Origin of the sequence: Photobacterium ganghwense, from assembly GCF_003025595.1 — a bacterium.
Classification (GTDB): domain Bacteria; phylum Pseudomonadota; class Gammaproteobacteria; order Enterobacterales; family Vibrionaceae; genus Photobacterium; species Photobacterium ganghwense.
Window position 1 is genome coordinate 633,417 of sequence record NZ_PYMI01000001.1, and the last position, 461,373, is coordinate 1,094,789.

Consider the following 461,373-nt stretch of genomic DNA (forward strand, 5'->3'; position numbering starts at 1 on the left):
AGCCTCGCCCCAGCAAGGACATAAAGATGGTGGCGCCATTGATGCGAAAATCGTTTAATGACAGCAGCGGTGATTTCACACAGCAGAAGACATCGAACATTGAAAAGTCATCACGTGTAAGAAGCACTTCCAGTTCCGCCTGCAAAGCCGGCATAAAAGCTTCCAGGTATCGACTTAATACAGCCCTGACCAGCGTCTTCTTGTCACCATAGTGGTAATTCACTGATGCCAGATTCACTCCGGCTTTGCTGGTAATGGTGCGCAGTGAGGTATCTTTGAAACCGTGCTCGGCAAACAACAATTCAGCAGCGTCCAGAATGCGTGCCTTGGTTTCTCCCTTTCCAGCCATACTCAGTCACCCGTATTAAACACATGTTTAAACTTTACATCTCGTAAACATTTTTAACAAGCGTTAAATGAGTCTCCCACCTCTGTGATACGTTTTTCGCCAACTTCAGTGTGAAAGGTGTGAAGGTGATCATTCTTCACTTCACTGTCTCACGAGACAGATCCCATCTCAGCCAGTGACCTGTTGTCACCTGCGAATGACGTAAGAATGCGGAATTCAAGAAAAAATGAGAAAATTTGAAAAAAGTTGGAACAAAGCGCAGAAAAGCGGGTCATAACTAGTGCCACTGCTTTTTCTTAGAAGACATTCTTCGAAGCCCGTCTCCCCCATGGAGATGGGTTTTTTTATGGCTGCGATTCAGGCCCGAAGAAGCAGATGCCAGAAGGAAAGAATGATAGTTCGGGCTGCCAGCAAAAAGCTTCCTTAAGCCACTTTCATAAAATCAACAAGTTAAAAAATATTTCGAATTTTTTCATTTCGACGCGGAACAAACGGGTTTTCCCCGAGTCATATATAGTGACATTAAGATTAAAGGTTTTCTTTGTTAGCTGGCCGCCAAACATGCCTTCTTCATCTTTAATCTGACAATGCCACTGCTGCTAAACTCCTAATTGTGTATAAAGCTTTGCCCACTGAATTTCAGTGGGCTTTTTTTTGCCGGTTTGACTCGTTCTGGTTATTCCGTCTTCAACTGAAATATCAGCTTCCTTAAACCTTCTCTTGCCTTCGCCCAAAAGCATGAGACACACGCTAAAAGACAGACTTCAGCCGCATTTGCTACCTGTCGCGCTTTGATACCTGTCGCGCATCTCGCGGGTTCCATCATTGGCTTTTTCTTCATCGCTGAAAAATTTTTTAAAATTTTTGGAACCTTTCGAATTAGCGCCAGTCTTAACTAGTGACATTCATAATTAAAGAGGCGATTCAGCCATTGTGTTGGGCTTCTTTAATTCGATGCCACTGCTGCTAACTCCTAATTGTGTAAAGTGTTCATCCCGCTAGCTTGTTTTAGCGGGATTTTTTTTGCCTGTGCATACCGAATCACTCCAGCTTCACTTCACCCTTTGCCATGATAGTTTTTGCTACTGCAACTTTTGCAACAGTAATTTTTGCGCCAAGCGGGCCAAGCGGGCCAAGCGGGCCAAGCAAGGTTCTGGCATCAAAGCTCGGGCGTCATCGCCATAAGGTCCGCATGCTGTATCGTTAAACCCAGCTTGGCGCAGGTTGCCGAAGCATCAATCCACTTCGCCTGACGATCTTCCCAAGGTTGAAAATGGGGTACCGGCAAGCCAGCCCGCTCAGCCATCTGGCAGTAATACGCTTCCCGGGTTGGGTGCTGCGGTGCTGCGAGGTGTAATACTTCGCCACCCGGCCACGTTTTAATAATCAAACAAATCGCTTCGATAACATCATCCAGGTGAATCAGGTTAACCGGATCCCCCCCGTTCACGATAGCCTCGCGCCCAGCCAGAAACTTGATTGGATGCCGATTGGGTCCAATCAAACCGGCTGGTCGTAACACAACGGCCCGACTTCCCCATTCAGTAAACAGTTTTTCTTCCAATTGCACATGCGCATGTCCTGATGCCGTATCGGGCTGCACAGGCGTCGATTCAGTCACCTGCCCTGAAACATTTCCATAGACCCCGGTCGTACTGATAAACAACACACGCTGACAACCTGACTGTTGCGCCTGCTGCAATAACGCAGAGATATTATTTACAAACGCCGGTACCGCTCCTTCCTGGCGCCCCGGCGGTACGTTAATAACCAATACGTCGGTATTAAGAAAATCCGATAAGGAAGCAGGCTCCCCCGGCAACGATAACCTGACCGGTGTAATTCCTTTACGACTCAGTTCAGCGCAGCCATCTTCTGTCCGGCGGCTTCCCCACACATTCATCCCGTCCCGTTTTAATCGCTCGGCTAAGGGAGTCCCCAACCAACCACAACCACATACACTGATTTTCATTTTATTGATCTTCTCCCTACTTCCCTACTGATGTTAGGTGCCGATTTTCCATCACGGATGGTTCGTCGGCATCCCCACCTACAGCGGCAACAAACTCGGTTTAGTCATAACTTTTTCTATTGGCAAACACTATACAACCAGCCTCATACCTATGCTCAGCTGATTTTTTTCATCCTGTAAATTAATTCCTGACACATGAAAATAAACAACAAAAAACCACCGAAAGCGTGTTCAAAACGGTAATTTCCCCTAAAAAACTTTTCAGTTCTGAAAGGGAAACTTCGATCCCTGTCAAACTATAATAAAAAGAAGCAGCAATATTCATGGATTTGCTAGGAGTGGATCCATGAAAAGTAGTATAGTTTCAACAAAATGGCTTAATCTGATTCAGTAAGCCAGTAACGAAATTCAGTAACGAGCGGTAACCGCCATGAATACCCTAGAAAAAATCCAGAAAAACCTTGATAACTTCAGCAAGTCTGAGCGTAAAGTCGCTGAGGTTATCCTTGCCTCGCCACAAACCGCTATCCACTCGAGCATTGCCACTCTGGCCAAAATGGCGGATGTCAGTGAGCCGACCGTAAACCGTTTCTGCCGTCGGCTGGACACGAAAGGCTTTCCTGATTTTAAACTGCACTTGGCACAGAGCCTGGCCAACGGCACGCCATATGTTAACCGCAATGTCGAAGAAGACGATGGCCCGGATGCCTATACCTCAAAGATTTTTGAATCTACGATGGCATGCCTGGATGTGGCAAAAAATAGTCTGGATCCGATGCAAATCAATCGTGCGGTTGATCTGCTGACACAAGCGAAGAAAATTTCTTTCTTCGGACTGGGGGCATCGGCGTCTGTCGCACATGATGCGCAGAATAAGTTCTTCCGCTTCAATATTCCGATTGTGTGCTTTGATGACATCGTCATGCAGCGCATGAGCGTGATCAACTGTACCGACGGTGATGTCGTCGTAATGATTTCTCACACCGGCCGCACGAAGAGCCTGGTAGAAGTCGCGCGTATGGCCCGTGAGAACGGCGCTACAGTGATCGGCATTACTGCAAAAGACTCTCCGTTGGATCGCGAATGTTCGCTTTCTATCTGCCTGGATGTGCCGGAAGACACTGACATTTATATGCCAATGGCAAGCCGTGTCGTACAGATGACAGTCATTGATGTACTGGCGACCGGGTTTACCCTACGCCGTGGTGCCGGGTTCCGAGAAAACCTCAAGCGCGTGAAAGAGTCTCTGAAAGATTCTCGCTTTACCAAAGAAGGCATGATGTAAGCCATCTCGCACAAAAAGCACGGCACTGACCGTGCTTTTTTCTGCCCGGATTTCGACCGCGACACCACTGCAATAATCGCTACAAAACACTCTGTAACAAACGCCGTAAAATGCGCTGCCGCAAAACGTATCAGCTACGTACACGCTCTCCGCATGCGGCTGTCATCAGTATGACAATGGCTTCGACTAAACTGATTACAAGTGAAAAGCCATAAGCTGAGCAACCTGCTTCCCAGCCTGTTTGTGACAGCGAATAATTATGACTCAACTTTCACAAAGCGTGGAATTACTCGCAAAAATGTGAAATTTCATTCAATTACATGACAATATTCTGTTCTTTTCTTTCATTTTGTTGATGGAGAGCAGCTTATCTCCAGCCCAAGTGTAGTAAAGTTTCAATCACCTCAATGAGGCAGACAATCCGAACGGATATGCTTCATTGGCTTGCAACGATACAGATGGAGTTTCAAATGTCTGAAAGGCTAAGACGTACTAAAATCGTAACGACCCTGGGTCCTGCTACCGACCGCGATAATAACCTGGAAAAAATTATTGCCGCCGGCGCAAATGTCGTCCGCATGAACTTCTCTCATGGCAGTCCGGAAGATCATATCCAACGCACCAAAACCGTACGTGAAATTGCCGCCAAACTTGGAAAGCACGTCGCTATTCTGGGTGACCTGCAAGGCCCGAAAATCCGCGTATCCACATTCAAAGACGGTAAAATCCAACTGGCCATCGGCGACCTGTTCACACTCGACAGTGACTTGCCAAAAGGCGAAGGTAACCAGCAGGCTGTTGGCCTGGACTATAAAGAGCTGCCGAAAGATGTTGAGCCAGGCGATATCCTGCTGCTTGACGACGGCCGCGTACAGTTGAAAGTTCTCTCTGTTGAAGGCAACAAGGTACACACGGAAGTCACCGTTGGTGGCCCACTGTCCAACAACAAAGGGATCAACAAAAAAGGCGGTGGCCTTTCTGCCGCCGCGCTGACTGATAAAGACAAAGCCGATATCCTGACCGCAGCCAAAATGGGTGTGGACTACCTGGCAGTATCTTTCCCGCGTAACGGCGAAGACATGAAATATGCCCGCCGTCTGGCCATGGATGCGGGTCTGGAAGCCAAGCTGGTCGCCAAAGTAGAGCGAGCTGAAGCGGTTGCAACCGATGAAGCAATGGATGACATCATTATGGCATCTGATGCCGTCATGGTTGCCCGTGGTGACCTCGGGGTCGAAATTGGTGACCCTGAGCTGGTTGGCGTTCAGAAGAAACTGATTCGTCGCGCCCGTAGCCTGAACCGCACCGTGATCACTGCAACCCAAATGATGGAATCCATGATCACCAGCCCGATGCCAACCCGTGCCGAAGTCATGGACGTGGCGAATGCCGTGCTTGATGGAACCGATGCCGTGATGCTTTCTGCCGAAACCGCAGCCGGTGACTTCCCGGTTGAAACGGTAACCGCAATGGCTAACGTGTGTCTGGGTGCGGAAAAAGAGCCAAGCATCAACATCTCTAACCACCGAATGACTCGTACTTTCGACTGCGCAGAAGAAACCATTGCGATGTCGACCATGTACGCGGCAAACCACATGCAAGGCGTCAAAGCCATGATTGCGATGACAGAGTCAGGCCGTACGCCGCTGATGATGTCACGTATTTCTTCCGGTCTGCCGATTTTCGCGATGTCACGTAATGAAAGCACTCTGAATCGTGCGGCTCTGTACCGTGGCGTAACACCGGTTTACTTCGATCGCGACAGCGATGCCGGTCTGGAAGCCGCCAAGCATGCGGTTGCGGTTCTGAAAGAGAACGGTTTCCTGAGCTGCGGCGATCTGGTCATCATCACCCAGGGTGATGTGATGGATACCATTGGTTCAACCAACAACATGCGTATCCTGACCGTCGACTAACAGTCGTCAACCAGACACAATCAGGGCGGCCCAAAAGCCGCCCTTTTTTATTGCTGGCACTAAATAATTGATAGTGCGATGCAGGTATAAATTGATGTATGGGAGCGATAATCAATACTCGCGATTACCCAAGCCCCTCTCAGGGATAGGTTTTATCCACCCGAACCCCATTGTCGAAATACAGGATTCGTACTCCATCCCCACGCTGAAACAACATGTCGGTATCCACATCCTGAATCACATCCACCAATTTACCCTCTTCTGTTTTAATCAGCAGTTCGACCAGTCGGTACTCCACAACATGGCGCTCAGGCTGGCGGTAATGCGCGATGCCCGCCCCGGTAACAGCCCCTATCGCAGTAGCGACTTCACGACCGGTTCCACCGCCAAACTGGTTGCCGATCAGGCCGCCAATTACGCCCCCCAGCAAGGTTTCCCAGCCATTGCGGTGGGACTCCAGGACTTCCTGCTGAGTTATGTACCGCACATTATCTACGTCTCCGAACACCACTTTATTCACGGCCCGCGCTTCATTACGCTGATATGGGCCCGCTTGGGCGAACAGGGGTAGAATTAGTAATAACATGAACCACTTTCTCAATTTATAATCCCCTGATAAAAAGGCGATAACCGCCAAAGATTGAAGTGCATATGATTTTAACCCGTCCAGCTGCCGGTCGTATATCTGATACCAGTCAACGCCCGCCAGGTGAGCTATTTTTAGTGTAATTATGGCAATTTATCTCCCGGAGCTTGATCCGGTCAATACTGATTTTCCGTCACCTGAGACTGCGCTGGCCGATCCTAACGGCTTGCTGGCCTTTGGCGGTGACCTGCGTCCTGAACGTTTACTGGCGGCATACCGACAAGGGATCTTCCCGTGGTTTTCCGAAGGTGAACCTCTGCTCTGGTGGAGCCCGTCGCCACGAGCCGTGTTTCTGCCACAGTATTTTCGCCCGAGCAAAAGCCTGCGGAAATTTTTCCGAAAGTCCGGTTATCAGGTCACCCTGAATCAGGCCTGCCACGATGTGATTCGCCTGTGTGCTGAATCACGCGGGGCTGATGAAACCTGGATCACGCCGGAGATGATCTGTGCCTACCAGGCAATGCATGACCTCGGATACTGCCACTCGGTCGAGGTCTGGCGTGAAAACGGCGAACTCGTCGGCGGATTCTACGGAATTGGCATAGGTGGCATCTTTTGCGGAGAATCGATGTTTTCTCTGGCTGACAACGCATCCAAAATCGCGCTCTGGTTTTTCTGCCAGCACTTTGACCTGCATGGCGGACAGCTTATTGACTGTCAGATGATGAACAACCACCTTGCATCATTAGGCGCCGTCGAGATGGAGCGTCCTCTGTTCATGCAGTTTCTCAGTCAACAAAGGGATGCCATACTGAAGTATGGTTGTTACGAGCCACAAACCTTAGCAGTACCCGAATCATGACCAGTTATCAATCGATGTCATTACGTATCGGGGTAACACCGGAGTCCCCCTGTAACTACCTACCGGAAGAGACAGAACAGCTGGGCGTGGTGATGGACCATCACTGGCTAACACCGGAAGGCTACGCTCTGTTACTGGCGTCGGGTTATCGCCGCAGCGGCACGGCTGTGTATAAGCCCATGTGTCAGCACTGTACGGCCTGTACCCCATTGCGAGTGGACTGCCAGCGGTTTACCCCGTCTCGCAGCCAGAAGCGTCAGCAGAATCAAATGAGAAAGCTGCGCTGGGAATTTAAACCCAACCTCGATCCGGGTTGGTTCGAACTGTATGCGCGCTACATTAACCAGCGCCATGCTGACGGCAGCATGTTTCCGCCGAACAAGAAACAGTTTTTTGAGTTCTGTACTGCCCCTTGGATGAATACCCTGTTTCTGCATGGGTATGACGGTGATAGGCTGATTGCAGTAGCAATTACGGATGTGCTGGACGATGCACTGAGTGCGGTATACAGCTTTTTTGATCCGGCATCGCCACTGTCACTGGGCACGCTCTGCGTCCTTTATCAGATTCACTACTGCCAGCTGACGGAGCGTTCCTGGCTGTATCCCGGCTATCAGATTGATGCCTGTAAAGCGATGAATTACAAAATACGGTTTCAGCCTTACGAACTGCTGAAAAACAACCGCTGGCAGTCAGGCGAGTAAAAAAGCGGCTGTTTTATTCACCAGTACCGGCATTGACCTGCGATTAATTCGTTTAAATGCATCTCAGTAGCTGACAAAGGTTTACTGCGCAGGTAAAATTGCGGCCTAAACTTTACACTTAACCAGTTTCAAGGCAACATCCGGCCCGATCAGAAGAATGGCTGGTAGCCTAAGAGGATTCAATGGCAAAAGAAGACGTAATTGAAATGCAAGGCACTGTACTGGATACACTGCCTAACACTATGTTCCGCGTAGAGCTGGAAAACGGTCACGTTGTGACTGCACACATCTCTGGCAAAATGCGTAAAAACTACATCCGTATTCTTACTGGTGATAAGGTAACTGTGGAACTGACTCCATACGACCTGACCAAAGGCCGCATCGTCTTCCGCGCCCGTTAATCTTGCCAATCCAAGATAACAGAATACAAATAAAACCCGGCCTTAGGCCGGGTTTTATTTTTTCAGTCCCACCAAATCGCAGACACGGCGCGCTCAGCCCTTCAAGCACGGCTTCTTATCAGTTCGATAAAACAATTTGCTCAAGTTCTGAAAATCATTTTATTTGCCTCAGGGGCAGAACGGTTGTCTAATCGCGCTGCACCCAACCGCGTACGACCGAGGTGTAAACGGGGACCCTCCCTTTTTATCTGTCATACCGTGAAATCTGTCAGCAGCACGGCCGTTTAGGAATGACAATGAAACCTCTCGCAATCAATGATTATCAGGCCGAGTTACACCTGATTACACTTTGCGATATCGCAGCTCATATTCGCCCTCAGAACAAATCGCTGGAGTCGACGCTTACGTCAAGCCGTCGCAAAAGAAAAATGGCCCTGAGACGACCAGCTAAAACTCCGATGACGACACCAAGCGTCTAACCACGATTTCTCCGGCGTCTTACACGCTGGGTCTATTTATTTCCGGTGCTTGCCTTTTCTGAATATTGGCGGGCGGCTTTGTTACGCCCGTTCGCTGCGGCATGCCCCGTATAAACACTGAGGATTTACTATGAGTGATTGGTCAATCGACAATGCTCGCGACATTTACAACACGCCTTACTGGGGTCAGGGCTACTTTGATATTAATGCTGAAGGTGACGTTACCGTCAGCCCAGATGTCTCCAACCCTAATAACAGGATTGCCCTTTCCGCACTGGCTGACGATCTGATCGCTCAGGGCGCCTCGCTGCCGGTTCTGGTTCGTTTTCCGGAAATCCTGCACCACCGGGTAGACAGCCTGTGTGCGACATTCAATAACGCCATCGCAGACTATGGCTACGATGGCCAGTACCTTGCTGTTTACCCAATTAAAGTGAACCAGCAAGAAGCCGTAGTCAGTGAAATTCTGGCCAGCCAGTATGCCAAACAACAGCGTCAGCTGGGTTTGGAAGCCGGCAGCAAGCCAGAACTGATGGCTGTACTGGCGATGGCGCATCAGGCCAGTTCGGTGATTGTGTGCAACGGCTACAAAGACCGCGAATACATCCGTCTGGCGCTGATTGGCGAAAAGCTGGGGCACGAAGTGTATATCGTGCTGGAAAAACTGTCTGAGCTGGAGACCGTGATTCAACAAGCGGCAGAGCTGGGTGTTCGCCCTCGCCTGGGCCTGCGCGCACGTCTGACGGCTCAGAGCAAAGGCAAATGGGAAGCCAGTGGTGGCGAAAAATCCAAATTCGGTCTGTCTGCCTCTCAGGTACTGACCGTGATGAATAAGCTGCGCGAAAGCAACATGCTGGATTGCCTGCAACTGCTGCATTTTCACTTAGGGTCTCAGATTGCCAATATCCGCGACGTTCGTAACGGCGTCAGTGAAGCCGGTCGTGTATATGCCGAGCTGTACCGTCTGGGTGCTGGCATCACCACGGTGGATGTCGGCGGTGGCCTGGCCGTCGATTACGAAGGCACACGTAGCCAGAACAGTTGTTCCATGAACTACAGCCTGCGTGAATATGCGAACAACGTGGTCTACACCATTGGCGATATCTGTAAAGAATATGGCATTGCCATGCCGCGCATTATTTCGGAGTCAGGCCGAAACCTGACAGCGCATCATGCGGTACTGATCAGTGACGTTATTGGTGTTGAAAGTTATAAACCGGAAGCGGCCATTGCCCCGCCGGAATCTGCCCCTCAGCTGCTGCTGAACATGTGGCGATCCTGGCTGGAACTGAGCACCCTGACGGATCACCGTTCACTGATTGAGATTTATCATGACAATCAGAACGATTTGGCGGAAGCGCATACTCAGTTTTCAATGGGCATGCTCACCTTCGAAGAACGTGCATGGGCTGAACAAATCAGCCTGCGCCTGAGCTTTGAGCTGCAAAAGCGCCTGTCGCCGAAAAACCGTGCCCATCGTCCGTTGCTGGACGAACTGCAGGAGCGCTTTGCCGATAAGTTCTTTGTGAACTTTTCGCTGTTCCAGTCTCTGCCAGATGCCTGGGGTATCGAGCAAATTTTTCCGGTGCTGCCACTCAGCCACCTGGACAAAGAGCCTGAGCAGCGTGCTGTGATTATGGACATCACCTGTGATTCTGACGGCGCGATTGACCAGTATGTCGAAGGACAGGGTATCGAAAGTACTCTGGCGGTCCCAAGCTGGAGCGATGAAACGCCATACCGGATGGGTTTCTTCCTGGTTGGCGCTTACCAAGAAATTCTGGGCGATATGCACAACCTGTTCGGCGATACCGATACCGCCGTAGTGCGCTGCCAGCCTGAGGGCGGGTATCATATCGAGCACATTGACCGCGGCGACAGCGTGGGTGATGTACTGCGATACGTTCACCTCGATGCGGCAACTTTCCTGCGTCAGTACGAGGAAATGGTCGCGAAGTATCTGCCACCGTCAGAGCACAGTGGTATTCTGGCTGAGCTGGCAGAAGGCCTGCAGGGCTACACTTACCTTGAAGATATTCGAGGCTGCCGATAAATCACGGTTCGCCGCCCGCCAGAAGTCTGATGACAATGGCGGGCGGCGAATCCATCAATTTTGAACGCCTTTCCTCACGCGACGCTGACGAATTGATAGTGACATATCAATACCGACGCACAGTGGAGGACAACAACTTGAAAAAAGACACTGATTCTCAGGAGAGCACTGCATTGTCAAATAACGCGCTAGCGACCCTTGCTAACTACCCGGATTATTCACTGTACGCCAATGCCTTCGGCTTTTTGCGTCAACCGCTGAATTTCACCCCACATACGTCTGACGCTGATGTAGTCATCACCGGTGTTCCGTTTGATATGGCGACAACCGGTCGCTCTGGCAGCCGCATGGGGCCAGGTGCAATTCGTCAGGTTTCCACCAATCTGGCATGGGAAGGCAAACGCTGGCCGTGGACTTTTTCTCTGACCGACAAAATCCGCATTGCCGATTGTGGCGATTTGGTGTTCGACAGCGGTGACGCCGCACAAATGTGTGAGCGCCTGGAAAAACATGCCACCAGCCTGATAGAACACGGTAAAACCCTGCTGACGTTTGGTGGCGATCATTTCGTGACGCTGCCGCTGCTACGGGCACACGCCAAAAAGTACGGCAAAATGGCACTGATCCACTTTGATGCTCATACCGACACTTATCATTTGGGCAGCCAGTATGATCACGGCACCATGTTCTACCATGCGCCGAAAGAGGGCCTCATTGACCCGCATCACTCCATCCAGATTGGTATCCGTACCGAGTACAGCAACAAGCTGGGCTTCAATGTTCTGGATGCGGCAAGTGCAAATGATCAGTCCGTTGAACAGATTGTCGAGAACATCAAACAGACCGTGGGTGACTTACCGGTTTACCTGACTTTTGACATTGACTGCCTGGATCCGGCATTTGCACCGGGCACCGGCACTCCGGTATGTGGCGGTCTGACTTCAGACAAAGCGCTGAAAATCATCCGTGGCCTGCAAGGGATCAACCTGATTGGGATGGATGTCGTGGAAGTGGCACCAGCCTACGACCATGCGGAAATCACAGCGTTAGCAGCCGCAACACTTGCTGTTGACCTGCTGCACCTGTGGGCATCCGAGCGTTAATCAATACCAAGTGATCACGCTCAAACAGCATGATAGCGATAAAAAATAACCGCCTAAAGGCGGTTATTTTATTTCTACAGTTAACTGAACAAGACGTGCCCTTGGTTCAGTCTATCAGTGCGCCGGTTCGACCTGACTGCTGAACAGGAATTCCAGCTGGTCATTGACCAGATCAACCCGTACAGAGCCACCGTTAATCAACTCACCAAACAACAGCTCATTGGCCATTGGTTTTTTCAGGTTGTCCTGAATCACACGCGCCATCGGACGCGCACCCATCGCCTTGTCATAACCTTTGTTTGCCAGCCATTCACGGGCTGCCGACGAAACTTCCATCGACACACCACGAGCATCCAGCTGCGCCTGAAGTTCAACAATGAACTTGTCGACCACCTGAGAGATAACCTCTTTTTCAAGATGGTTAAACCAGATAATGCTATCCAGACGGTTACGGAATTCCGGCGTAAAGACACGCTTGATTTCCGACATCGCGTCGTGGCTGTGATCCTGTTGGATCAAACCGATCGACTTACGCACAGTTTCAGTCACACCGGCGTTGGTGGTCATTACCAGAATCACATTGCGGAAATCCGCCTTACGGCCGTTGTTATCCGTCAGCGTACCGTTGTCCATCACCTGCAACAGCAGGTTAAATACGTCAGGGTGTGCTTTTTCAATCTCATCCAGCAGTACAACTGAGTGAGGATGTTTAATCACGGCATCGGTCAGCAAACCACCCTGGTCATAACCCACGTAACCCGGAGGCGCACCAATCAGACGGCTGACAGTGTGACGTTCCATGTACTCTGACATATCGAAACGCAGCAACTCAATACCCAGAGTACGTGCCAGCTGCACGGTTACTTCGGTTTTACCTACCCCGGTCGGGCCGGCAAACAGGAACGACCCCACAGGCTTGTTCTCGGCACCCAAACCAGCGCGGCTCAGCTTGATGGCTTCTGTCAGCGCATCAATCGCCGGATCCTGACCAAACACCAGCATCTTCAGTTTCTTATCCAGCTTTTGCAGTACATCGCGGTCGCTGGAAGAGACTGATTTCTCAGGGATGCGAGCCATTTTGGCAATCATGGCTTCAATGTCACTGACATTAACGGTTTTCTTGCGCTTGCTCGCCGGAGCAAGACGACAACGCGCACCCGCTTCATCAATTACGTCAATTGCCTTGTCAGGCAGATGGCGTTCGTTGATGTATTTGGCCGACAGTTCAACAGCAGCACGGATGGCTTTGTTAGTAAATCGCACTTCATGGTGCGCTTCGTACTTCGGCTTCAGCCCCATCAGGATCTTCGTGGTGTCATCCAGCGATGGCTCAACAATATCAATCTTCTGGAAGCGGCGTGACAATGCGCGCTCTTTCTCAAAGATATTGCTGTATTCCTGGTAGGTGGTTGAACCCATACAACGAATCTTACCGCTGCTCAGCAGAGGTTTGATCAGGTTCGCCGCATCAACCTGTCCGCCAGACGCTGCCCCGGCACCGATAATGGTGTGGATTTCGTCGATGAACAGAATGGCATGATCTTCTTTTTCCAGTTGCTTCAGGATAGCTTTGAATCGCTTCTCAAAGTCACCGCGGTACTTAGTCCCGGCCAGCAGTGAGCCGATATCCAGAGAGTAAATCACACAGTCTTTGATAACCTCTGGCACCTGGCCTTCTACGATGCGCCAGGCCAGCCCTTCCGCAATGGCGGTTTTACCGACACCAGCTTCGCCTACCAGCAGAGGGTTGTTTTTACGGCGACGGCACAAGACCTGAACGGTACGTTCCAGTTCATTGTCACGACCAATCAGCGGGTCGACCCCACCGGCACGAGCCAGTTGGTTCAGGTTAGTGGCAAAGTTTTCCAGCTTATCTTCTGAGCTTTGTTCGCTGCGAGGGTCATCCCCGCCCACATCCGAACCATGAAGATCGTCGTTTCCACTGTCTTTCACAGTGCCATGAGAAATGAAGTTCACGACGTCAAGACGGCTGATGTCGCTTTTCTTCAGGAGGTATGCAGCGTGAGATTCCTGCTCGCTGAAAATCGCGACCAGAACATTCGCGCCAGTGACTTCACTGCGTCCGGAAGACTGAACGTGGAACACAGCACGTTGCAACACACGTTGGAAACTGAGTGTAGGCTGGGTTTCCCTGCTCTCGTCGTCCACCGGAATCAGTGGCGTAGTTTGCTCAATGAAGGAGTCCAGTTCTTTGCGCAGCGTATCCAGATCAGCACGGCAAGCCAGCAGTGCTTCCTGAGCAGATGCATTCTCCAACAACGCCAACAGCAGGTGCTCTACTGTCATAAATTCATGGCGCTTTTCCCTGGCGCGTGCAAATGCAGCGTTCAAGCTCGCTTCAAGTTCTTTATTTAGCATAAGGCACCTCCCCTAAATACCACTCAATTATGGCGTGCCGAAAAAAGCCTAAGCTTTTTCCATCGTACACAGTAGCGGATGTTCATGCTCCCTTGCATACATCATTACCTGAGCAACCTTGGTCTCGGCGACTTCGGCTGTGAAGGTGCCGCATACGGCCTTCCCTTCATAATGCACAGTTAGCATCAACTGTGTGGATTTCTCCAAATCCATGGAGAAGAACTTCTGTAACACTTCTATCACAAAATCCATCGGTGTGTAATCATCATTATTTAAAATTACTTTGTACATCGATGGGGGCTTAACCCGGGTTTCCTCGTCTTCCAGAATATCGGATTCCGGAACGATCCACTCGTATAACTTACTCATAACCTTAACTTACCAGTACGATAGGAATAGTCCACCAATAAACAACAACTTAAGCTAGGACTAAGTGTATGTGGCGATTTCGACCGCAGTTTTCCTATCACTATATTCAGACTAATGCACTCATTGTATTCCAGCAACTAAGAGATGACTACGATAATGCCGAAAAACCGCCAATAAGACGGTGACCTGACGCGGGAAAACCGCCTTAAAGGAGGGATATTTTACGACAGAAAATAGCGTACAGACTAATGACTGAGTTTTACTTCCTTTTCAGAGCTTTCAACTGCATTCATCGTCTTTTTTTTCACCAACTGGTATTTTATGAGATTGTTACAATATGCACTTGACTGTCTATATTTTTTTACTAGAGTGTAACTTGTAGTAGATACTCACTGCATCAAATTAGCATTAGTATGCAATGCATGATAAAAAGGATCGGCAAACTAATGCAAAATGGAACTTGAATGCACAGAAGGATGTATAGCATGGCAACAGGTACAGTTAAATGGTTCAACAACGCGAAAGGGTTTGGTTTCATCTGTCCGGAAACCGGTGAGGGTGACATCTTTGCGCACTATTCAACTATCCAAATGGACGGCTACCGGACACTCAAAGCGGGCCAGCAGGTCAACTACACTGTAGAGACGGGTCCAAAAGGTTTCCATGCAAAGGAAATAGTTCCGGTCCAACTCGACGCCGCGAAGTGACCTCGCAATTACAGTTCTCTATTCGGTACATGAAAGACAGGCCAAAGCCTGTCTTTTTTATTGTTCGGGTTTTCAGTGCTGGCGCCATCCGGACCCGGAGTTTTTTGCTATCTCATTCATCAGCACTGAAACTGACAAATGAATAATTATTAAATAACGGTGATCCTAATCCAATTATTTAAATTTAACATTATTTAAACAAAAAGCCCTATTTATACAGCTTTGCTGTTTATCTTTCCATTCATATGTCGCGCATTTTTCACACAGCCATTTACGCCAACTATTCACTCAAAGACTTATCACTCAAAAAAGAATCGCCGGCAAAATGCATAGACTGCGTTTCAGCAACGCCAATAAAAAAGCCCGGCATCAATGCCGAGCTTATTATGCTTATTACAAGATGTTCAGCTTACATTTGCTCAATCATGTCGTTGGCAAATTCAGAACACTTACGCAAAGTAGCACCTTCCATCAGACGCTCGAAGTCATAAGTCACAGTCTTGTTACGGATGGCAGCTTCCATTGACTCGATGATCAGGTCAGCAGCTTCTGTCCAACCCAGGTGACGCAGCATCATTTCAGCAGACAGGATCAGTGAACCTGGGTTTACTTTATCCTGACCCGCATACTTAGGTGCAGTACCGTGAGTCGCTTCGAACAGTGCAACGCCATCACCAATGTTTGCACCCGGTGCAATACCGATACCACCTACCTGCGCAGCCAGTGCATCAGAGATGTAGTCACCGTTCAGGTTCATGGTTGCAATCACATCGTACTCAGCCGGACGCAGCAGGATTTGCTGCAGGAATGCGTCAGCGATGCTGTCTTTGATGATGATTTCTTTGCCGGTCTTTGGATTTTTCAGAGTCATCCATGGACCACCGTCCAGCAGCTCTGCACCGAACTCTGCCGCCACTTCGTAACCCCAATCTTTGAAGGCACCTTCGGTGAACTTCATGATGTTACCTTTGTGAACGATAGTCAGTGAGTCACGATCGTTGTCGATAGTGTACTGAAGTGCTGCACGAATAAGGCGCTTAGTGCCTTCTTCAGAAATTGGTTTGATACCGATACCACACTGCTGAGGGAAACGGATCTTTGTTGCGCCCATTTCTTCTTTCAGGAATTTGATAACTTTATCAGCTTCTTCTGTACCCGCTTTGAATTCAACACCAGCGTAGATATCTTCTGAGTTTTCACGGTAGATAACCATGTCAGTCAGTTCTGGTTGTTTCAGAGGGCTTGGAACACCGTCGAAGTAACGTACAGGACGGGCACAGATGTACAGGTCCAGCTCCTGGCGCAGTGCAACGTTCAGAGAACGGATACCACCGCCAACTGGCGTAGTCAGAGGACCTTTAATAGCAACTTTGTATTCACGAATAAAATCTAGCGTCTCTTGCGGAAGCCAGGCATCTTCACCGTATACATGCGTTGATTTTTCACCAGTGTAGATTTCCATCCAGGAAATTTTACGATCACCGGCGTAAGCTTTAGCAACTGCGGCATCAACCACTTTAATCATGGCTGGGGTGACATCAACACCGATACCATCACCTTCAATGAATGGGATGATAGGGGTGTTAGGGACGACCAGTCTACCTTCAGAATCCAGGGTAATCTTCTGACCTTCAGCTGGTACAACTACTTTACTATCCATTTAAATCTCCTAGCGTCCATTTGTTATCTTTTTGTAAGATGCGCGCAAATAATACTTGAAAAAATATCGAAACGCCACTCAGCAATTTTTCGCGGTATAATAGGCAGGTCGATTATTTTACCCTTTTACAGCTCGCTAGTTATGAAGCCAAACACCTCAATGCGTCAACCTAAACGTTCCAATTTTGCGCGTCGACCATCAAGAAATGTTAATCGCCCTCGCCGTCCGCAAGGGCCACAGAAAATCATATTATTTAACAAACCTTATAACGTTTTAACTCAATTTACCGGTGAACCCGGCGATCAAACGCTGGCAGATTTTATCCCGGTGCGTGACGTTTACCCGGCAGGTCGGCTGGATAAAGACAGTGAAGGTTTGCTGGTTCTGACCAATGACGGCATTTTGCAGGCACGTCTGACCCAACCGTCCTCGAAGCAGCCAAAAACCTACTGGGTACAGGTAGAAGGAGAGCCGAGCGAAGATGCCCTGAACGAACTTCGCCACGGCGTCACATTGAAAGACGGTCCTACCCTGCCTGCGCAAATCGAGCGCATGACTGAACCGGGAATCTGGCCACGTAACCCGCCTATCCGGGAGCGGAAGAACATTCCGACAACTTGGTTAGCCATCACCCTAAAGGAAGGCCGTAATCGCCAGGTTCGTCGAATGACGGCTCATATCGGCCATCCGACCCTGCGCCTGATTCGCTATCGCATGGCTGACTGGACCGTCGATGATCTGGCTCCAGGCGAGTGGCGCGAAGTGTCACTTTAACAAAGTGTCTCGCTAATCTGCTGGCCGGGCTTTCATACGCCCGGTCATTTGCTTGAATTAGACAAAGAGCCAGCGTGACAAAAAAGGCCAATCACACGAGGATTTTGTGATTGGCTTTGCTGCCACACAACATTTCTTAGTTTTTTCCGCTATAAGGACGAAAAAAACTACACATTTCAAATTCACTCAACTATCATTGCCGCAACAAAAGCAAACGTTTGCGTCAGTGGGTTCTGAACCACTGATTTGAGTCCGTTAAATAATTAAAGTGTGATTCTGCTCTCGCTCTGTTTCGGTAAAAAGCTTTCTGTTAGAATCACGCTCTTAACTTTCTTAACGACTGAAGAGAATTATGTCAGATAACAGCCAGAAAAAAGTCATTGTCGGTATGTCCGGCGGCGTTGATTCCTCGGTGTCCGCTTACCTGCTGCTTCAACAGGGCTACCAGGTTGAAGGCCTGTTCATGAAGAACTGGGAAGAAGACGACAACGATGAATATTGCTCAGCAGCGGAAGATCTCGCTGATGCGCAAGCTGTATGTGACAAACTGGGTATCCCCCTGCACACCATCAACTTTGCCGCTGAATACTGGGACAATGTGTTTGAGTACTTCCTGGCAGAATACAAAGCAGGCCGGACACCGAACCCAGACATTCTTTGCAACAAAGAAATCAAATTCAAAGCATTTCTCGAGTTTGCCGACGAAGTGCTGGATGCCGACTACATCGCCATGGGTCACTACACCCGCCGCTCTTTCCCGGCTGAAGGTGAAAAAGTGCAGATGCTGCGCGGCGTCGACAATAACAAAGACCAAAGCTACTTCCTGTACACACTGAGCCACGAGCAAATCGCACGCAGCCTGTTCCCGGTTGGTGAACTGGAGAAAACAGAAGTACGCCGCATTGCAGAAGAGCAAGGTCTGGTTACCGCGAAGAAAAAAGATTCCACAGGTATCTGCTTCATCGGTGAGCGTAAATTCACTGAATTTCTGAGCAAGTACCTGCCAGCCCAGCCGGGTAAGATTGAAACGGCAGAAGGCAACGAAATCGGTGAGCACCAAGGGCTGATGTACCACACCCTGGGGCAGCGTAAAGGTCTGCACATCGGTGGCCAGAAAGGCGGCAACGGTAACGAAGATCCTTGGTACGTTGTCGACAAAGATGTAGAACGCAATGTACTGATCGTAGGCCAGGGTAAAGACCACCCTCGTCTGCAGTCTTTAGGCCTGATTGCCTCGCAGCTGCACTGGGTTGACCGTCAACCAATCCGTGAACCGCGCACTTGTACAGTGAAGACCCGTTACCGCCAGCAGGACATTCCTTGTACCGTTATCCCAGTGGATGATGAAACCATCAAGGTGATTTTTGATGAGCCGCAAATCGCGGTAACACCAGGCCAGTCTGCCGTTTTTTATGACGGTGAAATCTGCCTGGGTGGCGGGATTATCGAGAAGCGTATCTAAGGGAGTTGATACACGTGGCACACACTTTATATGACCGTACTATTGCATTCGCAGCTATTTGCCAGGCAGTAAAGCTTGTTCAGAAAGTCGCCCGTGACGGCCACTGTGATGATGACGCGCTGGAAGCGTGCCTGAACAGCATCATGGTGACTGACCCGTCCAATACCCTGGAAATCTACGGCCAGGAATCCAAACTTCGCCTGGGTCTGGAAGCACTGGTATCTGAAATTGACAATACACCGTCAGGCAATGAACTGACCCGCTATCTGGTCAGTATTATGGCTCTGGAACGCAAACTGGCCAGCCGCCGCGACAGTATGGCTCAGCTGGGTGATCGCATTGATACTGCGAAGCGTCAGATCGAACATTTCGAGCTGATGGAAGATCAGATGATCAGCAACCTGGCCAGTATTTACCTGGACATCATTAGCCCGCTGGGCCCGCGAATTCAGGTGACCGGTACCCCGGCACACCTGCAGCAGCAAAGTGTTCAGCATAAAGTCCGTGCCCTGCTTCTTGCCGCAATTCGTGCCGCAGTGCTGTGGCGTCAGGTTGGTGGTAAACGCCGCCACCTAATCTTTGGTCGGAAGCAGATGGTTGAGCAGGCGAAAATTCTGCTGGCTCGCAGCTAATCAACGACTCAAAAAGCAATACCGATTGCGATACAACAAAAAGCGTTAGGTCGCCCGTCGATTGGCGGCCTGAGATAAAAAAGTCCTGCTGAGTGCCATTCAGCTTGGCAGGACCCTCAGTTATACCTTGTTTAAACCTCAAAAATCAGGAGAGAGCAACATGGAACTGTCAGCATTGACTGCTGTTTCCCCGGTAGATGGCCGTTACGGAAGTAAAACGAGTGCCCTTCGCAGCATTTTCAGTGAATTTGGTCTGCTAAAGTACCGCACCATCGTTGAGATCCGCTGGCTGCAAAAACTGGCCGCTACTGATGCTATCGTGGAAGTTCCTGCGTTTAGTGATGAAGCCAATGCCTTCCTTGACCGCATTGCTGCTGAGTTCAGCGAAGAAGACGCAATGCGCATCAAAACCATTGAGCGCACGACCAACCACGATGTAAAAGCTGTTGAATACTTCCTGAAAGAAAAAGTTGCTGAAGTTCCTGAACTGCATGCAGTGAACGAGTTCATTCACTTTGCCTGTACGTCTGAAGATATCAACAACCTGTCACATGCCCTGATGCTGAGTGAAGCGCGCGCGCACGTGATGCTGCCGGAAGTGCGTAACGTCATCGATGCGATTAAAGGCCTGGCGGCTGAATACCGTGACGTACCGCTTCTGACTCGTACTCACGGTCAGCCGGCTTCTCCGTCGACCATGGGTAAAGAGATGGCTAACGTGGCGTACCGCATGGAGCGCCAGTTCAAGCAAATCGAAAACGTTGAAATCCTTGGTAAAATCAACGGTGCTGTTGGTAACTACAACGCACACCTGTCTGCGTACCCTGAAATTGACTGGCACCAGTACAGCGAAGAGTTCGTGACGTCTCTGGGTCTGACCTGGAACCCGTACACAACGCAGATCGAACCGCACGACTACATCGCAGAGCTGTTTGACGCCTTCGCGCGCTTCAACACCATCCTGCTGGACTTCGACCGTGACGTATGGGGCTACATTGCTCTGGGTCACTTCAAGCAGAAGACAATCGCTGGTGAAATCGGCTCTTCAACCATGCCGCACAAAGTTAACCCAATCGACTTTGAAAACTCTGAAGGCAACCTGGGTCTGGCCAATGCGATCTTTTCTCACCTGGCACAGAAACTACCGGTTTCTCGCTGGCAGCGTGACCTGACGGACTCTACTGTTCTGCGTAACCTGGGTGTTGGCTGTGGCTACGCGATCATCGCGTACACATCTACCCTGAAAGGTATCAGCAAGCTGGAAGTGAACCGCAGTGCACTGGAAGCTGAGCTGGACAAGAACTGGGAAGTACTGGCTGAGCCTATTCAGACAGTCATGCGTCGCTACGGCATTGAAAAACCTTACGAGAAGCTGAAAGAGCTGACCCGTGGTAAGCGTGTTGACGGCGAAGGCATGCGTAACTTCATCGATGGTCTGGAACTGCCAGAGCACGAGAAGGCACGCCTGAAAGAAATGACGCCAGCCAACTACATCGGTGCAGCAATCGAGCTGACTGACAAGCTGTAATCACGTCATACAAAAATTTATATTCAAGGCCAGCACGATGCTGGCCTTTTTCTTTCTACAATAAAACTACCGACATTCGGGTATACTACCCGCTTACACAGTCAGCTATATATCAGATATGTATCAACTCACCTTCTCAATGGATGAATTTCTGGCCGAATACTGGCAGAAAAAACCCACGATTATCAAAGGCGGCTTCAAGCATTTTATCGACCCGATCAGCCCGGATGAGCTGGCCGGTCTGGCGATGGAAGAAGAAGTCGACTCCCGTTACATTGCCCGTCAGGGAAAAGAGTGGGACGTGAAGCACGGGCCGCTCAGCTTTGACCATGTCCCGGAAGACAACTGGTCGTTTACCGTCCAGGCAGTTAACCACTGGCACGAAGGTGCAGCTCGCCTCGTCACACCTTTTCGGGCTCTGCCAGGTTGGCTGTTTGACGATTTGATGGTCAGCTATTCCACCCCGGGCGGCGGTGTCGGCCCTCATATCGATCAGTACGATGTGTTTATCGTACAAGGTTCCGGCAAACGTCACTGGCGGGTCGGACCGAAGAAAGATGACTATGAGGAAGAATTTGGTCATCCGGCCCTGCGCCATGTCAAAGGGTTTGATCCTATCATCGATGAAATTCTGGAAGCTGGCGATATTCTTTATATTCCGCCAGGTTTTCCGCATGACGGCTATGCCATTGAGACCGCGATGAGCTTCTCTATTGGTTTCCGTTCGCCGAAGAAACAGGAACTGCTGAGCAGTTTTGCCGATTATGTGATTGCGAATGATATTGGCGATGTGCATTACCACAACCCGAAACTGCATGCCCGCAAGGCCAGTGGTGCCATTCCGGCCAATGAATTTGCCGATCTGGAAGGGATGCTGCGCAGTCTGATGGATCACCCACAGCTAATGCGTCGCTGGCTGGGTGAACACCTGAGCAACAATCGCCATGATCTGGATGTGATTGCCGCAGAGCCACCATGGCAACAGGCGGAAATTTACCAGTTCCTGGAAAGCGGCGAAGCACTCAAGCGTCTTGGCGGCCTGCGAGCTTTCTATTACCCGGAGCAACCACATGTGGTCTTCATTAATGGTGAGACTTATGAATTACCTGAAGAGTGCGGTGTTGCGGCAACCTATTTGTGTGATGAAGAAAACATCACCCAAAACCTGCTCGGTAAACTGTTGGACCATCCGGCCTTTATTGCCCTGCTGACCCAGCTGGTCAATCAGGGATACTGGTACCCGGTTGAGTAAATAAAGACAGCTTAGCCTGCCGGATACAGGCATAAAAAAAGCGCGGCTTTGACGCCGCGCTTAAAGCCTGTCACAGGCTTGGATTAGTGAGCATGCAGACAAGACACAGCGTGAATGTCAGTGCCTTCCAGCTGTGGTTTTTTCTCTGCACAAGCCGCGGTGGCTACCGGACAACGTGTACGGAAAACACACCCCGACGGCGGGTTCATTGGGGATGGTAAGTCGCCTTCCAGCAACTGAATTTCTTTATTACGTTCGAGCTCCGGATCCGGAATCGGCACGGCTGACATCAGCGCTTTGGTATACGGGTGCTTAGGTTCGGTGAACAACGCATCCGCTTCTCCCATCTCCACCGCATTACCCAGATACATCACCATCACGCGATCAGAAATATGTTTCACCACTGACAAGTCGTGAGCGATGAAAATCAGACTCAGACCCATTTCTTTTTGCAGCGATTTCAGCAGGTTGACCACTTGCGCCTGAATCGACACGTCCAGAGCAGATACCGGTTCATCACAGATAATCAGCTTCGGCTTCAGAATCAGGGCGCGGGCAATACCAATACGCTGACACTGGCCACCGGAAAATTCGTGCGGGTAACGGTTAATCACGTTCGGCAGCAGGCCCACTTTCGCCATCATGGCTTTAACCTGTTGCTTTACATCATCAGAAGACAGTTCCGGGAAATACGCTTTTAGCGGCTCAGCAATGATTTCGCCAACCGTCATACGCGGGTTCAGCGATGCCAGTGGATCCTGGAAAATCATCTGAATGTCTTTACGCTTTTCACGCATTTCTTTGTGATTCAGCCGAGTCAGATCCTGGCCCAACCACACAACCTTACCGTCAGTCGCTTCCACCAGGCCAATGACGGCACGAGCAAAGGTCGATTTACCACAACCAGACTCGCCCACGACCCCCAGCGTTTCACCTTCGTAAAGGCGAATACCGACCCCATCCACGGCTTTCAGCTTGAGAGGTTTGGTCCACGGCCAGGCCGATTTCTGGGCAATATCAAAGTGAACTTTCAGATCTGTAATATCCAGCAGCAGGTTCTTTTGTACATCCATTACCATGTCCCCACATCAGAAAAACAAGCACGTAAGCGGCCATCGGCAAACGGTTCCAGCGCAGGCGCCTCCTGCGAACAGCGGCTGGATGCCCGGTGGCAACGCTCCTGATACGGACAGCCAACTGGCAGACGCAGCAGGTTTGGCGGGTTACCCGGGATTGTCGGCAGCTCTTCCCCTTCCGTATCCAGACGCGGGATCGCTTTTAGCAGGCCTTCGGTGTACGGGTGCGCCGGCTTATAGAAAATCTCATCGATTTTGCCGTACTCCATGGTACGTCCGGCATACATGACCAGCACTTTGTCACAACTACCGGCTACCACACCCAGATCGTGAGTGATCATAATGATCGCCGTATTAAAGTCGCTCTTCAGCTCGTTCAGCAGTTCCATGATCTGCGCCTGAACGGTCACGTCGAGAGCCGTAGTCGGCTCATCGGCAATCAGCAGTTTAGGACGACACAGCAGCGCCATAGCGATCATCACACGCTGACGCATACCGCCGGAAAACTCGTGCGGGTACATAGTGATACGCTTGCGGGCTTCAGGAATTTTCACCGCTTCCAGCATACGTACGCTTTCTTCAAACGCTTCTGCTTTACCCATCCCTTTGTGCAACATCAGGACTTCCATCAGCTGATCGCTGACTTTCATGTACGGGTTCAGGGAGGTCATCGGATCCTGGAAAATCATGGCGATTTGTTCTGCCCTGATCTTATTCAGCTCTTTTTCCGGCAGGTTCAGGATCTCACGGCCTTCAAATTTGGCACTGCCAGAGATCACGCCGTTTTTCGCTAGTAATCCCATGATAGCAAAGACGGTCTGGCTCTTACCTGAGCCTGATTCGCCAACAATACCCAGGGTTTCACCCTGTTTCAGAGAGAAGTTCAGATCGTTTACCGCGGTGACAATGCCATCCTGAGTCTTAAACTCTACGCGTAGATCTTTGACATCTAATAAGCTCATAATACTTCCTTATAACTCTTCACCTTCAGCCTGAACGGTCAAGTTAAGCCGTCAGGCCGACGGGCGTCTTATTATTGTTATCTGTCTTTCGGATCCAGTGCGTCACGCAATCCGTCACCCACATAGTTAAAGCAGAACAGGGTCACCACCATAAAGGCGGCAGGGAACATCAATTGCCAAATCGCCACTTCCATTGTCTGTGAGCCTTCTTGCAGCAATGCGCCCCAACTGGTCATTGGCTCTTGTACCCCAAGGCCCAGGAAGCTGAGGAAGGATTCTGTCAAAATCATTGACGGTACCAGCAGCGTGGAATAAACAGCAACGATACCCAGTACGTTAGGCACGATATGGCGGGTAATGATGCGCCATTTGCTTACGCCTGAAACATGCGCGGCCTCGATGAACTCTTTGCTGCGCAGCGACAGTGTCTGACCACGCACGATACGCGCCATATCGAGCCAAGAAATGGCCCCGATTGCCACGAAAATCAGCATGATGTTTCGGCCAAAGAAAGTTACCAGCACGATCACGAAGAACATGAACGGAATGGAGTACAGGATTTCCAGAATACGCATCATGATGCGGTCTGTTCGGCCACCGATGAAACCAGAGGCCGCACCGTAAAGTGTACCGATAATCACGGCCACCAGCGCGCCCATGATACCGACCATCAATGAGATTCGACCGCCGATCAGGGTACGGGTGTAGAGGTCACGCCCCAGGCTGTCCGTCCCGAAGAAGTGCCCTTCCGGACCCAAACTTGGCGCGCTATGCAACGCGTACCAGTCAGTATCATCAAATGCGTACTGACTGAACATCGGGCCAAAAATCACGGCCAGGGAAATCAGGAACAGGATCGCCAGACTCACCATGGCCGCACGGTTGCGGGTGAATCGAATGCGGGCATCCTGCCATAAGCTACGGCCTTCAATTTCCAGCTGCTCGGAAAAATTTTCAACGGCCTTCACGTTTTCTTTTTTAGTAAGCATCATCTGTTGGCCTCTTAGTAACGAATCTTCGGATCAATGTACGCCAGCACAATATCAACCACGGCGTTGAAAATAATCGTTAGTGTCCCGATCAGGATAGTGATACCCAGAACCAGCGAGTAATCGCGGTTAAAGGCAGCATTCACGAACAACTTACCGATACCCGGCAGACCAAAGATAGTTTCGATAACCACAGAACCTGTGATGATGCCGACAAAAGCCGGACCCATGTATGACACCACCGGTAACATCGCTGGTTTCAGAGCATGCTTCAGGATGATGTAGGTGTAGCTCAGTCCCTTCGCACGTGCAGTACGGATGAAGTTACTGTTTAGCGTTTCAATCATGCTACCACGGGTAATACGGGCGAATGTCGCCACGTAAAGCAGCGACATGCCGATCATCGGCAGCAGCACAAATTTTGTAGAACCGTCGTTCCAGCCACCCGCCGGCAACCAGCCCAGGTTGATGGAGAAAATGTAAATCAGTACCGGCGCGAGGATAAAGGACGGCATCACTACCCCGGCCATCGCCGTCGACATAATGCAGTAATCCACCCAGCTATTCTGTTTCAGGGCGGCAATGGTACCGACCGTGACCCCCATTACCAGAGCAAAGATAAACGCAAAGAAACCGATTTTTGCCGATACCGGCAAGGCTTCAGAAACCAGCTCATTAACGGTGAAATCTTTGTATTTAAATGACGGGCCGAAGTCACCCTGGACGATATTGGTCAGGTACGTGGTGTACTGATCAAATACCGGTTTATCCAGGCCGTATTTGGCTTCAATATTCGCCATCACTTCCGGCGGAAGCGGGCGCTCACTTGAGAAAGGGTTACCTGGTGCAAAGCGCATCAGGAAGAAGGAAATTGTAATTAACACCAACAGGGTCGGTATTGCTTCAAAAATCCGTTTAGCGATGAATTTAATCATAAACTCCACCGTTCATCAGTCTGTGACAGTCAAATCAACTGGTATAAAAATACCAAAGCTGCACTGCTCTCTTCCTGAGAGCAGTGCATAAAGGATCATTGCTTATAGTAACTATGAATTAGTCAGCGATGATGTAGAGGTCTTTACTGAAGATGTTATCTTCAGGGTTACGCTCTGGGTAACCGCCTAGCTTAGGATTTACCAGACGTGCGTTCACATAGTGGTAGATAGGCATGATAGGCATGTCTTTCGCCAGCAGTGATTCCGCATCTTTGTAAGCACTTGAACGGTCTGCGTCAGATGCAGCAGTCAGTGCCAGGTCCAGTTTTTTGTCGTAAGACTGGCTAGTGTACTTCGGATAGTTCTGAGAGTGGCCATCACGCATGATTGCCAGGAAGGTAGATGCTTCGTTGTAGTCACCACACCAGCCGGCACGGGAAACGTCGAAGTTACCCTGACGCTTGCTGTCCAGATAGCTCTTCCACTCCTGGTTTTCCAGCACTGCTGTCACACCCAGGTTTTTCTTCCACATAGACGCGATAGCGACCGCAATCTTCTTGTGGTTTTCACTGGTGTTGTACAGCAGGTCGAATTTCAGTGGATTATCTTTGCCGTAACCCGCTTCAGCCAGCAGGGCTTTCGCTTTCTCTACGCGCTCTTTCTGAGACAGCTTAGAGTAGTCAGGCATTTCAACTTCCAGACCATTGGTCGCCAGTGGCGTGAAGTTGTAGGCTGGTGTTTCACCTTTACCAACGATGAATTTGGCAATAACGTCACGATCGATTGCATAAGACAGTGCTTTACGTACTTTCTCGTTATCAAACGGTGCTTTCGCCGTGTTGAACTCGTAGTAGTAAGAACACAGGTAAGGTGTCACTTTGACATCTTCCGGATGCTCTTTCACCAGACGGCTGAAGTGCTCGTTTGGCATTTCATAAGTAACGTCTACTTCACCGGCCAGGAAGCGGTTCATTTCAGCAACCTGATTTTCGATCGGCAGGTAAGTGACTTTGTTCAGTACCGTGTGGGCATTGTCCCAGTAGTTCGCATTGCGCGTCAGAACGATACGCTCGTTCACTACCCAGTTATCCAGCACGTATGCGCCATTGCTGACGTAATTTTCAGGGCTGGTCCACTTGTCACCGAACGTTTCAACGACCTTCTGGTTTACCGGCTTCATAGAAGTATGCACGGTCATTGAAACGAAATAAGGAACGGGTTTTTCCAGAGTGACTTTCAGAGTGTGCGCGTCTACCGCTTCTACACCCAGAGTGTCAGGAGATTTTTTGCCAGAAATAACATCTGATGCGTTCTGCATTGTTGTCATTTCCAGGTATGAAGCATAAGGAGAACCCGTTTTCGGATCCGCCAGACGACGCCAGGCGTATACGAAATCGCCGGCAACCACTGGGTCGCCGTTAGACCATTTAGCGTCTTTACGCAGGTGGAAGGTCCAGGTTGTGTTATCTGTTGTTTCCCATGACTCAGCAACACCGCCAACCAGCTTGCCTTCACCATCCTGGTTAACCAGACCTTCCAGCAGATCACGGATAACGTTAGATTCTGGTACACCAGATACTTTTTGCGGGTCCAGGGATTCTACTTCGGTGCCGTTGCCACGAACCATTTCCTGTTTATCAGCCAGTTTGACACCAGCAGGAACATTCGCAGCAAGAGTAGAAAATGATGTGGTTGCTACCGCCATACCCGCACCCAGAAGAAGAGCCTGGGTAATCTTATTCTTATACATGCATTAACTCCGATACATAGATTGTACGTCCTTGAGTCTCTTCGGTCGGCATAGACTCTAACCTGTTGCAATATTTGCATCGTTAATCCTAAACGACACAAAGCAACCGAAGAATTGGTCAAAACATTAGCAGGCATCGAAGTAATTTGCCACATTTTGTTTACAGAAAGCGACATAATTCCGATCTGTAACACCCATATAGAACAACCCACCAGATGCAACAAATGTTGCAGTTTGATGTATCACAGAACAGGTAATGAGGAGTAATTTCCGCCAGAAAACCCAAAAAACAACAAAAATTGAATAAATAATCATAAAACTGAACAAACCGGCAGCATATTCATCTTTTTGCAACGTTTAAAAAAAGAACAGTCAACTGGAGGTCTGTCAAAACTTGAACTCATACCAAAAAAAGCGCCTTTTCGGCGCTTAAAATTTGATCAGGCTATTTATTTTCACTGTCTATGTTGATGTTTGGCGGGATATCATCCATCGATTCTGCTTTTTTCTCGACGACAGGCTGCCTGCCTTCATGACTGACCACCTCGTCAAACAGACCATCGTGGTTAATATCACCCAGCATTTGTTTAATCCGGCGATTGCTCATGCGTTTGTGCTTCATGGAACCCTCCGCTGTTAACCGTTAAGTGCAGTGCATGACAAGCCCGGTTGCCATGCAGGGCTGATAAAACAGACAAAGCAGACGTAGTGCAATACTCTTTTCTGACGGCTGTCATTTAGTCTGATAAACCAGCACTTCTACACTATGGCACAGGATGACCTATCCTGCCGGAAGGGTCCGATTCTCAGCGCTTTTTTAATAACTGCTATGCATATAAAAGAGACCTTATAGAATAAGTTTTTACATAGACTCATTTTCAAGACGGACACGTTTCTCTAACACATGAATAACGCTACTATCATCTCTGTTGGCTATGCACTTCATAACATTAGTCTTAACCAACACATTCCGTTCCCGTTCCGTTCTATCTTGAGAGTTTGAAAAGTATGAGACCAGCTGGTTGTTTTTCACGTCCAAGCCCTTCCCGTGTACGTCATGGTTATGTGCCTCCGGCTCATAAAACCAAAGACGGTACCAACGGTGCCAAATAAGCGTTAGCAGCCTTGACACCACCTCTAGCCCCTTGATTTCAAGGGGCTAGTTTCTTCTTTATTACCTCACTTGTTATTTGCTCCCCACTGTGAAATTATCCGGAAGGATCAAGGAACAGGTCCCGGCCCTGACGGCCGTAACATCAGTGGTAATAAACGGAATGTACAATGATCACCAAACCCTCCTCCCGGCAACACACCTACTCCATTTCTGAACTGGCTGAAGAATTCTCAGTAACCTTAAGAAGTATCCGCTTTTACGAAGATCAGGGGCTTCTGAAACCACAGCGAGAAGGAAAAAACCGCATTTTCTCTCGTCAGGACAGAGCACGCCTAAAATTAATCCTGCGCGGAAAAAGACTGGGCTTTACGTTGAATGACATTCAGGAGCTGTTTAATTTGTACGATGCTGAGGCTCAAAACAAAAAGCAGGTGCAGGTGATGCTCAATACTATTCGGGCACGGCAGTATAAACTGCTGCAGCAACAGGCTGATATCGACCTGATCATGATGGAGCTCAACGCTGCCGAGCGCAGGTGTTACCAGCAAATGAACAAATTCGACGAACACTGATGATACAGAACAGGCCACGTTCCCGATTTTTCCCTCTTTATATAGGAGGTACCTAAAGATAAAAAAGGTGCCTAAGTACAAGAGCATCTATATAAAGAAGGAGTAATTCTCAGCTGGCTGGTTAGCCTATCCGATAAAAAAGCCCGGCAGATACCGGGCAAAAATAAACAAGACAATGAACCATGGACCAGAATTACCAGTAAACGCGAGCACCTACAGCAAACGAGCTTTCGCCGTCAGCAGTTGCAATACCAACGAAGCTATCGCTTTCTTTGTTGGTGTAGCCCAGTGTGCTGCCGTCAGCATACGCGTATTCAACATACACACGTGACCAGCTGTTGAAGTGGTAATCGGTGCCAATGTAGAACAGTTTACCGTCACCATCTTCGGTGAATGCATCGGATTTCTGATCTGTATATTCATAGCCCGCGTAAGCTGTTGCATTGTCCGCCCAGCTGAAAGTACCGGCCAGACTGTATGCGTCTTCATCGATGGTTGCACCAGTCGCTTTGTTTTCCAGTTCCGCGTTGTAGTACGTGAAACCGATCAGCGCCGGGCCAAAGGTATACTCAACAGTACCTTCATAGTAAGTGTTTTCGATATCCGCAGAAACACCATCGCCAATAGAAACGGTTTTATCACGGTTAACACCACCACCCAGGTGGAAGTTAAAACCACCAAAGCTTGATGCGACGAACAGCTCAGACAATTCCTGATTTGAATCATCTTCTGGCAAACCGTAGTTAGCAGCCAGAATGAAGTTTTCACCTTCGTAGTTATATTTAATCAGTGAATCGTGGCGAGCACCTGATAGCGTTGAATAACGCAGACCGGTTCCACCGAAGAAGTACGAGTAATCTGCACCGTAGATATCATCAGCAACAACCCACTGACGACCAAAGGAGATCTTTCCGAATTGAGTGTCCAGTCCCGCAAAGTGCAGGCGGTTTTTCATTGCATAATCTTCAGTATCGGTAGTGTAGTTAAGTCCGAATTCAACCTTACCGAAAACATCCACAGTATCATTAACTTTGTACTGCGCTTGCACACCAGCTCGTGATGAACCGGCATTTAGAGTCACATCCTTGTCCTCTAGCTTTTTGATTTCCGTACGCAACTGACCATAAAAATCGACCAGGGCCTCATCACTTTTCACGATTTCGACGGCCGACGCGGTGGTAGAGAATAATACGGCGGGAATAACTGCTGCTAGTAGTGTTTTTTTCATTTTACTTTCCTGTAATTATTTTGTGTATCAACTCGTCCTGAGTCGCCACGAAACATAGCAACAGAACTTTTTAACATCAACATAACAAAATACTGCTAAACAGCTTTCTAAAAAGATCTAAACCCAACCACCAAAAACATACAATCAACAAAAAAATGAATAAAAAACCAAAAAAACAGAACCAAGCAATTGATAAATTAATCATTAAATGACTAAAACACCTTTTCACATCAGGAAAAATTAAATAACTAAAAGGAATATTTAAACTATAAACAAACAAAATAAATATAAAAAAATCACATAAAACAAACATGAACACCGCAAAGCAGAACAAAAAACAGTCTATTTTTATCCTCACAAAGAATTTAATAATGGGGGATTTTTGCAGGGACTTAAGATTGGGATGGGCAAAAACAAAAAAGCGGATATGAAAATACCCGCTTATCAAATATGAAGATGAATGAATATTTAATGAAGTGGAATTCTGACAACCCACACTTTATGCTGTTCACACACATCGACACCTTGTTCAGCCATTTGACGTAAATAGGCTAAACGATGATGCCCTTCCAATAAGTTAAACGGGGCTTTCAGCGTTTTGCCATTAAGCATGGGTAGATCTCTTTCATAGTGGAGAACGATAGGCGCAACTGGCCAAGTCCCCAGCAACTGCATTTCCTGAACCAGCCAGCTTCTCTGGAACAGTGGATTCATCATTCGACCCGATAATTTGTTCACTGTATCAATATGAGGCGTTTGGATTTTTGACTGAATATTCGTGGTCGTCCACTCTTCTAAACTGAATCGCATTGACTGAAAATCCAGCCAGCCCCAATTATAAAAAACGCCTTTCCAATGGCGATACACCCATTGTTCCAACACATCATCCGGAAAATGCGGCAAAACGCGCTGCGCTTTTTCTTTCCATTGTTCCCAGGGTTCGCAGAAGCGACTGCCAAATCCCTCGGGCTCTAATTCATAGAGTAAACGATCGCTCCTGATCATAGGCCAGCTCCCTTGTCTCATTCTTCGTTGACTGACTAAGTGATTTGTTACTGAATGCAATCTCATGATTAGCCGGATATACAAGCCCCTCACAACGCCCGATTAACCATTCAGTTTTAATGGTTATTTATCACCTTTAAATTCAAAGTAGCACAGGGATAACAGAAAAAACACCTGAATAATCAAGAAAGTTTATGCAGCTGAATATAGGGGGATAGTTCGTGGTACAGCGTTTTCAACTGAAAGGGATAAGGGATTGAATTTCTCTTTAGAGGATATAGCTAGGTACGCGGCAGGGAGAACCAAAAATTGTAGCCGGAAAATGGTAACGCAATGTAGCACAGCACCTGAACAGACAGATATCAGGTGCTGATACAGGTCAGCAGACTGCTGATTATTTTTCCCAACGTTTAGCAGCGTTAGTATCTGTCTCTCGGGCATCTACCCATCGGGACGCTTCCTGGGTTTGCTCTTTCTTCCAAAACGGGGCCTGCGTTTTCAGGTAGTCCATGATGAACTCACAAGCTTCGAAAGCAGCACCGCGATGCGCGCTGGTCACGCCAACGAACACAATCTGATCACCCAGATTTAAATCACCTACCCGATGAATCACGCGCACTTTTAGCAGCGGCCAGCGTGTACGCGCTTTATCGACGATCTCAGCCAGCGATTTTTCCGTCATTCCCGGATAATGCTCCAGCGAGAGTCCGGTAACACTGTCTCCCTGATTGAAATCACGGACTTTACCGATAAACGTGACAACCGCGCCGGCGTCCGTCCCTTCCGCTAGCAGCGCATATTCCTCAGCCACCGAGAAATCTTCAAACTGAACAGAAATCATCATCAGCCTCCGGTCACTGGTGGGAAAAAGGCCACTTCATCACCGTCAGTCAGTTCGCTATCAAGAGACGTGATTGTCTGATTGACCGCAACCAGCAGCTTACCTGGCTCCAGCGCCAGCTGCCATTTATCACCCTGCTCCGCCAGATGGGCACGCAGTGCTTCAGCCGTCGCAAATTCAGGTGTCATTTCCAGGCTATCCGTCCCCACCAACTCTTTAACCTGTGCAAAAAACAGAACTTTAATCATGCTTCCACCTTAAAATGACCCGATTTACCGCCCGTTTTTTCCAGCAACCTAACCTGACTGATGACCATATCTTTTTGCACCGCTTTGCACATATCGTAAATTGTCAAAGCAGCAACCGATGCAGCAGTAAGAGCTTCCATTTCTACGCCGGTTTTTCCTGCTAGCTTACAACAAGATTCAATCCGTACTTTGTTTTCTGACTCAATGGCTTCCAGCTGTACTTCCACTTTTGACAGTAGCAGCGGGTGACAAAGCGGGATCAGATCCCAGGTTTTCTTCGCTGCCTGAATACCAGCGATGCGGGCTGTCGCGAAGACATCCCCTTTATGATGCTGTCCTGAGACAATCAACTGCAGTGTTTCAGGCGCCATATGCACAAAGGCTTCTGCGCGTGCTTCTCGTACTGTGTCTGCTTTTGCAGACACATCAACCATGTTTGCTTCGCCTGAAGCATTAATATGCGTAAACTGATTCATCCGTATTTACCAGAAGAAAAGAATTAGAGATCAGGCAGTCTTAACCGCCAATAGATGCCAGATGAGGAGTCATCCCGGTGTTGCCTTCCTGAAGAAAATGGCTCACCGCTTTATCATTCAACCCACCCTGAATACGCGCGATCAACGCCTCTCGCTGGTCATCCTGCTGCATGAGATCACGTAAGTCGACACCGTGATCGCCAAACAGACACAGGTGCAGTTTCCCCATAGCAGAGACACGCAAGCGGTTACAGCTTTTACAGAAATCTTTCTCGTAAGGCATGATCAGACCGATTTCACCCTGATAGTCCGGATGACAGAACACCTGAGCCGGGCCATCATTGCTGCTCTTGAGTTTAAGCACCCAACCGTTAGCAATGAGATGATTGCGGATCGCGACACCAGAGACATGGTGGTTATTGAATAACGTGTCCATCTCACCGGTTTGCATCAGTTCAATAAAGCGCAACTGAATAGGACGATGTTTGATCCAAGCCAGAAATTGCGGCAGCTGCTGGGAGTTCAGATCTTTAAGCAGCACGGTGTTGACCTTCACCTGCTCAAAACCGGCATCAAAAGCCGCATCAATGCCTTCCATCACCTGCTGAAACATGTTCTCGCCAGTGATCTGGTAGAACATTCTGGGGTCAAGGCTATCGACACTGACATTGATGCTCGTCAACCCGGCGTCACGCCATTGACGTACCTGCTTGGCCATCCGGTAACCATTGGTTGTGGTAGCCACTTTCTTAATGCCCGGCTGTTCTGCCACGGTGCGGATGATGTCGGTAAAATCTCGACGCAGGCTTGGCTCTCCGCCAGTGATGCGGACTTTTGTTGTGCCACATTCTGCAAAAGCAGCCGTAACTCGATGGATTTCATCCAGCGTCAGAAAAGACGGCTTTTTCTTCTCCGCCGGGTGGTAGCCATCAGGCAAGCAGTATGTGCATTTGAAGTTACAGACGTCTGTAACTGAAAGACGCAAATAATAGAATTTGCGATGGAAGCTATCTTCAAATTGTTTCGCCACGGAACACCTTTCCAAATATGGGAGGCCGATGCATTTCTTTATCGACCCTGGTGACAACCTGTCACTGGCTTAACTCACCTATCCCCGTCACAGACCCTTGGCCAAGATCAGGAACTTAGTGCAGCAAGCTCGGAGTTATGGCAATTGTGCCTCTGTTGATTAAACCGAAATGAGCACAATAGCGTACTGTTAATAAAAGTATCAGATCATTAGCACGTGTGGCAAATCACTGCAAAAAATTCGTGCCGCATTCTACCGTTCCACAGATTTCACGACAATACTACTTAAGTAAGTATGGGAATATTTTCTTACAAAAAGTGAGGATATTATGTCCAATATTATCGAATCGGCTTCAATTGATGATATTGCGCTCTACTTGCAGCGGGAAGAAGGTCTGGATGCCAAGCAAGCCAGGAAACAAGCTCAGCAAGTGATCGACGGTTTTCTGGATATGCAGGAGAAAGGATTAATTAAAGGATGGTACTTTGACGAACAAAGCCATTTAGAGCTGCTGCCTAGTGACAACGCGCTAAAAATCATTGCAAATCAAAAATGATTCGCAAAATGCACAGGAATATATGCAATTCGTTTTGCAAAATGAAACTACAACATTTTAAAACGGCCACCAGCGTAGAAATAGCAGCAGTCTGAAATTCCGGCATCACATTTGCTTTGTCTATATCACCAGACAAAGGCAACCGGAGCAGACTATGAAACAGTACATTCCACTATTATTTCAAAAACGTCATATCTTGCCTGGTGGCCGTATTCCAATCCGTATCGCCCCTGGTACACAAATGGAAAACTTTAAATCGGCCATGAAGTCCAGTCAGAGTCTTGGTGTTTGCATGTTTGATCAAGATGAACACGGTCAGCACTTCTTCCATATTGGCACCCGCGTGACTGTCGAAGATTTTGACATCTCACCAGAAGACGGAACGCTGATTGTCACCGTGGTCGGCCACGAAACGTTTCGTATCGACAGCTTGCAGGAGTGCGATGAAGGCATGTTCATGGCGGAATGCGAAAGTATTCCACGCTGGCCGGACATTGAGCTTCGCCGGGATCAGCAAATTCTGGCAGACAAACTGAAAGTCGTGTTTGACAAGCACCCCGAACTCAGCGGGCTACACAAGAAAAAACAATACAACAACCTGAGCTGGCTGTGTCAGCGTTGGCTGGAGTTATTACCGGTACCGGCGAGTGAGAAACAAGTACTGTTGAGTGCTCCGAACTGCCATGACACCTACGACTATCTGATGAGCATTATGCAAAAACCGCATTGATACCTTAAACCGCATTGATACCCAATTGCTGCCGATGTTGTCTTTCCGCCCTCTCCGCCTTTTTGAGAGGGCATTTTTTATTCAGCCCACCCATACTAAACGTGATTAATATATCATCCCGGCACCTGCAGTTGTTTCCTCTGACATTGACAGGTTACACTCGGGGCACAGCAAGAATTTGATCACAGACAGACTCCATGACGTCAGACAGTACCCGCGCAATTACGGTTGACCCTCTTACACCGACCGATACCACTCCGGCCGACACCGGCCCACGCATTGTTGCCATTGGCGGTGGACATGGGCTTGGCCGCATGCTTTCAGCCCTATCCGACTTTGGCGATAAGGTCACCGGCATTGTCACCACAACGGACAACGGAGGTTCAACCGGCCGTATACGAGCCTGTCAGGGCGGTATCGCCTGGGGGGATACCCGCAACTGTATTAACCAGCTGATTACTGAGCCTTCGGTAGGGTCGATGATTTTTGAGTATCGGTTCAAGGGCAATGGCGAACTGGATGGCCATAACCTGGGTAATCTGATGCTTAAGGCGCTTGATAATCTGTCCATTCGGCCGTTGGAAGCCATCAACCTGATCCGGGATATGCTCAAAGTGCAACCTCATATTCTACCGATGTCAGAACACCCGGCTGATCTTTCTGCCATGACCCCAAGCGGAGAAATCATCTGTGGCGAGACCAGCGTCGATGAGCTGGAAGACGTACCGCTGCGGCTTTACGTTGAACCGGCAGTGCCTGCGACCAAAGAAGCGGTTCAGGCAATTGAACAGGCCGATTTAATCCTGCTGGGCCCGGGTAGCTTCCTGACCAGCATTATGCCGCCGTTATTGCTCAAAGAGATTGAGCTGGCACTGAAGCGCTGCCGCGCGAAGATCGTCTTTGTAATGAATCTGGATAAGGAAAAAGGCCCTGCGGGAAAAATGACCCTGGCCGATATGCTGCGTTGGTGTGAACGTTCGATGGGCGGCCGCCCGATTGATGTGATTGTAACTGATCGCCAGCAGGAGGCGATTGATGCGAAGTATCAGCAACTGATTATGCCCCTCGCATCAAACAACCACCAGTGGCGGCACGACAGAGAAAAGTTACGACAGGCAGTTGACCGGATTCTCCAGGCTCGCTAATCGTCTGTATTCTATCGCCATACCTTCCACCATCTGTCTGTATTCAGGCAGATGGTCCAGAATCCACTGATCCTGCCCCTGTTTCACCCGAGACTCGCATTCCTGAGCCATTACGGCCAGTTCATCTGCCCCAAAGCTGGCGGCACTGCTTTTAATCGCGTGGCTGATCTCCCGTACCTGGCTGATCGTAGGCTGGGAGGATAATTGACGAAAATACTGGTCAAGTTCGTCGCTGAACACATTCAACAGCAGCTGCAATGTGTCGTGACCCACTTCATCAGCCATTCGTTTGATGGTATCTGCATTGATAATCGATGTCATGCAATACTCTCCCTACAACTAACCTTGGGCTTCCTGCCAGGTTTGTAATTTTCGATAAATCGTTGACGGACTGACTTCCAATAAGCCCGCAGCGCGCGGAATATTTCCATCACAGGCATCGATGGCCGCCTGAATCGCTCGCTTTTCGACTACCCAGAGCGGTTCAACCTGTGACTTATCTACAATTTGGCTGGTTCCCACCGACGGTACTGGATCGCCCTCCAGCGGGGTACTCACCACTGTGTTACGAGGAGATGCAAAATTAACGCCACCATTGTTAATGGGAGGCGGAACCATCATCAGGGTGACTTCTTCACCACTATTGAGCACGACGATATTCCGAATTACATTCTGCAACTCTCGGACATTCCCCTGCCAGTGGTAGCGACGGAATAACTCCATGACTTCAGGTGCAAAACGGCTGAAATTTTTGCCCTCTTCCACTGACATCAACGCCAGCAGGGCATGCGCAATTTCAAGGACATCCTCCCCACGATCACGAAGTGGTGGCAGGGTTATCGGAATAACATGCAGGCGGTAGTATAGATCTTCACGAAAACGACCTTCTTGCACTTCCAACCACGGGTTACGGTTTGTTGCACAGACAAAACGGACGTCAACCGACTGCGTTTTGGATGAGCCCACCTTCTGATAAGTGCCGGTTTGAATAAAGCGAAGCAACTTGCTTTGCAAATCCAAATCCATTTCACATAACTCATCAAGAAACAGGGTGCCGTTGTTCGCCATCTCCACAGCGCCCTGACGCTCGGTCGATGCCCCGGTAAACGCACCTTTCACGTGGCCGAACAGTTCACTTTCAATCAGCTCTTTTGGAATCGCGGCACAGTTAAGCGCGACAAACGGCTTATCGCTGCGTGGGCTGGCAGCATGAATGGCTTCGGCACACACTTCTTTACCGGTTCCGCTTTCACCGGTAATAAAGACTGTCGCTTTACTGGAAGCCGCTGATTCAATCACCCGATACACGGCTTGCATCGGTAAGCTGTTCCCGATAAATCCCTGATACTGCGCACCGGTTTGTTTTGAGGTTGTCTGCCCTTCACTTTTGCGCTGTTCTTCTTTCAGCGCCTGATTGACTGTCACCCGGAGCCGATCGGCTTCGCACGGTTTAATCAAAAAGTCCTGAGCGCCATATCGCATGGCTTCAACCGCCACATCGATTGAACCATGCGCCGTCATGATCACGACCGGCACATTCGGATAATCATTTTTGACCGCTTCCAGCACTTCTAAACCGGTCATATCAGGCAATCGCAAGTCAAGCAGGATCAAATCCGGGACGGTATCTTTAATAAACGCCAGCGCATCGGAACCTGTTCCAACGATAGTGACAGCCACTCCAAGCGGATTCAGGTAGGACTTGTACAACGTCGCTACGGACGCCGTGTCTTCAACCATCAAGACTTGACGCTGTTTAGATTTGCTCTCCATTGCCCCTCCAAATCCAGTGACTCTTTACTAATTGTAATAAATAGAAAAAAAGAGGTATCACTTTTTTATTATGTTTGCATTTTTGTGCGAATTTTTCATTATGAATTGCATATTGATTTGCAAAATGCAATTCGCAGTACGGTTCTGCAAGTCAATCATGTTCAAAAACCCCACTATCCCCAATAAAAAAGTGCAATTAAAGAACACAACAAAAGTTGGCACAGTGCCTGCATTAACTATTGTGACTCTTCCTGAGAGTCAACCTAGCCAACTGACGTTGTTTGTGGAATATTTTCACTTAAACAATGACGCCAACCGACCTATTTTCGGTTGGCTTTTTTTTACCTGAAATTTGGCTACGCTGAACCGTTTGTCCTAATTCAGGCTGAAAAACTTGCCTTTCAGCCACTGATTACATGCAGCAAAGATACAAACTACAAAAAAACTACGGCTCAGCGACGACTACTCAACTGTTCGCGATGAACTGCTCTCTCAGGCTGTGGATCTTATCGCGCAACTCGGCCGCGGTCTCAAACTCCAGGTTCTGGGCAGCATCATACATTTGCTTTTCAAGTCCCTGAATTTCCGACTCCAGCTGCTGCGGAGTCATCGTGCTATACGTACCTTTCTTCTCAGCCACTTTATGCAGCTGTGCAGCCCGATTCGTTTTACGGCCTTTACCGGCACCACCCAGCTCCATGATGTCGGACACTTTCTTGTTGAGTGCTTGTGGCACAATGCCGTGCTTTTCATTGTGCGCGATCTGCTTGTCACGACGCCGGTTAGTTTCGTTGATCGCCCGTTCCATTGACCCGGTTATCCGGTCAGCGTACAGAATCGCGCGGCCTTCAAGGTGACGTGCCGCACGGCCAATTGTCTGGATCAGAGAACGCTCAGAGCGCAGGAAGCCTTCTTTGTCGGCATCCAGGATTGCCACCAGTGATACTTCCGGCATATCCAGACCTTCCCGCAACAGGTTGATCCCGACCAGCACATCAAACTCACCCAGACGCAAATCACGAATAATCTCAACCCGCTCAACGGTATCAATATCTGAGTGGAGGTACCGCACTTTTACCCCATGCTCACTCAGATATTCAGTCAGGTCTTCTGCCATACGCTTGGTCAGGGTTGTTACCAGCACCCGCTCATTTTTGGCCTCTCGAATACGGATTTCCGAGAGCAGATCATCCACCTGGGTGGCTACCGGTCGCACCTCAATTTCAGGATCCAGCAGGCCAGTAGGACGAACCACCTGCTCTGCAATTTCACCACCAGATTTATCAATCTCATAGCTGCCCGGCGTCGCAGAAATATAAAGCGTCTGCGGAGCCAGTGCTTCAAATTCTTCAAATTTCAAAGGTCGGTTATCCAATGCCGACGGCAGTCGGAACCCGTACTCAACCAGATTTTCCTTCCGGGAACGATCCCCCCGGTACATAGCCCCGATTTGCGAAACCGTCACGTGGGATTCATCGATGATCAGCAAACCATCTGGCGGCAGGTAATCAAACAGTGTCGGTGGCGGTTCACCTTCCGCGCGCCCACTGAGGTAACGGGAGTAGTTTTCGATACCGGAACAAAAGCCCAGTTCATTCATCATCTCAATATCAAACTGAGTACGCTGAGTAATACGCTGCTCTTCCACCAGCTTATTATTTGCCAGCAGATCTTTTTTACGGCTTATCAGCTCGACTTTGATGCCTTCAATAGCTTCCAGTACCCGTTCTCGCGGCGTGACGTAGTGGGTTTTCGGATAAATGGTATAACGCGGCAGATCGCGCTGCAGAATGGCGCCGGTAAGAGGATCAAACACACTGATACATTCCACTTCCTCATCAAACAGCTCGATACGGACGGCTTCTTTTTCCGATTCCGCCGGGAAGATATCAATGACTTCGCCACGCACCCGGAAATGCCCCCGCTCAAAAGCCATCTCATTACGGGTATATTGCAGCTCCGCAAGACGACGCAAGATATCGCGCTGGTCGATAATATCGCCACGGCGAATATGCAGCATCATTTTCAGGTATGAGTCCGGATCCCCCAGACCATAAATCGCCGACACCGAAGCAATAATGATGACATCGCGTCGCTCCATCAGCGCCTTAGTGGCCGACAGCCGCATTTGCTCAATGTGAGAATTCACCGAGGCGTCTTTTTCGATAAACGTATCCGTGGTCGGCACGTAGGCTTCCGGCTGATAGTAGTCATAATAAGAGACGAAATATTCCACCGCATTTTCCGGAAAGAACTCTCTCATCTCGCCATACAACTGCGCTGCCAGCGTTTTATTGGGAGCAAGAATCAAGGTAGGACGATCTGCTTCGGCAATCACATTCGCCACTGTGAAGGTTTTACCGGTTCCCGTTGCGCCCAGCAGCGTCTGGTGCGCCAGTCCGGCTTCCAACCCCTCCAGCAACTGCTTAATAGCCCCCGGCTGGTCACCGGAAGGAGCATAGTTGGAAGACAGCTTAAACGTTTTGCTAGAAGACTTATCCATAGAATTACCGTACTGGCTATATGATCAGTGGCCTACATTGTCCTATGCCGTTTTATTATGTCAATCATTCATCCAAGATCCAGCGTGCCACAATAGCTTTATGTATCTCCTGATCAGGGATTAACTGGCCTTATCTACACTCGACGCCATGGTTCAAAACTGAAACAAAAAATTTATATCTCACCTATTGATCCTAACTGGCTATCGGCGTATTATCACTGCCCTCACACAGCACATTGTCAACTTTATTTGGCAATACATCGCTTATCACCACCTCTTTTATACCTTTACTAGCACTTAGTTTCCCACAGCTTATCCAAGTTTCTGAGATTCTTAATTCACAGAAAAACGTGCCAGAAGAAATACCTGAAGTAATTACTCTAAATAAGATTTTCTGCCTCTTGCTTTTTTAGCTCATACCTTCTATTACAGCCATTTATTCCCTTTAACGATATCGATCAAAAAGCAACCACACCGTATCAAAAGGGCGCTCTATGCTATTTTTCCATATATCAATTAACACACTTATCCACAGTTTCCGTGGATAACTCAGCTAACGCCTTGTCTTTACAGGCCAAGAAAAAAGCAAGCGGATAATGACGCTTTTCACGCTTTTTCTAACGAGCGTTTAATTCAAACTCTAATTGAGCAATATTTAACCATAAACTCTTACTTTAGCCCTTCAACTTTACGAAACACTCCACCTAGGATCGGAATCTGATTCTGAGGTTCCCTCCTTTACATTCGCCCCGAGGGTCAAGCGGATAACTGCCGACAGTGACAAAAGGATGCCATGCTTTAAATTCTGGTGACTTTGGTTAAGGAAAGTTAACTTAACCGTCAACAACCGCAGAATGAATGGCGAAAAGGTCGCCGAAGAGCAAAAACCCTGCTCGATGGGAGTTGTTATAGATCTTACAAAGGCAGATAATATTAGGATCTTTTGGAAATTGTATTTTGGCGGTATGACTGAATACCTTCTGCTTCTTGTCGGTACAGTGTTGGTTAACAACTTTGTACTGGTCAAATTCTTAGGGCTTTGCCCCTTCATGGGGGTCTCCAAAAAACTGGAGACCGCAATCGGTATGGGCCTGGCAACCACATTTGTGCTGACGCTGGCCTCGGTCTGCGCGTACCTGGTCGAAACCTACATCCTTGTCCCGTTGGGCATTCAATATCTCAGAACCCTGAGTTTTATTCTGGTGATTGCAGTTGTCGTTCAGTTCACCGAAATGGTTGTGCATAAAACCAGTCCGACACTTTACCGACTGCTGGGTATCTTCCTGCCGCTGATCACGTCGAACTGTGCCGTTCTCGGCGTCGCGCTGCTGAACATCAATGAACGCCATAACTTTATCGAGTCCGTGATTTACGGTTTTGGCGCGGCTGTGGGCTTCTCACTGGTGCTGATACTGTTTGCCTCCATGCGTGAGCGCATTGCTGCCGCTGATGTACCGACCCCCTTTAAAGGTGCCTCTATTGCCATGATTACCGCGGGCCTGATGTCTCTGGCCTTTATGGGCTTTACTGGATTGGTGAAACTATAAATGAGTGGGTTAATCATTGCGGTTATCGCGATTGCCGTCCTTGCCGCTATTTTCGGTCTGATCCTGGGGTTCGCCTCCGTCCGCTTCAAAGTGGAAGCTGATCCGATTGTCGAACAGATTGATGCCATCCTACCGCAGACTCAGTGCGGCCAATGTGGATACCCGGGCTGCCGCCCTTATGCAGAAGCCATTGCCAACGGCGATGACATCAACAAATGCCCTCCGGGCGGTCAGCCAACCATCGAGAAACTGGCCGATCTGATGGGCATTGAAGTGCAGGAAATGGCGCACGATCCGGAAAAAAGCATCAAAAAAGTCGCTTTTATCCACGAAGACATGTGTATCGGCTGTACCAAATGTATTCAGGCTTGTCCGGTTGATGCGATCGTCGGCGGCACGAAGGCCCTGCACACCGTCATCAAAGAAGAATGTACCGGTTGCGACCTGTGTGTGGCACCTTGCCCGACGGATTGTATTGAGATGATTCCGGTCGAAACGACGCCTGAAAACTGGAAGTGGAATTTAAACCAGATTCCGGTGGTAAACCTTCCGGCAGAGCACAACGAGAACGCGGTGAAGTAACATGCTGTCAATTATCGAACAAATTAAACAAGGCCAGCTGTGGGACTTCCCCGGCGGAATTCACCCGCCTGAAAATAAAAAAATTTCCAACAAAACACCCATCACTCATGCCGGTATTCCGGACGAACTGGTGCTGCCGTTAAAACAGCACATCGGTACCAAAGGCGACATTCTGGTTGCTGTTGGCGACAAAGTCCTGAAAGGCCAGCCGCTGACTAAAGGCGGCATGAGTATGTCGGTACCGGTTCACGCACCGACATCCGGCGTGATCACTGCTATCGAGCCCCGTACAACGGCACACCCGTCAGGTCTGACCGATTTGTGTATCGTGATCCAGACTGATGGCAACGATACCTGGGGCTCACAGCATAAAATCCCGGATTACCAGGAAAAGGAGTCCGGCGAGCTAATTGACGCCATCCGTTTCAGCGGCATTGCCGGTCTAGGCGGCGCGGGTTTCCCGACCGGACGGAAAATTCAGGGTAGCCTTGGTCTGGCTGAAATTCTGATTATTAATGCGGCTGAATGTGAACCCTACATTACCGCCGATGATCGCCTGATGCGCGATTACGCCGAGGACGTGATTGAAGGGATTCGCATCCTTCGTCATATCCTCAAACCCAAAATGACCATCATCGGTATTGAAGACAACAAGCCAGAGGCGATCAAAGCGCTGGAGCAGTGTGTCACGCCTGATGATAATATTCTGATCCGTGTCATTCCGACCAAATACCCGTCCGGCAGCTCCAAGCAGCTGGTGAAAATTCTGACCGGACGTGAAGTCCCGACTCAGTCACGTTCATCAGCCGTCGGCGTAATTGTTCAGAACGTGGGTACCGCTTTTGCGGTTAAGCGCGCCATTATCGATGGTGAACCACTGCTTGAGCGTGTCGTCACCCTGACCGGCGAAGCCATTAAAAAACGTGGTAATGTTTTTGCTCTGCTGGGCACGCCAATCTCTTACCTGCTGGACAAATACAGCTATAAAGCAGACAAAAAATACCCACGCGTGATTATCGGCGGGTCGCTGATGGGCTTTACCCTGCCCCACCCGAATGTACCGATCACCAAGATCACAAACTGTATTCTTGCGCCCAAACGCCGCGAACTACCGCTCTACAACCATGAAATGGCCTGTATCCGATGCAGTGCCTGTGCGGAAGTTTGTCCTTCGTCTCTGTTACCGCAACAACTGCAGTGGTACGCCAAAGACGAGGATTTCGACAAATGTGAAGAATACAACCTGTTCGACTGTATCGAATGTGGGGCCTGCGCTTATGTCTGCCCGAGTGAAATCCCGCTGGTAAGCTACTACCGTCAGGCTAAAGCCGAAATTTACGCACGCCGTGAAGAAGCCGCAAATGCTGAACGTGCGAAACAGCGCTTTGAAGCTAAACAGGCCCGCTTTGAACGCGATAAAGCAGCACGAGAAGAACGCTTCAAGAAAGCCGCCGACACCCGCCGCCAGGAAATGGCAGACAAAGGGGGTGACGATGCTGTTGCAGCCGCTATCGCTCGCGTGAAAGCCAAACAGGCCGCCGCGACCCAAGAGACCGATAAGAAACCAGCAGTGGCTGCTGCGATTGCTCGCGCCAAAGCCAAACAGGCCGAAGCTGCGAAAGCCGCAACGACCGATGCCGTACCTGATAACAGTGAGATGGCCAAACTGCGCGAGGAGCGTAAACGTCAGGCACGTGAGCGTAAAGCCGCGAAAATGGCTGAAGATGCACAAAGTGCATCGGTAGACGCAACGAATACACCGCAATCCTCTGCCTCCGGCGATGAGAAAAAAGATGCGGTTGCCGCCGCCATTGCCCGTGCCAAAGCCCGCAAAGCGGCGCAACAGGCTCAGACTGACAGTAGTCTCGACGATGATGAGCCAGCATCTGAGGCAGCATCAACTCCGGCTGATGCAGCGCAATCAGATGATCCGAAGAAAGCCGCTGTCGCCGCCGCGATTGCACGCGCCAAAGCCCGCAAGGCCGCGCAACAGGCTCAGGCTGACAGCAGTCTCGACGATGCTGAGCCAGCATCTGAGGCAGCATCAACTCCGGCTGATGCAGCGCAATCAGATGATCCGAAGAAAGCCGCTGTCGCCGCCGCGATTGCCCGCGCCAAAGCCCGCAAGGCCGCGCAACAGGCTCAGGCTGACAGCAGTCTCGACGATGATGAGCCAGTTTCTGATGCAGCGCAATCAGATGATCCGAAGAAAGCCGCTGTTGCCGCCGCGATTGCTCGCGCCAAAGCCCGCAAGGCCGCGCAACAGGCTCAGGCTGACAGCAGTCTCGACGATGCTGAGCCAGTTTCTGAGGCACCATCAACTCCGGCTGATGTAGTGCAATCAGATGATCCGAAGAAAGCCGCTGTCGCCGCCGCGATTGCCCGCGCCAAAGCCCGCAAGGCCGCAAAAGAAGCTCAAGAAAAGAATGAGGAAAAATAACCGTGGCGTTTAATATTGCCAGCTCACCCCATGCGCACAGCCGTCGCAGCACCAGCAGCCTGATGCGCACGGTTATCTTCTGCACGTCACTGGGTGTTGCTGCCCAGTGGTATTTCTTTGGTTGGGGAGTATTAATTCAAATTGCCCTCGCTGCACTTGTTGCCGTTGTTACGGAAGCAGCAGTGCTGAAACTGCGTAAGCGCCCAATCACACCGTACCTGCGTGACAATAGTGCGCTGCTGACCGGGGTATTGATTGGTCTGTCGATTCCCCCACTGGCTCCTTGGTGGATTGCCGTTATCGGTACGCTGTTTGCTATCGTTATCGCCAAGCATCTTTACGGGGGCTTGGGGCAAAACTTGTTCAACCCCGCGATGGTTGCCTATGTGGTTCTGCTGATCTCTTTCCCGCTACAAATGACAACCTGGTTGCCGCCACAATCCCTGGCTGCAGAGCCTGTCAGCCTGACTGATAGCCTGATGGCTGTCCTGACCGGTTTCACCACCGACGGCTTCAGCATCCATCAACTCAGACTGTCTGTTGACGGGGTTACCATGGCAACGCCGCTGGACACCCTGAAGACTTCCCTGACAACAGGCCACACCGCCACTGAAATCCTGGCTGGGCCGGTTTTCGGCACCATTGCCGGCATCGGTTGGGAATGGGTCAATATCGGTTTTCTGATTGGCGGCCTGATCATGCTGAAAATGCGGGTCATTCAATGGCATATTCCAGTCGGTATGCTGGGCGCCCTGTTTGTGATCAGCCTGCTGGGCTTTATGATCAGCCCGGATAACACGGCTTCGCCGGTTTTCCACCTGTTTTCTGGCGCAACCATGCTGGGTGCCTTTTTTATCGCGACCGATCCGGTTTCGGCCTCAACAACAGTGAAAGGACGACTCGTGTTTGGCGCCCTGATTGGGGTTCTGGTTTACCTGATCCGCACCTTTGGCGGTTTCCCGGATGGCGTCGCATTCAGCGTGCTACTGGCCAATATGTGTGTACCCTTGATTGACTACTACACGCGCCCGCGCACCTTTGGCCATTAATGGAGCAACAATGATTAATGCAATGAAGAAAAACGGGGGATTGCTGGCAATTTTTGCCTTGCTGGCGACCACTCTGGTTTCAGTAACAAATCTGCTGACTGAAGACCGGATTCAGGAACAGCAGCAAAAAGAATTGCTGAAGGTACTCAATCAGGTTATCCCGGCCGACAGCCATGATAACGAACTGTATAAAAGCTGTACGCTGATCAACAATGAACAGTATTTGGGTACACCCACCCCAATGCCAGCCTATGTCGCTGAAAAAGCTGGCCAGAAAACCGGTATCGCTATCGAAGCCGTTGCGCCTGACGGCTACAGTGGTGCTATTAAACTGGTCGTCGGCCTGAATATTGATGGCAAGGTAACCGGGGTTCGCGTGCTCAATCACAATGAAACCCCTGGACTGGGCGACAAGATCGATACCCGGATCAGTAACTGGATTAACAGCTTTACCGGTAAAAAAGTCAACGGCGAGAAAGATACCCGCTGGGCAGTACGTAAAGACGGCGGGGAGTTTGACCAATTTACAGGGGCAACCATCACCCCACGTGCTGTGGTCGGTGCGGTAAAACGTGTATCACTGTACTACCAGCAAAATCAGCAGCACATTTTCGATCAGCCGCTGAATTGCGGATAAGGTTGAGGTCATGAACAACGAATTGATGAAAAACGGCCTGTGGAATAATAACCCGGCCATTGTGCAGTTGCTCGGGCTCTGCCCGCTGCTCGCGGTCTCTGCCACCGTCACCAACGCCCTGGGCCTGGGTCTGGCAACCACCGCTGTCCTGGTGGGCTCAAACCTGATTGTGTCTCTGGTACGTCAATGGGTGCCGTCGGAAGTCCGTATCCCGGTCTTTGTGATGATCATTGCATCGCTGGTGACATGTGTTCAGTTACTGATGAATGCTTACACCTTCGGCTTATACCAGTCTCTGGGGATTTTCATCCCTCTGATTGTGACCAACTGTATCATCATCGGCCGTGCCGAAGCGTTCGCTTCCAAAAATAACGCCCTGCCAGCCGCCCTTGATGGACTATGGATGGGACTCGGCATGACTGCGGCGCTGGTTGTACTGGGCGCACTGCGGGAAATTCTGGGTAACGGTACCCTGTTTGACGGTGCTGATCGTCTGCTGGGTGATTGGGCCGCCGCCCTGCGCATTGAAGTGTTCCACTTTGACAGCAGCTTCCTGTTGGCGATTTTGCCGCCAGGCGCATTTATCGGCGTAGGCTTTATGATTGCCCTGAAGAATGTTATTGATAAAAAGCGTGAAGAAAAAACCGCCGCGGAAAAAGAAAAGCCGGTTATTGAACGCGCCCGGGTTACCTCGGCTCAATAAGGCAATCGGCCCAAAGTAAGGTAACGCCCCGAAACGATCCCGCCGGGCAAGGATGTCCGGTGGATTTAAACCCAAGCACAAAACTATAAATACAAATTTACCTGTTAGCTTTAACTGGAAGTAACTATGAACAATGAAAAGCGTGTCCAGATTCTGGAACGCCTGCGAGCAGCAAACCCTCATCCGGAAACGGAGCTGAACTGGAGCTCCCCCTTTGAACTACTGATCGCTGTCCTCCTCTCTGCTCAGGCTACCGATGTCAGTGTTAACAAGGCGACAGACAAACTTTACAAAGTAGCCAATACACCACAAACCATGCTGGATCTGGGTGTCGATGGGGTGAAAGAGCACATCAAAACTATCGGTTTGTTCAATTCCAAGGCCGAAAACGTCATCAAGACCTGTAAAATTCTGGTTGAACAGCATGGCGGTGAAGTACCGGAAGATCGTGAGGCGCTGGAAGCATTACCCGGTGTCGGGCGTAAAACGGCGAATGTGGTCCTGAATACAGCCTTCGGCTGGCCGACCATCGCGGTCGATACGCATATTTTCCGGGTATCCAATCGCACCAAGTTTGCAATGGGTAAGAATGTCGATCAGGTCGAGCAGAAGCTACTGAAAGTGGTACCGAAGGAATTTAAAGTGGATGTTCACCACTGGCTGATCCTACACGGACGCTATACCTGTGTCGCGCGAAAACCACGTTGCGGCAGCTGTATTATTGAAGACCTCTGCGAGTACAAAGACAAGGTCTACCCGGAAGAATAAACCCGTTCGGGTTTCCGGCAACAAACAGTAAAAAGCCCGCATTACGGGCTTTTTACATATGGCGAGATGCGACGGAAAAGGCTATTCGTCTTCCGCGTTATCTCCCGCGTTTTCTTCGGAATCCACCTTGCCGAAATATTCCGTCACGACCGCACGATACATATTGTCGTCCGATGTCGGATCGTTAAATTCGATCGAATAGTACGGCATGATGCTTTCTTTAAGCTTTTCGGCGATTTGCATTTCCAGGTTCTCGACACTGACCGTACTGGTCAGTTCATAAGTCTCTGCCCTGTTCAGCCCCATTTCTTCTGCCTGCTCTTCAGTGATTTGCTGAGCGCTCACTTCGCCCGCCAGCTCTTTATCCACCTTGGTCGTGTCGCTGCCTAACACCACATCGTCCGCAGCCAGCACAGTGCCGGTACAAAACATTAAGAGCCATAACAGATTTTTCATAGCCACTACCTATCTTACTATTGTTGTTCTTAGTAAATTTAGTCAGTTCAGCTATAAGGTCCGCATTATTTATAAGACAGCGAAAATTCCGGTTCAGGCAGTACCAAATGCGCCCAGTTAAATAATTGAACGACCTAAGGAAATCACTACCCTGCGGTTTTTCCCTCGACCAATCGGGTTACTGCTGTCAGCAATCGGGCGGCGCTTACCGTACGCCTGTACCTGAATACGGTCTTTCGGCATCCCTATGGTCACAAAGTAGTCTTCCAGTTTCTTGGCTCGTCGTTCTGACAGTTGCTGATTTTCATCCTTGCTGCCTTCTGCATCGGTATAGGCTGCCACCAGCACCAAATCCACATCATCACTGTAGCGGATAAAGTCAGCAATCTGGGCCAGGCGCTGCTGAGACATTTTGTTCAGCTCATCGCTGTTATGACCATAATGCAATACGGTAAAGGCGATATCATCGAAACTGTACGGTAAGAGGTTGTCGATACACTGGCTGAACTGGTTGTATGAGTTCTGAAATGACACCGCAGACAACGACACTTCCACCAGCTTATTGCGGTGCTGCCAGTCGGCATAACTGAAGGTTGGATACCGGCCACTTTCCAACTCAGAAAGCATTGTCCAGGCCGTCTGCCCTCCGACATACCCATCGAACTGTTTATAAAATTTCAGACGGGTTATACGTTCGGCCTTGTCACCAGGCATCCAGCGTGGCGGCATCGACACCAGGCTGACATTGCTGCTCTGCCCCATCGGGCGGCGCATTTTCAGTTCAAAATCCAGATTCAGCTTTTTACCGGCACGGGAAACAAATTGTGCTTCACCAAAGTTCGGCACCGTGTGCAGCATTCGACATTCAAGTGGGGTATCCACAGCGACCTTCCAGCTCGACAGCGCTGGTTTAGCGACATACAGCTGTCTTGCTGAGACAGACGTATTCACCGCCATAGCCATGCAAAGCGCCAGACCGCTATATGTGAGAAGAGATTTCATCATTGCTACCGCACTCATTCACCGTACTTTTTCGTTAACGTGACATCGTTTGAACCGATTCCCGGCCAGAAGAGCAATCATACCGCGGTATTGACCGGTTCAACACCAGGACTTTCTCAATGCCCCGTTCTATTACCTAACGTATCGGGCTGTTCGTCAAAAACTTTAGCGTTTCCCTCCCTGGGTGTCCTTGGCCAGCCTGAACAACCAGTTTAAGGTTTAGGTCTGGAAATGAATCTGACATAATGGCCGACTCATTTTTATTCAGCACCGTGTTATGAGCCAAGATAACGAACTAAATACTCTCAAAAGTCGCTTTCGCGGCTACTTTCCTGTCGTCGTTGATGTTGAAACGGCAGGCTTCAATGCGAAAACCGATGCACTGCTGGAAATTTGTGCAGTCACCCTGCAAATGGATAAAGACGGCTGGCTGAAACCTGCCACCACCCTGCATTTCCACATCGAGCCTTTTGAGGGCGCGGTGATTCATCAGGAAGCATTGGATTTTAACGGTATTCGCGACCCGTTCAGCCCGCTGCGGGGTGCCGTGTCGGAAAACGCCGCGCTGAAAGAAATCTACAAGCAAATCCGTAAAGAGCTCAAGAACGCTGGCTGCTCTCGTGCCATCATGGTGGCGCACAACGCCACCTTTGATCACAGTTTCGTGATGGAGGCTTCTGAGCGCGCTAACCTGAAGCGCAATCCATTCCACCCGTTTGTGACTTTCGACACTGCGGCACTGAGTGGGCTGGCCTTCGGACAAACAGTTCTGGCCAAAGCCTGTACTGCGGCAGGGATCCCATTTGACAATAAAGAAGCCCATTCCGCTCTGTATGACACAGAGCGAACCGCGGAATTATTTTGTGAGATTGTTAACAAATGGAAAAAATTAGGGGGCTGGCCGGTTTTCGAAAATCAAACAGCTGACCTAGAAGAAGAAGCATAATTCAAACGAAGTCAACTCATCAGACCTCAGACCAAGCCCTGTAAATCAGGGCTTTGTCACAAACCTGCAAATCAATCCCCTCAATTTAATTGTGCGTTTTAAACGCAAAGCAATTAAACAATGCTCAATTAGACAGTTATATGAAAAACATAACGTTACATTAGGTTAACATTTCTAAGTTTGCCCGATATACTGATTTTCACTGTTTTGTCATGTTTAAAGTGATTTCCGTACAATAAAAATGTGCTGGTCGACAGCCGTGCTTCATCCCCCCGCTTGAGCAGGGCGAATAACGTTAAATACAGGGTTACCCCCAAGGCACCTGGCGGAATCACTCAAGACATTACAGCCATATATTGTTTTTCATTCATGGATTGAAGAACTAGAAGCAAAGTCTACAAAGAGGCAAGAATAATAATGTCTAAAAGAATCTCCATCACGGCCATAGCCGTCACCGCTGCGCTATTTAGTCTGAATACCCAAGCGGCCGGTTTCCAGGTCAACGAGCACTCTGCGTCAGGGCTAGGCAGAGCATTTGCTGGTGAAGTCGCCATCGCAGATAACGCATCCGTTCTTGCGCGTAACCCGGCCGCGATGGCAAGGTTCAAGCGTATGGAATTTTCTGGTGCGATCTCGTTGATTGATCCGTCAATCGACATCAGCACCGTCGGTTCATCACCCGCGCAAACGTATGAAGATGTGGCACCATTTGCTGCAGTTCCTGCCGGTTACTTTATCCAACCTATCAATGACAAATTTGCCTGGGGTATCGGCCTTTTCTCTAACTATGGTTTCGCCACTGATTACCCGACCGATGCCAACTTTGGCGCCCTGGCCGGTAAAACGGAACTGCTGACAGTTAACCTGAACCCGAACATTTCATGGCGAATCAACGATCAGTTCAGTGTCGGTGCAGGTGTTTCACTGGTTTATGCAGATGCAGAGCTGAACCGCCATTTCGGCAGCCTGGGCGCGGTTTTCGGTACATCTCCGAGTCAGACGCTGATTAACCTGAACGGCGACACCTGGGAGTGGGGCTGGAATGTGGGCATGCTGTGGGAACTGAACGAAAACCACCGCTTTGGTCTGAGCTACCGTTCGCAGGTTGACCTGGATTTTGACGGCAAATTCACCGATTACCTGGGGTCAGGTGTTGCCGGCTCCACACCGGGCAATCCGAAAACCGTTGATGGCAAGCTGTCTATCCCCCTGCCGGCTATTGCTGAATTTGGCGGCTTCCACCAGCTGACCAAACAGTGGGCGATCCACTATGGCATTCAGTGGACAGAGTGGAGCGAGTTCACCGAGCTGAAAGCCACCAGCCCGGACTGTGTCAACAACACCTGCCTATTTAAAGATGAAAGCTTTGACGACAACACCCGTTATTCCATCGGTGCGACTTACACGCTGAACCCGGAATGGACCCTGCGTGCAGGCTTCGCCTTTGATGAACAAGCCGGTGTAGCAACACTGAGTATCCCGGATACCGATCGCTACTGGTACTCTGCGGGCTTTACCTACACCTACAACAACGACCTGTCGATGGATGTGGGTATCACCTACCTGTACGGCAAGAGCAGTAACTTCGAAGAAGAATACGTCGATAGCCGTGAATACGAATTCCGTAGTGAAAACGACGCCTGGCTAGGCGCAGCACAGATTAACTACAAGTTCTGATTCTGACCACCTGATAACGCATAAAGGACATAACATGAATAAACATCTACTTGCTCTGGTGGTTGCCTCTTCTCTGGGCCTGACGGCTTGTGGCGATGACACCAAACTCAGCGGCGATCCAACTCAGGACCCGAGTATTGGCGAGAGCTTGAAAGCAGAAACCAAAGTCAAATTTGACATTGTTTCAGACCCGTCGAATCCCGTTATCGTCAAGCCAACGTACCTGGCGATGGACTCCGTCGATGGCACCATCAAATCTGATGGCAGCGTAGGAACTGAAACCTACTCAACTGATATCTCAAACCCGGAAGTGGCCTTCGGCAAAAATGACGGCTGGAGTACCAGCCAACCGCTGGTGATCGAGTTTACCGGCAATGCATTGGATGCCACCACTGCGGCAGCCAGCTTCTTTATGCTGGAAACCGGTAACCCGACGTCAGCCGATTACGCCAACGTTCAACCGGTCAAATTGTCAGAGGCCAATGGTGATTTTAAAGTGGTCGCGTCCGGCAATAAGCTGATCGTTACCCTGCTCAAACCATTGAAGCCATCGAGCCAATATCAGTACGCCGTGACCTCTGATCTGAAAGATGCGAAAGGTAACCCGGTTGGTATGAGCAACAGTTACTCGATTCTGAAATCGACTAACCCAACCCCAAACATTGCGCTGGAACCTGCCCAACAACTGACCCACCTGAGTGAAGCAACGTTTGCTGCCGCGGGCGTCGATAAGAGCAAGATCATCTTCTCTAACTGGTTTAGTACCGCCTCTGTAGGTAAAGTGCTGGATACGACCAAAGCCGTTCTGGCACAAACTATTGCGACAGTGCAAGCCGGTGGCCAACCAGGTGATATCTGGAAAGGGGAAGCCAACCCGAACAACGTGGATCTGACCTCGCTGTATCGTATGGATATTACCCCTGTAGATAATATTCCGACATTTTTGAACAACAACCCGGCACTGCGCGCGCTGGTTAACAACGATCAAGCAACGCTGGATCAACTGGCAGGGGCATACACAACGCTGGGCCTTCAAGTTTTCACCGGCACTATCAACCTGCCTTATTTCCTGAGCGACGAAACAGACAACCAGGAGTGGATGAAAACGCCTTGGCAGAGCGCAGTACCAAGTCTGGCGAAAATCAAGCACATCATGACCGAAGGCAGCGATGCGGATAAAGCCGCTGTGATGACATCGTTACAAGGCATCGACATCACGAAGCTGCTGCAAGGTGACACTGTCGAGTTTATCAAACTGATCGGTGCTAAAGTCACGCTGGCTGATGGCTCTCGTCTCGACAGTGAACGTCTGGTCACACAGTACAGCCCGCTGCCGCAGATCAAATCGGTCAAACAAGTTCCGATCGTTCTGATCATGCCGGCAAATGCGGCTGATGCCGGTGCCGTTATCTATCAGCACGGTATCACTTCTGTGAAAGAAACCGCGTTTGTCTTTGCTGCCCAGCATATCGGCGCAGCATCAACCGCAGGCATGACCCCGAAAACAATCATCGCGATTGATCATCCTCTGCATGGTGAGCGAGCGTTAGCTGACGGTACCGTCACCACTCCGGCCACCGCATCGGTTTACATGAACCTGCAATACCTGAATGTGGCACGTGACAATATCCGCCAAAGCATCATTGATGATCTCGGGGTACGTACGTCTCTGACAATCATGCAAGCAGGTGGCCACCCGCTGCTTACGCAGATGAATACGCAGGATGTCAGTTTCTTTGGTCACTCACTGGGGGCGATCAGCGGCATTGGCACTTATCGTCTGGCAAACCAGTCGCTGGGTAAACCAGAGGCCGATGCATTATTCAACTTCACTTCCGGTGCCTTTGCTAACCCAGGCGGTGGTATTCCGTCCCTGCTGCTGGAATCTGCCACTTTCGGCCCGACAATCAAGCACTCGCTGCTGATGGGAGCAAAAGTGGATGCCTATGTGGCGAACTGTGGCAGTGCAGGCGCTTTAGGCGGAGCATGCTTCAACACCTTCTACGGCAGCCTGGATACAACGACTCAGGGCACAATTGATGCGCTTTTCAGTGAGTTTGGCTACGCTGCACAAACGGTACTGGATACAGTGGATCCATATAACCTGGCGAAAGATGTCAACGGCCCGGTGTACGTGATGCAAGCGGCCAATGACAGTGTCATTCCGAACCAAACCATGAAATTCAGCATTATGGGTGGTACAGAACCGTTAGCCAAACAGCTGAAACTGGATGATCTGAACAACTACAGCAGTGGTGAAGTCAGACACATTGCCCGCTTTAACAGCGGCTCGCTGGCACAGCACAGCACAGTGATTGCGCCTCAGCTGGTCGATGGCGAAGGGAATCCTCTTGACCCGGGTACGGCTCAAGCCGCTACCAATGAGGCCCAACTGGAAGTTGCGACCTTTAACGCCAGCGGCGGTCAAGGTGTTTTTGTCGCGGATGGCACGCTGATTCAACCGGAATAACACACCGTCACACCCCGCTATTCGTAGCGTAAAGAGGCCAGCGTTTAAGCTGGCCTCTTTTATTTTGTCCTCATGCTACGTGCCCTTTGCTCTTTGATTTTCTCTTTACGGTTTGTCATAGCCCGACATTTCGCTGCGCCATCGCAATCTATTTTGTGATCGTAATAGCAAATACGAAAACGCAGAAAAAAAGAGACACAGTGAAAATTAAACGCTCGCACTTTTAGCGCCTGATTCATTCAAACAACACCTTCACCGCGCTTCTGAAAAGAAGTCTCACAGAGCAATCAATAGAGTAAATAATCCAAACGGTCATTTCATTTTTATTGACCACTTTGAAATTAAGACGCTGAGTTTTCGTATATTTTATAAAAAAACCCATTGTTAACGACATGTTAACAATGGGTTTTTCCGTCTTTATACTGCTTTTGACCGACTGGAGAGGTTCAACAATTTTCATTCACGGACAGAACAATCAGAATTATTAAAAGGCGAACATCATGGATAGAAAAATCGCACCCACGCTCCTTCCTGCAACTTGTATCTTCCTGTCATTCAACACATTTGCTGCCGGATTTCAGGTGAATGAGCACTCCGCCTCTGGACTTGGCAGAGCATTTGCCGGCGAAGCGGCCATTGCCGACAACGCCGCGTCGCTGGCCCATAACCCGGCATCAATGACCCGATTTGACCGCATACAGATTGCCGGCGCATTAACCTTACTGAACCCGGAAGTCGATATTGAAACACTCAATACCGAGCCACCTCAGAGATACAATGACATCGCGCCATTTGCGGCAATACCGGCCTCTTACTTCATCCAGCCGGTCAACGACCAGTGGGCATGGGGGCTGGCGCTGTTTTCGTCCTATGGCGTCGCCACCGAATACCCGACGGAAGCCCATTTCGGGTCACTGGCCGGTAAAACGGATTTACTGACCATCAACATCAACCCAAACCTGGCATGGCGTATCAATGAACACTTGAGTGTCGGCGCAGGCGTGTCACTGGTTTACGCCGATGCGGAACTCAAAAGGCATTTTGGCGGGTTGTCGACCGCTTACGGCATATCGCCATCCCAGGATCTCGTCAAGATGACCGGCGACACCTGGGAATGGGGCTGGAATGCCGGGATACTGTGGGAGCTGAATGCCAATCATCGCTTTGGCCTTAATTATCGGTCGCAGGTGGATTTGGACTTCAGCGGTGAATTTGTTGACTCTCAGGGTGCCAGTATTCCCGGCGCCTCGTCTGATACCCCACAAAAAACAACCAGTGACTTAACCGTGGTGCTCCCTGCCATTGCAGAATTTAGTGGCTATCATCAGTTCACCAGCCAGTGGGCGCTTCATTATAGTATTCAGTGGACCCAGTGGAGTGAGTTTAAAGAGCTCAGGGCAACCAGTAAGGAATGCCGCAACAGCTTGTGTCTACTGAAAGAAGAAGATTTTGATGACAGTTTCCGTTATTCCATCGGTGCCACTTACTTTTTATCGCCGCAATGGACCTTACGTGCCGGGTATTCCTACGATGAGCAAGCCGGTGCCGCAACGCTGAGCATTCCTGATGCCAGCCGTTACTGGTATGCGACAGGCGCGACTTATCGCTACACCTCTCAGTGGTCATTCGATGTCGGTATCATGTACATCCGAGGAAAAAGGGATACATTTACAGAAACGTATGTGGATGGGCAGGAATACCCGTTCCGCAGTGCGAAAAGCGACGCCTGGGCGGGCTCAGCCCAAGTTAACTATACGTTCTGATGACTGTATTTAACGCAATTAATCTCAATACGTTAAAGCTTACACACACCAAATGACACGGCATGGATTCACCAGCCAGAAACCATGTCGCGTCCACTGTATGAACTAAAAAGGCTAGCCAACCGGCTAGCCTTTGATTATCTGTGACGCTATTGATTGCTTCTTACTATTGATTGTTTCTTACTTCTGGGTGTTTCTTAATTCATTGATATCTTCTGGCTTCACAGTATTTGCGTATCACGCCAGCGCAAGGGCCAATGAAAGTGATTACAGATCGTCAGTGTGAGCAGACAGGTATTTAGCGACACCTTCTGGTGACGCGTTCATCCCTTCTTTTCCTTTTTCCCACTGCGCCGGACACACTTCACCGTGCTCTTCGTGGAATTGTAGCGCATCGACCATACGCAGCATTTCGTCGATATTACGCCCCAGAGGTAGATCATTCACGACTTGATGACGCACAATACCGTGTTTATCAATCAGGAATGAACCACGGAAAGCCACACCGGCTTCCGGATGTTCAACATCGTACGCCTGGCAGATTTCATGCTTGGTATCAGCCACCAGCGGATATTGGACAGCACCGATACCGCCGTCTTCCACCGCCGTGTTACGCCAAGCATTGTGGGTGAACTGTGAGTCAATCGATACGCCAATCACTTCCACGCCACGTGCTTTGAACTCGTCGTATCGCTTATCAAAAGCGATCAACTCAGATGGGCATACGAAAGTGAAATCCAGTGGATAGAAGAAAAGAACAGCCGGCTTGCCTTCAATGTGCACATTCAGGTTGAAACGCTCAACAATCTCACCGTTACCCAATACAGCAGCGGCAGTAAAATCAGGGGCAGGACGGCCTACAAGTACGCTCATAACAAACTCCATGTTGAAAACGCCGGGCAGATAAACGCAGCCGGCAGAGTGGTTAGTCAGCCGTTATAACGCTATGATCTAACGACTGGTTCTAGATAATGTTCTGGCTGAACCAGTATAGGCAGACCATGATGACAACGATAAGACATGGCGCACAGATAAAGAAATTTGCCGCGAATATGAATTTTTACTCGACATGTTGTCATTTTTCAGCAAACTGATCGTTTTTGAGCAAAAAGCCAAAAATAAATAAGAAATACTGCATACCTTTGCAGTAACACGTAATTTTATGACATACACAACGGACGGATCTTAAGTATATGAACCCTGTAGTGATATCGGTATGCGTAATGCTTTTGCTCGCACTGATGCGGGTAAATGTTGTTGTCGCGCTTACCTTCAGTGCCATACTCGGCGGTCTGATTGGCGGACTACCCCTGGCTGAAACGATCTCTGCCTTTGAAGGCGGCTTAGGTGACGGAGCAACAACCGCGCTAAGTTACGCAATGCTGGGCACCTTTGCCGTAGCCATTTCCCGTTCAGGCATCACAGATGTTCTGGCGCAAAAAGTCATTACCCGTATTAGCGGCCACCATAATGCGGCGGCGGCAACCGGCGTTAAATATTCCGTTCTTACCATTCTTGTGCTGTTAGCCATCTCTTCTCAGAACGCGATCCCGGTACATATTGCTTTCATTCCGATTGTCATCCCGCCCCTGCTGCATGTTTTTGCCAAGCTGAAGCTGGATCGTCGTCTGATCGCCTGTGTACTGACTTTCGGCCTGGTGACTCCGTACATGGTGCTGCCGCTGGGCTTTGGCGGTATCTTCCTAAACAACATCCTGCTGAAAAATCTGCATGACAACGGTCTGGATGTCAGCGCGGCTCAGGTACCTTACGCGATGCTGTTACCGGCGATGGGGATGGTGTTTGGCCTGCTGCTGGCCGTGTTTGTCAGCTACCGCAAGCCACGTGAATACTCGGAAGAGAAAATCCTGGCCAACGAGCCTGAACACGCCACCATTAACATGCACCATGTGTATATCGCCATGGTTGCCATTGTAGCCGCGTTGGGTGCTCAGGTGTTCAGTGGCTCAATGATCATCGGTGGTTTGATTGGCTTTATGGTGTTTACGTTCGCCGGTGTGATTAAGTGGAAAGAAACCCACGATGTGTTCACTAAAGGTGTTCACATGATGGCGATGATTGGTTTCATCATGATTGCTGCGGCTGGCTTTGCTTCAGTGATGAAAGCCACAGGCGGCGTAGAAACGCTGGTCAGCTCTCTGGCAGACGTCATTGGCGACAACAAACCGATGGCAGCTCTGCTGATGCTGGTTGTGGGTCTGCTGGTAACTATGGGTATCGGCTCATCATTCTCGACGATTCCGATTCTGGCCACTATTTATGTGCCGCTGTGTCTGACTTTCGGCTTCTCACCGCTGGCAACCGTTGCGCTTGTAGGTACTGCTGCCGCGCTGGGTGACGCGGGGTCCCCGGCTTCAGACTCTACATTGGGTCCGACATCTGGCCTTAACGCTGATGGGCAGCACGAGCATATATGGGAAACCGTCGTACCGACATTCATCCACTATAACCTGCCGCTTATTGCATTTGGTTGGCTGGCGGCCATGGTGCTGTAATCTCAGCGACACTAACCAAATCATCCGTTCCCTCATGAGGGGATCAGACAAAAAGACCGCTTCGGCGGTCTTTTTTCTTTCACCGGCTTATTGCCCTGCAGATAAACAAAAACCCCGGCCATTTGGCCGGGATTTCAGTTGCGTTCAGCAATAATGCCTTATTCGGCAGCGGCACCGTCACGGCGCTCAGCAGCTTCTTTGATCAGCGGCTGAAGTTCACCTTTCTGGAACATCTCAATGATGATGTCGCAACCGCCAATCAGTTCACCTTCAACCCATAGCTGTGGGAAAGTCGGCCACTGTGCGTAAGCAGGCAGTTCAGCACGGATATCTGGGTTTTGCAGGATATCGACGTAGGCAAACTTCTCACCACAAGCCATCAGTGCTTGAGAAGCTTGAGAAGAAAAGCCACAGCTAGGCAGTTTTGGTGAGCCTTTCATGTACAACAGAATTGGGTTTTCGGCAATCTGCTGCTTAATTTTGTCGATGGTTTCCATAGCTTCCTCTTACGACTTGCTTATAAGTTAAATATATCAGTCCCTCATTCTACTTTGTCAGCCAGGAGAAAAACAGGACTTAATTATAGGGTTATTCAAGACCGAACTTTTTTACCCCGAACACTTTTAATAAAGAAAAAAGTTGCTAAAATGATTTCAAAGTCGCAAACGGCCCTTTACCTTAAAATTATAGTTATTCAGGTACCGCGGTCCTTTCGATGTGAGTCAGTTTCAAAAAAGTTGGCTGATGCCGACTGGAAGCAATGTCGAGGGGATATCCCCCAAACCAAAATGGAGAACCGAGCAATGGCATTTGAACTACCAGCTCTACCTTATGCAATCAACGCTCTTGAGCCGCACATCTCTCAAGAAACTCTTGAGTACCACCACGGCAAACACCACAACACTTACGTGGTTAAGCTGAACGGTCTGATCGAAGGTACTGAGCTAGAAAACCAATCTCTGGAAGAAATCATCAAGACTTCTACTGGCGGCGTTTTCAACAATGCAGCTCAAATCTGGAACCACACTTTCTACTGGCACTGCCTGAGCCCAAATGGTGGCGGTGAGCCAACTGGCGAAGTGGCTGACGCTATCGTTAAAGCGTTTGGTTCTTTCGAAGAGTTCAAAGCGAAGTTCACTGACGCAGCAATCAACAACTTCGGTTCTTCTTGGACTTGGCTGGTGAAAAAAGCTGACGGTTCTCTGGACATCGTTAACACGTCTAACGCTGGTACTCCTCTGACTGAAGAAGGTGTAACTCCAGTTCTGACTGTTGACCTGTGGGAACACGCTTACTACATCGACTACCGCAACCTGCGTCCAGACTACATGAGCGCGTTCTGGGCTCTGGTTAACTGGGAATTCGTTGCGAAAAACCTGGCTGCTTAATCTGCCCGGTTAACAACGTATCCCGAGTCTGTTTCAGACTCTCTAAACGCCTGCCTTGTGCAGGCGTTTTGTTTTCTGCCCAGCCAGAACCTATTGGCTTTCTTCCCTCGTGCACACGGGCTGTTTTTTCTCTTTTCCCCGCCGCTCCCGTTTATTCCCGCTATAACGTTGCCGCCAAACAGCAGGCATAAAAAAACGCCTGCCAAGGGCAGACGTTTTTGGTGTTTGTGAACCAACCTTGCTTTCGGCAGGTTGTTCTGGCACTTAGTGTTTTTCAGCCAGAATAATACGCAGCGTACGACGCAGCGGCTCCGCAGCACCCCACAGAAGCTGATCACCAACGGTGAATGCATTCAGGAAGTCGTCGCCCATGGCCAGTTTGCGCAGACGCCCGACTGGCACAGTCAGCGTACCGGTTACTTTCGTCGGGCTCAGTTCTTGTGCTGTGATATCGCGATCGTTCGGGATCACTTTCACCCAATCGTTGTGAGATGCGATGATTTCTTCAATCTCGTCCAGCGGCACATTTTTCTTCAGTTTCAGCGTCAGTGCCTGGCTGTGACAACGCATTGCGCCGATACGTACGCAAGTACCGTCGATAGCAATCGGGTTGCTTTCCGTACCCAGGATCTTGTTGGTTTCTACCGAACCTTTCCACTCTTCTTTGCTCTGGCCGTTGTCGCGCTTAACGTCGATCCACGGAATCAGAGAGCCCGCCAGCGGTACACCAAATTCTTGGGCAGGGAAGTTTGAAGAGCGCATGACCTCAGCCACTTTACGGTCGATATCCAGAATAGAGGTAGATGGATCAGCCAGCTCACTTGATACTGCGTCATTGATCACGCCCATCTGGCTGATCAGTTCACGCATGTTCTTGGCACCGGCACCTGACGCCGCCTGATAGGTTTGCGCCGTCATCCACTCAACCAGACCGGCTTTGTACAGACCGCCAACAGCCATCAGCATCAGGCTGACAGTACAGTTACCGCCTGCAAACGTGGTCACCCCTTTGTGCAGACCCTGAACCATTTGATCGTAGTTCACAGGATCCAGCGCAATGATGGCATCATCTTTCATTCGCAGCGTTGACGCGGCATCAATCCAGTAGCCTTTCCAACCAGCCTGGCGTAGCAGCGGGTACACCTTCTCGGTATAGCTGCCACCCTGACAGGTAATGATAGCGTCCAGTTTTTTCAGACTCTCGATATCAAACGCGTCCTGAAGGACACCGGCATCTTTACCAAAATTTGGGGCAGGAATCCCAATCTGGGAGGTAGAAAAGAAAACCGGCTCAATCAGATTGAAATCACCTTCTTCTACCATGCGCTGCATTAGGACAGAGCCCACCATACCGCGCCAACCCACTAAGCCTACTTTCATCATGTGCACAACACTCCCTGATCATTTCCTATCGGTTGAACTATCGAAAACATCATTTCACTGGCATGACGTTGTCGATAGCAGTAACGACAGCCAGCCCTCATCTATATTAATTTCAGCCCCGAAACACAAGTAATTTATGCACCGGCGCTGTAAGAAAAATCACTTCAGTGTAATGGAATTACTCGGCGAGATCATTTCCCTGGTGTTCAACTGCTGCAAATTCATGCTTTCAATTGTCGAGATTTGCGGGCCAGAAATCAGCCACATCTGGATCAAACAACCACCGAAACAAATGATAATGAACAAAAACATAGCCAATAATCAAAAAATGCAACGTAACATCATAAATTTAACTCATCACTTTTTTTGATCATTTCAACACACACTGATAACCTATAAAAGAAAATACAGGCGATATTTTAATCTGAATTATTAGATAAAAATTATCTTTAAAACTGCAAACACAGGGAAATACACAAAAGGACACAACTAATATCCACAGTTAAAAAACAACCAAAACACAACATTCACACGCAAAATTAACATTAATTTAAATAGTATTTATGTTTTTTTAAGTGTTTTATCGAAGTGGTTGGATGAGCTCACAGAAAGTGACATTTTCTATCGCCGCACCTCCAGCAATCGGCTAGAGTAGCGGCGATTTAACGTTGGCACCTATATTGGGCATCCTGCCATAAGAATTATTAAATACCTGCCTCCAATTATTACAAGCAAACAGGAGGCTGCTTTTATGTACAGGTTCGAACTTACAAGGTTAGAAGTATGAACACACAGACTGTGAAACTACCATCGCTGACACAGGTTGTTATCGCGCTTGGTATCTTTCTTGCGCTGGCATTTTCGTTCACCGCTAAACTAGATCTACCAATCCAGCTGGCACTTTATATCGGCTGGTTTGTCATTATGTTGCTTGGTCTCAAGCTTGGTCACGATTACAAATCGCTGGAAAAAGCGGCAACTCAAGGTATCGCTAACGGTCTTGGCGCTGTCCTTATCCTGCTTGCCGTGGGGGCGCTGGTCGGCACCTGGATTGCCGGTGGTATTGTTCCGACGATCATCTACTACGGCCTGAAAGCCATTCACCCGTCTATCTTCCTGCTGGCAACCATGCTGATCTGTTCCATGACAGCTCTGGCTACCGGTACTTCATGGGGTGCGGCCGGTACAGCCGGTATCGCTATGATGGGGATTGGTCAGGGGCTGGGAATTCCGGCACCAATGACTGCCGGTGCGGTTCTGTCAGGCTGTTACTTCGGTGACAAAATGTCTCCGCTGTCTGACTCCGTGATCCTGGCATCTTCAATGTCTAACGTTGAAATCGTGGAACACATCAAAGGCATGCTGCCAATCGCACTGATCAGCTACGTGATCACCGGTATCCTGTTTACGGCTGTGGGTTTCCACTACGCCGGTAACGTGGACATGTCACAGGTTGAATCTGTGATCACCGCGATGGAACAACAGTTTGTGATTTCTCCTTTCTCCTTTGTCCCTGTGATTATCGTGCTGGCGCTGCTGGCAATGCGCATGCCTTCATTCCCGGTGATTTCCTTTGGTTCACTGCTGGGTATTGCCTGGGCGGTACTGATTCAGGACATGGATCCACTGGTTGCCTTTAATACTGCATGGGCACCATTCTCGATTAACTCTGGTGTAGACTTCATCGATGCCATCCTAAACCGCGGCGGCATGTCATCCATGCTGGGCTCAGTGGCTGTTATCGTATTCGGTCTGGGCTTTGGTGGCCTGCTGGATAAAGTCGGTGTTCTGCAAACCATCGCTAAAATGTTCGAGAAGCGTGTTAACTCTGCAGGCAGCCTGTCAGTGTCGACGATCGCAACAGCGTTTCTGGGCAACGTATTTGGCTCGGCGATGTATGTATCGCTGATTCTGACGCCAAAAATCTGTGCCAAGAACTACGACCGTCTGGGCTTCCAGCGTAAGAACCTGTCCCGTAACGCCGAATTTGGCGGTACGCTGACATCAGGCATGGTGCCTTGGAGTGACAACGGCATCTACATGGCGAGTATTCTGGGTGTTGCCACCTTCTCATACGCACCGTTCATGTGGCTGAGCTTCGTCTGTATTCTGGTAACCATCATCTCGTCTTACATGGGCTGGTTTGTTGACCGCTGCCCACCAAAAGCCATTGATGAGCCAGAAGAAGACGAACAGACTGCGGTAACCGGTCAGCAGCAGACGGCATAGTCGCCCACTGCACCAGACCAACCCGGTTAAGAGAGAAGAGCGCCATCAGGCGCTCTTTTTATTGGCCTGATAAGACTTTGTGTGCTGATGAAATCAGGCACTCTTTCCCCCTCTCTGGTTCATTTTTCGCACCTGTCACTCCGCTCCGCTCCCAACACTCAGAGTTCCATCTGTGTTCCAATGGCTTCGCTGCAATTACCGGATACCCCTAAAGCGTTAATTTCGCTGTTTACCCCCACATAAGTTATATCTGATATATATCTTTATATTCATCCCTGATCTTGATCAATGATCGCACCTGGTTATCACCGTATTCTCACCCCCATAAAGATGCAATACAAATACACCTTTAAGGATGCAACGATGTCTAACCTAGCAATGTTCTGCCACCAATGTTCCATGGCTCAAACCGGCGGCTGCGGCAGCTCCGGGAAAACGCAGGGAACCTGCGGTAAAGATGACACTCTGTCTCGCCTGCAGGATATTATGATTTTTGGTCTGAAAGGCCTGTCAGCTTACCGTACGCATGCCAATGATCTGGGGGCCGCCACCAAGTCGGTTGATGATGTCATTGCAGAAACGTTGTACTTCACCCTGACCAACGTGAATTTCAGCTTTGACCAACACATTGCGCAACTAATGAAAGTCGGCGCTGCCGGCAGCGAAATCATGTCACGCCTTGGGGAAGCCCATCATCAGCGTTTGGGCGTACCGACCCCGGTATGTGTCCCGCAGAACAAAGCAGAAGGCAAAGGTATTCTGGTCACTGGCCACGATCTGGAACTGCTGGAACGGCTGCTGATCGCGACCGAAGGAACAGGCATCAACATCTACACCCACTCCGAAATGTTGCCGGCGCACGGCTACCCGGAGCTGCGTAAGTACCCGCACCTTAAAGGGAACATCGGTAAAGCCTGGTTCGACCAAAAACAGCTGTTCCAGAAATGGAACGGCACTATTATTGTCACCACCAACTGCATCGTGCCGCTGACAGGACGCGCTGATTATGCTGATCGCCTGTACCGCTACGGTATTGTCGGCATTGATGGCTGCCGTCAGCTGGGCGAGGACTTTGCTCCGCTGATTGAACACACGCTGAGCCTGCCGGATATTGAAGGCTTCGACAGCGACGAGACCCTAACAACCGGCCACAACTACAAAACTATTCTGGGGCTGGCACCGCAAATCCTGGGGGCGGTAAACAGTGGGAAAATCAAACAGTTCTTTGTAGTTGCCGGCTGCGATAAACCAGGCAAACAAAATGATTACTACCGGGAGCTGGCACTGTCTATCCCGAAGGATTGCATCATCCTGACTTCGTCATGCGGCAAGTTCCGTTTCAACGACCATGATTTTGGCACAGTACCCGGCACCGAGATTCCTCGCTATATCGACCTGGGCCAATGTAATGACAGTTACGGCGCTGTCATGATTGCGCTGGCACTGAGCGATGCCATGGGCGTTCCGGTCAATGATCTGCCGGTCAACATCGTTCTGTCGTGGATGGAGCAGAAAGCCGTACTGATTCTGCTGGCGCTGTTCAATCTGGGTATCCAGAACATTTATCTGGGCCCGAATCCACCGGAATTTGTGAATGAGGCCATTTTTGAATTCCTGCAACAGCAGTTCAACCTGAAACTCACCAGTGATGTCAAAACGGATCTGGACGCCATGCTCAATCCTCAGCCAACGCTGAGTGTGGTTGACGCGTAAGCCTTTCAGCACCGTCGTACACTTCCGGGCCGGCCTCTCGCTACCCACTTGGGGTTGGCCCACCTCCCTTTCACCACATCGGCACCCAGAAGGCCGGTACTGTGTTCAGTCGCAGGAGTGAGTCATGTCTATTACTGAGCAACCCGGTATCGCAGACAAAGCAATGATACCGGCAAATCCATCTACCCCCGTGTTTGTCACTATAGATGGCAATGAAGCCGCAGCCTCCGTGGCTTATCGCTGCAATGAGGTTATCGGCATCTACCCGATCACGCCGTCATCGCCGATGTCCGAAGCCTGTGAACAATGGGAATCGCAAGGTCGGGAAAACCTGTGGGGACAGGTACCACGCGTTATTGAGATGCAATCGGAAGGCGGTGCCGCCGGTGCCGTTCACGGCGCATTAATGGCCGGGGCGCTCGCGACCACTTTCACCTCTTCTCAAGGATTGCTGCTGAAAATCCCGAATATGTACAAAATTGCCGGAGAGCTGACGCCATTTGTCATGCACGTGGCTGCTCGCACGCTTGCCACCCACGCGCTGTCTATCTTCGGTGACCACTCCGATGTCATGGCTGTACGGCAGACAGGGTTTGCCATGCTGGCTGCCGGCAGTGTCCAGCAGGCGCATGATTTTGCGCTGATCAGTCAGGCCGCAACACTGGCCAGCCGAATCCCTTTCGTGCATTTCTTTGATGGTTTCCGCACTTCGCACGAAATCAATAAGATCGCGTTTATCGACGACCATACCCTGCAGGCGATGATCGACCCGGCTCATGTCGAGGCGTTTCATCAGCGCGGGCTGACGCCGGACGCACCCAGCTTACGCGGAACCGCCCAAAACCCGGACACATTCTTCCAGGCACGGGAAGCCGCCAATGTGTTTTATCAAGCCTGCCCGGATGTGGTGGCCGACTGCATGACACAATTTGGCCGCCTGACCGGCCGTTTTTACCAGCCGTTCACCTACCACGGTGATCCGGCGGCCACCGATATCATCATTGTGATGGGCTCTGCCAGCGCTGCTGTCCAGCAGGCCGTTGCTTTTCTCAACCAGCAGGGCCATGCCGTGGGTGTGCTTACCGTACATCTGTATCGGCCGTTCTCGCTCAAGCATTTTATTGACGCTCTGCCCGCTACCATCAAACGCATTGCAGTTTTGGATCGCACCAAAGAGCCGGGGGCAACCGGCGAGCCGCTGTATCAAGATGTGTGCGCCGCCCTGCAACAGGCCTGTCGCCAGTCACAGTATCCGCACTTGCCGGATATCGTAGGCGGCCGCTACGGCCTTTCCTCTAAGGAGTTTACCCCGGCCCATGCTGCCCGCGTCTTTGAAGCCCTCAAGACGGGAACCCTGCACCAATCTTTCACGGTCGGTATCCAGGATGACATTACTCACCTGTCACTCCCTCAACCCGTAAAGCCACTGAGAGAGCCAGAGAGCCGATTCCGTGCCCTGTTTTACGGTTTAGGTGCCGACGGTACAGTCAGTGCCAATAAAAACACCCTGAAAATTTTGGGTGAACATACTCCGCTACATACGCAGGGGTACTTTGTGTATGACTCGAAAAAGTCCGGCGGGGTGACGGTCTCTCATCTGCGTATTGATTCCGTGCCAGTCGAAGCGCCCTACCTGATTGAACAGGCCGAATTTATTGCCTGTCACCAATTTGAATTCATTCATAAATTGGCCATGTTCGAGAAAGCAGCACCGCAGGCAACCCTGCTGCTGAACAGCCCGTACCCGGCTGATCAGGTATGGCAACATCTGCCACGCGAAGTGCAAAGCACGATTATCGACAAACAGCTCCGACTCTATGTTATCGACGCGGTCAGCCTGGCCCGTCAGCTGGGTCTGAAAAATCGGATTAACACCGTGATGCAGGCCGCTTTCTTTGCCCTGAGCGAATTGCTGCCGATAGACACAGCGCTGAGCGCGCTGAAAGCAGCCATCAGCCGCAGCTACAGCAAACGCGGACCGGCCATTGTGGATGCCAACCATGCCGCGGTTGACGCCACCGTTGCCCGCCTGGCACAGGTTGCTATTCCGGAACAAGCCAGCGCAGCACACTCTCGCCCGCCGGTGGTCAGCCCGGATGCGCCAGCATTTATCCAACAGGTCACCGCTCTGATGATGGCCGACAAAGGTGACTTGTTGCCGGTCAGTGCATTCCCGGTTGACGGTAAATGGCCGACGGCGACCTCACAGTGGGAAAAACGCAACATCGCGCAGGAAATCCCGGTCTGGGAAGCGGATTTGTGTACCCAGTGCAATATCTGTACGCTGGTTTGCCCACACGCGGCAATCCGGGCCAAAGCCGTTGCTCCGGGCGAGCTGAGCGAGGCACCGGCTGGTTTCAAACACACCGATTACAAACAACGGGATTTCAAAGGTCAGGCCTATACCCTGCAAGTATCGCCGATGGATTGCACCGGTTGTAATCTGTGTACCGAAGCGTGCCCAGCCAGTGAGCCGAGCCCTGAACCCGGCCAGCTGGTCCGAAAAGCCCTGAACATGTCGGCCAAAGCCCCGCAACAGACTGAACAGCAGCGACACTTTGCCTATTTCCAGACTCTGCCTGAGCTCAAGCGCATTGACATCAAACGGATTGACGCGCGCTCCAGTCAGTTGCTGCAGCCCCTGTTTGAATTCTCGGGAGCCTGCTCCGGCTGCGGCGAAACCTCCTACATTAAGCTGCTGACTCAGCTGTTTGGCGATCGCCTGCTGATAGCTAACGCGACCGGCTGCTCATCCATCTACGGCGGGAACCTGCCGACAACGCCGTACAGCACCGACAGCCAGGGCCGGGGCCCAGCCTGGGCAAACTCCCTGTTTGAGGATAACGCCGAGTTCGGGCTAGGTATGCGCCTCGCCCTGAACAGCAAGCGAGACCGAGCGTTGAGCCTGCTGAGCGACAGTCAGGCCCTGCTACCGGAAGAGCTGGCCACACAAATCCGCCAAGATGCTTTCGACAGCAGCGAGGCTGCAGTCATTCGTCAGCGCCAGAACCTGTCAACACTCAAAGAATACCTTGCCGAGAATGCAGAAACAGATGCGCTGCTGGCCAGATCTGACGATCTGGTCGCGAAGAGCAACTGGATTGTCGGCGGTGACGGCTGGGCTTACGACATCGGATTTGGCGGGTTAGACCATGTCCTCGCCGGGAGCGATAACGTCAACGTGCTGGTGATGGATACTCAGGGATACTCCAATACCGGAGGGCAGCAGTCTAAAGCCACCCCAACTGGCGCTATTGCCAAGTTTGCCAGTCAGGGAAAAACCAGCGACGGCAAAGACCTCGCGGTTCACATGATGATGCACGGCAATGTCTACGTCGCCAAAATCGCGCTGGGCGCAAACATGAATCAGGCCGTCAAAGCCTTGCAAGAGGCCGAAGCTTACCCCGGCCCGTCTCTGGTGATCGCTTATTCGCCTTGCATTACCCATGGCTATGACATGGCAGAAGGCGTCAGCCACCAGCAACTGATGGTCGAAACCGGGTTATGGCCGCTGTTCCGCTTTGATCCGCGCCGTCTGGACAAAGGCCGCGCCGCACTGCAACTGGACTCCAAACCACCCAAGCAGGATGTAGAAGCGTTGGTCAGCCGCGAAGCACGCTTTACCCAGTTGCAACGCAAGCATCCTGAACGGTATGCCCAGTCGTTGTCCCAGCTTCGCCGTCAGGTTGCCCACAAACAACGTCTGCTGGCTCAGTTGGCCGACTGGACACCGTTAGAACCGGAGAAGCCCGCGGAGACAACGCCGTCTATTCCGACCAGGCAACCAGCGCCCCACCAGCAATAAACCGATTTAACTGCGGCAGCCTCTGTTAAGGCCGCCGCTCAACACTTGAATACCAATGTCTGCCAGAGTCACGACTCTGGCAAAAGCAACAGGAGACACACATGGCTAACGTTGGAATTTTCTTCGGCAGCGATACCGGTAACACAGAAAAAGTGGCAGTGATGATCGCCAGCCGTCTTGGCCTTGAAGCGCAGGACATTGCCGGTCTCAGTCACGACATATTTGATGCGTATGATCTACTGATTCTCGGCACTCCGACGGCTAACTACGGCGAAATGCAGCCGGACTGGGATTACTTTGTCCCGGAGCTGGAAGAAGCCGATTTAACGGGAAAAAAAGTCGCTTTGTTTGGTCTTGGCGATCAAATTGATTACCCGGACAGTTATCTGGATGCCATGGGCGATCTGGCCGATCTGGTCATGCAGGCTGGCGGCGAGCTGATTGGCCAATGGCCCGCAGAAGGTTATCAGTTCAATGACTCCCGCGCATTTCGGGATGGTCGGTTCATCGGGCTGGCACTGGATGAAGATCGTCAGCCGGAACTGACCGAAGATCGCGTCGCAACCTGGCTGGCGAGCCTTGGTCTGTAGGTTGTAATTCTAGTAACAGCCCCCCCGGCTAGCCAGTACGTGCAGGTGGTCAAACATGACATTTCTCCGAAGTGGCACCAAGCTAAGCTGAAAATAACAACGGAAACGAAGACAAAGGGCTGCCAGCAGGCGGCCCTTTGTCATGTTGAACCATAGAGAATAAATTCAGGAAGACACCGAAGACGAGGATTCCGTCTCACAACGTCGGAGACAGTCGATCTTAAACTTCAGCGCTTTGATTGGCTGTCGCCAGGCAAATTTGCGCATTGACCAGCGTAAGACATGAACAAAGTGCAATCTTTTGGCAGGTTGATAACAGGGCGTTTCACACACCAGGCAATTCGGTTTGGCTTCCCCTAACCGGCAACTGGCGATGCGCTTTTCAACATAGTCAATCAGCCCTTCACATTCGGGACAAACAATCGCCCCCCGATGCAGCGTTTTACAATAAAGCCTTATCATCGCCTTAGTGATGTCCAGTTCACGCTGCTGTCGAACCGGTTCGTTGGATTGAATATTCATAACGGCGGTATTATCCACCGCCGTTTGAAGATTCCTCTGATCCAGATCAACCGTGCGAAATATCACACTTTTTCGCTTACCTTGTTATCGGCGCATCCGAATTGTCTGTTGACCGCATGACTTCGCTTGCTACGCCCCTTCAAACACATCTACTGTATAGCGCCGCGCACTGTCCATGGTATCGTTCAACACCCGGGACAGCGCGTTACAATCATCCAGCGTGACCGGCTGCTGATGTTTGTACTGAGCTTCAATGTGTGCCGCGACCTCTTTCAAAGCCCGAGCTCCCAAACTGCCGGCAACCCCTTTCAAGGTATGCACCAGACGCTGCGCTTCTTCGGTCTGTCCCCCCCGGCGTACCATCGCAGTCAGAGCCGCCGCGTCACCGGCATGCTCTTCGATAAACAGCTCAACCAGCATCTGCACAGCGCTGACATCATTGTCGAGCGATTGCATCAGAAACCGCACATCAATTTCTGCCGCCGGAAGTGCGTTAGCCTGATTTTTGACAGCTTGTCTATTGGTTGCTTGCAACCTGTCTAACGAAGCGGCTGGAGCGGTTGATTCTGGGGATAGTGCGGATGTGGTTACGGTTGCCGATGAAACAAGCGCCTCTGCCGCCTTCACATCGTTTACCTCTCCGATAAATGGTTCTGCTCTGGCGTTATCGGTATCAGGTTCCACAGCAGGCGTATCACCAGAACCAACATGATGTTTCACTACATCGGTAGCCACGAGCACCACATCTTCCAACGCAACCTGCAGCTGGCGGCAATCTGCTTCTGAGACCACGTATTCAGAAAGAAAACCGGGCTGGTTAAGCCGTCCGGCGATTTTTCCAGCCTGATCACTGAGCTCACCGGCCCCCAGGCTGGCAGAAACCTCCCTCAGCGCCTCTGCTAATTTGCCGGCGGTCAGATAATCTTGCTGTCGCACAGCCCGCAAAATGTTGTTGCCGTCTTCGGCATGATCAGTCAGAAAAATTTCGAGCAGCAGTACCACTGAGCCAATATCATGATCCATTCGGTCCATTAAATAACTCAAGTCCAGTACTGCCTGCGGTTTTGCACCGCCGGTCAAGACATCTGAATTGAGGTTAATGTCATCGGCCGGGGTCACCCGTGGCGACATGGTATCAGTGTCACATTCAGGCTCACGCTGCTGTCTTAACAGCCCGACGACGCTGACCGCAGCCATGATCCCCACGACCGCTGCCGCATAGCCCCAATCAGCCTGTGAGACAACACCAAGATAGAGCCCGATAAGTGCCACCAAAGCACATCCAATTACGGCAACCACCAGTGTGATTTTACCTGCTTGCCGAGAATGCCAATCTTTCACCATCATGCTGTCTCCTTCCCTGCCGCCGAGGTTCGTTCATGGCAGACCGTTCGGACGGCCGCCACCTGTCCTGTTTTACAGGTCATACGAATCTAAAAATCTATACATCTACTTTAGGCAATAAAGTCAAAAGAGAACAACTCAGGAAAAGCAAACAGTGACTGGGCTGGCAGTAAAAAGCCCGTCACCAGAAGGCAGCGGGCTTTGCGAGGAATCAGTCGTCAGCGTTCAGGCGACGTTGCAGCTGATCTTTGAGGTTAGGCGGGATGCCCTTAATGGTCAGCGTGTCAGTGTCAGCATCGTAAAAAACCCGCTCACCCAGCAACATGCTGTCAAAATTGATGGTCAGGCCGCCGCCGGAACCCACAAACTTGGTCAATTTGCGCATCGCCGTGCGGTCTGCCGGGAAGCTTTCTTCCAGCTCATAACCCTGCTGTGACGTAAACTGGTAAAAATCTGTGCCGTCTTCGGCCGGTGGCAATTCAGCCGCCAGCTCTTTCACCGTCACTTCATCACCGCTTTGCAGCTGGCTGTTGCAGTAATCATAAACCTGCTTGCGATACTGCTGCTTTTCTTCCTTGTCCAGACGCGAGTCTGCACAGAAATCTTCCACCGCCTGCATCAGAACCTGATTCTGGGTTTTCACATCCAGCCCCACTTCTGCCTGCATAAAGTCCAGGAAGAAATCTGCAATCTTACGGCCTACCCGCCCCTTGATGAAGGTCAGATAGCGATTAGATTCTGCATCCGTTTCCATTGTGGAAAGGTCAATGCGCGCGGCAATGTCCATTTTGGCCACATCCAGGTAATCAGTGGCACTGATATCCAGTTGCTCGGTCACTTTCATGCTATGGCAGGTTGGCAACAGGCCAATGAACAAGTAATCCGTTGCTAGCGACTGGTATTCAGCGATCACCAACGTGCCAACATCAGCAAACGGGTATTTCGCCAGCTCCGTATGCAGACGCTGTGCTGCCTGATTGGAAAAACCGAGAAAATCCAGCTCACCGCGGCGGACCTGTTTCAGCCAGTGGCCGAACTCACTGTCATCAGCGAAGTGACCGAAGCCCTTGGCTCCCTTGCTGCTGTACACACGGTGCAGCTCTGCCACTAGATCTTCAGTTGACGCTGAGTTTTCAAGCGTTTGTTTTCGAAGATGAACTTCAAGCTCATCCTGACCATTCTTAACCAGCTGGTGCAGAATGACGTTTGAAAGGGTAAGGCTCATAATGGAAAAATTTCAGTAAATGTAAAGTGTAGGGTATTATAAGTCGCTTTCTTTAACATTAAATAAGATTAAACAAGACTTCCTATGCCAATTACTTCAAAATACAGCAATAAAAAAGTTGAACAAATCATTGATGATATGTTCGATGTACTTGAGAAGCATGATGCTTCGGCAGAACTGGCACTGATGATTGTGGGCAATATCGCGACCAACATCATCAATGCGGACGTTCCGTCATCGCAAAGGAAGGCCATTGCAGAAAAATTCGCTCAGGCGCTGCAATCCTCTATCAAAGAAGACTAATCTTGTTGGCTTGCGTCACGGCATAACGAAGAGTGGGAAACACTGACATCTATGGTCTCTAGCGGTAACAATTACAAAGAGAAAGTCTCTCAGCTTATCAGCTGGGGACACTGGTTCAGTTTTTTCAATATCATCGCTGCCATGCTTCTTGGTACGCGATATATTGTCCATTCTGAGTGGCCAGACACCCTGTTTGGACAGCTCTACCTGGCTTTCAGCTGGGTAGGCCATTTTGGCTTTCTTGTTTTTGGGTTCTACATCCTCATCCTCTTTCCAGCCAGTTTTCTGATCCCGTCTCAGCGTCTGATGCGGCTGTTTGCCGTGCTGGTCGGTACCATCGGGCTGACCGCGCTGTTACTCGATACCCATGCGTACGAATCGCTGGATCTGCACCTGAGTCCACTGGTGTGGGACTTGCTGTTGAGTGGAGAAAGAACTGAACTCAATGCCCGTTGGCAGTACCTGTTTATTACCGTACCGGTAATTTTCCTGTTACAGCTGATCCTGTCAGAGTGGCTGTGGCGCAAGTTAAGAAAACTGACTCGCAAGCACGTGGGTGTGCCGATTGCGATGGTATTCGGGATCTGCTTTGTCAGCAGCCACCTGATGTATATCTGGGCCGATGCCAAACTGTATCGCCCGATCACGGTCCAGCGCTCTAATTTCCCGCTGTCATACCCGATGACCGCAAAATCCTTTATGGAAAAACACGGCCTGCTTGATCGTCAGGAATACACCAAAAAACTGAACGCCCAAGGCATCGAAAGCAGCGAGCAGATCCGCTATCCGCTTGAAAAACTGACTTTCGGTGATCCGGGGACCGGCCAGAATCTGCTGGTGATCATGGTAGACGGTTTGCGCAGTGATATGGTTGACAGCGAGACCATGCCGTACCTGACGGCGTTTGCGCGCCAGAACCTGCAATACAGCAATCATTACAGCAGCAGTAATGACGACACATCCGGGTTGTTTGGTCTGTTTTATGGCCTGCCAAGCAGCTACATCAACAGCATTCGCTCGGCGAATACCCCGCCGCTGGTGCTGGATACCCTGCAAAAACGCGGTTACAAATTTGGGATCTTCAGTGGTGCCGGCCTGAATGATAACCCTCTCTATCGCGACGCTATTTTCTTCGGTCAGCAACTGCCTGACGCAGACAAAGATGAACACAGTGACCAACGCGCCATTGCCGAGTGGACAAACTGGCTGAAAGCCGGTGCCGAAGACAAACAGCCATGGTTCAGCTTTATTGAGCTGACGGCAGTAGAGCGCTTTGAAGAAGGCGGCGACTACGCACAAAAATTTGAACCGGCGATTGGTACAGGTTCCGTCAACAGCAAAGACACCACCCGAATCCTGAAAAACAGTTACCGCAATGCCGCCTACCATGTTGATGAACAGCTGATTGCTATTTTCGATCAACTGGTTGAAAACAACATGATGGACAACACCATTGTTCTGATCACGGCAAACCACGGTACCGAGTTCAATGAAACCGGCACCAACAGCTGGGGCGCTGACAGCAACTACAGCCAGTATCAGCTGAAAGTTCCGATGATCATTCACTGGCCAGGCAGCGTTGCTTCTGTAACAAACCGTCTTACCAGCCATTTGGACGTAGTCCCGACGCTGATGGAATCCATGTTGAGCGCCGCCACTCCGGCATCAACCTACAGCAGTGGTGTGAACCTGTTTACTTCATCGTCTAAACGCCGTTGGATTCTGGCTGGTAATGAGGATGACATTGTCATGATTCAGCCGCAGACAACGACAGTGGTTGATAAATACGGTAACTACCGTGTTTACAACGAAGACTATAAACGCATGGAATCAGCAAAACCGAAATTGTCGACGCTGATGCAGGCCATGCATGAGTTGAAACGCTTTAACCAAAACGAAGATTAGAAAGCGTCTCGCTCTGAGCGACTCAGATAAGTGCCTACGCTCAACCCAACAGCAGTGATGCTGGCTAAGGTACAACGATTAGCCTGGCAAAGATGACCTGAAGCCGTTGGCACAAACAAGCTCACACAGACAAAAGGCAGCCTTCACAACAGGCTGCCTTTTTAGTACGCGACAAAATGGTATACAGAAAGCATCACCACTCTCCGCATAACCCTAAGTAGAGAGAAGCTTTTTTATTTAGGCACTATTTTAGGCACTATCACCTTGTATACACCGACCTCCTGCTGTGGTCGTAAATAATGTGCCTTCAGATGCTAATAATAATCAGATGCTAATAATAATCCCGGTTGTCGGCATAGCACTGATCGTAGCCATCGTTCCAGCCGTTGGCATATTTCGGCTCTCGCTTCATCCGCTCGGCATCCTGAAGAAAACCGTCAAGCCGGGTTTTGGCTTCAGTCGTACGGCTACTGCACCCGTCTTGGTAGCCGTCCAGATAATCCCGGGTGAAGCCCAGTTCGAGCAGCCTTTCGTGTCGGGTGTCTGCGCAACCGATCACCAGAACCGCTCCCACCATTAGCGCAAGATACGTCTTCAACATCATCCTGACCCTAACAAGATTAACAACAAGAATATGAAAGTGAACACGTAAAATTTAGCCAGTCACTCCCATCCCCGATGTCTTAACATTAATACTCTGCCTCAATACTCATCCAACGCTCATCCATATCCAGCTAAGCCACCCCAGATTCCCTGCCGCAACAAAGAATTCAGCAATACAGTTGGACTCCCCTGCATCTTGCGCTTCGCCATTAGAGTCAAACCTGACGGTTTACCCTGAACCGGATGAAGCTGCAGCGCTTCGCGATCAGCGGTCAGTTTCGCTATCATGAACCATACGCGTCCCTGTTTTTATCGAGAGTAACACTATGACACCTACCCTGCTGATTACCGGTGCGAACCGGGGAGTTGGTCTGGCACTGACCCGAGAATATCTGCATAACGGCTGGCAGGTTTATGCCAGTTGCCGGGATATCTCAGCGGCGCCGGAGTTACAAGCGCTGCAGCAAACACATCCACACCTGACTCTGCTGGAACTGGATGTTACCGATCACGCGGCTATCCAGTCTCTGAGCCGGAGCCTGTCGGGTATCACACTGGATTTATTGATCAACAACGCCGGTTATTACGGTCCCAAGGGATACGGCTTTGGTAACACCGATGCCGATGAATGGCGCAAAGTATTAGAAATTAATACGATTGCACCGTTAAAAATGGCTGAAGCCTTTTACCCGCAACTGAAACAAGGCAACCCCGGTATCATTGCCTGCATGTCCTCCAAAGTCGGTAGCATGACGGAAAATACCAGTGGCGGCGGGTACATTTACCGCTCTTCAAAAGCCGCACTCAATTCTGTGGTCAAAAGCCTGTCCAACGATTTGTTCAGCGAAGGCATTCGCTGCATTGCGCTGCATCCGGGTTGGGTACAAACGGAGATGGGCGGGCCAAATGCCCTGATTGATGCAGGCACTTCCGCCAAGGGGCTGAAACAGGTTCTGGATCGCCTCCAACCAGAAGATTCAGGTCAGTTCATTGATTATCAGGGGCAATACCTGCCCTGGTAGGTCTGGTGTAAAAAGCAGCCACCAATAAAACATGGCCGATCAATAACCTGTGTCGAGAATTCAATCAATACAGGGCTGGTATTGCACCTTTCATGCGGAGTGACTCGCAATTCTGCTTGCCGCTGGATACGGCCAGAGTATTTTGCGCTATTAGTACCCCATTTCGTTGGCATAAACCGTCACAATAGTCTTCAGCTAGGATGTTAAGGGTACAGACCTTGGCTCAAAACGCACTTCTCACACAGTTTTATCAACCTCTGCTCAACCATTGGAGTAAGGCGCACGGCTTCCGTACGCTTTGCGAGCTGACCTGTCGTCACTTTGCGCTGGTATTTGGGGTAGAAAAAATAACGCTGGCGGTCGCGTATAAATCCCACTGGAAAATCATGCTGGACATGACCGAAGCGGGTATCCAGTTTCATCTTCCGCCACTGGTCTTCCCAGAGCATTCCGACGTCCCTTTTCACCAAATGCACAAGGCGGTACGCCAACACAGACCGGCTCTGCTTCACGATATCGAGCTAAATCCGGAACCGCATGTTCCCCGCTCTGTAGTCAGCCATACTCCGAAAATCAGGCTATTGCTGCCGCTCGTGCGACGGGGTATTGGTATTGGCTGCCTGACAGTCGACTTACCGGACAATGCAGCCACCCGGCAGCTACAAGAGGACGACTTCCTTCAGCTCAGTACCCTGCTGGCTGCTGAGCTCGACGCCTTCCTGCTCAATGCATCCATTCAGGATGAACACATCGGACGACGCAGTGCCGAGCGCGAACTGAAAATCAGTTTGCAGGAGCAACGACACTTACAGCAGCAGCTCCAGACGCTGCACGATATATCCTTCCAGCTGTGGCGGGCCCATTCCATGGACCACATGTTGTTTACTGCAGTGGATGAAGCCAAAAAGCACCTCGACATCGACCGGATGGCCATATTTCTGTTTGAGGAAGGCGAACGGATGCAGGGCACCTATGGAACCGATTTGCAAGGCAATACCGTTGATGAGCACTATTTTGAGTCGGCCATTCCGGATATGTGGTTTGCCACTTTGACGCTGGAGCAGAAGGAGTATCTGGCGATTGAAGAAAATACTCCGCTATACCATGACCTGAAACAGGTCGGGTTTGGCTGGAGCGCCTACGTATCACTGTGGGATGAAGATACCCCTATCGGCTGGATCGCCTGTGATAATCTGCTGAGCGGCATGCCACTGCGGGATTATCATCGGCAAATTCTTAAACAATTCGGTTTCATCGTTTCACAGCATCTGGTTCGCCGACGCGCCGAAGAACAACTGATCCGGCTCAACACCGAGCTGGAGCAACGGGTTTCCGAACGCACCCAGGCTTTGCTGCAGGCCAATGAAAAGCTGGAGAAAATTTCACGTCAGGATCCGCTGACCGAGGTGGCAAACCGGCGAGTCTTTGATGAAATGTTTGCTGAAGAATGGCGCCGGGCAGAGCGGCACCAGCTCCCGCTCTCCTTGCTGATTATGGATGTCGACCATTTCAAACACTACAACGATAGCTATGGCCATGCCGCCGGTGATCACTGTCTGAAAACGCTGGCGAAAGCATTATCTTCTCTGGAACGTCGGGCTGGGGCATTATTTGCCCGCTATGGCGGGGAGGAGTTTGTCTTGCTGCTGCCGGGACAAGATCAGCAAGCAGCACGTTATGCGGCTAAACGCGCGCTGTACGCCGTACAGGCTCTGCAGCTTCCACGAGAAAACGGGGCAGACAGTGCCCCGGATATTGTGACCATCAGTATCGGTGTCAGCACCATTATTCCATCCAGCTGCCGCACCCCCGGAGACTTTTTCAAACAGGCCGACCTGGCACTATATGAAGCTAAATCAAAAGGCCGGAACCAGCTCTTTGTCGCCTGAGCCATGCTCCGGAATCATACTTTTGAGCTTTACTCCTGAGGCCATACTGTTGCCTGCCAGTCGTTTCAGGCTGACTCTCTACACCTTATGCCTGTTTTTTTGCTCGAGGGCGTTGACTGCCGCCTTTAGCCGAAGCGCGACCGGTAGCCCCGGATGACGGTTTTCGACTGAAACGCCGCTTTTTCCCTTTACTCGGTTCCGGTGATTTGAGATCCCGCAAACTCTGTGGCACTTCACTGGTTTTCACCCGCTCCATCAGCCGTGAGACCTGTATTTCCAGCGCCTCCATAAATGGCCGGTACGCACATTTTTTCTCGGCCATGTCCTGCAACTGGTGTTCCCAGTGTGCCGTCATGTCCGGATAGGTCGCCTCGTCCGGCAAGGCATAAATCAGCCCTCGCCCGGCCTCAGTGGCATGAATACTCTTGCCCTGCCGCACCAGCAACTGCCGTTTGAACAGAATATCGAGAATGCCCGCCCGGGTCGCCTCTGTGCCCAGACCATCGGTATCCCGCAGAATTTTCTTCAGGGACTGATCCGAGACAAACCGCGCAATCCCGGTCATCGCTTGCAGCAACGTCGCTTCGGTAAACGGCTTCGGTGGCTCGGTCATCTTGTCGAGAATTTCACCGTCCCGGCAGGTTAGCACCGTCCCTTTTTCCAGTGGCGGCACCTTATCAGCCAGATCCGTGCTGTTATCAGACGACGATTCTTCATTACGCCCCATCAGTTGGCGCCATCCGGCAGACATCAACTGCCGTCCCCGTGCGATAAAAATGCCACCAGCAATAGTAAAGACTAACTTCGCCTCACTGTAGATGGCAGCCGGATAAAACTGCATCAGGTACTGACGGGCAATCAGCTGATAGACTTTCTGCTCGGCTCCGCTCAGGCTGGCGGCATTGACGGCTTTCGGCGTCGGGATGATCGCATGGTGAGCATCCACTTTCTTATCGTTCCACGCTTTTGACTTCAGGCTGGTATCAGCCCCTTCTACAGCAGCAGATAAGCTGGCATCAGTGCTACCTATCGCGCGGCAAACATTGTCAGCCTGACGAAAGTGCTCCTGCGGCAAATAGCGGCAGTCTGAACGCGGGTAAGTAATAACTTTGTGCTTTTCATACAATGACTGGCAGGTGGCCAGCACATCAGCCGCGCTCATGCCAAACCGTCTGGCAGCATCAATCTGCAACGCCGACAGAGAATACGGCAAGGGTGCGGCCTGACGGCTTTCTTTGCGTTCTGACTCCGTCACTTCTGCCGGTTGGCCTTTAATCCGGCTGACCACGTTCTCACACAGCTTGCGGTTGAGGATCCGCCCGTCCTCATCCTGCCAGGGCAGACAAGCATCACTCGGTTTCCAGCGAGCGCGGATCTCCATATCCTGGTAAGGAATCAGTGCAAACAGCTCGTAAAAAGGCTTAGGCACAAAGTTGGCTATTTCATCATCACGGCGCGTAACCAGCCCCAGCACCGGCGTTTGCACCCGGCCAACAGACAGTACCCCGCGGTAGCCGCCTTTCTGGCCCAGCAATGTGTATGCCCGGGTCATGTTCATCCCGTATAGCCAGTCTGCCCGGGAGCGGGCCAATGCCGAAACCGACAGCGGAATGAAATCCCGGTTACTGCGCATTTTACTGAGCGCACGTTTTACCGCTGATGGGTTAAGGTCAGAAATCAGCAGACGCTGCATCGCCGCTTTTTTGCTTTCGGCCAGCTTGACGTAATCAATCACCTCATCAACCAGCAGTTGCCCTTCGCGATCGGGGTCTCCGGCATGCACCACTTCCGTCGCCTGCTTACACAGTTTTCTGACGACAGAAAGCTGCTTGCTGGCGGATTTTCGCGGCGTCAGCTGCCACTGCTCCGGTACAATCGGTAAATCGGCCATATTCCATTTTTTATACCTGTCGTCATACGCATCCGGCTCGACCTGCTCCAGTAAATGGCCGATACACCAGGTAACCCGGTCGCCGTTGCCCACTTCGATGTAACCGTCATGGTTTTTATGCGGGCGCGGCAACACGGCCGCAATGGCTCTGCCCAGGCTGGGTTTTTCGGCGATATAAAGACGAGACATGATTAACTGCTGTTTATTATTGGCTGTGCGTAATGTTCTGCACTATATGCAAATTCCACGGATACGACAAGAATTGACTGGATATAAACACAGTAAAGCCCGAAGAGAGTAAGGACGATGCGTAATCTCTCCGGGAAACTGAGGATAGGGTGTTAGGGATACGAGTATAGTGCGAGTATGGATGAACTATTTCACTGTTGTGTCGCGCAGCCAGTCACGCACTTCAACGTAGCGGCCACGGAACACAACCCGGTCGGCTTTCTTGCTCAGCTGATAGGCATACATAGGATCGTAATACTCACTGAGCAAAGGGTGTAACCAGTCGTAGTGCCCATCCAACGTACCGTCCACCTGCATTCGGTGAATAGCCAGTTGCTGCACCGCCAGCAAGTTTTCATACCGCTGGTAACCCAGCCGTTTGCGAATAGCAAACAACCCCTGCGCCAGATAGGCTGCAAACTGCTGCCAACCGGCGTCATCGCCATAGGCCAGACAAAAATCCTGCTGCATCCGTACCACATAATCAGCCAGCAATCGCTCCAGACGAACATCAACCGGGTCGTCCACCAAAGCAATCGGTGCCTGCTGCATGGTCTTGAGCAAGGGTAACGGCAGACTGACCGAGCCGATGATCCGTCCTTCGTCTTCGTACACCAGATGCGAGTGCCCCGCGGCCTGCTTTTTGAGCATGTCGACAGCAAGCGTGTTTTCAAACGCAATCTGGGTCCGTTGTCCACTCACATAGCGCCCGAAGGACGAACCACGGTGATTCGCCGCCCCTTCGAGATCAATACCATTGGCTAACTCAGTAAGCATCTGGGTTTTACCGCAGCCCGTATTTCCCCCTATCAAGGTTTTGGGCTGAATGACAATGTCCTCCAGAGTATCAATCAGGAAGCGGCGCAGGGCTTTGTAGCCACCAATCACCATCGGGTAGTCAACCCCGGCCTCCTTAAGCCATTGCTGACTGATTCTGGATCGCAATCCGCCACGGAAACAATATAGGTATCCCTGAGGATTGGCCTCACAGAATGCTTTCCACTGTGCCACACGCGCCGCTTTGGTTTCTCCGCAAACCAGTTTGTGCCCCAGCGCAATCGCAGCCTCTTGCCCTTGCTGTTTGTAGCAGGTCCCGACCGCCTGACGCTCGCTGTCCGTCATCAGGGGATGATTTACCGAAGCTGGGAATGCACCCTGAGCAAACTCCACCGGTGCCCGCATGTCCATCAGGGGAATATCGCGGATAAACAGCTCGCGATAATCTTCAATATTTTTCCGGGCCATCAGCAAATCTCAATCAGGATACGTTCGTCGGCAAGAGCATTGTGCAGTTGGCCAATCGCTTCAAGTGAGATACCGTGTTTGTTCGCCACAGCCTGCACGTCCCCTTCGGCATCCGGTGACACTGCCAGCAGAAGGCCGCCCGATGTCTGCGGATCACACAACAGCGATTGCTGCTGTTGGCTCATTGCACCCAGACGGTGCCCGTAGCTGTCGAAGTTACGATGGGTGCCACCCGGTACACACCCTTTTTCGATATAGTCAAACACGCCCGGCAAGTGCGGAATGCGATCAAACCATACTTCCGCTTTCAGCCCGCTGCCTTCACAAATTTCGTTCAGATGCCCCATCAGGCCAAATCCGGTCACATCGGTCATTGCCTTCACGCCGACAATCTCCGCAAAGTCGGCGCCAGGAGTATTCAGCTTACACATCCAGTCCCGAGCCAGTCCCTGATGCTCAGGGAGCAACAACGATTTTTTCTCTGCTGTGGTCAGCACACCGATGCCCAAAGGCTTGGTCAGATACAGTTGGCAACCGGCCTCTGCCTGATTGTTTCGTTTTACCCGATCGGTACTGACCACGCCGGTAACGGCCAACCCGAAAATGGGCTCCGGCGCATCAATCGAGTGACCGCCAGCCAGCGCAATACCGGCTTCGCGGCAGGCTGCACGTCCGCCTTCCACCACCTGTTGCGCCACTTCCGGCGCAAGCACATTTACCGGCCAGCCCAAAATCGCAATCGCCATGACCGGCTTGCCACCCATGGCATAAATATCACTGATCGCATTGGTGGCAGCGATCCGGCCAAAATCATACGGGTCATCCACAATTGGCATGAAGAAATCGGTAGTGCTGACGACCGCAGTGCCATTGCCAAGGTCATACACCGCGGCATCGTCTTTGGTTTCATTCCCTACCAGTAAATTCGGATCGTGAAAGGGCGCCATCTGGCTTCGTAAAATCATATCGAGAACCTGAGGGGAAATTTTGCAGCCGCAGCCTGCGCCGTGGCTGTATTGAGTCAGGCGAACCTTTTCCATTGTGTTGCTCCGATCTAAGAGATGTTGTCAAAACAAGACGTGATGTTGTCAAAAGAAGAGCGGATATATTACGCCGGCAGACTGACACTTACGTCGATTGGGATCAAAAAGGGGGAACCGGCTGGCTCCCCCTTGTGGTTTCTGTACCCGCCGACTTAGGTACACATTGATTAAGGTACTGTAGATTTTGATGCGAGTGATTTTGGTGCTAGTAATTTTAGTTGTATCGATTTAAGTGCTACGTACTCATGTACCGTTTTGTATAACGACGGTTTGAATCTGCCGATAAAGCCTGACAGGGCCTTACAGATATTCGACAAACTGTGACAAATCACGCTCAGGCGCTTTGGCGTCACGGCAATCAGCCGTTCCCAGATACAGGAAGCCGGCAATCAAGTCCTCGCCGCTCACACCCAATGCTTCACGCACCACCGGGTGATATGCCCAGCTACCGGTGCGCCAGATGCCCGCAAATCCTTGTGCAACCGCAGCCATTTGCATCGCCTGCACCGCACAGCCAGCTGACAGGTGCTGTTCAATCACCGGTACTTTGTCATGCTCGGTCACTTTCGCCACCACAGTGATGACCATTGGCGCACGGAAAGGCGCTTTGGATGCCTTTTCGATCACCGCCTCTTCCGCACCATCAGCTTTCGCCGCTTCCACCAGAATGTCAGCCAGTTTTTGCAGCCCTTCACCTTCAGAAACAATGAAACGCCATGGCGTCAACGCCGCATGATCCGGGGCACGCAGGCCAGCGCGGAAGATATTGTCCAGCGCATCGCCCTGCGGGGCAGGTGCAGCCAGCTTAGGTAACGAGCGGCGATTTAACAGTAACGTAAGCGCGTCCATAACAACCTCATGATGAAAATAGTTCTTTTTTGTACATTACCACAAAAGCCTGATACAAAAACCTGAGCAATACTGTGGTTTATCGCAAGATCAACCGCGGCCCGAACTAACGAGCCGCTTGATTGACGTTCCTTCGTGCGATCCGGTGTATTAAATAATGGCAAAGTGGATACCACTGACCAGTCGCATGTTTAGCGCGGGCTCACAGTTTAGCGGCCAGCTCAACTCCCTGGCGGATCACCCGTTTCGCATCAACTTCACCCGCAACTTCCGCACCACCAATCACATGAACGGACAGGTTCATCGCCTGCAATTTTTCCGACAACTCTTCAACCGAGGTCTGACCGGCACACAACACAATGTTGTCGACTTCCAGTATCCGCGACTGACCTTCAACCGTAATGTGCAGACCCTGCTCATCAATTTTGTCGTAGCTGACGCCACTGAGCAGCTCTACCCCACGTTTTTCGAGCACTTTTTTATGGATCCAGCCCGTTGTTTTACCCGGCCCACGTCCCACCTTACCCGGCCGACGTTGCATCAGCCAGACCTGACGCTGACTCACATACTCGGAATACGGGTAAAGTCCACCGGCATGCTCAATCGATTTATCAATGCCCCAGTCTTTCAGCCAGTCATCCAGATCCTGATGCTCTGGCTCAGTCAGCATGGTAGACACATCCACCCCGATACCGCCGGCACCAATCACGGCCACACGCTGGCCTAGCTGCACTTTGTCGCGAATCAGTGTCTGGTAATCGATCACTTTTTCATTGTCGATACCCGGGATCCCCGGAATACGAGGTTTCACCCCGGTCGCGATCACCACTTCGTCGTAGCCCTGCAGCTCTTCAGCCTGCACCGCATGACCAAGAATCACGTTCACCCCGGTTTGCTCCAGACGGCGGGTAAAATAGCGAATCGTTTCCCGGAACTCTTCTTTCCCCGGGATTTGCATCGCCAGATTAAACTGGCCACCCAGATAATCATTCTTCTCGTACAGATCCACCTGAAAACCGCGTTCAGCGGCGGCGACTGCCGTTGCCATCCCCGCCGGACCGGCACCAACAATAGCGATTTTGCGCTGGCTGGCACTCGGCGTCAGCACCAGCTCGGTTTCATAACAGGCCTGCGGGTTAACCAGACAACTTGCCCGTTTACCGACAAAGATATGGTCCAGACAAGCCTGGTTACAGCCGATGCAGGTATTGATATCCTCAGCCCGATTTTCCTCAGCTTTGCGGACAAAATCCGGATCCGCCAGGAACGGACGGGCCATCGACACCATATCAGCCTGATTGGTCGCCAGAATCTGCTCTGCCACATCCGGCATGTTGATCCGGTTACAGGTCACCAGCGGAATTGACACTTCTGATTTCAGTTTTTCGGTTACCCAGGTAAACGCCGCACGCGGCACCTGAGTCGCAATTGTGGGGATGCGGGCTTCATGCCAGCCAATCCCGGTGTTCAGAATAGTCACCCCGGCCTGCTCAAGCAGTTTCGCCAGCTGCACCACTTCTTCCTTGGTACTGCCCTGCTCAACCAGATCCAGCATAGACAGGCGGAAAATGATGATAAAATCACGGCCAACCCGGGCGCGCACCGCTTTTACCAACTCCAACGGGAAGCGGATACGGTTTTCATAGCTGCCGCCCCACTCATCGTAACGGTGATTCGAACGCTTACAGATGAACTGGTTAATCAGATAGCCTTCCGACCCCATCAGCTCGACGCCGTCGTAACCGGCTTCTCTGGCCAGCTCGGCACTTTTCACAAAAGCCTCGATGGTCTTTTTGATCTGGCGGGTGCTCATTTCCGTCGGGGTGTATTTGGATATCGGCGATTTAATTGCGGATGCGCTGACTGCAAACGGGTGCATCGCATAGCGACCGGCATGCAGCAGCTGAAGGGCGATTTTTCCGCCTTCGTCATGCACGGCATCCGTCACCACACGGTGAGCACGTGCTGCACGGGCAGTACTAAATTCGGCGCTGAGCGGATGCAGCCGACCACGGAAGTTAGGAGAGAAGCCGCCTGTGACGATCAATCCTACCCCGCCACGGGCGCGGGCAGCGTAGAAAGCAGCCATTTTCTTGAATCCGTCACGGGACTCTTCCAGTCCGGTATGCATCGATCCCATAAGCACGCGGTTACGCAGCTGAGTGAAACCAAGATCCAGCGGCGCTAATAGATGTGGGTAAGATTTATCGTCCATGGCTTCCATTCTTCTTATGTTATGGTCTGACCAGTATAGGGGCTGGCTGACCGAAATCAAACACCTGTTTACATTAACGTAACATAAAATTGATTTAGATCTAACCTTATCGACAATAATTCCCTTCACAGCCCGTGATAGCTGTCCCGCATTTGTCAGAGTAACCCTTTGCCTGGTTACGATTTCTTACTGTAATTCCTTGTTTACTAAGATAGGATAAACAGCATAAGAGAGAGTCAATCAGGTACCTTTATGAAAATGTTACTAAAAGGAATCGGCAAGTTGTTCCGGGGAATCTGGAAGCTGATCAGCTTTGCCCGTCAACTGCTCATTAACCTCATGTTCCTGGTGATACTGGGGATGGTGTTTTTCCTTTTCACCCAGAGCAGCAAACAACCGGAACTGCCGAAAGAGGCAGCCCTGGTGCTGGATCTGACCGGCCCGATCGTTGAGCAGCGAACCTACATCAATCCTGTCGACAACCTGACAGGCAGCATGCTTGGCCAGCCACCTATTCAGGAAAACGTCCTATTTGACATTGTCGAAGCCCTGCGTCAGGCCGCCACCGACGACCGGATCACCGGTCTGGTGCTGTATCTGCAGGACATGGATGAAACTAACCTGACCAAGCTGCGTTACATTGCCAAGGCTCTGAATGAGTTCAAAGAGTCTGGCAAGCCGGTGTATGCCGTGGGTGACAACTACAAGCAAAGCCAATACTACCTGTCGAGTTATGCCGATAAAATCATCATGTCTCCGGACGGTGGTGTACTGCTGACCGGTTACGGCAGTTACAGCCTGTACTATAAGAGCCTGCTAGAGAAACTGGACGTCAACACGCATGTATTCCGGGTCGGTACTTACAAATCGTTTGTGGAACCTTACACGCTGGATGGCATGTCTGACGCCGCGCGAGAAGCCAATACCGTCTGGCTGAACCAGCTGTGGGATGCATTCACCCAGGATGTCGCTACCAACCGCAATATTGAAGCGGCTACGCTGACGCCAAAAATTGACAATCTGCTGGCTGACCTGAAAGCCGTCAACGGCGATTTTGCTCAGCTGAGTGTGAAGCTGGGACTGGTGGATGAACTGCTGACCCGTCCTCAGATGCGCAAAGCGCTGATTGACGTTTTTGGCGAAAATGATGGTCACAGCTTTAACCAGATCAGCTACTACGACTACCAGCCAACATTGAAAGACCGTTCACAGCCCAATGACAACCAGGTTGCCGTCGTGGTAGCCAGTGGTGCCATTATGGATGGCGATCAACGCCAGGGCACCATCGGAGGGGATTCAACTGCGGCCTTGCTGCGTGATGCCCGCTATGACGACAAAGTGAAGGCCGTTCTGCTGCGGGTAGACAGCCCGGGAGGCAGCGCATTTGCTTCCGAGGTGATCCGTAACGAAGTGGATGAACTGCGTGCGGCAGGCAAGCCGGTCGTGGTTTCAATGTCGAGTGTGGCTGCATCCGGCGGATACTGGATTTCATCCAGTGCTGACCGCATTATCGCCCAGCCGACGACCATCACAGGTTCTATCGGTATTTTCGCCATTCTGACCACCTTTGAAAAAGGGCTGGAAAATATGGGTGTGTACAGCGACGGGGTCGGAACCACACCGTTCTCAGGCGTTGGCGTTACCCGCGCGCTGCCGCAGGGTGTGGCCGAAATGTTCCAGATGGGCATTGAAAACGGCTACCAGCGTTTCATTGGGTTGGTAAGTGAACACCGCAATATGACATTGGAGCAGGCCGATAAAGTCGCTCAGGGACGTGTCTGGACAGGTCAGGATGCGCTGAATCTTGGGTTAGTTGATGAACTGGGTGACTTTGATCATGCCGTGAAAGTCACAGCTAGCCTCGCTAATTTGGGCGAAGACTACGAACTGCGCTGGATGACTGAGCCACTGAGCCCGGCTGAACTGTTCCTGCAACAATTTGGCACCGATGCCAAAGCTTGGGTTGCTGAAGCCATCTGGGGGGAAGTACCGGCTGCAATTCAACCCGTTACCCGACAGGTTGTAACAGACCTGACAACCCTCGCTAACTTTAATGATCCAAAAGGACAATATGCGTTCTGCATAAACTGTCTGAATATCGAAAAGTGAGATCAGCCCGGCAATGCCGGGCTTTTTTTACTTCCAGTTCACCGTATAATGCGTGCACCAAACCGAAAATTCTGTACCTGAATATGGAAAGGAAACACATTTACATTGCTTACACTGGCGGCACCATTGGTATGCAGAAGTCAGACCATGGTTATATTCCTGTTGCGGGTTTTATGGAACAGCAACTGGAAAGCATGCCAGAATTCCATCGTGCAGAAATGCCAAAATTCACTATTCATGAGTACGATCCGCTGATCGACTCATCGGATATGACGCCAGCGGATTGGCAGCGCATTGCTGATGATATTAAAGCGAACTACGACAAGTATGATGGGTTTGTCATTTTGCATGGTACGGACACCATGGCATATACCGCATCTGCTCTGTCATTTATGTTCGAAAACCTGAACAAACCGGTGATCGTTACCGGTTCGCAGATCCCGCTTGCTGAGCTACGCTCAGATGGCCAGAGCAACCTGCTCAATGCCCTGCATATTGCTGCGAATTACCCGGTAAACGAAGTCACCGTTTTCTTCAACAACAAACTGATTCGTGGTAACCGAAGCACGAAGGCGCACGCTGACGGGTTCAACGCATTCATTTCGCCGAACCTGCCACCACTGCTTGAAGCGGGTATTAACATCCAGCTGAATAACGTGGAAGTGAACAAACAGCCGGATGGAGCATTCAAGGTGCACAACATCACGCCGCAACCTATCGGTGTGATCACTATGTATCCGGGCATTTCTCCTGAAGTGATTCGCAACACCCTTCGCCAGCCGGTCAATGCAATGATCCTGCTGACGTTTGGCGTGGGCAATGCCCCGCAGAACCCTGAGTTGCTGGAGCAGCTGAAAGAAGCCAGCGACCGTGGCGTGATTGTCGTGAACCTGACCCAGTGTCTGTCCGGTAAGGTCAACATGGGTGGTTACGCCACTGGCTGTGCCCTGGCTGATGCTGGTGTGATCAGTGGCTACGATATGACACCGGAAGCCGCCCTGGCGAAACTGCACTACCTGCTGAGTCTGGATCTGCCGACAGAAACGATTCGCGAGAAAATGCAGCAAGACCTACGCGGCGAGCTGTCTCACTGATAGCTCACAGCGTGTCGCATCCCGTGCGATTGAGATAAAAAAAACAGCGAGGAAATACCCTCGCTGTTTTTTTATTGTTTTTGACCGTAGCAACCAGAATCAGTCACGAATCTGGCGAACTCGGAATGAACGCCCTTTCAGCTTACCGCGTTCCAGCTTTTTCAGCGCCGTGCGTGCCACATCACGCTGCACCGCTACGTACGCACAGAAGTCAAACACGTTGATCTTACCTACTTGGCTACCGGCAATCCCGCTCTCACCCGTCAATGCACCCAGAATATCCCCCGGACGCACTTTCTGCTTCTTACCACCGCCAATCTGCAGAGTCACCATACTTGGCTCCTGCGCAGGCAGATCAAGCAGATGAGAAGGCGGCAAAGCTTCCCCTTCAATGGTCTGCTCCAGGTATTCTTCCAACAGAAGGACCTTATAGTGCTCTTTGTCACTGAAGAACGAACAGGCCACCCCTTTGCCACCAGCACGACCTGTACGGCCAATACGGTGCACATGCACTTCCGTGTCACGAGCCAGTTGATAGTTCACAACCGCGTCCAGCGCATCAATATCCAAGCCGCGTGCGGCAACATCGGTCGCGACCAGTACCGAAGCACTTTTGTTGGCAAAACGCACCAGAGTCTGATCCCGCTCGCGCTGCTCCAGATCCCCGTGAAGGGCAATCGCACTAACGCCATGATAGTTCAGCTCATCAGCCACTTCCTGAGCTTCACGCTTGGTGTTACAGAACACCACGGTTGATTCCGGCTGATGATGCGCCAGCAGCAGACGCAACGCCGTCATACGCTCTTCATTGGTCTCAACTTTGAAGAAATGCTGGCGAATACTGCTGCTGTCATGCGTCGATGACACTTTCACCACCACCGGGTCCTGCATGATACGACCGGCAATAGATTTGATCTGCGTCGGATAGGTCGCACTGAACAGCAGAGTCTGACGATCTGAAGGGGCAGCATCAATGATCTCATCCAGTGCTTCCTGAAAGCCCATTTCAAGCATGCGATCGGCTTCGTCCAGAATCAGCAAATTCAGATCATCCAGGTTCAGGTAACCTTTGCGGACATGCTCTTCAACCCGCCCCGGCGTCCCCACCACGATGTGCGCACCATGTTCCAGTGAACCAATCTGAGGGCCGAACGGCATACCGCCACACAGGGTCAGTACCTTGATGTTATGAATAGCCCGCGCCAGACGGCGAATTTCGTTCGCCACCTGATCGGCCAGCTCGCGCGTTGGGCACAGAACCAGCGACTGCACGCGGAAGCGTTTCACATTCAGGTGTTCAAGGACCCCCAGACCGAATGCCGCTGTTTTACCGGAGCCGGTCTTACCCTGGGCAATGATATCTTTCCCCGCCAGAATATGGGGCAGGCTCTGGGCCTGAATTGGCGTCATTTGCTCATAACCCAGCGATGACAGGTTAGAAAGCAGATCAGGTTTCAGATCCAGGGTCGAAAAAGCAGTCTGGCTCACGGTCAGTATCCTATGTAGCGCCACATTATCATGCAGCAAAATTACCCTGCGTCCGATACGCAGGGACAAGGGCAGCGACACTACCAGCCTTTAGCCGAAAAATAAACCAATTCTCAGGGGATCACCCACCGGGAAATTTCCTTTCATCTCAGCAAAGCTGCGAACATTGTCAGGATTGCCAACTACACTTTCACTATTCGAAATCACAACAGGCATATACCCCTTATGATTTTGCACGGCTCTTCTATTTCACCATTTGTCAGGAAGATCATGCTGGCGCTGGCTTACAAAGGGATCAGCTATGAATTGCAGCCGCTCAATCCCTATGTTGAAAAAGAGCTGGCTCAGAAGCGCCACCCGTTAGGCAAGGTGCCGGTACTGGAACATGATGGCCATAACATTATCGATTCCACCGTGATCGCCCATTATCTCGATGATCTCTACCCTGTCCCGCCGCTATACCCGGGAACCGCTTCGTCCCGGGCTAAAATTCGCTGGTTGGAAGAATATGCTGATACCCGCCTGACCTCTCTGATTGGCGGCGTGCTGTTCTACCAGAAAATATTGCGCGGCAAAATGTTGAATAAAGAGGTTGATGATGACGCCGTGGAACAGTGTCTGGAGCACCATCTGCCATTGGCACTGGCTTATCTTGAAGAGCAGTTACCCGAAGAAGGGTTTGTCGGGGAGCATCTGTCGATGGCGGAAATCAGTCTGTGGAGCATTCTGCGCAGTGGCTGGATGGCCGGACTGAGGCTGTCAAACTACCCCAAAATTCAGGCCTACATGTCTGCCATTGAACAGGAGCCCTGGATAGCCAACCTGATCAGTGAAGAAGACCACGAGCTGTCAGGCTTTTACTGCAAGCCCGTGATCATCGGAACCATTGCGACAGACGCTTAACCAGGACAAATGCTCAACGAAAAAGATACTTCATCAAGAGCGTCTCAGTGGAATCGGAGCAACTTAACCGAGAAGTGCGTCTTGCGTGCGTCTATTAAGGGTTCCGCTTATGTACAGTGACAGGTTACAGATCGTTGTGCTCGAAGCGAGCGATCTCCGAGCCGGTATTGTCTTCAATACCAAAGTCGCGCTTTAGCTCTGTCTTCGACTTAAACTTAATCTCTCCCCCCTTGGCGACCGTCATGTGCTCGGCATCCGCATTGTTACGCGACTGATAAAGCATCACAGCTTGCATCGCTGAATCACGTTGCTGCTCGGTCAGTGGTGTACCATCCGGCCACTTTCCGATTTCCACAGCAGTGGCAATGCGTTGGTAAACCTCTGGGGTCATAGCGTTTAGCAATCTTTCAAGTTCCATGGCGACTTCATTCCGGTGATCATTATGATTGTTCATTCGTCCGCTTTCGCTGCCAGAAACAGGATTACGACGATGTCAGTGTGATATACCAATTTCTTGCTGACTTCGACAAATCCCCGAGGCTATTTTGCTTATGGGATCACACTGCAGAAACGTATTTTACATCCGTTATTTCTCTGGTCGTTCAGGTAAACTTATAACCTATGTATCAGAAAGAAAAAATTGTTGCCATGACCACTCCCGTCTCCCTGATAAAACACTGCGCTGTGATCGCCAGCATTCTGCTGCTAGGCGGATGCTATGAGCGCCACAGAACCACAGACAGCCTCTGTGAAAGCTATCCGCAGATTTGTGCTGATACCAATATTGATGACGGGCAGTGCCGACTACAACGAACCACCCTGATCTGGCAGCGCTACGATGTGCTGAAAAACCCGACAGATGCCGAAAAATTTAAAGAGCTGAAATTTACTTACGATTATCAGAAATGCCTTGAGTATGCTGCCCGCATTGAGCCAACCGAGCTGAAAGAGCGAAAAACCATTCGTACCCAGGCATTACTGCATGCCTATGACTCCATTCGGCGCCTGAATGAAGAGCTGGCTCAGTCTGATGATCCTGAAATCCTCTATTTCCGCCTGAGTCAGGGCGACAAAACGGCAATGACCAAATTTTTAAAACTGGAAGGCTCAGAAGTTCTCGACTCACCCGATCTGCAATTTGCACTGGCAACCATCTACATCGCCAAAGATCAGGATAAAACGGTATCTTTCCTGTTGCGGGCTCTGGAGTTGTATCAGCCGAATCAGCCAATCAAACCGGAAATTATTCAAAGTCTGGCGACCTTGTCGCACCAGAAGGGAAATCAAGACGCCGCTTATTTATGGGCCCGGGTTGGCCACGAACTAGGGATGCAAACGGCCAATATTGAAAAGCTGGATGCCTTCTATCCGATGCCTGAGCAAGCTCGTCTTGCATTAGTACAAAAAGCCCAGTACGTCGCCAAGGCGCTGCGCGACGGAGTGTTTACGGCCCGTATGGCGTTTTAGACAACCGCTCCAAACACGATGCTCAGAGCCCTGTTCTTCTCATGACCCAGCAGCCCTTTCCCGACAAAAAACCGGATGGGCAACTGCCGCATCCGGTTTTTGGTATTTCATCGCAATAAACGCGAACTATTCTTCAGACTGACCAGCGAAAATCAGCGAGACCGAGTTCACGCAGTAACGCTCACCCGTTGTGTCTGGCGGCCCGTCCGGGAACACATGGCCCAAATGGCTGTCGCAATTGGCGCAGCGAATTTCAATCCGGTGCATGCCATGGCTGAAATCTTCCAAGTATCGAATCGCGTCTTTACTGACCGGCTCATCAAAGCTCGGCCAACCGCAGCCGGAGTCATACTTATTGTCAGAGTGAAACAGGGAAGCCTGGCAGCAAGTGCAGCTATACACGCCAGTTTCACGGTTGTGAAGCAGTTTGCCGGAGAAAGGCGGTTCTGTTCCTTGCTCACGACAAATATGATATTGCTCATCAGTGAGCCTTTCTCGCCAGTAAGCATTTGATTTATCTGACATTACTTTTCCTTATCTCGTTTCTTTACACCTTCCGTATGCATTTAGATTTGCCTATTTTCGCAAGAGTGGCACATACTTTTTGCTCGAAAGGATTTTACAACTTCATTGCTCATTTAAGCATAAATGCCCCTGCCTGCGTGCAGATATTAAAAGTTAATAACGGCAATGATGGATATTTATACAAGGTTTGTTCAAATTTGCAGCGTTGTAGAAGGAATGTAAAAAAAATCCGAACTTTTTTTTGACCTCACGCAATTTAAGTTCGTTTTTCACTTGCAGGGTCACGACAGATTCTGTAATTTTACTACCAGTTATCTTTCATTAGAAATTAAGTTGTGGAGCAACTGTAATGACTATCAAAGTAGGTATTAACGGTTTTGGCCGTATCGGTCGTTTCGTATTTCGTGCTGCTCAAGAGCGCGCTGACATCGAAGTAGTAGGTATCAACGACCTTATCGACGTTGAATACATGGCTTACATGCTGAAATACGACTCAACTCACGGCCGTTTCAACGGTACTGTTGAAGTAGAAGGCGGCAACCTGATCGTTAACGGCAAAACTGTACGTGTAACTGCAGAACGCAACCCAGCAGACCTGAAATGGGGCGAAATCGGTGTTGACGTTGTCGCTGAAGCAACTGGTCTGTTCCTGACTGACGAAACAGCTCGTAAACACATCGAAGCTGGTGCGAAGAAAGTTGTACTGACTGGTCCTTCAAAAGACAAGACTCCAATGTTCGTAATGGGCGTTAACCACGCTACTTACGCAGGTCAAGACATCGTTTCTAACGCTTCTTGTACTACTAACTGTCTGGCTCCAATCGCTAAAGTTCTTAACGATAACTTCGGCATCGAGTCTGGCCTGATGACTACTGTTCACGCAACAACTGCTACTCAGAAGACTGTTGACGGTCCTTCTGCGAAAGACTGGCGTGGTGGCCGTGGTGCGGCTCAGAACATCATCCCATCTTCAACTGGTGCAGCTAAAGCAGTAGGCGTTGTTCTTCCAGAACTGAACGGCAAACTGACTGGTATGGCTTTCCGTGTACCAACTGCTAACGTTTCTGTTGTTGACCTGACTGTTAACCTGGAAAAAGCAGCTTCTTACGAAGACATCAAAGCAGCTATGAAAGCCGCTTCTGAAGGCGAACTGGCTGGCGTACTGGGCTACACTGAAGACGCAGTAGTTTCTACTGACTTCAACGGCGACATTCGCACTTCAATCTTCGACGCTGCAGCTGGTATCGCTCTGACTGACAAATTCGTTAAAGTTGTATCTTGGTACGACAACGAAATCGGTTACTCAAACAAAGTTCTTGACCTGATCGCTCACATCTCTAAGTAATGTAAGCTTTCAGTGACTAAAAGGCGGCACTTCGGTGCCGCCTTTTTTGTATATTGTTCTCAGTAACAAATGAAATAGAATAATAAAATCAGACAATATTTCAAAACCGATCACAGTTTTAACAAATAAATTTTAATTTTTGCTGATATTTTTTAAATTAAAATAAGTGAGTAAATTACTGTGCTTTTCCTTCATAAAACCCTATAAAAGCTCAGTGATTTAGTTATTAACGTCAAAAGGATATCCAATGGAAAGACGAAATCTTACAACAGTTGCTGTTCTGTCTGATGCCGTGACCATTTGCGAATTCAACGGGATGAAAATTGTTCGGGTGCTTCATAATGAAGCTGAAGCCGGTATTTCATTACACGGCGGGCACCTGATTTGGTATCGTCCAGCAGATGAAGCAGACGTCATCTGGTTGAGTGAAAAGGCGGAGTTTGATCCAGCCAAAGCAATTCGCGGCGGTATCCCGGTATGCTGGCCTTGGTTTGGGAAAACAGCGACACCGTCCCATGGTTTTGCCCGTATCAGTGAATGGTCATTGCTGGAGCACCGCGAGAATGAAAACGGCGTTATTGTGGCTTTATCTTTGGAAGACAGTGACGATACCCGGGCTATCTGGCCTCACAAATTCCGTAATATCCTGACCTTTGAAATAGGACGCTCTCTCAAGGTATCGCTGACTTCAACCAATACCGATGATTCACCGTGGAACTACGCGGGTGCCCTGCACTCCTATTTCCAGATACAGGATATTCGTTGTACCCAGATAACGGGTATGGGCACTGACTTCCTCGACAGTACAAAAGGAAATGAAGCTGACAGCACGGCAGAGCCTTTAACATTTGAAGGCGAAGTGGATCGCGTCTATGTCCGACCTCAGGCGACCATTACCATTGATGATAATGCGGCACGCCAGTTGCTGATAACCAACCATGGGCACAATGCTGCAGTTATCTGGAATCCGTGGCAAGCACTGTCTGAGGCTATGGGTGATATGGCAGATAACAGCTACGAGACCATGGTATGCGTAGAATCCACCATTCACAGCGACCAGACGATTACACTTGCTCCGGGTGAGTCTCACACTCTGAGCACTGAGGTTCGTGTTTCCCGCTAGGTACTTACGACACCAATCACTGCTGATCTGTGCTAATGCTAAGTAATAGCAAATGCCAAGGCTGAGACATTCCGTCATTAAAGCGTTATCACTAGCTTCAGGGCTGTTCACCGGCAGCCCTGCTCTCTGGTTTGACAGCAGATCAATTTGGGTAAATTCCCATCACGTCCAGTCAAGCATATCGAGTGCGTTCAAGCCCACCTCTTATTTATTCAACCGTCAGGCTAACATCTGGGTCGTGGCTTCAATCAACACCCACCCGTTACCGTCAGGATCTGCAAAAGTCGCAAACCGGCCGCCGATAATGGTGACAATTTCTGACAAAGGCACTCCCCTGCTTGAGAGTTCATGATGCGTTGCATGAATATCATCCGTCTGAACCACCAATCCTTGCACTGAGCCCGGCGTCATTCCCCCAAAAGGCATAACAAGACTGATTGTGGTTTCTGCACCTTTTGGCGCCAGCTGAATCCAGCGTCGATGGTTATCTGCCAGGTGGTCACGAATCAGCTCAAAACCCAGTGCATCGCGATAAAACGCCAAAGCCAGACTTTGGTCAGACACCGGGATAGAAACCGTATCAACACGTGAAATTCCCATGAATCTACTTCCCCCAATACGTCGCATTTTCCTTAGCATATGCCAGAGGTTTTGATTTGGCTCACAAATTAATACCTCGTCGCAATCCTTCAACATTTCCACTACCCCACAATCGGGAGTGAGCCTCAGGACATTGACCGGGTTTACTGTGTAATGAGCCCGAAAAAGTGTGCACTTTTTCAAAAAACACATCATGGGCTGATACCTTGCGATAAAACGCCATTCATCAATAATGAAATCCTTTTCATTCAGCGAATAACGCCACTCTTAACAAGAAAACCAGTTCAATCAGCTAATTATTATTTCAACCGCTAATATCACATTTTTCCAACATTATCGTGAACATTTTTTAAACACTCCCCCTTGCAGAACGCAATTTATAGGAGGATAGTAGAAATATGGACAAGAAATAATCAGCTCGTCAGGTAGAAGGTAAAAAGGAAATTTAGTTTATAAACCAACAACTCAGTGAAGCAATTTAATCAGTTAGGTCTAGTCTTATGTTAAGAGGGATGTGAAAGTAATTTGTTTTCGTCCTTTCTAATTGATTGAAGAACGATTCAGGGGGCATACCATGAGTATTTTTGACCACTATCGTCAACGCTATGAAGAAGCCAAGGATGAAGAGCTTTCATTGCAAGAATTCCTTGAGATTTGTCGCAACGACCGCAGTGCATATGTGAATGCAGCTGAGCGCTTGCTAATGGCAATCGGCGAACCGGAAATGATCGACACCGCTCACGACCCACGTCTGAGCCGACTGTTCTCTAACCGCGTGATCTCCCGCTACAAAACGTTCGAAGATTTCTACGGTATGGAAGATGCGATCGAACAAATCGTGTCATACCTTAAACACGCCGCTCAAGGCCTGGAAGAACGTAAGCAAATTCTCTACTTACTGGGTCCGGTCGGGGGTGGTAAATCCTCGCTGGCTGAAAAACTGAAAAGCCTGATGCAGAAAGTACCGGTTTACGTACTGACTGCAAATGGTGAACGCAGCCCGGTTAATGACCATCCTTTCTGTTTATTCGATAAAAATGAAGATGGCGAAATTCTGAGCAAAGAATTCGGCATCCCTGAGCGCTATCTGAATACCATCATGTCTCCTTGGGCCGCGAAACGCCTGCATGAGTTTGGTGGAGATATCACTAAATTCAAAGTGGTGAAGGTTCGCCCTTCGATTCTTGACCAGGTCGGTATTGCGAAAACCGAACCCGGCGATGAAAACAACCAGGATATCTCTTCACTGGTTGGTAAAGTCGACATCCGTAAACTGGAGCACTTCTCGCAGGATGACCCGGATGCCTACAGCTACTCCGGTGCACTGTGTAAAGCTAACCAGGGGCTGATGGAATTCGTTGAGATGTTCAAGGCACCACTGAAGGTACTGCACCCATTGCTGACCGCCACTCAGGAAGGCAACTATAACGGTACTGAAGGTCTGTCTGCGCTGCCTTTCGACGGCATCATTCTGGCTCACTCCAACGAATCAGAATGGCAGACGTTCCGAAACAACAAGAACAACGAAGCCTTCCTTGACCGGGTATTTATTGTCAAAGTACCGTACTGCCTGCGTGTCTCTGAAGAAATTAAGATCTACGAAAAACTGTTAATGAACAGTGAACTGGCTGCTGCGCCTTGTTCACCAAGTACGTTGGACATTCTGGCTCGCTTCTCTGTCCTGTCACGCCTGAAAGAGCCTGAAAACTCCAGTATCTTTTCCAAAATGCGCGTCTATGACGGTGAAACCCTAAAAGACACTGACCCGAAAGCCAAGTCTTATCAGGAATATCGAGACTATGCCGGGGTTGATGAAGGGATGTCAGGTCTGTCGACCCGTTTCGCCTTCAAGATTCTATCGCGGGTGTTTAACTTTGATCACTCCGAAGTAGCCGCAAACCCGGTACACCTGTTCTACGTCCTGGAGCAACAGATTGAACGCGAACAGTTCCAGCAAGAAATTGCTGAAAAATACCTTGAGAACCTGAAAGGCTATCTGATTCCTAAATACGTCGAGTTCATCGGCAAAGAAATTCAGACCGCTTATCTGGAGTCTTACTCTGAGTACGGCCAGAACATCTTTGACCGCTACGTCAGTTACGCGGACTTCTGGATTCAGGATCAGGAATACCGTGATCCGGAAACCGGTCAGTTGTTTGACCGTGCAGCGCTGAACAATGAGCTGGAAAAAATCGAGAAACCAGCCGGTATCAGCAATCCGAAAGATTTCCGTAATGAAATCGTTAATTTCGTGCTGCGTGCCCGAGCCAATAACGCTGGTAAGAACCCGAACTGGACCAGTTACGAGAAGCTTCGGACCGTTATCGAGAAGAAAATGTTCTCGAACACCGAAGAATTGCTGCCGGTTATTTCATTCAATGCCAAGACCTCCACAGATGAGCAGAAGAAACACGACGATTTCGTTGCCCGTATGATGGAGAAAGGCTATACCCGCAAACAGGTCCGTCTGTTATCAGAATGGTATCTGCGTGTGCGTAAGTCGTCTTAAGCAGAGAATGGGATCATTTAAGGGGGGAGCTTATGGCGCATTTTATAGACCGCAGGCTCAACGGTAAAAACAAAAGCACGGTAAACCGTCAGCGTTTCTTACGCCGCCACAAACAGCAAATTAAAGAGTCAATTGCTGATGCGGTAAATAAACGCTCCATTACCGATGTGGAAAGCGGGGAAGATATCACAATTCCTTCCCGCGATATCCGCGAGCCAAGCTTTCACCAAGGCCGAGGTGGACAACGTGAAGTTGTCCACCCGGGTAACGACCAGTTCAGCACCGGTGACCGCATTGAACGCCCCCAAGGTGGGGGTGGTCAAGGTGGCGCTGGTGACGGACAGGCCAGCCCAGATGGTGAGGGCCAGGACGAGTTCGTATTCCAAATCTCCAAAGATGAATACCTCGATCTGCTCTTTGAGGATTTAGAGTTACCGAACCTGGAGAAAAACCAGCTTAACAAAATTGTGGAGTGGAAAACCTTCCGCTCCGGCTATAAGTCATCCGGGGTACCGGCCAATATTGCCATTGTAAAATCGTTGCAGAACTCGCTGGCACGACGCACTGCAATGACCGCAGCCAAGCGCCGCCAATTGCGCGAATTGGAACAGGCGCTGGACCTGCTGATGACGACGGAACCGGCTCAGCCATTCGAAGAAGAGCGAATTCGGGCTGAGATAGAAGAACTGCGAGCAAGGATCAACAAAGTACCGTTTATTGATACGTTTGATTTACGCTACAAAAACTATGAGCGCCGTCCGCAACCCACCAGCCAGGCTGTCATGTTCTGTCTGATGGACGTATCGGGCTCAATGGATCAGGCAACCAAAGATATGGCGAAGCGATTCTATATTCTGCTGTATCTGTTCCTGAACCGGACCTACAAAAATGTGGATGTAGTGTTCATCCGTCACCATACTCAGGCGAAAGAGGTCGACGAACACGAATTTTTCTACTCACAGGAAACCGGGGGAACCATCGTCTCCAGTGCCCTGCGCCTGATGGATGAAATCATTAAAAAACGGTATTCACCTAACGAATGGAATATTTACGCTGCTCAAGCCTCCGATGGCGATAACTGGGCTGATGATTCACCGGGCTGCCGTGAGTTACTGGGTAAACATATTCTGCCGGTAACCCGCTACTATGCCTACATTGAAATTACGCGCCGGGCACACCAGACACTGTGGCGAGAATACGAAGCACTGCAATCAGGCCACAGCAATTTTGCTATGCAAAACATAAGGAGTGTGGAGGATATCTTCCCGGTATTCAGGGAGTTGTTTAAAAAGCAAGTCAGTTAATATGACGTAACAGCGCTGCCTCACCGCAGCGCTGAACGCTGCGTCTGGGGAGTGTGCGATGGAGACAACCGCTAAAGCAAAAACACTCAGTGACGGTCCGGACTGGACATTCGATCTGCTAGAGAATTACCACCGGGAAATTAAGCGCGTTGCCGAATTCTACCGGCTTGACACTTATCCCAATCAGATCGAGATCATCACTGCTGAACAGATGATGGATGCCTACTCGAGTATCGGCATGCCTATCAACTATCATCACTGGTCATTCGGTAAGCGATTTATCGAGACTGAGCGAGGGTACAAACACGGCCAAATGGGTCTGGCTTATGAAATAGTCATTAACTCTGATCCGTGTATCGCGTATTTGATGGAAGAAAATACCATCACTATGCAGGCACTGGTAATGGCGCATGCCTGTTATGGCCACAACTCTTTCTTTAAGGGGAATTACCTATTCAAAACCTGGACCGACGCCAGTTCAATCATCGACTATCTGCTGTTTGCCCGTAAGTACATTACAAATTGCGAAGAAAAGTACGGGGTGGATGAAGTTGAGCGGTTGCTCGATTCCTGCCATGCGCTGATGAATTACGGCGTGGATCGCTATAAGCGTCCACAAAAAATTTCCATGGTAGAGGAGAAAGCACGCCAGAAAGCGCGTGAGGATTATCTGCAAACTCAGGTTAACGCCTTATGGCGAACCATTCCGACGCATACCGAGAAAGAGTCACAAGCCATTGAGATTCGCTTCCCGCAGGAGCCTCAGGAAAATATCCTGTATTTCATTGAAAAACATGCCCCACTCCTGGAGCCCTGGCAACGTGAGGTGGTTCGGATCGTACGTAAGGTCAGCCAGTATTTTTACCCTCAGAAACAAACTCAGGTAATGAATGAAGGCTGGGCAACCTTCTGGCACTACACCATCCTGAATCACCTCTATGATGAAGGACTGGTTACCGACCGCTTTATTATTGAGTTTTTACACAGTCACACGAATGTGGTGGCACAACCGAGCTATAACAGCCCGTATTATAACGGTATCAACCCTTATGCGCTGGGATTTGCAATGTTCCAGGATCTTCGCCGGATCTGTGAAAACCCTACCGAGGAGGACAAATACTGGTTCCCGGACATTGCCGGTAAAAACTGGCTGGATACCCTGCACTTTGCCATGCAGAACTTCAAAGATGAAAGCTTTATCAGTCAGTTCCTGTCACCGAAGTTGATCCGTGACTTTAAGCTATTTGCTGTCAATGATGATGACCGGCATAACTATATTGAAGTCAGCGCGATTCATAACGAGGAAGGGTATCGGGCCATAAGAGAAAAACTCTCGTCCCAGTATAACCTGAGCAATCACGAGCCAAATATTCAGGTTTGGAATGTGGCATTAAAAGGCGACCGCTCGCTGACACTGCGTTATGTACCGCATAACCGAGTCCCGCTGGCGGACAGCCATCATGAAGTGCTGAAACACCTGCACCGCTTGTGGGGCTTCGATGTCATTCTGGAAGAAGAATTGCCGGATGGCCGTAGTCAGATTCTGGCAACCTGCCCTAACAGAGGTCAATACAGTACGGACATTTGAAGATTCTGCCTGCACCTGCAATAGCAGTCCATCACAGAATACCTACAAACCAATACTCATAAACAAAAAGGAGATGCTTAGCATCTCCTTTCTTTTGGCATGCGGGTGAACGAGCGGCTTACTGCTCTTCTTCCACCAGGTAACGGGCAATCTCAAGACGATTGCTGTACCAGATTGCACCGCTTTCACGACCGTATTTGCGGATACGATCAGCCACCAGCTCTGGCTGGTTCTTTTCGCAATAGCTTTGCAGATCGCGATAAAACGCCAGTGCCAGCTCGCACGCTTCACGGGACATGAAGTAGTAACCACCTACACGGGTGTAGATCTTACGCAGTCCATTGATCGTCAGGGCATACAGAATATTGCCTGACTTCGCAGCCATCCCTTGGAACAGACGGTAGTCGAAGTAGTTAAAAGCACGGGCAAGTGAAATCGCTTCACAGGTTTCAGGATCTTCCTTACCGTACTTATCGACAATTTTCTTCACTTCCTGCATGAGTTCGGCTTTATCTTCGCTGCCTTCTACGAATTCTGCAAAGCTGTTGGCTTTCAGCAACGCTTCACATTCTTCGATAACATGGCCGATCAGCTTCACGCATTCTTCATGGTTACCCTTAACGGCATAACGCATGTATACGCTGCTGATGTCGGTACGTGCCGACAGCAAATCTTCCAGCACACCCTGTACATCCTGACCATCAAGCGTGATCAGAGTGTCCAGAATACTCAGTCCGGACGTGTCCATGTAATTGTTAACCCGGGTTGGCTTACCATGCTGAATCGTCAGCCAGCCATCTCGAGCCAGGCGCTGCAATACCTCACGAAGAGTTGTCCGTGTCACACCAATCAGTTCTGACAACTCTCGTTCTGCGGGAAGGATTGAGCCTTGTGGAAAATGATTATTCCAGATACTTTCAATGATATATTTCTCAGCAAATGTTGCTGGGCTATCAGCCTTTATAACCATCCGATTAAAATTCCAGTTGCTTCTTGCTCTCTTTTTATTAACTCATCATACCACCAGTCCCTGCTGATTGCCTACCCAATTGCAAAATAAGCATTCTGAGTGCTTATTTATCAGCTGCGCATAATAAAACGAGTGATATGCAATACGGACCACATTTTGACCGGATAAATCAAGCAAAATAAGTTCCCAATTCATACTTGACCTAGCTCAACGCAACCGGAAAAATGTAAGCATATATTTCATAAATTGCAGTTAATTTTGTGTTTACACGTGTTTTTTGATGAACAATCACAATCTTCATTTTCTTCATCTGTCTGCGCTTGACTGGTTTAGATCACGCGGTAGAGTTAGCACGTTTTTACACTGGGAGCTGAAAGGATGCTGCTGCCTGCTTTAAGTTAAAAACCATACTTTTATGGTTTTTAGCTTAGAGAGTCTCACAAGAACACATAACCACAATAATAATCATGGTTTACTTGCTCTCGGACTAGAAAGGCCAGACCAGCGTACAGCTCAGTTTTTTTCATTTGCGCACTTAAGAGACTCACAACATGGCTATTTCGCTAAGGAACGCCTTTATAAAAAACTTTTTGGGAAAGGCGCCTGACTGGTACAAAGTTGCCATCATCGCTTTCCTGATCATCAACCCTATCGTTTTCAGCATTAACCCGTTTGTTGCAGGTTGGCTGCTGGTCATTGAATTCATCTTTACCCTGGCCATGGCCCTGAAGTGTTATCCGCTTCAACCTGGTGGCCTGCTAGCTATTGAGGCGGTTGCCATCGGCATGACCAGCCCGGAAATGGTCAAACATGAACTCGTTGCCAACATTGAAGTTCTGCTGCTGTTGATCTTCATGGTGGCTGGCATCTACTTCATGAAGCAATTGCTGCTTTTCATGTTCACCAAGATTCTGATCGGGATTCGCTCAAAAACACTGCTTTCACTGTCTTTCTGTGTCATGGCGGCTTTTCTTTCTGCTTTCCTTGATGCTCTGACGGTTATTGCTGTTGTCATCAGCGTCACCATCGGTTTTTACAGCATTTACCACAAGGTCGCTTCTGGTCAGGAGCCACATGCCTCTCACGACCACACCAGCGATAAGCATATTCTGGAAGTCAGCCGTGATGACCTGGAAAACTACCGCGCCTTCCTGCGCAGCCTGCTGATGCACGCAGGTGTCGGTACCGCACTGGGTGGGGTAATGACAATGGTTGGTGAACCACAGAACCTGATCATTGCTGACCAGGCTGGCTGGCTGTTTGGCGAGTTTATTCTGCGTATGGCTCCAATCACCCTACCAGTGTTCCTGTGCGGCATCCTGACCTGTGTGCTGGTCGAAAAATTCCATATCTGCGGTTATGGTGCCAAGCTACCGGAAAATGTTCGAAAAATCCTGGTAGAGTTTGATAATGAAGAGCGCAAACGCCGTACAAACCTGGACTACGCAAAACTGATTATTCAGGTCGTCATTGCGGTATGGCTGATTGTCGGTCTGGCAATGCACCTTGCTGCGGTCGGCTTGATTGGTCTGACGGTGATTATCCTTGCAACCTCATTTACCGGCATCACAGAAGAACATGCACTGGGCAAAGCGTTTGAAGAAGCTCTGCCGTTTACCGCCCTGCTGGCAGTATTCTTCTCCGTGGTTGCGGTAATTATCGACCAACAACTGTTCGCGCCGATTATCGATATGGTACTGAGCCTGGAAGGCAGCGCACAGATGACCATGTTCTATATTGCGAACGGTCTGCTGTCGATGGTTTCAGATAACGTATTCGTAGGTACGGTATACATCAACGAAGTTAAAGCCGCCCTGACCCATGGGGTAATTACCCGTGAGCAGTTTGATATGCTGGCGGTGGCAATTAATACCGGTACTAACCTGCCGTCTGTTGCCACACCAAACGGTCAGGCAGCCTTCTTGTTCGCTCTGACATCAGCTCTGGCACCGTTGATTCGTCTGTCATACGGCCGTATGGTCTACATGGCGCTGCCATATACATTGGTGCTGTCGCTGGTTGGCCTGGCTTGTATCGAGTTCACACTGGTACCGATGACCCAATGGTTCTATGACATTGGCTGGCTGACTCAGGCTACAGCAGATGCTGTTGGCCATGTTGCACCGGCAGTTGGACATTAATTGAATCTTTGACAAAGATAAAGGTCAATACATCAACCAGACGGTAAGCTAACGCCCTGTTTCCGCAGGGCGTTAAACGTGCAATCTGAGTGACCTAGCACTCAGTGGCCGAGATTACCTTACCCTCTGCGGTTTAGACTTTTATCAGGAACAATCAATGCACTTTCTATATACCTTCTCCAAAAGCCGCCTATCCTGGGCTCTACTTCTGGCTTTCGTGATTTTCTTCGAAAGCTGCGCCTTATTTTTTCAACACGTGATGAAGCTCGATCCCTGTGTAATGTGCATTTATGAACGTGTTGCAATGCTGGGGATCGGCGTGGCGGCCATTGTGGGCATGATCGCTCCTCAAAACCCGGTTGTTCGCTGGGTTGGACTGACTGGATGGGGCTACAGTGCGTATCAGGGGCTGATGCTGTCGATTGAACATGTGGGTTACCAGTTCCCGGAATTTCCGTGGTCTGCTTCCTGTGCATTGGATGTCAATTTTCCGAGCTGGGCACCGCTGAACCAGTGGGTACCCTGGATGTTTGAGGCCTCCGGTGATTGCGGCAAAATTGTCTGGCAATTCCTTGGGCTGTCAATGCCTCAGTGGCTGGAAGTCATTTTCGCGGGTAACCTGGTGGTGCTGGCGATCATCATCTTGGCCCAATTTTTCGGCAATCGTAAAAGATCCATGCTGCGCTCGCGCTAAATAGTTAATGTAAACAAAAACGCGAGATACAAAAAAGCGAGCCGGATGGGCTCGCTTTTTTTCTGCCTTATCGAACAGTTCATCTTCATCAGCTGTCAGGCCCAAACCAGCCGCAGCGAAACGTACCGAATAAGGCTTAATCGGTACCTGCCTCTAAAGCCAAAAGGGCCTCAACGATTGGGTAATCCGCCGGGCACAAAGCGTACTGCGCAATAGCATCAGCTTCCAGCCAGACAGCATCCTGGTGACTGTGCAACACAATCTCACCCGCAAGCCAGTGCGAGATGTATCCCTTAAGCAGAATCACCTTGTCACCGTAATCAAACAGACTATCCGCAAGAAACTGACCAGTCTGAGTTTCAATGGCCAGTTCCTCCATCAGCTCACGTTCTAGTGCCTGCTGAGGTGTTTCCTGAGGCTCCACTTTGCCGCCGGGAAACTCCCACAGTCCGCCTTGGCTGGCATGTGCCAATCGCTGGGTCAGCAGATAGCACCCGTCTTTTTCGATGACACCGGCAACGACAAGTATCACTGGTTTCTCTGGCTTTGATACCGGCGAAGATTGTATGGGCGAAGATAACGTTGAGGAATTCAGCGATGAACGTAATTTATCGGTCACAACTTATTGCCCGCAGCAATGCTTGAATTTCTTCCCACTACCGCACAGGCAAATATCATTACGGCCCATTTCTTTATACGGGTTCACAGCTTGTGCTGCTGCTCCCTGCTGCAATTCATCCGCCGCCATAACAACTTCGGTCAGCATCAAAGGGAACTGTGCATACAGCGCAGCTGGCTCTGGCATGCCTGTCACCCCAGCTTCGTCCATTTGTGCCAGTGTCGCTTCTTCATCAAGCATCAGCATCACCGTTGTGATCAACGCCGATAGCATTCGCATTGTGCCGTCAGACATCGTCTGCTCAGCCCAGTTAGGCTCAATAAATGGCCACACAGCGAGAAAGCCCTCGGCAAACTCAGCCATTTCAGGCGTGACACCTTTCGCCTCATCCCAGCAGACCTGCTCCGGCAGCTGAAATTCACCCGCTTTGATGTACCGGTACTGCAGCTCAAAGTGATTCAGGATACTCTGCGTTTGCTCATTGCTCAGGCTAACCGCATCATCTTCATCGACCCCACCCGTTACCAGCACCGGCAACCATACTTCAGGATCCAGTGGTTTCGGGTTGGCGTTAGCAGCCAGCAGAGCACCTTCAATAAAGGTGGCAGGCATACCTTCCCAATTGGTCGGTAAAGTTATCAGTTGTGTCATGTTTCGCATCTCTTGGTGTCGGCTAAGTCGCCAATTATATACCTGATGGTAACTCCGACACCACTTCACACCTGACGAGAGCGGCCAAATCCTGGCTCTACTTCCCCATCATCAGGAATAAGTCGACAATTTTGTTGAACTTATCACCAGTCAGTGGCAAAAATGAAGCAAGATTTCTTCTCATATCAGGCAAAGATCATGACGTTGACTAATGCCCAGGCCATTATCGCCGGAGCCAGTGGTTTGGTTGGTGATGAACTGGTCCACCTCCTGCTCAATCACGACAATATCAGTAAAGTCTACTCACTCTCGCGACGGGAGTTACCGTTGCACAGTAAAAAACTGGTGCAAATTGTGAATCCGGAACTTCGGGTCACGGAGTGGCACGACACGAATGCCCAGCCGGCTTACGGCTTCATTTGCCTGGGGACAACCAAAAAGCAGGCAGGTAGCCAGCATGCTCTGGAAGCGGTTGATCTACATCTGGTCAAAGACGTTGCCCGAACCATGAAAATCGTCGGTGTCCGCCACTTAGTCGTTATTTCCAGCCTGTTCGCCAACCCTTACTCGCCGTCGCATTACCTGCGTACCAAAGGGAAAATGGAACAGGCCCTCAGCAAAATGGGATTCGAGCACTGTATTTTTGTCCGGCCGGGCCCGCTCAAAGGTGACCGTGCCCAGCCAAGAGCCGACGAAAAACTGGTACAGGAAACACTCGCGATTATTCACCCTCTGATGTTGGGCCCATTGAAAAATCTTGAACCTATCCCTGCCGAACAGGTCGCCAGGCAAATGGTATCTTTGGCCTTTTCGGCTGCCAGACATGAACTTCCGGCCGTGTATCGTGTGTCAGGTCGGACTCTATTAGACAAGCCAGCCAATACCCTCTAAAATTTCGCCCCCTGACCCGCCTGTTGCCTTCCATTGCTAGTCAACAGGCTTCTGCCACCAGCAAAAGAGAAATCCATGCGTTTAATTTTAGGCCCGATGGAAGGTGTGGTTGATCACCTGATGCGGGAAATGCTGACTGAAATCAATGACTACGACCTATGTGTCACCGAGTTTGTGCGCGTTGTTGATCAGTTGCTGCCAAAAAGTGTGTTTTATCGTCTTTGCCCTGAGCTTCTACAGGGCGGGAAAACGACTTCCGGCACCCCGGTTCGCGTTCAGCTGCTTGGTCAGGACCCGCACTGGATGGCAGAAAATGCCTGTCAGGCAATCGAATTAGGTTCACCCGGTGTGGATATCAATTTCGGTTGTCCGGCTAAAATGGTCAATAAAAGTAAAGGCGGCGCTGCCCTTCTGCAAAATCCTCAGCTGATGTATGACATCGTTAAGGCGGTACGTGATGCTGCTGACTGCCGTAAACCGGTCACAGCAAAAGTTCGCCTGGGCTGGGACGATCCTAACCACTGCTTTGAAATTGCAGATGCGGTTGCTCAAGCTGGTGCCGATGAAATTGTGATTCATGGCCGCACTAAAACTGATGGCTACAAAGCCGAAGCCATTAAGTGGGATTACATCCGTCAGGTGAAAGACAAATTGTCGATTTCAGTGGTCGCAAACGGCGAAGTCTGGAACCATGATGACGCCCAGCGCTGCATGACAACCACCGCGGCGGACGCTCTCATGGTTTGCCGAGGCGCTATCAACCTGCCGAACCTGGGCAATGTCATCAAATACAACCACTCACACATGGAATGGGAAACGGTTCTGCAGTTACTGCTGCAATATTCGACCTACGAAATCAAAGGCGATAAAGGACTTTATTACCCTAACCGCATCAAGCAATGGTTTTCATACCTGCGTCACGAATATCCTCAGGCGAAAGAGTTGTTTGCTGATATCCGTAAACACAACAAGGCAGCCCCCATTGTTGAAACGCTCAAGCTAGCCCGAGAAACGCTTGAATCCGATTCCGGTGAATCTGGTATGGTAGCCTGACAAGCTTCAGCATAAAGCGAAAACGGTAGTATTCGCATACAACGAAACTAAAAATAAAGAAAAGCGCCCAATGGCGCTTTTCTTTATTTTTGAGGTGTGCTCAAAACTTAACGACGATTGGGATGATTGATAAGCGACAAGAATTAATTTTTGTTTTTATGAATCATGAGAGAGGCCAGCAATACCAATGGGTTCATGGCTTTCTCAACAAAAGGCCCTTTCTCTAAACAAAACCTGAGAAAATCACCCCCGAAATTCTCAACTATCCCATCAACTCAATCAAAACAAATCTCGATATTTTGGTGCTTGTCTGTGCTCTACTATACAAGAAAGTCCCATTCCTCATGGCTACTCCTTTGCATCATACAACCACAACCCCGCGTAACAAACTTTTGGACAGAAACGTTTTAGAACTGATGCTCTATAGCGTTTCAGTCAGATTAGGAAAAGTATGTTGGCTCCTTAGACGACACCATGTGGAACGAAAATACAGCGAAAAATTAACTGTTGACGCCATACTCGCTTGTTATGCTCCTATATACACCGTTTGATCGCCATTCCATTCATCACCATTACCAAGCACAAGGCTCAAAGTAACAACTGCTCTTGAATTTTTCAGTTCAATCGTTTTTAGATTGGCTGTTTTGACTTCTTTTATGAAGTTAAGAGGCGGTTTGACAAGTTTACCTTCTAATGTTGTACGAGGAACTAATGAAAGTCTAATAAACTCCAATTTAATCAACTGATTAAGTAAGGCAATATTTGATTTATATTTATTGTAATACTGAGTTATAAATGAACCTACAGTCCTATCAGCAAACCACTCTCCATATTGCGTACTTGCCGCAATACTTATACTTTGAATAGCTGTATCTACTCCTGTGACCATTTTAATATCGCCACCTTCAAAGACTATATCCCCATCTTCACCTAGCAAAAAATCTATTCCTGCATTCTCTGGCAACGAAGCAATTTCTTTGGGGGCAATACGAACCGATATCAGCTCAGAACCACCATCGAGATATTGTATATTTATTGGCCCTTCGATAACTCGCGCATCACCTTGTGACACAACAGAAATAAAATTCTGGTTACAATCAATTGAGTTATAATTGTCGGCGTAATCTCTTAACTTAGAAGAGTTACCCTCAATGAACTGCTTAACTTTAAATGTCCACTCATTCCCATCTACAGCTTCCCATGTACCTTCGAAAATTGTTTCAAAACCTAATGCAATTAATGTGCTTTTTGAACTAAATTGATAATTATCTTGTAAACTAAGCGCACGATATGCTTTTTCTTCAGCCTCTAGCTTCCACAACCTTAATGTTTCAACAGAAAACTCTTTGTAATCAGTATCAATAAATCGAGCATGAGCACGACACATCCAAATGCCATTGTCAATCGACTTCCGGTATTCTGGTGTTGTATTAGAATCATAGCGAGGACCATCTTCAGATGCGGCAACTATATGAGCAGCTTCTCCTAAATTAAGGGATTTATCATTCTCATTTTCACCCATTCGAGGGCCAATAGTAATCTTTCCGCAATTTGGAAAACTACAACGCCATGCCACACGCTCAGCCATAATTCTTTTAGTCGTTGGAGTGAAATCATCTCTTGCCATAGTATCTCCTTAAAAACATAACGCTTACTATACAGCTCTAAGCCACACTTCACAGATACATAATGCGCAGTTTCGTTTAAACCTTCAAAAATAATCAATGACTTAGTAAGCAAATAAGAAGCTAGACCGCACTGTGAGGGCATAATTTCTGGATGTGCTGAGTTCGGATAACTTTTAGTATGGAAATACACGTTCTCGAAGTGCGGAAGAGTATTTAATCTAAACGATTTTGGGGCAGAACCGAGCTAGCCATAGCAGCTAGCTTGGAAGTGGACATATACGTTTTAGTGTAATAGTCCTAAAACGTTTATATAAGATTAGAAAAAGTATCTTGAAGCCTTAAACGTTGTTATGCGTGCGTTACCTACTTAACTTTAACCAATCTCTTTCACTGGGCATCGTTTCAAATTGCGGAATACCGTCGTTAATCAACCCCACATCCCAGTTAGCGCGAGAGCCGACATAGACATGTGCAGAAACTTTTGTATCCACAGGCTCAGACAGTAAACCAGCAGGCACCCAATATGAGTCGCCGCTTGAGCTGATATTTGGGACTGGACTACCGCATTGACAACAAAACTCAGATTTAAAACCTGTACTCGTAGAGAATGACCTAATTTTATGCACACCGGAGCGCCACTTAAAACTTGAGGCCTTAACTATCAACGCTGAGTTTGATGAAGAACCTGATACTTTACGACACAACGAACAATGGCATTGATAGATCGGTGGTAATTCGTCTGACAACTCAAACGAAACTTCGCCACACAAACAGTGTCCTTTCAAAATTAATTATTCCTATTAGTCGGCTAATAGCCGTTTCTCATCCCCTTATGATGCTACCTTTTTTATGGCACATCAATTGTGAATCAATGGGTTGAAGACAAGAAAGTGAGGTCAGATTGCAAAATGACACATAATTTGACTTCTAACCTCCTTCGGATAGCTTTTGGTAGGGGAAATACGCATTAACACACATGTGCATATTCTTTTACTCTAAACCATAAAGGGGCATTTTCGTGTTTCATGCCCAAGTCGACACACCTTTGGGCATAAGTCTCTTAGCTTAAATGACTTTGTAGCATGCTCTAGACGTTGCTATTGCTCGAACTGTTGAATGAGTACATTATAACTTCATCCCTAGCAAACCAGCCTAGCCTTTCATAAAACTGTTGGGCATTCACATTGTCGTTATACACAAATAAGTGAGTTTTTGGGACACCGATTTTAGCTAGTGAACTTACTGCTTGGTCAACTAGCTCACGACCTAATTTTCGCCCTCGAAAGTTCGGTGATACTGCTAAATGTTGCAAATAACCTCTACGCCCATCAGTACCAACTAGCACTGCACCGACGATTTCGTTATTAGTTTCCGCAACAAAACTTAACTCAGGATTGCGCTTTAAATAGATTGCTATACTTTCTCTTGAGTCGGCATCTCTAATGCTCATACCTTCAGTTTGGCCCCAAAGGGCTATCACTTCGTCATAGTCTGCGATTTCCATTTCACGAATTTTTACCACTTTACTCTCCTTGCGTATAACACTTATTGGCTAGCCAAAAACCGACTTTCATCTTTTCATAATAAAACTTTTTAATATCACTTCAATGTGTAATCAATAAGTCAATGAAAGTTAACGAATGACATGGACTCCCCCTCATCAGGCTCTGCTACACTGGGTAAGTTGACCTTCCCCCAATAATTAATCCAGCACTTCTTTAGTAATGTCAGTTACGTTACTGTTTAGCCCTGAACGTGTCAGTACTGCAAATTCAGAAGGAGTTAGGTATCCAATTGATGAGTGCGGGCGACTTTCATCGTAGTCAATGCGCCAGTCACTGATCAGTTTACGAGCATGGCTCAAGTCTCTGAACAGATGCTCGTTTAAACACTCGTCCCTGAACTTGCCGTTAAAGCTTTCGATATAAGCATTCTGGGTTGGCTTACCAGCCTGTATCAGCTTCAGAATGACACCATGATCATAAGCCCATTGGTCGAGGGCTTTACCCGTAAACTCAGGCCCCTGATCTGTTCGAACAGCCTCAGGATAACCACGGAAAGCAGCAATAGCCTCAAGTATGGCGACCACCTCATCTCCAGAAATTCCTGATGCAACAGTAATATCCAGGCACTCCTTTGTGAAGTCGTCAACGATAGTGAGGCATTTTATCCTACGACCAGAACTGAGTGCATCCATGACGAAGTCCATTGACCAGGTATGGTTGGGCAGTGTGGGAAGTAAAAGTGGCTCTCGCTCGACACATAATGATTTCCTTCGCTTCCGTTTTCGAACGGTCAATCCAGACTCTCGGTATAACCGGTAAACACGCTTATGATTAACCTCTGTCCCTTCCCGCCGAAGAAGATGGTGAATACGGCGATATCCGAACCTTTTTCTCTCTAGTGCCAGTTCTTGTATGCGAGCCGACAGCTCCACATCACTCTCTTTAGATTGAGGTTGGTATCTCATCGATGCGCGATTTATACCGACGAGCAGACAGGCTTTGCGCTCCGAAATCGTGGTGACTTCCTGCATTGCATGCACAGCCTTGCGCTTGTCTCCGACGGTCAATACTTTTGGTTAAGAGCCGCTTTTAAAGCATCAACATCAAGCATGGATTCCGCCAAGAGCTTTTTGAGCTTGGCATTCTCATCTTCCAATGCTTTCAAGCGACGGGCATCGGAAACATCCATGCCCGCGTACTTTTTACGCCATAGGTAGAATGTGGCATCGGAAATATTGTGCTTGCGGCATAATTCTTTGACGGGCAGACCCGCTTCCGCTTCCTTGAGAATGGCAATGATCTGCTGTTCGTTGAATCGCTTCTTCATATTCACCTTCCTTCTTATAAGATGAACATTACTAAGTTTTAGCTGGATTAGAAAGCGGGGAGCAGGTCATTCCCTCTGTACTATTGAATACGTTGCGATGTTATTTCGGCCTATTGCCGATCTGAAGTCTGAATAGCCACCAAATCAGTAGATACGAATTATTTTAACCTCATATAGCCTTTCATACTCTACGGGAAACGGTAAAAGATCCAAGATCACAGAAAGGTTGGACGGCAGGCTATAAAAAAACACTCCCTGGCGGGAGTGTTTTTTTATGGGGTGTGGTTAGGCTTTGGCCTGGGACAGCTCTCTAATCATCTTGTTCGGGTCGTGCTCAATCATCGACAGCACCTTACGGGTTAACCCGCTAGGGTTGCGCCGCTTGTTCTCCCAGCTCGATACGGAGTCGTAAGATACACACAGCAGGTCAGCCAACTCTTGCCGCGATAGCCCAGCAGATTCACGGATGGCCTTTACATCCAGCGTGCTGTAAGTGTGAACGTGTACTGGGTTCGGGGTGCTTATACCCTGTTCAATTTCGACCATTTCCTCTGCGCTTTCCAGCAGATCAGCAAATAATTCATCTCTCATGCTACACCTCGGTATTATCCAGCTTGGCCGCGACATCTCTTAACGCTTTCTCTTGCTCACTGGTTAAGTTGTCCTGCTCATTCTTGGGATAGATCAGAGCTAGGTATAATCGGCCAGTACGGGCTGACAGGTTATAGTATATCACTCGGACTCCGCTCATTTTCCCATCCCTTTACGTGCCCAGCGAATTTTTCGAAATCCCCCAGTGTTGGCAATGGTAGCGCCTGCCTCTTGGTTATCAATCAAGTGTTCCTGCAATTCCTTAAACGAGTCATTATCCAAAAAATCAGCACGTCGATTTGCGAAACTTTTTAGTTTTATGAATGTAAACATCGTCACCCTTGAACTGTGTACATACATCAGCGTGTACATAGTACAAGTTCAAGATATTTATACATTCAGGGTTATTGGCTTTCTTCCGGAAACGACCAATACGGCGGATCTTGGGAGTTGAGCGCCCTTTCAGATAACATTTAGTAAGGCAAATGCACATTAATAGAGTGTGAACGAGTATTTACTTTAACTAATAAAGGGGCATTTCCTAGTAACGACCCATAGAGCACTGTGTCCGTCCCATAGGATCGGGAGACGGATATAGTTCTCTAGTCACCTTGATCAGCTTTAGAGTACATGTGAAAACGCCGCCTCACTGGGCAGCGTTTTCATTAGTAGTAAATTTGGGCTTGATGACTTTACTTACTCCACTGTCGTGCTTGTGACATTGTTATAGAAAGCCGCGCTCTCTCCACTTGTAGCGACATATCTTTATTTGATTTTTTAACGTAAAGAGGATGGTTGTATACACCATAGCCTCTGGCGCTAATTGAGCCTCCAACCTCTGTAAGGGGCTGAGACGCGACGAACCAAGCGTATGCAAAATCTTCATGCGGTAGAGGTTGGTGACCCAAAACTTCTGTCAAAGTATCATTCATTTTTAGATCACTATGCCCAGATGAGATAGCAAACGGTAATATGACAACCAAGGGTGTCAGAGCCAGTGTGGATACACGCAGAATTTTAGAGCGCTTAGGTTCTTCAACTCGCAATGTGCACAGCCCCAATATACGAATTGGAAGCTTTAGGAGCAACATCATAGCAAACAGAAGAGAAATGCTCATCGCGACTGCAGGAATGTAGATCATTTTGATGTACATCTCCCCTTGCTTTCTTAGGTAAGGGTCATTTGCATAAGACTCTTCAATGTTTTTAAACTTATTCATTCTGTACTGAATGATGTTGCGGTAGTTTGTTGACAAAAGTTTATCGTATTCACGGTTGTTGTAACTGAATTTGGATACAGGGACATAAAACTCACCCATGATGGCTTTATATGTATCCTTTACTTGGCGGTCTGCTAAGAATTCAGACATAGAAAGTGGCTTTGAGTAGTTATCAAAGTCAAACGGTAACTTTTCAGAAAAGACAATGTTGTCAGAGCGAACTGATTCAAAGAACTTTTGAGCAAACTCGTCATAGCTTCCACCCAAAGATTTTGTGTTTGAAAACAAGTTTTCTTGCTTTGAGTACTGGCGGATATTACCAATCACGTCTTTGAAGAACTGAGGCTTCTCGATTAGTTTCCAAATATGGGTGTAATCTGAGATAAAGTTGCTATTTAAACCACTAGCGTAAGTTTCATTCAAGTTTTTATTTAGAGGAATCCCTGTTCTGTTTAACCAATCCTGTTTTACGTATTTGTAAACGCGCTTAAAAATAACGCTCGTGTCGCGGCAGGTGTAACCGTCACTACAGAAGAAAGTTGTGTAAGGGATGCCAACGTAGACGTCGCTTTCTGTTGCCGACTGAATGCGTTTATCAAATACTTTCTGGATTTTTCCGAAACAGGCTTGTCGCTGTGAATACGGTTTATCAAGGCAGGCTTTGTGAGCAAAGTAAGTTTTGCCGCCCTTGTTTTGGTCAATTTGTTTGTACACCTCGCGCAAAAAGGCAATTTGTTCTCTGGTGAACTTGTCCATAGCAACTTGACCTTGGCGCTCAATAATTTCTGTAAGGCGAACAAAGGCAAGTGATGCTTCCAGAGATGGGGATTTCGCTAAGGCATGTACTTGCTGAGCCTTAAGGATGTACTCCATGTCGCGTGAAATATGACGAATAGCCCTAGCATGCTCTTTAGCTAAGTAGTTCATTTTCATTGAACTGATTTTCAAATACCAGTTTTCATCACCTTTTAGCTTATTAAGGATGTCGCTGTGCATCGCCAGAATAGGAAATAAGCCGAGGGTAACCTGATCTTTGATATCGTAAACAATTGGGTCACTTTTCTTGTGTTCATCACGGAATCCATTAACGAGCATCAGATCTCGGTAATTAATCGCTAGGTCGGCTTTCGCCATATCTTCAGGTGTCGATTTCATAGCGACAATGCCATCCACCAGTTTATCTTGGATGAAGTGCATTACTGGAATGGAAAGAGCAACAGTTAACACGAGGGTTAAAGCCTGTCTTAGAAAGCCTGATCTCGGTGGGATGAGTGAAAATATCAATAATCCAAGACCCACACCGCTCAAGGTTCGACCGAAGTTCTCAACTTTCTCCAATGGTTCGGGATCAACAGTGATACCTGTTGAAATCTGTAAGAGTGACCCTGATAGTGAAAACTCAAGGAATACGTAAATAAGTTCGATAAAGAAAAGTAAGAATAGTAACAAGCCAGAAAGTCGGGTGGCTGAACTTTTCTTAAACAAAAAGTTGATCATTGTTGTTCTCAAAGATTACTAGATTGCGTTTGAGTCCATGTGTTGCATGGATAAGTGTGCGTTGAAATCGTCTCCATAAAAAAGCCCCCATATTAATGGAGGCTCGTTGTTCTTCTTTTTCTTACCAGTTGTAGTGCTCTGCAAGGTATGCAATCAAATCAGTGCCCTTCAGAAGTAAGAAGGCAATGACCATCATGACGCCTAGACCAACCGCAAAGCTTTTCATTCGGTCTTTTATTGAAATGTACTCGTAATCGTCTGACATGGGTATCTCCGGTTATTTTTCTCTCAAGCCAGTTTGAGCGTTGCTTGAAATCGTTTTTTTAGAGTTGATTTACCAACCGTTTGGGTTCTCTAAGTCCATATCCCAATAGTACTTAGCGCAAGCTCTTAATTCCCAGATTGAATCTTTATCAACAGGAGTGCCGTGAGCCTTTTGACACCAACCTCTAGCAAAGAACTCAATAGTTGTAAATGTCATAGCAACTACGGCAAACAGTATAATAATCAAATTGATAAGTTTTGCGATTGGGTGTTTTTTGTTTGTTGTCATTCTTTTTATAAAAAAATCAATAATTTATATGGTTGAATTATGCAAAAAAACACCTTAATATGCAAGCTCAAAAAAACAGTAATATGTTGTTTTGTTTGATTTTATTTATATGAAAACTGCCTTGAAGTTGATTGAAGGTAGTTGCAGGACATTATATGTTCAACGTCTGCTTGAGCTTTAACCAGTTCAAAGCGTTTGGTGCCATAAGCTTAATGAAAAAATCAATAATGGAATAAAATTATGACCTTCTCTATGAGTAGAGGCGTTAGATTTGCCTTGGCGGCATTATCTATTCTTGTCCTATCTCCGATAGCTATTCAAAGCGTAATGAAAACTGAGGTAGCCAACTTAGAAAGAAAAAAGAATGCGCTGGAGTTTACGTGGAAGCTTAGGACTGATCTTCTGCACCCCTCAGATGAAAAGTATAAAGATATGAAAATCAGCGCTCATTATCATAGTCTCTTTCGTCGTAACAGCGGAATCGTAATTGACTGGGGTGAAGGTGAGAGTCTTGGGGTTGGTGAATCAATGAAAGACCGCTTAGCCAAACAGATAGAGTCAGACTCAAAAGGGATTAGTGCCTTAATGGTTTTTGCGCTCACTGCTCATTCAGCCAAGGGAGATCCTACTAACCTTAACGAGCACACATATAACAATAATTCGTATCGAATTAGCGAAATTAGGAAGTATGCTGAGTTTGCTTCACCAGAAGTTGCGATATTGCTATCAAACCCTATTGCGTTTGCCATTGCTTTAAATAATGGCGGAACCTATAAGGGCGTTAGACCATTAGACTACGTTTTTAATTCACCAAAATTAACAAGGTCTGAGAACATCCGTAAAACAATCAAGTATCACAAGAGATACCGAGAGTATTGGCTTAGTTTCATGTTTGATGACGAATTTTTCGATGCCCCTATCTATGACAGGAAAATATTTACTAATATGTCCAATAAATAAAGACTTTTATGGCAAAAAAAGATTTTGGACTGACTATGAAGGCAGGTGCCTTATCATGCATATTCTACTTTGGGTCTAGCCCTGAGAGGTGTTTAGGTTCGTTTATCAAAGGCAAGGAGTTCCCAGCAAACGTTATTTTCCTCGTTGGATGGACATGGCTTTGTGTAAACCATTAGTATCTCATGGGCTTACTAGTACTTATATTATTTGGATTGTTACTTTAATGAAAATAAATAATTTTTTTAATATTTCAGTGATCGTAATTTGCGGCTTAACTTTGTTGTCTTCAGCTTATTTAGCCTACAAGAAGCCTTGGGTTGTTCAATACCAAAAGTCGATGGGTCATTACTACACAGGGTTTGGTGTGAGTCAATCACCACCTACCCCCATTTCACTGAGGAATCCTCGCGAACGAGTATCTGGTTATATCTATTTCCTTCATCAGGCAACTATTTCTGATAGCGCTTTGTACGACATTGATCTTCAGTGCATGCAGAATCTTTCTGGAGTTGACAATGACACATTCAGTCTCGCGTTAGATTTTGTTGATACTTACTATAATTACGGTCCTAAAGGTAACCTAACTCTTGACGTCTCTGACTTTAAAAAGCGCATCGATCTACTATTCGGAACTGACTTTGCTACTAGACATCTTCTTGTGAGAGGCGGTCAAATGGAAAACCAAATTGCTCTAACAAAACTTGAGGGCGTTATCGCGGAAAAAGCTTCAATCTTAACTCTGTCAGAGTATACCAATGCATTGAGAGAATGCTATGCTACAAGTTAAAAAACATGTAACTTCCAAGTAATCTTTGAGTGAGTTTATGTCGGAAATAAAACACACTTACTGATTTAAATTGTGGCAACTATGATTTCTTATCATAGAAATAAATAACGTCATTCTATAAAAATTTAGAGGATTCTTGAATGATAAATGTATTTAAAAATGTTGTAGCAGGAGCTATTTCTTTGATTATTTCTGCCCCGTTAATGATTCTATTTGATATCTCTATTAACGGTGTCTTTAACCCTGACTACGGAAATTGGTCGCGTTCATTTCTAAAAGAAGAATTGGCGATACTAAGCTCAGTTGTATTCTTCATGTTTTCTATTTACACCTCAATGTTGAGTCATGAAAAAGTAATTAAATTAATTTCATAGTTAATACTGTTATCTTCAATACTAATGTCTATATGAATAACTAATTGTATAATAAATGTCTAAGTCTTAGACATACTTTTATCAGTTAAAGCTACTCACTTTTGTCCAGAAGTGAGCTGTATGGGGGGCGAGTATAGGTGCATGGCTAACTGACCTAATGGAACGGAATGTTGGTTATGTTTTTGTTGGTTACGGCGGCTTTAATTGGCTTTTTTGTGGATTAGAATAGCTATTAACTAGTTAAACTTATATTCCTGATGAGTCAATTATGAATAATTTTGAAGGTCGCTATTTCAAACCTTGGGTTGGGGATAACTACGGTCGCAATGGTAAATCTATATTGGTTTTAGGTGAGTCGATTTACCGTTGTCCACGCACATCACCGGACCGGTGCATCGAACTCATTACAAACAATGCCTCCGGAACTGAGCGCCACAAATTTTACACAAACATATTCCTGGCATTTGAGGGGCCAGAGAAAGCTAGAACACCTGAAGAAAAGAGCATTTTTTGGCATTCTGTATGTTATATCAATTTTGTTGATGATCTAGTTGAAAGCTCTCGTCTCTCCCCCTCTCGAGAGAGTTTCGACAAGGCAAGGGATGACTGGCAACGGTTACTTGATCATTTTAAGCCAGACTATGTTGTTGCTCTCGGTAAGCGACTTTGGGATAACCTTCCTACTGGTACAGGACAGGACTATATCAGCACCCTCGACAAGCCGAATCACCCTGTCCGGAGCTATGAACACTCAACGGGTACAGTGAAGGTAACATACGTCTACCATCCAAGCGCAATATTTTCCAGCGGTGTGTGGCATCAAGTTATTAATGAATTATTTGATAATGGCCAACAACTATTATAATGCTCAAGGCTCTGTTTCTAGAGCACTAACTCATGGCTAGCGAGTTATTAGCAAATATCAGGCTTTCATTACAATTATAATAGGGAGTAATAATGAACGAAGGACGGCTGTTGAAATTCATGTATTCACCGGATCCTGATGTCTCTGCAATTTTGCAAGAGGCACTCGATGGTTGGGTGTTCGGCTATTCCGAACAAGTTCGCTCACTGGATGGGCTTTCAGAAGAAGGCGTAGTCTTCACGATGGGCAGGCAAGCCGATATTGAAAGCACCAAGGCATTCATCGACTTCCACTTGCATTTATTTTGTGGTTTTTCTCTTTTTCCTATAGACAGCTCCGATATAAAGGCCTTTTTTGGTTCGGGAAGCCTATACCGAACCCTGTCTGTTACCGGTCCGGAAAAAGAACTTGGTTACCGGCTTTGGCATGCCTTGAAAAAATCAGAGAGGGATTTTTCAGCAAGCAATCTAGAGATAAAATCCGTTGGGTTGACGATAGTTGGCAAAGATATGGGCTTTGATGACGTTGAGTTCTATGGCGCCATAGCTAAAAATTTTGCGAGTAACATATTCTTGCCCAACACCTGTTTATTCGATGATGGCCGCTTAGGCACCAGTCTACAGCTACACTTTGTCCTGGATGAAAGAGCCAAGCCTGACATACTTGACGATCTCGATTGCCCTGCATTTATGAGAAACAGATAGAACGGAGGTTATAACTCGTTTTTACTCGGCCTCGACAAATCCCCCAAACACTAACAAGACCCCATAAACCCAATCGATAACAACCGGGCTGAAAGTGCAATCAATCCGCTGGTCATTTGCCGGAAAAACTGGCTGTTCGTCGATACCCCGAAAGGTGCTGAAGCCAGTGCTATGCTTTACAGCATCATCGAGACAGCTAAAGCTAACGGGTTTATCCTGTACGACTATTTGATTAAGTGTATGGAAGAGTTAGCTCAACCAGAACCTGACCTCAACTCTTTACTTCCATGGAACGTCACTCATTAATACTCGCCCCGTGGGATCATGGGGCGGATACGTTTACACGTACAGTTCTGGGAAGAGAGAGAAACAAGTCACAGAAAGCACTACTGATAGAGTTCTCTGAAACGTATTGGGGCATATACGTGTTGCGCATACGTCCCTAAGCCCCATTACACTTTGAGCGTGAGTTCACGCTACTTTATTGGCGTCACAACCGAATTTTCATCCAACAACTCTTGTTGGAGCTCAAACACCCTGAATCGGAGCCTGGCGTTCTCAGCCTCTAACTGCTTTCGGGCCTCAATTGCATTGTTTCGTTGCACCCTGTATTTATCTTTAAGCTCATTGGCTTTCTTTAACTGATGTTTTAGCCCATCAAGCTCAGACAAAGGGACATCTAGCTCAATATCTAAACCTGTTGTCATTGCTTTATCGCGGTTGAGGTTGTATTCGTCGATAACAGGTTTGGCGTAGGTTACGAATTCCTTAAACTTATGGATATAGCTATTGCCAAGCTGAGCTTCATTATTGATTCGGTTTAACGTGAGTTTACCTGTTGCCTTAACATGATGCGGCTTACCATCTAATAATCGCTGAAATGCATTGACCAGTAACCCTTCTGCCTTGCAGGATGCCTTATACTCTACTTTCATGACCACACCGCCTTAATATCATCCTTGAAGCTATCAAATGGGATGCTGTGTTTGACCAATGTAGGTTCAATGGACTGAATCTTCTTTTTTCTGGCATCCAGAATCAATTCATTGGCATAATCACCCATATCATTGATTGCCCGAAATGAAGCAATGAGGTTGTCCCGCTCCCTTGAAAGCCTTTTGGCCGCCTTATCAGTGACAACCTTATGCTCACAGGGGGCTTCAACAATATCCATCAGAGAGCAAAGGCGCTCACAGTTACGATTGGTGCAGTAGCCCCCTGTAGGAAGTAATACAATGGATTTGTCACCAGACCTTACCAAAGCGAGCAATTCACTTCGCGACATGACAATTTTCTCACCCTGTGCTAGCCGCTCTGCTTTATTCAGGGCTATGCGCTCCCCTTCAGCACCGCTTAAGGTGTCAGATACATTGTAAATTTCATCCCATGCGTCCACAGTAGATATTTCAATAGCCGCATCAAATTCACTCATTAGCTGAGTATCCATCAACAGTTGGTTGGTACGCGCCAGTTCAGAATAATTCGCGTACCAGTTGGACATGTTTATATTGCGGTGTTTAAGTTGATATTTTACTGTGAGTGCATTACCCAGTCGGTTTTTCACCATAAATACCACAAAACTCCGCCGTAAATCATGAGGGCTAAGCTTAGGTAAACCACCTCCAACCTTTAAACTTCCTGCTCGCTCTGGATTTAACAGATCGAATTCGTCAACGTCTTCGGCGGTCGCAGTAATGTTGAACTCTTTCATGTTCAATGCATCACAATTACCCTCAATCTTGTACTTTAACGATGCTTTATTTATGACCGTGTCACTGCTAAAAGGGATATCAGGAGAAACAAAGGCACTCTCAAGGTCTTGTCGCTTAGCTTCGTATTGGTCTCGGGTTAACAGACCATCTTGATAACCGTCTTCCAGTCGTTCTAACTGATATTTCCTTGCGGCTTGCGTGGCATCAAAAGCTAGCTCCAGTGCCAACTTTGCAATAGGTGCAGTATTCCACGTCGTATAAATCTTTTCGCCTTTATTTCCCTTTGTCGAAAACCCTGAGACCTTAGGCACTGCAGCTAATGTATCGTCATAGCTCTCTTTGTTCATGGAGAGTAGCTCTTCCTTTCGGGCTGCGGAGAACAAACCGACACAGATAAAACACATCCTGAGCAATGTGCCTAACCAATTCCCACGTCTGTGAAACGAAAAATTAGGAATGACTTTTCGTTCAGGCCACTTACTCGTTCTGCGAGATATCCTTACGATGAATGTCTTCATTTGCCTCTCGTTAAGGGCACTCACACCTAGCGCTTTAAGCTCAGCGTTGAACATTTCATCCTGATAGGTGTAAAGCTTTTCCATCGCTGCTGAAATCTGATGGCGATAGGAGTGATAGGTTTCAACAAACTTAACAACGGTCTTTAAAATACTGACATGAATCGTTTCTGGAAACGCAATTGCCTGACCTTCACCAGCATCAGGTTTAACCCACTGGCTATATTCTCGCTTGCGGACATAACGCGTTACAAGGCCCGCTTTATTCAGTGCATTAATCGTAGACGCAATGTGTGTGCACCAGCGTTCACCGCCAACCCCATGTAACGCTTTAGTGCATTTTTTCCATTCGCGCTCGCTCGAAAGCAAGTTGAAGTCACTTTTTCCCCAACGTGTGGCGATAGCTTTAAATATATTCCTATACGTTTTCAGTGAGCCAACAGCCATATGGGAGTTAGAGTTTGATTTTTCCTTTTGGTATTGAATCAGTGCATAAAGGTAAGACTGAATATCGTGGCGGTACTTCTCATTAATACGCCCAAAAGAGAGTGTTTTATTATTCTGGTTCAGGGCGTGAAAATCCCACTCTACATCAAAGACGCGTGACACTCCTTCTTCGTCAGAGTCAAACGTCACATACGGGTTTTCAGCGAGTTCTTGGCGAAGCTGTATAAGCTTTTCAGACATAAATTACCCATTAAAGAATTGGCTTGCACTGGCTCGGTCTTGGTAAAGCGGGTGGTAATCACCATCATCCACCTTTTGCTTTGCTTGAGCGTAGTTTTTAGGTGCTTTTTGTTTCAGTCTGAGAAGGACTTTTTTCAATACCCCCTCCACCACAAAATACTCATCTTTCGGTGCGGAATTACTTGCCACCATCTCTTTGAGGTCTTCGATTTGTTCTAAAAATGACAGCATTAACCAGATATCATTTTCTGACGCCACCAATTTATGGCGGTCACAATCAAAGCAGGCAAGAAAATCCGTGCAACGCCCCTTATCTTTGGAAAAATCAATCCCCAACTGCTTCATGCGCCTTGCTTCTGCAACAAGTTTCTCTGGTGTTGCACCTGCGCATTTGATGCCACTGGGCGTGGTCATTAATGGCTGCTCTTGGCTTTCACGGGTACGTAATTTTTTAGCATCATAATCAGACAAAATATCGCTGTGCATTACCTTGGAACCTTCGATGGCTTTACCAACCTCCTCACCCTTGGCAATAGCGCTTAACGCGCCAAACGTGGCATTTAAGTTATTATCATGGTCTGCCTGAACGCCACTAGAGTAGCGTTGGGCGACAACATTCACGGTATTATTCAGCCCCTGTGACAAAAGGAAGATATCCTCAGTGACTCGCATCAGTACATCAGATTTTGTTGCCCTGAATCGACTTGTAGAAATCCGTAACCCTGTTATTTTCTCAAGCTGAAGATTAATGCTGCCAATATTTGAACTCTTGACATTAAAAGAGCAAACCTCACCATTACTATTAAAAAAAGGGCAAAGTGGCAGCTCATTTGACAAGGGGATACCCAGTGATTGGTACATCGCCTTAGATGTTTTAAGCCATCGGGTGATCAACTCTTTAGTTCGCTGGCTAAAGCCAGTACTATTATCCAAGTTTTTATAGCCTGCCCTAAACTTTTCACCGTCGAAAACAAACCGCCCACTACCAATACTCTTAAATGAAACGTCCTTGTGACGTATATTAGCGAGCACCGATGTATTCATACCTGTCAGCATTGAGAACACGAAAAACCAATTGCGTGATGCCTGATTATAAAAAACCTGCCGATTAAGTTGCTCAAGTGGAAGCGGGCTACCATTTGCTATCGCAAATTTAGGTTTCATGCAAAGCTTGAAGCCTTTTTTCTTATTTGCACGTTGCAGTAATGTCCATCCTTTGCTTTTTACTTGTTCATCAAACCGCTGTTCATCAAAAAACGGATGAATATCTAGCAACTCATTTTTCTCAATCGCTTCCTGAAAGGCCAGTGCGCCTTTAATCAATACCCTTGATAATAGTTTCAGCTCTGTTTCCACATGAAACGCCTTATTTGCAGCCAAAGGGCCTGCTGGAACCTCTGGCAACGTCTTCAGGTCAGATTCTCGATTCCACAGCCTCAATAGTAAAGATAAGGAACCTTTAATTTCACTTGTTATCCATACCTGCTCACCTTTCTCCCGTAATTTATTGAAGTGCTTAATGCAATCAGCCATGACTGAATTACTGAAAAGGTCACCGTGGTAACCAATGCCGTCAAGATATTTAAAGTAACTGACAAGCCCAGAAAAATACTTTTGCTTTGATGGGTTTTCAGGTAAGGGGTTTAGCCGCTGGTGAATCTCCCTGACGATATCATCCCGATTTGCCAATACACCCTTGCCTGACTTTATTTGCCATACTGTCGGGACGTTACGGTAGCGCAAGCGGTAGGTGTAGGCTTTTTTTCCATTGCCAGAATTTAAAACCATATCTTCAAAATGAAGTGGGATAATAGGTGCGCTGGTCTTCTTTATCGTAATTTTGGTACGCTTACGTCCTTGCCTCATACTACCGCCTCCAAGTCATCAAAAGCGCCAATATAGTCCAGTACGTCCTCGTAGATTTCATCTGCAGAGGGCATATCCTGTGCAATTTTCAGGTATTCCATAGTCGTCGCTCTATCTTCATGACCTAGCAGTGCTGATACCCTATCCAATGCTTCATCAGGTGTGATTGATGGATTGCCATACTCATCCATTTTATTCAAAAGGTGGCGGAAGATATTCACAGCAAACGTTGAGCGCAAATTATGTATGGAGCCGACAATCGGCTTGTCGAGACCTTGGGTTAGGTTTGCAGTGTTACGAATTTCCACCCAGCGCCCAGTAAAGTCTTGTAGCCTTGTAAACATCGGTTTCCCAGACTGGGTAATAAACAGGTATTCCAGTTCGGGGTTAATGGCATCGTCACCCTCAAAGAGATGCGTATTACCAACCTCAACCTGCTCCTTGCACCATGCTTTGAATTTCTTAAGGCGTTTTTGATACCTGTCAGACTGCGAGTAATCGTAAAGCATCTTCATCAATGCGGCGGGGATAATGGTAACGCGGCTTTTATTCTTCTCTGCGAAGCCCTCAGCCGTCTTTGTGAGTGATTGGTACTTATCTCCGACACCCAAATCCATCACAGGCTTTCTAAACACCTCTTTGCCATCCTGAATCAGGGTTTCAGGGTTAATAATCTGTCCCAAATGAAGGCTCGCTGCTTCCTCTCGGCGTAACCCCGCATTACGGCAAATCATTGGGTGCAGGCAAAACTCAATCGGCAGTGAGTGCAATTTATTATTGTCACCATGACGAACCACCCTGCGAGATTTCATTAATATGGTTTGTAGGATGTTCCATTCATTATTGGTGAATGGTTTTAAGTCACGGCGTAGGTTGCTGAGGTTTGTGCCGCCACTGCGAGATGACTTAACAAACTTAATCCTCATATCCGTCGTGTGCACCTGCTTAAGCTGGTAAGCTTTCATACTGGATGCAGACGCCTCGAAATGGATATTCACGGTCTCAAACTGGAAGGGAGGGTTATTAAAGCGGATACCTTGGCGAAGACAGTGTTTATAGAAACCAACGACACTGCTCATATATTGCCTAGCCGTTGTTTTAGCCAATACACCATCAATAGCGAGATGCTTGATTCCATCTCGATATTGGTAGGTTAAACGCTCCTGCTTGTTGCGAGGAAAGGCACTCCATTCTGGACGGGGGTCATCATAGAGAGGGTCAAAGTCCCCTTCATCGTATTCAGCATCCCACTCTGCCTGTTTGTCCAATACAAAGCTGAAGTAATGGGCAAGCCCCTGTGCATCTGTACCAAGCTCAAGCACACCATTATCGATTGCTCTCGACAATAAGAACTCATTGACCATGTCTAATGGCTGGTAGCTGATTAGGTTGTCTTTGTCGTCATACCCAGCGATATAGAGTAAGGGGAGTTTCTTGATTGGGAACGTATTGCCATTGGCACGGTAGGTAACCTGAGGTTCGCCATTCTCATCAATGGATATCAATGGCTTCTCGTAAACGAAGTTAGGGATAGGTGAGATTTCTACCTCTTTTCGTATGACCTTTTTCTGATTTTCATCGCTTTCTGGCATACACACCCCACACATTAACTGTATATAAAAACAGTATACATCTGGTTTTCAACTTTAAAAGTTATCTATGTGGGTTTTCATTGTCGCGATCAAAAAAATGCCGCCACTGTTGCACAATATGGCATCAGTGGCGGCACTCTTGATTTGTATTGAGCCATCATGAATCAAACGTAATGTATGACTCACTAAAAACCATTCTCAACTTTAAAAGTTAATTAACTCTTTTTAGCCCATTCAGGTAAGTTTTGGATGTGGTCTTCCCAGTCAATCACATCAATTTCATACACCACTTTATCTCGCACAGACTCATTGGCTGCATGCATCGCGTCTTTAGAGCCGGTCAGCAATGGATGCCACTCCGGTAGCTCCTTACCTTCAGCAAGCAGACGATAGGCGCACGTGTCCGGCAACCACACGAACTCATCGATGCGCTCTCGGGTCAGTTTCAGGCACTCTTCGCCGGATTCAAAACGATTCGGGTAATCACGACATGAGCAGGTTTTATCATCCAGCAGGCTGCACGCTACATTGGTGTAGTAGATTTCGTCGGTATCGTCATCGATCAGTTTATGCAGACAGCACTTACCACAGCCATCACACAGGGCTTCCCACTCCTGATCGGTCATGTCCTTTAAATCTTTTTCTTGCCAATAGTGTGTCATCACGAAGCCTTTTTCTTGCCTTTAGTTGCCTTGCCAGTTCAACCTTGCACTTGGTTTTACCCAAGCGGTTATTCTGAACCCGATAGACATAAGTTGAACGCGGTTTTATAGCCCCCGAGCCAACAAAGTTCAAGCAATTCCGTTCCGCAAAGGGTTTTCTGATGCTGTAATAATAGTCATTATTATTTATCAGCAAGATCGCTTCCCAATTCGTGATAATTTTTGATCCGTCACGCTGGGGGTGGTAAGTTGCGCAGCCGTTTTACTAATTGTAGGTGTGTGATGGAGTGTCGTTTAGGATGTGGGGCATGTTGTATTGCGCCGAGTATTTCATCTCCGATACCAGGAATGCCAAAGGGAAAGCCTGCGGGCGTACGCTGTGTTCAGCTCAATGACGATAACCTGTGCAAGCTGTTTGGCAAGCCGGAGCGTCCGGCCGTTTGCCACCAGTTCAAACCGTGCCCTTCACTTTGCGGTACCACAAATGCCCAGGCACTGGCTAACATCACAGAACTGGAAAGCATGACTTAATGTCATGCTTTCCCTGTGCATTATCGCTCTCAGAGTACTCAACGATGTACTCAACTATCCATTTTGCCGGTCAGAATTCGTAATGCCTGCTTGGCATGCTCAACGGCCTGATGGCCAGAGTAAGTCAGATAGCCTCCGTCCGGTTGCGTCACCAATCCTTTGTCAAACAGCCGCTGTGCCGCTTCAACCATCTCCAGCGGTGCATCACTGTGGACTTTGATCCCTTCCAAATCCGAATGCATCGGGAACTTAATTAACAGGTTCATTTCACTAACCAATTCTGTTGTATATGCCATACGCTGCACTCTATGTTTTGTTTACCTGATATAAATACTAGTGGCTGACGGCGAGAAAAGTAGGTGAATAGATCAATGCTGATTCATTTAATGCCTGATTCAACTTAAAAAACGCGACCGTGTCACACCTTGTTCGCACACATATTGTGCGCAATTGTTTTATAAACAAAAAATCGCAGACAGAAAAAATCAGGCATAAAAAAACCGCCTCAGGGGCGGTTTTTATAGATTGAGTGATTGATTAAGCCTGGATGCCAACAATCAGCCAAGGTGCATTTGGCGTTTGCAGATCGCGCTCTAGGTGCCAGACATCGGTGATGTCTTCTTCCACACCTTCGATACGATCTTTATAACGTCCTGAGAATTTAATACTCAGGTGGGCCATATTCGCATCGTAGTCAGCGCGAACCAGCTCAGCATCCACGTACATCACTTCTGTGTGTTGCTCACCGTCCAGCTTTGCACGTTCCGCAGCCAGATCGTCAAACAGTGCCGGACTGACGTATTCACGAATTTTCTCCAGGCGATTCAGGTTCCACGCTTCTTGCAGAGTGCGGTAATGTTCGCGAGAGCCATTCAGGAATGCCTGCATGTTAAAGCCAGGAGGCAGGTTAAACGGCACATCGCTGTCGGTTGATGCGTATTCAGGTTGAGCCGCACCACCAAATGGTGCATTTTGCTGACGGTATTGTGCCGTTTGCTGTGGCTGCTGAGGTGAGTTCCCCGCATACGCTTCACGATGCCCCATCGGCGTCGATTTGGCGCCACGCATCGCTTTAAACAGTTTAAAGATCACGAAGGCAATCAGGCCGATAATCAGAATATCCATGAACTGGATACCGTCAAACGCACCACCGAAGAATGCTGCCAGCAGGCCGCCGGCCAGCAGACCACCGAGAAGCCCGCCCATCAGGCCTTTCTTGGTACTGGATTTTGTAGTTTGGTTCGAAGCAGGCTGTTGCTGCTTCAGCGTGTCCGTTTGCTGCGGTTGCTGCTGTTTCACCGGTGCTGTTTTATAGCTTTTACCGATTGACTTACCGCCACCAAACTTCTTTGCCTCAACATGCGGTGCAGCGAATGACACCGTCAGAATCAGGGCAAATACTGTAAAGATGCGTTTCATATTAATGAATACCTTTGCCTTTAGTGGAGACTGCATCGTAAACGGCTGTATTGGAAAGTCAATAAAACCCTGCCGGCAAATTGTTACTAATATTGATCAAAGGATGTAGCACATAAGGATGGCATGAGACATTAGGAGACTTTGAGCATACTCGACTGTAATATGCTAATAATGAAAACAATTTAGGATTTTTCCTGCATTTGTTCATAACCAAAGCGGCTTTTAGCCTTCTTTTAACCGGCCTTTAATAAGGAAACAACATGCAAGATACACATAGTAAGCTGATTGGCTACCTACTCTGGATTTTCGGATTCCTGGGTGCACACCGCTTTTACTACGGCCGTCCGGTAACCGGGACAATCTGGTTTTTCACTCTGGGTCTGCTGGGTATTGGCTGGCTGATTGACCTGTTCCTGATCCCTTCCATGGACCGTGAGGCTGATCTACGTTACCAGAGCGGTGATATTGACTACTCCGTAGCCTGGCTGCTGCTGACTTTCCTGGGCGTGTTCGGCGTGCACCGTATGTACATGGGTAAATGGCTGACCGGTATACTGTATTTCCTGACTTTCGGCTTCTTCCTGATTGGCGTACTGGTGGATTTTTGGACGCTGAACGAGCAGATTTCTGTGAAGAACCGTGAAAAACAGCTTGCCTGATTACTAGACAGGTCGCAAAGCCTGAAGAAAGTATTTGTTGATTGTGCTGTAAAGCAGGATGATTTTCTTCACAAACTGTCACTATCTTAACCGATTATTAACAGATGACAGTACAGATGCTTGACCTGAAAGGTTGATTCAAACTAAAATATCGAACATCGTTCTATAATTAAAATATACTTCCGCGCGGTCGACTAGACGGAGTTATCGCTACCGCGCAGTGGGTTCTTACACAACAAGATTTATTCGAGAAGAGTAACATTTCAATGGCAAGACGAAACGACCATACTCGCGAAGAGTTGGTAAGCATGACACTGGAGCAAGTCAAAAACTTTCTCGCTGAACACCCGCACCATGAACTGAGCCTGCGCAAAGTCGCGGCTATGATTGGTTACGTGCCGAGTACCTTGGTCAATGTTTTTGGGAACTACAACCTGCTGCTGTTGCACGCTGTAGCCCAAACGCTTGATGAGCTTTTTGCGGAAGCGGAAGCGGAAATGAAAAAAGCGACTTCACCGGAAGAAGCGCTGCAAAAACTCGCCTATTGTTACCTCGATTTTGCTTCTCGAAACCCATATCGCTGGCAACTGATTTTCCAGCACACCATGAATGGTGAAGAACTGCCAGAATGGCAATCGGCCCGGATCAATAATATGACCGGTATGCTGGAATCACTGATTAGCCAAATCAACCCGGAGCAAAGTGCAGAAGATGTACTCGCAAACAGCCGCGTGCTGTGGTCCGGTGTTCACGGTATTACCCTGCTGACCGTCGATGACAAGCTGTTCACCTCAACGCCTGTTGACGGCAAAGCCTTGATTGACAATCTGCTGACCACGTATCTTAATGCCTGGAAAGCTTAAACGGAGTTAAGCATGTCAGGAAAGTCCCAATCTCGCCTGCTGACGCAACGGCGATTTCTTCCGTATTTCCTTACCCAGGCATTTGGGGCTTTCAATGACAATGTCTACAAGAATGTCCTGCTGATCCTCATTGCCTTTGCACCGGCTGGTACGCTTCCTGTGAGCTCAGATTTGATCATCAATCTGGCTGCCGGTTTATTCATCCTGCCTTTCTTTCTGTTTTCAGCCTCTGCCGGAGTCCTGACCGACAAATATGACAAAGCCACGATCATGCGAATCGTTAAAATGGCTGAAATAGTCATTATGTCGCTGGCCGCTATCGCTTTTATCAGCGAACAGTACATGATTTTGCTGGTACTGCTGTTTTTGATGGGCACCCAGTCTGCCTTCTTTGGCCCGGCCAAATACGCACTGTTGCCACAGCACTTACAAAAAGAAGAATTAGTATCGGGTAACGCCTTGGTGGAAACCGGTACATTTCTCGCCATATTGATGGGAACACTGCTCGCTGGTGTCATCGCGAACCAGGCTGGCGCTACTTACATTGCCGCTGTCAGTGTGGTCGCCTTTGCCATCATCGGTTACTTTTGTTCACGCTGGATACCGTCTGCCAAACCCAGTAACCCGGATATGGTCTTTACCTGGCGGCCGATCTATCACACCCGCCATACCCTGGCGATAGCCCGCAAAGACAAGACCGTTTTTCAGTGCGTACTAGGAATTAGCTGGTTCTGGTTTCTCGGAGCCTGTTACCTCACCCAATTTCCAAATTTTGCCAAACTGCACCTCGGTGGTAGCGCAGCCGCAGTCTCTATCCTGCTGACCCTGTTTTCTGTCGGCATTGCCATTGGTTCACTACTGTGTGACAAGCTCTCCGGTCACCGGATTGAGCCGGGTATTGTGCCACTGGGCAGTCTGGGGATTACAGTATTCGGTGCAGGACTAATGTTTGCCACACCAGATACCCTGCCTGATTCACTCAGTGTGATGGAGTTTATTACCCACCCGGAACTGATCAGTGTTTTTGTGAACCTGACCCTGCTGGGTGTCTCTGGCGGCATTTTCATCGTACCTTTGTATGCCATGATGCAGCACCGTGCCCTGGAGCAAGAGCGGGCTCAGATCATTGCGGCTAACAATATCTGGAACGCCATTTTTATGGTGGCCAGTGCAATTTTCGCTATCCTCTGCCTATCTGTCCTGACGTTCTCCATTCCGGAATTTTTCCTGATTCTGGCTGTACTCAATCTGTTAGTGATGGCTTACATTTATACCCAGACACCGGACTTCTTCTGGCGCTTTCTGGTGTGGCTGGTCAGCCACACTATGTATCGGGTAAAACATCAGGATTTGGCTAACATTCCGGCCAAAGGTGGCGTGCTGATTGTCGCAAACCATGTCAGCTATATGGATGCGCTGTTACTGGCCGGAGCATGTCCGCGGCCGATTCGTTTTCTGATGGATCAAGATATCTACAACATTCCGTTCATCAAAACCTTCTGCAAAGCCTGTAAGGTGATTCCGATTGACGCGACCGATCGTCGCTCAGTCATGAAAGCCTTTATCGAAGTCAATAAGCGGCTTGAAGACGGCGACGTAGTCTGTGTTTTCCCGGAAGGTCGCCTGACTCACGACGGTGAAATCGGCCCGTTCATGCGCGGAATTGATTTGATCACCAAGCGCTCTCCGGTACCAGTCGTGCCCGTGGCATTACAGGGATTGTGGGGCAGTATTTTCAGCCGTGAAGGCGGGCGGGCGTTGCTCAAGTTGCCGAAACGATTTTGGTCAAAGGTCAATATCATTGTCGGCACACCGGTTGCAGGTGAAGACGCAAGCAGTACCAATCTGCGTGAAACGATTCTGGCTTTGCGCGGCGAACGCCGTTAATACTGGGTTAAAGGCTCAGGCTCAGGCTTGATGATTGACGGCAGAAATAAAAAAGCGAGGCTCCCTCTTTGTGGAGCCTCGCTTTTTACTGGTTAAATACGATAGCCAAAACCGATACTGGATATCTCCTCTCACAGAAAAAATCCCTGCATCAGAAGTCCATACCGAAAGCCCGCCTCCAATAGCGATCGTCAAATAGCCGCTTTTATTTTAATAGACGCTTTTATCGAGCCTCTAAACAGCATATCTCGAGAAGCAAGACGAGGCTCAGACCAAGCAGTCCTGATAGACCGCCCTTTCACTTTCCAGCCACGCTTTCAATGCCACGCGCGACAGCTTTATCCCACTGCCGGACAAATGCGCCGGAATAGCCAAATACTCGACCGGACGACGAAACGCCGTTACCTGCTGCGCCATATACGCTCGCAATTGTTGTTTTCGTTCCTCGTCTAGCGGGCCAACAGTTCGAATCAGCGCCAGCGGGCGGTGTCCAAATTCCGCATCTTCGACAGGTAAGACGACCGCTTGTGTCACATCAGGATGTTGCAGCAACACTTTTTCAATGTCTTCCGGCTGGATATTTTCACCGCCGGAGATAAACATGTTATCGGCACGACCCAGAATATGCAGTTCACCGTCTTTCCAGCAGGCCAAATCGCGAGTCGCAAACCACTCGTCTTCGGCAATCGGGAAAATGGTTTGCTGGCGGTAATAGCCCAGACACAGCGTCTCACCTTTGACCATCACCTCACCGTCCACCAGCGTCAATTCCCGGTTAGGCAATACCGTGCCGACACCGCTGCTGTCATCTGCGGGTTTGGCAGTCACTGTAGACGCCATTTCCGTCATACCATAGCCACACCAGCACTCTATCCCTGCCTGACGGGCTTGCTGAGTCAGGCTTACCGGAATCATCGTTCCTCCCAGAAGGACTTGTTTTAACGCCAACGACGTCGTCTCAGCAGCATCCAACAAGCGCTGAAGCTGTGTCGGCACCAGAGATGCATGAGTGACCTGCGCCAGCGCAGCATCCAGCCTTTCCGGTGCACAGACATCCAACCGGGCTCCCCGCGCCAGCCAGCGCCAGATAATGGCCATCCCGGAGATATGAAACAATGGCAACGAGAGTAACCAGCTGTCTTCCGCATCAAAAGGCAGCCAGGCCAGCAATCCTTCTGCACTCGCCAGATGCGTTTGGGCAGAATGAACAACGGCTTTAGGGAAACCGGTCGAGCCGGAGGTCAGCGTCAGCGTGGCGGGACGATGCAATTGCCAGGTAACCGGCACCATTCGTGAAGCATCCGGCGGTAACAACTGAAGGCGGGTATACCCCGAGAGATCCAGCACTGATTTAGCGGGATACCACACAAAGTCACAGTGCAAAGCTGCAAGCTGAGCATCCAGCTCAGCCTGACTCAGGCGCGGATTAATACCGACGAAGCGTGCCCCGACCCGCAATACCGCCAAAAGCAGCCAGACTGCCTGTAAGGAGTTCGGCGAAACCACGGCAACCAGCTGATCCCGTTTGAGGCCCTGCTCAATCAGCCCCTGTGCGTACTCATCAACCCGCTTGGCGGTTTCATGCCAGCTGAACTGCTGCCCTTCACAATGTATTGCCACAGCCGCCGGGCGCTCAGTCGCCCAATGCTGCCACGGCCAGGTTGGAAACGTTTCAGTTGTTGCCGCTGCCATGATGCGTTCTCTCTATTGGTGCCAGGCAACCGGACAGGCATTCAGTGGTGTCACCGGCAGTTCACAGCCAGGCCAGGCCACTTCCAGTTGCATCTGGAATAATTGCATGGTGTCCAGTCCCGGAATAACATCAGGCGTCTGCCAGGCAGCCAGACGAGCCAGTTGATTCAGTCCCAGGCTGGACTCTAAACTTGAGCTAATCACTGCGGTCAGGCCAACTGCATGGGCCTGCTCAATCAGCGACAAACATTTTTGCACGGAACCCACCAGCGTGGGTTTGATGATAATCGCGGCGACGCCAGGCTCGGCTTTTACTTCAAAGCCCGGATCACGCACGGTTTCATCCCAGGCGATATCAATACCGGTTTCATGAGCGAAAGCCAGACTTTCTTCCTGTGTCTGACACGGCTCTTCCAGAAAGGCAATTTGCGCACGATGTGCTGGTGCCACATACTTGGCAAACTGCCGAGCTTTCAGCGGGGTCCACTGCCGATTGGCATCAAGTCGCAGACGCAGTCCGGGAATGGCCTCGATAAACATATTCGCCACCATGCCATCTCGTACCGCTTCATACAGCCCGACTTTAATCTTAGCGATCTTCTCGCCCGGCATCTGATTTAATGCCACCACCAATTCATCCGGGTCACCACTGCAAAGCGGCGCCACTTGGTAGTTACCCTCATCCGGCAACATCCCCATCAGTTCCATCTCCGCCATACTCAGGCCAAAAGCGACCGATGGTAATGCGTCGGACAGGCACAATGCTTTCCCGCTCACCCAATCAGCCAGTAATGCCTGAGCCTGCTGGCCGGCTTCTTCGGAACTTTCCAGACTGAATTCAGGCAACGGCGCAATTTCACCGTAGCCCGTTTTATCTCCGTCTTTCATTTCCACGATCCAGCCGTCACGGGTAACCAGACGCTGGTTACGTAAAATAACACCGGAGTCCATAGGGAGTTGGTACTGATAGAGTTTCGCGCTACGCATCGTTTCCTTCCACTTGTCGAATCTGATTGAGGATTTGCCTGATTGCCGTAGCGACGCTGTCGGGTTGTTCGGCATGGGCATTGTGCCCGGCCTGTTGAATCACCGTCAGAGATAATGCCGTTTGTCTCGCCAATTGCCGGAATTTGTCGTCCTGCTCACCGCACAGGTAATGAACCGGAACGGATAATCTCATCAGGTCAGACAATAACTGGGGTTGTTTTGCCAGCGATGTTGCCAGCATCATATGTGCTACAGCTAAACCAAGGTTATCACTGCGTTTAGCAATTAAACTTTGTCTTTGGTCATGATTTAATGAGGAAAACACCGGCTGCTGATACCAGTCAGCCAGTGCCTGTTCAATCGGCTCTTGGGTAAAACGTTTTGCCCAGCGCTGATCATTGTGCCAGCGTGCTGCCCGCTCGGATTCCGGCAAGCCGAAATGCCCGCCTTCCAGGATGATCCCCGCCAGCTGCCCGTGACACTTGACGTCGCCGGACTCCGCCCCATTGCGTGAATCGGCGACGAGGCTGTCAGAAGGACACATGGCAAGTTGGCTCTGACAAGCATGATACATCGCCAAACGCGCGCCCAGCGAGTAGCCCACCAGCACATAGCGACCAATTCCGCGCGCAGCCAACGTCTCGTTAAGCTGTGCATTGGCCTCAGCAAAGTCTGCAACCTGAATAAATCGACTGTGACCGTGGCCTGGCAGGTCAACGGTCACACAGGAGTAGAAAGGGGAAACGGCATCGACGACCCGACGCCAGTCCCGCCCGTTTCCCAGCAGCCCATGCAGGAAAACGAGCGTTGGGGTGGCTGATGGTTCAGCGCCCCCGGCCTGAAAGGTTTCAGAGTAGAGCGGCATCACGCACCTCAGCAAACAGCGCTTTTACCAGCGCCCCGCTTTCGCCCGGTGGCGTTTGTACTTCAATCAGGGTTGCCCCCTGAGTCGTCAGTCCTTGGCGGCAGGCCTGCTCTGCTTCTGCCAACGTGGTAGGACTGGCATAGTCAAGCCCGAACATGGCAGCCGCGTGACGAAACGACAGGCCGTGTGGCATCCGGTACAAGCTCTCTTTCTCACTTTCCGGTACCGGCAACAAATCGAAAATTGCCCCGCCATCATTGTTGGTCACCAGCACAACCACAGGTGCCGTGGCTTTGGCAAGCAACGCCAGCGAGTTGAGGTCGTACAGCAGTGACGTATCCCCAATCAGGCACAGTAACGGAGCCTTTCTTCCTCGCTGTACGCCTGCTGCCGTGGCAATCAGCCCGTCAATACCGGAAGCCCCGCGGTTAGCAAAGGTGGCGATATCCGACATTTTGGCACACATATCCAGCAGACGAACAATCATGCTGTTACCAAGGAAAAGCTCGGCACCTTCCGGCAGCCAACGGGTCACATTCGCCGCCAGACTAAGCTCATTTAATGCATTCTGCTGGCCGATAATCCGATGGAGCCGCTCTGATGCCCCCTTGAGAGCATCAGCCCAGCCGTGATGCTGAGGATCACAGTCGGCCCGCAACACCGCCTGGCTGAATGCCGAAATATCCGCCTGAATGCGACGGGTGCAGCGATAGCTTGGGTCAAGCGGTACCGCTAATGGGTCCACCAGCCAGTAATGCTGCCACTGATGCAGGTCAATCCAGTGCGCCAACCGTTTCGAGACCAGGCGACCGCCAAACTGCAGCACAACTTCCGCTTGTGACAACAACGCCGAACAGTCTGCGTTTTGCAGCCAGACATCAAAACCAGCCCACTCACTGTCGCCACAGGCCTGCGGGTCAGCCAGAAGAGGCCATCCCAGTTGCTGCGCCAAAGTCTGAACTAGCGCATATTCACCCGGGGCGAGCCGACCGGCAATCACAACGCCTTTTTGGTTCGCGCATGCCTGCCATGACAGCGCAATATCATCGCCGCGGAAAACCTGGTTGTTTTGGTATTGTGTGTAAGGCTCTGCCGACGTCTGCCAGAAAGAGAGCGGTGCCAGATAGGCAGAAAAATCCTCTGAACCACCATACAGCGGTTCCGGATAATGACAGTTGAAGTGCACCGCCCCCGCACGCAGTGCCTGCTGATACATCACTTTATCAATGGTCGTCAGCAGCCAGGCAGGATTGATTTCCAGTGATGGGGTCGGCAGCTCCTGAAATTCGGTGACATGACTGGAGAAAATGCCGTGCTGGCGAATCGCCTGATTAGCTCCACATTCGATCAGCTCTTCAGGCCGATCGGAGGTGAGCAGCACCAGCTTTTCACCGGTCAGTCCGCTTTCAGCCACTGCCGGCAACAAATTAGCGACCGCGGTTCCCGAAGTCACAATCACTGCGACCGGCTCTAAAGTCGCTTTAGCCAGCCCCAGTGCCATAAACCCGAGTCCCCGCTCATCAAAATGCGTGTGCAGGGTGAGTTTGTCATTGGCCGCGGCGGCCAGCGTCAGAGGGGTGGAACGCGATCCCGGAGCAATACACACGTGGCGTACGCCAAGACGGGTCAGTTCTTCAAGCAGCAAGCCAGCCCAAAGCTGATTGAGGGCGGCACGATATGCCGGAGGTTGATTCATGCCGTTTTCCGCTCTTTTTCCAGACATTGTACTGAGGGTATTGATGTCGCATCACAGTCATCCGACGCCTGCAGCAAGCTGCACAGGGTCGAGGTTTTTCTGTCCAGCTCCTGCCACTCACTGTCAGCGGTCGAGCCCGGCACAATGCCGGCACCGGCAAACAGGTGCAGGTCATCCCCCATGATCAGGGCGCTGCGGATCGCCACACAGAACTCAGTACGTTCACGACTCAGAAAACCGACCGAGCCACTGTACCAGCCGCGGGCAAACGGCTCATGATCCTGAATAAACGACAGGGCCTTATCGCGCGGCAAGCCGGCGATAGCGGCGGTCGGCTGCAGGCTTTCCAGCAGATCCGCGTTATCAACACTGGCTTTCAGGCGGGCATCAATCCCCCGCTTCAGGTGCTGCACCTGACGCAGCCGAATCAACTCCGGGGTTTGAGCGACCGTCATGCTCTGGCAGCAATCGCGCAGGCGACTGACAATGTCATCAACCACCAAGCTGTTTTCATAACGGTTTTTGCTGTCTTCCAGCAGCCAGCGGGCCAGTTGGTTATCTTCCGACGGACTCTGTCCCCGCCCGATGGTGCCGGCCAGAGCTTCCGTGTGCAGGGCTTCCCCCTGACGCAGAAACAGACGTTCCGGTGTCGAGCCGACAAAACAGTGTTTGGCGTCCAGCGCCATCAGGAAATGAAAACTGTGTCGGTTATTGGCACGACTGGCTTTCAGAAGCTGAGCCGGCGCAACCGGCCGATCCAACGTCAGTGTGGTTTTACGTGCCAGCACGACTTTTTCGAATTCACGCTGGGTAATGGCGTCGAGAGCCTGATCAATCATGGCAGACCAGCCATTAAAATCAGGCGTAAACGTACGCGCCAGAATTTTACTCTGGATATCGGCGACCGGTGTCGCTTCTGTACGGATCTTACTCAGCGTAGCAAGAACGGTTTCTTCCTGCTCAGGCGTCACATTGACAGCCAGTTGCCAGGTGTCATCCTGACGGCTGAGCTCAAGCACCGGCAAAAAGAAAAAAGAAGATAAACAACGCTGATTCCGGGAGGTACGTCCGTCAAAAGACCGACCGCCCCAAATTCGCTGCTGGGAAGCCAGTACCTTTTCTGCCGCTTTAGGATCGGTAAAGGTCTTGATCTGGCCCAGAGCCACAACCTCTTCCCGGCTGTCACGCGATTGCCAATAAAACTTCGGAAACAGTGGCTGAGATTCCAGCCAGTCAATCAGATCAGTCTCAGCCGGCAGATCCAGCTGTACTGTAAAACGTTGGGCGTGATCAGCATTGTGTCGAATTTTCTGCTGCAACAACGCAACGGCATGTTGTAACGCGGTCAAGGTAACCTCACTCAGCTCGCAAGCGCTTGTAAAGGCTCATCCATGGCTGATAGTAACACGGCTAATTGATTAGCATAATTATCCCGGAATGGGTGGCGGGGTATCCCTGTTAAGCCCGTCATTTTTCCCTATCCTGAATCACGTATTCTACCCCAGATAACCTATTCTGACTAATAAAGTCATGATTTAACACGTTCCTTCACATTCCGTCACAACGTTAACATTGGTGACGAAAAATCCAGCGATTCCTTTCTTTGTAACATAATATTCTGCCGACAGAGGGAAAGCAGCGTCATTTTTGACTTCAGGCAGGGTATTCCACCTATTCGACCAGAATTTAATTATATGAAACTCTATATTTCGCTATTTTTACCTGTAGGGTATTTATTTTCTGCTTCTTCATAGTGTAATTTGTGGATATTCACATTATCAAACAGGGTACCTATCAATGCACAATATTGGGATGTCATCCAAACTCAATAATGTCTGTTACGACATCAGAGGGCCTGTCCTCAAGCATGCCAAACGTATGGAAGAGGAAGGACACAAAATCCTCAAACTAAACATTGGCAACCCGGCCCCGTTTGGTTTTGACGCCCCGGATGAAATCCTGGTTGATGTGATCCGTAACCTGCCGACATCGCAGGGTTACTGTGACTCAAAAGGTATCTACTCTGCCCGTAAAGCCGTCGTGCAACACTACCAGAAGCGTGGTCTACTGGATCTGGATGTAGAAGACGTTTATATCGGTAATGGTGTTTCAGAGCTGATCGTGATGGCCATGCAGGCTCTGCTCAACAACAGTGACGAAGTTCTGGTGCCGGCACCGGATTACCCGCTGTGGACAGCCGCTGTCTCATTGTCAGGGGGGAAAGCCGTTCACTATATCTGTGACGAAGAATCAGACTGGTACCCGGACCTGGACGACATTCGCAGTAAAATCACGCCCAATACCCGTGGTATTGTGCTGATTAACCCGAATAACCCGACGGGTGCCGTTTACAGCCGTGACTTCCTGCTGGAAGTGGTGGAAATTGCCCGCCAGAATAAGCTGATCATCTTTGCCGATGAGATTTACGACAAAATCCTGTACGAAGGGGCTCAGCATACTTCTATCGCCCCGCTGGCTCCGGACGTGTTCTGTGTGACGTTCAACGGCCTGTCTAAATCCTACCGCGTCTGTGGTTTCCGGGCGGGTTGGATGGTGCTGTCCGGTCCGAAACACCTGGCAAAAGGCTATATTGAGGGGCTGGAAATGCTGTCCTCGATGCGTCTGTGTGCTAACGTACCGATGCAGCACGCGATTCAGACGGCACTCGGTGGCTATCAGAGCATTAATGAACTGATCCTGCCGGGAGGCCGCCTGTTAGAGCAGCGCGACAAAGCGTACGATCTGCTGACCTCAATTCCGGGTGTGTCGTGTGTGAAACCTAAAGGCGCCCTCTATCTGTTCCCGAAACTGGATCAGAAGAAGTTCAACATTATTGACGACCAGCGCATGGCGCTCGACTTCCTCACGCAGGAGAAAGTTCTGATTGTCCACGGCACCGGTTTTAACTGGCCGAAGCCAGACCACTTCCGTCTGGTGACACTGCCGCGGGTTGATGACCTGGAAATGGCGATGGGTCGCCTCGAACGCTTCCTGCACGGTTATCGTCAGTAACCGGATCATCCGAGCTTTCCGCCGGTTTATACGTAGCGTTTGATCTCACAGTGAAGCCCCGATTATCGGGGCTTCACTGTATGTCCTTCGGGATCATACGCAACGCGACCCCCATCACCGCGCATATCAGGAAGAATTCTGTTCCTCTGGTGAATATTTCTGTTACTTTTAAAACGTTAGCCTGAATTCCCCAAGAAGTACCGATATGAAACAAAGTCACTTTTTTGCCCACCTTGCCCGCATGAAACTGATCCAACGCTGGCCACTGATGCGTTGCGTTGAAACAGAGAACATTTCAGAGCACAGCCTGCAAGTTGCTTTTGTCGCCCATGCCCTGGCACTGATTAAAAACCGTAAGTTCGGCGGGCAGACCAACCCGGAGCGTATTGCGCTGCTTGGCATGTTTCACGACTGCAGTGAAGTACTGACCGGTGACATGCCCACTCCTATCAAGTACTACAACCCGGCCATTGCCGAGGAATACAAAAAAATTGAGCTGGCCGCCGAGAAAAAACTGCTGTCGATGCTGCCGGAAGAATTTCGCGACGACTATGCGCCGCTGCTCGACAGTCAAAAAGTCTGTCAGGAAGATTATGCGATCGTGAAACAGGCTGACAGCCTGTGCGCCTACCTGAAATGCCTGGAAGAGCTGAATGTCGGCAACCATGAGTTTGCGTCAGCGAAAAAGAACCTGGAGCAGACCCTTGCTACTCGCTCAACGCCGGAGATGCAATACTTTTTAGAAACCTTCGTGGAAAGCTTTAACCTCACCTTGGACGAGATCAGCTGATGACCCCGATTACCCTCAATTCGGCTTTCAAGGATATCTGGGAAGCGCGCAAGAGCAACGAACAAAAGATGCGCCGTAATGACCATCGTTCAGCCTACCAGCGTGACCGCGCCCGGATTCTGCATTCCGCCGCGTTTCGGCGCCTGCAAGCGAAAACCCAGGTGCATGGTGCCGGCCACCATGACTTTTACCGCACCCGCCTGACTCACTCACTGGAAGCTTCGCAAATTGGCACCGGTATTGTGGCTCAGCTCAAAATCAAACAGCCGGACTTTCGTCACCTGTTGCCTTCCAACAGCCTGATGGAAAGTCTGTGCCTTGCGCATGATATTGGCCATCCGCCCTTCGGGCACGGTGGCGAAGTTGCCCTGAATTATATGATGCGTGAACATGGCGGGTTTGAAGGCAATGCCCAGACGTTTCGCATTGTCACCCTGCTGGAACCTTACACCGAACACAACGGGATGAACCTCTCGCGTCGTACCCTGCTGGGACTGCTGAAATATCCGGCATTTATCAGCCAGACCCGGGCCACGGAGTTGCCTGCGGATGTGCACCATTTTCGTCACCTGAAAGCCAAAGACTGGTATCCGGCCAAAGGTATCTACAACGACGACAGCGAATTACTGCACTGGGTACTGGAGCCGCTTTCGACTCATGACCGCGAACTGTTCAGCCTGATGCGGGCAGAGCGCGGCCATCCCCGGGAGCACCTGAAAACCCGGTTCAAGTCGCTGGACTGCTCCATCATGGAACTGGCCGATGATATCGCATATGGCGTACATGATCTGGAAGATGCCATTGTGATGGGAATTGTCACTCGAGAACAATGGCAGGAAGCCGTTGCCAGTCGATTGGCCGATTGCGGCGAACCCTGGCTGGAAGAGCGAATTGGTTTACTCAGCGAGCAGCTGTTCGGCACTCATCACCAGCGTAAAGATGCCATTGGTGCCATGGTCAATGCGTTGCTGACGTCCATCCATATCGCGCCTGCGATTCAAAATGGCATCGACAGTTTTGAAAACCCGCTGCTACAGTGGAATGCCTTTTTGTCTGAGCCAATGGAGTCTGTGCTGGATGTGCTCAAGCAATTTGTCAGCCAGTACGTGGTGCACAAGCCGGATATCCAGTTACTGGAGTACAAAGGTCAGCAACTGGTAATGGAGTTGTTTGAAGCCTTTGCGTCCGACCCTGAGCGGCTGCTCCCGGAAAACACCCGCGAGCGTTGGCGCCAAGCCTACGATCTTGGCCTCAATGATCACCGTATCATCGCCGACTACATTTCCGGTATGACGGATGGATTTGCCCAGCGCCTGTACAGCACCCTGTTCCAGCCAACCTCGGCCGGAAACCTGATTGGAATGGACGGTCAGGGTTTCTGATCCTCCGTTACACATGGACAGGCTAATTCAATAGCAAAAAAACAGGCGCCACAAAACGGTGCCTGTTTTTATGTTGGCCCATTACATAAACCTGCTCGTTACCGCCATTTACCGGAATCTCAATGGGTGTCTTCGTGTTGGCCTTTACCAGTGTCATGCCGACTGTTTTTACAACTGCCTGTGCAAGTATCAGAGCCAGTCTCTTTATCTGTCACTGTGCCCGAGTAATTACACTCAAACACACCTTCAGGCATTTGGCGGATCTGGAAATCAATCATCCGGTTAAACACATCGAGCAGCGGAGTGAACTTCTCAGGATCATTTTCAAGTGCCGACAGCGCCAGATATCCGGCTTCTACGGTTGAGACCCCCTGATCTTTCGGGGACTTGCGAATACGGTAGTTGCCTTCCGCCGCCATATCGAGCGCCACCGTTGGCAGCTGGCGTAAATTCGCAGAAAGCTGCCACATCTTATACGCTTTCTTCCAAGTACCATCCAATAAGATCAAGGTGCGGCGCTTAGGGCTAACCGATGATTCTGGCTGAGACGCCAGTTGGCTGATTGGCCAAGCCCCTTCCCCTGGGTAGACAACCCAGGCTTCCCGATCCGGCTCTGCCAGCAGAGCATTGATTTCAGCGTGTCCGGAAAAGTCTTCGCCAACCCAAAGCCGGGCATTAGGCAGTGACAAGGTCAGAATGCGCGCCGTACCAATTGCCCGTTTTACTTCAGACGGGTGTTGTAATATCCACAACTCAGTTTTAGCATCAAGGACTTGAATCCAGCGGCAGATACAGGCCTTTCTGGCTTTACCGCACTGTTCACAATATCGACTCATAGGGGTTAACTTGTCTGTTCGTTTTTTTATCATCCTTGCGATCAGTTTCCTGGCATTGGCACAACTGCCAGTGATTCAGCCTATCCTTGACTGGCAACGCAATGCTATCGACCACGGTGAGATTTGGCGACTGATTACGGGAAATCTGACTCATACTAACTGGCCACACATGATAATGAACAGTCTGGCGTTGGCAATTATAACTTTCATTTTCCGCCGCCATCTCACCCCAGCCATTCTGCTGAAACTGATTCTGGGGCTGTCCTGCTGTGTCGGATTATCACTGCTTTGGTCTGACATGAACCGATACGCAGGATTATCCGGTGTGTTACACGGGCTGTTCGCTTGGGGGGCTATCCGAGATATTGAGCAGGAAGACAAAAGCGGTTGGTTACTGCTTGCTGGAGTCACCGCTAAAGTACTGTGGGAACAATGGTTTGGTGGTTCAGCCAGTTCAGCAGCCCTCATCAATGCCCGGGTTGCAGTAGAAGCACACCTTGCTGGAGCTGTGGCAGGCACAATCTGGGGGACTTGCCACGTATGGACCAAAAGGCACTGGCTTCGCCGTTCCTGAAGCCATCTGCATAAAGATAACTGCACTTTCGGCATAGCCAGTACCTGATTTGATTAAAGACAGCCGTTAACTACACAAAGCAATATGTTGTCTGCGGAGTCGAGAAGCCTACTGATCTACGGAGAAGCTCACGGCTCTATACCGTAATTCAGATACACCATGTTAAAGCTGAATACGGTCACGATTTTTGTCCACCGTCGCCGGCCCAATCCCCTTCACTTCAGAGAGTTGCTCAATCGATTCAAACTGACCATGTGTATCACGGTATTCGATGATACTGACAGCTTTCTCAGGCCCTACACCCAGCAAGAGTTTGTCCAGCTCTTCGGCATTCGCCGTATTGATGTTGACCGTAATTTCAATGCCTTCATGCTTGTTGTCATTGGCTTGTGCCATACCCAGCGGCAGACCGGCAACAACTACGGCCAGTACCAGTGCTTTCAACGTCGTTTTCATTATGATCTCCTAAAAGAACAGTCGTAGCAGGATTTGCTCTGCATAAAATGAAAAACTCTCGCCGCACCGTAAATCGAAATGCGTTTCCACCAGTCCAAAAAACGACGGGCCGCACAAGGCGGCCCGTCGATGAACTTATTAGTTACAATTAGTTTGCAGTTGAATCAACCGCGCTGTAACTCACTTCTGAGGTATCACGCAGCACTTGCAGGGTTGCCATCACATCTTGTTGTGCCAGCATCTGCTCAAGCTGTGTTGCCAGCTGGTTGTCAGTCGCGACCGAAGACACATCAGCTTCAATGACTTTATCCAACGCAATCAGCAGGATGTTGCCTTCTGCATCACGGGTAACACCGTAAACAGATTTGCCGTCCTGAGGTTTTGCCAGTGCAAACGCTTCCTGAGCAATCATGCGATCTTCGCCCATGCGTGAAATAGTCTTGGACGCGGAGAACGCCAGACCGTCTTCAGCCAGCATCTCTGTCTTACCGTCACGCAGAGAAGCAAGCAATGCATCGGCTTTGGCCTGTGCCTGCTCTTCGCCTTTCTGTACGGCCAGTTGCTGCTTCACTTTTTCAGAAACATCTTCAAACGGCAGCACCATCTCATCGCGGGAATCATTCACACGAACAACCACGATATGTTCAGGGCCGACTTCAATCACATCTGAGTTCAGACCGTCTTCACGCACTTCAGGGCTGAACAGCGCCTGCAGCACGGCAGGATTTGCCAGAACGCCCGGGGCGTCAGACTGAGAAATGAAATCCGTGGTCTGTACTTTGGCATTAACCGCTTCTGCAGCGTCTTCCAGCGAATCAGGCATTTCAAACGCTTTTTCTGCCAGTGCAGTTTGCAGATCGTAGAAAGCTTCCGCGGCACGCTGTTCACGTACTTCCGCCAGAATTTCATCACGAACATCTGCAAAGGCTTTCACCTGCGGAGCCTTGATATCGTCCAGCTTGATGATGTGGTAACCGAAGTCAGACTCCACAACGTCAGAGATATCGCCTTTCTGCAGGGCAAATGCGGCTTCCTCGAAAGCAGGATCCATCACACCGCGCTCAAACCAATCCAGCTTACCACCTTCCTGACCGCTGAAGGTGTCATCAGAAGATGTCTTTGCCAGCTCAGCAAAGTCAGCACCTGATTTCAACTGTGCCAGCAGTTGCTCCGCTTTTGCTTTCGCTTCGCTGCCTTTACCCTGAACCAGGATGTGACGAGCCAGGCGCTGCTCAGCAGTACCAAACTTACTCTTATGTTCTTCGTAGTAAGCTTTGGCATCTTCATCAGAAACTGTCAGCGTGTTTTTCAGGTTGTCACCAGACAGCTCAATGTACGCTGCTTTCACCTGATCCGGACGCATGTACATTTGAGGATTCTGCTCGTAGAACGCTTTCGCTTCGTCATCGCTGACGTCTACGTTTTTAGTAAATTCCGCAACGTTCAGAGTCAGCGTACGAATATCACGCTGTTGCTGCTCAAGCTTGGTCAGCGCAGTCAGTTCATTGCTCAATGCAAAGTCACTGCCCTGAATCGCAATCAGGAACTGCTGACGCAGCAGATCCGTACGCATGGACTCAGCAAACATATCCGGAGTCATACCGGCGCGACGCAGCAGCATGTTGTACTGTTCGTTATCAAACGCACCGTCACGCTGGAATTCAGGCATGGACAAAATGGTCTGACGTACCTGCGTATCAGAAATACGCATACCCAGTTCTTCCGCACGCTGCTGAATCAGCAGGTCATTGACCATACGGTCCAGCACGTTGCGACGGAACTGCTGTACGTAAGCCGGGTCGCCCATCAGAGTTGAAAAGTAATCACCCAGTTGCGATTGCATGCGATTACGTTCGTTCTGGTAAGCCGTCTCGAATTCGCGCTGGCTGATTTCCTGACCATCAACTTTAGCGGCAAATTGGTTACCGCTGCCAGCCAGGTAGCTTCCCACCCCTGCAAACACAAAAGAAAGAATAATCAGACCAAGAATAATCTTAACCCAAATGCTGTTTGCGCCTTCGCGCATTCGCTCCATCATAATTTGCCGTATCTCCTACTGATTCGATCTGGCATGTTACACCAACCGGAATAAGCCCAACACAGTTTGCCGGTGTTTCCACCCAGGCTTACCCGTTGAGTGATGAGTAAAGAATGCAAACAGGCCAGAGCCTGAATATCACACCACTTAAAGTAAAAAAGCGCATCGACCCGATGCGCCTTTAGCTTTTACCAAGTTGCCAGCTTTGACAACCAGGAATTTTGTTTGTTCCTACAAACTTGGGTCTGCCCCTTAGTTTACAGAATCTTTCAGCGCTTTACCTGCTTTGAAGCCAGGAACTTTAGCCGCAGCGATCTGGATTTCTGCGCCAGTTTGCGGGTTACGGCCAGTACGAGCAGCGCGCTCACGTACAGAGAATGTACCAAAGCCAACCAGAGAAACCTGATCGCCTGATTTCAGGCTTTCAGACACTGCTTCAATGAAGGCATCCAGCGCACGGCCTGCAGACGCTTTTGAGATATCCGCATTTTCGGCGATTTTGTCAACTAGTTGTGTTTTGTTCACGATCTCATCCCCTCTATGAACATTTCCGCTTGCAGCCTTTTGGCAAACAGTGCATCACGGATAAAAAATACCAGGTCTAATTATATCAAGTCATCGCCCAAATTGGCGCGGAAGCATTGATATTATTGAGCTAACGGCAAATTAGACTTAACTTATAGCCACACAAAAAAACGCTGACAAGGCTTTTTCTCCCTGAAAGCGTTTTTTCATTACTTAACTTTGCTGCATGTCACTGTTTTGAACGTTTACCAGCTCGATGCCTGATGGATTATTCTGAAGCGCCACATTCAGCACTTCATCAATCCAGCGTACCGGACGCACTTCCAAATCCGCAATCACGTTATCAGGAATCTCTTCCAAATCACGCTCATTTTCTTTCGGAATCAGAACGGTCTTGATGCCGCCACGGTGTGCCGCCAGCAGTTTTTCTTTCAAACCACCAATCGGCAACACTTCACCACGCAAGGTAATTTCACCGGTCATTGCCACATCACCACGTACCGGGTTGCCGGTCAGGCTGGATACCAGTGCCGTACACATTGCAATACCAGCACTTGGGCCATCCTTCGGTGTAGCCCCTTCCGGAACGTGAACGTGAATATCACGCTTCTCGTAGAAGTCAGGTGAAATGCCCAGACGCTCTGCTCGAGTACGAACTACGGTCATTGCCGCCTGAATCGACTCTTGCATCACATCGCCCAGTGAACCCGTGTAAGTCAGTTTGCCTTTACCCGGCATAGATTCGGTTTCAATGGTCAGCAAATCACCGCCCACTTCCGTCCACGCCAGACCAGTAACCTGGCCAACACGATTGTTTTCTTCCGCTTTACCGTAGTCAAAACGCTGAACGCCCAGGTAATCTTTCAGGTTAGCCTGATTGATAACCACTTTCTTGGTTTGCGGATTCAGCAGAATCTCTTTCACGGCCTTCCGGCACAGTTTGGAGATTTCGCGCTCCAGACTACGCACACCCGCTTCTCGGGTATAGTAGCGGATAATACCGACCAGCGCCGAATCATCCACTTCCACTTCACCCGGCTTCAAGCCATTACGCTTGATTTGCTTATCCAGCAGGTGACGTTTGGCAATGTTCAGTTTTTCGTCTTCGGTGTAGCCCGACAGGCGAATCACTTCCATACGGTCCAACAACGGGCCTGGAATATTCATGGAGTTAGACGTTGCCACAAACATGACGTCTGACAGGTCGTAGTCCACTTCCAGGTAGTGGTCGTTAAACGCATTGTTCTGTTCCGGATCCAGAACCTCCAGCAGAGCGGAAGCCGGATCGCCGCGCATGTCAGATGACATTTTGTCAATCTCATCCAGCAGGAACAGTGGGTTTTTCACCCCAACCTTGGCCATTTTCTGAATCAGCTTACCCGGCATCGAGCCGATGTAGGTCCGACGGTGACCGCGAATTTCCGCTTCATCACGTACGCCGCCCAGCGCCATACGCACATACTGACGGCCGGTTGCAGCCGCAATAGACTGACCCAGCGAGGTTTTACCAACACCCGGAGGCCCCACCAGACACAGAATCGGTCCTTTCAGCTTATTGATACGGGTCTGAACAGCGAGGTACTCAAGGATACGCTCTTTCACACGCTCCAGACCGTAGTGGTCAGCGTTCAGAATTTCCTCAGCCTTCGCCAGGTTTTTCTTCACTTTAGAGCGCTTGTGCCATGGCACGCTAAGCATCCAATCGATGTAGCCACGAACCACGGTTGCTTCCGCTGACATCGGCGACATCATTTTCAGCTTCTGCAGTTCCTGCTCTGTTTTCTCACGAGCTTCGGCTGGCATCTTCGACTCTTCGATTTTCTTCTTGAGCGTTTCGAATTCATCCGGTGCGTCATCCAGCTCACCCAGTTCTTTCTGGATCGCTTTCATCTGCTCGTTGAGGTAGTACTCGCGCTGGCTCTTTTCCATCTGCTTCTTCACGCGGCCGCGGATGCGTTTTTCCACTTGCAGCAGATCGATTTCCGATTCCATCATCGCCATCAGGAACTCAAGGCGTTCCGTGACATCAACGATTTCCAGCACTTTTTGTTTGTCAGCCAGCTTCAATGGCATGTGAGCTGCGATGGTATCCGCAAGGCGCGCAGCTTCATCGATCCCGTTAAGTGAGGTCAGGACCTCCGGCGGGATCTTCTTGTTCAGTTTAATGAAACCTTCAAACTGGCTGATAGCGGTACGAACCAGGACTTCCTGCTCGCGCTCGTCCATCTCTTCCGTTACCAGGAACTCAGCATCTGCCACGAAGAATTCGTCATCACGCAGATTTTCAACACGGGCGCGCTGCTGGCCTTCTACCAGTACTTTTACCGTGCCGTCTGGCAGTTTAAGCAGCTGCAGGATCGTGGCAACTGTACCCACGTTGTACAAGTCAGTGATCGAAGGTTCGTCAGTCGCCGCTTCTTTTTGGGCCACCAACAGAATTTGTTTGTTGTCTTCCATTGCCGCTTCAAGGCAACGAATAGATTTATCCCGGCCTACGAACAATGGAATGACCATGTGCGGGTAGACCACCACATCTCGCAGTGGCAGAACGGGGATCTCAAGGCGTTCCGAACGCTCCAGGTTCATATTATTCTCTCTTCCGTTCAATCTCTTTACTGAGTATATGGGGGCAAGGGAGCAAGATTCAACGGGATAACGTGCAGAAAATAAAAAAGGAGGCGAAAGCCTCCTTTTTTTATCCAGACTGGACAGAAATCACTCAGCACCTGCTGCCTGACTTTCTGTGTTCTCATAAATCAGCAGAGGCTCAGATTCGCCCTTAATCACTGATTCATCAATCACAACCTTGCTGACGCCTTCCGCAGACGGCAGTTCGTACATGGTATCCAGCAGTACCGCTTCCACGATTGAACGCAGACCACGCGCACCGGTTTTACGTTCCATCGCTTTACGTGCGATAGCCACCAGCGCATCCTCACGGAACTCAAGCTCAACGTTTTCCAGCTCAAGCAGTGCGGCGTATTGTTTGGTCAGGGCATTCTTCGGCTCACGCAGAATCTGAACCAGTGCATCTTCATCCAGCTCGTTCAGGATCGCAGTGACCGGCAGACGACCGATGAATTCCGGGATCAGACCGTATTTCACCAAATCTTCCGGCTCAACCTGCTCGAACAAGTCGCTCAGAGTACGGGTTTCGTCTTTCGAGCGGACATCCGCGCCGAAACCGATACCGGTGCCGGTTGCCACACGCTGCTCAACCACTTTATCCAGGCCAGCAAACGCACCACCACAGATAAACAGAATCTTGGATGTATCAACCTGCAGGAATTCCTGCTGCGGGTGCTTACGACCACCTTGTGGCGGTACAGAAGCCACCGTGCCTTCGATCAGCTTCAGCAGAGCCTGCTGAACGCCTTCACCCGACACGTCGCGTGTAATCGACGGGTTATCGGACTTACGGGAAATCTTGTCAATTTCATCAATGTAAACAATACCGCGCTCTGCTTTAGCAACATCGTAGTCACATTTTTGCAGAAGCTTCTGAATGATATTCTCTACATCTTCGCCCACATACCCTGCTTCCGTCAGAGTGGTGGCGTCAGCCATTGTAAATGGCACGTCAAGCATGCGTGCGAGGGTCTCAGCCAGCAGTGTCTTACCACTACCCGTTGGACCAATCAGCAAAATGTTACTTTTGCCAAGCTCAACCCCTTCACTGTTGGTGTCACCATTGCGCAGGCGTTTGTAGTGGTTATATACCGCTACCGCCAGTACTTTTTTCGCATGGTCCTGACCAATCACGTATTCATCCAGGTTTGCACGAATTTGCTGTGGTGTCGGCAGTTCGCTACCTTCTCGCTTAGGCATCACTTCTTTGATTTCTTCGCGAATAATGTCGTTGCACAAATCAACGCACTCATCACAAATATAAACAGAAGGGCCTGCAATCAGCTTGCGAACTTCATGCTGACTTTTACCGCAGAAAGAGCAGTACAGCAGTTTTCCACTACCGCTCTCTTTTCGCTTATCTGTCATTCGCTAACCTCTTTTCGGGTTTTACCCCATCATTGCCTTGTTTTGAGTGTATAACAACTCAGGTTGTTTTGCTCCGTAAGGAAACATTTCCCACCGGAGCAAATCATCAGTTGTTACGCTGGCTCAAAACAGCATCGACCAAGCCGTATTCCACCGCTTGCTCAGCCGACATAAAGTTATCACGATCTGTGTCTCGTTCAACCACTTCCAGCGGCTGACCCGTATGGTCGGCCAGCAGGTTGTTAAGACGATTCTTGATCGTCAGGATTTCCTGAGCATGGATCTGAATATCGGATGCCTGACCCTGGAAACCGCCCAGAGGCTGGTGAATCATGACACGAGAATTCGGCAGGCAGTAACGTTTCCCTTTAGCACCGCCAGCCAGCAGGAAGGCACCCATAGAGCAAGCCTGACCCATACATACTGTGCTCACGTTTGGCTTGATGTACTGCATGGTGTCATAAATAGACATACCTGCAGTTACTGAACCACCTGGTGAGTTAATGTATAGGAAGATATCTTTATCCGGGTTCTCGGATTCCAGGAACAGAAGCTGGGCAACAACCAGATTAGCCATATGATCTTCAACCTGGCCGGTCAAGAAGATCACACGCTCTTTTAACAGTCGGGAATAGATGTCGTAGGAACGTTCACCACGTGAAGTCTGCTCGACCACCATAGGAACCAGCGCATCCAAAATCGGCGACATAGCGTTTTTGTCTTGGTAGCTCATAACGTTATTTCCCTAAAATAAATGGCCCGAATGAAATTACTCTCACACGGACCATTGTTAGCAGAAGATTTGAAGTAAAGTCAAATCTCTACAGTAATTTCAGCAAATTAAGCAGCTGGTTGGTTCATCAGCTCGTTAAAGCCAACTTCTTTCTCAGAAACCTGAGCTTTCGCCAGCAGCGCGTCGATTGCTTGCTCTTCCAGAGCAACGTTACGCATGTTGTTCATCATTTGCTCGTTTTGCTCGTAGTAAGCAACAACTTCTGATGGATCTTCGTATGCAGAAGCCATTTCAGCGATGATTGCTTTAACGCGCTCTTCATCAACTTTCAGCTCTTCAGACTTGATCACTTCACCCAGCAGCAGGCCAACAACTACGCGGCGCTTAGCTTGCTCTTCGAACAGCTCACGTGGCAGTTCAGGTGCGTTCTGAGCGTTGCCGCCGAAACGTTGAACAGCTTGCTGACGCAGAACATTGATTTCCTGATCGATCAGAGCAGCAGGAACAGTGATGTCGTTTTGCTCAACCAGACCGTTCAGCACCTGATCTTTGATGCGAGCTTTAACAGCTTGCTTCATTTCACGTTCCATGTTCTTGCGAACTTCTGCTTTCAGACCGTCAACAGAACCGTCTTCGATACCGAATTTAGCAACGAACTCTTCAGTCATTTCTGGCAGTTCCTGCGCTTCAACTTTGTGCAGTTTGATAGCGAAAGATGCTGCTTTACCTTTCAGGTTTTCAGCGTGGTATTCTTCTGGGAAAGTCACTTCTACAGTGAACTCTTCGCCAGCTTTCTTACCAACGATACCGTCTTCGAAACCTGGGATCATGCGGCCCTGGCCCATTGCCAGTGCAAAACCTTCAGCTTTACCGCCTTCGAACTCTTCGCCGTCGATAGAGCCAGTGAAGTCGATAGTTACGCGGCTGTCTTCAACTGCTGCTGCGTCAACTTCTTTCCAAGTTGCCTGCTGCTTACGCAGAGTATCCAGCATCGCTTCAACGTCTTCGTCTTTCACGTTTACAGTTGGTTTTTCAACTGCGATTTTGTCCAGACCAGACAGTTCGATTTCTGGGAATACTTCGAAAGACGCTTTGAATACCAGGTCTTTACCTTCAGCGATTTCTACTGGAGTGAAAGTTGGTGCGCCTGCTGGGTTAATTTTTTCTTTTACGATTGCTTCGATGTAGTGACGCTGCATCACTTCACCCAGAATGTCCTGACGTACAGATGCGCCGAACATACGAGCAACCATTTTCAGCGGAGCTTTACCTGGACGGAAACCATCGAAACGACGATTCTTCGCGATTTTCTTCAGTTCAGCGGCTACTGCATCTTCGATGTTAGCAGCTGGTACTGTGATAGTTAGTTGGCGTTCTAGACCTTCAGTGGTTTCAACGGTAACTTGCATTTTATATAACCTCAAAACTTACTCAGTTTGTCTGAGTGATGTTGCCGATCAGCGGCGCTGACGGTGGCATCCTTTCGTGTTATGGCTGACGCTCGTCAAAACCATAACGCCTGAATTCTGATAATTTCTGTTCTGCCGGCCTAAACGCCAATGAGCCAGAAATTAAAAACGCGGTATTATAGCGATCCTGTGCCTGCTCGTCGAGACAGCTACACCGCACCGCAATTTGACCATTCACACAAGATAGGGGCAAAAATTCCATTTACAAGAGAAAAGCGTAAAAAAATCGCGCCTAATTAAGATTTTTTGAGCACGTCCTGAAATATTCGTACTAAACACCATCCAAACGCTGCAATTTACACCACCTGTTTTTGTCTTCCACCCTGACCGGTTGCTGAACTTTTATACATCTGAGTACGTATGATTTCTCAAATCGTGGTTGTTCATAGTGCTCCACCAGCAGCTCTTAAGATTGAGAACTGTTAGGCCACCGCTTAACCAAGTCGACAGACACTAATAAAATTGCACCTAAGGCCAATGCGAACAAGAGGTAAAGCCATGACCAGGCCAAAAACCAAACTAAACGTTAATGACCCTCAACGCTTTCAGACAGGGTCTGGCAGATAAGTTATTGTAAATAAAAACGTATGAATCAATGAATACCAATCAGGTTTTGTAAATGAGTGCCACAATGGGATTCAGAACGTTCAAAAAGTAAGGATGGACACATGAGCCGGCGGGCTGATGCGGTGAAGAAGGTGATGATTGTCGGCAGTAGCGGTGGAATCGGTATGGCCTTGGTGCGTTATTGTCTCGAAATCGGCTGCCAGGTTGCCGCCCTTACCCGCTCCCCATCACCGGCTTTGGCTGCATTGCAACAGGCTGTACCCAACAGATTGGCGATTGTTGAGTGCGATTTGCTTGATCATCAACCGCAAGTAGAAGCACGCCTGTCACTACTTTTTGCCCGATACGGATACCCTGACTGGATCATTAACGCTGCTGGTTTCCTGCATGCTGGCACCACATCGCATTCTGATTTGCACAAAGGGCTAAAGGATGGGCTAAACAAAGGTGCCAGTGTTGCCCACATTAAGAGAGAACCACTTAACCAAAGCCGAATTCCCACAGCTTCTACTCAGCCTCAGATATCACAATGCCAGATGCCGGAAAAACGCTTGTCAGAGATCACGCCAGCTTTCTTAGAGCACAATCTTCGCGCCAACCTTTACCTCAGTATCGCGCTTGCGCAGTGTTGTGATAATCTGCTTCCCCGCTGTACACCGTTCCGGTTTGCCTGTTTATCAGCGATGGTGGGATCAATCGCCGATAACCATTCGGGAGGCTGGTACAGTTACCGCATCAGCAAAGCTGCGCTCAACATGTTTCTCAAAACACTGAGCCTCGAATGGCAACGCCAGTTTCCTAATGCCTGTGTGGCGGCCATTCATCCGGGTACGACCGACACCCAGTTGTCGGCTCCCTTTCAATCGCGTATTACGGCAAGCAAATTGTATTCGTCGGACATTTCGGCCCGGCGGATCGTCAGTGTGATCGAGTCACTGACACCGGAGCAAAGCGGGCGCTTCTATCACTGGGACGGGTCAGTACTTTCCTGGTAATCCCGTTGCGGCAATGAACAATATCCACCTATCAACACAGACGCTTAGTGCTTGTAAATCAAAAACTCGCCTTTTCCTACCGGAACCAGTGCTGTGTCAAATCCGGTCTCCTGTATGAAGTAATTCATAAAAGGTTGCAGCTCTTGTTGATGGGAAATGGCGTTGTCGCACACCAGAAGGCCCCCGGATGCCAGCAACCGTGTCAGGTCCGGCAGCATGGTCATATATGCACTGCGATCCGCATCCAGGAAAATAAAATCAAACGGTGTGGTCAGAATGGTGAGCAGCGCCGTGGCATCCCCTTGCATGATGTCAATGCGTTCCGCCAAACCCGCCTGCAGAAAATAGTGCTGTGCCTCTTCGATCTTATGCGGATTATGCTCCAGCGTTGTTACCATGCCCGATGGCCCTAATGCATTCGCCAACCACAGTGTCGAGTATCCATTGGATGTCCCGATTTCTAATACCCGCCGAGCACCGCTGGTTTTAACCAATACCTGCAACAGCTCTCCTGTGTCCTTGGTGATATTAAGATATTTTCGCGCACGCTCGGTTTCCGCAGCGTCGTTTTCAAGTCCTTTGCGTTCAATATCCGTCAGCAATGATTGTAAATCCCTAGCCATCATCCGTATCCTTTTTAAGCAACCTGCTCAGCCGTGTTTATAACCAAACCTCGGCACCAAACACTATTCGAGCGCCCGGTGCGCCCCGCAGCAAGAATAGCCTCCGATTTCCTGGCTCCTGTAAAAATTCCTTCAGGTTGAGACCCTAGCCACACATTCCACCAAAACAATCACTCCCCCTCACACCCAATGAATAAGCGTGTTGAAAAATATATTGATTAACAAAATGTTACACATGCCGAGCGCGCCACTTTAACGGGTGACCGACCCAAAAATATCAAAAAGAGAATAAAAGGTGACGAGAAGTAACGGAATGGCCAAAGGACACATGCCAGTAACACAGGAGACAGAAAAAGCGATGGCAGTGAAATACGACTTTCGAGTTGCTTCCCGGAGCTGGAGATATAGAGGGGAGGAAAAGACTATACAGGGCAGCCGCATGACAAGGCAGTCGCATAACGATGATGCCCCGGAAGAAATGAAAAAGCCGCAGCAGGAAAACCTGCTGCGGCTCGAAATGCATGGCGCGCCCTGCAGGATTCGAACCTGCGACCACATGCTTAGAAGGCACGTGCTCTATCCAACTGAGCTAAGGGCGCACACTGCGTAACGCTGAGTTACGGGTCGGGATTATACGTTGCCGAAAATTAACGTCAACGTCTTTCCCCCTATTTTACGAGTATTTGCCATCAAGTGTTTAAACAAAGAGCAATGTGTCGGGGAAATGGTAATCTAATACGACACATCGTTTAGGTAGGCCACACCATAGATTAATCACCAGGATAAGTTCGTAGTGGCAAGCAAACAGAACAGGCTTGTAACAAAATCGTTAAACAAAGTACAAAACACCAAAAGCAAACGTTTGCGCTATAGATCTTACTCACATTCTCTGCGACAATAGCGCCCAGATACACGATTGGTTATCACCGCTCAATGCAGAAACTGCTTTCCTTTCACTCTGCAGTGTTAGTTATGCTGTCGATACCCAATTGTTCAATCAATTACCGACCAAAGGAAAAACATGGCCGCTCAAATTATTGATGGAAAACTAATCTCACAAACGGTTCGTCAAGAAGTTGCCGCTCGCGTTAAGGCTCGTGTCGCTGCTGGACTGCGTGCACCTGGTTTAGCTGTTGTGCTGGTAGGTAATGACCCTGCATCGCAGGTTTATGTCGGCAGCAAGCGTAAAGCCTGCGATGAAGTCGGCTTTCTTTCCAAGTCTTTCGACCTGCCGGCGACGACCACGGAAGCTGAGCTGCTCACTCTGATTGATGAGCTGAACAGAGACAAGGATATTGACGGGATTCTGGTGCAGTTGCCTCTGCCTGCCGGTATCGACAGCACCAAAGTCCTGGAGCACATTGTGCCTGAAAAGGATGTGGATGGCTTCCACCCTTACAACGTCGGCCGTCTGTGTCAGCGCATCCCGAAACTGCGCTCTTGTACCCCGAAAGGGATCATGACGCTGATGGAGCGCTACAATATTCCGGTACGCGGTAAACATGCCGTCATCGTGGGTGCCTCAAACATCGTAGGCCGTCCAATGACACTGGAGCTGCTGCTGGCCGGTGCCACCACCACAACTTGCCACCGCTTCACTCAGGATCTGGAAAATCATGTTCGCCAGGCTGACATTCTAGTCGTTGCCGTCGGTAAACCTAACTTCATTCCGGGTGACTGGATTAAGGAAGGCGCGACAGTGATCGATGTGGGCATTAACCGTCTTGATGACGGTAAGCTGATTGGCGATGTGGAATACGATGTTGCGCGTGAAAAAGCCCGCCACATTACCCCGGTACCAGGCGGTGTCGGCCCGATGACCGTTGCCACGCTGATTGAAAACACGCTACTGGCTTGCGAACAATACCACGGCGACTAAAAGCGCTGGAAAGACCGAAACCGGACGCTTAAACCTGATGCAGTTGTACCCGCCCCAAGTACGGGATCTTCAACTGGTTCAAACATTAGCCGGATCAAACATTAACTGGATCAAAAAAAGCGAGAGGCATCTGCCCCTCGCTTTTTTATGTAATCTGAATCAACAATAACCTGACGGGCGTTTTGTCTGCGCGCTACCCGCAGACGACAGTCTTACAGTTCAGTCTTCAGAGATTGCAGATAAGCTTTGAAATCTTCACCCAGCACATCATGGCGCAGGCCGTATTCCACAAACGCCTTCATGTAACCCAGCTTGCTGCCACAGTCGTGGCTCTTACCAGACATATGGAAAGCATTGACCTGCTGCTTTTCCATCAGCATATCAATCGCATCTGTCAGCTGAATTTCATCACCAGCGCCAACTGGTGTGCGTGACAGCAATGGCCAGATCTCTGCCGGCAGGATATAACGACCAACAATAGCCAGGTTAGACGGTGCTTCTTCAAGAGCCGGTTTTTCAACCACTTTGCTCATCGCTGCACTTTCACCCGGTTTCAGCTCTGCCCCGCCCACATCGGCGACACCGTAGCTGGACACCTCTGACATCGGCACAGGTTCAACCATGACCTGGCTGATCCGCGTTTCATTAAAGGCATTCACCATCGCAGCCATATTCTCACGGCGCAGATCGCTGGCAGCATCATCCAGAATGACATCCGGCAGTACCACAGCAAACGGCTCGTCACCGACCAGCGGATAAGCACACAGTACAGCGTGACCCAGGCCTTTCGCCTGCCCCTGACGCACATGCATAATGGTTACGTCTGGCGGACAAATCTTCTGAACTTCATCCAGCAGCTGACGCTTCACACGTTTTTCCAGCGTGGCTTCCAGCTCGAACGAGGTGTCGAAGTGGTTTTCAATGGAGTTCTTCGACGAATGGGTTACCAGAACAATTTCCTTGATACCTGCCGCCACACACTCGTTAACCACATATTGAATCAGCGGCTTATCAACGATAGGCAACATTTCTTTCGGAATGGCCTTTGTTGCAGGAAGCATTCGTGTACCCAGACCGGCAACAGGGATCACCGCCTTACGAACAGAGGAAGTTTTATGCATTATGTTGTTCCATATTTCAATTGTCCCGGCAACTATATCAAAGACTCACGCGCTTACCGAGTCCGAAACTAAAGTTTAATTAAATCTTCGTTCTGAACACTCACCTTCACTGGACGGCCTAACAAGTTGATCAGCATAAAAGAACGCTTCTCTCCGTCCGGTTCCTGGTAAATGGCTTCAATGCCTTTAAATTGTCCCTGGGTCAGTTTCAGCGTGTCGCCCGGTTTAGGCAGGTTGGTCAATTTGGCTTGCTGCTCTTCCGAATCCTCGTTCATCATCAGGCCGTAAATCAGGTCCGGTGACACCACCTGAGGTTTCGCTCCCTGACGAATAAAGTCAGCCACGCCACGTGTTGAACGTACTGTGGTATAGCTGATCGCCTCGGGATCAAAATACACAAACATGTAGCTCGGAAACAAAGGTTCAAAATCGGTTATCCGCTTACCACGGATGATTTTTTCTACCGTAACCTGAGGGTAGTAGCACTCAACCCCTTGACGATCCAGATTGATCACCGCTCGTTCTTGTTCACTCCGCTTACAATACAAAAGGTACCAATCTTTCATGCTCGTCTCTGTCCATTCTCAAATTTTTCCGAGCTGCCATTATAGTTTTTACAACCTAAACGACAAACAAATAGTCATTCACCTGCCTCAAATCGGCTAAAAACCGCCCTTTTCACACCAAATTTGTAACAATAATGAATAAAACATCATTCACAACACATAAAACTAAAAATAATCAAAAAATCGAAATTTAATAAATAAACAACCGTTTATTACGAGATTTGTAACAAATGTCGATAGGGAAATCTGAAATTTCAGTTTTGACCGGTTTTCATACAAGCTCTTTTGTATCAATATGTTATCTCGTTTAGATTTTGTTTTGATTTTGTAAAGATTTGCAGTTTATTAATTTGTCATTTATAAATAGCTCCGCATTTGCAAACACAAATCCAACCATTCTTAGAGAATAATTATGAGCAATCTTAAAAGTGGGACCCTGTTGGGCCATCCAAAAGGTTTGTTCTTGCTGTTTGGAACCGAACTGTGGGAACGCTTTTCATACTATGCTATGCGTGCCATCTTGGTACTATACCTCACAGATAAAACCATCAATGGTGGTTTAGGCTGGACAACGCAGGACGCACTGAATCTATATGGTATTTATACTGGCCTGGTTTACATCACTCCTTTAATCGGTGGCTGGATTGCCGATAACTTCCTGGGCCAACGCCGCTCTATCATCATTGGCGGCCTGTTAATGGCACTGGGTCAGTTTACCCTGGCACTACCAAATGACATGGTAGGCACTCACTCTGTTTCGGCCTTCTATCTGGGTCTTGCCCTTCTGATTGTGGGTAACGGTCTGTTCAAGCCGAATATCTCGACTATGGTAGGTGACCTGTATCAGGAAGGCGATCACCGCCGTGACGGTGCCTTCACCATTTTCTACATGGGCATCAACCTGGGCTCACTGCTGGCTGGTATCATTGCGGGTTCTGCATCTGCTGCTTACGGCTGGAAAGCAGGCTTCCTGACTGCCGGTATCGGTATGCTGATCAGCCTGGTGACTCAAATGGTATTTGCTGAGCGCCTGCTGGGTAACATCGGTAAAGTGCCTGCTGCAAAGCGCGCTGCTGAAATGAATGAGTCTGGCAAAAAAGAGCCACTGACCAGGAAAGAACGCGACCGCCTGAAAGTGATTATGATCATGGGTATGTTCGTGGTAATTTTCTGGGCAGGTTTCGAGCAGGCCGGTGGTCTGATGAATATCTTCTCGCAGCAGTACACTGACCGTATGCTGGGTGACTTCGAAGTTCCGGCTGCCTGGTTCCAGTCACTGAACCCGTTCTTTGTTATTACTCTGGCTCCAATCATCGCGTCTATCTGGGTGAAAATGGGTTCTAAAGAGCCAGCGTCACCGGTGAAATTTGCTCTGGGTCTGTTCTTCCTGGCTGCTGGCTTCCTGTGTATGGTTGGCGCGGTACTGGAGCAAGGCGGTGATTTGACCGTGAAGACCTCTATGATGTGGCTGGTCGGTGCATACTTCTTCCATACTCTGGGTGAACTGTGCCTGTCTCCAATCGGTCTGTCTCTGGTCACGAAACTGGCTCCGCTTCGCCTGGCTTCTCTGATGATGGGTGCCTGGTTTGGTTTCAACGCAGTGGCAAACTACGTAGCAGGTATTATCGGTGCCCACGTAGGCGAAGCCGGTCCGATGGCTATCTTCAGTGGTATCGCGATCGCAGCTACTCTGTCTGGTATCCTGCTGCTGATGTGCTCGAACAAACTGATTAGCTGGATGCACGGTGCAGAAGGCTACGTTGAGAAAGACGAGTTGGCAGACGCGAAACCTGTCGAAGCCTAAGCTCAGATATCGATTCAGACGTCCCATCGCCACTGGCCAATACTTTCCGGCACAAAACGTGGCTTAAGATGAGGATAGGATTGAGAATAAAAAAGCGAGAGCCGGGCTCTCGCTTTTTGCTATGTGTGTTTTACGTTGTGATTTGTACTTTGTTTTGTGAATCCAGCAGGGAAAACGACCTACATCACCACCCAACCATCACTATCAAGCCATCACCATCCAGCCATTACTATCAAGCCATTCCTCGGCGTTTCAGAGTCAAACTGAAACTGGTGGTGCCGGTTTCGCACAGAGATAGACGCCCCCCGGAATCGGCCAGTTGGAGCGTCACACTGGCGTTTCGCCGGGCATTATTTCCCAACCATGAACGGGCTTGGATGAGCTGATCACCATCACTGGTTTGCAACATGGCAGCCAGACCCGTCGATACAATAGTGAGAGTCCTGTCGGTGGCATCAAACTGACCGAAAATCGCCCTGATCGGTGAGGCATAGCCTGAATTGAGCATGCCCTTCTCTATCAGCTTGATCAAATCACTCAGATCATACCCTTCCGCCATCCGTGTGCGGAGAAAGTCATTAAAAAAGGCACGAATCAGCAACGTGGTTGCGGTACCGTTATCATCGCCCGAGGCTGAATCCACCACATAGAAAGCCAATCGCCCGTCCATCAGCCAGGTATAATCAAGCAGCACAGGCTGTACATCAGCGGGTTGCAACACACAGTAATTGAGCTGCCAGTCACCCTGTACAGACTCTGTATCCGGCATCAGCCCCAGCAGCAATTCACGGGCTGCGCGAGGATTGGTTTTCAGCTCCTCAATGTGCCACTCCAGCTCTTCATCAATGATGGCTTCGTCATCAACACTCACCCACTGGCTTGAAAATCCGGACGCCCCGGTGATGGAATCCTGCGACTTCAGCACAGAAAGAATCGCTGACTTCAACACCATGATGTTATCCAGCGGTTTAATCAGAAAATCTTTGACCCCGTGGCGCAATGCTGTTGCCACATCCGACATATTCCCGGTACCGGAAATCACGATGATAGGCACCATCGGGTACTGCAACGATACTTCTTCCACAAACTCCATACCGGTGACGACCGGCATTGCCAAATCACACAACAGGACATCAGGCATCCCTTCGCGGAGCGCACGCAAACCTTCCAGGCCATCTTCCGCTTCCCGAACCCGGCAACCTTCATTATTTAAAAACCCAGTCAGCATCATTCTGAAAACCGGGTCGTCCTCGACGATAAGCACGTCTTTACCTTCAAGCAACTTTGACTCCCCTGACGATCTGTACCGATGACTGTCCATTGTGTTGGCTAAATCAGGATGCAATGAATAGCTACTCATAACACTTCGCTACGCAGTGAACTTAACAAAAGCATAGGCCTGATTCTGCCAATAGTCAGTCAATTACAGTTATATAAATAACCAACAATTCTTTTTGTTAAATTCATCAAAATTCAACACCTCCAATCGTTCCAACGTGAAATACTGGAACTTGAGGCAGCTTTTATTCGATAACTATCCGTTTATTGACCCATTCCAGTGTGTTATCTCGCAACCAGATAACTTAGGTCTGCGACTCTACGGGTATGCCTGTGAAGCTTGACCTGATACCCAAGTATTCTGGTCTTTTCGGGAAACCGCCAAAGAGTCAATGGCATATCGAGAAAATTATCGATATCTTGATTTATAGCAAAACTTGTAATGATAACGACATCTTTTGACACATTTTGTTATACAATTCTCGATTATTAAGTTTTCAGTGATGTAGAGTGATGAAGCTTGACGATTTGAATTTATTCCGCATGGTTGTGGAAAACGGGAGTTATACCGCAGCATCTCGCAAAACTCAGGTTCCCGTAGCCACTCTGACGCGGCGTATTCAGGCACTGGAAGAATGCCTGAACATTCGCCTGCTGAACCGTCATGCACGGAAACTCTCCCTGACGGAAGCCGGTCAAAAATTTTACGATGACTGCAGCCCGCTGCTTCAGCGTCTGGTGGATACCGCCGAGCATATCAGCGAAGAATGTAAAGGCGCTGCTGGTAAGCTGAAAATTGCGGCACCATCAAACCTAACCAAGGTTATGCTGCAGCCGCTGTTTAATGCGTTTATGCGTGAGCATCCGGCCATCAATATTGAGCTTTCCATGAGCAATGATCCGGAACTGCTGGATCCAACCGACTGGGATGTCATTTTTCGGGTCGGGCCGCAGCGTGACTCCACCCTGATCGCTCGTAAAGTCAATGCAGTGAAAGACATTCTGGTGGTTAGCCCGGAATACCTGAAACATCACCCGGAGCCAAAGCATGCGCAGGATCTCCACCAGCACCCGTTGCTGAAAGGCAAACCTCTGCTGCGATGGCGCCTGACTGACTGCAATGGCGAAACCATCACCGTCAGTGACCGTGGCCGTTTCGAAGCTAACGAGCTCAATGTTGTCCGCGAGGCATGCATTGCCGGGCTGGGCATTACCCTGATGCCCGATGTCATGCTGGAACAATACATTCAGACTGGCGAATTAGTGCAGATCCTGGATAACTGGTCATCCAATCCGCGGGATGTTTACCTGATGTACAACCACCGCGATTACCAACCAGAAAAGCTGCGCCTCTTTATTGAGTTCGCCAGCGACTACTTCAAGCTGTAGCCCCCCTTTTGCAGCAGGTTTAATCTCAAACCTGCTGCATGCCATTTCTTGCCAAGCCCTCCAACCCCGACTAAATGTTATTAATACTGGCATGATAACGCCTTCAGGCCGCTACCTGTTCGTTGCAACTTGCAACGATAGCCAAGGTGAATTGAGCAATAAACTGAATTGTTCAATAGGCGTTTTCAAGAACAGACGGAGAAGAACACTAAAGATTGGGGAGCGTGTTCTTTGATAGTGGAAATGTGCAGCATGCACAGCACAACGAGGAAACGTTATGATTCTGGGACATTTATTCGGATTGTATACCCATCCCAAGCAGGAATGGCGGGCCATTGACAAGGAGCATGAAGGGATTCAGGGCAGTTTGAGCCACATTATGCTGATTGCTTTGCTGCCACCGATTTTTGCTTTCATCTCCAGTGTGTTTATCGGCTGGCGAATTGGTGTTGGGGAACCTATTTACCTGACCCAAGGCAGTGCGCTCGGCATGTCTGTCGCGATGTATTTTGCGCTGATTGCCGGTGTGTTTGCGCTGGCTTACCTGACTCACTGGATGAGCCACACTTTTGGTTCTACCCCGACATTTACTCAGTCTTTAGAACTGGCAGCTTACACCGCCACCCCACTCTTTATGGTAAGCATCGCTGCTATCTACCCACAGCTTTGGTTTTTGATGCTGGCCGGATTGATTGGCGTAGCCTACTCGGTTTACCTGCTTTATACCGGTGTGCCAATTCTGATGCACATTCCGGAAGAGCGAGGATTTATCTACTCCAGCTCTATTGTCACCTGTGGCTTGGTACTGCTGGTATCAATCATCGCCGGCTCTGTCATCCTGTGGAATATGGGACTCGGCCCGCAGTTTAGCTCTTAGCTCGACATTTTTCCGCAGGCAATGACTTGCGAGCAATAAAAAACGGGAGACACTGAGTCTCCCGTTTTTATTCGTTGCAGCAAGCATGTACTTATCTTTACACGCCTTCGTTGTGCAATTCCAGATTCGCCAGATCCTGCTGGATCTCGCGCTGGGTTTTCGCATCTTCACTGCGCAGTGACTGCAGGTAGTCCAGATACGCCTGATCGATATCGCCGGTTACATAAGTGCCACTGAACACGGACGCTTCAAACTGCTGGATGTCCGGATTTCCTTCGGCAACAGCAGCCACCAGATCGTCCAAGTCCTGGAAAATCAGGCCATCGGCACCAATCATCTTACAGATTTCGTCCACTTCACGACCGTGCGCAATCAGTTCATTGGCACTTGGCATATCGATGCCGTATACGTTCGGGAAACGAACTTCTGGTGCTGCCGAGGCCAGGTACACTTTGCGTGCGCCCGCTTCACGAGCCATCTCAATGATCTGCTCTGATGTGGTACCACGAACAATGGAGTCATCCACCAGCAGAACATTTTTATCTTTGAACTCAGAACGGATCGCATTCAGTTTACGACGAACTGACTTACGACGCATTTGCTGCCCTGGCATGATAAACGTCCGGCCGACATAACGGTTTTTCACAAAGCCCTGGCGGTAAGGCTTATCCAGCGTCTGTGCAATTTCCAGCGCACTGTCACACGAGGTTTCAGGGATTGGAATCACCACATCGATATCCAGGTCGCCCCACTCGCGCTTGATTTTCTCACCCAATTTCTGCCCCATACACACACGGGCACTGTAAACGGACACTTTATCAATGAACGAATCAGGACGGGCAAAGTACACAAACTCGAACACACAAGGGTTCAGAGCCGGGTTATCGGCACACTGTTCAGTAAACAGCTGACCATCAAAAGTCACAAATATGGCTTCACCCGGGGCAACGTCACGCATGAAGTCAAAACCTACAGCATCCAGTGCCACAGATTCCGATGCCACCATGTATTCAATCTGGCCATTCACTTCACGCTTGCCCAGACACAACGGACGAATGCCGTTGGGATCGCGGAATGCCAGCATGCCGTGACCGATAATCATAGACACCACCGCATAGGCACCGGCGACGGTACGGTGTACTTCACGGACAGCTTCAAAAATCTCAGCCGGAGAAATTGGGTATGATTTAGCACCTTCCAGCTGGTAAGCCAGAACGTTCAGCAGAACTTCGGAGTCGGAGGTGGTGTTGACATGGCGGCGGGCTATTTCGAACAGTTTCTCTTTCACTTCGGCAGCATTGGTCAGGTTGCCATTGTGCGCCAGTGAGATACCGTAAGGGGAGTTGACATAAAACGGCTGCGCTTCAGACGCGCTAGAGCTGCCTGCGGTCGGGTAACGGACATGGCCAATCCCGACATTGCCCTGCAAACGCTGCATGTGTTTAGCTTCAAACACATCGCGTACCAGGCCATTTGCTTTTCTCAGACGGAAACGATTGCTTTCCAGGGTAACAATACCAGCCGCATCCTGGCCACGGTGCTGCAGCACGGTCAGTGCATCATAGATAGACTGGTTTACCGGGGTAGAACCCACGATTCCGACAATACCACACATGTCCTAAATCCTCGTCACGCTTTCATAGTCGCTTAGTTAAATTTCAGCGGGTATCCCGCGCCTGCCGGATCCCCGCTGAAACCTGTGTCCTTGTAACTATCAGTGGCCTTTGCCAATCTGATCCCTAATCTTGGACCAGACGCTGTCAGATAGCGCCTGGTAAAAAGCTTGATGTGTCCTTGAGGTAACTGAAGAACCATTCAATGACGACTTTGAACTGAGGGATCAACTGTGACTGTTGCATCCAGTCAGCCTTAGCAAACCCGGTGAAGGCGTCAATGAAAAACAGTATCGCAGCAACAATCAAAACGCCGCGTACCCCACCAAACACAATACCCAGTACCCGATCAGTTCCGGACAGGCCGGTTTTCTGAACCAGTTGGCCGATCACGTAGTTGACGACCGCGCCGACAATCAACGTGGCAATAAACAGGGCGGCGATAGCGCTACCGTTACGCAACATTTCATCCTGAATGTTGGTGAAGTAGGCAGCCAGCTGGGTATAAAAGTTACTCGCGACAAAAAAGGCTGCAAACCAAATCACGAGCGATAAGGCTTCTTTCACAAACCCTCGGATCAAACTGACCAGAGCAGAGAAGCCAATTACGCCTAAAATTACGTAATCAATCCAGATCATCATTTATTGTATTCTTCTTGTTGGAGCGTATTCTAACAGAAAAAATGCTAACGCAAACGTTTTCCTAAGGGTTTAGTGGATTAAATCTGAGCAATCGACCTTTTAATCCGGTTAAATTTTCTAACTCATTGAGCTGGCCGGATAACTTCTCTTTCGAGACATCAGGCCCCACTACGACCCGAGCCAAATCGCCCTTCTTAGGCTGTTTCGGGAAAACATGCGCCTGAAAACCGGCTTCACGTAAACGGCCTACCAGCGAATGGGCGTTATCAAAATTGCGGAACACACCGAGCTGAACGACCCAGCCGCTGTCCTGGTTACCCACTTGCGGTGCCGTCTCCGGCACGGGTGCCACCTTTACCGGTTGCTCTGCGACCTTAGCCGTTACCTTCTCCGTTACCTTTGGTGCCTCAGTTTTTACGGCCGGTCTGGCTTCCGGTTTTGCTTGAGAAACTTCAACCGCCGCTTCCCCATCGTCAATCACAACGGTCACCGGCTCATCCGGCAGAGAAACGTCTGCGAATTCCGGTTCAGGTATGGTTTCAAACTCTACCTCCTCGCTCATCTCAGGTTGCAGAGGAATGCTGGCAAACTGCTCCTGATAATGTTGCTTTTTGCCGTCAAACAAATCCGGCAGGAAGATAACGCCAATAGCAACAAGGATAATAGTGCCTATCAGGCGGCTCTGAAATTTACTTGCCACAATCACTCCTGTTTGTTTACTTCTATGTGACTGGAAATCTGTCCGACAGTGTAAAAGGAGCCAAATACAATTACCACATCCTGAGGCTCCGCCTCTGTCAATGCTTTGTCATAAGCCGCTTCCGGTGAATCGAAGCCCACCGTCTCTGCCGGTAGATGAGCCAGAATCTCAGACGCCGAAGCCGCGCGAGGTCCCGTCAGTGATGCCGGATACCAGCAATCAACCACCCCTTTCATTTCAGCAACCGTAGACGCAATGTCTTTGTCATGCAGCATAGCAACCACAGCGTGAATACGCCCTTTCGCTTCTTTTTGCTTGATCACCGTCAGTTGACGGGCAAAGTACTCTGCAGAATGCGGGTTATGTGCCACATCCATAATGATCAATGGGTGCTCGCCCACTCGCTGCATACGGCCCGGCAGAGACGCACTCGCCAGCCCTTCGACAATGTGTTGGTCAGCAATATCCAGCTCAGCAACAGCAAGGGCCATCAGCGCGGTGGCGGCATTGGGTAACGGCAGTGACGGAACCGGCAGGTTTTCCAGCGTAAATCCGCCGCTGTGCCACGTCCAGCTGTCCTCTGTCAGCGCGTAGTCAAACTGGTAGCCCACCTGATACAGCTTGGCTCCAATGTCGTCAGCATGCGCCGGAACCGTCGCCGGTGGATTAGGCTGGCCACAAATCGCCGGTTTTCCGCTCCGGAAAATGCCGGCTTTTTCATAACCAATCACATTGATGTCATCGCCCAGCCAGTCAACGTGATCAACGGCAAGACTAGTGATCACAGAGACATCATGTTCTGCGATATTGGTGGCATCCAGACGACCTCCCAGCCCGACTTCCAGAACCACAACGTCAACCTTGTTGGTCTGGAACAACCGTAAAGCGGCCAGTGTGCCGAACTCAAATAGGCTGAGGCTGATATCGCCACGCTGCTGCTCAACAAAAGCAAACGCCTCGCTGTGGGCTGCATCCGGCAGTTCGCTGCCGTTAATACACACGCGTTCGTTGTAACGAACCAGATGCGGCGAGCTGTATACGCCGACCGAGTAACCGGCTTTAAGGAGAATGGATTCCAGAATGGCGCAGGTTGAGCCTTTGCCATTGGTCCCGGCGACCGTGATCACCCGGTTAGCCGGTTTCGTCAGCGCCGCTTTTTGCGCGACGGCCTGCACCCGGTCTAATCCCAGATCAATCGCACTGGTATGGAGCTTTTCGAGATAAGAAAGCCATTCGGCTAAAGGAGAGGTTGCTAGAGGTGCTGTCAATCCGGACATTCTTCTTTATGTTCAGTCAAACCAAAAATATGGGCTCTAATTTAACACCTTATGCGCAGATGCCAAACTGCTGAACCGACATCGGGGAAGAAAAGCCCGTAAATGTCCGTACAGATACAACAAACGGGGCATTCGCCCCGTTTGAATATACGTTGTCAACCAACAAAGAAAAAGGGTGCTCAGAATTACTCTTGAGAGCCTTCCGCTGGTTTCGGCTCTTCTTCTGCCACTTCGATGACAGGAGCAATGACCGGCACCACCATCGGTGATTCTGCATTAGTGAGTTTAGCCACCATGCCACCGATACGCTGGCGCATTTCACGACGGTCAACAATCATGTCAATGGCACCGTGTTCCAGCAGGAACTCACTACGCTGGAAGCCTTCAGGCAGCTTTTCGCGTACCGTTTGCTCGATAACACGCTGGCCGGCAAAACCAATCAGTGCTTTAGGCTCACCAATATTGATATCACCCAGCATCGCCAGACTTGCTGATACACCGCCCATCGTCGGGTCAGTCAGTACAGAAATGAACGGCAAACCTTTTGATGACAAACGCTCCAGTGCAGCACTGGTTTTCGCCATTTGCATCAGAGACATCAGGGCTTCCTGCATGCGGGCACCGCCACTGGCAGAGAAACACACTAGTGCACAGTTGTTTGCAATGGCTTCGTCAACCGCACGCACAAATTTCGCACCAACGACAGAACCCATCGAACCACCCATGAAGGAGAATTCAAATGCACAGGCGACCAGTGGCTGGCCCAGCAGTGTTCCTTTCATGGCGATCAGAGCGTCTTTCTCACCGCTACTCTTCTGCGCGGCAGATAGACGATCTTTATATTTCTTCGAGTCACGGAACTTCAGCTTGTCTTTTGGCTCCAGCTCCGCCGCAATTTCTTCCTGGCCTTCTGTATCGAGGAAGGTTTCCAGACGCTTACGCGCCTTCATGCGCATGTGGTGGTCACACTTCGGGCATACGTCGAGGTTACGCTCCAGATCAGCGTGATAAAGCACTTGTTCGCAAGAAGTACATTTGGTCCATACCCCTTCAGGGATAGACGCTTTGCGGGAAGAAACAATATTGCTTTTTGTAAGGATCTTTTCCAGCCAGCTCATGAATGACCTTTTATGTTCTTAATTTCCCTGCCAATCAGGTGATATACCATAAGCCAATGCGGCAGAGAATTACAAATTCGTTAAATTTCCGAGGTGGAATTAAAGCATAAACTTGTCAGTCTGTAGATAAAAAACTGGTATTACAAGTTGACTCCGACACACCCACCCCAAGGCTGTTGACGCCCTGTTGCAACCTTTTTGTGATTAATCCGGCAGAAATAGCGGACCAATCGGTGCTCGTGGCAACTCAAACTCCGCCGGATAATCGACATCAACCAGATAAAGACCTTCCGCCTTTGCTGTTGCCCCTGCCAAGGTACGATCTTTTTGTTCCAGCAGCCATTTGATCCACTCAGGTTTTTCTTCACCTTTGCCGACTTTGATCAGGCTGCCGGTAATGTTACGTACCATATGGTGGACAAATGCATTGGCTTTAATGTCAATAATCACAAAGTTGCCCTGTCGGCTGACGTTGAGATGCATCAGGTTTCGCCATGGGCTTAATGACTGACAATGCACGGCGCGAAAAGAGGTGAAATCATTTTCACCGAGCAGATACTGACCGGCCTCGTGCATCAGTTTTTCGTCCAGCTCACCATGGTAATGGCTGACACCCTTGCCCAGAATTGCAGGACGCAATGCATGGTTGTAAATAATATAGCGGTAACGTCGCGCCGTCGCACTGAATCGGGCATGGAAATCGTCATTGACCTCCTTTGCCCAACGAACCGCAATGTCTCCCGGCAAGTGGGCATTTGCTCCCATGCTCCAGGCCACCAGCTTACGGTTTACATTGGTATCAAAATGTACCACTTGTCCGGTGCCATGCACCCCGGCATCCGTCCGTCCGGCACACTGTACTTCAATCGGGTGGTTGGCAATTTTACTCAGCGCCTTTTCCAAACGCTCCTGAACACTGTCTACTTCGCGCTGGCGCTGCCAGCCGTAGTATTTTGCTCCGTCGTATTCAATACCTAACGCAATTCGCATAATTTACTTCGTTCTGTCGGACGGCTCTCAGCCGGTGTTACAAAGGGAGGGATTATAGGGAAAAAACCGCTATGTAGCGAGGGGCGAGATACAGCCGATTACAATTAACGTCGCGAATACAGCCCATCCATTCAGCCCTAAGGCGCAATGTAGCGGCCACAGAGACGGCCACAGATAAAAAACAGCCCCTGCACGGCAACGGGCTGGCCCCATCAGTATCGGACGCCTCAACAATAAAAAAACGGGCTCTGTCTTGCAGAGCCCGTTTGCAGATTATTCAATGTCTTACATCGTTTCTGGCAGAGTATGCTGTCAGGCCGAAATGCGAGCCAGTAGGGCTTTGGCTTCCTGCTGCAGCGCGCTGTCAGCACGGACTGCGATTTCCTCCAGCAGCCCCATCGCCCCTTCCTGATCGTTCATTTCCAGATAAGCTTTCGCCAGATCCAGTTTGCTGGCGTATTCGCCACCACTGTCGACATCATAATCGCCAACATTCGCCAGAACATCCGGGAATTCGTCCAGTCCCACCTCAAGGTTCAGCGGTGCATCATCCAAATCAGCTTCCGACTCCGCGATATCCAGATCTTTCATCAATTCATCAATGCTGATATAGCCCTGACGGTTGAAAGACGCTGCGTCGTTTTCGCTGACCGTGTTTACTCCATTCGCGGCAGACTGAGACTCCGGTTCTTGCCCTGCAGAATCTGATGGTTCAGAGACCAGTTCGCTGTCCGCTTCGCTTTCTCCCCAGCTTGCGGCCAACGCTTCGGATTCAGAAATCAGAAGCGATGCTTCGTCATCATCCAGCAGTGTGGTTTCATCAAACGCTGCCACATCCTGATCATCCATTGGCGGCTGCACACCCCAATCTTCGCTTTCCAGCTCAGGATCCGGATTACTCGCCGTCCAAATAGCTTGATCTTCTTCGTTCCAGTCCGGTTCAACGTTATCGACCGTGGTATCTGCGGCAAAATCGGCAAACAGCTGCTCACGTTCCAACTCGGCTTCACTGGCCTCTGGCAGAGTAATGTGAGTATCAGGTTGGGCCACATCCGCGAGGCTAACATCTGGCTGGCTTTCAGCCCTCATTCCTGAGTCAGGTGCTGGCTGATGTTCCTGAGCAGAACTGGCGTCGGCTTTTTCTGACATCATCGCAGCGGGCTGCGCCACATTATGTGCTTCCGCCAACGGGTCAAACAGCAAAGCATCCATATCAAGACCAGCGGTATCGACCAGCTCTTCATCGAGCGGAGGCATCGCCGATGCGGTTTGAGCCTTTCCTGACACCGCCATTGCTTCTTCAGCCCCCGGATCCCGCATCACTGTGTCATGCGACAACTCGGTGGCCGTCTGAGTGATATCCCGCAAACCGCTTTCCAGCTCGAATTGCTCCAGCTCATGCTGCTCATCAAACGAAGCCTGCAATGCGTCATCTTCACCAAACTCAGGCAGTGACGCCGGATCCAGCGTTTCAAACTCAATATCCTGACGACCATGGATAGAGTACGACTCTTCCAGACGTTCTGATAATTTTTCTGCCGCTTCAGAGCCAACAATCGCAGCCGTGGCCTCTTCCGTTACGTCAGCGGTAACCTCTTTGGCAATCTCTGGTTGCGGTTGCTGATGTGCCGCGGGCTCAACCGCTTCCGCAGCTTGCTGCAGCTGACGCACGATATTATCGAGTACGGCCTGCTCTTCTTCATCACTGATATCCGGGGTTGCCAGCAACTCTGTTTCAGCTTCCGGATCATTCCACGCGGCTTCTTCGTCAAACTCTGGCAAATCATCCAGATTCAACGGTTCAGTGGTGCCAAAGGCAGCAGGTGCTTCAGACTTCCGGCCAGGTTCATCAGACGCCAGAGCCTGCTGCTCTACGTCAGCCAGGGCTGTTTCTTCATCGAAAATCGGGAAGGCATCGTAGTCATCGCCGGTAAGCACAGGTTCATCAGCAGCACGCTCTGCGATGTCCATCGCTTCCTGCTCATCCAGAGACTCAAGCAGCTGATCGACAGTTTGGCCTAAAGTTTCAACGTCAGCCCCTGCTGTCTCGCTCGCTACAGAACTGTCCAGCAGCGCTTCAATGTCTGCCAGATCCTGCTCAAACGCCTTTGTTTCGACCGTATGCGGCTGAGACATATGTGATTGAGACAGATCTGATTGCGGCAAACTCGAAGAAAGCTGTTCATCCGGCAACGCGTTCGAATCTACGTCATTCGTCGCAGTCTCTTGAGCGGCTAAACCGTCAAGATCCAAACCTTGAATATCCAGACCTTTATGAGCGAGACCTTCACTATCTACATCTTGAACATCTGCGTCTTTTTGACGGACGGCATCTTTAGCATCAACGCTTTCAGCATAAACAGCTTCATCATCGGCGATTCCTTGATCCGCGCCATCTTCATCAGCGCCAGTTACCGCTTGCGTCTCTTCTTTAATGTCATCGGCTTCAGGTTCTACAGCAACGGATTCAATAGCTACAGGTTCAGCCGTGTCAGATTCCGGCGCAAAACCGTCGGACTTCTTAGCTTCCGGTTCAAGTTCCGGCTCAAACAGTAATTCCGACTCAGTTGCATTGAGTTCGGCTGCGCTGTTCTCGTGCGCCCAATCATCGGATTGAGAATCGGCCAGAGCGGCCAGTTCCTGATCCAGCCAGGCTTCTTCATCATCAATGTCCAGCTCAGGAACAGGGCCATCAATCAGTTCATCCAGCAGCGCGGTGCTGTTTTCATCCAGTTCAATATCCGGTACGTCGAGCGGATCCTCGTTATCGATCAGTTCATCCAGCAGTGCGGTACTGTCTTCTTCCAGTTCAATGTCGGCAGACAGCCCGTCATCTTCATCCTCGACCAACTCATCGAGCAGTGACACACTGTTAGCGTCCAGCAAATCATCAATATCGTCCTGAGCCGTGGCCGTCAGTAATTCTGCATCTGCCAGCGCCTGATCAATGGCAGACTGCTGCTTTTCTTCCTCTGCCAGAGTGAAAATAGCGTCTTCTTGGGCGGCTTTACTCTCAGTATCAATGTTGGCCAGGCTGGTATCCGCAAGATCAGCATCACTGCTAAACCCGGCAAACAGTGCATCCAGATCATCCTGATTGATAACATCATCTTTATCGGCACGGAGCGTCGCACTGTTTTGTTCTGCCACTGAGTCAGCATCTTCCAGCAGATCGTCCAGCATTGACTGATTCAACAATTCGTCACTGTTGTCGTCGGTGTCCAGAGAGAGATCAAAGCTGTCTTCATCATCGTCATCGGATCGCAGCGATTGCTCCCACATTGCTGCAAGAGCTTCATCTGAGCTACTGTCCGCTTTCTGATCTAGTTCATCCAGCGCTCGCTCCATGTCCTGCAGGCCAATGGCTTCATCATCCCCTTTCACAGAAATGCTGCTGGCGGCAAGGCTCGATTCAAAATCCAGATCGTTGTCGTTGTTAAAGCTGTCTTCCACCGATTTTGCAGCTTTATCCTCTGCGGCAAACAGGCTGTCTTCCGGATCATCAAATAAGCTGTCATCACCGAACAAGTCATTAATCGGGTCGTGCTCTTCCTCCGGATCCGCCACCGGTTTTTCGTCCTCAATGGCAGCCAGAGGTGGCGCCATCACCGGGTCAGACGCATCTGGGGTGTTATTTGAAGAGCTCTCGTCCTGCTCTTCTTCTTTACGACGACCGAGCAGGAAATACGCCAGCAGCGCCGCGATAAGCCCGCCAGGAATCAACCCCATTGCCGCCAGCGCCCACGGATTGTCGATCATACGATCGAACCAGTTAGGCTCCGGTGTCGCAGGCTGAACGTTCTGCACCTGATGGCGCTGCTGCTCAATAAAGCCTTTGATTTCGCTGCGAAGCGCCTCGTCCTGTGTGATCTGCTCTTTCATTGCCGCAACTTCATGCTGCATTTCAGCCAGCCTGACACGCAGCAGGTGGTTGCTTTCCATCAGCTTCGCAACTTGCTCATCAGATGCTTGCAACTGTGCCTGAAGCGCCGTTGGTTTAGACGGAATCAGTGCTTGCGCTGCTGTTTGCTGTGCTTCTTGTGTGTCCACAGCCGACGACGATTGAGGCGTGGTGGCTTCTGTCACTGCTGGCTGAGGAGCGATCGGGGTTGCCACAACCTTTGGCGCAGGGTTCGACTGCTGAGCCGACTTTGGCGTTGGTTTAGGTTGCGGCTTAGGCTGAGCCGTTGTGGTCTGAACCTGAGGTGTCTGGGCAGACCTGGTTTGAACTGAGGTTGTTTGAACAGACGAAGTCTGGGCTGGCGACGGTGTCGACGTACGCTGAGCTGTCCGCTTATCCGTTTCCAGGCGTTGCTTGACACGGTCAGTGTTTTCCTGACGCATTTGCTGATGAGTCGGTACAGCGAGGATACTGCCCGGAATCAGACGGTGAAGATTTCCGTTTTCAAAGGCCTGCGGATTCTGGCTATAGAACGCCCCAATCACCTGATAAATGGATACCTGATCATTCGGCCGGTAACGGGACGCAATTGACCACAGCGTTTCCTGATTTGTTGTCGGCCCGTAACGATGTACAGAACGCGCTGCCTGACTTGAAACCGGTTGGGATACCGTGGTTTGGGCAGCAGGCTGATCTTCAGATGACGGGCCAATAATGCGAATGGTATTCGCCTGTACCGGTAAATGAATGGCGGTTGCGGAGAAAAGCACCGGAATTATAAGGCGTTTTATCATCTTCACTTTCTCAGTCACTGCCTGTTGTCCTCGCTGGCAGAAATAATCACAAATCAGGCACCTGGAGTGGCTCACCTGGTTTCTCTGGTTAATGATACAAGAATAATGATTATCGGCCTACGCCCCTGAAACTAAAGAGCGAGTTTGTGAGCAAGGTTCAGGAATGTTTCTGGTATCAGTATGTTCAGCCAATAAAAAAGTCCATGCCGCCTGGCATGGACTCTTAACAAAAATGCATCACAATGCGTAATCACGACGAGGAATACTTCCCCGTGAGTAAACCTGACTTACAGGTATTCTTCGATCAGCTTTTCTGCAATCTGGACACTGTTCGTCGCCGCGCCTTTTCGCACGTTATCGGCAACAACCCACATGTTCAGGCCGCAAGGATGGCTGATATCTTCACGGACACGGGCCACCATGACGTGATCTTTGCCAGTCGCATCGCTAACCTGCGTCGGGTAGTCATTGCCGTGGAACAGTTCGATACCTTCAGCGTTTTCCAGCAGGTGAAGCGCTTCTTCCACATTGACCGGCTGACGGGTTTCCACGTGCACGGCCTCAGCATGGCCGTAAAACACCGGCACTCGAACACAGGTCGGGTTAACACGGATGGTTTCATCACCCAGGATTTTCTGGGTTTCCCACACCATTTTCATTTCTTCTTTGGTGTAGCCGTTATCCATAAACTGGTCGATATGCGGCAGGCAGTTAAACGCGATCTGCTTGTCGTATACTTTGTTTTCCGCCGGCAGACCGTTTAGCAGGCGTGCCGTCTGGCCAGCCAGCTCATCGACGCCTTTCTTACCCGTGCCGGAAACGGACTGGTAAGTCGCAACGTTAATGCGCTCAATACCGTACGCATCATGGATAGGCTTTAGCGCCACCAGCATCTGGATCGTCGAGCAGTTCGGGTTGGCGATAATATTGCGGTTACGGTAATCCGCCAGGGCGTGCGGGTTGACTTCCGGCACCACCAGTGGAATATCGTAGTCATAACGGAAGCGGGAGGTATTGTCGATTACAACCACACCTTGGTCAGCCGCAATCGGTGCCCAATAGTCTGACGCTTCCGCACCGGCAGAGAAAATAGCAAGTTGCACCTGTCCCCAGTCAAAGTCTTCAACATTGGTCACACGTACATTTTTGCCTTTGAAGCGCACGGTTTTACCCGCGCTGCGCTCAGAGGCAAGCAAATAGAGATTGCGAACAGGGAATTTGCGTTCCTCAAGAACTTCAACAATGGTTTCACCGACAGCACCGGTCGCACCCAATACCGCGATATCAAATTCCTGGCTCATGGCCTTTCCTCTACTGTAAAACCTAAATCAGCCAGCGACTCTAACCCAAAATGGGGCTCGCCCGCTACTGTAATCGCACTGTATTCCCGTCGATCCCAGTAATTTTTACGCATTCTGTCAAAAGCGGATGCCATTTCAGGACTTCCGGCTTGCGTGGCGCACATTTCACGACGGAAAAGGCCATCATCACGACGCACATCATAGACAAGCTGAGTCAGGCTGAATAACGTTGGCTCATCCCATTTGCCGCTCAGGGTCACATACGGAACCGGAGCGGTCGGCAACAGGCTCGCCGCTTCCACTTGCTTGTCGACACCCAGAAACTCGCAAAAGCTGTTGTACACCATGGTTGTGCCACGCGCTTTTCCTTCCAGGCCATACCCGGCGACATGCGGGGTAGCAAATGCCAGCAGCGGCAGCAAGTCCAGATCGACCTGCGGTTCGTGCTCAAACACATCCAATACTGCTGTGAGATGCTTGCCTTCACCGATCTGGCTGGCTTGCAGCGCGCGTTTCAGGGCCTGATTATCAACTACAGGTCCGCGGGCAGCATTAATCAGAATCGCTCCCGGCTTCAGCGCAGCAAGAAATGCCTCATCCACCAGATGATGAGTCGGGTAACGGCCTTCCCGGGTAATGGGGGTGTGCGTCGTGATGACATCACACTGCGCCTGCAGCTCTTCGATACTATGAAACGATCGGGGATCACCCTGCTCCGCTTTCAGCGGGTCATTAAGCAGATAGCGAACTCCCAGTGCATCCAGGCACTTGGCCAGATAACTACCGACATTACCGGCGCCGATAATTCCGACGGTTTTGTCGAACAGAGAGAAGCCTTGTTGCTGCCCCAGCACCATCAGGCTGCTCAGCACATATTCAGCCACACCCACTTTGTTACAGCCCGGTGCCGCCGTGAAGAAAATCCCCCGGTCTGCCAGCAGCGCATCATTAACATGATCCTGACCCGCAGTGGCTGTACCGACAAATTTCAGTTTATTGGCCTTTGCCAGCAACGCTTCATTCACTTTGGTGACAGAGCGGATCATCAGGGCATCTACATCCACCAGATCCTCCGCGGTCATGGTGCGTCCCGGCTTGCTGATCACCTCACCCAAGTCGCTGAAAAGCGCTTCGGCGTAAGGCATGTTCTCGTCTATGAGGATTTTCATGAATCGATCCTAGTGTTATTCGGTGTGTCGAGTGTCGAGTGTCGAGTGTCGAGTGTCGAGTGTCGAGTGTCGAGTGTCGAGTGTCGAGTGTCGAGTGTCGAGTGTCGAGTGTCGAGTGTCGAGTGTCGAGATAATTCAAAAACGTGGCAGGCGTGTCAAGCGGTAGTACCCGGAAAACGATGAACAGAGAGAAGAAGAACGGGTTACGATCGGTAACAGTGATACAAACAAAAAAGCCCGACAATAGCCTGTCGGGCAAATATCCAGGTTTAAAACACCAGAATAGATCATAGACAGCCCCCGCAAAAGAACATACCATGCCTTGTTCTGATGTCGCGTCTGTTTCAGGCACTGGCAAGCATTCGCTTTACATGATTCAGTCTCCGCAAAAGCCTGTCAGTTAAGCCGCTCGCCAGTGCCGTCTCCTGGAAAAATCCTTTTATTGCACTGATTCATTTTCGAAAAGGCACATGACATCATGCGCCTCCCCGATATTTCTCAGGCTACTCAGCCTTCGTATTTTTTGATCACCAGTGTCGCGTTCGTACCGCCAAAGCCAAAGCTGTTAGACATAACGGTCTTCAGTTCCTGCTCGCGGGTTTCCGTCACGATATCCAGGCCTTCTGCAGCCGGATCCAGGTTATCAATGTTGATGCTTGGTGCGATAAAGCCGTGATTCAACATCAGCGTCGAGTAGATCGCCTCATGCACACCAGCCGCACCCAGGGCGTGACCCGTCATGGCTTTAGTCGCAGAAATCGCCGGGCTGTTTGAACCAAACAGTTCCTGAATCGCACCCAGTTCTTTCACGTCGCCTACTGGGGTAGAAGTACCGTGAGTGTTGATGTAGTCAACCGGGGCATCCAGATCCGCCATGGCCATCTTCATACAACGCACCGCACCTTCGCCAGATGGCGCAACCATATCGTAGCCATCGGAGGTCGCGCCGTAACCGACGATTTCGCCGTAAATTTTGGCACCACGCGCCAGAGCATGCTCCAGCTCTTCAACCACCAGCATGCCGCCGCCACCAGAGATAACAAAACCGTCACGGTCTGCATCGTAAGTACGGGATGCTTTGCTTGGGTCGTCGTTGTATTTAGTCGACAGGGCACCCATGGCGTCAAACATCATGGTCAGGGTCCAGTCCAGCTCTTCACCGCCACCGGCAAAAACGATGTCTTGTTTACCCAGTTGGATCAGCTCCAGGGCGTGACCGATACAGTGTGCCGATGTTGCACACGCTGAACTCATGGTGTAGTTCACACCACGGATCTTGAATGGCGTCGCCAGACAAGCCGAAACTGTGGAAGACATGGTACGTGGCACCATGTAAGGGCCAACACGCTTCACGCCTTTTTCGCGCAGAATGTCCACCGCAGCAACCTGATTTTGAGACGAAGCGCCACCAGAACCTGCAACCAAACCGGTACGGTCATTCGATACCTGGTCTTCTGTCAGGCCAGCATCTTCAATCGCTTGCTCCATAGACAGATACGCAAAGGCTGCGGCATCGCCCATGAAACGCATTTTTTTACGGTCGATATGCTCTGACGGGTTCATTTTCAAGTCGCCCCAAACATTGCTGCGCAGTTTCATCTCTGCGAACTGTTCGGAGAAATTAATACCGGATTTACCCGTTTTCAAAGACTCCAGCACTTCCTTAACGTTGTTACCAATGCTGGATACAATACCCATGCCTGTAATTACGGCTCGTTTCATGATGAATTCCTACTGTCATTTAACGCTGACGATAATAGCGGGTTTAATTGCCAAAAGTGGTCAGCTTTCCTCTTGATCGGGTACAATCACCGACAATTTGACCCGATTCACCCAAAAGGTGCTGATTCGCCAGCTCAATTTACCATCAGGCGCGTTATCACCTGTTTGACCAACCATGAGGTTTCTCCCTTGTCTGACACAGCAAAAACATCAGTCTCATCCGTGCCACGCATCGAAAATGCGGTACTGGACTGGAACGACGCCGGTACCCCGGTCTCTAACGACTTTGATGATGTCTATTTTTCCAATGCAAATGGCCTGGAAGAAACCCGTTACGTCTTTCTCCGACAAAACGGCCTGCCTGAGCGCTGGACGGAATTCGACCGTCGCCGCTTTGTAATCGCTGAAACCGGCTTCGGCACCGGGCTGAACTTTCTGGCCGCCTGGCAGTGGTTCAAGGCTTTTCGACAAGCGAACCCTAATGCCACTCTCAAAGAGATGCATTTCATCAGCTTTGAGAAGTTCCCGGTCACCCGCGACGACCTAATAAAAGCGCACCAGTCCTGGCCCGAGCTGGCTGACTTGGCTAAGCAGCTTCACGTCCACTATCCACCAGCTGTTGCCGACTGCCACCGAATCGTTCTGGAAGACGGCATGATCACGCTGGATCTGTGGTTCGGCGATATCAAAGACTGTATGCCTCAAGTATGGACGAATGATGAAGGTATCGTCGATGCCTGGTTCCTTGATGGCTTTGCGCCAAGCAAAAACCCGGAGATGTGGAACCAGAATCTGTTTGACGGCATGGCCAAACTGGCTCGGGTTGGCTGTACTACGGCGACGTTTACCGCTGCCGGTTTTGTTCGCCGCGGCCTGAACGACGCCGGTTTTGACATGCAAAAAGTCAAAGGCTTTGGCACCAAACGTGACATGCTGGCCGGTAAGGTTTCTGAACGTAAATACCGCGGTAATACCAAACCGTGGTTTGCCCGTCGCGCGGCATCCGCTAATCGGGATTCAGGCAGTCTGGATATTGCCATTATCGGCGGTGGAATCGGCTCCGCCACCACGGCGATTGCGCTTGCCCGTCGCGGTATTCACACCACACTGTACTGCGCCGAAGCACTTCCTGCGGAAGGCGCATCTGGCAACCGTCAGGGGGCGGTTTATCCGTTGCTCAATGGTTCGAACGACGACCTGTCGCGCTTCTTTGCACCGGCTTTCCTGTATGCCCGCCAGTTTGTCGAACAGGCGGCCACGGAAATGGCCTTTCCCCACAGCTGGTGTGGCGTCACTCAGCTGGCATGGAATGACAATGCCACCGACAAACTCGATAAGATGATCAGTGGCGGCTTCCCAACCGAGCTGATTCGTGCACTGGACGAAGAGGAAACGGCGCGGGTTACCGGCGTACCAAGCGGTCATCGCAGTGTTCATTATCCGTTAGGAGGCTGGCTGTGCCCGCAGGCTTTGACCCGCGCCCTGTTGAATCAAGCAGAAGCCTCCGGATTGTTAACCTTGAAACCGGAAACGGACATTCAGGATCTGACATTCGACGCTGACAATGAGCGCTGGACATTGACCGACCAGCACAACCACCGCTATGAGCATCAGTGTGTCATCGTCGCAAACGGTCATCGATTTGCTGAGTTTGCCCAGACCCAGGCCATTCCAGCCTATTCAGTGCGGGGACAAGTCAGTCATGTACCGACAAATCCGTCACTGGGTAAGCTGAAAACGGTGCTGTGCTATGACGGCTATCTGACCCCGGCTCACGATGATAACCACTGCATCGGCGCCAGTTACCGCCGTGGCAGCACGGATCTGACATTCTCTGCCGAAGAACATGCCGACAACAAACAGCGACTGGTTGACTGCCTACCGGAAGCTGACTGGCCAACTGCGATTGATATGTCAGACGATAACGCCCGGGTTGGCGTACGTTGCGCCAGCCGTGACCATTTGCCCTTCGTGGGCGATGTCTGTCGCTATGACGATGTGCTCAGCCAATACGCCGACCTGAGAGAGAAACAGGATTGCGCGGAAGCCGTCCCGGTCTACCCGAACCTGTATGCCATGGTAGGTCTGGGATCGCGCGGGTTAAGTTCTTCACCGCTACTGGGCGAAGTGCTGGCATCACAAATTTGTGGCGACCCATTACCGCTGCCTAACAGCGTGCTGGAAGCCCTGCACCCGGGACGGATGTGGGTCAGAAAGCTGGTCAAAGGCAAGAAAGTGGACTGAGTTAGGTTGATTGAACTAAGCCTACTGAGCCGTTATCACAGCTGACTGTCGCCCAAACCAAAAAAGCGAGAAGCATTGCCTCTCGCTTTTTTTACCGGTTTATACCTGATTTTCAACCAATCGGCCCAGCACTGGGAATGCGTCAGGTTACTCCGCCTGCACCGTTACCGGTGGAGCCGGATCATCACCGCCTCCACTGTCAGACAAGGCGACCCCGATGACTACCGCCGCAGCACCAACCGCCAGTACCGTCGCGGTAATGCCCCCCGCCGAAGCGGCCAGTGCCGTATCAATGCCAGCGGCCTTACCACTGGAACTCGCCGCTGATTGACTCGTCGTCACAGATTGGCTTGAGGTGGCAGAACTCGACGTCGTTGAAGCTGACGTAGGCGCAGGCGGTGCTGTTCTCGGCGGCGTGGCACTGGCGGATCCATACGTAGAGGTTCCCGGCGAAACATCCGCCGCAAGAGCTGACAGACTCAGTATGCCTGATGCGATCATCGCAATAATTGAGCATTTCATAGACATCCCCAAACAACACTTATTGCTTTATTGATATGACAGTAAGTATAGATGGGATAACAGGTTCAGCCGCTCAAATCCCTTGTCCTGACGCACTTTCACGGCTCAATAATGAGAAATCCCCGTCAAACTCAAGCGGGATTTCTTTGCACGCCAAGAAAACAAAAGACTTTTAAAATCACAAAAAAATAACCCGTGTTTATCTTTCCGTCAGAAGAAAAGAAACACGGGTTGCTCAGGGTATCGATTGAGCCGTGCTTATTCAGACCCAGAGCAGAGTCTCAAGGCTCAACGACTCACCGCTCATAGATTCAGTCAGAACCAAATAAATCCCGGGTGTAGACCTTATCCGCCACATCCTCCAGCTCTTCCGCCATGCGGTTAGACACAATCACATCAGCACGTTGCTTGAACTCGGCCAGATCGGTGATCACTTCCGAGTTAAAGAATTCGCCTTCTTTCAAGACCGGTTCATACACGACCACCGGAATCCCTTTCGCTTTGATCCGCTTCATGATGCCCTGAATAGACGAAGCGCGGAAATTATCCGATCCGGCCTTCATGATGAGGCGGTAGACCCCAACCACTTTTGGTCGCTTGGCGAGAATGGAATCGGCGATGAAATCTTTACGGGTACGATTAGCTTCCACAATGGCACCGATAATGTTGTTTGGCACCTTGGAATAGTTCGCCAGCAGCTGCTTGGTATCTTTTGGCAAGCAGTAACCACCATAACCAAACGACGGGTTGTTGTAGTGGTTGCCAATACGTGGATCGAGCCCGACCCCTTCAATAATCTGACGGCTGTCTAGCCCATGCGCTTCGGCGTAAGAATCCAACTCATTGAAATAAGCAACGCGCATTGCCAGATAGGTATTGGAGAACAGTTTTACCGCTTCCGCTTCAGTAGAATCGGTAAACAATACCGGGATATCCGTTTTAATGGCACCCTGTACCAGTAAACCCGCAAATGTTTCAGCACGCTCAGAACGTTCACCGACAATGATTCGGGAAGGATAAAGATTGTCGTACAGCGCACGCCCTTCTCGTAAAAACTCAGGCGAAAAGATGACGTTTTCTGCCCCAAGCTCCGTTTTCACCCGCTGAGTATAACCAACCGGCACCGTCGATTTGATGACCATCACCGCATCCGGATTGATCGCCATTACATCACGGATGACAGCTTCAACCGATGAGGTATTAAAGTAGTTAGTGACCGGATCGTAATCCGTCGGGGTCGCAATGATGACAAAATCCGCCCCTTGGTACGCAAGTTGTTTATCTGTCGTCGCTGTCAACTTCAGTGGTTTCGTCGACAGATACTCTGAAATTTCCTTGTCTTCAATTGGCGACACCGAACGGTTAATCAGATCGACTTTTTCCTGCACGATATCCAGTGCCGTCACGTCGTTATGCTGTGCCAGCAGCACAGCATTGGAAAGGCCTACATACCCTGTACCCGCAACAGTAATTTTCATTGTACTCATCCAAACTCACAAAGATGACAGCCAAGAAAGCTGAAAAATCAATAATTCACAAATCATTATAGGAAACTTTATTCTATAGCTCGACAAAGTATGTCAATAACCGCAAAGAAATAACAACGCTTATTGCCGCAGCACAATCAAAAGTAGCGAAATATATGATTTAAACACGGAAATACCGATGGCTTTGTATGTTTCAAGGCCTTAAGAAAGCAACAAAATCCGGCGACACCCAATTCCACCTTCATTTGATACCTGGTGTCAAAAAATCAAGTCAAAAACCAATACTAAAACAGACCGGCACCTCCAGCATATCATCAAGAGATGACAGCGGTATGGCTTGCTTTTTCCGTCGTATCAGCGGTAATGATGATGTCACAGCCAGGTAACAATGGCCTGAGTTCATCAGCCAGAGCGTGCTGAGCATCCGCATCACCATGCACCAGTCTGATGACGGAGGGCGGCGTCTCCATGGCTGTCACAAACGCCAGTAAATCTTTCTGATCAGCATGGGCTGAATACCCTGATAACTCATGAACAGATGCATTAACGGGCACCTGCTGTTTGTTGATCTCGACTGATTCGACGCCGGACAACAATGTTTTACCCAGCGTACCTTTGGCCTGGTAACCGACGAGTACGACATCAGTCCGGGAATCCGGCAGCAGCGCTTCAAGATAGTTAACGACTCTGCCGCCAGTGCACATCCCACTGGCCGCAATCACTATCGCAGGCTCACCGCTTTGTTTCAGCCGGTTTACCAAGGCTTCATGCTCGTCATGAGAATCGATGGTGACAAACTGACGGAACGACATGGGATGTCGCCCCAGCATCACCTTCTCTTTGGCTTCTTTTGCCCATAAGCGCTGAAACAGCGTGTATTGTTCCGTCACTTTATCTGCCAGTGGTGAATCAAGAATGACAGGCAGACGCGACCAGTCTACAGGCGGAAGCCCATTGGCTTTCTGATGTTGAGTCAGCTCACTCAATATCGCTTCAATATCAAACAACAACTCTTGCGTGCGGCCGACACTGAAAGCAGGAATAATAATCGCCCCACCATCTTTTAATGACCGTTCAATGACCGCCGCCAAACGGTGTGACCTGTCCTGAATACGATCATGCCGGCGGTTCCCATAGGTTGTTTCAAGCACAAGGGTATCGGCACGATTAGGCGGACATGGGTCAACAAGCAAAGGCGTATTAGAGGGACCTAAATCTCCTGAAAACACCACCACATGTCCATCAGTAAGGGTCATTTCAATGTAAGCAGAACCCAGGATATGCCCAGCCTGACGGAATACAGCAGTGAGTTTTTCACCGTCAGGAAATGTTATTGATGCTCGGCAATCAAACGGGACTGGTCTCAGCAATGAAGATACCAGATTAATAAATTGGGCCCGTTGTTCCTGGTTCAGATTCAGCTGAATTTTTAAGCTGTCATCCAACATCAACGGTAGCAACGCAGCTGTGGCTTCTGTGGCATAAATATGACCGCGAAATCCGGCAGCAAGCAACCAGGGAATGCGCCCGATATGGTCAATGTGGCAATGCGTCAGCAACAGCGCACGGATATGACTGATAGGGAAATCAATATCCAGAGAACGAGTCGCCTCCTCGCCCTGAAAAATTCCGCAATCCACCAGTAAGCCGTAGTTCCCTACCCTCAATTCATGGCAGGAACCGGTTACCCCAGAATAAGCACCATGATGAATGATTTGCACGGTTCAACCCTCTTATAAATATGAGGAAATAATGACAAACGCACACCAAAACAACATACGGAAGAAAAGGTTACACGATGCACTTCACGAAATAAGTATCGTTAAAAATCAGAATATTACTTCTTCGCACATTTTAAATATTTGCAGGCATAAAAATGAAAGCCAAAATGTCAAAACTTTGGCTATAGTGACAATAATAACAAAATTAACAATAAAAATTCTATTGAGCAGTTGAATGACACTAAGAGCATATGTGTCAGGCAACGCCATAGTTCACCTGTAGGTCGTTATGGACGTTTTGCCCTTTTTTATTTTTGCCATCGCACTGTGCAACTTGCTGATTTTTAGAAAAATTGCGCTAAGACTCCAATGGGTTGATATTCCATCAGCAAGAAAACTGCATTCCGGCACTCCACCTCTTTGTGGTGGGGCTTCAATTTTTCTCACTCTACTTATTGCACTGTTGATACACCCCATTTCTATTCCTGAACTGCATACGGTACTGGCATGCGCCTGTATTCTTTTTGTTACAGGATTAGCTGACGATAAGTACAACGTTGAGGTAAAACTGCGATTATTGATTCAATGTGGTGTGGCATATGTGATGGTAAATTATGGTGATTGCCGCATTACAGAGCTCGGTTCCCTGACAGGATCTGAAAAAGTAGTTCTGTCTCACTCTCAAAGCACTATCATCAGTTTGCTGGCTATCGTTGGCGGGATCAATGCGTTCAATATGATTGATGGTGTCGACGGGCTGCTAGGGGGGATGACTATTGTCTGTTTTACCGCACTAGGTTATCTGTTTTATATCCATGACGTAAGTGAAATGGTTTTCCTCTGCTCAATTATCGTCGTTGCGACTGTGCCCTTTCTTCTGCTCAACACGGGCATATTTTGTCGCCCTAAACACAAAGTGTTTATGGGAGATGCCGGTAGCACTTTGCTGGGCTTTATCCTGGTATGGCTCCTTATCCTCAGCAGTCAGCCGCTGGATTACTCAGCTTCCGTTTACTTTAACACTATCTCGGCTAACACTATCTCGGCTGACACTATCTCGACTGAAATTGATGCCATTCTGAAACCCGTCACCGCACTTTGGATTATTGCTATACCCTTGATGGATATGGTTGCCGTTATGGTTCAACGCACACGTCGAGGATCTTCGCCTTTTCTGCCTGACCGAACCCATCTCCATCATACTCTGCTTCGGCTAGGGCTAAATGCACAGCTCACTTCGCTACTTATTTGTAGTATCGGAGCAATACTAGCCATTTTGGGTATTTACTTTGAAGTAAATGGTATTTCAGAAGAAATACAATTGGTCATATTTATGGTTGTGTTCCTATTCTACTTTCTAATTACTCAGTATATTTTCCAGATTAAATACAACCTGCGAAAAGCATATCGACTCATTTACAAACTATAGCCAAGCAACATGTAAAGCATTACATAGATCTCATTATTTGCACCTTTGCCAATGACCTATTTTCATGAATTGACCCCGTTTTATCACATAAATGACATATAACTATGCATTTATTCACACAGTGCCAACTTTCTGACTATACTGAAATTATGGTTTTACCCTCTTTATAATTCAAAGCTTTAGGAGGTTCACATGCAAAACCATTTTCTTACACCCTCTCAAAAACATCATGGCAGTTTTATTACCACGAAGGTATTTAATAGCACATTGTATTTTCTGATTACTATTTCAAATTTTTTAGATGAACTTGAAAAATATGATCAGATGGCTAAAGAAATGCGAAGACAGGATCGTACAAACAGTATATGAACACTTCAACTCATGAGTACGTTTTATAGGTAAGCGGTTCTTAAATAAATCGCCGCTTACCTATTGAACCACATTGAACTACAGCTTCTTTACCCACGCTTTCGCTGCATCATCTATTAACTGATATGCAAAATCAAAAGCTTCTCGGCTTTGCCGATAAGGATCAGGAATATCTTTTTGGCCAATCCACTGCCCAAACAACATTGTTTTGCCTCGGGCCTCCGGTGCAATCTTGGTCACAGCTTCGATATGCCCCTTTTCCATAACCAGAATAAGATCATAATCGCGGCATAAATCACTGGTCAGTTGTTGAGCCTCATGGCCCTCCAGGCTGATACCGTGCTCCAATGCAACCTCTGCTGCCATTTTATCAGCAGGCTTTCCGACTAACGCACCTACACCCGCTGATGAAATCTGCTTTTCCGGAAGTAAGTGCTTTAACAAGTATTCACCTGAAGGTGAACGACAGATGTTTCCAACACAAACGACCAATATTTTATTAAACATTGCGTATATCCTGTTTACGTAATGACATACTATTTTAAGAGAACAGATATTAAATCAGCTCCGTCTGTTTTATTCAAAATAATATGCCTTATTTCTCATTCCATTTTAGGATGAAAAGAAACAAAAAAGCGGAATCCCCTTACGAAGATTCCGCTTTTCTTTAGTACTGTTCTTTATGCTGCTTTCACAGCGTCAGCAATGTGGTTTGCCCATTGCTCTGCCAGTTCAACACAATTTGCTTCTGCCATGACGCGAATCAGCGGTTCTGTACCTGACTTACGCAACAGAATACGACCTACCGGGTTGTCAGTGCCCACTTTCAACGCCGCTTCAGCATCTTTCACAGCATCCATCACAGCCTGACTTTCAAGCGGAGCAGATTCACTGTTGAAACGCACATTCACCAACGTCTGAGGCATCATCGGCATTTCCGATACCAGCTCGTCAATGGTTTTACCAGTTTCAGATACCACACTCAGTACTTGAAGCGCAGCAACAATTGCATCACCCGTTGTCACAAGGTTACGACAGATTACATGGCCTGAATTCTCACCGCCCAGCCACCAATCTTTCTCCAGCAATTGCTCCATTACATAACGGTCGCCGACTTTGGCACGTACAAACGGGATACCCAGTTTACCCAGAGCGACTTCAAGGCCCATGTTAGACATCAGGGTACCTACCACGCCGCCTTTCAGGTTGCCGTTAATGAGCGCCTGTTTAGCCAGAATAAATAAAATCTGATCGCCATCAATCACGTTGCCTTTGCTGTCAACCATCATGATGCGATCACTGTCGCCATCGAGCGCAATCCCCATATCGGCCTGGCATTCAACCACTGTTTTTTGCAGTAAGGCCATTGAGGTTGCACCACAATTTTCATTGATGTTCACGCCGTTTGGCTGATTACCAATGACAGTAACGTCAGCACCCAGCTCACTGAGTACGTTTGGCGCAATGTGGTAAGCCGCGCCATTCGCACAGTCAACTACCAACTTCAAACCAGCCAGTGAATATTGAGACGGGAAGGTGCCTTTGCAGAACTCAATATAACGTCCTGCCGCATCTTCCATGCGCTTTGCTTTACCCAGCAGGTGAGAATCTACACACTCAATGTCTTTATCAAGCTCAGCTTCTATCGCTAACTCAACATCATCAGGTAACTTTTCACCAGCTGCGGAGAAGAACTTAATGCCGTTGTCATAAAACGGGTTGTGTGACGCACTGATCACAATACCGGCTTCTGCACGGAATGTTTTGGTCAGGTACGCTACCGCAGGTGTGGGTAGTGGTCCGGTCAGAATCGCATTAATCCCTGCCGCTGACAGGCCAGCTTCCAGCGCAGACTCGAGCATGTAGCCTGAGATACGAGTGTCTTTGCCGATAATTACTTTTTTCGTGCCAAGACGTGATAATACACGCCCTGCCGCCCATCCCAGTTTCAGGGCAAAATCAGGAGTGATCGGGTATTCTCCGACTTTGCCGCGAACGCCGTCGGTACCAAAATATTTTCTTGTCATCGTTATGTAGTTCTGAATGAATGGAATGTTGGAAAGATTTTATCTGAGGGGAATGCAAAGCGCCACTCTACACGAAGTGAAGTTAACGTATCAATAGACGATTCTACTTCTTACAACTAGGGTAGTTCAGAAGACTACCAATCAAAGGCTATAAGGGAATGCTACAACAAACAATAAAACGACATAGGTTGTTATAATTATATTTCGTTTTATGAGGTGTTGATTGAGGGGCTGACCTAGAATCTCCATTAGAATCGCTGAGATTACATGCCACTTACTATGACGGTAAATCATTATGGATCTTTAAAATTGAATAACAAGAGAAGTGACCGCCACAATATTAACTACAATGACTTGCAAATACCCCATAACATGAGAATGTGCTGCACCTGTAAAACTTTGGTACAGCACATTCGAAACAAGCTACCGCGCTAATCTCTGCCTCATCACTTTTCTAAATTTGACTGACCCATTTCAAGGTTTAGCTCGGCAGATTTGGTACTACCGACTAGCTTATGAATAAACGTAGTAATACGCCAAATGTAGCTGATTGCCAGGAAGTAACCGACAAAAACGGCAAGGAAACTAAAGAACATCACCGACTCACTGACTTTATTGACATCCGACCAAATGCCAATGCCTGCCAACACTGAAGCCAACGTACAGATAACCACCAACGACATCCCAGAAGACAAACCAATACGCTGACAGATGTGATGGAGATGCTCACGGTCCGGCTTAAACGGAGACTGTCCTTTACGGATACGACGAATCATAATCGTGGCCATATCCATAAGAGGAACCGCAATAACCCAAAGCGCTGTAACAGGACGAATGTGAGTAGTCTTCACACCCTGGGTGGCTTCAATCAGCAGCCAGATCACAGTAAAACCAATAAAGATACTGCCAGCGTCACCCATGAAGACCTTAAATCGGCGACCTAATGGAAAGCCCAGGTTCAACATGATATACGGCACCATAGCAGTAACAATCAAACCGCAAACCGCAGCTAATGCTTCATTGCCATCAATGAAGAACATATAACCCAATGCAGCAAAGGTGACAGAGGCCAAGCCGCCAAGCAGACCATCTATGCCATCAACCATGTTGAACGCATTAATCGCACCGATAACGCCAAAAATGGTAATCAGATAGCTCATGGCTAGCGGCAATTCAATCGCTTCACTGCCCATCAAGTAGCCCAGATTATGAAGGCTTTTACCAGCAATCTGGATCATCGCCAAAGAAACAGCAGCCTGAATAACAAGTCTGACCTTAAAGCTAATATCATACCTATCATCAATTACACCGGTAATCACCAAAATCGCTGCACTAATTAAGAACAAAACCGTGTCGCTATCGACAGGAGTAAATAGAAGAAAGGCGATAACAAGAGTGCTAAATATAGACACTCCTCCCACTAGAGGAATTACCCCCTGATGTAGTTTACGGGCATTAGGCTTATCCACTAAGCCGATTCTTTTTGCCACTTTACGAAAAACAAATAGGCTGCAAAAAGACATCACAAAGACAAAAATAAATGCGGTAGCTGTCATAATAAACTCTTACTTGAGCAATAAATTAAAAGGGGTTGGTCAGTTCAACAATTAACAGCTCACTCGTTAACCGACTAATTTTAGCGGAGTACCAGCCCCCATCAAGGATTTTAAATACTGTGTAAAATCATCACCCAGTGCTTCATGGCGAAGGCCATACTCAACAAACGCTTTTAAATAACCAAGCTTGTCGCCACAGTCATGAGATTTGCCGGACATATGGAAAGCTTCAACTCTTTCGTCCTCCATCATCATCGCAATGGCATCAGTCAGCTGAATTTCATCACCCGCCCCCGGAGGGGTAATAGCCAACTTGTCCCAAATGGTGGAAGACAAAATATAACGTCCTACAACTGCGAGGTTTGAAGGTGCTTCTTCGACTGCTGGCTTTTCAACCATAGCTTTCAGCGCTTGTGATTCACCCGGACCGAAAGTTACTCCATCACAATCAACCACACCGTACTTTGATACATCTTGCATTGGAACAGGCTCAACCATAATCTGGCTTGCCTGCGTCGTTTCAAAGCGTTTCAGCATGGCGGCCATGTTTTCAGTAGACTGATCTGCTGTGTACTCATCAAGAATAACATCCGGCAGCACAACCGCAAAAGGCGCGTCCCCAACCAAAGGTTTAGCACACAAAACGGCATGCCCCAACCCTTTGGCTTGGCCCTGACGAACATGCATAATAGTCACGCCCGGCGGACAGATAGACTGTACTTCATCTAACAACTGACGTTTAACGCGCTTCTCTAGCGTCGCTTCGAGTTCAAAGGAGGTATCAAAGTGGTTTTCAATTGCATTTTTTGAGGAATGCGTCACCAGCACAATCTCTTTAATACCAGCCTGAACACACTCATTAACGATATATTGAATAAGTGGTTTATCAACTAATGGCAGCATCTCCTTTGGAATCGCCTTAGTCGCAGGAAGCATTCGTGTTCCTAGCCCCGCCACTGGAATGACGGCTTTTGTTATTTTTTTCATAATTACCCTTAATCATTAAGCAAAACAGCCGCCATATACAATATGGCGGCAATGCTAAAGTTTAATGATGCCATAGCGGGCAGCATCATTTAACAATAAAAAAAATGAACGAATATCGCTTTTTAAATTCGCTGAATTAATCACTGCCGAATAGGTCACGGGTGTACACTTTCGATTCAACATCGAGCAACTCTTCTGCCATCCGGTTTGAAACGATAACGTCTGACACGGATTTGAATTCTTCTAGATCAGAAATAACCGCAGAGTGAAAGAACTCTTTCTCTTCCAGTACCGGCTCATAAATCACGACATCAATACCTTTGGCTTTGATGCGCTTCATAATGCCCTGAATGCTGGATGCTCGGAAGTTATCAGAGCCAGATTTCATGATCAGACGATAGATGCCTACAGTCTTAGGCTTGCGACTAATGATAGAGTCAGCAATAAAGTCTTTACGCGTAGTGTTAGCATCAACAATCGCGCCAATTAGGCAGTTCGGCACATCCTGATAGTTGGCACGAAGTTGCTTGGTGTCTTTTGGCAGGCAGTAACCACCGTAACCAAATGATGGGTTGTTGTAGTGGCTACCGATACGAGGATCTAAGCCAACACCTTCGATGATTTGTCGAGCATCAAGTCCGTGAGACTCAGCATAAGAATCCAGCTCGTTGAAATAAGCAACACGCATAGCAAGGTAAGTGTTAGAGAACAACTTAACGGCTTCTGCTTCCGTAGAATCAGTAAATAGCACTTCGATATTTTCTTTGATAGCACCTTCAACCAGCAAGTTAGCAAAAGTCTGTGCACGTGCACTTTGTTCACCAACAATAATTCGGGATGGGTGAAGGTTATCGTAAAGCGCTCGTCCTTCACGCAAAAACTCAGGGGAGAAAATGATATTCTCGCAGCCGAATTGCTCTTTGATTTGTTTAGTGTAACCAACAGGAATGGTCGACTTAATCACCATTACTGCATTTGGGTTAATCTCCATCACATCTTTAATAACCGCCTCAACAGATGAAGTGTTGAAGTAGTGATTAACAACGTCATAATCGGTTGGTGTTGCAATGATGACAAACTCTGCATCTTTGTATGCTAGTTGTTTATCAAGCGTTGCTTTGAGGTTCAGGTCTTTATTTGCTAGGAAATCTTCAATTTCTGCATCAGCAATTGGTGAAACACGATCATTAATCATGTTCACTTTTTCTTCGACGATATCAACGGCGACAACTTCATGGTGCTGCGCCAAAAGAACAGCATTAGACAGGCCAACATATCCTGTACCAGCGACAGAAATTTTCATAACTAATACCTTTATTTTCTAAAAACAGCACGAAGTGCATAATAAACAAAATTATGAAATGAGTTTATATAATCTAACCCTTCAACTTCCCGATATATTTGCCATTGGCGTTTGGCTTTTTTGAGTTTATTTCTAGATATTGAACCGGCAGTTATTCTATAACTAGTTAACACTTCGTTTAGACAGTAAGCCTTGTTTCCTTGTCTTAATAACATCAGCCAACATGCATAGTCTTGCCCTGTGCGCAAATTAGGCATTTGTAGATTAGAAAAACGTTCTAAATCTAGCATGACTGTGGAACAACCTAATGTTGCCTCTTTTTTAAGCATATCTTTGTAACCCACAAAAGATACATTATCTTTATCCACAACCTTACCTAGGAATGTATCGTTTTCAGATATAATTTGATATGGGGTGAATGAAAAAACAACCTCATCAGACATAAAATCAATTTGCAGCTCAAGCTTTTTGGGATGCCAAACATCATCACTATCAATAAATGCGAGATAACGACCTTTAGCAGAAGAGATTGATTTATTTCTACTTACAGCTGCTCCAGAATTTACCTCATTTTTAAATACTTTTATTCGACAGTCCTTTTCTGCTAATAACAACAGTTTTTCATAAGTTCCATCAAAAGAACAGTCATCTGTTATTAGCCATTCCCAGTTTGTATACGATTGATCAAGAATACTTTGGTAAGTTCTATCAATGAAATCAATAGAATTATAAGTTGCTGTTATAATTGATATTAACATTAAAAAACCTTACTTAAAACATAACGTTTGAAATAATTCAGGTGTAGTACTCTATTACCGCTTTTGACTAAATTATAAAAAAGACTAAGACCTGTAGTTGGGTTAATTTTAATGATCTCATAAATCAGCGGCAATGGTGAAATACAATATTGACTTTCACCCATAGAAGACAAACTTGCATTATATTTTAGTAGTACATGAACTCTTGACAGCAGCTTATCGATAGATTTTGATGTTGTTAATGAGCCTTCACCCTCTGTAACAACATAAATTTGATTAGCTTTACAATCAATCGAATTTGCAGCACTTCCGACCTGTAATGAAAAGGAGACATCATTGGAAGCTATTACCTCATCAAAAAGTATTCCATTATCCTTAACAAGTTTAGTTGATATCAACTTTGACCATGGAACATGAAATCTATATCGAATTGAAGCATCATTATTTTCAATAAAGTTATGAACAAGTTTTACATACCTTAAGTGCCTGGTGGGTTTTCTACCAGATAATGAAATACATGCTGGAGAAAAATAAATTACATCATAGCTGTTATTAATTAAATGTTCAGATATAATACTGAACCAATCATCGGCTAAAAAATCATCTGCATCAGCAAATAACAAATAATCTCCAGTTACATGTTTGAGGCCAATATTTCTAGCTGCACCAGCACCTCTAACACCACTATTATTAGATAAAAAAACCACAGATGGATAATTATCCTTCCAACTCTTAAAAGTATTTTCATCAAGAGAATTGTCATCAACAACAATTATCTCAATCATTTCCAATTGATGCTCAGATAATGAACATAGTATTGAATCTAATAATTTGGCAAGACCGACTTCACAATTAAAATGAGGAATTATAATTGACAGCAATTTATTCACGCTAATGGTTCCTGGTTTCTGGTAGCGTAATAAGCTACAAGCAAATAAACAAATGGGGCTGGTTCCCAAGGGCTGGCTAATGATAACCCCATAAACAAGAATGGAACAAAAAACAAAATTACCAATTTAAAAGAGTAACAATAGCAAAGGTAGATTATCAACATTAGATATAATGTCGTTCCCAGTAAACCAACTTGTCCCAGAGTAAGAGCAAACAAAATATGTGCATAATAATTCTCTCCAGGACTATAAACGTAATTTCCATGGTCAATTCCGAAGCCAAATATTAATTCTTTTAAGTTGACGAAACCAACTTTCGATAAACTTGCTAAAATATCAAACTTTGTAGTTAAACTACCATCGTTAAAAGACGTTATTGAAATAATCATCAAATAAAAAGCAACTAAAGACAATGAAGAAAACACTAATAACAATGAAATCTTTAAACTTGCTTTTAAACTGGAGTTAAAAAACAACAAATATATGAAAAATGTAAGAAAGGCTCCTAAATAAGCAGAACGGCTTAATGTTAAAAATATCAAGACACAGGAAAATATTGACAATATTCTAAACTTTAAAACTAAAGTTAAAGCAAGTAAAGAAACAAGAATTATTGCCAACCCATTGGAGTCAGTAAACATAAAACTTGCATATTTAAAGGAATAGAAGTTACTAGTAGATAACCCCATACTTATTCCACTTTCAACTCTGTCTATGTCATAACCGCCTTTCAAAACCAATATTTTAGATGATTCAAAAAAACGAAAATAAGTTTCAATTCCTGCCAATATCAAGCTTGTTAACAAAGACCCAAAAGCAACTTTTTTAAAATCACTAATTCCAATATTAAAATCTGACTTATTAAAGCTATATGCGATATAAAACGGGGAGATAAAGAATAAAAAATGCAAGAAATACCTAATAACATCCAATATTCCGCCATCCAAATAATCTACCCAAACAACTGACATTATAACAGAATAAGACATTGCTAATAACAGCATAATTAATGCTTTTCTAGGCACACCTTTTAAAAAAAGTTGGTAGAGTACAACAATGAATAATGTAATTAAGTATATCCTAAATATAATTGTTCTATTTGCTCCAAAGATAGCTTCAAAACGCAAAAAAACAGCTGTAATCAACAAGTATAAAAGAAATAGCTTTGAATTTAAAAAACTTATGGTTTTAACCAACACAAACCCACCACGTTAATATGCCAGACACAAAAACCATTACTTTAACTTATTAATAACACTTGAAAAGAAATTCTTATAATAGGTTATAAGCACTAAGTTATCTATATACATGTTATAGGTACCAACTTCTCCCTTTATGAACTTTAGTAAATTAGAAAAGTTTTTAGACAATATTGAATACGTTGACTTCAAAACAATCTTAAACAGCATGAAATAACTAGCATCTATATCTTTATTATTAACTCTTTCGTTACCTTGGATAGTAGCTCTTTCTATGAAGTATTCTATACATTGCTTACTCTTGGGAACAAAATGAAAAATAAGAATATCCGGAACGAAATATACCTTAAAACCTAAATCTTTAGCTTTAGTTTGGAAGTAAGTTTCTTCACCGTAAGAGCGATTATAACCATTCATTCCCTTATCAATGTCAAAGGACAGCTTCTCTAGTACATTACGGTTAATAATCATATTCCCACCGCTTACGGATTTATCAAGTAGTCTAGTTGTTTTATTAAAGGGCAACCACATTCTATTTGAGCCATATATATCCTTATACCAAGACTCTTTACCATCTTTATACCAAGGGTCATATGGACCACCAAATATATCAAAGTTATTGTTTTCAATAACATTAAGAATATTATTAACCCAATCACTTGATGCATATGCATCATCATCTAAAAAAGCAAGCCATTCTCCATGATATTCTTTTTTAGCACGGTTTCTAGCATGACTAAGCCCTTGGTTTTTTTCTAAAAAACACCTAATATTTTTGTTATCTAGAGCTAAGTTTTGACAGTATGATTCAGTCTCATCAGTAGAGTTATTATTGATAATAATAAGCTCCACTTCCTCTAAGCCATTAATTTGCTTCAAGACCGAATCAACACAAGTATTTAGAAATTCAAGCCGGTTATATGTACAAATACAGATTGATAATTTTAGACGTGTCATTTTGAAAAAGCCTTTATTTTTGAGAAAAAAAATCTAACTTCATAATCCAAAGCAAATAAAATAGGATTAATGATTTACTTCCCAAAGAAAAAATATTTTTGTTAACATCATCAAATGTAGTGATAGACAATTTTTTATTGGCAGTTGTTGCATACTTAAGAATTGTTTGTTTTGTTCTTATTTTTAATAAAACAAGCTCTTTTTTATACTTATCATGTGACCCAGAGTTCAATAAGAAACTTTCAGTCATTGAAACTATAGAAGCCAAATCATTTAATGACTTACTTGAATAAATAGATGTTAGAGAGCTTTCATTCGTTCTATTATAATAATAAAGCCCCTTTGGAAGATAAGATATTTTCTTAGCATTAAATAAAAGTCTCATCGTAACATAAAAATCTTCTCCCATGTCAAACCCACTATGAAAGTTAATTTCATTTTTTATATAGAGTTCTCTCTTGACTAGCTTATTACAATTAGAGTTACTTACATTACCAATAAGTAATTGTCTAAACCAATTATCATTACCTCCTTCAATTTTTTCTTTTTTTAATATTAATCGATCACTTTCATATACATTATAAAAGTCACATATAACGATATCACTTTCTTGATTACGAGCCATTTCTAACAAACCAATCAACCAATCTTTATGGACCCAATCATCACTATCCATAAAAATTACGTATTCTCCACTTGACAAGTTAATACCTTCGGCTCGACTAAAAGCAACCCCCCGGTTATCTCGAGAAATAATTCTGATATGATTTTTTCTGTGAGGATAAAAATCAATCAAAGACTTTATTGTCGATAGAGAATTATCTGTTGAACCATCATCAATTATTACAATTTCGAAACAATCTAAAGTCTGTTCAAATAGACTAGATAATGATTTTTTTAAATAAGCATCGGAATTGAATAAAGTCATAATGACTGAAATTGGGTAATCTTTACTCATAATACAACTTTAGTTAAGTGATGAATTTATAAGTTTGCTTGCCTTTATACGCTCTTTATCTAAGATTTCATTGACAATCTTGTAATCAATTTGAGTTGATAAGTCAACTTTTTCTAAACCTTCTACGGAATGGATTAGTCTATTCTCTAGGTTAAAAAGTTTCAGTATCGACAAAAATCTTGCTAATCCTCTTCCCTTATTTCCAATTGCGATGAATTGTTTATTAAATAGAATAGAGAAGGCAACTCCATGGAATGAGTCAGTTATAACAAACTTTGAGTCTGAAAACCCTTTCAACCATTTTGTAACTGGCGGAAAAACGTCATTTTCAGAATGGGCCATTACTGTAAAAGGGCTAAGAGAAAGACGATTCGATATAGTATCAATAATTAATTTTTTTGATTCACTTTTATCAAGAACGTAAACCATTAGGTCACCTTCATTTTCAGAAAGGTTCAATGAATCTTTATTAATCAATTCCTGATAATCATTCTGACTTAATAAAAGTGTCGGATCAATTACATGATGAGCCTTTACTTTAAATACATCATTACATAGATTTACCGCAGAATCTTCGCGCACAGAAACTAAATCAAACTTCTCTAGTAATCGAGAATACTTAATAATTTCTTCCTGTGAATACTCATTACAATGATCTACCCCAAAAGATGCTGCGTATGATATTCTTTTTGTATCAGTATCATTCTCATCTAAAAAGTCCAAGAAAAATGTAGACAAGCTTGAATTATAAGCTGGACGCCAAACTTGATCACTGCCAACAACAAATGCATCAAAGTTATAATATTTAATAAATGACAAATGATCTTTGTGATTTATTTTTTGAGTTGTTTGAATATTTTCTAGAATAAAACGCTCTGTATGTTGTGATCGATTCTGATACAAAAATTTTTTATCATCAGTTGTAATTGGTTGTCCAGCCTTACCAAACATATACTTTTGTATTATGTTTTTTAGTATGCCCCTTATACCGAACAACTTAGGTTGTTTTATTTCCTCAAAATCAATGGTATATACATCATACCCAGAAGCTTTTAAATATTTTTGTAATGCAAATGCTTGCAACAAACCGCCATAATTAGTTTTTAAAGGTTGAGTTAAAATACCAATTTTCATTCTATTTCCAAAACTAAGACATTAAATAATATTAGATAAAAGCACAATTAGTTCTAATCAATACTTTTTCAACACACTAAAAATTTTACTTGATATAAATTTCTTCTCTGTTCTATTCAAACCAAAGATAAAAATACAAACACTATTAATTAAACCCACAATCACTATATTTAGAAAACCAAAACCTCCAACCTTATTCAAAACAAACAAGTTGGCAGAAATAGAAATCAGTATTGTAACAATGCTTTTTATTACTACATTTAAATAAAAGTCTCTTATACCTAAACCTATTAAACTCCTTGTGAAAAATAAGCGAGCATTAAATGCTATAAATGACAACGCTATCGTAACTAGCAGAGGGATTAATGGATTAGAGTACTTAATAAGTAAGAAATAAGATATAGGAATATTCAGCAATAGAAGACCACCAACAATTATTTGATAGTATTTTATTTTTCCAGTTGCTTGAACTGACGTCATTAAAGGTGCAGAAAAGCCACAAACTAAACTATCAATTATAATTAACTGAATGAAACTAACCGTATATTCTGGAACTTCTGTTAACCAAATTGATAAAATATACTCTGTATTAAACAAAATAGGAATACTAATAAATCCTATCACTAGAAAAGAATACTTAGACCCGTTTTTTACGAGACCTAACATTGACTCTAGCTCATTCGAAGAATATCTTTTTATTATTTGTGGATTAATTGCTGTATTTATATTCGTAGTAAATCCTAATATAGCAGAGTTTACTTGAACTGCTAAGCCTCTAGCTGCATTAACCGTGGGTCCAAAGAATATATTAATTAAAATATTTACCCCTTGATTAAAACCTACTGCTGATAAGCTTCCAAATAAATTCCATCCACTATAACTTAATAACTCGTTAAACCTTTTTCTAGACCATACAATCTTGAACTTAACATCTTTTATTTGCTTCTTGCAAAAATAAAAAGGAAGCAAGAAACTAATAAATGATAAAAACAATGAAATAATTGAATATACAATTAATTTATCAGCATCTATATATATCAAAGAAATGACTAACAACAATCTAATAATAACGATTGTTATTCCAATTAATGAATATAGCTTCATCTTCTCATAAGAAATTAGCAAGGCATTAAAAGGAGCAGCCATTATTGATATAATAAATGTTAAAACAGATACTTGATAAACCGTTATAGCAGCACTAAATCTAACTGATGGAATATTTATCTTTTCGTAAATAAACCACAAACCGATTGTTTGACTTATGATAACTAAGACTATAGACAAAATAAAGTATACAATCATCGTCATACTAAAGTAATTGCTTATATTACCATTGTTTTTTCCTAACTCATATGAAAAAAATCTCTGCGATGAAGAAGCTAATGCTCCTGTTAAAAAAGATAGAAGAGATACAATCCCTCCTACAATGTTGTAAATCCCGAAGTCCTCAATACCTAGCTCTTGTAACAGCACTCTGGAGCAATAGAGCGTCACAAATAAAGTAATTAACAACTTAAAAAGCAGAAAAAATGAGTTTTTTATCATTCTATATTTTCAGGTAACATTATCTTAAGGTTAAATAACTAGACTATTGTGCTATCTTCATTTATAGAATAAAAATTGTCTAAATTAAGTCTTGGTGAACAGGCATTTTTACTATCACTTTTTGCATATCCAAATGCTATAAGCATAATAATAGACTCATTCTTTTCAATACCTGAAACCTTGTACATTTTTTCATTATTTTCTTTGCTCGTGCACCAATTTAAAGCACAAGAGGAAGCACCTATAGAGTGAAGCGCATAAATAAAACTCATAGCGAACATACCGCCATCAGTGAACGGCTGCGTCCTTTCATCTGGCATATAAAAGGATCTTAGATCACTGGTTATAACACCTAAATATGGAATGTTTTTATTAAACCCTAAATTTCCATTTTGTAGTTTTAATATTTCCCCCATAACTTCCCCTTCAAAAACATGAAGTTTCCAGTGCTGGCGGTTACAAACAGACGGTGTTTTAGCTGTTATTTTCATAATTTTCTCAAGTTGCTCACGAGAAATATTCTTTTCCATATCATAATTTCTACAACTCTGTCTTGATAGTGCAAAACTCTCAAAGAAATCTGATGTATCTTCTATTTTTTTATAATTAACAACGCCTACTGTATTACATATTTTATTATTAAAATCTTCGTGATTAAGTCTATTAATGTGAGATTGAATGGTATCTAATATATGAACGTTGTTTTTTTTGTGAAAATCTACGTATGCTTTTATCGAACCAACAGCAATATAATAGACTTCATTTTTACAGAAATTATTCTCATACTGATTCAGATTTTGTATCAGCCTTTCGATAACTTTTTCTCCAAAGTTATATCTTGGCTTTGGAAGACTTAAAGCTTTTTCTATTCTATGTTTATCTTGTAGAAGCCAACTTTCTAGACTCTTCTGATCATCTTTATTTAAGGCATTTGTAGTGTAATGTAGCTTGAATCTTTTAAAGTCATAATAAAAAACACTCACTAAACTTAATTTCTCAGACAAATTTCTCTTTATTTTCTTCAAAGCTAAATAAATTTTAGATTTTCTTATCAAATTTTTCATCAACATTTACCAATACAAAACTATTTCGCCTTGTAATTATTAATAAGTAATAACGAGACTCTCGTTATTACTTAATTAATAATATTACCGATTTAAGGTTATATTTTTAGTTAACCTTCATTTCATGGTAGAATTACTTTGATTCATAACTGTAATTATAATAACCATAATTACCTCCATAATAACTACTCGCCTTACGAATTACAGCATTTAGAATGAATCCTTTTACTTCTATACCATTTTGTTCAAAACGTTGTTTAGTCACTTCAATTTCTTTAACTGAGTTTTGCCCAAAACGCCCCACAAGCAAGGTCGTCCCAGCATGTGCTCCAACAATCGCTGGATCAGTAACGGCGAGAATAGGCGGCGTATCTACAATCACGATATCGTAATTTTCAGATGCCCAGTCCATCAGTTGTTTAAAACGTGGATGCATCAAGAGTTCAGATGGATTGGGTGGTACGTCACCTCGACCGATAAAATCCATCCCCTCAACACCTGGTTTTTTTAATAGGCTTTCGATGTCAGTTTGACCACTTAAGAAATCAGACAAGCCCGGCTTTGGATTAACAGCCATCTGGTTTTCCATGCGGCCTTTGCGCATATCAGCATCAATCACTAGAACCTTAGAGCCTGATTTGGCAACCACGGCAGCCATATTGGCTGAAACAAATGATTTACCAATGCCAGGACTTGGACCGGAAATCATTATTATATTATTCTTTGCTTCCATCATCGCAAAATGCAGGCTGGTTCGCAGGCTACGCAGAGCTTCAATAGATAAGTCCGCTGGATTGGATACCGCTAGCAAGGTTTCATTTACAGTCAGTTGCTTTTTACCCTTTTGTTTTTTCTCAAGTTCAATTTGCCAGTCCGACATCGGTACACTGGCATATACCGGTAAGCCAATCGCTTCGATTTCATCCGGGTTTTCAACGCCACGATGGAATGCTGCCCGCAACAATGCAATAGCGACAGCCAGCATACCGCCCAGTAGCGTTGCCAATACCACAATTAACGGTTTCTTCGGTTTAACCGCTCGCGAATATGATTGGGCAGCATCCAGAATACGTACATTACCCACCGTACTGGCTTTGACAATATTGAGTTCCTGAACCTTGTTAAGCAGCTGAACATAAATCTGCTGGTTTACTTCCACATCGCGGGTCATGCGCAGCACTTCACGCTGGGTTTTTGGCAATTTCTGAATCTGTCGATTGAGCCTTTCACGCTCCCCCAATAATGTGCGACGCTTGTCAAGCAAAGCCACATAGGCAGGGTGCTCTCTGGTAAAGCGTTGTGAAATTTCGCTTTCCTTGAATGTTAATTCATTGAGCTGAGCTTCAATGGTTACCATGACATCAAGCGTCGATTTCGCCTCAAGTCCAAGGTCAATCGACTCATTTTCCTGGCGGAATTTATTCAGCGTATCTTCAGATGCCGTCAGCTGCGCTTTGATATCTGGCAGGTGTGTGCGTAAAAACTGTAAGCTGTTCTCCGCCTCGGCCGAGTTGCGTGCTACGTTTTGCAAGAAGTAATTCTGGCTGATGTCGTTCAGGATTTCTTCAATTTCATTACGGTTTTCACCGGTAAAACTGAGCTGCAAAATCCCTGTTTGCTTACCGCGTTCACTCACACTCAGGTTTTGCTGAAGCCATTCGATAGCGCCCAATCGCGAGCGCTTGGCCAACGTAAATGCAGCATCGTTTTCGGCAGACAGTGCGGTGACAAATAATTTAAAATCCCCCTGTTGCGCTAGTTCACCGACACGGCCATCAAGTACTGTTTTTTCATTCGCATCGATAAGCGCAAATGTCCCAGCCTCACCATCCATCACCTTGAGCTCAAATACTGGCTCGGTAATGTATTCAGGCACTTCAAAGCGCGAAATCACAATATCACGTTTGTTACCCTGAATACGGGCCAAGCCTTTACCAACAATCGGCAAGTAGTTTGGAGTAGCTACCGTAGTCAGATTCAGTGCATCGACCGTTTTTCCTAAAATCATTCGTGACTTGATGATTTCAATTTCGGTCGTGGCTGAAGATTCGCTGGCAAACAATTCTCCCATATCACCCAGGGCTGGCATGCCAGAGCTTTTCTGCTCAACCTGGATTAAGGCATCCGCCTTATAAATAGGTGTCGCCATCAAGGCATAGGCAATACCGACAACGGCAAATATAAATGTAACCGCAATGATCATCCATCGGTTATCAATCAAGATGCCAAACAGTTTGCCCAAATCAATCTCGGCTGAGTCCTGCTTGACTTGTGTATTATGTGGAACGCTCATAATTTCTCAATAACTAATTTTAATAAAAGTAAGTACTTAAACTCGTAATTTATTTACGGCCAATTACGAACGCGAAGTGCGCCTTCTGTTAGGTTGTTAAAGCCATTGATCGTCGGCAATAGTTGTGTAATCACACGGTTCCAACGACTAATCGGTGCGGCTGTGACATATACAATATCGTATGGCTGAAGCTCAAATTCGGTACCAATCACAAGCGCTGAGGCATCTTGAATATCGAGCTGGTAAAGGTCTGCAATTACATCACTTTGCTGATCTTTTGCTTCCATATTACTACGGATCACAAAAACACCGGTTGCATCTGCAGAAAGTTGGTTGATGCCTCCCACATTGCTTAGAGCTTCTGTCAAACTCATACCAGCACGATCAATCTTGAGTAGTTTGGGTTCATTTACTTCACCCATCACAAACACTTTCTGCGCATCATTACGAGGTACATGTATAATATCACCTGGACGCAATAGGCGATTCTGTGTTAAATCACCACGCTGCATGAGTGCATAGAGTGAAATACTTTCTTCTTTACCATTACGTGTTAGCATGACATTTCGCCAGTCCGCATCTGCAGCAAGACCGCCGGCTTGGTTAATGGCATCTAGGATAGTTAACGGTACGTTGGTAATAGGCTGTTTGCCTGGCTTATTTATTTCACCGGTTACATAGGCCTTTTGTGAACGAAATGAGGCCACATTAACATCTACCTGCGGGCTTTCTATATATGCTGCCAGTCGACGCGCAATTTCCGTTCTGACTTCTGTCACTGTTTTGCCTTCAACTTTTACCTGGCCGATATACGGATAAAAAATCGTGCCATCAGCGTGAACCCAGTTACCGGCTTCAGTAGAACTTCTGTATGAACCAGCAGGAATGGTCAGTTCAGGATGATCCCAAATGGTGATATTCAGGATATCACCCGGGCCAATGCGGTATTGATAACGAGCAATCTCAGCATCCAGCGCGGTATTCGATTTGGCAGATACGTAAGGCTTACTAAACTCTTTGACTTTTCTTGCAGTTAACGGGTAGACGTTTACTTGCTTTGAAATATCAACATTATTATCTGAATTATCAGCAACAATATTTTTGTTCTCAACATTTAGGTGCGAACCAGGCAACGAACATCCTGTTAACAATGCTGAGATTGTCGCTGATATTAAAAGCTTCTTTGAGACGTGCATAAGTGATTTTATCGCTAAGGTAAGTTCAGAAAACTAATGTTGTTGGTACTCATGTAACCACCTGAATATCAACAACATATTTTAAAATGCTATCTTTGGGTTTCGTCCACAAACAGATGTGATGCCCGTTGAAAATCAGCATCGTGATAATGACTAAGACCATATTTCCCGCCTGACTGGCCAGAAGTTACAATCTACCGGCAATGCAAGTTACTTCGGCTATTACGAATAAAGATATGGGTCTTCTTGTCTAAATTAGCCTTTAATAGGCTTTAGACTCGTACTAAAAGTACCTTCATTAGAGCACTTATATGAGAGTGCAATCCTTTGCTATCCAGCAAAGAGTCGACAGGCAAGAACTTGCAAGCATCCAAAAATTAATCTGGGACATCCATCAAAAACATGTAATCGGTAGTAAAATCAATTATACCTTTAACATGCCTACTAAGAATCTTGGGTGTGGGTGTGGGTGTGGAGCAGAAATCCGAACACACTCCATGCAGAGGATTTCAGATACGCTACCGCCCTTGGGTGTGGTTCCCAATAACCAGTATCGTTACCCTTGTTTTGTAAAGCTTTGTGACTTCGTTAAAAAGTGCTAAGACACACCCTCTTTCAAAAACAATAAGATAGGTGTTACTAGCACTTTAAAAAACGGTAATTTTCGCACAAACATTGTCATCATACCTAGTCTGAAGCAGGTATCAATGGTTCAATCATAAAAATTCGCCACAAATTCTACACATTTTCTGTCATGATAGGAATATGAATTTTGTGGCTTATTAACAAATTTGACCGTTCTGATCTTTTAGATTCTGGCGAACACATATTTTCCGTGAAGAAAAAATACATATCTGTCATTAAGTTACACAAGTACTGAATGTGTGTAATTGAGTGTTTTTTGTTCACGGATCTTTTTTATGGGAGTAATATCTAAAAATCGCATGTCATTCACATGACAACATTGGCATTCTTTTGTAACAGCTTTTCTGACGCATTGCGCATTGCTCTCATTCACCATATCATTGCATAGAAGGCGGTTATCGCTTTTGCTTCTTAGAAAAGCATTTTGTTTAGCTAGCTTAATAACAATAAGGGAATAGGATGAAAAAAACTACAATTGCTCTTTTCGCTGCGATGGCAATGACAAGCAGTGTTTTTGCTGCGACTGAAACAGGTTCAACGGCAAGCACAACCGGTACTACAGCCTCTGGCACTACCGCTTCAACAGCAGGTACTACAACTGCAGCATCAACAGGTGCTGCAGCCGGTACAGCGGGTGCAACTGCTGCTGCTGCTGGCGGTATCACTGCTACAGCTGTTGCCGTTGGTGCGGCTGTTGCTGTTGGTGCTGTTGCTGTTGCTGATTCAAGCAACAATAACAACAATTCGACATCTGTCTCTGCAGCTCAAGGTTAATGCTTTAATATCTGCATTAACTTTTGTTGTTTATCGAATAACCGCACTTTGTTGCGGTTATTTTTCACTCATTTCTGTTAAATTTAGTCGATGTTTGACTTTGTTAAATTGCTGATTGAAGCCGGGATGCCTTATATGCAGCGTTTCTTTCTTTTATTCATTTTAATACTCAGTTCCCTTTCTATTTCTGGCTGTAGCCAAAAATTTCAAGATGTAAATGACACATTAAATCTAGCCTTGTTTGGCAATGAGGACACTGTATTGTCTCAATCAGAGATCAAAGCGCTCCCTTATGCCAGTATGTATGCTCAAATTGATGGTGGGCCACAGGCTTTTCTGGTATTGGGGTTAGTTGAACCCACCAATCAATTTAAAACTCATCCATCAACCAAAAAACAGTTTCACTCAACAGAATCTCAAACCTCATCTTTGACCACAGAGAAACAGCAATTAAAGTGGTTGTCTTCTGATAAAGGGATGTTGGTAACTCAATCTGGCCGACTGGTGAAAACGCTGAATCTCCCCCATGGAAATCTATCGTATATTTCGAATCTCGATCACGATCCAGTTGCTATCGGTTTGCACCAGTCAAATGCTCCCCAAGAGTGGACTCGATTTATTGACTGGCAGCCGGGATACCATTTTGGTTACACCTTAAGCTCACGCTTTGCTCCCGGGGAAAAACAAACAATTCGCGTTAACGAACAATTAATTGATGTTCTTTACATTATCGAACATGTAATTGTTCGGGAACTTGACCTTGAGTTTGAAAATGAGTTTTGGATTGATTCCAATACTGGTCAGGTCATTAAGTCTCGCCAGAAGATAGCGCCTGGATTGCCGTATATAAGTACTACCATTCTCAAACCTTTTGCTTAATCTACAGGGATTGTTAATGAACACGTTTCAACAAAAAAGTAGTTTATTAAAAAAAGCTCAATTTCTTGCCAGTTCCGGGGTTGTTTTATGCCTAATGGCTTATAACTCTGCTTTTGCATCTACAGTATCTACATCAAGTATCATTTCGACGTCTTCTATTTCTGATTCATCGATTCCTGCTCAGCAAAAGCCAAAAGTTCTCCTTTTTAGTGGATTGGCTCAGTCATCACTTGAGGATAGAGACAGCCAGCATATTGAATTGAATTATTCAAACCCTATCCGTTTATCTCAACTACTCAAAGATAGCGCAGATAACCTCAATAAGTTTCACATTGATGCTTTATTGGCAGATACCTCCGCCTACTGGGCCGGCGCTGGGCTTTTTGAATATTTCCCACACCCAATAAAAGCAGAAGTATTATCGCAAATAAAATCATTATCTCTGTCCCGACCGGAAACACTGGGCTTATCCACTCAACAGGAGATTGTTCAATCTCTTGCCATTGGTAAACGTGTTTTTACGCCTTTGGACGTAGACCTTGTTCGCATTGACAAAAAGCACAATCCTCTTTTATCTCGAAACTTCACGTTCGTTTTACCGCCACGCCCAAATCATGTGCTTGTTTTGGGCGCTGTAGGTAAACCGGGTCAACAACGCTGGCAATCAAGATCAGGTGCTGATACCTATATTCAGCAGGCTCTCCCACTAAATCTCGCTGACAATAGCTATGCGACTGTTATCCAACCAGATGGTGTCATCGAGACACATAGCATCGCCTACTGGAATAGGAACCACAAAGATATCGCACCAGGAGCGGCCATTTATCTCGGCTTCAGCCGCTTGCCATCAGAGCTTTCGTCTTTTAATGCCAATATGATTGAACTTCTTCGGAACAAGGCCTTGTGATGCAACCAGTTATGAAAATATCGTTATCGGCCATCACACTGGCCATGTTACCCATTTATCAAAGTTACGCTGACGAATTCAGCTATCCGCTTAACCAACCCTCTCAAACAGATTTTGGGGGAGTTGGCTTAATACAAATGCCATCAGCACGCATGGCTCCAGAAGGTGAACTGACACTCGGAGCAACTTATAACGATGAATATCATCATTACAACGTCTCTCTTCAGCTATTGCCATGGCTAGAAACCACCATTCGTTACACTTTGGTTCAGGATCTTCTGTACAGTAATGATCCTAACTTTAGTGATGATACAAAATACACAGATAAAGGCATCGATGTAAAAGTCAGGCTTTTAAAAGAAAGTTATTGGATACCTGAAACTGCCATTGGTGTGCGAGATTTTGGTGGTACAGGGCTGTTTGACGGCGAGTTTATTGCCGCCAGCAAACATGTAGGCCCATTCGATTTCACCATTGGTGTTGGCTGGGGTTACATAGGTAACAGCGGCAATTTAACCGGTGATAAGCGTAGTAGTGACGATTGTGGGCGTGGTACTGACTATAAAGGAAAGGGCGGTAGCTTCGATATTGATCGTATGTTCACTGGTTGTAGTGCCTTGTTCGGTGGTGTTGAATACCAAAGTCCTTGGTCACCACTCCGACTGAAGCTTGAATATGACGGTAACGACTATAAAAGCGACTTCCCTGTTACACGTGGCAACATTACCATGCCGCAAGACAGTAAATTTAACTATGGTGTACTTTACAGGCTTGGGGACTGGGGGGATCTTCGCCTGAGTTATGAGCGAGGAAACACCTGGACATTTGGTTTTAATCTAAACACCAACTTTAATGACTTAAAATCAACCTGGTTGGACGATCCTGCACCAGATTATCATCCAGGGAAAAATCATGCCTCGTATAAACTTTCAGATGAGGCTTGGGAGCAACTAGCACAAGATCTCCATCAAATCGCAGGGTATGAAGATCCGAGTATTTATGCCGATAACGATTCAATTACGGTTGTCTCTCCGCAAACTAAATACCGTGAGAGAAATGAAGCTCTGCTGCGAGCAAGTACACTTTTAGCCAATCAAGGGCCTCAAGCCTCTGAATATAGAATTGTTGAAACGTCAAACTACCAGCCGGTTACCGAAACTCGCATTAACGCTGAACAGTTCGCCAAAGTAGCGAACCATGAAGAGATCAACACCTCGGTTGCTGATGTCGCCCAAAACCAAAACCCAACGACACCACAAGGGACTCTGTACGCCAGATCAGAGAAGCAGTGGGATTACAGTTTTTCCCCTACCCTACAGCAATCTTTTGGGGGTTCAGAAAATTTTTACATGTTTAACATTGGGGTCAATGCTGGCGCAAATTACTGGTTTACCAAGCATGTAGAATTTGGCGGTTCAGTCTATTTCAACATTTACGATAATTACGATAAATTCTTATACGAAGTGCCACCAGATGGCACAGACTTGAAACGTGTTCGAACGTTAGTACGCCAATACATAAATGATAACCCTGTTCGCATGAATAACTTACAGTTGACCTGGATGGACCAAGTCAGCAGTAACTGGTATGCACAGGCATATGGTGGGTATCTGGAAATGATGTTCGGTGGCATCGGTGGCGAAATCCTTTACCGTCCTTTAGGTAGTAATTGGGCTGTAGGATTCGATGCCAACTACGTTGTTCAACGAGATCCTGACTCACAGTTTGGTTTCTTTAAGGAGGAGGTTCAATTTGATCCTCTGACCAACCGTAACTACCGCGTTCAAACGGGCGGGTTAACCGGACACGCAACCCTGTACTATCAGCCTCAATGGAACTGGATTCCTAATACTTTGTTAAAGCTCAGTGCTGGTCAGTATCTTACTGAAGACAAGGGCTTAACTATTGATTTTTCAAAACAGTTTGACAGTGGTGTTATTGCCGGGGCCTTCGCGGCTTTCACCGATCTTTCTTCAGAGGAGTTTGGTGAAGGTAGTTTCAACAAAGGCTTCTACATATCCATTCCCTTTGATGTCATGACAGTTAAGCCTAGTACCAATCGAGCGACAATATCTTGGTTACCACTTTCTAGAGATGGTGGCCAAATGCTCAACCGCAAATATCAACTGTTTAACGTCACTGATGCCCGTTCCCCATGGTATGGTAGGAACGCAATTAATTAACATTTAGCTATCGTATCAAAACACTAGCGCCATTACGTTAAGTCAAAGTAATGGCGCTATTTTTATATAAGTGATTGTTTTATTGTCATAACATACATTTAATTAAATATTTTTACATTTTTTAAAAAACATACAAATAAAACTCGTCACTATACCAGTTTGGAATATGAAACAATCAAACTAAACAGCCACAAATTTAAAAAAAATAAAAGTCGAAAAATTAAGCCCGTATCAGATCTGTGACATCTTGCCTAATTAATTTATATTTGTGATTTTCTTATCTATAAATAGACTATTATATGTAGTAATAACATTGTCAATAAAATGACAAGCACATCAAATAAAAGTCATATAAATGACGAACATAAGAGGTATTCATAATGTTTAGGGCCTATGCTCGCTTTACGCTTAATCACCCTATTCTTCACTCTATAAACTTATTGATAGTGCTATTTATTTTTATTTTCAGTAGCTATCAACTACTTGCTAATGAAAACATAATATATGCAACTGGTTTTTTATTAACCATTTTTCCGACGATCATCTTTGCTAAATCCTCTGATTATCGAAGAAAGTATTTAAGCACAGATAATTAGACAATAGTGGATATAAAAAAGGCATCTAGTATAGATGCCTTTTTTTCATCAATGATCTGCAGACATCTTAAGATTTTCCCACATCTGCTTCACTATCACTTGATCAACAGGTGAGAGTTCTGATTGGGCAGTGGCGATACTCTCATCGACTTTCGTATTCATAGCATCGACAGAAAATTGTTCTTCTTGCTCACACTGCGCTGCAGATAACGAGATGTGACCACGAATGTAACCACCTGCAAACAACTCATCATCAGAAGCTGTTTCGACCATCTCATCAATCAAACTCAGCAGTTTTTCTTCATATTGCTGGATCATTTTACTCTCAATAACGGTTTAATATGCAAAGAGTTAAGCCACAACACTATTATTTATGGCTGGAAAATCAGATGGTTCAAGAGGCCCTATCTGATAGAAATCTCTCAGAGCATCAGAAAGGCTTTGTACTCGCTCAGATAGACCACTAGTTAAATATTCAAAAACCTGCTCACGTACTTTATTGGTAAATGCGACACGATCAGGCTCACAGCTTCCGCTCAGGTTATCACAGCTAACCTGAAATCGAAAACCACAGCTGGCCGACAATATCCATTCAATAGCCTGAGGCTTAATTTCGACCTTTTCAAACGCGGCCTGAACCTCTGCCGTACGACCATCCGGCTCATACCAATAACCGTAGTCTTCCAGCAGGCGACGCTTGGGACCTGCAATACACCAATGAGCGAGTTCTACTAACATCATAAACATAAATGTACATAAATAACACCATGGTAAATATCGAAAAAATAAAAATTACCCATGTACAGCCAATACGCTTGAAAGTGTACAAAAATGAGAGTTTGAGAAACTGATTTGTACATCAAAGTCAATGAGGAACTAACATAATTCACTCAGCTCAGACCGATCCGTTCTGACACGTTTATGCCCCAAAACTTTTTTGAATGGGTCTATGTAGCAATAGAAATAGCTAATGCGCAAAAAATGCTTCTTCATGTTCATCTTCCTCATTGATTGATGAACATTACTAAGTTAACGGTGGATTTGAAAGCGGGGAACAGGTCATGGGATTTAAAGACAAACTTATGAACGAGCCAACACGAATCAGTCACCCAAAAAGTACTTTTCATCCAGAGATGTTGAGGTATTCGATAACTTGGCCGATCTTGCCTTGAATTTACGTCAGTCGTGGGATCGTGCAGGGAATGTAGTGAGGGTAACGGCAACGCCACGAACTGAAACGATGACATCTGTGTTCAATGGACCGTCCAAACTTGTCATATGCCTCCGGAAGCATCACTTCGTAACCTAAGTTCGCAAGCCCGTGGAACCAGAAGCTGAATCAAACGCGATCCCAATATTTAAATATTTGCACTTACAAAAAATTGCACCTCGCCAAATTACATAAACTCGTGACCTAACAACAAAGAACCGCTGCAGTACCGAACAATACCAAGTGCACCAGTCTACTATGGCAGCTATATGTACTCTCGAACAGCGTCAAATAATTTACATACACCCACTTGATTACCACCTTCATTCAGCCTGCTTATCGCTAAACTTAAAGGTAGCTTGCCGGGAAGTGGATCATGGCCAAAAACAAAGTTAAGTTTCAAAAAAACATTACAATCCATGGATTTATTGAGCGGTTTGGTAATGAGCGTCAATGCCAGGAACACCTGTTTAAGATGAGATGGCGACATAGCTATCAGTGTCCGAACTGCGGCCATGATAAGTACTGCCAGCTAAAATCACGTCCTGTTTATCAGTGCAACAACTGTCGTTCTCAAACATCTCTGACCTCAGGAACTCTGTTTGCTCACACGAAACTGCCATGAACCGTGTGGTTCATGGCAATTTATCTGATAACCCAAGTAAAAAATGGTTTATCCATTTTGGAGCTGTCGCGCCACTTAGGTATTTCATATAACGCAACCTGACGCTTGAAGCAGAAGCTGATGCAGGCAATGAAAGAACGCGATGATAAGAACCCACTAGAGAGGTTCGTTCAACTTGATGATGCCTACTGGGGCGGCGTTCGCAGAGGATCTAAAGGCCGTGAAGCAAAAGGCCAAAGACCCTTCGTTGCCGCAGTATCCATGGACGATAAAGCTCATCCGATAGCGATGCGGTTTAGCGCACTGACAGGTTTCGGAAAACACGAGATCACCCGCAGGGCCAAGACGCACCTCAAGCCAAAAGCACTCGTCATTTCAGACGTATTAGCCTGCTTCAGAGGCGTTGAAGATGCTTAAGTCTTCCATAAGGCCATAATCACTTTCGGTGGCCCCTCTAGCGTCGAGGTTCCCTATTTTAAATGGGTCAACACCATGATTAGTAATGTAAAAAACTCAATCCATGGAACTTATCACGCGATAGGCCTAAAGCACTTACCAAGGTATCTCGCTGAGTTCTGTTACAAGTTCAATCGGCGTTACAACCTAGAATATTCGGCTGACGTAAGTAAGTCAAATTCAGCGTTCCAATGACCAACCCCGAATTCAACCGGATACACTTCCCCGCTAAGAGAATTCCACATCATTTTTTATTGTCATTTCTGTACACAGAGCCTGAATTTCGGGTTATAGCAACATCCACACGGTGGGGGTGTTGATCATCAAGCAGTAAAATCCCCTTTTCATCCACAACCACACCATCAAGCTTAATAAGTATTTGCTCTTCGGCACCGATACACTGATGTTGGGTGATCACAATATGATACTCGGTATGGCCAAAGTGGTAATATATTGCATATTCAGTCCAACTTGCTGGTATACAGGGCTTGATGTGCAAATAATTTGCATCACGTTTTATACCCAACAACGATTCCAGTATTAACCGATATAGCCAGCTGGCCGATCCGGTATACCACGTCCATCCTCCGCGGCCAATGTGGGGCGAAATCGCATATACGTCCGCTGCTACCACATAGGGTTCCGCTTTATATACCGCCACGTCTTGAGAACTGATGCTATGGTTCACCGGATTAATCAGCCCGAGTATTTCCCAGGCCCGGGTACTGTCTCCAAGCTTAGCAAATGCCATGGCAGCCCAAATTGCCGCATGCGTATACTGACCTCCGTTTTCACGCACTCCAGGTACATAACCTTTGATATAACCCGGATTTAACGTCGAGTTATCAAATGGGGGGGCTAAGAGCAGAACTAAGCCATCTTTGCGCTTTACCAAATATTGATCTACGGCGTTCATCGCCAATTGCGAACGTTCAGGTCTGCCAGCGTTGGATAACACTGACCAACTTTGTGAAATCGAGTCAATGGTACATTCACTATTCGTCGCAGATCCGAGTGCGGTGCCATCATCAAAATAGGCGCGCCGATACCAGCTACCATCCCAACCGTGTTTATCAATATTTTGTTTCAAATCGGCTGCTTGTTGTTGGCAGTGTGCCGCGAAATCTTTATCACCCTGCTGTAAGGCCAGTTCGGCAAAGTCTAGTAGTACTTTATACAGAAAAAATCCCAGCCAGACACTTTCACCCTTGCCCTTTATACCCACCAAATTCATCCCATCGTTCCAGTCACCCGAGCCCATCAACGGCAGTCCGTTCTCTCCCATGTTTAAACCGTTTTCAATGGCACGTACGCAATGCTGATAAAGGCTGGCTTCATTTTGGGCGCACTCGGGCAGACCATAATAGGACTCTTCATCGCTATTGACCGGTCGACCTTTAATAAAAGGCACGCTGATATCGAGCACGGTTTTATCACCGGTAGTATTTACATAATGGCAAGTGGCCATTGGCAGCCATAAATAATCATCGGAACAGCGAGTTCGCACGCCGCTGCCCATCGGGGGATGCCACCAATGTTGCACGTCACCTTCTATATATTGGCGGGCAGCCGCCCTCAACAGATGCTCGCGCACCAGATCGGGGGCAGCGTGTACCAATGCCATGACATCCTGCAGTTGGTCACGAAAGCCAAAGGCGCCCCCCGACTGATAAAAGCCACTGCGGGCCCAGAGCCGGCAGGCCAGTAACTGATACAGTAACCAGCCATTCGCCAACACATTGAGCGCAGGATCTGGAGTATCCACTTGCACTGTGCCCAGTGTTTTTTTCCAATACTTTTTTACGTTGTCCAAAACGGTACTGGCTGTATCGGTTTTGCGTAGCCGCTGTGCCAAATCGCGAGTCTGGGCCAAGTCATGACCCGCGCCTAGACGGAAAATAATCTGTCTCTCCTGGCCGGGCATGAGCTCAAAAGAAACCTGAATGGCGCCACAGGGATCAAGGGCAGCCCCGACCCGTCCTGACAGTCGCGCCCTGGTCAGCGCATCCGGTTGTGCAAGAGAGCCATTACGACCTAAGAATTCGTTTCTGTCCGCGGTTAAACTTCGTGACATATCATCGACATCGAAAAATGCCACGCGTCCTACGAAGTTTGTATTGTAACTATTGCGAGCAAAGAGAGCTCCGCTACTGGCATCGATTTCTGTGACAATATGAGGGGTCGATTTGCTACGTACATCCCCCAACACCCATTCCACATAACCAGTCGCAGAAATACGCCGGATTCGGTTTGAGTCATTGCGCACATTTAATACTGAGAATTTTACGGTGTCCTCTAAATGAACATACATGGTCAGTGAAGAGTGGATGCCCCACTCACTGTGTTCGAAGGTGCTGTATCCGAAGCCATGACGAGTCACATAAGGTTGTTGCCCTCGACAAGGTAATGGGGTGGGCGACCAAAACTTACCACTTTCCTCATCGCGCAAATAAAATGCTTCACCGCTACTGGTGCCTATTGCGTCGTTGCTCCATGGCGTGAGTCGATATTCGTGGGCATTTTCACTCCAGGTATAGGCTAATCCGCTCTCGGTAATTACGCTGCCGAAATTAGCATTTGCTAATACATTGACCCAGGGTAAAGGGGTCATTTGCTTAGGCGTCGTGGTAATACAGTATTCGCTGCCATCTTCATTGAAGCCGCCTAGGGCATTAGACAAAATCAAATCAGGCTGCATTTCCTCTGCGACGGTGTCACTATTGATTTCCAAGTAACGGCTGGATGCTAAGCGCTCAACCCGAACACTTGCTGAAGCGCGCCGGCTCACCTGTTCCTCAAAGGAGCCTGAATGGTCGGTAATGATGGCGCGCGAAACAGCTTGGAAAAGTACTCGGTCTTCTTCTGAGATCTGTTCGGACGTGCGAACAAAAATACCACCAGGCCGCTCTATTTCGTGGGCTTCAGTACACGTTGCAATTAGCCCCAAAATCTGATCTTGAATTTGCTTTCGATAGCCGACATTGTCTTCGTTCCAGATCACCAAATCCACGGCCAACCCTTTCAAACGCCAATAGGCATGACATTGAATTAATTGATGGGCTAATTTTAAGTGAGCGATATCGCTGATTTTCAGCAACACAATGGGGAGATCACCGGAAATACTATAGCCCCATAATCCTGCCTGGCCGCGATGGTTCTGTATTAATAGATTTGCGTCTGCTCGCAGCGCTGGATTGTTATATAAAATGGTATTGGCAAGGCGGCGATATAAGAGCGCTTCAGTTTCATTTGCATTGATCTGTCGTAACGTAATGGCACTGTGTGTACTGGCAAGATCGAACACACGATCGGCAAAATGTCGGTCCTGATACTTATCAACTAAGGCCAAACAACCTTTTCGATTTTGTGCAACGCCAGTAACCAAATCTATGGTGGCGGATTCTTCTGCGTCCAAGGTAACACAGCAGCGGATCGCTGCTATTGGATCAAGCACAGAGCCCTGAGTGTTGGACAATGGCTGTTCACCGCTGATCACCTGAGGCGCAACCAGTGTATTTCCTCGCCCGATAAACCGGATACGATCGGTCTCGTAAGAAATATCCCCGACTTTAGCTCCGTTAAATGACAGTAGATGGCACATCCAGGGAGAGTGTTCACTTTCAGAGCGAGGTCGGCGAGAACATAAAATTGCACAGCGCTCGCTGACAATTTCTGTTTGCACAAACAAGTTGTTAAACGCGGTTTGCATTTCATCAGCAACAGGGGCCGCTAACACAACTTCGGCATAACTCGTGATCTCGACCGTTCTGCGTTCACGGCCTCGATTGGTGATGCGCAAACGCCTGAGCTCAATGTCATCCTCTGGTGAGACCACTATTTCAGAATAGGTCTCGAAATCGTGATCGCTGCGACGAAATTCGGCTCGGCCCTCGGAAAACATAGCGGCATAGCGATCCGGCTGTTTTAACGTCGGTTGATAAGTGGCAGACCAGAAATCCCCCGTTTCGGGATCACGCAAATACACAAATGCGCCCCAATTATCGCAAGTCGGATCTTCGCGCCAGCGAGTTACCGCAAATTCATTCCAGCGACTATAGCCGCCGCCGGTATTCGTTAACATCACATGATAACGACCATTTGAGAGTAGCTGTACTTCGGGTGAACGCGTATCAAAATCGATGGGTTGATGTACAGGCATCGCAGGTTCATCAAAAAATGCGCTCCCTTCAGAATGCTCGGCAACATGAGTATGGACAATGGAGGATTTAGGAATTTTTTCTTGAAGTAATAACAGGGTCGCTTGAAATGAAAGGTCCGATTCAAACCGTTTTTGCATGGGCTGGTTTAGCAGTAAATAGTCCAGCGCCAGCAACGACATGCCTTGGTGATGTGCCATGTAGGATTGCACGACAATGTAGTTTTGGCCGCGGGTCATCCGGGCGGGTGTGTAGTCTATCGCTTCGTAAAAACCATATCGTCCTTCACCACCCAGGCCAGATATACGTTGCAGGTTTGCACAAGCAGCATGAGGATCGACCATCAATGCCAATGCAGAAGCATAGGGCGCTATCACAGAGTCTTCAGCAAGTCCTCGTTTTAGTCCCAGCCCCGGCACACCAAAAGCGTGATATTGATAATTTTGATTGGCATCGATTGAACTAAAACCAGATTCCGACACTCCCCAAGGCATCGATCGTAAATTGCCATACGCAATTTGTCTCTTTACTGCCACACGGTAAGTTTGATCCAACAACGTGCCATGGTAGGTGGGCATTACCAATAGCGGCATCAGATACTCAAACATTGAGCCGCTCCAGGAAACAAGGATTGGTGCACCACCAGATGTGGTCAGAAGGTGGCCCAAGGCGAACCAACTTTCCTGCGGCAACTTACCTTGAGCAATGGCAACAAAAGTCCCCAAGCGGGCTTCCGAAGCCAGTAAGTCGTAATAACTATTGTCACGGCGAAACTCATCAATGTTATAACCAACTGCAAGTAAATGACGTGATTTGTCATATAAGAAATCGTATTCCATGGACGCAAACTCGCAAGCCAATGAGGCCAACTGTTCACACCTTTCTATCCGTTCATTTGTACGCGTTTTTGCTTGCGTCAATGTATGTTGCAGTGTTATCAATTCGTCTCGATTGATGCATTCCGGCGAGCGGTTCAGACATTCATTAACCACCGGGAGCCACTGGTTTATACGGATAATGAGGTCTCTAAGCGATGGTGCGTTATCTAAATCATCCAGTTTTCCTGAACCCATTGAATCATTCATGGATGCTAATAATTTCAAAATTTCTATAGATGCCGGGTGTTGTAGCCAGGGGCAAATCCACAGCACATCATCAATCAGCCTTTGGCATTGTTGTTGTAATGCTGTCGCCCAATAATGTATTTCAGAGCCTGTGTCATCAGCAGTATCGTCAATATTTTGCTCTACATGTTTTTGCACTTCTATAAAGAGCAGGAGCTGATCTTGCAAGTTGGTGAATGCCGCATTATCAGGCAATGTTTGGCAGGCAGGATCCAAAAGATTTTTCACATTTTCCAGACAATTTTTCCATTGTGCTAACTGGGTTTCTGCCTGTGAGTTTGCCGGTTTATCGTCCATCAATGCATCTTCCAACAAGGCGAGGGTATCTGCCAGTCCCAGGAAAACACGTTTAGGTATAAGTGAACTATCGGGTAAGTTCTGCAGGCCTGCACGTAAAGTCAGTAAATGAGCCGCCAGGTTACCGCTATCTACCGATGAAATATAACGAGGTAATAAGGGTTGCAAGGTTCGGGTGTTGTACCAATTAAAAAAGTGCCCTTGATGACGTTCAAGCTTGGCTAATGTGTGAAAAGTGTTTTTGGTTCGCTGTAGTAGTTCCCCGCCGCCAATAAAACCGAAATCCATCGCGGTCAAGTTAGCCAGTAACGACAAGCCGATGTTGGTGGGGGATGTACGATGAGCGAGCACCGGGCCAGGATGTTCCTGATAATTATCCGGTGGTAACCAGTTCTCATCGGCTGTTACAAATGTGTCAAAGAATGCCCATGTTTTACGGGCGATTTTCCCCAGAAAAATTGTCTGCTGTTGACTTATCTTGACGTCAGCCCTCACTAATGGGCGACTTAACCACCACGCAAACGCCGGGGCGAGGAACCACAATAGCAAAATCGGAGTCGCCGCCCACAATGATGACGGCTGAAATAACAGTAGACCGATGCTGCAAAAAAATGCCAGCAATGGTGCAATAGCCATATTCCGGTATGACGCAACCAGTCCGACATCTGTCGTCGATGTATGCCTGCATGAGACAACCCAGTCTAATAACCGACTTTGATCAAAAGTAAGGCGGTAAATACTGCATATTATTGCCCCCATGCTATAGCTTGTTTCATAAGGTAAACAGGCTATTTTAAACCCGGTTTCGAGAAGGCTCTGTTCTGCCGAGCGTAAAACGGTAAGCAAGTGAAACCCCAAGCGAACATCCTTGCCAGCCCGGAAGATATTCACTCCCGCCATTAGCCACCCTGGTAAAATTAATATTCCCACCACGGTTAAGGGCCATAACCAGGCGGAGGGGGTGGCAAACCATCCCAACAACAGGAGTAATATCAATACCGAGGGAATAAGGCTGCGACGCAGATTATCAAAAATTTTCCAGCGCGATAGTGCTGATAAAGGGTTCCTTTGATAGCCATGCCGGAACACGGGTACCCACGGCAAGATCCATTGCGCAATTTGCCAGTCGCCACGGATCCACCGTTCTTGGCGCTGAACATCCGCAAAATAGGTTGCAGAATAATTATCATACAGTTGGACATCGCTGAGTAAGCCTGAACGGATATAGCATCCTTCAAGCAGATCATGGCTCAGAATCCGGTTTTCAGGAAAACGTTCTTTTAGTGCATACTCAAAAGCATCGACATCATAGATGCCTTTACCGACAAAAGAACCTTCCCCATAGAGATCTTGGTAAACATCTGATACAACCCGCGTATAGGGATCGATACCCGGTTCAAGACTAAATAACTGGGCATAGCGTGACTGATGGGCACCTAACAGGCTGGCGGCCATACGCGGTTGTAAAATGCCGTAACCATTACTGACCAAACGTTTGTCTTGATCGTACTGCGGGCGATTTAACGGATGGGCCATTGTTGCCACCAACTGGCGTGCTGAATCTCGCGGTAATTGCGTATCCGTGTCTAAGGTAATGACATAGCGCACTGAAGGTAGTGACTCAATGTCACCGACCACACAGGCAAAAGCCTCAACCCCCCCCCCTCGTAGCGCGAGATTGAGATCCGCTAATTTACCGCGTTTACGCTCATACCCCATCCAGCACTGTGCAACCGGATTCCACCGACGAGGGCGATGAAACAAGAAGAATCGGGCATCATCTTCTTTGCTATTCGCCTCTGAATAGCGGCGATTAAGCGTTTCAATTCCAGTCTGTACTTGATTCAATAACTCGTCGTCGCCTTCTTTGGTTTCAGTGTCGGCGTCGGTAAAATCAGTCAACAGCGCAAAATGCATATGCGGGTCTTGGTTGCCCAGAAAATGTACTTCCAATGTTTCGAGTAAATCATCGACACTTTGCTTCGTGCAAAGCATGCTTGGAATAACCACTAACGTACGCATTTCCTCCGGCAGACCACTGGAGTAATCCATACGAGGTAGGGAGTGTGGCGAGGTCAGTAACGTTGCGAGCCAGTTCACGATCACAGTGGCCAGTTGGCTTCCCGCCAGTATCAACAAGCCCCCCATCACCCAATTTTGCCAGCCACTAAGACCGGCCTGATGTGCTGCGGATAGAAGCCCTAGGCAAATGAGTAAGGTTATAATAAAAATGGCTCCGAGATGACCTATTCCTGTCAAACGCGCTTTAATTTTTTTATTGCTTAAAAGAGAAAATGACCTGACGTGTGCTGCCTTTTTTAGCAACGCAAGTCCATCATCAATCAGGTAATAACCTACATGCGTTTTTTTCGTTGGGTTATCGGTATCTTGCGCCGCTTGTTGAGCCAGATCCACGGCCAACTGCGCTACCTTGACTTCCGTCCAGCCCCAGTGCCTGGCAAGCTGCTCGATCACATGTCGATAGCGATCTCGGGTGGAAAAATCCATGGCGCAATAGTGTCCGCTGCAATCGGTTAACAATATTTGATTGACCAAACTCATCGTTTCGACAAAATCGCGCCAATTGGTGGCCTCCAAAAAACGCAGGCTTCCAATGGAATGACTAACCGACACCTGATCTGCAGCTTGTTGTTGATTTTCGGAACGCACCATCTGGTCTATCGTCAGACTTAATTCAGACAGTCGCTGTTCAACCCAAGTTAGTGGCAAAGAAAGTGCAGGACCATGACCTTGAAGTTGTTTCGCCAGTTCTGCGACAAATGGACTCACCATCGGAGGGTTTGAACGCGCCATATCCGAAACCACAAGAATCAAATTTTTAGGATCAGTTTCGGCTGTTGTAATTAATTGGTTGGCCCAGGCCTGGGCTAGATTCAAGTGTTGACATGCAGCTGCTGTGCGGGCGCTGACCCTTCGAAGGTTTTCAATTAATGCCAAGCGCAGCATGATAGGGATGGCCCATAATTCTCCTAATGTAAGCGGGCTTATCGTTTGATAAGCCGCTACAAAACGGCACAAGGATTCGTGATCAACCTGACCATCACGATTAGATATAATCGTAAGTGCGAGGTCATAGACTCTTGGTAGCCCTTTTGATGGTCCGTAGGATATGCGAGGTAACTCACGGCTATAACTATTGGAAAAATGCAGTCGTGCGGTACTAATTTGTTCTTCGATTAAATAGAAATTATCGAGAAGCCACTCACTTGCGGGAGCAATATGCTGCTTTTTTTTCGCTGCAACTCTCAGGGTGCCGCATACATCCATTAATACCTGTTCGTTGTCACTTAATCGTTTCAGTAAGCCATCTGATCGTCTTGAATGGGTAAGAGTGTGAGCCCGGGCTAACGCTTTTCCTTTTGCTTCCAGCTGGGCCACGCTCAATATGGCGGACCGCAACGGGGGACTTTCTTTTTGTGCTTCATTATTTCGTGAAAAGAAATGTCCAACCCATTGTTTTGTCAGTGTAATAAAGTACAACCAGAATCTGACAAGAAAATGCTTTTCACCCGAAATTTTTGTCATACGAACGCACACTCTATTTATTATTACGGCCTGAGTAAAACCAAAGTATGACGGTAAAAATAGCTTCTGTTATATCATTAATAATAATCGTATTAATGATATAACAGAAGATGTGCTAGTACTTCACACTCAGGTTATTATCGACAGATTTCACGCCTGGGACGCCTTTCGCCAAGCTGCCCGCTTTTTGAACACTGGCTTCTGATTTCACAAAACCACTGAGCTGCACCACACCTCTAAAAGTCTCCACACTGATATCAAGTGACTTAAGTTGGGGCTCATTAAATATGGCGGTTTTGACCTTTGCAGTAATGACAGAGTCATCAAAATACTCGCCTGTACCTTGTCTGCTCGCCGTTGAGCCACAGCCAATCACAAACAGTAATGCCACAATGGTTAAGATCGAAGTAAAATACTGTAATGTTTTCATAACAAACTCACTCCCGCTGTTGTCACTTAGGCAAGAATTACTGATTACATCCACACAGATTCATTATGGTCTATGCGTCGCAGTCCCGTACGACTCAAACCCCGCAATAACATCAAATAATTCTTCATCAATGACACGCTGGCGTAACCGGTGAAAATCCGTGCCCAATGTTTCCAATTGATTCTCAATGTTCTTTTCTGCACGCTGCATGGCTATCAGCCGACAGGCATTTTCACTTGCTAAAGACTCTGCACAGGCACGGAACAAAGAAACAAAAATATATTCTTGCACCGAAGCAACAATGGCCTGTTTGCGCCCCTGAATCACTTCCGGCAGGTTTTTTGTTGGCCATTCTCGCTAAACCAGACATCGTCAAGAGGCAACAAGCGCAGGCAATGCGGTTCGAAGGTCGCCCCGGAAACAGGATGATTATGGAACAAATACACCGGGCCAATATCGCCACGTATGCGCCGGTTTTCTATTTCCGACCGAATTTGACTGACCATAGCCGTGATTGCGCTCATTGAGTTGGGAAGCTCAAAGCTGGTATCAACGTCCAGATTACAGTTTTCAAGACCGGTCTGAATACGCTCACCCACAGTCCATATTCTTTTCCGGCATGGATGCTCACTGAGCGTCTGAACCGCAAAATCGACCAGGCACTCGTTAAACTGTCCGACTAAACCCTGATCTGAGCCAAAAATCACAGCAGCGGCCATATTCTCGTTCTCACGAGTTTGTGTATTAGCGGTAATCAAGTTCTGGCGGAGGCCTACGAGCAGAGCAAGCTGCACGGCCCTTTCGTAGTCCTCCAAAGAGCTTATGGCATTCTCATACTCATTAATACTTGATGTCGCTATCGCTTTCATCGTACGTACGATCGCGATAAGGTCAGACGCTGTCGCAATTTTACGGCGTAGACTAACAGCAGTATTACTCATCACTTTTCCTCTTGCTCTGGCAGGAAATCCATTAATGCCTGCTTAGCAATATCGGTAATCAATGCCCGATCTGCCGCGCTGAGCGCATCGTCAGAGTCTAATTGCGGGATCAGTTCATCCGGTATATTTACAACAGCAGAACAGATAGCAAGTTCTGCTTCTGCCATCTGTGCCAACGGCACGCGATCCAGTAATCCTGCGGTCAATGCCAATAACACGCTAATCTGCGTTGGAACAGCAAGCGGCGATAATTCCTGCTGTTTCAGGCAAGCCCGGATACGTAAGGCATGTACGAGTTTCAACCGCGTCGTTTCATCAATCCGGGCACCAAAGCGGGAAAAATTCTCAAGTTCTTCGAACTGCGAATATGCCAGCTTCAGGTCACCCGCTACAGCCCGATAAGCAGCGCGCTGTGCCTTACCGCCAACACGGGAAACCGATTTACCCACATCGACGGCTGGCAATACACCTAGCTCGAAAAGTACGGGCGACAAATAAATCTGACCATCAGTGATCGAAATCAGGTTGGTCGGTATATACGCTGAGATATCTTGTGCTTCCGTTTCAATGATTGGTAAGGCAGTTAGCGATTGCGAAAGCATTAACTGTGAGAACATTGTTCGATTTTTCTGCCAACAGAGGAGCAGTTATCCAATTAGATCACAAGCTCCATATCATCTTAGATGGAGCGGGATATCACCGCAGTGATTTAGTCAGAGATACGGCATTCGTTCTCAACATTACCTTCCCTTCCGCCTTACAGCCCTAATCTCAACCCGATAGAACGGCTTTGGGAGGTGATGAACGAGAAATCGAGTAATTACGTTTACTTCAAAAGTAAACGTGACTTAAAGGAAGCGATAGTCCAATCTTTTGACTGTGGCTCTTCCTGAGATCGCAGACTTATTGGCGTCTCGAATTAACGATAGTTTTCAGGTGCTCAAGCTGCACCTTCAAGTTGATTGGGATAGTACGTTTATCATCGGACAAGACAAATTGGAATTGTTGCATGAATAAGTTAATACAGTTCTGGGGTAATCTACGATCAAGCTTCTGGTATATGCCTTCACTGATGGTCGGTGGCAGCATTGTCTTGGCGGTAGTGTTGATCGAGGCCGACTCGGCTGGTAGTGACCGCTGGCTAAATCAGTGGCCACGCCTCTTTGGGGGCGGAGCGGAGGGTGCGCGCCAGATGTTATCCACGCTGGCCAGTTCAATGATGACGGTGATGGGTATCACTTTCTCCATGACCTTGCTGGCACTGACACTGGCGTCTAGCCAGTACACATCGCGCATTCTGCGGAACTTCATGCGCAGCCGCATCACACAATTCACGCTGGGGGTTTTCGCCGGCACTTTCGTTTATTGCCTGATCGGGTTGCGCACCATTCGCGGTGGTGCTGGTGTTGAGGGGTTCGTGCCGAGCCTGACGGTTTTCTTTGCTTTGGTCCTGTCGCTCGGTGGTGTGGGCGTCCTTATCTATTTTCTTCATCATATTGCCTTGTCGATCCAAGCATCCAGCATCATCGCCTCGGTCGCCAAGGAGACCAACGCATCCATTGATCGGCTGCTACCAGAAGAACTGGATCAGGGAGCCAATGGAGATGAAGGCCAGAATCGGGGGCTCGAGTCACTGGATGAGAGGTCCTGGTATCCCGTGCCAGTAGCCGTGAGCGGGTACATTCAAAGCGTGAATATCGCAGCGTTGATGAGCCTGGCACGAGACAACAGAACCATCTTGCGAATGGAGCACGGTATCGGCGCGTTCGTTGTGCAAAATACGGCACTGGTATCGCTCGCCCTGACCTATCCGCCAGATCAGCAGACCATTGATGTGATTAATGATGCTTACAGTATTGGCCGCCATCGCACGGTGGAACAGGACCCGGCTTTCGGTATTCGACAGATCGTGGATATGGCCATCAAGGCACTTTCACCTGGGGTTAATGACACTTCAACGGCGGTGATGTGCGTGGACTATCTCACATCGATTCTGGCTCGGCTAGCCAGTCGACAATTCCCGTCTGTGAACTGTTACCAGGGAGAAACACTGCGTGTGATTGCGATTGTTCCGAGCTTTGAGGGACTATTGGCCGAAGCTTTCGATCAAATTCGGAGTAGTGCCGCAGAGAATGTTGCTATTCTCGCACGCCTACTCGGCGCTCTTGATACTATCGGTAGTCTGACGATCAGGCCCAGCCATTTACGAGCACTCGACGAACAGCTGCATTGTATTGCCGAACTGGCCGATCGCACCATCGAAGCCAGCTATGATCGCGAGCGGCTCGAAAGACGCATGTCTAAAGTGCGCGAAATGCTGGAAACGCAGTTTGTGTTATGTGCAGAGGAACAGAAGGAATAGTATTCTGGATCCGAGATATGCAAATTGAAAGGGGCATTTAAAGATTGACCTAAGATAATTTACAGATTGCTAAATTAGAAAAATCACTAATACGTCTTTGTCCACAGGCGTACCTGTTCTAGCACGCATAAGCCCTTCGTATGTGCGTTTTGCACTGTTTGCGACCCAGCCTTGCTTTTGCAAAACCTTTGAAGCTCGGCTTATATAGCTTACAGGCCGCACCGGAGCCTGTGCATAGACATGGCAATAAGAAACCAAGCCATTTTCCTCAAACCGCACAGCAACAATATCGAAATCATCAACGCCTATTTTGATACCACTTATAGTGAAATATTCTCACTCGGTTTACACATAAACATAGAGAGAATCAGTACCACTAGGCATCAAACTCAGCGAACCGATACGGGTTATTTAACTCTTTGCTTTCCCAATACTTTTTCAACCCAGATAATACTTTATTGGCAGTAGGAGGAGGATTCAACCGCATTTCTTGATAGGCTAACTCCAAATGTTGCAGAAAACTTTCCGATGGAGGCCGTCCTGAAAAATCGTCAAGGCTTGGTGAAAACTTAATCCCAACAATCTCACATATTGCTTTTTCCAATCCTTGTGGCCTAGCTTCAACCACTTCAAAACGTTGCTGTTCCTCAGCGGTTCTCCCGCACGGAGTATACCAGTAACCGAAATCGTCCAAACTTCTTCGCCGATCGCCAGCTAAACAATAGTGGGAAATTTCATGTAAAAGGCTACGTGGATAGTTGCTTCTAAAATAAAGAACTGCATTGGTATTTGCCCGTGGAGCTTCGTAAAACGGCTCCTCAGCTTCACCTTTTATTGTTAGATTAGGAAAAATATCCGAAAACGCATTTATCAAATTTTGACAGTATTCATCATCTGTACAGCACACACTCATTTATTCGTTTCCTGATACAACTCGACTATTCGATAAAAATTTCAAAAACAGAATGAGCAAATGATACAGCATTTTTATACCAGCACTTAGCGTACACTAGGCATTCTGATGATTTTCACATTCTTAACCTCAGCCAACCCGGTTTCAAGCTCAAAGTTTCGCCTTACTACATTTAAATACTCCGTCATTAACATGTCATATGCTTGCTTGAGCTGGTTATAGTCACTGATTGCTTTTTGTTTTAGCGCTTTCTGCTGCTCAATTTTGGCGTTGGACGATGGCGTTACTGGACCATTTTTCTTTCTAGCCACCTCTGCATCAGCTATCGCTTCACACAGTAATGGGTATCTTTCATAACGCACATAACCTTTCCCTCGGCCAGCCTCACGCCCCACTGCATCTTTAGTGATTCTAAATCTCGTCGACTTAGTATCGACAACTTTGGTTTTGCCGATTTTTAAGCGTTCAAGGGCTCCCCAATACTCGTCTTCAATTTTGCTTCGTGTCTTCAAGTTATCTCCTCGGATTCAATAAGCCTCTGCAAAAAACGATCAATTTGCTTAATATTAGCCTCGTACTCTTGTCGCGCACGCTTAGGAGCGCCTTCGGCTAGCTGAGCCTCATAAAACTCTTTTGTTTGCTCTAGTGCAGCTCTGGAACCAGGCAGGAATACGGCATTTTCGCAACTAATACAGGCGGATGCGAGTACACCTGCGCCTTTATTACAAGCCGCCACAGATACACATCCTCCAACCAGTGTGGGACGATAACGAAACTTTCCCTTTTTTACCGCTTGTTTTGTATACTCACGGTTTTTTAAAAATTGAGGCAACTCATCTCTGTCCTTTTGGGCTTTCAGCCTTTTGCCTGCGATACCTTCTAATGGCTGATCGCTTTCTAGAACTGTGAAGAAGCTATTCGCTTCAGCACGTGCTTTGGCATCTGACCACTCAGCACGTAAGGCTTTGATCTCGTTTTCATCACCCAGAATATTTATGGCTCTTGAATTTGAGTCTGAGTAATATACTGTCATCACCATGCTGATATGTTTAAGCTGCGCCTTGAGTACCGGATATGACACCATCCCGCTAGCTGCCGCATAGACTGTCATTGACCGTCTAAACTGATGGAACGCAAGTGGCCAAGCCTTACCCTGCTTAATAACATTTGGTACACTCTCCCCATACAAAAACCAACTTATTTCCGCTATATCCTGTGCCGTGATTTCTAACTCTTTCTTGTAGATATCTTCATTAATACGTTTTAAGCAGAAAGTGGCTGTTGTTAAACGAAATTGTCGGTGAGGAATACCTCTTATTCCGTGTTCAATCGACAAGAAAAGAGGCATTTCTTGTTCTTGAATATCCATTATTCGCCTGTCGCCAGACCACTCAAGTACACCTTCAGTAATTATCTTTGCAACCTTAAAAGCGGCTTCAACGGCTGAGCATGTCACCCACTTAGTAAACCTAGGAACGCCATTGGGTTCAAGCTTTGATGTTGTCGACCAAACGACAGGAATAGGACCATTCTCAGTATTGATTGTCTTTAATCCATTAAGGGGTATGGCCAACAACTCACTTTTTCGCATACCAGTAAATGCAGAAATTAAGATGGCACACCTAAGCTGCCATCCCCTCAGCTTTTCAACGAGACCAGCCCAACTTTCACTTTTTGAAATACCAGCTTGATAGAGCTCTTTAAAGGCTTTAGAAGCATCAACATTTTCACGCAATAATTTTCTCCAGTAGTATTGGATTCGTCCACTTTGGTGCCTTGTTATTGCAGTCGCTACCAAACCTCTATCAAGCTCAACTCCTTTATCTCTCGCTATACTTCGCAAAGAAAAGACAAGCTTTATGGCTTTCTCGTGTTGTAAGAAACAATCTAGATCTTCGATAGTTTTCTTGAGCACACTTTGATAGATTTCCGATGGAATGAGGAGTGTCTGTACTGATTCCGTGGTTTCTGGGAATTTTTCCCTGGTTCTCTTTAATCTGTCTATAAATTCAATAGACGGCCTTACTGCTTGCCAGAACATATTATTGCTGAGTGCCGTTGCGGTATCAGCGATGCGTTGTATTTTTCCGAGCAATAGCCCTGTCTGTTTTGTTGTTGAAGCTCGGCTCGTTAGGAAGTCTATTGCGTCGGGAGTAGAGAATATATTCCTAGGGGGAATACCATAATCTAGACAATAACGTATCAAAAACGAAACTGCCGTCACATCACCGTTAAGCTTAGACATTGAGCACCCACCCAATACACTTATCCAATGTAACGTTAGAGTTTTAAGAAATTCATTGGCTATATCAAATTTATGCCTGCTCTCTACTCTTACTCCATCAGCAGGGGTAATGTTCTCGACCTTTGCTCTGAAATTAAGTAATCGAATTGTTGAACTTGTAGCACTATAATCCCAAATATCATCACGAAATATTGATTTAGGGCTTCCATCTTTGTTAATCGTAACCACCATGTCATCGGCAGGCTTTACGGATGAAAGGTCACTTGGTGGATAGACCTCCATAACAATTGGGTTACGCGACATTAATTTCGACAAACTATACCTCTCTTCCAGAACCGTTTGCTCGACGTAGCAAGATTTCAATCTGCCTACCCCAATGTTGATTGAAGTTACCCATTTCTATCTTGTCCCCGGCCAGCCTTATGACATCTCTAAGCCCATGATTATTATTGCTTACATAATCCAAAATTTCGTCTATTCGAAATATTGCAGGCTTAACAACGGCTTCATGGTGCTCTGAATCATTTCTGATCATTGAAGTGGTATTCAACGCTTCTTTGAGACTTAATAGTTTATGGATATCTTCAAAATCCTCATGGATTGCGAAGTATTCACAGAAAAGACAACTTTCAAACGTGCCACAGGCTGGCTCAGGTGCTTTAACATTAAACCCCTTGGCTCTAGAAGGTACCTCCCCATCGATGTTAGAGCATGATCCGGTAGCTATTCTTTCCGATTCATCTTCACTTGCAAAAATCACGGGAATGGGGCTATGAGTTGTGCGATTAAAATACCGAATTTGAGAACTCAGCTCTTCATGATAACGGTTCATTTCTTGAGCCTGCGTTTCTATATCAATTGACGTATACGATGTTGCTGTCGTTGCAATCGAGTTGTTTAGTTTCTTTGCAACCAAAGAAACTTTCCCTTGTGATTTTCGAATAAAATATTCACCTGCAAGCTGTCTTATATCCCTAGACGATATTTTAGTAAGCCCTTTAAAAAGGAGGGATTTTCTGATGAGGGCTGCACCAGAATTTCTATCGAATCGTTGTAATTTATTATTTTCACCAATTTTGACGAATAGGTAGTCATTCTCATCTCCAGGCAGTTCAAGACTTTCAGCCCACGTTCGCAACTTTACATATTTTATTATCTCTCGCTTCAAATGGCTGGGCGCTTCAAATCTAACCGACCTTCCCGCTCGAAATTTATGTTTCTTTGCGAAAGCACTAAAGCCTACCTTACTGAGGTCTATATCCGATATTTTAAGATCAAGTGTGGGCTGAACATTTGCCGCTGTGAAAGCAAGATAGATCTGAAAAAAGCAAAATACGCTTAAATTATAGGCGTAGATCTTTTGAGGTGTTAACTTCCCACTTATCCATTCGTTTCTATTGCGGACAAGCGCTCTATCATAAAATTCTGACTTAGTTGGGAGCTTACTTTTAAAATTTTTTGCCAGAATATCTTTGATTTTTTGATACGGAAGAGGCTCCCCTTCTTTAGTAAAACAATTTGGCAAACTCACCAATGAAGTACCTAAGTTTGAATGCCAATATAGATATTCACGTTCATCATGCGGATGGCTCACTGGAATGGGATATCGATTATCTAAGATAGCGTCAGCAAACTGATTGAAATAAGCAGCACACGCGCGTAAGTAGTCTTGCCCATCTTGAAGGCTTACAGATCGAATTTCGTTTACTGAATTGGACTGCTGGCTACGTTGCTTGGGTATAAGAGCAAGAATTTCATTATTCGAAAGTTGAAATGCCCACTGAATAAAGCTACGTGCAGTATTTAAGCGCTTTAAAATCGACGATGGTTTTAGATACGAGTCACCATTAATACAGCCTCGTTGGTCTAGAATATTTGTATAACGCTGGTATTCACTTACTAATCCGTCTAAAGTGGTTGGTTTTAAACCGCCGTCAAAATCACAGAAATGGAAAAAATATCGCAAGCAGTGCAGGTTTTGCCGAAGCGTTTCATCGCGCCATCCTCGGTTAAACGCGGTATACAAATAGTTTTGGAGCCACTTTACTCTCTCTGGTGATAGAGATTTAGTATTAACGGAGCTGGGAATATAGTGTTTACCACTCAGATAGTGCCCTGAATCCATAGCGCGCTCCAGATAACACACTCTGCCAATATCTACTTTAAAGTGCATACCATCCGATCTGACTCCTTTAACTATTGCAGCTTGAGGTGCATATACTTTGGGTAGGCTTTTATGGTTGATTTCAATTAGGGGACGGTGGGTAATAGAGTCATTCATTGTTATGACCACACATCATCTCGCCAAATGCTTCTTGAATATCGTTAAACTCGGAAAGCTCAGAGTCGAAGTTGAGATACCCTTCAGTCGTTTTAAAATTACTATGATTCAAACGCTGCCTAACATGGTCGAATATTTTTGAGTCAGGATAACCGTTTGATCTCATAGACCTTACAATATTCATACCCATAGTCGCCCTGAGGTCATGGAAAGTGAATGCTTTAAATGTTAGTTCGGATTTTTGGATTCGAAAAATAAACCGTCCCAATTCATTGCGAAGAGATTGACCATTCTTGGGCACCATCATAGGGGCTTTAATATTCCAGGCAGCTTTAGGGTCTTGACGGTCTAAGATTTCTCGTTGAGCGGTATAATATGGATTGCCACTTCGAGTTAAAAACACATAGTTGTCATCAGTATCGCCATAAAAACTATTATCATGACGTCTACGGTCTTCCGCACGCTTACACTCGATGTAAGTCATCAAATCATCAATGAGCTCTCGTCTAAAAATCAGCCTATTTAATCTGCTACCTTTCGTATCAGCTTTGTAGCGTTGACCTCCATTTATAACAACATGAGTCATTGACGGAGTAGTTTCTAATTCACTGTAAGCTTTCTTGATACAGCCGATACTTAATGTGCATACGGTTTGCTGCCTTGCTCCTGTTTCGAGTGCGATTCGAATCATTAACTCAAGCTCTACCGAGGCGTAATTTCTTCTAAAAGAATCAAAAATAATCTGTTGCTCTTCTCCGGTTAGAGGACGCAATCTCCCCCCATCGCTTAGTTTTCCGATGGGAGAATTATGATTTCGACTGCTCTTGATTCTGAGGTCATTCGTAATGACCTGAGTGCTTCGAACTAAACCTACTCGGTTAGTAGTCATGATCGACTTTCTTATCTCGGTGAATGGCTGGTTTTCTAAACTAGCTTCTGTCACTAACGATTCATAACGGATGTTTTTATAGAAATGGGCAACCGTAGAAAGTACATTATTAATGCTTTCAGCACTAAAATCGTGGTTGTCCAAAACTTGACTCATGAACAACCTGAACTTTTGAGGTGCACGCTCATAGTAAAGCTTGGGAAGATCGAGAAAATGCTGACCTGTGTCCTCTAGGTACTGTAAGTAGTACTTCAGGTGAGTTGCTCGAGCGGTGAGTGTTCTCATATTTGAGAGATTTGGCTTTTCTAGTTGGCCTAATAAATAGGCGTTGCCAATATCCCAAGGAAGACCGTTTGATTGAAGGATGACGGGCATTTTGAGGAAATAACCACAATCATCTAAGTGGGAAAAGCGGTATTCATAGTTGTCTACCGCTTCCCCCGCTTCCCACATCGGCCGCCCCTTATAAAAGTGACCTAAATGGATAACTCTCGCTGTTGATTTAAACAGATCATTGAGGGTGTTTTTCACCTATAGAATCTCCTTAGGATGTACATTATTCCTAGTATGAGTTTCTTAGTATGTCAACCTTCAAAGAGATGCATGAATCTCATGCAGTGCCGAGGCAAAATAACCTCGGGCAAAGATCACTCTATGGTGGGGATTGTCCGCATCGGCCGGGAGATAAATGGGCTCGTCGCCTCCGAGGATCAATTCGGTGTTGTAGCTTTCGAGAAAGCAGCGATTGAAAATCGCAATAATGTCATCATTTTTATGGTCGTCGATATGAACATTATTATTAAGGTTCTTAGTCATGATGCATTCATGTCATGGAGAATAATTGTAATTGATGGTTCAGCGATTACGACTCTTGACCCGGTCTCCTGCTCCGCGGCCAATAGCCGTTTGCAGAATGTAGGCAAAATAAGCTTTTAGGTTGAAAGTTTGGATCATCTCACGATCCATGTCCGCCAGTTCTACTGGCGTCGACATGTCGACCCCGTTGATCTGGGCCAGGCCGGTGATCCCCGGCAGGACATCAAGCACGCCGCGCTGCTGGCGCGCTTCAATCAGTTCCACTTGGTTGAACAGGCAAGGACGAGGCCCCACCAAGCTCATTTCCCCTTTGACCACATTGATCAGCTGCGGCAGTTCATCCAGCTTGGTTTTGCGCAAGAAAGCGCCCAGTTTAGTCACCGAACTAGCATCGACCAAGTGAGTGGCAACCGATGCGGTTTCAACCGGCATGGTACGGAACTTCACCAGCGTAAAAGGCTGCTGATTTTTACCGACCCGCTCCTGGCGAAAAATCGGCTGCCCGGTATCTCGCTTGCCGAGGAGATAAACAATAACAAATACCGGCGATAGGCAGATAAGCCCACACAAGGCGAAAAAACGATCGAGGAAGCGGATTAAAGGCGATTGCATATTACTTCTGTTGGCTGGGTTCAGATACTGTCTGCTTCAGGCCTTCGGCGACGCTATATGGCGGCGTCCAACCCAAACAGGATTTGGTCTCACTAATATCAAGCTGAAGATTACCACACAAACGCTCACCAATGGCAGGCTTGCCCAGCAATTTCGTCACCGTCATTAGCCATGAAGCGGGTACTGGAATCAAACGGCTCGGTTTGCCCATAGCTTTTGCAAGGGCAGATAGTAGCTGTGTTGTTGATAAATCATCATTATCAGAGACTAAGAAGGTTTTGTTGGCGGCCTTTGGGCTACTGATACAATTAATAATCAAGTCAATCAGGTTACCCACATACACCATACTGCGCTGATTATGAATTGCCCCCAGTGGCAAAGGTAACCCTTTAGACGCTAATTTAATCAATGAGGCAAAATTGGCTTTAACCCCTGGGCCGTAAATCAATGGAGGGCGAATTATCACCATTTCCATACCCGTTTGTTCGGCAAGCTCTCGCAGCCCCAACTCGGCTTCGTACTTACTCAGAGCATAGAGATCATGAGGAGCACGCTCCACATCTGGGGTAAAAGGCTTGCCTGACTCGGTCGATTCGCCATTGACCTTAATACTGCTGATGAAGATAAAACGCTTTACGCCAGCCTCAGCGGCCTGTTGTGCCAACTGTAATGTACTCGCGGTGTTTATTTTACGGTATTCAGCGAGTGGATTATCGGCAAATTCATTCATCACATGGGCACGACCTGCACAGTGGATGATGGCCTCGCAGCCTTTCAATTCGTCGATCAAATCAAAGGTTGCCCCTAAATCGAAAAACACATCACTGTCATATTGAACCTTCCTAACCGCACAAATCACTTCGAATTCAGAACGTGAATTCAGGCTGTCGACCAGTTGTTTCCCGACAAAGCCTGTGCTACCTGTAACAAATACTTTCAAACTTAAGTCTCTTTAACGCTATTTCATAAAAAAAAGAGTATCATACGCCTAGCTTCAACCATATAAGAAGCGCATCACATCCAAGACAACGATTCTTCATTTGAAGTATGTTAACGAAGCACCAATCTATGTTAAAACCAGTAAGAGCCCTATTTTCAACACAAAGAAAAAATAAAAGAATAATTACAATGGCTTATGATGCGATAGCAATCATGTTATCACTCTACATTGCAATGAGTCTGCGACTAAACAATTGGATGTTTGAGATCAGCCACAAGGAAGTCTTAAGCTTTGTTGTCACGATTTGTGTAACCCTCTATAGCTTTGTTCGTCTTGGCATGTACAGAGCTGTATTACGGTACATGATGTTACCCGCACTGGGGCATATCATGTTAGCCATAATCCTGTCCGCCATTACTCTAGCGCTTAGTGGCTTTTTCTTTCAGTCATTTGTACCCCGTAGTGTACCAATGATTTACAGTGGTATTGCTATCTTACTGCTTGGTGGACCTCGTATTTTAATACGAACAATGTATTACCACTACTACAAGCGAAAAAAACCTAATGTTTTCATATATGGCGCAGGTTCCACTGGCCGTGAGCTAGCCTACGCACTGATCAGCGGTGGAGAGTATCACCCTGTTGTCATCCTAGATGACGACCCAGCAAAAGTTGGACAAATCATCGTTGGCCTGCGTGTTCATCATAGTTCAGAATTCGAGGAACTTCAGTCTCTTTATCAACCAGTTAAACTGTTGCTGGCCATAAATAACATTGGTAAAGGGCAGCGACTACGACTTGTAAACAAACTATCTGAGTTACCAATCGCAGTACAATCCGTACCATCCGTTGAGGATATTGCCACAGGCAAGGCTACTTTGGGTGAAATACAAGATCTAGATATTGGTGATTTATTAGGTCGAGCACCAGTAGAACCAGATCAAGAATTGCTGTCGAAAAACATTAAAAATAAAGCGGTGATGGTAACTGGTGCAGGAGGTTCTATCGGCTCTGAGCTCTGTCGACAGATAATTTTGAAAAAGCCCAGTAAATTGATTCTTTTTGAGCTTAACGAATATAACCTGTACAACATTGACAGAGAACTAAGGAAAATAATCGCTAATATATCGGCAGAAACAGAAATCGTCTCTGCACTCGGAAGCGTACAAAAACAGAACCGAATGGCCAAGTTAATGCAAGGTCATAACGTAGAGACTGTTTTTCACGCTGCTGCCTACAAGCATGTACCCATTGTTGAAGATAATGTAATTGAAGGCATTCGCAATAATGTTTTCGGGACTCTCGCTGCTGCTGAAGCAGCTATTTCGGCTAATGTGAAAAACTTTACCCTTATCTCAACCGACAAGGCTGTTCGTCCGACCAATGTGATGGGAGCCAGTAAGCGCCTTGCTGAGTTAGTATTACAAGCATTAGCAGAACGACAGTCGGACACCACTTTCACAATGGTACGTTTTGGCAACGTACTAGGTTCATCAGGTTCAGTTGTGCCTTTATTCAAAGAGCAAATCCGCAATGGAGGCCCTGTTACCGTTACACACCCAGATATCACACGATACTTCATGCTTATCCCTGAAGCTGCCCAACTTGTTATTCAAGCCAGTGCAATGGCACACAGCGGACAAGTTTTTGTTCTAGATATGGGTGAGCCGGTAAAGATTTTGGATTTAGCCAAACGCATGATCCATTTAATGGGTATGAGTGAAAGCAATATTAATGAAGGGATTGATGGAGATATCGAAATTCGATTTACTGGCTTAAGACCCGGAGAAAAGCTATATGAAGAATTACTTATTGGCGAAAATGTCGAGGGTACATCGCACAGTAAAATCATGACAGCAAGAGAAGTCATGCTATCTTGGTCAGAAATGGCAACACTTTTAAACTCCCTCGATGAGGCTTGCCACAATTTTGATGAGGACAAAATCGTCCAACTCCTTTTAGACACTCCTCTTGGCTACTTAAACAATAAATCATCATGATATTTCTCAGTATTATCAATCATAATCATGACAAAATGCTGGCTAGTAATCCATATTTAGCCGAAATAGCAAAAAAATATAATGTATTGATTAAATCTAATACACCAGTAACAGAAGAGCTATTACTATTTTCCCAAAGAAACAACATTACTTTGATCGATAAAAAATATGGTCGAGGATTTAGCGAAAACAATAATATTGTTTTTGATTACCTGAGTAAAAACAACATTATTAATGATGATGACTTCTTTCTAGTAATTAATCCTGATGTATTAATTGATATATCTCAATTAATACAATTAGAAAAAGAAACTCATAAAGTTAAGTCAGATATTTACACCATTAATTTATTTAAAGACAGTGACTTATCAATCCATGAATACTCAATTAAGCGTTTCCCGAGATTGACTGGACCACTACAAGGATTATTTTTAAAAGAAAAACGAACTGATTCATATGATAAAGAAAACATATGCGAACCCATTGAGGTTGATTGGGCAGCAGGTTCTTTCTTAATGTTTAAGAAAAAATGTTATGACGAGTTAAAAGGCTTTAATCAAAAATTTTTCATGTACTTTGAAGATGTTGATGTTTGCCGTAGAGCCCAAAAAAAAGGAATGGTTCTGACATATTTACCAAACATAAAAGCCATTCATAAAGGAGCATTTAATAACAGGAATATTTTTTCCAAACACTTCATATGGTATTTAAGAAGTTACCTACGATATCATTTTAATTTTTAGAGTTACACGGTTCAAGCAATGACTATTGCTTGAACCGTGTAGTTGAAAGCTATCGATTACAATTTATTATTTTGAGCTAAATAAACCTCTTTCTTTTCGTTTAGCTTACTCTCACTAGCTTTAATCATCTCAGTATATGTTTGGTTACTAAATCCCCAAAGAGTAGAGTCTAACTCCTCCTTATGGCCAACAAGAAACTTACTAGTTGTTATAACATTACAATCGTTATTACTTTCAATATATCTATCAATTGTATTTGTTTCAGCACAACGATTACTATCATCCCACGCTAGAAGTAGATCATAAAATGAACTTGAATATATATTCAATACAGTGCTAGTCATTTTATCGATATGCAGAAACTCTTCTTCGCTAGAAAAATCAACTTTCGATACTTTTGTATCTTTATTCAAGTCAGCAATCAGACCTGAGAAAAGTTGCCAGTTATTTTGATGCGATAAATAACTACGAATTTTTTCTAAACGACTTTCAAAATCTTCTGGAAACTCAACATCATCTTCACATATCGTAACTGTTTCAAAACCAAGCTCTTTGGCTTTTTTCACAATGAATTTATAGCTCAACCCACAGCCAACCCAGCCTAGATTGTGTCGTAAACCAGGGAAGTATTCAAAGCCATAGGCATTGTCTTTTTCAAAATCTTTATGGCGTTCTACAGATTCCGGTAAACCCAGACAAATATTTGTTGACTCAAAGGAAATATTTCCACCAGCTATATCATAGAACTGTTCAAATGTTATCCAATCATTTGCTAGCATAAATCGCATAAAGTAATATTCGAATAAATCAGGCAACAAACTCAATTTCTGCGCATTCTGGCTTAATTTCTCCTGAAGACGATCAGGAGAGTTAACCCAAAAATTGACCCTTTCGACCATTTGATCAATATCACCAATCTCTACAAACTCAACAATATCGTTAAGTGTCGTATGAGCACTTTGATCTGCACTTTTCTCTGAAATGACAAGTTTGTTATTACTTAAGCACTCATAAATTCTAGTCGTCTCTAATAACGCACCTTCATAATAATGAATGTTAACAATAACCTTTGCCTTTTCAAATTCCTTAATAAGATCATCACCAAATAAGTTGTTTACAATTTTTACATTAAACTTCTCTTTCAGTTTAGAAATATACTCTTTGCGACGTTTGTTATTGATATCACCATAAAACAACACATCATAGGCGTAGTTAGTGTCATTTTTGCAGTTAGATTTTAATTTTTGTCCAATAGGTACGTAATATAGCTGTTTCAATGATATATCATTTTTTTGCAAAACGTCTAAGTTGTACTCAGAGTAATCAAAAATTGCGTAAGATGAACGCAAAATATCAAAGTAGCTATCAGTAAACCAGCGCGAACTTACAGCCTGCTCCATTTGATATGCAATATATAATGGTGGCAGTTCATCAAAAATCTGTGGGCAAATTACAAAATGAAGATTAGAACTAAACCCATTTTCTGGCTTAGAATAAATAATTTCACTTTTTATTGATAGTTTTTCAAGATTAATTTGAATTAGTTCAGCAATATACTGGCAATGATGCGTTGATAATATATAAACCGTCTCTTGTGCATTAATATCAAACCAAGCATGATTAAACGTTGGGGAGTTTGGTGTAGTTGCAGCAAACTTTAGACGGTTAATAGTCTGTTTAACCCCATGTTTTTTTGCATAATTAACAGCTTTAATACAAATTTTAGGGTTATTTAGAAACAGGTTTATTAATCGGCTTAATTTATCAAACATTTCGCCACTATAAATTCGGGACGATTGTGTTTTTATTACACGTAATGGAGATGTTAAGCGCCAAGAAGTACTTGATTTTAGTTCAGATATATCACTGTATAATCCATTGATTTGACGTTCTTTTTGCTCAAGTTCTAATTTTAATTGGTCAAAATCTTCAATTAACTTTTCATTTTCTTGTTTTAAATTTATATTCTCTTCAGCGGAAATTTTGCTTAATCTATCAACAGAAGATTTTATTTCCTCAATATCAATTTTAAACTTATCACGAGTTAGCATGAAAGAATAGTCATCTCTGATTACACGCACGCCATGCTTAATACCCCAAAAGTACAGATCGCATGTTTTAGGATTTACAGAGAACTCAAACTTAGAAAAAAGTTGATTGATATCACCAAAAACATCTTTAATATCATCTTCAGTTAAGTTTTTATAATAATCACTCCACTCCGTAAACCCTTGTAACAGAGGAGCATCTTCAGGAGTTGTTCTTCTTGTTCCATGCTCAGGTCTACCTGTTGTTGCACATGTAAACAAAAACAATCCACCTGGTTTTAGCATTCGATAAATATTCTTTATTGTTTCTGGATAATATTGATCATGCTCAAAACACTCAGTAGATATAATCGTATCAAATGTTTCATCAGGCAAGCCAAGTTCATGACCTTTTGAAACAATATCTACATTTCGCCCGAGAGCTACATCTAAGCCTAAATAATGAGACTCTTCAAATAAAACTTTATTATTACCGTTTATATCCAAAGCACCAATATCTAGGACAAAAACATTGCTAAAGAAAGATGGATGAAGTTCTTTGACTGAGTTACAGAAAACTTGCTGTTCAATATGAGCCACTTTGCTCTCCTAGATAATATTAATTTTTATATTTTTCATTGGTATGCCAACCAATCCAGTACTAGCTGAAGTAGCTGTGGACTTAAATAATAAAGCATCATTAATCCAATGATGTTGCACATGATTGTTTTGGTCCCCATCTGCAACTGCAACTGTTACAGAATAATCACCATTCAATAAAACAGGCATTTGAAAATCAAAATCTACAACTATCTTATTTCCTGCATTGCACAATAAATTATCAGAAATTGTGTGAAGAAATGTGTTATCACCAAAAACAGGCTGTCCCAATTTATCCCTAATTGAGAAACCAACAATTGGATTTTTTATTTCTTCATTAACTTCAACCTCAACCCTTAAAGTTACACCCTCACCACCAACAAACCAATTTAAAGCGTTACCATCTTCATCCATGATGAATACATCACTAATTTTGGCACCACCCTTACCAAAATTATTATTTTCAATATCATCAAATTGAAATATCTGTATATCGTTTCTCAAGTTTGAAGAGTTAATAAAATCTTGCCTAAAATCTCTAAAAACTTTTACTTCTTTTTTCTCAGTTTCAACAACTTTCTTATCATTTTTTGTTACTTTCGACTGATACAAATCGGCCATATATTTTTCAGAGACGATTTTTGCACTATCAAAGCTTTCAACTTTACCGTTTTTAAGCCAAACGGCTTTATCACATAAATTAGTAACGGCTGATGTATCATGACTAACAAAGAGAAGAACACCATTTTTCTTAAACTCTCTCAAAAAGCGCATGCACTTTTGAGTAAATAAAGCATCTCCAACAGCAAGAGCCTCATCTATTATAAGAATATCAGCATCGACATGAGCAATGACTGCAAATGCAAGCCTTACATACATACCGCTTGAATAAGTTTTGACTGGCTGATTGATGAAATCTCCGATGTCAGCAAAATTAGCTATCATCTCATATCGCTCATCAATTTGCTCTTTAGTCATTCCATACAAAGATGCACATAGGTAGACATTATCTCTCCCCGAAAATTCAGGGTTAAATCCTGCCCCCAGTTCTAATAAAGCAGCAACCTTACCTTGAATTTTCGTTTGCCCATCTGTAGGAGATAATGTATTACATATAATTTGTAATAATGTGGATTTACCAGCACCATTTCTGCCTATGATACCGACTGACTCTCCACGTTTAACTTTAAAGCTAATGTCATTTAATGCCCAAAACTCTTTGTAAAGCTTTTTATTTTTAAAAAACATTTGCCATAATCTATGAGATGGTTTTTCATAGATTTCAAAGCATTTACTTATATTATCAACTGACAATATATAGTCATTACAAGACATCACTAAAACCTTTACTTGTTTTATTAAACCACATAAAGCCCAAACAATAAATTGCAATAGAGGATGATGTATAAACAGCTAACATCTTAATACTTGGCATTTCGCCATAAATAGCTAAACTTCTAAATAACTCAACGACTGTAGTAATTGGACTTAAGTGCAAATAAAACTGATATTGTTCTGGTAGAGCTGTTATTGGGTAAAATATTGGTGTCATAAACATTAACGCACTAACAACAAGTGTGACCAATTGACTAACATCTCTTATATAGACCCCAATTGAGCTTAAAATCCATGCAAGTCCATTACACATTAAAATAAATGGAATCATGAGTAAAGGTACAAACACGATATATATTGATGGCAAGCCAATAAGGGTTATGTAGAATACTAACCAAATAATAAAAGACAAGATAAAGTTAAATATCGCACTTATTGTAATAACAAAAGGTAGTATTTCAATTGGGAAAATAACCTTTGTTACATAGCTTGCATAGTTTATAATTAAGGTCGGTGCTCTTGAAATAATATCTGAAAAGCAATTAAATATAATTAAGCCAGAAAACAATAACATTGAAAACTGAAACTTATCATCTACACCACCCCACTTCGCCTTAAATACAACACTAAAGATAAAGGTGTATATTGCCAACATAATTAGCGGAGTCAGCAATGTCCATAACAAGCCAAATAAAGAGCCTTGATATCTTTGAAGTATATCCCTCCTTGATAGACTCATTATCAATGATTTATTTTTCAAGAAACAAGTAAATGACAACTTTACTTGATTTACTATTTTATGCATTTTATTTCAAACCTACCGTAGCTTTCAATAAATCACCAATTTTATCTTTTTCAGACAAAATTGGCTCTTGATCTAATGGCCAATCAATTGATAGCTCCGGATCATTCCAGAGAATCGAATGCTCAGCCTCTGGATTGTAATAATCTGTACATTTATAAACAAATTCTGCCTCATCACTGGTTACATAAAAACCATGAGCAAAACCTTCTGGCACCCAAAGTTGACGCTTGTTTTCTGCTGACAGAAGAACACCTACCCATTGCCCGAATGTTGGTGAACTTTTTCGAATATCTACTGCGACATCATATACTTCACCTGAGACTACTCGTACTAACTTACCTTGAGTATTCTCTGTTTGGTAATGTAGACCTCTTAAGATACCTTTTTTAGACTTCGAGTGGTTATCCTGAACAAAAGTTCGGTTTGCTACTAACTCACAGAATTTTTCCTGTTGCCAAGTTTCCATAAAGAAGCCACGCTCATCACCGAACACAGCAGGCTCAATGATTTTTACATCCGGGATAGCAGTATCAATAACTTTCATTTATTAATCTCTCACAAGTACCCGGCATCGTTTGACATCACAATCAACCATCCCAGGCACTTTTTGATTCATCATTTTCCGTAAGGGCGAATATCGTTGAGTGCCGATTTCCAGTCACTCGCAGGGATACCAAACGCGGTGTGGATTTTATCCATGATCAGACGGGAGTTAGCCGGGCGTTTTGCCGGTGTCGGATAGTCTGAGGTAGTGATACTCTTGAGCGCCGGTGACTTGTCCAAAACGCCCTGAGACTGCGCCTGCTCAAAAATGAAGCAGGCGAACTCGAACCAGCTGACACTTGGCAGACCTGAGTAATGGTAGATCCCCCAAGCGACATCTTGACCAGAATGAAAGCGCTCTGCTATCGCGATCAGTGTTGCAGCAATGTCGCCCGCATAGGTTGGACCACCAAACTGATCACCGACAATACCCAGTTGATCACGATCACGACCAAGACGAATCATGGTTTTAACGAAGTTGTTGCCCGTTTCACCAAAGACCCAAGCGGTACGAAGAATAATATGACGCGGACACGCGGCAATAACAGCTTGCTCACCCGCCAGTTTACTTGCTCCGTACACGCCTTGTGGGTCTGTCGGGTCAGTTTCGCTGTACGCCCCTACTTTATCACCCGCAAAGACATAATCTGTCGAAATATGCAAAATGGCAGCACCGATTTTCTCTGCTGCCTGCGCTAAGTAACGCGGGCCATCACGGTTAATAAGGTAGGACAGTTCAACTTCGTTTTCTGCTTTATCGACAGCGGTGTGTGCCGCTGCATTGATAATCACATCAGGTTGGAAGGTTTCCACCATATCCATCACTGACTGTTCATCGGTGATATCCAGCTTGTCGCGATCTACCGCCAGAACCTCTGCTTTCTCGCTCAGCTGTTGAACCAATAGGCTACCCACCTGGCCATTACTTCCGGTAATTAGTACTTTCAGCATACAAATTTCAACCTAGATGTTGTGACTGTTTATGTTTTTCGGCAACCAGTGATTGAAGATAACGACCATATTCGTTCTTCAGCATTGGTTCTGCTTTATCCAAAAGCTGTGCATCGGTCAGCCAACCGTTTCGCCATGCTACCTCTTCAAGGCAAGCAACTTTCAGGCCTTGAACGTGCTCGATAGTCTGCACGAACGACGAAGCTTCATGCAGGCTTTCATGTGTACCGGTATCCAACCAGGCAAAACCGCGACCCAGCAGTTCAACATTCAATGAACCATCTTCCAGGTACATCTGATTGATACTGGTAATTTCCAGCTCACCGCGTTCAGACGGCTCTACTCGTTTGGCAAAGTCCACAACACGGTTGTCGTAAAAGTACAATCCGGTAACGGCATAATTGGATTTCGGCTGAACGGGTTTCTCTTCGATCGAAACAGCTTTCATATTTTGGTCAAACTCGACCACACCAAAACGCTCAGGGTCTTTAACCTGATAACCAAACACAGTTGCACCATTTTCTCGTCCAGCCGCGTTACGTAGCGTGCGCGAGAAAGACTGGCCGTAGAAAATGTTATCGCCCAGGATAAGGCAGCAGCTATCCCCCGCCAGGAACTCTTCACCAATAATGAAAGCCTGGGCTAAACCATCAGGACTCGGTTGGATCGCATATTGCAGATTGATACCGAAATCTGAACCATCTCCCAGCAGTCGTTTAAACGACTCGTTATCCTCTGGCGTAGTAATAACCAGTACTTCACGAATACCCGCCAGCATCAATGTTGCTAACGGGTAGTAAATCATCGGCTTGTCATAAACAGGCAACAACTGCTTTGATACGCCACGAGTAATTGGATAAAGGCGAGTACCTGAGCCGCCCGCAAGAATAATACCTTTCATTACACTGCCCTTATACGTTACTGCCTAGACGTTCCATGCTGTAAGAGCCATCCAATACACGGCTCCACCATGTTTTATTGTTCAGGTACCACTCAACAGTTTTACGGATACCGGTTTCAAATGTTTCTTCCGGTGTCCAGCCAAGCTCCTGACCAATCTTGGTCGCGTCAATCGCGTAACGAACATCATGCCCTGGGCGATCGGTAACGTAAGTGATTAGATCTTCATAGTTTGCGACGCCTTCCGGCTTCGCAGGTACCAGCTCTTCCAGAAGGCGACAGATAGTTTTTACTACCTCAATATTAGCTTTCTCGTTATGGCCACCGATGTTATAGGTTTCACCCACTTCTCCCTTGGTGACGACTGTATAAAGAGCACGCGCATGATCTTCTACAAACAGCCAATCTCGAATCTGCATGCCATTGCCGTACACTGGCAGTGGCTTACCGTCTAAGGCGTTCAGAATCATCAGTGGGATCAATTTTTCCGGGAAATGGAAAGGGCCGTAGTTGTTCGAGCAGTTTGTCACAACCGTTGGCAAGCCGTAAGTACGCAGCCAAGCACGAACCAGATGATCGCTAGATGCTTTCGACGCAGAATACGGACTGCTTGGTGCATAAGACGTGGTTTCGGTAAACAGATCATCTGTCCCTTCCAGATCGCCATACACTTCATCAGTTGAAATATGGTGGAAACGAAATGCCGCTTTAGCCTCTTCATCAAGGCTATTCCAGTAAGCACGTGCTGACTCTAGCAGTGTGTACGTACCAACAATATTCGTTTCAATAAACGCTGCAGGGCCGTCAATAGAGCGATCTACATGGCTTTCAGCCGCCAGGTGCATCACAGCATCAGGCTGATGCTCAGCGAATACGCGATCAAGAGCCGCACGATCACAGATATCAACCTGCTCAAACATATAGCGCTCGTGTCCTTCCACACTGACCAACGAATCCAGATTGCCTGCGTAAGTCAGTTTATCGACATTTACGACATAATCATGAGTATTTTCAATAATATGGCGAACAACAGCTGAGCCAATAAAGCCCGCACCACCAGTTACTAAGATCTTCATATCAAAACCAAACAAGCACTATTACGCCTTAAAGTTAGACAAACTCCTAAAGCGTTAATCTTAAAAAAGTTAATAAAGAGCGGAATACTATCAGAAACTAATCATTCAAGCTAAGAATCGCTTTACATATTCTACCCAAAGTCGATTTTAATTAATCAGCAAATAATGCAAAAACACTTTTATAATTAATATTCATCAATCTCATCCATGAAGTCATCCAGAAACTCTTCGTTCACAGGTGTTTCAGGTTCTGCATTTTCACCCTGAGCACGGAAGTTCTGGTTCTGGATGTAGGCATCACGGGCAAAGACATATGGATCTGGTGAGTCGTTCAACATCGCTTCCGATGACACCAGCGCCGCACGGTCTTCCATCCCGTCAAATGCCCACTTACCCAAGCTCTGCCAGAATGTCAGCAGATTTAACGGGAAGTACAGGCTATCAACGATATCACCACTGCCTTCGCGCAATGTCACCGGACCGTAAACTGGGAACATAAAGTACGGACCGTTATTTACACCGTAGTAGCCCATTGTGTCTCCAAAGGCTTTATCGCGCGGTTTGCGGATGTCGGCACGGGAGGCAACATCAATAAGGCCTGCCAGACCAAAGGTCGAGTTAATCCAGAAGCGGTTAAAGTGAGTCACTGCCTGCTCACCTTCCAGTCGCAGCAAGCTGTTAAGCATGCTGGCAGGCTCTTCCAGATTCGAGAGGAAGTTACGGATACCACCTCGAACCGGTGAGGGTACATAGTCTACATAAGCAAGTGATACCGGGCGTGCGATATACGGATCCAGGTAGTTATAGTTGATGTTCCACATGGCACGGTTAAACCCTTCAAACGGGTCGTAGACGCCTGGAACCGCATATTCACCACCCTGCTGATCCAGTTCGGCAAAAATCTCTGCTTGTAACTCACTGTCCGTTTCATCGCTGATGGTTTCGTCTGATGTGGCTTCGCCTGACGTGACGTTGCCCCCAGCTCTGTCGACAGAGGCTTCAGCGTCTGCTGCTACTTCAGCCATGGCATCAGCATCTTCCCCGGATACGCCAGTGCTGTTTCCAGGTGACTGCGCATCTGATTCAGTCGCGTCAATGACCGCGGAACTGTTTTCGACAGTGTCTGATGAAGCGCTTTTTGATGAAGTGGCGTAGTCAGCCGTGCTTTTGGGCGTTTCTGCACAGGCTGTCAGGGCTAACAGAATTGCGGTTGCAAGGAGATGTTTGCTTTTCAAAATGTTATCCATTGTCTCAGGGCTTATAACGTTCCGGTATCATACACGAACATTTCTGAATCATAGGTGTCCATAACAGGGAAACCATGCACTCAGTTGCTTTTATACGGCATAACTGACAAAAAAATAAGGCCAGATATTACCTACCTGGCCTTTTGGATTATATACGTTGTTGAACGGAGATGATAATTACTCGTACTGCTGACTGATTACCACTTTGGTTGTGCCACCCAGCGGAATCACTTCGCTTAGTCCGTACCAGTCCCCTTTTTTCGTCATCACATTGCCGTCGCTGTCGATACGAGCTTTGATGATCATTTCCGGCAGTGACGTCAGTGGTCGCTCAGGAATCATGCTGTCCTGATTGTCCAGTGTCAGTGTGATAGGAAATGCAGAAAGCGGTAACCGTTTTGCTGCTACGGGCATTGGAGCACCATCCGCCGAGTGCGCTGAAATAATCACGATACCTTGCTCAGGACGGATAACGCTCGGGTCCAGTTCCACCGTGACAGATACCGAAGTCGCAGTATTGCCGGCCTGATTCATTTGGTCTTCCGCCCGGGCGATGCTGCGATCCAGCATGGCGGCACGTGGGTCATCAGCACCAATCAGCTCTTTCATCATGCTCCAGTATGCCACAGCCTGATCGTATTCCTCGCGTTCAAACGCATCAAATGCCAGCAACGACATCGCACGCAGATTGGTGTGATCCTGTTTAATCACGCTCATCAGCAAACGGCGGGCACGTTCAGATTGTCCCGGGTCGCCAATCAGCATCAGCGCCTGCGCATAGCTAAGCTGCACTTCCGGATTACTTGGTTCGAGTCGATACGCACGGTCCAGCGCGCTTTGCGCTGTTTCCGCATCACGGTTCGCCATACCAATCCGTCCTAACAGCAACCAACCGGTTGCATCATCAGGTGTCTCATGCAGACGGGTACGGAGCGCCAAAGTCAGATCTTCCATCTCCTGATCCGACATCGGCTCACCCGACTCCTGCATCAGTCGTTGTGATAGTTCAGGAAGACGCGCAGCCGTCTCATGCCATTGCATAACCTTATCCAGACTACCGGTTTTCAGGTACATACCGTAGCAGACAGCCACCAGCAGCAAAACGCCCGGAATCAGCAGCGCAGTGCTGACCTTGCTTTGATGCGCCTTGGCATTGGCCGGAACATCGTCCAATAAGGACTGTTGCAGCTCAACGACCAGCTCATCGGTGTTTTCCACCAGTCCTTCGCTACTTTCTTCCTTCAGCTCGCTCATGCGATCTTTGAAGAACGCCTTATTCAGTTCGTCCCGGCTGGCGACATGATCTTGCTCTTTACCGAAATACATCGGCAGCACAAACAACAGCATGGCGATAAGTACCAGGAAGACTGTAATCAACCAAAACAACGTCATTTTTTCACCTTCCCGCCTGCCGCATTGCTGTTACCAGATGCCGCTTCTGTGTCTGAAGCCATATCCTGTCCCATTTCAGCCATCAGGGCCTGCAAACGGGCTTGCTCTTTTTCATCCAACAGCTGACCTTTCGCTGGTTTACTGACACTGTTTTTGCGAGAGCGCAGCACCAATACCGTAAAGCCAATCACGATAAACAGAAGTGGGCCAGCCCACAGAATCAGTGTCGAGGCCATGATCGGCGGATTGTAGGTCACGAAATTGCCGTAACGCGCCACCATGTAATCAATGACATCCTGCTTGCTTTTCCCTTCGCTGAGCATTTCATAGGTTTTCTGGCGCATGTCTTTGGCCAGCTCGGCATTAGAGTCTGCAATGCTGTTGTTCTGACACTTAGGGCAACGCAGGGTCGCCGTCAGTTCGTGGAACTCTTTCTCTTTTTGCTGTGATTTGAATTCATAAACGTCAATAGCAGCAGTCGCTGTCGCCGGCAGCGTGAAAGCCGCTACAGTGCCCAGCCACAGAGACACTGACAGTACTGCGCTGAATGCAAATCCGATCAGGTTAAGTGAGCGTCCCTTCATCCTTTCGCCTCCTTCAGCAAGGCGTCATACATTGGCTTGAGGGTATCGTTCCAGTTACGATCATTCACATCTCCGACATGGCGGTATCGAATGATACCTTCGCCATCGATCAGAAACGTTTCAGGTGCCCCGTAAACGCCCAGATCCATACCCAGCATGCCATTACCATCAAACAGACTGTGAATGTAAGGGTTACCCAGCTCATTCAGCCAACGTACCGCTTTTAGACGGTCATCTTTGTAATTGAGGCCGATAATCTTCACGCCTTCACTGGCCAGCTGATTTAAGTAGGTGTGTTCGGCGTAACAGGTCGGACACCAGGTGGCCCAAACATTGAGCAGTAATGGCTCACCTTTAAAGATGTCCTGCTCATAGAGTCTGCCGGCTTCAACCAGATCTTCCAGCTTGAACTGCGGAACCGGTTTTCCCACCAAAACGGATTCCAGTTTGGTCGGGTCATCGCCCTCCGCATTACGGCTGAGCTGGTTCATAAACATAACCACCAGCCCCAGAAACAGTACCAGAGGAATGAAAAGTAGTTTCTTGTTCATCAGTTAGCTTCTGCCTCTCTTTCGGCCAGCACCGGCTGTTCCTGCTGTGCTTTTTTGCGGAACCGGTAACGCTTGTCACTGATTGCCATCGCGCCACCCAGCGCCATCAGCACGGCACCGAACCAGATCCAGTTCACAAACGGTTTAAAGTAAATACGTACAGCCCAGGCTTCACCGCCCAGTCGCTCACCCATCGCCACATATAGGTCACGGGTCACACCACTGTTGATCGCCGCTTCGGTCATCATTGAACCCGCCACGCTGTAAAAACGCTTTTCAGCATGCAGTGTTGTGACAGCTTTGCCGTTACGGGTGATGTTGAAGTCAGCGATATAACCGTCATAGTTCGGACCATCTGCATCACGCAGGCCAACAAACTTAAAGTCGTAACCTTTAACGTTCACGCTCTCGCCCGGTGCCAGACGCACATCGCGCTCCAGATCATAATTAGACACCAGCGTAATCCCAATCACAGTGACCGCCATACCGATGTGACCCAGAACCATCGCCCAATGACTGCGTCCTAGTTTGCCAAGACCTGTCCACAGGCTGTGACGGTGAGTGGCACGCTCGTAAAGCTCAAAGCCATGCATCATGATGATCCAGACGGCCATCGTCATGCCCAGAACCGCCATTGGCTCCAGGATATCGGTGAACAGCCAGATTGACAGAAATGCAACCGGCAGCGTCACAATAGCTGACACAATCATTTGCTTACGGATGTTAGACAAATTGTCACGCTTCCAGCGCACCAGTGGCCCAATACCCAGAATGAAAGCAAATGGGATCATCAGCCAGGTAAACAGCGTATTGAAGAACGGTACCCCGATGGAAACCGAGCCCAGTCCAATTTGCTTGTGGATCAGCGGTAGCAGTGTACCAATCAACACCACCAGCAGACCGGCAACCAGCAGCAGGTTGTTCGCCAGCAGCAGGTTTTCGCGGGAAAACAGAGCAAAGTTACCGTGTGAACGTACCTGACCACCTCGCAGCGCGTACAGCAGCAGCGAACCACCAATCACAACGACCAGGAAGCCCAGAATAAACATGCCGCGGGCAGGATCGGAGGCGAACGCGTGTACCGAAACCAGCACGCCGGAACGAACCAAGAATGTACCCAGCAGACTGAGTGAGAAAGCCGAAATCGCCAGCAGTACCGTCCAGGCTTTGAACGTACCGCGTTTTTCGGTTACAGCCAGTGAGTGCATCAGTGCCGTACCTGCGAGCCATGGCATGAAAGAAGCGTTCTCAACCGGGTCCCAGAACCACCAACCGCCCCAGCCCAGCTCGTAATAAGCCCACCAGGAGCCCAGCGCGATACCCAGTGTCAGGAAAGACCAGGCAGCGATAGTCCACGGACGTGACCAGCGAGCCCAGGCCGTATCCAATCGTCCGGTCATCAGCGACGCGATAGCAAACGCAAACGCCACCGAGAACCCCACGTAACCCATGTACAGCAGTGGTGGGTGAATAATCAGTCCCGGATCCTGCAGCAGCGGGTTCAGGTCACGGCCATCTACCGGAAAATACGGCAGCGTACGCAGGAACGGGTTGGAGGTTGCGATGATAAACAGTAGGAAGCCAATGGAGATCATCCCCATCACAGACAACACCCGCGCCAGCGATTCCAGCGGCATGCCACGGCTGAAAATAGCAACGGCGACAGCCCAGGTTGCCTGGATCAGTACCCACAGCAACAGGGAACCTTCATGCCCACCCCAGACAGCTGACAAGCGGTAGTACCACGGCAGCAAGGAGTTTGAGTTTGTCGCAACGTAAGTAACGGTAAAATCGTTGGTGTAAAACGCCCAGCTCAGGATGATGAATGACATCATAATCATGCCGAACACCCCGTATGTGAGCGGACGCGCCATGCGCATCAGAGCCTGATTGCCCACCGATGCGCCATAAAGCGGATAGATGCTGAGCAGGATCGACAGACCCAGCGCCACTATCAGGCTAAAGTTGCCGAGTTCAACAATCATTGGTCAGTACTGCCCTGTAGTTGGGTCTCGCTGTATTTCAGCGGTTCATGCGTTTTCTTCATCGCTTCAGCGATTTCCGGCGGCATGTACTCTTCATCGTGCTTGGCCAGCACTTCGTGGGCCTCAACGGTGTTTGCATCGATCAGTACACCCTGCGCCACAATGCCCTGCCCTTCGCGGAACAGGTCAGGCAGGATGCCTTCATAATTCACCGTAACCGCCGGACCGACATCGGCCACTTTAAAGCTGACTTTCAGCGACTGGGGATCACGTTCTACCGAACCCGTTACCACCATGCCCCCGATACGCAGACGCTGACCGACTTCCGGTTTTGTCCCGTCAGGCTTACCATTTACCAATTCCGTTGGTGTGTAGAACAGATCCATATTCTGGTTCAGGGCATAGAGCAGCAACCCAACTGTTGCGCCGAGGCCTACCACCAGCGCCAGTACCAGCGACAGGCGTTTTTTACGTCTCGGGTTCATAGTGTGTTCTCCAGTTTTTCCGCTTCTTTGATGCGTTTCTCACGCGCCATTTTATTTTTAATCTCTGCCGCCAGCTGGCGCTTGGTGCGCAAGCTGGAAACTAAAATCCAAATCAGGGCTGCCATTGAAATACCGTACGAACTCCAGACATACGAGGCATAGCCACCCATCGCTAAAAAATCACTGAAAGAGTCAAAATGCATAGCGGCCTCACTTCATCAGTTCACGCACCCAAGGGCGGTGGCTTTCACGGGCAATAATCTCATTACGCAGGCGAATCATCGTCAGCGCCCCAAAGAAACAGGCAAAGCCCACAATGTTGAGCAGCAACGGCCACAACATGCTGGCATCGATAGACGGTTTCGCGAACTTGGTGATGGTGGCGCCCTGGTGCAGGGTGTTCCACCACTCTACTGAGAAATGGATGATCGGCAGATTGATCACGCCGACAATCGCCAGAATACCGGCCGCTTTCGCCGCGGTTTTCTGATCGTCAAACGCGTTATACAGCGCGATAACACCCAGGTAGAGGAACAGCAAAATCAGTTCAGAAGTCAGTCGAGCATCCCACACCCACCAGGCACCCCACATCGGTTTGCCCCAGATCGCACCGGTCAGCAGCGCAATCACGGTAAACACCGCACCGATAGGTGCCATCGCCAGCGCCGCCATATCCGACAGGCGTACCTGCCAGACCAGACCAATGAAGGCAGCAATAGCCATAGACATGTAGGCTCCCATCGACCAGATGGCGGCGGGAACGTGAAGATAAATAATTCGGAAGCTGTCACCCTGCTGATAATCGGTCGGTGCGTACATTAACCCCCAGAGGGTACCAATCACCATTGATAACAGGGCCAGGATTGAAAACCAGGGTAGCAAAGTGCCACATAACCGGTAACAATTTTCAGCTTTAGCGTAGGGATGTAACCACTTCCACATAATTCTGCTCTACTCACATAATAGTAATTAGTACGTTCCAGTCTGCAGCCGGGCTCACTGACATGGCCTGATTGCGTGACAGAGACGTGACTCATCTTTCTCTTTGGCTAACACAAGGTGAATACTCCCAAAGGGGTAATCCACCCATTATCAACCGCTTCCTTGTGCTTGCTCAAATTCATCACCGGTGATTTCACCCCGTATGATGAATAAGTCAGCCTTTACCTACTTTTTTGCCGATATTTTAGTTTTACTGACAAGTTGCAAAAAAGCTCTATGGCTAACTTTATTGTAATCATTTATTGCACACTGATGCGTAGTGAAGCTGCGACAGCAAACGGAGAAAGTGTCGCAGAGCCCACTAACATGGCTCCCAGCAGTGCCAGCTGGCCGTTATACGGCATGCCCAAACTGGCCGCATCAATCGCGGAGGTCGCGAATATAAGCACAGGTATATAGAGCGGCAATATGAGCAGGCTCAATAAAACCCCACCTTTTCGCAATCCCACAGTTAACGCCACCCCGATGGAGCCTAAAAAGCTCAAAGTTGGCGTTCCCAATAGTAAAGTTAACACCACAGCTTTCCAGGTTGCCCAGTCTAATGACAATAAAATCGCCAGCAACGGACTGATCAGCAGCAGCGGTACCCCGGTCAGGAACCAGTGCGCCACCATTTTGGCAAACGCCAGGACCGGCAACGGCGTCGGCATCATCAACATCTGCTCCAGCGACCCGTCTACATAATCATCCCGGAACAGGCGCTCCATCGATAACAGGGCCGCCAGCAGGGCCGCAACCCAAACAATCCCCGGAGCAATACGTGCTAACAAATTCGGCTCTGGCCCAACACCGAGAGGGAACAGCGTAATAACAATAATGAAAAACCACAGCGGGTTGAAAATTTCAGCCTGACGACGAAACGCAATCATCAGCTCACGGCGAACAACGAGGGTAATTTCTCTGATCATGGATTTTTATCGCCCCAGCTTGATTTTTCGTAGATGGTCGCTGTCAGCGAACATGTCCTGGTGCGTGGTCAGGATCACCATCCCTCCTCGCTGGACATGGGAAAGAAACAATTGCTCAAGCACTTTGACGCCTTGTTTATCGATCGCAGTCAGAGGCTCATCCAGAATCCACAGCTTATGGTTGCTCAGCCACAGTCGGGCCAGCGCCACCCGGCGCTGCTGACCAGCAGACAACTGCCCGGCAGGCACATCTTCCCGTCCTGCCAGGCCAACGCGAGCCAGCGCCTGCCACAGGCTATCGGCACCACTGACCATTGCCTCACCGGTTAATCCGTTGTCACCGTTGTGGACGTGCATAGACTGGAAAAAAGAAAGATTTTCGTAAGCCGTCAGCTCACGTTTCACGCCGGTCTGGTGACCAAGAAAAAGGAGATCCTGATGGTAGAGCTCCCGTGCCGATTCGATATTTTCATCATTCCAGCTAACGATGCCGTTGTCTGCTCGTCCCAACCCTGCCAGGATACGCAGCAAGGTCGTTTTTCCGGCCCCGTTCTGGCCCTCAATCTGAACCAGTTCTCCAGATGAAACCGAAAAATGTAAATCCTCAAACAATACCCTTTCGTCCCGGGTACAACTTAACTCTTCAACAGACAACATAAAAATGATGTATCCTAGGTGACACAATTAGGGTCGAATCTTATCACAGCGACCGCTGGATCTGTTAGACATGGAATGATATCTGCCTGCGCGAGGATCGGTAATTGTGACCTCTATACACACTGCTCACGTTTCCGCTACATTACAACGCAAAAATGAACAAATTGACGTAAAAAATGTACCGGAAAATGCGACTAAAACCGCAAAATCTGAGCTAACACCAACATCCGGCACGCAGCAAACTGCGAAATCAGTCAATAGTGCCCACTCAGCAAAAACGTCGGCCATATCATCTGCGCTACCACCGATAGCATCTTCCGCAACGCAGCTTGAACGTCTGTTAAATCAGTTACCTATCTTGCAGCGTTTATTCAGTCCTTTGCTGACTGGCCTCGCCACGCCCGGGACAACAAATGCCGATACAAAGACGCCAATGCTGACGACGCCCTTACAGCACCTGATAAGCCAGCTGCTGCAACCGTCATCGCAATCCACATTGATTAACTGGCTCCAGCAAGGTGCGGGAAAACAGGTGTTGGCACAGCTCATTCGTCAGCTGGCTGAACCCGGCAGTGAACTGCGACGCTGGCTTTCCCAGCTTCCACCTCATCAGCAGGAGGAATTCAGTGCCCTGTTAAGGCTGGCAGGGGAACAGCGTCTGGCCACACCAACACCAGCCTCTCAAGATACACTGGTTCTGATGTGGCCGATGCTAACTCCCAATGGCAGGGAGGCCTTTCTGGAAATCCAGCGTGAGGCGCGGTCAACAGAAAAGAACCCGCAAAAAAAGCCGAAGTGGCGGATACGTTTACGCTTACCGGTAGGTAATGCGGATAATGTGTATGTGCAGGCTGGCTGGGACGGCGACGAATTATCGCTGTTGTTTGAATCGGAAAACCCTGCGCTGTTGGAACGCACCCGACTCTTGTCACCGTTCTTAAACCAACGTCTGGAGAGCATGGGGATTCAGACGGTTTCCAGTGAGTTTCGCCGACATGTTGAGGAGCCGGAATCAACCTATACCGATTCCGGCAGTGGCCTGAATATCACAGTCTGACCATGCAGCTACAGCAACAGAAACGGGAAATAATATGACGACGAAAACAGGTTCTGCCGTTGATGCAGCAAAATCAGCCATCGCCTTGCATTACAACGGGTATGACACTCCCACCGTCGCCGCCAAAGGGTATGGTGCGCTGGCGGAGCACATCATTACGCAGGTAAAAGAACAAGGCGGCCTGATTCATGAAGATAAAGAGCTGGCCCAGTATCTCGATCACCTGAAGCAAGGAGACGAAATTCCGGAGCCGGTTTACCGGATTGTCGCGGAACTGATCGCGTTTTCCTGGCTACTGAACGGAAAAACCCCTCCCGGCTGGGAAGGGCTTGAAGGTATTGATGAACACGTTTAGGTGTATCGGTGGAACGCCAGTTTTTAATAAGCCCACCGGAGCGTACTAAAGCTGAACAAGCTGGCGCTGTAGTTGCCAGCCGTTAAAATGCGTTCGCGATAAAACAGGCTTCAGCGGCGCCGTGACTGATGCATTTGCTGCAGCCGCAGCAGAAGCTCGGCTTCCGCTTTGGGCAGATCACACTCTTCCATCAGCTCATTCACATCCGCACCGAGTTCAACCATTTTACTGGCACGGCTGTAAAGGCGACCATCCGGGTCCTGCATGGCCAGTTCCCCTTGTCTCTCGGCCAATGACTCTAGCTGATGATCCATTTCGGCCAGCTTCTGGCCCATTCCCATGGTACCGGCCCGCAACTCCTGAAACTGCTTCTGCATACTTTCGTTTTGCTGGCGGGCATTTTTCAACACCAGCTCCGTCGCTGCAAATTTGCTCTCTAGCGCCTGACGAGCCAGACGCTCACGCCGAATCATGAACCAGGCAAACAGAATCGCCAGCAGAGAAACAATCAGCGGCAGCCATTGCAACAACACCGTCAGCATTACAGGTACGCCATCTCGTCCCATTCATCATCAGACAGCAGCTTGTTCAGATCCACCAGGATCAGCAGCTGGCCATCACGATTGCTCACACCCTGAATGAATTTCGCGCTCTCTTCCGTGCCAACACTTGGTGTGCTGTCGATTTCAGAGCTGCGCAGGTAAACCACTTCCGCAACGCTGTCGACCAAAATACCGATAACCTGCTTTTCCGCTTCGATGATCACGATACGGGTATTGTCTGAAATATCTCCCGGAGCCAGACCAAAGCGGGCACGAGTATCAATCACGGTAACCACATTACCGCGCAGGTTGATAATACCCAGAACATAATCAGGCGCGCCAGGTACTGGAGCGATTTCTGAGTAACGCAACACTTCACGAACCTGCATCACATTGATGCCGTATGTTTCGTCTTCCAGCTGAAAGGTTACCCACTGCAGGACCTGATCGTTACTGTCTTCTTTTTTTATTTCAGCGACACTCACCTGAGACATGCTGTTTCCTCATTTTGCAGCTTTAACATTGTCCTTACCAGACCAGCCTCTTTCAGGGCTGCCCTAGCTTGGTATTAACATCTAATCCCGCGTTTAGCATAGAGATTAGTTCGCTAACATGAATTAGCGCACACATTTTTTCTTTCACCATACCGGCCAGCCAGGGGCGTTTACCGGCTTTCTCCCGCCAGCGCACACTGCCGGTCGGCAAGGCTTCGGTTCCCAGCAGCGCATTACATGCCAGGCCCCATTTACTTTCCCCCAGAAGGACAACGTATCGGTACCCTTCGCGGTGGTCATCATCCGTCAGCTTTTCAGCCATTGCCCAACGGGCAGTATCAACCACATCCAGTTGCTGCTCACGCGTACTCATCAACCCCAGGTACCAAGGTGGCCGGCCAAGCAGATGATTCAAATCGCCCAGCTGATGGATACCGCCCAGTTCTGTCAAAGGCACCGCAAACGTGACGCCATTGACTTCAAAAAACAGCGCCTGAAATTCATTACCCAGACTCTTTTGCTGATTCCAGTCATCCGGCGGGGCAACGCCCGTCTGCGTTTCCGGTGCAGCAGTTAGGCCTGACTCCGGTTCTGGCTGGTCCACCGTGTTTTCTTGCAACGATTTTGCCGCTGGCAACACTTCCGAAGGCTCTAGTTCCTGTACCTCGGAAGGCAGCTGTTCAGAAAGCTGTACTTCCGACAAAACTAACGTTTCTGTCGCAAATTCTGTCTGCACGGCTTTGTGAGCCATCGCTTTATGGGCCATCTCCTCATGAGCCATCACGGCCTGCCAGTCCGCATCCAGTTCTGGCGCGGCATTCATGACACCGCTATCGGGCTCAGGTACCGCAACCGCAGTGTCGGTTGGCGTCGGCATCTGCGTCGATAAGCGGCTGACCTGATCCAGCAGACGCTGAACATTTTCCAGGGCGACCGGTTGTGCTTCTGGTGCCTGAGCAATCCAGTCGTTCGGCCTATCGGCACTCACCTGGCGAGCCGGAGACAATTGGGGCGATTGGGGTGCCGATTGCGACGTTTGTTCACTCCACCACGGCATGTCCCCCATCACTGCATCAGCCGCTTCTTCAGACGGACTCTCCAGCGAGGAAAAATCAAACGGTGCCGCCGAAATGGCCTCCGATGTTTCTGCTGTCAGATCCCCAGCAAGCGGAGGTAATGCTCCGTCATCAGGCCTGGGATCCTCCAGGGTGTTTTCAGGCTCCGGCTCATCGTCACCCGCAATCGGGGTCTCGGCGGCGACCGGAACACTGGCCACGTGGGCACTGCTATCTGCCGCTGAGCCTGTTTCTGTTTCTGTTTCTGTTTCAGTTTCAGTTTCAGGCACAGGTTCAGGTTCAGGTTCAGGTTCAACCAGCAAATCAAAAAAATAGTCATCCAGCGCCTGCTGGCTGGACAAACGGTTACTATCGCTCATCCTGTTGCAATCGCTCCAGGTAATTCAATAAGGTTTTATACGCAAACACGCCCCGGCAGTTGCGGGAAAACAGTGAAGGCGGCATGTGCTTTATACTGGCATCACGGAATTTGGTGTCAATCGGCACCGCGGATGCCCAGACCTGATCAGGGAAACGCAGCTTCAGCTCCTGCAGGGTTTGCAAAGAGGCCCGGGTACGTTTGTCGTACATGGTTGGTACAATGGTGACTTTGAAACCATCCGGACGCGACTTTTGCATAATCTGCAGTGTTCGCATCATGCGCTCCAACCCTTTCATCGCCAGAAATTCCGTCTGTACCGGAATCAGAATACGATCGCTGGCCGCCAAGGCATTGACCATCATGACCCCCAGAATAGGCGGGCAATCAATCAGCACATAATCGTAGTCATCTGCCAGACAGTGCAGGGCTTTTTTCAGGATCAAGCCCATTCCACTGCGGTTTCCCATGACCCGATCCAGCGTCGCTAGGGACATATGGGCCGGAATGATATCCAGATGCTTAAACGGCGTACGCTGGATAACCGTCCGTACCGTATCGCGGCGGATATCCGTGAGCTGAAATAAATCAAACAGGCTGGTCGATACCCGGTCGACATCGAGATTCAGGTAGGTCGACAGCGAGGCGTGGGGGTCTGTATCCACCAGCAGCACCCGCTTATTGCGCTCACACAGCAGACCCGCCAGCGTTACCGTTGTTGTGGTTTTGCCGACGCCGCCTTTCTGGTTAGCAATACTCCAGACAATCACAGACCGCTCCCTATGCCATATTCAGCTCGACCAAAATGCGCTCTGCAATTCGGTCAAGTGGCAGATCTTCGCTGGAAATACCGGCTTTAGCGACAGCTTGCGGCATCCCGTAGACTACGCAGCTTTCTTCATCCTGAGCCCAGACGGTCGAGCCGTTGTTTTTCAGCATGCGGGCACCTTCGCGCCCGTCGGCGCCCATCCCAGTCAGCACCATCGACAACACTTTGTCGTGATAGACCTTGGCTGCCGACCCAAATGTGACATCCACACACGGTTTGTAATTCATTCGGTCACCGCCATCCAGAATACGCAGACGCGCAGCCCCCGGACGACCTTCGACCATCATCTGCATGCCGCCCGGTGCCAGATACGCCATTCCCGGTTTCAAGGTATCGCCGTCTTCCGCTTCCTTGACGCCAATTTTGCAAAGGTTGTTAAGACGGGCTGCAAACGCGGCAGTAAACGTGGCAGGCATGTGCTGCACTAAAACAATCGGGTACGGGAAGTTAGCCGGTAATTTTGTCAGGACTTTCTGTAGTGCAACGGGTCCACCGGTGGATGTGCCGATGGCCATCAACTGGTATTTCTTCCCACTGGCTTTAAATCGTACCGGGGGCTTGGCGGCCGGACGCACCGGTGTCGTCTGGCGAAAGGAATTTGCGGTTACCGGTTCTGAGGTATGACTGTGGGTCGGCGCCATTCGCTGACTACCGGCACGCACAGCGTCACGGTTCAACGAGGCTCCGGATACAGAGGACGGTGCAGACGCCTGTCCTCCCGTCAGCGGAGTACGCACCGCGCGGCGCATGAACATCCGCTTGCGGGCAATCTCAATAACCCGTTTTTGCAACAGAGCAACCGCCTCATCGCGGTTACGGGCGATGTCTTCAAATTTTTTCGGCAGGAAATCAAGCGCACCGGCATCCAATGCATCCAGTGTCGCCTTAGCACCTTCATGGGTCAAAGAGGAGAACATCAGAATCGGCGTTGGTGCCACTTTCATGATTTCGCGCACCGCGGTAATACCGTCCATCACCGGCATTTCAATGTCCATGGTGATCACATCCGGCTGAAGCTGACGCGTCATTTCAACGGCTTCTTTGCCGTTCACTGCATTACCAATTACTTCCAGACGCGGATCCGCGTTGAGTATTTCACTGACACGACGGCGGAAGAAACTGGAGTCATCCACCACCAATACTTTGACTGCCATGTTATGCGTTCATCCCGTTGAGATACCTAGCACCTGATAAAACAGGGTTACTCTGTGAATTCTTTATTTTAAAAATGAAGGGCCTTACCAAACGAGCTAGAGCACAATCCTGTCGATTTGCCCCTGCCTGTCTGGCAAAGCCCCTGGCTGGTCGCTGGCCGGAGGACAGTGAAAAATGTTACTTCCCCTGTTTTTCGCTCCGGCTAGCGCCGCTTTGTCAGACCTGTAACTTAACGACTGGCATAGTGCTTGAGCAGGTTTGGCACATCCAAAATGAGGGCAATGTGGCCATCACTGGTAATGGTTGCACCGGCCATTCCCGGCGTTCCTTGCAGCAGTTCGTCAAGCGGCTTGATCACGACTTCTTCCTGACCAATCAGGGTATCCACTACAAAACCGATACGCTGGTGACCAATCTGTACAATCACCACATGGCCGTGGTCACGCTCGCGCGTTGGTGCACCGGCACCGGATAACCAGTCCTGTAGGTAAAACAGCGGAATGGCTTTATCACGCACGATAATGGTGAGCTGGCCATCGACCGTATTAGTCTTACGCAGATCCAGATGAAAAATTTCATTCACGCTTGCCAGCGGTAGCGCAAACGGCTGATTCGCCACGCCGACCATCAAGGTTGGCAGAATGGCCAGCGTCAACGGCACCTTGATGTCAATACGAGTGCCTTTGCCCATCGCCGAATCAATACTGATCGAGCCGTTAAGCTGGCTGATACCGGTTTTCACCACATCCATCCCTACACCACGGCCGGAGATATCGGAAATCTCTTTCTTGGTCGAGAACCCCGGGGCAAAAATCAGGTTGTAGCATTCAGTATCGGTCAGACGCGAGGCTGCATCGGTATCCATCACGCCCCGCTCAACAGCGATGGCGCGTAGCTTATCCGGATCCATACCGCCCCCATCGTCTTCGATGGTCAGCAGAATGTGATCCCCTTCCTGCGAGGCCGCCAGCAGCACGGTACCGATTCGCGGTTTACCGGCTTTTTCACGGACATCCGGCATTTCAATACCATGATCCACCGAGTTACGCACCAGGTGAATCAATGGGTCGGCCAGCGCCTCCACCAGGTTTTTATCCAGATCCGTTTCTTCACCGCGCATTTCAAGCACGATTTCTTTTTTCAGGCTTCGGGCTAAATCCCGTACCACCCGCGGGAAGCGACCAAAGACTTTTTTGATCGGCTGCATACGGGTTTTCATGACTGCGCCCTGCAGATCCGCAGTAACCACATCCAGGTTCGCGACCGCTTTCGACATTTCTTCGTCGTTGCTGTTCAGCCCCAGACTGACCAAGCGGTTACGTACCAGCACCAGCTCACCAACCATGTTCATGATGGTATCCAGGGTCGAGGTATCTACCCGAACCGTGGCATCAGACGATTTAGCTTTCTCTTTGGCACCCGCAGCAGGCTTCGCCATTCGGGTTTCAGCAACCGCCGGTTTTTCTGCCGTGGCAGCGCGTGCAACAGCCACCGGAGCCGCATTATTTTGAGCGAAGTCCTGTACTGAGCTCTGTGCCGGGTTCGGCGCAGAATTCACCGCCTCCGCAGGCTCAGTAGCGGAAGTGTGGCTTTCCTCAATCATCTGAGCGACGGGCTTAGTTGCCATTTCCAGCTCTTCCGCCGTCGGGCCTTTGCCCACACCGTGCAGCTCATCCAACAAACGTTCAAATTCATCGTCGGTCATCAGGTCATCGGCATTGCCTGATGCCATGCCAGACGCACTGTGTGGTGTCTGTACTGAACCGCTAGTTGCAGCAGCGTTAGCCGCCAGAGTCGCGGATGGATGACCCTGCGGAGACAGCGAGGCAGCCGTGTCAGCACTAGCTGAAAATTCACTGTTGCCAGGGCCTTTACCGACGCCGTGCAACTCATCCAGCAGGCGCTCAAATTCATCGTCGGTGATATCTCCGCTGTCAGACTGAATCTGGCTGACAATATCCTTGCCCGCATCAGCCACTGCGTTGTTGGCCGGGCTGGTATCGACAGACGGGCCACAACCCACGCCATGGAGTTCATCAAGTAGACGCTCAAACTCGTCCTGGGTAATGTCGTCCACCGAGTTACCGGCAATAGCAGAAGTATTCTCGCTCCCACCTTGCGGGCCGGACGGCATCACTGACTGGCTGTCAGGCTGAACGACCGCTTGAACAACAGACGCTTCCGGTGCCATTACCGGGATGTCTTCAACAACTGGAGCCGGTTGTTCAACTGGTGCCGCCGCCTGTGCCAGCTCTTCAGCTGTCGGTGGCTGACTGAAACGGTGCAGCGAGTCCAGCAAGGCCGGATCAGCAGGGTCAATCGGCTCGCGATCCTGCACCTGACCAAACATCACGTTAATGGTATCGAGTGCTTCAAGGATCACGTCCATCAGCTCAGGCGTCACACTGCGCTTCCCTGTGCGCAGCAAGTCGAAGATATTCTCAGCCCCGTGACACGCTTCAACCAGCTCAGTCAGAGACAGGAAGCCAGCGCCACCTTTCACGGTATGGAATCCGCGGAAAATCGCATTGAGCAGATCCGTATCCTCCGGACTCCGCTCCAGCTCAACCAGCTGCTCAGACAGCAGCTCCAGGATTTCCCCGGCTTCAATCAAAAAGTCCTGCAGGATATCTTCGTCTAAATCAAAGCTCATATCATTCCCCTAAAATCCTAGGCTCGATAGCAGGTCGTCGACATCGTCCTGGCTAGACATTACATCCTCACGGACTTCGCTGTTGACAATCGGGCCTTCCGGCGAAAGCTTGCGAGCTTCGCGTAGTGCCTCTGTTCTGTCTTCGCTTTCCATGTCAAAAGCTTTAAGAATTTCAACCAGCTGGTCTTCAACTTCGTGAACCAGTTCAATAACCCGGCGAATAATCTGCCCGGTCAGATCCTGGAAATCCTGAGCCATAAGAATTTCTGTGAGTTGGCTGCGCAGAATGGTGCTGTCACTCTCGACCTGAGTGAGCAAACCGTCGATATCGTGGCAGAGCGACTTAAATTCAGCCAATGCAATCTGCCCGCCCATCAGGCGCTGCCATCGTGGATGTACCTGTTGTAAGGTGTCCCCCAGCCGTTCCGCCAACGGCTGAATGCTGTCAACGGCATCCATGGTTTTGTTTGCCGCCTGCTCCGTTTTATCGATGACAAAGGTCAGTCGATCACGGGCATCGGGGATTTCCGTTTTTGCTAAGTCATTAATGCGGGGATCAAGGCGGAAATTTGCCAGCGAATCGTGCAACTGACGTGTCAGTTTGCCGACTTCAGCGTAAACCGGATCGCGATTATCAGCTACCAAACGGTTCAGCAGCGCATTCGCGTCTTCCTGGTTACCCTGTTCAAGCAGGCTGACAAGCTGTTTTGCCTGATCAAGTGTAATCATTATTGTAATTATCCTTTAGCGCACGACACGATTACTGCATACGTTCGAAGATTTTTTCCAATTTCTCTTTCAGTGTTGCAGCAGTAAATGGCTTAACGATGTAACCATTCACACCCGCCTGAGCGGCTTCAATGATCTGTTCGCGCTTGGCTTCCGCCGTGATCATCAGTACCGGCAAATGCTTCAGTTCAGCATCGGCACGGATATGTTTCAGCAGGTCAATTCCCTGCATGCCCGGCATATTCCAGTCGGTCACGACAAAGTCAAAGCCACCTTTTTTCAGCATCGGTAGCGCAGTCAATCCATCATCCGCCTCCTGGGTGTTGTTAAAGCCCAGGTCACGCAGCAAATTCTTTACGATACGGCGCATTGTCGAAAAATCGTCGACAATGAGGATTTTCATGTTTTTATTCAAAGTTGCCTCCACTGAGGTCACAGTGTTGTCTCAAATGGTTATTACGTGGTCCACGCGCGTAGCTTGGACCTCAAACGTTGCATTGCCTGACTATGAATCTGGCAAACGCGGGATTCACTGACCCCTATCACAGCGCCAATCTCTTTGAGGTTGAGTTCCTCGTCATAGTAAAGAGAAAGGACCAAGGCTTCTCTCTCAGGCAGGCTTTTGATGGCTTCCACCAGTGACTGACGAAAATTATCATCTACAACCCCCTGAAAGGGAAGATTTTCTTCTAGAGATTCCTCATTCGCCACCGCATCTTCGGAGACCCCGAGGTCTTCCATCCCTATCAGGCGACCACAATTAACATCATTTAAAGCCTGGTGGTACTGTTCGAGTGTCATTTCGAGATATGCGGCAATCTCCTGATCATTGGGGTCCCGCCGCAGTTCCCCTTCCAGCGCCGCTATCGCTTCGCTGATTCGCCGGCTGTTTTTGTACACAGAGCGTGGTACCCAATCGCCGCGACGAATGTCGTCTAGCATGGCCCCGCGAATCCGGATCCCGGCGAACGTTTCGAAACTCGCGCCTTTGGTCGGGTCATAGTTCTGCTGGGCTTCCAGCAGGCCTATCATGCCGGCCTGAATCAGGTCTTCCAGCTGTACATTCGGGGGCAGGCGCCCCATCAAATGGTGGGCAATGCGTTTCACCAACGGCGAATAGCGCTCAATAAAGGCATGCGGGCTCTGCTGATACTGGCCATATGGCATTGCCTTAGGATTCACTGAGCGGCACCTCTTGACGTGAGCTTCGGATCAGTAGCTTTTCAACAAAGAACTCAACGTGTCCGCCCGGGCATGCCGGAACCGGCCAGCTCAGGGCTTTGTTTGACAATGAGGTAAAGGCCAGCGCCGCCGGGCTGCGCGGAAAGGCTTCCACGACCACCTTCTGACGTTTCACGGCCTGACGCACCCGATCGTCAAGTGGGATACAAGCTACCAGCTCCAGGTTCGCACGCAGAAAACGCTCCGACACCCGGGTCAGTTTGGCAAACAGATCGCGCCCTTCACGGTAACTGCGGACCATATTCGCCACAATTTTGAAGCGCTGGACATCGTATTCGCGGCTGAGAATCTTAATCAGGGCGTAGGCATCGGTAATCGACGTAGGCTCATCGCATACCACCACCAGCACATCCTGCGCGGCCCGAGAGAAACTCAGTACCATGTCGGAAATACCGGCTGCGGTATCAATCAGCAGCACATCAATGTCATCTTCCAAGGTACTGAACGCCCGAATCAATCCGGTGTGCTGAGCCGGAGTCAGCTCTGCCATGGTTTGTGTTCCGGAAGAAGCCGGGACAATTTTCACCCCGTACGGGCCTTCAACGATGATGTCTTTCAGGTCGCAGACACCGGCCAGTACGTGGGACAAATTTCGTACGGCACGCAATCCCAGCATAACGTCCACGTTTGCCAACCCGAGGTCGGCGTCCAGCACCATGACGCGCTTACCCTGACGGGCCATCGCAATTGCCATGTTCAGAGTGACATTGGTTTTGCCTACTCCCCCTTTACCGCCAGTAACTGTAATGACTTTGGTAGAGGTTAACTGTGTCATACGGCGTAAACCGCTCGCTTGATCGTACATGCTGTTCTCAATCATAAAAGTCCGCCGCCAGATTCTCGGAGCTGTCACTCGTCCAAAAGTGGGATTGCTGGCTTAACTCTTGTTCTAGTAGTTCATTTGCCCGTGCAACCAGGTAATTGCCTGTTGCGACCTTAATATCTTCCGGTACCCGCTGGCCGTCTGCCAGGTAGGCAATCGGCAGCGCATGCTGAATCGCCATACAGATGACTTCACCGAGGCTCAGTGATTCGTCCAGCTTGGTCAGTACGCAGCCTGACAACGGAATACGCCGGAAATGTTCAATCGTTTCGTGAAGCACCCGACGCTGTGCGGTGGCCGGTAGCACCAGGAAACTGCGAATTTGCGAACCGCTGTTGTGCATCAGGGTATCCAACTGCTCTGACAGACGGATATCACGCTGTCCCATGCCTGCGGTATCCAGCAGAACCAGGCGGCGATGACGTAACTGATGAAGTATATCGGCCAGTTCCTCGGCATCTTTAGCCACGCGTACCGGACACCCCATAATGCGTCCGTACGTCGCCAGCTGTTCGTGGGCACCGATCCGGAATGTGTCTGTCGTAACCAGCGCGATCTGATCCGGACCAAACTCCATTGCCGCGCGGGCGGCCAGTTTGGCTATCGTCGTGGTTTTGCCGACGCCGGTCGGGCCCAGCAGGGCAACCACCCCACCGGTTTCCAGAATACAGTCGTCGGTGGTAATAATTTGATCCGACAGCAACTCCAGTAGCGCTGGCCAGGCTTCATTAGCAGGCACGTCTTCCGGGATGTAACAGGCCAGCTGATCTGACAATTCAGGTGACAAGCCCATTTTTTCCAGCCGCTTGATCATCATCGCCCGCATCGGTTCACGGCGCTCAACCTCCTGCCACATCAGACCGGAGACCTGATGCTCCAGCAGACGTCGGATGGTCGCCAGCTCGCTGCGCATTGATTCCATCTCATCCTGTTCGTACTGGCTGGCTTTCGGGTCATACCGGGTCGGATCCAGACGATTGCCTTTTTTCGGCGCGGATGAATAGCTGTTCTTCTGACGCTGGCCGCTCAGGGGGTCATAACCACGAGCGTCAGGACGGCGGTACTCGCCGATATCCAGTGCATGGCGCGGTTGATAGCCCTGATGACTGTCTTGACGATGCCCTTCGTGGTGATTGGTATCGCGGCGGTTATTCGCACGGTTAAGGCCACGCGCCATCTGCCCCGGCTCTGACTTCCGACGATCATTGGCCGGAAAGCCGTTCATGCGGCGAGCCTGGGCGTCATCGCCGTAACCCTGACGGAAGGATGACGAGCCGCTCTGCTGCGAGTTCTGACCTGAATACGCGTCACGGGAACCGGCCTGCTGCTTGGACTGCCGATGCAGCAAAGCGGACAGAGAATCCACTTCACTTTGCATCTCATCACCGCTGTCGCCAGCCGATTCACCACCAGCATAGCTGTTGAGCACATTGGCAAAGCGGGATGACGGCTGCTGCAACTGCACTTTATCTTCAGCCAGCTTGCGTTTAGCCTGACCCAGTCGCTCAGCCAATGCATTACGGCTCTGAATCGCTTCCGGTGAAGGCTCGTTTGGCACATCCGTATCCACGGCTGCCACAATCTCAACCCCGCCCGTCACTTTTTTGTTGGACATGATCACGGCATCAGCCCCGAGCTCTTCCTTAACCTGGCTCAGGGCGGCGCGCATATCTTTTGCAAAAAAACGTTTTATTTTCAATCTGATATTCCCGCTTTATCGTGCTATCGTCATGGCTCCTGCCATGCCTCAGACATTCCTTGTCGGGTTCCCGCCCAGTAATAACCGGTACGGGTCAAGATTCATCACTGATTTCCAACGGCACTGACAATACGAATCTGTTTCTCATCCGGAACTTCCTGGTAGGAAAGCACCCGCAGGGAAGGAATGGTATTTTTCACAAATTTCGCCAATGTCGAACGCAGAACTCCGGAGGTCAGCAATACCGCTGGCTCCCCTTTCAGTTCTTGCTGCTGGGTCGCTTCTGTCAGCGAACGCTGCAGACGTTCAGCCAGTCCAGGCTCAATACCGGCAGACTCACCACCGGCAGATTGCATCGTCTGATGCAATATCTGTTCCAACTCAGGAACCAAAGTAATCACTGGCAACTCAGGCTCTATACCATTGATTTCCTGACAAATTAGTCGTTTCAGGCTGATTCGGACTGCTGCGGTCAAGATGTCAGGATCTTGACTCTTCACGGCGTACTCCGACAGAGTCTGAGTAATCGTCCGAATATCACGGATTGGAATACCTTCATGCAGCAGGTTCTGCAGCACTTTCACAACAGTCCCGAGTGACAATTGATCCGGCACAAAGCCTTCCACCAGTTTCGGTGCTGACTGGGACAGCAATTCCAGCAGGTTCTGGACTTCTTCATGTCCCAACAGCTGAGAAGCATTATTGGCCAGGATTTGACTTAAGTGCGTCGCCAGTACCGTGGCTGAGTCCACCACGGTGTAGCCCAGTGCCTGAGCATGCTCACGCTGTGAAACCGTGATCCATACGGCTTCTAGGCCGAACGCCGGATCCGTGGTCGCCTCGCCGTCGATGTGGCCAAAGACCTGGCCCGGATTAATGGCCAGCTCTTTGTTCGGGTGAATATGGGCTTCCCCACAGGCGACGCCCATCAGACTGATACGGTAAGTATTCGGTGGCAGCTCAAGATTATCGCGAATATGAACCGGCGGGATCAGGAAACCAAAGTCCTGCGACAGCTTTTTCCGCACCCCTTTCACCCGGTCCAGCAGCTCGCCACCCTGATCTTTGTCCACCATCGGAATCAGCCGGTAGCCGACTTCCAGCCCAATCACATCAATCGGTTTAACGTCATCCCAGGACAATTCTTTCTGGGGTTGCTGTGTCGGTAAATCAGGCACCGGCGCTTCCGCCTCAGCTTTGGCTGCCGCCTGATCTTTCTTAAGACGCCAGTAAGCAAAGCCGCCAATCATGGCTGACAACAACAGAAAAGGAACATGCGGCATCCCAGGCACTATCCCCATCACAAACAGGATCACGCCGGTAATCACCAGCGCCTGAGGATTGTTGAACATCTGGAAAATCATTTGCTGGCCCATGTCCTCGTCGGTATTTTGACGAGTGACCATCATGGCCGCCCCAATCGATAAAAGCAGAGAGGGGATCTGGGCAACCAGACCATCACCAATGGTCAGCAAACTGTAGATTTGAACGGCATCGCCAAAAGCCAGGCCGTGTTGGCCCATCCCGATGACCAGACCACCGATAATATTGATGAACAGGATCAGAATACCGGCGATGGCATCCCCTTTTACAAACTTTGAGGCACCGTCCATTGAGCCGTAGAAGTCCGCTTCTTTGGTAACCTCCTGACGGCGTGTGCGCGCCTGCTCCTGATCAATCAATCCGGCATTAAGGTCCGCATCAATGGCCATCTGCTTACCCGGCAATGCATCCAGGGTAAAGCGGGCACTAACCTCTGAGATACGACCAGCACCTTTGGTCACGACCATAAAGTTGATAATCATCAGGATCAGGAATACCACCAGACCGACCGCGTAGTTACCGCCAATCACGACCGAGCCAAAGGCATCGATCACCTGACCAGCGGCCCCTTCTCCTTCATGGCCGTACAGCAGCACGACCCGGGTGGATGCCACGTTCAGCGCCAGCCGGAGCAAGGTCGCAATCAGCAGCACGGTCGGAAACGCGGCGAAATCGAGCGGGCGACGGGTATAAACGGTCACCAACAGCACCACCAGTGCCAGTGCAATATTGAAGGAGAATGCCATATCCAGCAGCAGCGGCGGCATCGGCAACACCACCATGGCCAGCGTCGCCAGCACCATCACCGGCGCGCCAATGGCCGGCATCGACTGAAGCCGGGCGAACGGCAATTTCTCAGCAAAAGGTAAAGAAAGTTTCATCAGGTCTGAAAGCTGCTCAGTTGCGCAAGGAATAAACGTGTTTTAATTGAGCAAGTTAGGTACTTGCCCGTATTAAAATGCAATCAAACCTAGCAATATTTATTCCACTTTTAAGTCAAAAAAATGACAGTGGCAACTTTTCGCTTAGTGCCGATACTCCTCCGGAATATTGGCAGCTTCCCGGGACAAGGTCGGTTTTTTACCGCGTCCCTTACGGTATTGTTTCAACTGGAAAATATACGCCAGCACCTGGGCGACAGCGCTGAACAACCCGTCAGGAATTTGTTGCTCCAGCTCCGTGCTGTGATAGAGCGCCCGGGCCAGCGGCGGCGCCGGTACAATATCGATCTTATGTTCATTGGCAATTTCACGGATTTTCAGTGCCAGAAAATCGGTGCCTTTGGCTACCACCACCGGTGCCGTGTCAATATTGGGGTCATAGCGCAGTGCCACGGAAAAGTGCTCCGGGTTCGTGATAACGACATCAGCCTGCGGCACGTCAGCCATCATCCGGCGCTGGGCCATCTCCCGTTGCAGCATCCGAATCCGGCCCTTCACTTCCGGCTTACCTTCGGTTTCCTTGTATTCGTCCTTGACTTCCTGCTTGGTCATTTTCAACTGCTCTTTGTGCTGCCAAATCTGATACGGCACATCAATCGCCACCACGATCAGTAATGAACAACAGATCAGCAGGATAAAGCGCACCAGAATATCCAGCGCATGAAACATGTTCTGCGGGTACACCTCGACCGTCAGCTGGAACAGATCTTCCAGGCTGGCGCGCATCAGAAAGTAAGCCACTCCTGCTACCAGCGAGACTTTGAGGATGGATTTGATCAGTTCGACCAGGCTCTGCTTGCCAAACATCCGCTTGACCCCGCTTATCGGACTCAGCTTGGAAAACTTGGGAGAAGCCGCCTGCATCGAGAAGCTGATCCCCCCCAGTCCGGCCGCCCCGATCCCGGCAGCGAAAAACAGAAACACCAGCACCAGGAACAGCGGCAAGGCGACGTGCGACAGCGCGGCGGTAATCACGACAAACAATCGATTAAGATCAAACACTTCATCGCGGGTCAGGGTAAACATTTTCCCCATCATTTCCGCCAGACTTTTGCCCAGAGACTCGCCGAACCACATCAGCCCGACGGCCCCCGCAACGAGAACAGCAACAGACGCCAGTTCTCTTGAGCGCGGTACCTGCCCTTTCTCCCGCGCCTGCTCAAGCCTTCGGGGCGTGGCGTCTTCGGTACGTTCCTGACCGTCTGATTCTGCCATGGGTTATTTTCTCCGGCTTTGTATTAAGTCAGCCAAGTGGGCTTGATGATGTGATAACACTGTTAGCTGTTAGCAACAGGCCTAACATTCCATCCGGATCAGGCCACAGACTTGATCAACGCCCAGCTCCCAGGTCTGTTCATAGTGGGGAATAATACCGGCGACCAGAAACCAGCTGATCAGCAGCCCCAGCAACAGCGCAAAAGAGAAACCGAGCGAGAAAATATTGAGCTGGGGAGCCGCCCGTGTCATGACCCCGAACGAGAGGTTCACCGTCAACAGGGCAATAATGCCTGCCAGCGACATATTCAGCCCCAGCTTGAACATCAGCCCGAACCAGCCTGCCAGCTCGTAATAATCCTGCGGACGGAGCATCGACTCGCCAATCGGCAGTGTCTGGAAGCTCAAGACCACCAGATTAAGCATCGTCAGATGCCCGTCTGTAGCCAGAAACAGCATGATGGAAAGCATCATGTAAAACTGCCCCAGCACCGGCGTATTCTGGCCATTGGCCGGATCCACCATCGACGCAAAACCGATACTCGACTGCATACCAAGAATCTGCCCCAGCAACACAAACACCTGGGTAATAAACTGGGTCACCAGTCCCATCGCGGCACCGATGACCACCTGCTGTGCGCCAGTCAGGAATCCCTGAAATGACAACAGCTCAATCGTATCCGGTACTTTGGGTAACATCGGCATCACCGCGAAAGTGACCGTCAGTGACAAATAGAGCCGGATTTTAGGAGAGACAAATCGGGCACCGAAAAAACTCATCGCCATCATCATTGATGAGATGCGGGTCAGTGGCCAGAAATAGTTGGCAATCCAGTCAAGCAACAAAGGTGCAGAAAATTGCATCGACCCGCCCCGTCAGTACAGTATCTGCGAAATCTGATCGATAATCCGATAGAAATAATCCATCAGCATCTGAGTCATCATGTGACCAAACAGCATGAGTGCCAGCAGCGTCACGATCAGACGCGGCAAAAAACTCAGGGTCTGTTCGTTGATTGAGGTCGCCGCCTGAAAAACCGCGACCACCAGACCAATCAGCAACCCCGGCACCACAATGGCACTGACCATGATCAGCACCATGTACAGGGCTTCCTGAAATATCTCGACAAACGCTTCCGGCGTCATGTGCCAAAACTCCCCGCCAGCGTCGACAGAATAAGGTTCCAGCCATCCACCAGTACAAACAGCATGAGCTTAAAGGGCAGCGAGACAATCATCGGCGACAGCATCATCATACCCATTGCCATCAGCACCGATGCCACCACCAGATCGATGATCAAAAACGGCAAGAACAGCATGAAGCCAATCTGAAAAGCGGTCTTTAGTTCAGAGGTCACAAAAGCCGGGATCAGCACCGTCATCGGTACTTCCTGCGGGTCTGTGGCCGAAGAGCCTGACATATTGACGAAAGTTTCCAGATCTTTAACCCGGGTTTGCTTGAGCATGAATTGCCGCAGCGGATCCTGCGCCGCTTGCAAAGCCTCAGTCGCGGTCATTTGCTCATTGATATAGGGCTGCACCGCCTCATTATTAATACGATCCAGCACTGGCGACATAATAAAAAAGGTCAGAAACAAAGCAATGCCAATGATGACCTGATTTGAAGGCGTTTGTTGTAACCCCATGGCCTGACGCAGAATCGACATCACCACCACAATGCGGGTAAACGAGGTCATCAGAATGACGATCGCCGGCAAAAAGCCGAGCGCCGTCATCAGAGCCAGAATTTGCAGGGTCACCGAGTAATCTTCGCTGCCGTCAGGATTAACCGTAACCGAGAAAGCCGGGATACCGCTGCCGCCCCCTTTACTGAGCACCATCTTGGTTGAACCCGCCTCACTCTGCATTTCGCTGACAGTGACACTACTGGCAGCCGTGCCGGTATCGCCTTGCGCTGCCCATGCCATCGGTGTGACAAACATTGCGAAACAAAGCGAAAAAACCGCCAGAGCGGCGGCAATCCAATTATTTTTTCTCATCTTTTTTTAACAGCCTGCTGAGGTGACGGGCAAACTCGCCACTCCCCTGCATCTCATCCGTTGCGATAGGCGTATCCAGTTTCCCCAGCATCGAGATATTCTGTTGCGTCACTCCCACCAGCATCTGCTCATCACCCACCTGCAGCAGCACGATGCGTTCACGCTGTCCGACCGGTAGCTGACGCAGTACCCGCAGGGTTCGGTCACCACCCTGCATACCCGGCAATTTCATGCGTTTGAGTAACCAGGCCAACAACACGATAATGACCAAGACCAGTATCAAGGAAGCCAGGGTCGTTGCGATATTGAGTTCCGGCGCCGTACCTGCAGCCATCGCCGGGCCTGCGCCCAGCAATCCATAACACAGAGCTACCCCATAACACAGGCCTAATCCGACCTGAGCTAAACGCTTTTGATGCACACTCATCAGCGCAGCTTCTTAATGCGTTCAGTTTGGCTGATCACGTCGGTCAGACGGATACCGAACTTGTCGTTGACGACAACCACTTCGCCGTGAGCAATCAGTGTCCCGTTGACCATCACATCCAGTGACTCACCAGCTACCCGGTCCAATTCCACAACCGACCCCTGGTTCAGCTGAAGCAGGTTACGGATGCTGATCTGAGTACGGCCGACTTCCATCGAAATCGTGACCGGAATATCCAGAATGGTATCCAGTTTACGGCGCTCATCGTCACCAATCGGTCTCGATTCGTCAGTCAGTTCTTCCAGCGGTGCTGGCTGAGCATCATCTTCGGCACCCGCCTGTTCGGCCAGCGCAGCAGCCCAATCATCGGCAATTTGTTGATCATTCTGAGACATGGCTTTTACCTATCATTATCGTTGTCGTCACTGTCTAGGTTCAGCAGTGCCGTACCTAATTCATTTCGGTCCAGGAAGGCCAGATCGCTCTTCACCATATCAGGACGTTTCAGTTTCTCGGTGATTTTGAGGGCGATGTTTTCCCCTGATTTCCCCATCTTGGCGCGATAGGTTGGCAGGTCTTCCACAAACACCGTGGCATGTTCCGGCATATCAATCGGGATAATATCGCCCGGCTGAAGCTCCATCAGGTCGCGCAGTGTCAGCTCGACATCCAGCAGCTTGGCCCGCATATTCACCGGTACATCCATAATTTCGTCACGCAGCGCTTTGCTCCAGCGCACGTCAGTATCCATCTTGTCACTTTGTACACCGGCATCAAGCAACTCACGGATTGGCTCGACCATGGAGTACGGCATCACGACATGAAAATCACCGCCGCCACCATCAACTTCAATGTGGAAGGAGCTGACAACAATCACTTCCGTCGGGCTGACAATGTTGGCCATGGTCGGGTTCACTTCAGAGTCCAGGTATTCGAACTCCACCCCCATCACCGGAGACCATGCTTCGCGGTAGTCTTCAAACACCAGCTTCAGCAGCATCTGTACGATACGTCGCTCGGTCGGGGTAAACTCCCGCCCTTCGATCTTGGCGTGAAAACGGCCGTCGCCCCCGAAGAAGTTCTCGACCAGGATGAAAACCAGCCGGGCCTCCATGGTGATCAGTGCCGTTCCTTTCAGCGGCCGGAACCGCACCATATTCAGGCTGGTCGGGACATACAGGGTATTCTGATACTCACCAAACTTGAGCATCTGTACCCCGTTAATAGAGACTTCCGCCGTTTTTCGCAGCATGTTGAACAGGCTGATCCGCATATGACGGGCAAAACGTTCATTGATCAGCTCAAGCGTCGGCATCCGCCCGCGGACAATACGGTCCTGCGAGGAAAAATCAAACGAGATGACCCCGGCTTCATCCTGGCCATCATCGTCGTCATCAACGTCATCGACCCCGTGCAACAGGGCATCAATTTCATCCTGCGTTAATAAATCGCTCACTTTATACCTACTGCATTACAAAACCAGTGAACAGGACTCGCTCAACAGACTGTCTGCCAGCGACTTTAATCATGGCATCCTGAACGGCTGTCAGTGCTTGCTGACGCAGATCAATACGGCCATTCGGAGTACGTAACTGTTCAACCGTTGCCGCACTGAAGGTCTGCAACAACGTGCTTTCAATCAATGGAATGTGCTGTTTGGTGGCCGCTTCGTTCTCGTCGCCGCGAACCATTAACTGGACTTTCACCTGAACCAGGCGATCTCGCTTGTCACCCGTTACATTGAAAATGAACGGCTGAGGAAGAATCACATAATACGCGGACTCTTTAGCTCCCGGTGCCGCACTTTCCTGAGGCTTTGCGACTTCCTGTTCAGGGGTATCCTCACCGCCGAACATGAACCAGGCCCCGGCCCCGCCGCCAGCCAATAGCACCACGGCCAGAGCTATGATCACAAACAGTTTTTTCTTGCTGCCACCGTTAAGGTCTTCCGCCATTGCGTTTGATTCCTTTTCTTATTCTTGTCGCCCGAGCCAGTCTACCAAACTCTGTGCTCAGGCATAATAATCGACGCCGTCTTTCTTCTGGCTCATCCACAGTTCTGTCACATCACCGTCCGAACCCTGCCCGGGGTCAGTTCCGCCCGCCGTCATCATTCCGTTGCCGGAAGACTGCTCTTGCTGATGAAACTGGCCGCCATTCTGCCCGGCGCTATCTTGCTGAACAGAGCCCTGAGCCAGTTGGACGCCCTGCTGACCCAGCAATTCCCGGAGTCGTGGCATGGCTTGCTCCACCAGATCACGGGTCTGCGAATTGGCGACGGTAAAATGCACCGAAGCCTGATCCTGGTTGAGCGACAATTTAATGTGCAGTTTTCCCAACTCCGGTGGATCAAGGCGAATGTCGATCTGCTTTAAGTTCTTGGCCATCATCATTTGCACCTGATCAGCCAGTTTGTCACCGGCCTGATCTTTATGCAGCTGAATAGCTGGGGCAGAGGCGGTATTTTCAGCTTTATTCGCTGCCAGCAAAGGGGCGCTCTGCCCCTGATGTGTCCGCCCGGCAGCGTCATCCGCTTTGTGATCACCGGTCAGTTCATCCAGCCCGCCCTGGCTGATTTGAGATGACAATGCATGAGTCCCTTTCAGGCTTTCAAGGCCTACCGCCTCAGACTCTCCGTCTTGGGTCGTCGCACCTGTCAGGAGTGTCGATTTACCGTCACCCCCAGACAAACGGGAAGCCATCAATGCTGACAGTGGGGAATCTGTGCCAGTCAAAATTCCGGCACTTTTCTGACCATCGGGTTTCACCCCGTCTTTGCCGCCATCAGCCCATGGCGGCAACTCTTTGCCATTTGCCTCTTTGATGGTCGACAAAGCAGTCTGCGCTAAACTCGCATCATCCGCCTGATCTGCCTCACCGTCACTCAACTGAGCATGAGCGGCAGATAAGCGCGCCAGCAGTGCATCGCCTTCACTCATCCACTTTTTCGCCCCGGATGCACCGGAAAATGCTTTATCAGAAATAACGGCATCGGTAACGGCTTTATCTGAACCTGCTTTATCAGCAGAATCAGCAGCCTTCGTTATAGGTGCCGCTTGGGCAAAACCCATCAGTGAAGAAATAGCAGCCCCATCCACCTTATCCTCAGAAGCTTCATCGACGTTGTCCGACTCCGCGACATGGGACGCGGAGAGCGCTACATCGTTAGCGGTCGGCGAATGGCCGGCTGACATGATGGCATCGCCCTCATCGTCAGGCTGAACAGACCCAGCCGTTTGTTCTGAAAGGGATTTATCAGCTATTTCTGCACTGTCATCGTCCCCTTTTTCAGCCAACACCGATCCCTTTGAAGAGCCGGCGAACACACCGGCTTCGCCAGATGATGCGGTGCCAGACAGTTCGGTTGCCGCAGAGCGGGTGACGGAATCCGCTTTTTCTGCTCCGACAGCCACTTCTTCCCCGGCCTGAGAGCCCGGTTGTGTGGACTGAGACGCGGTGCGACTCGTCTCTGATTGTTTTCCGGCACCCTGACCATCAGCAGCTAGGGGCTGTTTTGCCACAAGCGACTTTGCCGATGATGGTTTTTCCGAAGACGGGGCATGACGATTCGCCTGATCCAATACCTCAGAAAAGGCTGCTGAAGAAGCAGGAGTCGTCGCTGTTTCTCTCCCCTGGGCACGCAAAGGCGCTGCGGCAATAGGAGTTGACGAAGGTAAAACCTGACTTTTAGTCGGCTCTGGCGTGAGTAAGCGAGATACAGTCATAATCGGCTCTGGTGTGCTGTGCTTGCCAAAATAGACAAGTCAAAATCACGACAATTCATAACGGGTATACAAGCAAGAATTGCACCAGTTTTTTGCCATCTCTCTGACGGCCTGACAGGTAACCCGATACCGGATCAGGTTAACGCTGATTGGTCATCCGACGGGCGAATTGCAGAGTGGCAAACTCATCCATCAGCTTCTGCTCCTGGCGATCCAAACGCTGCTGGCGCTCCGTTTGCTTTTTATCCAGCAGCCATTCAATGGAGCGCCGCTGTTTTCGGACTTCATTCCATTGCTCAGAGCTTCGGGTAATTTGATGATCAAAGTGGTGACCGGCGGCTTTTTGCCGCGACAGGGTTTCATCCAACTGGCTGAGAAACTTTTGCAAATGACTGTAGGAGCTGGCTGTCAGCCCCTGCATTCCGCGCTCCGACAGCTGTCGGCTGTAATCCAGCCGGTATTGCTCGATCTGCTGCAGCTGGCGAAGGTAATTTTCCTTCTCCAACCGCGCCTGGTGTAAGGCTGTCGCGGCTTTTTGCTCATCGTCTTTGGCTCGCTCCAATAAGAGCGCCAGGGCTTGTTCAGACATGGTCAGATTCCTAGGTTAAGCTCAGCTTTCATCAGGAACCACTCAGAACCGAGCGCAGCATGTTGACGCACATATCATAAGGAACCGATTCTTTCATCGATTGTTGCAGATACGCATCCAGTCTGGGTTTGAATGCGAATGCCTGATCAATGGCCTGATCCGTACCCGGTTTATAGGCACCGATAGACACCAAATCCTGATTTTTTCGGCAGATAGACAAAATCTGCCGTACTGCTTTTGACATCAGCATGTGCTCCTCGCTGACAATCGCCGGCATCACCCGGCTGACCGAGCGCTCTACATCAATAGCCGGGTAATGACCGGCATCCGCCATTTCCCGGGACAGCACAATGTGACCATCCAGAATTGCCCGCGCGGAATCGGCAATCGGATCCTGCAGATCATCACCTTCGGTTAACACGGTAAAAAAAGCAGTGATAGACCCCTGATGCTCGCCACCATTACCGGCACGTTCAACCAATGCCGGCAGTTTGGCAAAAACCGACGGCGGATAACCTTTGGTTGCCGGGGGCTCACCAACCGACAGGGCAATCTCCCGCTGTGCCTGGGCAAAGCGGGTCAGAGAATCCATTAACAGCAGCACATCCAGTCCCTGGTCACGAAAGTATTCCGCAATTGTCAGGGCTGTCTGGCAACCTTTTAACCGCATCAGCGGAGAGGCATCTGCCGGGGCCGCGATCACTACAGCCCGCTCGCGCCCCTCAGTACCGAGAATCTCATCAATAAATTCTTTTACCTCGCGACCACGCTCGCCGATCAGGCCCACGACAACCACCTGAGCGGTCGTGCCCCTAGTCATCATTCCCAGCGTGACGGACTTACCGACCCCCGAACCGGCAAACAGGCCAATCCGCTGGCCTTTGCCGACCGTCAGCACACCATTGATGGCTTTCAGCCCGACATCCAGCGGTTCTTTGATCGGCTTACGGCTCAAGGGATTGATTGGGTCAGCGTTAAATGAAGCGCGCTCAGCGGTATAAATATCACCCAGCCCGTCAAGCGGGTTACCAACCCCGTCAATGACCCGCCCAAGCAGCTCCATCCCAACCGGCAGACCGGCAGCATGCTGAATTGGTGTGACTCTGGCCCCGGGCATCACGCCGGTCAACTGTTCGCTCGGCATCAGGTACAGGGTCTCGCCGGAGAAGCCCACCACCTCAGCTTCCATCTCACCGTTGAGGGTTTCCACCCGGCACAGGCTGCCAACCGGAGCCCGACAGCCAATCGCTTCCAGAGTCAGGCCAACCACGCGAACCAAGCGGCCAGCGGCCACTGGGCGACAAGCCAGTTGGGAAGTTTGGTATCGGGAAAGACGCTCAGCCAGTGCCATTATCAGGCTCCATGCTGCGTGTGTTGCGTTGCATTGACGCCTATGAATTGGGTCAGCAGATGGCGAATTCGCTCCTGAACGGGGAACTCCACCGTAGAGTCACCAGCCTGCACCACCAGATCGCCGCGATTTAAGGCGGGTTCAGCCTGAAGCTGCCATTGGCGTTCGGCCAGGCTCGCTTCACCATAGGCTTTTTTGATAACAGCGGCATCGTCTGGATGCAGTTGAATAATCACGGTTTGATTGGCGATAGGCAGAGCGGCAATACCCTCGCGAAGAGTCTGAAGAATCACCTGAGAATTGGTATTCAGTTCCACCTGAATCAGCTCACGGGTCAGCCCGGTTACCAACCGGAGCAACTGCTGTTCAACATCATTGTCGACCTGCGCCAGCGGAGTCGAAAGCTTGTCCATCAGCTGGGTGAGTAATCCTACCTGCTCCTGAATGCGTGCCTCGCCCTGTGTCAGCCCTTCTGCGAGCCCTTGTTCCAGGCCTTGCTGCTTACCCTGCTCCAGCCCTTCGCTTTGCCCCAGAGCAAAACCTTCAGCATGACCGGCCTCGCGACCTTCTAGCAGGCCTTCTTCGTAAGCCGACTGACGAATGGCTTCCAGATCAGCGGCGGTTAACGGTGGCGGTCCCTGCTCTTCCTCTTCAAGTTCGAGCGGCTCCACATGCCATTGCGGATCATAGTTCAGCGCATTCTCCGCCATCGACGACTGCTCGTCGCTGTAATCCGGATAAGCCCAGCGCTCCAGCTCCTGAGCCTGATGCTCAGATACTCGCAAAAAACCACGGCGGCGATCAGTCGACATTTATTTTCCTGTCAGTTTTCAGGTTATAGGATCAGAGGAAATCGTCCTGACCACTGCCAGTCAGCATGAGTTCACCGGCATCAGACAGACGACGGGCAATTGACAGAATCTCTTTCTGAGCAGCTTCCACATCAGAGACCCGAATTGGTCCCATGGCTTCCAGATCGTCCTGCAGCATTTCAGCCGCACGCTTGGACATGTTACGCAGGATTTTTTCACGCAACAGGTCATCCGCTCCTTTCAGGGCTTTCTGCAGCAGATCTTGCGGCACATCACGCAAAAGAGTCTGGATACCACGATCATCCACTTCCGCCAGGTTATCAAAGACGAACATCAAATCTTCAATCTGTGTCGCCATCTCTTCATCGTTCTCGCGGATCTGATCCATGAGCAGACCTTCAACATTGTTGTCGAGGTAGTTCATGATTTCTGCCGCCGCCTTCAGGCCGCCAATTTTCGCCGCCTGAGCGCCGGCCTGACCGGCAAACTGTTTCTCCATGATATCATTCAGTTCATGCAGTGCCGCCGGCTGGACTTCTTCTAGGTTAGCAATACGCATCATCAGATCTAAACGAACCCGTTCAGGGAACTGTGCCAGAATCTCGGCCGATTGTTCCGGCTCAAGGTAAGACAGCACAATGGTCTGGATCTGCGGGTGCTCATTGTGAATGATGCTGGCCACCTGACGGGGATCCATCCATTTCAGGGAATCGAGCCCTTTCGAGCCGCTGCCCATCAGGATTTGATCCACCAGATTATTGGCCTTGTCTTCACCCAGCGCGGCAATCAGCGTATTGCGAACAAAGTCTTCACTGCCCATGCCGATGCTGGTGTATTTCTGAATATCTTCGAGAAAATGGCGATGTACGGCGGACACCTTGTCCTGGCTCAGATCAGCCATTGACGCCATGGCACCACCCACCCGCTGTACCTGTTTAGGCTGCAAATGGCGAATAATGCTGGCGGCATCCTGTTCATTCAGGCTCAACAGCAAAATAGCCGCTTTTTCAGTCCCAGACAGACTGTTGACGTCAAACTTTTTGTCTTCAGTGGTAGCGACTTCATTAGCCATCTTCATTCACCCAATTTTTCACAACTTGTGCCGCCAGATCCGGCTCGTTAGCAACCAGTGCCCGCACCGCTTTCAGCAGATCCTCATCTTTGTGCAGGTTCGGCAGGTCGAGCGTGCTGCTGCTCAGCTCCAGCACGTCACCGCCATCCAATTCACTACCGATAAGGTCAATCCGATCATTGTCACCGCCCATCAGTGGCATGCCATTTTCATCAAGTGGCGTACCGTCTGCGGCCTGATTCGGATACAGCAGCTTGCGCATCGCCGGACGCACCATGACCAACATGACAACAGCAATCACCAGTGCGGCAGCCAGCCAGCGAACCCAGGTACTGAAGTTCGGATGCTCCCAAATTGGCAGATCGGAAACCTGAATGTCTTCCGGCTCGGCAAACGGCACAGAAATCACTTCCAGCATGTCACCGCGGGCCTCCGAAAAGCCCACCCCACCTTTCAGCAGGCGGCTGATTTTCGCCAGCTCGGCTTCACTGAGCGGTATCCGGGTCATTTCACCACTTTCCGGATCCAGTACAGATTTATAATCAATAGCAACAGAAACCGTCTGACGCTGAATACTGCCGGATTGCGCCCGCTTATGGCGAATAGTGGTATCCAGTTCATAGTTACGGGTGGCTTCGCGGTGTACCGAGCCATTGTTTGCATTTTTACCCGACTGCAGTTTGGCGACATCTTCCGGAATCGAGCTGTCTGCAGGCGGCTGGTTGCTCAGCGCGCCGGGAATACCGGCCACCATGCTACCGTTGTTGTAATCTTCCAGCGTGTATTCACTGCGGGTCGCCGAGGTCGCCGGGTCGTACTGCTTGCGGGTTTCTTCCACCGCGCTGAAATCCATCGATACATCCACCTGGGACGTATATTTCCCCAGTCCCAGTACAGGGATCAGGATGGCATCGATTTTATCCCGCAGGGCCTGCTCCTGCTTGCGTTCCAGCTCATACTCTTTGCGCCGGGCGGTCGCCGCCGGGTCTTCGGTTCCTGAACTGAGCAAACGACCGTGCTGATCAGTCACGGTAACACGGGTCGGTTTGAGCCCCGGCACCGCCGTGGACACCATGTCGACAATTGAATCCACTTCCTGCTGGCCCAGCGTTGCACCGCTGCCCAGCGTCAGAAAGACAGTGGCTGATGCTTCCTGGTTATGACGCACAAATACGCTCTGTTTTGGCATCGCCAACAACACCTGCGCTTTGCGGACCTGACGGATTTGTTCGATGGCACGGGCCAGCTGGCGCTCACGACTTAGCTTAAGACGCTCCTGCTCAAGCCGTTGCGACACGCCGAAACCCATGTCTTTCAGCAGGATATCATCGCCTTCTGCGGTCGTCTGATTGAGCCCGGCCCGGGTCATCTCCAGCTTAATCGAGGAATAATTATCGGCAGGCACCCGGATGGTGTTGCCTTCCAGGGTGTAAACAATTTTTTTCTGATCAAAATGATCGAGAATAGGTATCAGCTCAGCCGTTTCAAACGTGCCTAACGGACGCATCTCCGGCTCTTTCAGCCAGGAGATAACCAGCACAATCAAGGCCACGCAGATCGCCACTGACAAGACCAGAATCACCTGACGCAGAAGATCGAGGTTGCCCAGCATGCTGTCTACACGCGAAACACTCTTTTCTTCCGCATCCGGGTTCTGCATATCCAGGCTATCATTCGACAACGCCGGTGTAGATGCCTGCCCAGCCACAGCTAGCTCATTGTTTGAAGACGAATCCGACACTCAATAATTCCTGATTTATACCGGCATGTTCATTAATTCTTTGTAGGCCTCAACCATTTTGTTCCGCACCTGCACGGTTGCTTCAAAGGCCACACTGGATTTGTTGCGGGCAATCATAACGTCAGACAGAGAAACACTGCGGTCTCCCTGATCAAATCGCGTCGCCAGCTCGCTGGACTGCGACTGCAGACCGTTGACGTTTTTAATGGCATTGCCCAGCAACGCGCCGAAATCTTCACTGACTTGCTGTGCTGAGGCAGGCTTGTTGGCATTGCTGGCCTCCAGTTTCATTGCCTGGAGTTCCGCCTGAAGTCCGTTTACTTTCATCTTCTCTCCTTACAAATCAGTCTAATTCTTATTGAAATCAACATTCTAAATAAATAATGGTAATGGCAAAACAACAGCATCATTACGCCGGTTAAACTGGGATATCGATTCCAGCATCACGCATTTTTGCCAACTTATAGCGAAGGGTTCGTGGGCTGATCCCCAGTCTTTCTGCGACATCTTTCCGGCTGCCATCGCAGGCACGAATGGTTTCTAGAATAATCGAAAACTCCTGCTCCCGCAGCTCATTTCCTAGGCCATCAGCAGGCACCGCTGTCGAGAAAACCGCACTGCACTTTTCCTGAACAGGCATCACATCCGGAATCACTGCCTGCTCAATGGTCGATTGCAAGTCACAGGCATCCAGCCAGTCCAGCCCTTCCAGCAGAATATCAGCTGCGGTAATGTACTGCCCCTGACACAGAATCAGCGCACGCTGGACGACATTATCCAGCTCCCGGACATTTCCCGGCCAGCTGTAGCGTCGCAGTTTAGCCAGGGCATCACCCGCAATCTCCGGCAAGGCCAGCCCCTGCTTTTTGCAGTGGCGATCCAGTAGAAACTGAGCCAATGGCTCGATATCGCCCGGACGATCAGCCAGCGCCGGCCACGCCAGCGGAAACACATTGAGCCGGTAATATAAGTCCTCGCGAAAATGCCCGTCCGTGACATACTGCTTCAGGTCACGGTTGCTGGTCGCCAGAACTCGTACATCCAGCTTGATACTTTTACGGCTGCCCAGACGTTCTACTTCTCTTTCCTGCAGCACGCGCAGCAGTTTGACCTGAAGATTCAGGTCCATCTCGCTGATTTCATCCAGCAAAATCGTCCCGCCCTGCGCCTGCTCAAATTTACCCGGACAAGCCTGGACAGCACCGGTAAACGCCCCTTTCTCGTAGCCAAACAGCGTGGCTTCCAGCATGTTGTCCGGTATTGCCGCGCAGTTGATAGCGACAAATGGGCCATCACTACGTGCCGAATGATCGTGAATATAGCGGGACATGACTTCTTTGCCCGAACCGCTTGGGCCAAGGATAAGCACGCTGGCATCCGTTTTGGCTACTCTTTCCGCCAACGCCAGCAGCTTACGGGATTTTTCGTCTGCCACTACCGCGGAGGTAGATTCCGTCTTAACCGGTGCATAACGGCCAATCATGTTAAGCAGCACTTCCGGGGCAAAAGGCTTGGCCATGTAGTCGATGGCACCGTCCTTCATAGCTGACACGGCATCTTCAATATTGGCGTATGCCGTCATCAGCAACACCGGCAATTTCGGCCAGTGCTGCTTGATACTACGCAGCAGGCTGAGCCCGTCCATGCCTGCCATTTGAACATCCGACACGACGATATCAACCGGCTCCGATTTCAGCAGTAGCAATGCCTGCTCGGCACTCTCTGCTTCCAGCCATTGGTAACCTGCCAGAGCAAGTGTATCGACCAGGGCCTCGCGCAGTCCCTCATCATCTTCAACGACTAAGACACGGCTCTGATTCATAACATAACTCCTGTTTCTGACGTATCGGGTTGATGCGCGTAAGAAGATGACGCAGCATCAGGGACAGGCAAAGAAAGGGTAAAACAGGCACCATTACCTGGTTCAGAAGACACCCTCATCGTTCCCTTGTGAGCATTGACGACCATCTGGACCACAGCCAGACCCAATCCGGTGCCCTGTTTGCGGGTCGTAAAGAATGGCTCCAGGATTTTTTGCTGCAGCTCGGCGGAGATCCCCGGGCCATTATCCAGCACGGCAATATGAATTCGATCATCTTGTTGTAGTACATGCACCGCAACACGGCAGCCTTTACCCGCCATTTGGACCGCATTGATAATCAGGTTGCTAAGGGCATTCGCCAGCGCGTTCACATTACCGACCAAAACATGTGATTCATCATCACAGTCAATGCTGAAATCCACCTGTTTTTGCATTACCAACGCTTCAACCATCGTTTCCAGTTCGTTCAACAGTGCTTCCACGGTAAACCGTTCGATCACTTTGTTGTCGCCACCTTTGGCGAACAGCAACATATCATTGACTTGTTTTTCAAGATCATGGAGGCGGTCGACCAGTTTGGCCTGAAAGCGATCTCGGGTAGCTGGAGCCAGATTCGGAGCCCCCAAATTAGAGGCATACAACATGGCACTGGACAAAGGGGTACGCACCTGATGAGCTAAGGAAGCAACCATTTTTCCCAGTGACGACAGTCGCTGCATTTCACTGATTCGCGACTGGAGTAGTCGGGTTTCCGTCATATCAGTAATAAAAATCAACTGCCCGCTCGCTGTGGCAGAAATAGCCAGTCTGACACGGCGACCGTTTCGTAGTGACACTTCATGACCGTCGTCTTCTCGGGGCGCAAAGGCACGCTGAATGACCTCAACCCATTTCACGCCCACCAGCGGTTCACCCAGAAGGCGGCAGGCTTCGGGATTCGCTTCGCTGACTTTGCCGGCTGAATCGAGGAAAATCACGCCTGAAGGCATGACATCAAGTGCTTGTTGGTATCGGGCGACCTGCTGCGACATCGTGTCGAGCGAGGCGTCTTTGTTGTCCATCAAATCCCTGGCCATACTGACTTTTTATTAGTAGGTGTTTTCTTTAGCATTTTTCGTGCCAATAAAAAACAATAAGATTCAGTATGTTATAATGACCAGAAACAAAAACAGCGATGTCAGTATTTTGACACCGCTGTTTTTAAATAGGCACTGCTTATTGTCGCGAACTTCTGCTATCCGCTCACTCAATACATTGTCTTAGCGAATTTCTTCTTTGTTTAGACCGTATTTACGCATTTTTTCAACCAGAGTCGTACGACGCATTCCCAGCATATCCGCCGCTCGCGCCACGACGCCGCTTTGCGCTTCCAGCGCCTGACGAATCATATCAACTTCCAGCTCTGCCAGCATTTCCTTCAGATTCAAACCTTCAGGTGGCAGCCCGCTCAGGCTTAGGGTCTCTTCCGGTTCGCGGCTGTCTGTCGCAAACATGTCAGCCAGTGCCGCACGCTCCTGATCTTCAAGCGACAGGAAGTTTTCTTCCGGCTGGAACTCCGGCAAATCACAATAGCGGTACTTCATCGGCAGGTGGTTAACGTCAACCATCTCGCCCGGATAAAGAATGATCAGGCGTTCAACCAGATTCGCCAGTTCACGAATGTTACCCGGCCAGTCGTGATCCATCAGCGAGGTAATCGCACGCGGGGTAAAGTAAACCGGCTTCGCCCCTTCAGCTTCCATTCGAGCCAAAAGTTCCTGAAGCAGCAGCGGGATGTCTTCAATACGACCGCGCAGGGCGGGCATTTCAATTGGGAAGACGTTCAGGCGATAGTAAAGATCTTCACGGAAAGTATTGTCGCTGATCATCTCTTCCAGGTTGCGGTGTGTCGCTGCGACAATTCGCACATTGGCTTTGATGGTTTCCGTGCCACCGACGCGCTCAAAACAACGTTCCTGAAGGACCCGAAGTAGTTTCACCTGCATGGACATTGGCATATCGCCAATCTCGTCCAGGAACAGAGTGCCGCCTTCAGCCAGTTCAAAGCGACCTTTACGGGCAGAAATCGCACCGGTAAATGCCCCTTTCTCATGGCCAAACAGTTCACTTTCCAACAGATCCGGCGGGATAGCCCCACAGTTAACCGGAACAAACGGGCCTTTACCACGGTTGGAATGATAATGAATGTTTCGTGCCACTACTTCTTTTCCGGTGCCGGATTCCCCTAGTATCAGAACACTGGCTTCCGTCGTCGAAACCTGTTCAATAAGATGGCGGATCTCACTGATCGCTTCACTGCGACCCACCATTGAGCGAAATAAGGTGTTCTTTCGTCCCAACTGAGGCGCCTGAAACGCACGTTTGCCTAGAAATTCCTGGCAGTGACGGAATGCATTGGTCAACTGACTGTAGTTAAGTGGTAGCTCAAGGTTTCCGACATAATTTGGCAGCCCCGCTAACGCCTGTTCGTGACCAGACAAAGCAATGACCGGGATATGATTATTGATGCGAAGGAAGTCCAGGATTCTGCTGACCGCTTTATCGGCTTTGATATTACCCAGTAAACAGGCACCCCAAGCATTTCCCCACACAGAATTATCGATCTCTTCAGAGGATAAAGTGACATGTTGTTCACCGAGAAAGTTCAATATGACACTAAAATCGTGGCGATACTGCTGATCATCATCAATAACGAGGGTTTTTGCTAAACCTTGCATAGGAAAGATATTGCCTGTCTGTAATTATCTAATCGTGGCACCCTGCCAAACGGATAAAATCCTACAACGTTAATCGCGAATTTTCGTTTATAAAAATAAGATGGTTGCCAGGTAAATTGGCAACCATTGTAATCAATGTACAGTAGAAGGCAACTGACTTCCCTCAAAGTGAGAGACCAGTACAAATGAAGGGGCTTTTGCCGTGCAACAATAGGAATATTTGTCACACGGCGAGGTTAGCCATACATTAACCGGCGTTTTCGGCCTGTTCAGTGGCATAATGGTACTCTGCCGGGATTTGATCCCAGGCTGATTTAATTTCACTGAGCAGTGAAATTACTTCCGCAATTTTCTCCGGATCGTTGTTCAGATTTGCGTCAAGGATATGACGCATCATGAAATCGTAGAGGCGATCCAAATTAACAGCAACGTCACCACCATCAGACATTGAAAGTGTTTCACGCAGACTGCTGATGATTTCCAGGGCTTTATTCAGGCGCTCACCTTTGGCCGCCATATTCCCCTGCTCCATTGCCGCTTTACCCTGAACCAGGCGTTCAATGGCTCCGGCCATCAACATCTGTACGATGCGATGTGGTGAAGCACTGGCTAGCTGAGAGTTTACCGATACTTGCTTGTAGGCCTGAAGGGAACCACGCATGATAATTTCCTAATTTATTTTTGATACATTTGATAAATCGACACTGATTTTTTGCCTTTTTTGGCAATCAACAGCTTCTCTTTAATACGGGAACGGTTTTGCTCCAGCAGATGCTTAATTTCCCGAGTACGCTGCTGTACCTCATCAAATTTTTGACGGGTCAGCGTTTTTTCATCTGCAAGGATAGTTTTCACCATCTCATGACGAGCAGCCACCAACGTCTGTAGCTGCTCCGGAAATTCTTCCGGGTATTCTTCCATTACAACCATCGCTTTAATACGATGCTCAAGCTGATGTAGTTCTTTCATGGTCTTACCTTACTGAGAGCAACACGTTCTAGAGCAACAAGCTCTGCATGGTTGCCAGCTCCTGGGTCATTTGGGCAATCGCGGCATCCATGGCTGACAGTTGTTTGTATGTGCGATCTTCAAAGTCTTTCATACGGGCATCAAGCTGAGACATATCGTCTTCCAGACGCTTTTGCTGCTCTTTCAGGCTGTCTTCTTTACTGGTAATACTGCCATCCCGGCCAACAAAACCATCCAGGACTTCATCAGCCTTATCTAAAAAGCCGCCATCACTGGTAAAAAAAGCACCAAAATCTAAAAATTTATCATCCAGCATGTCACCTAAAATTTCTTCATCCAGTTCTAATTTACCGTACCTATCAGTCGTTACACCGAAGTCTGCCATCCGGTATTTCTGGCCATCCACGGTTACAGGTTCATTTATCAGGTTTCTCAGCTGGCTAATAAGAGATTTGGAGACACTGTCGCCGACCAACGGTCCGCCACTGCCCTCTTCAACACTATAGCTTGACTGCGATTCAATCATCTCAAACAGGCTATTGTATTGCTCAACAAACTTCGTCAACGCGTCTTTGGGTTGAGTTTTATCGTTTTCAATCGTGATATTGATACTTTTGGTTTCAATATCATCGGTGTCAGTACCTGTACCATAAGTTCCCGTCAGCTTCTTGATATCCAACGTTAAGCCATCAATGGCATTTTCAAATTTGTTGGTAGAGCTGGTTACAGCAGAAAAACCATCAATGATAATTTGAGCATCCTGCGCAGCCTGCATTTCTGCCATATTTCCGCCAGGAGAGGCGGGATCATAGGTCAAATTCGCCAAATCACCAGTCATGCCTGATGCATCGATTTTTATCTGATTTTCAGCACCGGTTTTCGTCGATGAAAACAGAATTTTTGAACCACCGTCATCGGTAATGGTAGTCGCAGTGATACCGGGATTATCTTTCGAATTATTAATTGCAGCAACAACGTCTTTTAGACTGTTTTTATCCGAACTGATATTGATGGTCATTGATTTGTCTCCGACGGAAATGACCATCTCACCACTACCTAAATCAGCAGCCGGATCGGCATCAAAGCTGGAATTACTGACAATTTTATGGCTTTTTGCCAGCTGTTTGACCTCAACAGAATAAGAGCCATTCTGGGTATTACTGTCCGCCGTTACAGAAATAAACTCTTTATCGGAAGATGAAGCTTTCTTACTGATAAAAGCTTCATCTTCTTTAAACTTTTCAAGTAACTCTTGTAGACTACTGGCCGAAGACTTTACCAAGCCATAAGCACTCAGGCTACTGTCTACTTTACTCATTTGATCTGTTATTCGCGTTTGCTTAGGCGTTCGTTCGGCTGCCACCAGCTGCTGCGTCATACCAGCAACGTCTAACCCTGATCCTAAACCACCAACAGATAATCCCATAAGTTCCTCTCTTTACACCTGCTGGCTGAGTGAGCGTGGTGCGTACTTTGCCAGGTTGCTGTTTAATTCAAGCAAGTCTTGTGCCGGAATTTGTCGAACGACATCACCACTTTGCTTATCAATGATAAAAACAACTTGCTCACCGCTCTCTTCATCCAACTCAAAGCGTAATGAGCGATTCATGCGACCCATGAGGTTTTCCAGTAGCCTTTGTTGCTCTTCCGTTGGGTACTTAGGTTGCGCTTTTTCTGAAGACGTTGGCCCTTCAACTGATGGTATAAGCTGGGGGGCGTTGGTCGATACAAGGTTAGATGCTGCATTTGGTGTGCTGTTGACACCTTGAAAGGGCAATACATTGCCGTCAGGTGAGGCAGTTGCTGGCTTGTCACCCTGGCGAGCCGAAAACAGATTTGCTACTAATGTACTGGTTTTGTCTGGGCTGATTTCCATACTGTTCACCCATACACGTTCAAATACTCAAAAGGCCCGGCATACGCCGGGCCAAGAACAACTTAAGTACGAATTACAGCAGGCTCAGTGCCGCCTGTGGGTTCTGCTTCGCCTGAGCCAGAATCGAGGTACTTGCTTGCTGCAAGATTTGGTTCTTGGTCAGGTTAGTGGTTTCTTTCGCAAAATCGACGTCTTTAATACGGCTGTTAGACGCATTGACGTTTTCATTGATGTTTGACAAGTTATTCAGAGTATGATTGAAACGGTTCTGCACCGCACCCAAATCGGCACGTTGTTCGTCTAATGATTTGATACCGGCATCCAGTGCATAAACTGCATTTTGGGCTCCAGCAGCTGTTGTCACATCTAAATCACTTAATAGTAGTGATTTTGAATCTTCAGCCCCAAGTATGATTGATGTTGTCGCATCGGCCGGGGTTGCCTGATTATCCATGATAGTGCTGCCATCTTTGTTTGTTATTGTAATGGTTTCACCTGCATATTTATTATCGGCAACACCAGACAGAGTAATGTCCCCATTATCTTCAAGCGAAGCAACCAAACCAGTACCACTCACAGCAGAGTTAATCGCATCAACAGCTCCAGCCGCATCAGTGGTACCACTTAAATCGATCTCTTTGTCAAATGTTGCACCACTCAGCTTTATACCCTTACCAAGGATATTATCAACACCTTCAGACTTAATACTGCCATCGGTAGCCGTGTCAGCCCCAACACGCCCAAGCTTATCTGCAGAAATATCCCCCAGCGACATACTGATGGTTTCATTCGCAGCTGCACCTACTTGGAACTGCTGGGTACCGAATGACCCATCCAGCAGTTTCTGACCACCAAAAGTCGTGGTTTCTGAAATACGGTTCATTTCTGTGGTTAGCTGGTCAATTTCTTTTTGAATCGCAGCACGGTCATCATCAGAGTTTGAGCCGTTGGCAGACTGCAATGACAGGTCACGCATACGCTGCATGATGTTGGTTGATTCCTGCATCGCACCTTCTGCGGTTTGCGCAATCGAGATACCGTCGTTAGCATTACGCATTGCTACGTTCAAGCCGTTGCTCTGACTGGTCAGACGGTTAGAAATTTGCATACCCGCCGCATCGTCTTTGGCGCTGTTGATACGAAGACCAGTAGACAGACGCTCCATGCTGCTGCTTACGTTGTTGTTCGCTGCGCCAAGGTTACGCTGGGCATTCATTGCAGCCACGTTGGTATTAATAGTAACAGCCATAATTTGCTCCCTGTTTATTTGCAACCCAGCTTTGGTAGCGGGGGTTTTGAGAATCAGTTTGTTTAAGTACCTTCTATAACGGCATGGAAAAATAAACCTTTAGGGATTTTTTAATTTTTTTTCCGGTTTTCTAAAACTCGCTTAATGCACAACAATCAAGTCACTCATGATTACTTTTTAATACAGCAAGTTAGGTTGCTATCAATACGTTACGCAATAAAAAAGCGGCTAATCATTGCCGCTTTTTTTAAGGGGATATAATCACATCTGCATTACAGATAATTGAACAGCGTCAGCTCTTTTGCCTTGTTAAAAGCTGCCTGTGCCGCCTGCATTGCGAGTAGGTTCTGGTTCATCTCAATAATGGCTTCACTGTAATCAGTGTCTTCGAGATTGCCTTTGGCCGCACTCAGCGTTAATTCGAAATCTTTATGTTGCTCTTCGAAGGTGTCGAGTTGCTTCAAACCGACCCCTACATCTGAACGCCGCTGGTTCATATGCACATATCCAGCGTTTAACTCTTCAATAGTTCTTTGCAAGCTCGCCCTTGCTTCTGACGATGATGCAGGCATTTCAGCATAATCAATCGCGTTCTTGATGGAATCAAACAAACTAATGGTTTTTTCAGGCTCTAAGGTAACGGAGTCATTGGGTTTGATATCCCCATCAAACTGAAAGTTCAGCGAAATCTGACTACCTGGTGCCGGATCGCTGTATTGGATACCAGCTGTCGCATCGTAAGCCCCACTGCCGAGAAGGGTGTTACTCGAATCATCGTAAAGTTCGTATTGCATCTCTCCTGCAGCATTTTCAACAAACGCCACACGATACTGCGTCGTATCATTCGGATCCTGATTGGTCGCCGACAATAGCGTCAATCCAGATTCCGGCTGGAGCCCTTGATATTCAGGCCTAAAGTCTCCGAATGGGTTTTCCACAGCCATGAAGACCTTTTGCCCTGGCTGACTGGTGTTTACAAAAACCGACTGGTCAACACGGGCCTGACGATGACCGGTATCACCAAGGTACTGAACATTACCCTGAGCATCCGCGACAAAAGGCATTTGATTCACCTGATTACCGGCGAAAATATAATTGCCCCCTTCATCCTGACTGTTAGCCAGATCGATCAATCCCTGGTAAAGGCTTTCCAACTCAGACTTAAATGCCGTTTTATCATCCCCAGCCATCGCCCCATTGATCATCCCGATAACTTTTTGTTTGGTGCTGTCAATGTAATTCTCAGCGCCGCTCAAGGCGGTTTCCAGCGAACCAAGGCGGTTTCCGGCAAGGGTGATCGACTTCTGGTATTGATCAATTTGAACGAGCTGCTGCTTGTAGTTTTGCGTCGAGACAGAGGCAACCGGGTCATCACCGGCGGTCTGCATTCGTTTACCGGTCGCAAGCTGCTCATTGGTTTCATTGATCATACTCTGCTTACGCATCAGGCTGGATGTCAGGTTTTGATACTGGGTAAACGTGGATACTCGGCTAATCATAAATCACCCCAAAAATCAGATGGCACGCATCAAGGTATCAAAGGTTTCTTTGGCCACACTCATGATACGAGAGGATGCCATGTACGCCTGCTGGAATTTCATCAGGTTGGCGGCTTCTTCATCCAGGTTGACCCCGGACAGGCTCTGCACCCGTTCGGTTGCGGCATCGAAGTCCATCTGATTTATCTGAGTCATTTTTTCGGCGTTTTGTTTCTGAATACCAACATCGGTCGACAAGCCTTCAAACAGGTCGATGATTGAGGAACGGCCCCCGTTCATGCTTTTTTCCGTCTGCAGAGACTGCATAGCCATTAGATTGGAGTTATCCCCTTCCGCAGGTTTTGCGCCCAGCTCAACGACAAAACTGTCATTGGCTTGTCCGCTTCGGGTCAGCCGCAGCGTGGCGCTGCCGCTCGGATCCGTTAGCTGAAACAGACCATCTTGCAGCGGGTAAGCCAGCGCGGTGCCGCTATTGCCAAGTGAGTCAGTCAAAGTGAGCGCATTACCGTTTGCATCGGTCACCGAGACACTGTCTCCAGCAGCGGAGAGCTGCACTTGATAACGGCCGGTTGCTGTTGCGCCAGGCAGCGCTTCAAGATGAGCGTTGCCGGTATTCGTTTCAGTTTCTGTCACGACACGTTGTGCAGCAATCGCTTTCGGGTCGTTGGTATTCAAGCTTATTTCACCGGCTCCCTGACGCACTGGGCGAATCTGCACGCTTTCACCCTCAACCGGGGGCGTACCAATTTCAATGACCATGCCATCAACGGCAATTTGCTGGCCAGCAACACCTGAACCAGCCGCTTGGGTGACCAATTCATCTGCACTGTTGAACAACGAGTAGGTTAATGCACCGGTAGCGGGATCAGCCTCAGTTTCCAGGCGATATTCATCGGCTTTGAGCTGTTTTACATCATCAATTGCTACTTTGATGTCAGCCGTACTGCCCACCTCGGTAATCACTCGCTGTTGTTGTGCAGACAAGCTGTTCACGTCTGTAAACAGGTTTTGTCCCGGCTGACCTTCCAGGTCTAGACCCTGACGTTGCATGGTATTGATCTCACTGGCAAAACCGATCGCCATTCGCCCTACTTCATTCATGCCTTTTTCAATGACGTCGCTACGGTATTCGATCAGAGCGCCGATTTTGCCCCCCATCGATTCAGCCTTGAGGGGTTTCAGTGAGTTACCATGCTCCAGCGCAACCTGACTTTGACTTGGATCCGGCTCTCCGGGAACAATTGTAAGCTTGGACGGTTCAACGCCGGATACCAGCGTGTAGCCTTGCCCAATCATAATGGTCTGCGCCGGGTTCTCTTTATCAGAGAGCACCGTCACATTGGTGTATTCAGCAAGCTCGTTGATCAACTGCTGTTGCTGATCGTACAAATCATTTTTTTCGCCCCCCTGACTTTCCAGCACTCTGGCATTCAGGGCGGCAAGTTCTTGCCCCAGGGTATTTACCCGACTGACAGAAGCTGCCACTTGATCGCTGACTTCACGGTGCATATCCGTCAGATTGCCATGGGCACTGTTGAGAGTGCTAGCCACCAGACCGGCATTTTCAATCACGGCTTTACGGGAGCCCATATCATTCGGGTGATCCGCCAGGCTTTTAACGGCATCGTAGTAATCGTTCATGTTACTGACCGTTTTACTGGCATTACGGGAAATGTAATCGTCCATAATGGCAAGCTGGCTGGCTTTTTCATTGCTGGCATGCAGCTGTGTCGTGGTCAGCGTCAGCTCTCGGGCGGCAAAGCGATCGTAGGCCCGGCTGACATTATCAATGTATGAGCCAGAACCGTAATAATCCCCTCCCAGCCATACGGCATCATTGGCTTTCTGCTCGGCGAGCTGGCGGCTATATCCAGGTGTATTGACATTATTGATGTTGTGACCTGTGACATTGAGTTGTTTCTGCGAACTCCTCAATCCCGATACGCCAATCTGCAATAAATCCAAAGCCATAATTTCTCCTGGTTTCTACCATTTCGCCAGCCTGCTTACGAAAGCGTTCAGGCCGAACATCAGAGAATTAGCAAAAATCACGCCAACTCAAACGAGACTGATCGCGATTGCCACTCCCTAGTCATTTAATCATTTGCTTACGTGATAATTGCATTCTTGCTGAGGGCTGAGGGCTGAGGGCTGAGGGCTGAGGGCTGAGGGGGCTAAAGTATTCGCATCGGGTGTAGCTGATACATCTCCCCGCTCACGGATACGCAACCCTAACGGAATTTCAGCACCGCTCAACATGCCCAATTTGAAATTAAAATGTTCAATCAGCCAAAATAACCAAAGCAATTTTTTGATTTGGCACGATAGCTGCATTAGAAATGGGTGACGCTCTATGACTTGATTTAATTGTTGTATTAAACCAACAGGTCATATCGTCATGCTCGACACCCAAAGCATCTAAATTGATCTCTATGTATAGCTTCCTTTAGGTATGTTTGTAGGTGCTAGAGGGAAAGTAAGATGAAAACACGCAGTAAAGCCACTATAAATCATAAGGTTATCTGAGTTTCCTATGATTTGTACGCTTTGCGAAAACATCAAAAAGACTAAAGGTAGTTTTTATCTTTTCGAGCACTATAATGATTTTTTGGTAAAAACAGAGTCAGCTAGGAAAAGTAATAAGGAACAGAATGAATATCGGGATTGCAACGTTACTGGGCTATGCGCTCAAAGAAATCGTGGGTCCGTTTATCATGGACAACATTAATGAAGGTAAGGCTGAGAAAGTTCAGCAGAATGAAATTCATCAGGCACTTTCTGAGAGTGAGGATACGCTGAAAATTGTTTCGACCATTGTCGATATTTTTGTCTGAAAGGCGTTTGTCTAAGAATGCCTTTATCTGACATGCTTTTAGTTAAAGTAAATAAAAACCCAACCGTTTACGATACTACCACTTTCTCTGATTTTATTTGCAGCCAGCCAGAACTGATTACCTGTTCGCTGTAACTAACAAGGTAAACATCTGGTTTCTACATCTGGCTTTTGCTGTTCATGGCTCTGTCACTCATTTCTCAGTAACAACAGTTTCCGCGCTTTGGCCATACTTTTTCCGCCCTTATTTTTCCATTCCGCCCTTACTTTTCCATCATCTCATTGACCTGATCGAGCACTCTGAGCACCTTCTTACTGTATTCAGGGTCCGTCGCATAACCGGCTTTGTGAATTTCTCTGACAAAACGTTCTGGCTGAGTGCGATAGTTCAGTGCCGTTTCATAGCGTGGGTTATCCTGCAAAAAACGCACATAATCGCTGAAACTGTCCTGGTAAGAGTTATATGACCGAAAAGATGCCCGCTCCTGAACAGGGATGCCCTGATGGAACTCAAGTGTTTGCGTCGTCAGCTTCTTCCCGCCCCAGCGTGAGTCCGCTTTAATATTAAACAAGTTATAGCTGTCGCCGGCGGCATTGCGCAGTACCTTTTTCCCCCAGCCGGTTTCCAGCGCGGCTTGCGCAATCAAGACCCCAGGATCAACCCCGAGCACACGCCCGGCTCGCATCGCATAAGGTTTCATCGCCTGAACAAACTCATCGGGCGAAGTAAACGAGGTCGGCTTTCTCGGTGGTAAGGCTGGCATCTCAGAAGTGGCAGATACATCAACAGGTTGGGAGACGGCACGATATGGCGGCAACACGTTGTCACGCTCGCTGACAGGCATATTGCTATCAGTTACCGGCAACTGATTCGTCTCGACCAGCAATGAGGTTTTGACGGTATCCGGTGTTTGGCGACTGTCAGCCTCATTGTGCACACTGCGATCAGGCTGTTCAGGATGCAGAAGCTTCTCGGTATCACTGGGGCTCAATATAGTTTGAGCCTCATGAGACGCAGCCTCTTCACCGCTCAGGTGTGCCCCAAGTTGTTCCACAATCAGATCAGCCAACCCCAGGGAGTTCGTCCGGCTAAGCTCACTCGCCATCTGCTCGTCATGCATTTGCTCGAAAAACTTGGTATTTCGGCTGCTCATCAAGTCAGACTCAAACGCCGAGTTAGCTTCTCGCATGGATTTGAACATCATTTGAGTAAAAATGGCCTCAAACTGCTCAGCCGCGGCACGAAGACCCTGAGATTCGCCGTCTTTACCGGTTTTGACACCGGCACGCAGCCGTTCCAGGCCCGCCATATCCAGCACAAATCCCGTGTCAAATTGATTATTTTTCATCTTGTCCTCAAGACACTAAATAAAAAGCTTTAAATAATAATCAACTGGCCTTCAATCGCACCCGCCTGTTTCAGCGCCTGCAAAATTGCCATTAAGTCTGATGGGGCAGCCCCAACCTGATTGACCGCCCGAACCAGATCTTCCAGCGTTGCGCCAGGCTCGAACAGGAACATACGTGAATCTTCTTCTTTGACCTGAATTTCGCTATTGGGCACGACGGCTGTCTGCCCACCGCCGAATGCATTCGGCTGGCTGACCGCATAGTTTTCTTTGATTGAAACCGTCATACCGCCATGGGTAATGGCGGCTGGTTTCAGACGAACATGTTGACCAATCACAATGGTCCCTGTCCGGGAGTTAACGATGATTTTCGCCCCGGCATCGGCAGGTTTAAATTCGATGTTTTCAATTGCCGCTAGAAATGCCACGCGCTGGCTGACATCACGCGGAGCACGTACCCGAACGGACGCGGCATCTACAGCAGACGCGACGCCAGGGCCGAGGAAATCATTTACAGCCTCAACCATACTTTGCGCCGTCGTAAAATCAGGTTCAAACAGGTTGAATGTCAGGTAATCGCCGCGTCCGAACGGATTTGGGACTTCCTGCTCAACAATCGCGCCCGAGGGAACCGTCCCCACCGTTGGCGTGTTACTCATGATGCTCGAGCCATCGGCACCGTCTGCGGTAAAACCCCCGACAACCAAGCTGCCCTGCGCCACTGCATAAACTTTGCCATCCAGGCCTTTCAGGAAGGTCTGTAGCAAGGTACCACCGCGCAGGCTTTTGGCTGAGCCAATAGAGGATACAGTGATATCAATAGACTGCCCTTGCTTGGTAAACGGCGGCAATGTGGCATGTACCGCCACCGCAGCAACGTTTTTGGTACGAAAACGCGCATCAGCCGGCAGATTAATGCCGAAGTTGTTCAGCATGGCCAGAAAGCTTTGCTCAGTATACGTCGCAGAAGACGACTCACCGGTGCCCGGAAGACCGACCACCAGGCCATACCCGACCAGCTGGTTATCCCGCACTCCCGCAACGGATGAGACATCCTTAATCCGGGCGGCATTCGCCACACCGGCCATCATGGTCATAGATGCCGCCAGAACCAGGGAAGTCATCAGGGTAGTAATCAGTCTTTTCATAACCTTACATCGCTGCGTTAAAGAATCGGGCGAACCAGCTTGGCGTTTGCGTATCCTGGCGATCACCGGTCGCCGAATACTGAATACGGGCATTAGAAATCCGGGTGGACGGAATGGAATTATTGGTATCAATATCATCCGGTCGGATCGTGCCACTCACCCGGATGTATTCATCCCCGCTGTTCAGAGTCAGCCATTTTTCCCCGCGCACTATCAGGTTGCCATTTGGCAGCACTTCAATTACCTCAACCGAAAGTGAACCGGAAAAACTGTTACTCTGATCCGCCGAAGCCGAACCTGAAAATTTGTTGTCGTTACTGAGCAGATAAGACAGGTTGTAATCAGCAATGGTGGCAGGTCGTCCGCCCAACTCAATAGGATCGAGTTTCATGTCAGTGGATTTGCCCAGATCTGAACTGGCGCTTTTTTTCGCCTGGGTCTTTTCCTGCAACATAACAGTGACAATATCCCCCAGACCGCGAGGGCGGGTGTCATTGTAAAGATCCTGAGAAGCCGTATTGAACAGCGAACCCGTTGCTGTTGTGTAATGCTCAGGCTGATTAGGTGGCCGAACAGCAGACCATGCCGGATCGCCCTGAACCGCATCTTCCCGCGTCCGCACCAGATCAATAATGCCTTTGCTCGGCTCCGTACTGCCTTCCACCGCATCCACATCGCTGACGGCGGTTTCCAGATCAGAACCGGTATCCGGTTTAGACACACACCCCGTCAGCAACAGGATCAGAATCCATACCCCGTATTTCATTGTTTATCCTGCCGCCTTTGATTTAGATTAAAGTTGCTGGTTCACGTAACTCAACATCTGATCCACTGTCGAGATCACTTTCGAGTTCATCTCGTAGACACGCTGGGCTTCAATCATATTCACCAACTCTTCGGTGACGTTTACGTTTGATGTTTCCAGCATGGACTGACGAATGCTGCCGAAACCATCAAGCCCTGGGATACCGTCCTGCGGATCACCACTGGCCCCCGTTGGCAAAAACAGGTTCTGACCAATAGGCTCCAAGCCTCCCGGATTGATGAAGTTGGTCAGGTTGATCTGGCCAATTGGCTGGTTTTCCTGTTGATCACGGATACGAGCAGACACTTCACCGTCGGTCCCCACTGTAATCGCCACGGCGTTATCCGGCACAACCAGTTCAGGCTCCAGGACATAGCCCGAGCCGGAGGTCACAATCTGGCCTTGCTCGTTGACCGTGAACTGGCCATTTCGGGTATAGCCGATATTGCCGTCAGGCATCATTACCTGGAAGAAACCATCGCCTTCCACCATCAGATCCAGTGCGTTGTCAGTGGTCTGGGTATTCCCCTGCGTAAAGACTTTCTGGGTTGCCACCACTTTAGAACCCGCACCCAACATCAGGCCGGATGGCAAAGTGGTGTTCTGTGTGACCTGACCGCCTGGCTGGTTGATATTCTGGTAGAACAGATCTTCAAATACCGGACGACTCTTTTTAAATCCCACCGTTGAGGCGTTGGCCAGGTTATTGGAAATGGTTGAGATATTGGTTTGCTGCGCGTCGAGACCCGTCTTACTAACCCATAGAGCTGGATGCATGCTGTTTTACCCCTGTTTCTTATCCAATACGCATTAATGATGCGGAGGCTTTGTCCATTTCCTCAGCGGTTTTCATCAACTTGACCTGCATTTCGAAATGTCGCTGCAAATCGATCATACTGGTCATTTCACCCACGGCATTCACATTGCTCCCTTCCAGGAAGCCGCTCAGCAACGTGACGGTTGCATCCGGCTCCAACCCGATAGGGTTGGGGGCACTGAATTTAAAGAGGCCATCGACATCTTTGAAAAGGCTTTTGTTATCCGGCTTCACCAACTTGATGCGATCAATCTGGATCATGGCTTCAGGCGGCGCGCCTTGCGGCAAAACATGAATCATGCCGTTCTTCTTAACCTCGATTTTGTTGATCGGCAGCGGAATCTGAATCGGGGTATCCCCTTCACCCAGAATTAACTGGCCGTTGCTGTTTTGCAGCATGCCAGCCTCATCAATTTTCAGGTGACCTGCTCGGGTATAGGCTTCTTTGCCGGTGCTGTCCTGTACCGCCAGCCAGCCTTCTCCTTCAATCGCCACATCTAACTCCCGGCCGGTAGACTTCACACTGCCTTGGGAAAAATCATTACCGGGACGTTCCGTCATAGTAAATACCCGGGTCGGTAAGCCTTCACCATAAGCCTGCATCATACGAGCCTGCTCGAGGTCGGCGCGAAAACCAGTGGTACTCACATTCGCCAAGTTATTGGCATGCAGCTGCATCCCGTACATATCTTGTTTGGCACCACTCATGGCCAGGAAAAGTGCACGATCCATAACATCTCCCTTCAGTCGATGGCAGAATCAAAGCAATTTCCATACCACAGATGCAAATTATTGTTTTATATGGACATAGCGCAGATGGAGTCGGCATTTCAGACGCAGAATTCAGCCACTGCCGATAAATTGGCACCCGGACGAGAAGCTTGAGGAAAAAAATTGCCGCCGACAGGTTGCCGGCGGCGGAAGAACGTTATCGCGTTATGATAACCCCTCGGGTAAACCGTTTGGACTATCGAATCTGCAGAATGTTCTGCTGCAGCTGGTTGTTCACATCCAGTGCACGGGAGCTGGCCTGGAAGTTACGCTGCGCTGAAATCAAATCCACCAGCTCCTGAGTCATATCGATATTCGACTGTTCCAGCGTACCGTTTTTAATGGCACCAAAGGAACCCTGAGCCGCATCCCCCCAGATCACTTCGCCGGACTCCTGACTGACTTTCCACATCGTGCCACCTTGCTGCGCCAGTCCCTGCTCATTTGGCACTCGTGCCATTGCTACACGCCCGACCACCAGATCTTTACCGTTCGAGTAAGAAGCCAGAATATTGCCATCCGGGTCGATATCAACATTGGACAGGTAGCCCGTAGTCGCGCCGTCTTTATCCTGGAAACGGCGGATTTCAAAAGGTGCCGCATATTGGGTGGTGTCTTCGTAATTCATCGACAGCGTTTGTGTCCCATCAGCACCGCCTACGTTGACACCTGCTGCCTGGAAGCTGACCGTCCGGAACTTGTCCGTTGAGGTCATTTTACCGGAGGTGTCGAAAGTCATGCGATGACCCACATGGCCAGTACCATTATTCACGACTTCATTCGCTGGTAAATTTGTCGGGTCAATATTCAATGGACTTTCAGTTCCTGCTGCATCCGTCACCGTGTAGTACACCTGCCAGGAGTTTGCCGCAGTCGGGCTTTCGGCCACATAGTAAGTGGACAGTTTGTACGGTTTACCCAAAGAGTCATACACGGTAGATGACGTCGATTTGTTGAATGAGTCCGGATTCTGTGGATCAAAGGGAGAGTTCACCGGCTGCGTTTCTTTGTTCGGCAGGTTCAGCGAAATATTCATGTTGTTCGATTTCTGCGGCTGACCGAACGTATCACTGATTTTCATCGGCTTAGGCTCATACGAGGCCACCGATTTGGTGTCATTGTTAACTTCATAACCCAGCAGGAAATTGTTTTCTGCATTGACAATTTCGTTGTCGCTGTTGAGGTGGAATGCACCGTTACGTGTCAGGCTGTTCACATTCGGCTCATTTTTATTGGCCGCTACCGCAAAAAATCCGGTGCCCGATACGCGTAAATCCAGCGGGTTATTCGTGTAGATACTTGAACCTTCATGGAACTGCTGAGCAACGGTAGATGTTTGCACCCCGCCGCCTGTTGTGGTTTTGCTGTTCGAGAAAATAGAGTTGGAGTAAACATCGGCAAACTCGGCACGGGACTCTTTAAAGCCGTAGGTGTTGGCGTTAGCAATGTTGTTACTGGTTGTGTTCAGATCTTTCTGGGCTGCACTCAGGCCGCTCAACGCAATATTCATGCTCATTGTTATAATTCCTCTTGCTGTTACGCCTTACCAACCTGCAGGACATCCGTCAGTTTGAACGGAGACTCAAAACCGGCAAGGTTCAGCATAACGCCGCCATCCCCTTTGCCTAGCAGAACACTATTTACATTAGCGTGGGTAAATACTTCAAAATCTTTACTCTGGCCATTGACCATGCCGGAGACTTTCACCGTGTAACGGCCTTCCGGCAACGTTTTGCCGTCCTCGCCTTTTCCGTCCCAGGCGATATCATGGTCGCCGGTCCCTTTCGCGCCTAAATCAATGGTGCGAACCAGCTCACCCTGGGCGTTTTCCACCCGCATTACAGCCTGATCCAGCGAATTCGTCAGTCGCACACGGCCACTGACATCGCCTTCCGCCGTTTTGAAACTGGTCGACTTTGGAATCAGCACATCCTGTCCTACCAGCGATGAAGCCTGCAAGGCTTGATTTGACGTCATCGCGGTATTCAGCAACCCGAATTGTTCGTTCATTTTGTTGATACCATCCACCGTGGCAAACGACGCCATCTGGGCGATCATTTTATCGTTGCCCACCGGCTCGAACGGGTCTTGCTGAGACAGTTGCTTGGTCAGCAGTGACAGAAAATCTTCTTGCTTAAGCTGATTCTGTCCGGTGATTTGCTGATCTTCCTGCACTTTCTTTTCGTGCATCTCTTTTAGCTGGTCGAGATAAGTGAGGTTAGTCTGCCCAGCACCATTAATCGGATTCATCGCCATGCCTCTCTATGCTTATTTACCCATCTGCAGCGTGCTCATCAGCATCTGCTTGCTGGTATCAGCCACCTGGACATTATTCTGATATGAGCGAGAGGCAGAGATCATATTCGCCATCTCTTCCATCACGTTCACGTTCGATTTATAGATATACCCATCAGCGTTCGCGAGCGGGTGCTCCGGGTTATATTCGGCTTGCAGGGGTTTCTGACTTTCGACAATACCTTTAACCTGAACTGGCACACTGTCTTCGCGCTGATAACTGGCGCTCTGCAATGCTGCGGCAAACACCGGATGACGAGCTTTATAGGTTTCAGACGCTGAGCTGCTGACACTGTTGGCATTCGCCAGGTTACTGGATGTGGTATTCAGACGGACGGATTCCGCACTCATCGCCGACCCGGCAACATTGAAGATGTTAAACAAACTCATCGATTACTCCCCTTTCAATGCCTTGCTGAGGTTCTTAAATTTCGCCCCCAGAAAGTCCAGTGACGCTTGGTATTCCAAGGAATTTTGCATAAATAGGTTTTGCTCAAGCTGGGCATCTACGGTGTTGCCGTCACCTGCATCAGGTTGTGTGGGTACACGGTATTTTTGCTCGCCCATCACGGTCGTAGAGGCAGGAATATGCCGGTTGTCCGTACGGCTAAGGCCAATTTTTGCCTCTGAGGTTGCCGCATTCAACGCTCGCTGAAAGTCGATATCTTTTGCCTTGTAGCCAGGTGTATTGGCATTGGCGAGGTTACTAGCCAGTGTTTCTGCCCGTTTAGCCCGCACACCAACGGTATGCTGATGTACACCCAGTGCTTTATCAAAAGAAATTGACATATCTGCCTCCGTAATTCTCTGATAATTACAAAGCAAAGGCCGTGCCAACGTTAAAGTCGGATTGATAATGTGGAAGAAATTAGGGGATAAAATGAAACAGGAGGAAAGAACTTCCCCCTGTTATTTACTCATCGGGCTGCTGGCCGAATGGCTTAGCTGGCAGCGACAATTACTTCAGCTTGTAAATGATACCCGGGTTACAACGGATCATTTCGAATTTATCACTCAGCCCTGTCAGCGACTCAGAAGCACCAAGGAACAAATATCCCCCTGGATTAAGACTGGTTGCCATTTGATTCAGCACTTTGGCTTTCATTTCCGGTGAGAAATAGATCAACACGTTGCGGCAAAAAATGACATCAAACTTACCTAGCAGTGCATAGCTGTCTTTCAGGTTCTGCGGACGGAAATTCACCATTCGCTTCACCTTATCATTCACCTTCATTCGACCGTCGCCGTTGTTTTCAAAAAACATCCGACGGCGCTCCGGCGATAATCCCCGGCTAAGTGCCAGGTTGTCATACACACCGGCGCGGCATGTTTCCAGCATCGTCTGGGAAATGTCGGTGGCCGTAATCTGAACCCCGGCGGTCAACATTCCCGGACGACGGTTTTGCGTTTCCAGCACCGTCATGGCAATCGAATACGGTTCCTGACCAGAGGAGCTGGCCGATGACCAAACCTTTATCGGGCGCTTGTTGGCAGCCAGCTCTGGCAGAATTTTGTCGGCCAGCACCGTATACGGATAAGTATCACGGAACCACAACGTTTCATTGGTGGTCATGGCATCCACGGCAGCGACTCTCAACTCACGGTGGCGACCGGAGATCACCAGCTGCAGCAACTCCGACAGTGACGAGAGAGCAAAACGGCTGATGAGTGGAGTGAGCCGGCTGCGCACCAGATACTGCTTGCTGTCACCCAGAACTATTCCACACTGAGCTTCAAGAAAACGGCAAAAATCACGGTATTCCTGATCATTAATTGTTATCGCTGTCATTTACTACTCAAAAATTATTGTTATCGTGGCATTGCGGCTTTTACCGCTGCACCTAGCTCATCAGGATTAAATTTCGGAATAAATGCATTCGCACCGACGCGTTCAACCATCGCCTGGTTGAACACACCACTTAGCGAGGTGTGCAGAATCACATGAAGATCCTTCAGTTTCGGATCGTTACGGATTTCAGCGGTCAGGGTGTAGCCGTCCATTTCCGGCATTTCAATATCTGAGATCACCAACGCCAATTGCTGATAGATATCCCCTTCTTTCGCCATTTCACGCAGGGTCAAAATGGCTTCTTTGCCATCTTTGACTAACACACATTCACAGCCAATAGCTTCAATGGCACGCTGAACCTGCTTACGGGCTACACTCGAGTCATCTGCCACCAGAACCCGGCGTACTGCTGGCAGGTGTTCAACCAGCTCTTCCAGGATGGTGCCTGTGATATCGGTATTTGCCGGAGAAATTTCATCCAGAATCTTTTCAACATCCAGAATTTCAACCAGTTCATTGTCGATTTCTGTAACGGCAGTCAGGTAATTCGCCCGGCCGGCCCCTTTTGGCGGTGGCAGAATCGATTCCCAGTTCATGTTAATGATACGTTCCACCGAGGAGACCAGGAATCCCTGCACTGAGCGGTTAAACTCAGAAATGATAACAAAGCAGTTATCCAGGTCATCAATCGGGCGGCCACCGGTTGCCAGGCTCATATCAATCACAGAAATGGTCTGGCCTCGAATATGGGCGATGCCTTTAACTAAAGGGTGTAAGTTTGGCATGGTCGTCAGCTTTGGACACTGCAACACTTCTTTGACTTTAAAAACGTTAATACCGTAGCGTTGACGGCGGTTAAGTCTGAACGTTAGCAATTCCAGTCGGTTTTGCCCTACTAGCTGGGTGCGTTGGTTAACTGTATCCAGGATCCCCGACATAAGGATGACTCCATGTTATTTGTTTTAATAATTTAGATACGCGTTAGATGGGAAGTATCACGGCAATTCGCGTATGATAGCAGACGGTATCCGATTCCGGCTATCCGGTTGATGCAATGACTTACGAGGCTAACTATAGCCACTTTTTCTCCGCAGCAATGGGCGAAGACCGTGACCCCAAAAACACTTTTAAGATTACTAATCTTTTTTATCGGCCTGACAAGCACATTCTTTAGCAATTTTGTTCTTGGTTCACAGCAAAATATTCTTGAACAGGTCCAGCAAACGGCAGAGCAGTTTGTAACCGCACTGATTGATCCGCCTGACAATGGTGAGCTTCACGTACAAGCTTCCCCTCTCGACAGTCGGCTTCGCCTTAGCCCGTGTCCAACTGAACTGGAAGCCACGGTGCCAGGTAAGCAGTCACTGACCGGTAATGTCACCGTTCTCGTCAAATGTCCGGCGGCAGACTGGCAGGTCTATGTGCCAGTAAAAACGCAGCTCATGCTCCCCCGCGTTGTTGCCACGAAACCATTAGGACGGGGAATGGTGATTACCACCGATGATCTCACTATACAGATGGTTGACTTACGCTTTCAGCGCGGGATGATTTTCGAACGGCCAGCTCAGATCATTGGCTCAAAAATGAAGCGCAACGTCAAAATGGGCGACACCATTCAAGGCAATGATATCTGCCTGGTATGCCGAAATGACACGGTTCGTATCAATGCCGGAGGGAGTAACCTGAGCATCATCACCGAAGGCGTCGCCCTGTCTGACGGTTCGTTAGGCGAACAAGTTCGGGTGCAAAATGCCCGCTCCAAGAAAATCATCAATGCCTCTGTGACGGCAGTGGGTGAAGTGAGCGTAAGCTATTAAAGACAAACGACCAGCCCGGGATAAACTTGCGTATAATTACTAAAGTATTACCCACTACTGCCGATATCAGGTACATCCAGGTAACCGTGTAAGAGAAATGTCGTATGCCCAGCATTAATCAGTTAAGAACAAATTTGTCGTCCTCGCCGTTGACGACCCAGCGCTCAGGCGAGCAAAAAGAGAAAGCTCAGGTCAGTCAGACCAGTGAGCAGCAGCAAACCGATCAGGTTTCTCTGAGCTCTCAGGCTAAATCAGCAGGCAGCATTCATAAAGAGCTGGCGGCCATGCCGGAGAGTTTTGACAACCAAAAGGTCAGCCAGATTAAAGAAGCCATCGCGAATGGTTCATATGTCATTGATGCAGAAAAGCTGGCTTCAAACTTGCTTAAATTCGAAGACGAACTTAACGGGATGTAACTGACAGGTCATTGAGTATGTCTTCTATTCAGCAGCTTATTGTGCAACAGCAGGAAAATGTACGCCGCCTTTTAGAAAACCTGAAAGCGGAACAACAGGCAATTGTCAGCCGCCATTCACAGCACATTGCGGATTGTGCAAAACAAAAGCTGGCGATTATCGACAATATCAAACTGGTGGATTACCAGCTTGGTCATCATGCCGAGACGCCATTGCTGAAAACAGATGAACAACTGATCACTGCTGTTGCCGCTATTCAGGCTGGCATTGCTGAATGCAATACCTTGAATGAAGTGAACGGTGAAGCTCTGCTACGCGCGCAGCGTACCTTCCACAAACTCAATAATCTGTTACAGCAGAGCCGAGGCAAACACCAGATGACTTATAACAGCGAAGGCCAGGCCACCAACACGCGTACACTGGGTACCGATTTAATTGCCTGATATTGTCAGCTTTACTGCTAAAACGGGTTCTGGCAACGCTCGACATAGAAAGCTATTCATATTAGAAAGCAATTCATAACGAACTGTACGGAAACCCTGTCATAGAAAGTTGTTCATTTGACGTAAAGCTCTCCAGACTGTTATTTACGCTATCATCCACTGGCAAGATTGTGAGTACTCACGCTGGGCAAGTGAGTATCACGGAAAACCGGTACAGGTAGGCAGAACAAATAAAAAAAGCGGAAGGTATCTTCCGCTTTTTTTATTGCAGGTGACCCGTCAGCCAAACACCACCTTCAAACACCTTCGCCAAACGACATCGGCATCTTCATTAAAACAGCGACGTCTGCTTGTTAGGGACATGATAGACATCCCCGACATCACTGAGGCGCTCCATCTTTTTCATGTCCAGACGCATTTCAGTCACATAGCTGTCTCCGACCGGGTAGCTACGGATCACTTCTGCACCACGGATGTTCCCGTCCACACTGGCATCAGTACTCTCAATACTCAGTTGCTGATCATCAAGCCCAGCCTGAGCACTGATTCGAAAACCATAAACCTGCTCAGCCAGTTCACGATACGCATCAATTTTTGACGCTCTCATCGCCCGAAGCTGCTTTTCTTCCTGGGTACGTCCGCGCTGCTCGCTAATGGACGCATACCCAACGGCGGTAATCACATCCGTTGCACTGCTTCTGCTCTGCAACATGGGCTGACAGCCCATCACAAATACACTCAGCAAGAAGATTAATCCGTAGCGCATGTCTGCTCCCAATCTTTTAACTATCAGGTTGTAATAATCAAGGTTTTAGAATGACGTTATTATCAGCGTAAATTGCTGCGTCATCACGAATTATCACCCCGTTTCTCATCCGAACTTTGTTCAAGGTATCGAGGTCGCTGCCAATACGCTCAGCCGGCAAAAAGCCCTGCGCCGATGCAATCACGACTCGCGAACGCATCCCAATAATACGGGCATTGACCATCACCCCTGCGGCCTGACGAACCATCGTTCCCGTCAGAACAAAATCAACCGGTTGTTCCGCAGCCAGATCTTTCCAGTTACGGCTAATAGCAAAATCCCCTTCCGACGTCACTTTTATGGCGCCGGTCGCTTTATAGTCAACCACGGTATAACCACGCTGCTGCATCTGGAACATAAAGCTCTCTGCGACAGTATTCCCCAACCAATTGGTTTCCCTCATGTCCTGCAGATCAACAAACGATGTCACAGCCAGCGGGGTTTTCGCCGTCAGGTATTGATTCGAGGCCACTAGCTGCTCGGTCATCCCCTCAATGAAGTAATCAATGGTATGGCGTGGTGTTTCTTTCAACATAAATGCACTGCCTGAATACGGCTTTTTACCGTTGTAAACAGGCGAGTAGGTACAAGATACCGTAACCAATGCCAGTACCAGTACGATCCAGTTTTTCATTCTAACCAGCTCCAAATGCGACGAGTCTCAATGCCATAGTTTTTTATCGTACAGTCGGAAAAAAACTTTACCGACTCGCTGCAAAATTGCGTATGGGAACACTTTTTGCTTAATCTTTTATTATTGTGCCAGCAGCTCAGCCATAAAACTGAAGATAACAAGCCTGTTGGTATCACTAAGCAATTTTCGTACCTATAGTTAAAAGTGATCTCAATGAGAAAAAAAACAAGCGCGTTGCTCCTGAGCCTGTGTTCCTTGCTCTCGGCGCCTTTACAGGCATCCTGGTATGAGATCACCGGCAATGCCATCATCCTCGAGAGTGAAAGCCTGGCAAGGCAAAATGCCCTGGAAGACGCGGTGTTTCAGGCCACCAGTTATGCCGGAGCGGATATCGCTAATATCGGCCTGATTAAACCTTACCTAGAGGATGGGAAGAAAGACTATCATTTCAGCGGCAACGAAATCCGTCATATTTCTGTCACTAAGACAGAGAAGAAAGGCGGCAAATATTACCTCACCGCTCGGATTGAGATCGCACCATCGGCAAAAAATTGCCACCGTACTCAATACAAAAAGGGCTTGCTACTGGGCGAGTTTGCTATTGCCTACCCTCAGCACGCCGCGCTGGGATCGATTTACCAGCTGGGTGACGATTTCACTCAGCTGTTTAACCGCCAACTTAATAAGAACTCCCAGAGCTTTGTCACTGCCGGCATCACACCTTTCCCGGTTAATCCCGGCCAGCCTGATTCATTGACTATGATGGCGGAAGATAATGACGCTCAATATATTGTCAGTGGCGAAATCACCGATTTGACCTCAACGGTAGACAACCAGATCCTCAGAACTGACAAGATCAATCGCCAATTTGCCGCGACATTGATGATCATTGACGGAAAAACCGGCGAGATATTGATGCAGAATAACTACCGGGAGGTGGCTAACTGGCCATTTTCCCGGACAAGCCTGGTGGATACCAAAAGTGCCCGTTTTTGGCAATCAGGCTACGGGCAGGCAATTGTGCGGGTCAGTCGCAACATGATGCTGGATTTGGAATCAACCCTATCCTGCCGCACCAGTTTGCCTGAGGTGGTCAGTACCCGAGGCAACGCCGTGCAAATCAATGTCGGTCGAATTCATGGTGTTCGCGCTGGCGATCAATTGGCTTTGTGGCACTCCGCCGGATTTATTGATCAAAATGGAATTCCCCGGAACCGAATGGTACAAACCAATATCACACTCACCGTTGACCGCGTGTACGAAAAATCTTCCGAGCTGGTTGTCAGACAGCCCGAGCTCGCGGCCAGTATCCAACCCGGTGATTTACTGACCAAACAGCTCAGAACGCTCGACTAATTGCTTAATTTATAGTTAATTTTTTGTATAATGCCTGACAAGCAGTTGCTCCCTTAGCTCAGTAGGATAGAGCGTCCCCCTCCTAAGGGGAAGGCCACAGGTTCGACTCCTGTAGGGAGCGCCATCAAATATCAAAAAGCCCGGTACTCAGCTGTACCGGGCTTTTTTGTTTAGTTCAGCAAAAGGCCTTTTTGTACACCTGTTTCGCACACCAGCGCCCGCTCTCTTACTCCTTCAGTACAAACCGTGTCACCGACGCTTCTGTACCATCACCTCAGCCGCTCATAGGACCTAAAGTAAAAACCGTTGGGAAGAACCAAAAAGCATCGCAGCTAACCCATCCGAACTTTTTAAAGGCTATAAAGCAAAAAACCCCGCCAAAAGGCGAGGTTTTAAATTTGGTGGAGCTAAGCGGGATCGAACCGCTGACCTCTTGCATGCCATGCAAGCGCTCTCCCAGCTGAGCTATAGCCCCAAATTGTGGAATAGATAATAAAAACTTAATGAAATCATGTCAATGAACAAAAAGCCTCTCTCAGCCCCCATGATTTAAAAGCGTTAAACAAATCACAATATCCTTTGTTTTTTGGTTGTTTATCCACCACAAATTAACCCAAACGGGCTACGTCGATACAAAGCCAACGATTGACAACCGCTGCTTGAAATCTGATTAGAGAATAAAAAAACCGGAGCAAAAGCTCCGGTTCTACGCTATCCATAGGTCAAGACAACCTCGATTAAGCAGATATTATTAGCTGTTAGCTTCACGCTCAGCAATGTATGCCAGTGCCATTTGGATACGAGCCATAACACGCTCTTTACCAACCAGGCACATGACAGCATCAACAGATGGAGACTGACCAATACCAGTAACGGCAACACGCAGTGGCATACCCACTTTACCCATGCCCAGATCCAGCTCTGAACACGTATCCTGAATCACCTGATGCAGGTTTTCTGTTGTCCACTCACTCAGTGCTTCTACTTTTGCCAGCGCCAGTTCCAATGCGTCTTTCGCAACAGGACGCAGGTGTTTCTTCGCAGCACCGGCTTCAAATTCACTGAAGTCCTGGTAGAAATAGCGAGATTGCTCAGCCAGTTCAATCAGGGTGTTACAACGTTCACCGACCAGCTTGATCACATCCGTGATAGCCGGACCTGAAGTGATGTCGATTTCTTTTTGATCCAAGTGCCATTGCAGGTATTGCGCAACGTACTCTGGCTCAGAATGCTTAATGTAGTGATTGTTCAACCACAGTAGCTTATCAGTGTTAAATGCCGATGCTGATTTGCTGATGGCATCCAGGCTGAATAGCTGAATCATTTCTTCTTCAGAGAAGATTTCCTGATCGCCATTAGACCAGCCCAGACGTACCAGGTAGTTCAGCAGTGCTTTTGGCAGGTAACCGTCATCACGGTATTGCATCACACTGACCGCACCGTGGCGTTTAGACAGTTTCGCACCGTCATCGCCCAGAATCATGGCACAGTGTGCAAACTCAGGAATAGGAGCGCCCAGCGCCTTGTAAATATTGATTTGGCGAGGCGTGTTGTTGATGTGGTCTTCACCACGAACAATGTGCGTAATGCCCATGTCCCAGTCGTCAACCACTACACAGAAGTTGTACGTTGGGCTGCCATCGGTACGACGAATGATCAGGTCATCCAGCTCGGTATTGGAAATTTCGATGCGGCCACGGATATGGTCATCAAAAACTACCGTACCTTCCTTCGGATTACGGAAGCGGATACAGAATGGTGTTTCTTCTGTCGCCGCAGCATTAGCTGCGATCACTTTCGGGTGGTTCGCATCGTAACGAGGCTTTACGCCAGCAGCCATCTGCTCTTCACGAATTTCGTCCAACAGCTCTTTCGGGCAGTAACACTTGTATGCTTTGTCTTCTTCAAGCATCTGGTCGATCAGCTGGTTATAACGATCAAAACGTTTGGTCTGGTAGTATGGGCCCTCGTCCCAGTTCAGACCCAGCCAGTTCATCCCCTCAATAATGGCATCGATCGCTTCCTGAGTTGAACGTTCCAGATCTGTATCTTCGATACGCAGAACGAATTCACCGCCCGTATGTTTCGCATACAACCAAGAATAAAGAGCCGTACGAGCACCACCAACATGCAGAAAGCCTGTTGGGCTCGGAGCAAAACGCGTTTTAACCGTCATGAATAATACCTAATTAATCGAATCGCCAGGCGAACACCCGGCCCAGAAAATGGCAACTAGTTTAGCACTTGAGACGCGGAAGGAAAATATTGCAGAGAGTATGTCTGGACTGGAAAGCTAATATCGGGAGCAGAAGGGACAAGCCCTCCTGCTTCTAACCTGTTAATGCGAGGTTAGATAACACTTTTTCCGCCTTTTTGCTGGCAGATATGCAATGGGACCCAAGATTCAGTCACCTTGCCTTGCTCGTTTTCTACCATACAACGGTAAATGGGCATTGCCGGTGCACCACCTGATCCCTGATTAGCTATCGCTAAGCCGGAATTTACTGCCCCCAGCAATCCAATCGTCAAAACAACCCACTTCAGTTTCATGGTTAACTCCTTAATTTCCGGTTATTGTCACATAAGGTGTTTAACAACCACTGCATTTGAGATGCTTTAACAGTATAGGTCAGTAAAAAACAACTACTCTCATAGCATATTATTTTTCGAAACGAAGTAAATCACTGTCTCGACGCTGGTACAAGAGACTGAGATTTATAGATAATTTTTAATTCTAAATATCAAACAAAAAAGACACTCTGATTTCCGTCTTTTATGTGTATTTTTCACACTTTATAAAATATCCGCCGTCGCCAAAATCTCACTCACAACACTCAGGACATCTCCCCCCAACGGTAAGCAGCATACCTGACGCAAACATAAAAAGAGCCAGCCCGAAGGCTAGCTCTTTTATAGGCAGTGTAAAACGTTCGATTACTTGATGGTAAATGGCAGGGTCAAGGTAACCTTAATGTCAGACTCGTCTTGGAACAGGTTTGTCCAACCCGTCCAGTTTGGCGTATCTGTATCGTTCACGTATTCGGTGTAGTAGAAACCAATATTAGCGCCTTTCAGAGCACCGTTTTGGATAGCGTAGTTGGCAAACACACTACCTGAGTACTCGAACAGGTCATCCAGGCCATCAACATCTGAAGATGCCATACCCGCCGCGGCACTGAAGCCTGCACTGAAGCCTGGCGCACCCAAATCGCTGAAGTCACGGTTTACCGAACCAAACACGGCAAACTCGCCATCGTGGTTAAAGTCAGAGCGGTTGTTCCACCAGATATCGTAAGCGCCGTTAGAACCGCCGTACTGGCTGGTCAGACGGTATGCAAAGTTACCCATGCTGTTCGAAATATCTGTCGAATCGGCAATGGTGTAAGTGGCTTCGGCACGTACTGTGTACTGACCAAATGTTTTGGCTGACAGGAAAGCCAGGTGGAAAGCCGTGTCGTCATACTGCTCATCATCATCAATTACGTAAAGCTGTGGAGAGAGGTACCAGCCGTTATCCAGCGTTTGCTTCAGTTTGATGTGTGCATTTTTACGATCGCCGTCGGTCAGACCGGCATATGCCACATCCAGCAGCAAACCATTCCCGAAGGTGTAGCGTGCACCCAGCGAGTAGGCATCGCCAGCATCTTCGTTTTTCGTCGTTCTCAGTTCATAAGTATCTTTGAACCATGGTGCCTTATAACGCGTTGCGTATACCGCCCCCAGCTCTAAGCCCCCCACAGAGAAGCCTAATTCACCACCTAGGTAAGTACCGGCCGCATAACTCCAGTTCACCCCCATGGCAGTAGGAACGCTTGGTTGGAAGTAACCCAAACGCGCCTTGGCATTTTCACCCAGCTTAAACTTCGCAGCCACAGTCTGATAGCTAACACCATTGCTGTTACAATCAGTCCAGACATCAGAACAAGAATTAGAACTCGCATTCTTATCGAACGGGTTATTGACGTCCCAGAAGTTCATCTCGTGGTCAGCACCACCGTTCTGCCACATGTCAAAGGTCGCATAAACGTTCAGGTCTAACCCCACCACCCCTGAAGCATAACCGGAGCTAAAGCCCAAGTTTGTGTAGATAGAACTATGGTCAAGGTTAGTTTCTTTATCTGTGTCACTACCGGTCACAGGATCGTAGTTACCACGAGTACGATCGCGCATCCAGAAGTTCACGGCACCGTTGATGGTTGAATCTTCAAAAAAGCCTTCGGCATGAGCCACTGGCGCAGTCGCCATTGACATACCCGCGACAAAACCGATTACAGCAGCACTCAGAGCAGAGCGCTTGAATAGTTTTTCCATGGAATAACTCCTAAATAATAACTAGCTGTTTTGTTCACGTACCTCAGTTGGCCGCCGTAGGTACGCAACAAATTCATTTTTGAGTGCACAGTCCAACTGCGCTTAGTTCACAACTAAGACTACTTTCGCAGCAAAAAACATCAAACATAACTTAATTAATTCTTTAAAAAATATGACTGAGTGCAAATATTCAGGGTGTTCGGTGATCGTGATCAAAAAAGTTCAATCACACAAACAGACAAACAATAAAACACTGAATATCAACAACTTACATTTATTTCACGTTAATAAGTTGCGAGCTAGACAGAAAGAAACGAGCGTTTTCTGCAATTGATTACATTTTCAAATCCTTTAAGAAAACGATTTTTGCCGAAAAATATTTTTCAAATGAAAAAAGATTGAGAAAAATGAGGAGAAAATAAAAAGCCCTAGATAAATCAATACCTGGGGCTTGTTGGAGATATTACAAATTGTAAAAAAAGAAATTAACGAAATTGACGATATTAACGAGAAATGACGTTTATCAGGGTTTGCTCATCCCAAATTTCGATGCCCAACTCCTGTGCTTTTGCCAATTTTGACCCAGCCGCTTCACCAGCCACCAGCAAATCGGTTTTCTTTGAAACACTCCCCGTTACCTTTGCCCCTAACTTCTGCAGTGCGGCTTTGGCATCAGAGCGACTCAGCTGAGATAAGGTACCTGTCAATACCACCGTTTTGCCATCCAATGGCAACTCAGCATCTTCATCGGGTTTTTCAATAGCTGGCCAGTGAATCCCCACCTCAAGCAATTCTCGGATCACACTGAGGTTGTGTTCCTCACGGAAGAAGTTATAAACATGAGCAGCAACAATAGCCCCTACATCAGGCACCTTCATTAACTGCTCTTCAGTGGCATTCTCGAGATTCTCCAGCGTTTCAAAGTAATTCGCCAGGTTTGCCGCTGTCGCCTCTCCTACTTCACGGATTCCCAAAGAGTAAAGGAAACGGGGCAGTGTGGTTTCTTTTGAGGCCGCAAATGAATCGACTAACTTCTGTGCGGATTTAGGCCCCATACGATCCAGCACCGTGACAACCCCCGCCGACAGCTTGAACAAATCCGCCGGGGTCGTCACCATTTCCCGTTCGATCAACTGCTCTATGACTTTTTCGCCGCAGCCATCAACATCCATTGCTTTGCGTGACACGAAATGCTTTAGTGCTTCCTTACGCTGCGCGCGGCAGATCAGCCCACCAGAGCAACGGGTTACTGCTTCACCTTCGACACGCTCGACATGTGAATCACAAACTGGGCACGTTTGTGGGAATACGATTGGCTGAGCATCTGCCGGACGGCGACTTGTTACAACCGATGCAACCTGAGGGATCACATCACCGGCTCGGCGAATAACCACAGTATCACCGATCATCACACCCAGCCGCTCAATTTCGTCAGCATTGTGAAGGGTCGCGTTACTGACGGTTACCCCCCCGACAAATACCGGTTCCAGTTTTGCTACCGGAGTAATGGCACCAGTTCGGCCAACCTGAAATTCAACATTTCTGAGTACTGTCAGCTCTTCCTGCGCCGGGAATTTATAGGCAATTGCCCAGCGAGGGGCTCGCGCAACAAAACCCAGTTGCTGCTGTAGCTCAATAGCATCCACCTTGATCACGACACCATCAATTTCGTATGGCAGTGACTGACGCTTGTCACCAATATCCTGGTAGTAAGCAATGACTTCTTGAATGTTATTCAGCTGTCTGACTTCCGGACACATCGGCAGCCCCCAGTTTTTCAACTGGACAAGACGCTGGTACTGGCTCTCTGCCAGCTCCATGCCCTCAACAACACCGACAGAGTAAGCATAAAAATGAAGCGGGCGAGTTGCCGTGATCCGTGGATCCAACTGACGCAGACTGCCTGCAGCTGCATTACGTGGGTTGGCAAAAGTTTTTTCGCCTTTCTTGCGGGCCTTCTCGTTCAGATCGTCAAAACCCTGCTTCGGCATGAAAACTTCACCGCGCACTTCCAGACGACGAGGCCATCCTTCGCCACGAAGACGGAGAGGAACAGCACGGATTGTACGTACATTTTCGGTAATATTTTCACCGGTTGTACCGTCACCACGGGTCGCAGCCTGAACCAGTATGCCATTCTCATACATCAGGCTCACCGCCAGACCGTCCAACTTCGGCTCACAGCAGTACATCAATGATGCGGCAGCCGGTAGCCGATCTTTCATGCGTTTTTCAAACGCCATCAGCTCCTGATCATCAAATGCATTGTCCAGCGACAACATAGGGATCTCATGCTGGATTTGAGTGAAAGCGGCTAAAGGCTGTCCACCGACACGTTGGCTTGGGGAATCGGTGGTGATCAGCTCAGGATGTTCAGCTTCCAGTGCCAACAGCTCCTGCATAAGGCGATCGTATTCTGCATCCGGAATCTCCGGGTTGTCTTCAACGTAATAACGGTAACCGTGGTAAGCAAGTTGTTCACGCAGCTCAGCCAGCTGCTGCTGAATATCATGGCTCATTGTGTTTCCTATCCTCTGCCGGGCTCGGGTTAATCATGAAAAAGCTGGCCCGGTATAAAAAACAAAGCCCTTTATACTGTGGCGTATAAAGGGCAATTTATTCTGCTCTCTGATGAGATTAATCAGACGTTCGTATAGCGATGTGCTTTTTCACGATACTGGCTGATACGGCGTGGGGTGATCAGAGAACGCTCGTGATCCAAAACATCCGCCCCCAGCGTGTCAGCAATGCGCTGAACGGTTTGCAACATCAGATTAAAGTGCTCATCGGCCCGCCCTGCTTCCGCCGGCAACATCAGATAAAAAGCAACCCCCGGGGTTTCAAAATTATCGCTGCCGCCTTCTGGGAAGTGAGCCGGGTGCACCATGTTGGTCACGGTGAAAATAATCGGCCCTGTCCCCGCTTTGTCCAGGTGACGGTGGTAAACCGAATTCTCACCAAAAATCAGGTTGTTTTGCTCAAAAGCATTGAATAATTTACTGCCGCGCAATATGTGACCGTTACGAGCATGCACACCCAGAATCAGATAATCTGGTGGTAGCACTTCTGGTTCTGGTTCCGGAATCACTTCAGGCTCCACAATGACGGGCTCGGCGACTACTTGCTCGACAGGAACTGCCTCCGCCGGGTTGATTTGCGCAGCATGGCTGATTGGCGCAGCAGGTACATCCACAGGCACAACGTCAGACTGAGCTTGGCTATCGGACTCTGCAGGCATAAACGCCATCTGGTGTGCTGTCGCCTGAGGTTGCTTCTCGGCTTGCGGTACAACATGCTCGCTTTCTTCTACGACCGGCGCAAATGTCGGTTCCGCGCGCACAGGCTTATTAGCCGCTGCTTTCGAGGCAACCGGCTGTGGCGCAACGGTTTGCGATGCTGTAGTCGTTCGTGTTTGTGACGCGATTCCCTGAGCAGAAACGGTTTCAGAAACGATTGCTTGATGCGGTGCCATCGCTGGAGTCACAGTCTCAGGTACAGCCGCTGTTTGTGGTGCATGAACTACAGGCTGTAGCGAGTGCGGTTGCAGCTCTGGCGTAGGCGCAACTTCAACAAAGTCAGTTGGTGACGAAACCACGGGTTGTTGCGCTATTGGTTCTTGAAACACTGGCTGCTGAATACTAGGTTGCTGGATACCAGTCTGTTGGGTCGCAGGCTGCTCAGTGACAGGTTGTTCAGCAACTGGCTGAGGTGTGGCCTGAGTCGAAGGCTGCACGTCTAACAACGGGTCAACGTCCAGTTTGGCACCGAAATGCAATTCAGGTTCTTTTCGTTCCGGTTTAACCGGCTCCGGTTGCGGGCTTTCATGGTTCACGACACGTACTGAGCCCACACCATCTTTATCAAACCCGTCAGAGTCCCGAGATGATTCACTCAGCTTGCCCAGCGGTTTTTCGCTAAACTTCGCGGGCTTTTCCTTTCGACTGCTCCACAGACCATGCAGCAACAATGCTGCAATCGCGAGTGCACCAACAATAATTAGAACCAGACGCAATTCCTGCATATGAATACTCTGAATTTACTCGTTTCCCCATCAAGGGGTGAATCAACATTTCTGGTATCCCCCGGTATCGGCGATCCGGTAAGTACCGTGACACAAAAACCCGGTTGCAGTTTTCTCGTTTATCGCACTGACTCAGCAGACACGTAATTTGACGAACCATGTAGCCGGATTTATTACCCATGTGATTTTCTTGTTATCAAGAAAAATACACACCGGCAATCATTACTGTATCAAAACTCAAAACATAATGAGAAGGCGAATATGCTTAATCGTGTAAGATAGTGCTATCGAGCACAAAATCGACCACTCCTTGAACAATTTTACGGCGGCTTGACCTGTCAACAGCCCATGTAGATTGCGTCTTTCCGCTACACAACGTTAATATGCCCTCATACCCAACAAGGCTCATTAACGTATTCAGAGCCGTTGCCCTTTATTCGCCGAGGAGCTTTTATGCAATCACCGCGTCCTATTCAATCGCCATTAAGCGGTGCCGGATACTTTTTCCGTGGCCTGTCGTTGGCAATGGAGCCGGGAACCCGACGTTTCGTCCTGTTCCCGTTGCTGATCAACATTGTGCTTTTCGGCACCGCGTTTGGTTTTGTTCTAAGTCAGCTAGACGTCTGGATCAGTGGCTGGATGGACAAACTGCCAAGCTGGCTGGACTGGCTGTCATACGTATTGTGGCCTCTCATTGCTATCGCAGTACTGGTTACCTTCTCTTATATATTCAGCACCATTGCCAACTGGATTGCCGCACCCTTTAACGGCTTACTGGCTGAGCACCTGGAAGCCAAGCTAACCGGTAACAAAGCCCCTGATGCCAGCATTGCCACGGTCATGAAAGATCTGCCGCGCATCATGCACCGCGAATGGGTGAAGCTGAAATACTACCTGCCAAAAGCAATTGGTCTGCTGATCCTGTTATGGATTCCGGCCATTGGTCAGACGCTTGGCCCGGTGTTGTGGTTCTTGTTCAGCGCCTGGATGATGACAATCCAGTATGCGGACTACCCATTTGATAACCACAAAGTGCCCTTCCCAGCGATGCGCGATGCGCTTAAGCAAAAACGCGGGAAGTCGCTGAGTTTCGGCAGTCTGGTCATGCTGTGTACCATGACTCCAATCCTGAACCTGTTCGTCATGCCGGTTGCCGTCTGTGGTGCAACAGCGATGTGGGTGGATAACTACCGCAATCAGTATCGCAATTACTGATTCTCGTAACAAAATACCGCCAGAAAGCGAACCGGAAACGGTTCGCTTTTTACGTTTTGTGGCCTAGGTTTACATTTATTAACATGCACCCGCCCTGCCAATCTGAATGCGTCCTTTATAACAATAAGATATAACCACAAATTCCTTTTCAAACGTCTATCTGAGATTATGCTTAGAGTGTCATTTAATTTGAGCGTGTTACGAAGGAACGACACAATGAGCAAAATTTACGAAGATAACTCCCTTACTATTGGTAATACCCCTCTTGTTCGCCTTAATCGCGTCAGTAAAGGTAACGTTCTGGCTAAAATCGAAGCCCGTAACCCAAGCTTCAGCGTTAAATGCCGTATTGGCGCCAACATGATCTGGGATGCCGAGAAAAAAGGGATTCTGAAAGAAGGCGTGGAACTGGTCGAACCAACCAGTGGTAACACCGGGATCGCCCTGGCCTTTGTTGCCGCTGCACGTGGCTACAAACTGACTCTGACCATGCCTGAGAGCATGAGCCTTGAGCGCCGTAAGCTGCTGAAAGCTCTGGGTGCAAATCTGGTTCTAACCGAAGCCCCGAAAGGGATGAAAGGTGCGATTGAAAAAGCCGAAGAAATTGTCGCTTCAGCACCTGAAAAATACCTGCTTCTGCAACAGTTCAACAACCCAGCCAACCCGGAAATCCACGAAAAAACAACAGGCCCGGAAGTTTGGGATGCCACTGACGGCGAAATTGATGTGTTCGTATCCGGTGTCGGTACCGGTGGTACGCTGACAGGCGTCAGCCGTTACATCAAGCGCCAGAAAGGTAAAGCAATCACAACCGTTGCGGTTGAACCAAGCGAGTCACCAGTGATCACGCAGGCCCTGAACGGTGAAGAACTGAAACCAGCTCCTCACAAAATCCAGGGGATTGGCGCAGGCTTCATCCCAGGCAACCTGGAGCTGGATTTGATTGACGAAGTGCAACAGGTCAGCTCTGAAGACGCCATTGACATGGCACGTCGCCTGATGGAAGAAGAAGGCATTCTGGCAGGTATCTCATCCGGTGCGGCTGTTGTTGCAGCAAACCGTATTGCAGAGCGTCCAGAGTTCGCAGGTAAAAACATTGTTGTCATCCTGCCAAGTTCGGGTGAACGTTACCTATCTACTGCCCTGTTTGCCGGAATTTTCACCGAAAAAGAAACGCAACAGTGATCACAGTTTTAACGGATAACGTGATCTGAGTCATCTTAAAGCCCCCTAGCAGGGGGCTTTTTTGTTGCAATTCAGGCGTAGCTCTAATATAAATCCGGTGTGTTTTATTTCCAGCCTCAAAATAAAAGGTCAAAAAACGACCTGAAAGAGACATGGAAAGCGAGAAAAGTCACAAAACATTGACTTGGATTAAACTCAGGCACCGGATTGTTAAGGTAGTTTATACTCCAGATTAGCGAGCATAGCTTAAAAGGGTTAAGCTTACTTTCAGTTACGTTAAGATTAAATAAATAATATTTGTATCGGGGTGAAAAATGTATCAAAAGCAAGTTGAGATCACTGCAGAAAACGGTCTACACACTCGTCCAGCTGCTCAGTTCGTAAAAGAAGCAAAAGGCTTTGACGCAGACATCACAGTGACTTCAAACGGCAAAAGCGCTAGCGCTAAGAGCCTGTTCAAGCTTCAGACTCTAGGTCTAGTAAAAGGCACAGTAGTAACCATCTCTGCTGAAGGTACTCAAGCTCAAGAAGCTGTTGACCACCTGGTTGCCCTAATGGACGAACTGCATTAATCCGCAGCCCGTTTATTACTTTTCCTAGTTATACGTCAAATTAAGGTAAGGCTATGATTTCAGGTATCCTGGCATCTCCTGGTATTGCTTTTGGTAAAGCACTACTACTGCAGGAAGAAGAGATTGTTCTGAACAAGACTCCTGTTTCTGCAGACCAAATCGAGAATGAAATTCAGCGTTTCTTCGATGCTCGAAAAAAATCTTCTGAGCAACTGGAAGTAATCAAGGAAAAAGCGCGTGTTACCTTCGGTGAAGAGAAGGAAGCCATCTTTGAAGGCCATATCATGCTGCTGGAAGACGAAGAGCTTGAAGAAGAAATCATAGCCTTCATTAAAGACAACAAAGCATCAGCTGACTACGCTATCTACTCTATTATCGAAGAGCAGGCCGTTACGCTGGAATCTCTGGATGACGAATATCTGAAAGAGCGCGCTACCGACATCCGTGATATCGGCAGCCGTGTTGTGAAAAATGCTCTGGGTATTAACGTTGTTAACCTGAGTGCCATCAATGAAGAAGTGATTCTGGTTGCCAACGACCTGACACCTTCTGAAACCGCACAAATCAACCTGAACTACGTTCTGGGCTTTGTGACTGATATCGGTGGCCGTACTTCCCACACCTCCATCATGGCACGCTCTCTGGAGCTTCCAGCCATCGTTGGTACCAACAACATCACAGCGAAAGTGAAGAACGGCGACATGCTGATTCTTGACGCAATCAACAACCAGATTGTGATCAACCCGTCTGATGATGAGCTAACCAAATTCAAAGCAATCCGTGATCAGTATCAGGCTGAAAAAGAAGAACTGGCGAAACTGAAAGATCTGCCGGCAATTACGCTGGACGGTCACCAGGTAGAAGTCTGCGGTAACATCGGTACAGTTAAAGACTGTGACGGTATCAACCGTAACGGCGGTGAAGGTGTTGGCCTGTACCGTACTGAATTCCTGTTCATGGATCGCGATGCCCTTCCAACTGAGGAAGAGCAATACCAGGCTTACAAAGAAGTGGCTGAAGCCATGCACGGCGAGCCTGTGATTATCCGTACTATGGATATCGGTGGCGACAAAGATCTGCCATACATGGATCTGCCAAAAGAAATGAACCCGTTCCTGGGTTGGCGTGCGGTACGTATCAGCCTGGATCGTCGTGATATCCTGCGCGACCAGCTGCGCGGTATCCTGCGCGCGTCTGCCCACGGCAAGCTACGCGTTATGTTCCCGATGATTATCTCTGTTGAAGAGATCCGTGAACTGAAAGCAGCTATTGAAGAGTACAAAGCAGAACTGCGTGCTGAAGGTCTGGCGTTCGATGAAAGCATCGAAATCGGCGTGATGGTAGAAACCCCTGCTGCGGCGTCAATTGCGCACCACCTGGCTAAGGAAGTAGACTTCTTTAGTATTGGTACGAATGACTTAACCCAGTATACTCTTGCGGTTGACCGTGGTAATGAGCTGATTTCACACCTTTACAACCCACTGTCACCTGCGGTCCTGACCGTGATTAAGCAAGTTATTGATGCTTCTCACAAAGAAGGCAAGTGGACCGGTATGTGTGGTGAGCTGGCCGGTGACGAGCGTGCGACCCTACTCCTGCTGGGAATGGGCCTGGACGAGTTCAGCATGAGCGGAATTTCTATTCCACGCATTAAGAAGATTATCCGCAACGCGAACTATGCCGATGTGAAAGCCATGGCTGAGCAAGCGCTTGCTATGCCTACTGCCGCTGAAATCGAAGCGCACGTAGAAAAATTCATCGCAGAAAAGACCATCTGCTAAGATAGCTGCAGATAAAATAACAACGCTTAGGAGCAACGATATGGGTCTGTTTGACAAATTGAAGAAGCTGGTTTCTGACGACAGCGCTGAGGCTGGTGCAATTGAAATCATCGCGCCACTTTCTGGTGAAATTGTAAACATTGAAGATGTGCCAGATGTGGTTTTCGCTGAGAAAATCGTTGGTGACGGTATCGCTATCAAACCAGCTGGTAACAAGATGGTTGCCCCTGTAAACGGTACTATCGGTAAAATCTTCGAAACTAACCACGCTTTCTCTATCGAGTCTGACGACGGCATCGAACTGTTCGTTCACTTCGGTATTGACACTGTTGAACTGAAAGGCGAAGGCTTCACTCGCGTCGCTGAAGAAGGTCAAACAGTGAAAGTGGGCGACACTATCATTGAGTTCGATCTGGCACTGCTGGAAGAAAAAGCGAAATCTACTCTGACTCCTGTTGTTATCTCTAACATGGATGAAATCAAAGAGCTGAACAAGCTTTCTGGTGCAACCACTGTTGGTGAAACGCCTGTGCTGCGCGTTAAGAAATAAGACAACATCTGTTGTAGATAGCCACTCGCTATTGTGACATCAAAGCGCTGCCTTCGGGTGGCGCTTTTTGTTTGTCTGACATTGTGTAGCGCCCTGCCGCAACACAAACATAAAAAAGCGAGAGGCTTTGCTCTCGCTTGCTTTGATTCTGTAAAGCCTGCTTTTCTGAGTGTCTGATAGACTCCAGGAGGGCGATGTATATATCGCCCATTTTTCCTAATTCCCCGTGCTCTGCAGAGTCGCCCGCTGTCGCAACAGCATGGCAATCCACTGACCGGGGCAGAACATACACTCAAGCTTGGTACCGGCGCGACCTTGCCGGGATCTTTTCTGCCAGGCTGATTACAGAGACTGCAACATTTCCATTGATGGAGCGAAGAAATACGCCCCGGTAACCGCAGATGTAAAGCGCAGCAGTTGGTCAGTTTTACCGTCAGTATGGCCGTACATGCTTTCCAGCATCGCTTTAAAGTTATGCTGAGTATTGCAGTAAGCAATGAACAACAGGCCATGGTCGCCGCTGACAGTGCCGTATGGCAGGCTGTGACGAACGATTTTCAGCCCTTTGCCTTCTTCTTTAATGTCAACACGGCCAACATGAGATGCTGCAGGAACGTTCTCCAGCTCTACAGAATCTGGTTTGGTACGGCCAATCACTTTTTCCTGAGCCTGAATATTCAGTCGATTCCAGGCTGGCAGGTTATGAACAAAGCGCTGCATCATCACATAACTGCCGCCCGCAAATTCGCCATCCTGAATCAGTGCCACATCAGCACGCGCTTCACGGGTTTTCGGATTTTCCGTACCGTCAATAAAGTCCGTCATATCACGGGCATCCAAGTATTTGAACCCGTAAGTTTCGTCCAGAATGTCCAGCTCTTCCGCTACCGGTTCCATGAACTTGCGTAGCAGGTAGAAATTAAGGTCATGACGACTAGAGTTAACGTGCAACAGAATATCACCACCAGTTGCCGGAGCTGTAATCGCTCCCTCACCTAACGCAGTAAACTCATCAAACTGAGCCGGACAGCCTTTTTCCATCGTCAGCCAGAAAGGTTTACCGAATGCCACAGAGGCACGCAAATCCGCATGTTGCTGGCTATTGACACTCTCAACCAGATCATGAAGTTTCTGGCACTGCTCGACCAAAGCGTGTCGGTCACCTTTAACATTCATGACCACATACAGTGCAAATGGACCGGCCTCTGGCAAAATTAGGGGTTGTGCAGTTGCCATATCTTTCTCCTGTTATTGCTCTCATTGCGCTTCGCGCTTTTCAGTCCGTTGATTATAACGCGTTTTCCATCACTATCGTTGATCATTGTCAGCGGTCGCAAAAATCCGTGTTCGCCTTTACATCTTTGATTAAGTTGTTGAAAATAATGAACACCATTAAGCGCGCATTTGCATATTGTGAAATTCAGCCCTTTTCTCTTCCTTTTATACAGTCTGATTGCCTGGCCATCCTTCGCGCTTGAATCTGTCACGTTGCAATTGCGCTGGCATCATCAGGCGCAGTTTGCCGGTTATTACATGGCACAGGTAAAAGGTTTTTACCGTGAAGCTGGCATCAATGCCACGATTGTTCCCGGCGGAGAGGGAATTAATCCGCTCGAGCAGGTAATGAATAACCGGGCGGATTTTGGCGTTGGCAATACGGAGGTGCTGATCGGCTTCGGACAAGGCCAACCGGTTACCGCGCTGGCGGCCATTTACCAGCACTCACCGTCGATATTATTGGCCCGCTCCGATAGCCAGATTGATACCCTGACCGATCTGAAAGGCAAGCGGGTGATGATGTTTGCCGGCAGTACGGATGCCGAGCTGATCAGTTTGCTGACTGGCAACCAGATTCGCCTGAATGAGTTCGAGGCGGTGAATACCTCAGGGAATATTCAGGATCTGTTATCCGGCCGGGTCGACGTTTTCAACGGCTACCTGAATAATGAGCCCTACCTATTGAAGGAGTCGGGAGTCAAACCGGTGATCTTCCAGCCGGCTCAACATGGCATTGATTTTTACAGTGATATCCTGTTTACCCATCAACATACCACAGAGCAGAAACCGGATCTGGCAGAGCGATTCCGAACAGCCAGTATCAAGGGTTGGTACTATGCACTGTCCCACCCGGAAGAAACGCTGGATGTGATCGAATCACATTATCCGTCGCGAAAAACCCGTGAGCATCTGGCCTACGAACTGGAAACATCACGCCCGATGATCCTGGCTGATTTGATCGAAATTGGCCATATGAATCCCCATCGCTGGCAAACCATTGCCGATCAGTTGAGTCGGCATGCTCTGATGCCACCAACAACAATCAATGCACAGTTCCTGTTTCACTACGACTCCCCTGACGCTGACAACCACCTTCTGGCGATTGCTAACTCGGTATTTATCTTACTGGGCTTAGCGATGACTGCGGCTTTTCTTTACATCAAAAACGCCCGCCTCAAACGTGAAGTCAGTTTGCATAAACTGGCCAGAGAGCGGGCAAACCGTCAGGCACGCCGGGATCCATTGACCGGGGTTGCAAACCGGGTCGCGCTTCGGGAGATGTTGTGGGAAAGCATCTACAAGCCAAAGAATAAACAAGCTTGTCCTGTGTTACTGTTTATTGACCTGGATAACTTTAAAACGGTCAATGATACTTACGGCCATCAGGTAGGTGACATGGTGTTGCAGCAGTTTTGCCAGCGGGTGAAAGCGTTGTTGTCCGGAAGCGATGCTTTTTTTGCCCGGCTCGCAGGGGATGAATTTGTCGTTTTACTGCCCGACGCCCCCCACTCTGCGGCCGAGTCGCTGTCCCAACAGCTCAATCAACTGGCAACTGAACCCTTTCAGATGGGCAAGCAGTCAATACACATTGGCGCCAGTATCGGGGTCACCCGCTACCGGCAGGGAGACACACCAGATTACTTCTTATCCCGGGCTGATACCCAGATGTACAAAAACAAAAAACGCTCCCGACAGGAGCGCTCTTCTTCTGAGTTACCGATCTCTGACCAGTAAGGCAACTCAAATCATTTTTTTAGACCTACTTTTAGACCTACGCATACACCCGCGCGGCCAATCTTTAACGCAAAAAGCAGGTGCAAAAAGTAGGCGTAAAAATAAAGCCAAATCGTCGTTTAGACTGATGTCACGGCAACTTGCAGCTTCAGTTGTTTTTCCCCTTCACTGTCTTGCCCTTCATACAAAATCGGGGTATCCAGTCCAGTGGAAAGGGTTGGAGCAATCAGGGTTCGCCAGCCGCCATCATCAAGTCGCTCCTGCACCTTAAAGGCAATCTTCACTTGTTCGGCGGAGACTTCTATCAATTCAGCACTCCCCACCAATTCGCGTTGATTCTGGCCAATTTCATCCAGTGTGCCAAAAAATACCGTTTCTTCACCTGGCAACAGCGACAGTGACGTATTCACCGACCGGGTCATACCTGCCCCAGTCAGCTCAAAATTAACATCCAGCAACCAGTCAGCCATGGCTAACGGGCTTAATAACGCACTAAACAGAACCAGGCCTTTACCCCAATCGTTCATGTTTGTTACCTCTCTATGGGCTTGTCGGCAAATGTGTTTCTGACCCGAGAACTTCTGAGTAAGTAACCGCCCAGCCATAGCGTCAGTAACAGGCTGATAGCTCGGGTCCAGCTGAACGCCCCGTGGGTCAGGATCAGCTGATGCATTTGCAACGCACAATCTGTGATATATGCCAGCAACAGGATGATTTTCCCCCGCTGCCAGATAAAATTAATGACTTTGTTGTTCTTATATCGGTGACCGGACAACCACATCAGCAACATTGCCGGGAGGCCGATCGCCATTGCCAGGTACAAGTTCTGTGGCAACGGATACAATGTTTCCAGAATCCGGGCTCCTTGCTGTCGACTGGCCCCTGCAATAATAAAAACCAGCCAGCCTTTTGCGCTGAAAAACAGAGTTAGCCATAACATGGCTGAAGGTTTCAGCAGCCCGTGACGGTCATAGGCTTCAATCGGGTATAACACCGTATTTCCCCAAACAATTGCGATTTCAAATGGCGTTTCACATGCTAATGACTGACATGCCATTTGCTGACGTCATACCTTATGACTCAGGCATGTCATCGACTTGCTACATGCGACTTACTCTATGCAATGGAGGCTGATGTGATCATTTTCAACACCAGCGCAGGTCAACGGTGTTTTCTGCTATATCTGACCGGTTTACTCAAGATAAGCCTTTATGATTATCGCACCAGCAGCCGTGGTAAATTCTGTGCTTTAACGCACTTTAAAACAGTTCAACTTGTAGCCAAGTTCACGTTTTTACGTTAAGTAACACACAAATTTCTAGTTTTATTACACAAGTCACATTGGGGATAATTATGCACCACCTCCCGAAAACCCCCTAATAATTCATTACTTTTCATTGCGTTAAAGATAAAAATAAAAATTCACACTTGGGCAAAATTCATTCACACAATGAAATATTTTTACGTGTTGTGTGATCACTTTTCATTGCCTATCGCATTAGCTTTCCCGCTGACGGAGGGTATAATTTGCCTCTGATAAATGATTCGACATTACACAACGACGGCAATCACTATGGCAGTCAAAAAACCACAGCAAACCCCATCTCCGGAAACCCAAGCAGAAGCAATGCGCATTGCCCGCGCGACGCAAAAACCGGGGCAAACCAAGGAACAAACCAAACTGATTGCTCAGGGAATTCAACACGGTATAGAGCAGTACAAGAAGCAACAGAAAGCCAAGGCTCGAGAAAGAGATAAACTACGAAAGAAACAGTCCAAGGATAAGAACCCACTTAACGACCCGGCTACTTCTTACGACCACGACAATATCGCCCCACATGACCCATCATTGGCTACCCCGTCTCGCCAACAATGGCTTCCCTGGGTTCTTCTTGGCTTATCGTGGGTCGGGTTTCTGGCTTTCTACCTGCTGTAACCCATACAGAAGCTGCATTGGCGCTCAGCAAGACCGCCAACAGATATTGCGTTCATCCGAACCCAGACGACATACAAGGAATTCTGTCATGATAACAAGTCGATTACGCTTCTCCCGCTTTCCATTACTGACGGCTTTGAGCTTGGTACTCGCGGCGTGCAGCAGCACTGCTGCCCAACAGTCATCAGAAAATGACACGAGCACTCTCAATCACATCAAAATTGCTCAGCCGTGCGGCGACAAACCTAATTGCGTCTCCACACTTGATGCGCGTCAGGATTTTCAGCTTGCTCCGTTTACGCTGACGGAAAAAGGAGAAAAATACTGGAAAGCGGTCAAACGGGTCGCGACTCTGTTACCGGGAGCACGGATGGTTGAAGATAAACCGGACTATATCCGCATCGAGTGCACCAGCCGGGTCTTTAAGTTTGTGGATGATTTTGAGGTCCAGCGCGACGGCAACCAGCTCATTGTCCGCTCAGCATCCCGAGTCGGGTACTATGACTTCGGCGTCAATCGCGATCGCGCTGATCAGTTCCGAGAGTTATTAAAAGCGCAGGGTTATTTGCAATAACTTATTTGATAATAATTATCAGTTAGATCTATAATACTGGCTGGAATGACTCTTCTTGTTGGGGTGTCTTATGACCAAAGCCAGTTTTTTGCTGTTCTGTGTGATGGGCATCATCTGTATGACACTGCTGCAACTTATTGATGCCAGTGTCGGTATACTGACGCCTGACCAGTATTTGCTGGAGTGGGGTGCCCTGGATGCTATCTGGATCAGCCTGCTCGCTTTAGCGGTATATGAAAATTTTCTGCACCGCGAATAATGCCGCCGACTCTTTTCAGGCTCAGGCTTAGCCTACAGCGAAGGACTAAGACAGGGCTGGAAAGACCAAAGGCTAAGAACGAAAAAGCCATGCCTCCTGACTACGGTCAGAAGACATGGCTTACGTTGGCTGATGCAATCACACCAGTCACCACCGACGCAACCGGTACTTAACTTTGCTTGTCTTTTCCTAACGACAGCAGACCAATGCAAATCACCGCGACGGCCAGAAAACCGCTCAAAATTATGACTGGCATCGCCGCATAACCCAGTGTGTGCCAGATTACCGATTCGAGTGTACTCATACGTTTCTCCTCCTCTACCGACGGCTACTGCCAGCCTTCGATGCCTTTCATATCAGGCAGTTTGTGAGCAATCCCTTTATGACAGTCCACACAGGTTTTCTCACCGGATGCCAACGCGGTAGAGTGCTGTTTCACACTGCGCGCGCCCTGCTCTGAGAAATCCATATACTCAAATTCATGGCAGTTGCGGCACTCTTTGGAATCGTTATTTTTCATCCGGTGCCATTCCCGGTTAGCCAAATGACCGCGCCTTTCCTGGAACTTTTCTTCCGTGTCAATCGTGCCTATCGCAAAGGCCACCAGCTCTTTCGATGCCTGTACCTTGCGCACAATTTTATCGGTCCAGTTATGCGGAACATGGCAATCAGAACAGATAGCCCTGACCCCAGAGCGGTTCGAGTAGTGAATCGTTTCCCGAATTTCTTTCACAATCGGCGCATGACACCCGGAGCAGAACTCTTCCGTATTCGTCGCTTCCATCCCGGTGTTAAATGCACCCCAGAACAGCAGGCCGCCCATAAAACCCATGAACAGGACCAGCCCGACCGCCACTTTACTTGGCGAGGTGAAGCGCCGCCAAAAGGATTTGATTATCTTCATTAATAGCCTCTTCTTTTCTATCCGGCTACTCGCGCAGCGCATCAACACGCTGGAAGTCATTGTCGACCAGTGGCTTCGCATCTGCCTGAGGCACATGGCACTGAAGACAGAAGTAACGCGATGGTGAGACATCAGACAGTACCTGCCCCTGACGAGGAGACTGGTAATGCGTCACACTGATTTTGGTCGCGCCCATGTCGTTGGCATTTTTCCAGCTGTGGCAGGCCAGACATTTATTGGCATTCAGAGAGACTTCATAGTTACGGATGGTATGCGGAATCAGCGGTGGCTGATAAACATAATCACTGTTAATGGTGCCCTGATCGCGAGGGTACCGTTTCATCGGATCAGCCGGACGGGTTTCTTCCAGGTTGGTGGCCCCACGCAACGAAGACAGGCCACCTGTGCCGCCCGGATGATTCAGTGCTTCAGCACTGTGAACAACGCCGGTCAGCATCATACCGACTGCCAGAACTGCTAAGACTAATCGTTTCATTCTATTCTCCGCCTTAATGGCTAAATTCAGGTCGAGAGCAGGCTGCCTGCGTCAGGCAAACAGCCGCTGCTACATAGGTGACTTATCAGGCTTTAGAAATTTTGACCGGGCACTTCTTGAAGTCGGTCTGTTTCGATAACGGATCCGTTGCATCCAGAATCAGCTTGTTCACCAGAATTCGGGCATCAAAGAACGGAATGAAAACCAGCCCGACCGGTGGACGGTTACGACCACGGGTTTCAACGCGGCAGCGCACTTCACCCCGGCGAGACTGAACCAGTACCTCATCGCCACGACGCAAACCACGAGCCTGCGCATCATCCGGGTGGATGAAACACACCGCATCCGGCACCGCTTTGTACAGCTCAGGTACCCGACGGGTCATCGTTCCGGTATGCCAGTGCTCCAGTACACGGCCAGTACACAGCCACATGTCGTAGTCTTTATCCGGGGTTTCCGGTGCCGGCTCAAACGGTGCAAAAATGATATTCGCTTTACCGTCAGCGTTGCCGTAGAACTGATAGCCTTTACCTGCTGCAACGTACGGATCGGAACCTTCAATGAAACGCCACTGGGTTTCTTTGCCGTTCACGACCGGCCAGCGCAGACCGCGTACCTGATGGTAGGTATCATATGGTGCCAAATCGTGACCATGGCCGCGCCCAAACGAGGCGTATTCCTCAAACAACCCTTTTTGCAGGTAGAAACCCTGCGCCTGCGCATCATCATTCAGCGCCTGCGCTTCAGACAGCGGGAACTGGTCAATCTGGCCGTTGCGGAATAACACATCAAACAGCGTTTTACCACGGTACTGCGGTGCCTTTGCCAGCAGTGCGTCATCCCACACTTCTTCAACCTTGAAGCGCTTGGTAAATTCCATGATCTGCCACAGATCCGATTTAGCCTCACCCGGCGCTTTTACCTGCTGATACCAAACCTGAGTACGGCGTTCAGCATTGCCGTAAGCCCCTTCCTTCTCAACCCACATGGCGGTTGGCAGAATCAGGTCGGCAGCCTGCGCAGTCGCAGTCGGGTACGGGTCAGAGCAGACAATGAAGTTCTCTGGGTTACGGTAACCCGGCAGGCGCTCTTCATTGATATTCGGACCGGCCTGCATGTTGTTGTTACACATTACCCAGTAAGCATTCATTTTGCCGTCTTTCAGCATCCGGTCCTGCAACACTGCGTGGTAACCCGGTTTTGGCGGAATCGTCCCTTCCGGCAATTTCCAGATTTTTTCAGCAATCGCGCGGTGCTTCGGATTGGCCACCACCATGTCTGCCGGCAGACGGTGAGAGAATGTTCCCACTTCACGAGCCGTACCACAGGCGGATGGCTGACCAGTCAGCGAAAACGGGCCACTCCCCGGTTGAGAAATTTTGCCAGTCAGCAGGTGGATGTTGTACACCAGGCTGTTCATCCACACCCCACGGGTGTGCTGGTTCATGCCCATGGTCCACAACGACATCACCTTCACATTTGGATCGGCGTACTGCTTGGCCAGCTCGATCAGCTTATCCTGCGGGACACCGGACATTTCTGAGGCTTTCTCGACGGTGTATTCCGCCACCGATGCTTTGTATTCCTCAAAGCTCATCGGGTGCATCTTGCCCGAGTTGGCGTTCTTCGCTTTCACCTGCAGCGGGTGATCATCACGCAGGCCGTAGCCGATATCAGTGTCAGCACGTTTGAAATTGGTGTGCTTATTAACAAAGTCCCAGTTAACGGCATCATTTTCGATGATGTAATTGGCAATAAAGTTTGCAATCGCCAGATCCGTCTGCGGATGGAAGATCATGCCGTTATCTGCCAGCTCAAACGAACGGTGCTGGTAAGTGGACAGTACGTTCACCTTCACATGCGGATGGCTCAGACGACGATCCGTCACACGGGTCCACAATACTGGGTGCATCTCGGCCATGTTCGAGCCCCACAGCACAAAGGCATCGGCATTTTCAAAGTCGTCATAGCACCCCATCGGCTCATCGATACCGAACGTCCGCATGAATGCCCCTACGGCGGATGCCATGCAGTGACGCGCATTCGGGTCAATGTTGTTGGAGCGGAAACCGGCTTTCATCATTTTGGAGGCCGCATAGCCTTCCATAACCGTCCACTGGCCGGAGCCGAACATTCCCACCCCAGTTGGGCCCAGTTTGTTCAGCGCGGCCTTCCATTTCTCGGCCATGACGTCAAATGCCTGATCCCAGGACACCGGCTGAAAATCGCCGTCTTTGTGATATTTGCCGTCTTTCATGCGTAGCAAAGGGGTCTGCAAACGGTCGGTGCCGTACATGATTTTCGACAGGAAATAGCCTTTAATACAGTTCAGGCCACGGTTGACCGGAGCTTCAGGGTCCCCTTGAGTAGCCACAACCCGCCCGTTCTGCGTCCCCACCAAAACAGAACACCCGGTGCCACAAAAACGACAAGGCGCTTTATCCCATTTAATTTTGGTTTCGTCAGAACTAACAATTAAGTTAGTTGCTGAAGCCGGTAGCGAGATTCCCGCTACCGCTGCTGCTGAAGCAGCGGCGTTTGCTTTCACAAACGCACGTCTTGTCATTTTCATGAATCATCCTCAGATTGCGAATCAAAGTGTTCAATTTGGTGATACACTAAAAACGTCGTTAAAACGTGTTCTAAGTTATTGATTTTATCTATGGTATCGGTCACGAAGCCCTGGTTTTCAGTTTCCAGAACCACAATGACTTTCCCTTCTTCACTGTCGCCGTAAATTTCCGCATTGGGCATGGCCGCGATTTGATCTTTCACGGAATCCAGAAAAGCCGGCTTCACATGCACGACCAGACTTGAGATATGGACTTCTTGTAGTGCCATGGCCTAACTCTCTTTGTTTTTAGGATTAACCACTGTGATCGCTGAGGTCGGGCAAACCGACACACACGCACCACACCCGGTACAATTGGTTGCCTCAAGTTCAGGCTGGGCCACGCCACCCGGTTGCAGCCGAAAACGGATTGCCTGGGTTTCACACATGTCGCCGCAACTGCGACATTCAACATGCTGATACGCCAGACACCCCTCTCCGATTTCCGCTACCATTGCCCATGCTGGCGTGGTTTGGGGATGAAACAGCGGTTCCGGACACACATCGGCGCAACGATAGCAAAACGTGCATTCGCCCCGTTTAAAATCGACTTCAGGAAAACCGCCGTCCCCGTGAATAATGATCTGCGTTTCACAGGCCGCGGCACACTTCCCGCATCGGGTGCAGCCGTCCGTGAAAATGTCGTCGTTAACCATCCAGGGTAAGCGTTGTTGCTCAGGTTTCGAGCGTCGGGTCAGTAAGCGGCGACGGGAGCGATCAAACATTGACTCATTCCTTTATGAAATATTATTAATAAACATAGCGCTTACCGACGGGCATACTCGCATCAGTACCGAATTCACCCGCTGAGTTGCTGCATTCGCAGCAAGCTTATTCACAAGCTGTCATTTTCTGACACCGCCAGTGTAAATTTAGTAATAAATGCTTAAATACCTAGTAAGGGTTAAATAGGGGGGGACTTTGTTTTGGATCAATAAAAGTCAACGACAGCTCTCACACTATTGACTGGCATTCTTGAGGCAGACACCCCAAATATTCCAAAAAGGGATAAAACACAATGAGCATTCCCATTCTGCCGCAAGTCAGCGTACACTCAGTTCAGCCACCTTTCCGTCACTAATCCAATAAATAATAAGGAAGAATTGTGCAGAACCGGCCACTAAAGCCCGTGACGACCACCATCGCCCGATCCATGCTCGCCATCCTGCTGTTGTCGGTTGCCACTACCAGCTTCGCCCTGCTGACGCTGGCATCGAGCTTGAACGATGCTGAAGCCATTAACGTTTCCGGATCACTGAGGATGCAGAGCTACCGCCTGGCCTATGATGTCGAAACGGAATCACCCGATTTACTCCTGCATGTTGAACAGTTTGAGCACTCGCTTCTGTCACCTTCCATGGCCGCTTTGTCACACTGGACCGTCCCGGACACCATTCAGTCCCATTACAGCAATTTGCTGCATCGCTGGCAGACACTTTATCCCTTGCTCCGGGATGGTGACGAGCAGGCTTACCTTCGCGAGGTTGCGCACTTTGTCGATCATATCGACGCATTTGTCCTCGAATTACAGGAATTTTCCACCATTAAACTCCAGGTCCTATCGATTGTCGGCGGCCTGGGGTTAAGCCTGATTCTGCTGGTTGCCCTGTTCACGATTCATTTCACTCAGCGCAAAATTGTCAGCCCACTCAAGCAGCTGGTGTTTGCCAGTGAACAAGTGAAAAACGGTCAGTTCACTCTGAACCTCAACCTAAAAAGTGATAATGAGCTGGGTCTGCTGGCTGGCACGTTTAACACCATGGCTTCAGAGCTGGGCAAGCTGTACCGCAACCTGGAAAAGAAAGTGGATGAAAAAACCCGCCGCCTGCGCCAGGCGAACGATTCACTGCAGGTGCTGTATAACTGCTCGCAGGAGCTGACCGAAAGCCGGCTGACCTCGAAGAACTTTGCCGCGATGCTAAAAACCTTGCTTCATATTGAGGGGCTGACCGCGACCAAACTGGTGATCGAGGAAGCCAGCGGTGCCAATACAGAAATCAGCGCCGGCACACCGACTGAAGGTCACTGGCACTATCAGGATTTGGAGCTCGACGGCCAGATTCTGGGACAGCTCTGGTGGCAATACACCCTGCCCTGTCCGGATCAGAGCCTGATCGACAACATCAGCCGCACCCTTGCGCGGGGCATTTATTACAACCGGGCCCAGAAACAGGCTGAGCAGTTACTGCTGATGGAAGAACGGGCCACTATCGCCCGCGAGCTGCATGACTCCCTGGCGCAGTCGCTGTCTTACCTGAAGATTCAGGTGACCCTGCTCAAGCGCCAGCTCAGCCAGGACGAAAAGGAACGGGCGATGGCGATCATCGGTGAAATTGACGCCGGCTTGTCGGGTGCCTACACCCAGCTGCGGGAACTGCTGAGCACTTTCCGGCTGACCATCAAAGAGGCCAACTTTGGTGAAGCTCTGGTCGAAATGCTCAAGCCGCTGGAAGATCAAAGCGATGCATTGCTGATCATCGATAATCAGCTGTCGTCGCTTAACCTTGATGCGCACCATCAGATCCATCTGCTGCAACTCATCCGTGAAGCGGTACTCAATGCCATCAAGCATGCCGCGGCAGACGAAATCATCATCACTTGCAGCCAAAATGAACACGATATTACTATCAGCGTCAAAGATGACGGGATTGGATTTGACCCGGCCAACGAAAAACTTAACCATTATGGTCTGGCGATCATGACGGAGCGGGCATCGCGCCTGCACGGTACACTGGATATAAACACGACCCAAGGCTCCGGGAGCGAGGTATTGCTTCGTTTTCAACTGGAGCCTCAAGGATAACGATATGGCAACCTGGAAAATAATGATTGTCGATGACCACCCGCTCATGCGCCGTGGTATCCATCAGCTACTGAGTTTTGAAAGCGATTTTGAGATTGTTGGTGAAGCCAGCAACGGGGCTGATGCGCTCCAACTCGCATCGGAAGCCGAGCCGGATCTGATCCTGCTGGATCTCAACATGAAAGGGATGTCAGGGCTCGATACCCTCAATGCCATGCGGGCTGAAGGTATTCAGTCTTGCATCGTGGTCCTGACCGTTTCTGACAGCAAAGCTGATATTCGAGCCCTGCTGAATGCCGGTGCTGACGGCTATCTGCTGAAAGATACCGAGCCGGATGAGCTGATCAATCTGCTAAAGCAAGCCCTGTGCGGTGGGAAAGCCTATAGCGAGCAGGTGCGGGAATACCTGGAAGACAACGATTCACAGGAGTCACTGCTTGATTCCCTGACCGACCGCGAGATGCAGATCCTGCAGGAAGTCGCCAAGGGGTTTCGCAACAAGCAGATCGCCGAGTCGCTGTTCATTTCTGAAGCCACGGTCAAGGTACACATGAAAAGCCTGCTCAAAAAGCTTCAGGTGAAATCACGCACTGCTGCGACGGTTCTGTACCTTGAGGCTCAAGGGCAGTAGAACCAGCAAGCACTAATAAACGCAGCTACAGAAAAACCGCAATCGCGGTTTTTTCTTTTTGACGCTGTGTCAGTTAGTGGGACACCGATGCAATGATGTCCTTCTCCCGGGATTCCACCCACTGCAAATCAAACGGCCCCCAATCACAAAGCTGGTAGTAACCGTCATTATGACGTTTGCCGTCCTGAATAAAGGACAGCTCAATCCCAAACCCCGGCAAGGCTTTCAATACGTCCTGAATAGTACGACGCGGCCAGCCGGTAATTTCAATTAACTTCGGCACATTAGGGCGATCAAGCTGCTCAACGAGCAGAGCGAGATACAGACGACGGGCAAAAACCGGATTCAGTTCCATTGAGACCTCCATAAGCTGATGGTTTTTTATTATTCCGTCTTCTGCTGAAGGGATGTTGCGTTTGATCAAGTTGCGGTAGGATTTCCAAGCACGTGCGATACGGTAGAGTGACGCATCTCGCAAAACTGCGGATTTAACGGGGAGATAAAAATGTTATCGCTTTGTAAATCAAATAACTAGGCACAACCCTCTCGGGTTGTGCCTGTGTTTTGATCATCCGGGTAGGATTAGAACGTGTAACCGGCAGAAACCATAAATACCCATGGGTCGATATCAGTATCAATCGTTACGCGATCATTGCCAGCTTTAAAGCTTACGTCAGTATTGATATCGGCATACCATACTGACGCACCAACGAACCAGTTATCTTTCAGCTGGTAGTCAATACCTACGTTCGCTGCCAGTCCCCAAGAATCATCCAGTTTCAGATCCGACAGACCCAGCCCTTTCCCCTTACCGTTAAAATCTTCGTTAAAGAACGTGGTGTAGTTCAGGCCAGCACCCACGTAAGGACGGAACTTGCTGGTGCTGTCCAGGAAGTAGTACTGAATCATCAGCGTTGGTGGTAGGTGCTCTACCTCAGCGATATCACCAACACCATTGCCCAGTGATACGTCGTGTTTGAACGGGGTCGCAGCCAGCAGTTCAATACTGATATTGTCAGTCAGCATGTAGCCCACAGTCAGGCCAAGCTGAGTATTTGAGCTCACGCCAAATTCACCCAGACCCAGTACATCGTCACTGCTTTCATTCGGTACAACCGTCGCGGCACCAGCACGCACCAGGATGTCACCTTGTTTGTGGGCCAGCGCATAAGGGGCGGCAGAAAGGGTTGCGAACGCTGCTAAAGCACAAATTGTTTTTTTCATTATTATTGACTCCATTCCTTTTGAAATCCCAACAGGAAATTTATCGGGCTTGTCGTTTGAATGGTGCAGAATGTAACCACATTGAAACAGGCACGTATTGACTGAAATCAATTTAGAAAAATTAACACCAATAAATAACTTTTGATACAGATCAACAACTTAAAAACGATGGTATTTAATGGGCTACGAGTGTGCTTAAAATGGGCTCAAACCGCACAAAATATAAAAAACAGCTCACACTTCCTGGATTTACCTAACATCCTTTGCACTCTCAAATGAGGAACTGAAAAACATTTTTATCCTCACGAATTAATAGCCATCAGGTGCATATCAGAGAGGTGTTTGCCTCTTGCTCCACGGCATACAACCTCCTTCTGCCGATTCACTCGATGCACCGGCGTCAGACTCTCCCCTATACTGATCCCATTACCGTCAGGAATAATGTAAGAGGATACCGCCATGACCCCGGCATTTTGGTGCATTGTGATTGCGATCTTCATGAATTACCTGCTGGCGGGACTGGGTGGCTGGCTCACTACCCAGCAAACAGGCCGGCTGGATATCCGCTATCCCCGCCTTCAGGCACAGTCTCTAACCGGAATGGCCGCTCGGGTAAACGCCGCGCAGGCCAACAGCTGGGAAATCCTGACTGTCTTTGCCTGCTCCGTATTCATTGCCCACCTGGCCGGTGTGCCTGCGTCCCAGTCAGCCCTGCCCGCCTACCTGTTTATCGCCTCACGCATCCTGTATTGCGCCTGCTATACCTTCAACCTGATCCCCTGGCGCACCGTGGTTTTTGTGGTCGGTATCTTTGCCTGTCTATGGCTGATAAAAATGGCGGCCAGCTATAGCGGTTAAGCCATTGCTAACCCCAGCCATTCTCGTTATAAAGAGGGACCAAATTCACAAAAAGTCAGTCAATCCACTATGAGTACCATCGCCTACGGCATTAAAAATTGCGACACCATTAAAAAAATGAAGAAATGGCTGGACGCAGAAAATATCGCATACCGTTTTCATGACTACCGCGTTGATGGCCTCGACAGCGACATGCTGGAAGCATTTGAAGCTGAACTCGGCTGGGAAGCCATGCTGAACAAGCGTGGCACGACTTTCCGCCAGCTCACAGAAGACCAGAAAGCCAACCTTAATCAGGAAACCGCGCTGGCGCTGATGCTGGAATACCCAGCGATGATCAAACGTCCGCTGCTGGTCCATAACGGCGGCTACCACCTTGGCTTTAAACCGGCCCAGTACCAAGAAATTTTCCAAAATAACTAATTAAGGATACAAGGATGTCAGATAGTCCGGTCATCGCGCTGGCCAAAGATTTAATCAGCCGCTCATCCGTTACCCCCGAAGATGCAGGTTGCCAGGATGTGATGATTGCCCGCCTGAAAGCACTAGGGTTCACCATCGAGCCTATGGTTTTCGAAGATACCACCAACCTGTGGGCACGCCGCGGTACAGAGGCACCACTGCTGGTGTTTGCCGGTCATACCGATGTAGTGCCAGCCGGTAACCTGAACCACTGGCATACGCCTCCTTTCGAGCCAACAATCATTGACGGTTACCTCCACGGCCGTGGGGCTGCCGATATGAAAGGCTCGCTCGCTTGTATGATAGTGGCAATTGAACGTTTTCTGGCGGAACACCCTGAACACACAGGCTCAATCGGCCTGTTGATCACATCTGACGAAGAAGGGCCGTTTATCAACGGTACCACGCGCGTCGTGGATACGCTGGAAGCGCGAAATGAGAAAATCGACATGTGTATCGTGGGTGAACCATCCAGTACCCATGCCGTGGGTGATGTCGTGAAAAACGGCCGCCGAGGCTCCATCACCGGTGATCTGATCATTAAAGGTACGCAAGGACATGTTGCCTATCCGCATCTTGCCGATAACCCGGTGCATCGTGCCATGCCGGCACTGGCGGAACTGGCAACAACTACTTGGGATAACGGCAACGAGTTCTTCCCGCCGACCAGCTTCCAGATCGCGAACCTGGCGGCCGGTACCGGCGCATCCAATGTGATTCCGGGGGAATTCCACGTTCAGTTCAACTTCCGCTACAGCACCGAGCTGACTGAAGAGGACATCAAGCGCAAGGTGCATTCCATTCTGGATGCGCACGGCTTGGAGTATGAGATAACCTGGACGTTCAGCGGCCATCCGTTCCTGACCGATACAGGTACCCTGCTGGAAGCCGTTGTGGCAGCCATTGAAGAAGTGAACCACCAGAAACCTGAACTGTTGACTACCGGCGGAACCTCTGACGGTCGCTTTATCGCGCAAACTGGCGCACAGGTTATTGAGCTGGGTCCGGTAAACGCTACCATTCACAAGATCAACGAGTGCGTAAAAGTCGCAGATTTAGAGAAGCTGACCGATATGTATCAGAAGATCATGGAAAAAGTGCTTTAACACTATCATGTTAATTCACCCAACAACTGCCCGGCCGCACAGCGCCGGGCAACTGACCGGCCAGGACACCAGTCATCTGGTGGCCGTCGGTAACCAGTTTGTCCACCAGCAGATGGCGCCCGCACTGCGTGCCATGCAGCAGGCCGCACAGACCGCCGGGTTTGACCTTCGGCTGGCCAGCGCATTCCGCCCGTTTGAACGTCAGCTGCTGATCTGGAACAACAAGTTCAACGGCTTACGCCCGATACTCGACAGCCAAAGCCAGCCACTGGATCCGGCAACGCTGACGGATCTCGAAAAAATTCATGCCATTCTTCGCTGGTCAGCTCTGCCCGGAGGCAGCCGCCATCACTGGGGCACGGATGTTGATGTCTATGCCGCCAACTGCCTGCCGCAAGACACCGCATTGATGCTCGAGCCCTGGGAATACGAGCCCGGAGGCCACCAGGCTGAATTCAGTGAATGGCTGTGCCACAACATGCATTCATTTGGCTTTTACCTTCCTTACAGGGAAGAGCGCGACGGAGTGGCCTGTGAACCCTGGCACATCAGCTATTTTCCTGTCAGCCAGCATTTACTGGCACAACTGACTCCCGATATGCTGAAAGCTGTGCTCAGTCACAGTGACATTGCCGGAAAGTCGCATATCCTGAAAAACCTTGATAATCTTTATATTAAGTACATAGAGAATATCTGCGAGGTGTAAATGGAATGGCTGCTCAACCCTTGGGTAATCACGCTGATTATTGTCAGTGTTCTGGTCAGCAACATCGCGGCTCTGAAGTACACGGCCAACATGAAGTTTGACTATAAGGACAAGGTCAAATACATGCAGGAAAAACACCAGCGTGAACAGGCCCAAAACAATGCGGAGCAAGACCCAAACGTTGCCGATCAAGCGACAGCACAAGAACAGCAAACAGAGCAACATAAAAACCCGTAAACTGACTTGCTCAAACCGCACCCATAAAAAAAGCGAGAGTTAAACTCTCGCTTTTGTATTTCTGATAGCTCATCCCGCCACTGTTATCAGGTCGCCCGTTCAATCGGCCACAGCGATAACAGCGAGTAAGCGCGGTGTTTGAAGTCAATGCGCGCTTACGATGCAATTAACGTTATGGCTGACTTAAAAGATAATCATTAAGCCCGAGCCAAGTAATCAGCGATCCCTACCCATTTGTAACTTGTTAGCTCTTCCAGCCCCATCGGGCCACGTGCATGCAGCTTCTGAGTCGAAACCGCCACCTCGGCTCCCAAGCCAAACTGCGCACCGTCAGTAAAACGGGTTGATGCATTCACGTATACCGCGGCTGAGCCTGCTGCATTAACAAATCGCTCGGCCGCAGCCAGATCATTGGTCATGATGGCGTCGGAATGGCTGGCATTATGCTTACGCATGTGTGCAATCGCTTCATTCACGTCTTTCACGACTTTGATACCCAACGTAAAACTCAGCCATTCGGTGTCAAAGTCCCCTTCAACCGCTTTACGCAGGTTGGCGGCTTTGCCTTCCAGCAGCTCATAAGACGCTTCATCGGCTACCAGCAAAACTTGCTTGGCATTCATTCGCTCAGCCAGACGCGGCAGAAACGCTTCGGCGATCTTCTCGCTAACCAGCAGGGTATCCAGTGCATTACAGGCCGACGGACGCTGCACTTTGGCATTTTCTACCACGGTCAGCGAGCGAGACAGATCGGCACTGGCATCCACGTAAACGTGGCTGATCCCAAATCCACCAATAATGACCGGAATCGTACTGTTCTCTTTGCACATCTTGTGCAAGCCTGCGCCACCACGCGGGATGATCATGTCAACGTACTGATCCATCTTCAGCAATTGAGAAACCAGTTCACGATCCGGCTTCTCGATATACTGCACCGATGCCGACGGCAGGCCGGCTTTTGCTAGCGCGACCTGAATAACTTTCACCAGTGCCATATTGGAGTGGAAGGTTTCCCGACCACCACGCAGAATACTGGCATTACCGGTTTTCAGGCACAAGGCGGCGATATCAATGGTCACGTTCGGGCGCGCTTCGTAAATCACCCCAACCACACCCAGCGGGACACGACGACGGCTCAGGCGCATGCCATTTTCCAGTACCTTGCTGTCGAGCTCAGAGCCCACCGGATCATTTAGACTGATCACATTGCGGACATCGTTGGCAATGCCGCTCAGGCGCTCTTCATTGAGCAACAGACGGTCAATCAGGGCATCCGTCATCCCTGATGCTTTCGCCGCTTCAATGTCCAGGGCATTGGCGGCCAGAATAGTGTCGCGATTGGCTTCCAGCTCATCGGCGATAATAGCCAGTGCTTGGTTCTTTTGCTTGGTTGCAGCGGTAGCCAGTTCAAAGGCCGCCTGCTGCGCAGCCTGGCCCATCAACTCAAGATTCATTGTGTTCCCTCAAATGCATTTCTTTAAATAACGACCAGATCATCACGATGAACGGCAACCGGACCGTATTCGTAGCCCAGCACCTGGTAGATATCCTGGCTGTGCTTGCCGGCAATCTTAGACAAATCTTTGCTGGAGTAACGGCAGATACCCCGTGCCAACAATTCACCACGGGTGCTATAGATACGCGCCACTTCTCCCCGCTCGAAATCCCCGCGAACTTCGGTGATCCCTTTCGACAGCAAGCTGCTGCCCCGCTTTTGTACGGCAGCAACCGCACCGTCATCGATCACGATATCGCCTGCTGGCGGAGGCCCGGCCAAAATCCAGCGCTTGCGGCTTTCCAGTGGGGATTCCAGCGGCAGGAAGCGAGTACCAACCGACTCACCATTGGTCAGGGCAGAAATCACATCCGGGCGACTGCCTGCGGCAATGGTCACTTCAATGCCGGCACGACGTGCTACGTCAGCCGCTTGCAGCTTGGTTGCCATGCCACCGGTACCCAGTCCGCCCACACTGCCACCGGCAATCTTGCGCAGGGTCTCGTCAATGGTATGGACTTCACGGATCAATTCCGCATCCGGGTTATTACGCGGATCGGCCGTAAACAGCCCCGGCTGATCGGTCAACAATAGCAGCTTGTCAGCTCCGGTCAGAATGCCAACCAGCGCGGACAGGTTATCATTGTCACCCACTTTGATTTCGGTGGTCGCCACCGCGTCGTTTTCATTAACGATCGGGATAATGCCGTTATCCAGCAGCGCAACAATCATGTCCCGCGCATTGAGGAAACGCTCGCGATCATCCAGATCAGCACGGGTCAGCAGCATCTGCCCCACGTGTAGGCCGTAGATCCCAAACAGACTTTCCCATTCCTGAATCAGTCGGCTCTGCCCTACCGCAGCCAGCAACTGCTTACTGGCCATGGTTTTGGGCAATTCGGGGTAACCAAGGTGCTCACGTCCCGCGGCAATTGCGCCGGACGTAACGATGATGACCTTGTGCCCCTGGCGGCGAAGTAAAGCACACTGCCTTACCAGCTCAACCATATGGGCACGATCCAATTTCAGGGTACCACCAGTCAGTACACTGGTTCCCAGTTTGACAACAATGGTCTGGGAAGCAACGGTCGTTTCTTGCTTCGTCTGCGCCTGAGCGGCACGCACGGCAACACGACTGGTTTGCTGTTCTTGAAGGAAATTTGTCTCTGCCATAGGGATCTAACAAAAATAATGAATAGACTGACGTTGTATCAATACGCTTAAAAAATCACAAGAAAAATGCGCCATTAAGGCGCATTTTTCTTGGCAATAAACAACTTTTTAACTCAGGCGGCGCTACCCAGTTCGGGTTCTTCCAGCGCTTTAGAGGCGGTTAATGAAAGTCCCAGTTCATCAACCAGCAAGCCCTTTAATTTCGGATAGAAATCATCCAGCGTCTGCTGCACAGCCTGAACGTGTTTCGCGGGCACGGTGTCCTTATCCCACTCCCCCTGATCGTTAAACCGACCAAACTGGTAGTGATACTCAAACCCGTTTTTCGTCGCTTCCATGATCAGCCACCAGCCCCAGAACTCACGTTCTTCCGGTGCTTTCTTGGCGCTGATACAGCTCGACAGGCAGTCAAAGAAAAAATGTCCCTCTGCAGAGAGATTCTGGCGAAGATAAGGCCCCAACGCCGTAAGCTTGGTCATCAAACGGCCATGCGGGGGAAAAGTCACTTGCGTTGTCATCGTCGTTCTCCATCCTTAGCAATCAATCAGCGGTGTTATCCCCCAGCCTGTATGGCTGGCCTTGCTGGGCAAGGTAGCCGGCATTCCTTCCGGCTTTTGTACCCACCATTTAAGCCCTAATACGCTGAAATTGCAACATTCCGTTTACAAGATTCCGTTGGCAACATTGCGTTCAGCGACAATGATCAGGCCAGTTTTTCTTTCAGCCAGTCAACCACTGTAGTCATGGCACGGTGGTAGCCGTCATGCAGAGGTTTGTCAGGCAGGGTAATGGCTTTACCGCCCCAGCTCGACATCGCAATCAGCTGGTTATCGATTTCAGTACATACCGGGTCACCTTTCAGGCCAATCCCCAGCATCGGTATCTCAATTTTCCGGCGACCAACCAGCCCTTGCAGCTTCAGCGACCAGGCCGGGAGATGAGAGGTCAAACTCGCTTTGGAGACCCCGTTTTTCCCCATCCGGGACGCCATCATATCCAGGTACATACGCGGCATTGAATCCAGACGTTTTGGATCAGCCAACGCGGTATGAATCATTCCCCCCAAGCTGATACAGGTCTTGAGTCGGGTCGGCTCAAGAAAACCGAGGCGAATGGCCGCATTACCACCGAAACGTAACCCCAGCATGGCAACCCGGGTGTGATCGACCCATGGCACGTCTTTGACCTGTTGCAGTAACGCCTGGTGAAGACGACTGGTGTCTTCCGTCAGTGACCAGTGGCTACTGTGTCCGACAGAGGGCATGTCCAGCGTGATCATGGCAAACCCGGCCGGGCCGAAATAGTCTTTGTACAACCGCCACAGATCCGACTGAAGCGTATCCAGCCCGCCACTAACAATAACGGTCGGCAGCAATTTATCGGTGCAAGGCAGATGGATAAAAGCCTGGAACGTCTTGTTGTCGTACTTCACATCTATGGTACGCATCTGATGTGGCAGCTTTTCCATGGCTTCGCGGTAAGTCTGATTCGACTGCAGCTCCGCCTGTGCGGCCAACTCATCCCCTTTAAGGTGCGGGTAAGCCCCCACACTGTAGTACATACTGGCAATCAGCAGTTCTTCCGCAGCCTTTTCCACCTCGCCGTTTTCGAGCATTTCCCGAGCTGCCTTCTGCCTTCTCGCCCCGACCTGACACCACTCATACACCCAGTTTCCGGGCTTATAGCCAATCACAGTATCCAGCAAATCGTCGCGGGTACGGGCTGCTTTCGAACTGGCAATACGGGCAAAGATGGCCTCCATCTCAATAGGGTCAATCCCCTGCCAGATCCATTGCGGACGACGCATAACCCGATACCAGCCAGCTTCACTGTCGCCATCCAGGGCGCTGTGAATCGGCGTATCTTTAACATGGGCGAGCTTTACCAGGCTGGATGTTTCTTTCGACGTTTGGCGTGGAGCAAACAGCTTTTCAGATAGGTTGGTTTTGGACGGTTCAGACACGTGGGACTCCATCTCTGTCGCGACGCGCTGCCACGGCAAAAAATGGCGGCGTCATGTAGTAGGTTCTTGTGAAGAGTATACCATCCATCAAATGCTTACTATATGCCAGCCCTAACAAAACCGGCATCCGGACTGGACAAGTCACGGGGAATGCCGGTACGCGTTTCTCAAGCCAAACAAACGTCAGCTATGCTTGTACTTACCGAGCAGTATTTCGTACGGTGAACAATATGCGTAGTCCTGATATGCGTAGCCTTATTATGCTGATTAGCGTGGTTTTCTTTTCCGGACAAGCTCTGGCGTTTGGCAGCGGTGGCTCTATGGGGGGAAATCCCGGCGAAGCCTCAGGTGGGGTCAATGCCAAAACCGCCTTATGCCTTGATGTCTCGGGAGAGCGGATACCCGGCAGTTACCAGACCAAACTTGAGCGCCAGTGCGACATTACCGGTAATACCGCCGTTGATCTGATTAACTTCAACAATTTCTATCGCAATAAACCCCACAACGAGTCCTTATCTGATATCCGGGCCAAAGCCCACCGCACTTGATAGGACGATTCAAAGAATGCGACGACTGGCTTTTCACTACCAGTGCCAACCGGTCAAATCACCGTCAATCACAACAAGCAGGCAAAAAGAAAGGAGCCTTTCGGCTCCTTTCCTGTGTGCTTTGCTTCGCGATAACAGATGCTGTCGACAATTAGCGCTTGGCAATCGGGTCAACAAATGTCACTGCCATATCCCAAGGCTGCTCAATCCAAGTATCCTGAGGAATGTCAACCACGTAGTCATCAACCAGGTGTTTACCCGCAGGCTTCGCACAAACGGTCACAAATTTTGCTTTCGGATACATCTGACGAATCACTTCCGCCGTACCGCCAGTGTCCACCAGATCGTCAACCACGATGAAACCTTCGCCGTCACCGTCTGCTTTTTTCAACACGTTCATATCGCGCTGGTGATCGTGGTCGTAGCTTGAGATACACACGGTATCTACGTAACGAATACCAAGTTCACGAGCCAGAATGGCAGATGGCACCAGGCCACCACGGCTAACGGCAATGATACCTTTCCATTGATCCGCAGGCAGTAGTTTTTCTGCAAGCTGGCGGGTATACATTTGCATGTTATCCCAAGTGATGACGAACTTATTACTCATATCCGATGAACCTCTGAGTCAGCGGCAGCGCCGCTGGATGGATTTATAAACTTTTATAGGAAAATAATTTTAGCAAGAAACAGGGCAGCAATTACCCAGACGCTGATATTGATATCCCGCCCTTTACCACTCATCACTTTGACAGCAGCATAGGTAATAAAACCAAGACCAATTCCCTCTGCTATGGAATATGTTAACGGCATCAGTAGGCAAACCACAACTACTGGTGCTGCTTCTGTTAAGTCGCGCCAGTCAATACTCACCAAACCGGACATCATCAGGATGGCAACATAAAACAGCGCGCCTGCTGTGGCGTAGGCTGGCACCATACCGGCCAGCGGAGCAAAAAACAGCGACAGCAAGAACAGGACACCGACGGTAACGGCTGTCAGACCGGTGCGGCCACCAACAGCAACGCCCGAGACACTCTCAACGAAAGAGGTCGTGTTTGACGTCCCCAGAACCGCGCCCACAGATGTTGCCGTACTGTCAGCCAGCAGCGCACGGTTCAGGCGTGGTAGTTTGCCGTCTTTGTCCATCAGGTTCGCTTTTGTCGCCACACCCACCAGGGTGCCGGCTGTGTCGAACAGGTCAACAAACAGGAAAGCAAACACAACAGAAATCAGTCCAACTTCCATCGCGCCGGAAAAATCCAGTTGCATAAAGGTTGGTGCAATGCTTGGTGGCATAGAAACAACACCGTTATATGCCACTTCACCGAACACAATACCCATTCCGGTTACAACCAGAATAGCAATCAGTACCGCCGCTTTGTAGCCACGGTGTACCAGCGCAATGGTCAGGAAAAAGCCCAGCGACGCCATCGCGGCAGGGAAGCTGGTCAAGTCACCAATGTGTACCAGCGTGGCAGGGTTATCAACCACAATGCCCGAGCTTTGCAGAGCGATGAAAGCCAGGAACAGACCGATACCGGCAGAGATCCCCGTACGCAGTGCATGAGGAATCGCATTGATGATCCACTCACGAACCTTCAGCACACTCAGCGCAATGAAGCACAGGCCGGAAAGGAAGACCGCAGCCAGAGCGACCTGCCAGGTATGCCCCATGCCCAGAACAACACTGTAGGTAAAAAATGCATTGAGGCCCATACCCGGAGCCTGAGCGACCGGATAGTTCGCGACAAAGCCCATGATAAAACAGCCCACCATGGCAGCCAGACAGGTCGCAACAAAAACCGCGCCCTGATCCATCCCTGTCGCCGACAGCATAGTCGGGTTGACGAAGATGATGTAGGCCATGGTCAAAAAGGTGGTAAGGCCCGCCAGAACTTCAGTCCGAACATCGGTACCGTGTTCTTTCAGTTTGAAGAGTTTCTCAAGCATTGCTCTCAATTCCTTGGAGATATTACGCAAGTGTTGTTGTGTCTGTCTCGGCCTGAGCCAACATCAAAGTTAACGTCTGCCCGAACGAAAAATAGAAAACGTTTGCGTTTTCTATTTTTGGGTGGCGATTATATGCCTCTAGCTCATCAATTTCCAGAAAATAACGTATTTATCACTAATCCACGCCGACAAATGGATAAAAATCCATCCCACCTTCTGAACCGCCAACACAAACCACTTATAAAACAACAAACTAAAATACAAATACGTTGAGTGTATTTTATTCAGGTGGGATTTTTCCGGGAAACGCAATCGATAATCTGTGCAGATTGAGCCACATATTTAGCCCTTACATCGAGATGTAATCGAATACATCACAGGCTGGCAAAATTCCGGCAACATTTAGGAGAGGGATTCAGGAAAAACACGCAAAAAAAAACGCCACTCCAAAAAGAAGTGGCGCTAAGAATGTAACTATAAACCGAAGAGCGGTTTTAAGAGATTCTCAAATTAAGGGGGTGAACAATACAGTTCGATACTTCGCACTCTGTCACTCAGAACAGAGAGCCAAGAGTCAGAAATTAGTAGCCGAATGAGCTTGGGTACTGGAAGTTAGCAGTATAAACAGAGCGCATGTTCCAATATTTTGTAACAGATTCAAAAACTTTCATTATTATCACCTTTAACTATTAAGCAAATACACACATAAACAATCGTGTTCGGCCTGCTTGGCTTCACTTAATCTCGGTTCCCTGGAGGCGATTGATCGGGCTCATCCTCGAGCAACTTGTTATGTCGTTTATCTTCTCTCTGAAGATGAGGCTAATATACCCAAATCGTAATAAACTTTCAAGCAATTTCTTTAACTTCGTCACATTTTTCATTACCAATAGGGACTATCACGCTTGTATTGTAATTTTATTACAAAAAGGAATATTCCTTCTTTAACGCCCTTGAGACCAAAGTGTAACCGAGCCCTCTTGATCCTCTGACAACATGCAACATATGCTTAACACTGGTGATTATGCAATAACTATAATAAGGACAGAGGCAAAACCATGGCACGATTCCAACAACTCAGAGCACTCTCCATTAGCAAGCGTCTATACCTCATGGGTATCACAATTACCTTCCTGACTCTTGCCCCACTCATTCTCTTTGTATCCAGCTATCAGTCTGATTTTATGAGTCAGAAACGTCTTCAGACCCGGCATCTAGTCGAAACGGCATACAGCGTAGTGGAACATTTCTATCAGCAGGAACAACAGGGAGCACTTTCCCGTCCGGCCGCTCAGCAGCAGGCTAAAGCCGCCATCGCCGCTTTGCGGTATGAAAAAAATGACTATTTCTGGCTCAATGACATGACGCCAGCCATGATCATGCACCCGTTCAAACCGTCCCTGGATGGGAAAAGCCTGACCGATTTCCATGATCCGAACGGTACTCCCCTCTTTGTCAACATGGTCAATGTCGTTCGCCAACAGGGACAGGGATTTGTCGATTACTATTGGGAGAAACCCGGCTATGATGTCCCGGTTGCCAAAATCTCCTATGTCAAAGGTTTCACTCCCTGGGGTTGGATCGTGGGCTCCGGTATTTATGTGGATGATGTACAGGCCCTGTTCTTCGCTAAACTGAAACAGCTCGGCGGGATGCTGGCCGGCTCACTCTGTCTGATGTTTGCCATTGCCTGGTATATCGGACGTTCTATCACAGCTCCCTGTGAGGAAACCGTGGCCGCGATGGAAGATATCGCCGGTGGTGACGGCGATCTGACACAACGCCTGCCAAGTCTGGGGAATGATGAGCTGGCCCAGCTTGCTCGCGCCTACAATACATTTGCTGAACGATTATCGGGCATGCTGCGAGACATGGCTCCGGTCAGTACCCAGATCACCGCGGCCGCCACCCAGCTCAACAGTGTTGCCTCACAAACTGCGACGAGTGCTGCCTCATCGCACCGTGGTATTGACAGCGTCGCTGCCGCGATGAATGAACTGCACACCAGTAATCAGGATGTGGCACAAGCGGCCCTGCAGGCGGCTGATGCCGCGACAGAAGCCCACCAGCAAAGCGAAGACAGTATCGCAGTGGTCTCGACCGCATCGGATGAGATGCGAGCCCTGCTGACATTGCTGGACGAGGCCAACAGCAGCGCCCAGGCGCTGGCCCAGGATTCCGAAACCATCGGGTCGGTGCTGGATGTCATTCGCGGCATTGCAGAGCAAACCAATCTGCTGGCACTGAATGCGGCCATTGAAGCCGCCCGGGCCGGTGAACAAGGTCGTGGTTTTGCCGTGGTAGCCGATGAAGTACGCACCCTCGCCACCCGAACGCAAACCAGTACCAATGAGATAGAAACCATTATCGGTAGCTTGCAGACCAAAGCACACAGCGTCAGCACGGCCCTGCTGGAAACGCGGGAGCAGTCGGCCAGTACAGCAGGTCATGCCGAGCAAGTGGCAGATGCCCTGACTGTCGTGGGCAGCCATATCACCCGTATTCGCGAGCTGAACCAGCATATCGCCGAAGCCAGTGGACAGCAGACGCTGGCAGCCGAAGAAATCAATATCAACCTCAGTCACCTGACAGAGCACAGCCACCAGACTGTTGAACAAGGCGACCAGATTGCTGCTAGCAGTGAACAATTACTTGCCAGCGGTCACAGTCTTGAAAGGCACATTCGCCATTTCAAGATTTAGCTGTAACCGGATCAGGCGCAGTGGTATCCTTGAGGTCAATTGCGATGGTGAATTATGCTAATAACTTAGGTGTATATAGCAGATTTCATCTACTTAATCGCACTAAACTGAAAGTTTATAAAGGAGACTGCTGTGTCTGAAATCAGTCAACTATCGCCACAAGTTGTGTGGCAATTCTTTGACCAAATCTGCTCGATTCCTCACCCATCTAAGCATGAGGAAGCTCTGGCACAACACATCATTACATTTGCCGAAGGAGAAGGCCTGGAAGTTCGCCGTGATAGCGTCGGTAACGTCTTTATCAAAAAACCGGCAACACCGGGAATGGAAAACCGCAAGGGTGTGGTTCTGCAAGCGCACATTGATATGGTGCCGCAGAAAAATGAAGACACAGACCATGATTTCCTGACTGATCCTATTCAGCCTTACATCGACGGCGAATGGGTGACTGCAAAAGGCACCACACTGGGTGCCGATAACGGCATGGGCATGGCTGCGTGTCTGGCCGTGCTGGCCTCGAAAGACATTGAACATGGCCCACTGGAAGTTCTGCTGACAATCGACGAAGAAGCCGGTATGACCGGAGCCTTCGGCCTGGACAAAGGCTGGCTGGAAGGCGAGATTCTACTGAATACTGATTCAGAGCAGGAAGGCGAAGTGTACATGGGCTGTGCCGGCGGTGTTGACGGCGCCCTGACCCTGACGGTAAACCGTGAAGCGGTACCGGCGGATCATCAGGCACTCAAGCTGGTGGTAAAAGGCCTGAAAGGCGGTCATTCTGGTTGTGACATTCACACCGGCCGTGGCAATGCCAACAAGATTCTGGGCCGTTTCCTGTTCGGCCACGCGCAAGATCTGGGTCTGCGCCTGCACGCCGTAAACGGTGGCAGCCTGCGTAACGCCATTCCGCGTGAAGCCAACGCAGTGGTTACCCTGCCTGCGGCCAATGTCGATAAGCTGAACGAACTGTTTGCGCATTACCAGGAGCTACTGGTTGCTGAACTGGGTCGTGTTGAAACGGGCATTAACCTGTTCACTCAGCCTGTTGAGCTGCCGTCAGATGTGATCGTTGAAGCTGACCAGCAACGTTTCACTAACCTGCTGAACGCGTGCCCGAACGGTGTGATTCGCATGAGCGACGACATCGAGGGTGTGGTTGAGACGTCACTGAACGTGGGTGTGATCACCACCGATGCGGACAAGATCACTGTGCTGTGCCTGATCCGCTCGTTGATCGACTCTGGCCGCAGCAACGTGGAAGGTATGTTGTCAGCAGTTGCTGCACTGGCTGGTGCTGAGTGCGCATTCTCTGGTGCTTACCCGGGCTGGAAACCAGATGCCGATTCAGAAGTGATGCACCTGTTCCGTGACACCTATGAAGCGATTTACGGTAAAAAACCAAACATCATGGTTATCCATGCCGGTCTGGAATGTGGCCTGTTCAAAAAGCCATATCCGGAAATGGATATGATTTCGTTCGGTCCGACGATCAAGTTCCCGCATTCGCCGGATGAGAAAGTGAACATTGAAACCGTTGGCCTATTCTGGGATCAAATGCAGGCAATCCTGAAAAATATCCCGGTTAAGCAGTAATACCGGATCAGGGTTTCAGCCTGAGTGCATCATAAAAAGCGAGTCCGGGTGACTCGCTTTTCTTTTTGCGCTTTTCCTTTAGCATTTTTCTTTTAGCAAATACTGCGCGTCTTCTCTTCGTTCTTTTACGCACTTCGGCTTACATGGCACTTTCCTGTATCCCTCAATAGCCAGCATCACTGCGGCTTTCCGTTCATCCGTTCAGTCTCGCCCTGACTATCGGTATTCAATGTCTGCCTCCCGTGCCATCCTGAATTGAAGCCCGTGATCGACTCTAGACTTCATTCAAAAGCCTTCAAATGACAGCTGCTGCGCTTTAGTGCCCAGCTCCAGCCCGACATTTATCCCAATCAAACGGATCTCCCTGTCCTTCTGGCGGGTCAGGGCTTCTTTCAGTAACGCGGTAAACTGGGTCTTATCAAGTCGGCCCTGAGTGTGCTCAACCGTTGTCTGCTGAAAATCAGCAAATTTCACTTTGACTCCCTGGCGGGCAATTGTCAGGTCAGGTTTTACCCTGCGCAGCCGGTTTTCCAGTTCAGGATAAAGCCGCTCGATCACCTCCCAGCATTCGTTGTAAGTGCGAATGTTGTGAGAAAAAGTCCGCTCGACGCCAACGGATTTTCGCGCCCGCTCCACCACCACTTCACGCTCATCAATACCATGCGCACGAGACCACAATGACTGACCAAATTTACCAAACTGCTGCAACAGCATATGACGGTCATAATGCTGTACATCACGGCCTAGATACAGCCCCCGCTCATGGAGCCGCTGGATGGTCACTTTCCCTACCCCAGGAATTTTTTCCAGCTGCAAGTCGGCCACAAACGCCGGTACCGCGTCGGGAGTCACCACAAACTGGCCATCCGGTTTATTCAGGTCAGAGGCTATCTTGGCAATAAACTTCACCGGTGCAATGCCAGCTGAAGCAGTCAGCCCCAACTCTTCTCGGATAGCACGGCGGATATCTTCCGCAATCAGGGTGGCCGAGCCATGCAGTAAGGAGCAGTCGGTCACGTCGATATAAGCTTCATCCAATGACAGAGGCTCAATCTTGTCGGTATAACGCTGAAATATAGCCCGGATTTGCTGTGATACCTCTTTGTACACCCCCATTCGCCCGGCAACCAGGGTCAAATGCGGACATAACTGAAACGCCCGTGCTGTCGGCATCGCTGAGCGAACACCGTATTTACGGGCCAGATAATTACAGGTACTGATCACTCCGCGCTGTTCAGAGCGGCCACCGATCGCTATCGGAATATCACGCAACGCCGGGTTATCACGCATTTCAACAGCCGCAAAAAAGCAATCCATATCCACATGGATGATTTTGCGCTGAATCGGCAGCTGCGTGATAGGGGCAACAGGTGACATAAGGTCTCACAGTAACTGTTCATATATACAGTAACCATTATAGTGAGAGCGTGCCGGAGTGTGAAGCCCCACAACAAGGCGGAGGAAGTGTTAGCGAAGACTGAGAAACACGAAAAAGTTACCACTTACAAACCAGTGCTAAAATCTGACAGTGATTATTGATACTGAAAAACAAACACCCCGGCGCAGGCCGGGGTGTTTGGGGGTAAAGCATCAAGCAGAATTACAGAATCTGATTCTTCTTCCACTCAGCTTGGCGCGCAGCACGGGCTTCACGCTTTTTACGGGCGTCACAAGGCTCCGGGCAATCACATTCTTTTTCAATGCCAATGCTGCCAAGACCACCGCAGCTGCCGCTGACAGTTTTACGCTGGAAAATGTAGCCCACTGCCATAGCAGCGATCACCAGCAGAAATACCGCAAACGTTGTCAGATAAATAGCCATGATATTTCTCTACTTCTGTTTCATGTAGGGAGCAAATGCATCGGAAGCAAATTCCGTGAAGCCCTGCTCGGTTTTAACAATCAGGAGAACCGGCAGGCCTTCCTGGTTCGCCAGCGCCAGTGCTTTTTCCTCACCCATTACGGAAAACGCCGTAGCCAGGGCATCAGCCGTCATGCAGGACTCATCCAGCACAGTGACCGATACCACGTGGTTATCAATCGGATGACCTGTATTCGGATCAATCAGATGAGAGTAACGGACACCGTTCTCTTCAAAATAATTCCGGTAATCACCAGATGTTGCCACAGCCATATCACCCGGTTCAATCACTTCCTGAATCGCGCGGCTGCCATCTTCAGTCGGTTTCTCGATAGCAATACGCCATGCTACACCTTCCTGATTTTTACCTTTCAGGCGCAGCTCACCACCCACTTCAACCAGGTAATCAGCAATATTCAGATCATCAAAGTAATCGGCAATCACATCCACGCCAAACCCTTTGGCGATAGAAGACAGGTCAACGTACAACTCAGGGATTGCTTTTCGCAGGGCATTGCCTTCAACACTCAGGTGTTCAATGCCGACAATCTCACGACGGACTTCTAGCTCATCCGCGGTTGGGGTTTTCTCCGGACGCGCTTCCGGGCCGAAGCTCCACAGGTTAACGATTGGCCCGACAGTTACATCCAGCGCACCATCAGTCAGCTTAGACAGCCGAATCGCTTCCTTAACCACTTTTGCCGTGTCTGCTGAAACCGTAAACGGCTCAGTAGAACGCGATTGGTTAAATTGACTGAGCTCGGAATGCTTACGGTAAGTCGACATCTGATCGTTCACCAACTCCAGACGACGATCAATCTCAGCCTGCATGTCCGTTGCAGCCGGTAAGCCTTCCTGCTTAATCAACTTAATAGAGTAATAAGTTCCCATTGTTGAGCCCTGAAACTGAACCAGCTCTCGCTGATCGCCACAGGCCGACAGGGTAAATACAAACACAAGCATCCAGAATGCTTTGTTCAGGGACATCTTCATCAACAACTCCAAAGAGAATCACTGTTAGCGGGTACTTACACCAACAGAATAACCACAGAAAAATTGTCATCACCCGGGGGCATGACGAAAAAAGGCTGACCCTTCATCAGGGTCAGCCAGTTTTTCCGGGTTGCGGCTAATTAGCCACCGAAGTCATCCAGTAGGATGTTTTCGTCTTCAACACCAAGATCTTTTAGCATGCCGATTACAGCAGCGTTCATCATTGGTGGACCACACATGTAGTATTCACAATCTTCTGGTGCATCATGATCACGCAGGTAGTGTTCATACAGCACGTTGTGAATGAAGCCAGTGTAACCATCCCAGTTGTCCTCAGGCTGAGGATCAGACAGTGCACAGTGCCATACGAAGTTTTCGTTTTCAGACTGCAGCATGTCGAAATCTTCAACGTAGAACATTTCACGCTTAGAACGGGCACCGTACCAGAAAGACATCTTACGCGTAGAGTGCAGACGCTTCAGCTGGTCGAAGATATGTGAACGCATTGGCGCCATACCCGCACCACCACCGATGAAGACCATCTCTGCGTCAGTATCTTTGGCAAAGAACTCACCGAATGGACCAGAAATCGTACACTTATCACCTTCTTTCAGTGACCAGATGTAAGATGACATCTGACCTGGTGGTACGTCTGGGTTATTTGGCGGCGGCGTTGCGATACGCACGTTCAGCATGATAATGCCGAACTCTTCTGGGTAGTTCGCCATCGAGTAAGCACGGATGATTGGCTCATCCACTTTAGACTCGTAACGGAACAGATTAAATTTGTCCCAGTCGCCACGGTATTCTTCTGGAATATCGTAGTCTGCGTATTTCACATGGTGAGCTGGCGCTTCAATCTGGATGTAACCACCTGCACGGAAAGGTACAGACTCGCCATCCGGGATTTGCAGCTTAAGCTCTTTGATGAATGTCGCTTTGTTATCGTTAGAGATAACTGTACATTCCCACTTCTTAACGCCGAAGATTTCTTCTGGCAGCTCGATGTCCATGTCAGATTTCACGTTAACCTGACAGGCCAGACGCTCACCTTCACGGGCTTCACCTTTAGAGATGTGGTCAAGCTCAGTTGGCAGAATGTCACCACCACCTGATTTGATTTTCACGCGGCACTGACCACATGAACCACCACCACCACAAGCAGATGATACGAAGATACCGTTACCTGCTAGAACACCTAGCAGCTTGCCACCCGCAGCGGTTGTAATCGCTTTTTCCGGGTCGCCATTTACTGAGATAGTAATGTCACCTGATGGTACCAGCTTGGATTTAGCGAACAGAATCACTAGAACCAGAGCCAGGATAATCAGGGTGAACATAACTACGCCAAGAATAATATCCATTAATTATTCCTTTTTATCCTGATTACAGCTGAACACCGGAGAAGGACATGAAGCCCAACGCCATAAGGCCGACAGAGATGAAGGTGATGCCTAGGCCACGCAGACCAGCAGGTACATCAGAGTACTTCATCTTCTCGCGGATACCCGCAAGCGCAACGATTGCCAGCATCCAACCGATACCAGAACCGAAGCCGTAAACCACAGATTCAGCAAAGTTATAATCACGCTGTACCATGAACGATACACCACCGAAGATCGCACAGTTAACGGTGATCAGCGGCAGGAAGATACCCAGCGCGTTATATAGCGGCGGGAAGAAACGGTCCAGAATCATTTCCAGAATCTGTACCAATGCCGCGATAACACCGATAAAGGTGATGAAGTTCAGGAAGCTGAGATCAACGCCTTGAACCAGAGCACCGTCTTTCAGCAGCAGGTTGTAAACAAGGTTGTTTACCGGTACAGAAATGGTCAGTACAACCGTTACTGCAACACCCAGACCGAAAGAGGTCTTAACTTTCTTGGATACCGCCAGGAAGGTACACATACCCAAGAAGAATGACAGCGCCATGTTCTCGATGAAAATCGAACGAACCAGCAGGCTTAGATAATGTTCCATGTTCCCCTTACTCCTTCGCTTCTACTTGTTCTGGACGGAAGGTACGGATAGTCCAGATCAGGAAACCAATCAGGAAGAAAGCAGATGGTGCCAGTAGCATAATACCGTTAGGCTGGTACCAGCCACCTTCTGAAATCAGAGGCAGAATCTGAACACCGAACAGCTTGCCTGAACCCAGCAGTTCACGGAAGAAACCAACAGTAATCAGTACGAAGCCGTAGCCCAGACCGTTACCAATACCATCCAGCAGAGATGGCAGAGGTGCTGATTTCATCGCGTATGCTTCTGCACGACCCATTACAATACAGTTAGTAATGATCAGACCAACGAATACTGAAAGCTGTTTAGAGATATCGTAAACAAATGCTTTCAGAATCTGGTCTACCACGATTACCAGAGAAGCGATGATTGCCATTTGAGCAATGATACGCACACTGTTAGGAATGTGGTTACGGATCAGCGATACGAAAAAGTTAGAAAACGCGGTAACAAACGTTACTGCCAGCGTCATTACGAACGCTGTTTCCAGTTTGGTGGTTACTGCCAGGGCAGAACAAACACCAAGGATCTGCAGAGCGATTGGGTTGTTATCAATAAACGGCCCAAACAGAACCTTTTTCATTTCTTTAGTATCAGCCATTGTTCAGGCCTCCCTCACGAATCTTCGCCAGGAACGGACCAAAGCCCATGTTACCCAACCAAAAATCGAATGTGTGCTGCACACCATTACTGGTCAGTGTTGCACCGGACAGCGCATCGACACCGTGCTCGCTACCTTCAGGAGCGCCGCCTTTTACGATGCGGATAGCAGGGTTTAATTTGTCGTCAAACAATTTCTTGCCAACGAACTGATCACGCCAATTCGGGTTCTCAACCTCACCACCCAGTCCAGGAGTTTCACCCTGTTCATAGTAAGTGATACCGGCAATAGTATTACCGTCAGTTTCAACAGCGATAAACGCGTACATCATTGACCACAGACCGTTACCATGAACAGGCAGGATCACTTTGCTGATGCCGTCGTTCGCATCTTTCACCAGGTAGATTTTCGCGATGTTTGCGCGACGAATGATCTTCGCTTTGTCATCGTCTGCACCCAGACGAATTGATTGTGCAGGATCTTTCGCTGCATCACGCTGTTTGTAGTCTGCTGGAGAAACACCGTCTTCAGACTGAGCAACAAACTCACCAGTTTCCAGGTTAACCAGCTTAGGTTCGATGAACTGCTGGTATGCTTCGCTAATGTTTGTGCCATCTTGCAGAAGACCGGCAACAGACAGGATGTTGCGCTGAACGTCAAGAACAGCATTTTTTTGCTGCATAGGACGCAGAGCAACCGCAGCTGCTGATACCACGATAGAGCACACCAGGCTCAGCGCGATAACAACAATCAGCGTTTTTTTAATGCTATCGTTATTACTTGACATGACGAGCTAGTCTCCGCTTGATGTTGCCCTGAACTACTAGGTTGTCAAATAGAGGAGCGAATAGGTTAGCAAACAGAATTGCCAGCATCATGCCCTCTGGGTACGCAGGGTTTACCACACGAACCAAAACAGCCATTACACCGATCAGTGCGCCGTACCACCACTTACCTTTGTTAGTAAAGGCAGCAGACACTGGGTCAGTGGCCATGAACATCATACCGAATGCAAAACCACCCAGAACCAGGTGCCAGTGCCATGGCATGCTGAACATTGCGTTAGTGTCAGAACCGATGATGTTGAATAGCGTCGCCGTCGCGATCATACCAATCATGGTACCGGCAATGATGCGCCATGAAGCAATGCCCATAAACACGATCATTGAACCACCAAGAATGATGAACAACGTTGAAACTTCACCAATTGAACCAGGGATACGACCGATGAATGCATCCATCCAGCTGATCGCTTCGCCAGTTACTGTGTTGATCACGCCAGCCTGACCGCCTTGTGCCCACTGGCTCAGCGCCGTTGCACCAGAGAAGCCGTCTGCCGCAGTCCACACCAGATCACCAGAGATCTGAGCTGGGTATGCGAAGAACAGGAATGCACGACCTGCCAGAGCAGGGTTCAGGAAGTTACGACCAGTACCACCAAAGATTTCTTTAGCAACAACAACACCGAAGGTAATACCCAGTGCCGCTTGCCACAGAGGCAGTGTTGGTGGAACGATCAGAGCAAACAGAATAGAAGTAACAAAGAAACCTTCGTTAACTTCGTGCTTGCGGATCATACAGAACAGGACTTCCCAGAAGCCACCTACCAGGAATACTGTTGCGTAGATAGGCAGGAAGTAGGTTGCACCCAGTAGCATTTTGCTACCCCAACCCGCGTCTGCAGACATCGTACCGCCCAGCATCTGAGTCAGCCAGTAGTGCCAGTCACCTGCCACGATAGCTGCCAGTTGCTCACCGGCGTACATGTGGTTCAGGGCAACAATCGCCTGATCACCCACGTTGTACATACCCCAGAACATGGCTGGGAATACCGCAAACCACACCATGATCATGATACGCTTCAGGTCAATGCTGTCACGTACGTGCGCACTGGTGCGTGTCACTTGGCCAGGCGTATACAAAAGTGTGGCAACTGCTTCGTACAGTGCAAACCACTTCTCGTGCTTACCACCCGGCTCAAAGTGGTGTTCAATTTGCTCGAGGAAATTCTTGAGGCTCATGAATTACCCTTCCTTCTCAATCTTGTTCAGGCACTCACGCAACAGTGGGCCGAACTCATACTTACCTGGGCATACAAAAGTACACAGTGCCAGATCTTCTTCATCCAGTTCCAGTGCACCCAGCTGCTGAGCACTATCCGAGTCACCTGCACACAGGTCACGCAGAAGCAGTGTCGGCTCAATATCAAGCGGCATTACACGCTCGTAGTTGCCGATTGGCACCATAGAACGCTCAGAACCGTTGGTTGAGGTGGTCATGTTGAACAGCTGACCAGGGAAGAACTGACTCAGGAAAGCGCGAGTGACAGAGAATTTGTTTTTGCCTGGAACAATCCAGCCAAATAGTTCTTTTTCACGACCTTCGCGAAGTGCAGAAACCTGCAGGTGGTAACGACCCAGGTACGCGTGAGGGCCAGCTGCGTGCAGACCGTTCAGCACAGAGCCAGACAGCACACGAACTTCACCAGGCATCAGCTCAGAGTCAGTCAGTTGCTCGATAGAAGCACCCAGCTGAGTACGAACCAGACGTGGAGAGTTCACAACAGGGCCTGCCAGCGATACAACGCGGTCAGTAAATAGCTCACCAGTCAGGAACAGGTTACCGAATGCGATAACGTCCTGGTAGTTGATGTGCCATGCCATGTTTTGCATGTCAGCGCCAAAAAGCATGTGAATATGCGTACCCACCAGGCCAGCAGGGTGCGGACCGTTGAACACGTGTTCTTCAACATTGGCTTCTTTAGCACGAGGAAGGCTGGCACCAGATTTACAAACCAGTACTTTACCGCTCGTCAGACGAGACAGCACAGTCAGACCGGCTACGAACGCATCGCTTTGTTCGTTGATAATGACTTCTGGATTAGCCGCTAGAGGGTTAGTATCGATGGCAGTTACGAAGATCGCCTGAGTTTCAGCGTCGATCGCAGGGATCTTGCTGAATGGACGCGTACGCAGCGCTGTCCACATACCAGACTCAACCAGCTGCTCAACAACAACTGAACGCTCTAGCTGAGCCAGTTGACCTGCTTCGTAGCTGTTGAACGTAACTTGCTCGTCGCCTTCTACGTCAATAACAACAGACTGTAGAACACGCTTTGCACCACGATTGATTTCTGCAACCTTGCCGCTGGCTGGTGCAGTGAATTTAACACCAAGATTCTTTTTGTCCTCAAAAAGAACCTGGCCTTTCTTCACTACATCCCCTACGCGGATATGCATTGTAGGACGCATACCAACATATTCTTCGCCAAGCAAGGCGACACGAGAGATGGCCTTGCCATCATTTATCGCCTGGGTAGGAGTCCCTGAAATTGGGATATCCAGACCCTTCTTTATTGTAATCATACGCACTTGCACTACATTAACGGGAAAAAAAACTTTTCATTGCGCAATTAGACACGACTTTCCTTCGTCCGATGCTGGCTCTATCCTCCGCCAGCGCCGCAACATCCTATTTACTTACTCGTCACACTTTTTGTCGCGAGTAATTTCAAGGCCGGGATTTTAGCATTAAATCAGTAGAATTTACTATGCCAAACCTCGCTAATCGGACTGAAAATCGGCTAACTCTTTAAACGCAATATGGTTATTTGACGATTAATTTGAGCTGACGCACAAAAGTGAGAAACCCTAAAATTTATCATGATTTTTTCACCCGCATCAGCCAGTTAATAAACCAACAACAAATTCAAAACACTTTCAACAGACGGGAAATATGCCGCTTCCCGAGTTGTTTCAAACTTGTCGAAATGTTAATAACTGCGGCTTCTGCTAACATCATGCATCACATTTACCTACCCTTTTGTGTTACCAGTCTGCTTGGGCAGGCAATTTACGAGATTGTATGCATATTGAACGACAATTAATGCCGCGAACCTCTAAAAATCAGCTCAAAAAAAAACCGCTGACGGCGGTTTTTTCGTTTTAAACAGATAAGCCATTCTATATCAAACAGATATGAATTTAATGACTTTTTGAATATTAGCCGAGTTTGGAACCGCCTCGGCAAGCCGGCGATGCAGGCGCCCCATCGAACAGATTTTGCCATTCACTCTGGGTGTACGTGTGAATCGCCAGTGCGTGAATATCATTGGCCAGCTCATCTGCCAGCGTGCTGTTAATGGCGCGATGACGGCCAATCAGGCGCATCCCTTCAAACTGTTCGCTGACCACAACCACTTTAAAGTGGCTTTCCGAACCTGCGGGCACATTGTGCATGTAGCTTTCGTTGACCACTTCCAGGTGAAGCGGGGAAAAAGCGTTATGCAGCTTCTCTTCAATCCGTTCCTTAATCATCTCTTACCCTCTCCTGTGGCATCAACGGCATTGCCATCCTGACAGAGCGGTTGGCCTGAATTCTTGAATCATAAAATTGGTTTGCAGTACCGGCAGGTTTTGCGAGAATACCGGTTTGTGCGTAAACATACCGTAAAGTAATCATTAATGAAACCAGAGCTGACCCTACACGGACGGACGCTGACCTTACAGCGCTACCCGGTAAGGAATAAAGAGACCCTGCAGGCATGGGATGCGGCAGATGAATACCTCATCAACCATATCACGGAGAGCGACATTACGCTGGATCCGGCGCGCCCTGTTCTGATCATGAACGACAGCTTTGGCGCACTGACCTGTTGGTTTGCCGCACAGAGCCCAGTCTGCTCCATGACGGACTCCCACATTGCCAAGCTGGCTACCGAGGCTAACCTGGCAGACAACCAGCTACCCTCCGTGACCGTTACAGACTGCTTGGCTGACTTGCCGGCGAACCCGCAGTTGGTTCTGCTCAAACTACCCAAAAGCAATCGCCTGCTGGTCTGGCAGCTGCAGCAACTGTGCCAGCATCTGCCAGCTGACTGCATCGTGATCGCGGCAGCCAAAGCCAAAGAGATTCACACCTCGACCCTGAAGCTTTTTGAAAAACACCTGGGCGAGACCAAAACGTCTCTGGCGGTGAAAAAGGCTCGTCTGATTTTTTGCCAGCCCGATGTGAGTCAGGCGGCACCGCTTCCGCCTCCCCTGACATGGGACGTGCCGGAGCACAACCTCACCCTGACCAACCATGCCAATGTTTTCTCTGGGGACAGCCTCGATATCGGCGCACGCCTGCTGCTGGAACATATTCCGGCAAACCCTGTCTACAAGGATATTATTGATCTTGGCTGTGGAAACGGCGTAATTGGGATCAAGGCCGCTCAGCTAAATCCGCAGGCAACGGTCACCTGTATTGATGAAAGCTATATGGCAGTGGCGTCGTGCCGGGAGAATGCAGACCGTAATCTGGATAATCCCGCGCAACTGATCGCGAAAGTAAATAACTGTCTGGACGATTTTCCGGCTGACAGTGCCGATCTGGTACTGTGTAATCCACCGTTCCACCAGCAGAATACGATCACCGATCACATTGCCTGGCAGATGTTCCGCGATGCCCGTCATACCCTGCGAAACCAAGGGGCGCTGATCGTGATTGGTAACCGCCACCTGGGCTACGGTGAAAAACTGAAGCGCCTGTTCGGCAACGTCAGTGTCGTGGCGCAAAATAATAAATTTGTGATTTATCAGTCAGTCAAATAACAATAATTTCTACACTTTACTTTTTGCGGGTGCCTGCGAACGGCAGCCATCCCGAGAGATTAAGGAAAATACAATGAAAAAACTGCTTCTTGCGGCCTCTATCATGGCACTCACGGCTTGCTCAGCGCCAACAGAACCTCAGCTGAACATTAACCCAGAGCCAGTCCTGGCATCGCAACCGGTTGTCAAAGGAAAAGCACTGGCTGTTGACAGCCGCGACCTGCGTCCGGCGCAATTTGTGGCCGTTGTCGACAATGGCGAGAAGAGTGTGCAGCCGCTGCACGCCAAACAAAACCTGCGTCTGGTCATGCAAGATGCCCTGACCCGCCAGTTCGGTGCGCAGGGTTACACCATTGACAATCAGAGCCAGAGCAAGCTGCGTCTGGATATTCTGGAAGCCATGGTGAACGTAAAAGACGGCATGATGAGCCATGATCTGAGCAGCAAGCTGCAAATCCAGCTGGTTGTTGAGTCGCCGAAGGGCAAATTTGTGAAGCGCTACTCCGGCAAATCAGCACGCAGCGGAGCGATGAGCGCATCGGTGGAGAAAATGGAAGAAGCCATGAATAACCTGATCGGCGCCGTGCTGAAAGACATCTACGCGGATCCGGAGCTGAATACTTACCTGCAGGAGAACCTGTAATGTCCCGCAGTCTGTTTGCCCTGCTGCTGGCACTGGCGTTACCGGTCAGTGCGGCTACCCAGGTCCAGTTCAGCACCAGCCAGGGCGAGTTCGTGGTGGAGCTTAACGAGGAAAAAGCCCCGGTCACCAGCCAGAACTTTCTGCGTTATGTGGAAGACGGCAGCTATGTCGGCACCGTTTTTCACCGTGTGATACCCGGTTTTATGGCACAGGGCGGCGGCTTTGATAAAGAACTGGCGATGCATCCGACCTACGCCCCGATTCAGAACGAATCAGGTAATGGTCTGAGTAATGACCGCGCCACCATTGCCATGGCCCGCACCCAGGCACCAGACTCGGCAACGCGCCAGTTCTACATTAATTACAGTGATAATCGCTTCCTGAACGCCCGTGGTAACCGTCCCGGTTACGCGGTATTTGGCAAAGTTGTGAAGGGGTTCTCAGTTATTGAAAAAATGGCTGAAATTCCTACCCATACCGTTCGCTCCAAGGGTATGAAAGATGTGCCCCAGCAGCCTATAGTTATTACAGCTGTAAAAATTCTTAATAAATAGACATAGGCAATGTCACCTGATCATTGCCCTATGATCAGGTGACTGCCATGCTCAAGATTGTCTCCTCCCGTCCCGAGCTACCGACCGAACAAATCAGTCAGCATATCGACGATTATGCTCCCGCCATTGCGCTGTGCGCGCTGGGAACCATCAGTGGCGAGGTGAGCTACGAGTCGATGAAAAAAACCGTCACCGAACACCTGCATGACTGGTGGAAACTGTCAGTCCCATCCGGCACGCCCAAAGATGGCTACGAGTCTACCTACTGGTATCTGGTTCATCTGCTGGAATCACTGGAAGAACATGAATTACTTGGAAATAACTTCATGCAGTTCAAAGTCTCGTGCGCAGCACAATACCTGCTCGGACTGACTGAGCGTCAGGACAAAATGCAGGGCATACGCCCCTAGTCTACCGCCTTACATCAACGCTTTTATGCCCGTTTCTCTCCTGTTTTTACCATCTATTAACTGAAGTCTTCCCCCAATTGACCGTATAATCAGCGGATGTCGACGTGTTTACAGAACTGAGGGGTACATGGAGCAATCAATCGACAACAGCAAAAATATAGGGTGGCGCGTCTACCTTAACCGCAAAGTGCTCATCATGCTGGCGCTGGGATTCTCGTCCGGCCTGCCGCTCCTGCTGGTCTTTGGTACACTCTCTTTCTGGTTACGCGAGGCTGAGGTCAGCCGGACCGATATAGGCTTTTTCAGCTGGGTGGCGCTGGCCTACGGCTTTAAATGGATCTGGTCTCCCCTGATCGACCGCTTCCCGATTCCCGTTCTGTCATCGCTGTTGGGACGCCGCCGTGGCTGGATGATCTTTTCTCAGCTGATGATCGTTCTCTCTTTGCTCGGGATGGCAGTCAGCAACCCACAGGCTGACCTGATGCAGCTAGCCATTTTTGCTGTCATTGTTGCCTTTTCGTCGGCCTCACAGGATATCGTGATCGATGCCTACCGCATCGAGATGGCCACCGAACGGCTGCAGGCGGCGCTGGCCGCCGCTTACATGACCGGATACCGTCTCGCGATGATCATGGCCGGTGCTGGTGCCCTGGCTCTGGCCGCCTGGTTTGGCTCCAATAGCGAGTATGACCCGGTGGGCTGGCAGTCGGCCTATTTCATCATGGCCGGCCTGATGCTCATTGGCCTGATTACCGCGTTGTGTATCCATGAACCAAACATTGACAGTTCCGCGATTGATAATGCCGAGCGCGCCCATCGCCAAAAGTTGCTAGAGAAAGGGCTGTCCCGCTGGCAGGCTCGTTTACTGGCCTGGTTCTATACCGCCGCTGTAATGCCGTTCAAAGACTTTTTTGACCGTTACGGCAAACAAGCCCTGCTGCTACTGGTTTTGATTGGCTGTTACCGAATTTCTGATGTGGTCATGGGTGTCATGGCCAATGCGTTTTATGTGGATATGGGCTTTACCAAAACCGAAGTTGCCTCTGTGTCTAAAATTTACGGGGTCATCATGACGCTCGCCGGAGCCGGGCTCGGCGGTATTCTGGTCAGTCGCTATTCGACCCTGCGGATTCTGGCGCTCGGCGCGATTCTGTCGGCGGTGACGAACCTTGCGTTTATGTTGTTCACCTACATTGGCAACAGCCTGCCAATGCTGACACTGGTTATCTCGCTCGACAACCTGAGTGCCGGTATCGCAACCGCGGCATTTATCACTTTCATGTCGAGCCTGACCAATGTGGCTTTCTCAGCCACTCAGTATGCGCTGTTTAGTTCCATCATGCTGCTGTTCCCGAAATTCATTGCCGGCTTTTCCGGCATGTATGTAGACATGTTCGGATACAACACCTTTTTCTTCACCACCGCTTTGATTGGCTTACCGGTACTGCTGCTGATTTCACGGGTCGGTAAACTGAGCCATCCGCTCACCGAGCAGAGCTAGCTAACACTGCTCGCGTCTCGTCGCACCGTTTTGTGGAGGTATTCTGTTGAGCAGTATGGCCTCCTTTTCTCACTCCCTCTGTTATTCCACAAATTCCTCCTCTAAGTGGAGCGGCTTAGAGGAGCCAATTCACACTTAGTTCAGAAAATCAGCGGAAAATCACACTAAAAACCGGCATAAGATCACCCTTTACCGAATTTGAAATCGATTACACCCGATCAAGATCACAACTAGCAAAGGATTGCGCAATCGTTACATTCACAACAGTGACGCAAAGCAATAGAATCACCGCCAACAAAACACGGACAACAAAAAAGTCCGGATTTCAGAGACACAATTAGCGAGAGTTCACCCATGCGTAAATCACTAGTAGCACTGAGCGTGCTGGCTGCAACTGCCCTGCCAGCTGTTGTTAACGCCGCAGATTATTCTGACGACATCCACAAAAACGATTACAGCTGGGCTCAATTCAACCTGATGTATACAGTTGATGAGCTACCAGGTGAATCTAGCCACGATTACCTGGAAATGGAATTTGGCGGCCGCTCTGGTATTTTCGACCTGTACGGTTACGTTGATGTGTTCAACCTGACCAGCGATCCTGACAGCGACAAAGCAGGTGCGGACAAAATTTTCATGAAATTTGCGCCTCGTATCTCTCTGGACGCAGTAACGGGTAAAGACCTGTCTTTCGGACCAGTTCAGGAACTGTACCTGGCGACGCTGATGGAATGGGGCGGTGGCGGTGCAACTAACTGCAACGAAGACAGAACAGTATGCCTTCCAGGTGAAACAACAAACTCACAAAAAGTCGGTCTGGGTTCTGATGTAAACCTGCCATGGTTCGGTAAAGTTGGCCTGAACCTGTACGCTACTTACGACTCAAACAAAAAAGACTGGAACGGTTACCAGATTTCTACCAACTGGTTCAAACCATTCTACTTCTTTGACAACGGCAGCTTCATTTCCTACCAGGGTTACATCGATTACCAATTTGGTATGAAAGATGAGTACGCAACCGCAAGTAACGGCGGCGCAATGTTCAACGGTATCTACTGGCATTCTGACCGTTACGCGGTAGGTTACGGCCTGAAGCTGTACAAAGATATTTACGGCATTAAAGATTCAAACGACTTCAAGTCGACCGGCGCAGGCCACTACTTCAGCGTTACTTACAAGTTCTAATCTTGTCGTCTGAATTGAATGAACAAAAAAAGCACCTTCGGGTGCTTTTTTGTCTTTTGGCCACAAACATCCCCACTTTTTCCTCATTATCTCAATCTTAAGAGAAGAATTTTTTCCGAGACATGAGCATGCAATTTATTCATTTTTCTCACTTTTCTTTGATAGTCTTGCCTGTCGCATTGCTCGACATCACCTTTTACCTAAGACTCGTCTCCCAAAGTTAAGAAATTCTCCTAGCCTTAATATGATGAGGCAAATCATGCTCCCCCCAATGCAGCGGTAAAAGCAGTGCAGTAATACCAGTCGTGCAGCATTACAAGCCGTAGACCCGTTTGCCCGTCACACAAACCTTTCACCATAAAAGCAGTGGTCAATAATCTGTACCTTTTTAGCGATCTCAGGTGGTGGTGAAAGTGAATAAGCAATGGCACTTAGGCTAGCGAGATACCATCATGCATAAATATTTAACTCACTTGGCACTGGGATCAGCAGCATTGTTCAGCGGTCATAGCCTTGCTGCTGACTACTCTGATGATATCCATAAAAATGATTATAAGTGGTTTCAATTCAACCTGATGTACGCGCTTGAGGAGTATCCCCGCAACGACAGCGATCACAGCGGGCACGACTATCTTGAGATGGAATTTGGTGGCCGCTCAGGGATTTTTGACCTGTATGGCTACATTGACGTTTTCAACCTCACGGAACACGACGGCAGCGACAAAAACGGCCGCCCCAAAATGTTCATGAAATTCAGCCCCCGCCTGTCGCTGGATGCCATGACCGGAAAAGACCTTTCTTTTGGCCCGGTTCAGGAACTCTATCTGGCAACTCTTTTTAACTGGGATGGCGGCTACGATCGCACCGGTTTTCAGGGCGTCAACAACTCCTTCTGGGGGATCGGCTCAGATGTGCAGGTGCCTTGGTTTGGCAAAGTAGGGATGAACCTCTACGCCCTTTACGATATCAACGCTAAAGACTGGAACGGGTATCAGTTTTCGACCAACTGGTTCAAACCTTTCTATACCTTTTCCAACGGCAGCTTTGTCGCCTACCAAGGGTACATTGACTACCAGTTTGGGGCAGACAGTACGTTCAAAGGCAATCATCAGGCCAACCATGGCGGCACCATGTTTAATGGCTTGTACTGGCACTCTGACCGTTATTCTGTCGGCTATGGTCTGAAACTGTTCTATGACGTTTACCTGATTGATGACTCCGATGCACTCGAGTCCACCGGCCCCAGCCACTACTTCTCCGTCACCTACAAGTTCTGAAGTTCCGCCGCCTTCGGGCGGCGGCTTCACCTCTCGGCAAGCCCTAATGGAATGGGCGCCAGCGATGCTGGAACCATGTTATGATCCTGCTTTCTCTCAACCCGATCACCTTCCGGGATGATCATCGATAGCAAGGACAGCAGGTGAAAATTACCCTTGTAGGCGCAGGTGCCATTGGCCAACTGTGGGGATGCCAACTTGAACCGAACCATTCAGTTCAGTTCTGGACGCGCCGCTCTGAACCTTTCCTCGATATAGACTACACCGCGCTGGAGCCAGCCTGCAGCCGCCGTATTCGAATAGATGCCAACAATCCCAACGCGCTCAGCCAGGCAGACATGGTGCTGATTACCGTCAAAGCTTTTCAGGTCGAAGCAGCGCTGGACAGCATACTGCCGCATCTTTCCCCGACCACGCCAGTGATTATTATGCACAACGGCATGGGCACACACAGCCTTGTGCTTCGCCGCTTGGTAGAAGAAAACCGCCCTCAGCAGCCGGTGCTTTATGCAACAACCTCACAGGCCGCTTTCCGACCGGGCCATTCTCAGGAACAATCACAGGGCGATTCACCTCTTCAGCATACCGGCAGGGGGCAAAGCTGGATCGGTGCGGTCAATGACGCCGGGAAATGCCATGCTGAGCTGGCCGCGGTACTGGATAATGCGCTGGCTCCCTGTCAGTGGCATGATGATATTTTTGTCCCCCTCTGGCAAAAGCTCGCGATCAATTGCGCGATCAACCCGCTGACCGCAATGCATCAGTGTCGTAACGGTGAACTGGCGGCACCACAATTTTCCGGAGCACTGGACAGCATCTGCCAGGAAGTGGCGGCGGTAATGAACGCCGAAGGGTATCCGACCAGTGCCAACACCCTGCGCCAGCAGGTCGAGAATGTCATTCTGGCAACCGCGGCCAATTACTCATCGATGAACCGGGATATTCACCACCACAGGCCGACAGAAATCGACTATATTACCGGGTATCTTGTTCGACGCGCACAGGCGCACCAACTGGCCGTACCGACCAACCTTGGCCTGTGGCAACACATAAAACGATTGGAGCAACACGACCATGACCAATGACCACTCCCAGCCACGTCCGATCCGGGTCGCTGTCTGTATCGCCCCCGGCACCGAAGAGATGGAAGCCATCAACGCCATCGATATTCTGATCCGGGCGGGATTTGATGTGACAACCGCCAGCGTTGACTCAGACGGCGCGCTGATGATGGAAGGCTCGCGCGGTATCAAGCTGGTCGCCGACGTCCCCCTGGTCCAAATTGCCGATGAGCCGTTTGACTGTGTCGTCCTGCCGGGCGGCCTTGGTGGCGCCGAGTATTTCCGTGACAGCCCGTTGCTGCTGGAGTTCGTGCGACAGCACAAGTATGACGGCAAGCTGGTCGCCGCCATTTGTGCCACGCCGGCTGTCTTTCTTGAGCACCATCAGGTCTATCCTAATGCCCTGATGACCTCGCACCCGGCTTTTCTGGATACCATCCCGGCCTCGCGCCGCCGCTCCAGACGGGTCACTTTTGATGTGAACAATAACCTGCTGACCAGCCAGGGACCGGGGACCTCACAGGAATTTGCACTGGAGATCATTACCCGGCTGGCCGGCAAACGGAAAGCCGCTGAAGTCGCCGAGCCGATGGTCATGTGGCCGCACATGAATTATGACGTGATGCCGAAAAACGAGTCGACCTCATCGTGAGTCTCTGTGTCCGGTAATGAACCTGCGACATCCTGCCCTTCTGCCTGTGCGTCTGCCATTGCAAAAGTGTTGGCGATAGGATTGACGAAAGTCTTTACGGCAAGCCAATAAAAAACGGGAGCCCTTGGGCTCCCGTTTTCTATGTCATGCTGTTCAGTTCAGCGATTCTCAGTTCCAGCCCTTTTAGTTACAACACCAGTAGTTACAACACCAGACTTTGAAGATCTGGGCGGGCGGTATTTGAATCTGAACCGTTCTCAGCACCTTGCCTTTGAATCGCCTGATTACGGGCGGTAAACCTTGACGTTTTCGAAGCCATTTTCTTTCAGGTACAGCGCCTGAAGACGGCTCATCACACCACGGTCACAGTACAGCAGATACGTTTTATCTTGCGGCAGATCGCCGAACTGCGTAGCCAGTTTGTAGAACGGCAGGTGCTTCACCTCTACGTTATCCAGCTCCAGCGGGTTTTCGTCTTCTTCGTCCGGGCTGCGGATATCCAGCACTATCGCGCCATCATCAATCTGAGCAACCAACTCGATTTCCGGCGCTTTTTCCTGGCTTTCTTTTTCGATATCACGAATGTCCATCACTCGAGCCTCTGATACCACACGCTCAAGAATAGTGAAGTCAAATTTGGCTTCTTCTGCTTCCAGCTTCTCTTTAACCGCTTTTACCGTCGGACTCTTAGAAATCACACCACAGAATTCAGGCATCGTCTTGGCGAAATCTTCGGTGCCAATATCACGCGCCACATTGATGATGTCTTCTTTGTCCCAGTTGATCAGCGGTCGCAAAATCAGCGTATCCGTTACGCCATCAATGTGACGCAGGTTGGTCAGGGTCTGGCTGGATACCTGACCCAGCGCTTCACCAGTCACCAGCGCTTGAATGCCGAAACGTTCAGCTACCATACCGGCCGCACGCATGAACATACGCTTGAGCACAACGCCCATCTGGCCGTCAGCAATGTTTTCCAGGATTTCAGCAACGACCGGTTCGAAATCAATAGCGATGAACCGCACTTTCGCAGACGAGCCGTATTTCTTCCACAGGAAGTTGGAGACCTGCTTGACACCAATTTCGTGCGCCGGACCACCCAGGTTGAAGAAACAGTAGTGCACTTTACTGCCGCGCTTAATGTGCAGATAGCTGGACACGCCTGAGTCAAAGCCACCGGAAATCAGGCTCAGAACATCTTCCTGCGTTCCCAGAGGGAAACCGCCCAGACCTTTGTGGCGCGCCAGAATCTGGTTCAGTTTGTCGTGATCCACTTCCACACGCACAGTGATGTCAGGATCTTTCAATTTCACTGAAGCCGACGCCACCGCCTGATTCAGACCGCCACCGACATAACGCTCCAGCTCAATCGAGGTAAAGTCGTGCTTACCGATTCGTTTCGCACGGACACAGAACGTTTTGCCTTCCAACTGGTCACGGACGTGTTCCAGTGTCTGCTCGTAAATATCGTGCAGGTCAGTAAACTCAGTCTGTTTGACTTCCAGTACGTGGTGAATACCCGGCGTCTGGGTCAGCACGGCCAGCACCTGATCACGCAAGCTGTCATCCTTCGAGGATACTTCAATGTGACTACGACGGTTGTACACCGCCATGGAGTCGGACAGACGCTGAAGGATAATGCGAATGTTACATTCCAGGATCTTTGTAAAGCGTTTTCGTACAGACTCACTCTTTACGAAAATCTCCGGATGGGGTTTAACAATAAATTTCATAACACGCTTCGCTACACTGGGCCAAACAAAACCAAAAGGATCAAAGGCGCGGATTATACCGCATGCAGGCAGTGGCTGAAAACAGGACGTTGTATTTAACCAGGTGCAATTACCTCCTGATGCAATTACCTATAGTGTAGGCACATTTTCTGGCCGCGTAGATAATCCGCCATTTTCCTGCTGTCGGTGAAACGCACCAAGAAAAAAGCCGCCCGGTCAATTCCGGGCGGCTGAGAGTAGTTGACGCGGCGTTCCTGTCGTACAAACAACAGGAAAATCGTTACCCGTCAGGGCTGTGCCTGCGCCTTGCCAGCTGCGTCTTGCGAGGAAATTTCATCGGTAAAATGCGGTTTCCCCTGCATGATAGAAATTTCAACCCGGCGGTTGGCCTTACGCTCTTCTTCCGTGCGGTTGCCGTTCAGCGGTTGAGTATCAGCCAGGCCGACAACTCGCAGGCGCCTGTGGTCGAAGCCCTCCACTTTTTCCATCTCTTGCGCCACAGACACCGCGCGCTGGGCAGACAGATCCCAATTCGAGCGATACAGCTCAGAATCCAGTTTTACATTGTCGGTGTGGCCGGTCACCCGCACATCGCCGGGAATGTCTTTCACTAAATCCGCAACTTGCCGAACCAGCGGACGGAATTTAGGTTGCAGGAAAGCAGAACCTTCAGGGAACGCACCTTTTTCCTTAATCCGGATCACGACCTGCTGCCCCAGGTTTTCCACTTCGATTGCGCCTTCCTCAATTTCCCGATCCAGCGCCTGCTGAAGTACCTCCATCAGTTGCTCTTGCGCTTCCGATGAAGGATCTTCGCTACTCTGCTCATCTTTTGCGGCAACGTCTGCACTGTGGCCACCGGTTAACTTGCCGGCTTCACGCTGAGTGCCACCGGCCCGATCCGACTCCCCTTCATGAAAATCCAGGGTACGCTGGGTCATGTCGATGGTCTGCTGCATGATCACTTCAATCGGCGTGGGCTCCGGACGACCGGGACGAAACTCCTGGGCAATCACACTGGTCCCTTTTGGGATGTCTTTGACTTCAAGCATGTTCTGTACCCCGAAAGCAAACTTCATGGAACCGGCAATCTGCTTGAATTTCAGCACATCCATTTCAGAAAATGACAACAACAGTACAAAAAAACACATCAGCAGCGACATCAGGTCAGCAAAGGTTCCCATCCACTGCGGCAACCCAGGCGGGGGACACTTATGTTCTTCTTCCACGCTCGCTCCCCTTACTCATCCGCATTAATGGAACGCTTCTTCTCGTTGAGGTAGTTTTTCAGGTAACCGTCAATCACCCGCGGGTTCTGACCATCCTGAATCGCCAGCACCCCATCGAGGATCAGACGGCGGTTGAGTTTTTCCTCATCTTTGCGCAGCGCAAGCTTGGCGGCAATCGGTAGCATTACCATGTTGGCCAGAATGGCACCGTACAGGGTTGTCAGCAAGGCTACGGCCATGGCCGGACCGATAGCTTTCGGGTCATCCATGTTTGACAGCATCGCCACCAGACCAATCAGGGTGCCGATCATCCCCATCGCCGGGGCAACATCCCCCAGAGCCTTGAAAATGCTGATGCCCTGTTCATGACGCTCATTGGTCAGCGCAATGTCTTTTTGTAGCGTTGCCCGCACCACGTCGGCATCATGGCCGTCAACCAGCAAGTCGATCCCTTTCCGCAGGAAAGTGTTTTCCACGTCCATCTCTTCCAGCGCCAGAAAACCGCCCTTACGCGCAGCATCCGCCATCTCGACGATTTTCGCGATCAAATCTTCCGGGTTGTCGGTTTTAAACATGAAGGCTTTGGCGGCAATTTTAGCGGCACCGAAGAACTGCCCGATGCTGTACTGCATCAATGCAACAAATAACGAACCACAAAATACGATCAGGATGGACTGGGTATCCACAAACATCCCGAAACTGCCCCCGAGCACCATCGCCATGATGACAAAGGCAAAAGAGCCGACTAATCCGATTAGGGTCGCCAAATCCACTTGAGAATCTCCAATTCTTTCATTTGCTCGCGAGTTAACGTGGCCTATTGTAGCCAGCCACTGCTCGGTTTCATAGTTCGGTGACTGACGGAACGCCTGCCGTTCACGATTTTTGGCATCGCTATATCACACTGTTTGTGGGTATATATCGGCATGATGGCACTTTGATTTAGCTTTTCTTGGGAAAAGGTGAAAATTACTGTCTGTCACACAGTTTACTGTGCGATAATTTGACCCGGATAAAGCTCTACGTTATTTTTCGAGCACTTAAAAAGAAACGACACCATTATGGCAGCCAAAAAACCAGAAAATATGGCTTTCGAAGCCGCACTGGATGAACTGGACGCAATTGTTCAGGAGCTCGAATCCGGTGATATCGCGCTGGAAGATGCGCTGAAGAAATTTGAACGCGGCATTGCGCTTGCCCGTACCAGCCAGCAGAAGCTGACTCAGGCAGAACAACGCGTAGAAATTCTGCTGCAAGCCGATGACCAGACTCCCCTGACCAACTTTGATGCAAGCCATGAATAACAAGCTTTCACTGGCGCAATCCCTGCAGTTTTACCAAGAGCGAAATATTCAGCAGCTCGGCCAATGGATTGACGCACAACCTTATGCTGAACACTCTCTGATCAAGGCGATGAAGCACGGCACCCTGCTGGGTGGCAAACGAGCTCGCCCGTTCCTGACGTATGTCACCGGTGAAATGCTGGGTGCCCAGACGACGGACCTTGATACCCCAGCCGCAGCAGTTGAATGCATTCATGCCTATTCGTTGATCCACGACGATTTACCAGCCATGGATGACGATAACCTGCGTCGCGGCCAGCCGACCTGCCATATCGCTTTCGATGAAGCGACCGCCATTTTGGCCGGTGATGCCCTGCAGACTCTGGCGTTCGACATTCTGTCCTCCGGCCCACTCAGCGCCGATGGGGAAACGAACCGTGTCGCAATGATTCAGGAGCTGGCGAAAGCCTCTGGCTCACAAGGCATGTGTCTGGGTCAGGCGCTGGATCTGGAAGCCGAAGGCAAGCATGTCGGCCTTGAACAACTAGAAACCATCCACCGCCATAAAACCGGAGCCCTGATCCGCTGTGCGATCCGCATGGGCGCGCTGGCAGCCGGTGAAAAAGGGCGTGCCGTACTCCCTCAGCTGAACCAGTATGCCGACGCAATTGGGTTGGCCTTTCAAGTGCAAGACGATATTCTTGACGTCATTAGCGATACCGCCACCCTCGGCAAGCCGCAGGGCTCTGATATCGAGCTAGACAAAAGTACCTATCCTGCTCTTCTCGGGTTGGATGGCGCCAAGGCAAAAGCGCATCAGCTGTATGAACAGGCGCTACACGCGCTGGACGCGATACCCTACAATACAGACCAACTAGAAGTTTTTGCCCGATACGTCATCGAGCGCAATAACTAAAATAAGCGCGAATGATATGACACTGGATATTTCAAAATACCCTCATCTGGCTCTGGCCAATACCCCAGATGAACTTCGCCTGCTGCCGGCAGAAAGCCTGCCCGCCGTCTGCGATGAGCTGCGTACATACCTGCTGAATTCTGTCAGTCGCAGCAGTGGCCATTTTGCCTCAGGGCTGGGTGCGGTCGAACTGACCGTGGCTCTGCACTATGTGTACAACACCCCGTTTGATCACCTGATCTGGGATGTCGGCCACCAAGCCTACCCGCACAAGATTCTGACCGGTCGCCGAGATCAGATGCCGACCATCCGCCAGAAAGGCGGCCTGCATCCGTTCCCGTGGCGCGAAGAAAGTGAGTATGACGTACTGTCCGTCGGCCACTCTTCAACGTCGATCAGTGCCGGTCTGGGAATGGCGATTGCCGCTGCCAAAGAAGGTCAGGGACGTAAAGTCGTGAGTGTTATCGGCGACGGTGCGATTACCGCCGGGATGGCATTCGAAGCGATGAACCACGCCGGGGATATTCACCCGGATATGCTGGTGATTCTGAACGACAACGAAATGTCGATTTCAGAAAACGTAGGTGCCTTGAACAACCATCTGGCTCGCCTGCTGTCAGGTAACCTCTACACCACCATCCGCGAAGGTGGAAAGAAAGTGCTGTCCGGTGCGCCACCGCTCAAAGAGATGGTCAAGCGTGCCGAAGAACACCTGAAAGGCATGGTGGTCCCGGGTACCATGTTCGAAGAGCTGGGCTTTAACTATATTGGCCCGATTGACGGCCATGACGTCGAAGAACTGGTCAAGACCCTGCGGAACATGCGTAACCTGAAAGGACCGCAGTTCCTGCACATCATGACCAAAAAAGGCCGTGGTTATGCACCGGCCGAAGCCGATCCGATTAACTATCATGCCGTACCGAAGTTTGACCTGACGCAGACGCCAATTCCAAAAGCGAAAAGCCTGCCGACCTTCTCCAACGTGTTTGGCGACTGGTTATGCGACATGGCTGAGCTGGATGAAAAGCTGATGGCCATTACCCCGGCCATGCGTGAAGGCTCCGGCATGGTACGGTTTTCGAAAGAGTTTCCGGACCAGTACTTTGATGTCGCCATTGCCGAGCAACATGCGGTGACACTGGCAACCGGTCTGGCCATCGGCGGTTATAAACCGGTTGTGGCGATCTACTCGACTTTCCTGCAGCGTGGCTATGACCAACTGATTCACGACGTGGCGATCATGGACCTGCCGGTCATGTTTGCTATCGACCGTGGTGGTCTGGTGGGAGCGGATGGTCAGACCCATCAGGGCGCGTTCGATCTGAGCTTTATGCGCTGCATTCCGAACATGGTGATCATGGCACCGAGCGATGAAAACGAATGTCGCCAGATGCTGTACACCGGCCACCAACATCAGGGGCCAAGTGCCGTACGTTATCCGCGCGGCAGTGGGACAGGCGTCACACCGGAACGGGAGATGACAGCACTGCCTATCGGTAAGGGGATCATTCGCCGTGAAGGGGAAAAGGTTGCCATCCTGAACTTTGGCACCACCCTGAGCTACGCGCTGGAAGCGGCAGAAAACCTCAACGCCACCGTGGCCGACATGCGCTTTGTAAAACCGCTGGATGAAGCCCTGATCCTTGAACTGGCAGCTAACCATGATGTCCTGGTCACCGTCGAGGAAAATGCCATCGCCGGTGGTGCAGGCAGCGGGGTCAACGAATTCCTGATGAAGCAGAAAGTCCTCAAGCCGGTTCTGAACCTGGGCTTGCCGGATCGCTTTATTGAGCAAGGCACACAGGCCGAACTGCATGCTGCCCTGGACATTGATGGCCCAGGCATTGAGAAGCAAATCCGCGCTTACATGGCCGATTAAGCCTCAGGCAAGTCCAATTTAAAAAACCGCGCAATGCGCGGTTTTTTCTTTCTGACGGTTTTAAGTTTGGCTTTTTATCCCGTACTGAGATCGTGACTAACTGCCCACGTAGCTACCAGCCCAGCCAGTGGCCTGTTCCCCATAGGGCGATCATGGCCATGAAACCTGCCAGAATATCATCCACCATGATCCCCAGCCCGCCATGAACATGTTTGTCCAGCCAGCTGATTGGCCACGGCTTCACCATATCGAAAAAGCGGAACAGGATAAAACCGGTCAATACCCATTGCCAGCTCACTACCGGCGCAATGGCCATGGTGATCCAGAACCCGACAAACTCGTCCCAGACAATACTGCCGTGGTCGTGCACCCCCATATCATCAGACGTGCGCTGACAAATCCGGATGCCCACCACCGCCGCGACCAGCGTCAACAGCAGGTAGATGCCATACGGTAGCTGCGCCAGCAACAAGTAAAACGGCACAGCCGCGAGAGTCCCCATGGTGCCCGGTACGACCGGTGACAACCCGCTACCGAATCCGGTCGCTAGCAGATGCCACGGGTTTTTCAGATTAATGTTTGCTTTCGGATCCGTCACAGCTTACTCCGCAAAATGATCATAACCATGCAATTGCCAGTCCAACGGCTGGCCATCGCGCACCAGGCTGACTGCACTGCCCGCCCGAATCTGGCCGATACAGGTTGCCTTTACACCGGTGTGGGCCATCGTCGTATCAACCGCGCCACGATTTTGTGCCGGTACGGTAAAGCAGAGTTCGTACTCCTCCCCGCTGGTCAGCGCAAGTTGCAGCGCCTTATCTCGGTCAGGCATAAACTGGCACAGCTCGGGTGACAGCGGCAGAGCATCCACATCCAGCTCAGCCCCGACCCCGGACCGCTTCAGGATATGTCCCAGATCTGAAATCAGGCCATCTGAAATATCCAGAGCTGCCGAAGCTATATCACGCAGTGCTTGCCCGGCCAGAATCCGGGGTTGCGGCTCATAATGGCGCGATAGCAGTGTTGCCGCCAGCTGGGCATCGTCAGAGTGTTGCTGGTTGAGCAGCAATGCCAGTCCGGCGGCGCTATCACCCAGGTTGCCGGTCACATACACCCAGTCCCCGACCTTTGCCCCGCTGCGGGTCAGCGCCTGTCCCTGAGGGACAAAACCATGCACCGTCAGAGTAATACTCAACGGCCCTTTGGTGGTATCGCCCCCCACCAGCTGCACCTGATAGTACTCCGCCAGGGCAAAGAAGCCCTCACAGAACCGGGCCAGCCAGGTTTCATCAGGTTCCGGCATCGTCAGCGCCAGTGATACCCAGGCAGGGGTCGCCCCCATCGCTGCGAGATCACTAAGATTAGATGCCAGTGCCTTGTGCGCAACAAGCGCAGGATCGGCATCAGGCAGGAAGTGGGTACCGCATACCAGTGAGTCGGTGCTGACCGCCAGTTGACTGCCAGACGGCACTTCGAGCAAGGCGCAGTCATCGCCGATTGCTAAAGGAACATCTTTCCGGGAGACCGCCTGCTGGGAGAAATAACGGGCAATCAGATCAAATTCGTTTGTTGCCATGTGCTTTTATGGAAGGGTTCTCAGTCTAGATAGAAAAAAGGCCAGCAGTGCTGGCCTTGTAAGTATTCGCGCTTACTTCTTACGAAGTGTCGGTGCCGCTTTATCCAGCACACCATTCACAAACTTGTGGCTGTCTTCCGCGCCGAAGGCTTTCGCCAGTTCGATCGCTTCGTTAATCACTACTTTGTATGGTACGTCATCACGCTTCATCATCTCGTACATAGCCAGACGAAGCAGAGCAAGTTCCATCTGATCCAGGTCCTGTAGCGGACGTGACAGGTATGGACGCATTTTGCTGTCCAGTTCCTGGTGGTTCAGAACAACACCCGTCAGCAGATCACGGAAGTAGGCAACGTCTGTCTGCGGTGCAGCCAGAACAGGGGCATCAGCCTGATGCTCTTCTTCTTCAAAGTTGTCGCCAGACAGGAAATGCTGCTCGATATCAGCAACATTGCCTTTGGTGATTTGCCAAGAGTAAATAGCTTGCACTGCAAACTGACGTGCATTACGACGTGCGGCTGGTTTCACACTAACCCCCATTAGGATTCAATTTGGGACAGGACATTAACCATTTCAAGCGCGCTTAGTGCAGCCTCTGCCCCTTTATTACCAGCCTTGGTACCGGCACGCTCAATGGCTTGTTCGATGGTATCAACAGTCAGTACACCAAATGCCACCGGAGTGTTGTACTCCAGAGCAACCTGTGCCAGACCTTTGTTACACTCACCGGCAACATAATCAAAGTGTGGCGTACCGCCACGGATCACAGAGCCAAGCGCAACAATAGCGTCATAACGATCGCTTTTAGCTACTTGCTGAGCAACCAAAGGCAGCTCGTAAGCACCAGGGCAACGTACAACAGTAATGTTGTCATCACTTACCTGACCCTGACGTTTCAGCGCATCCAGAGCGCCTTCCAGCAAGCTTTCATTAATGAAGCTGTTGAAGCGAGAAATTACGATAGCAACTTTTGCGTTTGGTGCCGCGATGGCGCCTTCGATTACCTTCATGGGCCTTCCTGTGACTATGTCTTTTTTCCGGTATGAGAAACCGCGGGAGTCTATCACACTTTATGCGTTATACCAATTGGCATCTTTCATACGTATAAAGCGAGAACGCCGCACTTTCTGTTCCGGCTATTAAATGATAAGTCAGCGGGCCAGGGCCCGCTGATAAAATACGAACAGCGATGTGGTTATTCGCAAATATATTCGACCACTTCCAGACCGAATCCGGACAGTGAGTGGTAACGCTGGGTACTGGATGACAGCAGGCGCATCTTGGAGACCCCAAGGTCAGACAGAATCTGTGAGCCGACACCGACCTGACGAGACTGGTCTTTCGGGTTGAGCTTCACCTGCGGGTTGCCCTCACGTTGCGCCGCCATATGCTGCACCTTGGTAATCAGTGATTCCGGATTTTCCGCTTTGCTCAGAACCACCAGCACCCCGCCCTCATCGGCGATACGTTTCATAGCACACGGCAGTGTCCACTGGCTGGCACCGGAGTGCAGAATGTCTTTGAAAGTGTCCTGCAAATGCACACGTACCAGCGCTGGCGTATCAGCAGAAACCGGCCCTTTCTGCAGCGCAAAATGGACCTGGCTGTCGATGGTGTCGCGGTAAGTGATCATCTCAAACTCACCGAACTCTGTTGGCAGAATACACTGCGCGATACGCTCAATGGTGGTTTCGTTATTGTTGCGGTACTCAATCAGATCAGCAATGGTCCCCAGTTTCAGACCATGCTGCTCGGCGAACACTTCCAGGTCCGGACGGCGTGCCATAGTGCCGTCTTCATTGAGGATTTCAACAATCACACTGGCCGGCTCCAGCCCCGCCAGACGAGCGATATCACAACCGGCTTCGGTGTGACCAGCGCGCGCCAGCACTCCGCCTTCCTGCGCCATCAGCGGGAAGATATGGCCCGGCATCACGATGTCAGCTGGGGTTGCATGCTGGGCCACCGCGGCCTGCACTGTGCGAGCACGGTCTGCGGCAGAGATACCGGTTGTCACCCCTTCCGCCGCTTCAATGGAAACGGTGAAGTTCGTGCTGAACTGCTCAGTATTGTCCTGCACCATCAGCGGCAGCTTGAGCTGCTGACAGCGCTGCTTAGTCAGCGTCAGGCAAATCAAGCCACGTCCGTGGCGCGCCATAAAGTTAATGGCCTCAGGGGTGATTTTTTCGGCGGCAATGATCAGATCGCCTTCGTTTTCCCGATCTTCATCATCCATCAGAATGACCATTTTGCCCTGACGGATATCCTCAATGATTTCCTTTGCACTGCTCAATGCCATAACGCTACCTTTTGTTGTTGTGTCTGCTTGCTGAACCGCCTTGGCGGTTATCTCAGAAATCCGCTACGTGCCAATAGATCCATCGAAACCTGTGACGACTGAGCTGCGGCTTTCTCTCCCAGCATCAGGCGCTCCAGGTATCGGGCAATCACATCCACTTCCAGATTCACTTTGCGACCCGGCTTGAAGCTTTCCATCGTGGTTTCAAGCGCAGTATGCGGCACGATGGTCAGTTTGAATTCGTCGCCACGCACGGCGTTAACGGTCAGGCTGATTCCGTCGACGGCCACCGAGCCTTTCTCAGCGATGTATTTCGCCAGATGCGACGGCACCTTCACCCAGAACTCAATGGCACGACCGGTTTGTGTCCGCTCGACAATCTCCGCCACATGGTCGACATGGCCCGAGACCATATGCCCCCCGAAACGGGTGGTCGGCAACATGGCTTTTTCCAGATTCACTTTCTGGCCCGGCTTGTAGGAAGCAAACGCTGTCCGTTGCAAAGTCTCCAGTGACAGATCGGCTACATAACCGGACCCGGTTAGGGCAACCACGGTCAGGCACACGCCATTCGTGGCAATACTGTCCCCCAATTTTACATCGGATAGATCGAGCTTGCCGGACTCCACGGTTACAGAAATGTCTTTGCCTTTCGGTGTCAGCGCGGTAAGGGTACCGACCGCTTCGATAATGCCAGTAAACATGAAAAACCTTTTTGATTAATTGTGTATGGGACGTGCCGTAATACGGATATCCGGGCCAACCATGCGAACATCGCTGATGATCAGCTCCGGCACCTGAGCCATCGCCGTCAGACCGCGGAGATCCACCAGCCCGCGACTGTCACTTCCCATCAGTTTAGGTGCCTGGTACAAAATCAGTTCATCGACCAGCCCGGCAGCGAGCAGCGCACCGGCCAATCCGGCACCGGCTTCCACCCAGATATGGTTAATATCATGACCAGCCAGTGTGTCCATCAGTGCGCTCAGATCAATCTGTCCCAAAGGGTGTGCTATTGAAGCTTGTACCGCTGTGGCCGGCACCAGCACCTGCTGCACAGACTCTGGCCATGTCTGGGTGTCCGCCTGAGTCCTAATCAGCAGCGTTTCGCCCGGCAGACCGATCAGCTGATGCAACGGTGTTACCCGGTTGCGGCTGTCGATAATGACACGTATCGGCTGACGGAGTTCGTGTTCAGGGTACTGCTGCTGCACACTGGGGTTCAGTGAGGCCCAGCGCACGTTCAGGGAAGGATTGTCTGCCAGCACAGTCGCACTGGTTGAGAGAATTGCACCGGCTTTAGCGCGATAACGCTGCACATCGGCTCTGGCGGCCGGACCGGTGATCCACTTGCTTTCACCATTTGCCAGCGCAGTGCGACCATCCAGGCTGGCTGCCAGTTTCAGTTGGACAAACGGGCGGCCGGTTTTCATTCGCTTGATGAACCCGGGATTCAGCGCCTCAGCATCTTGCGCCAACAGCCCAACCGCAACGTCAATGCCCGCCTCCTGCAACATCTTGATACCGCGACCGGCAACTTTGGGGTTCGGATCCACCATGGCGCATACCACCCGGCTGACCCCTGCGTTCACCAACGCTTCAGCACACGGCGGAGTACGGCCGTAATGGGAACAGGGTTCCAGCGTTACGTAGGCGGTCGCGCCTTTTGCTCGCTCACCGGCCGCACGCAGGGCAAAGACTTCAGCATGGGGTTGACCGGCACGGTAGTGGAATCCCTCGCCGACAATTTCTTCGCCGTGAGCAATTACACACCCCACATTGGGGTTTGGGGCTGTCGTGTACTGACCGCGTTGTGCCAGAGTGATGGCACGATGCATCATGGCATGGTCATTAGGTGAGAACATTTGACTACGATTCTTCTCAGACTGGCCGGACCCGTTACGGCCCGGCTGGAGGACTTACTTTTCCAGTTTGGCGATCTCTTCACCAAACTCACGAATATCTTCAAAACTGCGGTAAACAGAGGCAAAGCGAATATAAGCGACTTTATCCAGCTCTTTGAGCGATTCCATCACCAGATTACCGATCATTTCTGACGGCACTTCACGCTCGCCGGTAGCCCGCAACCGTGACTTGATAGTGTTGATCGCCCGCTCGATATCGTCGGTGCTGACCGGGCGCTTTTCCAGCGCACGCTGAATTCCACCGCGTAACTTATCTTCGTTAAACGGGTCGCGGCTGCCATTGGTTTTGATCACCCGAGGCATCACCAGCTCGGCTGTTTCGAATGTCGTATAACGCTCGTTGCACGCCAGGCACTGACGGCGACGGCGTACCTGGTGACCATCTGCCACCAGGCGAGAATCGATCACTTTGGTGTCATTCGCACCACAAAAAGGACAATGCATCTTGCCTCCTTATTTTCGGTATCTCAGTGTACCCCATTTCAGCGCTATGTAGAGAGTACTCGGATGAATTTTATGCCGGAAAGGCAGCAATTTCCGTATGATCGACAAAAGCAGAAAGCAGAAAGCAGAAAGCAGAAAGCAGAAAGCAGAAAGCAGAAAGCAGAAAGCAGAAAGCAGAAAGCAGAAAGCAGAATAACAAAAGGGCTTGCCGCAGCAAGCCCTCAAAAACATCAGAACGCGATAACGAGTGATTATGCGTAAACAGGCAGGCGCTTACAGATTTCCAGCACCTTCGCTTTCGTCGCTTCAATCACTTCAGGATTGTCGATGTTGTCCATCACGTCACACATCCAACCAGCCAGCTGCTTGGCATCTTCAACGGTGAAGCCACGGCGAGTGATCGCTGGGGTACCAACACGGATACCTGATGTAACGAACGGGCTGCGTGGATCATTCGGTACGCTGTTTTTGTTCACAGTGATGTTTGCAGCGCCCAGTGCGGCATCCGCTTCTTTACCTGTGATACCTTTGTCAATCAGGTCAACCAGGAACAGGTGGTTTTCAGTACCGCCGGAAACGATCTTGTAACCGCGCTCCAGGAACTCACCAACCATTGCTTTTGCGTTTTCCACAACACGCGCCTGGTAGTCTTTGAACTCAGGCTCCATTGCTTCTTTGAAAGCCACGGCTTTCGCGGCAATCACGTGCATCAGAGGACCACCCTGACCGCCAGGGAAAACAGCTGAGTTCAGTTTCTTGTACAACTCTTCGCCAGCATTTGACAGGATCAGACCACCACGTGGGCCCGCCAGTGTTTTGTGCGTAGTCGTTGTTACCACGTGGGCATGTGGTACCGGGTTCGGGTAAACACCCGCAGCAATCAGACCAGCAACGTGCGCCATATCAACAAAGAAGTACGCGCCCACTTTGTCAGCGATTTCACGCATGCGTTTCCAGTCAACAATCTGTGAGTAGGCAGAGAAACCACCGATGATCATCTTCGGCTTGTGCTCAAGTGCCAGCGCTTCCACTTCGGCGTAGTCAATCTGACCGTCAGCATCGATACCGTAAGGAATGATGTTGTACAGCTTACCAGAGAAGTTAACCGGAGAACCGTGAGTCAGGTGACCACCGTGTGCCAGGCTCATACCCAGAACGGTATCGCCAGCATTCAGCAGTGCCATGTAAACAGCGTTGTTTGCCTGTGAACCTGAGTGCGGCTGAACGTTCGCGTACTCAGCACCAAACAGTTGGCACGCACGATCGATAGCCAGTTGCTCAGCTTTGTCGACATACTCACAGCCACCATAGTAACGCTTACCCGGATATCCTTCCGCATACTTGTTGGTTAGTTGAGAGCCCTGTGCTTCCATCACACGTGGACTGGTGTAGTTTTCAGAAGCAATTAACTCAATGTGCTCTTCCTGACGCGCAGTTTCTTCCTGAATGGCTGCAAATAGTTCAGCGTCGTAATCGGCAATGTTCATGTCGCGCTTTAGCATCTGTCTCTCCTGACTCAGATTGTTTCATACCATTTTGTCTAAGTTGCGGCAGTTTTTCGCGCCCCGGACAAAGCGGTGGTAAACATACATTTTTGGCACAAAACTGGAAAATCGCAAAGCTAGGCGCCACGCGGACGCAAACGTTTTCGTCATGCCGGTAGATAACGCCGTATTTTACAGAAATTGATCTCAATCAGGTAGCCCTAAAGCGACTTTTTATTAGTATTTATTTTCTCGTCGGGGATGAATTATTTTCAACTTGATCAATCCCTGCCCAAACAACAGGTAGACCATAAATTTGATTACACAAGAAAATAGTGAAATTTTATTTGTACAAATCTGTAAATAATTTAATACGTACGCCATTGAAGCGTTTTCGTGATGAGGCTCATCTTTTTACTAAAGGAGGATTATGATGAGCGCCATCAACGAAAAGGAGTGTTGTCTTGAGCGGTTATACCCATTCACTGAAAGAAAATATCATTGCCATTCTCACCGGCACCTTTATTGTCTCTCAGGGCGTTTTCTTTTTGCAGCAGGCTAACCTGCTCACCGGCGGTACCACAGGTCTGGCACTGCTGCTGAGTCACTTTGTCGATCTCACTTTCGGCCAGCTGTACTTTATGATGAATATGCCTTTCTACCTGATGGCCTGGTTCCGTATGGGGAAAAGCTTTGCCATCTCCAGCGTGGTCGCCGGTAGCCTGGTATCGGTGATGACCGACAACCTCTATCAGGTGGTAGAAATCAGTCGTCTTGACCCGCTGTACTGCGCGGTCATCGGTGGTCTACTGATGGGCCTGGGGATGCTGATCCTGTTCCGCCATAAAACCAGCCTGGGTGGGTTTAATGTGCTGGTACTTTACCTGCAGGAAAAAATGGGCTGGTCTGCCGGCAAGCTACAGATGGGCATCGACTTTGCGATTCTGACGGCTTCTTTCTTCCTGGTCAGCCCAACGGTTCTGATGTACTCAGTGATCGGCGCCTTTATGCTGAATCTGGTTCTGGCGATGAACCATAAACCGGGGCGTTACAGCGGTAATCAGGCACAAAAAACCCGCGCGAACGCGTAAACGCCAGCAGATACCAAGCGCTGTCACCAGGTGACAACTGGCTAAAAGCGAAGAACAGAAAAGGCTTGCGAACGCGCAAGCCTTTTTTATTTTGATAACCGATAAAGATTCAACGCATGGCTTTGCCTGTACCACTAGGGCCCTGCATAGCCCTATTCTCTGCTTGTATAACGTCAAGCGGACAAAGCTTTTGGCTGGACAAGGCGCTATTGGGTAAACAAAAATATCGACCGGGGCACCTTTTTCTTGCAGGTATAAAAAAACGCGCTCCGGGCGCGTTCTTTCATTCATAGCACGGTTGAATAAGCGGGATCAGATCGCCTCTTCATCCTCTTCGCCGGTACGGATACGCACCACACGCTCGACATCAAAGATGAAAATCTTACCGTCACCGATTTTGCCCGTCTGGGCCGTTTCAATGATCGTGTCGACGCACTGGTCAGCAACATCATCGGCTACCACGATTTCCAGCTTCACTTTCGGAAGAAAATCCACCATGTATTCCGCGCCGCGATACAGCTCGGTATGGCCTTTTTGACGCCCAAATCCTTTCACTTCTGACACGGTCATACCGGTAATGCCGACATCAGCCAGCGCTTCACGAACATCATCAAGCTTGAACGGCTTAATGATGGCTTCAATTTTTTTCATGTTCATCATCCTTTGCTTGAGCAGAGGTCGGTGACGGCTCAGGCGTAAACGCCGCCAACTGCCTGATTAATATTGCCCGCAGTATAGCAAATAGGTTCGCCCCTGTTGACAGGCGGTTCAGTATTTTTCTGTGGGGAGCACCACATCGTCGTCCATCATTTTCAGCAACAGCAGTACCGCAAAAATCAGTACCAGGCTGTTGAGAAACACAATCACCGGCTGCCGGAACTCCGGCTGAAACAGCTGGGGCAGATACGGGATCAGGCTATAGCCGAAAAACATGGTGACAGCGGGGATGAAGAAATAAAGCGGGATGAATCCCCAGCGATTGCCGCGGCACAGCCCGGCAATCGCGGTCAGACCGGAAATCAGTACCAATGTAGCAATCACGCTGGGCACGATCCCGATTTGCTTGAAACTGAAAATTGCCGCGAAGGTATCCGCATAGCGGATCAGGCAGATCACCACCAGTGCAGCCAGCCCTTTGGCCGCAAGGAGAAACCCATTGCGTGTGTCGTCCATTATTCTCTCTCTTCCTTGAAAGCGTGTGGAGCTGGCTGTGATCGGGATAAAAAATAATCGCATAGTTTATGTGGGTAATGTCAACAGCACAACAGTTATTTGAACAATGTTTCTCTCTTTGCCCTAACCTGCCAAATTGGCGCTGACCGCATTCAAACAGGGCAGTCAGCCATGCATTCGCACCAGATCCGCAAACCCTTCCAGGCTTCTGACCACCCGGGTCGATACCCGATTTTCTGCCCGGTTACGGTTCAACCAAACAGCTTTCATTCCCACATCACTGGCTGCCTGGGCATCCAGCTGCGGATGGTTGCCGATGTACCAACAGGCCGATGCCGGTTCGCTGGCCCGTCGCAGGGCGTGCTGAAAAATCCGCCGATCCGGTTTCGCCACTCCCACTTCTTCCGAAATCACCATGAACCGGAAATAATCCCGGATCCCGGTTTCGCGTAGTTTGGTTTCCTGATGAAACGCAAAACCGTTCGTGATAATGGCTAAAGGCGACAACTGCTGCAGGATGTTTAGAGCCGGCAGCACGTCTGGAAACAACATCCAGTGCTGGCGGTACAACCGGTAGTACTCCACGCTCAGCCTTTCAGCCTGTTCATCGCTCAGTGGCGTCCGGAACAAAGCACTGATTCGTGCCCGTCGTAACTGCTCGAAACTCAACTCACCCGAACGCCAGCGCGCACGCTGCTGATCGGTGATTCGACGCCAGTCTTGTTCTATTCCATCAGAACAAGTCTGAATCTGCGATGAATAACGCGCGGCAAAAACCCGGATGGCCTGTTGCTCAGCGCCATCATGATCAAGCAGTGTATTATCGAGATCGAAAAATATCACATCGCCTCCGCGGTATATTCAACGCTTATTTCCAGCATAATCAAAATCTTGCCGATTCGGCGAGAAAAATTCGTGTCAGAAATAAAAAAACCGCCCATTTAGGGCGGTTTTTGTTCACAAGACGTTCTTTTACCGACAGATACCGGGGATTATCCCAGGTTCACGCGTGCGTTGCGGAACATACGCATCCACGGGCTGTTCTCGCTCCAGTCATCCGGATGCCATGAGTTCGCCACGGTGCGGAAGACACGCTCAGGGTGCGGCATCATGATAGTTACACGGCCATCCTGCGTCGTCAGACCGGTAATACCGTTCGGAGAACCGTTCGGGTTCGCCGGGTAGTTCTGGGTCACATTGCCGTAGTTGTCCAGGTAGCGCAGTGCAACAGTGCCAGACTGCTCAATCGCCGCCAGGTGCTCAGCATTGCGTACTTCAACACGACCTTCACCGTGAGAAACGGCAATCGGCATACGTGAGCCTGCCATTCCGTTAAAGAACAGGGAGTCGCTCTGCTGCACTTCAACCAGGCTGAAGCGGGCTTCGAAACGCTCAGATTCGTTACGGACAAAACGCGGCCACAGGTCAGCACCCGGAATCAGGTCGCGCAGATTCGACATCATCTGACAGCCGTTACACACACCCAGTGCAAACGTGTCGTTACGGTGGAAGAAGCGCTCGAACTGGTCGCGAGCCAGATTGTTGAACAGGACTGACTTCGCCCAGCCTTCACCGGCGCCCAGTACGTCACCGTAAGAGAAGCCGCCACAGGCAACCAAGCCGTGGAAGTCGTTCAGGGCAACACGGCCAGCCAGAATGTCACTCATGTGTACATCTTTTGCTTCAAAACCGGCACGGTCAAAGGCAGCAGCCATCTCAACGTGAGAGTTCACGCCCTGCTCACGCAGAATCGCCATTTGCGGCTTAGCGCCAGTGGCAATGTAAGGGGCCGCCACATCTTCATTGATGTCGAACGACAGGGCAACATTCAAGCCCGGATCGTTCACGTCCTTCTTCGCGTCAAACTCCTGCAGAGCACCCGCCGGGTTATCGCGCATCGCCTGCATCTGGTACGTTGTTTCTGCCCAGATAGTACGCAGTTCAGTGCGGCTTTGCTCCAGTACACGGTCATTGCCGTTCCAGATGCGCAGTACGTCCTCGTCAACCACTGTACCAATAACGTGGCTACATGCTTCCAGACCGTGAGCGGCCAGTACCGACTGTACCTCGTCCAGGTCATCAGTGCGTACCTGAATCACAGCGCCCAGTTCTTCGTTAAACAGGGTCGCCAGCACATCGTCACACGCATCGCCGTCAGTGGTGTTAATGTCCACTTCTACCCCGGTATGACCGGCAAAAGCCATTTCAGCCAGAGTGACATACAGACCACCGTCACCACGGTCGTGGTAAGCCAGTACTTTTTCATCACGGACCAGTGCCTGAACCGCGTTAAAGAAGCCTTTCAGCAGCTCAGGGCTGTCCACGTCTGCAGGGGCATCACCCAGTTGCTTGTAAACCTGTGCCAGGGCAGTCGCCCCCAGACGGTTCTTCCCGCAACCCAGGTCAAGCAGCAGCAGCGTTGACTCGCCTTTGTCAGTACGCAGCTGTGGCGTTACGGTCTTGCGGATGTCTTCGACACGACCGAACGCGGTAATGATCAGCGACAGCGGTGCCGTCACTTCTTTTTCCTGCTCCTGATCCTGCCACTTGGTCTTCATTGACATGGAGTCTTTACCGACCGGAATCGTCAGACCCAGCGCCGGGCACAGCTCTTCGCCCACCGCTTTCACTGCTTCATACAGACCAGCGTCTTCACCCGGGTGACCAGCTGCAGACATCCAGTTGGCAGACAGCTTGATACGTTTCAAATCACCGATATCGGCGCTGGCAATATTGGTGATCGCTTCACCGACAGCCAGACGGGAGGAAGCCGCAAAGTCCAGCAGTGCTACCGGCGTACGCTCACCCATCGACATGGCTTCACCGTGATACGTGTCGTAGCTCGCTGCAGTCACCGCACAGTCCGCTACCGGAACCTGCCATGGGCCAACCATCTGATCGCGCGCCACCAGGCCAGTTACCGTACGGTCACCAATGGTGATCAGGAAGGTTTTCTCGGCCACAGCCGGCAGACGCAGTACACGCTGGGTCGCGTCTTCCAGATCGATACCGCTGCGATCAATCGCCTGACCTTCTGCTTTCTGCGTGGTCACGTCACGGTGCATCTTCGGCGGCTTGCCCAGCAGGATATCCATCGGCATATCGATTGGAGTATTGTCGAAGTGGCTGTCTTCCAGTGTCAGATGACGCTCTTCAGTCGCTTCGCCCACCACCGCATACGGGGCACGCTCGCGCTGACAGATAGCATCAAACACGTCCATATCTTCAGCCGCCACAGCCAGCACGTAACGTTCCTGAGATTCGTTACACCAGATTTCCAGCGGGCTCATGCCCGGCTCGTCATTCGGCACGTCACGCAGCTGGAATTTACCGCCACGCTCGCCATCGTTCACCAGCTCAGGCAGGGCATTCGAGATACCGCCCGCGCCCACATCATGGATAAACGCAATCGGGTTGGCATCGCCCATCTGCCAGCAGCGATCAATCACTTCCTGACAACGACGTTCCATTTCCGGGTTTTCACGCTGTACTGACGCAAAATCCAGATCCTCGGCCGACTGGCCAGAGGCCATAGAAGATGCGGCACCACCACCCAGACCGATATTCATCGCCGGGCCACCCAGCACGATTAGCTTGGCACCAACCGGGATCTCTTTCTTCTGCACATGCTCAGCACGGATGTTACCCATACCACCGGCAATCATGATTGGCTTGTGGTAACCACGAATTTCTTCACCGTTGTGCGATGCCACTTTTTCTTCATACGTACGGAAGTAACCCAGCAGGTTAGGACGACCAAATTCGTTGTTAAATGCGGCGCCGCCCAACGGGCCTTCCAGCATGATATCCAGCGCGCTGACAATACGCTCCGGCTTGCCGAAGTCGGTTTCCCATGGCTGAACAAAGTTCGGAATTCGCAGGTTCGAGACAGTAAAGCCCACCAGACCGGCTTTTGGCTTACCGCCGATACCTGTTGCGCCTTCGTCACGGATTTCACCGCCTGAACCGGTTGATGCACCCGGCCATGGCGAGATAGCCGTTGGGTGGTTGTGAGTTTCCACCTTCATCAGAATGTGTGCGTCTTCCTGATGGTACTGGTACTGACGGGAGGTCGCATCCGGGAAGAAACGGCCCACCGTGGAACCTTCCATAACGGCGGCATTGTCTTTGTAAGCTGACAGCACGTAGTCGCCGTGCTGCTCATAGGTGTTCTTGATCATCTTGAACAGGGACTTGGCCTGATCAACCCCGTCAATCGTCCAGTCCGCGTTAAAGATCTTATGGCGGCAGTGCTCAGAGTTTGCCTGTGCGAACATCATCAGCTCGATGTCATTCGGGTTACGGCCCAGCTTAATGAAGCTGTCCACCAGGTAGTCGATTTCATCTTCCGCCAGTGCCAGACCCAGGGTAACGTTTGCTTCCTCAAGCGCCTGACGGCCACCAGCAAGGATGTCCACGCTTTTCAGCGGGGCCGGTTCAGCCTGTGTAAACAACACACCAGCCGCGTCCAGATCCGTAAATACCACTTCCATCATGCGGTCATGCAGCAGACCTTTCAGGGCTGACAGCTGGCCATCAGTCAGAGATGCCGTGGTGTCAACATAGTAGGCCGTACCGCGCTCAAGACGCTTAACCTGGCTCAGGGCACAGTTACGGGCGATGTCGGTAGATTTGGAAGACCAAGGAGAAATGGTGCCCGGACGAGGTGTCACCAATAGCAGCAGGCCGGAAGGCTCATGTTCTGCAATCGTCGGACCGTAAGTTAACAGGCTGGCCAGCTTGTCTTGCTCTTCCTTGTTCAGCGGCGCTGACAGATCAGCAAAGTGCATGAACTCAGCATAAATGCCTGACACAGGCAGATCTAATTCGCGGCAGCGCTCTAGCAGCTTGTTAACGCGAAACTCAGACAGTGCGGGTGAACCACGCAAAATTTCCATGTGCGTACGTCTCTCGATTAGCAGTTGAATGAAGGTGATATTGGCCTAATCCCCGTCGAAGACCGGGATAATTACGTCAATGCCACCTCGTTTGCCAGCATTTTACGAGGCGAGTTTGTCGCGATGGGGCGTAGTATAAGGGAAATCTTTTTGTGACGTAACACTTGACGCAACCGTTTGCGTGTTTTTTTTTCGATCACGCGAAAAAACCACGAAAATGCCTCATTCTCATCCCCGGTTTCGGGTATACTGCCCGACCTTTCTGACAGCCTGTCAGGATACCCATACCGCAAAAAACTGCTGTCATACAGGCGAGGATTTTGCGTATTTGATGACCTTTGGTATAAAGGACGCCCGATAGATACTGAGAGCATAGTTAATTGAGCAATCTCCGAACGCATTCCACTGTCAGACATATCATAGCCTTACTGCTAAGCACCCTGCTTCTGAGCGGCTGCTTGTGGCAGGAAGCTCCGCGTACAGATTTGGAGCGTATTCGGGAAAACGGTGTTCTTCGCGTCGGCACCCTCAATAACCAGCTTTCCTACTACATCGGCAGCGATGGCCCGACCGGGCTGGACTACGAGCTTGCCCGCCGGTTTGCCAAAAAACTGGGGGTGAAGCTGGAAATGAAGCCGATGCTGAGCCTGTCGAACATGTTCCCGACCCTCAAGCGCGGCGATGTGGATATCCTGGCCTCCGGGCTGACCATGACCGCCGACCGCCTGGCCGATTTCCGTGCCGCTCCGGCCTACTACTACGCCAGCCAGAAAGTGGTCTATAAAAAAGGACAATGGCGACCGCGCAGCATCGAAGATCTGGCCGAAAACAAAGGTGTGCTGACCGTCGTGAAAGGCTCCAGCCACGAAAAGACCCTTCACCTCCTCAAACTCCAGCACCCGACCCTGACCTGGAACAGCGTTGTCGAAACCGACAGTGACGAGCTGATGCGCCAGGTGGCGGAAGGTGAGCTGGACTACACCATGGCAGACTCGGTTGATGTCGCCCTGAACCAGCGGATTTACCCGGACATCGCGACCGCATTAGAGCTGACGGAAGACGAACCTATCGCCTGGTTTGTTAATCAGCGTCACGACGACAGCCTGTATGCCCTGCTGATTGAATTCTTCGGCGACATCAAACAAAGCGGTGAACTGGCCAAACTTGAAGAGAAGTACTTCGGCCACGTGGACAAGTTCGACTATGTTGACACCCGCGCCTTCCTGCGCGCCATGGATCACAAACTGCCAGAGTGGAAAAATCTGTTCCAGCAGTATTCCGGGGAATTTGACTGGCGCCTGATCGCCGCCCTGTCCTATCAGGAATCGCACTGGAATCCGCAGGCGGTATCACCGACCGGCGTACGCGGCATGATGATGCTGACCCTGCCTACAGCCAAGGCTGTAGGCGTGAAGAATCGTCTGGATCCAGAGCAGAGCATTCGTGGCGGCACGGAATACCTGCGCAAAATCATCGCCCGGATCCCGGACAGCATTGAAGACCATGAGAAAGTCTGGTTTGCCCTGGCCTCTTACAATGTTGGCTTTGGTCACCTGATGGATGCCCGTCGCCTGACCAAATCACAAGGCGGCAACCCGGATGCCTGGAGTGATGTCAAACAGCGGCTGCCGTTGCTACGTAAGCGTAAGTTCTACACCCAGACGCGCTACGGCTATGCCCGTGGTGATGAAGCCCTGAACTACGTGGAAAACATCCGCCGCTATTACCAGAGCATTATTGGTTATGAGCAGGCACACAGCCTGCCGCCAACCGATGACATAGCCATTGTGGACGGGCTGAACACCATCCAGCCACCAGCGGTCTCTGAAAGCCAGAGCACGCTGCCCGTTCCACCGCCACCGTCCACTACACCGTCGGATGAACTACCGGACATCAGCGCCAACAAAACGGCCAGTAACTAATGGGGTTACCGGCCATTCGCCAGTTTCTGACCTGCCATGGAAAATCAAACTGCAATTGATGACGTTATTGGCAGGAAACGCTAGTGTCTGGTGAAACTAGCGGCCTGAAAGCGCTGTAACCTGCATGACGACAGCCAGCCCAGGCCAGCCCCCTCGCGTGACCTTCACTTTCAATGAAAAACAGCAAGTTCAGTGAGATCACGCTAGCAATACGGGATAATTCTGGTCCACAGCCCAATCATTTTCGCTGATACTGCAGAAAAAGGAGCCTGCGTACCGGGACAGTCCGTATGGCAGGAGAGAAATATTTGCAGGAGGCGCTATGCAGTTTTCGAAGAAAAAAGCCCTTGACCGAATGAGGACGCGGATGGCGGTCTCGGCAACTCGCCGTAAACGCCTGCACGCCAACATTCGAAAAAAAATTCACTGGCGGCATCGTAACTTTGTCCTGAGCTGTTGTACGGAGTAACCCTGTGTTACCCGACACAGTTAAGTCCAAGGTGCTAAGGTGCTAAGGTGCTAAGGTGCTGTGCACAGAAATACACACGCACCGGCGCACCACCATTCAGACGCTATCACCTTTTTCGGGTACGTGACGATATCAGGCACAACGAAAACAAGGGCTCATTTGAGCCCTTGTTTGTTTATACGGTGCCATTCAGTTGGTCTTGTGGTGAGCGCGACAACAAGCCTTGCTGACCATCCATCACTAAGAGCGGTTCTGCTTATCACTGTCTTGCTGATCGGTTGCCTGCTCTGCAGCGCGACGGGCCAGTTTTTCTGCTTTTTTCTCTGCTCGCCGCCGCCGGAAGAAAGCCTGCAACTGCTCGCGGCATTCCACTTCCAGTACACCGGACTGAATCAGCACATGGTGATTTGCCTGCTCATAGCTAAGCAGGTTCATGATGCTGCCCGCAGCGCCAGTTTTCGGATCTTGCGCCCCATACACCACTTTGCCGATCCGGCTATGGACCATGGCGCCGGCACACATAGGGCAGGGCTCCAGCGTCACGTAAAGGGTCGCTTCCAGCAGCCGGTAATTTTGCAGTACTTGCCCGGCCTGACGCAGTGCCATGATTTCCGCATGTGCCGTTGCATCATGCTGAGTAATAGAGCGATTCCAGCCTTCCCCAATCACCCGCCCTTCGTGGACGATCACGGCACCAACCGGGACTTCCCCGTCGGCTTCTGCCCGGGCAGCCAGTTCAATGGCTCGGCGCATAAAAATTTCGTCGTTTGACGGGGCGTTCTGGTCACTCATGGCTCTTGGTCTACCGAAAGATAACTGCTTATGGGGCGCTGATTATACCCAACCCCCGCCAAGATGCGAGGTGCAAGGACAGCACCTGCCGCGCCATCCCAGTTTACATCAAGGTGAACCGCATCATAGCGGGCGGGGACGCGGCAGGCGCTCGGCCAGAAAATCCACCAGCAATCGCACTTTTGGCGACAAGTGACGGTTTTGCGGATACAGCACCCATATTCCTTCTTCCGGTTCCTGAAACGCAGACAACACAGGGATCAGCCGTCCTTGGGTAAGGTCATCACTGATGTAGTAATCCGGCAACTGAATCAGCCCCAGCCCTTTCAGCGCGGCATCCCGTAAGGCATTGCCGCTGTTGCAACGCAGGTTACCGGTGACTCTGAAGCTGCGCTCCCGCCCCGCTTCCTGAAAGTGCCAGTGATCGTGATTGCCAATCAGGCAGTTATGGTGACGCAGCTCAGACAGAGTGTGCGGAGTACCGTACTTTTCCAGATACTCCGGCGCGGCGCACACAAACTGGGTGCGGTGTGACAGTCGCCGAGCCACCATCGTCGACGGGCTGTTCAGGCGGCCAAGGCGAATCGCCAGATCGTAACCGCCATCAATCAGATCGACAGTCTGGTTGGTCAGTATCATGGTCACTTCAATACTCGGGTACTCCAGCATGAAGTCATTAATCAAAGGCATGATGAACTGTTCGCCGTAGGTCACCGGTGCAGTCAGCTTCAACAGCCCCCGCGGCATACCCTGTCGTTCACTGATCGCCCGCTCAGCTTCAGCCAGGCTATCGAGAATCTGGCGGCAGTGGCGGTAGTACAACTGACCTTCTTCGGTCAGCGACACTTTCCGGGTCGTCCGGTAAAACAGCTTGGTATTCAGGCGGTTTTCCAGGGCACTGATTTGACGGCTGACCTGGGCGGTAGAGATACCAAGTTGCCTTGATGCCCCCGTGAAACTGCCGGTTTCTGCCACCGAAGCAAACTCGGTGACCCCTTCCCATCCAAACATTTCGTCTATTGTTACCACACAGTAAAAGTTATTTGCATTTTAAGCTAATTATCATCACACGAGAAACAAATATACTGACAGCCAGATATCAGTGAGCGGATGGATTTCGCCACGCTCACTCGTTTGCCATGAAAATCACCTATTTTTATAGCGATTGCTTTTGTCGCAGTCGCAGGGAATAACAGACGGGTAACCCCTTTACTCAGACGGAGAGAACACGACCATGTCAGAGAAATTCATCAAATCACGCGCCGCCATTGCATGGGGTCCGAAGCAGCCATTGTCGATTGAGGAAGTGGATGTGATGCTGCCGAAGAAAGGCGAAGTGCTGGTGCGCATCGTCGCGACCGGCGTCTGCCACACCGATGCCTTCACCCTGTCCGGCGAAGACCCGGAGGGAATTTTCCCGGCCATTCTGGGCCACGAAGGGGGCGGTATTGTAGAAATGGTCGGTGAAGGCGTCACCAGCGTTGCCGTAGGCGATCATGTGATTCCGCTGTATACCCCGGAGTGCGGCGAATGTAAGTTCTGCCTGTCAGGCAAAACCAACCTGTGCCAGAAGATCCGTGAAACGCAAGGTAAAGGCCTGATGCCGGACGGCACCACCCGCTTCTACAAAGACGGTCAGCCGATTTATCACTACATGGGCTGCTCAACGTTCTCTGAATACACGGTTCTGCCGGAAATCTCGCTGGCTAAAGTCAACAAGGAAGCTCCGCTGGAGGAAGTCTGCCTGCTGGGCTGTGGCGTGACCACCGGGATGGGCGCCGTACTGAAAACCGCCAAGGTGCAGAAAGGCGATACCGTGGCCATTTTCGGTCTGGGCGGAATTGGTCTCTCAGCAGTGATCGGCGCCACCATGGCGGGTGCCAGCCGTATCATCGGGATTGACATCAACGAAGATAAATATGCGCTGGCGAAAAAGCTGGGAGCCACCGATTGCATCAACCCGAACGATTATGACAAGCCGATTCAGGAAGTAATTGTCGAGATGACCGACGGCGGTGTCGACTTTTCGTTTGAATGTATCGGTAACGTCAATGTGATGCGTTCCGCCCTGGAATGCTGCCACAAAGGCTGGGGAGAGTCGGTGATCATCGGGGTCGCTGGTGCCGGACAGGAAATTTCCACCCGTCCGTTCCAGCTGGTAACTGGTCGCGTGTGGCGAGGCTCAGCCTTTGGTGGCGTCAAAGGCCGTTCAGAACTTCCGGGTATCGTGGAAGACTACATGGCGGGCAAGTTCAAGCTGGATGACTTCATTACCCACACCATGGGTCTGGAAGGCATTAACGAGGCTTTTGACCTGATGCATGAAGGCAAAAGCATCCGCTCTGTGATCCACTACGATAAATAACCTGTTTGGCCGGGAGGCATTCACCTCCCGGCTGCGTTATGAGAGCTGTTATGACTATCGAAAACGTAAGCTGGAATAAAAGCTTTGGCGGCTGGCACAAACAATACACCCACCACTCTGATGTACTGGGCTGTGAGATGCGCTTTGCGATCTATCTGCCGCCACAAATCGCACAGGGTGAAAAAGTCCCGGTGCTGTACTGGCTGTCCGGACTGACCTGCACCGACGAAAACTTTATGCAAAAAGCCGGTGCCCAACGGATAGCGGCCGAGCTCGGCATTGCCATTGTCGCACCGGATACCAGCCCGCGCGGTGAGGATGTACCGGATGATGCTGACGGCGCCTATGACTTTGGCCACGGGGCCGGTTTTTATGTGAATGCCACGCAGGCACCGTGGAACCGAAACTACCGGATGTACGATTACGTGGTGCATGAGCTGCCGGCACTGATTGAAACCCATTTTCCGGTGAACGACAAACGCGCGATCAGTGGCCATTCCATGGGCGGCCATGGCGCACTCATGATTGCCCTACGCAACCCGTCCCGCTACACCTCCGTGTCAGCGTTCAGTCCGATTGCCAACCCAGTCAATTGCCCGTGGGGGAAGAAAGCCTTCACGCACTATCTGGGCAACGATCCGGAAAGCTGGAAAGCGTACGACAGTGCCGAGCTGATGAAGCATAACGCCCAGCCCGTGCCTGCCCTGGTTGATCAGGGGGATCAGGATAACTTTCTGGCGGAACAACTGAAGCCGGAAGCCTTGCTGTCTGCGGCACAGGCTGTCGATTATCCGCTTGAACTGCGGATGCATGAAGGGTACGACCACAGCTACCACTTCATTGCCAGCTTTATCGAAGACCACCTGCGTTTTCATGCGCAGTACCTGCTGTAAACCGGCAAAAAATAGCCCGCATTATGCGGGCTATTTTAATGGCTCATCTTTTTCAGCTGACGGCAGTGTTCTGCTGTAGGCGGTTTCAACTCTAACCTTTCACGCTTGGGCGTTCCGGCTTTGTCATTACCGCTTATCCGTTGGCTTAGAAGCCCAGAGGGATACCGAAGGTAAAGAACGCAACCAGTAGTGCCGTCCAGGACAGCAAGAAAGTAATGGAGTACGGCACCATCATCGCAATCACATCGCCGAACGACAGCTCTGGCTTATACTTACGCATGAAGGCCAGCACCACCCCGGCATAGCTCATCATTGGTGTAATGATGTTGGTTGACGAATCTGCCACGCGGTATGCCGCCGTCACCATGTCCGGTGTCATGTCCGGGTTCACCTGGTATAGCATCGGGACAAAGATCGGCCCCAGCAGCATCCATTTCGAGGTCAGGCCGCCGACAAACAGGTTAATCACCGCGGTTGTCAGGATAAAGCCGATAATCAGCAGGATCGGGAAGTTCTGCAGGCCCAGCGAGCCCAGGAACGTTGCCCCCAGATACGTGACATACGTGCCCAACCCAGAGAAACCCAGCAGCGCAAGGAAGTTGTACGAGAAGAACGTCAGGACCAGAATATAGCCCATGGTGTTCATCTGCTTCACCATGGCGGAGACCACGTCCTGCAGTGATTTGAATTTACCGGTCGAGACGCCAAAGAAAATACCGATTGTCGCGAACACCATGGCAATCAGCAGAATGACGTTATCCAGATAAGGTGTCACCTCGCGACCCGCTTCGTTGGTGTACGTCGCCAGTGGCCCCATCGCCAGCGCCGCAACCGCAGCCAGTGACAAAATCAAACCGATACCTGCCGCACGCAGGCCCTTGTTTTCAGCATCCGTCACCTGGAAGTCATCCAGATTCAGATCTTCCGGGATCTGGTAAGGCATCTTTTCAAGACGAGGGCCGACAAAACGTACCGTTACCCATGCGCCCAGAGCCGCCAGCAAGAAGGTGGAGGTGGCGATAAAGAAGTAATGCATGGTGGCTGGGTTAATAGGGTTGCCCTGTGCCGTTACAAACGGAATGCCTTGTGATTCAGCAAAAATGCGGGCGTTAACGCCAAGGATAACATCAGATGGTGTCGCTGGAATCAGGTTGGCAGAGAAACCGGCTGACACCCCGGCAAACGCCGCAGCCATACCGATTAGCGGGTTTTTACCCAGTCCGGCATACAGCAGGCCAGCCAGCGGGATCAGGATCAGGTAACCGGCGTCACTGGCAATTGAACTCATGATACCCAGGAACACCACCAGCAGAGGCAGCCAGCGATCGTTAATACGCAGGCCCACTTTCTTGATTACGGTCGACAGCAAACCGGAATGTTCGGCAATCCCGACCCCGACCATCACGATCAGGATCACACCCAGAACGCCTCGGCCAAAGGACAACCAGTTTGTCAGCAGCGCATTATCAAACATCCAGCGTACATTCTCTGCCGCCAGCATGTTTTTAATGGTGTGAGTAACCGCACTCCCGTCCGCCCCTGTTGTCTGGAATTGCAGACCACCAATTAAACCGGTCATCAGCAGACAGAAGACAAACAGGCTCATGAAAATAATTACCGGGTCAGGGATCTTACGGCCGACCCTTTCAATCACTCTGATTATTCCTTTATTTCTGGCAATCGGTGCCAATGTGTCACTCATTATCGTTATTTCCTTATTCCATAAACGAGAGATAATACTATTAATGTCAGTGAAAATAACAAAATAAACCTAAATATCAAAACAAAATATCAAACTTATTAATCATAAATAAAACCAATAAAAACAATATAATCAATAAAACAAACCAACAAAGAATATATATTCAGAATATAAACCCATAAAAACAACAAAATTAAGAATCACAAACAATCAGAATTAAGTAACGAATAGTTACCAACAACCAGAATTCATATCCAACAAGAATACAACCCTAAATATTCACCCCTCGCCATGCCTTTTGGCTATTTTTCAAGAAACAAAAAAGCCCCGCATGGCGGGGCTTGCTAATGGTCATGCTGCAATTACATGCAGTAAATTTGGGGTAATTTACATCGAGTATGTGTACGGAGCCTGAATACCCAGAGGAATACCGACTGCCCAGTAAGCCAGCAGGAACAGTGTCCAGCCAATCAACATCGAAATCGAGTAAGGCATCATCATTGAGGCCAACGTACCGATCCCCGCCCCTTTCACGTAGCGCTGCATGTACACCACCACGAGCGGGAAGAACACCATCAGCGGCGAAATAATGTTGGAAACAGAATCCCCCACTCGGTAGGCCGCCTGTGTCAGCTCCGGAGAAATACCAACCGCCATCAGCATCGGCACCAGAATCGGACCAATCAGAGCCCACTTCGCTGATGCCGAGCCAACCAGCAGGTTTACGAACGCCGTCAGCAGAATCATCCCAACAATCGTGATCTGACCCGGCAGGTTCATCGCTTTCAGTAAATCAGCACCTGACAGTGCCAGCAGTGTCCCCAGATTCGACTGGCTGAATGCCGCCAGGAACTGAGCACAGAAGAAAGCCATCACAATGTAGCCGCCCATGGTTCCCATGGTGGCAGACATCGCTTTGATAATGTCATCGCTCGTTTTGAACGTACCGGCAACACGACCGTATACCACACCCGGAATCACGAACAAGATAAAGATCAGCGGTACAATCGACTGCATCAGCGGAGCCGCAAACGCCGTAATTTCGCCTTCCGGAGAACGCAGCGGTGACGTTTCTGGCAAAACGGCAGCAACCAGCGCAATGATTCCCAATACCATGGCCCAACCAGCACGGTTAAAGGCTTTCGATTCGATCGCGGTAAAAGAACCCAGATCCGGTGCCTCTTCCGCATCTTCATCGACCGGCGTCTGGTTCAGGCGCGGTTCAATCACTTTCTCTGTGACATACCAGCCAATCGCCACCACAACAATGGAAGACAAACCGGTAAACATCAGATTAGCCAGCGGGTTTACCACATACGTCGGGTCCAAAATTTGTGCGGCAGACTGAGTAAAGCCAGCCAGCAACGGATCGATACCCGAAGGAATAAAGTTGGCGGAGAAACCACCCGATACCCCGGCAAACGCCGCGGCAATCCCCGCCAGCGGATGGCGACCGGCAGCATGGAAAATAATCCCGCCCAGAGGAATCACCAGCACATAACCGGCATCTGCCGCGGTATGGGAAACGATAGCCACTAAAATCAGTGTCGGCGTCAACAATTTCGCCGGCGTGATGTTCAGCATCTTTTTCAGGCCGGTGTTAATAAACCCGGATGCTTCTGCTACCCCTACCCCAAGCATGGCAACCAGAACGATGCCCAGTGGCGCAAAACCGGTGAAGGTTTTCACCATTCCCGCGAGGAAGCTCGACAGGGATTGTCCCGTCAGTAGGTTGTTAATCTCAATTGCCTGGCCGGTAACAGGATGGATCAGTCCGAACTCGAACTGAGAAAGGAGTGCCGACAAGCCCCATACAATCAGTAGTCCCCCAAAAAACAGCAAAGCCGGGTCAGGGATTTTGTTACCCGCTTTTTCAATAAAATTGAGGAATTTATCCATTGCACTGGGTGGTGTATCCAGTGCCTCTTTTACAGCTTGATCACTCATGGGAGCTCCATGGAAACAGATGATGTTGTTAATTTGCGACGCTTTTATCGTTCTTCGTCAGCCGCCCCGGCAGTAGCCGTTCACAGGCCTCCTTCGGATTGTAATAAAAAGCGCCGCACAAAAAGTGCGTTATGCTAGTTAACAATAAAATAGTCCCCATAGATTTTGTAATGAAATATTAATACAAAACATTATACCAACAATAACAAAACAACTTAGCTTCACAGCAAAACATCACAGTTAACATAGGTTCCTCACTACAGGAGTACTTTCCGGAACAGAGACGAAAAACAGAGGCTCGGAGGCCTCTTCATTTTTCTGTTCAGCAAGCACGCTTAGTGCGGGATTATTCCCGGAACGGAGAGCCGACTTTATTCGCCAATTCCTGCCCGAGTTTCCTCGCCCTCTCCATCGCGTCATTAAGAGACTTCGTGTGTCTTTTGTCCCCAAATTCCTGATATTCAGCAGCGATTTCATAAATCGTATCAACGCCTAAATATTTACTTAAAGTGCGGAGATGAGGCACTAGGTGACCATGCTCTTCTCGTATTCCGCCTTTTTCAAACCCAAACTCTCCACTGGAAGTAATGATCACCAGCGTTTTGCCACTGAAAAGTGGCTTCAACGGGAAATCCCCGCGAGAAAGGTCAAAGTCAAACGTTTTGTTAATACGTATGATCTGATCAAACCAGGCTTTAAGGTGGGCAGGCATACCGTAGTTGTACATCGGAGATGAAATGACAATGATATCGGCTTGGGCGACTTCCTGAATCAGTTTGTCGGATAGCTCAAGCAGAACCCTTTGATTCTCTGTTTGCCGTTCTTCTGGGGTGAACACCGCCCCTATCCAGTTCTGATTGATGAACTCGGGCGGATGCATACCGACATCCCGGTAAATATACTGATTTGTGGTATGTACTTTTCTCCACGCCTCTGTGAACTGAATGGCAATATTTTTCGAGATGGAATTATGCCCCGGGTTCTCGTTACTCGCCGCTCTGACGCTGGAATCAATGTGAAGTAAAGATGTCATTTCATTTCCTTGGTTAATTAAAACACCCAAACTATACTCACCCCACAACCCGCCAACAAACGAGATAAATGTCATTATAGATGCGTTAAACTCATCTATAATGGCGCAAAAACAACCACATGGTCATGCCTGATGCAGGTTTCATTACAAGCACTTAAAGCGTTTGAGTCAGCCGCCCGCCACGGAAGCTTTAAAGCTGCCGCCCATGAACTGTCGCTAACCCCAACAGCGATTTCTCATCATGTACAGAATCTCGAAAGCCGTCTGAATGTGTCCCTCTTTCATCGAAAAGTACGGAAGATTGAATTGACCGAAGCTGGGAAAAAATTAGCCCTGGCTGCAACCAGTGGATTCCGTACTATTGCGATGGCAATAGACGAAATTAAGTTCTCCGGCAATAACATTCTGATTTCGACCACGACGGCTCTCGCCTCCATGAGGCTGATCCCGGCTATCGAAGAGTATATGCGCTTACATCCAGGCGTTTTGATAGACGTGTCGACAGGGGAATCATTCGATAATTACCCTAATACTCTGCCGATCCGATTTGGTAGTACGGAGTCCGTAAAAACATCTGACATTCTGAAACATGAAAAATTTGATGCCTTTGGAACCCCGTCCTATCTCGACTTTTCGAGTAAGGCTGACAGGTTTAAGATTATTTCCACCAGGTGGAAAAACCGGAAACTACCACCAGCGCCCGTCCACGCATGGCTGGAAATGAATGGAATTGAACAGAGCAAGGTTGAGTATGTCACCTATGATCAAGAACTTATTGGGATTCAGGAAGCCTTATTAGGAAAAGCCCTGGTCTTTTGTTCAACCACCTTAACCGCTCCTCTTATCACGGCTGGCATTTTTCATTCGTTTAATTCAAAGCCCGTAGATACTGAATTTTGCTTTTACTGTCCTGACAAAGAAAAATATGACACCAGGACACACGAAGCATTCCTGTTATGGCTTGAAAAGTTACTGTAGTGGTCTGAACCTCAATTTGTTCTCTGATCATGCCAGCATGGTATCGGGCGTAATCCATGGCATTACCGACGGAGCATACCCTTCACAATACCACGGTCAAACCGTGCTTGGCGTTGCCAGACATTGCCAAAAATGACTAAGACCAAAACAAAAAAAGTCCGCAATGATGCGGACTTAGATATGATTTAGTGCCTGTTAGTGCCAGACGTTTCCGGTTGGGGAATTATTCCCACTCGAATATCAATGAGCAGGAAATAAATCTATATAACAGCTAGTTAGAAAAGTTGTCCTTGTCGATACCATCATCTATACCATGCGCAGAATTTTTTTGATTTTTTGCGTCTCGTCGGCGTTTTAGTTCTGCTTTTGCCCAAGCTGAGGATTCTTGCATGTCACGACGAAGCTCTTGTATCTCTTCAACACTAAGCCGTCGCGGACCCGAGGTAATTCTATCCATCTTGTGCCTCCAATCTGTCGCAGTACATTTTAAAACGCATCAAAACATGAGTTCCCTGTAAGAAACCTCGGGGATATTTTTAGATTGTTTTTCAGACACATCTTGAAAGCCATCAATACTGCCCAAAGATTATACAACGAGGAATAACCTCGTTAAACAAAAGGATCAAATCATGGGTTTGAAACCAGGGCCAAAACCAATAGCCAAGTCGACCGGCAAACCAGATCAACGTCGACGTGACAACAAAAAAACTCCAGGAAACACTCCGGGCTTAAAGCCGAGCAAATCCTCGACCAAGTAACGCTACCTCAATATCGAGTCAGAGTAAGCAGTACTGACTCTTGTTGCTAAAACCCAAAACACGCCTTTCCTCAAAACCAGTGAATAACATGTACTCACTCAATTGAGTAAATTGCAATTGACCTCAATTTTCTAATGCCTTTACTATACAACAAGTCACCGTTGGGCAGGAGGACAAAATGATTGAGCAATTAAGCAAAGTGACCTATCCCAGCCTCTTTATTGATATAGGAACTAGCCGTATTCCAAAATCGTTTGATGACGATGGAAATATCAGAGATATACAAATACTAGAGTGCATTATGAGTTACATCGAAAGTTCCAAAAGCGAGCCTGAACAATCGAATGTAACCTACTTTGATATCCAAGACAGCACAGACCCCATGAGGGAATTCATCACCACCTTTAACAAGTATACAGAGTCATCCTGTATAGTTGTTGCACATAACGCCGAAACAGACATCAAGCTCATACGGGGAATGGCAACTCGCTTAGGTATGGAGATAGCTTCAGATATTAAAACATATTGCACTATGCTGAATGGGGTTCCTTACTCGAAAACCCATGTGTATCGAGGTGGAAAGAAAGTCAAAAAGTACCCGCATCTTCAAGAGCTATACAGAAGCCTAACGGGTTATGACTGTGGAAAAGGAGACATTATTGATGACTTGATGATGTGTTTTGAATGCTATAAATGCCTTGAAGAAAGAGAAATGGAAGCATAACGTAGATTATTCAGGACGAAATCAGCTTTTCAAGCAAAGGATTCATTTCAGACGAGACAGAATCTTCAACGTATTTATGTCTATCTCTCAATCTACATCCATCACTAGCTCAGTCATACAACGAAGTGAGCTATGCTTTGTGAACGCTGGCCGGACTAATGTCTAATTTTTTCATATATATACAACTAACTAATGAGTGTGTACCTCGTTATTTTTAAATCAAAGGAGAAACTAGTTGGCTTGGATAGAAGAGTACCTTAAAGATTACACTAAGCAACGAGACAAACTATTCAAAGAACGTTGGTTTACAGCAAAAAGTTGGTTTGCTCGTTCTAAAGAATCCACTAAGTATCAAGAACTTGAAAACCTGTTAAGTATCGAGAAAGATTTTAACTCTAAGTGGCTGAAAAATTTAAGACATGCCATTGTTAGGTATAAATTGAAGGAAGATGATATAGCTGAAGCAAAGTTGCTCATAGACACCCATATATCCAAACATAAAGAGCGAGACTTTTTCCTAATTATTGCAGGAGTCTTGTTCGCTGCTTCTATAAAAGTCTTGGGCAATGACTTCCTTTTCAGTTCAGCTGTTGTTCTCACAGCTCTTTTTCTTGGCTATGAGCGCTTGTTTGTTAGTACGACAAAAAATAGTTTAGAAGAGTTTAAAGCTATACTAGATATTGCATCGAAACCAAAAACATAGCAAATGACTAAGATTTAAATTTAAAGATACTTTATTAATCAGCCACTGCCCCAACAATAGAAAGTTTAAACTGAAATAAGCCGAAAACATCTAGCGTTGGGAATCCGACTTAAACGCTTGTTAGTTTTTAGATGCGTAAAACTGTTGTTGCTCTCCGCACTGGGTACATAAAAGCGTCAAAGTATTTTTATCAGTTTTTATTGTGACATCTGTCGAACCACAACCGATGCAACTAGTGTTACTTACAGCTTCTTCACTTGGTTTAGAATCATCAAACACCTTATGCAAGTCATTGCTCCAAAGTGCCTCTGGAGATTTATAGAAAGCTATATCGTCCCCACCACCGATTACTAAATCAAATAACACAATATTCAACTGAGATCTTTCTGTACCATAAATACGATTGTACTTATAAACATCCCACCCTTCGTTACTGGCTCGCGTTGCCAAATACAAAACTTTGCTAGGTATTGTGTTTACTGCATGCTTTCGGCTCTCCGCTTTCCCTTTTGCGTAGAATATGTGAGCATTTTCAGTTGCTTTTTTTATAAAATAATAGATTTCAGATACAGAAAACTCATTAAGGATTTCTTTAATAACTTCGTTTGTTTTCTTCGGTGCGTCAGGTAATTGTAGCTGTTCTAGACAAATGCTTAAATATTTTGCGACTTCTTCTTCAGCCAATTTAAACACTAACTCCTTAAGCTCCTCTTCCCACTCAAGCTGTATACCATCTCGCAACTCCACATAAACTAACTTGAACAATTCTTCGAGACTTAACCTACGAGAACCATCTAGAGATACGTTAACAACCCAAAATACATCTCGATAAAAAAATGATTTGAAGTCATCAGAGGGGTCGAAAGCCGAAAGTGGAGAGCGAGCATCCACAGCAATCGCACCGTCTCGATGTAGTTTTAAAATAATTTCATTATCAAAGTTATCTGAGGGAGATAACTCCACAGCACTACCAGAGTTATTCAACGGCTTAATACGATTAAGATCTGAGTCTGATTGCATCAAAAATAGGGATAGCAAATAGCACTTATGTCTGAATGATAGGTCCGAATATTTGAGCATAACCTTTTTCTCAAGGTCATACTCTTGAGAAATTTTCTCTAGATCTGCTGCCAGCTTCGCTCTTGCTGCTTCGGCTCTTTTCTCAGAACACGGCGAACATTTACATACTAGTGGTCTGTTATAATGGTGACCTTCCTTGTGATCACACTCTAAACAAAAATACTCCATAGAGTATGATGCGCCTGTTTTGCTTTTACGTTTATAGAAGAGAGGCAAGGAACAGTATGCACATTCAAATGATTCATGCATAACAGGGGGAAACAACGAAACTAGTTTATTCGGATGCGCATCTATCCCAAACTCTTCCATAAGTTCTTGGTTTTTCTCTCCGGAAATGTACCTTTCGTAAAGTTCTTCAAGTTGCTCGGATGTTAAGTGCTTAACTTCTTCAGCGAGTTTAATCTTCATGAGACAGTGCTATTAACCGTTAAAACAATGAGGAAATTTTACATTTTACAAGGTCACAAGGCTAGAGAAAAACTAACGCTTTGCTAAGGTGTGAGTACCGCAATACAGAAACTTCCGCATACCATTTTAAACACTAAACGCAACGCATAGTAAAAATGCCGCGCGTTGCGAATCACTCTTAAACAGTTTGCTATGTGTGTTGATCAACCAGCACGTAAGGCTAAAAGTTCAGGAATATTATCAGTTTCTCTGTACAATGAAAGGCTCTCATCCTGAGACTCAATTGCTATGATAGACATTCTATCTGCTAGCTCATTACCCTCAATACCAACATGCCCATTTACATGGTGGATCGTGATTTGAGACGATATTTCTTGGTAGAGAGAATAAGCTAGTTTAATGATGTCCAAATTTTTGATTTCACCACCAGACTTAGCCCAACCTTTTTTCTCCCAGTCACTAGCCCACTTTGTAATACAATCGATAGAATATTTTGAGTCACAAAAGATACCTACTGAGCTTCCTTTTGCTAACTTATCCTTAGCAAGCAGCAGAGCCTGATTGAGCCCATGAAGTTCAGCAGTATTGTTAGTGCCAAATGATTGATACAAACCATACCAGAGTTCACTTAGCTTGTTGTTCTCATATACCGCTAGTCCTGTCCCTGCCTCTCCAGGGTTCGGATCACAGGCACCATCAGTGTAAATTTTTACATCAAACGGCATTGCGTCTATTTGTTCTTGAGATAGCGGGACGGATTTCAATTTACTAGATTTTTTAACGATCTTAGTTTTAGTCTTTGGCGTCGTTGGTTTTGTTTTTTTACTAAACGCAGACTCAGCTTCCTCTAGCGTTGGAAACGATTTAAACCTTGCTCCCGCAAAGCCGTCGACTAGTGACTTACACTTCGCCCAAGTAGTGAAAATACCAGTCTCTCGACCTTTCCATACCACATAATACTTTTTAGCCAAACCGTACTCCTAAAACCAAATTGAACGGACACAAATAGCTGCATTAAGTTGAGCTACTCCATCCCCCGACCTAACTCATGGTGCCGTAAACACTGAGGTTAAATCTAACCCAAAATACCGAGAATTGGTAATCTGCTTTAAATGTCTGCGATGCAGTGTAACCCTGTTTTTAAAGATACTTACCAGCGACTTTTAGATGCAGGGAAACCGAAAAAAGTCGCCATTATTGCGTGTGTCAGGAAGATGGTTGTGATCTTAAATTCGATGCTTCGAGATGGCGTCATGTGGAACGAAAACATAGCCAGAAATTAGCTATTGACGCCATAGTCGTTTGTTAGGCATATGAGTCAAGCACATCTTTAAACAAAGCTTCGAGCAATTCTATTACCGCACCAATGTCTGCTATAGCTTGAGCATGCAATAATACTGGAGTACTTTTACTAAATTCATGAATATATCTTGGCGTACAATCGGCGTTGTTGATCAAATCAGCTTGAGGATCAACGATGCCATATATGACCAGCAGTTAGCTTCTGACGGGCATACCTAGTTCTATAACTTTGTTTATAGCTTTAACATTCGCCATGATTTCGCCCACTTGAGCGTTGTAACATCTCAAGCTCAGTTTACCGCTTGTGAGTCCTTTATATCGGGATATTGCAGTCTCAGATATTGAGCGATAGTGATAACCAGACTCGGCTTTCCATTCCGCTATTGCCCCATTTTTCAGCGCTGTTACGGCTTCGTTTCTGGGATGGCCATCTTCCCAAAGTGCTGCATTCTTTCGAGGCGGTATTAACGGGGTACAACCTTTCTTTTTCAGAGTCTCGTGGCAATTTCTGGTGTCATATGCACCATCGGCAGATACGGCAATGACCTTTCTGCGTAGTGGGTTGAGCAACGTAGGTAGCACTTCACTATCGCCAACATTGACAAGGCTGACTTCCGCACTAATCGCTTCGTGAGTATCCACATCAATAGCTAAGTGCAGTTTGCGCCATGTTCTGCGTTTTTCTGCCCCATGCTTTTTCACTTTCCATTCACCCTCACCAAAGACTTTGAGGCCATTCGAGTCAATGGCGATATGGCGGATAGCCCCTCTAGATTTATTGCGATATTTGACCTGAACAGTCTTCGAGCGTTTACTGATACAGGTGTAGTCAGGGGATGTCAGAGGAACATCCAATAGCTTGAAGATCGAGTCGATAAAGCCTTGCAGTGCACGTAATGGCAGAGAGAAGATCCCCTTAATCATCAAGGCCGTTTCAATCGCGGTATCAGAGTACTGGAAGCCTCTACCACGCTTACCATGATGGGCTTTGAATTGCCATGCATCTATGGCTGAGTCATCTATCCAGAACGTAACAGAACCACGTTTACACAGAGCCTTATTGTACTCCGCCCAGTTAGTTATCTTCTTTTTCGCCTTGCCCATGTCACCACCGCACTTACCATCACAAGGGATCAGATCGCAGGACTTGGAAAAGGTTCAACTGATTTAGGCAACAACGCCCCTCCACATACCAACACTCCCAAGATGTAACTATCTAGGTATCCAAATATTGTCACTATCGTTATTATGGGACAATTCTTTATTTGTCATAAGGCTACAATATGATCTGGGCTATATACGTATCAGACAAACCACATTCTCGTGTCAATTTCCCTATTGGTATCAACCAAGGTATCTGGGGAGTAAAAGAAAGCAAAAAGGATACCGTTACCGATATTAAAGAAGGCGATCTTGTTGTTTTTGTATATTCCATTTCATGGTTAAAAGCGGAAGGTAAAGCCCCAAAAGGTTTCTCGCGTGTTGGAAAAGACCAGATTCATAATTTTCGGGGCGTAGTTCAAAGCATCACTATCGGAAAGGTAACTAAAGCTTACTATTCGTCATTATCAAAAGTATGGCCTGATGACGTTTATCCTCATCGGTTTGAGTTCGATATTATCGAAGTTCATAATGACAATGTTTACTTTGGTACCGAGTTTTTCAACGAGGAGTTTGTCGAAGCAGTTCGCTACTCAGCATGCACGCAAGGCTCAGTAACACGCGCTAGTTCTATTGAAAGACTAGAACAGATAACCAGCAACATTGACGAAGAACAAGAGGCCGAAGAGCTAGAATCTGGTTATGAAGGAAAACCTATACTGAGACTTCACAAGTCCCGAGAACGAAGTGCAAAAATCGTTAAGCAGAAGAAAAAGCAAGTTATCAAAGAAACAGGTAAGCTGGCATGTGAAGTATGCTCTATGGACTTCAAAGCTGTATATGGAGAACTAGGTAACGGCTTTGCAGAATGCCACCATAAAAACCCTCTTAGCCTTAGAGATGAGAACAAGAAAACTGAACTATCCGACCTAGCTATTGTTTGCTCTAACTGTCATCGTATGCTTCACAGAAAGCGTCCTTGGATAAAGATCGAGACACTAAAGGATATTTATGAAAAACAAAGACCTTGAAGACTTAAAAATGAAACTAGCTAAGTTCGCTCAAGATCGTGATTGGGATAAATTCCATTCACCTAAAAACTTAGTTATGGCTTTAGCAGGAGAGTCTGGCGAGCTTGTAGAATTGTTCCAATGGCTTACAGAATCTGATAGCCAAAATCTGAGTGACAAACAGAAGCACAGAGTAGAAGAAGAAATTGCTGATATTTTTCTTTATTTACTCCGTCTCTCAGCTAAGCTAGACATCGATCTAATCGAAGTCGCCAATAGTAAGATATTGATAAATGAAATTAAATATCCCATAGAGCGTTGTTACGGTTTATCAAATAAATATACAGATTTGTAGTATTCAAACTCACAACACAGCCCCATCTCATATAAAAACAGGTGAATAATTTCGACACTTAGCTTAGTATTTACACTAAAAATTCACGGATCGGAGCAACCTCAGTGTCAAATGTGATCGTTAGTAGCGAACCAATTTCTACAGATAAAAACTTTTGGGTAATTAGAGCAGGCAAAGACGCCGTTTATTATGACCATTTTCGAAAAAATAATGTTGTAGCAATAGGTCACACTGAGGGACTTGATGTCGGAGATATTGAAGGCGAATTGTCACCCGAAGATACTGCAGCTATATTAGCTCTGTATCAAACTAACCTAGCAGCGAAGAGAGAAGCTAAATCAGTCATTTCAAGACAGGTAGGCCAAGTTCGTCAATTTTTAACCCGTGTAAAAGAAGGCGACACAGTTTTAACTATCACTGAGTCTAAGGTTCTAGCAGGGAAAGTAACATCTAACTGTTACTACGACGAAACCGAGTTAAAGATATATCCAGATGATGAGAGTAAGGGTTGTTACTTTCCTCTTCGTATCAATGTGGAGTGGGGGAAAGCTCAAGCTAGAGAGTACATTCCTTACATTATCGATAAAAGCTTCAGAAATACAGGAACGATCTTTAGTCTTTCCGACGAAGACAAAGTAAAAACTCTGAACCATTGGCTTCACCCAATTCATTTTGTTGAAAACGAGGTTAGATGTTCTGTAAATATCAAATCTAGAAAAAAACTGTCAAATAGAGAGCTGTCAAGCTTATCCACTGTTTTTGATCAATTAGAACTGCTAGCAAACTTTATTGCAGAATTCGAGAACCCAGAAGATGCTACAGCCGAATGTTTTGTACAATATTTGAACGACAACAGTTCAAACTACGGATACAAACTAACAGCTCAGCACGCATTTATGTCTCCTGGACATCAATTTATCCAGTTAAAAGGTACAAAAGCCCAGATAACAGCTTTCGCTTTAGCCTTCGCGTGCATATTTAATAGCCACATAGTATTTGCAGAACAAGGTGCGAATAATGCAGTCTTAAGTGAAAAGGTTATTGAATTAGCACAAGTTATTAAAACAGAACAAGTTCGCCAATCAGTGGAATCTCTTGAAGCAGAAATGCAAAAGCAGATTGTCCAAGACTCCGAATTTGAAGAACCAGTACCATCTGAAGATGCTATGCTTTAAAAATGAGTAATAACAATAATCAAACGTCTATTTTTAGACGTTTTTTCCAAGGACTACTAAACCCATTTAAAGCTAATTGGACAGAGTCAATACACTTTGTGATTATAGCTGTTGGGATTGTCGTATCTGGCTACTGGGCCTATCATACGTTTGATATTTTGTCACAGAAAGAAGTAGCCGAAGCTAACCTAGCAAAGACAAACAGTGATCTTGAAAAGGCTCAGCTGGAGCTAAAGGAGCTTCGGGCTAAGATTGATGGAACAATATCAAGCGATATATCGATAGATGTCGAACAGCACACTCTTAGCAATAATAAAATAGGTCTTATCATCAGTGTCACTGTAAAGAACAATGGCACCCAAGACATTGATATGACATGGGAGAAAACACCTTTAAAGGTATACAAGCTAGCATATAAAGAAGATCTCATTGCGAATAAAGGAGTACAAACCCCTTACCTATATCGCTCTCTTAAAACTGAAAATGAAGAAGATAACGTTTCAATAAACAACTTATACCTATTCGTTGGAGCACAAAAAAGCCTCTCTTTCTTTGTAGAAGTAGAAGCAAATAATCTCTACTACATAGCTTTTGAATCAAAAGTGGATGCATCTACAAAAAATAACCTAGACCAACACGGCAAAACTGGAGTTTGGTTATCATCCAAATATGTCTTTGCAAAGGCTAATATAATTTAATTAACAACACCAGCCTCTGAATCGCCACTAGTATAGTAGCTACTTTTGGTATGACTAAAAGTATGTCAAATCACCACACGTAGAAATAAGGAATCAGCTAGGCGTAACTACGAAGGGGCAATTACGTTTTATTTTAACTAGCTGACTCTAGCTATTAGAGAGTTCCAAATAGGCACATCGGCAGGCGCTAATTCCTTATCCAAAAGATTTGAAACTTTTACCCATTCATAGCGATCATGATCCATCAGTGCAAAGCTGCTTGTTTGAAAATGACAAATGAAAGCAATCAACTCAATTTCAAATGTGCCGTAGTCATGTTGAACCGTTATGAAATGGTCCTTTACTCGAACATCCATATCTAACTCTTCAAGCAACTCACGTTTTAAACATTCCTCGTATGACTCTCCTTCCTCAACTTTACCGCCCGGAAACTCCCAATAGCCTCCCATCGATTTCTCAGGATTACGGCGGCATAAGAAGACTTTATCTTCATCGTTAACAATAATTCCGCAGGTAACTTTAATCATAGCCATGAGTGATCCGGTGGTAACTGAAATTTTCCAAATTGATGTAATGTGCTGAATTAACCGTAAGCTTGCCTTCTGCATCCCCTAATAAAGTGTAATCATCAGCTACAGCGAACATTCCTTTATCAAACATCACGTGGTGGTTTGGACATAAACACAACAAGTTATCAACGCTATCGTCACCATCATGTGGACGCCCTACTGGTTTTATATGAGCACCTTCAGCATAGAATCCACTTTTCGTTCTTATAGCAGTACCGCATACCTGGCATTGATACGCATACAGCTTTTTAATTTGTCGCGATTTTTCTGTATCGCGAGCAATTCTAAGAACTGTACCTGTTCGACGTTCTGTCGGCTTTTTAGTGTAATCTAAACTAGGTTCAGCAATTTTAGGTTCTAAGTTTTGGTCAGAAAAGACAAGGCGGAATCTACATATTTTGAATCCTTCTTTTCCTTTTTCTTCCCATGCATCAACTACATTATACAACCCGGCATAAACGTAACCGCTCTTCGGAGAGCGTTCGGATTCATGCTTATGACCACGAACAACCCTGACAGGTAACCCTTGGTCCATACTAGTTAACAAACCAGCATTTCCCGGCTGTGACCAAGATTGATCACTGATTTGCTTTCCATCTTTGTTACCGCCAGCACCGGTATATATGATTTCATCACCATAATCAGCATCATCTGAATAACCGCCAGATAAAACAATCGCTGCTGTACCTTCATTCCCGTTACCATCGATGCCAGATGTCCACACGCGATGAAAACTAGAAGGCATCATCTCTTTTCTTGTTTCAAAGTGATGTCCGATATCGAATCCAGGAATTTCACCAATGATTATTGGTCTCTTCGTTCCCGTTAACTCTTTTGCTGGCTTTTCTACTAGGACGGTTTCTATCTCATTTATGGATTTACCTGATTTAGAAACAATTTCAAACTTTAGCCTGGTCAAAACTTTAAAACACTCGCTACCAAGGCCCCCAGTAAAGTGGTGAGAATAAATTGGGTCATCAAGTATTGAGCTTAACGCCATGCCAAATATAGCTTTGGGAGGATACCGTTTATCTTGATATATCAAATCATAACCGGTTGAATCAGCGTAAGTTTCTGCTTCTCTATTATTTGCTTCAAATCGTTCAATCGCAGATTGAATATCAACAACACTCATAGGAGCAGCTAATTGCATTAGATTCTTTAAGCGATTACTTGCGTCTAGCTCATATTTCACAGGCTCACCCTTACCATACTCAACCAGTTCCATTATGTATACCACATAAACAGTATCAAAAATCGTATAGCAAAGCTAAACGGACAAACGTAATTTTATATTCATAAATATGACTACTAACACGTAGACTCCTGCCATAGCCCCCTATTAACATTTGCATAATCACCAGTATCGTAGACATTTTTAGCTTTACCAAAAGTAGGTCAATTTATATCAAGAGAAATGTGTCCTACATCTTTGGCTGAGAAGAAAAAGGACACTTTCGATATAGAAATGGCAGAGTAATACCGATGTGATCGCTACCATTTTAAATTGAGACCTTAATACTCTCCCAGAACAACTCTAAGAATTGATCTAGCTGTAATTAGAACTCGTACGTTTAACAAAGCTGGCTATCTCTTCATTACGTTCCTGCATATACGAAACGTAATCTTCGACATCGGAGGTGTTCTTTTCTGGGTCACGTTCTTGCCATTCTGCGTGTGATTGGCGAGCTTTCTCCTGATCTTCACTGGACAGAGAATCAAAGCCACTAGTTTTGTTTATCCAGCCGCCATTGTCACCACTCAAGCTATCGCTATCAAAGGACAGTGAAGAGTTGCCCTCCACGGATTCTTTGTTGTCGCCATTAGATTCCATACTCTCGCGTATGGAGGTGGCCAAACGACCGCCTGCCGTCTGGTTGACTGTGTCCTGAAACTTCTCTGCTACCTTTGCTCCCACCCCTTTAGCCAATTCGCTTGCAGTGCCAGCAGCCAAAGAGGAAGCATGACTAAACCCTGCTGCTTGAGCAAATGGGGATTCTCCAGTACCAGCGTAGTCGCTGCTCGAACCCTCGCGACCCGAGCTTTCGCTAGTATCATTAAAATTACTGCTACTAAAGCTCGACATATCTTCCCCTGACAAACTAGACTGGGCTTTAGTAACAGCCGCTTTGATGGCATTCGCTCCACCAACAGCATTTGCGGCACCTCCCAACACCGCAGAGCCTGCCATTTTAGCCCCTGAAATTCCCATACTAGCTGCTGTCATAGTAGCTCCTACAGCAGCACCAGCACCAAATGAGCCAATTCCTGTAGAACCTACACTGCCACCTGATACCAAGCCGGAAAGCATAGGGGGAACCTTGTCTACCAAAAACAGTAAAATCAGAGATATAACCAACATAACGGCCAGCTCTTGACTTGCCATGTTCTCAGAACTCATTTGGCTGTGATAATCCACGAGAAACTGCTTACCAATGGCAACGATCAGCACCATCGCCAGCAATTGAGCAGCCAAACCTAATATGGCTTTGTAATAGTTGATTGCTATGTCAGAGGTCCAACGAGATCCTCCAAAGCCTAAAAAGAAAACCCCGGCATAAAGCAGTATCCAACTGGCCGTTAAAAGAAGCAGTAAGTTGACAGAAACAATAGCCAAAACAACCAACACAGCTAAAGCCATAAGTTCCATCATTAATGCTGTAGGGAACTGCCTCCAACTGAGTTCTGAAGTAGCCTCGACAGTTTTGTCATAAAGCTCAAACCCCATATCTAAAATACTCGATGGCCCGAGCTTACTACTGCTAAGCCCTCCGGCATCAGCCCCAAGTTGTTGCAATGAATCAACAATTGTTCCCGCGATATTCATCCCATGCGTAGCGTTGGATAGTAACCACCAGTAGAAACCCGTAAAAAGAGTGAAGCGTATGAATTCAGCGAAGAACTCACCGATATCGGCTTTGCGTAGCAACATGAACCCAAAAGTAATCACCATTGAAATAATCACTAACGTCCAAAAAAGCCGAGTTGCAGCAGCCTCAATCGTGGGCCCCCACGTCGATGTAGCACTATGAAAGCGGCTAAGCACATCATTCATAACTCCGCTGCTGCTCAATTCATCAGCAAGCGCTACTCCAGGCAACAGGAAAGTCACGACCACGAAAAAACCACCAAACATAATATTTTTCATAGACCCCCCGTTAAAAGTCATCTTCAGGGCTAGGATTAAACTCCCACTTGCCCATTTGCTGAGCTTTACGGAAAGACTCGCATTCACTCGAAAATACCTGGCGTTTCGCTGCACTTTTAATCTCAGAAAGAGCTTGTCGATATGCTTCTCCAGTACAGGTCACTTTATTTGCTTCTGGTGTAATATCTTCACACCCGATTAGCAAAACAGTCACTACAGCTAATATAGGGAAAATTGACTTTTTCATATCCAACTCTCCTTAAAAATCATCGATTGGACTTGGTTGAAACTCCCAGGCGCGTAACTGCTTTTCTCTAGCCTCTCCCCTAGCATGTGCATCACTCTCTGACGCCAGCCTAGCAGCCTCGGCATTCTGCTGAGCAATCAGCAAGCTACGGATTTGCAAAAGTTGGTTGGCCTGGTTGCTAGCGAGTTGGTTAGCATAGCCAATAGCAGCTAACTGACCATCAGCTCCCTGAGCTGCAGACTGTAAGCGGTGCAGCTGACGAGCGTCGGCCTGTAAGTTTTCATGCTGTAACTTCAAGCTCTCAAATAGAGCATCGTTTGCCGTTTTCTGGGATTCAGACGCTAAACGACGGTTTTCTTCCATCGCGGCTTGTTCTGCTGGCGTACACCCTCCAGAACCGTTAAAGCAAGGTGAACTGCGGTAGTAGGCCACATCCTGGAATTTGCTGATGTAAGCATCAAGGCTACCAAGCTGGTTTTGATAATAGGCAAGCGTGTTGGTGGCATGAGTCAAATCATCGATCGTCGATTGTGCCTGGTCCCAAATGTAAGCTGCTGGTGCCATGGTGTTTTGCAGTTGGTTTTCATATTGCTGCAACTGCGTTTGATATTGCTGAACTTGTTTAGCAGTCTGCGCAACGGCTTCCGTTGCCGAAATGATGTTCTGCATTAGATTTGTTCCATCAACAACCGGAATCCCCGCATATACAGGATTGGAAGTGTTTAACGCCAATGAAATAGCAAGCACGGGAATTTTAGCCGCTAAAATTTCTCGTTTTAGCATGGTCAATTACTCTTAGTGGTTATGACTAAAAGTTGCATTCACCAACCTGTAGGGCTCGCTCCCTACTCCTGCCGTTGCCAGCGGTGAATGTGGGCCTTTTCAGAGATAGCTCGCCACTTACTATCCCGGCGCCCGACCTGCACGACACCGTTAAACGCGCGGCCAAATAGGGTTAAACATCGGTGTTATTACCAACCGAAGCGGTTAGGGCTTCCGTCGATTCCTTTGCCAACACATCAACGTGATCGGCTCTTATGTTGTCGTTTCGCTTTTTTAGCTGCCTGCTCAGCTTGGAGCTTAGCTTTACGCTGCTCTAGTGCTGGCATGACTGACGCTTTTTCAGTTACAGGGCCTGAACGTATAGCTAAGACCTCTAACTGGGATAGATTCTGCAACTGGCCACTGCGTGAAGGTGGCACTTTTCCAATCGGTAACACGCCAGGTTTATCAGATCTCTTGGACCCTTTATTCTGGGCCACTAATGCCTGACGGCGGCGCTCTAGTCCTTGGTCCGAAAACTTTATAGACAGATTGCCATCAACAGCGGCTTTAATTACTCGAGCCTTAAACTCTGGAGAGCCATTAACAGTAATTCTGTTTCCGTACCGCTCCATCGCAAACTTAAGCGCTTCCAGTACACTTGCTTGATTGGATGCCGTTGCCACCTGCAACCGTTCCCCATCATCACGCACTGCACTTTTACCTGCTCGATATATAATGGTGCCCTTTTTCGTAATCGTATCGATAGCTGCTTTAGACGCGGCCTGAACTGCATCTCCTTTAAGGGTATTGCCTTTAAGCTTTTGTGCAGCCTCTCGGCTACGTAGCGCTTTGAGGGCTTCGCTATCTCCCTGCAATGCCTGGCTCTTTAACCAATCCGCCCAGGCTTGGCGTTTATTGCTTTGATATATCGTTTGCCGTTGCTCTTGATAACGCTTGTGAATGCGCTCAAGCTCGCTTTTCAATGCATTGCTGGCCTGTTTGTACAAAAGCTTCTTAGTAAGCTTATTGCTACCGGTTAACTTAATCGCTGCGCGACGGCCACGCCCTTTCCTCTTGGCGTTTTCAACCTGTCGATCTTTATCACGACGAGCCTGTTCAAGGGCTTTCGACTTACTCGCTGCGGCACATTTCTGCTCTGCTTGATAACGGGCATATAGCTCGGTGGTATCCACCTTCAAACGAATAGGTTGATGTGTATATTGGCGGCTCGGTTTAACAGATTCCGACTTAGCCGCTTCAAAGGGACCTAAGCGCGCTTCGAGTTTGGGTTTGGAAAACTCTCGCCCCAAAGTGCTCGCTTTTATGATCGCTTCACCATCGGCAACGATCACTAGACCATTTCCTCTGGTTCTTAACTGTAAACCGTTGTCCTGCATTACCTGGTGCAACGACTGCCAGCTATTGGCTGATTTGATCTCGTCCATACATTCGCGCTTCATCCAACCTACTAAGCTTTCAATGCCTGAATGGCGCTCCATATCCATTGCACGAGACTCGGCTCCTCGTTTGCGCGGTATATGATTATCCGGCTGTAAGCCAAAGTCTTGCTCGATAGCCTTGCACATTTCCGCTAGCTTTTTATGTGGGTAATAAGGCTCATGGATTGTGTTGCGCGTAGGATGAATTTTATTGATCGCGATATGGATATGTTGATTGTCCGTATCGTTGTGCACAGCACTGACACGCTGATGCTCTCCATAACCCAAGCCTTGGCAAATGCGCTCTTCTATCGCGGCTAAGGTATGCACTTCTAACTGTTCACCATTAGGGAAGCTCACTATCAGGTGGTAGGTTTTATCACTCTTCGCTCGGGTGTTCGCAAATTGAGTTGCTAACACTTCGCTGATCGCATCGCGCACGTTTTTCGCTTCACAGTTATTTAAACGAACGTTACCAAGTCGATGCGCCTTACTCTGTTGTTCAGTGATGTAATTCACCAAGCCCGCAAAGTCAGACTTACCTTGCGAACGCATCGGTACGTGCTTGACTATCATTGGTCTGCCCTCGGCCGGAGAATAGACTCCATAAGCGAACTCATTTGATCTTGCGTCGCCTCAATGCGATTAAGCACCGCTAAGATTGTATTGACTCCAACATTCGCTACCTTGGCATCATTACTAAGCCATAATTTAAGCAAACCACCCAAACGCCCTAAGTCACCATTCACTCTCACCAGTTCGCGTACCTGTTCAACATCAGTAACTCCTTGAATGCGGTAACCTTGGCCGACTTCACGTAGATAAGTGGAAGTACTAAGACCTGCTTGCGCGGACAGCGATTCGATCAACTCACGCTCCTCTGGCAGACAGTAAACCTTAATCGGTGGGCTGTTCTTTCTAGTGGTGTTGTTCGCCATGCTTTATCTCCTCTCTCTGGCCCCGCAGGGCCGGATCAACGTTGAGTGCCGAAGGTGCGAATAAGTCATAAGTGAAGAGGCTTTGCCATGCTTGCATGGTGTGCCTACTTCACACATCCTGCCCGCATCTCAGCCTTGGTTTTATCAAGGTAACCTCTGCATAGAAGTCTGCATTTCTGTGTATTTCCCTGTTTTTACCTGCTCAGCAATCTGTTTGTATAAAAACCTGATAGTTACAACGCTCTAATAGTGACTGAATAGCGCTAAAATAGCGGTCTTACAGCGATTTATGTGTGGTGGTTTTACTCCATATCACGGCACAGAAAAACACTGCTTTCCTAACACTTTCCGCTCTAGACTAAACAATTCAAAGCCTTTGCGTTTAACTGCCCCCCAAGTGTCAATGAAAAGCAAAACCGACAAAATATAACCATAAATTAACTATTAAAATCAGAAAGTTAAATTAACCTCAAATATTACCCCTCCACTTTCATTGACACTTTCAGCCAATCTAAATGCCAAAACACTCGGAGTATTGTCTCCCTTCGGTCGGGATGTACTCCAGGAAGGAGCGCAGAGCATAAGATTTCTTTACCTCTTGGCGTTAAACCAACGGCCATGGCCGTTCGATAAAGCCTTTAGGCTTTATTACTTTAAGGTGTAGCCCGTATAAAACGGGCGGTTACACCGCCTGGATATCCTGAAATATCCTGAATATCCTGCTAAAACGACAAAAAATCGGGCCCCTGTGAGTCATAAACGGGCCTCTGTGAGGTGTTACCGGGCCGCTGTGAGGTGTTGCCGGGCCGCTGCGAGTCGTTTAACACGACTTTCAGCGTCGATTTCTATACCGATACAACGCAACCTATCGATATCCTTTCGTATCCTCGTCCGGTGATTACTTATAGTCTTACTACTTACTTCATCACCACTGACAGCCTTGATGAGCGTATCAAGGTGCCAACCTCCAACAGGATCATGCTTATGAGTGAGGATATAGCGCGCAACAGCTTGGCTAATCCCATATTGCAACCTAGCAATAGGTGTTGGCTCATAATAGAGAGACAAGTCCTGTTCCAGCAGCATTACCAAAGCAACTCCTAATCTGACACGCCACAGATTCCGCTTACCGCGAGTCAGCGGGTTATATCGAGTCATAGGAGACGGAACAACATGGTCAACTAAACCGCCAATGATGCGGTCTCCGGTCAACTCCAACTCCGGTGTGACAATTTCAACTGTCGCAGATCGCAATTCACAAACTAGTTTTTTTAACCGGTCATCACTATATTGGTGTTCGGACAGCATTCGACGCAGCTTTGCAGGATCAACCAGCAGCTCAACACCACCGTCCGAAATATCTCGACGACGCTCAGCCACATACAACATAGACTCAACAATATCCGCATGGCGCTGCCCTAACCTGCCAGTGACCCGACAGCGCCCAAATCGGGTATCCATCCACTCACCTTTACGTTGTAATGGCTTCCTACTAGGCTGATAGATCATCACCCTAGCCTGCAGAACCGTGCTGGTAGGTGTCACCTTGTTACCAGTTGTCATCACTAGTCCCTACCACAGTTTTAAGCTTCGTAGCTGGCCGCCTTTTTTGACGTTCCAGGATGGCTGGTTTAAGTACACCGCCGTCATATCGTCTAAACCAACACTCAGAAAATGGGTCACCGTAATTAGCTTTACTCACACCAAAGCGGACAAAATGTTTTCTCTGTTTACTCTCAACACCCAATTTTTCTGCTTCAGTGGGAGTCATACTTGCGAGATACGCTTGCCAGCGGATATTGTCGACTAACACTGACGATCCTCGACTGGCTTGCTGATGGTCTCCCCCACCCATCATCATCGATCCTTTGTTGGAATGATGCAGAAACACAATGGAGCAGTCCGTTTCAGCAGCAATAGCCTCCATTCGACCGATAACCTTCGCCATAGGGCCACTGGCATTCTCTTCTTCAATATGGAAGCGACGCAGAGTATCCAGGATCAAAAGTCGTCTCCCCTCTGCAACCTTCCTGATACTTTCAAACCATGCTGAAGCCATAATGTCAGGACATTTGCCAATCAATGGTTCAATAAGCAGACCTTGGGCCACCATTTGTTTTTGTGTAGGAGAAAGGTATCCTCCCAAAGCATGTAATCTATGATGAATAGCAGCAATTGGGTCCTCGGCGGGCAAATAGGCCACTAAGCCATTAGCCAGATCGCCTATGCCCAGCAAATCAGCTCCTCCCGCTACCTGTGCCGCCAATTGAAGGGCCAGCATTGATTTACCTACGCCGCCAGGGGAAACAATGGCTCCTATGGTTCCCATAGCCATATTGGGCAACACGTAGTCAATCGGTGGAGGCAGTTCATTAAATGCAGTCAAAAGATCTAGTGCCATATTGTTAACCTCCCATGAAATAACCTGGTCGAATAGCCTGAAGTCGAGACGTTCTTCGTTCTTCAATCCATTTCTCAACTTCAGCTAAATCCCAAGCTACATTTCTGCTTGTAAGTACAATACGGCGTGGAAACTCTCCTCGTTGTTCTAAGTTGTAAATAGTCCGGTCAGAGAGCGGAATCATTTCCAACAATACTTTTCTATTAATTAGTGTTTTATGTGCCAGTGTTTGCATTTATTTGCCTCCGAATACCAGAAGAGACTTTAATAATAACAATAAAATTGAAATTTAAAACAACAAAAAAACAATTTAAATATTAAAAATAGAAATATCATTTACATGACAAACGATATATCGAAATTGAACAAACAATATATCAAAATAAATAACCCAAGAAGGAATACTAATCATTAAAAACTGACATACTTTAACAAGATTAATTTTAGCTGCTAAAATAGGACTACTTTAGTTATGATTTTAAAATCATATCAATTATAAAAAAACAACACCTTACCTTAAGACATATCTCTTACTGAAATTTTAGCGGCTAAAATTTCAGTAACACTACTTCAGGGTTAATCTAGTGCTATGAAGCTAGTACACTTCATGTCGGTTCAAAAAATATCTCGTTACATTTGACAGTTAATTTATTGCAAACGGTGTGGATAGAAAACAACTGGTTTATTACATCACTATTAGAACTACTTTTACTAATGATTAAATATACGAAAAACTTACTATTAATATATAATAAATTAACCATTGTATTTTATTTAAATTAAAATAACGTGGATTTTATAGTTATATATTGGAGAGAGGAATTAATGAGGGATGTGAAATATGAAAAGGAAACCTTTTATATGTAAATAGAGACACATATTAAAATGCTGTTATTAAATATGAGTTACGTTAAGGATGGTTTAATACTCGACGTAACTCTAATCAACCAATTAAAGTGTCAATATAAAGAACTTCATATTACAAAATTAAGTCGTAGTTATAGAATTATAATCTATAAAAATGCAACAAAAAGGAAAAGTATATTGAACTATTATTCAGTCCACTCATCAATCATATCAGCCCAGTCCTGTAGCATTGATGTTCGTTGTTCTCGATACTCAGCTTTGTTGTAAACTGCCCTAACCCCTTTCTGTTCGTGCGCTAGGCATTTTTCTATCCAATCCGTGTTGTATCCAGCTTCATGCAGCAGTGTACTCGCTGTTCTACGTAGGTCGTGCGGCCCAAACTTACTTAGTGACTGACCTTCCTTTTGCGCGGCCTTGTATGTCAAATCCATGACTCGGTTCATCGTCGCACTACTCATTGGAGCATCAGAGTCATAACGGGAAGGAAGAATGTAATCAGAACCACCGGCAAATGTCTTTAAGGCGATGAGAATGTCCATAGCCTGACGTGACAAAAATACCAGGTGCGGGTTACGTCGTTTCATTCTCTCCTTGGGGATCGTCCACAACGCTTCACTAAAGTTAATTTCATTCCAGGTTGCATTGGTTAACTCGCTTTTGCGCACCATAGTCAACAACAGCAACTTTACCGCAGCACGAATCGACGGCGTCGTTCCTACTTTTTCCATGTAGCGGTACATCAAACCAATCTCAGCCGGTGTTAACGTTCGATCTCTTGGCTCAAATCGAGCGATACTTGCAGGCCTTACCAGGTCTGCCGGGTTCTCAACTTTTTGCCCTCTCTCAATCGCCCATCGATACACCTGGAGCACAATGTCACGCGTATGCACAGCTGTTGCCGGTGCTCCACGCTCTACTATCGCGTCAGTTAACGCTCGTAGATCTTCATGAGTGATTTCTTTCAGCTTCTGATTGCCAAATTTACCCTCTAACTCTCGGGCATAGACTGAGCGACGCATATCCCGGGTAGAATCAGCCATCTGATAGCCACGCAGCCATTTCTGAGCCCAAGCACCAAAGGTTTCAGCATCTTTGGTTCTCGCCTTAGCACGGGCTTTCTCTTTGGCCGGTGACTTTCCATCAGTAACCATTCTCTTCGCTTCATTGAGACGCTCACGCGCTTCTGCTAACGTGATGCCTCCTACTCCGTAGCGACCAAAAGTAATGGTTTCTTGTCTGCCATTGATCGAGTAATTGTAGCGAAAAGAGATAGAGCCTGCGGTAGTGACAGCAACATAGAGGCCATCACGATCATTGACTTTGTAAAGTTTATCTTTGGGTTTGAGATTGCGTAGCTTGGTATCAGTCAGCATGTTTCGACCTATTATTCTTGTTTGATACCATGCTGAAAAACCTCTAAAAAACCAGAAATTAATCTTTATAAAACAGATAGATATAAAAATTTAATACCATGCCCCATCAAAAACACTCAGCATGGTATCGGGCGTAATCCATGGCATTACCGATGAATCATACCCATCAAAATACCACGGTCAAACCGTGCTTGGCGTTGCCAGACATTGCCAAAAATGACTAACCCAAAAACAAAAAAAGTCCGCAATTACGCGGACTTAAGTATGATTTGGTGCCTGTTAATGCCAGACCTTTCTTAAAGGAGCATTATTCCCACTCGATGGTTGCTGGCGGCTTACCAGAAATGTCGTAAACCACACGGGAAATGCCGTTTACTTCATTGATAATACGGTTAGACACTTTACCCAGGAAGTCGTATGGCAGGTGTGCCCAGTGCGCAGTCATGAAATCAATCGTTTCAACAGCACGCAGTGATACTACCCAGTCGTACTTACGACCATCGCCCATAACGCCCACAGAGCGTACTGGCAGGAAGACAGTGAAGGCCTGAGAAACTTTGTTGTACAGATCCGCTTTATGCAGTTCTTCAATGAAGATAGCGTCAGCACGGCGCAGCAGGTCACAGTACTCTTTCTTCACTTCGCCCAGTACACGTACGCCCAGACCTGGACCCGGGAACGGGTGACGGTACAGCATATTGTACGGCAGACCCAGTTCCAGACCGATCTTACGCACTTCGTCTTTGAACAGCTCTTTCAGCGGCTCAACCAGACCCATTTCCATATCATCCGGCAGACCGCCCACGTTGTGGTGAGACTTGATCACGTGTGCTTTACCGGTCTTCGATGCAGCAGACTCAATCACATCCGGATAGATTGTGCCTTGTGCCAGCCACTTCGCGTTCTCCAGTTTACCCGCTTCTTCATCGAAGACTTCAACAAACACGCGGCCGATGATTTTACGTTTGGCTTCTGGCTCATCCACACCTTCCAGTGCAGACAGGAAACGATCTTCAGCATTAACGTGAACAATGTTCAGGCCGAAGTGGTCGCCAAACATTTCCATTACCTGGTGGCCTTCATTAAGACGCAGCAGGCCGTTGTCAACGAAAACACAAGTCAGTTTGTCACCGATGGCACGGTGCACCAGCATTGCAACAACGGAAGAATCCACACCGCCTGACAGGCCCAGGATCACTTCATCATCGCCCACTTGCTCTTTGATACGTGCAATAGCGTCTTCGATGATGTTCTCGGAAGTCCACAGCTTCTCACAGCCACAGATGCCCAGAACGAAGTTTTCGATAATGCGCATGCCCTGACGAGTGTGAGTCACTTCCGGGTGGAACTGTACACCGTAGAAATGCTTCTCTACGTTCGCCATCGCAGCGTAAGGACACGTCTCAGTTTCAGCCACTTTGACGAAGTCAGACGGGATTTCAACCACTTTATCACCGTGGCTCATCCAAACGTCCAGCAGCGCCTGACCGTCATCAGACAGCGCATCTTCAATGTTGTGGAAGAAGTCTGTTGGCTCAACAATTTTCACCTGCGCATAACCAAATTCACGCTCGGTTGAACCAGCAACTTTACCGCCCAGCTGCTCAGCCATGGTCTGCATGCCATAGCACACACCAAATACCGGTACACCCGCTTCAAACACATATTGAGGGGCACGAGGAGAGCCGGCTTCGGTCACACTTTCCGGACCGCCTGACAGGATAATACCGTTCGGATTGAAGTCGCGGATATCGGCTTCATCGACGTCCCAGCTCCACAGTTCACAATAAACGCCAATTTCACGGATACGACGTGCGATTAGCTGCGTGTACTGAGAACCAAAGTCCAGAATCAGGATACGTTGGTCATGAATATTTGTGGTCGTGCTCATTTCAGGCTGTCTCAAAAATCAGTGGAAGGTGGGGGCTAAAAAACGCCCCCGATCTTATACGAGTTTTTTAGTTAGGCAAACGTTTTCGCAATTCGTTGCGTAGCGATTAGCCCAGACGGTAGTTAGGTGCTTCTTTTGTAATCGTCACATCGTGAACGTGAGACTCTTTCATGCCAGCACCAGAGATACGAACAAATTCCGCTTTAGTACGCAGCTCTTCGATGGTTGCCGAACCGGTCAGACCCATGCTTGAACGCAGGCCGCCCAGTTGCTGGTGAACGATTTCTTTCAGGTGACCTTTGTACGCCACACGACCTTCGATACCTTCCGGTACCAGTTTGTCTGCCGCATTGTCAGTCTGGAAGTAACGGTCTGAAGAACCTTTTGACATCGCGCCCAGAGAGCCCATGCCGCGGTAAGATTTATAAGCACGGCCCTGGTACAGCTCTACTTCACCCGGTGCTTCTTCCGTACCGGCGAACATTGAACCGACCATCACACAGGATGCACCAGCCGCAATGGCTTTACACATGTCGCCGGAGAAACGGATACCGCCGTCTGCGATTACCGGAATGTCGTATTCGTTCGCTACGGCCGCTGCATCAGCGATAGCTGTAATTTGCGGAACACCCACACCGGTCACGATACGAGTGGTACAGATTGAGCCTGGGCCGATACCCACTTTCACAGCACTGACACCAGCTTCAATCAGGGCACGAGCACCTTCTGCCGTCGCTACGTTACCGCCTACGATTGGCAGGTTCGGGTAGGCAGTACGGGTTTCGCGAATACGCTGCAGAACCCCTTCAGAGTGGCCGTGAGAAGAGTCAATCAGCAGTACGTCAACACCCGCTTCAACCAGCGCTTTCACACGCTCTTCGTTACCGGCACCGGCACCCACCGCTGCGCCCACACGCAGACGACCGAACTCGTCTTTACACGCATTAGGCTTACGCTCTGCTTTCTGGAAGTCTTTTGCCGTGATCATGCCGCGCAGCTGGAAGCTGTCGTTAACCAGCAGCACTTTTTCAACACGGTGCTGCTGCATGATTTTTTCTACTTCTTCACGTGATGCGCCTTCTTTGGCAGCCGCCAGTTTACCTTTTGGCGTCATCACATCTTCTACTTTCAGGGAAAGGTCGGTCACGAAACGAACGTCACGGCCGGTAATAATACCCACCAGTTCGTTGTTACCAGTCACTACCGGGTAACCGGCAAAGCCGTTTTCTTCAGTCAGGCGCTTCACATCTTCGATGGTATTGTCTGGTTTCACGGTGACAGGTTCTGATACCACACCCGCTTCGAACTTTTTCACCATGCGAACTTCACGAGCCTGCTGCTCAATGGACATGTTTTTGTGGATGAAGCCAATGCCACCTTCCTGGGCAAGGGCAATCGCCAGGCGACCTTCAGTGACGGTATCCATTGACGCTGACACCATAGGGATGTTCAGCGAAATGTCTTTCGTCAGACGGGTGCGCAGATCGGCAGTGTTAGGCAGTACAGTTGAATGGGCTGGAACCAGCAGAACATCGTCGAAAGTCAAAGCTTCTTGTTTGATTCGTAACATTGCAATATCTCACACCAAGTAGAGGTTTAAAGAAGGATAAAATATTGCGAACGAATTATACGTAGGGTGCAAACGTTTGGCTAGAATTTTTTTTGATTTTTTTATTGATTATTTTCCCTTGATCTGTAATATATTTCGGTTAAGTTTCCGGTGTTGCGGTCGCCGTTTTACGACCAAGATCTGTCCACAGATCTGCCCAAAAAATAGCAAACGATATCTTCTCTCGTTTTCCGCACCCGCCTAAACCTCCGACTACAGGTTTTCTGCCGCGTGACCCTATTTTCTCCCCAAACTCAGAACAACGATCGCATTTATACCGTTTCCAGCCTGAACGCTCAGGTCAGACTGATCCTTGAGAACGAAATGGGAGTTGTCTGGCTGGTTGGTGAACTGTCTAACCTGTCGATGCCAGTCTCCGGCCACTGGTATTTCACCCTGAAGGACTCCCGTGCTCAGGTGAAATGTGCCATGTTCAAGGGCACAAACCGACGGGTCACCTTCAAACCGGCCAATGGGACCCAGGTTCTGGTCAAGGCGAGATTGTCCCTGTATGAACCTCGTGGGGACTACCAACTGATCATCGAAAGCATGCAGCCGGAAGGTGATGGTCGACTGCAGCAACAATTTGAACAGCTGAAAATGGCACTGGCCGCCGAAGGTCTGTTTGCTCAGTCGCTGAAAAAACCACTGCCGGATTTACCTCGCCGGGTCGGGATTATTACCTCCAAAACCGGTGCTGCGCTGCATGATATTTTGCAGGTACTGAAACGCCGGGATCCCAGCCTGCCGGTTGTAATTTACCCGACCATGGTACAGGGTGAAGGAGCTGCCATTTCAATTGCGCAGGCTATCGGCCGGGCAAATGCCCGCCAGGAATGTGATGTCCTGATTGTGGGGCGTGGCGGTGGCTCTTTGGAAGATTTGTGGGCGTTCAACGAAGAAATCGTGGCCCGCACTATCGCAGCAAGTCAAATCCCGATTGTAAGCGCCGTCGGCCACGAAGTGGACGTGACGATTGCTGACTTTGTCGCGGACGTACGCGCACCGACCCCTTCAGCAGCCGCTGAGTTGATAAGCCGGGATATGACCCACCAGACCCAGCAGATACGCCAGCGACAGCAACAACTGCAAAGCGCTATGCGCCACTACATGTCTGAACGCCTCGCCCAGGCTATTCGCCTGCAGCACAGGCTGGACCGCCAGCATCCGCAAGTTCGCCTGAACCAGCAACAACAGCAACTGGATGAGCTGACCGGACGCCTTGGTCACACCATGCAACGCTACATGGCCCGTTACCAGCAGCGATTGGAGCAATACAATTACAAACTGGCGCTGCACTCTCCTGCCCGCACGCTGGCAACCAAACAGAACCAGCTCCACCGGCTGGAAGACAGACTGCAGGAAGCCATGGATCGTCGCTTGGTCGCCTCTGGCCACCGACTGGCAATGGCTGCCGAAAAACTGGAAGCGGTCAGCCCGCTGGCAACACTGGGACGGGGATATTCCATCACCCGCGACAGTAGCGGCACAGTGGTTCGCAACAGCAGTCAGGTGTCGGTCGGTGACACGATTCATACCCGACTGGCCGACGGCGAGATAAGTTCTGTGGTCAGCGAGTCGTCTTCCCGTTAATCTGAAGCCCATCAATCTGTGTCCATTAACCCCATGTGTCCCGTCAGGGTTGATGGAGGCTATTCGGCCCTGACAAACTCAATCCGGATTCTGGATTTAGACTTCAACTCATTGCACTGATTACAAAAATAACTGGCGGCACCGCAGGCTGCCAGCTTTTCCAACTGGGCTGCACAGTCCGGGCAGTACGCTTGCTTTCGCCAATTTTTACCGCAGTCCTCGCAGTGGTAATGATTGTCATGCCAATGCATTTCCGTTTGGCATTCCGGGCAAAAATTCTGTTCCATGTGTTACTCCTAATCAGGCATAGTCGGCATTTTTATGCGCCGTATCCTAGCGCAAGTTGTTTTCACTGCCATTGATTCAGCTTAGGAATCCGCTCTCTGGCTCTCTGGCTCTCTGGCTCTCTGGCTCTCTGGCTCTCTGGCTCTCTGGCTCTCTGGCTCTCTGGCTCTCTGGCTCTCTGGCTCTCTGGCAGAGCATCTCACTACACGTGTAGCTTCATTAACAGCCATTCGATATTTTTCACTGCATGTTCTTCGCACTCGCCTCTACTGCTTATCCAATATCTCTTTTCTACCGCGAAGCCTGAGCGTACCTGATTCTGTTGATCAACGTGATAAACCCTATTGATCAGCGATCAGGTACCAAAAGAACATTTATCAATACACTTCCCGAAAGCATAAGTTACATATGCTGTTTTTCAATTTAAACCGATATATTATTTTATCAATGTGGTTTTAAAGCCCATAGATCAAGAATGTTGTAAACCCATAGAATCAGGATCCAGCAAACTTTACGACGGTTATCAGATACCGTCATTTCATTAATAATAGTCTGATAAATATAAAAAAATCGCCATCAAGGCGATTTTTATCAACGGGTTCGGTGATCAAGCTTTAACACTGCGGGTGATCATTATCAACTCCTGCTCATTGCGAATATCAAACGATACGGTCAATGATGCGTACTCGGCCAGAGAGCGGACATGAGTACCGCCACAAGGGATTTCGACTACATTCCCTTCTAGCAGAGCGCACTGCCAGTAACGGGAATCTGTCAAAGCAGAGCCTTCTTTGCGAAGTGTCACCGGAAAACCTTCGTGGCACCAGGCAGTCAGCTGCTGGTTCACCTGCTCCGTGATGTCAGGCAGAGCTGCGAGCATCTCTGCCGTATTCATTCCGCGTTTTCGCAGGGTCTTCCCGAGGCGATAAGTATCAGTACTGCAATCTTCGGTCACACGGCTTTCCGTTTGCGCATAACTGTGGAAATCGTAGTGCCCGAGTTCATCTTTCCGTGATGCCTCTTTTCGCCAGAATCCCTGATGGAGGACCTTGTTAAGCGCCAGCGAGGAAAGGTGGCCCCCACTGTGGCCACGGCTCAGGGCCTGCTGATAAATCTCATCGACAACCAACTCAACAGCCACCCCTGCGGCCAGCGCCATATCAGTGGCAAGCTGATGCACCACAACAAACACCCAGCCCGGCTCAAAGCGTTTGACTGGAATCGCGGCGCCGACAAACAGCTGTCCGGTCACCAGTTCAACGGCACCGACATGACAGCCGACAACAGGTTGGCTATCGCCTCCCCACTTCAGCATTCCGCGGTCTGCCGGATGATCCGGCCAGATGTGGCTGACCGGGTGAAAAGGGGTAACATCGGTCACCACATACAGGCCGCCTTGCCCATCGGCTTCAACGAGCTGTACATTCGCCTGTGCCTGATACTGATAATCCGGAAACACCACCCGGGTTGCGCTTATCGCTGTCATAACTGTCCTTCATTGTTCGAACTGCTAAGCATGATAACAAAAAGCCCGGCGCTTGGCCGGGCTTAACATTCAGCAAAAACGGTAAGTATTACTTATCACGGTTTTTCAGGACATTGGTCAGACGTTTACGCTGACGCTCCTGAGAAATAGTCAGCTTCTGCTTCTTACCTTCAAACGGGTTTTCGCTGTTCTGGAACTGGATACGGATCGGCGTCCCCATCATTTCCAGTGACTTGCGGTAGTAGTTCATCAGGTAACGCTTGTACGAACCAGGCAACTCATTCACCAAGTTACCGTGGATCACGATAATCGGTGGGTTATAGCCCCCTGCGTGCGCATATTTCAGTTTCACACGGCGGCCACGGATCATCGGCGGCTGGTGATCATCCTGCGCCATCTGCAGAATACGGGTCAGCATTGATGTGCTGATACGCTTCGTGGCAGATTGGTAAGCCTCCTGTACGGATTCATACAGGTGACCCACACCGGTACCGTGCAGGGCAGAAATAAAGTGGATACGGGCAAAGTCTACAAAGCCCAGACGGCGATCCAGCTCAGACTTCACGCGCTCTTTCACTTCGTTATCCAGACCGTCCCATTTGTTGACGGCAATAACCAGTGAACGACCGGCATTCAGAGCAAAGCCCAGCAGGCTCAGATCCTGATCCGAGATGTTTTCGCGGGCATCGATAACCAGCAGCACCACGTTGGCGTCTTCAACGGCTTTCAGGGTTTGGATAACCGAGAATTTCTCTACCGCTTGGTGCATATTTTTACGACGGCGAATACCCGCGGTGTCGATCAGGACGTATTCCTGGCCATCACGCTCCATCGGGATGTAAATCGAGTCACGGGTTGTACCCGGCATATCGAACACTACAACGCGCTCTTCGCCCAGAATACGGTTGGTCAGGGTAGATTTACCGACATTAGGACGACCGATGATCGCCAGCTTAATCGGCTGCTCTTGCAGACGCTTGTAAGCGGCTTCCGCATCAGCTTCTGACAGGTTCGCTTTTTCGATGTCTTCAACCGATGTCAGATCTTCGATCTGTACTTCATCGCTTTCTTCGCCTTCAGCTTCTTTCGCCTTCAGGTTTTCTGCAAACGGTGCCAGCGCACGCTCCATCAGCGCGGTTACGCCACGGTTCTGTGCCGCTGCGATTTGGTACATTGCATCAACACCCAACTGCCAGAATTCTGCACAAGCACTGTCGCCATCAATACCGTCAATTTTGTTCACCACCAGGAAAGTGGGCTTTTCACGGCTACGCAGATGCTTGGCAATCGCTTCATCCGCAGCGGTCAGACCGGCACGACCGTCGACCAGAAACAGAACCACGTCCGCTTCTTCGATCGCCGCCAGCGACTGCTCGGCCATTTTGGTTTCGACGCCTTCTTCAGAGCCGTCAATACCGCCGGTATCGATCACGATAAATTCGTGCTCTTCTAACTCGGCCTTACCGTATTTACGATCCCTTGTTAGGCCAGGAAAATCAGCTACCAGCGCATCCCTAGTCCGGGTAAGACGGTTAAATAACGTCGATTTACCCACATTTGGGCGCCCGACAAGGGCAACAACAGGAATCATAACTACCTCTTACTTTTCATAGTCTTAATGACATATTTTCCATTCATTCTTGCCTCCAGCGAGCCTTCGCTCTGCCTTCATCCGACAATAATATCGCGAACGGATATAACAACAACGGCTCCTGACTGTATCCACAGCAGGAGCCGAGAAATGAGAATGGCGCGTATTATAACGACAAATTACGGCATTTGCATTTTGTAAATACGACCATCACGGGTCATTACCAGGTATCCGTCAGGCAGTACCTGCGGTGGTACCGCAATGCCGCTGCCATCTGTTTTCTGCTGTGCCACGAAATCACCGGTATAACGATCCAGCCAGTGCAGATACCCTTCACTGTCACCAACAACCAGGTAGCCGTTAATCACAGTCGGAGCACTCAACAAACGGTATTCTAGGGTATTGTTTGTCCACAACGGCGTACCGCTGCGGGCATCCACTGCAACCACATGGTCCTGATCGTTAATCAGGTATACCTGGCTACCATCAACCACGAAATCCGTTGCTGATGAGAAGTTACGCTTCCAGGCGGCTTGTCCTGTACGCAGGTCAATTGACACCAGGTTACCGTTGTAACCGACCGCATACAGGCGCTCACCGCTGATGACCGGTGTCGCATCGACATCGATCAGGCGATCAATCTCGGTAGCACCTTTGGGTGAGCCAATCGGCTGTTGCCACAGCATCTGACCATTGTTCAGCAAAGCACCAGCCAGACGGCCATTCGCCATGCCCCAGAACACCCCACCGGAAATAGACACTGGTGAGCTGTCGCCTCGCAGCGTCAGGGTCGGCACTTCACTGCCCAGTTGCCAACGGCTCTGCCCCGTTTCTGCATCCAGTGCCTGCAGGACTCCGCGGCTGGTGTTAACAACCACCAGACCTTCATCGACCAACGGTTTTGACAGCACTTCACCTTCAACCGGATGACGCCATACCAGCTCACCCGTTTCTTCATCCAGTGCAATCACTTCCGCATTTTCAGAGCCGATAAACACTTTGCCGTATGACAGGCTGATACCACCCGCAAGACGGGCCGGAATGTCCGTTTCCAGATCCTTTTCCCAAATCAGGTCACCGGTTTCCGGGTCCAGTGCTTTCACCAGTCCAACACGGTCAGCAACAAAAATTTTGCCGTAACCCTGCGCCGGCGTCAGTTTGGAGAAGAAATGGCTGATGCCATCCCCAACTGACGTGCTCCAGCTTTGCGTCGGAGTAAATGCACTTTCAACCTCAGGCAACGGAGCCATTTGGATATTATCTTCCTCACTGGCACAACCGGCCAGCAGCCCCACAGCCAGGGCAACAGAGATCGCTTGCTTCAACACCTTCTGCATATCGACGTCTACCCTACTGTGCCAAATCGTCCAGCTTCAGCTGCAGCGCCGGAGAGGCACCGTATTGCTGAGCGCTGACATAGGCTTCACGAGCAGCCAGGGTATCGCCTTTTTGCAGCAGGACATCGCCACGCAGTTCGGCCACTTTGCCCTTCCAGCTTTCGGCGGTCACTTTATCCAACTCCGCCAGCGCTTTATCAAACGCATCCTGTTCAGTATAGATGCGAGCCAGACGAGTCTGTGCAACAGGCAGAATTGCCTGATCTTTAGTGTTGCTGATCGCCCAGTTCAGTTGTGTTACCGCCGCATCGAGATCGCCGCTTTGCACCTGAACTTTAGCTAGCTGCAAAGCTGCCAGTACTGCGTACTGGGAGCTTTCATGGCCAGCGATAAATGCCTGAGTATCCGCAACGGCGTTTTCACTGCCGGCTTCCAGAGCATTGATCACCTGAGTATAAGCATCAGATGCCTGCTCCTTGGCTGACTGAACTTCCGCCTGATAATAGCGCCAGCCAGCCAGTCCACCCAGACCAATCACAGCACCGAGAACAACGGCCTTACCGTTTTCTTTCCACCAAGCTTTAATCTGTTCAACTTGTTGTTCTTCTGTGATATTGCCGTCCACTTCCTGTCCTCTCTTAAATCAATTCAGCCAGCTTAGCGGCCACTTCGTCCTGTGCCATTGTGGTTTGTTCGCCACCACGCAGATCTTTTACCACTACAGTGTTCTCGGCAATTTCATTCTCACCCAGAACCAGTGCGACTACAGCACCAACGTTATCGGCACGCTTAAACTGTTTCTTGAAGTTGCCGCCGCCAAAGTGAGTCATCACTCGCAGACCCGCCACTTCTTCACGCAGTTTCTCAGCCAGTTTCAGACCAGCCATCATGGTGCCTTCACCAGCGGTAACCATGTAGACGTCAACCGGACGACGTACATCTGTCAGTTCCAGAGTTTCCATCATCAGTACCAGACGTTCCAGGCCCATCGCAAAGCCGACAGCCGGTGTCGCGCGACCACCCAGTTGTTCAACCAGACCGTCGTAACGACCACCACCACAAACGGTACCCTGAGAACCCAGGCTTTCAGTGATCCACTCAAACACGGTGCGGTTATAGTAGTCCAGACCACGCACAAGACGTTCATTTACTTGGTATTCGATGCCAGCAGCGTCTAATAGTTCACATAATCCGGCAAAATGTGCCTTGGATTCTTCGTCCAGGTAGTCAGACAACTTAGGCGCATCAACCAGGATTTCCTGAATCGCGGCGTTTTTGGTATCCAGCACGCGCAGCGGGTTGGTATGCATACGGCGTTTGCAGTCTTCGTCCAGCACATCAATATGCTGTTCCAGGAACGCAACCAGAGCCTGGCGGTAGTCTGCACGGGCTTCCAGTGAACCGATCGAGTTCAGTTCCAGACGGACATGCTTGTCGATACCCAGCTCACGCCACAGGCGGGCTGTCATCATGATCAGCTCAGCGTCAACGTCTGGGCCGTTCAGGCCGAAAACTTCCACACCGAACTGGTGGAACTGACGGTAACGGCCTTTTTGCGGACGTTCGTGGCGGAACATCGGGCCGGTGTACCACAGACGCTGTTCCTGGTTGTACAGCAGGCCGTTCTCGATACCCGCACGCACACAACCCGCAGTGCCTTCAGGACGCAGTGTCAGGCTGTCACCGTTGCGGTCGTCGAATGTATACATTTCCTTTTCAACAACATCCGTAACTTCACCAATCGCACGACTGAACAAATGCGTTGATTCAACGATAGGCATACGGACTTCGCTGTAACCGTACGCGCTGACAACTTGTTTAATCGTCGTTTCCACTTTTTGCCAAAGCGGAGACTGAGTTGGTAGGCAATCGTTCATGCCTCGAATTGCTTGAATTTGTTTCGCCACGTTTATTCTCGTTAACCGATGGGAGATTGGAGTTGAATATATAGGTTATAACGCAAACTGTGAACCGCTCCGGGTCAAGACCGGCGCGATTCACAGCAAATAACGTTATTTTTCTGTCACATCAATCCGGTTGTTCAGATCCAGCATTGATGCTTTGGCGCGGATTTTGGCTTCCAGCTGATCAATCATGTTGTCATTATCAAAGCGCTCTTTCTGACGGATACCGTCATCGTAGAATGCACTTTTGCGGTTACCACCGGCAACCCCGAGATGAGACACTTCCGCCTCACCCGGACCGTTAACCACACAACCGATCACGGAAACATCCATAGGGATGGTAATGTCTTCCAGACGCTGTTCCAGTTCGTTCACAGTGCCAATCACATCAAATTCCTGACGTGAACAAGTCGGGCACGCGATGAAGTTGATGCCGCGAGAGCGGATACGCAGTGACTTGAGGATGTCATAACCGACTTTCACCTCTTCAACCGGATCAGCCGCCAGAGAAATACGCAGGGTATCACCGATTCCTTCTGCCAGCAGCATACCAAGACCTACCGCCGATTTCACCGATCCGGCACGGGCACCACCGGCTTCAGTAATACCCAGGTGCAGCGGCTGGTTGATTTGTTTGGCCAGCATGCGGTAAGACTCAACCGCCAGGAACACATCGGAGGCTTTCACACTGACCTTGAACTGGTCAAAGTTGAGGCGATCCAAAATGTCGACATGGCGCATCGCTGATTCCACCAGCGCTTCCGGTGTTGGCTCACCGTATTTCAGCTGCAGGTCTTTTTCCAGCGAACCGCCGTTGACCCCGATACGGATCGGGATATTTTTGTCACGGGCGCAGTCTACCACCGCACGGATACGGTCTTCGCGACCAATGTTACCCGGGTTGATACGCAGACAGTCCACGCCGTATTCCGCCACTTTCAGGGCAATACGGTAGTCGAAGTGAATATCTGCCACCAGCGGCACATTCACTTGCTGTTTGATCAGTTTGAAAGCTTCCGCAGCTTCCATGGTCGGCACAGAGACACGCACAATGTCTGCACCTACGTTTTCCAGCGACTTGATCTGGGCAACGGTTGCGTCAACATCGGTCGTGCGGGTGTTCGTCATCGATTGCACCGCGATAGGTGCTCCGTCGCCAATAGGGACATTACCGACATAAATACGGGTTGATGGACGGCGTTTAATTGGAGACTCGTTATGCATTACATTCACTCTGTTTACTGCGGCAGTTTCAATCGCGCCACTTTTCCAGCAGGGTACCTGCTCAAATCGACAGGCTCGCCTTTGAAACTCATGGTTACCACACCCGGCGCACCCAGCACCACTCGGAACGGCGCGTCCCCATCCAGTTTCAATACATCACCGGACTTTTTGATACCGCTGTCAAGGCGTTTGCCGTTGGCATCACGAATTTCAATCCAGCAGTCGCCGGTGAAACTCAGTTCAAGGTCCGATGCGGCGGCAGCGATTTCCTGCTCATCCGTGACTTCATTATTCATTTCAGCAGCCAGGCTGTCAGCGCTGTCGACCGGTGCCGTCTCTGTCGCAGGCTCCGGCGCGGTAAAGCTGTCAGCAAATTCGGCTTTCGGCTCGTTGGCCGTCAGGCTGTCTACCGGATTGACCGGCTCATTGCCAAACGTTGTTACCACACTGGCTTCTTCTGACGGGTTAGCATCCGGAGAAAGCGTGGTTGCCGACGGCTGACGGGTTACGCCAACGGCCAGTGATTCATCCAGCGGCTGGGCCGACTGCTCCAGCGAAGCGGAGACATCGGTCTCGGGTGCCATCTGCAGGCTTTGCCACCACCACATGCCGGTCAAACCGATAAACAGGATCGCCAATACCCAAGTCAGGCGCATGATACGATTATCGTGCGCTTCACGCTTGGTACGGCGGGAGAAGCTCTGCATCTCCTGCTCCTGAGGCGGAGCATGACCCAGCTGGTCAAGCCGCGCGATCACTTCCGCATCGTTAAGCCCGACAAACTTGGCATATGAACGCACATAGCCACGTGTAAACGTGGCCAGTTGCGCCTGCTCAAAATTATTTTGTTCAATATCGTTCACCACCGAGAGGCGGAGCCTCAATCGGCTGGCAACATCCTTCTGCGAATAGCCTAATTTCTCACGAGCCTGACGCAGCATATCGCCGGGAAGAATGGCCTCTTCTGTTGAGTGTTCTTCGTTCTGTTCAGTATTCATTGGCTAGATAATTTTGATATTGCTTGGAGTCCGGGTACTTCTCTTTCAGAAGGCCAGCATACTTGTCAACCAATGTTTCTCGACCGGCCTCTTGCTCCAGTTGGATCAACAACCACAAACTGTCAGGGTTGTACCCGTACCTGTTATTAAATTTAAACAGCCGTACTCGGGCTTCGTTCAGGTTGTCCGCTTCAATGTCCATCTTAGAAAGCTGCAGCATGGATTTAGGCCGATATGGGTCATACGACAGGGCTTTGGAAAAGTAATCCCTTGCCTCAGAATCGCTGCCCTTTTTCAGGCTGCATAACGCGGCATTTTCGTAACTGGCCGAAGTCAGATAGTAGTACGGTTGCTTGATGGCTTTTTCGAAAGCATCAATCGCTTCCTCATAGCGTCCCTGTCCACACAAGAATACGCCATAATTATTCCTTACGTCGCCATTTTTTGGCGAATCCCGCAGCGCCTGCTGATACATGGCTTCTGCGGCATCAGGTTCATCAACCTTCTGATAATAGTAGGCCATGGCATTCTGGGCACGATAGTATTTCGGTGCATATTCCAGCGCACGTTCCAGATTATCTCGGGCTCGCTGCCACTGGCCATTGTCCAGATATCCCAGACCTAAGGTGATTCGGGCTTCGGCCGCCTCTACCTCATCAACTTCCTGTTTCGTTGTGCCAGCTTGATCGACCGTAACACATCCGACCGTTAAACTACACAATAATAGGTACATCGTCCACCGTACCATGGCCAGCCGCTCCTTTGTCCTCAGTAAATTTCAGCCAAACCTGATGGTTTGGCTGAATGATCGTCTATTAGACTGATTTTACCGGGATTTGTTCACCGTTTTGAAGCTTAGCTTGGGTGCGTTTCGTGCGGTCAATCACATCGCCAACCAATTGTCCGCATGCGGCATCAATGTCATCACCACGGGTTTTACGAACGGTGACGGTGAAATCGTATTCCATCAGCGTTTTCATAAAACGGTCAATACGGGAGTTGCTTGGCTTCTTGTACGGTGACCCCGGGTACGGGTTAAACGGGATCAGGTTAATTTTCGCCGGTGTATCGCGCAGGGTATGAGCCAGCTGGCGCGCGTGATCCATATCATCGTTGACGTGATCCAGCAGGATGTACTCAACGGTCACACGGCCACGGTTAGCATTGGACGACGCAATGTAGCGACGTACCGAAGCCAGAAAATCTTCGATGTTCCAGCGATCGTTAATCGGCATGATTTCAGAACGCAACTCATCCGTTGGCGCATGCAGTGAAATCGCCAGTGCCACGTCGATTTTGCCTGTCATCTGATCCAGACCAGATACCACGCCAGAGGTTGATACCGTTACGCGACGCTTTGACAAACCAAAGCCCAGATCATCCAGCATGATTTCCAGTGCCGGGATCAGGTTTTTCATGTTCAGCAACGGCTCACCCATTCCCATCATCACCACGTTGGTTATTGGGCGACGGCCGGTTTCTTTTTCCACACCGACTTCTTTGGCTGCACGCCAAACCTGGCCGATGATTTCAGAGACTTTCAAGTTACGGTTAAAGCCCTGCTGTGCCGTTGAACAGAATTTACAGTCCAGCGCACACCCAACCTGAGAAGACACACACAGCGTGGCGCGATCGTCTTCCGGAATGTATACCGTTTCAACGTCCTGCGAACCCACACGCATCGCCCACTTGATAGTACCATCGCTCGAATACTGCGCTTCTGATACTTCCGGGGCACGGATTTCCGCCACCAACTTCAGCTTTTCACGCAACTTCTTGTTGATGTTGGTCATTTGGTCGAAGTCATCACAACCGAAATGGTAAATCCACTTCATAACCTGATCGGCACGGAAGGCTTTTTCGCCCAGTTCATCGGCGAAATACTGACGCAGCCCTTGGCGATCAAAATCCAGCAGATTAGTTTTAACAGTTGTCATCGGTTGTTGCCTCTTTACTCATGCGTGACGTTATCTGTACCTTGGGTAAGCTGCATATTATGGCTTACGACAGGACCTTTTAGGGACTGAAACCCCGCCGTCATCGGCTTGAATTTCAGTTTGGATTTAAGGCGCGAAATTGTACAGGCTTTGCCTGCGAGTTTCCACTTGTTAACACATTGGCAGCGTCAGGAGAAAAACACTGCGTCTCGTGCCTGGCGAGCAGGCATAAAAAACGGGAAGCCAGGCTTCCCGTCAGATTCTGATAGCAGCATCAACGCCGCCGTTTGTACCAATAATTTACAAGGGCAGCTTCATTAGCGAGGGCAGATTTCGTCTTCGGCAAAGAAGTAAGCGATTTCGCGCGCTGCTGAAACCGGGCTGTCAGAGCCGTGTACCGAGTTAAGGCGCATGCTTTGCGCGTAATCTGCACGCAGCGTGCCGCATGCCGCTTCTTCCGGATTGGTTTTACCCATCAGCTCGCGGTAGCGGGCAATCGCATTTTCGCCTTCCAGCACCTGCACCATTACAGGGCCCGATGTCATGAAGGCAACCAAGTCATCATAAAACGGTTTGCCTTCGTGCTCAGCATAAAAGCCTTTCGCTTTGTCTTCAGACAGGTGCACCATTTTCGCGGCAATAATTTTCAGCCCAGCACTTTCGATACGCTGATAGATAGCACCAATCAGGTTACGTTCTACAGCGTCCGGTTTTACGATGGAAAATGTTCTTTCAATTGTCATTATTATTGTTCCTTTTGAATCGTTCAGAGGGAAGCCGACCAGCCAGTCCTGACATAGCGCCTTTATGGCTTCCCATCGAGGAAACAACGCGTGTCGCGTTTACTGCAGCAACAGTGCTGCAATGTTCGCGACGCCTAAACCTGTCGCCCCTGCTGCCCAACGGCTGTCTCCGCTGTCACGGAAGCAGGAAGCCAGGTCAAAGTGTACCCAGCTGCTGTTGTCTGTATCTACAAAGCGGGACAAGAACGCGGCGGCATTCGATGCCCCGCCCATACCCCCACCTTTCTGCGCCCGGCTGTTAGCCGTATCTGCGTAGAATGACGGACAGTGACCCTGATGCCATTTTTCCAGCGGCAGCGGCCAAGCTGGCTCATTCACCAGTTCAGATAGTTGCTGCGCCTTAAACACCAGTTCTTTGTCCAGTCCAAACAAAGCGTTGTAATCACTACCTACGGCCATCATAGCTGCACCGGTCAACGTCGCGGCGTCAATCACAAGCGGCGCTTTAGTTTCGGTAGCAGCAATCAGGCCATCGGCCAGAACCAGACGCCCTTCGGCATCGGTATTCACGATTTCAACGCTCAGGCCGTTCTTGTACGTTAACACATCACCAAGCTTATAGGCGTTACCGGCAATCATGTTTTCCGCACAACACAGGATCAACTTCACACGTTGACGCAAACCTTGCTCAATGGCGTAGCCAAGTGCCGCGGTCACGGTCGCGGCTCCGCCCATATCGCACTTCATGGTGACCATGCCTTCGCTCGACTTGATGCTGTAACCACCAGAGTCAAACGTGATCCCTTTACCGACCAGGCACGCAGCTACCGGCGCGTCAGCGTTACCGGTCGGGTTGAAATCGAGCGTCAACATGACTGGCGGACGGCTGCTGGCACGACCCACGCTGTGGATACCAATCCAGCCGTGATCAACCAGTGCATCTCCCACAATCAGTTCGTGGCTGATCGCATCACCGGCAATACCGCCTAGAAACGCAATCGCTTCTTCCGCGAGCTTCTCCGGATACATTGCTTCTGGCGTTGCGTTCACCACCTGACGTACCCAGTCTGCACTGCGGCGACGAGCATTCAGCAGTTCCAGCTCATCTTCATCAATGGATGCCCAGCGTAGTTCAACTTGGGTTTTCGTATTGGCAAAGCCGCAGTAAAACGCCCACTGGCGCTCATAGCTCCAGCCAGTACCTTCTAGGCTGGCGCTGTTAATCCCCTGGCTCTGCAACTGACGTGCCGCCTGCTGAATACGACGCAGCGGGAAATCACCGGAAAAGTGAATTACCGCCCCTTCCGCTTCATAAGACACCAGTGCGTTATCACCCCAGATACCCGAGTAAGTGTCTGCAGAGAGTGAAATCCTTAACATATCTTTTCTTCCTTTTGCGGCCGCCCGCTCAGGCAGCCACCGTTAACTTGGTTAATGAGTAATTACTCTTCATCACACAGGATGTTAGCCAGGGTGCGCACGCCCATACCGGTTGCGCCAGTGCCCCACTTATCGCTGGCCGACTTGCGGTAGGTACCGCTGGCATCGATGTGCATCCAACCGTTTTTGTAGTCTTCCACGAAGTAAGACAGGAAGGCCGCAGCGGTGCTTGCTCCCGGCATGAACTCACCTTGTGAGATGTTCGCCAGATCGGCAAAGCTGGATGGCATCATGCTGCGGTGCTGCTCAGCCAACGGCAGCGGCCACAGACCTTCATGCTCTTCGCTGGCTGCCATCAGGGCTTTTTGTGCCAAAGCATGGTCAAAGCTGAACAGCGCGTGGTAATCGTTACCCAGCGCATTTTTCGCCGCGCCGGTCAGGGTCGCGCAGTCGATGATCAGTTCAGGATTCTGCGAGCTGGCATAAATCAGGCCGTCAGCCAGAACCAGACGTCCTTCTGCGTCGGTGTTCAGCACTTCAACGGTTTTGCCGTTCTTGTAAGTGATCACATCACCCAGTTTGAAAGCATTGCCGGAAACCATGTTTTCCGCACAGCACAGGATAAGCTTGATACGTTTGTTAGTGCCACGTGCAATGGCCAGTGCCAGCGCACCCGTCGCCAATGCCGAGCCGCCCATGTCCGCTTTCATCGCTGACATGCTGCCCGACGGTTTAATGCTGTAACCGCCTGAATCGAAAGTAATGCCTTTACCAACCAGGCAGGTGTGAACCGGTGCATCCGGGTTGCCGGTCGGGTTGTAATCCAGACGCAGCATTGCCGGAGAATGAATAGAGCCACGGCCGACAGTGTGAATGCCCACCCAGCCTTCATCCAGCAGGTCATTACCTTTGATGATTTTGTAGTTGACGTGCTCCGGAGCCAGAGACTTGATGAATTCACCGGCACGGGTAGCCAGTTGTGACGGGCGAATGATTTCTGCCGGCTGGTTAATGATTTCACGAACCCAGTTAGTTGCCATCAGGCGCGCCTGTAGTTCCGCTTCGTCTGCCTCTGACAGACCTTCCCAGCTCACTTCGTTACCCGGTTTGGTCGTGCGGTGGCCCTGAATAAATGACCAGATCGCTTCCAGATCCCAGCCTTCGCCAGTCAGTTGTACCTGCTTGATGCCCATACCGTCCAGCTTACGGCCGGCACGCTGAATGGTATCCAACAGGTTGTCATCGTTCAGGTGAACCAGCGCCCCTTCTCCGACGAACGTCACCAGAGCATTGCTGCCCCACTTCTCATCAGCAGCTTCCCTGGACAGTTGAACAATCATTTTGGCAGACATGAATTACTCCTTGGGTTGGTCGCCTTCCCTGTATGTGATGAGGAAAGACACAAAGTCGGTTAAACGTCCTGACGTCTGTTTCCGGTAATCCTCGCTGTAACGCCGTGAGGTAACAAAGGCATGACAACACTGTTATCGGATATAACAGCCTGTATGGGGGCGCTCACTGACTTTACCAAGGGGGTCACCGTCGGTTTCATTCGATTTCGGGCGATTTAACCGTAAATAACCGGAACAATAGAGTTAAATATTTTGTCTTTAACTCTATTTTCAGAATATTGAATACTCTGCCTTGCTCCCGATAAATAAACAAGTTGTTTACAACGAGACTAAGAGCAAGATCAGATCCTCGGCTGAGGAAGAGAAGCGTTTAGCGTAGAAAAAGAGAGGGGCAGCCGCAGATTATTCTGCTTCTTCGATCCAGTACATTTGCACGGCTTCCAGCACGCGTTCACTGCAGTGTTTCGGATCGTCGTCGAAGTCTTCCAGTTCCAGAATCCATTCCCGTAGATCGGTAAAACGGATTGTGGTCGGGTCAACATCAGGGTGCAGCTCAGAAAGCTCAATCGCCAGTTCGCGAGAATCAATCCATTTCAAGCCCATACGATACTCCTTACTCGTTTGCTCAGAGGGTACACCGTTGCCGGACAGCGGCACACGCCAAGGTTGGAATTGTTTTAGTGTAGCGGATCTGCCGGCGACAGGGCGCCGGCAGAGAGTCACAATCAGTGGCCTTCAGACGCCAGATTGATCGTGTATTTCGGGATTTCAACCACCAGGTCTTCATCCGCCACGCGAGCCTGACAGCCCAGACGTGATTCCGGCTCCAGACCCCATGCTTTATCCAGCATGTCGTCTTCCAGCTCGTCACTTTCTTCCAGCGAGTCAAAGCCTTCACGGATGATCACGTGGCAAGTTGTACATGCGCACGATTTCTCACAGGCATGCTCAATAGCAATCCCATTTTTCAACGCCACATCCAGGACTGTTTCACCGGTATTGGCTTCCAGCACCGCACCTTCCGGACACAGTTCATCATGGGGTAATACAACAATCTTAGGCATGCCTAAACCTCATCAATCGAATGACCAGCCAGTGCGCGACGAATAGACTGATCCATCCGACGAGACGCAAATTCCTGGCTTGCTTTATCTGTTTTCTTAATACCGGCTTCAATTGCACGCGGGTCTGTACCCTGACGCAGCTGAACCAGTTCCATCATGACGGCTTCCAGCTCTTCGCGCTCTTCTTTGCTCAGCAGGGTATCCCCGTCCTGAGCCAGCGCGGCAATCAGACCTTCCAGCACGCGATCTGCCTCAACTTGCTGCTCGGCAAGTGCACGGGCGTCTTTGTCTTCCTGTGCGTGAGCCATAGAATCGCGAATCATGGTCGCAATTTCATCGTCGGTCAGGCCGTAAGACGGCTTAACCTGGATAGACGACTGTACGCCACTGCTTTTCTCCATCGCGGTCACAGACAGCAGGCCGTCTGCATCAACCTGGTAGGTCACGCGGATATGAGCAGCCCCGGCCGCCATGGCCGGAATGCCACGCAGTGTAAAGCGGGCCAGTGAACGGCAGTCATCCACCATTTCGCGCTCACCCTGCACCACATGTACGGACATCGCTGTCTGACCATCTTTAAAGGTGGTGAACTCCTGGGCACGAGCCACAGGGATTGTGGTGTTACGCGGAATAATTTTTTCAATCATGCCGCCCATAGTTTCGATACCCAATGACAGAGGGATCACATCCAGCAGCAGCATCTCAGAGTCCGGCTTGTTACCCACCAGGATATCAGCCTGAATCGCAGCACCGATCGCCACCACCTCATCCGGGTTGATTGACGTCAGTGGTGTCTTACCGAAGAAACCACCAACCATCTCACGCACCAGTGGTACGCGGGTTGAGCCGCCAACCATGACGGTTTCGATCACTTCGTCAGTCGTTACATCCGCATCTTTCAGCGCACGACGACAGGACATCAGGGTTTTCTTCACCAGCGGCTGAATCAGTGTCTCAAACTGTGCGCGGGTTACCTTACCCTGCCAGCCCAGCACATCCACTGCCACGCTGTCGCTGTCAGTCAGAGCTTCTTTCGTCTGTTGAGCGACATCTTGCAGTAGGCGCTGCTGCTGCGCAGACAGCGCGGCGGTCACGCCCGCCTGCTCGGCGATCCAGTCCGCTAGCAGATGGTCGAAGTCATCGCCGCCCAGTGCCGAGTCGCCACCGGTTGCCAGCACTTCAAACACCCCTTTGGACAGGCGAAGAATTGAGATATCGAACGTACCACCACCCAGGTCATAAACCGCAATCACGCCTTCCTGACCAGAGTCCAGGCCGTAGGCAATCGCAGCCGCCGTTGGCTCGTTCAGCAAACGCAGCACATTCAGGTTCGCCAGTTTAGCCGCATCTTTGGTACCGGCACGCTGCGCATCATCGAAATAAGCCGGCACAGTGATAACCACACCGGTCAGCTCACCACCCAGTGCAGCCTGAGCACGCTCGTTCAGATTTTTTAGAATTTCGGCAGAAACCTGTACCGGGTTAACCTCGCCCGCACGGGTCACCAATTGCGGCAGACCATTGTCGGTCGCTTTAAACTGGTATGGCAACTGCGGATAACGCTGCTGGATATCCGCCAGCGAACGACCCATCATACGTTTCACTGAAATGATGCTATTGGCAGGGTCCTGCTGAGCAATGTCACGCGCCTGATGGCCGACAACAATGCCCGCTTCGCTATAGTGCACGGCCGAAGGCAAAGTCGATCGCCCCAGCTCATCTTTCAGGGTTTCGGTGGTGCCGCTGCGAACCGCAGCTACAAGTGAATTGGTGGTACCCAGATCAATGCCCACCGCCAGCTTATGTTGGTGCGGGGCAGCGCTTTGGCCGGGTTCAGCAATCTGTAACAGTGCCATGTTTGTTCCTGTGGAGTTAGTACCGGGTTTGGAAAAGATCAGTCAAGCAGGCTGTCTTCCAAACGCTCAACTTCATCACGCAGCTTAACAATAAACTTCAGCTTGCGCACGACGTCGGCTGCGGTTTCCCAGTTTTCATCTAGTAGTCGTTGCTCAAGATCAGCCATGTTCGCTTTATAAAGCGCGGTGACCTCTTGCTCGAAATCAAACAGTGCCGCTTCGGGATCACTGGCTTGCGGGATATCTTCCAGAGTTTCACGCAGTTCCATTTGCTGCATCAGGAAGACAGGATCCTGGAGGGTCTTCTGTTCGCCCCGGATCTCCACCCCTCGCTCTGCCAGCATGTACTCAGCGCGGGAGATCGGATTCTTCAGCGTCTGGAATGCATCGTTAATCTGAGCGGCTTTCTGCACAGCCATCAGACGATCACGCTCTGAAGCCGTTGCGAAATTGTCAGGGTGAAAACGGCGCTGTAATTCCCGGAACTGATTTGCAAGAAGGCTACCGTCCAGCTCAAACTGAAAAGGTAGCCCGAAGAGTTCAAAATGATTCATATCACGTCAGTAACTGTAAAGCTGAATCCAGAAAAACAGAACCTGATAACCGCCGGAGGGCAGCAATCAGGCTCCGTTGACTCAGCGATTAAACGTTGAAGCTTTCACCACAACCGCATTCGCTGGAAACGTTAGGGTTGTTAAACTTAAAGCCTTCATTTAATCCTTCTTTGGCAAAATCCAGCTCTGTCCCTTCGAGGTAAACCAAGCTTTTGGCATCAACGATAATTTTGACACCTTTTTCTTCGAAGACGTGATCGCCTTCGTCCAGCTGGTCGACAAACTCAAGGACGTAGGCCATTCCTGAACAGCCTGAAGTGCGTACACCCAGTCGCAGGCCGATGCCTTTTCCTCGGTTTTCTAGGAAGCTAGCGACGCGACTTGCTGCCGCTTCAGTAATTGTAATGGCCATACAACAACCCTTAAAACGTTATTATTGTTCGTGCTTTTTCTTGTAGTCGCTAACTGCGGCTTTGATTGCATCTTCCGCCAGGATCGAGCAGTGAACTTTAACCGGTGGCAGTTCCAGCTCTTCCGCAATCGCAGAGTTTTTGATTGCAGCAGCTTCGTCCAGGGTCTTACCTTTCACCCATTCAGTGATCAGTGAGCTTGACGCGATAGCTGAACCACAGCCGTAGGTTTTAAATTTCGCATCTTCGATGATGCCGTCTTCAGATACTTTGATCTGAAGTTTCATTACGTCGCCACAGGCTGGTGCACCCACCATGCCGCTACCAACGTTTTTGTCATTTTTGTCAAATGAGCCAACGTTACGCGGGTTCTCGTAATGATCAATTACTTTTTCACTATATGCCATGACAGTTTCCTCAAATACGTGATGACCGCTATATCAGTGGTGTGCCCACTCAACCGTGTTCAGGTCAATACCTTCTTTGTACATATCCCACAGCGGAGACATTTCACGTAGTTTCTCTACCGCGCCGCGGATTTGCGAAACTGCGTAGTCTACTTCTTCTTCAGTCGTGAAGCGACCGAAAGAGAAGCGAATTGAGCTGTGTGCCAGTTCATCGTCCAGGCCCAGCGCACGCAGTACGTAAGAAGGCTCAAGACTTGCCGATGTACAGGCAGAACCAGAAGAAACAGCCAGATCTTTCAGCGCCATCAGCAGAGATTCACCCTCAACGTACGCGAAGCTGATGTTCAGGTTGTTTGGCAGGCGTTGTTCCAGATCACCATTGATGGTCATCGCTTCCATACCTTCCAGACCTGCCAGCAGACGGTTACGCAGAACCAGAGCGTGCTGGTAATCTTGCTCCATCTCTTCTTTAGCAATTCGGAATGCTTCACCCATACCGACAATCTGGTGAGTTGCCAGCGTACCGGAACGGAAACCACGCTCGTGGCCGCCACCGTGCATTTGCGCTTCCAGACGGATACGAGGCTTACGGCGAACGTACAGTGCGCCAATACCTTTCGGACCGTAGATTTTGTGCGCAGACAGCGAGATCAGGTCAACTTTCATTTCCTGAACATCGATAGGCAGCTTACCCGCAGACTGAGCAGCATCCACGTGGAAAACCACTTTTTGCTCACGGCAGATTTCGCCAATAGCAGCGATGTCCTGAATAACACCGATTTCGTTGTTCACGTGCATGATAGAAACCAGCACCGTGTCTTCACGGATAGCGTCACGCAGTTTAGCCAGGTCAATCAGACCGTTAGACTCAGGCTCCAGGTACGTCACTTCGAAGCCTTCACGCTCCAGCTGACGGCATGGGTCAAGAACCGCTTTGTGTTCTGTTTTACAGGTGATAACGTGCTTGCCTTTCTTGTCATAGAAGTGGGCAGCACCTTTAATGGCCAGGTTGTCTGACTCAGTCGCACCTGATGTAAATACGATTTCGCGCGGGTCTGCATTCAGCAGATCAGCAACTTGCTCACGAGCAGTATCAACCGCTTCTTCAGCCTGCCAACCAAAGCGGTGAGAACGAGAAGCCGGGTTACCGAAGTTTCCATCCATCGTCAGGCATTGCATCATCTTCTCTGCAACGCGAGGGTCGACCGGGCAAGTAGCGGAATAGTCAAAATATATTGGCAGTTTCATCTTCATCTCCGAAAACACGGACGTCTAGTTCTCTAGGAGCGAACATCGACACCGATAGCGGTGCTGTCGTGTGTATTTTTGTGTCCAAATGACGATTTCTTCAGGATTTGATCCTGTCGATCAGAGATCTCCTGTACGTCATTATCTTGCATCAACTCACCAAGAGTGATGTTGTTCAAAAAGCCGCTGATACGGGCGCTTAAATCATGCCACAGCGTATGGGTCAGGCAGCGTACTCCGCCCTGACAATCACCCTTACCCTGGCATTTCGTCGCGTCGACTGATTCATCGACTGCGGCAATCACCATACCAACAGCAATATTATTGGCATCTTCGCCTAGGCGGTAACCACCACCCGGACCACGCACGCTGGCAACCAGACCAGCCTTGCGCAGGCGTGAAAACAGTTGTTCCAGATAGGATAGTGAAATCCCCTGACGTTCAGAAATATCCGCCAGTGGAACAGGACCATCCTGAGAATGCAGAGCCACATCCAGCATGGCTGTGACTGCGTATCTTCCTTTTGATGTCAATCTCATAACACACCGCTACCCACGTTTGTTCATGGGAGGAGTGTCGCATACCCGAGTAAAATGGTCAAGTATATACCTGAGCAATTTACTCAGACATTTAACCATTCAGTTTGTATGCCTACTAGCATTACTTAAAAAGAGATTTTTCTATGGAAGACAGAATTCCACGCAGGATATTCAGCTCCTGCGCTTCAGGCCTCGCACGGGAAAACAATCGGCGCATTTTAGTCATGACCATGCTTGGTTTATCCGGAGCAATAAACGCGGTTCGCGTCGCGACTTGCTCCAGATGCTGGTAGAACTGTTCGAGTTCTTTCATTCGAGGATAATCATCATCCTCTGGCTGACCGGCATATTGCTGGCTGTCGAGATGTGCCATCCGGATTTCATAGCTGATGGTCTGAACCGCCATCGCCAAGTTCAGGGAACTGTATTCCGGATTGGCAGGAATGTAGACATGGAAGTGGCAGCGTTGCAGCTCTTCGTTGGTCAGGCCCGTACGCTCTCGACCAAACAAAATCGCCACCGAATGGTTGGCGGCTTCTTTAACGGTGCGGATACCGCACTGACGCGGATCCAGCTGAGGCCACTCCAAGGTGCGCGAACGGGCACTGGAACCGACTACCAGACCGCAGTCGGCAATGGCTTCATCCAAGGTTGCCACAATCCGGACATTCTCAACGATATCAGACGCCCCGGCAGCCAGTGCGTACGTAGTTTCGTCAATCTCACAGGCAGGGTCGACCAGCACCAGATTGGTCAGTCCCATCACTTTCATTGCTCGGGCAGCCGAACCAATATTGCCCGGATGTGATGTACCAACAAGAACCACACTGACTTTTTCTAACATGGGGGTGTAACTTCCGACTCGCTTATAGTGAACCGACAGATTCTAACACAGAGTTTTTAAAATAGGTGAAAACCTGTAAAAACAAGGTTGCACTCTGCGGTTGCGTGAATTAAACGAATAAAAACGCATCACTTTTCCTGACGTAACCGTTAGCGTGCAAAAAATAACCACTTCCCTTTTGCTCAAGCTCTGATATACTCGCCGCCGCTTTTTAGTTCTTTAACATCCGTTGGGAAGATCCTATGCATCCGATGCTAAACATCGCCATTCGCGCTGTGCGAAAGGCTGGTGACCATGTCATTAAATCACTAGAAAAACCGCAGACTATTGAAGTCGCAAATAAAGGTACTGATGTTGTTACCAATATCGATCATGAAGCAGAAGCTATCATTATCGACACTATTCGTAAGTCTTATCCTGATCACTGCATCGTAGGTGCTGAAACTGGCAATTATGACGGTAAAGACAAAGAATGTCAGTGGATCATTGACCCAGTGGATGGCACCAAAAACTTCGTTCGCGGTTACCCGCACTTCGCTATCTCTGTAGCCCTGCGTATGCGTGGCCGTACAGAAGTTGCCGCCGTTTACGACCCATCTCGCAACGAACTGTTCACAGCAACCCGTGGTTCTGGTGCTCAGCTGAACAGCCAGCGTATCCGTGCTTCTCAACCACGTGACCTGACTGGTACGACACTGGCAACTGGCCTGCCTTACGCAGCAAAACAACATGCTGAAAGCTACATGAAAATCCAGAGCGCTCTGTTTGTTGAGTGTGATGACATGCGTCAGAGCGGTTCTACTGCACTAGACCTGTGTTACCTGGCAGCTGGCCGCGTTGACGGTGTCTTCAAGCTGGGTCAGAAACCTTGGGAAATCGCAGCCGGTGAACTGATTGCTCGTGAGTCTGGTGCTATCTGTGCAGACTTTACTGGTAACACTAACTACATGAGTACTGGCAACCTGGTTGCTGGTAACGCACGTGTTGTTAAGCCTCTGCTGAGCAAAATCCGTGAACACGGCAGCGACGCGCTGAAAAAATAATGCCAGAGTCGCTCATTGACTGAGTGCCTGTTTCGAAACGCCCCGGCAAATGCCGGGGCGTTTTTTTTGCTTAACCACGGTTCGTCTTGCCGTGCTTCAGAGCCCTCATGGCTCTCGTGCCTGATCCTATTTCTCTTCTTTTATTACTTCTTCTATTGCTACTTTCTTCCGCCGTCCGATGCCTCTTCTTGATTGGCCCTGATTTCCCCCTCCATACCCATCGTTCGCACTCCTGCTCAGGCGGCCTGCCTATTTTTGACTTATTCTAAAATATCCGTCATTTCCACCCGGCCTACCTGACAGCCGGAACGAGAAGGAGTCACGCATGCGCACTGACCAGACTGGATGGCTCTCGTTCCTTCGAGGCTCAGGGGGGCTTGCGGTACTCACTCATTTCTTATGGCTACTGTTGCTGCTTGGGTCAGTGCTCACGTATGGCGCAGACTTCAGTCAGCAGGAGCCATATATCTCCTGGGAGAAAACCGCGAAAAAAGCCGAGCAATTGTTGTTCGATAAAAACACCACCAATGGTCAGTTCGAAGCTATCCGACAACAGCTGGCGGAGCAACGAGATCAAGCCTATAAAATTGCGAACTATAAAGATGTTGAAGTCCGGACATTAGAAGCCCAGCTTGATGCTTTGGGGCCGCCTCCGGCCGAGGGAGAAAGCGAGGCTGAAGTGACCGCCAAGCGGCGTGCAAACCTCGAACAATCGCTGGCCATCGCCAGCGGCCCCAGCTTTTATTCCGAAGGGGCTTACGAGCGGGCCAATTTGCTGATCAGCGAAATTGACTCCAGGATCCGGAAAAACACCACTCAGGAATGGCTCAATAAAAGCCCGTCACCTTTAGTGCCGTCCCACTGGGAAACGGCGGTCACGGAATGGCATACCTTTACGGATAAAGTCAGCCAGGAATTTCAGGTTTACCTGAGTGACGAAGAACGAAAGCACAAGCTGCTGGCAGCGCTACCCTTATCTATTGCCCTAATCGTACTGGCTGTTTTACTGATTGCGATCATCCAGCCGCGGATAATTGAAAAGTCAGAGATCGCGATCCGTAAAATCAGGAAAAAGAGCCTCGCCTTTCTGGTCAGCCTGATGGCTGCATGTCTGCATTTACTGTTTCCAATTCTGAGTTTCCTCGCCATTTACACCGCCTTTCTGGTCTCAGGTCTGCGGCTGACATCGGTGAACACAGTTATTGCGGCGATGCCTTTCATGGCGCTGTTTCTGGTGATCAGTTACTGGCTGGGATTCCTGATATTCCGGCCGCGAACACCAGATCAGCGCATCATCAGCATCACAGATTCCGTGGCCCGCCGCGGCTTACGTACCTGTGTACTGCTCGGGCTGTTCATCTGTCTGATTTCTCTGATAGATGCGTTACAGCTCGACTATACCTTTAGCCCGGCCTCAACCGCCGTCTTTACCCTCCCGGTTATCGTATTCGGAAGCTTGCTGATGTGGCGACTGGCTCTGATCCTCAGCAAAGCCGTTGAACAGGACCAGTCGACCGAAGGTGAACATACCGATACGGTCAGCAGCGGCGTCCTGAAAGCCCTTATTGTGTTGATGAAAGCCTCCAGTATTCTGAGTGTGCTTTTCGTTTCAATTGGTTACGATAACTTAGCCAGACAGGCCATTATCCCGATGGTGGTGTCGATTGGTCTCATCGCGTTTGCTATGGTGGTTTACTACGGGATACTGGGCCTGATGGCGCGCTTTGGCGATCAGGATGATGATCAGAGTGATGTGCCGGGCGACAGCCAGCATGGCCTGATCCCCTTCTTTCTGATAGCGCTCATCACCCTGATTGTGGCGCCGCTACTGGCGATGACCTGGGGCGCAAGGCTGACAGATATTGCTGAAATATGGCGCCTGCTCTCAGAAGGTATTGAGCTGGGCGATGCCCGAATCTCTCTCAATGTTATCCTGACCCTGTTTACCGTGCTGTTTGTCGGTGTTGTTGCCACCCGCTGGCTGCAGTATGTACTGCGTCATTCGGTGCTGCCCAAAACCAAAACCGATGCAGGTGCCCGTACCGCGCTGATCACCGGCGTCGGCTACGTCGGCTACACTCTGTCGGCACTGATCGCGGTTTCAGCTGCCGGGCTTAACTTGTCGAGCCTGGCGGTAGTTGCCGGTGCGCTGTCAGTCGGGATAGGTTTCGGCCTGCAAACGGTCGTCTCCAATTTTGTATCCGGGATCATTCTGCTGATTGAGCGCCCGATAAAAGAAGGCGACTGGATTGAAGTGTCCGGTTACTCCGGCTTTGTGAAAAAAATCGCGGTACGCTCCACCCGGATAGAAACGTTTGACCTGCATGATGTGGTGATTCCCAATTCAGATCTGATCGCCGGCATTGTGAAGAACATGACGCTGCGCAGCAGTCATGGCCGGCTAGTGGTTAAAATTGGTGTTGCCTATGGCAGTGATTTGAAGGTGGTGAAATCGGTGCTGATTGATGCCGCCAAACAACACGACATGGTGCTGAGTTACCCCGCCGCTCCGGTGGTGATATTCAGTGAAATGGGCGACAGCGCATTGCTGTTTGAACTGCGCTGCTTTATCCGGGACATCCGCCAGGTCTTTGTGGTCAAATCGGATCTGCTGTTTGAGATCTACCAACAGCTCACCGATCACGGCGTGTCCATTCCTTTCCCGCAGCGGGATATCCATATTAAGAATCTGTCCGACTTGGTGCCACCTCAAACCAGCCGTGAGCACAAAGACAATGAGAAAACAGGCGATGTAGAAGACGGTGAAAATACAAGCGGTAAAAAGACAGACGGTGAGAAGACTGGCAATAAAAAAACTGACCCGATAAAAACTGCTGCCACCAAACCTGAGCGCAATGCGGATAACGCCAATCCGCAGGATACTGACATGGGTCATGCGACTGGCAATGCCGCCAGCGATAACGAAAGCGATGCGCCCTGACGGTCATGGCTAATTAGCGTGCGATCTGCCCCCCTATCACTGCTGCCTTAGCGTGATCCTCAACAAATAAAACGCACTAAAAAGCGAAAGCAATCAATCGTTTCCAACAGAGATAAAAAAATCCGGGCCAGGCCCGGATTTTCCATTCAGAACAACGTGTGTTTTCGCTGCCGTGCCTTAAGGCATGGCATCAAACTCTTCGCCTTCTTTTTCTACCTGCGGCGGCATCAGGTGCTCACGGGTGATCCCCAGTTTCAGCGCCAGTGCAGAAGCCACATAGATAGAAGAATATGTACCAACCGTGATACCAATCAGCAGGGCTGCCGCAAAGCCGTGGATCATGCTGCCGCCTTTCACGAACAGGGCAATCACCACAAACAGCGTCGTCGCTGAGGTGATCAGCGTACGGCTCAGGGTCTGAGTGATCGAGCTGTTCATGATTTCCGCTGCATCGCCTTTACGCATCTTACGGAAGTTTTCACGAATACGGTCGAAGACAACAATGGTATCGTTCAGGGAGTAACCGACCACGGTCAGCAGAGCTGCAACGATAGTCAGGTCAATCTCAATCTGTGTGAATGAGAAAATACCAATGGTGATGATCACGTCGTGTGCCAGTGCCAATACCGCACCGGCTGCCAGACGCCATTCGAAACGCATGGATACGTAAAGCAAGATACAGATCAAGGAAACCAGGATCGCCAAACCACCCGCTTCAGCCAGCTCGTCACCCACGTTCGGGCCCACGAACTCAATCCGACGCATTTCTACGTTCTGCCCGGTGCCGGTACGCAGGGCATCAATAATCTGGTTACCCAGCTTCTCGCCCTGAGCATCTTCACGCGGCTGCAGACGTACCATGACATCACGTGCCGTACCGAAGTTCTGCACAATTGCATCACCAAAACCGGCCACTTCCAGCGAGTCACGGATTTTGCCCAGATCCGCCGGCTTTTCAAAGCCGACTTCAATCAGCGTACCACCGGTGAAATCCAGGCCCCAGTTCAGCTTTTGGGTCGTCACGGTCGCAATCGCCGCAATAATCATTAGGGCCGACAGGAAGAAGGCTCCTTTCGACCAGCGCATAAAGTCGATCACCTTATTCGCTTTCATAATCTGAAACATGTCAGCGTCTCCTTAGATCGACAGCTTATCGACGCGCTTGCCGCCGTAAACCAGGTTAACCAGAGCACGGGTACCAATGATCGCCGTGAACATAGAGGTCAGAATACCGATCGACAGGGTAACCGCGAAGCCTTTAATGGCACCGGTTCCCACAGCAAACAGAATGATTGCCGTGATCAGTGTGGTGATGTTCGCATCGGCAATAGTACTGAAGGCATTGGCGTAACCTTGCTGAATCGCCTGCTGCGGACTGCGTCCGTCGCGAAGCTCCTCACGAATACGTTCAAAAATCAGCACGTTGGCATCCACCGCCATACCGACGGTCAGTACGATACCGGCGATACCTGGCAGGGTCATGGTCGCCCCCGGAATCATCGACATCACACCAATAATCAGTACTAGGTTCATCGCCAGCGCCATGTTGGCGAACAGGCCGAATCGACGGTAGTACAGCAGGGTGAACAACATAACCGCGATCATGCCCCAGATACACGCCTGGATCCCCATATCGATGTTCTGCTGACCCATAGACGGGCCAATGGTGCGTTCTTCAACGATAGAGATTGGCGCAATCAGTGCACCGGCACGCAGCAGCAGCGC

At 48.9% G+C, this 461,373-nt stretch carries 409 protein-coding genes, 3 tRNA genes, 8 pseudogenes and 1 riboswitch (2 of these 421 running past the window's edge); of the genes and pseudogenes, 137 read left to right on the plus strand and 283 right to left on the minus strand.

Annotation, left to right across the window (positions count from 1 at the left end):
- A protein-coding gene (psrA, locus tag C9I92_RS02745; protein WP_047884082.1) for a TetR family transcriptional repressor PsrA crosses the window boundary here: on the minus strand, nt 1-349 show its 5' portion. 326 nt of this gene lie to the left of the window's left edge; 349 of the gene's 675 nt are visible here — the first part of the coding sequence; its start codon is at nt 347-349; its stop codon lies beyond the left edge, outside the window.
- Nucleotides 350-1,508: 1,159 nt separating this feature from the next.
- Nucleotides 1,509-2,321 (minus strand): SDR family oxidoreductase, encoded by an 813-nt coding sequence (locus C9I92_RS02750; RefSeq protein WP_047884081.1) that lies wholly within the window; start codon nt 2,319-2,321, stop codon nt 1,509-1,511.
- Between the two features lie 430 nt (nt 2,322-2,751).
- On the opposite strand from C9I92_RS02750, the gene C9I92_RS02755 reads away from it, so the two are divergent.
- The gene (locus C9I92_RS02755) at nt 2,752-3,606 is read left to right on the plus strand and encodes a MurR/RpiR family transcriptional regulator (RefSeq protein ID WP_047884080.1); all 855 of its coding nucleotides are present in this window, start codon (nt 2,752-2,754) and stop codon (nt 3,604-3,606) included.
- A 470-nt stretch (nt 3,607-4,076) separates the two neighbouring features.
- Nucleotides 4,077-5,522 carry a pyruvate kinase gene (gene pyk, locus C9I92_RS02760; protein WP_047884079.1) on the plus strand — a complete coding sequence of 482 codons (1,446 nt, stop codon included), beginning with the start codon at nt 4,077-4,079 and terminating at the stop codon, nt 5,520-5,522.
- Between the two features lie 139 nt (nt 5,523-5,661).
- Here the strand turns inward: pyk and C9I92_RS02765 are convergent, their stop codons facing one another.
- Nucleotides 5,662-6,108, minus strand: a complete 447-nt coding sequence (locus C9I92_RS02765) for an outer membrane lipoprotein (protein ID WP_373689511.1) — start codon at nt 6,106-6,108, stop codon at nt 5,662-5,664.
- 145 nt (nt 6,109-6,253) lie between these two features.
- Between C9I92_RS02765 and aat the strand changes: the two genes are divergently transcribed.
- The 6 genes from aat (at nt 6,254) to speB (ending at nt 11,710) form a co-directional block, all read left to right on the plus strand.
- Nucleotides 6,254-6,970, plus strand: a complete 717-nt coding sequence (gene aat, locus C9I92_RS02770; RefSeq protein WP_047884077.1) for a leucyl/phenylalanyl-tRNA--protein transferase — start codon at nt 6,254-6,256, stop codon at nt 6,968-6,970.
- Nucleotides 6,967-7,674: an arginyltransferase gene (locus C9I92_RS02775; protein ID WP_047884076.1), complete on the plus strand. Its 708-nt coding sequence runs from the start codon at nt 6,967-6,969 to the stop codon at nt 7,672-7,674. The genes aat and C9I92_RS02775 overlap by 4 nt, the downstream gene beginning before the upstream one ends.
- Before the next feature lie 182 nt (nt 7,675-7,856).
- Nucleotides 7,857-8,075 (plus strand): translation initiation factor IF-1, encoded by a 219-nt coding sequence (gene infA / locus C9I92_RS02780; protein ID WP_005298441.1) that lies wholly within the window; start codon nt 7,857-7,859, stop codon nt 8,073-8,075.
- Between the two features lie 296 nt (nt 8,076-8,371).
- Nucleotides 8,372-8,554: a hypothetical protein gene (locus C9I92_RS25235; RefSeq protein WP_146149658.1), complete on the plus strand. Its 183-nt coding sequence runs from the start codon at nt 8,372-8,374 to the stop codon at nt 8,552-8,554.
- 130 nt (nt 8,555-8,684) lie between these two features.
- Nucleotides 8,685-10,607 (plus strand): biosynthetic arginine decarboxylase, encoded by a 1,923-nt coding sequence (gene speA / locus C9I92_RS02785; RefSeq protein WP_047884075.1) that lies wholly within the window; start codon nt 8,685-8,687, stop codon nt 10,605-10,607.
- 173 nt (nt 10,608-10,780) lie between these two features.
- Nucleotides 10,781-11,710 (plus strand): agmatinase, encoded by a 930-nt coding sequence (gene speB, locus C9I92_RS02790; RefSeq protein ID WP_047884218.1) that lies wholly within the window; start codon nt 10,781-10,783, stop codon nt 11,708-11,710.
- A 114-nt stretch (nt 11,711-11,824) separates the two neighbouring features.
- On the opposite strand, the gene clpA is transcribed toward speB, so the two are convergent.
- A complete protein-coding gene (clpA, locus tag C9I92_RS02795) occupies nt 11,825-14,089 on the minus strand; it encodes an ATP-dependent Clp protease ATP-binding subunit ClpA (RefSeq protein WP_047884074.1) in 2,265 nt (754 codons plus the stop codon).
- A gap of 48 nt (nt 14,090-14,137) precedes the next feature.
- Nucleotides 14,138-14,458, minus strand: coding sequence for an ATP-dependent Clp protease adapter ClpS (clpS, locus tag C9I92_RS02800; protein ID WP_047884073.1), 321 nt, complete (start codon nt 14,456-14,458; stop codon nt 14,138-14,140).
- Nucleotides 14,459-14,943: 485 nt separating this feature from the next.
- Here clpS and cspD point away from each other — a divergent pair, with 485 nt between their 5' ends.
- Nucleotides 14,944-15,165 carry a cold shock domain-containing protein CspD gene (gene cspD / locus C9I92_RS02805; protein WP_047884072.1) on the plus strand — a complete coding sequence of 74 codons (222 nt, stop codon included), beginning with the start codon at nt 14,944-14,946 and terminating at the stop codon, nt 15,163-15,165.
- A 409-nt stretch (nt 15,166-15,574) separates the two neighbouring features.
- Here the strand turns inward: cspD and icd are convergent, their stop codons facing one another.
- On the minus strand, nt 15,575-16,825 hold the full coding sequence (gene icd / locus C9I92_RS02810) for an NADP-dependent isocitrate dehydrogenase (RefSeq protein ID WP_047884071.1): 1,251 nt from the start codon (nt 16,823-16,825) through the stop codon (nt 15,575-15,577).
- Nucleotides 16,826-16,966: 141 nt separating this feature from the next.
- Between icd and rluE the strand changes: the two genes are divergently transcribed.
- The 5 genes from rluE (at nt 16,967) to C9I92_RS02835 (ending at nt 22,473) form a co-directional block, all read left to right on the plus strand.
- Complete coding sequence (gene rluE / locus C9I92_RS02815) at nt 16,967-17,599, plus strand: 23S rRNA pseudouridine(2457) synthase RluE (RefSeq protein ID WP_047884070.1); 633 nt, start codon at nt 16,967-16,969, stop codon at nt 17,597-17,599.
- A 352-nt stretch (nt 17,600-17,951) separates the two neighbouring features.
- Entirely contained in the window at nt 17,952-19,061 is a 1,110-nt protein-coding gene (gene mnmA / locus C9I92_RS02820) for a tRNA 2-thiouridine(34) synthase MnmA (protein WP_047884069.1), read from the plus strand.
- 14 nt (nt 19,062-19,075) lie between these two features.
- A complete protein-coding gene (gene hflD / locus C9I92_RS02825; protein WP_047884068.1) occupies nt 19,076-19,693 on the plus strand; it encodes a high frequency lysogenization protein HflD in 618 nt (205 codons plus the stop codon).
- 160 nt (nt 19,694-19,853) lie between these two features.
- Nucleotides 19,854-21,221: an adenylosuccinate lyase gene (gene purB / locus C9I92_RS02830; protein WP_047884067.1), complete on the plus strand. Its 1,368-nt coding sequence runs from the start codon at nt 19,854-19,856 to the stop codon at nt 21,219-21,221.
- A gap of 118 nt (nt 21,222-21,339) precedes the next feature.
- Complete coding sequence (locus tag C9I92_RS02835; RefSeq protein WP_047884066.1) at nt 21,340-22,473, plus strand: ribosomal protein uL16 3-hydroxylase; 1,134 nt, start codon at nt 21,340-21,342, stop codon at nt 22,471-22,473.
- A gap of 83 nt (nt 22,474-22,556) precedes the next feature.
- Here the strand turns inward: C9I92_RS02835 and oppF are convergent, their stop codons facing one another.
- The 6 genes from oppF to C9I92_RS25355 all read right to left on the minus strand — a co-directional run bounded on the left by oppF (nt 22,557) and on the right by C9I92_RS25355 (nt 28,807).
- Nucleotides 22,557-23,546 (minus strand): murein tripeptide/oligopeptide ABC transporter ATP binding protein OppF, encoded by a 990-nt coding sequence (gene oppF / locus C9I92_RS02840; protein ID WP_047884065.1) that lies wholly within the window; start codon nt 23,544-23,546, stop codon nt 22,557-22,559.
- Nucleotides 23,546-24,511 (minus strand): ABC transporter ATP-binding protein, encoded by a 966-nt coding sequence (gene oppD / locus C9I92_RS02845; protein WP_047884064.1) that lies wholly within the window; start codon nt 24,509-24,511, stop codon nt 23,546-23,548. Before oppD ends, oppF begins: the two co-directional genes overlap by 1 nt.
- Before the next feature lie 77 nt (nt 24,512-24,588).
- Entirely contained in the window at nt 24,589-25,500 is a 912-nt protein-coding gene (gene oppC / locus C9I92_RS02850; RefSeq protein WP_047884217.1) for an oligopeptide ABC transporter permease OppC, read from the minus strand.
- 14 nt (nt 25,501-25,514) lie between these two features.
- Complete coding sequence (gene oppB / locus C9I92_RS02855; RefSeq protein ID WP_047884063.1) at nt 25,515-26,435, minus strand: oligopeptide ABC transporter permease OppB; 921 nt, start codon at nt 26,433-26,435, stop codon at nt 25,515-25,517.
- 118 nt (nt 26,436-26,553) lie between these two features.
- Nucleotides 26,554-28,185: an ABC transporter substrate-binding protein gene (locus C9I92_RS02860; RefSeq protein ID WP_047884062.1), complete on the minus strand. Its 1,632-nt coding sequence runs from the start codon at nt 28,183-28,185 to the stop codon at nt 26,554-26,556.
- Between the two features lie 445 nt (nt 28,186-28,630).
- Nucleotides 28,631-28,807: a hypothetical protein gene (locus C9I92_RS25355; protein ID WP_157038305.1), complete on the minus strand. Its 177-nt coding sequence runs from the start codon at nt 28,805-28,807 to the stop codon at nt 28,631-28,633.
- A gap of 659 nt (nt 28,808-29,466) precedes the next feature.
- Between C9I92_RS25355 and C9I92_RS02865 the strand changes: the two genes are divergently transcribed.
- Nucleotides 29,467-29,871: a MerR family transcriptional regulator gene (locus tag C9I92_RS02865; RefSeq protein ID WP_047884061.1), complete on the plus strand. Its 405-nt coding sequence runs from the start codon at nt 29,467-29,469 to the stop codon at nt 29,869-29,871.
- Nucleotides 29,872-30,064: 193 nt separating this feature from the next.
- On the opposite strand, the gene C9I92_RS02870 is transcribed toward C9I92_RS02865, so the two are convergent.
- From C9I92_RS02870 to moaA, 6 genes are all read right to left on the minus strand, one after another.
- The gene (locus tag C9I92_RS02870) at nt 30,065-31,099 is read right to left on the minus strand and encodes a porin (protein ID WP_047884060.1); all 1,035 of its coding nucleotides are present in this window, start codon (nt 31,097-31,099) and stop codon (nt 30,065-30,067) included.
- A gap of 468 nt (nt 31,100-31,567) precedes the next feature.
- Nucleotides 31,568-32,104: a hypothetical protein gene (locus C9I92_RS02875; protein ID WP_047884059.1), complete on the minus strand. Its 537-nt coding sequence runs from the start codon at nt 32,102-32,104 to the stop codon at nt 31,568-31,570.
- A gap of 394 nt (nt 32,105-32,498) precedes the next feature.
- Nucleotides 32,499-32,945, minus strand: coding sequence for a molybdopterin synthase catalytic subunit MoaE (moaE, locus tag C9I92_RS02880; protein ID WP_047884058.1), 447 nt, complete (start codon nt 32,943-32,945; stop codon nt 32,499-32,501).
- Between the two features lie 2 nt (nt 32,946-32,947).
- On the minus strand, nt 32,948-33,193 hold the full coding sequence (moaD, locus tag C9I92_RS02885) for a molybdopterin synthase sulfur carrier subunit (protein ID WP_047884057.1): 246 nt from the start codon (nt 33,191-33,193) through the stop codon (nt 32,948-32,950).
- Nucleotides 33,190-33,669, minus strand: a complete 480-nt coding sequence (gene moaC / locus C9I92_RS02890) for a cyclic pyranopterin monophosphate synthase MoaC (RefSeq protein ID WP_047884056.1) — start codon at nt 33,667-33,669, stop codon at nt 33,190-33,192. The genes moaD and moaC overlap by 4 nt, the downstream gene beginning before the upstream one ends.
- Before the next feature lie 40 nt (nt 33,670-33,709).
- Entirely contained in the window at nt 33,710-34,699 is a 990-nt protein-coding gene (gene moaA, locus C9I92_RS02895) for a GTP 3',8-cyclase MoaA (protein WP_047884055.1), read from the minus strand.
- Nucleotides 34,688-34,846: riboswitch (molybdenum cofactor riboswitch) on the minus strand. It overlaps the preceding gene by 12 nt.
- Before the next feature lie 181 nt (nt 34,847-35,027).
- Here moaA and C9I92_RS02900 point away from each other — a divergent pair.
- From C9I92_RS02900 to yvcK, 3 genes are all read left to right on the plus strand, one after another.
- Nucleotides 35,028-35,255, plus strand: coding sequence for a hypothetical protein (locus C9I92_RS02900; RefSeq protein WP_047884054.1), 228 nt, complete (start codon nt 35,028-35,030; stop codon nt 35,253-35,255).
- Nucleotides 35,256-35,409: 154 nt separating this feature from the next.
- Nucleotides 35,410-35,985: an LON peptidase substrate-binding domain-containing protein gene (locus C9I92_RS02905; protein WP_047884053.1), complete on the plus strand. Its 576-nt coding sequence runs from the start codon at nt 35,410-35,412 to the stop codon at nt 35,983-35,985.
- A gap of 197 nt (nt 35,986-36,182) precedes the next feature.
- Nucleotides 36,183-37,130, plus strand: coding sequence for a uridine diphosphate-N-acetylglucosamine-binding protein YvcK (gene yvcK, locus C9I92_RS02910; protein ID WP_084712470.1), 948 nt, complete (start codon nt 36,183-36,185; stop codon nt 37,128-37,130).
- Here yvcK and C9I92_RS02915 read toward each other — a convergent pair.
- The 3 genes from C9I92_RS02915 to uvrB all read right to left on the minus strand — a co-directional run bounded on the left by C9I92_RS02915 (nt 37,092) and on the right by uvrB (nt 41,406).
- On the minus strand, nt 37,092-37,451 hold the full coding sequence (locus tag C9I92_RS02915) for an Hpt domain-containing protein (protein ID WP_047884052.1): 360 nt from the start codon (nt 37,449-37,451) through the stop codon (nt 37,092-37,094). The genes yvcK and C9I92_RS02915 overlap by 39 nt on opposite strands.
- An 18-nt stretch (nt 37,452-37,469) precedes the next feature.
- Nucleotides 37,470-38,903, minus strand: coding sequence for a quorum-sensing sigma-54 dependent transcriptional regulator LuxO (gene luxO / locus C9I92_RS02920; RefSeq protein ID WP_047884051.1), 1,434 nt, complete (start codon nt 38,901-38,903; stop codon nt 37,470-37,472).
- A 466-nt stretch (nt 38,904-39,369) separates the two neighbouring features.
- Complete coding sequence (uvrB, locus tag C9I92_RS02930) at nt 39,370-41,406, minus strand: excinuclease ABC subunit UvrB (RefSeq protein WP_047884049.1); 2,037 nt, start codon at nt 41,404-41,406, stop codon at nt 39,370-39,372.
- A gap of 965 nt (nt 41,407-42,371) precedes the next feature.
- Here uvrB and rsxA point away from each other — a divergent pair.
- The 7 genes from rsxA (at nt 42,372) to nth (ending at nt 49,132) form a co-directional block, all read left to right on the plus strand.
- Nucleotides 42,372-42,953 (plus strand): electron transport complex subunit RsxA, encoded by a 582-nt coding sequence (rsxA, locus tag C9I92_RS02935; protein WP_047884214.1) that lies wholly within the window; start codon nt 42,372-42,374, stop codon nt 42,951-42,953.
- The gene (gene rsxB, locus C9I92_RS02940; protein ID WP_047884048.1) at nt 42,954-43,535 is read left to right on the plus strand and encodes an electron transport complex subunit RsxB; all 582 of its coding nucleotides are present in this window, start codon (nt 42,954-42,956) and stop codon (nt 43,533-43,535) included.
- Nucleotide 43,536: 1 nt separating this feature from the next.
- On the plus strand, nt 43,537-45,975 hold the full coding sequence (gene rsxC, locus C9I92_RS02945; protein ID WP_047884047.1) for an electron transport complex subunit RsxC: 2,439 nt from the start codon (nt 43,537-43,539) through the stop codon (nt 45,973-45,975).
- A gap of 2 nt (nt 45,976-45,977) precedes the next feature.
- Complete coding sequence (rsxD, locus tag C9I92_RS02950; RefSeq protein ID WP_047884046.1) at nt 45,978-47,024, plus strand: electron transport complex subunit RsxD; 1,047 nt, start codon at nt 45,978-45,980, stop codon at nt 47,022-47,024.
- A 10-nt stretch (nt 47,025-47,034) separates the two neighbouring features.
- Entirely contained in the window at nt 47,035-47,661 is a 627-nt protein-coding gene (gene rsxG, locus C9I92_RS02955) for an electron transport complex subunit RsxG (RefSeq protein ID WP_047884045.1), read from the plus strand.
- Nucleotides 47,662-47,671: 10 nt separating this feature from the next.
- Nucleotides 47,672-48,364: an electron transport complex subunit E gene (locus tag C9I92_RS02960; protein ID WP_047884044.1), complete on the plus strand. Its 693-nt coding sequence runs from the start codon at nt 47,672-47,674 to the stop codon at nt 48,362-48,364.
- 126 nt (nt 48,365-48,490) lie between these two features.
- Nucleotides 48,491-49,132: an endonuclease III gene (nth, locus tag C9I92_RS02965; protein ID WP_047884043.1), complete on the plus strand. Its 642-nt coding sequence runs from the start codon at nt 48,491-48,493 to the stop codon at nt 49,130-49,132.
- 81 nt (nt 49,133-49,213) lie between these two features.
- Here nth and C9I92_RS02970 read toward each other — a convergent pair whose 3' ends face one another.
- The gene (locus C9I92_RS02970; RefSeq protein ID WP_242551822.1) at nt 49,214-49,588 is read right to left on the minus strand and encodes a hypothetical protein; all 375 of its coding nucleotides are present in this window, start codon (nt 49,586-49,588) and stop codon (nt 49,214-49,216) included.
- A 117-nt stretch (nt 49,589-49,705) separates the two neighbouring features.
- Complete coding sequence (motY, locus tag C9I92_RS02975) at nt 49,706-50,593, minus strand: flagellar protein MotY (RefSeq protein ID WP_047884042.1); 888 nt, start codon at nt 50,591-50,593, stop codon at nt 49,706-49,708.
- 274 nt (nt 50,594-50,867) lie between these two features.
- Here motY and rnt point away from each other — a divergent pair, with 274 nt between their 5' ends.
- The 4 genes from rnt (at nt 50,868) to C9I92_RS03005 (ending at nt 57,446) form a co-directional block, all read left to right on the plus strand.
- Nucleotides 50,868-51,536 (plus strand): ribonuclease T, encoded by a 669-nt coding sequence (gene rnt / locus C9I92_RS02980; RefSeq protein WP_047884041.1) that lies wholly within the window; start codon nt 50,868-50,870, stop codon nt 51,534-51,536.
- A 417-nt stretch (nt 51,537-51,953) separates the two neighbouring features.
- On the plus strand, nt 51,954-53,213 hold the full coding sequence (locus C9I92_RS02985) for an outer membrane protein transport protein (RefSeq protein ID WP_047884040.1): 1,260 nt from the start codon (nt 51,954-51,956) through the stop codon (nt 53,211-53,213).
- Between the two features lie 34 nt (nt 53,214-53,247).
- The gene (locus C9I92_RS02990; protein WP_047884039.1) at nt 53,248-55,683 is read left to right on the plus strand and encodes a VolA/Pla-1 family phospholipase; all 2,436 of its coding nucleotides are present in this window, start codon (nt 53,248-53,250) and stop codon (nt 55,681-55,683) included.
- Nucleotides 55,684-56,183: 500 nt separating this feature from the next.
- Nucleotides 56,184-57,446: an outer membrane protein transport protein gene (locus C9I92_RS03005; protein WP_047884036.1), complete on the plus strand. Its 1,263-nt coding sequence runs from the start codon at nt 56,184-56,186 to the stop codon at nt 57,444-57,446.
- A gap of 267 nt (nt 57,447-57,713) precedes the next feature.
- Here C9I92_RS03005 and C9I92_RS03010 read toward each other — a convergent pair whose 3' ends face one another.
- Nucleotides 57,714-58,319, minus strand: a complete 606-nt coding sequence (locus C9I92_RS03010; RefSeq protein WP_047884035.1) for a peroxiredoxin C — start codon at nt 58,317-58,319, stop codon at nt 57,714-57,716.
- Nucleotides 58,320-58,639: 320 nt separating this feature from the next.
- Between C9I92_RS03010 and C9I92_RS03015 the strand changes: the two genes are divergently transcribed.
- On the plus strand, nt 58,640-59,962 hold the full coding sequence (locus C9I92_RS03015) for a Na+/H+ antiporter family protein (RefSeq protein WP_047884034.1): 1,323 nt from the start codon (nt 58,640-58,642) through the stop codon (nt 59,960-59,962).
- Nucleotides 59,963-60,120: 158 nt separating this feature from the next.
- Here C9I92_RS03015 and C9I92_RS03020 read toward each other — a convergent pair whose 3' ends face one another.
- Entirely contained in the window at nt 60,121-60,459 is a 339-nt protein-coding gene (locus C9I92_RS03020) for a Grx4 family monothiol glutaredoxin (RefSeq protein WP_047884033.1), read from the minus strand.
- Nucleotides 60,460-60,765: 306 nt separating this feature from the next.
- On the opposite strand from C9I92_RS03020, the gene sodB reads away from it, so the two are divergent.
- Nucleotides 60,766-61,350, plus strand: a complete 585-nt coding sequence (gene sodB, locus C9I92_RS03025) for a superoxide dismutase [Fe] (RefSeq protein ID WP_047884032.1) — start codon at nt 60,766-60,768, stop codon at nt 61,348-61,350.
- A 264-nt stretch (nt 61,351-61,614) separates the two neighbouring features.
- Here sodB and asd read toward each other — a convergent pair whose 3' ends face one another.
- Nucleotides 61,615-62,730 (minus strand): aspartate-semialdehyde dehydrogenase, encoded by a 1,116-nt coding sequence (asd, locus tag C9I92_RS03030; RefSeq protein ID WP_107193821.1) that lies wholly within the window; start codon nt 62,728-62,730, stop codon nt 61,615-61,617.
- 786 nt (nt 62,731-63,516) lie between these two features.
- Here asd and nhaC point away from each other — a divergent pair.
- The 4 genes from nhaC to fldA all read left to right on the plus strand — a co-directional run bounded on the left by nhaC (nt 63,517) and on the right by fldA (nt 71,070).
- On the plus strand, nt 63,517-64,962 hold the full coding sequence (gene nhaC, locus C9I92_RS03035) for a Na+/H+ antiporter NhaC (RefSeq protein ID WP_047884030.1): 1,446 nt from the start codon (nt 63,517-63,519) through the stop codon (nt 64,960-64,962).
- Between the two features lie 363 nt (nt 64,963-65,325).
- Nucleotides 65,326-66,675, plus strand: a complete 1,350-nt coding sequence (hcp, locus tag C9I92_RS03040; RefSeq protein ID WP_047884029.1) for a hydroxylamine reductase — start codon at nt 65,326-65,328, stop codon at nt 66,673-66,675.
- 124 nt (nt 66,676-66,799) lie between these two features.
- Complete coding sequence (nifJ, locus tag C9I92_RS03045; RefSeq protein WP_242551823.1) at nt 66,800-70,480, plus strand: pyruvate:ferredoxin (flavodoxin) oxidoreductase; 3,681 nt, start codon at nt 66,800-66,802, stop codon at nt 70,478-70,480.
- A 101-nt stretch (nt 70,481-70,581) separates the two neighbouring features.
- Nucleotides 70,582-71,070, plus strand: coding sequence for a flavodoxin FldA (gene fldA / locus C9I92_RS03050; protein ID WP_047884028.1), 489 nt, complete (start codon nt 70,582-70,584; stop codon nt 71,068-71,070).
- Nucleotides 71,071-71,235: 165 nt separating this feature from the next.
- Here the strand turns inward: fldA and C9I92_RS03055 are convergent, their stop codons facing one another.
- The 3 genes from C9I92_RS03055 to yejK all read right to left on the minus strand — a co-directional run bounded on the left by C9I92_RS03055 (nt 71,236) and on the right by yejK (nt 74,161).
- Nucleotides 71,236-71,592, minus strand: a complete 357-nt coding sequence (locus tag C9I92_RS03055; RefSeq protein ID WP_047884027.1) for a nitrous oxide-stimulated promoter family protein — start codon at nt 71,590-71,592, stop codon at nt 71,236-71,238.
- Nucleotides 71,593-71,721: 129 nt separating this feature from the next.
- Nucleotides 71,722-72,939: an Hpt domain-containing protein gene (locus tag C9I92_RS03060; RefSeq protein WP_047884026.1), complete on the minus strand. Its 1,218-nt coding sequence runs from the start codon at nt 72,937-72,939 to the stop codon at nt 71,722-71,724.
- A gap of 208 nt (nt 72,940-73,147) precedes the next feature.
- Nucleotides 73,148-74,161, minus strand: a complete 1,014-nt coding sequence (yejK, locus tag C9I92_RS03065) for a nucleoid-associated protein YejK (protein WP_047884025.1) — start codon at nt 74,159-74,161, stop codon at nt 73,148-73,150.
- Between the two features lie 84 nt (nt 74,162-74,245).
- Here yejK and C9I92_RS03070 point away from each other — a divergent pair, with 84 nt between their 5' ends.
- Nucleotides 74,246-74,464 (plus strand): YejL family protein, encoded by a 219-nt coding sequence (locus C9I92_RS03070; protein ID WP_047884024.1) that lies wholly within the window; start codon nt 74,246-74,248, stop codon nt 74,462-74,464.
- Between the two features lie 51 nt (nt 74,465-74,515).
- Complete coding sequence (locus C9I92_RS03075; protein ID WP_047884023.1) at nt 74,516-76,369, plus strand: DUF3413 domain-containing protein; 1,854 nt, start codon at nt 74,516-74,518, stop codon at nt 76,367-76,369.
- 331 nt (nt 76,370-76,700) lie between these two features.
- On the opposite strand, the gene C9I92_RS03080 is transcribed toward C9I92_RS03075, so the two are convergent.
- Nucleotides 76,701-76,970 carry a hypothetical protein gene (locus C9I92_RS03080; RefSeq protein ID WP_249037520.1) on the minus strand — a complete coding sequence of 90 codons (270 nt, stop codon included), beginning with the start codon at nt 76,968-76,970 and terminating at the stop codon, nt 76,701-76,703.
- Between the two features lie 119 nt (nt 76,971-77,089).
- Nucleotides 77,090-77,260, minus strand: coding sequence for a hypothetical protein (locus tag C9I92_RS25360; RefSeq protein ID WP_170108371.1), 171 nt, complete (start codon nt 77,258-77,260; stop codon nt 77,090-77,092).
- A gap of 38 nt (nt 77,261-77,298) precedes the next feature.
- On the opposite strand from C9I92_RS25360, the gene C9I92_RS03085 reads away from it, so the two are divergent.
- Nucleotides 77,299-77,994: an SDR family oxidoreductase gene (locus tag C9I92_RS03085; RefSeq protein WP_047884021.1), complete on the plus strand. Its 696-nt coding sequence runs from the start codon at nt 77,299-77,301 to the stop codon at nt 77,992-77,994.
- 218 nt (nt 77,995-78,212) lie between these two features.
- Entirely contained in the window at nt 78,213-79,883 is a 1,671-nt protein-coding gene (locus tag C9I92_RS03090) for a GGDEF domain-containing protein (RefSeq protein ID WP_047884020.1), read from the plus strand.
- Between the two features lie 85 nt (nt 79,884-79,968).
- On the opposite strand, the gene C9I92_RS03095 is transcribed toward C9I92_RS03090, so the two are convergent.
- From C9I92_RS03095 to C9I92_RS03115, 5 genes are all read right to left on the minus strand, one after another.
- On the minus strand, nt 79,969-81,963 hold the full coding sequence (locus C9I92_RS03095; protein WP_047884019.1) for a DNA topoisomerase III: 1,995 nt from the start codon (nt 81,961-81,963) through the stop codon (nt 79,969-79,971).
- Nucleotides 81,964-82,149: 186 nt separating this feature from the next.
- Nucleotides 82,150-83,247 carry a tRNA 2-selenouridine(34) synthase MnmH gene (gene mnmH / locus C9I92_RS03100; RefSeq protein ID WP_047884018.1) on the minus strand — a complete coding sequence of 366 codons (1,098 nt, stop codon included), beginning with the start codon at nt 83,245-83,247 and terminating at the stop codon, nt 82,150-82,152.
- A complete protein-coding gene (selD, locus tag C9I92_RS03105; RefSeq protein WP_047884017.1) occupies nt 83,247-84,287 on the minus strand; it encodes a selenide, water dikinase SelD in 1,041 nt (346 codons plus the stop codon). Before selD ends, mnmH begins: the two co-directional genes overlap by 1 nt.
- Nucleotides 84,288-84,590: 303 nt before the next feature.
- Nucleotides 84,591-85,139, minus strand: coding sequence for an NAD(P)H nitroreductase (locus tag C9I92_RS03110; protein ID WP_047884016.1), 549 nt, complete (start codon nt 85,137-85,139; stop codon nt 84,591-84,593).
- A 202-nt stretch (nt 85,140-85,341) separates the two neighbouring features.
- Nucleotides 85,342-87,354 carry an NADPH-dependent 2,4-dienoyl-CoA reductase gene (locus C9I92_RS03115; RefSeq protein ID WP_047884211.1) on the minus strand — a complete coding sequence of 671 codons (2,013 nt, stop codon included), beginning with the start codon at nt 87,352-87,354 and terminating at the stop codon, nt 85,342-85,344.
- Nucleotides 87,355-87,606: 252 nt separating this feature from the next.
- On the opposite strand from C9I92_RS03115, the gene sppA reads away from it, so the two are divergent.
- A complete protein-coding gene (gene sppA / locus C9I92_RS03120) occupies nt 87,607-89,463 on the plus strand; it encodes a signal peptide peptidase SppA (RefSeq protein WP_047884015.1) in 1,857 nt (618 codons plus the stop codon).
- An 83-nt stretch (nt 89,464-89,546) separates the two neighbouring features.
- Nucleotides 89,547-90,557 carry an asparaginase gene (gene ansA, locus C9I92_RS03125; protein WP_047884014.1) on the plus strand — a complete coding sequence of 337 codons (1,011 nt, stop codon included), beginning with the start codon at nt 89,547-89,549 and terminating at the stop codon, nt 90,555-90,557.
- A 99-nt stretch (nt 90,558-90,656) separates the two neighbouring features.
- On the opposite strand, the gene dbpA is transcribed toward ansA, so the two are convergent.
- On the minus strand, nt 90,657-92,045 hold the full coding sequence (dbpA, locus tag C9I92_RS03130) for an ATP-dependent RNA helicase DbpA (RefSeq protein WP_047884013.1): 1,389 nt from the start codon (nt 92,043-92,045) through the stop codon (nt 90,657-90,659).
- A gap of 225 nt (nt 92,046-92,270) precedes the next feature.
- On the opposite strand from dbpA, the gene C9I92_RS03135 reads away from it, so the two are divergent.
- Entirely contained in the window at nt 92,271-92,948 is a 678-nt protein-coding gene (locus C9I92_RS03135; protein WP_047884012.1) for a glutathione S-transferase family protein, read from the plus strand.
- A 124-nt stretch (nt 92,949-93,072) separates the two neighbouring features.
- On the opposite strand, the gene C9I92_RS03140 is transcribed toward C9I92_RS03135, so the two are convergent.
- The gene (locus C9I92_RS03140) at nt 93,073-93,366 is read right to left on the minus strand and encodes a YeaC family protein (RefSeq protein ID WP_047884210.1); all 294 of its coding nucleotides are present in this window, start codon (nt 93,364-93,366) and stop codon (nt 93,073-93,075) included.
- A 203-nt stretch (nt 93,367-93,569) separates the two neighbouring features.
- On the opposite strand from C9I92_RS03140, the gene C9I92_RS03145 reads away from it, so the two are divergent.
- Complete coding sequence (locus C9I92_RS03145) at nt 93,570-94,415, plus strand: DUF2989 domain-containing protein (RefSeq protein WP_242551824.1); 846 nt, start codon at nt 93,570-93,572, stop codon at nt 94,413-94,415.
- 126 nt (nt 94,416-94,541) lie between these two features.
- On the opposite strand, the gene msrB is transcribed toward C9I92_RS03145, so the two are convergent.
- Entirely contained in the window at nt 94,542-94,940 is a 399-nt protein-coding gene (gene msrB / locus C9I92_RS03150) for a peptide-methionine (R)-S-oxide reductase MsrB (RefSeq protein ID WP_047884011.1), read from the minus strand.
- A gap of 349 nt (nt 94,941-95,289) precedes the next feature.
- Between msrB and gap the strand changes: the two genes are divergently transcribed.
- Both gap and C9I92_RS03160 read left to right on the plus strand, forming a co-directional pair.
- The gene (gene gap / locus C9I92_RS03155; protein ID WP_047884010.1) at nt 95,290-96,285 is read left to right on the plus strand and encodes a type I glyceraldehyde-3-phosphate dehydrogenase; all 996 of its coding nucleotides are present in this window, start codon (nt 95,290-95,292) and stop codon (nt 96,283-96,285) included.
- Between the two features lie 247 nt (nt 96,286-96,532).
- Entirely contained in the window at nt 96,533-97,408 is an 876-nt protein-coding gene (locus C9I92_RS03160) for a D-hexose-6-phosphate mutarotase (protein ID WP_047884009.1), read from the plus strand.
- A 219-nt stretch (nt 97,409-97,627) separates the two neighbouring features.
- Here the strand turns inward: C9I92_RS03160 and C9I92_RS03165 are convergent, their stop codons facing one another.
- Nucleotides 97,628-98,008 (minus strand): VOC family protein, encoded by a 381-nt coding sequence (locus tag C9I92_RS03165; RefSeq protein ID WP_047884008.1) that lies wholly within the window; start codon nt 98,006-98,008, stop codon nt 97,628-97,630.
- A gap of 574 nt (nt 98,009-98,582) precedes the next feature.
- Here C9I92_RS03165 and C9I92_RS03170 point away from each other — a divergent pair.
- The 3 genes from C9I92_RS03170 to C9I92_RS03180 are packed head-to-tail and all read left to right on the plus strand — an operon-like array spanning nt 98,583 to nt 103,409.
- The gene (locus C9I92_RS03170) at nt 98,583-100,517 is read left to right on the plus strand and encodes a PrkA family serine protein kinase (RefSeq protein ID WP_047884007.1); all 1,935 of its coding nucleotides are present in this window, start codon (nt 98,583-98,585) and stop codon (nt 100,515-100,517) included.
- 32 nt (nt 100,518-100,549) lie between these two features.
- Entirely contained in the window at nt 100,550-101,821 is a 1,272-nt protein-coding gene (locus tag C9I92_RS03175) for a YeaH/YhbH family protein (RefSeq protein WP_047884006.1), read from the plus strand.
- Nucleotides 101,822-101,879: 58 nt separating this feature from the next.
- A complete protein-coding gene (locus C9I92_RS03180; protein WP_047884005.1) occupies nt 101,880-103,409 on the plus strand; it encodes a SpoVR family protein in 1,530 nt (509 codons plus the stop codon).
- Between the two features lie 118 nt (nt 103,410-103,527).
- Here the strand turns inward: C9I92_RS03180 and fadR are convergent, their stop codons facing one another.
- On the minus strand, nt 103,528-104,379 hold the full coding sequence (gene fadR, locus C9I92_RS03185; RefSeq protein WP_047884004.1) for a fatty acid metabolism transcriptional regulator FadR: 852 nt from the start codon (nt 104,377-104,379) through the stop codon (nt 103,528-103,530).
- A 551-nt stretch (nt 104,380-104,930) separates the two neighbouring features.
- Here fadR and nhaB point away from each other — a divergent pair.
- The gene (gene nhaB, locus C9I92_RS03190) at nt 104,931-106,520 is read left to right on the plus strand and encodes a Na(+)/H(+) antiporter NhaB (RefSeq protein WP_047884003.1); all 1,590 of its coding nucleotides are present in this window, start codon (nt 104,931-104,933) and stop codon (nt 106,518-106,520) included.
- A gap of 157 nt (nt 106,521-106,677) precedes the next feature.
- Entirely contained in the window at nt 106,678-107,214 is a 537-nt protein-coding gene (gene dsbB / locus C9I92_RS03195) for a disulfide bond formation protein DsbB (protein ID WP_047884002.1), read from the plus strand.
- A gap of 136 nt (nt 107,215-107,350) precedes the next feature.
- Here the strand turns inward: dsbB and C9I92_RS03200 are convergent, their stop codons facing one another.
- Together C9I92_RS03200 and C9I92_RS03205 are read right to left on the minus strand one after the other, a co-directional pair.
- Nucleotides 107,351-107,746: a (deoxy)nucleoside triphosphate pyrophosphohydrolase gene (locus tag C9I92_RS03200; RefSeq protein WP_047884001.1), complete on the minus strand. Its 396-nt coding sequence runs from the start codon at nt 107,744-107,746 to the stop codon at nt 107,351-107,353.
- A gap of 90 nt (nt 107,747-107,836) precedes the next feature.
- Complete coding sequence (locus C9I92_RS03205; RefSeq protein ID WP_047884000.1) at nt 107,837-108,484, minus strand: YecA/YgfB family protein; 648 nt, start codon at nt 108,482-108,484, stop codon at nt 107,837-107,839.
- A 198-nt stretch (nt 108,485-108,682) separates the two neighbouring features.
- On the opposite strand from C9I92_RS03205, the gene C9I92_RS03210 reads away from it, so the two are divergent.
- Nucleotides 108,683-109,375, plus strand: coding sequence for an NAD(P)H-binding protein (locus C9I92_RS03210; RefSeq protein WP_047883999.1), 693 nt, complete (start codon nt 108,683-108,685; stop codon nt 109,373-109,375).
- A gap of 75 nt (nt 109,376-109,450) precedes the next feature.
- Nucleotides 109,451-110,428 carry a tRNA dihydrouridine(16) synthase DusC gene (gene dusC, locus C9I92_RS03215; protein WP_047883998.1) on the plus strand — a complete coding sequence of 326 codons (978 nt, stop codon included), beginning with the start codon at nt 109,451-109,453 and terminating at the stop codon, nt 110,426-110,428.
- A 526-nt stretch (nt 110,429-110,954) separates the two neighbouring features.
- Here the strand turns inward: dusC and C9I92_RS03220 are convergent.
- From C9I92_RS03220 to C9I92_RS25365, 8 genes are all read right to left on the minus strand, one after another.
- Nucleotides 110,955-112,055: a lysogenic conversion protein gene (locus C9I92_RS03220; protein ID WP_047887658.1), complete on the minus strand. Its 1,101-nt coding sequence runs from the start codon at nt 112,053-112,055 to the stop codon at nt 110,955-110,957.
- 360 nt (nt 112,056-112,415) lie between these two features.
- Nucleotides 112,416-112,841, minus strand: a complete 426-nt coding sequence (locus C9I92_RS03225; RefSeq protein ID WP_346252992.1) for a GFA family protein — start codon at nt 112,839-112,841, stop codon at nt 112,416-112,418.
- 302 nt (nt 112,842-113,143) lie between these two features.
- The gene (locus C9I92_RS03230) at nt 113,144-113,578 is read right to left on the minus strand and encodes a GNAT family N-acetyltransferase (RefSeq protein WP_047887657.1); all 435 of its coding nucleotides are present in this window, start codon (nt 113,576-113,578) and stop codon (nt 113,144-113,146) included.
- Between the two features lie 180 nt (nt 113,579-113,758).
- Nucleotides 113,759-114,888 (minus strand): IS3 family transposase gene (locus C9I92_RS03235; RefSeq protein ID WP_107193803.1). Its coding sequence is split into 2 segments (ribosomal slippage): nt 113,759-114,636 and nt 114,636-114,888, totalling 1,131 coding nucleotides; the frame shifts between segments, so codons are not numbered across the junction.
- Between the two features lie 285 nt (nt 114,889-115,173).
- Nucleotides 115,174-115,479: a NadS family protein gene (nadS, locus tag C9I92_RS03240; protein ID WP_047887867.1), complete on the minus strand. Its 306-nt coding sequence runs from the start codon at nt 115,477-115,479 to the stop codon at nt 115,174-115,176.
- Between the two features lies 1 nt (nt 115,480).
- On the minus strand, nt 115,481-115,639 hold the full coding sequence (locus tag C9I92_RS25560; protein ID WP_211320517.1) for a hypothetical protein: 159 nt from the start codon (nt 115,637-115,639) through the stop codon (nt 115,481-115,483).
- A 532-nt stretch (nt 115,640-116,171) separates the two neighbouring features.
- Nucleotides 116,172-118,196 carry a hypothetical protein gene (locus C9I92_RS03250; RefSeq protein ID WP_047887866.1) on the minus strand — a complete coding sequence of 675 codons (2,025 nt, stop codon included), beginning with the start codon at nt 118,194-118,196 and terminating at the stop codon, nt 116,172-116,174.
- A 121-nt stretch (nt 118,197-118,317) separates the two neighbouring features.
- Entirely contained in the window at nt 118,318-118,461 is a 144-nt protein-coding gene (locus C9I92_RS25365; RefSeq protein ID WP_157038335.1) for a hypothetical protein, read from the minus strand.
- A 528-nt stretch (nt 118,462-118,989) separates the two neighbouring features.
- Between C9I92_RS25365 and C9I92_RS03260 the strand changes: the two genes are divergently transcribed.
- From C9I92_RS03260 to C9I92_RS03285, 6 genes and pseudogenes are all read left to right on the plus strand, one after another.
- Nucleotides 118,990-119,709, plus strand: a complete 720-nt coding sequence (locus tag C9I92_RS03260) for a hypothetical protein (protein WP_047887864.1) — start codon at nt 118,990-118,992, stop codon at nt 119,707-119,709.
- 223 nt (nt 119,710-119,932) lie between these two features.
- Entirely contained in the window at nt 119,933-120,496 is a 564-nt protein-coding gene (locus C9I92_RS03265) for a hypothetical protein (protein ID WP_146149659.1), read from the plus strand.
- A 140-nt stretch (nt 120,497-120,636) separates the two neighbouring features.
- Nucleotides 120,637-120,870, plus strand: a complete 234-nt coding sequence (locus C9I92_RS03270; RefSeq protein WP_047887862.1) for a hypothetical protein — start codon at nt 120,637-120,639, stop codon at nt 120,868-120,870.
- 268 nt (nt 120,871-121,138) lie between these two features.
- Nucleotides 121,139-121,735: a hypothetical protein gene (locus tag C9I92_RS03275; protein ID WP_047887861.1), complete on the plus strand. Its 597-nt coding sequence runs from the start codon at nt 121,139-121,141 to the stop codon at nt 121,733-121,735.
- Between the two features lie 92 nt (nt 121,736-121,827).
- Nucleotides 121,828-122,439, plus strand: a complete 612-nt coding sequence (locus tag C9I92_RS03280; protein ID WP_047887860.1) for a hypothetical protein — start codon at nt 121,828-121,830, stop codon at nt 122,437-122,439.
- A gap of 72 nt (nt 122,440-122,511) precedes the next feature.
- Nucleotides 122,512-122,745 (plus strand): annotated as a pseudogene (locus tag C9I92_RS03285) (transposase domain-containing protein); the annotation flags it as partial.
- Nucleotides 122,746-122,915: 170 nt separating this feature from the next.
- On the opposite strand, the gene C9I92_RS03290 reads toward C9I92_RS03285, so the two are convergent.
- From C9I92_RS03290 to C9I92_RS03310, 5 genes are all read right to left on the minus strand, one after another.
- On the minus strand, nt 122,916-123,374 hold the full coding sequence (locus C9I92_RS03290) for a hypothetical protein (RefSeq protein ID WP_047887859.1): 459 nt from the start codon (nt 123,372-123,374) through the stop codon (nt 122,916-122,918).
- A complete protein-coding gene (locus C9I92_RS03295; RefSeq protein ID WP_047887858.1) occupies nt 123,371-125,353 on the minus strand; it encodes a site-specific integrase in 1,983 nt (660 codons plus the stop codon). The genes C9I92_RS03290 and C9I92_RS03295 overlap by 4 nt, the downstream gene beginning before the upstream one ends.
- Nucleotides 125,354-125,356: 3 nt before the next feature.
- Complete coding sequence (locus C9I92_RS03300) at nt 125,357-127,219, minus strand: hypothetical protein (protein WP_047887857.1); 1,863 nt, start codon at nt 127,217-127,219, stop codon at nt 125,357-125,359.
- Nucleotides 127,216-128,811, minus strand: coding sequence for a site-specific integrase (locus C9I92_RS03305; protein WP_047887856.1), 1,596 nt, complete (start codon nt 128,809-128,811; stop codon nt 127,216-127,218). The genes C9I92_RS03300 and C9I92_RS03305 overlap by 4 nt, the downstream gene beginning before the upstream one ends.
- Before the next feature lie 215 nt (nt 128,812-129,026).
- Nucleotides 129,027-129,473, minus strand: coding sequence for a YcgN family cysteine cluster protein (locus C9I92_RS03310; protein ID WP_107193804.1), 447 nt, complete (start codon nt 129,471-129,473; stop codon nt 129,027-129,029).
- Between the two features lie 282 nt (nt 129,474-129,755).
- On the opposite strand from C9I92_RS03310, the gene C9I92_RS03315 reads away from it, so the two are divergent.
- The gene (locus tag C9I92_RS03315) at nt 129,756-130,004 is read left to right on the plus strand and encodes a YkgJ family cysteine cluster protein (RefSeq protein ID WP_047887578.1); all 249 of its coding nucleotides are present in this window, start codon (nt 129,756-129,758) and stop codon (nt 130,002-130,004) included.
- Nucleotides 130,005-130,054: 50 nt separating this feature from the next.
- Here C9I92_RS03315 and C9I92_RS03320 read toward each other — a convergent pair whose 3' ends face one another.
- A complete protein-coding gene (locus C9I92_RS03320; RefSeq protein ID WP_047887577.1) occupies nt 130,055-130,300 on the minus strand; it encodes a TIGR02647 family protein in 246 nt (81 codons plus the stop codon).
- 241 nt (nt 130,301-130,541) lie between these two features.
- On the minus strand, nt 130,542-131,423 hold the full coding sequence (locus tag C9I92_RS03325; RefSeq protein WP_047887576.1) for a Tim44 domain-containing protein: 882 nt from the start codon (nt 131,421-131,423) through the stop codon (nt 130,542-130,544).
- Nucleotides 131,424-131,683: 260 nt separating this feature from the next.
- Here C9I92_RS03325 and C9I92_RS03330 point away from each other — a divergent pair, with 260 nt between their 5' ends.
- From C9I92_RS03330 to C9I92_RS03340, 3 genes are all read left to right on the plus strand, one after another.
- Entirely contained in the window at nt 131,684-132,082 is a 399-nt protein-coding gene (locus C9I92_RS03330) for an NINE protein (protein WP_047887575.1), read from the plus strand.
- Nucleotides 132,083-132,348: 266 nt separating this feature from the next.
- The gene (locus C9I92_RS03335; RefSeq protein ID WP_047887574.1) at nt 132,349-132,945 is read left to right on the plus strand and encodes a TetR/AcrR family transcriptional regulator; all 597 of its coding nucleotides are present in this window, start codon (nt 132,349-132,351) and stop codon (nt 132,943-132,945) included.
- A 12-nt stretch (nt 132,946-132,957) separates the two neighbouring features.
- Nucleotides 132,958-134,832 (plus strand): MFS transporter, encoded by a 1,875-nt coding sequence (locus tag C9I92_RS03340; protein WP_047887573.1) that lies wholly within the window; start codon nt 132,958-132,960, stop codon nt 134,830-134,832.
- A gap of 267 nt (nt 134,833-135,099) precedes the next feature.
- Here the strand turns inward: C9I92_RS03340 and menE are convergent, their stop codons facing one another.
- The 5 genes from menE to C9I92_RS03365 are packed head-to-tail and all read right to left on the minus strand — an operon-like array spanning nt 135,100 to nt 141,421.
- Nucleotides 135,100-136,524: an o-succinylbenzoate--CoA ligase gene (gene menE / locus C9I92_RS03345; protein ID WP_047887572.1), complete on the minus strand. Its 1,425-nt coding sequence runs from the start codon at nt 136,522-136,524 to the stop codon at nt 135,100-135,102.
- Nucleotides 136,525-136,536: 12 nt separating this feature from the next.
- Nucleotides 136,537-137,511, minus strand: coding sequence for an o-succinylbenzoate synthase (menC, locus tag C9I92_RS03350; RefSeq protein ID WP_047887571.1), 975 nt, complete (start codon nt 137,509-137,511; stop codon nt 136,537-136,539).
- Nucleotides 137,504-138,376 (minus strand): 2-succinyl-6-hydroxy-2,4-cyclohexadiene-1-carboxylate synthase, encoded by an 873-nt coding sequence (gene menH / locus C9I92_RS03355; protein WP_047887570.1) that lies wholly within the window; start codon nt 138,374-138,376, stop codon nt 137,504-137,506. Before menH ends, menC begins: the two co-directional genes overlap by 8 nt.
- Nucleotides 138,360-140,072: a 2-succinyl-5-enolpyruvyl-6-hydroxy-3-cyclohexene-1-carboxylic-acid synthase gene (menD, locus tag C9I92_RS03360; RefSeq protein WP_047887569.1), complete on the minus strand. Its 1,713-nt coding sequence runs from the start codon at nt 140,070-140,072 to the stop codon at nt 138,360-138,362. Before menD ends, menH begins: the two co-directional genes overlap by 17 nt.
- Nucleotides 140,069-141,421: an isochorismate synthase gene (locus C9I92_RS03365; RefSeq protein ID WP_047887568.1), complete on the minus strand. Its 1,353-nt coding sequence runs from the start codon at nt 141,419-141,421 to the stop codon at nt 140,069-140,071. Before C9I92_RS03365 ends, menD begins: the two co-directional genes overlap by 4 nt.
- 448 nt (nt 141,422-141,869) lie before the next feature.
- Between C9I92_RS03365 and C9I92_RS03370 the strand changes: the two genes are divergently transcribed.
- The 3 genes from C9I92_RS03370 (at nt 141,870) to C9I92_RS03380 (ending at nt 145,256) form a co-directional block, all read left to right on the plus strand.
- Nucleotides 141,870-143,084: a pyridoxal phosphate-dependent aminotransferase gene (locus C9I92_RS03370; RefSeq protein ID WP_047887567.1), complete on the plus strand. Its 1,215-nt coding sequence runs from the start codon at nt 141,870-141,872 to the stop codon at nt 143,082-143,084.
- 205 nt (nt 143,085-143,289) lie between these two features.
- Nucleotides 143,290-143,874 carry a 5'-deoxynucleotidase gene (gene yfbR, locus C9I92_RS03375; protein ID WP_047887566.1) on the plus strand — a complete coding sequence of 195 codons (585 nt, stop codon included), beginning with the start codon at nt 143,290-143,292 and terminating at the stop codon, nt 143,872-143,874.
- Nucleotides 143,874-145,256: an anti-phage deoxyguanosine triphosphatase gene (locus tag C9I92_RS03380; protein ID WP_047887565.1), complete on the plus strand. Its 1,383-nt coding sequence runs from the start codon at nt 143,874-143,876 to the stop codon at nt 145,254-145,256. The genes yfbR and C9I92_RS03380 overlap by 1 nt, the downstream gene beginning before the upstream one ends.
- Before the next feature lie 119 nt (nt 145,257-145,375).
- On the opposite strand, the gene C9I92_RS03385 is transcribed toward C9I92_RS03380, so the two are convergent.
- A complete protein-coding gene (locus C9I92_RS03385; RefSeq protein ID WP_084712692.1) occupies nt 145,376-146,092 on the minus strand; it encodes a tRNA-uridine aminocarboxypropyltransferase in 717 nt (238 codons plus the stop codon).
- A gap of 10 nt (nt 146,093-146,102) precedes the next feature.
- Between C9I92_RS03385 and rrtA the strand changes: the two genes are divergently transcribed.
- Entirely contained in the window at nt 146,103-146,666 is a 564-nt protein-coding gene (gene rrtA / locus C9I92_RS03390; protein WP_047887564.1) for a rhombosortase, read from the plus strand.
- Between the two features lie 162 nt (nt 146,667-146,828).
- Here rrtA and C9I92_RS03395 read toward each other — a convergent pair whose 3' ends face one another.
- The 7 genes from C9I92_RS03395 to tig all read right to left on the minus strand — a co-directional run bounded on the left by C9I92_RS03395 (nt 146,829) and on the right by tig (nt 155,823).
- Nucleotides 146,829-147,122 (minus strand): ComEA family DNA-binding protein, encoded by a 294-nt coding sequence (locus C9I92_RS03395; protein WP_047887563.1) that lies wholly within the window; start codon nt 147,120-147,122, stop codon nt 146,829-146,831.
- Between the two features lie 148 nt (nt 147,123-147,270).
- Nucleotides 147,271-149,160, minus strand: a complete 1,890-nt coding sequence (ppiD, locus tag C9I92_RS03400; RefSeq protein WP_047887562.1) for a peptidylprolyl isomerase — start codon at nt 149,158-149,160, stop codon at nt 147,271-147,273.
- A gap of 252 nt (nt 149,161-149,412) precedes the next feature.
- Entirely contained in the window at nt 149,413-149,685 is a 273-nt protein-coding gene (hupB, locus tag C9I92_RS03405; RefSeq protein ID WP_047887561.1) for a nucleoid-associated protein HU-beta, read from the minus strand.
- Between the two features lie 213 nt (nt 149,686-149,898).
- On the minus strand, nt 149,899-152,271 hold the full coding sequence (gene lon / locus C9I92_RS03410) for an endopeptidase La (RefSeq protein ID WP_047887560.1): 2,373 nt from the start codon (nt 152,269-152,271) through the stop codon (nt 149,899-149,901).
- Between the two features lie 129 nt (nt 152,272-152,400).
- Complete coding sequence (gene clpX / locus C9I92_RS03415) at nt 152,401-153,681, minus strand: ATP-dependent protease ATP-binding subunit ClpX (protein WP_047887559.1); 1,281 nt, start codon at nt 153,679-153,681, stop codon at nt 152,401-152,403.
- Nucleotides 153,682-153,787: 106 nt separating this feature from the next.
- Complete coding sequence (gene clpP / locus C9I92_RS03420) at nt 153,788-154,414, minus strand: ATP-dependent Clp endopeptidase proteolytic subunit ClpP (RefSeq protein ID WP_047887558.1); 627 nt, start codon at nt 154,412-154,414, stop codon at nt 153,788-153,790.
- Between the two features lie 107 nt (nt 154,415-154,521).
- Nucleotides 154,522-155,823 (minus strand): trigger factor, encoded by a 1,302-nt coding sequence (gene tig, locus C9I92_RS03425; RefSeq protein WP_047887557.1) that lies wholly within the window; start codon nt 155,821-155,823, stop codon nt 154,522-154,524.
- Nucleotides 155,824-156,551: 728 nt separating this feature from the next.
- Here tig and C9I92_RS03430 point away from each other — a divergent pair.
- Nucleotides 156,552-157,445 carry an SDR family NAD(P)-dependent oxidoreductase gene (locus C9I92_RS03430; protein ID WP_053061941.1) on the plus strand — a complete coding sequence of 298 codons (894 nt, stop codon included), beginning with the start codon at nt 156,552-156,554 and terminating at the stop codon, nt 157,443-157,445.
- 44 nt (nt 157,446-157,489) lie between these two features.
- On the opposite strand, the gene C9I92_RS03435 is transcribed toward C9I92_RS03430, so the two are convergent.
- Nucleotides 157,490-158,068 carry an O-methyltransferase gene (locus tag C9I92_RS03435; RefSeq protein ID WP_047887556.1) on the minus strand — a complete coding sequence of 193 codons (579 nt, stop codon included), beginning with the start codon at nt 158,066-158,068 and terminating at the stop codon, nt 157,490-157,492.
- A 522-nt stretch (nt 158,069-158,590) separates the two neighbouring features.
- Nucleotides 158,591-158,667 (minus strand) — tRNA-Arg (locus C9I92_RS03445).
- Between the two features lie 422 nt (nt 158,668-159,089).
- Between C9I92_RS03445 and folD the strand changes: the two genes are divergently transcribed.
- Nucleotides 159,090-159,947 (plus strand): bifunctional methylenetetrahydrofolate dehydrogenase/methenyltetrahydrofolate cyclohydrolase FolD, encoded by an 858-nt coding sequence (gene folD / locus C9I92_RS03450; protein ID WP_047887555.1) that lies wholly within the window; start codon nt 159,090-159,092, stop codon nt 159,945-159,947.
- A 212-nt stretch (nt 159,948-160,159) separates the two neighbouring features.
- Here folD and galU (C9I92_RS03455) read toward each other — a convergent pair whose 3' ends face one another.
- Together galU (C9I92_RS03455) and rfaH are read right to left on the minus strand one after the other, a co-directional pair.
- Entirely contained in the window at nt 160,160-161,068 is a 909-nt protein-coding gene (galU, locus tag C9I92_RS03455; protein WP_047887554.1) for a UTP--glucose-1-phosphate uridylyltransferase GalU, read from the minus strand.
- A 68-nt stretch (nt 161,069-161,136) separates the two neighbouring features.
- Nucleotides 161,137-161,634, minus strand: a complete 498-nt coding sequence (rfaH, locus tag C9I92_RS03460) for a transcription/translation regulatory transformer protein RfaH (protein WP_047887553.1) — start codon at nt 161,632-161,634, stop codon at nt 161,137-161,139.
- 412 nt (nt 161,635-162,046) lie between these two features.
- On the opposite strand from rfaH, the gene C9I92_RS03465 reads away from it, so the two are divergent.
- Nucleotides 162,047-163,438 (plus strand): peptide MFS transporter, encoded by a 1,392-nt coding sequence (locus C9I92_RS03465; protein WP_047887552.1) that lies wholly within the window; start codon nt 162,047-162,049, stop codon nt 163,436-163,438.
- Nucleotides 163,439-163,670: 232 nt separating this feature from the next.
- Here the strand turns inward: C9I92_RS03465 and C9I92_RS03470 are convergent, their stop codons facing one another.
- Entirely contained in the window at nt 163,671-164,720 is a 1,050-nt protein-coding gene (locus C9I92_RS03470; protein WP_047887551.1) for a response regulator, read from the minus strand.
- A 509-nt stretch (nt 164,721-165,229) separates the two neighbouring features.
- Between C9I92_RS03470 and C9I92_RS03475 the strand changes: the two genes are divergently transcribed.
- Entirely contained in the window at nt 165,230-166,105 is an 876-nt protein-coding gene (locus C9I92_RS03475; RefSeq protein WP_047887550.1) for a LysR family transcriptional regulator, read from the plus strand.
- Between the two features lie 277 nt (nt 166,106-166,382).
- The gene (locus tag C9I92_RS03480) at nt 166,383-166,982 is read left to right on the plus strand and encodes a Yip1 family protein (RefSeq protein ID WP_047887549.1); all 600 of its coding nucleotides are present in this window, start codon (nt 166,383-166,385) and stop codon (nt 166,980-166,982) included.
- Nucleotides 166,983-167,079: 97 nt separating this feature from the next.
- On the opposite strand, the gene purF is transcribed toward C9I92_RS03480, so the two are convergent.
- From purF to fabB, 10 genes are all read right to left on the minus strand, one after another.
- The gene (gene purF / locus C9I92_RS03485) at nt 167,080-168,597 is read right to left on the minus strand and encodes an amidophosphoribosyltransferase (protein ID WP_047887548.1); all 1,518 of its coding nucleotides are present in this window, start codon (nt 168,595-168,597) and stop codon (nt 167,080-167,082) included.
- Nucleotides 168,598-168,742: 145 nt separating this feature from the next.
- Nucleotides 168,743-169,234: a colicin V production protein gene (gene cvpA, locus C9I92_RS03490; protein WP_047887580.1), complete on the minus strand. Its 492-nt coding sequence runs from the start codon at nt 169,232-169,234 to the stop codon at nt 168,743-168,745.
- Nucleotides 169,235-169,298: 64 nt separating this feature from the next.
- Nucleotides 169,299-169,937, minus strand: a complete 639-nt coding sequence (gene dedD, locus C9I92_RS03495) for a cell division protein DedD (protein WP_047887547.1) — start codon at nt 169,935-169,937, stop codon at nt 169,299-169,301.
- Between the two features lie 2 nt (nt 169,938-169,939).
- Nucleotides 169,940-171,214: a bifunctional tetrahydrofolate synthase/dihydrofolate synthase gene (gene folC / locus C9I92_RS03500; protein ID WP_047887546.1), complete on the minus strand. Its 1,275-nt coding sequence runs from the start codon at nt 171,212-171,214 to the stop codon at nt 169,940-169,942.
- Nucleotides 171,215-171,399: 185 nt separating this feature from the next.
- Nucleotides 171,400-172,332 (minus strand): acetyl-CoA carboxylase, carboxyltransferase subunit beta, encoded by a 933-nt coding sequence (gene accD, locus C9I92_RS03505; protein ID WP_047887545.1) that lies wholly within the window; start codon nt 172,330-172,332, stop codon nt 171,400-171,402.
- A gap of 204 nt (nt 172,333-172,536) precedes the next feature.
- Complete coding sequence (truA, locus tag C9I92_RS03510) at nt 172,537-173,322, minus strand: tRNA pseudouridine(38-40) synthase TruA (protein WP_047887544.1); 786 nt, start codon at nt 173,320-173,322, stop codon at nt 172,537-172,539.
- A 312-nt stretch (nt 173,323-173,634) separates the two neighbouring features.
- The gene (locus C9I92_RS03515) at nt 173,635-178,017 is read right to left on the minus strand and encodes a FimV/HubP family polar landmark protein (protein ID WP_047887543.1); all 4,383 of its coding nucleotides are present in this window, start codon (nt 178,015-178,017) and stop codon (nt 173,635-173,637) included.
- A gap of 287 nt (nt 178,018-178,304) precedes the next feature.
- Nucleotides 178,305-179,318, minus strand: coding sequence for an aspartate-semialdehyde dehydrogenase (locus C9I92_RS03520; protein WP_047887542.1), 1,014 nt, complete (start codon nt 179,316-179,318; stop codon nt 178,305-178,307).
- On the minus strand, nt 179,315-180,487 hold the full coding sequence (locus C9I92_RS03525) for a 4-phosphoerythronate dehydrogenase (RefSeq protein ID WP_047887541.1): 1,173 nt from the start codon (nt 180,485-180,487) through the stop codon (nt 179,315-179,317). The genes C9I92_RS03520 and C9I92_RS03525 overlap by 4 nt, the downstream gene beginning before the upstream one ends.
- A gap of 507 nt (nt 180,488-180,994) precedes the next feature.
- Nucleotides 180,995-182,209 (minus strand): beta-ketoacyl-ACP synthase I, encoded by a 1,215-nt coding sequence (gene fabB, locus C9I92_RS03530; protein WP_047883770.1) that lies wholly within the window; start codon nt 182,207-182,209, stop codon nt 180,995-180,997.
- 222 nt (nt 182,210-182,431) lie between these two features.
- Here fabB and mnmC point away from each other — a divergent pair, with 222 nt between their 5' ends.
- Entirely contained in the window at nt 182,432-184,453 is a 2,022-nt protein-coding gene (gene mnmC / locus C9I92_RS03535; protein WP_107193823.1) for a bifunctional tRNA (5-methylaminomethyl-2-thiouridine)(34)-methyltransferase MnmC2/FAD-dependent 5-carboxymethylaminomethyl-2-thiouridine(34) oxidoreductase MnmC1, read from the plus strand.
- A gap of 147 nt (nt 184,454-184,600) precedes the next feature.
- Here mnmC and C9I92_RS03540 read toward each other — a convergent pair whose 3' ends face one another.
- The 3 genes from C9I92_RS03540 to C9I92_RS03550 all read right to left on the minus strand — a co-directional run bounded on the left by C9I92_RS03540 (nt 184,601) and on the right by C9I92_RS03550 (nt 188,183).
- Complete coding sequence (locus C9I92_RS03540) at nt 184,601-184,975, minus strand: hypothetical protein (protein ID WP_047883772.1); 375 nt, start codon at nt 184,973-184,975, stop codon at nt 184,601-184,603.
- Between the two features lie 311 nt (nt 184,976-185,286).
- Entirely contained in the window at nt 185,287-186,453 is a 1,167-nt protein-coding gene (locus C9I92_RS03545; protein ID WP_047883773.1) for a nucleotide sugar dehydrogenase, read from the minus strand.
- Between the two features lie 323 nt (nt 186,454-186,776).
- On the minus strand, nt 186,777-188,183 hold the full coding sequence (locus C9I92_RS03550) for an MBL fold metallo-hydrolase (RefSeq protein ID WP_047883774.1): 1,407 nt from the start codon (nt 188,181-188,183) through the stop codon (nt 186,777-186,779).
- A gap of 289 nt (nt 188,184-188,472) precedes the next feature.
- Between C9I92_RS03550 and wecA (C9I92_RS03560) the strand changes: the two genes are divergently transcribed.
- A complete protein-coding gene (wecA, locus tag C9I92_RS03560; protein WP_047883776.1) occupies nt 188,473-189,612 on the plus strand; it encodes a UDP-N-acetylglucosamine--undecaprenyl-phosphate N-acetylglucosaminephosphotransferase in 1,140 nt (379 codons plus the stop codon).
- A 447-nt stretch (nt 189,613-190,059) separates the two neighbouring features.
- On the opposite strand, the gene C9I92_RS03565 is transcribed toward wecA (C9I92_RS03560), so the two are convergent.
- The 15 genes from C9I92_RS03565 to C9I92_RS03630 form a co-directional block, all read right to left on the minus strand.
- The gene (locus tag C9I92_RS03565; RefSeq protein WP_047883777.1) at nt 190,060-190,488 is read right to left on the minus strand and encodes an arsenate reductase/protein-tyrosine-phosphatase family protein; all 429 of its coding nucleotides are present in this window, start codon (nt 190,486-190,488) and stop codon (nt 190,060-190,062) included.
- 173 nt (nt 190,489-190,661) lie between these two features.
- Nucleotides 190,662-192,014 (minus strand): phosphoglucosamine mutase, encoded by a 1,353-nt coding sequence (gene glmM / locus C9I92_RS03570; RefSeq protein WP_107193806.1) that lies wholly within the window; start codon nt 192,012-192,014, stop codon nt 190,662-190,664.
- 440 nt (nt 192,015-192,454) lie between these two features.
- Complete coding sequence (wecA, locus tag C9I92_RS03575) at nt 192,455-193,564, minus strand: UDP-N-acetylglucosamine--undecaprenyl-phosphate N-acetylglucosaminephosphotransferase (protein WP_047883779.1); 1,110 nt, start codon at nt 193,562-193,564, stop codon at nt 192,455-192,457.
- A gap of 66 nt (nt 193,565-193,630) precedes the next feature.
- On the minus strand, nt 193,631-194,551 hold the full coding sequence (gene galU, locus C9I92_RS03580) for a UTP--glucose-1-phosphate uridylyltransferase GalU (RefSeq protein ID WP_047883780.1): 921 nt from the start codon (nt 194,549-194,551) through the stop codon (nt 193,631-193,633).
- A 136-nt stretch (nt 194,552-194,687) separates the two neighbouring features.
- Complete coding sequence (locus C9I92_RS03585) at nt 194,688-195,854, minus strand: nucleotide sugar dehydrogenase (protein ID WP_047883781.1); 1,167 nt, start codon at nt 195,852-195,854, stop codon at nt 194,688-194,690.
- Nucleotides 195,855-195,865: 11 nt separating this feature from the next.
- Nucleotides 195,866-196,612: a glycosyltransferase family 2 protein gene (locus tag C9I92_RS03590; protein ID WP_047883782.1), complete on the minus strand. Its 747-nt coding sequence runs from the start codon at nt 196,610-196,612 to the stop codon at nt 195,866-195,868.
- A complete protein-coding gene (locus C9I92_RS03595; protein ID WP_047883783.1) occupies nt 196,612-197,502 on the minus strand; it encodes a glycosyltransferase family 2 protein in 891 nt (296 codons plus the stop codon). The genes C9I92_RS03590 and C9I92_RS03595 overlap by 1 nt, the downstream gene beginning before the upstream one ends.
- Nucleotides 197,499-198,701, minus strand: a complete 1,203-nt coding sequence (locus C9I92_RS25370; protein WP_047883784.1) for a hypothetical protein — start codon at nt 198,699-198,701, stop codon at nt 197,499-197,501. The genes C9I92_RS03595 and C9I92_RS25370 overlap by 4 nt, the downstream gene beginning before the upstream one ends.
- A gap of 36 nt (nt 198,702-198,737) precedes the next feature.
- Nucleotides 198,738-199,658, minus strand: coding sequence for a glycosyltransferase family 2 protein (locus C9I92_RS03600; RefSeq protein WP_053061720.1), 921 nt, complete (start codon nt 199,656-199,658; stop codon nt 198,738-198,740).
- A gap of 13 nt (nt 199,659-199,671) precedes the next feature.
- Nucleotides 199,672-200,616: a glycosyltransferase family 2 protein gene (locus C9I92_RS03605; protein ID WP_047883785.1), complete on the minus strand. Its 945-nt coding sequence runs from the start codon at nt 200,614-200,616 to the stop codon at nt 199,672-199,674.
- Nucleotides 200,617-200,625: 9 nt separating this feature from the next.
- Nucleotides 200,626-201,750 (minus strand): polysaccharide pyruvyl transferase family protein, encoded by a 1,125-nt coding sequence (locus tag C9I92_RS03610; RefSeq protein ID WP_047883786.1) that lies wholly within the window; start codon nt 201,748-201,750, stop codon nt 200,626-200,628.
- 57 nt (nt 201,751-201,807) lie between these two features.
- Nucleotides 201,808-203,295 (minus strand): oligosaccharide flippase family protein, encoded by a 1,488-nt coding sequence (locus C9I92_RS03615; protein WP_047883787.1) that lies wholly within the window; start codon nt 203,293-203,295, stop codon nt 201,808-201,810.
- 38 nt (nt 203,296-203,333) lie between these two features.
- Entirely contained in the window at nt 203,334-204,359 is a 1,026-nt protein-coding gene (locus C9I92_RS03620) for a nitroreductase family protein (RefSeq protein WP_169776008.1), read from the minus strand.
- A gap of 133 nt (nt 204,360-204,492) precedes the next feature.
- Complete coding sequence (locus C9I92_RS03625) at nt 204,493-206,652, minus strand: polysaccharide biosynthesis tyrosine autokinase (protein WP_047883788.1); 2,160 nt, start codon at nt 206,650-206,652, stop codon at nt 204,493-204,495.
- Nucleotides 206,653-206,705: 53 nt separating this feature from the next.
- A complete protein-coding gene (locus C9I92_RS03630) occupies nt 206,706-207,848 on the minus strand; it encodes a polysaccharide export protein (RefSeq protein WP_047883789.1) in 1,143 nt (380 codons plus the stop codon).
- 1,104 nt (nt 207,849-208,952) lie between these two features.
- Here C9I92_RS03630 and C9I92_RS03635 point away from each other — a divergent pair.
- The 4 genes from C9I92_RS03635 to C9I92_RS03650 all read left to right on the plus strand — a co-directional run bounded on the left by C9I92_RS03635 (nt 208,953) and on the right by C9I92_RS03650 (nt 213,236).
- On the plus strand, nt 208,953-209,267 hold the full coding sequence (locus C9I92_RS03635; protein WP_084712451.1) for a hypothetical protein: 315 nt from the start codon (nt 208,953-208,955) through the stop codon (nt 209,265-209,267).
- A 90-nt stretch (nt 209,268-209,357) separates the two neighbouring features.
- A complete protein-coding gene (locus tag C9I92_RS03640) occupies nt 209,358-210,146 on the plus strand; it encodes a YjbF family lipoprotein (protein ID WP_242551826.1) in 789 nt (262 codons plus the stop codon).
- A gap of 16 nt (nt 210,147-210,162) precedes the next feature.
- Nucleotides 210,163-211,053, plus strand: a complete 891-nt coding sequence (locus C9I92_RS03645) for a capsule biosynthesis GfcC family protein (protein WP_053061722.1) — start codon at nt 210,163-210,165, stop codon at nt 211,051-211,053.
- Nucleotides 211,054-211,064: 11 nt separating this feature from the next.
- On the plus strand, nt 211,065-213,236 hold the full coding sequence (locus C9I92_RS03650) for a YjbH domain-containing protein (RefSeq protein WP_047883975.1): 2,172 nt from the start codon (nt 211,065-211,067) through the stop codon (nt 213,234-213,236).
- 644 nt (nt 213,237-213,880) lie between these two features.
- Here C9I92_RS03650 and C9I92_RS03660 read toward each other — a convergent pair.
- Both C9I92_RS03660 and C9I92_RS03665 read right to left on the minus strand, forming a co-directional pair.
- Nucleotides 213,881-214,150, minus strand: coding sequence for a YfcL family protein (locus C9I92_RS03660; protein WP_047883792.1), 270 nt, complete (start codon nt 214,148-214,150; stop codon nt 213,881-213,883).
- Nucleotides 214,151-214,183: 33 nt separating this feature from the next.
- Nucleotides 214,184-214,582, minus strand: a pseudogene (locus C9I92_RS03665) (elongation factor P hydroxylase); the annotation flags it as partial.
- Between the two features lie 836 nt (nt 214,583-215,418).
- Here C9I92_RS03665 and C9I92_RS03670 point away from each other — a divergent pair.
- Nucleotides 215,419-216,279, plus strand: a pseudogene (locus tag C9I92_RS03670) (IS1595 family transposase); the annotation flags it as partial.
- Between the two features lie 88 nt (nt 216,280-216,367).
- Here C9I92_RS03670 and C9I92_RS03675 read toward each other — a convergent pair.
- The 6 genes and pseudogenes from C9I92_RS03675 to C9I92_RS25860 form a co-directional block, all read right to left on the minus strand.
- The gene (locus C9I92_RS03675) at nt 216,368-225,247 is read right to left on the minus strand and encodes a glycoside hydrolase family 94 protein (RefSeq protein WP_084712455.1); all 8,880 of its coding nucleotides are present in this window, start codon (nt 225,245-225,247) and stop codon (nt 216,368-216,370) included.
- A 115-nt stretch (nt 225,248-225,362) separates the two neighbouring features.
- Entirely contained in the window at nt 225,363-225,677 is a 315-nt protein-coding gene (locus C9I92_RS03680; protein WP_047883793.1) for a BON domain-containing protein, read from the minus strand.
- Between the two features lie 63 nt (nt 225,678-225,740).
- Nucleotides 225,741-226,004 (minus strand): F0F1 ATP synthase subunit gamma, encoded by a 264-nt coding sequence (locus tag C9I92_RS25745; protein ID WP_282955771.1) that lies wholly within the window; start codon nt 226,002-226,004, stop codon nt 225,741-225,743.
- On the minus strand, nt 226,001-226,618 hold the full coding sequence (locus C9I92_RS25750; RefSeq protein ID WP_211263820.1) for a F0F1 ATP synthase subunit gamma: 618 nt from the start codon (nt 226,616-226,618) through the stop codon (nt 226,001-226,003). The genes C9I92_RS25745 and C9I92_RS25750 overlap by 4 nt, the downstream gene beginning before the upstream one ends.
- Entirely contained in the window at nt 226,618-226,998 is a 381-nt protein-coding gene (locus C9I92_RS25855) for a hypothetical protein (RefSeq protein WP_428838592.1), read from the minus strand. The genes C9I92_RS25750 and C9I92_RS25855 overlap by 1 nt, the downstream gene beginning before the upstream one ends.
- 29 nt (nt 226,999-227,027) lie before the next feature.
- Nucleotides 227,028-227,208: pseudogene (locus tag C9I92_RS25860) on the minus strand (F0F1 ATP synthase subunit alpha); the annotation flags it as partial.
- On the opposite strand from C9I92_RS25860, the pseudogene C9I92_RS03695 reads away from it, so the two are divergent.
- Together C9I92_RS03695 and C9I92_RS03700 are read left to right on the plus strand one after the other, a co-directional pair.
- Nucleotides 227,183-227,635: pseudogene (locus C9I92_RS03695) on the plus strand (transposase); the annotation flags it as partial. The pseudogenes C9I92_RS25860 and C9I92_RS03695 sit on opposite strands and share 26 nt — an antisense overlap.
- Nucleotides 227,628-228,980, plus strand: a complete 1,353-nt coding sequence (locus tag C9I92_RS03700; RefSeq protein ID WP_047883794.1) for a DUF2254 domain-containing protein — start codon at nt 227,628-227,630, stop codon at nt 228,978-228,980. The pseudogene C9I92_RS03695 and the gene C9I92_RS03700, both read left to right, overlap by 8 nt.
- 376 nt (nt 228,981-229,356) lie before the next feature.
- On the opposite strand, the gene C9I92_RS03705 is transcribed toward C9I92_RS03700, so the two are convergent.
- From C9I92_RS03705 to C9I92_RS03740, 8 genes and pseudogenes are all read right to left on the minus strand, one after another.
- Nucleotides 229,357-229,893: an elongation factor P hydroxylase gene (locus C9I92_RS03705; protein ID WP_047883795.1), complete on the minus strand. Its 537-nt coding sequence runs from the start codon at nt 229,891-229,893 to the stop codon at nt 229,357-229,359.
- Nucleotides 229,894-229,979: 86 nt separating this feature from the next.
- The gene (locus C9I92_RS03710; RefSeq protein WP_047883796.1) at nt 229,980-230,405 is read right to left on the minus strand and encodes a hypothetical protein; all 426 of its coding nucleotides are present in this window, start codon (nt 230,403-230,405) and stop codon (nt 229,980-229,982) included.
- Nucleotides 230,402-232,453: a hypothetical protein gene (locus C9I92_RS03715; RefSeq protein WP_146149660.1), complete on the minus strand. Its 2,052-nt coding sequence runs from the start codon at nt 232,451-232,453 to the stop codon at nt 230,402-230,404. Before C9I92_RS03715 ends, C9I92_RS03710 begins: the two co-directional genes overlap by 4 nt.
- A gap of 1 nt (nt 232,454) precedes the next feature.
- On the minus strand, nt 232,455-234,419 hold the full coding sequence (locus C9I92_RS03720) for a hypothetical protein (RefSeq protein ID WP_047883798.1): 1,965 nt from the start codon (nt 234,417-234,419) through the stop codon (nt 232,455-232,457).
- A complete protein-coding gene (locus C9I92_RS03725) occupies nt 234,412-235,839 on the minus strand; it encodes a tyrosine-type recombinase/integrase (RefSeq protein ID WP_047883799.1) in 1,428 nt (475 codons plus the stop codon). Before C9I92_RS03725 ends, C9I92_RS03720 begins: the two co-directional genes overlap by 8 nt.
- Before the next feature lie 75 nt (nt 235,840-235,914).
- A pseudogene (locus C9I92_RS03730) lies at nt 235,915-236,124 on the minus strand (elongation factor P hydroxylase); the annotation flags it as partial.
- Between the two features lie 39 nt (nt 236,125-236,163).
- Nucleotides 236,164-236,736 (minus strand): sugar transferase, encoded by a 573-nt coding sequence (locus C9I92_RS03735; protein WP_047883800.1) that lies wholly within the window; start codon nt 236,734-236,736, stop codon nt 236,164-236,166.
- Nucleotide 236,737: 1 nt separating this feature from the next.
- Nucleotides 236,738-237,676: a UDP-glucose 4-epimerase family protein gene (locus C9I92_RS03740; protein WP_047883801.1), complete on the minus strand. Its 939-nt coding sequence runs from the start codon at nt 237,674-237,676 to the stop codon at nt 236,738-236,740.
- Nucleotides 237,677-237,804: 128 nt separating this feature from the next.
- Between C9I92_RS03740 and C9I92_RS03745 the strand changes: the two genes are divergently transcribed.
- Together C9I92_RS03745 and C9I92_RS03750 are read left to right on the plus strand one after the other, a co-directional pair.
- Entirely contained in the window at nt 237,805-239,676 is a 1,872-nt protein-coding gene (locus C9I92_RS03745; protein ID WP_047883802.1) for a nucleoside-diphosphate sugar epimerase/dehydratase, read from the plus strand.
- 35 nt (nt 239,677-239,711) lie between these two features.
- Nucleotides 239,712-240,419, plus strand: coding sequence for a glycosyltransferase family protein (locus C9I92_RS03750; protein ID WP_146149661.1), 708 nt, complete (start codon nt 239,712-239,714; stop codon nt 240,417-240,419).
- Between the two features lie 56 nt (nt 240,420-240,475).
- Here the strand turns inward: C9I92_RS03750 and C9I92_RS03755 are convergent, their stop codons facing one another.
- From C9I92_RS03755 to ccmA, 17 genes are all read right to left on the minus strand, one after another.
- Complete coding sequence (locus C9I92_RS03755; protein ID WP_053061723.1) at nt 240,476-243,046, minus strand: methyltransferase domain-containing protein; 2,571 nt, start codon at nt 243,044-243,046, stop codon at nt 240,476-240,478.
- 9 nt (nt 243,047-243,055) lie between these two features.
- Nucleotides 243,056-244,381: an ABC transporter ATP-binding protein gene (locus tag C9I92_RS03760; RefSeq protein WP_047883804.1), complete on the minus strand. Its 1,326-nt coding sequence runs from the start codon at nt 244,379-244,381 to the stop codon at nt 243,056-243,058.
- Nucleotides 244,371-245,186, minus strand: coding sequence for an ABC transporter permease (locus C9I92_RS03765; RefSeq protein WP_047883805.1), 816 nt, complete (start codon nt 245,184-245,186; stop codon nt 244,371-244,373). Before C9I92_RS03765 ends, C9I92_RS03760 begins: the two co-directional genes overlap by 11 nt.
- Nucleotide 245,187: 1 nt before the next feature.
- Nucleotides 245,188-245,730, minus strand: coding sequence for a dTDP-4-dehydrorhamnose 3,5-epimerase (gene rfbC / locus C9I92_RS03770; protein ID WP_047883806.1), 543 nt, complete (start codon nt 245,728-245,730; stop codon nt 245,188-245,190).
- 71 nt (nt 245,731-245,801) lie between these two features.
- On the minus strand, nt 245,802-246,680 hold the full coding sequence (gene rfbD / locus C9I92_RS03775; protein ID WP_047883807.1) for a dTDP-4-dehydrorhamnose reductase: 879 nt from the start codon (nt 246,678-246,680) through the stop codon (nt 245,802-245,804).
- A 7-nt stretch (nt 246,681-246,687) separates the two neighbouring features.
- Nucleotides 246,688-247,581, minus strand: coding sequence for a glucose-1-phosphate thymidylyltransferase RfbA (rfbA, locus tag C9I92_RS03780; RefSeq protein ID WP_047883808.1), 894 nt, complete (start codon nt 247,579-247,581; stop codon nt 246,688-246,690).
- A gap of 10 nt (nt 247,582-247,591) precedes the next feature.
- Nucleotides 247,592-248,656, minus strand: coding sequence for a dTDP-glucose 4,6-dehydratase (gene rffG / locus C9I92_RS03785; RefSeq protein ID WP_047883982.1), 1,065 nt, complete (start codon nt 248,654-248,656; stop codon nt 247,592-247,594).
- Between the two features lie 185 nt (nt 248,657-248,841).
- On the minus strand, nt 248,842-249,594 hold the full coding sequence (locus tag C9I92_RS03790; RefSeq protein WP_242551890.1) for an MlaA family lipoprotein: 753 nt from the start codon (nt 249,592-249,594) through the stop codon (nt 248,842-248,844).
- A 486-nt stretch (nt 249,595-250,080) separates the two neighbouring features.
- Entirely contained in the window at nt 250,081-251,295 is a 1,215-nt protein-coding gene (gene ccmI, locus C9I92_RS03795) for a c-type cytochrome biogenesis protein CcmI (protein ID WP_047883809.1), read from the minus strand.
- Nucleotides 251,292-251,825 carry a cytochrome c-type biogenesis protein gene (locus tag C9I92_RS03800; protein ID WP_047883984.1) on the minus strand — a complete coding sequence of 178 codons (534 nt, stop codon included), beginning with the start codon at nt 251,823-251,825 and terminating at the stop codon, nt 251,292-251,294. Before C9I92_RS03800 ends, ccmI begins: the two co-directional genes overlap by 4 nt.
- A gap of 50 nt (nt 251,826-251,875) precedes the next feature.
- Nucleotides 251,876-252,430 (minus strand): DsbE family thiol:disulfide interchange protein, encoded by a 555-nt coding sequence (locus C9I92_RS03805; RefSeq protein WP_047883810.1) that lies wholly within the window; start codon nt 252,428-252,430, stop codon nt 251,876-251,878.
- Nucleotides 252,430-254,415, minus strand: coding sequence for a heme lyase CcmF/NrfE family subunit (locus C9I92_RS03810; protein WP_047883811.1), 1,986 nt, complete (start codon nt 254,413-254,415; stop codon nt 252,430-252,432). The genes C9I92_RS03805 and C9I92_RS03810 overlap by 1 nt, the downstream gene beginning before the upstream one ends.
- Nucleotides 254,412-254,900, minus strand: a complete 489-nt coding sequence (ccmE, locus tag C9I92_RS03815; RefSeq protein WP_047883812.1) for a cytochrome c maturation protein CcmE — start codon at nt 254,898-254,900, stop codon at nt 254,412-254,414. Before ccmE ends, C9I92_RS03810 begins: the two co-directional genes overlap by 4 nt.
- Entirely contained in the window at nt 254,897-255,103 is a 207-nt protein-coding gene (gene ccmD / locus C9I92_RS03820; protein WP_047883813.1) for a heme exporter protein CcmD, read from the minus strand. Before ccmD ends, ccmE begins: the two co-directional genes overlap by 4 nt.
- A gap of 7 nt (nt 255,104-255,110) precedes the next feature.
- Nucleotides 255,111-255,842 (minus strand): heme ABC transporter permease, encoded by a 732-nt coding sequence (locus C9I92_RS03825; protein WP_047883814.1) that lies wholly within the window; start codon nt 255,840-255,842, stop codon nt 255,111-255,113.
- A gap of 299 nt (nt 255,843-256,141) precedes the next feature.
- Nucleotides 256,142-256,810 carry a heme exporter protein CcmB gene (gene ccmB, locus C9I92_RS03830; protein ID WP_047883815.1) on the minus strand — a complete coding sequence of 223 codons (669 nt, stop codon included), beginning with the start codon at nt 256,808-256,810 and terminating at the stop codon, nt 256,142-256,144.
- Nucleotides 256,811-256,816: 6 nt separating this feature from the next.
- Complete coding sequence (gene ccmA, locus C9I92_RS03835) at nt 256,817-257,467, minus strand: cytochrome c biogenesis heme-transporting ATPase CcmA (protein WP_047883816.1); 651 nt, start codon at nt 257,465-257,467, stop codon at nt 256,817-256,819.
- 106 nt (nt 257,468-257,573) lie between these two features.
- On the opposite strand from ccmA, the gene C9I92_RS03840 reads away from it, so the two are divergent.
- Nucleotides 257,574-258,524, plus strand: a complete 951-nt coding sequence (locus C9I92_RS03840) for a hypothetical protein (RefSeq protein ID WP_146149662.1) — start codon at nt 257,574-257,576, stop codon at nt 258,522-258,524.
- Nucleotides 258,525-258,558: 34 nt separating this feature from the next.
- A complete protein-coding gene (locus C9I92_RS03845; protein ID WP_047883818.1) occupies nt 258,559-258,879 on the plus strand; it encodes an EscU/YscU/HrcU family type III secretion system export apparatus switch protein in 321 nt (106 codons plus the stop codon).
- 110 nt (nt 258,880-258,989) lie between these two features.
- On the opposite strand, the gene C9I92_RS03850 is transcribed toward C9I92_RS03845, so the two are convergent.
- From C9I92_RS03850 to flgK, 37 genes and pseudogenes are all read right to left on the minus strand, one after another.
- The gene (locus C9I92_RS03850) at nt 258,990-259,421 is read right to left on the minus strand and encodes a DUF2802 domain-containing protein (protein WP_047883819.1); all 432 of its coding nucleotides are present in this window, start codon (nt 259,419-259,421) and stop codon (nt 258,990-258,992) included.
- Nucleotides 259,421-259,915 (minus strand): chemotaxis protein CheW, encoded by a 495-nt coding sequence (locus C9I92_RS03855; RefSeq protein WP_047883820.1) that lies wholly within the window; start codon nt 259,913-259,915, stop codon nt 259,421-259,423. Before C9I92_RS03855 ends, C9I92_RS03850 begins: the two co-directional genes overlap by 1 nt.
- Before the next feature lie 52 nt (nt 259,916-259,967).
- Nucleotides 259,968-261,350 (minus strand): chemotaxis protein CheW, encoded by a 1,383-nt coding sequence (locus tag C9I92_RS03860; RefSeq protein ID WP_047883821.1) that lies wholly within the window; start codon nt 261,348-261,350, stop codon nt 259,968-259,970.
- Nucleotides 261,340-262,119: a ParA family protein gene (locus tag C9I92_RS03865; protein ID WP_047883822.1), complete on the minus strand. Its 780-nt coding sequence runs from the start codon at nt 262,117-262,119 to the stop codon at nt 261,340-261,342. Before C9I92_RS03865 ends, C9I92_RS03860 begins: the two co-directional genes overlap by 11 nt.
- A gap of 10 nt (nt 262,120-262,129) precedes the next feature.
- Nucleotides 262,130-263,332, minus strand: a complete 1,203-nt coding sequence (locus C9I92_RS03870; RefSeq protein WP_047883823.1) for a protein-glutamate methylesterase/protein-glutamine glutaminase — start codon at nt 263,330-263,332, stop codon at nt 262,130-262,132.
- Between the two features lie 230 nt (nt 263,333-263,562).
- Entirely contained in the window at nt 263,563-265,986 is a 2,424-nt protein-coding gene (locus tag C9I92_RS03875; protein WP_047883824.1) for a chemotaxis protein CheA, read from the minus strand.
- A gap of 9 nt (nt 265,987-265,995) precedes the next feature.
- Nucleotides 265,996-266,715 carry a protein phosphatase CheZ gene (locus C9I92_RS03880; protein WP_047883825.1) on the minus strand — a complete coding sequence of 240 codons (720 nt, stop codon included), beginning with the start codon at nt 266,713-266,715 and terminating at the stop codon, nt 265,996-265,998.
- Nucleotides 266,716-266,746: 31 nt separating this feature from the next.
- The gene (gene cheY / locus C9I92_RS03885; protein WP_047883826.1) at nt 266,747-267,118 is read right to left on the minus strand and encodes a chemotaxis response regulator CheY; all 372 of its coding nucleotides are present in this window, start codon (nt 267,116-267,118) and stop codon (nt 266,747-266,749) included.
- A gap of 53 nt (nt 267,119-267,171) precedes the next feature.
- Nucleotides 267,172-267,882, minus strand: a complete 711-nt coding sequence (locus tag C9I92_RS03890; RefSeq protein WP_047883827.1) for an RNA polymerase sigma factor FliA — start codon at nt 267,880-267,882, stop codon at nt 267,172-267,174.
- Nucleotides 267,883-267,886: 4 nt separating this feature from the next.
- Nucleotides 267,887-268,777 (minus strand): MinD/ParA family protein, encoded by an 891-nt coding sequence (locus C9I92_RS03895; RefSeq protein ID WP_047883828.1) that lies wholly within the window; start codon nt 268,775-268,777, stop codon nt 267,887-267,889.
- Nucleotides 268,770-270,479 (minus strand): flagellar biosynthesis GTPase FlhF, encoded by a 1,710-nt coding sequence (flhF, locus tag C9I92_RS03900; protein ID WP_047883829.1) that lies wholly within the window; start codon nt 270,477-270,479, stop codon nt 268,770-268,772. The genes C9I92_RS03895 and flhF overlap by 8 nt, the downstream gene beginning before the upstream one ends.
- A gap of 104 nt (nt 270,480-270,583) precedes the next feature.
- Nucleotides 270,584-272,683 carry a flagellar biosynthesis protein FlhA gene (flhA, locus tag C9I92_RS03905; protein WP_047883830.1) on the minus strand — a complete coding sequence of 700 codons (2,100 nt, stop codon included), beginning with the start codon at nt 272,681-272,683 and terminating at the stop codon, nt 270,584-270,586.
- A 144-nt stretch (nt 272,684-272,827) separates the two neighbouring features.
- Entirely contained in the window at nt 272,828-273,958 is a 1,131-nt protein-coding gene (flhB, locus tag C9I92_RS03910) for a flagellar biosynthesis protein FlhB (protein WP_047883831.1), read from the minus strand.
- Between the two features lie 81 nt (nt 273,959-274,039).
- The gene (gene fliR / locus C9I92_RS03915; RefSeq protein ID WP_047883832.1) at nt 274,040-274,822 is read right to left on the minus strand and encodes a flagellar biosynthetic protein FliR; all 783 of its coding nucleotides are present in this window, start codon (nt 274,820-274,822) and stop codon (nt 274,040-274,042) included.
- Nucleotides 274,823-274,834: 12 nt separating this feature from the next.
- The gene (gene fliQ, locus C9I92_RS03920) at nt 274,835-275,104 is read right to left on the minus strand and encodes a flagellar biosynthesis protein FliQ (protein ID WP_047883833.1); all 270 of its coding nucleotides are present in this window, start codon (nt 275,102-275,104) and stop codon (nt 274,835-274,837) included.
- Nucleotides 275,101-275,958 (minus strand): flagellar type III secretion system pore protein FliP, encoded by an 858-nt coding sequence (gene fliP / locus C9I92_RS03925; protein ID WP_047883834.1) that lies wholly within the window; start codon nt 275,956-275,958, stop codon nt 275,101-275,103. The genes fliQ and fliP overlap by 4 nt, the downstream gene beginning before the upstream one ends.
- Nucleotides 275,945-276,385 carry a flagellar biosynthetic protein FliO gene (fliO, locus tag C9I92_RS03930; RefSeq protein ID WP_047883835.1) on the minus strand — a complete coding sequence of 147 codons (441 nt, stop codon included), beginning with the start codon at nt 276,383-276,385 and terminating at the stop codon, nt 275,945-275,947. Before fliO ends, fliP begins: the two co-directional genes overlap by 14 nt.
- Nucleotides 276,385-276,780, minus strand: coding sequence for a flagellar motor switch protein FliN (fliN, locus tag C9I92_RS03935; protein ID WP_047883836.1), 396 nt, complete (start codon nt 276,778-276,780; stop codon nt 276,385-276,387). The genes fliO and fliN overlap by 1 nt, the downstream gene beginning before the upstream one ends.
- A gap of 5 nt (nt 276,781-276,785) precedes the next feature.
- Nucleotides 276,786-277,841 carry a flagellar motor switch protein FliM gene (fliM, locus tag C9I92_RS03940; protein WP_047883837.1) on the minus strand — a complete coding sequence of 352 codons (1,056 nt, stop codon included), beginning with the start codon at nt 277,839-277,841 and terminating at the stop codon, nt 276,786-276,788.
- A gap of 7 nt (nt 277,842-277,848) precedes the next feature.
- Nucleotides 277,849-278,358 (minus strand): annotated as a pseudogene (gene fliL, locus C9I92_RS03945) (flagellar basal body-associated protein FliL); the annotation flags it as partial.
- 39 nt (nt 278,359-278,397) lie between these two features.
- Nucleotides 278,398-280,110: a flagellar hook-length control protein FliK gene (locus C9I92_RS03950; protein ID WP_047883839.1), complete on the minus strand. Its 1,713-nt coding sequence runs from the start codon at nt 280,108-280,110 to the stop codon at nt 278,398-278,400.
- Nucleotides 280,111-280,249: 139 nt separating this feature from the next.
- Nucleotides 280,250-280,699, minus strand: a complete 450-nt coding sequence (gene fliJ / locus C9I92_RS03955) for a flagellar export protein FliJ (RefSeq protein WP_047883840.1) — start codon at nt 280,697-280,699, stop codon at nt 280,250-280,252.
- Between the two features lie 31 nt (nt 280,700-280,730).
- Complete coding sequence (gene fliI, locus C9I92_RS03960) at nt 280,731-282,053, minus strand: flagellar protein export ATPase FliI (RefSeq protein WP_047883841.1); 1,323 nt, start codon at nt 282,051-282,053, stop codon at nt 280,731-280,733.
- Nucleotides 282,053-282,862 (minus strand): flagellar assembly protein FliH, encoded by an 810-nt coding sequence (gene fliH, locus C9I92_RS03965; protein WP_047883842.1) that lies wholly within the window; start codon nt 282,860-282,862, stop codon nt 282,053-282,055. Before fliH ends, fliI begins: the two co-directional genes overlap by 1 nt.
- 31 nt (nt 282,863-282,893) lie before the next feature.
- Nucleotides 282,894-283,934: a flagellar motor switch protein FliG gene (gene fliG / locus C9I92_RS03970; RefSeq protein WP_047883843.1), complete on the minus strand. Its 1,041-nt coding sequence runs from the start codon at nt 283,932-283,934 to the stop codon at nt 282,894-282,896.
- A complete protein-coding gene (gene fliF / locus C9I92_RS03975; protein WP_047883844.1) occupies nt 283,927-285,675 on the minus strand; it encodes a flagellar basal-body MS-ring/collar protein FliF in 1,749 nt (582 codons plus the stop codon). Before fliF ends, fliG begins: the two co-directional genes overlap by 8 nt.
- A 15-nt stretch (nt 285,676-285,690) precedes the next feature.
- On the minus strand, nt 285,691-286,002 hold the full coding sequence (fliE, locus tag C9I92_RS03980) for a flagellar hook-basal body complex protein FliE (RefSeq protein WP_047883845.1): 312 nt from the start codon (nt 286,000-286,002) through the stop codon (nt 285,691-285,693).
- A gap of 91 nt (nt 286,003-286,093) precedes the next feature.
- A complete protein-coding gene (locus C9I92_RS03985; protein ID WP_047883846.1) occupies nt 286,094-287,497 on the minus strand; it encodes a sigma-54-dependent transcriptional regulator in 1,404 nt (467 codons plus the stop codon).
- Nucleotides 287,494-288,558 (minus strand): sensor histidine kinase, encoded by a 1,065-nt coding sequence (locus C9I92_RS03990; protein WP_047883847.1) that lies wholly within the window; start codon nt 288,556-288,558, stop codon nt 287,494-287,496. The genes C9I92_RS03985 and C9I92_RS03990 overlap by 4 nt, the downstream gene beginning before the upstream one ends.
- Nucleotides 288,559-288,756: 198 nt before the next feature.
- Nucleotides 288,757-290,214, minus strand: a complete 1,458-nt coding sequence (locus C9I92_RS03995; RefSeq protein WP_047883848.1) for a sigma-54 dependent transcriptional regulator — start codon at nt 290,212-290,214, stop codon at nt 288,757-288,759.
- A 247-nt stretch (nt 290,215-290,461) separates the two neighbouring features.
- Entirely contained in the window at nt 290,462-290,875 is a 414-nt protein-coding gene (gene fliS / locus C9I92_RS04000; RefSeq protein ID WP_047883849.1) for a flagellar export chaperone FliS, read from the minus strand.
- A gap of 14 nt (nt 290,876-290,889) precedes the next feature.
- A complete protein-coding gene (locus C9I92_RS04005) occupies nt 290,890-291,183 on the minus strand; it encodes a hypothetical protein (RefSeq protein WP_047883850.1) in 294 nt (97 codons plus the stop codon).
- A gap of 28 nt (nt 291,184-291,211) precedes the next feature.
- Nucleotides 291,212-292,609, minus strand: a complete 1,398-nt coding sequence (fliD, locus tag C9I92_RS04010) for a flagellar filament capping protein FliD (RefSeq protein ID WP_047883851.1) — start codon at nt 292,607-292,609, stop codon at nt 291,212-291,214.
- A gap of 12 nt (nt 292,610-292,621) precedes the next feature.
- Nucleotides 292,622-293,059, minus strand: coding sequence for a flagellar protein FlaG (locus C9I92_RS04015; protein WP_053061724.1), 438 nt, complete (start codon nt 293,057-293,059; stop codon nt 292,622-292,624).
- Between the two features lie 73 nt (nt 293,060-293,132).
- The gene (locus C9I92_RS04020; RefSeq protein WP_047883852.1) at nt 293,133-294,308 is read right to left on the minus strand and encodes a flagellin; all 1,176 of its coding nucleotides are present in this window, start codon (nt 294,306-294,308) and stop codon (nt 293,133-293,135) included.
- Between the two features lie 272 nt (nt 294,309-294,580).
- Entirely contained in the window at nt 294,581-295,807 is a 1,227-nt protein-coding gene (flgL, locus tag C9I92_RS04025) for a flagellar hook-associated protein FlgL (RefSeq protein ID WP_047883853.1), read from the minus strand.
- Between the two features lie 15 nt (nt 295,808-295,822).
- Entirely contained in the window at nt 295,823-297,778 is a 1,956-nt protein-coding gene (gene flgK, locus C9I92_RS04030; RefSeq protein WP_047883854.1) for a flagellar hook-associated protein FlgK, read from the minus strand.
- Nucleotides 297,779-298,458: 680 nt separating this feature from the next.
- On the opposite strand from flgK, the gene C9I92_RS04035 reads away from it, so the two are divergent.
- Entirely contained in the window at nt 298,459-298,641 is a 183-nt protein-coding gene (locus tag C9I92_RS04035) for a hypothetical protein (RefSeq protein ID WP_047883855.1), read from the plus strand.
- Nucleotides 298,642-298,903: 262 nt separating this feature from the next.
- On the opposite strand, the gene flgJ is transcribed toward C9I92_RS04035, so the two are convergent.
- The 11 genes from flgJ to C9I92_RS04090 all read right to left on the minus strand — a co-directional run bounded on the left by flgJ (nt 298,904) and on the right by C9I92_RS04090 (nt 308,552).
- Nucleotides 298,904-299,989: a flagellar assembly peptidoglycan hydrolase FlgJ gene (flgJ, locus tag C9I92_RS04040; RefSeq protein ID WP_047883856.1), complete on the minus strand. Its 1,086-nt coding sequence runs from the start codon at nt 299,987-299,989 to the stop codon at nt 298,904-298,906.
- A 29-nt stretch (nt 299,990-300,018) separates the two neighbouring features.
- Nucleotides 300,019-301,137 carry a flagellar basal body P-ring protein FlgI gene (locus C9I92_RS04045; protein WP_047883857.1) on the minus strand — a complete coding sequence of 373 codons (1,119 nt, stop codon included), beginning with the start codon at nt 301,135-301,137 and terminating at the stop codon, nt 300,019-300,021.
- Between the two features lie 4 nt (nt 301,138-301,141).
- Nucleotides 301,142-301,903 carry a flagellar basal body L-ring protein FlgH gene (locus C9I92_RS04050; RefSeq protein WP_047883858.1) on the minus strand — a complete coding sequence of 254 codons (762 nt, stop codon included), beginning with the start codon at nt 301,901-301,903 and terminating at the stop codon, nt 301,142-301,144.
- Between the two features lie 27 nt (nt 301,904-301,930).
- On the minus strand, nt 301,931-302,719 hold the full coding sequence (gene flgG / locus C9I92_RS04055; RefSeq protein ID WP_047883859.1) for a flagellar basal-body rod protein FlgG: 789 nt from the start codon (nt 302,717-302,719) through the stop codon (nt 301,931-301,933).
- A 19-nt stretch (nt 302,720-302,738) separates the two neighbouring features.
- Entirely contained in the window at nt 302,739-303,491 is a 753-nt protein-coding gene (gene flgF, locus C9I92_RS04060; protein WP_047883860.1) for a flagellar basal-body rod protein FlgF, read from the minus strand.
- A 235-nt stretch (nt 303,492-303,726) separates the two neighbouring features.
- On the minus strand, nt 303,727-305,046 hold the full coding sequence (gene flgE, locus C9I92_RS04065) for a flagellar hook protein FlgE (protein ID WP_047883861.1): 1,320 nt from the start codon (nt 305,044-305,046) through the stop codon (nt 303,727-303,729).
- Nucleotides 305,047-305,066: 20 nt separating this feature from the next.
- A complete protein-coding gene (locus C9I92_RS04070; protein ID WP_047883986.1) occupies nt 305,067-305,780 on the minus strand; it encodes a flagellar hook assembly protein FlgD in 714 nt (237 codons plus the stop codon).
- 18 nt (nt 305,781-305,798) lie between these two features.
- Nucleotides 305,799-306,215, minus strand: coding sequence for a flagellar basal body rod protein FlgC (gene flgC, locus C9I92_RS04075; RefSeq protein ID WP_047883862.1), 417 nt, complete (start codon nt 306,213-306,215; stop codon nt 305,799-305,801).
- Nucleotides 306,216-306,218: 3 nt separating this feature from the next.
- Nucleotides 306,219-306,614: a flagellar basal body rod protein FlgB gene (flgB, locus tag C9I92_RS04080; protein WP_047883863.1), complete on the minus strand. Its 396-nt coding sequence runs from the start codon at nt 306,612-306,614 to the stop codon at nt 306,219-306,221.
- Nucleotides 306,615-306,783: 169 nt separating this feature from the next.
- Complete coding sequence (locus C9I92_RS04085) at nt 306,784-307,614, minus strand: CheR family methyltransferase (protein WP_047883864.1); 831 nt, start codon at nt 307,612-307,614, stop codon at nt 306,784-306,786.
- A 20-nt stretch (nt 307,615-307,634) separates the two neighbouring features.
- Nucleotides 307,635-308,552 carry a chemotaxis protein CheV gene (locus C9I92_RS04090; protein WP_047883865.1) on the minus strand — a complete coding sequence of 306 codons (918 nt, stop codon included), beginning with the start codon at nt 308,550-308,552 and terminating at the stop codon, nt 307,635-307,637.
- A gap of 171 nt (nt 308,553-308,723) precedes the next feature.
- On the opposite strand from C9I92_RS04090, the gene flgA reads away from it, so the two are divergent.
- From flgA to flgN, 3 genes are all read left to right on the plus strand, one after another.
- Complete coding sequence (flgA, locus tag C9I92_RS04095; RefSeq protein ID WP_047883866.1) at nt 308,724-309,431, plus strand: flagellar basal body P-ring formation chaperone FlgA; 708 nt, start codon at nt 308,724-308,726, stop codon at nt 309,429-309,431.
- A 104-nt stretch (nt 309,432-309,535) separates the two neighbouring features.
- Complete coding sequence (gene flgM, locus C9I92_RS04100; RefSeq protein WP_047883867.1) at nt 309,536-309,847, plus strand: flagellar biosynthesis anti-sigma factor FlgM; 312 nt, start codon at nt 309,536-309,538, stop codon at nt 309,845-309,847.
- A gap of 17 nt (nt 309,848-309,864) precedes the next feature.
- Complete coding sequence (flgN, locus tag C9I92_RS04105) at nt 309,865-310,290, plus strand: flagellar protein FlgN (protein WP_047883868.1); 426 nt, start codon at nt 309,865-309,867, stop codon at nt 310,288-310,290.
- 331 nt (nt 310,291-310,621) lie between these two features.
- Here the strand turns inward: flgN and C9I92_RS04110 are convergent, their stop codons facing one another.
- Together C9I92_RS04110 and C9I92_RS04115 are read right to left on the minus strand one after the other, a co-directional pair.
- Entirely contained in the window at nt 310,622-311,056 is a 435-nt protein-coding gene (locus C9I92_RS04110; protein ID WP_047883869.1) for an LPP20 family lipoprotein, read from the minus strand.
- A 37-nt stretch (nt 311,057-311,093) separates the two neighbouring features.
- Nucleotides 311,094-311,729, minus strand: a complete 636-nt coding sequence (locus tag C9I92_RS04115; protein ID WP_047883870.1) for a FlgO family outer membrane protein — start codon at nt 311,727-311,729, stop codon at nt 311,094-311,096.
- Nucleotides 311,730-311,942: 213 nt separating this feature from the next.
- Between C9I92_RS04115 and C9I92_RS04120 the strand changes: the two genes are divergently transcribed.
- Nucleotides 311,943-313,085, plus strand: a complete 1,143-nt coding sequence (locus C9I92_RS04120; protein WP_047883871.1) for a flagellar assembly protein FlgT — start codon at nt 311,943-311,945, stop codon at nt 313,083-313,085.
- 47 nt (nt 313,086-313,132) lie between these two features.
- Nucleotides 313,133-313,209 (plus strand) — tRNA-Arg (locus C9I92_RS04125).
- 275 nt (nt 313,210-313,484) lie between these two features.
- Here C9I92_RS04125 and C9I92_RS04130 read toward each other — a convergent pair.
- From C9I92_RS04130 to zipA, 6 genes are all read right to left on the minus strand, one after another.
- A tRNA-Ala gene (locus C9I92_RS04130) sits at nt 313,485-313,560 on the minus strand.
- A 276-nt stretch (nt 313,561-313,836) separates the two neighbouring features.
- The gene (gltX, locus tag C9I92_RS04135) at nt 313,837-315,261 is read right to left on the minus strand and encodes a glutamate--tRNA ligase (protein WP_047883872.1); all 1,425 of its coding nucleotides are present in this window, start codon (nt 315,259-315,261) and stop codon (nt 313,837-313,839) included.
- A 173-nt stretch (nt 315,262-315,434) separates the two neighbouring features.
- Nucleotides 315,435-315,635 carry a hypothetical protein gene (locus tag C9I92_RS04140; protein WP_047883873.1) on the minus strand — a complete coding sequence of 67 codons (201 nt, stop codon included), beginning with the start codon at nt 315,633-315,635 and terminating at the stop codon, nt 315,435-315,437.
- 384 nt (nt 315,636-316,019) lie between these two features.
- Nucleotides 316,020-317,396: an OprD family outer membrane porin gene (locus C9I92_RS04145; RefSeq protein ID WP_047883874.1), complete on the minus strand. Its 1,377-nt coding sequence runs from the start codon at nt 317,394-317,396 to the stop codon at nt 316,020-316,022.
- 503 nt (nt 317,397-317,899) lie between these two features.
- Nucleotides 317,900-319,915 carry an NAD-dependent DNA ligase LigA gene (gene ligA / locus C9I92_RS04150; protein ID WP_047883875.1) on the minus strand — a complete coding sequence of 672 codons (2,016 nt, stop codon included), beginning with the start codon at nt 319,913-319,915 and terminating at the stop codon, nt 317,900-317,902.
- Nucleotides 319,916-320,037: 122 nt separating this feature from the next.
- Nucleotides 320,038-321,417, minus strand: coding sequence for a cell division protein ZipA (gene zipA, locus C9I92_RS04155; RefSeq protein WP_047883876.1), 1,380 nt, complete (start codon nt 321,415-321,417; stop codon nt 320,038-320,040).
- Between the two features lie 453 nt (nt 321,418-321,870).
- Here zipA and cysZ point away from each other — a divergent pair, with 453 nt between their 5' ends.
- The 5 genes from cysZ (at nt 321,871) to crr (ending at nt 326,720) form a co-directional block, all read left to right on the plus strand.
- Nucleotides 321,871-322,632: a sulfate transporter CysZ gene (cysZ, locus tag C9I92_RS04160; protein ID WP_047883877.1), complete on the plus strand. Its 762-nt coding sequence runs from the start codon at nt 321,871-321,873 to the stop codon at nt 322,630-322,632.
- A 216-nt stretch (nt 322,633-322,848) separates the two neighbouring features.
- Nucleotides 322,849-323,817, plus strand: a complete 969-nt coding sequence (cysK, locus tag C9I92_RS04165; protein WP_047883878.1) for a cysteine synthase A — start codon at nt 322,849-322,851, stop codon at nt 323,815-323,817.
- A 314-nt stretch (nt 323,818-324,131) separates the two neighbouring features.
- Nucleotides 324,132-324,389, plus strand: a complete 258-nt coding sequence (gene ptsH, locus C9I92_RS04170) for a phosphocarrier protein Hpr (protein WP_047883879.1) — start codon at nt 324,132-324,134, stop codon at nt 324,387-324,389.
- 53 nt (nt 324,390-324,442) lie between these two features.
- Nucleotides 324,443-326,170 carry a phosphoenolpyruvate-protein phosphotransferase PtsI gene (gene ptsI / locus C9I92_RS04175; protein ID WP_047883880.1) on the plus strand — a complete coding sequence of 576 codons (1,728 nt, stop codon included), beginning with the start codon at nt 324,443-324,445 and terminating at the stop codon, nt 326,168-326,170.
- Between the two features lie 40 nt (nt 326,171-326,210).
- Nucleotides 326,211-326,720: a PTS glucose transporter subunit IIA gene (gene crr / locus C9I92_RS04180; RefSeq protein WP_047883881.1), complete on the plus strand. Its 510-nt coding sequence runs from the start codon at nt 326,211-326,213 to the stop codon at nt 326,718-326,720.
- A 342-nt stretch (nt 326,721-327,062) separates the two neighbouring features.
- Here the strand turns inward: crr and C9I92_RS04190 are convergent, their stop codons facing one another.
- A complete protein-coding gene (locus C9I92_RS04190; RefSeq protein ID WP_047883883.1) occupies nt 327,063-327,956 on the minus strand; it encodes a Dyp-type peroxidase in 894 nt (297 codons plus the stop codon).
- A 177-nt stretch (nt 327,957-328,133) separates the two neighbouring features.
- Between C9I92_RS04190 and C9I92_RS04195 the strand changes: the two genes are divergently transcribed.
- Nucleotides 328,134-329,732 (plus strand): GGDEF domain-containing protein, encoded by a 1,599-nt coding sequence (locus C9I92_RS04195; RefSeq protein WP_053061725.1) that lies wholly within the window; start codon nt 328,134-328,136, stop codon nt 329,730-329,732.
- Nucleotides 329,733-329,851: 119 nt separating this feature from the next.
- Here the strand turns inward: C9I92_RS04195 and C9I92_RS04200 are convergent, their stop codons facing one another.
- Nucleotides 329,852-330,259 (minus strand): hypothetical protein, encoded by a 408-nt coding sequence (locus C9I92_RS04200; protein ID WP_047883884.1) that lies wholly within the window; start codon nt 330,257-330,259, stop codon nt 329,852-329,854.
- A gap of 5 nt (nt 330,260-330,264) precedes the next feature.
- Complete coding sequence (locus C9I92_RS04205; RefSeq protein WP_047883988.1) at nt 330,265-330,726, minus strand: DUF2919 domain-containing protein; 462 nt, start codon at nt 330,724-330,726, stop codon at nt 330,265-330,267.
- A 579-nt stretch (nt 330,727-331,305) separates the two neighbouring features.
- Here C9I92_RS04205 and C9I92_RS04210 point away from each other — a divergent pair.
- The 3 genes from C9I92_RS04210 (at nt 331,306) to C9I92_RS04220 (ending at nt 332,501) form a co-directional block, all read left to right on the plus strand.
- A complete protein-coding gene (locus tag C9I92_RS04210; protein WP_047883989.1) occupies nt 331,306-331,668 on the plus strand; it encodes a DUF2956 domain-containing protein in 363 nt (120 codons plus the stop codon).
- A gap of 88 nt (nt 331,669-331,756) precedes the next feature.
- A complete protein-coding gene (locus tag C9I92_RS04215; RefSeq protein ID WP_084712459.1) occupies nt 331,757-332,242 on the plus strand; it encodes a DUF1499 domain-containing protein in 486 nt (161 codons plus the stop codon).
- 70 nt (nt 332,243-332,312) lie between these two features.
- On the plus strand, nt 332,313-332,501 hold the full coding sequence (locus C9I92_RS04220; RefSeq protein WP_047883885.1) for a hypothetical protein: 189 nt from the start codon (nt 332,313-332,315) through the stop codon (nt 332,499-332,501).
- Between the two features lie 169 nt (nt 332,502-332,670).
- Here C9I92_RS04220 and C9I92_RS04225 read toward each other — a convergent pair whose 3' ends face one another.
- From C9I92_RS04225 to napF, 6 genes are all read right to left on the minus strand, one after another.
- Nucleotides 332,671-332,805 carry a TIGR02808 family protein gene (locus tag C9I92_RS04225; RefSeq protein ID WP_084712460.1) on the minus strand — a complete coding sequence of 45 codons (135 nt, stop codon included), beginning with the start codon at nt 332,803-332,805 and terminating at the stop codon, nt 332,671-332,673.
- Nucleotides 332,806-332,829: 24 nt separating this feature from the next.
- The gene (locus C9I92_RS04230) at nt 332,830-333,405 is read right to left on the minus strand and encodes a NapC/NirT family cytochrome c (RefSeq protein WP_047883886.1); all 576 of its coding nucleotides are present in this window, start codon (nt 333,403-333,405) and stop codon (nt 332,830-332,832) included.
- 25 nt (nt 333,406-333,430) lie between these two features.
- Complete coding sequence (locus tag C9I92_RS04235) at nt 333,431-333,901, minus strand: nitrate reductase cytochrome c-type subunit (protein ID WP_047883887.1); 471 nt, start codon at nt 333,899-333,901, stop codon at nt 333,431-333,433.
- An 85-nt stretch (nt 333,902-333,986) separates the two neighbouring features.
- Complete coding sequence (gene napA, locus C9I92_RS04240) at nt 333,987-336,473, minus strand: periplasmic nitrate reductase subunit alpha (protein ID WP_047883888.1); 2,487 nt, start codon at nt 336,471-336,473, stop codon at nt 333,987-333,989.
- Nucleotides 336,470-336,742 (minus strand): chaperone NapD, encoded by a 273-nt coding sequence (locus C9I92_RS04245; protein ID WP_047883889.1) that lies wholly within the window; start codon nt 336,740-336,742, stop codon nt 336,470-336,472. The genes napA and C9I92_RS04245 overlap by 4 nt, the downstream gene beginning before the upstream one ends.
- Nucleotides 336,743-336,745: 3 nt before the next feature.
- Entirely contained in the window at nt 336,746-337,237 is a 492-nt protein-coding gene (gene napF / locus C9I92_RS04250) for a ferredoxin-type protein NapF (protein WP_047883890.1), read from the minus strand.
- A gap of 380 nt (nt 337,238-337,617) precedes the next feature.
- Here napF and narQ point away from each other — a divergent pair, with 380 nt between their 5' ends.
- Nucleotides 337,618-339,315 (plus strand): nitrate/nitrite two-component system sensor histidine kinase NarQ, encoded by a 1,698-nt coding sequence (gene narQ, locus C9I92_RS04255; RefSeq protein ID WP_047883891.1) that lies wholly within the window; start codon nt 337,618-337,620, stop codon nt 339,313-339,315.
- A 4-nt stretch (nt 339,316-339,319) separates the two neighbouring features.
- The gene (locus tag C9I92_RS04260; RefSeq protein ID WP_047883892.1) at nt 339,320-339,946 is read left to right on the plus strand and encodes a response regulator; all 627 of its coding nucleotides are present in this window, start codon (nt 339,320-339,322) and stop codon (nt 339,944-339,946) included.
- Between the two features lie 73 nt (nt 339,947-340,019).
- On the opposite strand, the gene C9I92_RS04265 is transcribed toward C9I92_RS04260, so the two are convergent.
- Both C9I92_RS04265 and ompW read right to left on the minus strand, forming a co-directional pair.
- Nucleotides 340,020-340,301: a winged helix-turn-helix domain-containing protein gene (locus tag C9I92_RS04265; protein WP_047883893.1), complete on the minus strand. Its 282-nt coding sequence runs from the start codon at nt 340,299-340,301 to the stop codon at nt 340,020-340,022.
- Between the two features lie 227 nt (nt 340,302-340,528).
- Nucleotides 340,529-341,170, minus strand: a complete 642-nt coding sequence (ompW, locus tag C9I92_RS04270; protein ID WP_047883894.1) for an outer membrane protein OmpW — start codon at nt 341,168-341,170, stop codon at nt 340,529-340,531.
- Between the two features lie 459 nt (nt 341,171-341,629).
- Here ompW and C9I92_RS04275 point away from each other — a divergent pair, with 459 nt between their 5' ends.
- The 5 genes from C9I92_RS04275 to C9I92_RS04295 all read left to right on the plus strand — a co-directional run bounded on the left by C9I92_RS04275 (nt 341,630) and on the right by C9I92_RS04295 (nt 344,539).
- A complete protein-coding gene (locus C9I92_RS04275; protein ID WP_047883895.1) occupies nt 341,630-342,028 on the plus strand; it encodes an MAPEG family protein in 399 nt (132 codons plus the stop codon).
- A 69-nt stretch (nt 342,029-342,097) separates the two neighbouring features.
- Nucleotides 342,098-342,451 carry an ArsC family reductase gene (locus C9I92_RS04280; RefSeq protein WP_047883896.1) on the plus strand — a complete coding sequence of 118 codons (354 nt, stop codon included), beginning with the start codon at nt 342,098-342,100 and terminating at the stop codon, nt 342,449-342,451.
- 14 nt (nt 342,452-342,465) lie between these two features.
- Complete coding sequence (dapE, locus tag C9I92_RS04285) at nt 342,466-343,596, plus strand: succinyl-diaminopimelate desuccinylase (RefSeq protein WP_047883897.1); 1,131 nt, start codon at nt 342,466-342,468, stop codon at nt 343,594-343,596.
- Between the two features lie 7 nt (nt 343,597-343,603).
- Nucleotides 343,604-344,302, plus strand: coding sequence for a M15 family metallopeptidase (locus C9I92_RS04290; protein ID WP_047883898.1), 699 nt, complete (start codon nt 343,604-343,606; stop codon nt 344,300-344,302).
- Complete coding sequence (locus C9I92_RS04295) at nt 344,303-344,539, plus strand: DUF2897 family protein (RefSeq protein ID WP_047883899.1); 237 nt, start codon at nt 344,303-344,305, stop codon at nt 344,537-344,539.
- A 197-nt stretch (nt 344,540-344,736) separates the two neighbouring features.
- Here C9I92_RS04295 and C9I92_RS04300 read toward each other — a convergent pair whose 3' ends face one another.
- The 4 genes from C9I92_RS04300 to frsA all read right to left on the minus strand — a co-directional run bounded on the left by C9I92_RS04300 (nt 344,737) and on the right by frsA (nt 349,170).
- Complete coding sequence (locus C9I92_RS04300; RefSeq protein WP_047883900.1) at nt 344,737-345,993, minus strand: glutamate-5-semialdehyde dehydrogenase; 1,257 nt, start codon at nt 345,991-345,993, stop codon at nt 344,737-344,739.
- A gap of 23 nt (nt 345,994-346,016) precedes the next feature.
- Entirely contained in the window at nt 346,017-347,207 is a 1,191-nt protein-coding gene (gene proB, locus C9I92_RS04305; protein WP_242551829.1) for a glutamate 5-kinase, read from the minus strand.
- 113 nt (nt 347,208-347,320) lie between these two features.
- The gene (crl, locus tag C9I92_RS04310) at nt 347,321-347,725 is read right to left on the minus strand and encodes a sigma factor-binding protein Crl (RefSeq protein WP_047883901.1); all 405 of its coding nucleotides are present in this window, start codon (nt 347,723-347,725) and stop codon (nt 347,321-347,323) included.
- Between the two features lie 185 nt (nt 347,726-347,910).
- A complete protein-coding gene (gene frsA, locus C9I92_RS04315; protein ID WP_084712461.1) occupies nt 347,911-349,170 on the minus strand; it encodes an esterase FrsA in 1,260 nt (419 codons plus the stop codon).
- A 230-nt stretch (nt 349,171-349,400) separates the two neighbouring features.
- Between frsA and C9I92_RS04320 the strand changes: the two genes are divergently transcribed.
- Nucleotides 349,401-349,718: a hypothetical protein gene (locus C9I92_RS04320; RefSeq protein ID WP_242551830.1), complete on the plus strand. Its 318-nt coding sequence runs from the start codon at nt 349,401-349,403 to the stop codon at nt 349,716-349,718.
- A 151-nt stretch (nt 349,719-349,869) separates the two neighbouring features.
- Here C9I92_RS04320 and gpt read toward each other — a convergent pair whose 3' ends face one another.
- The 3 genes from gpt to vcdP form a co-directional block, all read right to left on the minus strand.
- Nucleotides 349,870-350,328 carry a xanthine phosphoribosyltransferase gene (gpt, locus tag C9I92_RS04325; RefSeq protein WP_047883903.1) on the minus strand — a complete coding sequence of 153 codons (459 nt, stop codon included), beginning with the start codon at nt 350,326-350,328 and terminating at the stop codon, nt 349,870-349,872.
- A 53-nt stretch (nt 350,329-350,381) separates the two neighbouring features.
- On the minus strand, nt 350,382-351,671 hold the full coding sequence (locus tag C9I92_RS04330; protein ID WP_047883904.1) for an NCS2 family permease: 1,290 nt from the start codon (nt 351,669-351,671) through the stop codon (nt 350,382-350,384).
- Between the two features lie 581 nt (nt 351,672-352,252).
- Nucleotides 352,253-352,342, minus strand: coding sequence for a small protein VcdP (vcdP, locus tag C9I92_RS25925; RefSeq protein WP_479724821.1), 90 nt, complete (start codon nt 352,340-352,342; stop codon nt 352,253-352,255).
- Nucleotides 352,343-352,729: 387 nt separating this feature from the next.
- Between vcdP and C9I92_RS04335 the strand changes: the two genes are divergently transcribed.
- Together C9I92_RS04335 and C9I92_RS04340 are read left to right on the plus strand one after the other, a co-directional pair.
- Nucleotides 352,730-354,373, plus strand: coding sequence for a methyl-accepting chemotaxis protein (locus C9I92_RS04335; protein WP_047883905.1), 1,644 nt, complete (start codon nt 352,730-352,732; stop codon nt 354,371-354,373).
- 132 nt (nt 354,374-354,505) lie between these two features.
- A complete protein-coding gene (locus tag C9I92_RS04340; RefSeq protein WP_047883906.1) occupies nt 354,506-355,966 on the plus strand; it encodes an aminoacyl-histidine dipeptidase in 1,461 nt (486 codons plus the stop codon).
- 285 nt (nt 355,967-356,251) lie between these two features.
- Here the strand turns inward: C9I92_RS04340 and dinB are convergent, their stop codons facing one another.
- The 10 genes from dinB to bolA all read right to left on the minus strand — a co-directional run bounded on the left by dinB (nt 356,252) and on the right by bolA (nt 365,759).
- The gene (gene dinB / locus C9I92_RS04345) at nt 356,252-357,343 is read right to left on the minus strand and encodes a DNA polymerase IV (protein WP_047883907.1); all 1,092 of its coding nucleotides are present in this window, start codon (nt 357,341-357,343) and stop codon (nt 356,252-356,254) included.
- Between the two features lie 223 nt (nt 357,344-357,566).
- Complete coding sequence (gene nqrM / locus C9I92_RS04350) at nt 357,567-357,788, minus strand: (Na+)-NQR maturation NqrM (RefSeq protein ID WP_047883908.1); 222 nt, start codon at nt 357,786-357,788, stop codon at nt 357,567-357,569.
- 9 nt (nt 357,789-357,797) lie between these two features.
- Nucleotides 357,798-358,820 carry an FAD:protein FMN transferase gene (locus tag C9I92_RS04355; protein WP_047883909.1) on the minus strand — a complete coding sequence of 341 codons (1,023 nt, stop codon included), beginning with the start codon at nt 358,818-358,820 and terminating at the stop codon, nt 357,798-357,800.
- Nucleotides 358,821-358,960: 140 nt separating this feature from the next.
- The gene (gene nqrF / locus C9I92_RS04360) at nt 358,961-360,184 is read right to left on the minus strand and encodes an NADH:ubiquinone reductase (Na(+)-transporting) subunit F (RefSeq protein WP_047883910.1); all 1,224 of its coding nucleotides are present in this window, start codon (nt 360,182-360,184) and stop codon (nt 358,961-358,963) included.
- Between the two features lie 22 nt (nt 360,185-360,206).
- Nucleotides 360,207-360,803 carry an NADH:ubiquinone reductase (Na(+)-transporting) subunit E gene (gene nqrE, locus C9I92_RS04365; RefSeq protein ID WP_047883911.1) on the minus strand — a complete coding sequence of 199 codons (597 nt, stop codon included), beginning with the start codon at nt 360,801-360,803 and terminating at the stop codon, nt 360,207-360,209.
- Nucleotides 360,804-360,810: 7 nt separating this feature from the next.
- Nucleotides 360,811-361,443: an NADH:ubiquinone reductase (Na(+)-transporting) subunit D gene (locus C9I92_RS04370; protein WP_047883912.1), complete on the minus strand. Its 633-nt coding sequence runs from the start codon at nt 361,441-361,443 to the stop codon at nt 360,811-360,813.
- Nucleotides 361,436-362,230 (minus strand): Na(+)-translocating NADH-quinone reductase subunit C, encoded by a 795-nt coding sequence (locus C9I92_RS04375; RefSeq protein WP_047883913.1) that lies wholly within the window; start codon nt 362,228-362,230, stop codon nt 361,436-361,438. Before C9I92_RS04375 ends, C9I92_RS04370 begins: the two co-directional genes overlap by 8 nt.
- Entirely contained in the window at nt 362,220-363,464 is a 1,245-nt protein-coding gene (locus tag C9I92_RS04380) for an NADH:ubiquinone reductase (Na(+)-transporting) subunit B (RefSeq protein ID WP_047883914.1), read from the minus strand. Before C9I92_RS04380 ends, C9I92_RS04375 begins: the two co-directional genes overlap by 11 nt.
- Nucleotides 363,465-363,467: 3 nt before the next feature.
- Nucleotides 363,468-364,808 carry a Na(+)-translocating NADH-quinone reductase subunit A gene (locus tag C9I92_RS04385; protein ID WP_047883993.1) on the minus strand — a complete coding sequence of 447 codons (1,341 nt, stop codon included), beginning with the start codon at nt 364,806-364,808 and terminating at the stop codon, nt 363,468-363,470.
- A gap of 636 nt (nt 364,809-365,444) precedes the next feature.
- The gene (bolA, locus tag C9I92_RS04390; protein ID WP_047883915.1) at nt 365,445-365,759 is read right to left on the minus strand and encodes a transcriptional regulator BolA; all 315 of its coding nucleotides are present in this window, start codon (nt 365,757-365,759) and stop codon (nt 365,445-365,447) included.
- Between the two features lie 147 nt (nt 365,760-365,906).
- Between bolA and C9I92_RS04395 the strand changes: the two genes are divergently transcribed.
- The 9 genes from C9I92_RS04395 (at nt 365,907) to C9I92_RS04435 (ending at nt 374,320) form a co-directional block, all read left to right on the plus strand.
- Nucleotides 365,907-367,037 carry a methyltransferase gene (locus tag C9I92_RS04395; protein ID WP_047883916.1) on the plus strand — a complete coding sequence of 377 codons (1,131 nt, stop codon included), beginning with the start codon at nt 365,907-365,909 and terminating at the stop codon, nt 367,035-367,037.
- Between the two features lie 73 nt (nt 367,038-367,110).
- A complete protein-coding gene (locus tag C9I92_RS04400) occupies nt 367,111-367,680 on the plus strand; it encodes a YajG family lipoprotein (RefSeq protein ID WP_047883917.1) in 570 nt (189 codons plus the stop codon).
- Nucleotides 367,680-368,234, plus strand: coding sequence for a peptidylprolyl isomerase (locus C9I92_RS04405; RefSeq protein WP_047883918.1), 555 nt, complete (start codon nt 367,680-367,682; stop codon nt 368,232-368,234). Before C9I92_RS04400 ends, C9I92_RS04405 begins: the two co-directional genes overlap by 1 nt.
- Before the next feature lie 47 nt (nt 368,235-368,281).
- Entirely contained in the window at nt 368,282-368,644 is a 363-nt protein-coding gene (locus tag C9I92_RS04410; protein ID WP_047883919.1) for a hypothetical protein, read from the plus strand.
- A 127-nt stretch (nt 368,645-368,771) separates the two neighbouring features.
- Complete coding sequence (locus C9I92_RS04415; RefSeq protein ID WP_047883920.1) at nt 368,772-370,145, plus strand: AmpG family muropeptide MFS transporter; 1,374 nt, start codon at nt 368,772-368,774, stop codon at nt 370,143-370,145.
- 354 nt (nt 370,146-370,499) lie between these two features.
- Entirely contained in the window at nt 370,500-371,330 is an 831-nt protein-coding gene (locus C9I92_RS04420) for a nucleoside-specific channel-forming Tsx family protein (RefSeq protein ID WP_047883921.1), read from the plus strand.
- Nucleotides 371,331-371,782: 452 nt separating this feature from the next.
- Nucleotides 371,783-372,607, plus strand: a complete 825-nt coding sequence (locus C9I92_RS04425) for a nucleoside-specific channel-forming Tsx family protein (RefSeq protein ID WP_047883922.1) — start codon at nt 371,783-371,785, stop codon at nt 372,605-372,607.
- Nucleotides 372,608-372,750: 143 nt separating this feature from the next.
- Nucleotides 372,751-373,692, plus strand: a complete 942-nt coding sequence (gene panE / locus C9I92_RS04430; protein WP_047883923.1) for a 2-dehydropantoate 2-reductase — start codon at nt 372,751-372,753, stop codon at nt 373,690-373,692.
- Nucleotides 373,682-374,320, plus strand: coding sequence for a DJ-1 family glyoxalase III (locus C9I92_RS04435; RefSeq protein WP_047883924.1), 639 nt, complete (start codon nt 373,682-373,684; stop codon nt 374,318-374,320). The genes panE and C9I92_RS04435 overlap by 11 nt, the downstream gene beginning before the upstream one ends.
- A gap of 284 nt (nt 374,321-374,604) precedes the next feature.
- Here C9I92_RS04435 and thiI read toward each other — a convergent pair whose 3' ends face one another.
- The 3 genes from thiI to pomA form a co-directional block, all read right to left on the minus strand.
- Nucleotides 374,605-376,053 carry a tRNA uracil 4-sulfurtransferase ThiI gene (gene thiI, locus C9I92_RS04440; protein WP_047883925.1) on the minus strand — a complete coding sequence of 483 codons (1,449 nt, stop codon included), beginning with the start codon at nt 376,051-376,053 and terminating at the stop codon, nt 374,605-374,607.
- A 287-nt stretch (nt 376,054-376,340) separates the two neighbouring features.
- A complete protein-coding gene (locus C9I92_RS04445; RefSeq protein ID WP_047883926.1) occupies nt 376,341-377,237 on the minus strand; it encodes a flagellar motor protein MotB in 897 nt (298 codons plus the stop codon).
- Between the two features lie 56 nt (nt 377,238-377,293).
- The gene (gene pomA / locus C9I92_RS04450; RefSeq protein ID WP_047883927.1) at nt 377,294-378,055 is read right to left on the minus strand and encodes a flagellar motor protein PomA; all 762 of its coding nucleotides are present in this window, start codon (nt 378,053-378,055) and stop codon (nt 377,294-377,296) included.
- 288 nt (nt 378,056-378,343) lie between these two features.
- On the opposite strand from pomA, the gene xseB reads away from it, so the two are divergent.
- Genes xseB through dxs form a run of 3 tightly spaced genes read left to right on the plus strand, consistent with a single transcriptional unit; the run spans nt 378,344 to nt 381,360 of the window.
- The gene (gene xseB / locus C9I92_RS04455; RefSeq protein WP_047883928.1) at nt 378,344-378,586 is read left to right on the plus strand and encodes an exodeoxyribonuclease VII small subunit; all 243 of its coding nucleotides are present in this window, start codon (nt 378,344-378,346) and stop codon (nt 378,584-378,586) included.
- Nucleotides 378,579-379,481 (plus strand): (2E,6E)-farnesyl diphosphate synthase, encoded by a 903-nt coding sequence (gene ispA, locus C9I92_RS04460; RefSeq protein ID WP_047883929.1) that lies wholly within the window; start codon nt 378,579-378,581, stop codon nt 379,479-379,481. Before xseB ends, ispA begins: the two co-directional genes overlap by 8 nt.
- 16 nt (nt 379,482-379,497) lie before the next feature.
- Complete coding sequence (gene dxs / locus C9I92_RS04465) at nt 379,498-381,360, plus strand: 1-deoxy-D-xylulose-5-phosphate synthase (protein ID WP_047883930.1); 1,863 nt, start codon at nt 379,498-379,500, stop codon at nt 381,358-381,360.
- A gap of 112 nt (nt 381,361-381,472) precedes the next feature.
- Here the strand turns inward: dxs and pgpA are convergent, their stop codons facing one another.
- The 8 genes from pgpA to nrdR all read right to left on the minus strand — a co-directional run bounded on the left by pgpA (nt 381,473) and on the right by nrdR (nt 387,604).
- Nucleotides 381,473-381,958 carry a phosphatidylglycerophosphatase A gene (pgpA, locus tag C9I92_RS04470; RefSeq protein ID WP_047883931.1) on the minus strand — a complete coding sequence of 162 codons (486 nt, stop codon included), beginning with the start codon at nt 381,956-381,958 and terminating at the stop codon, nt 381,473-381,475.
- 3 nt (nt 381,959-381,961) lie between these two features.
- Nucleotides 381,962-382,936 carry a thiamine-phosphate kinase gene (gene thiL / locus C9I92_RS04475; protein WP_047883932.1) on the minus strand — a complete coding sequence of 325 codons (975 nt, stop codon included), beginning with the start codon at nt 382,934-382,936 and terminating at the stop codon, nt 381,962-381,964.
- Between the two features lie 72 nt (nt 382,937-383,008).
- The gene (gene nusB, locus C9I92_RS04480; RefSeq protein ID WP_047883933.1) at nt 383,009-383,476 is read right to left on the minus strand and encodes a transcription antitermination factor NusB; all 468 of its coding nucleotides are present in this window, start codon (nt 383,474-383,476) and stop codon (nt 383,009-383,011) included.
- Entirely contained in the window at nt 383,476-383,946 is a 471-nt protein-coding gene (gene ribH, locus C9I92_RS04485; RefSeq protein WP_047878822.1) for a 6,7-dimethyl-8-ribityllumazine synthase, read from the minus strand. Before ribH ends, nusB begins: the two co-directional genes overlap by 1 nt.
- Before the next feature lie 185 nt (nt 383,947-384,131).
- A complete protein-coding gene (gene ribBA, locus C9I92_RS04490; protein ID WP_047883934.1) occupies nt 384,132-385,235 on the minus strand; it encodes a bifunctional 3,4-dihydroxy-2-butanone-4-phosphate synthase/GTP cyclohydrolase II in 1,104 nt (367 codons plus the stop codon).
- Nucleotides 385,236-385,282: 47 nt separating this feature from the next.
- Entirely contained in the window at nt 385,283-385,939 is a 657-nt protein-coding gene (locus C9I92_RS04495) for a riboflavin synthase (RefSeq protein ID WP_047883935.1), read from the minus strand.
- 15 nt (nt 385,940-385,954) lie between these two features.
- Nucleotides 385,955-387,100 (minus strand): bifunctional diaminohydroxyphosphoribosylaminopyrimidine deaminase/5-amino-6-(5-phosphoribosylamino)uracil reductase RibD, encoded by a 1,146-nt coding sequence (ribD, locus tag C9I92_RS04500; RefSeq protein WP_047883936.1) that lies wholly within the window; start codon nt 387,098-387,100, stop codon nt 385,955-385,957.
- A gap of 54 nt (nt 387,101-387,154) precedes the next feature.
- Nucleotides 387,155-387,604, minus strand: a complete 450-nt coding sequence (nrdR, locus tag C9I92_RS04505) for a transcriptional regulator NrdR (RefSeq protein ID WP_047883937.1) — start codon at nt 387,602-387,604, stop codon at nt 387,155-387,157.
- Nucleotides 387,605-387,667: 63 nt separating this feature from the next.
- On the opposite strand from nrdR, the gene C9I92_RS04510 reads away from it, so the two are divergent.
- Complete coding sequence (locus tag C9I92_RS04510; protein ID WP_107193809.1) at nt 387,668-387,865, plus strand: hypothetical protein; 198 nt, start codon at nt 387,668-387,670, stop codon at nt 387,863-387,865.
- Here the strand turns inward: C9I92_RS04510 and glyA are convergent.
- Nucleotides 387,856-389,106: a serine hydroxymethyltransferase gene (gene glyA, locus C9I92_RS04515; RefSeq protein WP_047883938.1), complete on the minus strand. Its 1,251-nt coding sequence runs from the start codon at nt 389,104-389,106 to the stop codon at nt 387,856-387,858. The genes C9I92_RS04510 and glyA overlap by 10 nt on opposite strands.
- Nucleotides 389,107-389,552: 446 nt before the next feature.
- On the opposite strand from glyA, the gene C9I92_RS04520 reads away from it, so the two are divergent.
- Nucleotides 389,553-390,179 carry a YitT family protein gene (locus tag C9I92_RS04520; protein WP_047883939.1) on the plus strand — a complete coding sequence of 209 codons (627 nt, stop codon included), beginning with the start codon at nt 389,553-389,555 and terminating at the stop codon, nt 390,177-390,179.
- Nucleotides 390,180-390,491: 312 nt separating this feature from the next.
- On the opposite strand, the gene glnB is transcribed toward C9I92_RS04520, so the two are convergent.
- The 4 genes from glnB to purL all read right to left on the minus strand — a co-directional run bounded on the left by glnB (nt 390,492) and on the right by purL (nt 396,250).
- Nucleotides 390,492-390,830 carry a nitrogen regulatory protein P-II gene (glnB, locus tag C9I92_RS04525; protein ID WP_047883940.1) on the minus strand — a complete coding sequence of 113 codons (339 nt, stop codon included), beginning with the start codon at nt 390,828-390,830 and terminating at the stop codon, nt 390,492-390,494.
- A gap of 117 nt (nt 390,831-390,947) precedes the next feature.
- Nucleotides 390,948-391,352 (minus strand): hypothetical protein, encoded by a 405-nt coding sequence (locus C9I92_RS04530; RefSeq protein ID WP_047883941.1) that lies wholly within the window; start codon nt 391,350-391,352, stop codon nt 390,948-390,950.
- Nucleotides 391,353-391,517: 165 nt separating this feature from the next.
- The gene (locus C9I92_RS04535; RefSeq protein ID WP_047883942.1) at nt 391,518-392,195 is read right to left on the minus strand and encodes an HAD family hydrolase; all 678 of its coding nucleotides are present in this window, start codon (nt 392,193-392,195) and stop codon (nt 391,518-391,520) included.
- Between the two features lie 149 nt (nt 392,196-392,344).
- Nucleotides 392,345-396,250 carry a phosphoribosylformylglycinamidine synthase gene (purL, locus tag C9I92_RS04540; protein ID WP_047883943.1) on the minus strand — a complete coding sequence of 1,302 codons (3,906 nt, stop codon included), beginning with the start codon at nt 396,248-396,250 and terminating at the stop codon, nt 392,345-392,347.
- 380 nt (nt 396,251-396,630) lie between these two features.
- Between purL and mltF the strand changes: the two genes are divergently transcribed.
- Complete coding sequence (mltF, locus tag C9I92_RS04545; protein WP_084712463.1) at nt 396,631-398,172, plus strand: membrane-bound lytic murein transglycosylase MltF; 1,542 nt, start codon at nt 396,631-396,633, stop codon at nt 398,170-398,172.
- A 709-nt stretch (nt 398,173-398,881) separates the two neighbouring features.
- Here mltF and tadA read toward each other — a convergent pair.
- Both tadA and C9I92_RS04555 read right to left on the minus strand, forming a co-directional pair.
- The gene (tadA, locus tag C9I92_RS04550) at nt 398,882-399,433 is read right to left on the minus strand and encodes a tRNA adenosine(34) deaminase TadA (RefSeq protein WP_047883944.1); all 552 of its coding nucleotides are present in this window, start codon (nt 399,431-399,433) and stop codon (nt 398,882-398,884) included.
- 123 nt (nt 399,434-399,556) lie between these two features.
- The gene (locus C9I92_RS04555) at nt 399,557-400,444 is read right to left on the minus strand and encodes a LysR substrate-binding domain-containing protein (protein WP_047883945.1); all 888 of its coding nucleotides are present in this window, start codon (nt 400,442-400,444) and stop codon (nt 399,557-399,559) included.
- Nucleotides 400,445-400,667: 223 nt separating this feature from the next.
- Here C9I92_RS04555 and C9I92_RS04560 point away from each other — a divergent pair, with 223 nt between their 5' ends.
- Both C9I92_RS04560 and fghA read left to right on the plus strand, forming a co-directional pair.
- Nucleotides 400,668-401,798, plus strand: coding sequence for an S-(hydroxymethyl)glutathione dehydrogenase/class III alcohol dehydrogenase (locus tag C9I92_RS04560; protein WP_047883946.1), 1,131 nt, complete (start codon nt 400,668-400,670; stop codon nt 401,796-401,798).
- A gap of 50 nt (nt 401,799-401,848) precedes the next feature.
- On the plus strand, nt 401,849-402,691 hold the full coding sequence (gene fghA, locus C9I92_RS04565) for an S-formylglutathione hydrolase (RefSeq protein WP_047883947.1): 843 nt from the start codon (nt 401,849-401,851) through the stop codon (nt 402,689-402,691).
- A gap of 145 nt (nt 402,692-402,836) precedes the next feature.
- Here fghA and C9I92_RS04570 read toward each other — a convergent pair whose 3' ends face one another.
- The 3 genes from C9I92_RS04570 to C9I92_RS04580 form a co-directional block, all read right to left on the minus strand.
- Nucleotides 402,837-404,393 carry an AbgT family transporter gene (locus C9I92_RS04570; RefSeq protein ID WP_047883948.1) on the minus strand — a complete coding sequence of 519 codons (1,557 nt, stop codon included), beginning with the start codon at nt 404,391-404,393 and terminating at the stop codon, nt 402,837-402,839.
- A gap of 387 nt (nt 404,394-404,780) precedes the next feature.
- On the minus strand, nt 404,781-406,340 hold the full coding sequence (locus tag C9I92_RS04575) for an AbgT family transporter (RefSeq protein WP_047883949.1): 1,560 nt from the start codon (nt 406,338-406,340) through the stop codon (nt 404,781-404,783).
- A gap of 346 nt (nt 406,341-406,686) precedes the next feature.
- Entirely contained in the window at nt 406,687-407,448 is a 762-nt protein-coding gene (locus C9I92_RS04580) for an FMN-dependent NADH-azoreductase (protein ID WP_249037521.1), read from the minus strand.
- Between the two features lie 57 nt (nt 407,449-407,505).
- Here C9I92_RS04580 and C9I92_RS04585 point away from each other — a divergent pair, with 57 nt between their 5' ends.
- Nucleotides 407,506-408,351 (plus strand): LysR family transcriptional regulator, encoded by an 846-nt coding sequence (locus C9I92_RS04585; RefSeq protein WP_047883951.1) that lies wholly within the window; start codon nt 407,506-407,508, stop codon nt 408,349-408,351.
- 271 nt (nt 408,352-408,622) lie between these two features.
- On the opposite strand, the gene C9I92_RS04590 is transcribed toward C9I92_RS04585, so the two are convergent.
- On the minus strand, nt 408,623-408,808 hold the full coding sequence (locus C9I92_RS04590; RefSeq protein WP_047883952.1) for a hypothetical protein: 186 nt from the start codon (nt 408,806-408,808) through the stop codon (nt 408,623-408,625).
- Nucleotides 408,809-409,287: 479 nt separating this feature from the next.
- On the opposite strand from C9I92_RS04590, the gene C9I92_RS04595 reads away from it, so the two are divergent.
- Nucleotides 409,288-409,833: a 3'-5' exonuclease family protein gene (locus C9I92_RS04595; RefSeq protein ID WP_047883953.1), complete on the plus strand. Its 546-nt coding sequence runs from the start codon at nt 409,288-409,290 to the stop codon at nt 409,831-409,833.
- Nucleotides 409,834-410,068: 235 nt separating this feature from the next.
- Nucleotides 410,069-410,536, plus strand: coding sequence for a hypothetical protein (locus C9I92_RS04600; RefSeq protein WP_047883954.1), 468 nt, complete (start codon nt 410,069-410,071; stop codon nt 410,534-410,536).
- A 120-nt stretch (nt 410,537-410,656) separates the two neighbouring features.
- Here the strand turns inward: C9I92_RS04600 and C9I92_RS04605 are convergent, their stop codons facing one another.
- Together C9I92_RS04605 and C9I92_RS04615 are read right to left on the minus strand one after the other, a co-directional pair.
- Entirely contained in the window at nt 410,657-412,024 is a 1,368-nt protein-coding gene (locus tag C9I92_RS04605; protein WP_047883955.1) for a hypothetical protein, read from the minus strand.
- Between the two features lie 203 nt (nt 412,025-412,227).
- A complete protein-coding gene (locus C9I92_RS04615) occupies nt 412,228-412,995 on the minus strand; it encodes a ribonuclease H family protein (RefSeq protein ID WP_047883956.1) in 768 nt (255 codons plus the stop codon).
- A 141-nt stretch (nt 412,996-413,136) separates the two neighbouring features.
- On the opposite strand from C9I92_RS04615, the pseudogene C9I92_RS04620 reads away from it, so the two are divergent.
- Nucleotides 413,137-413,307: pseudogene (locus tag C9I92_RS04620) on the plus strand (IS110 family transposase); the annotation flags it as partial.
- 214 nt (nt 413,308-413,521) lie between these two features.
- On the opposite strand, the gene C9I92_RS04625 reads toward C9I92_RS04620, so the two are convergent.
- On the minus strand, nt 413,522-414,430 hold the full coding sequence (locus tag C9I92_RS04625; protein WP_047883957.1) for an IS5 family transposase: 909 nt from the start codon (nt 414,428-414,430) through the stop codon (nt 413,522-413,524).
- A 179-nt stretch (nt 414,431-414,609) separates the two neighbouring features.
- Between C9I92_RS04625 and C9I92_RS04630 the strand changes: the two genes are divergently transcribed.
- The 4 genes from C9I92_RS04630 (at nt 414,610) to C9I92_RS04645 (ending at nt 417,665) form a co-directional block, all read left to right on the plus strand.
- Entirely contained in the window at nt 414,610-415,458 is an 849-nt protein-coding gene (locus tag C9I92_RS04630) for an HNH endonuclease (protein ID WP_053061726.1), read from the plus strand.
- Complete coding sequence (locus tag C9I92_RS04635; RefSeq protein WP_047883958.1) at nt 415,439-415,792, plus strand: nucleotide pyrophosphohydrolase; 354 nt, start codon at nt 415,439-415,441, stop codon at nt 415,790-415,792. The genes C9I92_RS04630 and C9I92_RS04635 overlap by 20 nt, the downstream gene beginning before the upstream one ends.
- Before the next feature lie 104 nt (nt 415,793-415,896).
- Entirely contained in the window at nt 415,897-416,967 is a 1,071-nt protein-coding gene (locus tag C9I92_RS04640; RefSeq protein ID WP_047883959.1) for a hypothetical protein, read from the plus strand.
- A gap of 2 nt (nt 416,968-416,969) precedes the next feature.
- The gene (locus C9I92_RS04645; protein ID WP_047883960.1) at nt 416,970-417,665 is read left to right on the plus strand and encodes a hypothetical protein; all 696 of its coding nucleotides are present in this window, start codon (nt 416,970-416,972) and stop codon (nt 417,663-417,665) included.
- Nucleotides 417,666-417,802: 137 nt separating this feature from the next.
- On the opposite strand, the gene mutT is transcribed toward C9I92_RS04645, so the two are convergent.
- From mutT to guaB, 13 genes are all read right to left on the minus strand, one after another.
- Nucleotides 417,803-418,198, minus strand: a complete 396-nt coding sequence (gene mutT, locus C9I92_RS04650) for an 8-oxo-dGTP diphosphatase MutT (protein WP_047883961.1) — start codon at nt 418,196-418,198, stop codon at nt 417,803-417,805.
- A complete protein-coding gene (locus C9I92_RS04655) occupies nt 418,185-419,462 on the minus strand; it encodes a YDG/SRA domain-containing protein (RefSeq protein WP_248827362.1) in 1,278 nt (425 codons plus the stop codon). The genes mutT and C9I92_RS04655 overlap by 14 nt, the downstream gene beginning before the upstream one ends.
- A gap of 321 nt (nt 419,463-419,783) precedes the next feature.
- Nucleotides 419,784-421,382 carry a P-type conjugative transfer protein TrbL gene (gene trbL / locus C9I92_RS04660; protein ID WP_107193824.1) on the minus strand — a complete coding sequence of 533 codons (1,599 nt, stop codon included), beginning with the start codon at nt 421,380-421,382 and terminating at the stop codon, nt 419,784-419,786.
- Nucleotides 421,383-421,392: 10 nt separating this feature from the next.
- The gene (gene trbK / locus C9I92_RS04665) at nt 421,393-421,629 is read right to left on the minus strand and encodes an entry exclusion lipoprotein TrbK (RefSeq protein WP_045324611.1); all 237 of its coding nucleotides are present in this window, start codon (nt 421,627-421,629) and stop codon (nt 421,393-421,395) included.
- Between the two features lie 12 nt (nt 421,630-421,641).
- Nucleotides 421,642-422,412, minus strand: a complete 771-nt coding sequence (trbJ, locus tag C9I92_RS04670) for a P-type conjugative transfer protein TrbJ (protein WP_047883963.1) — start codon at nt 422,410-422,412, stop codon at nt 421,642-421,644.
- A 236-nt stretch (nt 422,413-422,648) separates the two neighbouring features.
- Nucleotides 422,649-424,409, minus strand: coding sequence for a TraI/MobA(P) family conjugative relaxase (traI, locus tag C9I92_RS04675; RefSeq protein WP_047883964.1), 1,761 nt, complete (start codon nt 424,407-424,409; stop codon nt 422,649-422,651).
- On the minus strand, nt 424,406-424,771 hold the full coding sequence (gene traJ / locus C9I92_RS04680; protein WP_047883965.1) for a conjugal transfer transcriptional regulator TraJ: 366 nt from the start codon (nt 424,769-424,771) through the stop codon (nt 424,406-424,408). The genes traI and traJ overlap by 4 nt, the downstream gene beginning before the upstream one ends.
- A 777-nt stretch (nt 424,772-425,548) precedes the next feature.
- Nucleotides 425,549-426,232 carry an ABC transporter ATPase gene (locus C9I92_RS04685; RefSeq protein ID WP_428838591.1) on the minus strand — a complete coding sequence of 228 codons (684 nt, stop codon included), beginning with the start codon at nt 426,230-426,232 and terminating at the stop codon, nt 425,549-425,551.
- An 88-nt stretch (nt 426,233-426,320) separates the two neighbouring features.
- Entirely contained in the window at nt 426,321-427,172 is an 852-nt protein-coding gene (locus C9I92_RS04690) for a helicase RepA family protein (protein WP_047883997.1), read from the minus strand.
- A 4-nt stretch (nt 427,173-427,176) separates the two neighbouring features.
- Nucleotides 427,177-427,407 (minus strand): helix-turn-helix transcriptional regulator, encoded by a 231-nt coding sequence (locus C9I92_RS04695; RefSeq protein WP_017686317.1) that lies wholly within the window; start codon nt 427,405-427,407, stop codon nt 427,177-427,179.
- Between the two features lie 817 nt (nt 427,408-428,224).
- Nucleotides 428,225-429,412: a tyrosine-type recombinase/integrase gene (locus C9I92_RS04700; RefSeq protein ID WP_047883967.1), complete on the minus strand. Its 1,188-nt coding sequence runs from the start codon at nt 429,410-429,412 to the stop codon at nt 428,225-428,227.
- A gap of 307 nt (nt 429,413-429,719) precedes the next feature.
- Nucleotides 429,720-431,303 (minus strand): glutamine-hydrolyzing GMP synthase, encoded by a 1,584-nt coding sequence (guaA, locus tag C9I92_RS04705; RefSeq protein WP_047883968.1) that lies wholly within the window; start codon nt 431,301-431,303, stop codon nt 429,720-429,722.
- 106 nt (nt 431,304-431,409) lie between these two features.
- A complete protein-coding gene (gene guaB, locus C9I92_RS04710) occupies nt 431,410-432,873 on the minus strand; it encodes an IMP dehydrogenase (RefSeq protein WP_047883969.1) in 1,464 nt (487 codons plus the stop codon).
- Between the two features lie 270 nt (nt 432,874-433,143).
- Here guaB and xseA point away from each other — a divergent pair, with 270 nt between their 5' ends.
- Nucleotides 433,144-434,505, plus strand: a complete 1,362-nt coding sequence (gene xseA / locus C9I92_RS04715; RefSeq protein WP_047883970.1) for an exodeoxyribonuclease VII large subunit — start codon at nt 433,144-433,146, stop codon at nt 434,503-434,505.
- A gap of 59 nt (nt 434,506-434,564) precedes the next feature.
- On the opposite strand, the gene C9I92_RS04720 is transcribed toward xseA, so the two are convergent.
- The 22 genes from C9I92_RS04720 to trmJ all read right to left on the minus strand — a co-directional run bounded on the left by C9I92_RS04720 (nt 434,565) and on the right by trmJ (nt 455,664).
- A complete protein-coding gene (locus C9I92_RS04720) occupies nt 434,565-434,792 on the minus strand; it encodes a zinc ribbon domain-containing protein (protein ID WP_047883971.1) in 228 nt (75 codons plus the stop codon).
- Between the two features lie 605 nt (nt 434,793-435,397).
- The gene (locus C9I92_RS04730; protein WP_047886612.1) at nt 435,398-436,276 is read right to left on the minus strand and encodes an alanyl-tRNA editing protein; all 879 of its coding nucleotides are present in this window, start codon (nt 436,274-436,276) and stop codon (nt 435,398-435,400) included.
- Between the two features lie 88 nt (nt 436,277-436,364).
- Nucleotides 436,365-437,867, minus strand: a complete 1,503-nt coding sequence (der, locus tag C9I92_RS04735) for a ribosome biogenesis GTPase Der (RefSeq protein ID WP_047886611.1) — start codon at nt 437,865-437,867, stop codon at nt 436,365-436,367.
- A 179-nt stretch (nt 437,868-438,046) separates the two neighbouring features.
- Nucleotides 438,047-439,204: an outer membrane protein assembly factor BamB gene (gene bamB / locus C9I92_RS04740; protein ID WP_047886610.1), complete on the minus strand. Its 1,158-nt coding sequence runs from the start codon at nt 439,202-439,204 to the stop codon at nt 438,047-438,049.
- Between the two features lie 13 nt (nt 439,205-439,217).
- Nucleotides 439,218-439,829, minus strand: coding sequence for a YfgM family protein (locus C9I92_RS04745; RefSeq protein WP_047886609.1), 612 nt, complete (start codon nt 439,827-439,829; stop codon nt 439,218-439,220).
- A 13-nt stretch (nt 439,830-439,842) separates the two neighbouring features.
- A complete protein-coding gene (hisS, locus tag C9I92_RS04750; protein ID WP_047886608.1) occupies nt 439,843-441,111 on the minus strand; it encodes a histidine--tRNA ligase in 1,269 nt (422 codons plus the stop codon).
- Nucleotides 441,112-441,216: 105 nt separating this feature from the next.
- Complete coding sequence (gene ispG, locus C9I92_RS04755) at nt 441,217-442,332, minus strand: flavodoxin-dependent (E)-4-hydroxy-3-methylbut-2-enyl-diphosphate synthase (protein ID WP_047886607.1); 1,116 nt, start codon at nt 442,330-442,332, stop codon at nt 441,217-441,219.
- A 14-nt stretch (nt 442,333-442,346) separates the two neighbouring features.
- Nucleotides 442,347-443,330, minus strand: a complete 984-nt coding sequence (gene rodZ, locus C9I92_RS04760) for a cytoskeleton protein RodZ (RefSeq protein WP_047886606.1) — start codon at nt 443,328-443,330, stop codon at nt 442,347-442,349.
- Complete coding sequence (gene pilW / locus C9I92_RS04765; RefSeq protein WP_047886605.1) at nt 443,320-444,078, minus strand: type IV pilus biogenesis/stability protein PilW; 759 nt, start codon at nt 444,076-444,078, stop codon at nt 443,320-443,322. Before pilW ends, rodZ begins: the two co-directional genes overlap by 11 nt.
- Before the next feature lie 67 nt (nt 444,079-444,145).
- Nucleotides 444,146-445,267 carry a dual-specificity RNA methyltransferase RlmN gene (rlmN, locus tag C9I92_RS04770; RefSeq protein ID WP_047886604.1) on the minus strand — a complete coding sequence of 374 codons (1,122 nt, stop codon included), beginning with the start codon at nt 445,265-445,267 and terminating at the stop codon, nt 444,146-444,148.
- A 317-nt stretch (nt 445,268-445,584) separates the two neighbouring features.
- A complete protein-coding gene (ndk, locus tag C9I92_RS04775) occupies nt 445,585-446,010 on the minus strand; it encodes a nucleoside-diphosphate kinase (protein WP_047886603.1) in 426 nt (141 codons plus the stop codon).
- Nucleotides 446,011-446,109: 99 nt separating this feature from the next.
- On the minus strand, nt 446,110-447,390 hold the full coding sequence (gene pepB, locus C9I92_RS04780; protein WP_047886602.1) for an aminopeptidase PepB: 1,281 nt from the start codon (nt 447,388-447,390) through the stop codon (nt 446,110-446,112).
- Nucleotides 447,391-447,452: 62 nt separating this feature from the next.
- The gene (gene pepB / locus C9I92_RS04785) at nt 447,453-448,742 is read right to left on the minus strand and encodes an aminopeptidase PepB (protein ID WP_047886601.1); all 1,290 of its coding nucleotides are present in this window, start codon (nt 448,740-448,742) and stop codon (nt 447,453-447,455) included.
- A 402-nt stretch (nt 448,743-449,144) separates the two neighbouring features.
- On the minus strand, nt 449,145-449,345 hold the full coding sequence (gene iscX / locus C9I92_RS04790) for a Fe-S cluster assembly protein IscX (RefSeq protein WP_047886600.1): 201 nt from the start codon (nt 449,343-449,345) through the stop codon (nt 449,145-449,147).
- Nucleotides 449,346-449,467: 122 nt separating this feature from the next.
- Nucleotides 449,468-449,806 (minus strand): ISC system 2Fe-2S type ferredoxin, encoded by a 339-nt coding sequence (gene fdx / locus C9I92_RS04795; RefSeq protein WP_047886599.1) that lies wholly within the window; start codon nt 449,804-449,806, stop codon nt 449,468-449,470.
- 2 nt (nt 449,807-449,808) lie between these two features.
- Nucleotides 449,809-451,662: a Fe-S protein assembly chaperone HscA gene (hscA, locus tag C9I92_RS04800; protein WP_047886598.1), complete on the minus strand. Its 1,854-nt coding sequence runs from the start codon at nt 451,660-451,662 to the stop codon at nt 449,809-449,811.
- A gap of 38 nt (nt 451,663-451,700) precedes the next feature.
- On the minus strand, nt 451,701-452,216 hold the full coding sequence (gene hscB / locus C9I92_RS04805) for a co-chaperone HscB (protein WP_047886597.1): 516 nt from the start codon (nt 452,214-452,216) through the stop codon (nt 451,701-451,703).
- A gap of 88 nt (nt 452,217-452,304) precedes the next feature.
- Nucleotides 452,305-452,628: an iron-sulfur cluster assembly protein IscA gene (iscA, locus tag C9I92_RS04810; protein WP_047886596.1), complete on the minus strand. Its 324-nt coding sequence runs from the start codon at nt 452,626-452,628 to the stop codon at nt 452,305-452,307.
- A gap of 21 nt (nt 452,629-452,649) precedes the next feature.
- The gene (gene iscU / locus C9I92_RS04815) at nt 452,650-453,033 is read right to left on the minus strand and encodes a Fe-S cluster assembly scaffold IscU (RefSeq protein WP_047886595.1); all 384 of its coding nucleotides are present in this window, start codon (nt 453,031-453,033) and stop codon (nt 452,650-452,652) included.
- A gap of 33 nt (nt 453,034-453,066) precedes the next feature.
- A complete protein-coding gene (locus C9I92_RS04820) occupies nt 453,067-454,281 on the minus strand; it encodes an IscS subfamily cysteine desulfurase (protein ID WP_047886594.1) in 1,215 nt (404 codons plus the stop codon).
- 32 nt (nt 454,282-454,313) lie between these two features.
- Nucleotides 454,314-454,820, minus strand: a complete 507-nt coding sequence (gene iscR / locus C9I92_RS04825; protein ID WP_047886593.1) for a Fe-S cluster assembly transcriptional regulator IscR — start codon at nt 454,818-454,820, stop codon at nt 454,314-454,316.
- Nucleotides 454,821-454,941: 121 nt separating this feature from the next.
- Nucleotides 454,942-455,664 carry a tRNA (cytosine(32)/uridine(32)-2'-O)-methyltransferase TrmJ gene (gene trmJ, locus C9I92_RS04830; RefSeq protein ID WP_047886592.1) on the minus strand — a complete coding sequence of 241 codons (723 nt, stop codon included), beginning with the start codon at nt 455,662-455,664 and terminating at the stop codon, nt 454,942-454,944.
- 242 nt (nt 455,665-455,906) lie between these two features.
- Here trmJ and suhB point away from each other — a divergent pair, with 242 nt between their 5' ends.
- Together suhB and C9I92_RS04840 are read left to right on the plus strand one after the other, a co-directional pair.
- On the plus strand, nt 455,907-456,707 hold the full coding sequence (gene suhB, locus C9I92_RS04835; protein WP_047886591.1) for an inositol-1-monophosphatase: 801 nt from the start codon (nt 455,907-455,909) through the stop codon (nt 456,705-456,707).
- Between the two features lie 325 nt (nt 456,708-457,032).
- Nucleotides 457,033-459,648, plus strand: coding sequence for a DUF3772 domain-containing protein (locus C9I92_RS04840; protein WP_053061907.1), 2,616 nt, complete (start codon nt 457,033-457,035; stop codon nt 459,646-459,648).
- A gap of 177 nt (nt 459,649-459,825) precedes the next feature.
- Here the strand turns inward: C9I92_RS04840 and secF are convergent, their stop codons facing one another.
- The gene (gene secF, locus C9I92_RS04845; protein WP_047886590.1) at nt 459,826-460,773 is read right to left on the minus strand and encodes a protein translocase subunit SecF; all 948 of its coding nucleotides are present in this window, start codon (nt 460,771-460,773) and stop codon (nt 459,826-459,828) included.
- A 12-nt stretch (nt 460,774-460,785) separates the two neighbouring features.
- Nucleotides 460,786-461,373: the 3' portion of a protein translocase subunit SecD gene (gene secD, locus C9I92_RS04850; RefSeq protein ID WP_084712653.1), read on the minus strand. It continues 1,266 nt past the right edge of the window; only the last 588 of its 1,854 coding nucleotides appear in the window; its start codon lies beyond the right edge, outside the window — the gene reads right to left on this strand; the stop codon is at nt 460,786-460,788.

What these genes read in the sequence shown, in the direction of transcription:
- fliS (WP_047883849.1), bottom strand. Translation starts at nt 290,875, where the DNA reads ATGCGTGGTTCCCTTCAGGCCTACAAGCAAGTATCGGTAAACTCTCAG.
- C9I92_RS03475 (WP_047887550.1), top strand. Translation starts at nt 165,230, where the DNA reads ATGAAGCTTGACGATTTGAATTTATTCCGCATGGTTGTGGAAAACGGG.
- C9I92_RS04720 (WP_047883971.1), bottom strand. Translation starts at nt 434,792, where the DNA reads ATGGAACAGAATTTTTGCCCGGAATGCCAAACGGAAATGCATTGGCAT.
- C9I92_RS03140 (WP_047884210.1), bottom strand. Translation starts at nt 93,366, where the DNA reads ATGGAACTTGAAAGATTGCTAAACGCTATGACCCCAGAGGTTTACCAA.
- ccmB (WP_047883815.1), bottom strand. Translation starts at nt 256,810, where the DNA reads ATGATCAGAGAAATTACCCTCGTTGTTCGCCGTGAGCTGATGATTGCG.
- menH (WP_047887570.1), bottom strand. Translation starts at nt 138,376, where the DNA reads ATGCCGCTCTACTCTGAAACCTTTCAGGCCGGGGGCGCTGAACCATCA.
- C9I92_RS03005 (WP_047884036.1), top strand. Translation starts at nt 56,184, where the DNA reads ATGGATAGAAAAATCGCACCCACGCTCCTTCCTGCAACTTGTATCTTC.
- C9I92_RS04730 (WP_047886612.1), bottom strand. Translation starts at nt 436,276, where the DNA reads ATGACAGCGATAAGCGCAACCCGGGTGGTGTTTCCGGATTATCAGTAT.
- C9I92_RS04050 (WP_047883858.1), bottom strand. Translation starts at nt 301,903, where the DNA reads ATGAAATACGGGGTATGGATTCTGATCCTGTTGCTGACGGGGTGTGTG.
- moaC (WP_047884056.1), bottom strand. Translation starts at nt 33,669, where the DNA reads ATGAATCAGTTTACGCATATTAATGCTTCAGGCGAAGCAAACATGGTT.
- C9I92_RS04385 (WP_047883993.1), bottom strand. Translation starts at nt 364,808, where the DNA reads ATGATTACAATAAAGAAGGGTCTGGATATCCCAATTTCAGGGACTCCT.
- C9I92_RS25360 (WP_170108371.1), bottom strand. Translation starts at nt 77,260, where the DNA reads ATGATAGCGAAACTGACCGCTGATCGCGAAGCGCTGCAGCTTCATCCG.
- C9I92_RS04630 (WP_053061726.1), top strand. Translation starts at nt 414,610, where the DNA reads ATGATCTGGGCTATATACGTATCAGACAAACCACATTCTCGTGTCAAT.
- C9I92_RS04140 (WP_047883873.1), bottom strand. Translation starts at nt 315,635, where the DNA reads ATGAAACTGAAGTGGGTTGTTTTGACGATTGGATTGCTGGGGGCAGTA.
- C9I92_RS04695 (WP_017686317.1), bottom strand. Translation starts at nt 427,407, where the DNA reads ATGCAAACACTGGCACATAAAACACTAATTAATAGAAAAGTATTGTTG.
- luxO (WP_047884051.1), bottom strand. Translation starts at nt 38,903, where the DNA reads ATGGAGAGCAAATCTAAACAGCGTCAAGTCTTGATGGTTGAAGACACG.
- C9I92_RS03985 (WP_047883846.1), bottom strand. Translation starts at nt 287,497, where the DNA reads ATGAATCAGAGCCGTGTCTTAGTCGTTGAAGATGATGAGGGACTGCGC.
- flgG (WP_047883859.1), bottom strand. Translation starts at nt 302,719, where the DNA reads ATGCATCCAGCTCTATGGGTTAGTAAGACGGGTCTCGACGCGCAGCAA.
- napA (WP_047883888.1), bottom strand. Translation starts at nt 336,473, where the DNA reads ATGAAAATGACAAGACGTGCGTTTGTGAAAGCAAACGCCGCTGCTTCA.
- dinB (WP_047883907.1), bottom strand. Translation starts at nt 357,343, where the DNA reads ATGTCACCTGTTGCCCCTATCACGCAGCTGCCGATTCAGCGCAAAATC.
- hscB (WP_047886597.1), bottom strand. Translation starts at nt 452,216, where the DNA reads ATGAATCATTTTGAACTCTTCGGGCTACCTTTTCAGTTTGAGCTGGAC.
- C9I92_RS03310 (WP_107193804.1), bottom strand. Translation starts at nt 129,473, where the DNA reads ATGACACACTATTGGCAAGAAAAAGATTTAAAGGACATGACCGATCAG.
- C9I92_RS04840 (WP_053061907.1), top strand. Translation starts at nt 457,033, where the DNA reads ATGCGCACTGACCAGACTGGATGGCTCTCGTTCCTTCGAGGCTCAGGG.
- trbJ (WP_047883963.1), bottom strand. Translation starts at nt 422,412, where the DNA reads ATGCTAAAACGAGAAATTTTAGCGGCTAAAATTCCCGTGCTTGCTATT.
- C9I92_RS04200 (WP_047883884.1), bottom strand. Translation starts at nt 330,259, where the DNA reads ATGAACGATTGGGGTAAAGGCCTGGTTCTGTTTAGTGCGTTATTAAGC.
- C9I92_RS03170 (WP_047884007.1), top strand. Translation starts at nt 98,583, where the DNA reads ATGAGTATTTTTGACCACTATCGTCAACGCTATGAAGAAGCCAAGGAT.
- C9I92_RS04495 (WP_047883935.1), bottom strand. Translation starts at nt 385,939, where the DNA reads ATGTTTACTGGCATTATCGAAGCGGTCGGTACCCTTACCGCGCTGACA.
- fliH (WP_047883842.1), bottom strand. Translation starts at nt 282,862, where the DNA reads ATGTCGACTGATCGCCGCCGTGGTTTTTTGCGAGTATCTGAGCATCAG.
- C9I92_RS03315 (WP_047887578.1), top strand. Translation starts at nt 129,756, where the DNA reads ATGGAGTGTCGTTTAGGATGTGGGGCATGTTGTATTGCGCCGAGTATT.
- trmJ (WP_047886592.1), bottom strand. Translation starts at nt 455,664, where the DNA reads ATGTTAGAAAAAGTCAGTGTGGTTCTTGTTGGTACATCACATCCGGGC.
- oppC (WP_047884217.1), bottom strand. Translation starts at nt 25,500, where the DNA reads ATGCTTACTAAAAAAGAAAACGTGAAGGCCGTTGAAAATTTTTCCGAG.
- C9I92_RS03585 (WP_047883781.1), bottom strand. Translation starts at nt 195,854, where the DNA reads ATGAAAATTTCTGTCGCTGGTACAGGATATGTTGGCCTGTCTAATGCT.
- C9I92_RS04225 (WP_084712460.1), bottom strand. Translation starts at nt 332,805, where the DNA reads ATGAGTACACTCGAATCGGTAATCTGGCACACACTGGGTTATGCGGCG.
- ccmA (WP_047883816.1), bottom strand. Translation starts at nt 257,467, where the DNA reads ATGTTGTCTGTTGAAGAGTTAAGTTGTACCCGGGACGAAAGGGTATTG.
- C9I92_RS25560 (WP_211320517.1), bottom strand. Translation starts at nt 115,639, where the DNA reads ATGAGCGGAGTCCGAGTGATATACTATAACCTGTCAGCCCGTACTGGC.
- C9I92_RS03380 (WP_047887565.1), top strand. Translation starts at nt 143,874, where the DNA reads ATGACCCCGATTACCCTCAATTCGGCTTTCAAGGATATCTGGGAAGCG.
- dxs (WP_047883930.1), top strand. Translation starts at nt 379,498, where the DNA reads ATGACACTGGATATTTCAAAATACCCTCATCTGGCTCTGGCCAATACC.
- iscX (WP_047886600.1), bottom strand. Translation starts at nt 449,345, where the DNA reads ATGGGCTTGAAATGGATTGATTCTCGCGAACTGGCGATTGAGCTTTCT.
- C9I92_RS03520 (WP_047887542.1), bottom strand. Translation starts at nt 179,318, where the DNA reads ATGAGCCAGGAATTTGATATCGCGGTATTGGGTGCGACCGGTGCTGTC.
- glyA (WP_047883938.1), bottom strand. Translation starts at nt 389,106, where the DNA reads ATGCTAAAGCGCGACATGAACATTGCCGATTACGACGCTGAACTATTT.
- C9I92_RS03720 (WP_047883798.1), bottom strand. Translation starts at nt 234,419, where the DNA reads ATGAATGACTCTATTACCCACCGTCCCCTAATTGAAATCAACCATAAA.
- mnmA (WP_047884069.1), top strand. Translation starts at nt 17,952, where the DNA reads ATGTCAGATAACAGCCAGAAAAAAGTCATTGTCGGTATGTCCGGCGGC.
- rfbA (WP_047883808.1), bottom strand. Translation starts at nt 247,581, where the DNA reads ATGAAAGGTATTATTCTTGCGGGCGGCTCAGGTACTCGCCTTTATCCA.
- C9I92_RS03540 (WP_047883772.1), bottom strand. Translation starts at nt 184,975, where the DNA reads ATGAAATGCTCAATTATTGCGATGATCGCATCAGGCATACTGAGTCTG.
- fghA (WP_047883947.1), top strand. Translation starts at nt 401,849, where the DNA reads ATGACTATCGAAAACGTAAGCTGGAATAAAAGCTTTGGCGGCTGGCAC.
- fliO (WP_047883835.1), bottom strand. Translation starts at nt 276,385, where the DNA reads ATGAGTGTGCATCAAAAGCGTTTAGCTCAGGTCGGATTAGGCCTGTGT.
- ccmI (WP_047883809.1), bottom strand. Translation starts at nt 251,295, where the DNA reads ATGACGTTGTTTTGGTTGATTACAGTCTTCCTGGTACTTATCGCCATG.
- C9I92_RS02990 (WP_047884039.1), top strand. Translation starts at nt 53,248, where the DNA reads ATGAATAAACATCTACTTGCTCTGGTGGTTGCCTCTTCTCTGGGCCTG.
- aat (WP_047884077.1), top strand. Translation starts at nt 6,254, where the DNA reads ATGGCAATTTATCTCCCGGAGCTTGATCCGGTCAATACTGATTTTCCG.
- C9I92_RS03015 (WP_047884034.1), top strand. Translation starts at nt 58,640, where the DNA reads ATGAACCCTGTAGTGATATCGGTATGCGTAATGCTTTTGCTCGCACTG.
- der (WP_047886611.1), bottom strand. Translation starts at nt 437,867, where the DNA reads ATGATTCCTGTTGTTGCCCTTGTCGGGCGCCCAAATGTGGGTAAATCG.
- C9I92_RS03265 (WP_146149659.1), top strand. Translation starts at nt 119,933, where the DNA reads ATGAAAATAAATAATTTTTTTAATATTTCAGTGATCGTAATTTGCGGC.
- C9I92_RS04230 (WP_047883886.1), bottom strand. Translation starts at nt 333,405, where the DNA reads ATGAAGATAATCAAATCCTTTTGGCGGCGCTTCACCTCGCCAAGTAAA.
- C9I92_RS03700 (WP_047883794.1), top strand. Translation starts at nt 227,628, where the DNA reads ATGAATAAGTTAATACAGTTCTGGGGTAATCTACGATCAAGCTTCTGG.
- yejK (WP_047884025.1), bottom strand. Translation starts at nt 74,161, where the DNA reads ATGAGCCTTACCCTTTCAAACGTCATTCTGCACCAGCTGGTTAAGAAT.
- thiI (WP_047883925.1), bottom strand. Translation starts at nt 376,053, where the DNA reads ATGAAATTTATTGTTAAACCCCATCCGGAGATTTTCGTAAAGAGTGAG.
- C9I92_RS03115 (WP_047884211.1), bottom strand. Translation starts at nt 87,354, where the DNA reads ATGGACGATAAATCTTACCCACATCTATTAGCGCCGCTGGATCTTGGT.
- C9I92_RS04690 (WP_047883997.1), bottom strand. Translation starts at nt 427,172, where the DNA reads ATGGCACTAGATCTTTTGACTGCATTTAATGAACTGCCTCCACCGATT.
- C9I92_RS03525 (WP_047887541.1), bottom strand. Translation starts at nt 180,487, where the DNA reads ATGAAAATCCTCATAGACGAGAACATGCCTTACGCCGAAGCGCTTTTC.
- fdx (WP_047886599.1), bottom strand. Translation starts at nt 449,806, where the DNA reads ATGCCTAAGATTGTTGTATTACCCCATGATGAACTGTGTCCGGAAGGT.
- C9I92_RS04510 (WP_107193809.1), top strand. Translation starts at nt 387,668, where the DNA reads ATGAATTTTATGCCGGAAAGGCAGCAATTTCCGTATGATCGACAAAAG.
- C9I92_RS03320 (WP_047887577.1), bottom strand. Translation starts at nt 130,300, where the DNA reads ATGGCATATACAACAGAATTGGTTAGTGAAATGAACCTGTTAATTAAG.
- crl (WP_047883901.1), bottom strand. Translation starts at nt 347,725, where the DNA reads ATGACAACGCAAGTGACTTTTCCCCCGCATGGCCGTTTGATGACCAAG.
- C9I92_RS03810 (WP_047883811.1), bottom strand. Translation starts at nt 254,415, where the DNA reads ATGATTGTTGAACTCGGCAACTTTAGCCTGATAGTGGCGCTGGGTCTG.
- pilW (WP_047886605.1), bottom strand. Translation starts at nt 444,078, where the DNA reads ATGGTACGGTGGACGATGTACCTATTATTGTGTAGTTTAACGGTCGGA.
- C9I92_RS02900 (WP_047884054.1), top strand. Translation starts at nt 35,028, where the DNA reads ATGTCCAATATTATCGAATCGGCTTCAATTGATGATATTGCGCTCTAC.
- mutT (WP_047883961.1), bottom strand. Translation starts at nt 418,198, where the DNA reads ATGGCTATGATTAAAGTTACCTGCGGAATTATTGTTAACGATGAAGAT.
- moaD (WP_047884057.1), bottom strand. Translation starts at nt 33,193, where the DNA reads ATGATTAAAGTTCTGTTTTTTGCACAGGTTAAAGAGTTGGTGGGGACG.
- fliP (WP_047883834.1), bottom strand. Translation starts at nt 275,958, where the DNA reads ATGAGAAAAAATAATTGGATTGCCGCCGCTCTGGCGGTTTTTTCGCTT.
- ispA (WP_047883929.1), top strand. Translation starts at nt 378,579, where the DNA reads ATGAATAACAAGCTTTCACTGGCGCAATCCCTGCAGTTTTACCAAGAG.
- C9I92_RS02960 (WP_047884044.1), top strand. Translation starts at nt 47,672, where the DNA reads ATGAACAACGAATTGATGAAAAACGGCCTGTGGAATAATAACCCGGCC.
- C9I92_RS03165 (WP_047884008.1), bottom strand. Translation starts at nt 98,008, where the DNA reads ATGGGAATTTCACGTGTTGATACGGTTTCTATCCCGGTGTCTGACCAA.
- nqrE (WP_047883911.1), bottom strand. Translation starts at nt 360,803, where the DNA reads ATGGAACATTATCTAAGCCTGCTGGTTCGTTCGATTTTCATCGAGAAC.
- C9I92_RS03395 (WP_047887563.1), bottom strand. Translation starts at nt 147,122, where the DNA reads ATGAAAACGACGTTGAAAGCACTGGTACTGGCCGTAGTTGTTGCCGGT.
- C9I92_RS03075 (WP_047884023.1), top strand. Translation starts at nt 74,516, where the DNA reads ATGGTCTCTAGCGGTAACAATTACAAAGAGAAAGTCTCTCAGCTTATC.
- C9I92_RS03660 (WP_047883792.1), bottom strand. Translation starts at nt 214,150, where the DNA reads ATGATCCAGCAATATGAAGAAAAACTGCTGAGTTTGATTGATGAGATG.
- C9I92_RS03875 (WP_047883824.1), bottom strand. Translation starts at nt 265,986, where the DNA reads ATGAGCTTTGATTTAGACGAAGATATCCTGCAGGACTTTTTGATTGAA.
- C9I92_RS03175 (WP_047884006.1), top strand. Translation starts at nt 100,550, where the DNA reads ATGGCGCATTTTATAGACCGCAGGCTCAACGGTAAAAACAAAAGCACG.
- C9I92_RS03055 (WP_047884027.1), bottom strand. Translation starts at nt 71,592, where the DNA reads ATGAATATTCAATCCAACGAACCGGTTCGACAGCAGCGTGAACTGGAC.
- C9I92_RS03060 (WP_047884026.1), bottom strand. Translation starts at nt 72,939, where the DNA reads ATGATGGTGAAAGATTGGCATTCTCGGCAAGCAGGTAAAATCACACTG.
- crr (WP_047883881.1), top strand. Translation starts at nt 326,211, where the DNA reads ATGGGTCTGTTTGACAAATTGAAGAAGCTGGTTTCTGACGACAGCGCT.
- C9I92_RS03735 (WP_047883800.1), bottom strand. Translation starts at nt 236,736, where the DNA reads ATGCAATCGCCTTTAATCCGCTTCCTCGATCGTTTTTTCGCCTTGTGT.
- C9I92_RS03220 (WP_047887658.1), bottom strand. Translation starts at nt 112,055, where the DNA reads ATGGCAAGAGATGATTTCACTCCAACGACTAAAAGAATTATGGCTGAG.
- ribD (WP_047883936.1), bottom strand. Translation starts at nt 387,100, where the DNA reads ATGTTCTCACCTAATGACCATGCCATGATGCATCGTGCCATCACTCTG.
- C9I92_RS02750 (WP_047884081.1), bottom strand. Translation starts at nt 2,321, where the DNA reads ATGAAAATCAGTGTATGTGGTTGTGGTTGGTTGGGGACTCCCTTAGCC.
- ndk (WP_047886603.1), bottom strand. Translation starts at nt 446,010, where the DNA reads ATGACAATTGAAAGAACATTTTCCATCGTAAAACCGGACGCTGTAGAA.
- C9I92_RS04410 (WP_047883919.1), top strand. Translation starts at nt 368,282, where the DNA reads ATGCTCAAGATTGTCTCCTCCCGTCCCGAGCTACCGACCGAACAAATC.
- fliD (WP_047883851.1), bottom strand. Translation starts at nt 292,609, where the DNA reads ATGGGATTATCTGTTGGTGGTTTAGGATCAGGGTTAGACGTTGCTGGT.
- C9I92_RS04085 (WP_047883864.1), bottom strand. Translation starts at nt 307,614, where the DNA reads ATGACAGCGATAACAATTAATGATCAGGAATACCGTGATTTTTGCCGT.
- C9I92_RS02870 (WP_047884060.1), bottom strand. Translation starts at nt 31,099, where the DNA reads ATGAAAAAAACACTACTAGCAGCAGTTATTCCCGCCGTATTATTCTCT.
- zipA (WP_047883876.1), bottom strand. Translation starts at nt 321,417, where the DNA reads ATGCAGGAATTGCGTCTGGTTCTAATTATTGTTGGTGCACTCGCGATT.
- C9I92_RS04275 (WP_047883895.1), top strand. Translation starts at nt 341,630, where the DNA reads ATGACCCCGGCATTTTGGTGCATTGTGATTGCGATCTTCATGAATTAC.
- C9I92_RS03620 (WP_169776008.1), bottom strand. Translation starts at nt 204,359, where the DNA reads ATGAAAAATTTGATAAGAAAATCTAAAATTTATTTAGCTTTGAAGAAA.
- C9I92_RS04090 (WP_047883865.1), bottom strand. Translation starts at nt 308,552, where the DNA reads ATGTCGGGGATCCTGGATACAGTTAACCAACGCACCCAGCTAGTAGGG.
- rffG (WP_047883982.1), bottom strand. Translation starts at nt 248,656, where the DNA reads ATGAAGATCTTAGTAACTGGTGGTGCGGGCTTTATTGGCTCAGCTGTT.
- C9I92_RS04220 (WP_047883885.1), top strand. Translation starts at nt 332,313, where the DNA reads ATGACCAAAGCCAGTTTTTTGCTGTTCTGTGTGATGGGCATCATCTGT.
- bolA (WP_047883915.1), bottom strand. Translation starts at nt 365,759, where the DNA reads ATGATTAAGGAACGGATTGAAGAGAAGCTGCATAACGCTTTTTCCCCG.
- C9I92_RS04555 (WP_047883945.1), bottom strand. Translation starts at nt 400,444, where the DNA reads ATGTTTGGATGGGAAGGGGTCACCGAGTTTGCTTCGGTGGCAGAAACC.
- C9I92_RS04590 (WP_047883952.1), bottom strand. Translation starts at nt 408,808, where the DNA reads ATGGATAGAATTACCTCGGGTCCGCGACGGCTTAGTGTTGAAGAGATA.
- C9I92_RS04645 (WP_047883960.1), top strand. Translation starts at nt 416,970, where the DNA reads ATGAGTAATAACAATAATCAAACGTCTATTTTTAGACGTTTTTTCCAA.
- C9I92_RS04070 (WP_047883986.1), bottom strand. Translation starts at nt 305,780, where the DNA reads ATGAATCCGATTAATGGTGCTGGGCAGACTAACCTCACTTATCTCGAC.
- secF (WP_047886590.1), bottom strand. Translation starts at nt 460,773, where the DNA reads ATGTTTCAGATTATGAAAGCGAATAAGGTGATCGACTTTATGCGCTGG.
- gltX (WP_047883872.1), bottom strand. Translation starts at nt 315,261, where the DNA reads ATGACGGTTAAAACGCGTTTTGCTCCGAGCCCAACAGGCTTTCTGCAT.
- C9I92_RS03675 (WP_084712455.1), bottom strand. Translation starts at nt 225,247, where the DNA reads ATGACAAAAATTTCGGGTGAAAAGCATTTTCTTGTCAGATTCTGGTTG.
- truA (WP_047887544.1), bottom strand. Translation starts at nt 173,322, where the DNA reads ATGCGAATTGCGTTAGGTATTGAATACGACGGAGCAAAATACTACGGC.
- ligA (WP_047883875.1), bottom strand. Translation starts at nt 319,915, where the DNA reads ATGAGCCATGATATTCAGCAGCAGCTGGCTGAGCTGCGTGAACAACTT.
- C9I92_RS04265 (WP_047883893.1), bottom strand. Translation starts at nt 340,301, where the DNA reads ATGGAACTGAATCCGGTTTTTGCCCGTCGTCTGTATCTCGCTCTGCTC.
- C9I92_RS03625 (WP_047883788.1), bottom strand. Translation starts at nt 206,652, where the DNA reads ATGAGCGTTCCACATAATACACAAGTCAAGCAGGACTCAGCCGAGATT.
- C9I92_RS04595 (WP_047883953.1), top strand. Translation starts at nt 409,288, where the DNA reads ATGATTGAGCAATTAAGCAAAGTGACCTATCCCAGCCTCTTTATTGAT.
- guaA (WP_047883968.1), bottom strand. Translation starts at nt 431,303, where the DNA reads ATGAGCACGACCACAAATATTCATGACCAACGTATCCTGATTCTGGAC.
- C9I92_RS03160 (WP_047884009.1), top strand. Translation starts at nt 96,533, where the DNA reads ATGGAAAGACGAAATCTTACAACAGTTGCTGTTCTGTCTGATGCCGTG.
- cysK (WP_047883878.1), top strand. Translation starts at nt 322,849, where the DNA reads ATGAGCAAAATTTACGAAGATAACTCCCTTACTATTGGTAATACCCCT.
- sppA (WP_047884015.1), top strand. Translation starts at nt 87,607, where the DNA reads ATGAAAATGTTACTAAAAGGAATCGGCAAGTTGTTCCGGGGAATCTGG.
- C9I92_RS03290 (WP_047887859.1), bottom strand. Translation starts at nt 123,374, where the DNA reads ATGAAAGTAGAGTATAAGGCATCCTGCAAGGCAGAAGGGTTACTGGTC.
- C9I92_RS04115 (WP_047883870.1), bottom strand. Translation starts at nt 311,729, where the DNA reads ATGAAAAACTGGATCGTACTGGTACTGGCATTGGTTACGGTATCTTGT.
- C9I92_RS03295 (WP_047887858.1), bottom strand. Translation starts at nt 125,353, where the DNA reads ATGTCTGAAAAGCTTATACAGCTTCGCCAAGAACTCGCTGAAAACCCG.
- nusB (WP_047883933.1), bottom strand. Translation starts at nt 383,476, where the DNA reads ATGGGGGTTAGTGTGAAACCAGCCGCACGTCGTAATGCACGTCAGTTT.
- pyk (WP_047884079.1), top strand. Translation starts at nt 4,077, where the DNA reads ATGTCTGAAAGGCTAAGACGTACTAAAATCGTAACGACCCTGGGTCCT.
- flhA (WP_047883830.1), bottom strand. Translation starts at nt 272,683, where the DNA reads ATGAAACTTTCTTTACCTTTTGCTGAGAAATTGCCGTTCGCCCGGCTT.
- C9I92_RS03680 (WP_047883793.1), bottom strand. Translation starts at nt 225,677, where the DNA reads ATGAAAACATTACAGTATTTTACTTCGATCTTAACCATTGTGGCATTA.
- C9I92_RS04035 (WP_047883855.1), top strand. Translation starts at nt 298,459, where the DNA reads ATGAATATCGGGATTGCAACGTTACTGGGCTATGCGCTCAAAGAAATC.
- C9I92_RS03995 (WP_047883848.1), bottom strand. Translation starts at nt 290,214, where the DNA reads ATGCAAGGTTTAGCAAAAACCCTCGTTATTGATGATGATCAGCAGTAT.
- cheY (WP_047883826.1), bottom strand. Translation starts at nt 267,118, where the DNA reads ATGAAAATCCTCATTGTCGACGATTTTTCGACAATGCGCCGTATCGTA.
- C9I92_RS25355 (WP_157038305.1), bottom strand. Translation starts at nt 28,807, where the DNA reads ATGAAGCACAAACGCATGAGCAATCGCCGGATTAAACAAATGCTGGGT.
- C9I92_RS04215 (WP_084712459.1), top strand. Translation starts at nt 331,757, where the DNA reads ATGATAACAAGTCGATTACGCTTCTCCCGCTTTCCATTACTGACGGCT.
- C9I92_RS03805 (WP_047883810.1), bottom strand. Translation starts at nt 252,430, where the DNA reads ATGAACAAGAAACTACTTTTCATTCCTCTGGTACTGTTTCTGGGGCTG.
- dsbB (WP_047884002.1), top strand. Translation starts at nt 106,678, where the DNA reads ATGCACTTTCTATATACCTTCTCCAAAAGCCGCCTATCCTGGGCTCTA.
- fliJ (WP_047883840.1), bottom strand. Translation starts at nt 280,699, where the DNA reads ATGTCTGAACAAGCCCTGGCGCTCTTATTGGAGCGAGCCAAAGACGAT.
- C9I92_RS04820 (WP_047886594.1), bottom strand. Translation starts at nt 454,281, where the DNA reads ATGAAACTGCCAATATATTTTGACTATTCCGCTACTTGCCCGGTCGAC.
- C9I92_RS03765 (WP_047883805.1), bottom strand. Translation starts at nt 245,186, where the DNA reads ATGCATAAAATAGTAAATCAAGTAAAGTTGTCATTTACTTGTTTCTTG.
- C9I92_RS03515 (WP_047887543.1), bottom strand. Translation starts at nt 178,017, where the DNA reads ATGATAAAACGCCTTATAATTCCGGTGCTTTTCTCCGCAACCGCCATT.
- napF (WP_047883890.1), bottom strand. Translation starts at nt 337,237, where the DNA reads ATGTTTGATCGCTCCCGTCGCCGCTTACTGACCCGACGCTCGAAACCT.
- vcdP (WP_479724821.1), bottom strand. Translation starts at nt 352,342, where the DNA reads ATGAAAGTTTTTGAATCTGTTACAAAATATTGGAACATGCGCTCTGTT.
- C9I92_RS04015 (WP_053061724.1), bottom strand. Translation starts at nt 293,059, where the DNA reads ATGGAAATCAGCCCAGACAAAACCAGTACATTAGTAGCAAATCTGTTT.
- C9I92_RS03480 (WP_047887549.1), top strand. Translation starts at nt 166,383, where the DNA reads ATGATTCTGGGACATTTATTCGGATTGTATACCCATCCCAAGCAGGAA.
- dusC (WP_047883998.1), top strand. Translation starts at nt 109,451, where the DNA reads ATGCGTTTAATTTTAGGCCCGATGGAAGGTGTGGTTGATCACCTGATG.
- C9I92_RS04395 (WP_047883916.1), top strand. Translation starts at nt 365,907, where the DNA reads ATGAAACCAGAGCTGACCCTACACGGACGGACGCTGACCTTACAGCGC.
- C9I92_RS04190 (WP_047883883.1), bottom strand. Translation starts at nt 327,956, where the DNA reads ATGGCAACTGCACAACCCCTAATTTTGCCAGAGGCCGGTCCATTTGCA.
- thiL (WP_047883932.1), bottom strand. Translation starts at nt 382,936, where the DNA reads ATGGCAACAAACGAATTTGATCTGATTGCCCGTTATTTCTCCCAGCAG.
- C9I92_RS03335 (WP_047887574.1), top strand. Translation starts at nt 132,349, where the DNA reads ATGGCAAGACGAAACGACCATACTCGCGAAGAGTTGGTAAGCATGACA.
- C9I92_RS03465 (WP_047887552.1), top strand. Translation starts at nt 162,047, where the DNA reads ATGAGCAATCTTAAAAGTGGGACCCTGTTGGGCCATCCAAAAGGTTTG.
- C9I92_RS03565 (WP_047883777.1), bottom strand. Translation starts at nt 190,488, where the DNA reads ATGTTTAATAAAATATTGGTCGTTTGTGTTGGAAACATCTGTCGTTCA.
- oppF (WP_047884065.1), bottom strand. Translation starts at nt 23,546, where the DNA reads ATGGATGTACAAAAGAACCTGCTGCTGGATATTACAGATCTGAAAGTT.
- flgE (WP_047883861.1), bottom strand. Translation starts at nt 305,046, where the DNA reads ATGAGCATGAATATTGCGTTGAGCGGCCTGAGTGCAGCCCAGAAAGAT.
- C9I92_RS03340 (WP_047887573.1), top strand. Translation starts at nt 132,958, where the DNA reads ATGTCAGGAAAGTCCCAATCTCGCCTGCTGACGCAACGGCGATTTCTT.
- galU (WP_047883780.1), bottom strand. Translation starts at nt 194,551, where the DNA reads ATGAAAAAAATAACAAAAGCCGTCATTCCAGTGGCGGGGCTAGGAACA.
- C9I92_RS03330 (WP_047887575.1), top strand. Translation starts at nt 131,684, where the DNA reads ATGCAAGATACACATAGTAAGCTGATTGGCTACCTACTCTGGATTTTC.
- C9I92_RS03590 (WP_047883782.1), bottom strand. Translation starts at nt 196,612, where the DNA reads ATGTTAATATCAATTATAACAGCAACTTATAATTCTATTGATTTCATT.
- rfaH (WP_047887553.1), bottom strand. Translation starts at nt 161,634, where the DNA reads ATGAAAGATTGGTACCTTTTGTATTGTAAGCGGAGTGAACAAGAACGA.
- nhaC (WP_047884030.1), top strand. Translation starts at nt 63,517, where the DNA reads ATGAACACACAGACTGTGAAACTACCATCGCTGACACAGGTTGTTATC.
- C9I92_RS03880 (WP_047883825.1), bottom strand. Translation starts at nt 266,715, where the DNA reads ATGATTACACTTGATCAGGCAAAACAGCTTGTCAGCCTGCTTGAACAG.
- trbK (WP_045324611.1), bottom strand. Translation starts at nt 421,629, where the DNA reads ATGAAAAAGTCAATTTTCCCTATATTAGCTGTAGTGACTGTTTTGCTA.
- C9I92_RS03635 (WP_084712451.1), top strand. Translation starts at nt 208,953, where the DNA reads ATGAAAAAAACTACAATTGCTCTTTTCGCTGCGATGGCAATGACAAGC.
- fabB (WP_047883770.1), bottom strand. Translation starts at nt 182,209, where the DNA reads ATGAAACGAGCCGTAATTACAGGCATGGGTATTGTATCCAGCATTGGT.
- rnt (WP_047884041.1), top strand. Translation starts at nt 50,868, where the DNA reads ATGAGCCAAGATAACGAACTAAATACTCTCAAAAGTCGCTTTCGCGGC.
- dapE (WP_047883897.1), top strand. Translation starts at nt 342,466, where the DNA reads ATGTCAGATAGTCCGGTCATCGCGCTGGCCAAAGATTTAATCAGCCGC.
- C9I92_RS04260 (WP_047883892.1), top strand. Translation starts at nt 339,320, where the DNA reads ATGGCAACCTGGAAAATAATGATTGTCGATGACCACCCGCTCATGCGC.
- C9I92_RS04370 (WP_047883912.1), bottom strand. Translation starts at nt 361,443, where the DNA reads ATGGCTGATACTAAAGAAATGAAAAAGGTTCTGTTTGGGCCGTTTATT.
- C9I92_RS04375 (WP_047883913.1), bottom strand. Translation starts at nt 362,230, where the DNA reads ATGTCAAGTAATAACGATAGCATTAAAAAAACGCTGATTGTTGTTATC.
- ptsI (WP_047883880.1), top strand. Translation starts at nt 324,443, where the DNA reads ATGATTTCAGGTATCCTGGCATCTCCTGGTATTGCTTTTGGTAAAGCA.
- moaE (WP_047884058.1), bottom strand. Translation starts at nt 32,945, where the DNA reads ATGATTTCTGTTCAGTTTGAAGATTTCTCGGTGGCTGAGGAATATGCG.
- nqrF (WP_047883910.1), bottom strand. Translation starts at nt 360,184, where the DNA reads ATGGATATTATTCTTGGCGTAGTTATGTTCACCCTGATTATCCTGGCT.
- C9I92_RS03250 (WP_047887866.1), bottom strand. Translation starts at nt 118,196, where the DNA reads ATGATCAACTTTTTGTTTAAGAAAAGTTCAGCCACCCGACTTTCTGGC.
- C9I92_RS03705 (WP_047883795.1), bottom strand. Translation starts at nt 229,893, where the DNA reads ATGAGTGTGTGCTGTACAGATGATGAATACTGTCAAAATTTGATAAAT.
- C9I92_RS04110 (WP_047883869.1), bottom strand. Translation starts at nt 311,056, where the DNA reads ATGCGCTACGGATTAATCTTCTTGCTGAGTGTATTTGTGATGGGCTGT.
- C9I92_RS04420 (WP_047883921.1), top strand. Translation starts at nt 370,500, where the DNA reads ATGCGTAAATCACTAGTAGCACTGAGCGTGCTGGCTGCAACTGCCCTG.
- C9I92_RS04530 (WP_047883941.1), bottom strand. Translation starts at nt 391,352, where the DNA reads ATGGACGACACACGCAATGGGTTTCTCCTTGCGGCCAAAGGGCTGGCT.
- C9I92_RS03950 (WP_047883839.1), bottom strand. Translation starts at nt 280,110, where the DNA reads ATGACTGTATCTCGCTTACTCACGCCAGAGCCGACTAAAAGTCAGGTT.
- C9I92_RS03630 (WP_047883789.1), bottom strand. Translation starts at nt 207,848, where the DNA reads ATGCACGTCTCAAAGAAGCTTTTAATATCAGCGACAATCTCAGCATTG.
- cysZ (WP_047883877.1), top strand. Translation starts at nt 321,871, where the DNA reads ATGCAATCACCGCGTCCTATTCAATCGCCATTAAGCGGTGCCGGATAC.
- C9I92_RS04355 (WP_047883909.1), bottom strand. Translation starts at nt 358,820, where the DNA reads ATGAAGATGTCCCTGAACAAAGCATTCTGGATGCTTGTGTTTGTATTT.
- xseB (WP_047883928.1), top strand. Translation starts at nt 378,344, where the DNA reads ATGGCAGCCAAAAAACCAGAAAATATGGCTTTCGAAGCCGCACTGGAT.
- yfbR (WP_047887566.1), top strand. Translation starts at nt 143,290, where the DNA reads ATGAAACAAAGTCACTTTTTTGCCCACCTTGCCCGCATGAAACTGATC.
- folC (WP_047887546.1), bottom strand. Translation starts at nt 171,214, where the DNA reads ATGTCCGGATTGACAGCACCTCTAGCAACCTCTCCTTTAGCCGAATGG.
- C9I92_RS04625 (WP_047883957.1), bottom strand. Translation starts at nt 414,430, where the DNA reads ATGGGCAAGGCGAAAAAGAAGATAACTAACTGGGCGGAGTACAATAAG.
- C9I92_RS02915 (WP_047884052.1), bottom strand. Translation starts at nt 37,451, where the DNA reads ATGACATCGATTATCAATGCAGATACCATCAAACGAATGGCTGATGAA.
- uvrB (WP_047884049.1), bottom strand. Translation starts at nt 41,406, where the DNA reads ATGGATAAGTCTTCTAGCAAAACGTTTAAGCTGTCTTCCAACTATGCT.
- C9I92_RS03850 (WP_047883819.1), bottom strand. Translation starts at nt 259,421, where the DNA reads ATGCTGACGGTGTTGTTGCAATGGCTGCCGCTGATTGTTTCTCTGCTG.
- rodZ (WP_047886606.1), bottom strand. Translation starts at nt 443,330, where the DNA reads ATGAATACTGAACAGAACGAAGAACACTCAACAGAAGAGGCCATTCTT.
- flgK (WP_047883854.1), bottom strand. Translation starts at nt 297,778, where the DNA reads ATGGCTTTGGATTTATTGCAGATTGGCGTATCGGGATTGAGGAGTTCG.
- rlmN (WP_047886604.1), bottom strand. Translation starts at nt 445,267, where the DNA reads ATGACAACTGTTAAAACTAATCTGCTGGATTTTGATCGCCAAGGGCTG.
- gap (WP_047884010.1), top strand. Translation starts at nt 95,290, where the DNA reads ATGACTATCAAAGTAGGTATTAACGGTTTTGGCCGTATCGGTCGTTTC.
- C9I92_RS03760 (WP_047883804.1), bottom strand. Translation starts at nt 244,381, where the DNA reads ATGTCTTGTAATGACTATATATTGTCAGTTGATAATATAAGTAAATGC.
- selD (WP_047884017.1), bottom strand. Translation starts at nt 84,287, where the DNA reads ATGGAAAAGGTTCGCCTGACTCAATACAGCCACGGCGCAGGCTGCGGC.
- C9I92_RS03180 (WP_047884005.1), top strand. Translation starts at nt 101,880, where the DNA reads ATGGAGACAACCGCTAAAGCAAAAACACTCAGTGACGGTCCGGACTGG.
- wecA (WP_047883779.1), bottom strand. Translation starts at nt 193,564, where the DNA reads ATGACAGCTACCGCATTTATTTTTGTCTTTGTGATGTCTTTTTGCAGC.
- motY (WP_047884042.1), bottom strand. Translation starts at nt 50,593, where the DNA reads ATGATGAAATCTCTTCTCACATATAGCGGTCTGGCGCTTTGCATGGCT.
- ptsH (WP_047883879.1), top strand. Translation starts at nt 324,132, where the DNA reads ATGTATCAAAAGCAAGTTGAGATCACTGCAGAAAACGGTCTACACACT.
- hscA (WP_047886598.1), bottom strand. Translation starts at nt 451,662, where the DNA reads ATGGCACTGTTACAGATTGCTGAACCCGGCCAAAGCGCTGCCCCGCAC.
- C9I92_RS03070 (WP_047884024.1), top strand. Translation starts at nt 74,246, where the DNA reads ATGCCAATTACTTCAAAATACAGCAATAAAAAAGTTGAACAAATCATT.
- C9I92_RS04300 (WP_047883900.1), bottom strand. Translation starts at nt 345,993, where the DNA reads ATGAATCTTGAGTTGATGGGCCAGGCTGCGCAGCAGGCGGCCTTTGAA.
- hcp (WP_047884029.1), top strand. Translation starts at nt 65,326, where the DNA reads ATGTCTAACCTAGCAATGTTCTGCCACCAATGTTCCATGGCTCAAACC.
- C9I92_RS03385 (WP_084712692.1), bottom strand. Translation starts at nt 146,092, where the DNA reads ATGAGTCGATATTGTGAACAGTGCGGTAAAGCCAGAAAGGCCTGTATC.
- C9I92_RS03430 (WP_053061941.1), top strand. Translation starts at nt 156,552, where the DNA reads ATGAGCCGGCGGGCTGATGCGGTGAAGAAGGTGATGATTGTCGGCAGT.
- gpt (WP_047883903.1), bottom strand. Translation starts at nt 350,328, where the DNA reads ATGAGTAATAAGTTCGTCATCACTTGGGATAACATGCAAATGTATACC.
- C9I92_RS25365 (WP_157038335.1), bottom strand. Translation starts at nt 118,461, where the DNA reads ATGTCAGACGATTACGAGTACATTTCAATAAAAGACCGAATGAAAAGC.
- iscU (WP_047886595.1), bottom strand. Translation starts at nt 453,033, where the DNA reads ATGGCATATAGTGAAAAAGTAATTGATCATTACGAGAACCCGCGTAAC.
- nadS (WP_047887867.1), bottom strand. Translation starts at nt 115,479, where the DNA reads ATGAGAGATGAATTATTTGCTGATCTGCTGGAAAGCGCAGAGGAAATG.
- C9I92_RS03325 (WP_047887576.1), bottom strand. Translation starts at nt 131,423, where the DNA reads ATGAAACGCATCTTTACAGTATTTGCCCTGATTCTGACGGTGTCATTC.
- C9I92_RS03870 (WP_047883823.1), bottom strand. Translation starts at nt 263,332, where the DNA reads ATGGCAGTCAAAGTATTGGTGGTGGATGACTCCAGTTTCTTCCGCCGT.
- C9I92_RS03010 (WP_047884035.1), bottom strand. Translation starts at nt 58,319, where the DNA reads ATGAGCGTACTTGTAGGCCGTCCTGCCCCTGATTTTACTGCCGCTGCT.
- C9I92_RS04320 (WP_242551830.1), top strand. Translation starts at nt 349,401, where the DNA reads ATGCGTAGTCCTGATATGCGTAGCCTTATTATGCTGATTAGCGTGGTT.
- ribBA (WP_047883934.1), bottom strand. Translation starts at nt 385,235, where the DNA reads ATGGCATTGAGCAGTGCAAAGGAAATCATTGAGGATATCCGTCAGGGC.
- C9I92_RS04005 (WP_047883850.1), bottom strand. Translation starts at nt 291,183, where the DNA reads ATGAAAGAACTACATCAGCTTGAGCATCGTATTAAAGCGATGGTTGTA.
- C9I92_RS03305 (WP_047887856.1), bottom strand. Translation starts at nt 128,811, where the DNA reads ATGCCAGAAAGCGATGAAAATCAGAAAAAGGTCATACGAAAAGAGGTA.
- folD (WP_047887555.1), top strand. Translation starts at nt 159,090, where the DNA reads ATGGCCGCTCAAATTATTGATGGAAAACTAATCTCACAAACGGTTCGT.
- C9I92_RS03615 (WP_047883787.1), bottom strand. Translation starts at nt 203,295, where the DNA reads ATGATAAAAAACTCATTTTTTCTGCTTTTTAAGTTGTTAATTACTTTA.
- C9I92_RS03205 (WP_047884000.1), bottom strand. Translation starts at nt 108,484, where the DNA reads ATGACACAACTGATAACTTTACCGACCAATTGGGAAGGTATGCCTGCC.
- C9I92_RS04290 (WP_047883898.1), top strand. Translation starts at nt 343,604, where the DNA reads ATGTTAATTCACCCAACAACTGCCCGGCCGCACAGCGCCGGGCAACTG.
- nrdR (WP_047883937.1), bottom strand. Translation starts at nt 387,604, where the DNA reads ATGCATTGTCCTTTTTGTGGTGCGAATGACACCAAAGTGATCGATTCT.
- flgM (WP_047883867.1), top strand. Translation starts at nt 309,536, where the DNA reads ATGCCCAGCATTAATCAGTTAAGAACAAATTTGTCGTCCTCGCCGTTG.
- C9I92_RS03145 (WP_242551824.1), top strand. Translation starts at nt 93,570, where the DNA reads ATGTATCAGAAAGAAAAAATTGTTGCCATGACCACTCCCGTCTCCCTG.
- menC (WP_047887571.1), bottom strand. Translation starts at nt 137,511, where the DNA reads ATGCGTAGCGCGAAACTCTATCAGTACCAACTCCCTATGGACTCCGGT.
- wecA (WP_047883776.1), top strand. Translation starts at nt 188,473, where the DNA reads ATGGACGTTTTGCCCTTTTTTATTTTTGCCATCGCACTGTGCAACTTG.
- sodB (WP_047884032.1), top strand. Translation starts at nt 60,766, where the DNA reads ATGGCATTTGAACTACCAGCTCTACCTTATGCAATCAACGCTCTTGAG.
- traJ (WP_047883965.1), bottom strand. Translation starts at nt 424,771, where the DNA reads ATGGCGAACAACACCACTAGAAAGAACAGCCCACCGATTAAGGTTTAC.
- rsxA (WP_047884214.1), top strand. Translation starts at nt 42,372, where the DNA reads ATGACTGAATACCTTCTGCTTCTTGTCGGTACAGTGTTGGTTAACAAC.
- C9I92_RS04330 (WP_047883904.1), bottom strand. Translation starts at nt 351,671, where the DNA reads ATGCTTGAGAAACTCTTCAAACTGAAAGAACACGGTACCGATGTTCGG.
- C9I92_RS03860 (WP_047883821.1), bottom strand. Translation starts at nt 261,350, where the DNA reads ATGAGCGATAGTAACCGTTTGTCCAGCCAGCAGGCGCTGGATGACTAT.
- C9I92_RS03750 (WP_146149661.1), top strand. Translation starts at nt 239,712, where the DNA reads ATGCTGGCTAGTAATCCATATTTAGCCGAAATAGCAAAAAAATATAAT.
- bamB (WP_047886610.1), bottom strand. Translation starts at nt 439,204, where the DNA reads ATGCAGAAGGTGTTGAAGCAAGCGATCTCTGTTGCCCTGGCTGTGGGG.
- rfbD (WP_047883807.1), bottom strand. Translation starts at nt 246,680, where the DNA reads ATGCTGAAAGTACTAATTACCGGAAGTAATGGCCAGGTGGGTAGCCTA.
- nth (WP_047884043.1), top strand. Translation starts at nt 48,491, where the DNA reads ATGAACAATGAAAAGCGTGTCCAGATTCTGGAACGCCTGCGAGCAGCA.
- nhaB (WP_047884003.1), top strand. Translation starts at nt 104,931, where the DNA reads ATGGCTATTTCGCTAAGGAACGCCTTTATAAAAAACTTTTTGGGAAAG.
- C9I92_RS04415 (WP_047883920.1), top strand. Translation starts at nt 368,772, where the DNA reads ATGGAGCAATCAATCGACAACAGCAAAAATATAGGGTGGCGCGTCTAC.
- lon (WP_047887560.1), bottom strand. Translation starts at nt 152,271, where the DNA reads ATGAACCTGGAGCGTTCGGAACGCCTTGAGATCCCCGTTCTGCCACTG.
- C9I92_RS04235 (WP_047883887.1), bottom strand. Translation starts at nt 333,901, where the DNA reads ATGAAACGATTAGTCTTAGCAGTTCTGGCAGTCGGTATGATGCTGACC.
- C9I92_RS04560 (WP_047883946.1), top strand. Translation starts at nt 400,668, where the DNA reads ATGTCAGAGAAATTCATCAAATCACGCGCCGCCATTGCATGGGGTCCG.
- menE (WP_047887572.1), bottom strand. Translation starts at nt 136,524, where the DNA reads ATGGCAGCGGCAACAACTGAAACGTTTCCAACCTGGCCGTGGCAGCAT.
- flhB (WP_047883831.1), bottom strand. Translation starts at nt 273,958, where the DNA reads ATGGCAGAATCAGACGGTCAGGAACGTACCGAAGACGCCACGCCCCGA.
- C9I92_RS03300 (WP_047887857.1), bottom strand. Translation starts at nt 127,219, where the DNA reads ATGAGGCAAGGACGTAAGCGTACCAAAATTACGATAAAGAAGACCAGC.
- C9I92_RS04335 (WP_047883905.1), top strand. Translation starts at nt 352,730, where the DNA reads ATGGCACGATTCCAACAACTCAGAGCACTCTCCATTAGCAAGCGTCTA.
- C9I92_RS02765 (WP_373689511.1), bottom strand. Translation starts at nt 6,108, where the DNA reads ATGTTATTACTAATTCTACCCCTGTTCGCCCAAGCGGGCCCATATCAG.
- C9I92_RS03825 (WP_047883814.1), bottom strand. Translation starts at nt 255,842, where the DNA reads ATGTGGAAGTGGTTACATCCCTACGCTAAAGCTGAAAATTGTTACCGG.
- mnmH (WP_047884018.1), bottom strand. Translation starts at nt 83,247, where the DNA reads ATGGCCCGGAAAAATATTGAAGATTATCGCGAGCTGTTTATCCGCGAT.
- cvpA (WP_047887580.1), bottom strand. Translation starts at nt 169,234, where the DNA reads ATGATCTGGATTGATTACGTAATTTTAGGCGTAATTGGCTTCTCTGCT.
- cspD (WP_047884072.1), top strand. Translation starts at nt 14,944, where the DNA reads ATGGCAACAGGTACAGTTAAATGGTTCAACAACGCGAAAGGGTTTGGT.
- asd (WP_107193821.1), bottom strand. Translation starts at nt 62,730, where the DNA reads ATGAAAGTAGGCTTAGTGGGTTGGCGCGGTATGGTGGGCTCTGTCCTA.
- fldA (WP_047884028.1), top strand. Translation starts at nt 70,582, where the DNA reads ATGGCTAACGTTGGAATTTTCTTCGGCAGCGATACCGGTAACACAGAA.
- C9I92_RS04245 (WP_047883889.1), bottom strand. Translation starts at nt 336,742, where the DNA reads ATGGCACTACAAGAAGTCCATATCTCAAGTCTGGTCGTGCATGTGAAG.
- proB (WP_242551829.1), bottom strand. Translation starts at nt 347,207, where the DNA reads ATGGCAGAGACAAATTTCCTTCAAGAACAGCAAACCAGTCGTGTTGCC.
- C9I92_RS03745 (WP_047883802.1), top strand. Translation starts at nt 237,805, where the DNA reads ATGTTAAAACCAGTAAGAGCCCTATTTTCAACACAAAGAAAAAATAAA.
- C9I92_RS03110 (WP_047884016.1), bottom strand. Translation starts at nt 85,139, where the DNA reads ATGGACGCGCTTACGTTACTGTTAAATCGCCGCTCGTTACCTAAGCTG.
- flgF (WP_047883860.1), bottom strand. Translation starts at nt 303,491, where the DNA reads ATGGATCGTGCACTTTTCCTGGCCATGAGTGGTGCCAAACAAGATATG.
- pepB (WP_047886602.1), bottom strand. Translation starts at nt 447,390, where the DNA reads ATGTTAAGGATTTCACTCTCTGCAGACACTTACTCGGGTATCTGGGGT.
- C9I92_RS04045 (WP_047883857.1), bottom strand. Translation starts at nt 301,137, where the DNA reads ATGAAAAGACTGATTACTACCCTGATGACTTCCCTGGTTCTGGCGGCA.
- C9I92_RS02985 (WP_047884040.1), top strand. Translation starts at nt 51,954, where the DNA reads ATGTCTAAAAGAATCTCCATCACGGCCATAGCCGTCACCGCTGCGCTA.
- iscR (WP_047886593.1), bottom strand. Translation starts at nt 454,820, where the DNA reads ATGAGATTGACATCAAAAGGAAGATACGCAGTCACAGCCATGCTGGAT.
- galU (WP_047887554.1), bottom strand. Translation starts at nt 161,068, where the DNA reads ATGCATAAAACTTCCTCTGTTCGTAAGGCGGTGATCCCTGTTGCCGGT.
- C9I92_RS04435 (WP_047883924.1), top strand. Translation starts at nt 373,682, where the DNA reads ATGACCAATGACCACTCCCAGCCACGTCCGATCCGGGTCGCTGTCTGT.
- fliR (WP_047883832.1), bottom strand. Translation starts at nt 274,822, where the DNA reads ATGCAATTTTCTGCACCTTTGTTGCTTGACTGGATTGCCAACTATTTC.
- C9I92_RS03605 (WP_047883785.1), bottom strand. Translation starts at nt 200,616, where the DNA reads ATGAGTAAAGATTACCCAATTTCAGTCATTATGACTTTATTCAATTCC.
- C9I92_RS25750 (WP_211263820.1), bottom strand. Translation starts at nt 226,618, where the DNA reads ATGAGTAATACTGCTGTTAGTCTACGCCGTAAAATTGCGACAGCGTCT.
- C9I92_RS03270 (WP_047887862.1), top strand. Translation starts at nt 120,637, where the DNA reads ATGATAAATGTATTTAAAAATGTTGTAGCAGGAGCTATTTCTTTGATT.
- C9I92_RS04120 (WP_047883871.1), top strand. Translation starts at nt 311,943, where the DNA reads ATGAGAAAAAAAACAAGCGCGTTGCTCCTGAGCCTGTGTTCCTTGCTC.
- pepB (WP_047886601.1), bottom strand. Translation starts at nt 448,742, where the DNA reads ATGTCTGCCAAAATGATTGTTCAACTGTCCAGGGAAGCTGCTGATGAG.
- fliQ (WP_047883833.1), bottom strand. Translation starts at nt 275,104, where the DNA reads ATGACGCCGGAAGCGTTTGTCGAGATATTTCAGGAAGCCCTGTACATG.
- C9I92_RS03610 (WP_047883786.1), bottom strand. Translation starts at nt 201,750, where the DNA reads ATGAAAATTGGTATTTTAACTCAACCTTTAAAAACTAATTATGGCGGT.
- rsxB (WP_047884048.1), top strand. Translation starts at nt 42,954, where the DNA reads ATGAGTGGGTTAATCATTGCGGTTATCGCGATTGCCGTCCTTGCCGCT.
- C9I92_RS03890 (WP_047883827.1), bottom strand. Translation starts at nt 267,882, where the DNA reads ATGCCATATGGCCAGTATCAGCAGAGCCCGCATGCCTTTATTGAGCGC.
- ccmE (WP_047883812.1), bottom strand. Translation starts at nt 254,900, where the DNA reads ATGAACCCGAGACGTAAAAAACGCCTGTCGCTGGTACTGGCGCTGGTG.
- C9I92_RS04585 (WP_047883951.1), top strand. Translation starts at nt 407,506, where the DNA reads ATGCAGGTTTCATTACAAGCACTTAAAGCGTTTGAGTCAGCCGCCCGC.
- C9I92_RS04405 (WP_047883918.1), top strand. Translation starts at nt 367,680, where the DNA reads ATGTCCCGCAGTCTGTTTGCCCTGCTGCTGGCACTGGCGTTACCGGTC.
- glnB (WP_047883940.1), bottom strand. Translation starts at nt 390,830, where the DNA reads ATGAAAAAAATTGAAGCCATCATTAAGCCGTTCAAGCTTGATGATGTT.
- clpP (WP_047887558.1), bottom strand. Translation starts at nt 154,414, where the DNA reads ATGAGCTACCAAGACAAAAACGCTATGTCGCCGATTTTGGATGCGCTG.
- C9I92_RS03645 (WP_053061722.1), top strand. Translation starts at nt 210,163, where the DNA reads ATGAACACGTTTCAACAAAAAAGTAGTTTATTAAAAAAAGCTCAATTT.
- C9I92_RS04605 (WP_047883955.1), bottom strand. Translation starts at nt 412,024, where the DNA reads ATGAAGATTAAACTCGCTGAAGAAGTTAAGCACTTAACATCCGAGCAA.
- flgJ (WP_047883856.1), bottom strand. Translation starts at nt 299,989, where the DNA reads ATGAAAAATAATCAATTTGACACGGGATTTGTGCTGGATATGGCGGGC.
- flgL (WP_047883853.1), bottom strand. Translation starts at nt 295,807, where the DNA reads ATGATTAGCCGAGTATCCACGTTTACCCAGTATCAAAACCTGACATCC.
- fadR (WP_047884004.1), bottom strand. Translation starts at nt 104,379, where the DNA reads ATGGTTATAAAGGCTGATAGCCCAGCAACATTTGCTGAGAAATATATC.
- fliN (WP_047883836.1), bottom strand. Translation starts at nt 276,780, where the DNA reads ATGTCTCAGAATGATCAACAAATTGCCGATGATTGGGCTGCTGCGCTG.
- clpX (WP_047887559.1), bottom strand. Translation starts at nt 153,681, where the DNA reads ATGACAGATAAGCGAAAAGAGAGCGGTAGTGGAAAACTGCTGTACTGC.
- fliE (WP_047883845.1), bottom strand. Translation starts at nt 286,002, where the DNA reads ATGAAAGTAAACGGACTTCAGGCGGAACTCCAGGCAATGAAACTGGAG.
- speA (WP_047884075.1), top strand. Translation starts at nt 8,685, where the DNA reads ATGAGTGATTGGTCAATCGACAATGCTCGCGACATTTACAACACGCCT.
- C9I92_RS03085 (WP_047884021.1), top strand. Translation starts at nt 77,299, where the DNA reads ATGACACCTACCCTGCTGATTACCGGTGCGAACCGGGGAGTTGGTCTG.
- C9I92_RS04400 (WP_047883917.1), top strand. Translation starts at nt 367,111, where the DNA reads ATGAAAAAACTGCTTCTTGCGGCCTCTATCATGGCACTCACGGCTTGC.
- C9I92_RS03990 (WP_047883847.1), bottom strand. Translation starts at nt 288,558, where the DNA reads ATGGACAACAAAGACGCCTCGCTCGACACGATGTCGCAGCAGGTCGCC.
- C9I92_RS04280 (WP_047883896.1), top strand. Translation starts at nt 342,098, where the DNA reads ATGAGTACCATCGCCTACGGCATTAAAAATTGCGACACCATTAAAAAA.
- tig (WP_047887557.1), bottom strand. Translation starts at nt 155,823, where the DNA reads ATGCAAGTTACCGTTGAAACCACTGAAGGTCTAGAACGCCAACTAACT.
- trbL (WP_107193824.1), bottom strand. Translation starts at nt 421,382, where the DNA reads ATGAAAAATATTATGTTTGGTGGTTTTTTCGTGGTCGTGACTTTCCTG.
- C9I92_RS02970 (WP_242551822.1), bottom strand. Translation starts at nt 49,588, where the DNA reads ATGAAAAATCTGTTATGGCTCTTAATGTTTTGTACCGGCACTGTGCTG.
- C9I92_RS02865 (WP_047884061.1), top strand. Translation starts at nt 29,467, where the DNA reads ATGATCACCAAACCCTCCTCCCGGCAACACACCTACTCCATTTCTGAA.
- C9I92_RS04635 (WP_047883958.1), top strand. Translation starts at nt 415,439, where the DNA reads ATGAAAAACAAAGACCTTGAAGACTTAAAAATGAAACTAGCTAAGTTC.
- purL (WP_047883943.1), bottom strand. Translation starts at nt 396,250, where the DNA reads ATGGAAATTTTGCGTGGTTCACCCGCACTGTCTGAGTTTCGCGTTAAC.
- C9I92_RS04425 (WP_047883922.1), top strand. Translation starts at nt 371,783, where the DNA reads ATGCATAAATATTTAACTCACTTGGCACTGGGATCAGCAGCATTGTTC.
- suhB (WP_047886591.1), top strand. Translation starts at nt 455,907, where the DNA reads ATGCATCCGATGCTAAACATCGCCATTCGCGCTGTGCGAAAGGCTGGT.
- C9I92_RS04575 (WP_047883949.1), bottom strand. Translation starts at nt 406,340, where the DNA reads ATGAGTGATCAAGCTGTAAAAGAGGCACTGGATACACCACCCAGTGCA.
- C9I92_RS02875 (WP_047884059.1), bottom strand. Translation starts at nt 32,104, where the DNA reads ATGATCAGGAGCGATCGTTTACTCTATGAATTAGAGCCCGAGGGATTT.
- C9I92_RS03845 (WP_047883818.1), top strand. Translation starts at nt 258,559, where the DNA reads ATGACGACGAAAACAGGTTCTGCCGTTGATGCAGCAAAATCAGCCATC.
- C9I92_RS04655 (WP_248827362.1), bottom strand. Translation starts at nt 419,462, where the DNA reads ATGGAACTGGTTGAGTATGGTAAGGGTGAGCCTGTGAAATATGAGCTA.
- clpS (WP_047884073.1), bottom strand. Translation starts at nt 14,458, where the DNA reads ATGAGTAAGTTATACGAGTGGATCGTTCCGGAATCCGATATTCTGGAA.
- C9I92_RS03280 (WP_047887860.1), top strand. Translation starts at nt 121,828, where the DNA reads ATGAACGAAGGACGGCTGTTGAAATTCATGTATTCACCGGATCCTGAT.
- flgN (WP_047883868.1), top strand. Translation starts at nt 309,865, where the DNA reads ATGTCTTCTATTCAGCAGCTTATTGTGCAACAGCAGGAAAATGTACGC.
- C9I92_RS03135 (WP_047884012.1), top strand. Translation starts at nt 92,271, where the DNA reads ATGATTTTGCACGGCTCTTCTATTTCACCATTTGTCAGGAAGATCATG.
- C9I92_RS02905 (WP_047884053.1), top strand. Translation starts at nt 35,410, where the DNA reads ATGAAACAGTACATTCCACTATTATTTCAAAAACGTCATATCTTGCCT.
- rsxC (WP_047884047.1), top strand. Translation starts at nt 43,537, where the DNA reads ATGCTGTCAATTATCGAACAAATTAAACAAGGCCAGCTGTGGGACTTC.
- traI (WP_047883964.1), bottom strand. Translation starts at nt 424,409, where the DNA reads ATGATAGTCAAGCACGTACCGATGCGTTCGCAAGGTAAGTCTGACTTT.
- C9I92_RS03210 (WP_047883999.1), top strand. Translation starts at nt 108,683, where the DNA reads ATGACGTTGACTAATGCCCAGGCCATTATCGCCGGAGCCAGTGGTTTG.
- C9I92_RS04685 (WP_428838591.1), bottom strand. Translation starts at nt 426,232, where the DNA reads ATGGATACCCGATTTGGGCGCTGTCGGGTCACTGGCAGGTTAGGGCAG.
- msrB (WP_047884011.1), bottom strand. Translation starts at nt 94,940, where the DNA reads ATGTCAGATAAATCAAATGCTTACTGGCGAGAAAGGCTCACTGATGAG.
- C9I92_RS04380 (WP_047883914.1), bottom strand. Translation starts at nt 363,464, where the DNA reads ATGAGCCTCAAGAATTTCCTCGAGCAAATTGAACACCACTTTGAGCCG.
- C9I92_RS03895 (WP_047883828.1), bottom strand. Translation starts at nt 268,777, where the DNA reads ATGATTGAGAACAGCATGTACGATCAAGCGAGCGGTTTACGCCGTATG.
- C9I92_RS03650 (WP_047883975.1), top strand. Translation starts at nt 211,065, where the DNA reads ATGAAAATATCGTTATCGGCCATCACACTGGCCATGTTACCCATTTAT.
- C9I92_RS03435 (WP_047887556.1), bottom strand. Translation starts at nt 158,068, where the DNA reads ATGGCTAGGGATTTACAATCATTGCTGACGGATATTGAACGCAAAGGA.
- C9I92_RS03855 (WP_047883820.1), bottom strand. Translation starts at nt 259,915, where the DNA reads ATGTCTCAGGTGAGTGTCGCTGAAATAAAAAAAGAAGACAGTAACGAT.
- ansA (WP_047884014.1), top strand. Translation starts at nt 89,547, where the DNA reads ATGGAAAGGAAACACATTTACATTGCTTACACTGGCGGCACCATTGGT.
- infA (WP_005298441.1), top strand. Translation starts at nt 7,857, where the DNA reads ATGGCAAAAGAAGACGTAATTGAAATGCAAGGCACTGTACTGGATACA.
- C9I92_RS04295 (WP_047883899.1), top strand. Translation starts at nt 344,303, where the DNA reads ATGGAATGGCTGCTCAACCCTTGGGTAATCACGCTGATTATTGTCAGT.
- C9I92_RS04580 (WP_249037521.1), bottom strand. Translation starts at nt 407,448, where the DNA reads ATGACATTTATCTCGTTTGTTGGCGGGTTGTGGGGTGAGTATAGTTTG.
- C9I92_RS03545 (WP_047883773.1), bottom strand. Translation starts at nt 186,453, where the DNA reads ATGAAAATTACTGTTGCGGGTACAGGGTATGTAGGCCTTTCCAATGCT.
- fliG (WP_047883843.1), bottom strand. Translation starts at nt 283,934, where the DNA reads ATGGCTAATGAAGTCGCTACCACTGAAGACAAAAAGTTTGACGTCAAC.
- C9I92_RS03095 (WP_047884019.1), bottom strand. Translation starts at nt 81,963, where the DNA reads ATGTCTCGTCTTTATATCGCCGAAAAACCCAGCCTGGGCAGAGCCATT.
- purF (WP_047887548.1), bottom strand. Translation starts at nt 168,597, where the DNA reads ATGTGTGGTATTGTCGGAATCGTGGGTTCTACCCCGGTAAACCAGTCT.
- C9I92_RS03370 (WP_047887567.1), top strand. Translation starts at nt 141,870, where the DNA reads ATGCACAATATTGGGATGTCATCCAAACTCAATAATGTCTGTTACGAC.
- C9I92_RS03080 (WP_249037520.1), bottom strand. Translation starts at nt 76,970, where the DNA reads ATGTTGAAGACGTATCTTGCGCTAATGGTGGGAGCGGTTCTGGTGATC.
- ribH (WP_047878822.1), bottom strand. Translation starts at nt 383,946, where the DNA reads ATGAAGGTAATCGAAGGCGCCATCGCGGCACCAAACGCAAAAGTTGCT.
- C9I92_RS04700 (WP_047883967.1), bottom strand. Translation starts at nt 429,412, where the DNA reads ATGCTGACTGATACCAAGCTACGCAATCTCAAACCCAAAGATAAACTT.
- C9I92_RS04210 (WP_047883989.1), top strand. Translation starts at nt 331,306, where the DNA reads ATGGCAGTCAAAAAACCACAGCAAACCCCATCTCCGGAAACCCAAGCA.
- flgC (WP_047883862.1), bottom strand. Translation starts at nt 306,215, where the DNA reads ATGAGTTTGTTTAACATCTTCAATGTTGCCGGGTCGGCGATGAGTGCG.
- rluE (WP_047884070.1), top strand. Translation starts at nt 16,967, where the DNA reads ATGAAGCCAAACACCTCAATGCGTCAACCTAAACGTTCCAATTTTGCG.
- C9I92_RS03275 (WP_047887861.1), top strand. Translation starts at nt 121,139, where the DNA reads ATGAATAATTTTGAAGGTCGCTATTTCAAACCTTGGGTTGGGGATAAC.
- C9I92_RS25235 (WP_146149658.1), top strand. Translation starts at nt 8,372, where the DNA reads ATGAAACCTCTCGCAATCAATGATTATCAGGCCGAGTTACACCTGATT.
- nqrM (WP_047883908.1), bottom strand. Translation starts at nt 357,788, where the DNA reads ATGGCTATTTATCTGACAACGTTTGCGGTATTTCTGCTGGTGATCGCT.
- C9I92_RS02755 (WP_047884080.1), top strand. Translation starts at nt 2,752, where the DNA reads ATGAATACCCTAGAAAAAATCCAGAAAAACCTTGATAACTTCAGCAAG.
- C9I92_RS03260 (WP_047887864.1), top strand. Translation starts at nt 118,990, where the DNA reads ATGACCTTCTCTATGAGTAGAGGCGTTAGATTTGCCTTGGCGGCATTA.
- C9I92_RS04570 (WP_047883948.1), bottom strand. Translation starts at nt 404,393, where the DNA reads ATGAGTGACACATTGGCACCGATTGCCAGAAATAAAGGAATAATCAGA.
- C9I92_RS04020 (WP_047883852.1), bottom strand. Translation starts at nt 294,308, where the DNA reads ATGGCTGTTACTATTAATACCAACGTGGCTGCAATGAATGCCCAGCGT.
- rsxG (WP_047884045.1), top strand. Translation starts at nt 47,035, where the DNA reads ATGATTAATGCAATGAAGAAAAACGGGGGATTGCTGGCAATTTTTGCC.
- iscA (WP_047886596.1), bottom strand. Translation starts at nt 452,628, where the DNA reads ATGGCCATTACAATTACTGAAGCGGCAGCAAGTCGCGTCGCTAGCTTC.
- accD (WP_047887545.1), bottom strand. Translation starts at nt 172,332, where the DNA reads ATGAGCTGGCTGGAAAAGATCCTTACAAAAAGCAATATTGTTTCTTCC.
- icd (WP_047884071.1), bottom strand. Translation starts at nt 16,825, where the DNA reads ATGGATAGTAAAGTAGTTGTACCAGCTGAAGGTCAGAAGATTACCCTG.
- flgB (WP_047883863.1), bottom strand. Translation starts at nt 306,614, where the DNA reads ATGTCAATTTCTTTTGATAAAGCACTGGGTGTACATCAGCATACCGTT.
- C9I92_RS02860 (WP_047884062.1), bottom strand. Translation starts at nt 28,185, where the DNA reads ATGTATAAGAATAAGATTACCCAGGCTCTTCTTCTGGGTGCGGGTATG.
- rfbC (WP_047883806.1), bottom strand. Translation starts at nt 245,730, where the DNA reads ATGAAAGTTATTGATACTGCTATCCCGGATGTAAAAATCATTGAGCCT.
- yvcK (WP_084712470.1), top strand. Translation starts at nt 36,183, where the DNA reads ATGACGTCAGACAGTACCCGCGCAATTACGGTTGACCCTCTTACACCG.
- C9I92_RS02775 (WP_047884076.1), top strand. Translation starts at nt 6,967, where the DNA reads ATGACCAGTTATCAATCGATGTCATTACGTATCGGGGTAACACCGGAG.
- ccmD (WP_047883813.1), bottom strand. Translation starts at nt 255,103, where the DNA reads ATGCATTTTGACTCTTTCAGTGATTTTTTAGCGATGGGTGGCTATGCC.
- guaB (WP_047883969.1), bottom strand. Translation starts at nt 432,873, where the DNA reads ATGTTACGAATCAAACAAGAAGCTTTGACTTTCGACGATGTTCTGCTG.
- nifJ (WP_242551823.1), top strand. Translation starts at nt 66,800, where the DNA reads ATGTCTATTACTGAGCAACCCGGTATCGCAGACAAAGCAATGATACCG.
- purB (WP_047884067.1), top strand. Translation starts at nt 19,854, where the DNA reads ATGGAACTGTCAGCATTGACTGCTGTTTCCCCGGTAGATGGCCGTTAC.
- clpA (WP_047884074.1), bottom strand. Translation starts at nt 14,089, where the DNA reads ATGCTAAATAAAGAACTTGAAGCGAGCTTGAACGCTGCATTTGCACGC.
- C9I92_RS03640 (WP_242551826.1), top strand. Translation starts at nt 209,358, where the DNA reads ATGTTTGACTTTGTTAAATTGCTGATTGAAGCCGGGATGCCTTATATG.
- C9I92_RS02835 (WP_047884066.1), top strand. Translation starts at nt 21,340, where the DNA reads ATGTATCAACTCACCTTCTCAATGGATGAATTTCTGGCCGAATACTGG.
- ispG (WP_047886607.1), bottom strand. Translation starts at nt 442,332, where the DNA reads ATGCATAACGAGTCTCCAATTAAACGCCGTCCATCAACCCGTATTTAT.
- ppiD (WP_047887562.1), bottom strand. Translation starts at nt 149,160, where the DNA reads ATGATGGAGCGAATGCGCGAAGGCGCAAACAGCATTTGGGTTAAGATT.
- C9I92_RS03600 (WP_053061720.1), bottom strand. Translation starts at nt 199,658, where the DNA reads ATGACACGTCTAAAATTATCAATCTGTATTTGTACATATAACCGGCTT.
- oppB (WP_047884063.1), bottom strand. Translation starts at nt 26,435, where the DNA reads ATGATTAAATTCATCGCTAAACGGATTTTTGAAGCAATACCGACCCTG.
- tadA (WP_047883944.1), bottom strand. Translation starts at nt 399,433, where the DNA reads ATGAGTGACCAGAACGCCCCGTCAAACGACGAAATTTTTATGCGCCGA.
- C9I92_RS04145 (WP_047883874.1), bottom strand. Translation starts at nt 317,396, where the DNA reads ATGGAAAAACTATTCAAGCGCTCTGCTCTGAGTGCTGCTGTAATCGGT.
- C9I92_RS03020 (WP_047884033.1), bottom strand. Translation starts at nt 60,459, where the DNA reads ATGGAAACCATCGACAAAATTAAGCAGCAGATTGCCGAAAACCCAATT.
- oppD (WP_047884064.1), bottom strand. Translation starts at nt 24,511, where the DNA reads ATGAGCTTATTAGATGTCAAAGATCTACGCGTAGAGTTTAAGACTCAG.
- ompW (WP_047883894.1), bottom strand. Translation starts at nt 341,170, where the DNA reads ATGAAAAAAACAATTTGTGCTTTAGCAGCGTTCGCAACCCTTTCTGCC.
- menD (WP_047887569.1), bottom strand. Translation starts at nt 140,072, where the DNA reads ATGAATCAACCTCCGGCATATCGTGCCGCCCTCAATCAGCTTTGGGCT.
- C9I92_RS04445 (WP_047883926.1), bottom strand. Translation starts at nt 377,237, where the DNA reads ATGGGAACCTTTGCTGACCTGATGTCGCTGCTGATGTGTTTTTTTGTA.